General features: G+C 40.3%; 367 protein-coding genes, 1 other RNA gene, 5 pseudogenes and 1 riboswitch (2 of these 374 cut by a window edge). Of the genes and pseudogenes, 173 read left to right on the plus strand and 200 right to left on the minus strand.

Translation table 11 applies throughout. The annotated features are described in order from the left end of the window. The 4 genes from DRZ93_RS02145 to DRZ93_RS02160 all read right to left on the minus strand — a co-directional run. Positions 1 to 2,338 carry the 5' portion of an AAA domain-containing protein gene (locus tag DRZ93_RS02145; RefSeq protein ID WP_113745704.1) on the minus strand. It extends 1,262 nt beyond the left edge of the window, so only the first 2,338 of its 3,600 coding nucleotides appear in the window; it begins with the start codon at positions 2,336 to 2,338; the stop codon falls past the left edge of the window. Between the two features lie 386 nt (positions 2,339 to 2,724). Further along, entirely contained in the window at positions 2,725 to 3,447 is a 723-nt protein-coding gene (gene upp, locus DRZ93_RS02150) for a uracil phosphoribosyltransferase (protein ID WP_218564237.1), read from the minus strand. A 106-nt stretch (positions 3,448 to 3,553) separates the two neighbouring features. Next, complete coding sequence (locus DRZ93_RS02155) at positions 3,554 to 7,306, minus strand: DEAD/DEAH box helicase (RefSeq protein ID WP_113745706.1); 3,753 nt, start codon at positions 7,304 to 7,306, stop codon at positions 3,554 to 3,556. An 83-nt stretch (positions 7,307 to 7,389) separates the two neighbouring features. Then, the gene (locus DRZ93_RS02160; protein WP_113745707.1) at positions 7,390 to 8,205 is read right to left on the minus strand and encodes a MerR family transcriptional regulator; all 816 of its coding nucleotides are present in this window, start codon (positions 8,203 to 8,205) and stop codon (positions 7,390 to 7,392) included. A 117-nt stretch (positions 8,206 to 8,322) separates the two neighbouring features. On the opposite strand from DRZ93_RS02160, the gene DRZ93_RS02165 reads away from it, so the two are divergent. Together DRZ93_RS02165 and DRZ93_RS02170 are read left to right on the plus strand one after the other, a co-directional pair. Then, positions 8,323 to 9,513, plus strand: coding sequence for an MFS transporter (locus DRZ93_RS02165; RefSeq protein ID WP_113745708.1), 1,191 nt, complete (start codon positions 8,323 to 8,325; stop codon positions 9,511 to 9,513). A gap of 69 nt (positions 9,514 to 9,582) precedes the next feature. Further along, positions 9,583 to 10,728, plus strand: coding sequence for an HNH endonuclease domain-containing protein (locus DRZ93_RS02170; protein ID WP_113745709.1), 1,146 nt, complete (start codon positions 9,583 to 9,585; stop codon positions 10,726 to 10,728). On the opposite strand, the gene DRZ93_RS02175 is transcribed toward DRZ93_RS02170, so the two are convergent. Then, the gene (locus tag DRZ93_RS02175; protein ID WP_113745094.1) at positions 10,725 to 11,252 is read right to left on the minus strand and encodes a macro domain-containing protein; all 528 of its coding nucleotides are present in this window, start codon (positions 11,250 to 11,252) and stop codon (positions 10,725 to 10,727) included. The two genes, DRZ93_RS02170 and DRZ93_RS02175, sit on opposite strands and share 4 nt — an antisense overlap. A gap of 181 nt (positions 11,253 to 11,433) precedes the next feature. Between DRZ93_RS02175 and DRZ93_RS02180 the strand changes: the two genes are divergently transcribed. Further along, positions 11,434 to 12,372 (plus strand): flagellin N-terminal helical domain-containing protein, encoded by a 939-nt coding sequence (locus DRZ93_RS02180; RefSeq protein ID WP_113744500.1) that lies wholly within the window; start codon positions 11,434 to 11,436, stop codon positions 12,370 to 12,372. 113 nt (positions 12,373 to 12,485) lie between these two features. Here the strand turns inward: DRZ93_RS02180 and DRZ93_RS02185 are convergent, their stop codons facing one another. Continuing rightward, positions 12,486 to 12,929: a copper resistance protein NlpE gene (locus tag DRZ93_RS02185; protein ID WP_172457997.1), complete on the minus strand. Its 444-nt coding sequence runs from the start codon at positions 12,927 to 12,929 to the stop codon at positions 12,486 to 12,488. Positions 12,930 to 13,158: 229 nt separating this feature from the next. Here DRZ93_RS02185 and DRZ93_RS02190 point away from each other — a divergent pair, with 229 nt between their 5' ends. Next, entirely contained in the window at positions 13,159 to 14,289 is a 1,131-nt protein-coding gene (locus DRZ93_RS02190) for a metallophosphoesterase (RefSeq protein WP_113745710.1), read from the plus strand. Between the two features lie 1,939 nt (positions 14,290 to 16,228). Here the strand turns inward: DRZ93_RS02190 and DRZ93_RS02195 are convergent. The 7 genes from DRZ93_RS02195 to DRZ93_RS02225 form a co-directional block, all read right to left on the minus strand. After that, entirely contained in the window at positions 16,229 to 16,798 is a 570-nt protein-coding gene (locus tag DRZ93_RS02195; protein WP_113744503.1) for a cell division protein ZapC domain-containing protein, read from the minus strand. Between the two features lie 163 nt (positions 16,799 to 16,961). After that, on the minus strand, positions 16,962 to 17,987 hold the full coding sequence (gene pyrD, locus DRZ93_RS02200; protein WP_113745711.1) for a quinone-dependent dihydroorotate dehydrogenase: 1,026 nt from the start codon (positions 17,985 to 17,987) through the stop codon (positions 16,962 to 16,964). A gap of 5 nt (positions 17,988 to 17,992) precedes the next feature. Then, on the minus strand, positions 17,993 to 18,223 hold the full coding sequence (locus tag DRZ93_RS02205) for a DUF2835 family protein (RefSeq protein ID WP_113744505.1): 231 nt from the start codon (positions 18,221 to 18,223) through the stop codon (positions 17,993 to 17,995). A gap of 18 nt (positions 18,224 to 18,241) precedes the next feature. Next, on the minus strand, positions 18,242 to 20,872 hold the full coding sequence (gene pepN, locus DRZ93_RS02210) for an aminopeptidase N (protein ID WP_113745712.1): 2,631 nt from the start codon (positions 20,870 to 20,872) through the stop codon (positions 18,242 to 18,244). A 58-nt stretch (positions 20,873 to 20,930) separates the two neighbouring features. Beyond that, positions 20,931 to 23,021 (minus strand): carboxy terminal-processing peptidase, encoded by a 2,091-nt coding sequence (locus DRZ93_RS02215; RefSeq protein ID WP_113745713.1) that lies wholly within the window; start codon positions 23,019 to 23,021, stop codon positions 20,931 to 20,933. Positions 23,022 to 23,038: 17 nt separating this feature from the next. Beyond that, a complete protein-coding gene (gene proQ / locus DRZ93_RS02220; protein WP_172457998.1) occupies positions 23,039 to 23,731 on the minus strand; it encodes an RNA chaperone ProQ in 693 nt (230 codons plus the stop codon). A gap of 1,204 nt (positions 23,732 to 24,935) precedes the next feature. After that, positions 24,936 to 25,298: a hypothetical protein gene (locus DRZ93_RS02225; protein WP_113745714.1), complete on the minus strand. Its 363-nt coding sequence runs from the start codon at positions 25,296 to 25,298 to the stop codon at positions 24,936 to 24,938. A gap of 507 nt (positions 25,299 to 25,805) precedes the next feature. On the opposite strand from DRZ93_RS02225, the gene DRZ93_RS02230 reads away from it, so the two are divergent. Further along, the gene (locus DRZ93_RS02230) at positions 25,806 to 27,461 is read left to right on the plus strand and encodes a methyl-accepting chemotaxis protein (RefSeq protein WP_113745715.1); all 1,656 of its coding nucleotides are present in this window, start codon (positions 25,806 to 25,808) and stop codon (positions 27,459 to 27,461) included. A gap of 251 nt (positions 27,462 to 27,712) precedes the next feature. Here the strand turns inward: DRZ93_RS02230 and DRZ93_RS02235 are convergent, their stop codons facing one another. The 3 genes from DRZ93_RS02235 to DRZ93_RS02245 are packed head-to-tail and all read right to left on the minus strand — an operon-like array spanning position 27,713 to position 33,855. Next, positions 27,713 to 31,147 carry a DEAD/DEAH box helicase family protein gene (locus DRZ93_RS02235; RefSeq protein WP_113745716.1) on the minus strand — a complete coding sequence of 1,145 codons (3,435 nt, stop codon included), beginning with the start codon at positions 31,145 to 31,147 and terminating at the stop codon, positions 27,713 to 27,715. A 19-nt stretch (positions 31,148 to 31,166) separates the two neighbouring features. Next, positions 31,167 to 32,333: a restriction endonuclease subunit S gene (locus tag DRZ93_RS02240; protein WP_113745717.1), complete on the minus strand. Its 1,167-nt coding sequence runs from the start codon at positions 32,331 to 32,333 to the stop codon at positions 31,167 to 31,169. Positions 32,334 to 32,349: 16 nt separating this feature from the next. Further along, complete coding sequence (locus DRZ93_RS02245; RefSeq protein WP_113745718.1) at positions 32,350 to 33,855, minus strand: type I restriction-modification system subunit M; 1,506 nt, start codon at positions 33,853 to 33,855, stop codon at positions 32,350 to 32,352. Between the two features lie 129 nt (positions 33,856 to 33,984). On the opposite strand from DRZ93_RS02245, the gene DRZ93_RS13490 reads away from it, so the two are divergent. Next, positions 33,985 to 34,152, plus strand: coding sequence for a hypothetical protein (locus tag DRZ93_RS13490; RefSeq protein WP_172457999.1), 168 nt, complete (start codon positions 33,985 to 33,987; stop codon positions 34,150 to 34,152). Positions 34,153 to 34,183: 31 nt separating this feature from the next. Here DRZ93_RS13490 and DRZ93_RS02255 read toward each other — a convergent pair whose 3' ends face one another. Further along, positions 34,184 to 35,971 (minus strand): IS1634 family transposase, encoded by a 1,788-nt coding sequence (locus tag DRZ93_RS02255; protein ID WP_113744158.1) that lies wholly within the window; start codon positions 35,969 to 35,971, stop codon positions 34,184 to 34,186. 172 nt (positions 35,972 to 36,143) lie between these two features. Between DRZ93_RS02255 and xerA the strand changes: the two genes are divergently transcribed. After that, positions 36,144 to 36,983 carry a site-specific tyrosine recombinase/integron integrase gene (xerA, locus tag DRZ93_RS02260; protein WP_113745720.1) on the plus strand — a complete coding sequence of 280 codons (840 nt, stop codon included), beginning with the start codon at positions 36,144 to 36,146 and terminating at the stop codon, positions 36,981 to 36,983. Next, positions 36,943 to 37,581: a restriction endonuclease subunit S gene (locus tag DRZ93_RS02265; protein WP_172458000.1), complete on the plus strand. Its 639-nt coding sequence runs from the start codon at positions 36,943 to 36,945 to the stop codon at positions 37,579 to 37,581. Before xerA ends, DRZ93_RS02265 begins: the two co-directional genes overlap by 41 nt. A 235-nt stretch (positions 37,582 to 37,816) precedes the next feature. On the opposite strand, the gene DRZ93_RS02270 is transcribed toward DRZ93_RS02265, so the two are convergent. From DRZ93_RS02270 to DRZ93_RS02285, 4 genes are all read right to left on the minus strand, one after another. Beyond that, on the minus strand, positions 37,817 to 38,812 hold the full coding sequence (locus DRZ93_RS02270) for a hypothetical protein (protein ID WP_113745722.1): 996 nt from the start codon (positions 38,810 to 38,812) through the stop codon (positions 37,817 to 37,819). A gap of 418 nt (positions 38,813 to 39,230) precedes the next feature. After that, positions 39,231 to 39,692 carry a thioredoxin-dependent thiol peroxidase gene (bcp, locus tag DRZ93_RS02275; protein ID WP_113744521.1) on the minus strand — a complete coding sequence of 154 codons (462 nt, stop codon included), beginning with the start codon at positions 39,690 to 39,692 and terminating at the stop codon, positions 39,231 to 39,233. Positions 39,693 to 39,771: 79 nt separating this feature from the next. Further along, positions 39,772 to 40,515: a peroxide stress protein YaaA gene (gene yaaA / locus DRZ93_RS02280; protein WP_113745723.1), complete on the minus strand. Its 744-nt coding sequence runs from the start codon at positions 40,513 to 40,515 to the stop codon at positions 39,772 to 39,774. Positions 40,516 to 40,520: 5 nt separating this feature from the next. Next, entirely contained in the window at positions 40,521 to 41,612 is a 1,092-nt protein-coding gene (locus DRZ93_RS02285; protein WP_113745724.1) for a hypothetical protein, read from the minus strand. 633 nt (positions 41,613 to 42,245) lie between these two features. Here DRZ93_RS02285 and brnQ point away from each other — a divergent pair. Next, positions 42,246 to 43,556 carry a branched-chain amino acid transport system II carrier protein gene (brnQ, locus tag DRZ93_RS02290; RefSeq protein WP_113744524.1) on the plus strand — a complete coding sequence of 437 codons (1,311 nt, stop codon included), beginning with the start codon at positions 42,246 to 42,248 and terminating at the stop codon, positions 43,554 to 43,556. Positions 43,557 to 44,055: 499 nt separating this feature from the next. On the opposite strand, the gene DRZ93_RS02300 is transcribed toward brnQ, so the two are convergent. The 6 genes from DRZ93_RS02300 to gltS all read right to left on the minus strand — a co-directional run bounded on the left by DRZ93_RS02300 (position 44,056) and on the right by gltS (position 48,774). Continuing rightward, a complete protein-coding gene (locus DRZ93_RS02300; protein WP_113745726.1) occupies positions 44,056 to 44,478 on the minus strand; it encodes an SEL1-like repeat protein in 423 nt (140 codons plus the stop codon). Between the two features lie 253 nt (positions 44,479 to 44,731). Beyond that, positions 44,732 to 44,857: an SEL1-like repeat protein gene (locus DRZ93_RS13975; RefSeq protein ID WP_113745096.1), complete on the minus strand. Its 126-nt coding sequence runs from the start codon at positions 44,855 to 44,857 to the stop codon at positions 44,732 to 44,734. Further along, positions 44,854 to 45,012 (minus strand): hypothetical protein, encoded by a 159-nt coding sequence (locus tag DRZ93_RS13495; protein WP_172458001.1) that lies wholly within the window; start codon positions 45,010 to 45,012, stop codon positions 44,854 to 44,856. Before DRZ93_RS13495 ends, DRZ93_RS13975 begins: the two co-directional genes overlap by 4 nt. Positions 45,013 to 45,176: 164 nt before the next feature. Next, positions 45,177 to 46,052: a tetratricopeptide repeat protein gene (locus tag DRZ93_RS02310; RefSeq protein ID WP_113744526.1), complete on the minus strand. Its 876-nt coding sequence runs from the start codon at positions 46,050 to 46,052 to the stop codon at positions 45,177 to 45,179. An 89-nt stretch (positions 46,053 to 46,141) separates the two neighbouring features. Then, positions 46,142 to 47,071: a tetratricopeptide repeat protein gene (locus tag DRZ93_RS02315; protein ID WP_172458002.1), complete on the minus strand. Its 930-nt coding sequence runs from the start codon at positions 47,069 to 47,071 to the stop codon at positions 46,142 to 46,144. 485 nt (positions 47,072 to 47,556) lie between these two features. Next, positions 47,557 to 48,774, minus strand: coding sequence for a sodium/glutamate symporter (gene gltS / locus DRZ93_RS02320; protein ID WP_113744528.1), 1,218 nt, complete (start codon positions 48,772 to 48,774; stop codon positions 47,557 to 47,559). A 519-nt stretch (positions 48,775 to 49,293) separates the two neighbouring features. On the opposite strand from gltS, the gene DRZ93_RS02325 reads away from it, so the two are divergent. From DRZ93_RS02325 to DRZ93_RS02345, 5 genes are all read left to right on the plus strand, one after another. Continuing rightward, positions 49,294 to 49,581: an integration host factor subunit alpha gene (locus tag DRZ93_RS02325; protein WP_113744529.1), complete on the plus strand. Its 288-nt coding sequence runs from the start codon at positions 49,294 to 49,296 to the stop codon at positions 49,579 to 49,581. 363 nt (positions 49,582 to 49,944) lie between these two features. Continuing rightward, complete coding sequence (locus DRZ93_RS02330; protein WP_113744530.1) at positions 49,945 to 50,205, plus strand: HPr family phosphocarrier protein; 261 nt, start codon at positions 49,945 to 49,947, stop codon at positions 50,203 to 50,205. Positions 50,206 to 50,645: 440 nt separating this feature from the next. Then, the gene (locus DRZ93_RS02335; RefSeq protein ID WP_113744531.1) at positions 50,646 to 51,617 is read left to right on the plus strand and encodes an alpha/beta hydrolase; all 972 of its coding nucleotides are present in this window, start codon (positions 50,646 to 50,648) and stop codon (positions 51,615 to 51,617) included. 532 nt (positions 51,618 to 52,149) lie between these two features. Further along, positions 52,150 to 53,832, plus strand: a complete 1,683-nt coding sequence (locus DRZ93_RS02340) for a transposase (RefSeq protein WP_113745435.1) — start codon at positions 52,150 to 52,152, stop codon at positions 53,830 to 53,832. Between the two features lie 200 nt (positions 53,833 to 54,032). Continuing rightward, a complete protein-coding gene (locus tag DRZ93_RS02345; RefSeq protein ID WP_113745727.1) occupies positions 54,033 to 54,764 on the plus strand; it encodes a tellurite resistance TerB family protein in 732 nt (243 codons plus the stop codon). Between the two features lie 744 nt (positions 54,765 to 55,508). Here the strand turns inward: DRZ93_RS02345 and hrpA are convergent. Continuing rightward, positions 55,509 to 59,483: an ATP-dependent RNA helicase HrpA gene (gene hrpA / locus DRZ93_RS02350; protein ID WP_113745728.1), complete on the minus strand. Its 3,975-nt coding sequence runs from the start codon at positions 59,481 to 59,483 to the stop codon at positions 55,509 to 55,511. A gap of 149 nt (positions 59,484 to 59,632) precedes the next feature. Next, positions 59,633 to 60,601 carry a WYL domain-containing protein gene (locus DRZ93_RS02355; protein ID WP_113744534.1) on the minus strand — a complete coding sequence of 323 codons (969 nt, stop codon included), beginning with the start codon at positions 60,599 to 60,601 and terminating at the stop codon, positions 59,633 to 59,635. Positions 60,602 to 60,846: 245 nt separating this feature from the next. On the opposite strand from DRZ93_RS02355, the gene DRZ93_RS02360 reads away from it, so the two are divergent. Continuing rightward, positions 60,847 to 61,968, plus strand: a complete 1,122-nt coding sequence (locus DRZ93_RS02360; protein ID WP_113744535.1) for an iron-containing alcohol dehydrogenase — start codon at positions 60,847 to 60,849, stop codon at positions 61,966 to 61,968. Positions 61,969 to 62,159: 191 nt separating this feature from the next. Here DRZ93_RS02360 and DRZ93_RS13980 read toward each other — a convergent pair whose 3' ends face one another. Continuing rightward, positions 62,160 to 62,282: a BrnA antitoxin family protein gene (locus DRZ93_RS13980; RefSeq protein ID WP_113744536.1), complete on the minus strand. Its 123-nt coding sequence runs from the start codon at positions 62,280 to 62,282 to the stop codon at positions 62,160 to 62,162. Positions 62,283 to 62,803: 521 nt separating this feature from the next. After that, positions 62,804 to 63,793, minus strand: a complete 990-nt coding sequence (locus tag DRZ93_RS02370; RefSeq protein WP_113745729.1) for a GTP pyrophosphokinase — start codon at positions 63,791 to 63,793, stop codon at positions 62,804 to 62,806. 780 nt (positions 63,794 to 64,573) lie between these two features. On the opposite strand from DRZ93_RS02370, the gene glmS reads away from it, so the two are divergent. Further along, a complete protein-coding gene (glmS, locus tag DRZ93_RS02375; RefSeq protein WP_113745730.1) occupies positions 64,574 to 66,397 on the plus strand; it encodes a glutamine--fructose-6-phosphate transaminase (isomerizing) in 1,824 nt (607 codons plus the stop codon). Positions 66,398 to 66,477: 80 nt separating this feature from the next. On the opposite strand, the gene DRZ93_RS02380 is transcribed toward glmS, so the two are convergent. The 11 genes from DRZ93_RS02380 to lpxK form a co-directional block, all read right to left on the minus strand. Then, positions 66,478 to 67,689: a DUF3322 domain-containing protein gene (locus tag DRZ93_RS02380; RefSeq protein ID WP_113745731.1), complete on the minus strand. Its 1,212-nt coding sequence runs from the start codon at positions 67,687 to 67,689 to the stop codon at positions 66,478 to 66,480. Between the two features lie 177 nt (positions 67,690 to 67,866). Beyond that, positions 67,867 to 68,361, minus strand: coding sequence for a tRNA adenosine(34) deaminase TadA (gene tadA, locus DRZ93_RS02385; RefSeq protein WP_113745732.1), 495 nt, complete (start codon positions 68,359 to 68,361; stop codon positions 67,867 to 67,869). Between the two features lie 138 nt (positions 68,362 to 68,499). Then, entirely contained in the window at positions 68,500 to 69,624 is a 1,125-nt protein-coding gene (thiH, locus tag DRZ93_RS02390; protein WP_113744541.1) for a 2-iminoacetate synthase ThiH, read from the minus strand. Further along, entirely contained in the window at positions 69,624 to 70,406 is a 783-nt protein-coding gene (locus DRZ93_RS02395) for a thiazole synthase (protein WP_113744542.1), read from the minus strand. Before DRZ93_RS02395 ends, thiH begins: the two co-directional genes overlap by 1 nt. 1 nt (position 70,407) lies before the next feature. Then, positions 70,408 to 70,608 (minus strand): sulfur carrier protein ThiS, encoded by a 201-nt coding sequence (gene thiS / locus DRZ93_RS02400; RefSeq protein ID WP_113744543.1) that lies wholly within the window; start codon positions 70,606 to 70,608, stop codon positions 70,408 to 70,410. Positions 70,609 to 70,618: 10 nt separating this feature from the next. Next, positions 70,619 to 71,335 carry a HesA/MoeB/ThiF family protein gene (locus DRZ93_RS02405; RefSeq protein WP_113744544.1) on the minus strand — a complete coding sequence of 239 codons (717 nt, stop codon included), beginning with the start codon at positions 71,333 to 71,335 and terminating at the stop codon, positions 70,619 to 70,621. Continuing rightward, positions 71,335 to 72,834 carry a thiamine phosphate synthase gene (thiE, locus tag DRZ93_RS02410; RefSeq protein WP_113744545.1) on the minus strand — a complete coding sequence of 500 codons (1,500 nt, stop codon included), beginning with the start codon at positions 72,832 to 72,834 and terminating at the stop codon, positions 71,335 to 71,337. Before thiE ends, DRZ93_RS02405 begins: the two co-directional genes overlap by 1 nt. Next, the gene (thiC, locus tag DRZ93_RS02415) at positions 72,824 to 74,347 is read right to left on the minus strand and encodes a phosphomethylpyrimidine synthase ThiC (RefSeq protein WP_113745733.1); all 1,524 of its coding nucleotides are present in this window, start codon (positions 74,345 to 74,347) and stop codon (positions 72,824 to 72,826) included. The genes thiE and thiC overlap by 11 nt, the downstream gene beginning before the upstream one ends. 34 nt (positions 74,348 to 74,381) lie before the next feature. Further along, positions 74,382 to 74,488, minus strand: a riboswitch (TPP riboswitch). 198 nt (positions 74,489 to 74,686) lie between these two features. Continuing rightward, on the minus strand, positions 74,687 to 76,285 hold the full coding sequence (locus tag DRZ93_RS02420; protein WP_113744547.1) for a diguanylate cyclase: 1,599 nt from the start codon (positions 76,283 to 76,285) through the stop codon (positions 74,687 to 74,689). Positions 76,286 to 76,824: 539 nt separating this feature from the next. Then, complete coding sequence (kdsB, locus tag DRZ93_RS02425) at positions 76,825 to 77,586, minus strand: 3-deoxy-manno-octulosonate cytidylyltransferase (RefSeq protein ID WP_113745734.1); 762 nt, start codon at positions 77,584 to 77,586, stop codon at positions 76,825 to 76,827. Positions 77,587 to 77,590: 4 nt separating this feature from the next. Continuing rightward, positions 77,591 to 78,796: a tetraacyldisaccharide 4'-kinase gene (gene lpxK / locus DRZ93_RS02430; RefSeq protein ID WP_113744549.1), complete on the minus strand. Its 1,206-nt coding sequence runs from the start codon at positions 78,794 to 78,796 to the stop codon at positions 77,591 to 77,593. A gap of 197 nt (positions 78,797 to 78,993) precedes the next feature. On the opposite strand from lpxK, the gene DRZ93_RS02435 reads away from it, so the two are divergent. Both DRZ93_RS02435 and lon (DRZ93_RS02440) read left to right on the plus strand, forming a co-directional pair. Next, complete coding sequence (locus DRZ93_RS02435; protein ID WP_113744550.1) at positions 78,994 to 80,217, plus strand: amidohydrolase; 1,224 nt, start codon at positions 78,994 to 78,996, stop codon at positions 80,215 to 80,217. A 61-nt stretch (positions 80,218 to 80,278) separates the two neighbouring features. Continuing rightward, the gene (gene lon / locus DRZ93_RS02440; RefSeq protein ID WP_113745735.1) at positions 80,279 to 82,726 is read left to right on the plus strand and encodes an endopeptidase La; all 2,448 of its coding nucleotides are present in this window, start codon (positions 80,279 to 80,281) and stop codon (positions 82,724 to 82,726) included. 40 nt (positions 82,727 to 82,766) lie between these two features. On the opposite strand, the gene DRZ93_RS02445 is transcribed toward lon (DRZ93_RS02440), so the two are convergent. Beyond that, positions 82,767 to 83,033, minus strand: a complete 267-nt coding sequence (locus DRZ93_RS02445; RefSeq protein WP_113745736.1) for a hypothetical protein — start codon at positions 83,031 to 83,033, stop codon at positions 82,767 to 82,769. A 521-nt stretch (positions 83,034 to 83,554) separates the two neighbouring features. Between DRZ93_RS02445 and DRZ93_RS02455 the strand changes: the two genes are divergently transcribed. The 18 genes from DRZ93_RS02455 (at position 83,555) to DRZ93_RS02540 (ending at position 101,405) form a co-directional block, all read left to right on the plus strand. Beyond that, entirely contained in the window at positions 83,555 to 84,193 is a 639-nt protein-coding gene (locus tag DRZ93_RS02455) for a hypothetical protein (protein ID WP_113745738.1), read from the plus strand. Positions 84,194 to 84,197: 4 nt separating this feature from the next. Next, positions 84,198 to 85,346: a succinyl-diaminopimelate desuccinylase gene (dapE, locus tag DRZ93_RS02460; protein WP_113744554.1), complete on the plus strand. Its 1,149-nt coding sequence runs from the start codon at positions 84,198 to 84,200 to the stop codon at positions 85,344 to 85,346. Positions 85,347 to 85,445: 99 nt separating this feature from the next. Next, entirely contained in the window at positions 85,446 to 89,648 is a 4,203-nt protein-coding gene (locus DRZ93_RS02465; RefSeq protein ID WP_113745739.1) for a DEAD/DEAH box helicase, read from the plus strand. Positions 89,649 to 89,665: 17 nt separating this feature from the next. Beyond that, positions 89,666 to 89,971, plus strand: a complete 306-nt coding sequence (locus DRZ93_RS02470; protein ID WP_113745740.1) for a hypothetical protein — start codon at positions 89,666 to 89,668, stop codon at positions 89,969 to 89,971. A gap of 304 nt (positions 89,972 to 90,275) precedes the next feature. Next, positions 90,276 to 90,470 (plus strand): hypothetical protein, encoded by a 195-nt coding sequence (locus tag DRZ93_RS02475; protein ID WP_113745741.1) that lies wholly within the window; start codon positions 90,276 to 90,278, stop codon positions 90,468 to 90,470. Next, positions 90,467 to 90,763, plus strand: a complete 297-nt coding sequence (locus tag DRZ93_RS02480; RefSeq protein ID WP_113744557.1) for a hypothetical protein — start codon at positions 90,467 to 90,469, stop codon at positions 90,761 to 90,763. Before DRZ93_RS02475 ends, DRZ93_RS02480 begins: the two co-directional genes overlap by 4 nt. Positions 90,764 to 91,325: 562 nt before the next feature. After that, entirely contained in the window at positions 91,326 to 91,868 is a 543-nt protein-coding gene (locus tag DRZ93_RS02490; protein ID WP_113745742.1) for a hypothetical protein, read from the plus strand. Next, positions 91,865 to 92,260, plus strand: a complete 396-nt coding sequence (locus DRZ93_RS02495) for a hypothetical protein (RefSeq protein ID WP_113745743.1) — start codon at positions 91,865 to 91,867, stop codon at positions 92,258 to 92,260. Before DRZ93_RS02490 ends, DRZ93_RS02495 begins: the two co-directional genes overlap by 4 nt. Before the next feature lie 135 nt (positions 92,261 to 92,395). Continuing rightward, positions 92,396 to 93,001 carry a hypothetical protein gene (locus DRZ93_RS02500; protein ID WP_113745744.1) on the plus strand — a complete coding sequence of 202 codons (606 nt, stop codon included), beginning with the start codon at positions 92,396 to 92,398 and terminating at the stop codon, positions 92,999 to 93,001. 73 nt (positions 93,002 to 93,074) lie between these two features. Then, positions 93,075 to 93,851, plus strand: a complete 777-nt coding sequence (locus DRZ93_RS02505; protein ID WP_113745745.1) for a hypothetical protein — start codon at positions 93,075 to 93,077, stop codon at positions 93,849 to 93,851. Positions 93,852 to 93,948: 97 nt separating this feature from the next. Further along, entirely contained in the window at positions 93,949 to 94,224 is a 276-nt protein-coding gene (locus DRZ93_RS13985; protein ID WP_218564238.1) for a hypothetical protein, read from the plus strand. Next, positions 94,139 to 95,029 (plus strand): ankyrin repeat domain-containing protein, encoded by an 891-nt coding sequence (locus tag DRZ93_RS02510; RefSeq protein WP_218564239.1) that lies wholly within the window; start codon positions 94,139 to 94,141, stop codon positions 95,027 to 95,029. Before DRZ93_RS13985 ends, DRZ93_RS02510 begins: the two co-directional genes overlap by 86 nt. A 525-nt stretch (positions 95,030 to 95,554) precedes the next feature. Continuing rightward, complete coding sequence (locus DRZ93_RS02515; RefSeq protein ID WP_113745433.1) at positions 95,555 to 96,283, plus strand: DUF4241 domain-containing protein; 729 nt, start codon at positions 95,555 to 95,557, stop codon at positions 96,281 to 96,283. 15 nt (positions 96,284 to 96,298) lie between these two features. Next, on the plus strand, positions 96,299 to 96,697 hold the full coding sequence (locus DRZ93_RS02520; RefSeq protein ID WP_218564224.1) for a DUF4143 domain-containing protein: 399 nt from the start codon (positions 96,299 to 96,301) through the stop codon (positions 96,695 to 96,697). Between the two features lie 210 nt (positions 96,698 to 96,907). Further along, positions 96,908 to 97,768, plus strand: a complete 861-nt coding sequence (locus DRZ93_RS02525; protein WP_113745747.1) for a riboflavin biosynthesis intermediates N-glycosidase — start codon at positions 96,908 to 96,910, stop codon at positions 97,766 to 97,768. A gap of 78 nt (positions 97,769 to 97,846) precedes the next feature. Next, the gene (locus tag DRZ93_RS02530; protein WP_113744566.1) at positions 97,847 to 98,200 is read left to right on the plus strand and encodes a DUF6572 domain-containing protein; all 354 of its coding nucleotides are present in this window, start codon (positions 97,847 to 97,849) and stop codon (positions 98,198 to 98,200) included. A 431-nt stretch (positions 98,201 to 98,631) separates the two neighbouring features. Next, positions 98,632 to 99,348, plus strand: a complete 717-nt coding sequence (locus DRZ93_RS02535; RefSeq protein ID WP_113745434.1) for a hypothetical protein — start codon at positions 98,632 to 98,634, stop codon at positions 99,346 to 99,348. Between the two features lie 374 nt (positions 99,349 to 99,722). Then, complete coding sequence (locus DRZ93_RS02540) at positions 99,723 to 101,405, plus strand: transposase (protein ID WP_113745435.1); 1,683 nt, start codon at positions 99,723 to 99,725, stop codon at positions 101,403 to 101,405. Between the two features lie 133 nt (positions 101,406 to 101,538). Here DRZ93_RS02540 and DRZ93_RS02545 read toward each other — a convergent pair whose 3' ends face one another. The 5 genes from DRZ93_RS02545 to DRZ93_RS02565 all read right to left on the minus strand — a co-directional run bounded on the left by DRZ93_RS02545 (position 101,539) and on the right by DRZ93_RS02565 (position 106,997). Then, positions 101,539 to 101,874, minus strand: coding sequence for a hypothetical protein (locus DRZ93_RS02545; protein ID WP_113744568.1), 336 nt, complete (start codon positions 101,872 to 101,874; stop codon positions 101,539 to 101,541). Between the two features lie 144 nt (positions 101,875 to 102,018). After that, positions 102,019 to 103,806, minus strand: coding sequence for an IS1634 family transposase (locus tag DRZ93_RS02550; protein WP_113744158.1), 1,788 nt, complete (start codon positions 103,804 to 103,806; stop codon positions 102,019 to 102,021). A 179-nt stretch (positions 103,807 to 103,985) separates the two neighbouring features. After that, on the minus strand, positions 103,986 to 104,387 hold the full coding sequence (locus DRZ93_RS02555; protein ID WP_218564240.1) for an EndoU domain-containing protein: 402 nt from the start codon (positions 104,385 to 104,387) through the stop codon (positions 103,986 to 103,988). Then, a complete protein-coding gene (locus DRZ93_RS02560) occupies positions 104,374 to 105,042 on the minus strand; it encodes a DUF4417 domain-containing protein (RefSeq protein WP_113745748.1) in 669 nt (222 codons plus the stop codon). The genes DRZ93_RS02555 and DRZ93_RS02560 overlap by 14 nt, the downstream gene beginning before the upstream one ends. A gap of 200 nt (positions 105,043 to 105,242) precedes the next feature. Beyond that, entirely contained in the window at positions 105,243 to 106,997 is a 1,755-nt protein-coding gene (locus tag DRZ93_RS02565; protein WP_113745749.1) for an IS1634 family transposase, read from the minus strand. Positions 106,998 to 107,860: 863 nt separating this feature from the next. Here DRZ93_RS02565 and DRZ93_RS02570 point away from each other — a divergent pair. The 6 genes from DRZ93_RS02570 to DRZ93_RS02585 all read left to right on the plus strand — a co-directional run bounded on the left by DRZ93_RS02570 (position 107,861) and on the right by DRZ93_RS02585 (position 114,778). Beyond that, positions 107,861 to 108,715: an immunity protein Imm33 domain-containing protein gene (locus tag DRZ93_RS02570; protein WP_113745750.1), complete on the plus strand. Its 855-nt coding sequence runs from the start codon at positions 107,861 to 107,863 to the stop codon at positions 108,713 to 108,715. Continuing rightward, positions 108,716 to 112,078, plus strand: coding sequence for an SMI1/KNR4 family protein (locus tag DRZ93_RS02575; protein WP_218564241.1), 3,363 nt, complete (start codon positions 108,716 to 108,718; stop codon positions 112,076 to 112,078). A gap of 68 nt (positions 112,079 to 112,146) precedes the next feature. Next, positions 112,147 to 113,349, plus strand: a complete 1,203-nt coding sequence (locus tag DRZ93_RS13660; RefSeq protein ID WP_218564242.1) for a DUF4253 domain-containing protein — start codon at positions 112,147 to 112,149, stop codon at positions 113,347 to 113,349. A 15-nt stretch (positions 113,350 to 113,364) separates the two neighbouring features. Next, positions 113,365 to 113,487, plus strand: a complete 123-nt coding sequence (locus DRZ93_RS13990; RefSeq protein ID WP_281268101.1) for a hypothetical protein — start codon at positions 113,365 to 113,367, stop codon at positions 113,485 to 113,487. A 5-nt stretch (positions 113,488 to 113,492) separates the two neighbouring features. After that, positions 113,493 to 114,122 (plus strand): CbrC family protein, encoded by a 630-nt coding sequence (locus DRZ93_RS02580; RefSeq protein ID WP_218564243.1) that lies wholly within the window; start codon positions 113,493 to 113,495, stop codon positions 114,120 to 114,122. A 155-nt stretch (positions 114,123 to 114,277) separates the two neighbouring features. Then, entirely contained in the window at positions 114,278 to 114,778 is a 501-nt protein-coding gene (locus DRZ93_RS02585; RefSeq protein WP_113745751.1) for an imm68 putative immunity domain-containing protein, read from the plus strand. A 90-nt stretch (positions 114,779 to 114,868) separates the two neighbouring features. On the opposite strand, the gene DRZ93_RS02590 is transcribed toward DRZ93_RS02585, so the two are convergent. From DRZ93_RS02590 to DRZ93_RS02625, 8 genes are all read right to left on the minus strand, one after another. Further along, positions 114,869 to 116,059 (minus strand): Wadjet anti-phage system protein JetD domain-containing protein, encoded by a 1,191-nt coding sequence (locus DRZ93_RS02590; protein ID WP_113745752.1) that lies wholly within the window; start codon positions 116,057 to 116,059, stop codon positions 114,869 to 114,871. 4 nt (positions 116,060 to 116,063) lie between these two features. Further along, positions 116,064 to 116,276 carry a hypothetical protein gene (locus DRZ93_RS02595; protein ID WP_113745753.1) on the minus strand — a complete coding sequence of 71 codons (213 nt, stop codon included), beginning with the start codon at positions 116,274 to 116,276 and terminating at the stop codon, positions 116,064 to 116,066. A gap of 2 nt (positions 116,277 to 116,278) precedes the next feature. Continuing rightward, complete coding sequence (locus DRZ93_RS02600) at positions 116,279 to 117,736, minus strand: ISL3 family transposase (protein ID WP_113745754.1); 1,458 nt, start codon at positions 117,734 to 117,736, stop codon at positions 116,279 to 116,281. Between the two features lie 290 nt (positions 117,737 to 118,026). After that, positions 118,027 to 119,484: an ISL3 family transposase gene (locus DRZ93_RS02605; protein WP_113745755.1), complete on the minus strand. Its 1,458-nt coding sequence runs from the start codon at positions 119,482 to 119,484 to the stop codon at positions 118,027 to 118,029. A 368-nt stretch (positions 119,485 to 119,852) separates the two neighbouring features. Beyond that, a complete protein-coding gene (gene trxB / locus DRZ93_RS02610; RefSeq protein WP_113744579.1) occupies positions 119,853 to 120,788 on the minus strand; it encodes a thioredoxin-disulfide reductase in 936 nt (311 codons plus the stop codon). 447 nt (positions 120,789 to 121,235) lie between these two features. After that, positions 121,236 to 121,487: a hypothetical protein gene (locus DRZ93_RS02615; protein ID WP_113745756.1), complete on the minus strand. Its 252-nt coding sequence runs from the start codon at positions 121,485 to 121,487 to the stop codon at positions 121,236 to 121,238. A gap of 75 nt (positions 121,488 to 121,562) precedes the next feature. Then, positions 121,563 to 121,835 carry a hypothetical protein gene (locus tag DRZ93_RS02620; protein WP_113744581.1) on the minus strand — a complete coding sequence of 91 codons (273 nt, stop codon included), beginning with the start codon at positions 121,833 to 121,835 and terminating at the stop codon, positions 121,563 to 121,565. 95 nt (positions 121,836 to 121,930) lie between these two features. Beyond that, positions 121,931 to 123,817 (minus strand): hypothetical protein, encoded by a 1,887-nt coding sequence (locus tag DRZ93_RS02625; protein WP_113745757.1) that lies wholly within the window; start codon positions 123,815 to 123,817, stop codon positions 121,931 to 121,933. 398 nt (positions 123,818 to 124,215) lie between these two features. Here DRZ93_RS02625 and DRZ93_RS02630 point away from each other — a divergent pair, with 398 nt between their 5' ends. Beyond that, positions 124,216 to 124,467: a hypothetical protein gene (locus tag DRZ93_RS02630; protein WP_113745758.1), complete on the plus strand. Its 252-nt coding sequence runs from the start codon at positions 124,216 to 124,218 to the stop codon at positions 124,465 to 124,467. A 268-nt stretch (positions 124,468 to 124,735) separates the two neighbouring features. Here the strand turns inward: DRZ93_RS02630 and DRZ93_RS02635 are convergent, their stop codons facing one another. Both DRZ93_RS02635 and DRZ93_RS02640 read right to left on the minus strand, forming a co-directional pair. Next, positions 124,736 to 126,241: an ATP-binding protein gene (locus tag DRZ93_RS02635; RefSeq protein WP_113744583.1), complete on the minus strand. Its 1,506-nt coding sequence runs from the start codon at positions 126,239 to 126,241 to the stop codon at positions 124,736 to 124,738. 210 nt (positions 126,242 to 126,451) lie between these two features. Next, positions 126,452 to 127,978 (minus strand): vWA domain-containing protein, encoded by a 1,527-nt coding sequence (locus DRZ93_RS02640; protein ID WP_172458003.1) that lies wholly within the window; start codon positions 127,976 to 127,978, stop codon positions 126,452 to 126,454. 862 nt (positions 127,979 to 128,840) lie between these two features. On the opposite strand from DRZ93_RS02640, the gene DRZ93_RS02645 reads away from it, so the two are divergent. After that, positions 128,841 to 129,026 (plus strand): hypothetical protein, encoded by a 186-nt coding sequence (locus tag DRZ93_RS02645; protein ID WP_113745760.1) that lies wholly within the window; start codon positions 128,841 to 128,843, stop codon positions 129,024 to 129,026. A gap of 433 nt (positions 129,027 to 129,459) precedes the next feature. Here DRZ93_RS02645 and DRZ93_RS02650 read toward each other — a convergent pair whose 3' ends face one another. From DRZ93_RS02650 to DRZ93_RS02695, 10 genes are all read right to left on the minus strand, one after another. Next, positions 129,460 to 130,044, minus strand: a complete 585-nt coding sequence (locus DRZ93_RS02650) for a hypothetical protein (protein ID WP_113744586.1) — start codon at positions 130,042 to 130,044, stop codon at positions 129,460 to 129,462. A 267-nt stretch (positions 130,045 to 130,311) separates the two neighbouring features. Continuing rightward, complete coding sequence (locus DRZ93_RS02655; RefSeq protein ID WP_113744587.1) at positions 130,312 to 130,974, minus strand: M15 family metallopeptidase; 663 nt, start codon at positions 130,972 to 130,974, stop codon at positions 130,312 to 130,314. Next, a complete protein-coding gene (locus DRZ93_RS02660) occupies positions 130,961 to 135,370 on the minus strand; it encodes a FimV/HubP family polar landmark protein (RefSeq protein WP_113745761.1) in 4,410 nt (1,469 codons plus the stop codon). Before DRZ93_RS02660 ends, DRZ93_RS02655 begins: the two co-directional genes overlap by 14 nt. A gap of 90 nt (positions 135,371 to 135,460) precedes the next feature. After that, on the minus strand, positions 135,461 to 136,459 hold the full coding sequence (locus DRZ93_RS02665) for an Asd/ArgC dimerization domain-containing protein (protein ID WP_113745762.1): 999 nt from the start codon (positions 136,457 to 136,459) through the stop codon (positions 135,461 to 135,463). 634 nt (positions 136,460 to 137,093) lie between these two features. Further along, the gene (locus DRZ93_RS02670; protein ID WP_113744590.1) at positions 137,094 to 137,750 is read right to left on the minus strand and encodes a hypothetical protein; all 657 of its coding nucleotides are present in this window, start codon (positions 137,748 to 137,750) and stop codon (positions 137,094 to 137,096) included. Positions 137,751 to 138,000: 250 nt separating this feature from the next. Continuing rightward, the gene (locus tag DRZ93_RS02675) at positions 138,001 to 139,758 is read right to left on the minus strand and encodes a methyl-accepting chemotaxis protein (RefSeq protein ID WP_113745763.1); all 1,758 of its coding nucleotides are present in this window, start codon (positions 139,756 to 139,758) and stop codon (positions 138,001 to 138,003) included. A 767-nt stretch (positions 139,759 to 140,525) separates the two neighbouring features. After that, the gene (locus DRZ93_RS02680) at positions 140,526 to 140,900 is read right to left on the minus strand and encodes a LexA family protein (protein WP_113744592.1); all 375 of its coding nucleotides are present in this window, start codon (positions 140,898 to 140,900) and stop codon (positions 140,526 to 140,528) included. A gap of 400 nt (positions 140,901 to 141,300) precedes the next feature. Then, a complete protein-coding gene (locus DRZ93_RS02685) occupies positions 141,301 to 142,155 on the minus strand; it encodes an ExeA family protein (protein ID WP_113743087.1) in 855 nt (284 codons plus the stop codon). A gap of 10 nt (positions 142,156 to 142,165) precedes the next feature. Beyond that, positions 142,166 to 143,719: a DDE-type integrase/transposase/recombinase gene (locus DRZ93_RS02690; protein WP_113745764.1), complete on the minus strand. Its 1,554-nt coding sequence runs from the start codon at positions 143,717 to 143,719 to the stop codon at positions 142,166 to 142,168. Between the two features lie 35 nt (positions 143,720 to 143,754). Next, on the minus strand, positions 143,755 to 144,732 hold the full coding sequence (locus DRZ93_RS02695; RefSeq protein ID WP_113745765.1) for a hypothetical protein: 978 nt from the start codon (positions 144,730 to 144,732) through the stop codon (positions 143,755 to 143,757). Positions 144,733 to 145,434: 702 nt separating this feature from the next. Here DRZ93_RS02695 and DRZ93_RS02700 point away from each other — a divergent pair. Then, positions 145,435 to 147,000 (plus strand): methyl-accepting chemotaxis protein, encoded by a 1,566-nt coding sequence (locus DRZ93_RS02700; protein WP_113745766.1) that lies wholly within the window; start codon positions 145,435 to 145,437, stop codon positions 146,998 to 147,000. Positions 147,001 to 147,075: 75 nt separating this feature from the next. Here DRZ93_RS02700 and DRZ93_RS02705 read toward each other — a convergent pair whose 3' ends face one another. From DRZ93_RS02705 to DRZ93_RS02725, 5 genes are all read right to left on the minus strand, one after another. After that, positions 147,076 to 147,975, minus strand: coding sequence for a 3'-5' exonuclease (locus DRZ93_RS02705; protein ID WP_113744595.1), 900 nt, complete (start codon positions 147,973 to 147,975; stop codon positions 147,076 to 147,078). Positions 147,976 to 148,388: 413 nt separating this feature from the next. After that, a complete protein-coding gene (locus tag DRZ93_RS02710) occupies positions 148,389 to 150,038 on the minus strand; it encodes an FAD-dependent oxidoreductase (RefSeq protein ID WP_113745767.1) in 1,650 nt (549 codons plus the stop codon). A 31-nt stretch (positions 150,039 to 150,069) separates the two neighbouring features. After that, complete coding sequence (locus tag DRZ93_RS02715; RefSeq protein WP_113744597.1) at positions 150,070 to 150,711, minus strand: nitroreductase family protein; 642 nt, start codon at positions 150,709 to 150,711, stop codon at positions 150,070 to 150,072. 38 nt (positions 150,712 to 150,749) lie between these two features. Further along, on the minus strand, positions 150,750 to 151,637 hold the full coding sequence (locus tag DRZ93_RS02720; protein ID WP_113744598.1) for a LysR family transcriptional regulator: 888 nt from the start codon (positions 151,635 to 151,637) through the stop codon (positions 150,750 to 150,752). A 430-nt stretch (positions 151,638 to 152,067) separates the two neighbouring features. After that, positions 152,068 to 153,207 (minus strand): MFS transporter, encoded by a 1,140-nt coding sequence (locus tag DRZ93_RS02725; RefSeq protein WP_113744599.1) that lies wholly within the window; start codon positions 153,205 to 153,207, stop codon positions 152,068 to 152,070. A gap of 921 nt (positions 153,208 to 154,128) precedes the next feature. Between DRZ93_RS02725 and cysK the strand changes: the two genes are divergently transcribed. The 4 genes from cysK (at position 154,129) to DRZ93_RS02745 (ending at position 158,505) form a co-directional block, all read left to right on the plus strand. Next, on the plus strand, positions 154,129 to 155,061 hold the full coding sequence (gene cysK / locus DRZ93_RS02730; RefSeq protein ID WP_113744600.1) for a cysteine synthase A: 933 nt from the start codon (positions 154,129 to 154,131) through the stop codon (positions 155,059 to 155,061). Positions 155,062 to 155,065: 4 nt separating this feature from the next. Beyond that, positions 155,066 to 156,370: a dicarboxylate/amino acid:cation symporter gene (locus tag DRZ93_RS02735; RefSeq protein ID WP_113744601.1), complete on the plus strand. Its 1,305-nt coding sequence runs from the start codon at positions 155,066 to 155,068 to the stop codon at positions 156,368 to 156,370. Positions 156,371 to 156,512: 142 nt separating this feature from the next. Continuing rightward, complete coding sequence (locus DRZ93_RS02740; RefSeq protein WP_113744602.1) at positions 156,513 to 157,673, plus strand: MFS transporter; 1,161 nt, start codon at positions 156,513 to 156,515, stop codon at positions 157,671 to 157,673. 1 nt (position 157,674) lies between these two features. Next, positions 157,675 to 158,505 (plus strand): DUF2786 domain-containing protein, encoded by an 831-nt coding sequence (locus tag DRZ93_RS02745; RefSeq protein ID WP_113745768.1) that lies wholly within the window; start codon positions 157,675 to 157,677, stop codon positions 158,503 to 158,505. 92 nt (positions 158,506 to 158,597) lie between these two features. Here DRZ93_RS02745 and DRZ93_RS02750 read toward each other — a convergent pair whose 3' ends face one another. The 5 genes from DRZ93_RS02750 to DRZ93_RS02770 form a co-directional block, all read right to left on the minus strand. Further along, positions 158,598 to 159,659, minus strand: a complete 1,062-nt coding sequence (locus tag DRZ93_RS02750) for a LacI family DNA-binding transcriptional regulator (protein WP_113745769.1) — start codon at positions 159,657 to 159,659, stop codon at positions 158,598 to 158,600. Positions 159,660 to 159,788: 129 nt separating this feature from the next. Further along, positions 159,789 to 160,463 (minus strand): hypothetical protein, encoded by a 675-nt coding sequence (locus DRZ93_RS02755; protein WP_113745770.1) that lies wholly within the window; start codon positions 160,461 to 160,463, stop codon positions 159,789 to 159,791. Next, entirely contained in the window at positions 160,453 to 160,956 is a 504-nt protein-coding gene (locus tag DRZ93_RS02760; RefSeq protein ID WP_113744606.1) for a DNA-deoxyinosine glycosylase, read from the minus strand. The genes DRZ93_RS02755 and DRZ93_RS02760 overlap by 11 nt, the downstream gene beginning before the upstream one ends. Continuing rightward, positions 160,943 to 161,428, minus strand: coding sequence for a YbaK/EbsC family protein (locus DRZ93_RS02765; RefSeq protein ID WP_113744607.1), 486 nt, complete (start codon positions 161,426 to 161,428; stop codon positions 160,943 to 160,945). Before DRZ93_RS02765 ends, DRZ93_RS02760 begins: the two co-directional genes overlap by 14 nt. A gap of 103 nt (positions 161,429 to 161,531) precedes the next feature. Continuing rightward, positions 161,532 to 163,277, minus strand: coding sequence for a putative transporter (locus DRZ93_RS02770; RefSeq protein WP_113744608.1), 1,746 nt, complete (start codon positions 163,275 to 163,277; stop codon positions 161,532 to 161,534). Between the two features lie 466 nt (positions 163,278 to 163,743). On the opposite strand from DRZ93_RS02770, the gene nhaB reads away from it, so the two are divergent. From nhaB to DRZ93_RS02785, 3 genes are all read left to right on the plus strand, one after another. After that, positions 163,744 to 165,282 carry a sodium/proton antiporter NhaB gene (gene nhaB / locus DRZ93_RS02775; protein ID WP_113744609.1) on the plus strand — a complete coding sequence of 513 codons (1,539 nt, stop codon included), beginning with the start codon at positions 163,744 to 163,746 and terminating at the stop codon, positions 165,280 to 165,282. A gap of 85 nt (positions 165,283 to 165,367) precedes the next feature. Then, on the plus strand, positions 165,368 to 165,910 hold the full coding sequence (gene dsbB, locus DRZ93_RS02780; RefSeq protein WP_172458004.1) for a disulfide bond formation protein DsbB: 543 nt from the start codon (positions 165,368 to 165,370) through the stop codon (positions 165,908 to 165,910). A 124-nt stretch (positions 165,911 to 166,034) separates the two neighbouring features. Continuing rightward, on the plus strand, positions 166,035 to 168,653 hold the full coding sequence (locus DRZ93_RS02785; protein WP_113745771.1) for a hybrid sensor histidine kinase/response regulator: 2,619 nt from the start codon (positions 166,035 to 166,037) through the stop codon (positions 168,651 to 168,653). A 150-nt stretch (positions 168,654 to 168,803) separates the two neighbouring features. On the opposite strand, the gene DRZ93_RS02790 is transcribed toward DRZ93_RS02785, so the two are convergent. Together DRZ93_RS02790 and DRZ93_RS02795 are read right to left on the minus strand one after the other, a co-directional pair. Beyond that, positions 168,804 to 169,661: a TatD family hydrolase gene (locus DRZ93_RS02790; RefSeq protein ID WP_113744612.1), complete on the minus strand. Its 858-nt coding sequence runs from the start codon at positions 169,659 to 169,661 to the stop codon at positions 168,804 to 168,806. A gap of 2 nt (positions 169,662 to 169,663) precedes the next feature. Continuing rightward, positions 169,664 to 170,659: an NAD-dependent epimerase/dehydratase family protein gene (locus DRZ93_RS02795; protein ID WP_172458005.1), complete on the minus strand. Its 996-nt coding sequence runs from the start codon at positions 170,657 to 170,659 to the stop codon at positions 169,664 to 169,666. A gap of 318 nt (positions 170,660 to 170,977) precedes the next feature. Here DRZ93_RS02795 and DRZ93_RS02800 point away from each other — a divergent pair, with 318 nt between their 5' ends. The 4 genes from DRZ93_RS02800 (at position 170,978) to DRZ93_RS02815 (ending at position 175,183) form a co-directional block, all read left to right on the plus strand. Next, entirely contained in the window at positions 170,978 to 171,337 is a 360-nt protein-coding gene (locus DRZ93_RS02800; protein ID WP_113745097.1) for a histidine triad nucleotide-binding protein, read from the plus strand. 6 nt (positions 171,338 to 171,343) lie between these two features. Further along, the gene (locus tag DRZ93_RS02805; RefSeq protein WP_113745773.1) at positions 171,344 to 172,204 is read left to right on the plus strand and encodes a hypothetical protein; all 861 of its coding nucleotides are present in this window, start codon (positions 171,344 to 171,346) and stop codon (positions 172,202 to 172,204) included. A gap of 205 nt (positions 172,205 to 172,409) precedes the next feature. Beyond that, positions 172,410 to 174,335: an ATP-binding cassette domain-containing protein gene (locus tag DRZ93_RS02810; RefSeq protein WP_113745774.1), complete on the plus strand. Its 1,926-nt coding sequence runs from the start codon at positions 172,410 to 172,412 to the stop codon at positions 174,333 to 174,335. After that, complete coding sequence (locus tag DRZ93_RS02815) at positions 174,335 to 175,183, plus strand: 23S rRNA (adenine(2030)-N(6))-methyltransferase RlmJ (protein ID WP_113745775.1); 849 nt, start codon at positions 174,335 to 174,337, stop codon at positions 175,181 to 175,183. Before DRZ93_RS02810 ends, DRZ93_RS02815 begins: the two co-directional genes overlap by 1 nt. 15 nt (positions 175,184 to 175,198) lie before the next feature. Here DRZ93_RS02815 and sucD read toward each other — a convergent pair whose 3' ends face one another. The 6 genes from sucD to DRZ93_RS02845 all read right to left on the minus strand — a co-directional run bounded on the left by sucD (position 175,199) and on the right by DRZ93_RS02845 (position 183,377). Further along, entirely contained in the window at positions 175,199 to 176,074 is an 876-nt protein-coding gene (gene sucD, locus DRZ93_RS02820) for a succinate--CoA ligase subunit alpha (RefSeq protein ID WP_113744617.1), read from the minus strand. 1 nt (position 176,075) lies between these two features. Continuing rightward, a complete protein-coding gene (sucC, locus tag DRZ93_RS02825) occupies positions 176,076 to 177,242 on the minus strand; it encodes an ADP-forming succinate--CoA ligase subunit beta (RefSeq protein WP_113744618.1) in 1,167 nt (388 codons plus the stop codon). A 303-nt stretch (positions 177,243 to 177,545) separates the two neighbouring features. After that, entirely contained in the window at positions 177,546 to 179,453 is a 1,908-nt protein-coding gene (locus tag DRZ93_RS02830; RefSeq protein WP_113745776.1) for a SurA N-terminal domain-containing protein, read from the minus strand. Between the two features lie 303 nt (positions 179,454 to 179,756). Beyond that, a complete protein-coding gene (locus tag DRZ93_RS02835) occupies positions 179,757 to 180,032 on the minus strand; it encodes an HU family DNA-binding protein (protein WP_113744620.1) in 276 nt (91 codons plus the stop codon). A gap of 338 nt (positions 180,033 to 180,370) precedes the next feature. Then, positions 180,371 to 181,807, minus strand: coding sequence for an IS4 family transposase (locus DRZ93_RS02840; RefSeq protein ID WP_113745777.1), 1,437 nt, complete (start codon positions 181,805 to 181,807; stop codon positions 180,371 to 180,373). A gap of 112 nt (positions 181,808 to 181,919) precedes the next feature. Continuing rightward, entirely contained in the window at positions 181,920 to 183,377 is a 1,458-nt protein-coding gene (locus DRZ93_RS02845; RefSeq protein ID WP_113745778.1) for an ISL3 family transposase, read from the minus strand. A 670-nt stretch (positions 183,378 to 184,047) separates the two neighbouring features. On the opposite strand from DRZ93_RS02845, the gene DRZ93_RS02850 reads away from it, so the two are divergent. Then, the gene (locus tag DRZ93_RS02850; RefSeq protein ID WP_113744621.1) at positions 184,048 to 184,476 is read left to right on the plus strand and encodes a YgiW/YdeI family stress tolerance OB fold protein; all 429 of its coding nucleotides are present in this window, start codon (positions 184,048 to 184,050) and stop codon (positions 184,474 to 184,476) included. A gap of 78 nt (positions 184,477 to 184,554) precedes the next feature. Here the strand turns inward: DRZ93_RS02850 and DRZ93_RS02855 are convergent, their stop codons facing one another. The 6 genes from DRZ93_RS02855 to tig form a co-directional block, all read right to left on the minus strand. After that, on the minus strand, positions 184,555 to 184,938 hold the full coding sequence (locus DRZ93_RS02855) for a diacylglycerol kinase (protein WP_113744622.1): 384 nt from the start codon (positions 184,936 to 184,938) through the stop codon (positions 184,555 to 184,557). Beyond that, positions 184,938 to 185,324 (minus strand): hypothetical protein, encoded by a 387-nt coding sequence (locus DRZ93_RS02860; RefSeq protein WP_113745779.1) that lies wholly within the window; start codon positions 185,322 to 185,324, stop codon positions 184,938 to 184,940. Before DRZ93_RS02860 ends, DRZ93_RS02855 begins: the two co-directional genes overlap by 1 nt. Positions 185,325 to 185,383: 59 nt before the next feature. Next, entirely contained in the window at positions 185,384 to 187,912 is a 2,529-nt protein-coding gene (lon, locus tag DRZ93_RS02865) for an endopeptidase La (protein ID WP_113744624.1), read from the minus strand. 147 nt (positions 187,913 to 188,059) lie between these two features. After that, positions 188,060 to 189,370 carry an ATP-dependent Clp protease ATP-binding subunit ClpX gene (gene clpX, locus DRZ93_RS02870; RefSeq protein WP_113744625.1) on the minus strand — a complete coding sequence of 437 codons (1,311 nt, stop codon included), beginning with the start codon at positions 189,368 to 189,370 and terminating at the stop codon, positions 188,060 to 188,062. Between the two features lie 169 nt (positions 189,371 to 189,539). Next, entirely contained in the window at positions 189,540 to 190,166 is a 627-nt protein-coding gene (gene clpP, locus DRZ93_RS02875) for an ATP-dependent Clp endopeptidase proteolytic subunit ClpP (RefSeq protein ID WP_174878639.1), read from the minus strand. A 28-nt stretch (positions 190,167 to 190,194) separates the two neighbouring features. Further along, positions 190,195 to 191,523, minus strand: coding sequence for a trigger factor (tig, locus tag DRZ93_RS02880; RefSeq protein WP_113745780.1), 1,329 nt, complete (start codon positions 191,521 to 191,523; stop codon positions 190,195 to 190,197). Between the two features lie 348 nt (positions 191,524 to 191,871). Between tig and DRZ93_RS02885 the strand changes: the two genes are divergently transcribed. Next, positions 191,872 to 192,942, plus strand: coding sequence for a beta-N-acetylglucosaminidase domain-containing protein (locus DRZ93_RS02885; protein WP_113745781.1), 1,071 nt, complete (start codon positions 191,872 to 191,874; stop codon positions 192,940 to 192,942). 2 nt (positions 192,943 to 192,944) lie between these two features. Here DRZ93_RS02885 and DRZ93_RS02890 read toward each other — a convergent pair whose 3' ends face one another. Both DRZ93_RS02890 and DRZ93_RS02895 read right to left on the minus strand, forming a co-directional pair. Continuing rightward, on the minus strand, positions 192,945 to 194,513 hold the full coding sequence (locus DRZ93_RS02890) for a tetratricopeptide repeat protein (protein WP_113745782.1): 1,569 nt from the start codon (positions 194,511 to 194,513) through the stop codon (positions 192,945 to 192,947). Positions 194,514 to 194,524: 11 nt separating this feature from the next. After that, positions 194,525 to 195,472: an OmpA family protein gene (locus tag DRZ93_RS02895; RefSeq protein WP_113744629.1), complete on the minus strand. Its 948-nt coding sequence runs from the start codon at positions 195,470 to 195,472 to the stop codon at positions 194,525 to 194,527. Positions 195,473 to 195,859: 387 nt separating this feature from the next. Between DRZ93_RS02895 and DRZ93_RS02900 the strand changes: the two genes are divergently transcribed. The 7 genes from DRZ93_RS02900 (at position 195,860) to rnt (ending at position 202,505) form a co-directional block, all read left to right on the plus strand. Continuing rightward, the gene (locus DRZ93_RS02900; RefSeq protein ID WP_113745783.1) at positions 195,860 to 196,366 is read left to right on the plus strand and encodes a PTS sugar transporter subunit IIA; all 507 of its coding nucleotides are present in this window, start codon (positions 195,860 to 195,862) and stop codon (positions 196,364 to 196,366) included. A gap of 10 nt (positions 196,367 to 196,376) precedes the next feature. Further along, the gene (gene ptsP / locus DRZ93_RS02905) at positions 196,377 to 198,020 is read left to right on the plus strand and encodes a phosphoenolpyruvate--protein phosphotransferase (protein ID WP_113745784.1); all 1,644 of its coding nucleotides are present in this window, start codon (positions 196,377 to 196,379) and stop codon (positions 198,018 to 198,020) included. A 9-nt stretch (positions 198,021 to 198,029) separates the two neighbouring features. Next, positions 198,030 to 198,287, plus strand: coding sequence for an HPr family phosphocarrier protein (locus tag DRZ93_RS02910; RefSeq protein ID WP_113744632.1), 258 nt, complete (start codon positions 198,030 to 198,032; stop codon positions 198,285 to 198,287). 40 nt (positions 198,288 to 198,327) lie between these two features. Further along, on the plus strand, positions 198,328 to 199,773 hold the full coding sequence (nagE, locus tag DRZ93_RS02915; protein ID WP_281268109.1) for an N-acetylglucosamine-specific PTS transporter subunit IIBC: 1,446 nt from the start codon (positions 198,328 to 198,330) through the stop codon (positions 199,771 to 199,773). 90 nt (positions 199,774 to 199,863) lie between these two features. Continuing rightward, the gene (locus DRZ93_RS02920; RefSeq protein WP_146740842.1) at positions 199,864 to 200,538 is read left to right on the plus strand and encodes a carbohydrate-binding family 9-like protein; all 675 of its coding nucleotides are present in this window, start codon (positions 199,864 to 199,866) and stop codon (positions 200,536 to 200,538) included. Positions 200,539 to 200,547: 9 nt separating this feature from the next. After that, positions 200,548 to 201,675 carry an N-acetylglucosamine-6-phosphate deacetylase gene (gene nagA, locus DRZ93_RS02925; RefSeq protein WP_113744635.1) on the plus strand — a complete coding sequence of 376 codons (1,128 nt, stop codon included), beginning with the start codon at positions 200,548 to 200,550 and terminating at the stop codon, positions 201,673 to 201,675. Positions 201,676 to 201,818: 143 nt separating this feature from the next. Then, positions 201,819 to 202,505 carry a ribonuclease T gene (gene rnt, locus DRZ93_RS02930; protein WP_113744636.1) on the plus strand — a complete coding sequence of 229 codons (687 nt, stop codon included), beginning with the start codon at positions 201,819 to 201,821 and terminating at the stop codon, positions 202,503 to 202,505. Positions 202,506 to 202,999: 494 nt separating this feature from the next. On the opposite strand, the gene DRZ93_RS02935 is transcribed toward rnt, so the two are convergent. Beyond that, a complete protein-coding gene (locus DRZ93_RS02935) occupies positions 203,000 to 203,317 on the minus strand; it encodes a hypothetical protein (protein WP_113745785.1) in 318 nt (105 codons plus the stop codon). Between the two features lie 1,033 nt (positions 203,318 to 204,350). On the opposite strand from DRZ93_RS02935, the gene DRZ93_RS02940 reads away from it, so the two are divergent. Continuing rightward, entirely contained in the window at positions 204,351 to 205,982 is a 1,632-nt protein-coding gene (locus tag DRZ93_RS02940) for a methyl-accepting chemotaxis protein (protein WP_113744639.1), read from the plus strand. Between the two features lie 135 nt (positions 205,983 to 206,117). Here the strand turns inward: DRZ93_RS02940 and ltrA are convergent, their stop codons facing one another. Beyond that, positions 206,118 to 207,470, minus strand: coding sequence for a group II intron reverse transcriptase/maturase (gene ltrA / locus DRZ93_RS02945; RefSeq protein ID WP_113745786.1), 1,353 nt, complete (start codon positions 207,468 to 207,470; stop codon positions 206,118 to 206,120). A 750-nt stretch (positions 207,471 to 208,220) separates the two neighbouring features. Here ltrA and DRZ93_RS02950 point away from each other — a divergent pair. From DRZ93_RS02950 to DRZ93_RS02980, 8 genes are all read left to right on the plus strand, one after another. Further along, entirely contained in the window at positions 208,221 to 208,409 is a 189-nt protein-coding gene (locus DRZ93_RS02950) for a hypothetical protein (protein ID WP_146741086.1), read from the plus strand. Between the two features lie 338 nt (positions 208,410 to 208,747). After that, on the plus strand, positions 208,748 to 208,918 hold the full coding sequence (locus DRZ93_RS13500; protein WP_172458006.1) for a hypothetical protein: 171 nt from the start codon (positions 208,748 to 208,750) through the stop codon (positions 208,916 to 208,918). Between the two features lie 237 nt (positions 208,919 to 209,155). Further along, positions 209,156 to 209,728 (plus strand): superoxide dismutase, encoded by a 573-nt coding sequence (locus tag DRZ93_RS02955; RefSeq protein ID WP_113745787.1) that lies wholly within the window; start codon positions 209,156 to 209,158, stop codon positions 209,726 to 209,728. 111 nt (positions 209,729 to 209,839) lie between these two features. Further along, entirely contained in the window at positions 209,840 to 210,217 is a 378-nt protein-coding gene (locus tag DRZ93_RS02960; protein ID WP_113744648.1) for a hypothetical protein, read from the plus strand. A gap of 101 nt (positions 210,218 to 210,318) precedes the next feature. Continuing rightward, positions 210,319 to 211,203, plus strand: coding sequence for a DMT family transporter (locus DRZ93_RS02965; RefSeq protein ID WP_113745788.1), 885 nt, complete (start codon positions 210,319 to 210,321; stop codon positions 211,201 to 211,203). A gap of 70 nt (positions 211,204 to 211,273) precedes the next feature. After that, positions 211,274 to 213,301 (plus strand): methionine--tRNA ligase, encoded by a 2,028-nt coding sequence (metG, locus tag DRZ93_RS02970; RefSeq protein ID WP_218564263.1) that lies wholly within the window; start codon positions 211,274 to 211,276, stop codon positions 213,299 to 213,301. A 328-nt stretch (positions 213,302 to 213,629) separates the two neighbouring features. Next, complete coding sequence (locus DRZ93_RS02975) at positions 213,630 to 214,628, plus strand: SLAC1 anion channel family protein (RefSeq protein ID WP_113745789.1); 999 nt, start codon at positions 213,630 to 213,632, stop codon at positions 214,626 to 214,628. Positions 214,629 to 215,030: 402 nt separating this feature from the next. Continuing rightward, positions 215,031 to 216,443 (plus strand): MATE family efflux transporter, encoded by a 1,413-nt coding sequence (locus tag DRZ93_RS02980; protein WP_113744651.1) that lies wholly within the window; start codon positions 215,031 to 215,033, stop codon positions 216,441 to 216,443. Positions 216,444 to 216,529: 86 nt separating this feature from the next. Here DRZ93_RS02980 and DRZ93_RS02985 read toward each other — a convergent pair whose 3' ends face one another. The 5 genes from DRZ93_RS02985 to DRZ93_RS03005 all read right to left on the minus strand — a co-directional run bounded on the left by DRZ93_RS02985 (position 216,530) and on the right by DRZ93_RS03005 (position 221,470). Beyond that, positions 216,530 to 217,078 carry a hypothetical protein gene (locus DRZ93_RS02985; protein WP_113745790.1) on the minus strand — a complete coding sequence of 183 codons (549 nt, stop codon included), beginning with the start codon at positions 217,076 to 217,078 and terminating at the stop codon, positions 216,530 to 216,532. Positions 217,079 to 217,086: 8 nt separating this feature from the next. Further along, on the minus strand, positions 217,087 to 217,797 hold the full coding sequence (locus DRZ93_RS02990) for a DsbA family protein (protein WP_113745791.1): 711 nt from the start codon (positions 217,795 to 217,797) through the stop codon (positions 217,087 to 217,089). 79 nt (positions 217,798 to 217,876) lie between these two features. After that, positions 217,877 to 219,082, minus strand: coding sequence for a multidrug effflux MFS transporter (locus DRZ93_RS02995; RefSeq protein ID WP_113745792.1), 1,206 nt, complete (start codon positions 219,080 to 219,082; stop codon positions 217,877 to 217,879). Between the two features lie 193 nt (positions 219,083 to 219,275). Next, positions 219,276 to 220,241, minus strand: a complete 966-nt coding sequence (locus DRZ93_RS03000) for a WYL domain-containing protein (RefSeq protein WP_172458007.1) — start codon at positions 220,239 to 220,241, stop codon at positions 219,276 to 219,278. 230 nt (positions 220,242 to 220,471) lie between these two features. Then, a complete protein-coding gene (locus tag DRZ93_RS03005; protein ID WP_113744656.1) occupies positions 220,472 to 221,470 on the minus strand; it encodes an ROK family protein in 999 nt (332 codons plus the stop codon). Positions 221,471 to 221,916: 446 nt separating this feature from the next. Here DRZ93_RS03005 and DRZ93_RS03010 point away from each other — a divergent pair, with 446 nt between their 5' ends. The 5 genes from DRZ93_RS03010 (at position 221,917) to nhaA (ending at position 227,881) form a co-directional block, all read left to right on the plus strand. Further along, positions 221,917 to 222,495 carry a 2-oxoacid:acceptor oxidoreductase family protein gene (locus DRZ93_RS03010; RefSeq protein ID WP_113744657.1) on the plus strand — a complete coding sequence of 193 codons (579 nt, stop codon included), beginning with the start codon at positions 221,917 to 221,919 and terminating at the stop codon, positions 222,493 to 222,495. Beyond that, complete coding sequence (locus DRZ93_RS03015; RefSeq protein ID WP_113745793.1) at positions 222,488 to 223,735, plus strand: transketolase C-terminal domain-containing protein; 1,248 nt, start codon at positions 222,488 to 222,490, stop codon at positions 223,733 to 223,735. Before DRZ93_RS03010 ends, DRZ93_RS03015 begins: the two co-directional genes overlap by 8 nt. 13 nt (positions 223,736 to 223,748) lie before the next feature. Beyond that, positions 223,749 to 224,810, plus strand: a complete 1,062-nt coding sequence (locus tag DRZ93_RS03020; RefSeq protein ID WP_113744659.1) for a thiamine pyrophosphate-dependent enzyme — start codon at positions 223,749 to 223,751, stop codon at positions 224,808 to 224,810. Positions 224,811 to 224,824: 14 nt separating this feature from the next. Further along, complete coding sequence (locus DRZ93_RS03025; protein WP_113744660.1) at positions 224,825 to 226,453, plus strand: NAD(P)-binding protein; 1,629 nt, start codon at positions 224,825 to 224,827, stop codon at positions 226,451 to 226,453. A 246-nt stretch (positions 226,454 to 226,699) separates the two neighbouring features. Then, entirely contained in the window at positions 226,700 to 227,881 is a 1,182-nt protein-coding gene (gene nhaA / locus DRZ93_RS03030; RefSeq protein ID WP_113744661.1) for a Na+/H+ antiporter NhaA, read from the plus strand. A gap of 181 nt (positions 227,882 to 228,062) precedes the next feature. On the opposite strand, the gene DRZ93_RS03035 is transcribed toward nhaA, so the two are convergent. From DRZ93_RS03035 to DRZ93_RS03045, 3 genes are all read right to left on the minus strand, one after another. Beyond that, complete coding sequence (locus DRZ93_RS03035; protein ID WP_113745794.1) at positions 228,063 to 228,602, minus strand: hypothetical protein; 540 nt, start codon at positions 228,600 to 228,602, stop codon at positions 228,063 to 228,065. 7 nt (positions 228,603 to 228,609) lie between these two features. Continuing rightward, positions 228,610 to 229,185 (minus strand): hypothetical protein, encoded by a 576-nt coding sequence (locus DRZ93_RS03040; protein ID WP_113744663.1) that lies wholly within the window; start codon positions 229,183 to 229,185, stop codon positions 228,610 to 228,612. Positions 229,186 to 229,302: 117 nt separating this feature from the next. After that, entirely contained in the window at positions 229,303 to 230,592 is a 1,290-nt protein-coding gene (locus tag DRZ93_RS03045; protein WP_172458008.1) for an aminotransferase class III-fold pyridoxal phosphate-dependent enzyme, read from the minus strand. A gap of 376 nt (positions 230,593 to 230,968) precedes the next feature. Here DRZ93_RS03045 and ssrS point away from each other — a divergent pair. Then, positions 230,969 to 231,162, plus strand: a non-coding RNA gene (gene ssrS, locus DRZ93_RS03050) — 6S RNA. A gap of 274 nt (positions 231,163 to 231,436) precedes the next feature. Here the strand turns inward: ssrS and DRZ93_RS03055 are convergent. The 3 genes from DRZ93_RS03055 to DRZ93_RS03065 form a co-directional block, all read right to left on the minus strand. Then, complete coding sequence (locus DRZ93_RS03055; RefSeq protein WP_113744670.1) at positions 231,437 to 232,438, minus strand: GGGtGRT protein; 1,002 nt, start codon at positions 232,436 to 232,438, stop codon at positions 231,437 to 231,439. Between the two features lie 15 nt (positions 232,439 to 232,453). Beyond that, positions 232,454 to 233,152, minus strand: a complete 699-nt coding sequence (locus tag DRZ93_RS03060; protein ID WP_113744671.1) for an iron-sulfur cluster assembly scaffold protein — start codon at positions 233,150 to 233,152, stop codon at positions 232,454 to 232,456. Between the two features lie 449 nt (positions 233,153 to 233,601). After that, on the minus strand, positions 233,602 to 234,189 hold the full coding sequence (locus DRZ93_RS03065; protein ID WP_113745796.1) for a DUF533 domain-containing protein: 588 nt from the start codon (positions 234,187 to 234,189) through the stop codon (positions 233,602 to 233,604). 340 nt (positions 234,190 to 234,529) lie between these two features. Between DRZ93_RS03065 and crp the strand changes: the two genes are divergently transcribed. The 3 genes from crp (at position 234,530) to DRZ93_RS03080 (ending at position 237,337) form a co-directional block, all read left to right on the plus strand. Further along, positions 234,530 to 235,171: a cAMP-activated global transcriptional regulator CRP gene (gene crp, locus DRZ93_RS03070; protein WP_113744673.1), complete on the plus strand. Its 642-nt coding sequence runs from the start codon at positions 234,530 to 234,532 to the stop codon at positions 235,169 to 235,171. A gap of 59 nt (positions 235,172 to 235,230) precedes the next feature. Next, positions 235,231 to 235,761, plus strand: a complete 531-nt coding sequence (gene fabA, locus DRZ93_RS03075) for a bifunctional 3-hydroxydecanoyl-ACP dehydratase/trans-2-decenoyl-ACP isomerase (RefSeq protein WP_113745797.1) — start codon at positions 235,231 to 235,233, stop codon at positions 235,759 to 235,761. 211 nt (positions 235,762 to 235,972) lie between these two features. Continuing rightward, a complete protein-coding gene (locus DRZ93_RS03080) occupies positions 235,973 to 237,337 on the plus strand; it encodes a hypothetical protein (RefSeq protein WP_113745798.1) in 1,365 nt (454 codons plus the stop codon). On the opposite strand, the gene DRZ93_RS03085 is transcribed toward DRZ93_RS03080, so the two are convergent. From DRZ93_RS03085 to eno, 3 genes are all read right to left on the minus strand, one after another. Further along, positions 237,334 to 238,218, minus strand: coding sequence for a flagellin N-terminal helical domain-containing protein (locus DRZ93_RS03085; protein ID WP_113744676.1), 885 nt, complete (start codon positions 238,216 to 238,218; stop codon positions 237,334 to 237,336). The genes DRZ93_RS03080 and DRZ93_RS03085 overlap by 4 nt on opposite strands. Before the next feature lie 175 nt (positions 238,219 to 238,393). Continuing rightward, a complete protein-coding gene (locus tag DRZ93_RS03090; RefSeq protein WP_113745799.1) occupies positions 238,394 to 238,918 on the minus strand; it encodes a hypothetical protein in 525 nt (174 codons plus the stop codon). A gap of 156 nt (positions 238,919 to 239,074) precedes the next feature. After that, entirely contained in the window at positions 239,075 to 240,364 is a 1,290-nt protein-coding gene (eno, locus tag DRZ93_RS03095; protein WP_113744678.1) for a phosphopyruvate hydratase, read from the minus strand. Between the two features lie 367 nt (positions 240,365 to 240,731). On the opposite strand from eno, the pseudogene DRZ93_RS03100 reads away from it, so the two are divergent. Then, positions 240,732 to 241,624 (plus strand): annotated as a pseudogene (locus DRZ93_RS03100) (flagellin N-terminal helical domain-containing protein). A gap of 291 nt (positions 241,625 to 241,915) precedes the next feature. Here DRZ93_RS03100 and DRZ93_RS03105 read toward each other — a convergent pair. Then, positions 241,916 to 242,683 (minus strand): ParA family protein, encoded by a 768-nt coding sequence (locus tag DRZ93_RS03105; RefSeq protein WP_113744681.1) that lies wholly within the window; start codon positions 242,681 to 242,683, stop codon positions 241,916 to 241,918. 276 nt (positions 242,684 to 242,959) lie between these two features. Between DRZ93_RS03105 and DRZ93_RS03110 the strand changes: the two genes are divergently transcribed. The 4 genes from DRZ93_RS03110 (at position 242,960) to DRZ93_RS03125 (ending at position 248,418) form a co-directional block, all read left to right on the plus strand. Further along, positions 242,960 to 245,638 carry a hybrid sensor histidine kinase/response regulator gene (locus DRZ93_RS03110; RefSeq protein WP_113745800.1) on the plus strand — a complete coding sequence of 893 codons (2,679 nt, stop codon included), beginning with the start codon at positions 242,960 to 242,962 and terminating at the stop codon, positions 245,636 to 245,638. Position 245,639: 1 nt separating this feature from the next. After that, a complete protein-coding gene (locus tag DRZ93_RS03115) occupies positions 245,640 to 245,990 on the plus strand; it encodes an Hpt domain-containing protein (RefSeq protein WP_172458009.1) in 351 nt (116 codons plus the stop codon). 28 nt (positions 245,991 to 246,018) lie between these two features. Continuing rightward, on the plus strand, positions 246,019 to 247,107 hold the full coding sequence (locus DRZ93_RS03120) for an HD domain-containing phosphohydrolase (RefSeq protein ID WP_113745802.1): 1,089 nt from the start codon (positions 246,019 to 246,021) through the stop codon (positions 247,105 to 247,107). Positions 247,108 to 247,293: 186 nt separating this feature from the next. After that, entirely contained in the window at positions 247,294 to 248,418 is a 1,125-nt protein-coding gene (locus DRZ93_RS03125; RefSeq protein WP_245933762.1) for an extracellular solute-binding protein, read from the plus strand. Positions 248,419 to 248,502: 84 nt separating this feature from the next. On the opposite strand, the gene DRZ93_RS03130 is transcribed toward DRZ93_RS03125, so the two are convergent. The 4 genes from DRZ93_RS03130 to apt all read right to left on the minus strand — a co-directional run bounded on the left by DRZ93_RS03130 (position 248,503) and on the right by apt (position 254,331). After that, on the minus strand, positions 248,503 to 249,879 hold the full coding sequence (locus tag DRZ93_RS03130) for an NAD(P)/FAD-dependent oxidoreductase (protein ID WP_113744685.1): 1,377 nt from the start codon (positions 249,877 to 249,879) through the stop codon (positions 248,503 to 248,505). Positions 249,880 to 249,985: 106 nt separating this feature from the next. Then, positions 249,986 to 252,514: a hypothetical protein gene (locus DRZ93_RS03135; protein ID WP_113745803.1), complete on the minus strand. Its 2,529-nt coding sequence runs from the start codon at positions 252,512 to 252,514 to the stop codon at positions 249,986 to 249,988. 119 nt (positions 252,515 to 252,633) lie between these two features. Next, entirely contained in the window at positions 252,634 to 253,749 is a 1,116-nt protein-coding gene (gene dnaX, locus DRZ93_RS03140; RefSeq protein WP_113744687.1) for a DNA polymerase III subunit gamma/tau, read from the minus strand. Positions 253,750 to 253,758: 9 nt separating this feature from the next. Further along, positions 253,759 to 254,331: an adenine phosphoribosyltransferase gene (gene apt, locus DRZ93_RS03145; RefSeq protein ID WP_113745804.1), complete on the minus strand. Its 573-nt coding sequence runs from the start codon at positions 254,329 to 254,331 to the stop codon at positions 253,759 to 253,761. Between the two features lie 446 nt (positions 254,332 to 254,777). On the opposite strand from apt, the gene DRZ93_RS03150 reads away from it, so the two are divergent. From DRZ93_RS03150 to DRZ93_RS03180, 7 genes and pseudogenes are all read left to right on the plus strand, one after another. Then, entirely contained in the window at positions 254,778 to 256,214 is a 1,437-nt protein-coding gene (locus DRZ93_RS03150) for an IS4 family transposase (RefSeq protein WP_113745805.1), read from the plus strand. Between the two features lie 126 nt (positions 256,215 to 256,340). Further along, on the plus strand, positions 256,341 to 257,009 hold the full coding sequence (locus DRZ93_RS03155; RefSeq protein ID WP_113744689.1) for an HAD family hydrolase: 669 nt from the start codon (positions 256,341 to 256,343) through the stop codon (positions 257,007 to 257,009). A 15-nt stretch (positions 257,010 to 257,024) separates the two neighbouring features. Continuing rightward, positions 257,025 to 258,095, plus strand: a complete 1,071-nt coding sequence (locus tag DRZ93_RS03160) for a hypothetical protein (RefSeq protein ID WP_113745806.1) — start codon at positions 257,025 to 257,027, stop codon at positions 258,093 to 258,095. A 128-nt stretch (positions 258,096 to 258,223) separates the two neighbouring features. Continuing rightward, entirely contained in the window at positions 258,224 to 259,354 is a 1,131-nt protein-coding gene (locus DRZ93_RS03165) for a porin (RefSeq protein WP_113744691.1), read from the plus strand. A 22-nt stretch (positions 259,355 to 259,376) separates the two neighbouring features. Continuing rightward, entirely contained in the window at positions 259,377 to 260,153 is a 777-nt protein-coding gene (locus tag DRZ93_RS03170; protein WP_172458010.1) for a DUF2057 family protein, read from the plus strand. 536 nt (positions 260,154 to 260,689) lie between these two features. Continuing rightward, positions 260,690 to 260,899: pseudogene (locus DRZ93_RS03175) on the plus strand (flagellin N-terminal helical domain-containing protein); the annotation flags it as partial. Between the two features lie 82 nt (positions 260,900 to 260,981). Then, entirely contained in the window at positions 260,982 to 262,133 is a 1,152-nt protein-coding gene (locus tag DRZ93_RS03180) for an IS110 family RNA-guided transposase (RefSeq protein WP_113745807.1), read from the plus strand. A gap of 598 nt (positions 262,134 to 262,731) precedes the next feature. Here the strand turns inward: DRZ93_RS03180 and DRZ93_RS03185 are convergent. Next, on the minus strand, positions 262,732 to 263,631 hold the full coding sequence (locus tag DRZ93_RS03185) for a flagellin N-terminal helical domain-containing protein (RefSeq protein ID WP_113745808.1): 900 nt from the start codon (positions 263,629 to 263,631) through the stop codon (positions 262,732 to 262,734). A gap of 256 nt (positions 263,632 to 263,887) precedes the next feature. Between DRZ93_RS03185 and DRZ93_RS03190 the strand changes: the two genes are divergently transcribed. Together DRZ93_RS03190 and DRZ93_RS03195 are read left to right on the plus strand one after the other, a co-directional pair. Then, a complete protein-coding gene (locus DRZ93_RS03190) occupies positions 263,888 to 266,323 on the plus strand; it encodes a transposase (RefSeq protein ID WP_113745809.1) in 2,436 nt (811 codons plus the stop codon). 528 nt (positions 266,324 to 266,851) lie between these two features. Next, positions 266,852 to 267,532, plus strand: coding sequence for a flagellin (locus DRZ93_RS03195; RefSeq protein ID WP_113745810.1), 681 nt, complete (start codon positions 266,852 to 266,854; stop codon positions 267,530 to 267,532). 202 nt (positions 267,533 to 267,734) lie between these two features. Here the strand turns inward: DRZ93_RS03195 and uvrC are convergent, their stop codons facing one another. Both uvrC and DRZ93_RS03205 read right to left on the minus strand, forming a co-directional pair. Beyond that, positions 267,735 to 269,753, minus strand: coding sequence for an excinuclease ABC subunit UvrC (uvrC, locus tag DRZ93_RS03200; RefSeq protein WP_113745811.1), 2,019 nt, complete (start codon positions 269,751 to 269,753; stop codon positions 267,735 to 267,737). 87 nt (positions 269,754 to 269,840) lie between these two features. Next, positions 269,841 to 270,623, minus strand: a complete 783-nt coding sequence (locus DRZ93_RS03205; RefSeq protein ID WP_113745812.1) for a MetQ/NlpA family ABC transporter substrate-binding protein — start codon at positions 270,621 to 270,623, stop codon at positions 269,841 to 269,843. A 336-nt stretch (positions 270,624 to 270,959) separates the two neighbouring features. Between DRZ93_RS03205 and DRZ93_RS03210 the strand changes: the two genes are divergently transcribed. The 4 genes from DRZ93_RS03210 (at position 270,960) to DRZ93_RS03225 (ending at position 276,758) form a co-directional block, all read left to right on the plus strand. Next, positions 270,960 to 272,024, plus strand: a complete 1,065-nt coding sequence (locus DRZ93_RS03210; RefSeq protein WP_113744697.1) for a methionine ABC transporter ATP-binding protein — start codon at positions 270,960 to 270,962, stop codon at positions 272,022 to 272,024. Beyond that, entirely contained in the window at positions 271,993 to 272,685 is a 693-nt protein-coding gene (locus tag DRZ93_RS03215; RefSeq protein WP_113744698.1) for a methionine ABC transporter permease, read from the plus strand. The genes DRZ93_RS03210 and DRZ93_RS03215 overlap by 32 nt, the downstream gene beginning before the upstream one ends. Positions 272,686 to 272,862: 177 nt before the next feature. Further along, a complete protein-coding gene (locus DRZ93_RS03220) occupies positions 272,863 to 276,252 on the plus strand; it encodes an ABC-2 transporter permease (protein ID WP_113745813.1) in 3,390 nt (1,129 codons plus the stop codon). A 41-nt stretch (positions 276,253 to 276,293) separates the two neighbouring features. Continuing rightward, a complete protein-coding gene (locus DRZ93_RS03225; RefSeq protein ID WP_113744700.1) occupies positions 276,294 to 276,758 on the plus strand; it encodes a hypothetical protein in 465 nt (154 codons plus the stop codon). 230 nt (positions 276,759 to 276,988) lie between these two features. Here DRZ93_RS03225 and nth read toward each other — a convergent pair. Then, positions 276,989 to 277,669 (minus strand): annotated as a pseudogene (gene nth / locus DRZ93_RS03230) (endonuclease III); the annotation flags it as partial. 60 nt (positions 277,670 to 277,729) lie between these two features. Here nth and rsxA point away from each other — a divergent pair. From rsxA to DRZ93_RS03260, 6 genes are read left to right on the plus strand one after another with little or no spacing between them, the layout of a single operon-like run. Continuing rightward, positions 277,730 to 278,317 (plus strand): electron transport complex subunit RsxA, encoded by a 588-nt coding sequence (rsxA, locus tag DRZ93_RS03235; RefSeq protein WP_113744701.1) that lies wholly within the window; start codon positions 277,730 to 277,732, stop codon positions 278,315 to 278,317. After that, on the plus strand, positions 278,314 to 278,895 hold the full coding sequence (locus DRZ93_RS03240; RefSeq protein WP_113744702.1) for an RnfABCDGE type electron transport complex subunit B: 582 nt from the start codon (positions 278,314 to 278,316) through the stop codon (positions 278,893 to 278,895). The genes rsxA and DRZ93_RS03240 overlap by 4 nt, the downstream gene beginning before the upstream one ends. Continuing rightward, positions 278,895 to 280,931, plus strand: a complete 2,037-nt coding sequence (gene rsxC / locus DRZ93_RS03245; RefSeq protein WP_113745814.1) for an electron transport complex subunit RsxC — start codon at positions 278,895 to 278,897, stop codon at positions 280,929 to 280,931. The genes DRZ93_RS03240 and rsxC overlap by 1 nt, the downstream gene beginning before the upstream one ends. A gap of 10 nt (positions 280,932 to 280,941) precedes the next feature. Further along, on the plus strand, positions 280,942 to 282,042 hold the full coding sequence (locus DRZ93_RS03250) for an RnfABCDGE type electron transport complex subunit D (RefSeq protein ID WP_113745815.1): 1,101 nt from the start codon (positions 280,942 to 280,944) through the stop codon (positions 282,040 to 282,042). Beyond that, positions 282,035 to 282,709 (plus strand): RnfABCDGE type electron transport complex subunit G, encoded by a 675-nt coding sequence (locus tag DRZ93_RS03255; RefSeq protein ID WP_146740843.1) that lies wholly within the window; start codon positions 282,035 to 282,037, stop codon positions 282,707 to 282,709. The genes DRZ93_RS03250 and DRZ93_RS03255 overlap by 8 nt, the downstream gene beginning before the upstream one ends. A 22-nt stretch (positions 282,710 to 282,731) precedes the next feature. Beyond that, positions 282,732 to 283,439, plus strand: a complete 708-nt coding sequence (locus tag DRZ93_RS03260; RefSeq protein WP_113746076.1) for an electron transport complex subunit E — start codon at positions 282,732 to 282,734, stop codon at positions 283,437 to 283,439. A gap of 162 nt (positions 283,440 to 283,601) precedes the next feature. On the opposite strand, the gene DRZ93_RS03265 is transcribed toward DRZ93_RS03260, so the two are convergent. Further along, entirely contained in the window at positions 283,602 to 284,414 is an 813-nt protein-coding gene (locus tag DRZ93_RS03265) for a DUF3990 domain-containing protein (RefSeq protein ID WP_172458011.1), read from the minus strand. 507 nt (positions 284,415 to 284,921) lie between these two features. On the opposite strand from DRZ93_RS03265, the gene DRZ93_RS03270 reads away from it, so the two are divergent. The 3 genes from DRZ93_RS03270 (at position 284,922) to DRZ93_RS13505 (ending at position 287,945) form a co-directional block, all read left to right on the plus strand. Beyond that, a complete protein-coding gene (locus tag DRZ93_RS03270) occupies positions 284,922 to 286,466 on the plus strand; it encodes a flagellar hook protein FlgE (protein ID WP_113744707.1) in 1,545 nt (514 codons plus the stop codon). Positions 286,467 to 286,929: 463 nt separating this feature from the next. Further along, positions 286,930 to 287,808 carry a DUF4261 domain-containing protein gene (locus tag DRZ93_RS03275; RefSeq protein ID WP_113745816.1) on the plus strand — a complete coding sequence of 293 codons (879 nt, stop codon included), beginning with the start codon at positions 286,930 to 286,932 and terminating at the stop codon, positions 287,806 to 287,808. Continuing rightward, entirely contained in the window at positions 287,805 to 287,945 is a 141-nt protein-coding gene (locus tag DRZ93_RS13505) for a hypothetical protein (protein WP_172458012.1), read from the plus strand. The genes DRZ93_RS03275 and DRZ93_RS13505 overlap by 4 nt, the downstream gene beginning before the upstream one ends. Positions 287,946 to 288,080: 135 nt before the next feature. Here DRZ93_RS13505 and DRZ93_RS03280 read toward each other — a convergent pair whose 3' ends face one another. The 4 genes from DRZ93_RS03280 to DRZ93_RS13670 form a co-directional block, all read right to left on the minus strand. Beyond that, the gene (locus DRZ93_RS03280) at positions 288,081 to 288,962 is read right to left on the minus strand and encodes an ATP-binding protein (RefSeq protein WP_218564245.1); all 882 of its coding nucleotides are present in this window, start codon (positions 288,960 to 288,962) and stop codon (positions 288,081 to 288,083) included. A gap of 52 nt (positions 288,963 to 289,014) precedes the next feature. Next, positions 289,015 to 289,140 carry a hypothetical protein gene (locus DRZ93_RS13845; protein WP_281268103.1) on the minus strand — a complete coding sequence of 42 codons (126 nt, stop codon included), beginning with the start codon at positions 289,138 to 289,140 and terminating at the stop codon, positions 289,015 to 289,017. A gap of 108 nt (positions 289,141 to 289,248) precedes the next feature. After that, positions 289,249 to 289,962: a DUF4143 domain-containing protein gene (locus DRZ93_RS13665; RefSeq protein WP_245933778.1), complete on the minus strand. Its 714-nt coding sequence runs from the start codon at positions 289,960 to 289,962 to the stop codon at positions 289,249 to 289,251. Between the two features lie 125 nt (positions 289,963 to 290,087). Continuing rightward, a complete protein-coding gene (locus tag DRZ93_RS13670; RefSeq protein WP_218564247.1) occupies positions 290,088 to 290,588 on the minus strand; it encodes an ATP-binding protein in 501 nt (166 codons plus the stop codon). A gap of 514 nt (positions 290,589 to 291,102) precedes the next feature. Here DRZ93_RS13670 and DRZ93_RS03290 point away from each other — a divergent pair. From DRZ93_RS03290 to DRZ93_RS03305, 4 genes are all read left to right on the plus strand, one after another. Continuing rightward, a complete protein-coding gene (locus tag DRZ93_RS03290; RefSeq protein WP_113745817.1) occupies positions 291,103 to 293,592 on the plus strand; it encodes an excinuclease ABC subunit UvrA in 2,490 nt (829 codons plus the stop codon). Between the two features lie 13 nt (positions 293,593 to 293,605). Next, complete coding sequence (locus DRZ93_RS03295; protein WP_146741087.1) at positions 293,606 to 294,385, plus strand: hypothetical protein; 780 nt, start codon at positions 293,606 to 293,608, stop codon at positions 294,383 to 294,385. A 234-nt stretch (positions 294,386 to 294,619) separates the two neighbouring features. Continuing rightward, entirely contained in the window at positions 294,620 to 295,378 is a 759-nt protein-coding gene (locus tag DRZ93_RS03300) for a hypothetical protein (RefSeq protein WP_146741088.1), read from the plus strand. 91 nt (positions 295,379 to 295,469) lie between these two features. Continuing rightward, entirely contained in the window at positions 295,470 to 295,961 is a 492-nt protein-coding gene (locus DRZ93_RS03305) for a low molecular weight protein-tyrosine-phosphatase (RefSeq protein ID WP_113745820.1), read from the plus strand. Between the two features lie 53 nt (positions 295,962 to 296,014). Here the strand turns inward: DRZ93_RS03305 and nifS are convergent, their stop codons facing one another. The 8 genes from nifS to DRZ93_RS03345 form a co-directional block, all read right to left on the minus strand. After that, positions 296,015 to 297,259, minus strand: coding sequence for a cysteine desulfurase NifS (gene nifS / locus DRZ93_RS03310; RefSeq protein WP_245933764.1), 1,245 nt, complete (start codon positions 297,257 to 297,259; stop codon positions 296,015 to 296,017). A gap of 8 nt (positions 297,260 to 297,267) precedes the next feature. After that, positions 297,268 to 298,185 carry a Fe-S cluster assembly protein NifU gene (gene nifU, locus DRZ93_RS03315; RefSeq protein ID WP_113744715.1) on the minus strand — a complete coding sequence of 306 codons (918 nt, stop codon included), beginning with the start codon at positions 298,183 to 298,185 and terminating at the stop codon, positions 297,268 to 297,270. 25 nt (positions 298,186 to 298,210) lie between these two features. Continuing rightward, positions 298,211 to 298,444 (minus strand): (2Fe-2S)-binding protein, encoded by a 234-nt coding sequence (locus tag DRZ93_RS03320; protein WP_113744716.1) that lies wholly within the window; start codon positions 298,442 to 298,444, stop codon positions 298,211 to 298,213. 600 nt (positions 298,445 to 299,044) lie between these two features. After that, entirely contained in the window at positions 299,045 to 300,871 is a 1,827-nt protein-coding gene (locus DRZ93_RS03325) for an AAA family ATPase (RefSeq protein ID WP_113745821.1), read from the minus strand. A gap of 251 nt (positions 300,872 to 301,122) precedes the next feature. Continuing rightward, complete coding sequence (locus DRZ93_RS03330; RefSeq protein ID WP_113745822.1) at positions 301,123 to 301,590, minus strand: Lrp/AsnC family transcriptional regulator; 468 nt, start codon at positions 301,588 to 301,590, stop codon at positions 301,123 to 301,125. Next, positions 301,587 to 304,061, minus strand: a complete 2,475-nt coding sequence (locus DRZ93_RS03335) for a heavy metal translocating P-type ATPase (protein WP_113745823.1) — start codon at positions 304,059 to 304,061, stop codon at positions 301,587 to 301,589. Before DRZ93_RS03335 ends, DRZ93_RS03330 begins: the two co-directional genes overlap by 4 nt. Positions 304,062 to 304,247: 186 nt before the next feature. Continuing rightward, positions 304,248 to 304,658 carry a hypothetical protein gene (locus tag DRZ93_RS03340; RefSeq protein ID WP_113744720.1) on the minus strand — a complete coding sequence of 137 codons (411 nt, stop codon included), beginning with the start codon at positions 304,656 to 304,658 and terminating at the stop codon, positions 304,248 to 304,250. Beyond that, positions 304,648 to 306,552 (minus strand): ExeA family protein, encoded by a 1,905-nt coding sequence (locus tag DRZ93_RS03345; RefSeq protein WP_113745824.1) that lies wholly within the window; start codon positions 306,550 to 306,552, stop codon positions 304,648 to 304,650. The genes DRZ93_RS03340 and DRZ93_RS03345 overlap by 11 nt, the downstream gene beginning before the upstream one ends. 553 nt (positions 306,553 to 307,105) lie before the next feature. Here DRZ93_RS03345 and DRZ93_RS03350 point away from each other — a divergent pair. Further along, positions 307,106 to 308,434 carry a multifunctional CCA addition/repair protein gene (locus tag DRZ93_RS03350; protein WP_113744722.1) on the plus strand — a complete coding sequence of 443 codons (1,329 nt, stop codon included), beginning with the start codon at positions 307,106 to 307,108 and terminating at the stop codon, positions 308,432 to 308,434. Between the two features lie 261 nt (positions 308,435 to 308,695). Here DRZ93_RS03350 and DRZ93_RS03355 read toward each other — a convergent pair whose 3' ends face one another. After that, positions 308,696 to 310,525 (minus strand): AAA family ATPase, encoded by a 1,830-nt coding sequence (locus DRZ93_RS03355; RefSeq protein WP_113745825.1) that lies wholly within the window; start codon positions 310,523 to 310,525, stop codon positions 308,696 to 308,698. A 625-nt stretch (positions 310,526 to 311,150) separates the two neighbouring features. Here DRZ93_RS03355 and DRZ93_RS13510 point away from each other — a divergent pair. Continuing rightward, positions 311,151 to 311,291 carry a hypothetical protein gene (locus DRZ93_RS13510; protein WP_172458013.1) on the plus strand — a complete coding sequence of 47 codons (141 nt, stop codon included), beginning with the start codon at positions 311,151 to 311,153 and terminating at the stop codon, positions 311,289 to 311,291. 343 nt (positions 311,292 to 311,634) lie between these two features. On the opposite strand, the gene DRZ93_RS03365 is transcribed toward DRZ93_RS13510, so the two are convergent. The 4 genes from DRZ93_RS03365 to tsaD are packed head-to-tail and all read right to left on the minus strand — an operon-like array spanning position 311,635 to position 314,402. After that, positions 311,635 to 312,474 (minus strand): undecaprenyl-diphosphate phosphatase, encoded by an 840-nt coding sequence (locus DRZ93_RS03365; protein WP_113744725.1) that lies wholly within the window; start codon positions 312,472 to 312,474, stop codon positions 311,635 to 311,637. 9 nt (positions 312,475 to 312,483) lie between these two features. Then, a complete protein-coding gene (gene folK, locus DRZ93_RS03370; protein ID WP_113745827.1) occupies positions 312,484 to 313,020 on the minus strand; it encodes a 2-amino-4-hydroxy-6-hydroxymethyldihydropteridine diphosphokinase in 537 nt (178 codons plus the stop codon). A gap of 10 nt (positions 313,021 to 313,030) precedes the next feature. After that, the gene (gene folB, locus DRZ93_RS03375; protein ID WP_172458014.1) at positions 313,031 to 313,384 is read right to left on the minus strand and encodes a dihydroneopterin aldolase; all 354 of its coding nucleotides are present in this window, start codon (positions 313,382 to 313,384) and stop codon (positions 313,031 to 313,033) included. A gap of 1 nt (position 313,385) precedes the next feature. Next, positions 313,386 to 314,402, minus strand: coding sequence for a tRNA (adenosine(37)-N6)-threonylcarbamoyltransferase complex transferase subunit TsaD (gene tsaD, locus DRZ93_RS03380; protein ID WP_113745828.1), 1,017 nt, complete (start codon positions 314,400 to 314,402; stop codon positions 313,386 to 313,388). Between the two features lie 382 nt (positions 314,403 to 314,784). Here tsaD and rpsU point away from each other — a divergent pair, with 382 nt between their 5' ends. Further along, a complete protein-coding gene (gene rpsU / locus DRZ93_RS03390) occupies positions 314,785 to 315,000 on the plus strand; it encodes a 30S ribosomal protein S21 (RefSeq protein ID WP_113744729.1) in 216 nt (71 codons plus the stop codon). A gap of 147 nt (positions 315,001 to 315,147) precedes the next feature. Here rpsU and radA read toward each other — a convergent pair whose 3' ends face one another. From radA to prfC, 7 genes are all read right to left on the minus strand, one after another. Beyond that, complete coding sequence (radA, locus tag DRZ93_RS03395; protein ID WP_113744730.1) at positions 315,148 to 316,527, minus strand: DNA repair protein RadA; 1,380 nt, start codon at positions 316,525 to 316,527, stop codon at positions 315,148 to 315,150. Positions 316,528 to 316,530: 3 nt separating this feature from the next. Further along, positions 316,531 to 317,427, minus strand: a complete 897-nt coding sequence (serB, locus tag DRZ93_RS03400) for a phosphoserine phosphatase SerB (protein ID WP_113744731.1) — start codon at positions 317,425 to 317,427, stop codon at positions 316,531 to 316,533. A gap of 18 nt (positions 317,428 to 317,445) precedes the next feature. Then, positions 317,446 to 319,080, minus strand: a complete 1,635-nt coding sequence (locus DRZ93_RS03405; protein WP_113745830.1) for a phosphohexomutase domain-containing protein — start codon at positions 319,078 to 319,080, stop codon at positions 317,446 to 317,448. Positions 319,081 to 319,382: 302 nt separating this feature from the next. Then, positions 319,383 to 319,727: a hypothetical protein gene (locus DRZ93_RS03410; protein ID WP_113745831.1), complete on the minus strand. Its 345-nt coding sequence runs from the start codon at positions 319,725 to 319,727 to the stop codon at positions 319,383 to 319,385. A gap of 17 nt (positions 319,728 to 319,744) precedes the next feature. Further along, positions 319,745 to 320,002, minus strand: a complete 258-nt coding sequence (locus DRZ93_RS03415) for a hypothetical protein (protein ID WP_113745832.1) — start codon at positions 320,000 to 320,002, stop codon at positions 319,745 to 319,747. A gap of 382 nt (positions 320,003 to 320,384) precedes the next feature. Beyond that, complete coding sequence (locus DRZ93_RS03420) at positions 320,385 to 321,257, minus strand: TatD family hydrolase (protein ID WP_113745833.1); 873 nt, start codon at positions 321,255 to 321,257, stop codon at positions 320,385 to 320,387. Next, positions 321,258 to 322,850 carry a peptide chain release factor 3 gene (gene prfC, locus DRZ93_RS03425; RefSeq protein WP_113744735.1) on the minus strand — a complete coding sequence of 531 codons (1,593 nt, stop codon included), beginning with the start codon at positions 322,848 to 322,850 and terminating at the stop codon, positions 321,258 to 321,260. Positions 322,851 to 322,984: 134 nt separating this feature from the next. Here prfC and DRZ93_RS03430 point away from each other — a divergent pair, with 134 nt between their 5' ends. From DRZ93_RS03430 to DRZ93_RS03445, 4 genes are all read left to right on the plus strand, one after another. Then, positions 322,985 to 323,677, plus strand: a complete 693-nt coding sequence (locus DRZ93_RS03430) for a 5'-methylthioadenosine/adenosylhomocysteine nucleosidase (RefSeq protein WP_172458015.1) — start codon at positions 322,985 to 322,987, stop codon at positions 323,675 to 323,677. Positions 323,678 to 323,699: 22 nt separating this feature from the next. Then, on the plus strand, positions 323,700 to 324,737 hold the full coding sequence (locus DRZ93_RS03435) for a cobalamin biosynthesis protein (RefSeq protein ID WP_113744737.1): 1,038 nt from the start codon (positions 323,700 to 323,702) through the stop codon (positions 324,735 to 324,737). Between the two features lie 50 nt (positions 324,738 to 324,787). After that, positions 324,788 to 325,393, plus strand: coding sequence for a Smr/MutS family protein (locus tag DRZ93_RS03440; protein WP_113745835.1), 606 nt, complete (start codon positions 324,788 to 324,790; stop codon positions 325,391 to 325,393). A 301-nt stretch (positions 325,394 to 325,694) separates the two neighbouring features. Continuing rightward, positions 325,695 to 327,542, plus strand: a complete 1,848-nt coding sequence (locus tag DRZ93_RS03445; RefSeq protein ID WP_146741089.1) for an IS1634 family transposase — start codon at positions 325,695 to 325,697, stop codon at positions 327,540 to 327,542. 140 nt (positions 327,543 to 327,682) lie between these two features. Here DRZ93_RS03445 and DRZ93_RS03450 read toward each other — a convergent pair whose 3' ends face one another. From DRZ93_RS03450 to DRZ93_RS03460, 3 genes are all read right to left on the minus strand, one after another. Continuing rightward, a complete protein-coding gene (locus tag DRZ93_RS03450; protein WP_172458016.1) occupies positions 327,683 to 328,198 on the minus strand; it encodes a VC2046/SO_2500 family protein in 516 nt (171 codons plus the stop codon). Between the two features lie 123 nt (positions 328,199 to 328,321). After that, positions 328,322 to 329,437, minus strand: a complete 1,116-nt coding sequence (gene asd, locus DRZ93_RS03455) for an aspartate-semialdehyde dehydrogenase (protein WP_113744740.1) — start codon at positions 329,435 to 329,437, stop codon at positions 328,322 to 328,324. 36 nt (positions 329,438 to 329,473) lie between these two features. Next, the gene (locus tag DRZ93_RS03460) at positions 329,474 to 330,559 is read right to left on the minus strand and encodes a hypothetical protein (RefSeq protein WP_113745837.1); all 1,086 of its coding nucleotides are present in this window, start codon (positions 330,557 to 330,559) and stop codon (positions 329,474 to 329,476) included. 310 nt (positions 330,560 to 330,869) lie between these two features. Here DRZ93_RS03460 and DRZ93_RS03465 point away from each other — a divergent pair, with 310 nt between their 5' ends. From DRZ93_RS03465 to DRZ93_RS13995, 11 genes are all read left to right on the plus strand, one after another. After that, positions 330,870 to 332,642 carry a YcaO-like family protein gene (locus DRZ93_RS03465; RefSeq protein ID WP_172458017.1) on the plus strand — a complete coding sequence of 591 codons (1,773 nt, stop codon included), beginning with the start codon at positions 330,870 to 330,872 and terminating at the stop codon, positions 332,640 to 332,642. After that, positions 332,635 to 333,195, plus strand: coding sequence for an outer membrane lipoprotein LolB (locus tag DRZ93_RS03470; protein ID WP_172458018.1), 561 nt, complete (start codon positions 332,635 to 332,637; stop codon positions 333,193 to 333,195). The genes DRZ93_RS03465 and DRZ93_RS03470 overlap by 8 nt, the downstream gene beginning before the upstream one ends. An 18-nt stretch (positions 333,196 to 333,213) precedes the next feature. Next, complete coding sequence (gene ispE / locus DRZ93_RS03475) at positions 333,214 to 334,083, plus strand: 4-(cytidine 5'-diphospho)-2-C-methyl-D-erythritol kinase (RefSeq protein ID WP_113744744.1); 870 nt, start codon at positions 333,214 to 333,216, stop codon at positions 334,081 to 334,083. A 33-nt stretch (positions 334,084 to 334,116) separates the two neighbouring features. Further along, complete coding sequence (locus DRZ93_RS03480; protein ID WP_113744745.1) at positions 334,117 to 335,064, plus strand: ribose-phosphate pyrophosphokinase; 948 nt, start codon at positions 334,117 to 334,119, stop codon at positions 335,062 to 335,064. 464 nt (positions 335,065 to 335,528) lie between these two features. Next, complete coding sequence (locus DRZ93_RS03485) at positions 335,529 to 337,268, plus strand: IS1634 family transposase (RefSeq protein ID WP_172458019.1); 1,740 nt, start codon at positions 335,529 to 335,531, stop codon at positions 337,266 to 337,268. A gap of 405 nt (positions 337,269 to 337,673) precedes the next feature. Continuing rightward, positions 337,674 to 338,324: a hypothetical protein gene (locus DRZ93_RS03490; protein WP_113745841.1), complete on the plus strand. Its 651-nt coding sequence runs from the start codon at positions 337,674 to 337,676 to the stop codon at positions 338,322 to 338,324. Positions 338,325 to 338,587: 263 nt separating this feature from the next. Then, on the plus strand, positions 338,588 to 340,045 hold the full coding sequence (locus DRZ93_RS03495; protein ID WP_113745842.1) for an ISL3 family transposase: 1,458 nt from the start codon (positions 338,588 to 338,590) through the stop codon (positions 340,043 to 340,045). A gap of 201 nt (positions 340,046 to 340,246) precedes the next feature. Next, the gene (locus DRZ93_RS03500; RefSeq protein ID WP_113745843.1) at positions 340,247 to 340,690 is read left to right on the plus strand and encodes a helix-turn-helix domain-containing protein; all 444 of its coding nucleotides are present in this window, start codon (positions 340,247 to 340,249) and stop codon (positions 340,688 to 340,690) included. Continuing rightward, a complete protein-coding gene (locus DRZ93_RS03505) occupies positions 340,591 to 341,799 on the plus strand; it encodes a DDE-type integrase/transposase/recombinase (RefSeq protein ID WP_113745844.1) in 1,209 nt (402 codons plus the stop codon). Before DRZ93_RS03500 ends, DRZ93_RS03505 begins: the two co-directional genes overlap by 100 nt. Positions 341,800 to 341,801: 2 nt before the next feature. Beyond that, positions 341,802 to 342,656, plus strand: coding sequence for an ExeA family protein (locus DRZ93_RS03510; RefSeq protein WP_113742925.1), 855 nt, complete (start codon positions 341,802 to 341,804; stop codon positions 342,654 to 342,656). A 469-nt stretch (positions 342,657 to 343,125) separates the two neighbouring features. Further along, entirely contained in the window at positions 343,126 to 343,344 is a 219-nt protein-coding gene (locus DRZ93_RS13995; RefSeq protein ID WP_113745845.1) for an ATP-binding protein, read from the plus strand. Between the two features lie 472 nt (positions 343,345 to 343,816). Here DRZ93_RS13995 and DRZ93_RS03520 read toward each other — a convergent pair whose 3' ends face one another. Next, on the minus strand, positions 343,817 to 345,136 hold the full coding sequence (locus tag DRZ93_RS03520; protein WP_113745846.1) for a YuxH family protein: 1,320 nt from the start codon (positions 345,134 to 345,136) through the stop codon (positions 343,817 to 343,819). Between the two features lie 303 nt (positions 345,137 to 345,439). Next, the gene (locus DRZ93_RS03530) at positions 345,440 to 347,158 is read right to left on the minus strand and encodes a proline--tRNA ligase (protein WP_113744748.1); all 1,719 of its coding nucleotides are present in this window, start codon (positions 347,156 to 347,158) and stop codon (positions 345,440 to 345,442) included. Positions 347,159 to 347,312: 154 nt separating this feature from the next. Between DRZ93_RS03530 and DRZ93_RS03535 the strand changes: the two genes are divergently transcribed. The 9 genes from DRZ93_RS03535 (at position 347,313) to DRZ93_RS03575 (ending at position 358,241) form a co-directional block, all read left to right on the plus strand. Further along, positions 347,313 to 347,537: a hypothetical protein gene (locus tag DRZ93_RS03535; protein ID WP_113744749.1), complete on the plus strand. Its 225-nt coding sequence runs from the start codon at positions 347,313 to 347,315 to the stop codon at positions 347,535 to 347,537. A 6-nt stretch (positions 347,538 to 347,543) separates the two neighbouring features. Beyond that, positions 347,544 to 348,617 (plus strand): FAD:protein FMN transferase, encoded by a 1,074-nt coding sequence (locus tag DRZ93_RS03540; protein WP_113744750.1) that lies wholly within the window; start codon positions 347,544 to 347,546, stop codon positions 348,615 to 348,617. Positions 348,618 to 348,621: 4 nt separating this feature from the next. Then, a complete protein-coding gene (mpl, locus tag DRZ93_RS03545; RefSeq protein ID WP_113744751.1) occupies positions 348,622 to 349,986 on the plus strand; it encodes a UDP-N-acetylmuramate:L-alanyl-gamma-D-glutamyl-meso-diaminopimelate ligase in 1,365 nt (454 codons plus the stop codon). 612 nt (positions 349,987 to 350,598) lie between these two features. Next, positions 350,599 to 352,428: an AAA family ATPase gene (locus tag DRZ93_RS03550; RefSeq protein WP_113745848.1), complete on the plus strand. Its 1,830-nt coding sequence runs from the start codon at positions 350,599 to 350,601 to the stop codon at positions 352,426 to 352,428. Between the two features lie 755 nt (positions 352,429 to 353,183). After that, a complete protein-coding gene (locus DRZ93_RS03555; RefSeq protein ID WP_218564248.1) occupies positions 353,184 to 354,212 on the plus strand; it encodes a galactose ABC transporter substrate-binding protein in 1,029 nt (342 codons plus the stop codon). Between the two features lie 286 nt (positions 354,213 to 354,498). Further along, positions 354,499 to 356,007, plus strand: a complete 1,509-nt coding sequence (locus tag DRZ93_RS03560; protein WP_113744754.1) for a sugar ABC transporter ATP-binding protein — start codon at positions 354,499 to 354,501, stop codon at positions 356,005 to 356,007. A 9-nt stretch (positions 356,008 to 356,016) separates the two neighbouring features. After that, complete coding sequence (locus DRZ93_RS03565; RefSeq protein WP_113744755.1) at positions 356,017 to 357,237, plus strand: galactose/methyl galactoside ABC transporter permease MglC; 1,221 nt, start codon at positions 356,017 to 356,019, stop codon at positions 357,235 to 357,237. Between the two features lie 245 nt (positions 357,238 to 357,482). Continuing rightward, on the plus strand, positions 357,483 to 357,869 hold the full coding sequence (locus DRZ93_RS03570) for a YgiW/YdeI family stress tolerance OB fold protein (RefSeq protein ID WP_113745849.1): 387 nt from the start codon (positions 357,483 to 357,485) through the stop codon (positions 357,867 to 357,869). Between the two features lie 9 nt (positions 357,870 to 357,878). Further along, positions 357,879 to 358,241: a NirD/YgiW/YdeI family stress tolerance protein gene (locus DRZ93_RS03575; protein WP_113745850.1), complete on the plus strand. Its 363-nt coding sequence runs from the start codon at positions 357,879 to 357,881 to the stop codon at positions 358,239 to 358,241. A gap of 76 nt (positions 358,242 to 358,317) precedes the next feature. On the opposite strand, the gene DRZ93_RS03580 is transcribed toward DRZ93_RS03575, so the two are convergent. The 3 genes from DRZ93_RS03580 to DRZ93_RS03590 form a co-directional block, all read right to left on the minus strand. Next, positions 358,318 to 358,701 (minus strand): YgiW/YdeI family stress tolerance OB fold protein, encoded by a 384-nt coding sequence (locus DRZ93_RS03580; RefSeq protein ID WP_113744758.1) that lies wholly within the window; start codon positions 358,699 to 358,701, stop codon positions 358,318 to 358,320. A gap of 79 nt (positions 358,702 to 358,780) precedes the next feature. Then, on the minus strand, positions 358,781 to 360,610 hold the full coding sequence (locus DRZ93_RS03585; protein ID WP_113746077.1) for an ABC transporter ATP-binding protein: 1,830 nt from the start codon (positions 360,608 to 360,610) through the stop codon (positions 358,781 to 358,783). A 29-nt stretch (positions 360,611 to 360,639) separates the two neighbouring features. Beyond that, a complete protein-coding gene (locus DRZ93_RS03590; protein WP_113745851.1) occupies positions 360,640 to 361,551 on the minus strand; it encodes a DUF2333 family protein in 912 nt (303 codons plus the stop codon). Positions 361,552 to 361,658: 107 nt separating this feature from the next. On the opposite strand from DRZ93_RS03590, the gene DRZ93_RS03595 reads away from it, so the two are divergent. Together DRZ93_RS03595 and DRZ93_RS03600 are read left to right on the plus strand one after the other, a co-directional pair. Next, entirely contained in the window at positions 361,659 to 362,750 is a 1,092-nt protein-coding gene (locus DRZ93_RS03595; protein ID WP_245933765.1) for a polyamine ABC transporter substrate-binding protein, read from the plus strand. Positions 362,751 to 362,762: 12 nt separating this feature from the next. Further along, complete coding sequence (locus DRZ93_RS03600; protein ID WP_113744760.1) at positions 362,763 to 363,674, plus strand: 1-phosphofructokinase family hexose kinase; 912 nt, start codon at positions 362,763 to 362,765, stop codon at positions 363,672 to 363,674. Positions 363,675 to 363,714: 40 nt separating this feature from the next. Here the strand turns inward: DRZ93_RS03600 and DRZ93_RS14080 are convergent, their stop codons facing one another. From DRZ93_RS14080 to DRZ93_RS03640, 7 genes and pseudogenes are all read right to left on the minus strand, one after another. Beyond that, complete coding sequence (locus tag DRZ93_RS14080; protein WP_146741091.1) at positions 363,715 to 364,833, minus strand: PD-(D/E)XK nuclease domain-containing protein; 1,119 nt, start codon at positions 364,831 to 364,833, stop codon at positions 363,715 to 363,717. A 22-nt stretch (positions 364,834 to 364,855) separates the two neighbouring features. Next, a pseudogene (locus DRZ93_RS14005) lies at positions 364,856 to 365,500 on the minus strand (AAA family ATPase); the annotation flags it as partial. A gap of 574 nt (positions 365,501 to 366,074) precedes the next feature. Continuing rightward, positions 366,075 to 367,274: an amino acid aminotransferase gene (locus DRZ93_RS03620; protein ID WP_113744766.1), complete on the minus strand. Its 1,200-nt coding sequence runs from the start codon at positions 367,272 to 367,274 to the stop codon at positions 366,075 to 366,077. A gap of 355 nt (positions 367,275 to 367,629) precedes the next feature. Beyond that, positions 367,630 to 368,694, minus strand: a complete 1,065-nt coding sequence (locus DRZ93_RS03625; RefSeq protein WP_113745855.1) for an LpxL/LpxP family acyltransferase — start codon at positions 368,692 to 368,694, stop codon at positions 367,630 to 367,632. A 12-nt stretch (positions 368,695 to 368,706) separates the two neighbouring features. Then, positions 368,707 to 369,426 carry an amino acid ABC transporter ATP-binding protein gene (locus DRZ93_RS03630; RefSeq protein WP_113744768.1) on the minus strand — a complete coding sequence of 240 codons (720 nt, stop codon included), beginning with the start codon at positions 369,424 to 369,426 and terminating at the stop codon, positions 368,707 to 368,709. A gap of 2 nt (positions 369,427 to 369,428) precedes the next feature. Beyond that, complete coding sequence (locus tag DRZ93_RS03635) at positions 369,429 to 370,079, minus strand: amino acid ABC transporter permease (protein WP_113744769.1); 651 nt, start codon at positions 370,077 to 370,079, stop codon at positions 369,429 to 369,431. An 81-nt stretch (positions 370,080 to 370,160) separates the two neighbouring features. Continuing rightward, positions 370,161 to 370,922 carry a basic amino acid ABC transporter substrate-binding protein gene (locus tag DRZ93_RS03640; protein WP_245933766.1) on the minus strand — a complete coding sequence of 254 codons (762 nt, stop codon included), beginning with the start codon at positions 370,920 to 370,922 and terminating at the stop codon, positions 370,161 to 370,163. Positions 370,923 to 371,293: 371 nt separating this feature from the next. On the opposite strand from DRZ93_RS03640, the gene DRZ93_RS03645 reads away from it, so the two are divergent. Continuing rightward, positions 371,294 to 371,908, plus strand: coding sequence for an HAD family hydrolase (locus DRZ93_RS03645; protein ID WP_113744770.1), 615 nt, complete (start codon positions 371,294 to 371,296; stop codon positions 371,906 to 371,908). A gap of 79 nt (positions 371,909 to 371,987) precedes the next feature. On the opposite strand, the gene DRZ93_RS03650 is transcribed toward DRZ93_RS03645, so the two are convergent. Beyond that, the gene (locus tag DRZ93_RS03650) at positions 371,988 to 372,731 is read right to left on the minus strand and encodes a basic amino acid ABC transporter substrate-binding protein (RefSeq protein WP_113744771.1); all 744 of its coding nucleotides are present in this window, start codon (positions 372,729 to 372,731) and stop codon (positions 371,988 to 371,990) included. Positions 372,732 to 372,991: 260 nt separating this feature from the next. Here DRZ93_RS03650 and DRZ93_RS03655 point away from each other — a divergent pair, with 260 nt between their 5' ends. Both DRZ93_RS03655 and ybaK read left to right on the plus strand, forming a co-directional pair. Continuing rightward, positions 372,992 to 373,192, plus strand: a complete 201-nt coding sequence (locus DRZ93_RS03655; protein WP_113744772.1) for a putative motility protein — start codon at positions 372,992 to 372,994, stop codon at positions 373,190 to 373,192. Between the two features lie 106 nt (positions 373,193 to 373,298). Then, the gene (gene ybaK, locus DRZ93_RS03660) at positions 373,299 to 373,775 is read left to right on the plus strand and encodes a Cys-tRNA(Pro) deacylase (protein WP_172458075.1); all 477 of its coding nucleotides are present in this window, start codon (positions 373,299 to 373,301) and stop codon (positions 373,773 to 373,775) included. Between the two features lie 161 nt (positions 373,776 to 373,936). Here ybaK and DRZ93_RS03665 read toward each other — a convergent pair whose 3' ends face one another. From DRZ93_RS03665 to DRZ93_RS03680, 3 genes and pseudogenes are all read right to left on the minus strand, one after another. Then, entirely contained in the window at positions 373,937 to 374,593 is a 657-nt protein-coding gene (locus DRZ93_RS03665) for a hypothetical protein (protein ID WP_113745856.1), read from the minus strand. A 214-nt stretch (positions 374,594 to 374,807) separates the two neighbouring features. After that, the gene (locus DRZ93_RS03670; RefSeq protein WP_113745857.1) at positions 374,808 to 375,770 is read right to left on the minus strand and encodes a hypothetical protein; all 963 of its coding nucleotides are present in this window, start codon (positions 375,768 to 375,770) and stop codon (positions 374,808 to 374,810) included. Positions 375,771 to 376,095: 325 nt separating this feature from the next. Further along, positions 376,096 to 377,448: pseudogene (locus DRZ93_RS03680) on the minus strand (ISL3 family transposase); the annotation flags it as partial. Positions 377,449 to 377,799: 351 nt separating this feature from the next. Here DRZ93_RS03680 and DRZ93_RS03685 point away from each other — a divergent pair. The 3 genes from DRZ93_RS03685 to DRZ93_RS13465 all read left to right on the plus strand — a co-directional run bounded on the left by DRZ93_RS03685 (position 377,800) and on the right by DRZ93_RS13465 (position 381,475). Continuing rightward, positions 377,800 to 379,722 carry an IS1634 family transposase gene (locus tag DRZ93_RS03685; RefSeq protein ID WP_113745860.1) on the plus strand — a complete coding sequence of 641 codons (1,923 nt, stop codon included), beginning with the start codon at positions 377,800 to 377,802 and terminating at the stop codon, positions 379,720 to 379,722. 346 nt (positions 379,723 to 380,068) lie between these two features. Next, on the plus strand, positions 380,069 to 380,638 hold the full coding sequence (locus DRZ93_RS03690; protein WP_113745861.1) for a hypothetical protein: 570 nt from the start codon (positions 380,069 to 380,071) through the stop codon (positions 380,636 to 380,638). Between the two features lie 603 nt (positions 380,639 to 381,241). Further along, positions 381,242 to 381,475, plus strand: coding sequence for a hypothetical protein (locus DRZ93_RS13465; RefSeq protein ID WP_146741092.1), 234 nt, complete (start codon positions 381,242 to 381,244; stop codon positions 381,473 to 381,475). A 395-nt stretch (positions 381,476 to 381,870) separates the two neighbouring features. Here the strand turns inward: DRZ93_RS13465 and DRZ93_RS03700 are convergent, their stop codons facing one another. Genes DRZ93_RS03700 through DRZ93_RS03710 form a run of 3 tightly spaced genes read right to left on the minus strand, consistent with a single transcriptional unit; the run spans position 381,871 to position 384,305 of the window. Next, positions 381,871 to 382,119, minus strand: a complete 249-nt coding sequence (locus tag DRZ93_RS03700; protein ID WP_113745863.1) for a hypothetical protein — start codon at positions 382,117 to 382,119, stop codon at positions 381,871 to 381,873. A gap of 9 nt (positions 382,120 to 382,128) precedes the next feature. Continuing rightward, entirely contained in the window at positions 382,129 to 382,884 is a 756-nt protein-coding gene (locus DRZ93_RS03705) for an ATP-binding protein (protein ID WP_113745864.1), read from the minus strand. Next, complete coding sequence (locus DRZ93_RS03710) at positions 382,884 to 384,305, minus strand: Mu transposase domain-containing protein (RefSeq protein ID WP_172458020.1); 1,422 nt, start codon at positions 384,303 to 384,305, stop codon at positions 382,884 to 382,886. The genes DRZ93_RS03705 and DRZ93_RS03710 overlap by 1 nt, the downstream gene beginning before the upstream one ends. Before the next feature lie 218 nt (positions 384,306 to 384,523). On the opposite strand from DRZ93_RS03710, the gene DRZ93_RS03715 reads away from it, so the two are divergent. The 4 genes from DRZ93_RS03715 to DRZ93_RS03730 all read left to right on the plus strand — a co-directional run bounded on the left by DRZ93_RS03715 (position 384,524) and on the right by DRZ93_RS03730 (position 389,326). Then, on the plus strand, positions 384,524 to 385,336 hold the full coding sequence (locus DRZ93_RS03715; protein WP_113745866.1) for a hypothetical protein: 813 nt from the start codon (positions 384,524 to 384,526) through the stop codon (positions 385,334 to 385,336). 16 nt (positions 385,337 to 385,352) lie between these two features. Continuing rightward, a complete protein-coding gene (locus DRZ93_RS03720; RefSeq protein ID WP_113743094.1) occupies positions 385,353 to 385,667 on the plus strand; it encodes a hypothetical protein in 315 nt (104 codons plus the stop codon). A 151-nt stretch (positions 385,668 to 385,818) separates the two neighbouring features. After that, positions 385,819 to 386,328 (plus strand): hypothetical protein, encoded by a 510-nt coding sequence (locus DRZ93_RS03725; protein WP_113745867.1) that lies wholly within the window; start codon positions 385,819 to 385,821, stop codon positions 386,326 to 386,328. Between the two features lie 61 nt (positions 386,329 to 386,389). Next, positions 386,390 to 389,326, plus strand: a complete 2,937-nt coding sequence (locus DRZ93_RS03730; RefSeq protein WP_172458021.1) for an IS66 family transposase — start codon at positions 386,390 to 386,392, stop codon at positions 389,324 to 389,326. Between the two features lie 301 nt (positions 389,327 to 389,627). On the opposite strand, the gene DRZ93_RS03735 is transcribed toward DRZ93_RS03730, so the two are convergent. From DRZ93_RS03735 to DRZ93_RS03755, 5 genes are all read right to left on the minus strand, one after another. After that, positions 389,628 to 389,807 carry a hypothetical protein gene (locus DRZ93_RS03735; protein WP_113745869.1) on the minus strand — a complete coding sequence of 60 codons (180 nt, stop codon included), beginning with the start codon at positions 389,805 to 389,807 and terminating at the stop codon, positions 389,628 to 389,630. A 74-nt stretch (positions 389,808 to 389,881) separates the two neighbouring features. Further along, entirely contained in the window at positions 389,882 to 390,502 is a 621-nt protein-coding gene (locus tag DRZ93_RS03740) for a hypothetical protein (protein WP_113745870.1), read from the minus strand. Between the two features lie 794 nt (positions 390,503 to 391,296). Next, a complete protein-coding gene (locus tag DRZ93_RS03745; RefSeq protein WP_113742925.1) occupies positions 391,297 to 392,151 on the minus strand; it encodes an ExeA family protein in 855 nt (284 codons plus the stop codon). A gap of 2 nt (positions 392,152 to 392,153) precedes the next feature. Continuing rightward, positions 392,154 to 393,707, minus strand: a complete 1,554-nt coding sequence (locus DRZ93_RS03750; protein ID WP_113745871.1) for a DDE-type integrase/transposase/recombinase — start codon at positions 393,705 to 393,707, stop codon at positions 392,154 to 392,156. 27 nt (positions 393,708 to 393,734) lie between these two features. Beyond that, the gene (locus tag DRZ93_RS03755; RefSeq protein ID WP_113745872.1) at positions 393,735 to 394,529 is read right to left on the minus strand and encodes a hypothetical protein; all 795 of its coding nucleotides are present in this window, start codon (positions 394,527 to 394,529) and stop codon (positions 393,735 to 393,737) included. A gap of 560 nt (positions 394,530 to 395,089) precedes the next feature. Between DRZ93_RS03755 and DRZ93_RS03760 the strand changes: the two genes are divergently transcribed. Next, entirely contained in the window at positions 395,090 to 395,848 is a 759-nt protein-coding gene (locus tag DRZ93_RS03760) for a DeoR/GlpR family DNA-binding transcription regulator (RefSeq protein WP_113745873.1), read from the plus strand. Between the two features lie 179 nt (positions 395,849 to 396,027). Here DRZ93_RS03760 and DRZ93_RS03765 read toward each other — a convergent pair whose 3' ends face one another. The 6 genes from DRZ93_RS03765 to glnS form a co-directional block, all read right to left on the minus strand. Next, positions 396,028 to 396,546, minus strand: a complete 519-nt coding sequence (locus tag DRZ93_RS03765; RefSeq protein ID WP_113745874.1) for a nitroreductase family protein — start codon at positions 396,544 to 396,546, stop codon at positions 396,028 to 396,030. A gap of 67 nt (positions 396,547 to 396,613) precedes the next feature. Then, positions 396,614 to 397,324, minus strand: a complete 711-nt coding sequence (gene purC / locus DRZ93_RS03770; protein WP_113744806.1) for a phosphoribosylaminoimidazolesuccinocarboxamide synthase — start codon at positions 397,322 to 397,324, stop codon at positions 396,614 to 396,616. A gap of 347 nt (positions 397,325 to 397,671) precedes the next feature. Next, on the minus strand, positions 397,672 to 398,832 hold the full coding sequence (gene bamC / locus DRZ93_RS03775) for an outer membrane protein assembly factor BamC (protein WP_113745875.1): 1,161 nt from the start codon (positions 398,830 to 398,832) through the stop codon (positions 397,672 to 397,674). A gap of 36 nt (positions 398,833 to 398,868) precedes the next feature. Continuing rightward, a complete protein-coding gene (gene rfbB, locus DRZ93_RS03780) occupies positions 398,869 to 399,951 on the minus strand; it encodes a dTDP-glucose 4,6-dehydratase (protein ID WP_113745876.1) in 1,083 nt (360 codons plus the stop codon). 48 nt (positions 399,952 to 399,999) lie between these two features. After that, entirely contained in the window at positions 400,000 to 400,458 is a 459-nt protein-coding gene (locus DRZ93_RS03785) for a hypothetical protein (protein ID WP_113744813.1), read from the minus strand. Positions 400,459 to 400,479: 21 nt separating this feature from the next. Then, on the minus strand, positions 400,480 to 402,156 hold the full coding sequence (gene glnS / locus DRZ93_RS03790; protein WP_113744814.1) for a glutamine--tRNA ligase: 1,677 nt from the start codon (positions 402,154 to 402,156) through the stop codon (positions 400,480 to 400,482). 258 nt (positions 402,157 to 402,414) lie between these two features. Between glnS and DRZ93_RS03795 the strand changes: the two genes are divergently transcribed. The 4 genes from DRZ93_RS03795 (at position 402,415) to DRZ93_RS03810 (ending at position 407,150) form a co-directional block, all read left to right on the plus strand. After that, entirely contained in the window at positions 402,415 to 402,759 is a 345-nt protein-coding gene (locus tag DRZ93_RS03795) for a MaoP family protein (RefSeq protein ID WP_113744815.1), read from the plus strand. 300 nt (positions 402,760 to 403,059) lie between these two features. Beyond that, on the plus strand, positions 403,060 to 404,418 hold the full coding sequence (gene lysC / locus DRZ93_RS03800; protein WP_113744816.1) for a lysine-sensitive aspartokinase 3: 1,359 nt from the start codon (positions 403,060 to 403,062) through the stop codon (positions 404,416 to 404,418). 208 nt (positions 404,419 to 404,626) lie between these two features. Next, the gene (fliD, locus tag DRZ93_RS03805) at positions 404,627 to 406,039 is read left to right on the plus strand and encodes a flagellar filament capping protein FliD (protein WP_113745877.1); all 1,413 of its coding nucleotides are present in this window, start codon (positions 404,627 to 404,629) and stop codon (positions 406,037 to 406,039) included. 133 nt (positions 406,040 to 406,172) lie between these two features. Further along, positions 406,173 to 407,150, plus strand: coding sequence for a glucokinase (locus DRZ93_RS03810; protein ID WP_113744818.1), 978 nt, complete (start codon positions 406,173 to 406,175; stop codon positions 407,148 to 407,150). 62 nt (positions 407,151 to 407,212) lie between these two features. Here the strand turns inward: DRZ93_RS03810 and rpoD are convergent, their stop codons facing one another. The 6 genes from rpoD to creD all read right to left on the minus strand — a co-directional run bounded on the left by rpoD (position 407,213) and on the right by creD (position 415,756). Beyond that, positions 407,213 to 409,162, minus strand: a complete 1,950-nt coding sequence (gene rpoD / locus DRZ93_RS03815) for an RNA polymerase sigma factor RpoD (RefSeq protein WP_113745878.1) — start codon at positions 409,160 to 409,162, stop codon at positions 407,213 to 407,215. Between the two features lie 352 nt (positions 409,163 to 409,514). After that, entirely contained in the window at positions 409,515 to 410,273 is a 759-nt protein-coding gene (locus DRZ93_RS03820) for a YebC/PmpR family DNA-binding transcriptional regulator (protein WP_113744820.1), read from the minus strand. A 61-nt stretch (positions 410,274 to 410,334) separates the two neighbouring features. Beyond that, a complete protein-coding gene (gene aspS, locus DRZ93_RS03825; protein ID WP_113746079.1) occupies positions 410,335 to 412,098 on the minus strand; it encodes an aspartate--tRNA ligase in 1,764 nt (587 codons plus the stop codon). Between the two features lie 19 nt (positions 412,099 to 412,117). Then, positions 412,118 to 412,375 carry an FmdB family zinc ribbon protein gene (locus tag DRZ93_RS03830; RefSeq protein ID WP_113744821.1) on the minus strand — a complete coding sequence of 86 codons (258 nt, stop codon included), beginning with the start codon at positions 412,373 to 412,375 and terminating at the stop codon, positions 412,118 to 412,120. Positions 412,376 to 412,531: 156 nt separating this feature from the next. After that, positions 412,532 to 414,064, minus strand: a complete 1,533-nt coding sequence (locus DRZ93_RS03835; protein ID WP_113745879.1) for an inner membrane CreD family protein — start codon at positions 414,062 to 414,064, stop codon at positions 412,532 to 412,534. Positions 414,065 to 414,301: 237 nt separating this feature from the next. Further along, the gene (creD, locus tag DRZ93_RS03840) at positions 414,302 to 415,756 is read right to left on the minus strand and encodes a cell envelope integrity protein CreD (RefSeq protein WP_172458023.1); all 1,455 of its coding nucleotides are present in this window, start codon (positions 415,754 to 415,756) and stop codon (positions 414,302 to 414,304) included. A 180-nt stretch (positions 415,757 to 415,936) separates the two neighbouring features. Here creD and DRZ93_RS03845 point away from each other — a divergent pair, with 180 nt between their 5' ends. From DRZ93_RS03845 to DRZ93_RS03875, 7 genes are all read left to right on the plus strand, one after another. Continuing rightward, a complete protein-coding gene (locus DRZ93_RS03845) occupies positions 415,937 to 416,740 on the plus strand; it encodes a basic amino acid ABC transporter substrate-binding protein (protein ID WP_113744824.1) in 804 nt (267 codons plus the stop codon). Between the two features lie 401 nt (positions 416,741 to 417,141). Continuing rightward, positions 417,142 to 418,164, plus strand: a complete 1,023-nt coding sequence (locus DRZ93_RS03850; RefSeq protein ID WP_172458024.1) for a LacI family DNA-binding transcriptional regulator — start codon at positions 417,142 to 417,144, stop codon at positions 418,162 to 418,164. A 195-nt stretch (positions 418,165 to 418,359) separates the two neighbouring features. Further along, positions 418,360 to 419,349: a TRAP transporter substrate-binding protein gene (locus tag DRZ93_RS03855; RefSeq protein WP_113744826.1), complete on the plus strand. Its 990-nt coding sequence runs from the start codon at positions 418,360 to 418,362 to the stop codon at positions 419,347 to 419,349. A gap of 102 nt (positions 419,350 to 419,451) precedes the next feature. Then, positions 419,452 to 419,946 carry a TRAP transporter small permease gene (locus tag DRZ93_RS03860; protein ID WP_113745882.1) on the plus strand — a complete coding sequence of 165 codons (495 nt, stop codon included), beginning with the start codon at positions 419,452 to 419,454 and terminating at the stop codon, positions 419,944 to 419,946. Between the two features lie 3 nt (positions 419,947 to 419,949). Further along, positions 419,950 to 421,215, plus strand: a complete 1,266-nt coding sequence (locus tag DRZ93_RS03865; RefSeq protein ID WP_113745883.1) for a TRAP transporter large permease — start codon at positions 419,950 to 419,952, stop codon at positions 421,213 to 421,215. Positions 421,216 to 421,278: 63 nt separating this feature from the next. Further along, on the plus strand, positions 421,279 to 422,034 hold the full coding sequence (locus DRZ93_RS03870) for an SDR family NAD(P)-dependent oxidoreductase (protein ID WP_113744829.1): 756 nt from the start codon (positions 421,279 to 421,281) through the stop codon (positions 422,032 to 422,034). A 27-nt stretch (positions 422,035 to 422,061) separates the two neighbouring features. Further along, positions 422,062 to 422,694, plus strand: a complete 633-nt coding sequence (locus DRZ93_RS03875) for an RpiB/LacA/LacB family sugar-phosphate isomerase (RefSeq protein ID WP_113743146.1) — start codon at positions 422,062 to 422,064, stop codon at positions 422,692 to 422,694. 141 nt (positions 422,695 to 422,835) lie between these two features. Here the strand turns inward: DRZ93_RS03875 and DRZ93_RS03880 are convergent, their stop codons facing one another. The 7 genes from DRZ93_RS03880 to DRZ93_RS03910 all read right to left on the minus strand — a co-directional run bounded on the left by DRZ93_RS03880 (position 422,836) and on the right by DRZ93_RS03910 (position 432,598). Beyond that, positions 422,836 to 423,174 carry a P-II family nitrogen regulator gene (locus tag DRZ93_RS03880; RefSeq protein ID WP_113744831.1) on the minus strand — a complete coding sequence of 113 codons (339 nt, stop codon included), beginning with the start codon at positions 423,172 to 423,174 and terminating at the stop codon, positions 422,836 to 422,838. A gap of 14 nt (positions 423,175 to 423,188) precedes the next feature. Further along, the gene (locus DRZ93_RS03885; protein WP_113745884.1) at positions 423,189 to 424,496 is read right to left on the minus strand and encodes an ammonium transporter; all 1,308 of its coding nucleotides are present in this window, start codon (positions 424,494 to 424,496) and stop codon (positions 423,189 to 423,191) included. Positions 424,497 to 424,919: 423 nt separating this feature from the next. Then, positions 424,920 to 427,370 (minus strand): inorganic phosphate transporter, encoded by a 2,451-nt coding sequence (locus DRZ93_RS03890; protein WP_113745885.1) that lies wholly within the window; start codon positions 427,368 to 427,370, stop codon positions 424,920 to 424,922. 150 nt (positions 427,371 to 427,520) lie between these two features. Beyond that, entirely contained in the window at positions 427,521 to 428,627 is a 1,107-nt protein-coding gene (locus DRZ93_RS03895; RefSeq protein WP_113745886.1) for an ABC transporter permease, read from the minus strand. Continuing rightward, positions 428,614 to 429,729, minus strand: a complete 1,116-nt coding sequence (locus DRZ93_RS03900; protein WP_146741093.1) for an ABC transporter permease — start codon at positions 429,727 to 429,729, stop codon at positions 428,614 to 428,616. The genes DRZ93_RS03895 and DRZ93_RS03900 overlap by 14 nt, the downstream gene beginning before the upstream one ends. 12 nt (positions 429,730 to 429,741) lie before the next feature. Next, positions 429,742 to 431,532 carry an ATP-binding cassette domain-containing protein gene (locus DRZ93_RS03905; RefSeq protein WP_113745888.1) on the minus strand — a complete coding sequence of 597 codons (1,791 nt, stop codon included), beginning with the start codon at positions 431,530 to 431,532 and terminating at the stop codon, positions 429,742 to 429,744. Between the two features lie 61 nt (positions 431,533 to 431,593). Then, complete coding sequence (locus tag DRZ93_RS03910) at positions 431,594 to 432,598, minus strand: HlyD family secretion protein (protein WP_113745889.1); 1,005 nt, start codon at positions 432,596 to 432,598, stop codon at positions 431,594 to 431,596. A 273-nt stretch (positions 432,599 to 432,871) separates the two neighbouring features. Here DRZ93_RS03910 and corA point away from each other — a divergent pair, with 273 nt between their 5' ends. The 4 genes from corA to DRZ93_RS03935 all read left to right on the plus strand — a co-directional run bounded on the left by corA (position 432,872) and on the right by DRZ93_RS03935 (position 439,135). Continuing rightward, positions 432,872 to 433,822: a magnesium/cobalt transporter CorA gene (corA, locus tag DRZ93_RS03915; RefSeq protein ID WP_113744837.1), complete on the plus strand. Its 951-nt coding sequence runs from the start codon at positions 432,872 to 432,874 to the stop codon at positions 433,820 to 433,822. 603 nt (positions 433,823 to 434,425) lie between these two features. Continuing rightward, entirely contained in the window at positions 434,426 to 436,261 is a 1,836-nt protein-coding gene (locus tag DRZ93_RS03925; RefSeq protein ID WP_113745890.1) for an AAA family ATPase, read from the plus strand. Positions 436,262 to 436,437: 176 nt separating this feature from the next. Continuing rightward, positions 436,438 to 438,270, plus strand: coding sequence for an AAA family ATPase (locus DRZ93_RS03930; protein ID WP_113745891.1), 1,833 nt, complete (start codon positions 436,438 to 436,440; stop codon positions 438,268 to 438,270). 406 nt (positions 438,271 to 438,676) lie between these two features. Further along, on the plus strand, positions 438,677 to 439,135 hold the full coding sequence (locus DRZ93_RS03935) for a type III secretion system chaperone (protein WP_172458026.1): 459 nt from the start codon (positions 438,677 to 438,679) through the stop codon (positions 439,133 to 439,135). A 149-nt stretch (positions 439,136 to 439,284) separates the two neighbouring features. On the opposite strand, the gene DRZ93_RS03940 is transcribed toward DRZ93_RS03935, so the two are convergent. From DRZ93_RS03940 to DRZ93_RS03985, 10 genes are all read right to left on the minus strand, one after another. Beyond that, the gene (locus DRZ93_RS03940) at positions 439,285 to 440,937 is read right to left on the minus strand and encodes a hypothetical protein (RefSeq protein WP_113745892.1); all 1,653 of its coding nucleotides are present in this window, start codon (positions 440,935 to 440,937) and stop codon (positions 439,285 to 439,287) included. Between the two features lie 403 nt (positions 440,938 to 441,340). Then, entirely contained in the window at positions 441,341 to 442,762 is a 1,422-nt protein-coding gene (locus DRZ93_RS03945; protein WP_113745893.1) for a TolC family protein, read from the minus strand. 17 nt (positions 442,763 to 442,779) lie between these two features. Beyond that, positions 442,780 to 443,673, minus strand: coding sequence for a dTDP-4-dehydrorhamnose reductase (rfbD, locus tag DRZ93_RS03950; protein ID WP_113744847.1), 894 nt, complete (start codon positions 443,671 to 443,673; stop codon positions 442,780 to 442,782). Positions 443,674 to 443,683: 10 nt separating this feature from the next. Then, positions 443,684 to 444,952: a peptidase T gene (gene pepT, locus DRZ93_RS03955; RefSeq protein ID WP_113744848.1), complete on the minus strand. Its 1,269-nt coding sequence runs from the start codon at positions 444,950 to 444,952 to the stop codon at positions 443,684 to 443,686. Positions 444,953 to 444,955: 3 nt separating this feature from the next. Further along, a complete protein-coding gene (locus DRZ93_RS03960; RefSeq protein WP_113744849.1) occupies positions 444,956 to 446,944 on the minus strand; it encodes a MacB family efflux pump subunit in 1,989 nt (662 codons plus the stop codon). Continuing rightward, entirely contained in the window at positions 446,945 to 448,144 is a 1,200-nt protein-coding gene (locus DRZ93_RS03965; protein ID WP_172458028.1) for an efflux RND transporter periplasmic adaptor subunit, read from the minus strand. 359 nt (positions 448,145 to 448,503) lie between these two features. Then, entirely contained in the window at positions 448,504 to 450,336 is a 1,833-nt protein-coding gene (locus DRZ93_RS03970; RefSeq protein WP_113745895.1) for an AAA family ATPase, read from the minus strand. Between the two features lie 176 nt (positions 450,337 to 450,512). Next, positions 450,513 to 452,348: an AAA family ATPase gene (locus tag DRZ93_RS03975; RefSeq protein WP_113745896.1), complete on the minus strand. Its 1,836-nt coding sequence runs from the start codon at positions 452,346 to 452,348 to the stop codon at positions 450,513 to 450,515. 177 nt (positions 452,349 to 452,525) lie between these two features. Further along, the gene (locus tag DRZ93_RS03980) at positions 452,526 to 454,361 is read right to left on the minus strand and encodes an AAA family ATPase (RefSeq protein ID WP_113745897.1); all 1,836 of its coding nucleotides are present in this window, start codon (positions 454,359 to 454,361) and stop codon (positions 452,526 to 452,528) included. Positions 454,362 to 454,538: 177 nt separating this feature from the next. Beyond that, positions 454,539 to 456,368 carry an AAA family ATPase gene (locus tag DRZ93_RS03985; protein WP_113745898.1) on the minus strand — a complete coding sequence of 610 codons (1,830 nt, stop codon included), beginning with the start codon at positions 456,366 to 456,368 and terminating at the stop codon, positions 454,539 to 454,541. 284 nt (positions 456,369 to 456,652) lie between these two features. On the opposite strand from DRZ93_RS03985, the gene DRZ93_RS03990 reads away from it, so the two are divergent. The 4 genes from DRZ93_RS03990 to DRZ93_RS04005 form a co-directional block, all read left to right on the plus strand. Beyond that, complete coding sequence (locus DRZ93_RS03990) at positions 456,653 to 457,465, plus strand: hypothetical protein (RefSeq protein ID WP_113745866.1); 813 nt, start codon at positions 456,653 to 456,655, stop codon at positions 457,463 to 457,465. 16 nt (positions 457,466 to 457,481) lie between these two features. Then, positions 457,482 to 457,796 (plus strand): hypothetical protein, encoded by a 315-nt coding sequence (locus tag DRZ93_RS03995; protein ID WP_113743094.1) that lies wholly within the window; start codon positions 457,482 to 457,484, stop codon positions 457,794 to 457,796. Between the two features lie 151 nt (positions 457,797 to 457,947). Continuing rightward, entirely contained in the window at positions 457,948 to 458,457 is a 510-nt protein-coding gene (locus DRZ93_RS04000; RefSeq protein ID WP_113745867.1) for a hypothetical protein, read from the plus strand. A 61-nt stretch (positions 458,458 to 458,518) separates the two neighbouring features. Then, a protein-coding gene (locus DRZ93_RS04005; protein ID WP_172458021.1) for an IS66 family transposase crosses the window boundary here: on the plus strand, positions 458,519 to 461,373 show its 5' portion. It continues 82 nt past the right edge of the window; only the first 2,855 of its 2,937 coding nucleotides appear in the window; the start codon lies at positions 458,519 to 458,521; its stop codon lies off the right edge, out of view.

Raw genomic sequence — 461,373 nt, forward strand, 5'->3', positions numbered from 1 at the left:
GTATAATAGAAATAAAATCAAACTGAGATGACTCATCAATAATGATTAAATCAAAGATCTCTGCCTTTAAAGGCACTGATTTGGCAACGGAGAGAATGGATGTGGATACCACAGGAAAATGTCTGAACACCTCCTCTGCCATTTCTTGCTTGAGATCATCTGGATTAAAGCCATTTTTTATCTTGTAAAGATGCGGTGCAAGTCTTGTTGATACATACTCTCTTGTCTTTTCCTTAAAAAAGATGGCAATTGTATCTAAAGACTCAAGCTTAGACTTGTCCTTAAAAGATAATGAGTACAGCCTGTCACGTATTTTATTTATATCAGTTCTGTCTTCTTTGTTTAAGAGCCTGTTCTCAAGCAGTATTGATAATGTGTTTTCTAATTTAGAGCACACAGAAATAAGGTGGTTTAGCTCATCTAAACATTTTTGTACTGCCACAATATCATGCTTTAAAAAATCCTTTTTTAAATCAAGGATAAGCATCTCAAGTCTAAAGATATTTGGCTTTAAGATCCTTATATCTTTAAGGCGTTTTTGACATTTTTGCAGTAAATCTGAAATGGCCTGCTTATTTAGATCAAAGATTCTGCTCTCATCTACAGCAGTTATACTGCTCTCATCTGTCTTTAACATAAGAGATGACAGATGCTCAAATAAAGCCTTTAATTTGGTATCCTGCTTTATAACTATATCTGCCAGCCTTAGCGCTTTATTAGCTTTTCTTATGGCCTGCGGCAGCTGTTCCTTATAAATGTAGAGATACTCACACAGAGCCTTAAAAGAGCTGTTCTGATTATTGTCAGTCTGCTCTCTTATGGTATCAAAACAGTTAAAAACCTTATCTGAAGAGACTGCCGTATTTGAAAAGCCTTTTTTTATCAGTGATGAAAAGCTTAAATCTACACTGTGTTCTTTGCTTTTAAGCTCTGTATTAAACTCTACAGACTGCCCATTTAAATCAAAAACAGCCTTTTGATTAAAAGCACTTATAGCGGCATGATTATACGATGAGATAAGACACCTTTGACCGCGCAGCATACTGTTCATGGCGGCTGTGGCAATGGTATAGGTTTTACCTGTACCAGGAGGTCCCTGCAGCAAAGTTATTTTATTATTTAAAAATGATTTGACGGCCTGTACCTGATACTCATCAAGTTTAAATTCATCATTAAGACAATAGCACAGACTTGACTGTTCTTTGACAAAGGCATTGATACCTGATGTGCTGTCAGTCTCCTGATGCCTGGCGGTATTATTATGTGCACCTTTGACAATTGCCTTATCAATGAGTGCAGATGATTCATACAACACATCAAGACAGCTTGAAGGCAGCTTTTGCTGCAGTGCAAGCTGTGCAATTTCTCTTATCTCTCTTGCACACTGTGATGTTGCTGTATTTTTAATCTGACCTACAAGGCATGAATTATATATCTCACTGCCTTTATTGTGTTTAATATGACCTATCTGCGAGAGCTTTTTAAAATCAAAATCATTTTTATAGGCAAAGTAATTATAAAAATAGTGCTTGAACAGTCTTAAAGATTCAGTTACAGGATCGCTGCTTGTAGATATTTTTCTTTTAAATTCAGCAAGAAAATTGCTTAATACAACATAAGCACTGCCATAGGTATCTTTTTTGCCTGGTGGAAAGATTTCATTTATCTTCTCAAGAAAATAATTATTTATAAAAGGGGTGGTTAGATCATCCACCTGTCCTCTATAGGTATTTACCTCACCTCTTACTGTTTCAATATCCTTGATATTAAAATAAAAAACAGGAACTAATGTAATATCTGAGCTCTTGCTATCCTCGCTGTCTTTACTACCTGAAGATACAAATTTAATAACAGGAAAACCTATAATATAGCGCGAGTTAAGAAGAATCTGCTTATTGTCAAAGCTTCTGAATTTTACAGAGAAGCTGTCTGCATCATGATAAGAGAACTCAGCTGATTTTAAAAGCAGATGCTGACTGCCATTTATAAGAAATTCAAGGTTTGCGTGCGATCTTTCATAGGCATCGGCCAGTATCTCTAAAAAGGTGCCAAAAGAGCACTGATCAAGCATAGAGCTGTCAGATCTGTTATGCTCCTGCCTATTAAAGTACCTTAATTTATAGGTCTGAGTTGTATAGTATTTAAGACCTGATGATGGAGACTGAACAATAAAGCCTTCCTGTAACAGGGAAACTATACAGTCACTTATCTGATCTGACCTTATAATGCCCTTATCTACCAGGCTGAACATGGCTTTATCTATATAAAATGAATCTGTATAGGTATTAAGGTATTCTTTAACCTCTTTAAGCTCTTTGATATTATTCAAACCAGTCATAAAAAATAATTATAGTTATAAAATCAGGTAATAGTCGAGCTTAATTCTGTACAGCAGTCTTTAGTTTTTATACAGAGACGTTTACATGGTGTTTATAAAATAGTAATAAAACGTAAACTATTCTATTACCATGTATATAAATTACAAACTAAGCAGACATATAATAGCACTAAAAAAGTTAATGTCTATTTTTTAAGTCACATTTTTTATAACAATATAATCTATTCAGGGACGGTAATTGATTTTAAATAAGAGGATGCCTCAGAGCTGATACTAAAAAGTTATTAGAAAAAAGAGTTATGCCGAACATAATTTAATGTTCTCTTCCCTTTTTATATGGCTGCCAGATACGGCAGCCTTGCGATAAGAGACTTTAATAAATATCTTTAATCAAGTTTGGCGCCAAAGGCCAGATCGCCTGCATCTCCAATACCTGGCACAATATAACTGTGGGCATCAAGAGATGGATCTACAGTGGCAACAAAGAGATCGCTTACCTTATCCCCAAGAGTTTTATTGATATAATCAAGAGCCTGCTCAGATGCCACAATGGAGCAGATAATCACCCTTTTTGGCTTGCTCTTGCTTAAAATAGCATTGTAGGCAACTTCCATAGAGCTGCCTGTGGCCAGCATTGGATCACATAAAATTACAGTCTTGTCATCAAGCTCAGGTAAAACCAGGTATTCAACATGAATGGTAAAATTATTGGCATCGCGATACTTTCTATAGGCTGAGACAAAGCAGTTTTCAGCTCTGTCAAAGACTGAGAGCACACCATTGTGCAATGGCAGACCGGCACGCAGAATAGATGCCACAACCAGCTTTTCATCAATAAGATTGACCTCTTTAACGCCAAGAGGTGTGGTTACAGACTGTTTTGAATAGGATAAGGTCTGACTTATTTCATATGAGAGCATCTGTCCTATACGTTCAATATTGTTTCTAAAGCGCATAGGATCGTTTTGTATATTTATATCACGCAGCTCGCTGGTAAAATAGTTGATTACTGTATTTTTATCCTCAAGATTGTGAATACGCATAGGCTCTCCAAAGACATGACCATAGATTTGTGACAGACACATGATAAATTTTATTAATTCTATCACAAAAATCTACAGTCTTTACATTTACTTTGTTATACAAAGAGCATGATGGCAAGGTGCTGTTTAGCGCACTGCGCATGCTCTTTGTCAGCCTTATACAGACAGCCTATCACTCTACTGAAAAGAGCTCTTTTAACTGACGGTTTGAAAGGTCGCCAATCCAGTTTTCCCCTGCGTTTACCGTAAGCTCTGTCAACTCCTTTTTGCTTTGTATTATCTCATTAATCTTCTCTTCAAAGGTATTGGTACAGATTAAACGATACACATTGACATTGTGCTTTTGACCTATTCTGTATGCTCTGTCTGTTGCCTGATTTTCAACTGCAGGATTCCACCATAAATCATAATGGATTACGTTGGTGGCAGCTGTAAGATTCAAACCGGTACCGGCAGCACGCAGTGAGAGAATAAGGATCTTTTTGGATCTGTCATTTTGAAAAGTATCAACAATTCTGCTCTTTTCCTTCTGCCCAAGACCTCCGTGATAAAAATCAACATCCATATTGTAGCGTTTATGGCACCAGTACTTTAACAGCTCACCCATTTTAGTAAACTGCGTAAAAATAATGGCTTTCTGCCCTGCATCAATCATCTCATCTAAAAGAGCAAACAGACTCTCGCTCTTGCCTGTATCCTGCGGATCTATCATTGCAGGATCAAAATCCTTATCATCAAGCTCAAAAGTCTGAGGGCAATTGCAGATCTGTTTTAAAGATATAATCATCTCAAGCACCAATGCCAGACGATTGACCTCATCACTCTCAAGTCTGTGCAGAGCCGAGTTAACCTTGCTCTGATACAGTGCCGCCTGACTTTTAGATAATGAACAATACTGATTAGTTGAGATTTTCTCAGGCAGATCATCAATAATGCTCTTGTCACTCTTTAGACGGCGCATTACAAAAGGAGCAGTTATTCGTCTAAACTTGTCTACAGCTGAGGCATCACGATGTTTTTCAATAGGATTGGCATAATCACGCTTAAAATCAGACTCGCTGCCCAGAAGTCCAGGATTTACAAAGTCCATTATTGACCAGTACTCAGCAAGACGGTTTTCAACCGGTGTTCCTGACATGGCAATGCGACAGTCAGCATTTATCTTCTTGATTTTCTTGAAGTTTGCTGTTTTTGAATTTTTAATGGCCTGAGCCTCATCTATAATGCACAGCCTGAAATTAACCTTGGCAAACTCTTTGTCAGCAGCACGCGTCATAACACCATAGGTGGTCAATACCACATGGCAGTTGGTATCAAGAGACTTTTTAGTACCATAAAAGACTTTAAAGTTAAGCTTTGGGGCAAATTTTTGCATTTCACGCTGCCAGTTTACAAGCAGTGATGATGGCACCACAATGAGAGCTGGATTGGTATCAAAACCCCCACACTCCCTTATTTTATCTAAAGTGGCAATAACCTGCAGAGTCTTGCCAAGACCCATATCATCGGCAATAATGGAGCCTATTGAGGCCTGAGTGTTTTTATAAAGCCAGGAAAAACCTCTTTTTTGATATTCACGCAAACTTGCCTGCAATGTGGAAGAGGCATCTGTCATTTTCTCTTTAAAAATAGTCTCTATAGCCTTTTGCATACTGTCAGTTAAAACAACAGTACTGCCCTCATACTCACCTGACAGAGCGGCTGCTATAAGAGCTATTGGCTTTGGATTGTCCCTGTTCTCCTCAAAGCGTTTTTTAAGGCGTGAGAGCTCTGTAGGATCCACATTGATAAAGTTCTCTTTATAACGCACCACACGATATTTAGAGGCCATGAGACTTTCAAAATCATCCTGACTTATCTGACTGTCACCTATTGATAAATTAAAATCAAAGGACAAAAGACTTGCCAGATTGAGCATAGATGCCGAGTCAAAATCAAAATCGCCAACATCAAGCTGCAAGGAGCTTTGTGGCTTTAAAAGATGCTTTAGAGATTTTGGTACCACCATTGAGATACCTAAAAGCTTAAGAGCAGGCAGCGCATCAACTAACAGCGCCGCAAGAGTTTCAATACTGACTAAGGACTGATAATCAGTGCTTTTTAACACATCAGAAAGATTTGGTGCAATAGATTCAAGTCTGGCAATGGTTCTTAAACAGGCAAAACGTATATCATCATAAAAACTGTCATCTAATATATCCTTTAGATGGACAAAGCCGTTAGCCCCATCGCTTCTTTTGGTTTTAAAGCCAATATCAATAACAATATCAGCACTTTCTTTTATACCATCTGGCAAAGAGCTCTTAGCGTCACTCTCATCTGCATCATCTACAACCTCTGTGTAGCTGTCATACACATCCTCTCTTTCATCATAGTTTGCAAAGTATGGAAGATTAGAGCGCTTTACAATAAGATCAGATCGTATCTGTCTGCTCTTTTTATCTAAAAGATCGGTTAAAACAATAACAGGAGAAACCTCAAGCTCCTTTATAAATAAAGGCTGCAGCCAGGACTCAAGACGCAGTTTTATACCAGATGAGGCTGGTGTTTCTTCTATATCTATGATCCTGCCTTCAAACAGAGCCTCAAGCTCAAAAGCATCATTTTCCTTTTTTTGATGTCTGTAGGCGTCACTTATAATACTTTGTATAAATACTGACAGAATAATAAGTCCTGCCTGATAGGCATCAAGAACAAAGTCCTCTGTTCTGTCAATTTTTAAAATATTTTTGCCAATTCCTGTGATACTGCTGCCTACATTTAATACCAGCTCTTTGATGTCATGATTTAAAATGGCAGGTATCCAGCGTATACGATACAGACCGTCAATACACTCATACATCTGCGGCATCACAGCCTTGGCTCCTACAAGCTTTAGAGCTATGTGCCATATATAATATAAAGACTCAAGCTCCTCTGTGGCATTTTCAAGATCGCGTGTACTTATAAAGCCTGAGAAAAGATGATAAACAGGCAGACTCTTTGCGTCTGTATTATCATCGCAAAGAGTATAGATCTCTTTGGCGCCACTGCCCTTTGACGGATATATACATAAAGATACAGGAGATACTGCATACTCACCTAAGGAGTTGACCCTGATAAAAGGTTTCTTGTCTGTGCACTTTGAGAGTGAGACCAGATCTCTGTCAACCTTGCTTGATAAAAGAGCATGACTTAGCTTTACAGCCTTTTTAAGAACATCAGAGCAGATATCTCTTAAAGAGCCCTGTGTAAAGCCTGGCGGTGTATCGGTTAAAAGCTTTAAAATACCGTTTTCAAACTGATTTACTGCGCTTAAACTCAGCTCTCTTAACTTTTTAGTGTCATGACAGGCGTAAGCTTCAGATGGCTGTAAAAAAGACATCCATGAAGGTATTTCGCTCTGTTTGACCTCATCAAAGACAAAATTGCGCTGCTTGAGCTTTTCAAGAATATCAATGCCATGCAGCTCAAATAGAATAAAAGGATTGGCATCAATCTCTTTGCTGACAATATAAATAACGGCTGCAATATGTTTGCATGGTACTGCAAAATCAGGACAGGAGCATTTTAAGCTAAAATCGCGCCAGGATTTGGGAAAAATATTTATACCAAATTTATCGGCCAGAGTAGCCACCTGTGGATCAAGCTGCCTTGTGGCAAGTTTTGATAAAATCAAAGGCGATGAGGCTATTGCATCAATAAATTTATCTACACACTCCCCCTCAACTCTGTTGAGCTGTATTTTTACAGAGTAAAAAGGATCATAATTGCCCCTGACTCTGGCTTTAATCAGGCCTTTGGCAGTATCTATAGAAAAGTTATAGACTTTATCAGTGTTGGCATAACTCTTGCCTCGCGGTATACGGTTTTGATGATCTATTCCACTAAGGGCATTGAGCCACTGCTGCCCCCACCATGTAGTTCCATAACTGTTGCGAGCCATGATACAATCCTATGTTTAAACGTAAAATGTAATGCATCTATACTAGATAAATGATAGGTGATTGTCTAGAGCAAAGATGCTGACTAGACCTTTATCTCATAGCGCAAAAGATAGCTGTTATCACTCATAGGCTGCAGATAAAAGGCATCATAGTAGGTAAAAATATCAGACTGTATCTTAAAGCCCTGCTCTTTAAGACTTTGAATAAAGGACAGCGTATAGCGCACATGCCCCTCGTCTGTATCATGATGAAAGATACAGGCATAATGCCCCTTAGCTCTACGTTTTAGCTCAAAACACTCAGGCACACTGTCTTTTGAGCCCATAGCCCTGCACAAAAAGCCCTTGTAGATAACAGATCCTTTAGCTGCGGCGCTTTTCTTTATAAGCGTGCCTACAGGCTGATACTCAAAGTATGAGCTAAGCCTGCTGTCCTTTAAATACTGCGATAAAAAATTAACCGTCTCTTTGGTGCTGGCTATAACACTGTGCTGTTTTTGAATAAAGCCATAGCTTATGGCCTCATAATCTTTAAAAAACAGTCTGTCACAACCCTGATCTTTATAATCTGTAGCCACACACTGCAGCGACTCTAGCATCAAGATCTTGGCATCTATCTCATCTCTTTGCCTTTTGAGAGACACTAGGGCCGTAGCCATAATGTTGTCAGAGAGCTCCTTGCTCTCAAGCTGTCCTTTAACCTGTGACAGATCGTATCCGGCCCCTTTTAGCACTCTAATATAGTCAAAGCGGTAATACTGCTCAAGAGCATAATATCTATAGCCGCTTTTTGAGATAAAGGCAGGCTTTAAAAGATTGTGCCTGTCATAGTACAAAAGCGTATCCTTGGTGGTGCCGCACAGCGAGGCAAAATCACTGATTTTAATTAAATTGGGCATAATTAAAAATTTTTAAGATTTAATCATTGATATTTAATATATTTTTATAATTGACTCTTGTCCTTGACAGTAGTTTATACTCCATATCCACTTTGTGTTCAAGAATATGGGGTTAAAATGTCATTACATGAGCTAAAAATCAAAAAACTTTCTCTGGCATATTTTTTCTTACTGCCAGGTCTTAGCTATGGAATTTTAACTTCACGTATGCCCTCCTTAAAAGGACAGATAGAGGCCCTGGACAGCGATATTGGCTTTTTACTTTTGTCTTTTGGCCTCTCTGGCGTGCTCTCACTGTCCATGGCCTCATTTATCATACGTATCTTCAGCGCCACATCTATTTTAAAACTTGCCGTCTTTCTCTTTATTGCAGGAGACTGTGCCTTGGGTCTGTGTCAAAACATGCTGCAGGCTGTTATCTGTATGATAACCATAGGCTTTGCCTTTGGCATTATTGATGTGTGTATCAATATCCTGGGTATTAGGCTTGAGAGCACCTATCAGGTCTCATGTATGGGCTTTTTGCACGGTGCCTACGCCATAGGCGGTTTGGGTGGTGCACTTTTAGGATCATTATGTGCAGCCTTTAATCTCAATCTTTTTATAAACTATACAGCTATCTTCTTTATCTACAGTATTTTCACCTTTACAGCCTTCTCCCACCTTATAACTAAAACCAAGGAGCAGCCAGAGACTAAAAACAAAGATAAGAACAAAGCCAGAATATGGGCCAGTCTGCCTCTGTTTATCATCTGCCTTGGTCTTTTAAACGGCATTTCCTACGCTATTGAAGGCTCTATGGCCGAATGGGGATCTATTTTGCTGCATGAGGAAAAAGGCGCCAGTCAGTCACTCTCAGCCCTGCTTTATGCTGCCATGTGCCTGTCTTTGACCATGACCCGTCTTGTCATAGACAGAATAAGATCAAAGGTATCTGACTATAAAATCCTGCTCACAGCTGCCTGTATTGTGGCAGTCACCACACTTGCAGGACTGCATGCCACCAATCCTTATCTGTGCCTACTGCTCTTTTGCCTCATGGGTATAGGAGCCGCTCCTGTAAGTCCTATTCTTTTTTCAAAGGCAGGTGCGCAAAAAACTCTTAATGCAGAAAGCGCCACTTCCATTGTAGCTGCCATATCCTATTCAGGCCTGCTCTTCTTTCCGCCGTTTATTGGCTTTATGGCGCAGATGTATACACTGCAGATAGCTTTACATATAGTTATTATCTTTGCACTTATCATTGGCGCAGGCTCATTTTTAATCAGACATGTGGACATAAAAAACAGCATTGTCAGAAAATATTAAACTCTCTTCTTTGTTAATCACTGCTTTTATACTATGCTAAAGGCAGTGATATATAAGATGAGATAAGTTATGTATAAGATGCAGCTGCCAGAGAGCAAAACTATTGAAACATCAAAAATTGCCGGCATCTTTTTAAATGTAACCAACAGCTATAAATACTATTTTTTTATAGCTATACTTTATATTCTGCAAAAAAGAGCCTGCAGCGATCAGACTTTAGCTCTTAAAGGCTGCAAAATTGAGGCAAAAGAGATTGCATCTACCATGTTAGGCCTCGCCTGGCATGCTAAAACTGTATATAACCTAAACTTTGGCACGCAGGATACACTATCTGCCAAAATTGATATCTTAAAAGGCACGCTTGATATCAAAGAGCATTTAAGCTCTCAAGCTGTTATTGAACAGATCCGTGGCAGCAAAGATCTGCCTGCTATAAAAAAGCTTTTAAAAGATCTTTTAAAGTACGTGCCTGTAAAGTTTCTCTCACCATGGACTGGCTCTAGAAAAGATACAGGCCCAGAAAATCTTGAGATCGGCCGTCTATCCTGCAGCCCCATAATCAATGCCCCATACAGACTTAATTTAAATGACGGCGGCACAATCTGTCTTTCTATTGAGCTTTATGCGCACTATTGTGAGTATTTTTTAACAAATTATCCAATTTTAATGGATTTTAGCTATTACAATCTGGCGCAGTATCTGCAAAGATTAAATCTGTGCACCCCAAATCTGCTGCAGAAAATCATCTATCAGAAAGATAGAGACTCTATGACAGCTCAAAGAGACATATTTACAAGATTTATGCAGTATCATAAGTCACTGCAGTGCATCTATACGCAAAAAATTATTGATATCAATAACTTTGCCCTTGATCATTTTATGCCATGGTCCTTTGTGGCCCACAATCAAATCTGGAATCTTATCCCTGTTGAGCAGAGTATAAACAGCATCAAATCCAATCGTATACCCAACCTCGATCTCTATCTTAAAGACTTTGCAAAAGTGCATCATGCCTTGATTAAAGATTTTGAAGATCATAAATTCAAAGGTCTCAATACAGCCAATCTTGAGACCATGAAATCATATAATACCTTAGGCTACAGCTCAAAAGAGCTGTCTTTAATGGATGACAGGAGCTTTTATGACACCATGCTCTCTGTCATGAAGCCCCTGTCAGTGCAGGCTTTGTACTCAGGCTTTAATTTATTTGGCTAAAGAGTAAACTCATCGCCGCGATTAAGCGCAAGATAGCTGTCATACTCCTCCTGCCTAAAACAGCACAGATAAATCTCAAGATTTGCATCCTTATGCTCTGCGGCCCATTTTTCAAGAGAGTTTATGACAACATCTGCCGCCTTGTTTAAAGGATAGGAGTACACACCTGTTGAAATACATGGAAAGGCTATGGAGCTGCAGCTGTTGGCAAGAGCCAGATTTAAGGCACTGCTGTAACATGAGCCTAAAAGCTGTGGATCAGATGTTCGGCCTGAATAGACAGGACCTACAGCATGAATTATATATTTTGCCGTCTTTATATTGTAGGCTTTGGTGATTTTAGCCGATCCTGTTTCACAGCCGCCTAAAGCAGAGCATGCCTTTAGTAAATCAGGACCTGCCATGTTATGAATGGCACCATCCACGCCGCCACCGCCTAAAAGTGATGTATTGGCAGCATTGACAATAGCATCACACTTGGTTAACACCACACTCTGTTTGAGAATATGTACATTACAGGTCATAGGCGCCTCCTTTTTAGACACAGCTACAACATAGCACAGTAGATCTTTTATGTATATGTAGGATATACGCAAAGTCTGATAATATTTTTTTAAGCTTTGGCACACTTTTTTCATAAATGGAGTCATTAGTATAAGCTTGCCACTTACGGCAAAATCTAACAGTAAAAATAGGAGAGAAAAAATGGCTCTTTATGTTAATACTAACGTGTCATCGATTAATGGTCAGAGAAAATTGACCAATGCCACCAATGCGCTTAACGTTTCATACCAAAGACTGGCATCTGGTCTTAGAATCAACTCAGCCAAAGACGATGCTGCAGGACTTCAGATCTCTGACAGATTAACCTCACAAATCAATGGTTTAGGTCAGGGAAACCGTAATTGCAACGACGGCATAGCTTTCTCCCAAACTATTGAAGGCGCCATGGATGAGATGACCAATATGCTGCAGCGTGTCAGAACTCTCTCCATTCAGGCAGCTAACGGTACCTATTCACAGGAAGACAGAAAATCCATTCAGCAGGAAATCACACAGCTGTCACACGAGCTGACCCGTATTGCCTGTAAGACCACCTATGCCGGCAAGCAGGTACTGGCAGGATATAGAACAGGAGCCATATCAAACTCAGCTAATACCATTATCGGCTCAGATGGCAAGGTAACCTTCCAGGTTGGTGCCAATGCCAATGACACCATTGCTGTTACCAATATGTCAAACGGCTTTATGTTCTCCATGTTAGCCGATGCTGCAGGTATTACAGGCGCTACATTTGGTCAGGCAGGTGTTGGTGTTCAAAAAGACGGTAATATACCAAGATTTTCTGTATCAACACAGTCTATGGCTCAGTATACCCTAGCCTCTGTTGACAATTTTATTCAGGTTATTGACTCCAAGCGCGCCGAGCTTGGTGCCATACAGAACCGTATGGAATCAACCATAAGAAATCAGGCCAACATTCAGGAAAATGAATCTGATGCCCGTTCACGTATCCGTGATACGGACTTTGCAGAGGAAACCGCATCATTAACTGCAAATCAGATATTGCAGCAGGCTTCACAGACTATTTTATCTCAGGCCAATCAGAGACCACAGATTGCCCTGTCACTTTTAGGCGGTTAATACATTATTTTAAGCTTTCTCTCCTGAGCAATATGCTCATTGGCCAGAGAGTTTATTCTCTGGCCCTTTTTAAAGCTTAAAAGCAGAATATAAGGCAGTCTCTGCCTTAGTGCCTATTGTACTTTCTTTAGAATATACAGATCGCGCATAGGCTCTAAAGGCTCAGATCCATCCTCTGATACACGCAGAAGATTACCGTCATCTAAGAGTTTAAAATATGTTTCATTGCCTGAAGATGGTGTTATCAGCGTAACAATATCATCATCTATCTTATACACACCACTCTCCATAAAAGCCATATCACTTATAGAGCTCTTATCGGCACTGCCAATATAGGTGGTCTTTAAATCATAGGTAGTATCTGCATTAATACTTAAATTAAGTTCAATACCCTCACAGCTGGCACATGGGGTTACACCGCTGTACAGACCAATAAATGGTGCGGCCTTGGCCACCTGCTCCTTTTGAGCCTCCTCTGGTGGCTGTGGAGATGATGAGCTGCAGGCTGTTAAAACAGCTGTACCTAAAACTATGGCAAGCAATGCTTTTTTATACATATGTTTTTCCTTTGTCATCATAAAGTTAAGGAGCAATATAATACATTTTTCAGTGCAAATACAGCTAAATATACAAAGGCCATAAATTTTATAGATCCTGCTGCCAGCCATTACAAGACAGTCTGTATAGATGTTGCACTGTTAGATTTTACAAATTGGTGCAGATCTTGAGCATTAAGAATAATGTTTGTATAGTTTAGCTACTTTAACAGTCACGGACTTTTTTTTCATGAGCATACTATTTATATCATCAATTATCTTTACTCTCTATGCAATAGCGTCGCTAGCATTGCCAGCGGCCATTAAACCAAGATATAAAATCCTTTTATCTATTGTATTTATTGTCTGCTCATTAAAATTTATCATCTACAGATATACAGGCTCAATTTTAGAGCCAAATCTTGATGTAAAGACAGTGCTAGCCCTTGAAACAGGCCATGCCTTTTTACTGCTGTGTGCCTTTTTAGCACTGCTTAAAGATATATGCTCTGTGCTTTTACTTGTCATTAAAAAGTTAATGAAGGTAAAAAGCACCTTTACCTTAAATCGCTTCAATCCTTATTTAATACTCTGTGCTCTTGTCATGGCAGTAAGTGGCACGCTCTATCAGCTAAAGATCCCAGATATAAAGGTCGTAGAGGTTAAGATAAAGGATCTGCCTGAAGAGCTTGAAAAACTTAATATCATACAGCTTACAGATATTCACATAGGACCTATTCTAAAGCATGACTTTTTAGAAGGCGTGGTGCACAGAGTCAATGAGCAAAAGGCTGATCTCGTGCTCCTAACCGGCGACTATGTTGACGGATCTGTCAGAGCCAATGGCAAAGAATTTAAATCGCTTGCAAGTCTTAAAAGCACATATGGCATTTATGCCGTAACCGGCAATCATGAGTACTACTCAATGGCAAGAGAATGGGTTGAGCATCTTAAAGGCAATAACATACGGTTTTTAGACAATGAGCATGTAACTCTTAATATTGACGGAGCCACTTTGACCATTGGCGGCAGTCCTGATCTTAAAGCCCCGCAGTTTAACTACACAGGTCCTGATGCCAAAAAGACCTTTAAAGGTGCCCCAGATGGCACACGTATATATCTGACCCATGAGCCTGCCACAGTTACTATGACAAAAGTTGATGCTGATTTAATGTTATCTGGTCACACCCATGGCGGCATTATGTTTTTCCTTAAGCCATTGATTGCAAAATATAATGCAGGCTATGTCAGCGGATTATATAAGATAGATGATAGACTGCAGCTTTATGTAAGCAATGGCACAGGTATATGGTCAGGCTTTTCCTGCCGCATCCTGGTACCAAGTGAGATCACGCTAATCAAACTCAAAAGAGCTGAATAATAAGATGCTCTTAAAATAAAAGCAGCTTAAGCTTTTAAAAAAGAGACAATACACAATTGAAGATAAAGGCAGGAGACAGCTCTCCTGCTTTTTTTATATGCATAGATTGCCAAGTTCTAAAGACTTTCCATAAAACCATCAGGCTTTTATAAGTCTGCATAATAAGCACGCGCGATCTTAAAGAGATCTTATCCTCAGATCTAAGCTCTTAAAAAAAGAAAAGTTCATGACAAAGATACAGATTTGTTGATTTTGCAGCAACTGATGCGATCGTCTGATCTTAAATGTAAAGATAAGCTCTTAGTTTGATAATTAAGAACTGACAAGAATAAGTCTGCACTATGACACTTATAAAAGTAGAAGTGTCAGAAGGGAGAGTGTCCCTGATACTTATTTTAAAGTAGTGAAACCTAAAATTAGATTTTTTTAAACTTTATAAAAAATCATGAAAAAAGACTGGCAAAGCTAAGTTAAAACTCCAATGTCTGCTACAGTCAATAAAAGATTATATAGCCGCGTATTTTTTCACTTACAGCGCACACAAAAGATTTTACAGGATAAAAGCCAGGTTAGCTTCAGTCTGGCTGTGTAGGGAGAGAAGGGGTCAAAAAGATATAAATTAAGTCAGTAATAAAGGCTGTTCAAAAAAAATCTTGAACTAATAGAAAATAAATAGCTCTAAAAACAATAATTGATGTAAAAGATAATATTATTATAGTCATTTTACAATTGTAAATAAATTTGCATTTCTACTTAACACGCTTGATAGAGAACACAGAGCGCTGCAGCTAAATATGAAAATAGTGTGGGGTAATTGTAACATTTTACTTTCAAAATTATGAAAGTAACTTTCATAAATAAATTTACATTTTTGTAATTTATTTTCCTAACTTTCAGAAATTGAAAATTGCTTTTTATTTATTATAATTTATCAAGACATTTATCACTGTCACTATTCGCTATAAATTGCGCTATTAAGCTACTTATAAGCGCTAAATATTAAGTTTTATCACACTTATCAAGGTATAATTTAAATATAAACTTTTCCTTTCATATTAAGCAAATCTTTCATCACAATCCTAAGATTTTGCCAAATCTTGGCATCATGACTTTCACAAATGGCGCAGATCCTGCCAAAAGGAGATCTATTTAGATCTTACATTTATAAACAAAGCTAAGAAAACTGACTCAGTTTTAGCCGCAGATCGGCTCAAAATTACCTTGTTGCCTGTAGTTGCATAATGTAAATCTGCAGATCTTTGGCTATACATGACACAAAAAGACCCTTTTATTTGGCGCCAGACACTAATCTTTTGACTGCAAAACTTATGCGAAGAAAACTAATCAAAACTAGCCCCTGCCTTAGCACCTTTTACTCTCTCTTTGTTCCCTCTACCCAAGACACACAGACTAGCAGTATCTGGCACACAATTGAGCATCTACAAAGCACTACAACCTGGTCATTTTTTATTTTATATGTATGAGTATATTTGCATACAATATATAAATAGTTTTTATATGTATTTTTTGCTCTGAAATTTGAGCATAAAGAGATGATACGCACAGCATGATGCAGTCCCCTGCCATCTGCTCGGACGTTTAATTAAGATCTAAGATAGGATTTAATGGTCCTGTACAGTATAGATGACTTTATCTCTTCCCTACTTTAACCCCTACTCTTATCTGCAGATGATTACAGCTAAAATTGCTTACATTTGGCCCCTGCCAGCCTTTACAGACCATAAGGCAGCTTATGTCCTATGCCCCTTCCCAGGCTGCTTTTAAGGTTATCTTAAGGATCAATTGAGGATAACTTGTGAATATGCTGCAAGGTACTCTCTGAGGATAAAAAAATCCCCTCAGAGATGGAGCATCTGAGGGGTTAACGAGTTCTAACAGTCATTAGAAACAAACAAGGAGAAATAAAAAACTTTTAAAATCAGGCAAATCTTGCTTTTTTATGTTTTAATCTAAAGATATTGATTCTGTCTGCCTGTACTCTTACCATCTGGGAAATCTTGAGCGTATATGAGAAGATAGTCAGCTCCTTATTTACCAGCATTAATCTGTATAAGCCATCCTGTGGCTCATCATCAAGCACGATGAAGTCGCCTACGGCACCGTCTATAGCGTATAAAGTCACTATCTGGCCGCGTGAAATATAGGTTTCTGGCTCTACAGCGTGCATAAAATAATTGCTTACAGGATTTGTCAGCTTAACGAATCTGGCACAGGCTACTGCATTGAGAGCTAAATCAAAGCACTCAATCTCATCTAGCATATTTATGCTGTACAGGCCTTCCTGAAAATCGGCTAAAAGCTGCATATCCTCAACACATAAAGTTTGTTTTACAGAAGGTGCACAGTCTTTGCGAAGATCTTCCTTTTTAAAATGTGTTGAAAACTTATATGGTACGTTTTCATCTGATACTAAGTTTGTGATCAGGTATGTAGAGCCGTCATACTCTCCGTAGCTCCAGTTCCATGCATCACTTGGTATAAATTTCACAACAACTTCCTATTCTGTAATTAACTTTCAGTATAATTATAGACTTAGAAAAATATAAAAACAATGAGGTAAATAAAAAAAGTGTGAGCTTTTGGGCAATCACACTTTTTTTGGATCATTTTTGGTATTTTTTAAAATTTACTGTTTAACAAACGTAAACAATTTATAAATTATTGACGATATCACGTATGACCACAGGTCCTTTATAGATTAATGAAGAGTAGATCTGTAAAAGCTCTGCGCCATTACTCATCTTCTCCCTGGCCTCTATGGCATTGGAGATACCGCCTATACCAATGAGCGGTATTTTACCTTCAATTATAGAGTTAACCTTTTTAAGCACGTCATTACTTAGCGCATATAAAGGTCTGCCTGATAAACCACCCCATTCACTGGCATGATTAAGGCCATAGATAATATCACGTCTTGTTGTGGTATTAGTACATGATATGCCCTCTATATTATTTTCAAGGCATGAGTGGCATAGAGCCTCAATCTGCTCTGTATTTAGATCAGGAGCCATCTTAACTACTAAAGGTACATGTTTTTTATAACTGAGCTCAAGCTTTTGCTGCTCTTCCTTTAATACCTTGAGTAATTTGCTCAAAGGCTCAAGATCCTGCAGTGCAGTCAGACCTACAGTATTAGGACATGACACATTGATGGCAATGTAGTCACAGTAGGCATAGACCTTCTGCATACAGTAGATATAATCAAGATGGGCATCGTTAAGTGATGTTACCTCATTCTTGCCAATTGATACACCTACTATGCCCTTGTACTTTCTTTTTATAAGGTTACTAACAAGATAATCCACGCCCTTGTTGTTAAAACCCATGCGGTTGATGATACCGTCAGCCTCAACTATTCTGAACATACGCGGTTTTTCATTACCTAACTGAGCCTTTGGTGTCACAGTACCAAGCTCAAGATAACCAAAACCCAAGGCTCCCAGATAGTCAATGGCATCACCGTTTTTATCAAGACCTGCAGCTAAACCTAATGGATTTTTAAAATGCAGTCCCATTACATCGCAAGGTCTTTCCTCAACGCTTTGAGAAAATAAAGACAGCAAAGGTCCGTGCGAGAGCATACTGCCCATTTTTATTACCATATTATGGGCACCCTCTGGATCAAGCATAAACATAAAAGGCCTGATTAGAGGGCGATATAATGAATATAAAGACATAATAACTAGATCTCTTTTTTAAGCGATACAAATTTATTGGCAGATGAGGTGCACAGCACAAAGCGGCCCTTTATACCCTGTATGGTGGTAAAGGAGCGCAGATGATTGGCATCAAGCTCAAGCACAATACCCTCATCTGTTCTGACCACGAGTTTATGGGCAAAGCCTGCATAAACCCTCTTTAACTCATCGGCACTTATATTTAATGAAAAGTGATAATATTTATAGCCATACATATCCGTCACCCATCAGATCTATGATCCAATTGCGGCACTTATCTTCTCATACAGTGAGCTTGAGATATTATCCTTGCTGATTAACTTGTGCAGCACCTCGCGCATCATTTCCTGACGCTTGGCATCAAAGCGCTTAAAGCTTAAAAGCGGAGTAATCAGACGGGCAGCTATGTGCTGATTGATACCATCTAGCTCCTGTACCACATCTGAGAGCAACAGATAACCTGTACCATCAATCTTGTGCAGTGCCTTTGGATTGTTAAAGGCCAGAGAGCCTATCAATGCTCTGACGCGGTTTGGATTGATTTTGTCAAATCTCTTGTGACGCATCAGTTTTCTTACTGTATAGACAGTCTCCTCGGATGGGGCTGAGCCCTGCACTCTAAAGAAATTGTCAAAGACTAAGGCATCATGCTGCCACTTGCTCTCAAAGTTCTCTAAAATCAGTCCCTTGCATGGCAGCTCAAGATGTACAGCGCAGGTCATGGCTGCAAGCTTGTCTGTAAAATTGTTGGCTTTTTCATAGTGAGACAACACCAGAGCATCGGCCTCTGCCACTTTCTCACTCTCTTTTCTGGCAAGAGCTAACATATACAGAGCGCTGTTGCGCAGAGCACGTTTTGAGGCATCCTTTATATTATACTTATATGAGCCGCGCAGTCTGTTGTTCTCATAAACAGTCTTGAAGGTATCAGCCAAGCTCAGAGCCACCTGCTTTTCAATAAAGTCTCTTATGGCAATAAGTGAGTCAAGATCTACAACCTTGAAGGTTTCAATCAGTTCATTGACTGATGGGATCTTGATAAGCTCACAGACTAAAAGCGGATCAACGCTCTTGTCGGTGAGTAAAAAGCCAATGGCATCGATGATGGCAACAGGATCTGGCAGTGTGCCGCCTGAGGCAATCTTGTCAATGTGGCCATGTACATAGTTATTGATTAAAGATGTAGCACTGTCCTTTTTAATAAATGGATCGGCTACATTCTTGAGCATGAGACTGTAGTCATCATCAGTATATGGAGCAAAGCATTTTACAGGAGCTGAAAAGTCCATAAACAGCACAGGCAGAGTATCGGCACTCAAGTTGGTAAAGGTATAGCTCTGCTCATCCTGATTAAAAATTAAAATACCGCTCTCATCAAGCTCAGGTGAGTTTTGTATATTGCCCTTACCATCTATAAAGCACATTCTTATAGGAATATACATGGCACTGGCATTTTTTAAAGGCACACCGCACTCAAGAGTCTGACTTAGATTTAAAGTAAAGAGTGAGCTTTGCTCGTCAAACTCCCAGCTGGCGCGCACATGCGGGGTACCTGCCTGTGTATACCACAGTCTGAACTGAGCCAGATCCTTTTTAGATGAGACCTCCATGGAGACAATAAAGTCCTCAATGGTCGCAGCCTGTCCGTCATAGCGGGTCAGATAGTCATTGACAGCCTTGATAAAGGCCTCTTCACCTAAGATGGTATGGATCATGCGTATAACTTCTGCGCCCTTGTCATAAATAGTCACGGTATAGAAGTTATTCATCTCCATAACCTTTTCAGGGCGCACAGGATGAGCCATAGGACCTGCATCCTCTGCAAACTGTGTGCCGCGTATGACATCAATGGACTGCAGTCTTGTCAGAGCACGTGAGGCTACATCTGATGAGAATTCCTGATCTCTAAATACAGTAAGACTTTCCTTTAAAGACAGCTGGAACCAGTCACGCAGTGTTACTCTGTCGCCTGTATAGTTGTGAAAATACTCATGGCCAATCACACTTTGCACATTAAAATAATTGGTATCGGTGGCAGTATGCGGATCAACAAGGACATAGATTGAGTTGAAAATATTAAGACCCTTGTTCTCCATAGCGCCCTGATTGAAGAAATCAACAGCCACTACTTTAAAGTTATCAAGATCATACTCAAGGTTAAAGCGACTCTCATCCCACTTCATAGACTGCTTGATGCTCTCCATGGCCCACAGTCCACGCTCATAGGCGCCTCTGTCCACATACAGCTCTAAAGATACATTGCGACCTGACTTGGTTTTATAGGTATCTTTAATAATATCAAAAGATCCTGCCACCAGCGCAAACAGATAGGATGGCTTTGGAAAAGGATCCTCCCAGGTACAGAAGTTACGGCCGTTTTTAGTGCCGGATGCCACAAGATTACCATTTGAGAGCAGCACACCGCAGCCATACTCAGGACTTACTATGGTAACTTTGTATTTGGCAAGAACATCAGGTCTGTCTAAAAAGTAAGTGATGCGTCTAAAGCCCTCTGGCTCACACTGAGTGCAGAACACTCCGTCAGTCTTGTAAAGACCCATAAGTGAGGTATTTGAGGCAGGAGCAATGACAGTCTCAACAGTAAGCTCAAAATCATCAGGTACATTTTCAATGACAAGGCAGTCACCCTCGACCATGGAGTCACATGGATGACCGTTGAGCAGCACCTCAACAAGCTCAAGATCCTGACCGTCAAGGCGTAAGGCTGCCTTTCTGTCAGAGGTTAAACGCTGATAGCGGGTTACAGATTTTACCTGTGTATACTCATCAGAGAGGTTGAATTCAAGTTCAATATTGGTAGCGGTAAAATCAGGAGCTTTATACTCAAGACGCTTTTTTGCCTTGTAATTTTTCTTTGAAGCCATGTTTTTTCCTTAACTGAAAAAAGTTAAAGCCCAGATTTTTTAAATCCAGGCTCTATATTTAATTTGTACTTTCTATGCTGTTGTCTTGTTTGTTCGAAACACTGTACATGGTAAAAATCGGAGTGTTCTGTGCACTGTGCACCTTACTTGAACTTAGCGTTGCAAAGTCACTTGCAATATTTACTGCCTCATTTAACAGAGCATCAGGGAATTCAAAGTCATCTGGCAGATCATCCACCTTCTTGACCGGATCTTTTCCCATCTCCTTTAAACGGGAATTAGTGTTTTCAAGAGCTATCTTATCCTCAAGATCCTTCATCTGACGTCTCTTGTCAAGATTGACGCTTAACACCTTTTTCTCTTTTAGCGCAAGATATCTGTCCATATCCTCACGCATAATTCTAAAGGCCAGATTGTCTTTTACGCGGTTGTTATGACGCAGTGTCAGCTCTGGTACATAGGCATCAATATTCAGATATCCCTGATAATCCACGCTGTCAATCTTATCCCAGTTAAGTGCATTTTTCTCGACGCGCTCGCCCACCTGTGTATTATCCACAAGACCTGGGAAGGTAATGTCAGGTACCACGCCCTTTAACTGAGTTGAATTGCCGTTGATTCTGTAGAACTTGGCTATAGTATAATGTACAGAGCCATAATCCTCATTGGCATAATCATAGACGCGGGCCAAATGCTTGTTCTGCTGTACTGTACCCTTGCCAAATGAGGTATCACCTATAATCACAGCCCTGCCGTAATCACGCAGTGCAGCTGCCATAATCTCAGAGCTTGAGGCTGACAGACGATTGATTAAAACCACAATTGGACCGTCATAGGCTACAGACTCATCTGTATCAACCTGCGGCATGATATTGCCTACAACATCGCGCACAAGCACAATAGGACCGTCTTTTATAAACAGACCGGTAGAAGATGTAGCCTCAGGCAGCAGACCACCGCCGTTTGATCTTAAATCAATAACGAGCGAGGAAATATTCTCCTTTTTGAGCTTTTCAAGCTCTTTTTTAATATCCTTGTGCAGATCGGTATAGAAGCTCTTGATTGACAGTACGCCAACCTTGTCCTTGCCTGCAAGTTTGACTTCACCCTTGGCAGCTCTGTCCTGCAGTTTAATCTTGTCGCGTATGAGCTTTACTGTAAAGTTCTTCTGTGTTGAGCCCTCATCTCTTTCAATATCAAGATAGACGGCACTGCCCTTTGGACCTTTAATCTTCTTTACAACGTCATTAAGTCTCCAGCCTATAATATCATCATAGGTACCGTCCTCCTGACGCACACCTACAATCTTATCCTTTGGCTTGAGCTTCTTTGACAGCTCAGCAGGTGATCCTGCCACTAAAGAATTGATAACTGTAAACTCATCATCAGCCATCAGCACGGCACCAATACCCTCAAGTGACAGATTGATATCGTCATTGAAGTTTTCAGAGGCCTGCTTTGACAGATAGCTTGTATGTGGATCTATGGCTGTAGCAAAAGCGTTTTCAAAGGTGGAGAACACATCTTCAGTCTCAACCTGAACCAGGCGGGACAGCGCTGACTCAAAGCGCTTTTTTAAACGCTCTTTAGCCTTTTCATCACTCTTACCCTGCAGAATCTGATTGATATACTCGTTTTTAAGCTCTTTTAACCACTGATCCTCAAGCTGCTGCCTGCTTGTAAAATAGGCAGACTCACTTCTGTCCATTTCAATAACACCATCGGTGTCAACATCAAAGCCAGACTTTAACTTCTCAAGGTAAAAAGAGTACTTTTTAAAACGCTTTTTGATATTTTCATTGTACAGAGCATATGGATAGGTGAGATTGCACAGCTCAATGGCCTTTAAAATCTCGGCTCTGTTGTTATAGATCTCATCTACTTCAGACTGCAGATAGAGGCTTTTGTTATAGTCCAAATAAGACAGGTACTGAGCAATAACATTGTCGGCAAAAGCATTATCAAGCTTAACAGCCTTATAATGGGCCCTTAAAAAATAATTGGCAGTACGTGAACAGACTACAGAATGCAGATTGTCCTGAGCCAGAACCGGCAGTTCATCAATAGACTGTGGCACATTGAGCTTTGCCTGCACACCAAAACACAGGCATAAAGGAACAAGCAGTGCCAGCTTATTTAACTTAAACACAAAAACCTCTGTTCTACTTATTTCTGAGCGATTAGAACTCTTTCAATCAGCAGTGTTACAGTTGCACCTGTATCTAAAGTTACAGTCACACTGCTAGCTGAAGCATCCTGCTTGACAACGCCCTTAACGTGACGGCCGTTGGTTGAAACCAAAACCTCGCGACCTGCCTTTAGATCATCAACAGTGGCCTTGACAAGACGCGGTCTTGGACGCTTGGCACCTGCATTGCGATTAAATGGCTTTTTGCCGCCTCTGTCATCTTTGTTAAATGGCTTTTTATTATTCTTTTTAGGAGCAGGTTTGCGCTTGGCATTGATTTCATCAAAACGCTCTTTGGCATAGGAGGCATGCTCTGCAGTAACCTTCTCTACAGCATTGCCGTCTAAATCGATACGATCCTCGCCCTCCTTTACGCAGTAATAGTAGCGCAGACGGGTTGTGTATAAACGAACAGCGGCGCGGGCTTTTGATATAGACATGCCCTCAATGTCGCCTATTCTGTTCTTGAGATCATCTAAAATGCCAATCTTTAACGGCTTGGCATTACCCTCTTTGATAAAGCACTTTGGAAAATGAGTATATAAAAGCTCTAATGCCTCATTGATATGTTCAAAACGTGAGCCTCCCTCTACAGCCTGACTCTTGTCAGTTGCAACAGCGCTCTCAGTTTTAACCACTTCTTCTTTCTCTTTGATATCCTGGGTTTCCACAAGAAACTCCTTTTGTCGGGACTGGCCCTTAATCTATTAAACACACCTACATTTTAAATGTAACACAGATACTTGCATCATCTCATGCAGATGACACAATATACCTGATATCAACTTTATCTATTCTACATAAAAACGCTCTAAATGTAACATAATTAAATAAAATCAATCACATTTTTACGGACAGGAGCCACAAAAATAAACAAAGGATAGATTATCTTCACATTTTAAAAAAACCTTGTTTTAAAAATAAATAAAATACTCTGCCTGCTTTGTGCGCTAAAAATATATAGTATTTTTAACTTTTTTAGTGCACCGTCTTTTAGCAGCACTCAGCTTTTTGATAAAAAAATATAATAATTCCTTCACCACTGGTATCAAAGGCTTTAGAAAAAGCATGTGTGAAAACTCTTAAAGCACTTTATTCTGCTAATCCTTAACCATAGAAGTCACGATGTAATTTATCCGCTTATAATTTCCATGCAAGTCGCACACAAATATGTCTGATTACTCTCAAGGCGACCCACATTTGACCCATACCACGCCCCTGCCCCTGATACTTAAGGCTTTAATTTGATTACCACAATCAGCCCCATACCGTCACGCCGTGCATACCTATCACCAAAACCCTGCTTATTGGATCCCTTAGCCCTGTAATTCACTTAGTCCAAAGTTTCAAAGTTGTTTGTTTGTGGGTTTACTTACGGCATAATAGGATAATAGAATAACGGCATAACCCCATATCAGTTTTACGGCTTAACCCTGTACACGTGACATGCATGTACCTCCCCTGCCCCTCCCCTGATACTTGATACGATACTAAGATATATTTGTTTGTGTGGTGTGGTGAGGAGGGGTGTGGTGGCGATAGCCTAAGTTTAAGCAGTAGCACTATGTACCGAACTGTTAAGCGCTGAACACGCTGATCGCTCTTTGTAGCACTTGATACTTGATACTTGATATACTAGATACTAGATAACTATATAATATATATACTAGGACGCGCGCGTGAGATTGTTACCCCTTGAATACAATTAAAACCTTAAAATACAACGCTGTCAATACTTTTAAAACGCTTAGAACAATATCACGGCTTTACGCTACTTTGTGCACTGAATAGCATCAAATAAACATACATATCACGCCACTTTGATAACAGACATAAAAAAAGGGCATTAAAGCCCCTAAAATCAAATATTTATCTTTAAAACCCTAACAACTCAAGGATCCAACAGAATAAACCGCCTAAAACTATCCATCCAATTAAAGGCACAATAATCCAATTAAAGACCTGCCCTGTAAAGAAATTATAAATTTTATGCTTTAATGTTAGCTTTTTAACCATGTATTTAAATCTATATTCACCAATTACACCAATTTTATAGGCCCATTTAGTAAACTCAATATTAGCCTTTAATTCTGTACTTAGCTTATTGTATTCATCTGTACTTAATGATGTATAGTATTCTAAGGGCTTATAATTCAAAGATGCGTCAAAGTCATATAGTTTATATGTTGGTATACTGTTAGTCGGTGCTTTATACTTCATAAATTCATCTTTTACCATTTTTAGACCCCCTGTGTGTAAAGGGCCGTGAAGCCCTTTATTATTGTTATACTATCCTGATAGTACCACGCTTAAAAGCTAAATTGATCGCCTTAGTCATTTTCTTAGCAAATAACCAAATATCAAAATCTATAGAACAATCATAAGCACGTTTAGAAAATACATCTGTTGTGCGCCGCATGAACCTGATTTTTACACTTTGCCGTCTCGCTTTTGCTATCTTAATGTTTTTACTATATTTGTTAATTTTTTGAACTATAATGAATCTTATATATCTGTTCTTTTGCAAATAGATAGATATAACATCTGGTCTTTTTATTTAATTTAAAGCAATAAAAGTTATATAAAATCAATATTTTACGATTAATGCGGTTTATCTGAAATAGTGCTGATTTTAATTTTTTATTTTTAAGCACGTTAATAAAAAGACGCTGTGGGCAAATACCTGTTATTTAAAAGATTCTTTGAATATGGTATGGGCCTGAGGTTTGATGAGTAGGAGTGTATATGAACTGGATCTTTGATATTAATACAAAACTTAAGCTTTTACTGTCTTTTTTAATTGTTGTAGTCTTAACCATCACAATCTCGGCCACTTCGGCAGTATCAAATTCTTCAGCGTCTGATACAGCAGAGGAGATCTCGCAGGTTCTGCAAAAATCCTATGGGCGTGTATCAAATACACAGCAGGCACTGCAGCTTTTAAATATGCAGGCCATTATGTTCTTTTATGAAGATGATGAGATTACAAAAAGCACAGTCGAGTCCTATATAAAAGAGACCACGGCAAGAATTGACTCTCTGCACAATACTGTTGCCATTATGAATGAAAATATCATTGGCACCAGAGCCTCATCTGCGCAGTATAAACAGAATATTCTAGATCTCAAGGCCCTGACAGATAAGTATGCTCAGTCCTATGATCTTGATGTAATAGCACCACTTAAGGCAGGTGACGTCAACCGTGCTGTAAACAATTACTTTAACAAGACTCAAAAACTCTTTTTTGCCTGCGATGCCAAATTCAAGGCTCTTATTGATGAGCAGGTAAAAACAGCTATTGTCTATGCCAAGGATGCAAGCGATCCTACACTTATGTATATAGGTCTTACCTTTGCCGCCTTCTCTGTAGTCTTTGCCCTGGCTATTGCCTTTGCTATTTCTGGCTATATCAGCAGACATTTAAATCAGACTATTGACTACTGCACCAACATTGCAGATGGCAATCTTGATTTTAAGGTAGCCCCATCCTATAACGATGATTTTGGCAGGGCCAGCAAGGCCATTGAAGCTATGCGCAGTTCACTTAATGAAACACTGACTTTAGTGCTGCACAGAACCAATCATACCCAGAACTCACTGCATGAGCTGCAGAAGGTCACAGGTACCATTGTTGAGCATGCCAACAGCACCGAGTCTCAGTCTGTAACAGTGGCTGCCGCCTCTGATGAGATGGTTTCTACCACTACAGATATTGCCAGAAACTGTGAAAATGCCTCTTTATCTTCAGAGAACTCCAAAAATATCACTACAAATGGTGAGCAGAAGGTGCGTGAGGCCGTCATGGGTATACAGGAGCAGAGCCGCAATGTGCAAAACGGTGCCGATATAGTTAAAATCCTAGCCCAGAAGAGCTTTGATATTGGCTCAATTGTAAATACCATTGAGGAAATTGCAGCTCAGACCAACCTTTTAGCCTTAAATGCCGCCATTGAGGCTGCCCGTGCCGGTGAGGCTGGTCGTGGCTTTGCTGTGGTTGCCGATGAGGTGCGTGCCCTTGCCTCAAGAACATCACGCTCCACACAGGAAATTTCCAACATGGTGACAGACATTCAAAATGATGCCAACAAGGCTACAGAGTCTATCAATCAGAGCGTGGAGAGCATGAATCAGCTCTCAGATGAGGCAAGCTCCATTGAGACTATATTCCAGGATATTACCTCTCATGTTATTGATGTAAATGCCCAGATTACTCAGATTGCAACTGCAGCTGAGGAGCAGTCAACTGCAACCCATGAGATCTCAACCAATATTCAGGGTATTACCACACTTACAGAGGATGTTGCCAATTATGCCCAAAAGGCTGACAATGAGATTTTAAGCACTATTGAAAAGCTTGAGTCCTTAAAAGAGAAGCTCTCATTCTTTACTTTGCAAAAATAAAAGCTCTATAAGTACCCTTTAGATAAGGCCCTGTTTTGTACGCAAAACTGGGCCATTTTTTTTGTTAAGTTGTGGCTACCATCCTTGACTGCGCCAGTGTATATACCGCCCACAAGTTTTAAAAGATCTGCTGCAGGCAATAAAACTGTTATATTGATTTGAACAGACTCAACACTAAGAGCTCCACTCTCTCTTTATTCTGTTTTTATACTGCTTTTAAAAGCAACATGACATATAAATATGCCTTGGCGCTAGTTTACAAGAGCATTGTTTTTTATGCTTTCTATTTTAGATCTTATTTGTTGTATAACATCTATACGATCTTTGAAAATATTGCCAATGTTCTGCTGTTTAAAAGGATTTTCCTCAATTAACACAGCAGCACTTTCCATAAGACCATTTTTTACAATGTATTCTACTATCATTAAGATAAACTGAGTCTGCTGAGTATTTAAACTGCCATCAAGGAACTCCGAAAATACCTTCTTGGCTGACTGCATATCAAGACCGGTAATACTTCTGATCAAAAGCCCCAGATCCTTATCCTGATAGGTCTTGGTATATTCATTTTTAGTTCCAAGCTTGGTATAGGCAATCTCCTCTAAAAGGATAATGTCATCCTCATTAAGCTCCATATTATGGTGAATTTTGTATAAAACTCCCTCGTCCTTATGCTCCCTTACATATCTCTCAATTCTGTTCTTGTAAGGCTCAAAGTGACTATCCTGTTCGGTGCTGTGAGTTGTTACCAGTTCAACAACATTCACCTTTTCAACTTCATCCTCAAAATCTGTGATTTTATGAGTAATAGTACTGTTATTATCTATATAGATACACAGTTTGCGCAGCTGTTTTCTTATGTCCTCATAATCTGCAAGAGTAAGGCTCTGTATGTATTTATCATCAAGCAGATTATCAAGAAGAGCTCTTTTCTCTATAACCTCTTTAATATTGATTTCACTTAAGGCTACAGCTATTTCTCTTAAATATTTAAGCCTCATTTTAAAGCCAGAAGTCTTAGCTGCTACAAAATCATATTCAAGACCATACATGAGATGATCAAAGCGTCTGGCGCTTATATGATCTGATGAGTCACTGACAATGAGCCTGCCAAGCTCATCTACCGCACTTTGAATATCGCTGTCTGCTAATGATAGATAAGCTTTGCTATCTGAAAAATTAACTATAGCCTGCTCATGGCCTAGGGATGCAAAAGACTTTTTATTAATAGTACGTACCTTGGCTATCAAATCATCTATAGTCTGTTTCTGATAGTCCTCTGACTCTATATCCTGATTTAACTGCATAGCCTTTAACAGATTAAGTCTTATCTGAAAGGTTCTATGCTCAAGTGACGGTCTATTCTTGGTTTTAATACCTTTTTTATTGGTTCTGAAAAATTCAAAGTTCTGGCAGGCATCAAAGATATAAAAACAATCTTTATCTTCACCATCAATAAGCTTAGGACAAAGTCTGGTACCACGGCCTATCATCTGCCAGAATTTGGCTAAAGAGTACACAGGTTTGAAAAAGACAAGATTAACGCACTCAGGCACATCTATGCCAGTATCTAGCATATCTACAGATATAGCTATCTGTATTTTGCCATCTTTCTTTTTAAACTCTTCAATAAGTGCATCATAAAACTTGATATGTGTATCTATTACTGAGCAGAACTCATTGCTATAAGAAGAGTATTGCTCATGAAAAACAGCTTTTATCACCTCTGCATGCTGATGATTTCTGGCAAAGATAATAGTCTTGCCAATTGTATTGCCACTATCAATCCTAATGCCACTTTCCATCAGACGATGTAAAATCTTTCTTATTGTATCCTTGTTAAAAAGCCAGTCGTTTATAGCCTTACTTGAGATAGCCTCTGGGATAAAGCCATCTTCATCTGAAAATAGCTCCTCATACTGCTCCTTGTCATCATCACTAAGACTTTTATAATCAATACCTCTGGTTAAAAATGTAGTATCTATCTCAAATGTCGAGTAATCTACAAGATATTCATCTTTTACAGCCTGCTCAAGTGAGTAATAATAGTTAGGATCGCCATCCTCAAGATCAAAGATCTTATAGGTATTTCTGCCTATATCATCCTTAGGTGTTGCAGTAAGACCGACCAGCAGTGAATCAAAGTAGTCAAATATATCCTTATAACGATTATAGATAGAGCGATGAGCCTCGTCACATATAATAAGATCAAAGTGACCTGGGGTGAAAAGTCTGACACCGTTTTTATCAAGCTCTTTATCTATGGTGCCTATCATGGTCTGATAAGTAGAAAAAATAATTCTGGCACCAGTATCTCTATCCTCTTTCTTCTCAGAGCATAAATTAGACAGAGGATATGATTTTAAATTAAGTTTAGCAGCACTATAGGCCTGAGATACAAGTGATGTTCTGTCTGCTAAAAACAGTACATTTTTTACCCAGCCACGCTCTGTAAGCACCTTTATAAGTCCTAAAACAGTTCTTGTCTTGCCACTGCCTGTTGCCATAACAAGCAAAGCCTTTCTAAAGTTTTGAGAAAAATGGTGACATGCCGCTGTTATTGCCTCTTTCTGATAGTATCTGTTACAAATATCAGAGACATCAAAGGTATCTATAGTCTCTCTATGGCGCCTGTTAAACATCAATGACTGCAGATCGCTCTTTGAGAAGAAGGTGGATACCTTTCTTTCTGCATAGCCATCATTGGACATTCTAATCTCAAGCCCATTGCTTAAAAAGATAACCGGTTTTACACCATATTTCTTTTCCAGGGCATCGGCATAAAGCTTGGCCTGATAACGTCCTGTTTCAACACTTTCAGATGTACTTTTAGCCTCAATTACAGCCAAAGGGGTACGATCATCATCTAAGAGGACATAGTCAGCCCTGCCACTATCTGTTGCATTAACGCCAAGGTCACTGATTTTAAACTCATTTATCCAGTCTACGCCTTCTTTCCATCCACAGTCTCTTAATCTTGTATCTATAAAGAATTTACGTGTATCGGCCTCAGATATTGTACTTTGAGGCTTTACATAGCTCTGCTGTTTTACCTTCTTGTCTTTATTTAGATTATCAATAGCATCTTTTGTATAAGTCTTTCGTAAACTAAGAACCTCTTTTTGTATATTTTTACTCTCGCTGAGAGTTGATTTTAAAGCAGATCCTGAGGCTGATACTGTTTTTACAGTCTCTGTGACTGTTATATGTGGTGCAACGACAGGTGCAACAGCAATTTGAGTATTTACCTTGGCTGTAGATGCAGTAGTATATATAGCTGCATTGAAACGATGATATGTCTGGCCGTTTCCATAGATCTGGTCAATCCAGTCACAATAATCATATAGAAGATTTAACACAATAACGGCTTGGTCAAATCTAAAAGACATTTTACCGTGGGCCACGTTATTGCCAGCTTTTCTTATAAGATGCAGCCTGTCTAAAAGTTGCTGACCTATAAGAGCTCTAAATTTTGGATAAGTAAGGCAGTCAAAGGTTGTTGATCCCTTAAAATCCTTTAATGTTTTGTCAACAGAGAAAACCCAGGCCGTTGCTTTTTCAAGAGTTACTCGACTTTGCAGTATTGAGGAGTCAGGATCAACTAAAAGCATCTTCTCGGCTTTTACAGCCTGAGATGAAAATGAATTAAAGTTCTGTTGTTTTTCTAAAAACTGAAAATTGCTCATGACTGCCTCTTGTTGTTATTTATACCTTGCCTACGAGATTTTCTAGTGCTTTTTGGAGTACAAGTTTTGATTTATCGATTTGATTTGAAAAATTTATATATTCAGTCTGCAATGATATTGGAGGAACGATAAATTTAGTTTTTTCCATCTTCTGCTTTGTTAAATGCAGCATTGTGGAGCCATGCGTATCTTTTTTTAAGCTTTCAACTTTTTCATTTAATAAATAGCATAAAAATTGCTTATCGTATCTATGACCAACTTTTATTTTCCATATATGATAATGGTAAATTACTTTTTCCTCATTCCATATTTTTGCACCGAAGGAGGCAGACCAAGCAAACAATAAGTCACCATTTTCGCAGTATTTATCAGGGTCTAACTCTAAATCAGAGAAATACCAACCTTTATTGGAAAAAAAATTTCCTACCCTTAAAACTTTATATTTACCTTGATCTAGTAACTCATCCTGACTGTATGCTTTTCCATTGATTAACTCTGCATTTTTATCCAGACATTGTGTTGTCCATATCTGGTCTTTTGAGTTAATATCTCCAAACATCTCTATAAATCGGGATTTCTTTAACAGCTCAAGTTTTTCAATCATCTGCTGAAGAATAAATTTTGATTTGTCGATTTGATGTACAAAAGAAACAAATTCTTTTTGTAAAGAAATAGACGGCAATCCAATCTTAAATGATTCTAAATATTTTGCGGGTACTCGTTTTTGCCCTGCACTTCCAGTCATATTCTCTGCTGCTTCTTTTCTAAACTCTTTACTAACCGTAACAAAGTAAATCCATTCAGGCAAACATTTTTGTATGTCAGGGCGTATAACATGGAATTCTGTGGTACCAAAACCTATGCCATTATGTAGATTGCAAGCAACAGCACCTTTTCCATTTTCCATACATGGTGTTATTTTTGCAAATAAAACGTCTCCGTTTTTAAAATACGAAAAACCTTTTTTAACATCAATTATTTGTCTTAAATCTGAAGTCTTGATATCTCCACTTTCAGATACGTTTGCCATAGGAATAAAAGAAACTAATGTAGTATCATCGATATCATTAATTTCCTTTTTGTTAGGGTTGAGTTTGCAAAATTGGTCTAGTGCTGTTAAACCATATTTTTTATCATCATATCCGATTCTACCAAACATCTCTATAAATCGGGATTTCGATAGCATTTTTACTCTCCCTTTATTATTTAGAACCTGACTCTAGCATCTGTTTTAAGATGTCCAGTTCTTTTCTGTACTGTTCTTCAAGCTCACAAAGCTCAGCCATAATCTCAGCAGATGATGGCAGCTCCTCCTGTTCATAGACAACTTCCTTGTACTTGTTAATTGACAGGTCATAGTCATTTTCAACAATCTCTTCTTTAGGAACCATGAAGCTTTGCTCTGTTCTTGCACGTGTTTCCTCTTCGGATAAGTTTTCATATCTTGTCAGAATGTCACTTATATCATTTTCTTCTATAGGCTGACGCTTATCATCAAGGCTAAACCCATCAGCATGCATGTCATAAAACCATACCTTGTCTGTGCCCCCATTGCCTGTTTTGGTAAAAAGCAGAATAGCAGTTGAAACACCGGCATATGGTTTAAAAATACCTGATGGCATTGAAATTACAGCCTGCAGGCACTGTTTTTCTATAAGCTCTTTTCGTATTGCAAGGTGAGCCTTGGAACTTCCAAATAGTACACCATTTGGGACAATTACAGCAGCCCTGCCACCAATTTTTAATAGTTTAATAAACTGAGCCACAAACAACAGTTCTGTCTTTGTAGTTGCTGTTACAGCTTTAAGATCTGGAGCTACAGTATCCTTATCAAGACTACCCTTAAAAGGTGGATTTGCCAGAATAATTGTATATTTATCTTTTTCATCCTCTACACCATCCTCAGGTGAAGTAAGACCGTTTCTATAGTTGATATTTGGATCTTCAATATTGTGCTGCATCATATTCATGGCAGCAATTTCGAGCATTGTCCTGTCTATGTCATATCCTGTAAACATAGTTGTATGGTAATGATCTATATTTCCCTTGTCATAAAGCTCTTTCTCGTGGACCCTGTTAAGATACTTGCCAGCTTCAATTAAAAATCCTGCTGTTCCACATGCAGGATCGCAGATAAAATCATTAACAGTTGGTTTTACAAGCTCAACCATCATGGCAATAATGTGACGTGGGGTTCTAAACTGACCAAGATCGCCTGACACAGCAAGCTTACCTAGCATATATTCATAGACATCACCACGAGTGTCATTGTCTTTAAATGCAGATCCCTCTTCATCTATTAACTGGTAAAGCTGCTCCATAGCTGTGATAACAGATACAAGCTTCTGCTCAGACTCTATCTTGAAAATGGCATTTTTCATGTATCTGGCAAATGCGCTTTCTTTTGATGGATTGAGATTTTTAATTAGAGGGAAAATCTCATTTTCAATAATACTTTTAAGTCTTTTAGGATCAGTGATATTTACCAGATTTGACCATCTATATTCATCATGACCTTCAAAAATTGATTTAAAGTCAGTGCCAAGCAACTCACTTGCCGCTTTTTTCTGATCATCAAGCTTACCTAAATCATGAATAAACATTAAAAACGTAATCTGCTCAATTACTTCAATTGGATTTGAAATTCCTCCTGAGTAGAAAATATCCCACAGAGCATCAACTTTATTTTTTATTGTTCCTGTAATCACTTTAAGTCCTTAATTAATGTTTATTATTTTAGGTTTAACGCATGATTGTACTATTTTATAGTTATTTTAGTAAGGTTAGAATCGCCTTAGTCATAAATTTTAGAGATGATCAAAATAATGGAGCATATTGTGGATATTAAGGTTATTTCAGATATAGAGCGAGATATGGTTAAATTTCTTGATAATAAGCAGCTTGAGGCTTTACATACAGTACTGTGTGCTCATCTTAATTTGCATGACAAAGATCTTAACTTGAAGAAGATTGATGAAGCAGACTCTGCATCTTTACTAGCCTAAAGTCCCATGATTTGTGTTACAACTAAATTTGTTATTTTTTCACTCTAACTTTTGTTTTTTTTCTTTTGACCTTTAGATTTAAGTATGATTTTTTTACTATAAGCCCATCCGGATCTACTATTGCTGCCAGCAAAGATTTTGCAAACTTGGTTGGAGCATTAACCTGATGTAAGTAATCAAGATTTTTCTCAACCTGACCTGATTCAAGTATTGCGATCTCGCTTTCTCTAAACTCAACTTTAATATTGTTCAAAGTCTCAACGGCATATTTATAAGATTTATTATTAGAGCGCAGAAAGCCTCTAATGCGTTGCATAATGGTTCTTTTTATAACCAAAGCTATGAAGAGAATAAAGAATTTGCCGTCTAAGGAGCTCTGGTTGTGAATGCCCAACGGCAGGCCGTTAAGGTCATTTTTTAAAATATCAAAGTTAGCCTCATCAATTTCACGCCTTCTATAATATTCCAAAGCATCCTGTGCTGTATAGTTAGCTTCAGGCTCTGAAAATAAGGCAAAAGTACCAAGACGATTAACATATTTTTGAGCTATAGCTTCATCAAGAACTAATTTTCTACCTCGGCCTTTTCCTTGATACACAAAGCAGTTTTTTACATCTGCCATTATACAGGCTCCTGATGGAAGCTCTTTGGTATCGGCAATAGCTCTCTTACACTCCTCAAGGGATGAAAAGAAATCTGCCATCTTATTGGCACGCCTTTGAACGCTTTGGTATAAATGCAGTTTGAGTTTTACATCGTTCCAGATAAAGTCCTCAGTGTAGCAATATAAGGTCTCGCACTCACCACTGCGCGTCTTTAAAGTTATGGTATTGGTTATAGATTGCTCTTTAGTAGCAATAGAGCTCAGATATTCGTCAACAGCCTTTATAGTTCCAGGAACACCTACAATAAATTTTAATTTAAGCTCTTTAAGGTGTCTGAGATTATCAAGCGTTGTCATACCTCTGTCCATAACGAGAGTAATATTCTCTGGGAGGTTGCGATCTAGCGCTGTATCAATAATATTCTTGAGATTGGCTTTGTCGGTAAGACTTCCTGAATAATGATCAAAAAAGACAGGTATGCCAGTACGCTCATTGCTAAATAAGGCATAGTTTACAAGTGGCAGATTTTCTACAGTTCCATGTGTGTAGCCATACTCTGCCTCTCTCATAAGTTTTGCTTTTGAAGTAAAGGCAGTTACATCATAAGCCAGACAGTCGCTTCCTGATGCATAAGGGATCCATAACTTGAAGAAATCACGCAGTTTTTTGGTATCAAGATTGCGCATTAGGTAAGATGCAGCCTGCGATGTTACTCCTTGTGCATCATTGAAAGCGTTAAAGGTAGTAGACAGCTCTTCAAGTGCTTCAAGCGATGTTCTGCCAGATGCGTATACTGTTGCTATAAAGCACATAGAGTCAACAAGTCTTGAATCTTTAAAGGCTTCTATGAGTTTATCGTATAACCCTGACTGAAGGAGTGCTATATAGGCAATGGCCGGAAACGCTGGATATATTACAGCACCTGGTGCGTATTCAAAAGATGTGTGCTTCCCTGGCAGACCAACTTTAGCGTAATTAGCCTCAGGTAGTGCAAGATTTCTTAGTTTGTAATAGTTTTCATTTGGGTGCATTTGTGTGTCAGTACGCTCGCCATTTACAGGTACCCCGATGATGCGACGCTTGCGATTGCTCTTTCTTGAGCCATCATCATCTTTCCAAGGCTCTATAAATTCACAAATGTATAAATCAGGGCCTCTTTGGCGAAAGTATACATTAGATACTGGAATATCAACCGTTTTGTCTAAATAAATCATTTTTACACCGCCCAGTTGTAACACAGTAAGCACACAATTTATATAAGAATAATAGAACAATAGCCTTAAAAAATCAAGGTTAAATTGATAAAAATAAGCTTTAATTACAATGGGATATGAACAGATGCGAGGGTGTTAGAAGTAGAAGTGCTATAAGTTGTAACACAAATCATTGGATTTTAGGTTACTAGATAAATTTCTTGAGGCCAAACGAGTTGAAGGCTGTTCTCTGCGCACTCTTGAGTTTTATGCAGCCACTTTAAAAAAGATATTTAGGAGCATAGATAAGGATTTAAGAGAGATTACTACTGAGGATCTTCGTGCCTATCTTGATAGTTACTCTGCAAGTCATAATGTCAGTAAAATAACCATAGATAATATGCGCCGTATTCTATCGAGCTTTTTTAACTGGCTTGAAGAGGAGAGCTATATTATAAAAAGTCCCGTTAAGCGTATACATAAGGTCAAGACAGCTAAAATGGTTAAAACCACTTTTAGTGATGAAATTCTCGAAAAAATGAGGGATGCCTGCACTACCTTAAGAGATCTTGTAATAGTTGACCTGCTCTCCTCATCTGGCATTAGAGTTGGCGAGCTTGTTAAGCTTAACATTGACAGTATTGATCTTAATACGCGCGAATTTATTGTCTTTGGTAAAGGCAGTAAAGAACGTAAGGCCTATTTTGATGCCAGAACCAAGCTACATCTTGAAAAATACCTTGAGAGCAGAATAGATAATAATCCAGCCCTCTTTGTATCTTTGACCAATCCAGTTAAAAGACTGCAGATCTCAGGTGTTGAGATCATGCTAAGAAAGCTTGGGCAATCTCTTAATATTCCAAAGGTCCATCCTCATAAATTCAGACGCACACTTGCCACTATCGCTATATCTAAAGGAATGCCTATAGAGCAGGTACAGCACCTGCTTGGACATCAGAACCTCGATACAACTATGCAGTATGCAATGGTCAATGAAAATAATGTTAAACAGTCACATCAGAGGCTTTTCTGATAAATTGGTATACAAATCCCGATTTATAGAGTTAATTGGAGATCCTATAATAAATTCTCTCAAATGGAATATTGTACCTTTGAAAGAGGTTTGTTCAGCAATAATTAGAGGTCCATTTGGTAGTACTCTAAAAAAAGAATATTTTGTTCAGGAGTCAGATGATACTTACAAAGTATATGAACAAAAAAATGCTATTCAAAAGCAAGACAATATTGGAAATTACTATATTACACATGATAAATATAGAGAATTAAAGCGCTTTGAATGCTCTGCAGGTGACATTTTAATGAGTTGCTCTGGAACAGTAGGTGAGCTATATCAACTACCAGAAGGATGTAAAAAAGGAATTATTAATCAGGCTCTTTGTAAATTTACTCTTAATAAAAAGATTCATCCTCAATATTTCATTGAATATATGACGATGACTATAGGTAATTTGCAAACTCAAGGTTCTGGAATAAAAAATATTGCATCAGTATCTTATATTAAGGAGTTGCCGATTCTGCTTCCACCGGAACACATCCAGTGTGAGTATATAAATAATCTTAAACAAATCGACAAATCAAAATTTATCTGCCTCTATCTATGTTATTTCTAAAACCATCAAAATTTTGTATAAAAAGTATGAGCCTGCAAACCTAATATGGCCGTCATTCAAAGGAAGACCGCCAAACTGCCTTCAAAAGAGTGCTTGGTTAGAGGGTATACATGCAAAAATTTCACTTTGGACTACTATTTTCTACGCACGTGAAGAAGGCGCCATCAGACGCCTTTTTATGGTTTAAAGCTATTCTAAGATTAAGCTTTTAACAAAGAGTCAAATACGACTTTATTTAAAAATTATCGTCCTCTTTATCTGATTTGCCACCTTCATAACGGCGTCGGTCTTTTTTCCTGGATGATGCGTACTCATCATCGTCATCCTCATAGTCATCATCTAATGACTCATCAAAGTCCTCACCGTCAAAACCATCTTCATCATCATAATCCTCATCATCGACCTCATCTTCATCATAGTAATCATCACCTTCAAGATAGATCTGCTGAATAAAATTATTCTGATAGATAGGCATGTCCACTAAAGTCTTATCTATATGATCATAAAAATGCTCAGGCTCATCAGAAAAAGCATCATAGGTATAGACAATTGACAGATGACCTTCTACTACCTGAAAGATAATAAGCACATCCTCTTTGACTTTATCTGTTGAAAAAATGGTATCGTAGATTGGTGACTCATCCACTTCATTTAAAAAGTACTCGCCCTTATAGGACATATTGGTAATGATATTGTAGCTATCTGTATTGATCTCACGCCCCATAACTGTAGGCAGCTCACTTATGGTACAGACATCGATGGCCACCTCATCCTCAAGGGCAAAAGGATCAAGCTCGTCTATCTCCTCATCACACTCGACTATAAAGCTGTCGGTGCATTTTGAGACACGCTGTGCCACAAAATAATAGCCATCTTCAAGATCAAGGCCAGAAATTTCCTCTAAAAATGATGGATCATCGGCAGCTGAGCTTGCTATCTCCTCAAAGAAGACCTCATCATCACCTTCAAGATCGGTAATTCTCTGTCCGTCATCATCAAAACGGCGCAGATAGGCATCAAGTGCAAAATCATAATAACCGCGCAGCGTCTGAACTGTATCTGCATTAATCTGAGTATCATAAAATATATCAAGATCTTCAATATAATTGGCATCTGGATCTTTATCATAGGCCCTTACGGCATCTTTAAACTCAAGAACCTGCTCATCTGTGAGTTTGTCCATATTTAAATCCATGACATAACCATCAAGGACAATATTGATATATGACATAAGATGATCCTCTCTAAATTGCAGTCATTAAAATTTTAGGAGATTTTTAAATTAAATAAACTCCATTTACTCAGATCTAGGACCTACATAACATTATTTTATTAAAAATTTGCCCTATATCAAACATTTAATTTTTATTCAGCCCCAACTTTGCATTACCATAATGCATAATAAAGCCAGGCTGTTTAATCTTTGTGTATTTTTCTTTAAATTTCTGCACAAATTAATCTTACAGCCCATCTCACTGATACAAAAAATACAGGTGTGATTAAGGACAGTAGCTTTATCTTTCAGGGCAGGAGATTTTTTAAGATTTGAAGAAGTTTTGATAGGATTTTAACAGTACATAAAAATAAAACCTCCTTGTATCTGATGCAAAGAGGTTTTATGGCAGAAAAAATTCTAAATTTATAAAAGATTAGAGCTTATTTACAAAGTCTAAAACCTTCTCAACATTCTTATCAGGGCTTACGCGCTTTAAAACCTGGACAATCATGCCGTTTTCATCAATTAAATATGAGGTTCTGACTACGCCCATGCTCTTTTTGCCATACATGTTCTTCTCCTGCCATACATCATAGGCCTTGATGACCTCAAGTTCAGGATCAGAGAGCAATATAAGATCAAGATTGTACTTCTCTACAAATTTGACATGAGACTCAACCGAATCTTTGCTGATACCTATTACCACAATATTTTTCTCAGCCAAAGCTGCCTTTGACTCTGTAAAGGAGCAGGCCTGACGGGTGCAGCCTGGTGTGCTGTCCTTTGGATAGAAATATACAACAACCTTTTTACCTGCAAAATCTTTAAGACTTACACTCTTGCCACTCTGATCAAGCAGTGTAAAATCAGGGGCTTTAATATTTGCTTCTAACATTTATCACCTGTGTTTTTACTGTTACTGTATCTATCTTAGAGCAAAAGCTGCAATCTTAGGCCCTTTGTGATATTTTTAATTATTTTTGACGCACAAAGACGAGCATATTGTCACAAGAGAGCTCGTTATCAAAGCTGTAGCCTAAATCAAAAGACTTTACAGACTCAAGATCATCTGCCTTTATAGAGGCAAGATAGCGCACCATACTGCCACGGGCCATCTTGGCATAGGTGCCCTTTTCCTTGTAGCTATCCCCAACTTTCTCTACAAAGGAGCAGGTAACAAGACGCTTTTTATCATCAAGCACACGCTCTATGGCCTTTGAGTACTCCTTTGAGGCCAGATTTAAAATAATATCCCCATCCTGATTGAAAAGCTCTTTGTAGCTTGGAGCCCAGAAATCATATAGATTCTTGCAGCTGCCAAGACTGAGCCTTGACTGCATTTCAAGACGATATGGGCTTATGGCATCAAAAATATGCAGATAGCCATAAAAGGCTGAGAGAATAAAAAGATGCTCATCAAGATAGCTCAAAGCCTCATCATCAAGGCAGTTGGTACCCATGGACTCATACTGCAGCCCTATATAGGAAAAAAGCGCAGGCGATATGGCTTTATTGATATCTATTGTCTCAAGTCTTTGTATATTCTCATCTAAAAGCGCATCTGACACCTTCCATAAAGCCTTGAGCTCATCTGCACTCAATGCCTTTAACCTCTCAAGCACCAAAGCTGTTTTATCAAGACAACATGGCATGGCCCTGGCGGCAAAGACATCAGTGTTGACATGCATCTTTTTTGAAGGTGAAATTATAATACGCATCGAAACTAACTCTTTAAAATAGCAGGCTTTTCAATATTGACCAGAAGCTCATAGATTTTATGAGGTATAACCTTGCTGTCATCGGTAAATTTGGCTCTAAAACGCTTGGAGAGCTCCACTCTGTCCTGGGCATTTAACAGAGGTTTTAGATCAAGAGCCTGCATGATTAAATTTAAAACCCTGGCATAGCGGCCATTGTTGGCCTTGGTGTAGACAAAGCATGAAGGCGTGCCAAAGGAGAACTCAACTATAAGTTCAGCCTCAAGAAATGCCCTTAGAATATCTGCCTCTGCTATCTGCTTGCCAATCTGTGAAAGCTTGCAGTTGATAATAAGCATAAAGATATGGCGTAAATTCTCAATAAGACGGGACAGATTCTTATCTACTATCTCATCGCTTATGGAGTCAATATCAAAACCATTGTGATCAGGATTTTCCCTCTCATTGTCAAAAACAAATTCAGTATTGATATGAGCTGCCAGATGATGTGACTCCTCGCGCTCATCTATTCTTTTATATAAGAAGTTATAAATGCTGTTTATCTCAAGGTACAGATCGCGTCTGTATCTGTTATAGACATCAAGATCCTGCTGAGGATCATAGTTGTCGGCAATAAGAGCAAGCTCTACACCCCAGATTTTGCCTGTCTCTTCAAAATGTACCAGAGTCTCAAGTACACGGTTAAAGAGCAGATCAGCAAGACTTGCATCTGTTATATGCTTGTGATATCTCTTTTGCAGATATGAAATTCTGTAGTCAAGACAGATTATATCGCGCCATATGGAGCGCAGCACATAATTGGCATAATTAAGGCGTGGAAAACCTGCTGTAAAATCACAGTCATCATCCATCTGCGACCTGGACAGGGCCTGTACTGTTCTTATATTATCAACCACCTTTTTATTTCTAAGTTCAGTGGAGCAGGATTTTACATCTTCTTTTAATTTGTTAAGAGCTTCAGGATCATCTTTTATAAGATCATCATAACGTCCCATGCTTTTTACAATGCGATGCGATATGCTGCCATTGCTCTTGCGAAATGACTCCACGACATAGACATATTTAATTCCACAGGCTGACTTTACTTGAACGTACATATAAAACCTATAAACAACCTTTTATAAAGGAGACAGTCTGCATTTACACTCCTTTGATAAATACTGTACAAAATGCGCGTCAGCATAGAGTAAACGCTGTTTTTTTACAATCATTTTAAGCATGATAACAAAATATTATCATTTATTATCCTTTTCATATAATTTTTAAAAGCGCAACTGCTGCACCTTTTAATGGCAACCATTTATAACCTGATACCTATCATGCGTTGCAGCAGTCGTAAAACCCCCTGCAGCCCTATATTTTTCGGCAATAGGTTTAATACCCCACAAGCACGGCTCTATCATATTTTAAGGGTATTTTTAACCATGGCGGCACATCAATATCCTGTATTATGTGGTTAATATGTTTGTACTGTTCTATAAAGTGCATTTGTATTGCTATTTTGGTGCACATGCACTGTTATTATACATATATGCCCATATTTGACAATTTATGAACGCTATTTGGACGTAAAAATAATAAGTTCTAACAATATGCCTATTTATGTGGCATAATTTTCGTTCACATAACAAAGCCAAAGGCCTATATTTGTTTATATTTAGGAAAGTTCCAGGACATGGCTCTTAAAGCTTTGGTTTATACGTCTCATAAATTGTAGTTATGGATATTTTATGAAAAAATTGTCATTAAGAGATATTATCTTGCTGGGTATGACCAACTTCGCCCTGTATGTTGGCGCCGGCAACATTATTTTCCCGCCGTTTATCGGTATGATGTCTGGTGATGGTGTAACTATTGCCGGTCTAGGTTTCCTTTTAACTGGCGTTGGTCTGCCGGTTATTGCCGCTATTGCCCTTGCCAAGGTGGGCGGTGTTCTAGGTGAGATTACAGCTCCAATTGGTGTCAGAGCCGGTATTATTATGACCGTAATCTGCTATCTGGCCATTGGTCCTTTCTACGCCATTCCAAGAACAGCAACTGTAGCCTATGAGCTTGCCATTACTCCTTTCTATTCAGAAAAGGACGGTGGCTCCATGCTTTTAATCTACTCAGTTGTCTACTTCTTTATTGCCCTGATTTTTGCACTATATCCTGCCAAGATCCTTGATACTGTAGGCAAGTTCCTCTCACCTATCAAGATTTTAGCTCTCTTCATTCTGTGTATTGCAGCCTTGGTATTTGCTCCATCTGCACCTATTGAAGGCATTGAGCCATTCAAGTCAGAGCCATTTGCCCAGGGTATTGTCAACGGCTACCTGACCTTAGATACCTTAGCCTCTCTTGCCTTTGGTACCGTTATTGTTGACGCCATCAGAAACCGTGGTGTAAATGACAGCAAGTCAGTTACCAAGTATGCCACTATTTCAGGCTTAATGGCAGGTGGCGGCCTTATGTTCATCTACATCTGCCTGTTCAAGCTTGGCAATGAGTCATATGGTATTGCCTCAAATGCCACCAACGGTGCTGAGATCTTAAGTGCCTATGTAAACTATGCCTTTGGTCCGCTGGGCAACTTCTTCCTGGCCATACTGATCATTGTAGCCTGTCTGGTTACTGCCATTGGCTTAACCTGTGCCTGCTCTGCCTACTTCCATAAGATTACAGGCATTGGCTATACCAAGTTCGTACTGGCTATTGCCATCTTCTCATGCGCCATTTCAAACTTAGGCTTAACTCAGCTTATCAAGGTTTCAATCCCATTACTGATAACTGTATACCCAGCCTTCGTGGTTATGGTTCTGACCTCATTCTTCAGATCATATTTTGTAAACAGCATTAAAGTTGTTGCTCCACCAACCATTCTCTCATTACTATTTGGTGTTGTAGACGGCTTTGACGCTGCAGGTATTCAGGTTCTGCCAAAGGCACTGACCGATGTCCTGCCACTGTACTCATCTGATCTGGCCTGGCTCATTCCATCATCAATCCTCTTTGTGATTATGATTGTAATTGACAGAGCCGGTGCTAAAAAGACAGCCTAGGTAACTCTAAATTAAGGCAGCAGCTGCTGCCATATCAAAGAGCCAGCGTAAAAGCTGGCTTTTTGATAACTGTAATCCTAGCTTTTCTCCCCTTCCTGTAAACTTATTGTCTATAAAACTCTCTTGTATATTTCAAAGCCCAAATAGCCAAAACACTGCAATAGCACTGCAGCTACTCTCCTGCTCTTTAAAGCTCTAAAGCACTTTTTTAATCCTGCCTTTATCTATAATGTTGGATATTGTAAAGAAGATCTGAGCTTTACTCTTTGTGCCAGTGTAATATGCTTTTTTCTGTATGGCCTGTCAGGGCTGTATGCATTGCAGATGATGAGCTTGTACCTTTTTGCAAATATGGCTTTAAAGATTGCTCTGAAGGTTATAGGTAAATACAAATTTAAGGCTGTACTTGTAGCGTCTGTATAAAAGAAACAGGAGACAGATATTAAAGATCTTAAATAAGCATTATAAGAGTCAGGTACAAAAAGGCCCCGATCTATCATCAGGGCTTTTTTTTGTCTTTTAGACATTTTTGATTAAAGAGCTCTGGGTTGGCATTTATAAAATCACAGCTGCGCAGACTGACAAGATCACATGAGCGCGGGGCATAGCTGTGCAGCACTGCTTGAAAGTCCTCACATTCATACTCAAAGCAGACATCTATAACCTTGTCACAGGACTGCCAGTCTCCAAGCTCACAGCCTTTGTGATAGAATTCAATGGCCTTATTATCATCAAAATCATAACCCTGTCTGGCCATAATCATTTCACCTAGCAGACGACAGCTGTCTTTATTGTCATAACTGCAGCCTGTCTTATACATCTCCTTGGCACGGCCTATTCTGGCCATAATGCTCTCATCTTCCATGCACAGATTGCCGGCTAAAAAACAGGAGTAGTCATCACCAAGATAGCAGGCGTGCATATAGTACTCTACAGCCTTGCCATGATCCTTATCGACACCATCACCGCCGTCAGCAAGTAAAACGCCTGCTAAACGGCAGAATGAGGCATTATCAAGCTCACAGGCCTTGGTATAGTAGATTAGAGCCTTTTAAGGTGTATTAAACTCATATTCAGAGCCCAAAAGGTCGCATGAACCTGGATCATTGAGCATGCAGCCCTTGTCTAAAAAGGCTGCATATTTTTGTGTATCAGGACTTTTATCAAGAGAGATGCTAAATTAAAGCACTGTGACGACAGCCATTGCCATCTTTGAGCTCACAGGCCTTTAAATAATACTCAAGAGCCTGTGCCTGATCCTGCTTTAGATCTTGTTGTCCATGTTCATAGGCATAGCCTATATCAAAACAGTACTGTCCTGACTCTCATCTGTACACTTTTTATAGCTCTCATGCAGTGGATGATTACCATCAAAGGCCATAGCGCCAGAGATGCTCAATGATACAAGAGTAGAGCCAAATAATGTCAAAGCTGTGTGCACAAATCTATTGCCCATGTAAAACTCGAATAATTCTTATACACACTGCTAAAGCGCAGCATTTAACTGCACTTATAATTGTATCAGCCTTACTTTTTTAACATTTATATACAAATGTTGTATTGTACAAATGAGCACTATTCTGTTCTACATTATTATTGTTTATTTGACAGTGCCACAAATTATTCATCAGACAGCTGTGCAAGTTTTTCCCTTATATGCTCTAAGCGCTCTTCATCGCCATCTACTTCATAAAAATTATACAGATACTGACAACTTATAATCTCATCAAGATTGCAGCCTTTTTCATAGTAGCTGCTGGCCATCTGTGCATCTTTGTCCACACCGCTGCCATTAACATAGGACTCGGCCACCTTGTTGCAGGCAAGGGCATCGCCAAACTCACAGCCTTTGACATAAAAGGCAAAAGCATCAGCTGCAGAGCTTTGCTCTCCCTGTCTTAAATAATACTCAGCTATCATGGTACAAGCTGTGGCAAATTCAAGATCACAGGCCTTGTGGGCATATTTTATGGACATTTCATAATTTATATCCACGCCATCACCTGTGCGATACTGCAAAGATACCTCATTACAGGCCGATCCGTTTTTATTCTCACACTCTTTAAGGTTGTCATTAAACAGATTCTCGGCATCTTTTTGGGCCATCTCATCTGCAACCTCTTCACATAATACGCCCTCAGGATATAAAGCACAGCCAGTGTCGCGCAGCTTTTGCGCATGCGCTACATCCTGTGTAACACCCCGACCTTCACTGTAAGCCATAGATGCATACATACAGCTAAAACCATCTTTTAAAGTGCAGGCTTTTTCATAGTAGGCAGCAGACATACTGTCATCTACAGCCACGCCATCTCCTCTGTCATAGCAGATACCAAGATTGCGGCAGGCCTCGGCACTGCCGTCTTCACAGCTTTGTTTAAACTTACTTATTATCTCATCCTCTGCTGCACTGACAGTGCCAAAGAGCAAAGGCAGGCATAGAAAGGAGGCGCCAAGAAGACTGCGTATTAATGCCCTGTTTAAAGTGAAATACATCTGCACATATCCTTTTAATAATAAAGAGTTTTTTTATTTTAATAATAGTATAACAATGTGCATATAAATTTTATATGCACACTTAAATTTTAATTAAAAAGAGCCTTGTTGTTTTTAATAAAATCGCAGCTCTTTTTATCACCAAGCTCACAGGCCCTTGGTAAAAACTCACGTTTTATATCATCAGCATCTGCACTGTTGCGCAAAGAGCTCATGCTGACAATACCAAGACAGCCTCTAACATCGCCAAGCTCACAGCCTTTGCTGTAAAGAGCTGCAGCTGCACTGTACACAGGAGTTATATCCATACCTTTTTGCAGTAAAGCTCCAGCCTTAACACAGCTTTCTTTATGATCAAGATTGCAGCCATGCACAAAAAGCTCGCGGGCTCTTATGATATTGCCATCAATATCATTATTCTCAAGGCTCAGGCTGCCTCCTGTATAGCATGAATCTGGATCATTAAAATAACAGGTGCTTGTGTAGTATCTGACAGCCTTGTTTAAATCCTTTTTAATCCCATCGCCTTTTTCATAGATTGAAGCAAGATAGGCGCATGAATCAACATGATTCATAGAGCAGGCCTTTTGATATAGATCTAGAGCCTTAACCTCTTTGTTATCGGCCATATAGTAGCTGCCAAGAGCTGCGCAGGAGGCCACATCATCCAGGCTGCAGCCTTTGGCAAAAAGCTTTATGGCTTTATCCCTGTCGCTCTCAACCCCTATGCCTGAGGCATAGTAACTGCCTGCTATTGAGCAGCTCACGCTGTTGTCAAGGTCGCAGGCTTTTTCATAATAAAATAGAGCTTTGACCTGATCCTCGCGCACCTCCTCACCTGTCTGATAAAACTCACCAAGGGACAGACAGGCGCTGCTATCGCCCTGTGAACACTCTTTATCAAGTTTTTTAATTAGATTACTGTCAAATCCTGCATGGGCACAACTAAAAGCAGCTGATATAACAAGCACAGCAGCAGATGAAACACAGCGCAAAGATGCTGATGAAAAATAGCGCATACAAACCTCAAATAACAGTGTAAAGCTGGTTAACAGGAAAATCTCAAAGGCAAGCATCAGCCATTAGAGCTGCAATATAACCATAGTCATTATAATGCACTTTGTATGCAACAAAAAATAGCGCTCTATAAATATGTAATTTAAGACTTTGATGCAGGTCTTTGTTAAACATATGTATAAAGAGATTTTAACTTTAAATTAATCTATAGTTAACATCCTGCATCTGCAACCAATTGTATCTAAAAATCATATTGCAGATAAAAAGTTAAAGCCAGGCATAAGGCGCAATCTTGATGCATGTTCTGCCACAGACAAAAAGGAGTTGAACTGTATAAGAAAAGCAGATGTATAAGCTACAGAAAACTTGAATTAAGATCTTTTAGACTTATGGGGTTTATTGAAAAAAGATGGAATCTGTATAGATAGATTTAATGAGAGGATTTAATATCTGCAGTGGCAGGCACTGCAGATATTAGAATTTGCCTTTAGCTGCTCATTACTGAAATCATCACCGATAAAATGGTGGAGTTGAAGAAGTCAATAAAGAGTGAGCCTACAATTGGTACTACGAAGAAGGCCTTTGGTGAGTAACCGTTGGCACCTGTAAAGGTCTCCATGTTGGCAATAGCATTTGGTGTGGCACCCATACCAAAGCCGCAGTGACCTGTAGCAATAACTGCTGCATCATAGTCTCTGCCCATAATATTGAAGGTAACAAAGTAGGCATACAGAGCCATAACCACAGTCTGTACAACCAAAATGGTAATAAGAGGAATAGCCAGGGCTGATAGCTCCCACAGATTGATACTCATCAGAGCAATAGCCAGGAAGAGCTGCAGACAGATACCGCCAATTACGTTAATGGAGTGCAGTGGGATCTGTCTGTTGGTCACATCAAGGAAGTTTCTGATGATGGCAGCTACAACCATAGGGCCAAGATAGACAGGTAAAGTTACACCTACCGTCTTAAAGCCTACAATAATGTAGTGACCTACACCCATAGCCATAATGATATAGCAGGAGGCCTTAAAGAGCAGCAGCTCATCAATATTCTTCTGCTCTTTGGTAAGCTTACCCTCAACGTATTCTGCATTTTCTACATCGCGGTTGGCAGGAGCCAGATTATATTTTTGCAAAAGTCTCTTGCCGATAGGTCCGCCTATCATACAGCCTGCAACCAGACCGAAGGTAGCAGCGGCAATAGATACTGTTGAGCCACCTACTAATCCTGCATCCTCAAGCAGAGGTCCAAACGCACCTGCCGTGCCGTGACCGCCGGTAAGAGGAATAGAGCCGGTGGCAAGACCCATGAGAGGATCGAGATTGAACAGTGATGACAGACCAATACCCACACCGTTTTGTATAAAGATAAGTATGATACAGGCTATCAGGAAAATGATAACGCTCGCGCCGCCGCGCATGAGCATCTTGAAACTAGCAACGAAGCCGATGGTGGTGAAGAACACAAGCATCAGCAGATCTTTTAGGATCTTGTCAAAGGTAAACTGGAATAAATTAAGTTCATGACCTAGCAAAGTCACAAATGAGAAAACTATACCGCCTACAACAGGAGCCGGAATAAAAAACTTTTTAAGCACATAGACATGATTTTTAATAAATCTGCCAAGAAGCAGCAGCACTACTGCAAGAGCAATAGTTTCCTGCATGCCCAGCGTATATTCAAAAGTAATATGTTGTTCCATTCGTTTAAACCTTTTTAACTATCGCACACTAAAAACTTAACGCACTGATATAACCATAACAAATATCTAAATAACAGCAATATTACATGATCAATCAATAAAAAGATATATTTTTACAACAAATCGCCTATATTTACGCACAAATACCTATATTTAGCTACATTTTCAAGATGCTAATATTTTGTGCATAAACTCCATTTTGTTTAACACACCTATACATAAGGGGCATCAGCAGTCTACTCTTTTGACCCTCTTCTTAACAGCATAATAAAATCCTTGATTTAATTATATTTTTTACTATATTGAAATCTTGTGTTCACTTATAAAAAACACTATTAAAATGCTGAACATTCCACAAAATTGTTTTTAAATCATTTTATTAGTGGAATTTTATAACTTAGATCACTATCTTGAGCAAAAAACTCAACTATATTAGAATAAAACTTTAGATTATCATTGTTGGTGCCTAAAGTTTAAGATAAGTAGCTTGGGCAGAGAACATTAATAAGAGATTTTGATATGGCTCTTACACGTGCTGATCTAGTAGATCGCTTAATTTACAAGTACAACTTGTCAAAGTCACAGGCAGCGGCCTTTGTCGATGATTTTTTTGGCGTTATAGCCACATCTTTGACCGCAGGTCAGCCTGTTAAACTTACAGGCTTTGGCAATTTTGAGCTGAAAGTCAAAAAAGCCAGACCTGGCAGAAATCCTATGACAGGTCAGGAGGTAACTATTACACCACGTCGCGTCACCACCTTTAAAGCAGGACAGAAACTGCGCGACAGAATAGCTACCGGCGACTAAAGATTTTAAACATACCTATGTTGTTACCATCAAAAGAGCATTGCTCATTTGGTGGTAATTCTTATTTAAAGCCCCAGTTTTTGCCTATATTCAGACACAGATGCCCTGTGCTCACTGTCTACACTCTTATCTTTATGTATACAGCTTTACTCAGGCTCTGATGACAGCGTGGGACTCAAATCTATCTTATCCACCTTATCTATAATAATCCTGCAAAGGCAGATACAGATTCTATCTTGTATGGCACAAATAAGATACAGCTTAGGGCCTTAAAAGAAAAGTTTTGATTTGGATTTAACATATTGGAAAAAAAGCTGTAAGCTTTTAGAATATAGAAGATGTCTTTTACATAAGGTATATAGTATGGAACAGATAACCTATACCATCAAAGATCCTGATGGCGTTCATGCCCGTCCTGCCGGTGCTTTAATTCAGTGTGCAGGCAAATGCAAATCAGATATTACACTGCATGCCAACGGCAAATCCATAAAACTCAAAGGCGGTATTTTTGCCCTTATGGGTCTTGGCATACGCTCTGGCACACCAATTACCCTTGATATTGAAGGTGAGGATGAAAAAGAAGCCTCAGGACTTTTATTAAAATGCCTTGAGGACAACCTCTAATTCTGCTCTTTAGATCATGGGCTGCAGCTCATGATCTAAGTCATAAAACTTGTGTCATAATGACACAGAACTGCAGCGCCACTGTCTGTGACCTTATACAGCTTCTAATAAAGCGCAGCTTCTCTTTAATCATATCTGCCCTCCTGGTCCTCTAGTACCATCATATATCTATTTAATTTTTTTTGTATAAACATATTGTTTAAACTAAATTTAATTACATTTTGTTATGTATAAAAATTTACCTGCTGTTTAAAAATAGAAAAATAAATTTAACTATTTTTAATGCTTTAATAACAAGATGTTACTATGTTTCATATTCACAACAAATGTGCACTACTTTCACAGATATTTTTCAATAAAAAATATCATCTTTTAATTTTTTACTAATACAAGCCTTTACACTTTGGTATGTCTGATATTGATATTTAAGGAGAATTTTTATGCGTGTAAACAGATTAGCTCTTTGCCCCGTTGCCGCCGCCCTCTTTCTTGCAGCCTGTCAGGCTCCAGCTCCTTTAGACAATACCTATAAAGCGAGTGATACCAACAATAAAGTTGTTTATACAGCAAATTTTGATGAAGCCAATAAAGATTCAGCCTATCCTGTAGTTATTGATCTGTATCAGAACAAAAAGCCACAGTTTGTAACCACACTCAATAAGGATGAGGTTTTAACCGATACAGACACCTTCGTTACAGATATTTCAAGTCCAAAACTTTATGCCTTCAAGGCTGAAAAACCAAATGGCTATGGTGTAATTATTCTGCCAGGCGGTGGTTATTTCGGCTCTGCCATGCAGCATGAAGGCTTTGATGTGGCCACCTGGTTCAACAAACAGGGCTTTAGTGCCTTTGTGCTCAAATACCGTACCCCGAACAAAGTAGATCAGATCCCTCTTGAGGATGTAAACACTGCAGCCGATCTTATTGTCTCTATGGCAGATGAGTTTGGCCTCGATCCTTCTAAAATCGGTGTCTTTGGCTCCTCAGCAGGCGGCCATCTTGCTGCCACCTATACAGCCTATGCCACACAGCAGGGCCTGCCGGCCTTTAGCATTCTGCTGTACCCTGTCATCACCTTTGATGATGAGATTGCAAGCATCAGTGATTCAAAGCACAATCTTGTAGGCTATCCAAAACCTGGCAGTGAGCTTGAGCTTAAATACTCTCTTGAAAAACAGGTTAAACCTACTACAGCCAAGACCTTTATAGCTCTCAATGCTGATGATGACACTCCACCAGAGCACAGCATCAGATATTTTAGATCTCTTCTTGCCAACAAGGTAAACGCCACCATGCACATCTATCCAAACGGCGGACATGGCTTTGGCTTTAGAGAGAACTTTAAATATCACGACAGATTTATGTCAGAGCTTAAAAACTGGCTTGATAATGAGGTTATAGGCAAATAACAGCTATATTGCTCTTAAAAATTAAGATGTTCTAAGCATAAAAAGTCCCTGCGTGCCTGCACCTTGGGACTTTTCTTGCTACAGCCTGTCTGTATTTTTCCTTTATTTCTTGATCTTGTCTTTGCTATCTGTCTTTTCCCTTTACGCGATCTTTTCTAAAGCTTTTTAAGCTTTCCTGCTCTTTATATATTACACATACTCTGTGCTGTAATTTTTATATGGCTTTACATCAAAAGGCATGGCTGTATCTAAGTTTTATCTAATTTTTATAGTATATTAAAAGATTCCCCATAAACTGTACTAATGGGGATTTACTTTAAGCTCATTATATCATATTCACTATCTCCCTAATCTTACCAAATAATTACATAAATCCTTTGTTAACAACAGATTCTTCTTTGCTCTATTATTGTGACATTATTAATAAAATCCATAAAAAAATACTATAAATATATTATTTTAACTGTACATATATGATATAATATGTACAGTTATATCTTAATTAATAGATAATATTTTGAGGGTTTTAGTTATGTCTATACCTGAGAATATAAGAGCCGTCCCAAGACCTACAAATACTGTCGTAGTTCTATCTGGAACTGGCAGATATAGGTACGCTGTTCGTCAAAGATCTGGTACTAAGTATGATGCCAAAGGAAAGGCCCAGCCTATCAATGGAGCTATTATTGGTCATATTATTGATGGTCGTTATGTTGCCAAAGAGACTAAAATTGTATCTCAGGGAGTAATGCCAGATAAATTGTCTTATGGAGCCAGTGCTCTTGCTTTCTCGGTAGTCGGCGATATAAAAGACGATTTGAGGGCCGTGTATGAGTGCGGGGATGTGGATACAATTCTCGCTATGGCCTTGCTAAGGGTAATAAGACCTAGAGTTACAAATACAAGATTGAAGTCCGCCTATGAGCATTGTTTTATTTCAAAATTTATACCTTATGTGGGCCTTAGCAAGAATACAGTAGCAAAGTTCATCTACCACCTTGGCTCAAATTCTCAATTGATGCATGATTTTTATGCAAGACGTATAGACAGACTCCTGCCTTCTTGTCATATTGCTATAGATGGAACTCTTAAGCAGAATACAAGTATAGTTAACGATTTGTCTAACTTTTCAAGGAAGTCTCGTGTCAAAGGTTGCAGAGATGTCTCTATTATCTATGCTTATGTAATAGAAACCATGGAGCCATTATGCTCTATGATTTTACCTGGAAACATTATAGATGCCTCTGCTTATAGAGCCTTTATTAGGAACAATAATATAGAAAAAGGAATTATAGTAACCGACAAAGGCTTTCCACCAAATAAAATTAGACAGGAGCTCGCTGAGCACAAAGATCTTCACTATATAACCCCAATAAGGCGCAATGATGTACGAATCAGTGAGTATTCTCTTTTAGAGTTTGACAGTGCCATCAGATATGAGGAAAAAGCAGTAGTTTGCAGGAAAGTTGTAACAAAAGACGGTCTTTATCTGTATTCTTTCAGAGATATATCAGGCTATGCAAAAGAAAATACAAACTACATAATGAGAACGATAAAAAACAACTCATTTGACGCTCAGGAGTATAAATCTAGAGAAGAAAAGTCCGGATTGATTGTTTTTGAGTCAGATTTAGATCTAGAACCATCTTCTGTATATAAGACATTCAAGGAGCGATGGCTTCTTGAGCTTATGTTTAATCGCTATAAAAATGAAGAGTACTTTGATGAGACAAGAGTTCACAATGACTTTTCTGTGCAGGGTCTTGAGTTTATAAACTTCATATCAACCTTGATTACATCAAGGATTCTAAACAAGCTTGAGGAAAATAATGTACTAAACGGCATAACATATGGAGAGCTTATGGAAGATCTCAATGCCGTATGGAGAAGAACTGATCCACCTATTGAAGGCATACCTGATTTAGATGATGGATACTGGGAAGTGGGGGTTAAATCGAGCTTTGAGGCATTAATTAAACTTGGACTTTGTACCAATAAGCAGGCACCTGAAAAACTTAGAAAAGCTAAAGCTGGTCGACCTCATAAAGAGAAAAAAGAAGTGGACTCGCAAGGAGTTACATCTGAGCCCAAACCAAGAGGAAGACCAAAGAAAAAGCCTGAATTTATTGGACCCAAAAGAAAACCTGGCAGACCTAAAATTGAAAAAACTGACAAGATTAAAAGACCGGTTGGCAGGCCCAAAAAGAGTTCATAGACACTTAAATATGCTATTATTTAAACGGCTTCTTGAGTGGAACAACTTTCCTTTATGATAGCGTCAAATATTGAAGCCGTTTAATAGTACAGATTTTTGGGAAACTTTTAGTATATAATATTTGTTAAACAACTTTTATAAACCGTATATCACACCAACTACAGACAGACATAAGATATTACTAATTAAAAGGATTTGATATGAAAGATCTGTTCAACTCACTAAAAGATCAGATAAACCCACAGTCATCATCGTCATCACTTGGCAGTCTTGGCGGCCTTTTAGGCTCTGCTGCAGCTGGCGGAATCCTGGGTGCTCTGCTTGGTGGTTCAAAGTCAGTTAAAAGGACTGCCAAAAATATAGCCTATATAGGTGGCGGTGCAGCGGCTGCCTCTATGGCCTATTCTCTTTATAAAAAATGGGCCGATAAAAACAACTCTCAGGGTGGCATGCCACAGAGTCAGGGCCATACCTATCAGCCACAGCCAAATACCTACAGCAGTACCTCACAGACCAATGTCTTTGATGAGTTTAACAGACAGAATCAGACAGCATCTGCAGCCACTGTCAATGACGAGCATGCTGTGCTTTTAATTGAGGCCATGGTATTTGCAGCCCGCGCTGACGGTCATATTGACAATGATGAGCAGAATATAATTTTAAAGACCTCTAAGTCTTTAGTCTCAGATGAAAGATTTAATAGCATTGTACGTGAGGCTCTGCAGCGTCCTTTAGATCCTGCCTATATTGCCTCAAAAGTACCAAGCCCTGATATGGCAGATGATATTTATCAGCTCTCAGCTACAGTAATAGTTGCTGACAACTATATGGAGCAAAGCTATCTGCAGGGACTGGCAAGGGCTTTAAATATCAATGACTCACAAAAGCTTACGCTTGAGCGGCAGGCCCTTGAGTTCAGATCACAGATTTAATTAAAACACACCAATAAGCTCTGAGATATCTCAGAGCTTATCTTTTTGTATCCTGCTTTTTTCTACCCAGCCCTATTCTCTTATTAATAAGACAATATTCTATTTATAGCTCAGGATAGCTTGCCTCATCAAAAAAGACTGCAAGCAATAAATCAAATTCCTCAACACGGGCTTGATGAGCTTTAAATAGGCAAGTTGCCCTCGGCAAGTGCACCTTCAGTAGCTAATGACTGAATAAACTCTCTGTTTTGTGTGGCAAATTTAAGCCGGGAAATCTGTGAGTCCTTAAACTTCTTATGCAGTACAGTGGCTTTTTCAAGGTGTCCTAAAATATCCTTGTAGCTGTCATTGAGCAGACCATCAAAGATCTCAATTTCAGCTAAAAATCAGTCACGCTGCAAATCTGTCTCCATACATTTTAAAAGCTGCTCTGAGTGCTCATAGGCAATAGCAGATGAAGCGCAACATAAAGCTGCAGTCAAAGTGCCTAAAACTTTGCTTATAAAAATTTTCCTTATACAAATTATAAAACATACATTAAAGCTACATTCTTTATAAAAAACTGTAAAAGTACAGCACTGATGCCTATGTTTAAAGATACTATCATCAATGTATAGTAAATATGCTACTAAAAAGTAAATAATACTGTCTTTAGATTATTTTAAATAAGGCACAAATAAATTGATACAATCAACAAATCTTTCAATTTATCCATGCCCTTTATAGACTTTGGATATGCAGACTCTACAGGCTTAAGATCCTGTCTATCTCATTTATAACTCTCTTGTCTGAAATTGGACCTTTAACTCCCAGCTGCTGAGCAAAATATGACACCCTAAGCTCCTCTATCATCCATTTGACGGCTTTGAGCTCATCAGGAATCAGATCTTTTGCATAACGTGTCATAGCCCCATAGTACTTGTCAGCTATAGCATCAAGCTTGCGCATATAGTTCAAATCGCGGTTGACATCGCGCGATACCTTGCTCACTCTCTCAATAGCTGACTGCAGATAACGCGGGATATTTTTTAAATTCTCAGGATCGGTATCAGAGATAAATCCCTTATACACAAGAGAGTCAAGCTGCTTTTGCACATCGGCATAGCACAAAGCCACATCAAAGCCAAAGGAGCCTCTTAACATCCTTTTTAGCTCATGGGCCTTATAGAGGATCTGCTCTACATAGGAGCACATCTCAAGTGCTGTATCATTTAAACTGCCACGCACCTTCTCCTTGAGCACATTAAAGCCCTCCTCATCGTAGACAAGACCGCCATTATCCTTGATGATCTTAATGACAGAGGCCTTTATCAGATCGTCAATAAGCTCACCAACAGAGCCAAGGGGCTGATAGTACATTGAAAGCTTGGCCTTGTTTGGCAGATGGCTTTGCAGATACGATGTAGGATTTTTTATAGACAAGGTCAAAAGCGTCACCAGACCCTGCCACATATGACGCGTAGCGCGCATTTCATTATCATAAAGCTCAAGGGTGACACCAGAGCCTTTAACACTCAGGGCAGGATAAGAGACAATTGACAATGAGCCATGCTGTGTTTTTTTATGACGCTCAATAGAGCCATATACCCAGTTATCAGATGGGGCCATAGGTTTGTGCGATTTTACAGCCTGCTTTAGTGCCTCCTGTGATGCGCCCTGCATTTTATGCTGCAGTGCTTCAAGATCCTTTGAAGAGCCAAGCTCCCTGCCCTTTAAATCCTCAACCACAAAGGTCATTAAAAGATGATTATCAATAGCTGTAAAATCAAAATCATCAGCACTGATACGCTCACCGCAGATTCTGGTAAATTCCTTGGCAGCAAGTGTATAAAGATTGCCATCATAGGCAGGCACAGACTCTAAAAAAGCCCTGGCATAATCAGGAGCCGGAATTAAAGAGCGTCTTAGCCTTTTTGGCAGAGAGCGGATTAATGAGGCTACAAGATCCTGCCTTAAACCTGGTATCTGCCAGGTAAAGATATCTGCCTTTAACTGATTTAAGACAGTTACAGGAATATGCACGCTCACACCATCTCTTTTATCCTTGATATCAAAGACATAGCTTAATTTAAAGTTAAAACTCTCATAGGCAAAACTCTCAGGATATAAATCCTCTCTTACCTTATCAAAGCTGTCTTTGACAATGTTTTCAAGTTTGAAATCAAGATAATGCGCATCCTCTTTGCTCTTTTTGCTCCACCATTTTTCAAAATGTCTTTGCGTTACAATGTCATCTGGCAGTTTTTTATCATAAAAATCCTGCATAACAGAGGCATCAACTAAAAGATCGCGCCTTCTTATCTTATCCTCAAGATACTCAACATCATCAACAAGCTCTAAATTCTGTTTAAAGAAGCTGTATTTTAAGGATATGTCACCTGCCACCAGACCATCACGTATAAAAAGCTCACGACAGAGTTTTTTATCAATATCCTTATACTGACACAACCGTGACTGCACGATGGACAGGCCATATAAACTTATGGTGACATAGGCAAGAACAGCACCCTGTTTTGAGCTCCAGTGTGGCTGGGCATAGCTCTTTTTAATAAGATGGGCACCTGCCTGCTCAAGCCATAGAGGATTGATATCAGCCACTGTTCTTGCAAATAAACGTGAGGTCTCACTTATCTCACAGGCACAGATCCATTTTGGGGTCTTGCCATCAAGGCTCTGTCTTGAGAGCAGAAATTTAATGCCTCTGGCACCTGTATAGCTCTTACCCTTGATATCAAGCTGACCAATGTGCGAGAGCAGTCCTGCAATAATGGCTCTGTGTATAGCCTCATAGTCAGCCTCAACCTCATTGAATTTGAATTTAAGCGACTGCAGTGTGCTTTTAAGCTGTCGGTGCACATCAAACCACTCGCGCACTCTAAGATAGGAGATAAATTCCTTTTTAAGCTGACGCTTAAAGGCCGAGGCCGACAATGTCTTCTGCAATGAGGTCAGATAGCTATAGAGCTTTAAAAATGAGATAAAATCTGACTTTTCATCATTAAAGCGCTTGTGATAATTGTCACTGGCCTCTTTTTTATCTATAGGACGCTCTCTTGGATCCATAACGGCAAGAGCTGAGACTATAATCAAAGCCTCATTTAAAGATGAGTATTTGCCAGCCTCAACGAGCATACGTGCCAGGCGCGGATCACATGGTATCTTAGATAAAAGTGAACCTGTAGCTGTAAGCTCAATCTTGTCAGTACTGTTGCCAGAGGCCTCCTTAATAGCGCCAAGCTCCTCTAAAAGGCGTATACCGTCACTTATCTGTCTGTCAGTTGGCGCATCAATAAATGGAAATTCATTTATATCTCCAAGGCGCAAAGATATCATCTGTAAAATAACAGCAGCAAGATTGGTTCTTAAAATCTCAGGATCGGTATACAATGGTCTGCTCTCAAAATCCTCCTTTGAGTACAGTCTTATACAGATACCGTCACTGACACGGCCGCAGCGGCCCTTGCGCTGATTGGCACTGGCCTGTGATATAGGCTCAACAGGCAGCCTCTGCACCTTGGTTTTGGCGCTGTAGCGTGAAATACGCGCAAGACCCGGGTCAATTACATATTTAATGGATGGCACCGTAAGCGAGGTTTCTGCCACATTGGTGGCAAGCACAATTCTCACGCCCGTATGCTCTGTAAAAATCTTATTCTGCTCGGCTGTGGCAAGACGGGCATACAAAGGCAGAATTTCAGTATCGCGCAGGGTTGCCTTCTTTAAAAAAGAGGCCATCTCCATAATGTCACGCTCACCTGGCAAAAACACAAGAATATCGCCGCGCCCCTGCTCCATAAGATAATCTACAGCCTTTAGCACACCATGCTTTAAATCAGTCTCCTCTAAAATCTCCTGACCGTCACTGTCCACCTCTTTTAAAAGCGGCATATACACAAGCTCCACCGGATAGGTGCGCCCTGAGACCTCAATTATAGGAGCATCGTCAAAGTGTTTTGAAAAGCGTTCAGGATCGATGGTGGCCGAGGTGATAATAAGCTTAAGCTCAGGTCTTTTTTTAAGAAGATTTTTTAAGTAGCCTAAAAGAAAATCAATATTTAAAGAGCGCTCATGGGCCTCGTCAATAATAATGCAGTCATAATTTAAAAGTAATCTATCACTTGCAGTCTCTGAGAGCAAAATACCGTCAGTCATGAGCTTTATATAGGAACTCTCAGAGGTCACATCGCTAAAACGGATCTTAAAGCCCACCGATCTGCCAAGATTTTCATGAAGCTCTGAGGCTATACGGGAGGCCACAGCACGGGCGGCAATTCGCCTTGGCTGTGTATGACCTATAAGACCTTTAATACCAAGGCCAGCCTCAAGGCACATCTTTGGAATCTGTGTGGTTTTACCAGAGCCAGTCTCACCTGCAATAATCACCACCTGATGATTCATAATGGCACTTACAATTCTGTCGCGCTCGGCACACACTGGCAGTGACATATCATATTCAAGCTTTGGCAGATTTTCCTGTCTTGATTTAAGATCATCCACAGCCTGTGCCGACATTAAAGCCAGGTCGTTTTTCTTTTCCTCAAAAAGCTCTGGTTTAATATAGCAGAGATCGTACAAAGCCTTTTTTATAAGCCTGCGTTTTTGATAGCTGACTTTATCAAGAGTAGCGCTTATGGCTTTGTAAAAGTCTGCATCTACAATATTTACATTATCTTTTTTATGTCTTTGAGATCTGTGTTTGTGCTCGTGCGTAACTGACATAGTATATTCTTATGCTCTGTTATAAAAAAATGTGGCTACATTCTAACAAAATATTATAAGGCCACAACAGCGCCATCTTAATTCTTGTAAAAAAGGCAGTGTAGCACAGCCCACCGCCCTTTAATCTTAAAAAAATAGAATGTCAGTCTTTAACTCTCATCCTCTTTGACCAATGTGGCACTAATGAGGCGGGCATTGCCAGGGCCAAAGCTGTTGATAAAGGATAAAACCTCTTTTTCAGACTGTGAGATAAGCTCAAGATGCATGGTTTTATCATCAACAAAGGTGATTTTCTGCTTGTCTGCCCAGATTCTGTCACTGACAAAATCAATAATCTTTGGATCTTTAAACTCAATGATATAAAGCTTTGGATCATCAATAGGCAGCCCCATGCCCTTAAGTTCAATCTTTGGTAGGCTCTCCACTCCGTCTCTGTGCCCCTTGCTCTCAACTGAGTGAATTCTGTGCACTAAAAAGCAGATGGGATGGGTAAAACTATGCTGCTTTAAATCATAATAATGACCTAGTGTATACAAAGTATTGTTCATGGAGACAAGACGCACAGGCACATAATTGTATTCATTAAGCTCACGCTCACCCACCTTTTTATAGGTTATATTCAAAAGTGACTGCTTGCGCATGGCTCTTATAATGCTGTGTATGGTCTGAAAATGAGGACCATAGTCTATATAGCCCTTTTTGATAATGCCAAAGTGCTCAACCTTGTCTATATTGTCCCTGTCAGCTATGGCTGTAAGCTGTATGGCCATTTCAAAGATGGATGAGGTCAGACGCTTTTTGATATGGCATGGCACATACTGAGAACTAAGATCGGTACAGATAGATAAAAAGCGCAGCTCCTGTGCATTGATATCAAGCTGCTCTGCCATATAGGAGGTTAATCTGTAATAGCGTTTGCCCTTTTCTATACCTGTCTCAAGATTGCCTTTAACCTCGCTTTCAATATCAGCCATCAGACGCAGTACAGTCTGTGATGAGCAGTTAAGGGTATGAGCCAGATCTGACAGAAAATGTTTTGAATCGTCAGCCAGTAAAATTCTAAACAGACGCAGAAGCTTTATGGTAGCTGTAGCGCCCTGATCTATTTTCTTGGGCATAATATGTCTTTTAAAATTAACCTGTTGTAAAACTTGAATTTATTATATAAAAAATCTGATTTTTTAAGCCCTGTCTGACAGCTTTTTTTCCTGAATTTTTAAAATAGTGTTTCAAATTTAGAGATTGATCTAAATTTGAAATAAAAATATGGCTATTTTTTTACTTTTTATAAACTGCTGTAACTTTTTAGTTTATAGTCTTATTAACATAATGAGGCCTTATTTAGGCCAAAGGAGTCATTAGGATGAGTATAAGAAAAGCCTTTAGATCAAAGACAGAGATTGTAAGTTTAAAGACCATGTCGGAAACTTTAAGCTTTGTCAGAGTGCAAAGTGATGATCTTATACTTACAACTAAAAATATATACGACATATTTTTACAAAGTTCTCTTAAGAATAACAAGATCCTCTTTAGAGAAGACTATGGCACAGGTCAGATTCTAGATACAACTGTAGATAAGATAGCCAAAGATGCAGGTGCCAGCTATAAAAGAGTTATAGGTATAGGCCCTGGCTCTGTCATGGAGCTTGCCAAGCTTTTAAGTCTTGAGAAATTCTCACCTTTTGCAGATATCTATCATCAGCGTTTTGCTTTAAAAAAGATACGTGACCTTATTTTAATACCATCAACTCCTGGGACTGGTACCGAGGTTACCCCTTATTGTGCTGTGGTAATGAGCTCTCTTGGAGTGCAGACTGTTTTAAATGATGACTGTCTGTATGCCGATTATGCTCTGTTATGCCCTGAGCTTTTAGAGGATCTGCCCTTTAAAGCCATGGCCTCAAGCTCCTTTGACTCTTTTGTCCATGCCTTTGAGTCCTATCTGTCACCACTTGCCACACCTTTTTCCAAGACCATGTCCCTAAAGGCCATGGAGATAATTATAAAAGCCTGGAGCAGCATAGCCTGCAATGGCGCCGGGGCTTTGAATGACAATATAGCCCTGTTACAGCAGGCAGGCACCATGGCAGGTATTGGCTATGCCAATGCAGGCTGTGCGGCCATTCATGCCACTGCCTATCCACTTGCTGTCAGACTGTCACTCTCACATGGAGAGTCAAACTATATAACCTTCTTTGAGATTGTAAAAATCTATAAGGAGAAAAAGGCTATTGGCAGTCTTGATGATATTGAGTGCATGGCCTGTGAGATCCTTGACTGTAAAAAGGATGAGAGCTTTGCCTATCTTGAAAGGCTGTGCAACAACATACTAAGCCGCAAAAAATTAAGCGCTCTTGGCATGAAGGAAAATCAGATCCTTGAGTTTACGGATATGGTAATGACAAGACAGCATATGTTAATAGCCAACGGTTATGTGCAGCTCTCACCAGGTGAAATTGCCGACGTCTATAAAAATTTGTTCTAAAGTATAAATTATATAAAAAAGCTATATGCAAAGTCCCTAATAAGATGTCATATGGCCCATTTTTTAAACTCATCGCGCATCACTGTTGGCTCTTTACTAATATATTACTACCTAAAATCCCATAATTAAAGCTACAAGAAGACTGGACGCTTTGTACTCTAACCTGCGCCTTTTTAATTAAAATGTTCTATCTAGACTCTAGATTTGCCAAGTAATGTATTAATTTGAGTTTGACAGCCTTTTCCTTTAGCTTTAAAGTATTGTGCTATAACGTGATCTGACCTTACGCTGATTAATTTTTTTACTATCAGCAACTGCTCTTTATTTGCGTTTTAAAAGCTTACCATCAATATAGACATTTTCTTTATTTATTAATTATTTGCTAGGCTCTGGAATATCATCTCCTTTGGCATTTATACCATCAGCATTAAACCATGGCTAAGACTGTTTTTTGTTTTCTATCAGTGCTTTTTCATTGATATAATGCAATAAGATTTATATCTTTTTACCTATGTTCTAAAGTCTCCACAGCTCTTTAGGTATTGCCTTTTTTGTGCATACACTAAAAAGGCAGATCTTAGGGAAGACAAATATCAACTTCTTCATGTCTGCCACCTGATAACATTATCTCCTAGAAGGGCAGTAAATACTGCAATCTCATATATATAACTATAAAAGATCTGATAATTACATACTATACAACATATATGAGATTTATTGTAATAAAAAACCGCAGACTTAAATTTAAATATAAGCCTCCTTTAGTATTGTTTTGCCTCTTTTAGTGTTGAGATAAAATTTTGAGTTTCCAAAAAGTAATTTGGATATGCTTTTTTCATATCTTTACATTTTGGGCACTTAATAACAATAAAGATTTATTTTCATCATCTCTGCTCGTATATTCTTTTGCAGTGTATAAAGTTTCAGCTTCATCTAATGATTTTTTATTAAATGGAGAAATTTTTATTACACTATGATTATCGTTTATGACAGTCAGATCTAAAACAAAATAATATGCATCCTTACTAATTTTTATACTCTCTTCGATATCTCTTGAGGATTTAGCAATAATGTCTAATTTATGAGTAATTTTTAATTTTTCATCTAATTCATTTATATGCTCTACAAGAAATTTTTTATCATAATCTTTTAAGGACTCTAAAACATTACAATTCTCTTTTATAGCAAAAAGAGCACTGGCATATCTAAAAAATTCTTTAACCTCATGCTCGCCATGACCTGATTTATATGAAACCCTGTCAACCATACCGAGAGTCTCTACTGCAGTAGCCCAGTAATGCTGCAAGAGCGTGCGTATCTGAATTTCAAGTCTAAAGCCTTTATATAACTCATTTGATTTAGAGCCATTATATTTTACAACCTGATGAAGACTTCTATAACCATCTTCTTTAGGTTTTTCTATGTAATCATGAGGAGGAACAATAAGATCAAAACTAGAGCGCTTTGAAGATGTAAGGAGTTTATTGATTTGATAAACATCATTTATATTTTTAGCAATTATTCTAATACCACCCACATCCTGCATCCGCGACATACGCATAGAAGGAATACGCTGTATTTTAGAGATAATAGATGGCATGCGTTTTAAACGCTGAACAATAATTACTTTACTATAATCTGTTTTATTTAATTTTCTTCTAATGTAGACTTGTAGTGCATTAAGAGGCATAGCATGAAGCTTACGCCACTGCTTAATAATTTCAAAATTCTCAGGTAAGGCTTTATTTCCCTGGGCCTTTATTTTATTACCAGCATTATCAATTGCTGTATTACTTATTAATCGAGAAAATATAATTATACTCACCTAAAATAGCAAATAGTTTTATAAGAAAAATTAATATAGCTATAACCAACAGTTTTATGATTAAACTTAGAAATTAAAACTGATCATTTACTATTACAATCACTTTAGATTTAATTTTTTTATAAAAGATCTTTATAAATTGTAGCTACATTGTTCATGTCAAACCACAAAGCTTGTTTATTCAATATCTATAATTATAGATTGGCGGGTTTAAAAAGCAATCCTTTTAATAAAGCTATTATCCCACACTATTCCATCAGCATCTTATAAAAGCACCTGACATTTGCGCCTCTGACAATGCTCAGGTAAAAAACTTTAAAAGAGCTCAAATACATGTATAGGTAAGCTGCTACAGTATAGTCTTTAGGGCTTGAATCTGAGCCTTGGCTTGGGATTTTAAGATTAAAGGAAGGATTATCTAGCCTAGAGTGGGCTGGGGTTGCCCCCAGCTGCACAGATAGAATCTGTGACTCACTCTCTCTCCTGATTGGCTCATTGGCCTTTCATTCTCTAAATATGTTATCGTCAGTTTATATTGTTTCTTTAAAACTTTTTGCATATTTTTTCCAGATTTTTTAAGGCTCCTGTTTCTGATCCACCCCTGTGCTCTGCGATATTTACGCCCCATTTTGTAACAAATGAAAATATACAAACACAGCTACTTTAAAAATTTTATTATTGTGTATAAATATTTAGCATAAATAGCATTTGAAATTTTTAAGTTTTTGTATATAAAATATACCTTTAAATATTTTCAAATGTTATAAAGGAATTTAATTTATGTGTGGAATTATTGGTGCCTGCGCCACAGATGATATAATGGACAGCCTACTTTATGGCCTTAATGCTCTTGAATACAGAGGCTATGACTCAGCAGGACTGTCCATTTTTTCTGCCAACACTATAAAAACCTATAAAAGTGTAGGCAAAGTCAAAGCCCTTGAGGATCAGTGTAAAAGCTTATCTTTACAATCAAATACAGGCATAGCCCACACCCGCTGGGCCACCCATGGCACAGCCACTATCAACAATGCCCATCCGCATAATTCACAGCAGTATTCTCTGGTACACAACGGTATTATAGAAAACTACAAAGAGCTAAAGAGCACACTTGGCGATACTAGCTTTTACTCGCAGACTGACAGCGAGGTTTTAGTTAAATATATTCAATCTCAAAAAAGCCCTGCAAACACCACATTAGAGGCTTTAAGGCAGGCACTGTCACAGGTTAAAGGCTCTTATGCCATATGTATGCTTGACAATGAGGATCCTGGCCATATCTATGCAGCCTGCAATGGCTCGCCTCTTATTTTAGGTATAGGCTCTTTGGGTATGTATATAGCCTCAGATATCAGCGCCCTTTTACGCACATGTTCGCGCTTTGTCTATCTGCAAGATGGTGATCTTGCACTTATTAATAACAGTGGCTATGAGATTTTCAATCTTAAGGGACATAAGGTTGAGCGTAGCGAGGTTAAATCAGATCTAAGTCAAAGTGCCATAGATAAAGGCAGATTTGAGCACTTTTTGCTAAAGGAGATCTATGAGCAGCCTCAATGCGTTACAGATACCATAGCTTATGCCTTTGAGCATGAGCAAGAAGGTATAGAGTCAAAAAGATCCTTACAGGATTTATATAAAGATAAGATTGATAGAATTACGCTTGTAGGCTGCGGCACTTCCTATCATGCAGCTCTGTGTGGCAAATATTTTTTTGAAAAATACCTCAAAATCCCCTGCAGCGTGGAGATTGCCTCTGAATTTCGCTACAAAGAGCCCCTTGTAGAGCCCAATACGCTCTTTTTGTGTATATCACAGTCAGGAGAGACTGCAGATACCCTTGAGGCGCTTAAACTTGCCAGAACCCTGTCTTATACAAGCACACTGTGTATATGCAATGTAGCCTCGTCATCTATGGTACGTGAGTGTGACTATGCCTTTATTACACGTGCCGGTAAAGAGGTAGCAGTTGCCTCCACCAAAGCCTTTGCAGCACAGCTTACAGCTCTTATGCTTATTACCTATAATCTTTTAAAAAACAAAGACACAAAATTTAAGGATGAGGCTCAGTCTATACTTAAGAACATAAAAGCTCTACCTGATCTAATACAAAGTGCTTTAAATAACAATGAAACTATTAAAAGCCTGGCCAGCAATTTTACTCACTGCACTGATATTATGTATTTAGGCCGCTCTTTGATGCTGCCTATTGCCCTTGAAGGGGCGCTCAAGCTTACAGAGATAAGCTATATACATGCACAGGGTCTGCCGGCAGGTGAGCTCAAGCATGGACCTCTTGCGCTTATTGACAACTCATTGCCTGTGGTAATGATTGCACCTGACAATAGCCTTTTAGATAAAATAAAATGCTCTATTGAGGAGATTAAGGCCCGCGGCGGGCAGATCTATGTCTTTGCAGCACACAGTGCCTTAATTGACAGTGATGAACAGGTAACTGTTATAAAAGCCCATTCTGACAATGAATTTTCTGACTGCATGATCTTTACCTTAATGCTGCAGCTTTTAGCCTATCATGTAGCTCTTTTAAAAGGCTGCAATGTGGACAGACCGCGCAATCTGGCCAAATCTGTAACTGTAGAGTAGCTAACTGTATGTAAAAAAGGTACCTTCTTAAGGTACCTTTTTTACATCTGTTGCAAAGCTTGTGCTATAAGAGCTAAAAGCTAGTCTTCAACCTGCTCTGTATTGTTGACAAAAGCTGCATTGACACCAAGGGCCTTGTGAATAATCTCAAGCGGCATGCACTCCTGATCAAGTCTTACATTCTCGCCATAATAATTCTCAAGCAGTCTTCTGCATACTAAGGCTTCATCAGCCTTGAGAGCTGCCGGTATGGTATCAATCATGACATCATTGTCAAATGACCATAAGTCCCTGTTTTCAAGCAGGGTCTGCTCATCCATAAGCAGTGACTCAATCTTTGGCATATGTATGCGCATATTGTGCAGCTGAACAAATGATCTTATATCAATACTGCCTATAAACTGCCCCTTGGCATTGGTAATCCATGGCACATGGCACAGCTCGGAGAGTGAATTGGTTGGAGGAATAACCACTACAGCACCTGCAATATCATTTAAAGATAAGGCAGTTGAGAGATTATCCATAAATATTACACGATGCGGCTTGATCTCAAGACGCTTTAGCTCCTCAATACTTGAGGCGAAAAACTTCATGCCGCCGACTTTAGAGCGCAGTACATGATCAAGTATGCAGATACGCACGGTAAATGGCGGTGGAATAAGGCCTAACTGCAGTATATCCTTTCTGTGCGGTTCAAGACCGAGCTTATCTCTTAAAAAGTCTAAGAGCAGATGACGGTTTATCTCAAACCAGCGTGTATCCACACCGCGCACCGGAACCTGACGGATTAAGGCACCTTTTTTGTTGTAGTTTTCACAGTTCCACTTGGCAACCTGTACAAAACGGTAAAAATCATTTTCCTCAAGATTTGAGATAGAGGAGATTACATCAAGAGCGCTGTCTATATAATCTGGCAGCTCAGAGGCAATAATAGCCAGTCTTTCTTTGGCTGATCTGTATTCAACCAGATGACCTGCCCAGGTGGCTATATCTTCAGGGGTGTCAAAAACCAGATGTACCGGAACCTCTACCTTGCCAATCTCTGAAATGGTTTTTTCATGGAAAGCCACATGGCCTGAGGTAACAGGATTATGCCAGTCCTCACAGAACTTTAAAAACTCATCTTTAACTTTAAGGGCCTCATCATCAGTTTTAGGTGTTCCAAGGAACAGATGCACAGGAAATGATGATGGTATGGCTTTTTTGTCCTTGATAAGTTCAGACAGCCAGCTTATGACATTGGTGCGATAAAAGGCGTTAATCTCAGTACGTATTCCGTTGCGGTTTTTCACAACATGCTCCTTTTTATATATAAGTCATGCTTATATTTTAAAGCCTTTAAAAAAGTTATCTAGTATTTTTACTAATTTTTCTTCAAAGTTTGAGCCATTTAGTCTTTTAAAGGCTCAGCCATGGGCTTTTTTATTAAAATGTTCTTGATAACAGTAACACTTTTTGTAAAAAAGCCACTATACCCCGCTCTTTGACAGACGATGGGCCTGACGCCTTTCTTTAAAAAAGCTCTGTAGCATATGTGCACATTCACTTTGCAGTATACCGCCTTTAAAGTGTATCTGATGATTGTGCCTTGTATCATTGATAATATTAAAGACACTGCTGCACGCTCCCGTCTTTAAATCAAAGGCCCCAAAATATAAATTATCAATGCGCGCATGTATCATAGCTCCTGTGCACATAAGACATGGCTCAAGCGTTACATACATATTAAGCTTTACAAGGCGGTAGTTGCCAATACTGATGCCAGCCTTGCGCATTGCTGCAATTTCAGCATGAGCACTTGGATCACTGTCAGTAATCACGCGGTTCATGCCAGAGCCTATAATACTGCCTTTATCATCAACAATAACAGCTCCCACCGGTACCTCGCCAAGGCTATAGGCTATTTTAGCCTGCTCAAGAGCAAGGCGCATATAAAACTCATGATCTACGGCAGTCTCAGACATATGTATAAAAATACTGTTGCTTATAAAATATCAATTATTATAGAAGATTATATATAAAAAGGCTTTAGATGAGTGACATAAATTACAAAAGAGAGGATAAAGGCAGGAGAGCCCTGCCTTTTTAAAGTTCTGCCCCTATCAGATGGCTTTGAAGTATGAGGTTGAGGCATCATGGAATACTGCCTCAAGACCGTTGATGTGCAGTGCCTTGACTACCTCATCTACGCTTCTGTCATCATTTACAGACCACTGCTCAAGATATTTACCCTTGTTGGCATAACCACCAGGCTCTGTTGATGAACCTGCTGATACTGCTGTAATACCAAGAGGAATAACCATATCTCTAAACTCTGCACTCTCACGGGTGGAGATGGTCAGATCAAGCTCATTGTCAAAAATGCGCCAGGCACAAATAAGCTGTACAAGCTTGGCATCATTCATAGGGAACTTAGGCTCATAGCCACCTGTGGCAGGACGCAGACGCGGGAAGGAGACTGACAGACGTGTCTTGTAGTAATGCTCGCGCATATATAAAACATGCATAGCCACAGCACACAGATCTACCTTCCAGTCATAAAGACCGATAAGAGCGCCAAGACCCACCTTGTCAATACCTGCCTTGCCAAGACGATCAGGTGTCTCCATACGAAAACGCATGTCAGTCTTTTTACCGGCTAAATGATTTTCCTTATAGCACTGAGGATGATAGGTCTCCTGATAGACAGAGACGCTGTCAAGACCAAGCTCTTTGAGCTCAGCATAATCCTCAGTCTCTAAAGGCTGAACCTCCATCTGCAGATAGGCTGCATACTCTTTAACAATTGGCAGTACCTGCCTAAAATACTCCATACCGCCACGGCGTGAGTTTTCACCTGTCACTAACAGAATATTCTCATAGCCCATCTCATTAATGGCAATACACTCCTGTCTTATCTCATCTAAGGTAAGTACAGTACGGTGAAATTTATTGTCGGCTGAAAACCCACAGTAACGGCATTTGTTGCTGCAAAGATTGGTCAGATACAATGGCAGATACATATTTACAGTGCGGCCAAAACGGCGGCGTGTAAGCTGCATTGACATTGAAGCCATCTCTTTTAGATAGTGAATGCGGGCATTTTCAGAGATTAAAGCCGCAAAATCTGTAACATCAAGATTAAAACCTTTAGCAAGAGCTCTTTCCACATCACTGTCTGTTCTTGAATCTACAAGAGTGCGGAATTTATCCACATCAATCTTGGAGATTTCATCATAAAAGCTCATTACTGCATAGCCTCCTCAAGAAACTTTTCCATAGGAGATGTGGCGCTGGCACTGTCTAAAACGCCGGCCAGACCCGCAAGATATCCCTCGCGTCCAGCCTCACAGGCCTTTTTAAAGGCACTTGCCATAAGCACAGGATCTCTTGCTGCGGCTATAGCTGTATTGACCATGACTGCATCGGCACCTATTTCAAATGACTCACTAGCATGTGACGGAGTTCCGATACCGGCATCAATGATGACAGGTACACAGGCTTCCTTGATAATAATCTTTAAAAACGGCAGTGTCTCAAGTCCGCGGGCAGAGCCAATAGGAGCCCCTAAAGGCATAACGGCGGCCACACCGCACTCTTGTAGCGCACGGCACAGTGAAGGGTCGGCAGAGCAGTAGGCAAATACGGCAAAGTCCTGTGCTACAAGCTCTTTACAGGCATTTAATGTCTCAACAGGATCTGGCAGCAGATATTTCTGATCAGGATGCACCTCAACCTTGATCCAGTTGGTGCCAAGAGCCTCGCGTGAGAGCTGTGCTGCATAGATTGCCTCCTTGGCATTGCGCGCACCTGAGGTATTTGGCATTAAAGTAATGTTAAGATCTTTTAGCGGCTTTATAATGCTGTCAGTCTGACCCTTTATATCCACTCTTTTAATAGCCATAGTGGCAATCTGAGCACCTGAGGCCTGTGTCGCTCTGTAAAGAAAATCTGCAGAGGCATATTTGCCTGTACCTACAATAAGGCGGGAATCAAACTCACGACCTGCCAGAACCAATTTGTCACTCATATCAACCTCCTGCAACTAGTGTGAAAACATCAAGGTTCATACCCTCTTCAAGTACAAACTCACTCCATGTGCTTTTGGGCACAATACGCTCATCAACGCTTGCTGCACAGCCCTCTAACTCTATGTCATGCTGCGTAACAAAACTCAAAAGCGTTGTGCCGCTGTCAACTTCAATCAACTGACCGTTAAAAGTAATTTTCATATAACTCCTGTTAACCTGCGCAGCATGTACAGTTTACATCACGCGCAAGCTCCATCTTTCTTACTGTAAAGTTCTTAAGGTCAAAAAGATGCATAATTCCGCAGGCATCTGTGTTGCCATTTAACATCTGCAGAGCCAGCATGGCACAGGATGATGACATCATGGCAGCGGCAGGTCCTAAAATACCCTTTAGCTCAAGATTGCCCACAGTTCCTGTCATACACTGATAACAGCCATATCTGTCTACAAAATCCTGACTTGAGAATAACAGTCCCATCATAATGCCGCGATAGGCACCGACAGATGTGTGAATAAAATCAATCCTCTGCTTTAAACACAGCTCATTTAACAAAAGACGTGTTGGCATATTGTCACTAAGATCCATGATAAGATCGCAGCCTCTGGCAAAAGAGTCAAAATTATCGCGTGTTATTTTTTCAAAACACACAATATCTGTGCTCTTATCAAGAGCCTTGAGCTCACGCATGGCACTTTGTGTCTTGGAGTGACCCACATCATCCTCTCTGTAGAGAATCTGTCGGTGCAGATTGGACAGGGAGACCTCATCGCTGTCACTTATGTGCAAGGAGCCAACTCCAGCTCCTGTCAAAAGCAGTGAACACAGCCCGCCAAGGCCGCCTACTCCTACAATGCCTACTCTTTTTTGTTTTAGAAGATCTGTGCTTTTGGCAAAATCATCTAGCATTTCCTGACGGCTGTGACGCATTACACATTATCTCCGCCAGAGCCCACAAGCTTAAGCCAGAGCTGTGCCTCAATATTAGGATCATCGGCTTTGGTAATAGCTGTAATTACAGCAACAGAGCCAACATTAGTACCAAGCACATCATCTAGCATTTCCTTTTTAATACCGCCTATGGCCACTGTAGGGATTACATTGTCCATAAGCTTTGCCATATAGGCAAGACGTGAGACACCCTGAGGCTTTGACGGCATTACCTTTGAGTTTGTAGGATAGATATGACCTAGAGCTATATATGATGGCTTTAATGAGACAGCCTTTAACAGCTCATACATGCCATGGGTTGACACACCAAGGCGCAGACCGCTGTCACGGATTTTTGCAATATCAGCCTCTTTTAGATCCTCCATGCCAAGGTGAACACCATAGGCGCCGGCCTTGATGGCAAGCTCATAATGATCATCAATAAAGACACGGGCTTTATAGGCTTTACCTAAATTTACAGCTCTTACAATCTGATCGTATAAATCAGCTCTGTTTTTATCCTTAATGCGCAGCTGTATGGTCTTGACACCAAGGGCAATAAGTCTTTCTACCCATGAGGCATCATCCACTACAGGATAAAGTCCCATGCGCATAGGACATGGCGCAAAGGCAGTATCTGAGACAGGAAAACCATCTTCATAGACACGTGGCAGCAGATCAAGTGATGAAACAAAGCCGTTGTGACCTACAGGTGCTCTGTATCTGTGCTCATCTATAGCTGTATTGACAATACCTGAGTAGACATAACCCTTGGCAAGCACAGCTGCATCAAAGCTCTCATAACCCTGTGCTACAAGTGCAGCTAAAGCTGATGATAAGGCACAGCCGCCGCCATGGGCGCCATCACCCTCTTTTTTATCACTCTCCATGAAAAACTCAAGTGAGCCATTGGCAAAATAATCTTTGGCTGTACTCTGAGCCTGATTATGACCGCCCTTGATGATAATGGTATCAAGGCCTTTATCTAAAAAGAAACGGGATAGCTCTTTGACACCCTTTTGCTCAAAGTCCTCCATAGTCCATGAGGCAAGCTCAAGCGCCTCTGGCAGATTTGGAGTAAAGATAGTGCATCTTTTTAAAATTCTGTCAAGATTGGCTTTAAGATCGGCGCTTTTGAGCTCACCTGCTGTAGCTGTAAGCACAGGATCCCATATAACAGCTGCATCTTTAAGCTCATTCTCAAGAGCATCAAGTAAAATATCAAGTGTGCTCTGAGCTGATACCAGACCTACCTTGACGGCACTTACTTTGTTTTCATAATCTTCACTTACAAGAGACAGACTCTTTTTAAACAGAGCATCATCTGTAGGCACTACAGATGCCACCTGCTTTAAAGACTGAGCGGTAAGAGCTGTAGTGCATGGCATGGCAAAGCCACCGTTTTCATGTATGGTAATACAGTCGGCGGTGATTCCGGCGCCACCGCCGGAATCAAGACCTGCCACTACTAATACAAGAGGTCTTTTATTATTTAACATTAAATTCTGCCTTTAATCTGCGGTTTAATCTGATTGGACAAAATCTTGGGCCACACATGGAGCAGAAGCTTGGCTCATGGGCACAGTCATCTGGCATCTGAGCGCGCCATACTGAGTAGGCATGCTGTGGATCAAGTGACAGTGCAAACTGGTCATACCATCTAAACTCATTTCTGGCGCGTGACAGAGCATCGTCACGTAATCTGGCCATTGGCAGACCCTTGGCCACGTCGGCTGCATGGGCTGCAATCTTATAGGTGATAAGACCCTGCTTTACATCCTCAGGTGTCGGCAGAGCCAGGTGCTCAGCTGGAGTTACATAGCAGAGCATGGCTGTACCGCGATGGGCAATATTGGTAGCACCAATGGCTGAGGTAATGTGATCAAAGCCTGGAGCAATATCTGTAACCAGAGGGCCTAAGGTATAGAATGGAGCTTCATGGCACAGCTCATCCTCAAGATCCTGGTTTTCATAAACCTTATCAAGAGATACATGGCCTGGACCTTCAATAAAGCACTGTACACCACGCTCACGGCAGCGCAGAGCCAGCTTGCCAATAGCCTCAAGCTCACCATACTGTGCCTTGTCACAGGCATCGGCAATGGCACCAGGACGCAGACCGTCACCTAAGGATAAGGCTACATCGTATTTGGCACAGATCTCCATAATCTCATCAAAGTGCTCATAGGCAAGGTTCTGTGCATTCTGACGCATCATAACGCTGGCCATTACTGAGCCGCCTCTTGATACAATACCTAAAATACGACGGGCAGCATGAGGCAGAAGCTCGCGCAGAAGACCTGCGTGAATGGTGAAGTAGTCAACACCCTGACGAGCCTGATCGGTAATTACATCTCTAAAAAGCTCCCAGGTGATCTTGGCAGGATCGCCGCCGGCTCTGTCTAAGGTCTCATAGATTGGCACAGTACCAATTGGTACAGGAGAGGCACGTAAGATAGCCTCACGCAGAGCACCTATATTGTCAATACCTGTTGACAGATCCATAACGGTATCAGCACCGTGTTTTAAAGCCAGGCGCAGTTTGCCGATTTCCTCATCAAAACCTGATGATACAGATGATGCGCCTATATTGGCATTAACCTTTACCGAAAACTTCTTACCTATGATCATAGGCTCGGTTTCTGCGTGATTGATATTTGATGGAATAACAGCATGACCCTTGGCCACTTCCTGTCTTACCATCTCGGCACTAAAGGCCATGTCATCGCCATATTTGAAAGACTCACGGATGGCAATAAATTCCATCTCAGGGGTGATAATGTTCTCGCGGGCAAGCTCAAGCTGAGTTTTGTGATCAACTCTTTTTGAAATCCATGGAGCACGCAGCTTAGGTAATTCCTTGGCGTTTACATCAGGACCCTCTACAGTAGATACAAGCAGTGTTTCTTTGTTGGTAAGAGTAATTTTATTGAATGGAACCTGAATAGACGGGTCAGAACCCTCGATGTATATTCTCTTGATGTCTGGATTGAATGTCTTAGCTGTAGCCATATCCGGCATGCTCCTTATAAAAATGTGGTTTACGACATGCCGAAGTCTTGTTTCCTACGCAGAGATTACTCTTTTCAGGTACAACGGATTTTGTATTTTCATACAATCTCAGCCGCTAACACGGCACTCCGACAAGTTTTATGTATTATGTGATCTAAATCGTTAAGATGCAAGAGCTTTAAAAGACAAAGTATCATATGCATAACTTTATCATTTGCTATACAAATGCACATTTGTTAAAAAAGAAAAGATATAAGGGATTTGGCACAAGGATAATGATCTTTATCTAAGATGCACCTGCATCTATTGAACAGCAGGTGCATATTTTTATATGGGGCCCTATGCCTCTTTATACTGACAGGCTTTGTTGCGGCCTGTGTTTTTAGCATCATACAGAGCGGCATCGGCCTGTGAGATAAGCTCGTTGCAGGTAATGTGGCTGACACTGTCTTTTTCATCAATAACAGTAGAGACACCAATACTTACAGTAATATAGCGTGTGCTGTAGGCAGGATGTGGAATCTTGAGATTCTCCACGCCACTGCACAGTCTCTGAGCTACGCTAAGCGCATTTTCCTTTGAAATATCAGGCAGGATAATGCAGAACTCCTCACCACCATAGCGATAGACATGATCTTCCTTGCACACATTCTCACGCAGGTATTTGGCAATCTCAAAGAGTACCTGATCACCGCGCAGATGGCCTGCTGTATCATTGACAAGCTTGAAGAAGTCAATATCAACCATAAGTACAGCAACATTTTTAAGCACAATGTCACGTGAGTCATCAAGAAATTTATTTAAAGAGCGTCTATTGTGTACCTTGGTCAGATCATCAACAAAGGTAATAACCTTAAGCTCATCAAATTTCTCTGACAGATACTCATTTTGTGCGTTCACAGAGTTATAGCGATAAAGTATAGGATAGAGCATCTCAAAGATATCCTCTGCCTCTTTTAAATTAGTACGCGGCAGTTCCTTTGGCATTTTCAGATGCACTTTGAAATACTCAATAACAAAGCTCATGGCTCGCAGCGGTTTTACGAATATTATGAATAAAACCACATGCTCTATGGCAAGCAGTACTAAAAAGATACTGTAGGTCATAGATAAAAGAGTGCTGACCTTGTTAATTTCCTGATTTAAATTGGTAAGTCTGTATTTTAAGGTCATCTCCTCAAGTGAGTAATATGACTGAGCTGCATTGTCCACCATCTTTAAAATATTGCTGTAGTGCTCGTCAAATATCTTAAACTTATCCTCCATGATGGTAAGAGAGGTCTCAATAGGCATAACCTTAAGGCGCAGAGAGCTGCAGCGCTTATACAATACGCCACTTGAATAGTCTGAGAGTACCTTGTCGCATATTTCATCAATAGGCTCCTGCAGACTGTTGAGTCTTTCTTTAATGTTATTTAGATTAAAGCCAAAGCGGTTTGACAGATCTATATGAATAAAAGAATCTTTGCTGCCTACAAGATTTATATTGGTTATACGATAGATATCAAGCAGATCATCTAACATCATAAGCCACTGATTTGAGAGCTTTGAGTAGGCAAAGGTCAGCTCATTGCGCTGCACTATAAAAGAATCAAGCTCGATTTTTATATCTCTTAAATCACTTACCAGCTTTTTATTGCTCTCCTTATGCTCGATATTCTTAAGCAGCATTTTAATTTCTTCATAAGAGTCATTGGCAACAAGGATTGAGGCAAAGCCCATAAGATAGACTTTATGATTGATCGTATTTAAAAAGGTAATGGTATCTTTAACTGTTGCTACCTTAGGAACAATTTCCTCCTGGAAATTGTCAGCTTTATCCTTGATGGTATAAATGTCGCGACCTAGAAATAAAACGGAAAGTATAATAAGAATAAGTACAGGCAGAACAACTATAAGACCATATGTTCTAAGCGATAGTACTGGTCCGTTTCTCATACCGACCTCTCATAAAGTATAAAAATAAAATTTTGCTAAGAGAATACATATAACATAATTTCAATTAAAAACAACAACATACATCATAGAAAGCCACGGCACCCACTACTTAAATTACAAAATTGCAAAGTGCATCAAAAAAAATTTATCTGACAGATTAAAAGAGGATTTTATGCTACACGCTGTATGCTGTGCATTTTCATAAAAATGTCAGGAACAGGAGGCTGTAGAAAGGTTTTATAGGCTATAGAGTGATACGCAATAGATAACCTAAAATCAGAGCTTATTTTAAAAGCCAGGTTCAGACTTTAAGATGCAGGGACCAAAAATGACAGTCGTAGAATCTTTAGTTACTGCAATAGATACAAAAGCTTAAATGGTATTAACAATAGTTACAGAGAATGCACTAAAAACTGCGCAAACAAAGATAATTATTAAGGACTATGCCCCAAACCCCATAAAAAACGGAGCATTATCTTTATTAAAAAAAGCCCCGTTTAATTTAAGTGATTATTCACATAGGCTATAAAAACTTTAGATTATGCCTCTTTTTTAGCAATAATGCGTCTGATCTTTTCTAAATCCTCTTGTGTATCAACACCACGCTCTGGTGGGTTTTGAGTAATGCCCACACCAATTGAATAGCCATTTTCAAGCATACGCAGCTGCTCAAGACTCTCTGCCTTTTCAAGTGAACTCTGCTCCATGGCGGCAAACTCAAGTACAGTCTTGGCTCTGTAGCAATAAATACCTATATGATGATAATGACTTGCCTCTATTTTATTATTTTTTCCAAAGTTATCGCGCTCATAAGGTATAGGACAGCGGCTAAAGTATAAAGCTCTGCCCTTTTTATTCATAACAACCTTGACGCAGTTTGGATCAAAGATATCATCGTTATTTTCTATTCTGTCGCAAAGGGTGGACATATCAGACTGTGTTTCAATTAAAACTCTTACCACATGTTCAATATGCTCAGGATTGATTAAAGGCTCATCGCCCTGCACATTAACCACAATAGTCTCAGGATCTATATCAAAGGTACGCAGCATCATGGCAATTCTGTCTGTACCTGATTTTAAGTCTGAATCTGTCATACAGACGCGCACACGATCCAAAGATCCTATGGCCTCTTTGATTTTATCATCATCAATACAGGCTATAACCTCTGCTGCATTTGATTTTAATGCCTGCATACATACACGTCTTATCATTGGTATGCCATTTATATCCAAAACAGCTTTATTTGGCAGGCGTGTGGAACCAAGTCGTGAAGGTATAGCTACAACGTATTTTTCCATCAGATTATCTCCTATCCTCTTTATCTTCACTCAAAACCTTATGCTCAGAGCTATCAGTGCTCTTATCTGCCTCAGGCAGCTTAGCTTTGCCATCATTATCTGTTTGGCTGCTGTGCGTATCTATCTGTGCAGATACACTTTTATCAGACTGTGCTTTAACTTGTATCTTATCCTCAAAGTTATATTTAATATCAGTGTTCATGGCACTGCGGCGGCTTACCTTGTTATCACTGTCTTTAATGGCCTTTAAGATATGATCATAAAAAATATGGGAGAACTGAGCCTCAATATTTAGAACAAAGACATTATCAAGACTTTCAGATGTATATTTGATGGCATCCTTGGCTGTCATGATAACAGGCATACGTGAGGCCATATCCCTGATTTTTTTAATATCAGCCTTTAGATGATCACCTACATCGATTTTGTCTTTAACTCTAAAGCCATAATCCTCAAGTGTTTTATAAAATCTCTCAGGGTTGCCTATACCTGCAAGAGCGCAGACATCAGAGCCTTTGGCTATATCACAAGGTGATTTATCCTTTAAAGACAAAATAGAGCTTGTCTTTAAAATCATGGAGAAATAGCCTACACGGGCTACAGCTCCATTGACCACAATGGCATCGACCTTGCCAAGACGCCATTTACCCTCGCGCAGTGGTCCTGATGGCAAAAGCATACCATTGCCAAGCATTCTGCCCCCCTCAAGCACAGCAATTTCAACATCGCGGCTTAGTGCATAATGCTGCAGACCATCATCACAGACTATAATATCAACCCCAAGTGATTTTAAATAAAAGGCACCGCGCACTCTGTCTGGATCTATAACAGTTATAGCCCCTGTCTGCTGTTTTATAAGCAAAGGCTCATCACCTGAGATCTTGGAGTCTGTATCCTCTTTAATCTCAAGAGGAAAACTTTTGCTCTGTGACTTGTAGCCACGTGAGAGCAGACCTGGATTATAACCATGTCTTTTAAGCTCTTTGAGCAGGGCCACACACAAAGGAGTTTTACCGCTTCCGCCTACTGTAATACCACCTACAACCACCACAGGAATATCAGGGGCATAGGACTTTTTAATACCTGCGCCATAAAGTGAGCGGCGGATAGAGCTTACACATTTAAAAATCAGTGAAAATGGATAGAGGGCCAGGCTTACACCAAGACCTGTAAGACTGCCTTTGTACCATACATTATTTATAAAAGACACTTTTGTATTACTTCCTGCAAACCTCTTTTGTGTAAATTATATGACAAATACCTGCTCTTTTAACAGCGCCATACACATAAGCCTAAGGACTTTAGCCCTGCCTGGCCTTTTTATCGGAAAAAACTTTCTTTACGATATTTTTTCATACTCTGCTTTTTTAGCCTCTGTTTGCTACAATCTAAAAAAAGGATTGAATTATGAGCGATATAATTGCATTAAGACGGCATCTGCACACTCTGCCAGAGCTTGCCTTTAAAGAGTGGAATACTCTTGCCTATATTGTTGCAACTTTAAAACAGTGCACACATCTGTCTTTTGAGTATCTGCCATCTGGCACCTATGATAAATACAAAGATCTTATAAATACTGACAAAAAAGAAGTTGAGATTGAGCCTGGAGTCTTTATTGATGTGCCAGCTCTTAAAGTAAGCTTTGATTTTGCACAGGATGGTGAAAATCTCGCCTTTAGATGTGATATGGATGCCCTGCCCGTTGAGGAGGCTCACTGCACAGGCCATAAGCCTTATGATCTTAACTTTGTATCTGACAATGGCAATATGCATGCCTGTGCCCATGACGGGCATATGGCCATTGCCCTTATGAGCATTTTGCACATAGATAAAAACTTTGAAAAGCTTAAAAGTCACACAAAACTTGGCTCTGTAAGTTTTATTTTTCAGTGTGCCGAGGAGGGATGCCGTGGCGGCATTATTATAAGTCAGAGTGATTTTCTAAAGAATGTAGATACACTCTACTGCTATCATTTAGGCATGCGCCTGCCATCTTTATCCATAGCAACCAATCCAAAAAAATTTCTTGCCACACAAAAATTCATGCTAAAGATGCATGGTGTCAAGGCCCATGCCGGACGTCCACATCAGGGTGTCAATGCCCTGCTGCCTTTGTGCTCCATCATCCTTGATTTTATGGACTATGCCGATACTCAAAACGGCATTTATATAAACTTTGGCAATATGCTCTCCCCAGGAGCTTCAAATATAGTGCCTGATTTTGCCTCGGTCTTTGGTGAGATAAGAAGCAATGATGCTGCAAACATTGATATCTATTATAAAAAGCTTGTTGAGCTTATAGATAAATACACCCAAGATTCAAAAGCTGTCTGTGAGCTTTTGCCGCTGGGCAGAGCTGTTGGCATAGAAAACAGCAGCTGTCTTGTTCAGTCTTTAAACAGCATCTGCAGCGATCTTGGTTTTAGTGTAGCAGAGCATTTTGATTTTAACGCATCAGAGGATGCCTCATTGCTTATTGAGAGCGTACAAAAAAGAGGAGGACAGGCTATGCACTTTGTTATAGGCGCCAATCTGTCTGCCGAGCATCACAACGCTTTATTTGATTTTGATGAGTCAGTGCTTGATAAAGCCTGCGCTCTTATTTTAAAGATTATTGAGAGCAGATCTTGAAAATGCCAAGTGCAGCTACCATATAAAAGAAGATCAAGTAAAAAGTATGTAAGGAAAATGTATGAGCGACAGAGATCAGGATTTTGACAGTGTTGATGTAAGAGAGCTTGCTCAACAGATAGGTCGTCTGCGTCAGGAAATAAAAGACAAGAAAAATAAAGACAATTCACGTAAGTCACACCCTCAGCAGGTGCATGTTCTGCCTATACTTGGCAGACCTATTATGCCAAGTCAGATAACACCGGTTCAGATCTCTCCTGACTGGCAGGATGTGCTTATGGCCGCAGCCGACAGTGACAGTAAAACCATGGCTGTCTTTGCCATAGGCGAGAAAACCTCTGCTAAAAGCAAGATTAGCAAAGAGGACTTTCCTAAAACCGGCACTCTGGTAAAACTGCTGCATGCCAAATCAGGTGAGGATGAGATTCATTTTATCTGCGAAGGTCTGTGCCGTGTACAGATTGAGTCCTGGGATGATTTTGACAAAATGTCCCTGGCCACTGTCTCATACCCGCAGGAGATTGTACCTGAGCCAAATTCAGAGGAGGATGTACAGATTAAAGCCTCATCCATGGCTTTAATTTCCATCATACAGGAGCTTTTACCTTTAAGTCCTCTGTATACAGATGAGATGCGTCAGTATCTGCTGCGTTTTAATCAGAATGATCCTTCACTGCTTGCTGACTGCGCCGCCTCCATTACCACAGCCTCATCACTTGAGCTGCAGGGTATTTTAGATGAGCTTGATCTAAAAGAGCGTATGAAGCTCTCCCTTGCCATTATCAAAAAAGAGCTTAAAGCTGCCAAGCTGCAGTTTAAGATCAAAGGCTCTGTCTCTGAAAAGCTCACTAAAAGACAAAAGGACTTCTTTTTAAAAGAGCAGTTAAAGGAAATTCAGTCCGAGCTTGGAATAAAGCTTGATGATAAAAGCGTTGATGCCGCTGAATTTGAAAAGCGCATGAAAAAACTTAGTGCCCCTGAGCATATACAAAAGCGTTTTAAATCAGAGCTGCAGAAATTAAATGTGCTTGAATCAGGCTCACCAGAATATGCTGTAACACGCAACTATCTTGATGTGCTTACCACTATTCCATGGGGCAAGAGTGCCAAAGAGGACATAGATCTTGATAAATCCCGCGCAATTTTAGATAAGGATCATGAAGGTCTTGATGATGTCAAAGACAGAATTATTGAATTTTTAGCCGTAGGCGCGCTAAAAGGCGAAACCAAGGGCTCTATTATGCTCTTTGTAGGTCCTCCTGGTGTGGGTAAAACCTCAATTGGCAAATCTATTGCAAAGGCTCTGGGACGTCCATTTTTCAGACTGTCTTTAGGCGGCGTTGATGATGAGTCTGTCATCAAGGGCCACAGAAAAACCTATATAGGCGCCATGCCAGGTAAAATGGTGCAGGCTCTGCGTGAGAGCAAAACCATGAACCCTGTGATTATGCTAGATGAGATAGACAAGCTAAGCCGCTCCTATCAGGGCGATCCGTCTGCTGCTCTGCTTGAGACATTAGATCCTGAGCAGAACAACAGTTTTCTTGATCATTACCTTGATGAAAAGCTGGATCTGTCTGACTGTCTTTTTATCTGTACAGCCAATGAGGTCAATACCATACCTCCAGCCCTGCTTGACAGAATGGATATGATAAGACTCTCAGGCTATATCTCACAGGAAAAGCTTGCCATTGCCAAAAAGCATTTACTGCCTCGTGCGCTCAAGGCTGCAGCCATTAAAAAGACACAGCTTAAGCTCTCTGACACTGTGCTGATGCAGATTATTGAAGAGTATGCCCGTGAAAACGGTGTGCGCTCTCTTGAAAGACTTATCTCCAAAATTGTACGCAAGGCTGCAGTTAAAATTGTCAAAGGAGAGAAGAGCGTTACTGTAAGTGCTGACAATCTTGAGGATTTTCTTGGCAGTGCTCCATTTAAAAAGGAGCGTATGCTGCAGGGCGTTGGTATTGTCACAGGTCTTGCCTGGACCAATATGGGCGGTGCCACTTTGCCTGTTGAGTCAAAACTTATACATCGTGAGTCAAAGGGGCTGACCCTTACCGGCTCGCTTGGTGATGTTATGAAAGAATCTGCATCAATTGCCTACAGCTATGTGCAGTCCTCGCTCAAAGAGCTATCTGACGGCAAAAATACAGATTTCTTTAAAAAAGGCACAGTGCATCTGCATGTACCTGAAGGCGCCACTCCTAAAGATGGACCTAGCGCCGGCATTACCATGGCCAGTGCCCTTTTATCCCTGGCTATAAACAAAGCGCCTAAACCTAACTTTGCCATGACAGGCGAGCTGTCTTTGACAGGTCATGTCCTGGCCATAGGCGGTATACGTGAAAAAGTAATTGCAGCAAGACGTGTTGGTATCTTTGATATTATTGTGCCAAAGGCCAATGAAGGAGATGTAAAAGAGCTACCAGATGAGGTTAAAACCGGAGTTAACTTCTATTATGCAGATACTTTTGATGATGTGGCACAGCTGCTCTTTAAAGATTGAATATAGTGCTAAAAAGGGGCCTGCGCCCCTTTTTTAATCCCTAGTCATCGTCGCCATTATCATCGTATCTGTCATCATCGTCATCATCGTATCTGTCACCATCGTCATCTGAGCCAAAGCGGATATTAAAGCCGTTATCATCATCGTCATAGCGTACCTGATTGAAAGCATAGCTATGATTAAGATCATGGTCTGCACTAAAAAACAGAGTATTGTCTGAAGTATTATCATATGAGGCAAAGGCGCTCACAGATAAAAAGCACAGTGGCAGTGTGCACAAAGCTATGGTGATTTTATTTAATCTCATACTAATCCCCTTTATGTCTGGCTTAAAATACAAGCATATTTTTCCTAAGTTTAGCACCAGTCTTAAAAAGATAGACGTCTCTACCATCTTTTGGCCACATTTTTTTATCTGGCCTAAAACTTTTTTACAAGCCACCATGCCCCTAAGAGAGCATTTTTTTTCTGCTCTACCCTGTTTGAAAGCTGCAGATACAAAGCCATCGCCTCTTATAAATGGTGACACGCCTCGCCTGCTCTATAAGCAGCAGACAATGCCTGTACTTTTAGATCCAGTCTGCTGCAGGCAGTTTCTAAAGGCTTCCTTATGGGCAATTATAGTAATCAGATCTGCCTTTACAATCTAGGGCCATAATAGCCTGACGTTTCTTTGCTGTTTTTGATTGTTACATCATAAATATGTTTTTTTAATGCACAGTAGATAAATGGTGATGGCCTATTTTTAGATTTAAATAAGTATTTTTAGTATAATCATAAAGTTTTAAATTATTGTATAGATTAAAGTTAATAATAAACGGAGTTAATATGGAGCGCTTAAAGCCTGAGTGTCCGCCGGATGCCCACAAAGTAATAAGACCACCTGAGAATAAGCTGCATGCCCTTTTGGCCATATATATTAAAGATGACAGTGAAATTAAAACCTATGGTCTTGATGACTTCTGTCAGGTTCTCTCCTTGATGGGACAAAAGCCTCTTATCTACTGTAATGATGCTATCAAAGAGCAGATCTGCTCTAAAGCCGCTGCCTTTGAAATAGAGCCTACCTTCCTTGTAGTGCATGATGATGGCATGGCCAGCATTGTAGATATGAACGGTGCTACAAGCCATACCTATACCTTTGAGCATATGGCCACCGACTATAAACTCTTTGAGGGCTTTTTAGATAAACTCTCTGACAAGTGCATTATCTCTGTAGATATGCTCTCCATGCTCATTCTGCGCTCTATCTCAACTGTTTTCCCATGGGACAGACTGCTAGCCGGCGACTTTATACGTCAATATATAAAGGCCTATGGCGATCTTAATGAGGATAACATCAAGACTCTGCTTGAGATACGCTATGGCCGCTATGAGGCTCTTGACGCCAAGGAAAAAGATCCTGTGGCCTATCAGTTCTTAAAGCTTGAGCGCAAGCTGTTCCTACAGTACCCAACTGACGATTAATATTATGCAAACATATGATCCTTTAAGCCTGACCATTGAGCTGTGTAAAAGGCGCTCTGTAACTCCTAAAGATGAGGGTTGTCAGGAGGTTATTGCCTCTTTGCTTGAGAGGCAGGGCTTTAACATAGAGTATTTTGAAAAAGACGGCACTAAAAATATCTATGCCACACTTAAAAATGGTGCTGGCCCTTCACTTATGTTCCTAGGGCATACTGATGTGGTGCCTGAGGGCGATCTTTTAAAATGGGACTGCGACCCTTATGCATGTGTCATCAAAGACTATGATGGCAGGCCGCATCTTGTAGCCCGCGGCAGTGCCGATATGAAAGGCGGAGATGCCTGTATGACTCTTGCCCTGTGTGACTTTGTCAAAGAGCATAAGGACTTTAAAGGATCATTAAGTCTGCTTTTAACCTCCAATGAAGAAGGTGATGCTAAAGGCGGTGTGCCTTATGTTGCGCAGATTTTAAAAGAGCGCAATGATATTCCTGATATGTGCATTGTAGGAGAACCTTCATCCTCACAGGTACTTGGCGATACTATTAAAGTCGGTCGCCGTGGCTCTATGACTGCCCATATTACAGTACATGGTGTACAGGGCCATGTGGCCTATCCTGAGCTTGTAAAAAACCCTGTAGCTCTTGCCAATCCTCTTATTGAAAAGCTGCTTGAGCCTCTTGATGAGGGCAATGCCCTCTTTCCGCCAAGCTCCTTTCAGATTACCAATATCAAGGCCGGCACTGGTGCTGAAAATGTAGTGCCTGGTAGCTTATATTTTATGTGCAACTGGCGCTTTAACAATATGCAAAGCCCTCAGAGCATACAAAATACTGTAAGCTCCTACATAAAAAGCCTGAATCTTGAGTGTGATGTTGAATATGTTGTAAACGGTCTGCCTTTTGCCTGTGATGCAGACAGTACCCTGACGCAATGTGTAGAGGCATCAATACAGGAGATAACAGGACTAAAAGCTACTCTGTCATCAGCAGGCGGTACCTCAGATGGTCGTTTTATTGCCCCTCTTGGCACGTCAGTGCTTGAGTTTGGCGTCTGCAACGGCACTATACACAAGGTCAATGAAAGAGTTGCCACAGAGGATCTATATACTCTAAAGCAAATCTATCAAAGATGTCTTGAAAAACTGTTTTTATAATATACAGCTAAAAGCCTGAAACCATGGTCTTTGGCTTTTATAACATAAACCTAACTTAAAAATACTAAAATACAGCCTCTGCAGATCACGGACAAAAACATGCAGCTATCATTTCTTCAGAAAATACTTATAAACATACTGTTAAGGCCATCTTACAGCTATCAGGATCCAAAAGATGATCCTCTTTTTGACTTTGCTGTAGATACAGTTTTGTCTGTAAAAGGCATTGATGATATAGATAATTACACTAAGTACTGGTATAACCGGAATTTTATTTTTGGCAATGAATTTAATATTAATACTTATTTTGTAGGAAATCTATTACCCGATGATCTTAATGACAATTGTATAACAGTACCAATACCTGATTATTATGATTATTATTTCAAATGTGGTCTGGACAGCTATGTCTACCAAGAGGTGTCACATGTTTTTGATTTTATTATAAAACCTAAAGGTAAAAGAAAAGATGTAAGCTGTGATGATTTTTATAAATTGCTTAATGCTGCTGTCTACTATAATAATCATAGTAAAGACTCTTTGAACAGGCATATTATTTTTGATACATTTTTAGATGATTTTTTAGATAGTATAGGCTATTCCTATAATAGTGTGTTTGACAAAGAGAATTACTCTTCACAGATTAAATTTAGACCTAGCTATTATGCAAAAGACAAAACTCTGCAGAAAAAATTTAAAACTATATTTAGCGTAAAAAAGGATCTAAAAGAAAGAATTGAAACTATAGCCAAAGATTACCAATGGTACCTTGTACTTACCTACTATATTGTACAAAAAATTTCTGAATCTTATCTAATAGATTTGATTGGCAATTTATGTGGCATTAAAAATAATCTGCTAACGCATCTTTTTTATCTAGCTAAAAATCACTCTGATGCAAAACTATCTTCTTTTGCCCGCATTCTATCATTTAATAATTTTTCAGATCTTAACCTTCTGCAAAATAATACAAAAACACACAATATACACTTAGACTACATAAATAAGTACTATTATGCAGTTCCTGAGGATGACAGTGAACAATATAAAAGTGCAGATGATAATACTCTGTATGAATCTTTAAAAACCATTACCATTGCTGATAATAAAGATTACAGTTCATATATTCTGCCTTTTATTGATAACAATAGTACAGATACACAGAGCAAGAAAGCTAAAGATGCATTTATGCAGCTGTATTTAAATGATGAGTTAAAGCAAATAGATAATCTTTTATATAAACCTCAGACTGTAGCTGGCACTGATAATATTAATTCAATAAGATTTGTACTTAATGATGATCTAATTGATTTTAACTACATGGTCTTTACCATAAGACAGAATGTTCCTGTAAAGGATCATGTACATGTACAGCCAAAGAGAATAAGTGAAATTGCAAATAAGGCTTTTTCTATAAGTGCCTTTATAAAAACTCAGGAGAAACAAAAAAATAAAACAATATCTATTGGCGCTGCCTATTTGGGCGACATGCAGCCTATATTCAAAGGTGCAGCTCCCGTTGCCTTTGATCTAAAAAAAAGAGTAGCTTCATATTATCAAGATATTACATCTGATCTTATGGCCTGTGATCATGCCTTTAACGACTGGGCTTTTCACCTTGAAAATAAAGATAAACTTGATAAGGCAGCAACAGATCTTGTAGCTATGTACGAGTTAAGCCGTATTGCCAATGAGCTTTTTAATGCCAATGCCTTTGTTCCTGATATACTGACTGTACACTCAAATACTACCCATAGGCAATGCATCAAGATTGTACGTTTTGTCCCGGCAATTTTTATACCAAAAATTGCAAGAGTGACTGAGAGTGTGGGACATATATTTAAAAATACTGAGCTTAGCTTATATGTCAGAGAAAATAGAAATTCCACAGATCTGCAGGCTGGAGTTGAAATACTCTCAGTATTTTTAAGCTCCATTGTCAGACGTAAAACTTTAGTTTATATGAGTGCAGGCTCTAAAGCTCTGCCATCGTATTTTACTGTCAAAGACAATGTATATACCCTCTTTGGCTACAACCGCAAAGGCTTTAACATTCATTCTGAAATCTATTGTACTCCTCTTGCAAGAGAAGAGAAGAGCAATGATTTTCTCAACCATCTTAAATCAACTATACAAAGACCTGCTGTTGTGTGCTATTCATCTTTATACACACCTGTGTTATGTCTTGAGAAAAAGGATGAAAATAACTACAGCTTTGAGATAAAACTGCATCAGGAGCATGATACTGCCCTATACAGCCTCAAGAGTATTATAGATGGTATACACTCTACTCTTTATGGTGCTCTTGAGATCTTTAGAATAAGATATGATCTTGATGCCATATGTAAGCTGCTTAATCTTGAGGCAAATGAGACCTATACATATGCAATATCCAATCAGGAGTTAAGTGATTTTATAAATCATAAACTGTCCATAGCCAGAGCCCTCAATATAGAGCTGGAACTAGATAAGTCCTTAAATAAAATCTATACCCCATTGCCAACTCTTGAGCTCAAGCTTGACAAGGCATGGAGCATGCAGGATGGCTTTTTAGGTCTTATGGATCTTATTGATTTTGACTGGCAGATTGCCATTGGCGATAAAAATTTATCTGTAGAGGAGTTCAACAGGCTTTTAGAGCAGTCAAAGGATATTTTAAGTTATGAAGGCGGCACACTGGTGCTTGATCCTGAGACTTTACAGGCTTTAAAGGACAAGATAAATAAAAAGCATAAGATTTCACGCTCCTCTTTGATACTTGCAGCTCTCACAGGACGCTATCAGAATCAGGGCATTATTCTTGACAAAAAGCTTAAAAAAGCTTTGGCTGATATTATGGCCAAGGGCAATATAGAACAGCCACGGGATCTAAAGGCCACACTAAGACCTTATCAGCTGCGCGGCTTTAACTGGCTTCTTGGTAATGTTAAGGTAGGCATTGGCTCTATTATTGCAGATGACATGGGTCTTGGCAAAACCATACAGGTTATAGCCACACTGCTTGCGATGCATGAGGCTCACGAGTTTGCAAAAAGCAAGGCTTTGATTGTAGTGCCTACCTCACTGCTCTTTAACTGGAGCCATGAGCTAAAAAGCTTTGCTCCGTCGCTTGGTTTTGATATTGTCTATGGCGATAATAAGATGTCAGATGCCATAAAATCGCCTCATCCTCTTATTATTACCACCTATGGCTATTTAAGCCATAATCACAAGACCTTTTTACAAGAGAGTTATCGTATCTTGGTCATAGATGAGGCTCAGGCTATTAAAAATCACACTACACAAAATGCTAAAAATATAAAGCAGATAAAAGCTCAGAGCTTTATTGCCATGACTGGCACACCTGTTGAGAACAGGCTTATGGAATACTGGTCTATTATGGACTGTGTCAATCCTGGCCTTTTTGGGACTGCTGCTGAATTTAAAAAGAACTATGTGGTGCCAATTGAAAAGGAGCATGATGAGGCTGCCATTGAAAATCTAAGGACTGTGGTTGCTCCTTTTGTGCTGCGCCGTTTAAAGACTGACAAGAGTATTATAAGCGATCTGCCAGATAAGATTGTCTACAATCAGTACTGTAATTTAAGTGCTGTACAGACAGCCATGTATCAGAAAACTGTGGATCTGTTTTTAGATCAGCTCTCATCCTTAAAGATAAATATTGAGCGACAGTCACAGATCCTAACATCCATCCTGCGCCTAAAACAGCTGTGCAACAGCCCTGCTCTGATTGAGGCTACGGATAAAAATCTGCAGTCTGAAAATTCAGGCAAAGTGACAAACCTTTTGGCAATACTTGATGATCTTATTAATGAGAAAAACAAAAAGGTTATTATCTTTACGCAGTTTAAGGTTATGGGCGATCTGCTTGTAAGCTATATAGAAAAGGCCCTGGGCTTTAAGCCTGATTTTTTAAATGGTACGGTACCTGCATCAAGGCGCTCTCAGATGATAAATTCATTTCAGAGCGATGAGGGCAGCCCTGTGCTTATTCTCTCGCTCAAAGCAGGAGGTTCAGGTATCAATCTGACCCAGGCCAGTGTGGTTATACACTTTGATCTGTGGTGGAACCCTGCTGTTGAAAATCAGGCTACAGACAGAGCATATCGTATTGGACAGGATAAAAATGTTGAGGTTATACGTTTTATCTGTCAGGACACGCTTGAGGAGAAAATTGATACCATTTTATCCAACAAGCAAAAGCTCTCTGATCTTACTGTACAGGAGAATGAAACCTGGCTTGGCAATATGTCTGATGATGAAATTCAAAAGATTTTTGCTCTGTCACAGGCCAAAGCTTAAATAAAAAAGATCTTATATTGCTCTTTGTTAAAGCCGTATGGCTTTTAAGTGCAGCTGCTGTATTGTCTACAGACAGCTGCCTTTTTATAAATAATCTATCTTTACAGGACTTTACTCAGGTTGCTAGAAATACCAGCAATGACAATGCCAGAATAAAATTAACCTCAGATGGGGTCAAAAGCACCAGTCTGCACACCTTTAACACTACCAGTCAAAAAGCCATGGGCGCCTTTTTAAATACCTTAAAAAGGCGCTTGGCCATGCCATTGCCGATATGTCCACAGCTCATATGCACAGTAAATTTGGTGCAGATACCCCACTAAAGCGCGTATGGTACGTGAGACAGTAGATAAGGCTGCGCGTATTTCACACTCTATTGTCAAAAGCCTGATTTTAGCTACAGACATGATGCCTATAACGATCTTGTAAGATCCTTACTTGAGCAGAGTACACAAAGTGCCACAGGTCAAAATCAGCACAAAGAGACCCTGCCTATTCCCAATATAGGCGGCAAGGAGAACCAGTCTTTCTGATACAAAACACTACGGCTGTGACATCTCCTTTACCTACTCTCTTGGCAGAAATGTTAATACCACAGCCAATATCAAAGAAGACTGCATAAACTTTATGCTAGATGAGCTCTACAGATATATAAGCAATAACAGCTCTGATACTCCATCTGCCGATAAGGTCAATACCATATACGTTCTTCTAAGCAACAGATCATGTCAGAGAGTAATTGAAGGACCTTTTGTCAGCCATAACAGCTTTAAAGCGCTCTTGCCTCCAATAACTATAATCTGCACAGCTCAAGATATATGACTGTAGACAAAAGCTATAATGGCTCTTTTAAAATTGAGATTAAAAGCCACGATAACATAGGTGTAACAGCATACAATGGCAAATTTAAAATTGGCTATGAGATCTTAATTGACGGCTCCTTTAAAGTCACAGACTTTAGTATGGCTCCAAAATTTGGCGCACAGGCCTCTGAGCTTGCCGCCACGCTCAAAGATACAAAGACCTCTGAAAAAGATCTGACATCAGATCTCACTAAGGCCTACAAAGAGGCCAGATCTCTCATCATGAGCACAATGAGATCTCAAATGCTATAGCCACAAGACACAGCTAACATACACACTAAAGCATTTATCAAAAGAACTGTTATTGTAACAATGTCAGATATGCAAAAGCGTATCTCTGGCATTTATACTCTAAACCTTAATTGCGCCTCTGCCTTAAAGGCAGTGTCTAAAAACTCTCTTTGCAGTCTTTTTAATTTTATAATGCCTAAAATTTATATTTGCAAACAATAAGTTATCTTTAAAATATAAAAGACAGAACTTTTTTCTTGATTTAAAGGTGTCTGAGTTTATTATCTAAAATATAACCTTTAATTTTAAAAATAAGGTGCAATCCTATGAACAGCGAGCATATGAGCTAGTTGCAGCATTTTTGCAAGATTATTGGTATATAAGCGCGCTTATATGTGGCATCTTTATTGTCATTGGAGCACTTTGCAATTTCAATTGGCTTTGAGATCCTAGCAGGCACATCGGATGCATACAGACATTCAAGAGGCTACAGGCGTACTATCATCTTTTTGTCAGGTCTTTTTTTTAATTGTAGTTGGCATCTGGGGACTGGTACTTGAATTTACATAAAAGGTAAAAGGCTATGCTGACAGAGAAATATCCTACCTATCTTAAAGGCCATGTAAAAAGGTATGAGATAAAGCGTCTGCCCACTCTGACACTGTGCTCCTTAACGGGCAACGTGTTTCTTGAGATCTTATATTACGGCAAATTGCTCAGGCTACAGAGTGAGCCTCAGGCCTATATCATAGATGGCGATGAGGCCCCAGGCCTGATTGCAGCGCGAGATATACAAAGCGGCGAGACCTTTGTCATCTTTGATGGAGGGGTGCATGGCTATAACAATATGTTCTGCGATGTATATGATAAATCCATACTTGCAAACCGTCCCCTTAAAAAATATGACATCCCAACATCTAAACTTTTGCTTGAGCTTGGCTATAGCATAGACTATGAAGATGAAAAAGAATATTTTATAAAAGATGGAGCTGACAGAGTGGAGCTTATAAACGGCGATAGTATGCCATGGCATCAGGTGTTAACAGATGGCTTTGACTATATAGCCCTTTACTATGTCAATAAGGCAGGTAAGCCTGTACAGATTATGGAGGCAGAGCTTGCATGAGTATATTAATTCAATCCTTTGATAAAGTGCATGACACTATAGTACTTAGCTACAGTGCAGACTTTGAGGCGCGCACCCTTTATATACTCACAAAGACAGAGGATGGGCAGAGAGTATCCATTAGCTTTACAGGCCTTATGGCGCACTTTTTTGAAAATGTAATACTAGACAACATCTTATCTGGCATGGATGAGATCACAACAGATGGATTTTTTAAAAAATACAGTGCTCTGCTTAATAGGAGCATGCCCTATGGTTTTCCTGCCTGCTGCTCTATTGAGGATCTGCAAAAGCGCATGGAGCATGAGCACATCAGGGTATTTGTCATTGACTCATCCTTAGGTCTGTGTGGTTTTGTGCTGGCATTGGAGGTTAAAGTGCAATGTCTATAAATAAAACAAGATCTACATAACTCTAAGAAGGCAAAGATATAACTGTGCAAATATCATGTATAGCTATGGATGCAAACGGCCCTGTACCTTTTAAAAAGTGCATAATTAAGATAAGGAGCTATATAAGGAGTTACTATGACAGATGAGAATATGGCCTACATTACCAGCCTTAAAATTACAGATATCCCATGGCATAGGATAACTACAACCTATGGCCGGGGCAGTGATTTTCCTGAGCACCTGAGAGTTTTAGATCAGATGAGTGATTTGCCATCTGTCAAAGAGTCTTTTTATAAGATCACAGCTAATATGGAACATCAGAGCACGCTATGGCATGTTACCCCCTTTGGCACTGTGTTTTTATGCCGTATTCTCAAAAAAGCCTTTGCCAATAGCTATAAAAGCTCTGCTGCTAATTTTCTTTGTGAGGTAATTCTGTACTTTTTTGAAACCATACTTAACTGCGTCAATGATGTAGATGAGATGGAGTATGCCAATTCTCTGCCTTTGTTTTCTGATCTGTTAAAGGAGGAATACCTGTGGTCAGAGGGTTATGACGAGGAAGATGATGAAATGCGCTATGAGGATGATGAGGTATTTCCAGATTACCTGTTCTTAAGCTTCTATCACTATTCATGGCTATCTGTAAAAGCCTATGAGGGTATATTTGATAACGTACCATCAGAGTTTGCAGATTCTGCTGCCAAAGTGCTTAGCCTTGTGCACATGAGACAGGTATAACAAAAAAGTGGCTTTTCTATGAAAAAGTTTTAGAAAAAGTGGTTTTGACATAATATAAATAAGGAGATAGCTTATGGGCCTTGATATTTATGCAGGTACACTGACACGCTATTATTGTCACAATTGGAAAAATGTTGTTGAGCAGTGGGCTGATGCTAATGGATATGCCTTTCATAGGATCACGCCAGATGCAAAGACTGATGATAAAGATCAGCTCTCACCTGCAAAGGTTCAGGATGCAGTTGAGATCTGGCGTGATCAGATCTTAAGAGCTCTATCTCAACAAGATAAGTCCCCCTATGCCCCCTGGCTTGAGAATAATGAAAAACCTTATTATACAGACAAGCCAGATTGGGATGCCTTTGGTGCTATGTTGCTGCTAGCTGCCTGCCATACATACGATAAGCCTGTGCCACCAACTGTGGATAAGGGCTGGAACTTTTATGAGCATCCACTAATAAAGCGCCTTGCATCAGATGAAAATCGTATATGGTCATTGTTTCGGGGAGCTGCCTGCTACCTGCCTCTTTCTGAGAGCTTTATGTTCCAATGGCCCATGCCAACAAATGACAACGCAATAATAGCCACCCTTGGTGGACTGCAAAAGGAGCTTGAAAAGCTAAATGCACTTGCCTGGCAGGCCGATGAGAGCACTATACTTATCTGGTCCGATACGCAGGGATACCCTATAGATACAACTATAGATGCAAATGGAAATGGCATTCAAAAAGACATAAAGGAGCACACACAATATGACACACAGTCCCTTGCTAAGTTCTCCTTCTCCATATTCTATAGGGCCATGCTCTTTGCCAAGAAGCATCAGGTGCCAATTCTTCTTGATTATTAAGAGCTAGAGCACATGAGTAATAAAGTTTAAAGGCACAAGTTAAATGCTAACTTTTTAAAGGGTTGCCTTAGCTTAAACCCTATCTATGAGGTGTCTTATGTATCAAATTGCATATATTGGTAAGTGGGAGAGTCTCCCTGAAACTGCTGCAGCCATCTGCGATCATGATATACCAAAACTTAAAGAGCTGCTAAAAAGTGGTCTTGATTTAAATGCTCCCATAGAGCTTAGCTCATATATTAAACTCACAGCACTTGAGATAGCAGTTTTTTTGCAATGCTGTGTCTATGATCCACTTTCTTCTAGAGCATGGAGCAAATCCAGATCTGGCACAGGAACAGCCCCTGCTGCTTACAGCCACACGCTGCTGTGATCCTGATGTGGTGGCACTTTTTACAAAACAGGCTGAAAAATTAAGCCACAAGCAAAAAGAGCGGGCTTTTCAGGAAGTGCGCTGGGGCAAACGCCCTGAAAACATACAGGTTCTTGAGCTATCAGGGATCACTGTAAAGGAGTTTGGCGGAGAGGCCTTCAGGGCAGCTGTATCTGATGGTGATAGCAAACTTTCGAAACTGCTTTTGCAAAAAGGTGCAGATGTCAATTACCACAAGGCAGACATGGTATTTCCCAATGCCTCCACGGCAGTAACTGAAGCTGCACGACAAAACAATTTTCCCATGGTGCGCTGGCTTATTGAAAATGGAGCCGATATCACCATTGCAGACAAATACGGTGACAGACCTTACACTGTAGCTGTTGCAAACAAAAATCAGGAGCTTGCTGACTACCTAAAGTCTCTTGAGCCTGAGGCCTGGCACAATGAGCAGGAGAAAATGCGCATGCTAAAGCCCTATAAGATCCCAGCCAGGCTTGTAAAATACTTAAAAGAAGGCCCGCTGAGACTTGAGTTTCCTATTCAAAAATGGGTAAAGTGGGCTGAACTCTACTCCTTTATGGATGTGCAGGAGATAGTCTGGAGGCGAAAAAAGCTGCTCTCTATCATGGTGCAGATGGACAACTACAGCGACTATCTACTGCTGTGGAGCCCTAAAGATAAAAAGCTGTGCTATCTTGATATAGAGCATGAGCAATTTCACCCTCTTGCCACATGGGATGAGTTTATAACAGATCCGGGATTTTATCTAAACGGGATGATTGAAGGTGAGTTTGAGGGGTAAAGTACATAATCATGCTTAAAGAGTTATATGAAATGGATGAGCCTGTAGAGCATGAAGTTATTGCTCTTCTCAATAGAAGCTCAGGAGGTGTATAGAAAAACATCGGCTTTTTTGAAATGACAGTCAAGATGTTTGGCATTTTGATAAAACCGCAGTTCTTAGCTATAGAGCCAAGCTTGAATTTATCAAAAAACTATTGATGCGTGAACAATTATTCTGACTTTGTCTATCTTTTTGTGATAACATGCGACTGTGACCTTTTTTTTTTGTTTCATATTTTTTATAACATTTAAAGGTCACCAAATCAACGTAAAATGGTCTACCTATGATGTTTTCATGCATTTTTAATAGTCATTTTTATCTGATTTTTACCAACATACGATCACAGATTAACCATCCTAAAATAACATAATAAATCAATACATATTTTAAAAGAGCCACAACACGGCTAGCGTATTGCGTTAGGTTCAATTATTGAACCCGGAAAGTTTAGTCAAAAAACATAATCAACATGAGGAAACTTTTATGCCAACAACTCAATGGCTTGACAGATACGAGGCAATCAAGGATAAACTTAAATGCAAAGATAATCTTGAGGCCTATTTTACACAAAAAGTGATTGGGAACATATCAGTTGATGTACTTGATATAGGCTTAGTTAATTTTCCAACAGGACAGATCTTTGCCTGCGATCCGCTAATAGAGCTTGAGGATGCTCCGCCATTTCTTCAAAGAATACCTGCCGGAGCCTATAGTCTAAAAATCTGCGTGGTGCCAAGTGCAAAATATGGCGATCGCTATGCCTGTATCAAGGTTGAGGTCAGCCATGAAACACCAGTTGTCTATGAGCTTGGCATGGTTGGCAACGAGCAGCTTGATACAGAGCTTGAAGATGATGAATACTTTGGTTTTGGCGTAGATGCAGGAATGGGCTGTATTGCAGACATACAGACACAAAATGCCTTTAAGGCATACTGGGCTAAGCGCCTTGCAGAGGATCCTGACATTGATCCCTACAACGACCTGTTTTGTGACCTGATGGAGGATAATGCCAAAGCTTATCCTAAATATCAACGAGACCACGGAGACTGGCTCAACTGGACAGTGCCAGAGACAGACTGCAACCTACCAATATTCTCATCAGGCTGGGGCGATGGTTACTATCCTGTCTACTTTGGCTATGATGCAAAAGGTGAAATCTGCGCTGTGTATGTGCGCTTTATAGATATTAAAGATGAGTATAAAGATCAATAAATAAAGAGGCGCGCTATGGAATTACCCAAAAGGGCCAGGACAGTAAAACCTGAAAATAATGTCCTGACATTAGATGGTGAAAAGAAATTAGTAGATGTTGGCCTGCTGCGCAGGCTTTCACAGCTTGCACCTAGTGCATTTGACGAGGGTAATAGATTATTTACCAAGTTAAAAGGTGCATTAACACAAAACTTTGTGCTGCAAACATTAATTACACAGTTTGAAGTAATCCCAAGATATTGGTCGCAGACAAATCCTCCTTATGAGGTGGATTTTATAATTCAGCGAGAGAATGATATTTTTCCTATAGAAGTTAAATCTAATGCAAATACTCAAAGTAAGAGCCTTAAAAAATTCAAAGAATTGTTTTACGATGAGGTTAACTTAAAATACGTTTCTCACTTGATAATCTAAAACTTGATGATGATGTACTTAACATCCATCTGTTTATGGCAGATCATACTGATAGGCTTATAGGTCTTGCACTTGAGAGCAGAAAAATACACAAAAGTTTATGATGGGCCTAGAATTATCTATAAAGGTCAGATTCATAGCCTCAAACGCTTTTATGCTAATGTGAGTATAAACAAGATGATAAGTAACATATGAGAAAAAGGTGAGTATATGGCGCTACAAGATAAGAAGCTGATGGCACCGCCATGGCTTGCCTACCCTGAGATTGAGCGTTACTCAATTGGCTGGCGCATGGGTTATGGAGAGAGTTATATATACAAATTTGGCACCTGGCTTGATACTTTATCTGAAGATGAAAGAGCACAGTACCGAGCCCTCTTTGCAGAGCCTGTAACTTGGAGAGGCTGGTGGGATGATGATGACAGCTCGCTACCTCTTGTACATAACAACTTTGTTATAGATGCCTGGCAGGCAGAGGGCAGGCCTAAGTATGATCTAAAGTGGCTTCAAAATGAGTACGGTGCAGGCAGAACAAAAGATCTGTGCCTGTTCTGGGGCCATAGGCCTTGCAAGGATGGCTCAATTGGCAAAGGCTGCTTTAGTCAGTGGTGGCGACAGTCCTTTAGTGCCATGAATTATACCTATCTGTACATGGAGCAGTATATGATGGCAGCAAAGGCTGAGCTCTTTGGTGATAGTGTAATCAGACAGCAGATTTTAGAGTGTGATGATCCAAAGCAGATTAAGGAGCTTGGCCGCAAGGTGCGTGGCTTTGATCACAAGGTATGGGATAAATTCAAATACTCCATTGTGCTAAATGGCAACTATCTTAAATTCAGTCAAAACCGGGATCTTAGAGATTTTCTTCTCTCAACTTACGACAAAGTAATTGTAGAGGCCAGCCCCTATGATGCCATCTGGGGTATATGTCTGTCAGGCAGCGATCCAAAGTCCTGCGATCCAATGCTCTGGCGCGGCGAGAACCTGCTTGGTTTTGCTCTTATGGAGGTAAGAGATGAGATACATCGTGTCACAGAGCATGAAAAGCTCTGCTCTTTAAAAGCTCTATAGCAGTCACACTTTTTAGACTTTAACTACAAAGCTTTAGAAACTATCATTAAAGGCAGGACTGGTGGGAGCAAAAGAGCGATGACAATTGAAGATATGTTCGGCGATCTCAAAAAGATAGATATTATTGCACAAAAGAGTAAAACCAATGAGGTTTTAATGGTTTTGGTGTGTAATGGTTTTATTGACGGATCTCCTGACACACAAAAGGCTCTCCTTGATAAAATTGAGGGTTATCTTAATCATACTCAAAGCGAGAAATTTAAAAGTGAATATGCAAACTGCTCTGTCATTTTGCAAATAACATTTACTCAAGAGCCAGATCATTTGATTGTGGCGCTGCTTAGCAGGTGCCAGCCCTGGGCTGATGATTATGGCGTAAAGCTTGAATTTAAAATTGCACTCAGAGATGTTCGTTTTGTAGAGAAAAACTAAAATACCAGATTTGAGCTTCCACGCCTTGCACAGGTACAAGAGAGTAAAAAACTACAATATTTTGTAAAAGGATGGTTTTTATCAGGTGTTGAAGAGGCTCATGCCATTTACTAAGGCGCAAATGCTAAAGGCGCCCTAGCCACAGCTACTTTACCTGCAGGATATTAGCCTGACTTGATTTTATCTAAAAAGCCCTTCACTTAGCATAAGACTTTGATGCACTGGCACAAGATGACTCTTTATCTGTATACAATCTGTATCAAAAAGACTATGCTTTTATGAAGGCTACACACCACAAATTTATGGGTGGGCTGATGTGTATGAGTTCATAGACACCAGTTAGCTTTGAACAACTTTTTATTTATTGGGCAGCTGCGGCCTTGATGGAATCAGCTAGTGCCCCATAATTTTACAAAAGGAGAAGTTAAAAGGTGGAGCGCAAAACATATAGACCTAAATCCATTGTGAAAATTACATTAGGCATAGTCTTTGGCGCCTGGCTTATGATGTGTGCCCCCACCGGCTGGATTTATGACCTGTGGGTCGGGATAGGAACAGGCCAGGGCCAGATACCTGATCCATCAGTTTCTATCCTGCATACAAAGTCTGATATGAAAAATGCCTATTTTAAAAAGACTCCAATTACAGTAACCAAAGAAGGCCTGATTGAGGCGCCGTTGCTACGCCTGCGCGATATTGACGAGGCAGGAGAGCACACTCACAGAACCAGAACTGCTGGCAAGCAGACATTTTTCATTGACGAGTACATTCATGCTGCCTATCCAACGGGTCCTGTCAGAAATTTCCTGCTGCACACCATAGCCTCTGGCTACTATAACCGCTATTACCTTGCGCCTTTACAGGATGGTAGCTATATCTGCATCTACTTTGACGATTACCTAATGCTTCTTCCCGGCAAGGCTCTGCCCACAGGTTATGTGCGCTATGCTACAGGTGGTGAGAAGAAAATGTTTCGCAGGCTTAAGGACAGTTATAATATAGACAGGACGTATGTGCTTGATATGTACCGTCAGGGCAAGATCTATATGATTTTAGATTTAGCTATCCGTGCAGGTGTTGGCCTTCTCCTGCTTATAGTAGGTTCAGTTATCATGGGCGATAAAAAAGATAATCCGCAGCAAGGCTGAAGCATAAATTTAGATTCTAAAATTGCGCAATTAAAGAATAAGAGATCTTAGTTTACACAGATCTCCGTTCCCTCCCGTTCCCCTCCCTCTTATTTGATGATAAATAAAAAAATTTTAAATAAAAGATTCCCCATAAACTGTACTAATGGGGATTTACTTTAAGCTCATTATATCATATTCACTATCTCCCTAATCTTACCAAATAATTACATAAATCCTTTGTTAACAACAGATTCTTCTTTGCTCTATTATTGTGACATTATTAATAAAATCCATAAAAAAATACTATAAATATATTATTTTAACTGTACATATATGATATAATATGTACAGTTATATCTTAATTAATAGATAATATTTTGAGGGTTTTAGTTATGTCTATACCTGAGAATATAAGAGCCGTCCCAAGACCTACAAATACTGTCGTAGTTCTATCTGGAACTGGCAGATATAGGTACGCTGTTCGTCAAAGATCTGGTACTAAGTATGATGCCAAAGGAAAGGCCCAGCCTATCAATGGAGCTATTATTGGTCATATTATTGATGGTCGTTATGTTGCCAAAGAGACTAAAATTGTATCTCAGGGAGTAATGCCAGATAAATTGTCTTATGGAGCCAGTGCTCTTGCTTTCTCGGTAGTCGGCGATATAAAAGACGATTTGAGGGCCGTGTATGAGTGCGGGGATGTGGATACAATTCTCGCTATGGCCTTGCTAAGGGTAATAAGACCTAGAGTTACAAATACAAGATTGAAGTCCGCCTATGAGCATTGTTTTATTTCAAAATTTATACCTTATGTGGGCCTTAGCAAGAATACAGTAGCAAAGTTCATCTACCACCTTGGCTCAAATTCTCAATTGATGCATGATTTTTATGCAAGACGTATAGACAGACTCCTGCCTTCTTGTCATATTGCTATAGATGGAACTCTTAAGCAGAATACAAGTATAGTTAACGATTTGTCTAACTTTTCAAGGAAGTCTCGTGTCAAAGGTTGCAGAGATGTCTCTATTATCTATGCTTATGTAATAGAAACCATGGAGCCATTATGCTCTATGATTTTACCTGGAAACATTATAGATGCCTCTGCTTATAGAGCCTTTATTAGGAACAATAATATAGAAAAAGGAATTATAGTAACCGACAAAGGCTTTCCACCAAATAAAATTAGACAGGAGCTCGCTGAGCACAAAGATCTTCACTATATAACCCCAATAAGGCGCAATGATGTACGAATCAGTGAGTATTCTCTTTTAGAGTTTGACAGTGCCATCAGATATGAGGAAAAAGCAGTAGTTTGCAGGAAAGTTGTAACAAAAGACGGTCTTTATCTGTATTCTTTCAGAGATATATCAGGCTATGCAAAAGAAAATACAAACTACATAATGAGAACGATAAAAAACAACTCATTTGACGCTCAGGAGTATAAATCTAGAGAAGAAAAGTCCGGATTGATTGTTTTTGAGTCAGATTTAGATCTAGAACCATCTTCTGTATATAAGACATTCAAGGAGCGATGGCTTCTTGAGCTTATGTTTAATCGCTATAAAAATGAAGAGTACTTTGATGAGACAAGAGTTCACAATGACTTTTCTGTGCAGGGTCTTGAGTTTATAAACTTCATATCAACCTTGATTACATCAAGGATTCTAAACAAGCTTGAGGAAAATAATGTACTAAACGGCATAACATATGGAGAGCTTATGGAAGATCTCAATGCCGTATGGAGAAGAACTGATCCACCTATTGAAGGCATACCTGATTTAGATGATGGATACTGGGAAGTGGGGGTTAAATCGAGCTTTGAGGCATTAATTAAACTTGGACTTTGTACCAATAAGCAGGCACCTGAAAAACTTAGAAAAGCTAAAGCTGGTCGACCTCATAAAGAGAAAAAAGAAGTGGACTCGCAAGGAGTTACATCTGAGCCCAAACCAAGAGGAAGACCAAAGAAAAAGCCTGAATTTATTGGACCCAAAAGAAAACCTGGCAGACCTAAAATTGAAAAAACTGACAAGATTAAAAGACCGGTTGGCAGGCCCAAAAAGAGTTCATAGACACTTAAATATGCTATTATTTAAACGGCTTCTTGAGTGGAACAACTTTCCTTTATGATAGCGTCAAATATTGAAGCCGTTTAATAGTACAGATTTTTGGGAAACTTTTATTTAAATATAATAGGTAGCTACTCTATGATTCATCTTCAGCCCAAGCTTCTGCGACTTCAATAAAACTCATGATTTGATAATCATTTGTTTCTTTTGGATATTTTTTAGCTAACCCCCTATAAGCTTCAACAAACTTATAAGATGGTTTTATCTGTGATATTTCATCTGAGATTTCAGACAAATAGATATATTCTTCAGCAGTCATATCATTTTGCATATATGCAATAAAATCATTAAATGCACAGTCATCTTCTGTAATCATTGTTATTAAGTCTTTACATATTTTATCAATCATATATTCCCAATCGGTATTAACTCGCTCTTTCACTAATTCCTGGTATTTTTTCTTATCAAACATTTTATATCTTTCCTTTCTTCTTTGTGAATTGTTTTACATCTGGGAAGATTGTTGCTACCTTTCCATTAGTTTTTCTTACAACAACCTTAACACCTTTCCATGTTCCATCCTAAAGTCCCATGATTTGTGTTACAACTAAATTTGTTATTTTTTCACTCTAACTTTTGTTTTTTTTCTTTTGACCTTTAGATTTAAGTATGATTTTTTTACTATAAGCCCATCCGGATCTACTATTGCTGCCAGCAAAGATTTTGCAAACTTGGTTGGAGCATTAACCTGATGTAAGTAATCAAGATTTTTCTCAACCTGACCTGATTCAAGTATTGCGATCTCGCTTTCTCTAAACTCAACTTTAATATTGTTCAAAGTCTCAACGGCATATTTATAAGATTTATTATTAGAGCGCAGAAAGCCTCTAATGCGTTGCATAATGGTTCTTTTTATAACCAAAGCTATGAAGAGAATAAAGAATTTGCCGTCTAAGGAGCTCTGGTTGTGAATGCCCAACGGCAGGCCGTTAAGGTCATTTTTTAAAATATCAAAGTTAGCCTCATCAATTTCACGCCTTCTATAATATTCCAAAGCATCCTGTGCTGTATAGTTAGCTTCAGGCTCTGAAAATAAGGCAAAAGTACCAAGACGATTAACATATTTTTGAGCTATAGCTTCATCAAGAACTAATTTTCTACCTCGGCCTTTTCCTTGATACACAAAGCAGTTTTTTACATCTGCCATTATACAGGCTCCTGATGGAAGCTCTTTGGTATCGGCAATAGCTCTCTTACACTCCTCAAGGGATGAAAAGAAATCTGCCATCTTATTGGCACGCCTTTGAACGCTTTGGTATAAATGCAGTTTGAGTTTTACATCGTTCCAGATAAAGTCCTCAGTGTAGCAATATAAGGTCTCGCACTCACCACTGCGCGTCTTTAAAGTTATGGTATTGGTTATAGATTGCTCTTTAGTAGCAATAGAGCTCAGATATTCGTCAACAGCCTTTATAGTTCCAGGAACACCTACAATAAATTTTAATTTAAGCTCTTTAAGGTGTCTGAGATTATCAAGCGTTGTCATACCTCTGTCCATAACGAGAGTAATATTCTCTGGGAGGTTGCGATCTAGCGCTGTATCAATAATATTCTTGAGATTGGCTTTGTCGGTAAGACTTCCTGAATAATGATCAAAAAAGACAGGTATGCCAGTACGCTCATTGCTAAATAAGGCATAGTTTACAAGTGGCAGATTTTCTACAGTTCCATGTGTGTAGCCATACTCTGCCTCTCTCATAAGTTTTGCTTTTGAAGTAAAGGCAGTTACATCATAAGCCAGACAGTCGCTTCCTGATGCATAAGGGATCCATAACTTGAAGAAATCACGCAGTTTTTTGGTATCAAGATTGCGCATTAGGTAAGATGCAGCCTGCGATGTTACTCCTTGTGCATCATTGAAAGCGTTAAAGGTAGTAGACAGCTCTTCAAGTGCTTCAAGCGATGTTCTGCCAGATGCGTATACTGTTGCTATAAAGCACATAGAGTCAACAAGTCTTGAATCTTTAAAGGCTTCTATGAGTTTATCGTATAACCCTGACTGAAGGAGTGCTATATAGGCAATGGCCGGAAACGCTGGATATATTACAGCACCTGGTGCGTATTCAAAAGATGTGTGCTTCCCTGGCAGACCAACTTTAGCGTAATTAGCCTCAGGTAGTGCAAGATTTCTTAGTTTGTAATAGTTTTCATTTGGGTGCATTTGTGTGTCAGTACGCTCGCCATTTACAGGTACCCCGATGATGCGACGCTTGCGATTGCTCTTTCTTGAGCCATCATCATCTTTCCAAGGCTCTATAAATTCACAAATGTATAAATCAGGGCCTCTTTGGCGAAAGTATACATTAGATACTGGAATATCAACCGTTTTGTCTAAATAAATCATTTTTACACCGCCCAGTTGTAACACAGTAAGCACACAATTTATATAAGAATAATAGAACAATAGCCTTAAAAAATCAAGGTTAAATTGATAAAAATAAGCTTTAATTACAATGGGATATGAACAGATGCGAGGGTGTTAGAAGTAGAAGTGCTATAAGTTGTAACACAAATCATTGGATTTTAGGTTCCATACATATTGTAGCCATCTTTAATATGCCTGTTACTCTTTAAAGCAGCCACATGCTCGCCTGCCTTTAGTATATCATTGGCGGTCCACGAACTAGGAAACCAAGTTTGTCCATTACTATTACGCTTTTTAGGCTCTTTATGACCTTCTACATTTCCCACACGAACACCATTTGAGTATGTTTTTATTATATTAAACTTGATTCCATACTTTTTTAATAGTTTAATATTATCTTCTCCATGTCCACCGCTTTTCATTCTAAAAGGACTTTTCTTGGGTTGAAGACTTTTTACATTCATAAATGTACCTTCATTTGAATGGACTAACGCTAATTCACTTACCTTTCTTCTACTGCCTTTAGTATTTAAATATAATCCACTTCTACTTGTTCCCATCCACTTCTCCTTTCTTGACTCTATATGTCCAACTTTTATAGTTTATAAGTTCAACTTGTCCTTTAAAATCATTGAATATGCAATCTGGCATATCGCCATGCACTAATATCTTCTTAGGATTTAATCTTTTAACCATTTCTCTAATTCCATCCTTAAACCTACTTTTATCTTCTTTAGTTCCGATACAACCCCATGTACTAACTGCATATATCCCATTTGCTTCTAAGCCATCAAAGGCAAATTCAAATGTTCTGTCATCACCCCATCTTACATTTGGGATAGCTTTTATACCATTATTTTGTAAATAAACACCAATGGCTCTATTCATATATGTATTGGCCATTTGTAGGCATAATGGCATGTCTATATATAAAGAGCAATCTGGAGATATAACGCCACCATATTTTCTAAATCTATCAAGATATTTCTTTGTATTTGTAATAACCTGTCTAAATGTAATATCATGCATATAAAAATGTATATATACATTTTTCTGATCTTCCTTACTTACTTTCTTGATTTTATCAAATGGAATAATATCCTTTGGAATATCAATATCTTGTTTTTTTATAAAAGGAATTTCCCATTTTCCATTAAATTCTGCTCCCTCTACCAGGTAAGCAGCAAACCCATCATCTATTACCGTTTTACTCATAATCTATTTTCCAATTTTCTTCAATAAAATTTAAAAGTATGCTTTTAACAAGAAATTTTATTAATTTACAGCTGACAACTTTTTTTATACTTTTCACCTCTACGATTATTTTTGCAAAAGCTTAAAAAAATGATCTTACCATCAAAAGAAATTTTTTTTTATATCCTAAATCTCAGTATAGTTGTTTCATAACTAATCCGCTACTTTTTTAACTTTTTTGCACAGGATCTTGCTTTAGGCTTATGTACAAAAGAGTCTTTGATGCCAAGCTCTCTTGCCTTGTCTGCATCAATAAATCTACACAGTACTGACTGTGCAATCTTGGATTTAACCGACATATCAGCAAACCTGCCATCTCCTCTTAATTCAACAGGCTCATTTTCAAGTATTGTCACAAGGCGGTTAAAGCTTGATCTGCTCATGTTCAGAATGTCATTAGTCTTTTGTAAAATATGTCTTCTGATAATGGCGCTGATAAAGAGAATAAAGAATTTGCCGTGCATGGCATCATTGCTCCATACGCGCAGAGGCAGGAGATGCAGATCTGTTTTAAGACAGTTGAATATTTCCTCATCTATCTCTCGGTTTCTAAATAGCCTTAGTGCATCATGGGAGTTATAGTTGCACTGGGCACTTGAAAACAGAGCAAAGCTTCCATATTTTCTCTTTTTTTCACGGTATTTTTCATTATCAACCCTGAATGTAATGTTCTTGCCTTTGCCTTCTTTGATGATGCAGTCACGAGCGTCTTTTAAATACCCATCCTCAGGTAACTGATTGGTTTGACGAGCTATTTGAAGGCAGTGGGCTATATGATGATTCAGCTCCATAGATTTATCGTGGTTGATCTCTTCGTTGACATACAGGTGCAGGTTTAATTTTATGCCATAGTATTCAAATGGTACTGTTTTAGAGCGGCAACCATGCTCAGATATCGTCCCATCAAGCTTTTCTAGCAGAACCAGATCTTCAAAGTCAGTATTGTTTTCAAGCGTAAAGGCATCAAGAAGCTCCATGGCACCCTTAAATGTGCCAGGGACACCCATTATAAAATTTATGTCCTTGTGTGTAAGCTCCTCAATGTTTGCCTTAGATGCAAAACCTCTGTCAAATATCAATGACAGATTGCCAGGCAGGTGTCTCTCTATAGCACTGTCAATAACGTGCTGCAGGTTTTTCTTATCAGTTATAGATCCATAGTAAGATGAGTAATACAGAGGCATTCCTGTTTTACAGTTACACATCAGAGCATAGTTAACCTGTGGCAGCTCAGGACCTCCGTGTGCATAACCTCTTTGAGCATATGTTATGTTTTTTGCCTGCGTAGGTAAGGCTGTAACATCATAGGCAATGGCATCATCACCGGCGGCTGCTGGCAGCCACTTATCAAAAAAGGCTTTGATATTCTCACTCTTTAGGCCATTTGCTATAAGCTCTCTGGCATTTTTAGCATTAAGACCACGGGCGCTTTTATAGACATTGTGCTTCATGGCATGAAAGTCAAGACACTCAAGAGAGGTGTGCCCTGAGGCATAGTGTGTTGCCATAAAGATAATCTGCTCAGCTAACTGTTGTCCAAAGCACTGTGTAAGGATAGATGTAGCCTGACAGTCAATTAAAGCACAGGCGGCAAGCAGAGCAAAGCCTGGGAAAATGGCGGCTCCCTCTGCATATACAGTGTCGCATTTACGACCTGGTTTAGATATTTGTGCAAAATTTACAGCAGGCTTTTCAAGACCATGAAGCTCATAGTATGCCTCGTTTGGGTACATGACATTGCATTCAGGCTCAGCTCTGACCAGACGGCCAATTATTTTACTTCTTCTATTGGTGTTACGGCTGCCATCACTGGTTTTCCAGCTGTCTATCAGTTCACTGACATAAATAAAATGGTTTCTTTTTACTCTGGTAACGCCATTGGATGGCACAGAAACAGTCTGATCTAGAAATAACATGCTGAACTCCTTGTACCGATTATGTAATAAATATACATATAATTATTATATAACATAATAAGATAAAAATCCAGATAAATAATAAAAAAACTAATGAAAAAAAGTAATTAAAGGATAGAAATAAGGGGATTACGTAGTGTTTTAGATCAGATATAATTAGTTATGAAACAACTGTACTGAGATTTAGGTTATATATATGCAATAAATATATACTGTTTTTTTTGATAAATATATTTATCGCTTCTTTCATTTTGCTTTCATCTATTTAATACCAAACTCTCTTTAAATCTCTACGACAGTCAAATTAGTCATATTTTCATTCCATTTTCTAATATGATCATAGTCACATTTTTACTTTTGATTTTTACTAAAAATCAAACTGTCATAAAGTAAATAACAAATAATATATTGTCTTCCAATAATTATTTGGAAGTGCAATATTAATCTATAATTAATTTAGCTTATAGCTTTGTAAAATTTCTGCCCATCTTTTATTGAGCTATTCTGCTCCTGTTTATAGTCACCACTTTCTGCTCATTTTTTTTACAAAACCTTATCTATGTCTAATTTATGAAAAAATTTTTAAAAAAAAGCATTCCTTATGCCCAAAAAGGTTTATGGTGCTTTGCTATGATTTAGGATAAGACAGTTTTAGAAATGACGCAGAACACTACCCTTTAGATTAACCCTCTAAAAATAGTGTCCCACCTTAAAACGCACAAGGAGTCTTCATGGCAATAATGGTAGCTAAAGATTGGACAATACTATCTAAAACCAGTTTTACAGCCTGCACTATGACTGCATCAGCCGTTACAACTGACAAGAGCTCTGATGAGTGTATTGAATAATATGAGGTGAGAGACATGTATATCAGTCAATACTGGGGCAACTTGATTGGATGCTCTGCAGGAAGCCTAAACATTGTGGCTTTTTTAGCAGATCTAAAAAAAGAAGAAATCTCCTTAAGCGAAATTTTTGCAAAGACTGGTCTTGTCAGGCAGAACTTTGACTTTAGCCATACTGTTGAATATCTTGAGTTTACTCACTCAAATGGCGATAAGATTGACTTTCACTTTGCTATTGATGTTATAGCCGACCTTGCTGCCATTATGCTTGAGTGCTCTGTTAACGGCAGTGTTAATCTTTACGATCTTGATAGCTACAATGCCCCATCTCGCCATATCCGCATCACGGCCACAGCAGATGAACATAAGGCCATGAACAAGGCACTATCTGATTTTGCAAAAAATCCACAAAAATATGACCTTTGTCAGATGCTCACTAATGATGAGATCAGGCTGATGGCTATTGATGTTGAAGATATCAGAGCAGATCTGTATGAAAAATCTGGCCTTATCAGTAACTATCGTATAAAGGCTGAGGATATAAAAGATCTGCTCAAAGACTATGAAGTAGCCGATGGCTGCCTGGCCTCACACCGCATTACAGTTGAGGGCTTTAAGGTTGGCTACTGCTACAGAGAAAAGGCAGATGATGCCTGGGACAGCGGCTGGCGCTTTTGCGCAGGTGATGAGAGCGATGCGTACATTAACGACCCCAGCTATTTAGGAATCTACAAACTAAATACTATCTGCAATTACGACACCGATATCATTAATCTTTTGCAGACACCTGCCCCCTGTGCTTTTTTGCGTGATGCAAACGGCATTTTTGTGCAGATTAAAGATGAAGATGGGATAGATAATGAGGAGCCTTAGATGGATATTTTAAAGCAGTGTCAGATATGGCATGAAAATGGTGAATATCAGAACATTATTGATAAGCTTGAGGATATAGCAGCTCAAGATCGCAGCCCTGAGATGGACAGCGAGCTATCCCGTGCCTATAACAATATGGCAGATCCTAATAAACCTACCTTCAGAAAAATGCTTAAAAAGGCACTGTCTCTTTTAAAACCTCATGAGCAATATTTTAAAGATGATCATAACTTCAACTTTCGTATGGGCTACTCCTACTACTATCTTGATCAGGAGAGCCGGGCTCTTAAATATTTTAAAAAGGCTCTTGAGGCTAGGCCTGATGATAAGGATACCCTTGATTTTATAGATATGTGCCATCAGGGTATAACCCTGCCGCAATTTAATATGTGCTTTTATGAGCGCACGCAGCTGTGCTGGGACACCTTTTTAAAGATTGAGGCACAATTGCGTAAGATGATGGATGAGGACAAAGATGGCACAGGCGGTGCAAAAATCGTATCTCAGATGCAGGAGATCTTAAATCTTGTCTTTGATGACATCTCTTTTGAGATGGGTGTTAGTGGTCAAAAGTATGATCTTATCCTCACTCCAGAGGGTGACAAGGTCAAACTCTTTGAGCTGGTCTATTTTCAAAAGTTTGCTCCTGAGAAGGTGCTTGATAACTGGAATATCATTGTAGGCCGTCAGGCAGTTGAAAACATAGCTCTGCGCACTGAGGATGGCACAGAGATCTCTGGAGATGATGTGCAGATCTGGCTTGAAGATTGCGGTAAGAACAGATTTGCCATGGCCGTCTACTGTCAAAAGCTGCTTTCATTGCTTGAAAAGGAAGAAGGCCGGGCCTGGTGGATGCTCACTACACTAACAGATCAGGTGCTAGGTGAGATCTCGCATATGAGATACATAGACAGCTTTGATGTGCTTAAGGAGCCAAAGGCTGAGCCGTCCACGCCTATGTCCAGACTGCCAGATATTCTCAAGGGACGTGGACTTGATCTTTTAAATGATCCTAAAGCCTATCTTGATAGTTACCTTGGCTATAAAATGCAGCCAGATGAAGATCCAGATGCTCCATGGCGCCTTGATATCATAGCAGGCTCCACCTGCTGCGCACCTCTTATCAAAGGCTATTTAAATGATGACAATGATTTTATAGAAGAACTTCATGCTAATGGTGCTGTTGCAGGCTTTTTCTGCTATCCATTAGATACGTTAAGTGGGCAGGAAGGATCGGATAAGATCTTTGACTTTAGAGACAGACTAGAGCAGGCGCTCACTGCTACCGCTTACCCTGAAGTTATAACCCTTACAGGAGGTGCCACCGGACTTTACTGTGGTTATGTTGATTTTATAGCCTGGGATATTCAAAAGGTGCTGAACATAGCCAAAGAGTTCTTTGAGGGCACAGACATTCCATGGGCCATCTTCAACACCTTCTACCGTAAGGCAGATTTTGTAAATTTAAAATCTCAGAATAAAGAAGAAAATGAAAAAAACGATGATGAGCTAAACGACACACTTACAGGTATAGACTATATTCCTTATACAAAGGATAATGCTGAGAAGTTTTTCTTGCAGCTTGAGATGTGGAATGATAAGAGCGAGTACACACGCTGTATACAGGCGCTCAATGCCATACCAGAGGAGCACAAAGACTACCGCACAGCCTACGCTCTGGCCCGGGCACTTGAGAACTATGCCATCTTAGGAGATCATGATGAGGGAACAATAAAGGTAAGGGCTGATAAAGCACTGCTAAAGGCCATTGAGGTGCTTGAGTCAGTATCAGATGAAGGTCAGAACAAGGCTCAATGGCATATGCGTATGGCCTATGCCTATCAGTATCTTGATGGCCTTGAGGAAAAGGCTTTAGTCTATGCAAGGCGCTGGGCTGAGCTTGATAATGAGGACAAAGATGCCCTTATTGTAATTAAAGAGTGTGAGACAATGATTAAAAAACGTAACAGAAGAATTGAGAACAGAGCAAAGTTTGTACCAGGTAAGATCCCTTTTGAAGGTGTTGATCTTGAAAACTTCTGGGATGATAACAGCTATGCGCTTAAAGATTATGTAAGCGATCCACCATCTGATGAGCTTATTGCCGATATTGAAAAGGAGCTGGGCTACAAACTGCCTGCCTCCTACATCTATCTTATGAAAAAGCACAATGGAGGTATGCCGGTTAATACCTGCCATCCATGTGACGAGCCTACAAGCTGGGCAGAAGATCATGTGGCTATCAGTGGCATTTTAAGCCTTGGGCGGGATAAAACCAATTCACTGTGCGGAGAGCTTGGTAGCAGGTTTATGATAGATGAGTGGGAGTATCCTGATATAGGTGTGGCTATCTGCGACTGTCCAAGTGCTGGACACGATATGATCTTTTTAGACTACCGCGCCTGCGGCCCTCAGGGCGAGCCTGCCGTTGTGCATGTTGATCAGGAATTTGACTTTAAAATCACCCATCTTGCTGACAGCTTTGAGGAATTTATCTGCAATCTGGTGCATGAATCACACTATGCCCATGATGAAGATGATGTTGATGATACAGAAGATTCTGAAGGTGATACTGACAAGGATAAAAGTGATCCTAAGGGCTCCTTTGTAGGATCTGTGCTCCTTAGTGACGATAGCTGGGACAAAGAGCAGCTGATTTGTGATCTTAAAGAGCAATGGAACATAGTAGATGATAATACAGATGAGAGTGATGATGAGGACAGTGATGATGCTCTTATCATGCACATTGGCGACATGATGCTCGTTGTGACCCTCTTTCACAGCCCCATCCCTGGCAATGAAGCTACGATAAATGCTCAAAATAACTATATGTGGCCTGAGGCTGTAGAGGCAGCTACAGCCCACAAGGCCCATATTATGGTGGCTGTCCTTGGCGATGATATAAAACTTATAGAGCGCGGCAAGCTGTTCACCAAGGCTATGGCTGTGTGCTGCAGACAAAAATACGCAAGTGGTGTCTTCACCAGCGGCGTGGTGTTTGAGCCACGTTTTTATGCTGTGTTTGCCAATATGCTCAAAGATGATGAACTGCCCATCTTCAACTGGATCTGGTTTGGCCTGTATCAAAGCAAAGGTGGCCTTAACGGCTACACTTATGGCATGGATGTGTTTGGCAAAGATGAAATGGAAGTGCTCAACGCAGATGCAGACCCCGAGGAACTGCGGGACTTTTTGGCAAGCCTTGCCTCCTATGTGCTCTATTGTGATGTGACACTGCATGACGGCGAGACTATAGGATTTTCAGAAGATGACAAGCATAGCATCATAAGAAGTCCTGGTGTAGCACTACCTAATGAGCAGATGACAGTGAAGATAGGCTACGAGCCTGTACAGGAAGATTAGGATGAGGCTAAGAGCACTGAATGGATAATGTCTCATCTAATATTAAGAACATAAAGTAGAGGTCTGCTATGAACAACATCAATGATTATAATCTTTTTGCCATTTACCTGCGCTGGTGCATAGAGCATGATCTGCTAAGCGATGACTTTTTAAAACAATACGGCGAGCTTGTCAGTAAGATCAAAGCCGACCCTGCAAGTTTAGATCTGCGCGCTTTTATTAAAGATGAGCTCAACGGGCAGATTATAGTGTCTATGTTCAATAAAACAGGACAGGAGTTTTGCGCCTACTACTATGGTCAAAAGGACAGTCCCAATTTCCCTGAGGACATTGAAAACTATGCTCTTGAATATCTGGGCCCTGAAAAGTATTACTCAAAGGAGCTTAGATTTAGGGCAGCAGATCTCATAGCCTTTGATGAGAACTACTATAAGGCAATGGCGCAGGTAATAGACAAGCGCTTTGCCAACTGGCAGGGACAGAGCTTTGATGATAAAACGCTTGAGCCATCTGATGTAGCTCAGGCTATCATGGAATATCTTGATTTTGAGTGTACCTATTTCCCATCTATGGCTGATGATGACCCTATTATGTCAGCATACAGCTATGCAAGACGCGAGGGCATACAGGAGGGCTTTGTACCTGTGCTTATTATGGCACATGATGAAACGCTGCTTGAGTGTCTGGTGATGAACTCAGATCCAGAGCATGATGCTGACATTTACGAATTTGACTTAAAAAATGTAACCGAGTATCGCAATAAGATGCTCTTATCACCAGTAAAAGATGCCAGGGCTATTTTTGATAAGCTTATATCTGAGCGCAAAGAAGAAGCTTTGGACGATGATATGGACTTTGATAATGAGATCCTAGGTCCTATGGAGGGCGGCGAGATAAACGACCGCTTTGGCTCTTTGTGGAAATATGATGATACAGGCATGACCTATCCTCTTATCCTGGCAAAAATTCCTGTAAAAAATCCATGGGAGATCTTTGCCTATCTGCCTTTTGGCGGCTGGAACGATTGTCCTGATACACAGGATCTGATGGCAGCAGCTAAATACTGGTATGAAAAGTATGGAGCCATAGCGGCGGTGATAAGTCATGATGAGCTTGAGTTTGTCCTAAAAGATCCTGTACCAAAGGCACAGGCTATGGAGGTTGCTATTGAGCAGTTTGGGCTGTGTCCTGATCACTTGCAAAATGGCAACATTGGCTCTCTTGCAGATTCACTCTGGCAGTCTAGAGTCTGGTACTTCTGGTGGGATTGATGGAGGATTGTGCCCATGAACACATTTGTTAGGCTATATATTGAACTTCAAAAGCAGTTTAAAGAGACTAAAGGCAGTACAGATACTGTCATAGCTCTATATGCCTTCAAGGAAATCGTTCTGATAAAAAGACGCTAAAACGCTTGGGCACGCTCAAGGACTATGCCCAAAGATGGGGTAATCATTATGCTCTTCCCAAGCCTAAAACGCCAAAGGAAAAGCTTGATGAAAGACAGAGGCTTGCAGAGCTTGATCTGCCTGCCTTTAAGTATCATCCCAACCCTCTTGAAACCGGAGCTTTTGAACAGTCTGCAGATGGTGTCGTCTGCAACTGCTGTTGCAAGATAACACATATTTTCTATACAGTCCCTTTTTATGCTGTGGAGGATATTGATTATCTGTGCCCTTTGTGTATTGCAAGTGGCAAGACAGCAGATAAATATAAAGGCAGTTTTCAGGATGACTGCTTTGTGGATGATGGCGTTGAGGATCCTGCTCGACTTGATGAGCTCATTCACAAAACACCTGGCTACTGTGGCTGGCAGCAGGAATACTGGCGTGCCCACTGTGGCGACTACTGTGCCTATCTGGGCTGTGTGGGGGCAAGAGAGCTGCGAGCTCTTGGTGTGCTTGATGAGGTGCTTGATGATCCATTGTGGAATGATGAGCAAAAGGCAATGATAGAGCAATCCGTCAAAGGCGGGCATCTGCAATGTTATCTGTTTGAGTGTCTTCACTGCAAGAAACATCTTGTCTATATGGACTGTGATTGATAAGGAGTAGGCAGCACATGAGGCGTATCATTGATAAACCATATTTTATATAATAAGGTTATAGTTATTAGAACGGCTGTTTTAAGAGATCCCACATTGGTTTTATCAGATCCTGTATCAATGATAAATAACTTGAATAAAAAAAGGAGTGAGATATGTATATACAAAAATACCTTGGCAGCTATATATTTGGTGCAGATGAGTTTCTATACCTTGTTGAATTTTTAGAAGATCAGAAACAAGAAGAAATTCCTCTAAGCGAGATTTTTGTAAAAACCGGCCTTGACAGACAGAACTGGGATTTTCACAAGAGTGTAGACGGCCTTGTATTGACGCTGTCAGATGACGTGATTGTTGATCTTATCTATGCCATTGATGTTATTAAAGATCTATCTGCCCTCCTTTTAGAGTGCAAGGTTAACGGCAGTATAAATCTTCGTGATCTTGATGGGAGTGATGCTCCACCTTGTCACATATGCATTAGCGCCACACCAGATGAACATAAGGCCTTAAACAAAGCTCTGTCAGATTTTGTTCATGCTCCTCAGGAGTATGATATTTTTGAGATGATGGGCGAGGATGAAATTACACAAATGGCCTATGAGATGGAGATGGTCAGACAGGAACTCTACGAAAAGAGCTCTGTTATGCCTTAGGTAAGATAAAAGCGCAGAATAGATCTGCCTGTAAGCATTTCTATAATCTACTCTTTTTATTAAAACTTCTGCGCTTTATACGGCCTTAGCTTATAAAACAGACAGCGCCTGAGTAATATAGCTGTAGGCAATATACTCCTGCTCAAGGCGGACATTGCTGCCATAGGTATTATCTACAAGAGCTTTATAACAGCAAAGCTCATCTGCTGTCAGATACACAAGCTCTCCTAAAAAAGGCTTATCCTCTTTAACGGCACTTGCTAAATTATCACGCAGCGTTGTCTCATTCATTAAAAATGACGTTATATTTATATCTTTGAGCGTAAAACGGCACTGATTTAAGATATTAAAACCATGTGTATCAAGATCGCCAAAATAATAAACTTTGCAGTCTTTAAGCCATTTAGCCTGAGACAAAGCTTCAAAACCATAGCCTTTGCCAAAAACAGCTATACCATCTTTAACGTAAGGAAAGGATAAAAATGTAATTTCATTTTCTATAATAAAGATGGTTTTTGACTTTAAGTTCAAATGCGCAAAATCATCAGCATTTAAAGAGATCGAGTCTTTAAGAGATACATTGTCTATAAGCTTTAATGTATCATCAAGGGCTCTAAAGCGAATCATTTCAGGCTTTTGCTTAAAATAAAAGCGCCTGATAAACCCCTTTAGCGAGCGCTCTGTTACAGATGCGTCAAATCTGTCCTCATCTAGTACTATCTCAAGCATTTCAGAGATGATGGCATAGTGTTTTTCAATAAATTTGGTATCTGTGTCTTTTATATCAATCTGCCTTAAATAAAGTTTTCTGCAGTCATGCTCATTAAGATATAAAACAACATCAAGGGCCTTTAAATAAAGCTCTTCACTTTCATAGATTTTATAGATATTCTTTTTAAAATAGGCCTCAAGCACTGTATGAGCGCTACACAGTCTCTCAAAACGTAAGATAAAGGAATTAATCTTTGCTACGTTATAACCAAGCAGTGAGGCAAGATCATCAAAACTCTCAACCACAACCTCATCTGGTATACTCTGCGCGCCTAAAACTGCATTATTTAAAGTTTTGAAATTGACCCTGACCCCTTTGACACTCTTCCAGCTTTGCGCCCAGTTTAAAATCTGAGCAAAGGAGGCCTTAAGATCACGCGATAATGGCTTTTTGAGCTTTTTAACTATAGGCAGCTCCTTTTGCCCATAATAGTAGTCAAAAAGCTCATGCCTTTTGTCAATTTTTAAAAAATGCTCTTTTACATCGGCAAATGTTTCAAGCTTTAGCATAAAATCAGGCCTTTTCTCCCTTTATTTTCTTAATGGCATTAGATATGTCATCAATAAAGCTCTTAGACTCTGCTTCATCCTGTATTGCGCCAGATTTTGCATCAGCACTATTACTCTTCTGGCTCTGCTCGTACTGACTTATCTGCTGTAAGGATTTAAACAGATCATCATCCCCTTCAATATAATTGCGCTCACTATTTACAGTATTGTGACTCATCCCTAAATTTGGGGGTTGACATTATTTTCAACAGGCTCTGAAACTACGGCAGCTTTGAGTGTTGATTTTCTATCTCGAGACAGAGCCTGATGCATTTTCAATATATAGTACCCTATATCTCTAAAGCCGTAGGCTACCCTTTTAATGGTTTTGAATTTAGCATTGCATCCCTCTAAAATACTGGTGTTTAAGCCAGTTGTAGCCGCATGAATAATATAACAGCTCCAATCTTTTAGCTTCTTGCAGAACCTTATCAGTAAAGGAATTTCTGTTGCTTCAGCTTGTGAATACAGGTTTTTAATTTCTGTTTCAACCTGCTCAGGTGTACCTCCGCTATGCCATAGATCTCTGATATGGTCTCCAAAAATTGATATTGTAAACAAGGTCTTATTCTGTTTGAGGGTTTCTACAAGATCTTTTTGCGACTCTTCAAGAGTGTTGAGTTTATCTGAGCCCATGTAAGTCAGCCACTTGCTCTGTCTAAGATCTTTTATACGCTTCTTGTATTCACTTTTCTTTTGTTGATACTCGCCGGCGTCCATGGCGCCAAGCTCCTTGCGTAAATCTTTTATTTTATCAAGCCTTATGGCATCTGCCACTTCACTGTTAAACTGTTGCAGGCAGTGGAATAAATCAAGCACTATCTTTGCATTAGGGCAGAGCTCTTTGACTAGATTCTGATATCCGCAGTTGCCATCCATTACTGCACCTTCAATCTGGTCAAGCAGTCCAAGCTCTTTTAATCTATCAAAGAATGGCCTTAAATCATCTTTCTTTCTGCCGTAGGCGGCATACAAAAGGCGCCTGGTATCGGCATCTATGATGACTGATATATACTTATGGTGCTTTTTAACGCTTATCTCGTCTATAGCTATGTTCCTAACGCCTTCAAGGCTTATATCTTTGAACATCTCTATAAGCCTTGCCTTATCAATGTTCCTGATAATATCTGCCTCTACAGCCGTGATAGCGCTTATTTTCTTTAAATCTAGATGACTCTCGCCCAAATCAAGAAGCTGCAGTATCTGCCCATATAAGCGTAAGGTTATCCTATGATGCGGATGGACAAAGCTTGGCTTTAGCCACCTGGCATGATCACAACCACAACAAATGACCTTAGGTACGCGTATCTTTAAAATAACCGCAAATGGTCCTAGTGTGCAATCCTTTACTGTGCGCTCTCCCCAGTCCTTTATATTTACTTTATGGCAGCCACAGAGTGGGCAATTTTGTTCAAGCTCCTCTCTCCAAAGCGTATAGCCAAGATGATAGGTAACAGTCATTGCCGTAGCATCTATTTCAGGCTCACCAGACATTACACAACCCGGGTACATATTGAGACCACCGTGTTCAAACTTACAGTGCATTAATTCATTAGCACTGGCTTTGATTAAAGTTTCATTTGTTTCTGTATTGGCAGCAGTGTAGGAATTTATTATAATAGCACTAGGCTCTGTCATATTCTTTCCTTTGGTCGGGTAAAGTTGTTGTCAGGGCCCTTATTTTATCTGAAATATAAAAATTAATCTCAAGGGAAAAATCTTTGGGATTTTTCATAAAGCTTTAGCAAATGCAAAAGACTGACAGTCAATGATTGGCAAAGCCAACCCGTAAGGGCTCGTCATTGACGGACAGTTTTTGCATTGACAATTTGGCCGGGTCTTAAGCATTCTTGTGCTTAAGACCATAGATACCGTTTGCGATCTTGGGTCAACCCCCAATTTCAGGGAAGAACCTTTGCGACTCATCCCTAAATTTGGGGGTTGACACTTTTTTCAACAGGCTCTGAAACTACGGCAGCTTTGAGAGTTGATTCTCTATCTCGAGACAGAGCCTGATGCATTTTCAATATATAGTACCCTATATCTCTAAAGCCGTAGGCTACCCTTTTAATGGTTTTAAATTTAGCATTGCATCCCTCTAAAATACTGGTGTTTAAGCCAGTTGTAGCCGCATGAATAATATAACAGCTCCAATCTTTTAGCTTCTTGCAGAATCTTATCAGTAAAGGAATTTCTGTTGCTTCAGCTTGTGAATACAGGTTTTTAATTTCTGTTTCAACCTGCTCAGGTGTACCTCCGCTATGCCATAGATCTCTGATATGGTCTCCAAAAATTGATATTGTAAACAAGGTCTTATTCTGTTTGAGGGTTTCTACAAGATCTTTTTGCGACTCTTCAAGAGTGTTGAGTTTATCTGAGCCCATGTAAGTCAGCCACTTGCTCTGTCTAAGATCTTTTATACGCTTCTTGTATTCACTTTTCTTTTGTTGATACTCGCCGGCGTCCATGGCGCCAAGCTCCTTGCGTAAATCTTTTATTTTATCAAGCCTTATGGCATCTGCCACTTCACTGTTAAACTGTTGCAGGCAGTGGAATAAATCAAGCACTATCTTTGCATTATGGCAGAGCTCTTTGACTAGATTCTGATATCCGCAGTTGCCATCCATTACTGCACCTTCAATCTGGTCAAGCAGTCCAAGGTCTTTTAATCTATCAAAGAATGGCCTTAAATCATCTTTCTTTCTGCCGTAGGCAGCATACAAAAGGCGCCCGGTATCGGCATCTATGATGACTGATATATACTTATGGTGCTTTTTAACGCTTATCTCGTCTATAGCTATGTTCCTAACGCCTTCAAGGCTTATATCTTTGAACATCTCTATAAGCCTTACATTATCAATGTTCCTGACAATATCTGCCTCTACAGCCGTGATAGAGCTTATTTTCTTTAAATCTAGATGACTCTCGCCCAAATCAAGAAGCTGCAGTATCTGCCCATATAAGCGTAAGGTTATCCTATGATGCGGATGGACAAAGCTTGGCTTTAGCCACCTTGAATGATCACAACCACAACAAATGACCTTAGGTACGCGTATCTTTAAAATAACCGCAAATGGTCCTAGTGTGCAATCCTTTACTGTGCGCTCTCCCCAGTCCTTTATATTTACTTTATGGCAGCCACATAGTGGACAGTTTTGTTCAAGCTCCTCTCTCCAAAGCGTATAGCCAAGATGATAGGTAACAGTCATTGCCGTAGCATCTATTTCAGGCTCACCAGACATTACACAACCAGGGTACATATTGAGACCACCGTGTTCAAACTTACAGTGCATTAATTCACTAGCACTGGCTTTGATTAAAGTTTCATTTGTTTCTGTATTGGCAGCAGTGTAGGAATTTATTATAATAGCACTAGGCTCTGTCATATTCTTTCCTTTGGTCGGGTAAAGTTGTTGTCAGGGCCCTTATTTTATCTGAAATATAAAAATTAATCTCAAGGGAAAAATCTTTGGGATTTTTCATAAAGCTTTAGCAAATGCAAAAGACTGACAGTCAATGATTGGCAAAGCCAACCCGTAAGGGCTTGTCATTGACGGACAGTTTTTGCATTGACAATTTGGCCAGGTCTTAAGCATTCTTGTGCTTAAGACCATAGATACCGTTTGCGATCTTAGGTCAACCCCCAATTTTGGGAAGACCCCATTTTGCCAGTGAAAAAGGCTTTTTTATCTTTCACATAACCAAAAAACAAAAGGCATCATACAGATGCCCCTTGTGTGCCATATCTTAAGACTTAAACCATAAGATAGTGCTCAACATCTAAAGCAGCCTGACAGCCTGAGCCGGCTGAGGTAATAGCCTGGCGATAGATCTTATCTGCACAGTCACCTGCTGCAAATACGCCTGGAATTGATGTCTGAGTGGCTGTACCCTTATTGACCTCAATAAAGCCTTCAGAGTCAAGCTCAAGCTCATCTTTAAACAGTGAAGTCTCAGGGCTGTGACCGATGGCCACGAAGATACCCTGCAGAGCAATTGTTCTCTTTTCACCCTTGATATCGACCTTAAGGCCGGTTACAGTATTGCCATCGCCCTCAATATCATCCACTGTGGCATTTAATACAAATTCAACCTTGCCCTGCTGTTCAAGATCGCGCATCTTGTTGACTAAAACCTGCTCGGCTCTAAAGCCCTCACGTCTGTGCACAAGATAAACCTTGTTGCAGAACTGGGTTAAAAACAGAGCCTCAACAAAGGCTGATGAGCCGCCGCCTACTACAGCAACATCTTTCTTTCTAAAGAAAAAGCCGTCACAGGTGGCGCAGGCAGAAACACCCTTGCCCTTGTACTGACTCTCACTCTCAAGACCTAAATAGCGGGCCTGGGCACCTGTTGCAATAATTACAGTCTTACATTTAAGTACATCGCCATTGCCTAAAGTCAGCTCTTTGATATCACCCTTTAAGCTGGCTTTGACAACTTTATCATAAATGAATCTGGTATCTAAGGCTTTAGCATGCTCCTGCAGCTGCTGCATAAGATCGATACCGGCAGGATTTGTATGAGCACCAGGCCAGTTACCAATCTCAGGTGTGGTAATTAACTGACCGCCAACTTCAGGACCTGCTACTAAAACCGGTGAAAGGCTGGCACGGGCTGCATAAATGGCAGCCGTACAGCCGGCAGGACCTGAACCTATAATTACTACATTTAAAATTTCATCACTCATGGTAACTCCCGTTCTCTTCTAATTCATTTATAACCATTATCGTATATTTTTTATGCAAATTACATTAAATAATATTTAATTTTCATATGCTGTGAAAGACCACAATATTCTATGATTTTTCTCTTATGCCAACCCACTTAGATATAATTATGCTCTTGGCCACAACTCTTAAAATCATGTAAACCTGATTTTAATTTCATGACACTATAAGAATTGAAATTATAAAAACAGCCTTAAGACTTAACAGAGCTCAAGGCATTTACAAATATATGTTATTAATAGTTTTTTATATTTAAAGTGTGCACAAATTATGACTTTTAAAAAGTTTGTCACATCAATCTGTGCAGATCCTTTGGTAAGATACCCATGACCCCATAATTTATCAAAAATCGGATCAGGATGCGCAATATCCCTTGGGAGGCGGGTATCAGGTAGATGCGGGCAGTATCATGCCCACCCGCGGTGATAGATTAGTTCAAGATCAGCTTTGGTCAGCTCTACTACAGATACTGTAGACGAGGCAGTCTTTGATATAAAAGCTCTGCGTCTGGCATCACTTATTGCACCACAGAAGCTATTGAATTGGATACAGCAAAGTCTATCTATGTTCTGATAATAAGATTTAACAGTAATACCCTGAGATGAAATCTCCTGATTCATTCTGTCATAATCAGCGCTTTTAAATCCTTTATAGCTCATGACCCACTCTTATATATCTGGTATGGGTCTATTATTACAAGCAGGAAGGATGTCATCTAAGGGGTCATGGGTATCTTACTCTTGAGTAGCCTCTTGCTCATTTAGTCTCATATTAACAAAGTAGTTGCTCACGCTATTGTCTTGAGCGTTATAGACAAAGCCATTTCTATAGTAGATCTCAAACTTACGGCCAATTAAGCTCTTAGGCAGCGTTAATGATGTAATTTTATTCTCGTTGTCGAAGACTACACCACGCTCAATGAACTTAACGCCCTCAGGGATCACCACATCGCCGTTTGCTCCTGAATAACGAATTAGCGTACCATCATCTGAGATCTCAAAGTCCATAGAATGTCATCACTGCTAAGAGCCCATCGCTAAATAGAAAGCTGAGTCCCATCTAAGCTAAATCATAGTGATAGCAAACAACTACTTTTGTGCCGCTACAAGCTTAAAGATGACCTTCTGCTAGGCTTTTTGGATTTGGCCTTGCTTTTAGACTCTTGTTGCCTTTCAAGGAGCATTGCTGTGGCTTCATGTGCATTGTGCTCTGTGGCCACATCTATAAGCTTACTGAGGGTTTGTTTTGATTTAATCTGCTTAGAGTTGATGATTGTATTAACAGCGCTATGAGAGGAGCTCAAGATTGCTTGTTCAAATAAATCTACTAGATCTTTTGCTTTTACATCTAAAAGATTGAAGATCTTTGCAAACTCATTAGGCCCCTCCCGAATGATCACAGGAATATAGCAAGCTGGAATTGAGAAAGTCTTTCCGTCACTTGCTGCCCATTCAATGAGTTGAACCACACCTTGCAAATGATTCAAAATGGCACTATATAGCAAGTCGTTAAAATAAACGTCTTTAAGATACTCTTTTTCTTCTTGCATGAATCTTTGCAGGTTTACGCCGTGAGAGTGTAAATAGCTGGCGATCTTAAATTCACTGCACATCAAAGCAAGAATGCAGATCATATTACAATCATTGTTATCTTCGATTATCAATGCCTCTCTGTCACACAAGAGCTCAAGGCACTTTAAGCGCTCATCCTCATCAAGTGGAGTCATGTTTCTTACCTCAACATTTGAGGCAATCACAAACGCAGAGTTATATTGACTGCCGTTAAACAGATGCTCTACTGTAACCCAATAATTATAGTAGTTGCTATAAAGCTCTTTAGATAAAGTCTTAGGTTTACGTTGCAATTTAGCTTCAGCATCTAACAGCAAACGCAGCTTCTCTACACCACCATAGCGTATCGCTAAAGCAATGGCGTAATCGACAGTTTGTATAGGATTTCTGTCATATTCTTCAGCCTCTTTGTCATGCCATAACAACTCTGTAAGTGGCTTTAGACTTTCATCAAGCAATTGTTGAAGATCTTGTACACTGCCTCTTAAGACAACTTCCAATAAGTAATGTGCTGCTCCCTTATTGCTAGATCTATCAATCTTCGGCAGCCTCTTTTTGGCCCATTCTTCTTTGTAAAAATCTTGTACAGCAGCAGCAGATGAGTTTACTTCATCACCCTTGTAGAGTTCCACCTCATTTCTCAGCAACATGCCGATATACTGCTGAGCAACCTCCTCATTATAGATTTGATGATTGTAACAATAGCCTAAGAGTAGCCCCAAACCAAGACTATCAACAAGTTCTTCTGACAAACTCAACTCAGGCATTATCGAAATAATGCGATCTTTACTTCTATCCCATGTTTCATCTAACTTACACAGCTCGCAGTGAGTTAGTTTTGGCGCAAACAAATGCATTTCGTCGCCGGGCAAGCGACCTAACTCATCTAATTGCTCAGTGCTTAGTGAGGCTCCCATATACCTAACTTTATTTACCCATTTTCCTGACATTTCATATGCTTGAAAGACTTTCTCAAATTCCTCAGGCAAGGTCAGTTCTTTACGGTACACGTATGGAATGTCTATGACGAACCTACGGCATTTGCTATAAAGCACGCCATCCACGCTCTCATAGACTGGATTTTCAGGATGAACAATGTATTTTTTTAAATTGGGAAGCCAAGGCACGTACAAATAAGAGTAAAGGTTGTCTTGAATAGCATCATTCTCTTTAAGCTCAGTATTAGCAAAGCAGTTACTTACACTATTATCTTGAGCGTTATAGATAAAGCCATTTTCCCAGTAGCTCTCAAATTTACGCCCAATTAAGCTCTTAGGCAGCGTTAATGTTTTAATTTTAGTCTCGTTGTCGAAGACTACACCACGCTCAATGAACTTAACGCCTTCAGGAATCACCACATCGCCGCCCGCGCCTGAATAACGAATTAGCGTACCATTATCTGAGATCTCAAAATCCATAGAATATCCTTACTACTAAGTGCCCATAACAAAATAGAAAGCTGAGCCACAGCTAAGTTAAATCAAAGCAAACAACTACTTTTGTGCAGCTACAAGCTTAAAGATGACCTTCTGCTAGTCTTTTTGGTTTTGGTCTTGCTTTTAGACTCTTGTTGCCTTTCAAGGAGCATTGCTGTGGCTTCATGTGCATTGTGCTTTGTGGCCACATCTATAAGTTTACTCAAGGTTCGGATAATATGTAAATATTTTTCAAAATTCTTTTTTGAACATGGTACCTTTAGCTAGCTCTTACATCTGTCAATGCTAAATGAGAATGATGGTAAGATACCCATGACCCCTTAGACGACATCCTTCCTGCTTGTAATAATAGACCCATACCAGATATATAGGAGTGGGTCATGAGCTATAAAGGATTTAAAAGCGCAGATTATGACAGAATGAATCAGGAGATTTCATCTCAGGGTATTACTGTTAAATCTTATTATCAGAACTTAGATAGACTTTGCTGTATCCAATTCAATAGCTTCTGTGGTGCAATAAGTGATGCCAGACGCAGAGCTTTTATATCAAAGACTGCCTCGTCTACAGTATCTGTAGTAGAGCTGACCAAAGCTGATCTTGAACTAATCTATCACCGCGGGTGGGCATGATACTGCCCGCATCTACCTGATACCCGCCTCCCAAGGGATATTGCGCATCCTGATCCGATTTTTGATAAATTATGGGGTCATGGGTATCTTACCTAAGGCCAATATTTGGCTTGTAGTTAGTGCCATAGACACCTCTGAAAATATGCAGGACTGATGTTATTTTGATTCCTATACAGTAAATGGGATAAGACTTAGCTACACTCAATTAAGAGTGTAGCTAACAATGGCGTTAATGAGCCATTAATGATGTGGTAGAACTTTAGGAAGATTAGATCTTAAGGTCGTTTAAGACGTTGATGATCTCAATCTGACGCTCATGGAAGAGGAGTTCTTTATTGTGTTTGAAGTACTCATCACAACCGAAGGAGCTAATGAAGCTTACGGCATTTTTGTTGATGGTCAGCTCGCTAAGTAAGATCAAGATCTCTTGACCCTCACCAAAGGCTTGCTCGGCAAACTTAAATGCGGCATTAAGCTTACCTACAACCTTATCTGCATCACTCTCCATCTTCTTTACGCGCTTATCAAAGTCCTTTTTAACGGCCTTGAAAGCTACCTCATTGTCCTCTTCGCTACCAATGATATTCAGCTCTTCATGCAGGATATTATCTACAGCCTTCATGCGACGAACAACATTTTGCGTTACGGTGCCACGATCTGCGGTATTTTTCAGCTTATTGGTGTAATTATGCAGCAAGGTCTCAAAAAGATAGCGTGGCGTATTTGGATTGTTCTTTACTCCTTTCTTAAAGTCTTTTAATACTGCAAGTAAGTCCTTTAAGATCGCCTCTTCATCGTTAACCTTGCAGATATCTTCATGCAGCGCATTTAACATCAAGCCTAATAAAGCTAAGCGCTCATCAAATGCTGCGTTACTTGCACGAGCCATGATCTCATCACTAGCTTTACCATCTAAAATGCTGCTTACCTGATAATCAGAGCGATATTTTTTGAAGAGATCGTAGTAACGAGCAAATTCCTTAGCGACCTTTGGATGCTGTAAGTATTGCTCAATTAAAGGCAGATCAACTTTAATCTTCTTCTCTTCGTAGAGCTTGAGCATAGCACTAAGATCAAGCCAACCACGTGCAGTCACAAAGTATCTACCATCAACAGTTGTTTCGATCTTGTAGAAGTCTGACTTAATGGTCTCAAGATAAGTAAAGACCGCAGGGTGCACGCCTGAGCTTTGGGCATACTCCTTCCACACCATAAAGTCAGGGATAACCTCAATACGGCGCAGACGATCCCAAGTGGCAATATCAAACTCACGTACAGAATTGTTGTACTCAGGTGGGTTACCTGCAGTAACGACGATCCAGCCATTTGGCAGCTTGTGGCGACCAAAAGTCTTATACTGCAGGAACTGCAGCATTACAGGAGCTAAAGTCTCAGAGGTACAGTTAATCTCATCTAAGAATAAAATACCCTCTTTAACACCTGTGGTCTCAATGTACTCATACACGGATGCAATGATCTCTGACATGGTGTACTCAGAGATCGCGTACTCCTTGCCGTCGTACTTCTTATGCTCAATAAGTGGCAGACCTAAGGCGCTCTGTCTGGTGTGATGCGTCATGGAGTAGCTAATTAGACCAACACCAGCTTCATGGGCAATCTGCTGCATTACAGCAGTCTTACCAATACCTGGAGGGCCGAGTAAGAACACTGGACGCTGAACCTCAGGTGGGATTAAGTAATCACCGAACTCGTCTTTTAAAAAGTAAACGGTTACTGCGTTTTTTATTTGATCTTTTGCTTGTTTAATATTCAAGGGAAAAACCTCAGTAAATGTAAGTCTGTATTGCTTAATTCTGTAGTCATTCAAGCTAGGCAATTAGGCACCGTGGACTGCACTGGATTATTTGTACTAAGGCCAGTTCAGTGCTCTTAAAGCCTGTGTGCGCTCAAGATTGCTTCGGCTTTAGCATGTTTTAGAGTTACCTAAGCTTGAGTGATTGACCAATGAGGCACTTATGAGTGCCTATAGATCGTACTTATCTAAAACCAGTTTAATTGCCCATGAAGGCACCGCGACATCATCATATTCACCACGGATCATGACGAAAGCAGATTTATATGCTGGTGGCTTAGCAGGGAACTGCCCCATACAATCAGTAAAGTAGATAAGCCCCTTAAGATCATGAAGTTCGCCACTCTTGATGAGCTTATCTACATAGGTAAATACAGGTCTAAAATCAGTACCACCAAAGCCTTTTAGCTGCATGTGCTTGATGTAATCTTCAAACTCCTTGCGTGAGGTGATTTTCACATCGCTTTGGATCTCAGAGTCACATTGAATGATGTGCAAATTAATCTTGTTAAAGAAGCTCTCTTTTTGCATCAAGATGTTGTAGGTCTTGTTCATGAAAGCCTGCACTAAAGGACCATGCACCGAGCCTGAGACGTCAATGGCGATCACGAAGTCATGAATCTTCTTAACCTCACGATACTCCAAAGGCTCAATAAGCGGCATGTTCTTGTATAGATCAAGACCATAGGTGTAATAGATGTAGTCAAACTCATCTGGACTCACCTTCATCTCTTCTCTAAAAGTGGCAAATTTCTTTAAAAACTCAGAGTAGTTATAGTGCTCTCGAGTTACCTCAGTTAAGTTCTGAATCAAAGATCCAGCGCCATCTCCTATACCTTTTGAGGTGGTCTTAAGATCAGTGAGCATCTTCTCTGCGATGGACATCCACATATCAAGCAAGGCTTGTTGCTTGCCAGCAATATACGGAGTATTGCTAAGGCCACTATTGTTTTCATTTGGATTCTTAGGCAAGATCGTGGAAACATTATCCTGGCCACTTTGATTTGAGTTGTCCAGAGAAGGCTGTCCACCATTTTGCGGCACTTCTGAACCACCACTAGGTGGCTGTGATCCTGAGCTACCATTTGATGACTGTGATGAAGCGCCACTAGAACTTGCCCCATCACCAGCTAAATCGCCCGCTCCACCAGCTTGATTGTCCTTTGACGGATACCAAGGACTATGCTCGTCGCAAGTAAAAAGCTCTCTTAATACCTGTCGCTTGCTATCACTTGGAGAATTTGCAAGAAAATGACGATAGATCTTTTCTGCAGTAAGGATCTTAACTTCTTTTTGTATGGTATTTAGATGCGAGCGCATTGCTGCATCATTATTAGTAGCAATGCTATCTTTCTTTAACTCGAGGATAGTGTTGGATACTGCGATATCACTAGCTAAATCCCACAGCTCACGATCTAGTGCTTTTGCCGAGAAAGGATGGTAGAGAACGCAATGGAGCAAAGAGTGCAAGTAGTTATGCACTGGACGAGCTTGATCATCACGGTACTCTTTAAGAACAAAGATAGGATTGAAGTAAAGAGCTTTACCATCAGTTGCTTGAGTCTCAATTGCCTCAGAGCAATTAAGTGGCAACCTATCTAACGCCGTGTCTAAGAAGCGAAAGTTCAGCACCAAGCGACTCTGCGCAAGCTTCATCACTTCTTGAGCTAGTTGACGAATCTTATCTTCATTCGACATACACATCTCTCTGTTCACACACTGCACATGGCGTGGTATAAGCCATTTCCACAGCAAACAAAAACTATTTAGACTCATCATAGATCAGAAAACTTAGCTAATTTTTAGAATGATCTTAATGAGCAAGTGAATTGCTCCTGCCAAATCTTACGATTATGGCGTGAGCTTCATGGCGTCGTTGCGCCAAATCTCATACGGTTAACAAGTTACCCATATCGGCTGAAACACGCAACCGCTATCAAATAGCTTCTTAACAGAAGCATTTTCGTAAGATACCCATGACCCCATAATTTATCAAAAATCGGATCAGGATTCGCAATATCCCTTGGGAGGTGGGTATAAGGTAGGTGCGGGCAGTATTATCCTAAATTTTTCATGCAAAGTATAGTAATTTTCTCGGCCTTTAATATTTACTGATCATTTTTTAATAATTTACTGTTAGCAATGATTTTTTTAGTAAAATTCATTGCTATTTAGTAAGATACCCATGACCCCTTAGACGACATCCTTTAATGCAGTATCTAAATAGAGCCTGTATTGATGTTAAGCGTACTCATATCTACAAAAATTAGTTGATAGACATCACAAATCTACAACAAAATAAAGGTCCTTAAAGCCACATTTAAGGGCCCAAAAAGCATGCCTGTCATAAGCCCTAAAAAACACCTCTCACAGATCTGTAGAGATCTGTACAGATCAATAATACCCCTCAGATGAAAAAACTCACTCAAAAAAACAAGGCTCGACATAGGCATTTTAGAGGGGTTTTAAGAGGTCTGTAACGGCTTGTGCATGGGCTTTGTGGGTACTTTTGTCTATGGTAAAATATACCTAATTTAAAGGATAAAAGTAGGTGTTGTTTATGAGCAGTGGGTACGAAAATTTAAGTCAGGCTGAGCTTATAAAACTATTACAGAATACTACAGCTCAACTAGATAGAGCCAATAAAGATATTTCTATCGTACAAAGCAAGCTCAATAGTGCTGAGAAGAAGCTCACTATTACTGTAAAGAAGCTAGAAAAGACAAGCAGGAGAATAAAGATTTAAAGATCACTAATAATATATTGTGTTTTATTGCATCTAATTTTACTCAGGATGCACATGCTATTTTGCATGAGATAGACAAGAAATTTACAATTTATCCTCAATATGCATTTTCAAGGGATGTTATAACTACCATTCAAATTCAAGAACTAATCTATCACCGTAGGTAGGCATGATACTGCCCGCACCTACCTGATACCCACCTCCCAAGGGATATTGCGCATCCTGATCCGATTTTTGATAAATTATGGGATCATGGGGATCTTACATCCTTTGTTCAATATACTGGTAATTACTGTGCAGCTCTTATGGTTTTTGAGGTGTAATCTTATTGGCCTTCATGAATTTTCTTATCACATTTTTATTTTGGTTATAGTCAGATTTAATAAAAAACCCCGCATCTGCGGGGCTTTTTATGTATTGTTATTTATAACAATTATGGAAGAGGAGCTGGTGCCGGAGCCTGAGCCTCAGGTGCTGGTGGTACTGGCTTAGCTGCTCTGATCTTGTCCTGAATGAATGGGCAGGCAACATCCTTGAGCAGAGCTGGATCTTCCTTGATTACTCTGTCATAGAAGGCAATCTGCAGCTCGGCCTCTTTACGCTCTAAGTTACGTAAAGACATAGCCTGCTTTCTGATAGCACTGACATCTGGGCTTGATGCATTTACTAAACCGTCTAATACCTTTTTCTCTGCAAAGATGGTGTCATTTAAAGTTACAAGAACGTGTGCATCCTTGCTGTACTTCTCATTGTTGATAAAGCTCTTTAAGAATAAGAAGTGCTGAACGTGACGTGGGTGGTGAATTAATCTGCCCTCGCCTCTTGGGCCTTTTGGAGCCTTTTTAAAGTGGGCAGGAGCTGGACCTACTTTGTCAAAACCGTATGGGCACTCGCCGTTAACTGCAGGACCTGGGCCCATGGCACCTGGACCTGGTACAGGAGGAACTGCAAGAGCTGATGTGGCTGCAAAGGCTAAGGCAACAACTGAACCTAAAGCTAATTTTGTATAGTTTTTCATAATCTATCCTCAGGGAGTTTTTTACTTGCTATAGTATATAGAATATATGTCAAAAATTAGTTTAATCTTAGTTTAGAAAAAAATTTTTGCCACTTATTTAAGTACTATTTTCTTTCCTCATTAATTTTACGCAAGAATTACATAATGTAAATAAGTAAATATTTTGTCTATACAACATATTTTAAAAAAACTTAGATTTTTTTTATCTTTTGATTAACAGACCGGTCCTTACAGTGTTTATTATATACAAAGCTGCTGCATGTATTATTAATAGGCCAGCATCTGTCTGTATTTATCCTGCAGGTATATACAGACAGATTCTGACCATGGGTATTTAAGGCTTTTTAAATGATCACAGGCATAATCAAAATCAAAAACCTCAAGGCATTTTGTAGCACTTGGATAATACGATATATGCCAGGGCTCAAAACCTATGCTGTTATCCCCTGTATAGGGCATAAAAAAGTCATACTCTGCCATATACTCAACTAAGGCCTGATGCATCTCATAAAAATAGCCACCTTGCGTGTACTCATAGGAGGCAAGAGCTAAAGAGCTGCCCTCTGGCAGCAGATCCTTTGAGTATATATCAAAATCAGAACCAAAGTGGTGGCGGGAAAAACCAGGCACCGATGAGAAAATACAGATAGCCTCAACTCTTTGCATAGGACTCATGTTCTCAAGATTAAGCTCATTATTGTCCCTGTCAAAGACCTTGCGCTGCATATTATATTTGGCGTTAAAAATTTCCATCTGCCGGGAAAAAGGTCTGAAGGCCGATGCAATATCAAGCACAAAGCCATGTGCTGCAAGACGCTTTTTTAAGTCACACAATGCTAAAAAAGCCTCAGCTGAGGCTTTCTGATTAGTATCTATATCAATAAGATGGGTCTGTTCAAGACCCATCACCATATCTTTAGTTATCTGCATATCTGCTCTTTAGATCTTCTGCAATCTGAATCAGATCAGGACTGCCCTGTTTTTTGACCTTCTCAACAATGGCCAGTGCATCATCTGTATCTCCTGTTTCAAAGAACAGCTGTGCTAAATTGAGCTCATCGGTAAGTTTCTGATGCAGTCTTGAGTCTATGCCACTGTTGTCAGCCTGCTCATGCTCAATATTACCTGTATCATCATCAAAATGACTGGACAGAGCTGTATTTTCAAGATTATCGGCACTCTCAGGATCAACTATATCATCAAGAGATGCCTCCTTTACAGTACTCTCATCGTCATTTTCCTTGAGCATATTGGCAATATCTCTTGAGCTTATGCCATCGGCACTTAAAATCTCATCACCGGTGATTGGATCGCGCTGTATCTCATCACCAGCAAGCATGCTCTCAAGCATATCCCTGTCAGAATCAATAGCCTTTTCTATAGGATCTTTAGAGGAGACACTCTCAGAACTGTCATGATCTTTATCATGTATCTTATCTTCATGTTCTGTAACGTCAAAGTCAGAATCAGGCACTTCCCAGCTTACATCTGAGTTTTTGCCGCTTTTTACTGACTTATCCTCTGTCTCATTCTCAACCATCACATCAGGATCAACTATACCATCTAAGGATGTATCCTCATGTGCATCAGCATCAGGTAAGCTGTCTGCTGCTGTATCCTTATCGTCCTCAACCTCTAGGTCAAAATCATCCTCATCGTCATTGTCATTGCTCTCAGGCACCATCTCAGATGTGCTTGTATCATCCTTGGCATGCTCAACTTCCTGATTTAAAAGTGAGCCAAAATCAAGATCATCGCCAATGACATGAACCTTGTCAGGTGTGCCGTTCAGACTGTTCTGTAAGGATGTGGCATCAAGAGGCAACTCTTCTTCATGAGCTTTATGCTCATCTGCATCATGGGCAAAAGCCTTATGCAGATCACCAAAGTCCTCACTGCGCTCATTACTCTCAAGTCTGGCAAGAGCATCATCTACACTCTCATGTCCTTTAAGATCATGATCCTCATCTGTGGCAAACATATCATGACTGCTGTGCATGTCATCTATGCTCTCATCAGTGCCAACAATATCATCTAATGATAGCTCATCATCCTTTAAGCTCTCATCATTAGCGCTTGATGCATCTGTGTCTGTGCTATCATCCTGTATAATATCTGATAAATGATCAGTCTGTGGTACCTGAACGTTATCCTGTACAGGAGGCTCAATCTTGGAGCTGTCACCTTCTAGAGCAGACTGTACCTTATCAAAGATGGAGCTGTGATCCTCAGCATCCTTAGGCTGTGGATACATAAGTTCATCTGAGCGCTGTTTCAGGGCTCTGGCAATATCCTCATCGCTCATGGCAGGTGAGGTATCAGCCTCTTTGCTCTCATTTTCAGTATCCATGCCCTTCTTGACATCATGGGCATTGTCAGTCTCATCAAAAGGATTGTTTTCAAACTTGGTCTCAAAAGGACTGTCTTGTGTCTTTGACTCAAAGAGATCATCATCAAGCTTGAGATTGTCAGGATCTACATGCTCAGAGTCTGTATCTGCATGACCTGAACTGTCCTGTGCCTCATGAGCTTCACCTGCCTTATCTGCATCAGCGACACGGGATGACATGGATTTTGCCATCTTCTCCATAAGCTCCTGCTCTTCAGCAGAGGCAGGTACATCATCCTCAAGCGATAAATCATGACCCATGCCATAATCAGTGTGATCTTGTGAGTTCAGATCATCAAGCGAACTCATGACAATTTCATCATCATGCTGTGCATCATCATATGTATCAGAGTGCGTGCCGTAGAACTTTCTCTCAGAGTCCTCATCATGAGCGCTGTTGACATCAAGTACGCTCTCATCAGCGCGGTCAAAGGCTTTTTGTGCAGTGTCCTCTAAACTCTCTCTAGGAGCATTTAAGGCAGCGGCCCAGGCCTGTGTCATAGCCTGCTCTTCATCACTGGCTGTAGATTTGTGCTGATCAGAGATTAAATTAGCTTTGGTATCAGTAGCCTTTGGTGTCTCATCTACCTGCTCATCTTTTTTGGTATCAATTTCAAGAGCAGTATCATTATCATTCAATGAGGCAGCCCAGGCATCGGCCATGGCTCTTTCATCATCACCGTTAAGAACATCTAGATCTTTGCCAGTGCCATCAGGTGCATTGCTTTTTGAAGCTGTGATGTCTGCAGAGTCCAGTGCTGCTTTTGCATTGCCACTTTCCTTAGAATCATCACTTAATGATGATACCCAGGCATTGGCAAGAGCCTGCTCCTGCTCTAAGGTATTATGGGAGCCTAACTGACTTTCATCGCTGACAGCCTTAATGTCGCCGTCATCAATTGAAGTGCTTGGATCATTGTATGTATCAAGAGTCTCAATAACCTCGCCGTCATCTTCATCATCATCACTGACTGCTGTCTGCTGAGGCTCCTGAGTCTGTGGAGGCTCTGAGCTCTTATCCTGTGCGGCATCATTAGGCTCAGAGGTTAAAACCTGATCTTCCTCTCTTATAATATTCTTATTAGAACTGTCATCTTCAGCTACATCTACAACGGTAGATTTATCATCAGACTCTGCATTGAGTGAGGCAGACCAGGCTGCCATCACATCATCTTCAGCTGGCGCTAACTGTTTTTTTTTTGAGGCTGCAGCCTCGGCTTTTTTCTTGGCTGCTTCCTCCCATGCTCTTTGTGCTTCTCTTTCGTGATCAGAAAGATCTTTATCATCTTCCTGAGGCGGCATTTCATCCTCGCCATTGAAGTTGGTCGGCACTATAAGCTGATCATCATAGGCATCCTTAATCTCCTGCTTGGTTCTGTCAACACTGTTGAGATTTGGATCCTTTGGAGCACTGTCTTTATTGCTGCTGACACCGTCATCCTTGGAAACTCCAGCCTTGACTGCATACTCCTCTTCCTCAGCTGCATGCAGATCGGCCTTGTTGACGATACCTGATGTAATGAGCATTTCTGATGAAAGATCGTCATCAGCATCCATACTATAGTCATCATTATTGTCATTATTGCTCTTTCTGCCTTTGAGCAGGAAGAAGGATATGGCAAGCACGAGACACAGTACACCCACGCCTAAAAGAATCCACATCATAGGTCCCTGCGGGATGCTCTCGTCACCGCTTTCGGTCATACCTATATACTGTGACTCAAGCTGTGAGAGCTTGTCAGCATTGCTAATAGAAATGGCTCGTACCTGATCAACCTGCTTGTTAAACTTGGAGATTGAGGCTCTAAGCTCGGCATTTGACTGCTGCAGATTGGCAATTACGCCCTCATAGTGTGATAAGGCTTTAACTACTTCATCCTTGGCAATAGATGAGGCTGAGCTTTTAGCTACAGTTTCAGCACGCAGTACAGACTGATCAATTTTCTGATCAAGTTTTTCATTGGCCTTGGCAAACTGCTGCTGAGTGGTTTCAAGCATAGTCTTTACAGCAACCAGATCAAGCTCAGAGCCTTCAAGAGGCTTGGCATCCTTGTACTGTGAACGATCTATATTGGCCTTGGCTGGATCATTGTCTGCATTTACAGTAGTTCCCTCTGTATCACCTACAGAGCCATCATCATCGCTATAGTAATTCTTTGATGGATCATCAAGCTTGGCATTCATCTCTCGCAGCTTGGTTTCACGTGCCACATAGACTGGAATGTCAAAATGTGATGACTTGGTGTTGTCAATTTTAGGCTCGCTATCAACAGGAGTCGGAGTCTGTGTATTTTTACCAGTGGCAGCGGCTACTGCTTCATTGATGGCATTGGTAACTTCCTGTCTGTTGATTGCAGGAGCAGCAGGTGCAGCTGGTGCAGCCTTGGCAGGAGTGACTGCGGCGGCTAAAGGAGGCAGAGTCATTGTGCCGTTACGTAATAACTGTGCGCCTGTGGCTGAGCTTTCTCTTGCAATATCTGCAGCTGACGGTATCCTTAAAGTTCCGCGACGCAGATTGTTTATATTACCGTTGGCAAATGCCTCAGGGTTGTTACGATAAATTGACGCAATAGTCTGAAATTCGGTTACATTGCTATTTACCGGTGTAAAGCGTGAGGCTATTGACCAGATAGTATCCTGAGGTTTTACAGTGTAGTTTGTAGTAGCCTGAGCCTGGTTTACAGCAGGTGGCACAGCTGCAACAGTCAGTCTCTCAGGAGCTTGTGCTACAGGTCTTGGAGCTGGAGTCGCAGCCGCCTGTCTTGCAGGCCTCTGAGCCCTCTGCGGGTTTGCCCTTGCAGGAGTCTGTGTCTGCTGAGCGCTCTGCTCTTCAGGACCAGTGATTGTAATAGTAAAGGTGTTTCTCTCCTCGGCAACAGAGGCAAAAATACAGCCGCCTAAGAGCAATCCTAAAATATATTTATTAAAACTACGCATGCCACCACCATATTTCCAAAGGTCAAAAATACGGCATTTTTTGACCTTTATTTAACTTTTTATTATAAAAAGCAAAAATCGTGCTAACTTTTAGGCCTTATCAAAATTCTTGAGGATGTCAACACAAACCTGTGCCTCGCCAAGGCGAGTATTATCCATTAAGGCCATGAAATTAAACCCTTTTCTATTAATTCTTGAGCGTCTTACTCTTGTCACAAGAATATCTTTGTGCTCTGAGGCATGACTTACCGGAGTAACAAAATCATCCTCAATTAGCGCAAGACCAGGAGCATTGCCAAGAACTTCACGCAACTGCTCTACAGATGCGCTCTCCTCAAGCTCAACATATACCATAGCACTGTGTCCATAAAATACAGGTACCTGCACACATGATATATCCATATCATGCTCAAAGCGTCCAAGTACACGCTCTATCTGCATACGCAGAGCATTTTCATGAGCATCAGAGCCATCATCAGCAATATCATCAGTTGCATAATGGATGTTAAATGCAAGCTGAGCCTTAAAACTGTCCACATCAATGGCCATGCCATTTAGTAAAAGTGTAGTCTCGTGAGCCAGGGTATCTGTGCCAAGCTGTCCATGCTCTGAAACTGACTCAAGTAAAGATATATGAGCCGTGTCTATGCCATACTCATCATGCAGTGGCATTAAAAGACGCGAAAGCATTACTGTTGAGGCAAGAGGAGTTGCTAAAACCCTGTGCTCTGTGCTCTCAGATGCAACATAATCATTGATACCTGGCACCATGATATTGACATTCCTGTCATGACAGTAGAGTCTGCTGTTATCCACTACTATACAGCCACTCTCTCTTGCCATTGGCACCAGTCTTGCTGACTCATCCTGTGTACATAAAAACAAAGCAACGTCTGCCTTTGCAAAATCAAAGGTATTTACGGATTCAATCATATGATTCTTACCCTTGAGCGCCACAGCGTCAAACTCACCCTCTAAAGGTGAAAGCGGGTAAAAATTTCTTATTTCCAGGTTACTGTCATTTAATAACTCTAAAAATAATTTACCTACATCAGTATCATATCCATATACAGCAAGATTCAAAGCCATACAAAAATTTAGTCCTAATGATATCTTTTAAAAACTTTTTTAAGTTTTTACATTAAATTTCAAATCAGCGATCCACATAATTTTATAATGGATAGCTTTATATTACAAAGAGATTTTGGCTTTATACAAGATCTCTTATATTGTCTTTTCGTTAAAAATTAAATATTTAGACTAAGATCAGATCTTTTTGCCATAAGCTATATCAATTTACGGCCATAATTGTATTTTTTTAAGATTTTTTCAGAAAATTTACCAAAAATTCTAAAATCATGTACACCAGCTCCTGGTTTTTATCGATCTGTGACACTTCCACAATATTATTTTTAAGCGTGTTTTTTATTAAATAACATACATAATTTTATTAAAATATAACAAAAATCGTACCTGTAAAAGATTTAACCCATAATAAGAAATGAGCATTAATAGTGCACTGTTTACCGCAAGCATAGGACACGGCCACTTTATTTTGCAAAGAAATTGGTACAAACATAAAGATACATGGCAGAAGGCAAAGAGTTGATATGAACTTCAAATTTAAAGAGCTGTATATATGTAAAGACAGGATATGGAGACAGTAAAGTTGATGGGTATCAAAGCAGGACAGATAAACTGCCCTGCTTTTAAAACTTATATATTAGTTTTTGTTCTTGAATCTTTCAATCTGCTCTTTCATCAGAGCTAGCTCAAGATCTTTCATCTTTTGCAGATCAGCATCAATCTGGGCAATTGCCTCTTCCTTATTGGCGTCATTGCCATAGAGCAGATCCTGCTTCTGAGTCTTTAATTTTTCCTGCATCGAACCAAGTTCGCTAATGCTCTGCTCTAACTCTTCATCTGTAAGCTTGGCAGGCTCTTTAGGCTCTGCACCCTGAGCAGAGGCTGCTGACGGGAAGAGCATGCTGTACACCATCATACCGGCCATGGTGCCTGCCATTGAGCTTAAGAATGGTGAACCTCCTCCCATACGACCCTGATTGGCAGCAGCTGCAGGAGCACCCTGTGCATTAGGAGCGGCTCTGTTGGCGGCAGCTGGTGCAGTCTGCTGTGTGGCAGGAGCTGCCTGCTGGGCCGGAGCCTCTCTTCTTGGCTGTGTTGCTGTATTTTTTGACTGATAAGTAGATGGTGTGGCACCTCTTGGGCGACGAAACGAGCCCATGCGCTTTACCTGATCCTGGCTTTCAAACATTGACAAAAAGCCTGAGGCATAGTTTAAAGGTGATGCCTGGACATTGCTGAAGGCTGATAATGACAGAACAATGGCTGAAGAGCACAGAACATATTTTAATTTCATTTTAATCCTCGAAAAATTAGCAATTTTTACGATTTTAATTAAATTTGCTATTTTTAAAATAGAAATGATAAAAAGATATCAGTTAAATTTTGAAAAACTTATGTCAGATCAAATTGTCATGGCACAGCAGATCTGATGCCTACCCTATTATCTATGCAAAAACTTATGAAAAAATTAGCATAAAGTTTTTTTTGCGTCTACAACTAAAAAGCCTGCTTATTTTAAGCAGGCTTAGATTTAAGGTATATTTTTAAACCGGCATTGGTGTTACGCCAGGAGCACTATTCTGTGGTGTCTGTACAGCCTGTGCGGCAGTCTCGCCACCTTCTTCTGTCATCTGAGAAAACTCATTGGCCAGATTTTCGTGAACAGTCTTCATACGGGCCTGATCAATACTGAAGAAATCAAGCTCTTTAATAATGTTGTCAATAAGTTTTACAGAAATGTTGGATACATTTACAGCATTATTGGATACATCATTAAAGTTCTGTGCAATTTCAGTAATACCCTGCATATTAGATGAAATCTCTGATGTGGCAGTAGTCTGCTCCTCAGCTGCTGTGGCAATCTGAGAGATCTGTGAGTTTACATCATTTACACTTGACATAATGGTGTTAAGAGTTGACTCAAGCTCGCCTGCTCTTTCAGCTACACTCTCCATCTGTACTACAGACTCATTCATAGAATCAGTTGCAGTCTTGGAGTCCTCCTGAATAGAGCGCACCATGGCTGTAATTTCCTGAGTTGATTTTGAAGTGCGCGAGGCCAGGGCACGCACTTCATCGGCAACCACTGCAAAGCCTCTGCCTGCCTCACCGGCACGGGCAGCCTCAATGGCGGCGTTGAGGGCTAAGAGGTTGGTCTGAGCTGCAATCTCATCAATAGTGCCAACGATAGAGCCAATCTTCTGGCTCTGCTCTGCAAGACGCATAACCTTTTCAGCATCTTCACGGGTAAATACACTCTGTTCTTTAATTGAAGCTACAGTTGAACGTACCTTGTCTACACCGTTGTTGGTCTCATTGCGGGCAACCTCAGAGGTTTCTGAGGCAATATGACAGTTCTTGGCAATATCAGCTGTGGTGGATACCATCTCATCGGCAGCAGCAGCAACAGTTAATGACTGAGTCTCTGCGTGTTTTGCTCCATCATTGATTGACCATGAGGCCTGATTTAAATCATTTGAGTACTTGCGCAACATCTCTGATACACCTACAACACGGGATATGGTATTGCTTAAAGTATCGCTGATCTCAACATATGATTTGTAGATATCGCCAATCTCATCGTTTGGAATATCTTCTTTTCTAATATGCAGCTGGAAATCACCATTTTCAATCTGAGCTGCAATATCCTTAATATTATTAGTGTGCTTGACAATATAGTTGGCAAGAGCAAAGCAGATGGCAAGAGCTGCAAGCACTGCAATGGCAGTTACAGTTATAATTACATACATATAGCTGCGCATATTTAAAAGACTTACCTGATCATCTACAATGCCGGCATAACCTTCAATCAGCTGTGAGAAGTTTCTGTTGGACTGTGACAGAGGGCCTAATACCTCATTCATAAATACAGAATCAGCCTCTTTGAATTTGCCATCAAGGTAAAGCTCAATAAATCTGCCTTTAATCTTCTCAGCAAGTAGGAGCATATTCTGACGGTTTGATGTGGCAAGATCACCAAATGTGGTTGGCTTTGGACCTGCCAGAGCCTTTTTGGTCAGATCCTCCATGACTGCAACATAATCAAGTCCTTTGCGGGCCATTTCTACACTTGGATGAGCCTGCAGCTGATGGAGCCAGGCGTGTACATCATTGTAGGCTGCAGAGAGAATAATGGTCTTTCTCATGTCGTGCGATACTGAAACCTTGAGCTGATTTTCTACCTTTATAGTGGTATTAATAGCAACAATGGCGATACTGGCAACGACAAGCGAGAGGAAAATAATTAAAAGGAAGCCACCAAATAACTTGGTTCGCATCTTAAGATTTCTAAAATAAGTCATAGTATCCCTCTTTTAAAACGGACAATATAAATAATTTGTAGATGACACAGTATTCATCCTCAATAAAACAGCATTTTAAAGCTATCGAAGTTGAATTGTTGCCCTTTTAAAATAAATACTGACTATTTTGGGATTAAATCTTCTTTAAACAATTATTAATGTAAATTTAATGAAAATTGCTGAAAATATAGATGTATGCCGTAAATAAATGTTATGCCTGTTCATTCTTTTATGTATTTATAAAAGAATGGACATCTTAATGACCAACAGGATGAAGACGTATCGGCATGATGATAATACATCTGCCAAGCACCTTTCCCCTGTTCGTTCAATAAAGGCACTCCTGAATAAGTCTTCTCTGGCATCTTGTTGTTATATAGAAATTATGATTTAAACATGGCAAAGTAAAAGCGTATACAAAATGTATATTACAAACCTTCCTTAAAAAATATGCAAAGGCTATCTGATATTGTACATGCTTTGACTTTTCAAACAAAAAGACAAAGTGCTCAAATACACTAAGCTATAAAGTGAATTTATATGTTAAATATCTTGTGCTAGACTAAACTTAATCTTTACAATGCTGACCTATAAAAAATATAAGACAGACTATCCACAGCAATATTTTAAGCTTAAAAATATAAACCCTAAATAATCAATACATATTTTAAAAGAGCAGCAGTTCGGCACGCGAACAGCTCAATACTGATTTATAAACCCTAACTGCCAAGCCAATAATTAACCTAAAACTTGTGGTTATTAGTTAATTACATGCCCTGACGCAGCCTACGCATAATACCTACCACCACACCTATAATGTGACAAGCAGGATTAAAACGCAGATCTATAATTTCATCTCCTGCAGCCGTCACTAAAGAAGGAACAGGATCATTACGCCATATGCGCATAACAAACCTGCCCTGGTGCACAGCAACGACAATGTCATGTGGCGATGGGATAATATCCCTGCGACACACAACCACATCACCTTTATAAATGGCAGCATCTGACATAGCATCAGATTTCATGTCAAATAAAAAGGTGCCAGGCATATCAATATTTAAAAACCTGTTTAGATCCTGTCCTTTTAGCGAGCCTTCATGCAGATGAATCTCACTTTCCTCACTAACAATCGGCAACATATAGCTGATCCTTTAGTAAAAAATCAGACAAAACAAACAAATCCCTAACTAATAATAATATTTTTAAATGGCTATCTCAAGGCACAGACGTGGCACAGGTCAAATTTTTACTAACAAATTGTAATTATCTGCATACTGACTCACTTTTCTGAAAAAATTCTATTTTTTACCCTGAAAATGCTGTTTTTGAAAAAAATTATCTTCCAGCAGATACTTTACCTGCTCTGTACATTTACCTGTTGTCACTGCTAAATGAGAATGACGCATTTTAGCTAAGTCATTTTGTCATGCCTTTAAAGCATTTTGTTCTAATTGTATTAAATAACCTCAAATAGCACATAAAAAAAATGATCCCATATAGGGACCATTTTCGTGTATTATCCTTCTTGTATTATCTTCTTTATCCCAAACACATGTTTGGTGGCAGTTCTCTTTCAATGACAGCTCTAACAAGATCTTCATTGATCACAGACTGTCTGCATTTAGCTGCATAGATCAGAGAATGTGTGCAGATTTTGTTGATAACTCTAGGCACGCCAGCTGAGGCGTTACTTATCATCTCTATAGCGGCCGATGAAATTATGGTGTCATCGGTTCCTGCATATTTGAGATGTGTCTCTATGTACTGAGCAACCTGCCAGTTATCCAGAGCCGGAATCTTGCAGATCTGATCTATGCGCTGAATAATAGCCTTATGATCTTTATGTGCTATCAAGTCCCATAACTCGTTCTGGCCAGAGAGGATTAGACTCAGAGGATTGCCAGAATCAAATTCGCAATTGAGCATAAATCTAATTTCCTGCAGAGTGCTACGATTATTGTGATGATCTACCAGGTGAGCCTCATCTACAATTATGACTACATTCTTGCCCTTGACCTCCATTTCCTTATAGAGCATATCCTGGAGCTGTATACGTGCATCTTTGGTATGGAACTTGGCTTCATAGCCCATTTTTGTCAGAGGTATTGCATAGAGCCAGCGGGCAGAGAGATTACTGTCAGATACATAGAGAATAGTGTACTTGTCATCATCAAGTTCGGCACTAAGAGCTCTTAGCAGAGTACTTTTACCACAGCCAGGGGCTGCTGTAAGTACAGCAAACTGCTTGTTTTTGGCAGCATAGAGCAGACGCCCCATGCTGTCTAGAAACTGCTCTGACTGATAGAGGGCCTCGACAGGTATATTCTGCGTAAATGGGGTAGATGACATATTGAAAAAAGCCTTAAAATCCAGGTTTGGCAGATTCTCGTACATAATTTATATCCTATAAAGTGTTGTTATCATTGTTGATTTTGCTTTGAACAGCATATGGAGATGCCACCTCTGGGCCTCTTGCCATATTTCTGCTCTCAGTGCTCTTATAAAACTTACTGTTAAAATCTCGGACAAACTCATCCTCAGTAGTATAGGTGCCATCCCGTCTGGCTTTGTCTCGTGACAGAGCCATACAGTAGCGGGGTGGGCATGTGTTGACCTCATCAGGGCGCTGTTTATGTCCCTGTCCTTTACCTCCAGTCTTTGCAGGTTTGTCACAGGCATTGTCTGCAGGTGCCTTATTATCTGAATCTGTTTTATAATCTGGCTGAGGGCAGCTCTTGAGATTTAAAGGCTCAATGACTCTTATATCTTTAACATCCAGGACCTGATAAACAATGCCTTTTTCATCTATCATGAATTCTGCAGAGTCATTGACATAAATACCTTTAGAGGAATCCACAATAGCTTTATAGCTTATGTTATTGATACTCACAGTACCGTCCTTGCCTATAACGCGTGTTTTAGTAATTCTAAAAGCAGTATTGATGATGTCAGGAGTAGTAAAGCGCCTTGGAAACGTGTCTGCATCAAACACCTGATTTGGCGTCTTGTTGTCCAGGGTTGAGTGTGATCTGTTGTTATGCTCATTAACCCATATCTCCACAATCTCCCTGAGACCTTCAATACTTATGTTTTTCAGATGTTTAATGTCATTCTCAATTTCATTAAGATCCAGATTTACTCTCTCAACCATACCCTTGGACTCTGCTGCATATGGACGGCAGTAATGCAGCTTCATATCAAGCAGATAAGCAGCTCTGGCCAGTATTTTGCTGCGATATATAGAGCCATTGTCCAGAACCAGTGTTTTAGGTATACCCAGATTGCAGACCAGTGATTTAATTGAGTCTGTCACCAGCTGTACCTTCTGCTCGGTCGACACAGCAAATGAAATGATTTTTCTTGAGTGATTGTCCACGCAGAGCTGTATATAGGCATTGCAGCTGATACCACTGTCGTCTGTAATCAGACCTTTAGGCAGCTCCTTTACGTCACACTGCACAGAATCAAGCACATGCTTTTTGCGGTAGCGCAGATAAATCTCTCTGTAATCGCAGGTGTCCTTTTTAATCTGTGTTCTGTTGCAGTTGTTGCGCTTGAGATATAACTGCACTGTAGAGCGTTTTAGCAAACCGACAAAATCAGGGAACTCACTTTCAACTACACGTAAAAGCTGAGGCACAGTTAAAGTCATATTTTCTTTGCGATAGGCAATGACAATCTTAATAGCAGCGTCAAAGAGCCTATTGGTCTTTGCCTTTGGCTCTGAGCCTTTATAGGATGGCTTTAAAGCCTGAATATCTTTACCATTATTAATGTATCGCTCCAGCCAACGCTGCAATGTCCTGACCGAGCATCCTGCATTAGCAGCTGCCATTTTTATCATGGCAGTAAAGGTAGTGCCGTCAGTGCATCCTGTATTTTTGGCAATGATAAGCGCTGACAGAATGCGTAATCTGGCGTCTAAATCGACAATATATTTTTTCTTTCTTATGGTCATAACAGACCCCTCCCTTTAAAAAGTAGGCTCTTGCCTTAGGATGAGTCTATTTTCATATCTAACAGTCCTTCTAGCCATAACAGATGTGTTGATACATTAGGAAAATGGTGGGTGAGCAGGGCCTGCAGCCTGTAGGCTGCAGATGTATGCTGTTTTAAAAAATCACTGCAATCTTCAGGAACAAAATCAGAGCTTTCTTTAACACCGCCAGCCTTTTGCGATTTATCATGCTCCTTTTGCGCACTTAAGCCTGAGTTAAGCATCCTTGATATGTTGTTATACACTTTGAATATCAATTTGGCTGTAGGCTCGAGCAAAAGCGCTTGTAGATACAGCGCTATGCTCTGTACTCTCTCATCGTTGACCGCATTTTTCTCAAGCTGCAAACACTTTCTGATATGCCGATAGACAGCTTTAATGTCATTATCATTTTTTAATATTATCAAAGCCTCTACAGTATCTAATGACAAAGATGTAAATGGAAAAGATATAGGGCTTAAAACCAAATGTGTAGGCCTGTGCTTCTGAGTATGAGCGACAAGTACTATTGGCTTCTTTTTCTTTGCTTTTTTGTTATCAGTTGCTTTAGCATGCCCACACTGCACCTGTGTACCATCCTGCTCCTTACTTTCATCAGGTTGGTTACTATCCTGAGTTTTGGATATTCTTAATCTTGTTTTACCTCTGCAGTCATGGTTGGTGCACTGCATTCTGTTGCACTTTAGGTAATAGACGTTGTTGCTATCCATGACAGCATAAAGACACTCGTTAAGCTCATCTTTAAAGGCTTTGTAGTGATAACCAAAGAAGTTTAAAGGATGGCCACAGTAAGGACATACAGCCTTGTCTCTTTGATCCTCACCTATGGTGCAGTCAATAACCCTGGCCTTAAAGTCGGTCTGACCGTCAACAAGCGTGGCTCTATCAGAAAAGCGTGCAAATGAAGCAGGAATAATTTGTTCTTTATATATTTTATTGCGTGAGTTTTGATGACAAAGTTGTGATATAATCATATTGCTTTTTGAGCAGGCTACAGCTGATGTCGTCCAAAACAGTGCAGCTGTAGCCCATATAAAATCTAACTCTATAAGAAACCCACCTAATTTTAATTAAAAATCACATAAAAACAAAGAGCACAGGTAAGCATATGCAACCCTGATCTTTGTGCACACTCTATTCCAAATTTTCAGATCACATGCATGTAGATAAAAATAATGTATGAAAAAATAGCTGACACAATAAAAATAAGTATGACAAACTGATTTAGCTATAATTGGTCATACTCATATGTCATAGACACCACCTCCTGAGGCCTTACATATAATGAGCTCTGTAGGGTATGACAGCACGACTGCATTGATGTCTTAAGCTCACTTTTACTTAAACCATGATTTACAAATGTTAAATTCATCTATACTTTTTTAATATAAAATTTACAAATATATCTAAAAGTGTCTAAACATGCAGAATATAGCATTTTGTATAGACATAAATATCTGATATTTAATTAAAATTTATAATTTTTGACTTTATTTACTTGTAACAAATGTTAAATATTGCGAGAATGCGCACAGATATTTAAAAAAGTGCACCAAAATTGTCTGCTATATGTGAATAATAGATGTCAAGATTAGGTCTTTAATAAGTTTTTGGTCTATGATCAAATAGATATTTTTATATAATACCTAAAATGTATAGGCTTGAGTAAATAAAATATGCGTGTAAATCTTCCTGTAACCAACGAGGAGATGAAAGTTCCCGCTGGTAGAAAAATCATATCAGTTACAGATACAGAAGGCATTATCACCGACTGCAATGATATTTTTATCGAGATGTCCGGCTTTAGCAGAGAAGAGCTTATAGGACAGAATCACAATATCATCCGTCACCCTGATATGCCGCCAGAGGCTTTTGCACTGATGTGGGATACTCTAAAACAGGGCAAGCCTTTTATGGCCATTGTAAAAAACAGACGCAAAAATGGTGGTTTTTACTGGGTAGATGCCTTTGTCAGCCCTATTATGGTTGACGGCAAGATTGTAGCCTATGAGTCAGTGCGAGTGCAGCCAGATCCTGCTGATGTGGCCAGAGCAGATGCCCTGTACAAGAAGATCAATGCCAAAAAGAGATTAACCCCTCTGTTTAAGATTCCAAAGGTTTCCACCAATATCTTTATTCTCTCAGCTCTTGCCTCAGCTGTAAGTGCAGCCTTTTTGCCGCTGGCCTCAGCTGCCGTTGCCATAGGTGGTGGCGCTCTTGCCATGTATATAAAGGAAAAAGAGCAGACTTCAGTCTATAAAGAATTAAAAGCTATTCTACCATCAGTCTATGAACACCCTGTGGGCATTCTTACCTATACAGATGATGATATAAATCTAGGCGCCCTGCGCCTTGAGCTCAAGGCCGCCCAGGCTTATGTCAGAACCATTTTCTCACGTGTCGATCAGGCCATTGGCTTTGTAAAGGACATTTCTCACAAGAGCTTTGAATTATCAGATCAGACTTCAAAGGATATGGGTGTGCAAAGTGAAAGAACTTCATCTATTGCAGAATCAACTGCCAGCATGTCGCAAAACCTTGATCTGCTGCAGACCAATGTCGTGTCCACTGCAAACTTTGCCCTTGAGGCCAACACTATGGCAGAGGATACAGCCAAGCTTGCCATTGACTCAAAGGATGCACTAAACCGTATCAACGAAAGCTCTGTCAAGATTGAAGAGTCAGTAAGTGAAGTATCAATTCAGGCTCAGAAAATTGATTCCATGCTTGAGTCAATCAAGGATATTGCTAAAAAGACCAATCTTTTAGCTTTAAATGCCGCAATTGAGGCAGCCCGTGCCGGTGAGTTAGGCCGTGGCTTTGCTGTGGTGGCAGATGAGGTACATGCCCTGTCTCGTAAGACAGATTCATATGCCCAGGAAATTAACGATGTGGTGCAAACCCTTGTTACCAATTCAAAATCTGCTGTGGATATGTCCAAAAAAGGCCGTGAAATTGCCAATGAAGGTGCTGACAAGGTTACAGCTTCAGCCGATCTGCTAAATCGCATCTGCAACAACATCAAAGAGATCTCTGAGATGACCAACTCAATGGCTGAAACATTGCGTCTGCAGACTGATAATGCACAGACTATTAAAGAAGATGTGGCAGAGGTGTCATCCCTCTCTGAGGACTGCTCTGAACGTTCTCGTCAGTCCAACTCATCCATTTCAAGACTGCAGATTATCACCAAGAATCTAGGTGACATGCTGCTTCGTTTTGAGCATGACTACTATAAATAGCCTTTTGCAAAATAATACGTCTAATGCGCAGATGGCACCACCTCAGGTGGTGCCATCTGCTTTTAGCGTATTTACTTAATACTGAATCTTGTATTTATTCTTAGAGCCTATCTTGATACATTTGGCATTGTCACGGGCATTGTACATAGTATTTAGAATATCAAACTGCACATTAAGCTCCTGCTCATTTGATACAGTCTTGACCCAGCACTTGTGCACACCATTGTAGCTATATCCCAGCTCTTTGAGTTTATCTTTGATATCAAAGGAATTGTAGGCAAGGATCTTATACTGTGAGCTTAGCGCATTATTTAAAATCATATCAAGAGCATCAGGCTCTATAAACAAAAGCCAGGCTACAGCCAGACAGTCGATAAAGGCGCGGTGGGCATCGTAGAAGAAACCTGCACTCTGGCACAGATAGGAGAGCTTGACGCCGTCATACCCTAATATATCCCATTTAACATCATGTATAGAGCAGGCCCAGGACAGATCGCCAAGAGCTGGAAAACGTCTGTCAAACAAAGGTCGGTCAAATCTGGCATTATGGGCAATAATCAACGGTCTTCCTGCCACCATCTGTCCTACTCTGTCATCATCAATGACATGATCGCGCACCATCTCATCTGTAATATGAGTAAGATTGACCACCTCCTGTGGTATGGGCATTTTAGGATCTTCAAACTCATCATAATAACTGTCTATACTGATTAAGATATTTCTGTCCATAGAAAAGGTCAGACGCACCATACCAAGCTCAATGATCTTGTCTTTGGTATTGTCCTTGCCTGTAGTTTCAGTATCAATAATTACTATGCTGTGCAGTTTTTCACCATCCTGAGCCTTATTTAAAATCAAAGGCAGAGAGTTTAAAGCACCAGGCACTGTCAAAGGCACGCGCTCTAACAGTTTAAAATCCTCAGGATGACGGGTAATATCATCAAAGCGGTGCACAGGAAAGCTGTTTACCTGCATATATGCTCCTTAAAACTTGGTAGTTCTGTGCCGTATTGGTCGTTACAAGAGCCGTTCTGACAGCGCTCATATTCAGATTAAATCTTATTATGCCTCATGCTATCATCTATCTTATTAGTTAGACAATATGCTTTTTACATCTGCTGCATTCTTAGATAAAAGGCTCACATTTTAAGCCATAGAAGATTAGTATAATAATTATACTAATTAATGTACAGCCATCTTGTGCAAAAATGCATTCTGCAAAAGACAATGTGCCTTTTTTGTATATTCACACCTTTATATACTTACACAGTGCCATATGTATGATAGAAAATTATTTTTAATAACAGCTATATATACAAAAAACCTACAGGTTTGAGCTGTAGGTTTTAAAGAGATTACGTAAAAACGAACGAGCAATAAAAAAACGCTTAGGCCTTTACCTTGTAGTCATGTATCTTCATGCTAGCGGCACCGCCTGCAATATTATAGACATGATTAAAACCATGCTCCTTTAAGATACGGCAGGCAATATAGCCTCTAAGGCCAATAGCGCAGGTAACTAAAATAGTCTTGTTTTTATCAAGCTTATCTAAATTATCCCTTAGCATATTAAGATCTATGTTTACAAAGTTATCAAGCTTCATAGTGTCAACTTCCATAGCTGTTCTTACATCTAAGAAGATGCACTCATCCTTGTTAAACTTATCTAAATCACAGACTTTTACCTGCTCAAAAAGACCATCTTCTATATTCTGAGCTACAAAGCCTGCAAAGTTGACCACATCTTTAGCCGAGCCATAAGGTGGTGCATAGATCTGCTCATGGAAAGCCAGATCATCAATACTGCCCTTCATGGACAGATAGGATGAGACAATCTCAATTCTCTTGTCACAGCCGTCGGCACCAATGGCCTGAGCTCCAAGCAATCTGCGGCTCTTTTTATCATAAATGAGCTTGAAGTGAATCATATTAGACTGTGGATAATAGGAGGCATGAGATGGCGAATGCAGATAAATCTCTTCAAAATCAATATCTGTTTGAGAGAGGGTCTTGGCATTGTAGCCTATGCTTGATGACTGCAGTGAGAAGATCTTGGCAATGGAGCCACCCATGGCGCCTTCATAGCTCTCATTACCACCAAGTACATTGGAGCAGACCACGCGGGCCTGTTTGGTGGCAGGACCTGCCAGAGCTACAGAGGCTCTGTTGCCTAAAATCGGCTCTTTGATATATGAGGCATCACCTAGCGCATATATATCCTTATCAGAGGTCTGCATATGCTCATCAACTACAATATAACCCTTGTCTGAAAGCTCAAGGCCGCAGTCTCTGGCAAGTTCACTCTCAGGTTTGATACCAATTGAGAGAATAACCAGATCGGTTCTGATCTCCTTGCCGCACTTGGTCTTTAAAATGACCTTGTCATCTTCATTTATAATGTCATCGAGCATTGTATTAAGATGCACTCTGATGCCATTGTCATTAAGCTCCTTGTGCAGATACTGAGCCATGTCCTGATCAAGAGGAGCCATAACCTGTGAGGCACCCTCTACCAGATCAACATCAAGACCTTTATGGCGCAGGTTTTCAGCCATTTCAAGACCGATAAAACCGCCACCTACTACTACAGCATGTGATACCTGCTTGTTTTTGATGTAGGAGAGCACATTATCGGCATCAGGGACATTGCGTATGGTAAATACGCCCTTTTTGCCTTTTGCACATTCAGGAATAAAAGGAGTGGCGCCTGGGGATAATATGAGTTTGTCATATTTCTGTGAGAAAATACCATTGCCGGCATCTAAAAGCACTTCCTTTTTCTCACGATCAATCTTGATGGCATTGGTCTTGTTTAGCACATTGATATTAAATCTCTGCTTGAACAGAGCCGCAGTAGCCACAAACAGAGAATTTCTGTTATTGATGACATCACCCACATAATAAGGCAGACCGCAGTTGGCAAACGACAGATACTCTCCTCGCTCCACTATGGTGATTTCTAAATTCTCATCAAGACGGCGCAGTCGTGTGGCACAGGCGGCACCACCTGCCACACCACCTATAATCATGACCTTCATATACACTCCTTTATTTTTATATCAAGTCACATCAGAGAAAAGTTACTAGTTCATCCATTGACAGTCGGGACTTAGGTCTTATCTCCATTACATTAGAGTCATCTTTTGATCTGTAGCCAAAAATCAGGACAACCTGACAGGTAAGATTGCTATCTTTAATGCCTAAAAGCTCATCGGCCTTTTCAAAATCGACACCCTCCAAAGCTGTGGTGTCAATGCCAAGTGAGGCGGCAGCATACATAGCAGTTGCCAGAGCCATATAACTTTGTTTACCTGTCCAGTGAGCCATATGATCTGTATGCATATTGGTAAATTTATGGCGGCTTTGATCCTGTGCTGCCTTTATATTCTCATCAGGAATACGGCCATCGGCCTCTTCTTTTTGTAAAACCTTTGCAAAATAGGCCTCATCCACCTTTTTATAGGAGCAGATAAAAAGAGCCTGAGTGGCGGCATCATAGCGTGGCACATTAAAATTCATAATACATGGGCGCATTTTATCCTTGCTCTTTTCATCTCCTGCCACAAAAAACTTCCATGGCTGCAGGTTTACAGAGCTTGGAGTTAGGCGCAACGCCTCAAGAATAGTATTAAAATCCTCACTAGAGACTTTTTTGCTCTCATCATAGTGCTTGGTGGTATAGCGATTTTGCATCAGTTCTAAAAAGTCCATAATGTCTCCTTTTTCAAAGTAAATATTTACTTTTGATACTAATTGACGCTTTCATTTTTTGCAATAGAGAGCAAAAGCTTTGATAAATACTGCACAGGCTCAAAATCAAGTGCATAATCCCTATACACAAGCGTCAGCTGAGAATCAGGGAAGTTGAGCTTACTGTCATCAAGAAAATCAAGTTTTTCAGCAAGTTTCTCCTCAGCATCAACCACAGAGGTCGGCACTACGGCAAAGCCAAGCCCCATGGCTACCAGGTTGATGGCATAATAGTAATTGTCCACCACCCAGTTTATAGGTGAGAGCTCAATTGGATTTTGTGTCTTTGTATACTGTGAGGCAATTACAATCTGTCGGTGTACAGCAAGTGTATCTCTTGTTATCTCTTTACATTTATACAAAGGATGATCCACACTGACCACTACCTTGTTGTCTATATCTGCAATATCTATGCAGTTGAACTTGTCTATGCGTGAGTGATTGAAGACTAAAGCCAGATCTATATTCATCTCATTCATTAAAGATGTCAGCTCAAAGGATGACAGACTTGAGATATTAAGCTCAAGATCTGGGTATTTATTTGAAAATTCACGTATGGCATTAAACAGCTTTGGTCCATATAAAGAGTAATCAATACCTAGATGGATGATAGGATTTTTAATCTCATGCAGAGCAAGGGCTCTTTGCATAAAGATATCTGAGGCTTCAACTATTTCTATGGCGTGATTTAAAAGGATCTGACCGCGCTGTGTCAGTGTTATTTTATGCCCTCTGGTAAAAAGAGCATAGTCAAGCTGTTCTTCAAGAGATGCTACATGTGTAGATACAACAGACTGCGCTCTTTGCAGCTCTCTTGCAGCCTGCGAAAAAGATCCAAACCTTGCTGCTGCAATAAATGACTGCAGCTGTTCAACTGAAAGTCGCATACTTTACTTCACTTCTATCCAATATGTTTAAACTACTAGCTTGCAGAGTCAATTGCAAGATATTTTTTACAATTATTTTCACTACATGCCAAAAATATTTTGCACTGATTTGTACTATATATGCATCCTGTTTATGCTCTATATAATATAGCTATGCAAGCATATTAAATTTTTGCCTGTAGCCTGTTGTATACAGGTTCAGTACCTGTATAAGACAGCCTGTGAGGCTTTAAGCTAAATTGCCCCCACAAGCTACTCACAAGTTACTGTCCATATCTTTAAGATCTATATCTGCTACTTATAAAAAAACAGCTATGCAGAGGATTGTTAAACTGTGCATAGCTGTCATGATCTGCAAAAGTAAACTTTATATACTGTTGCACCTGATGCAGATTATATTTCTGTGCCACTGTGCACAGTGTTTTTTATCTTAGGCTATAGTTCTTACTACCTTTACTGATACTGCTGATACTACAAGACCTAACAGACTTAAGAACAGTATGGCACTGTTAAGTGAGCTGTGCTCGGCTATAAATCCAATCAGAGCAGGACCAATAATAAGGGCACCGTAACCACAGCTTGATACTGAAGATATGGCAGCCACTGTTGACATTTTCTTCTGTCTGCCTGAGAGTGAAATCACTATAGGCAGGACGTTGGCCATGCCAAGACCTAATATGGAAAAGTATATATAGAGCATATACAGATTCTCGGTCATAAAGATCATAGCCAGGGCTAAAATCGATACTCCAAGGCCTGCAAATAGCACTTTAAAGATACCGAATTTATCAATCATAGAGCCGCCAGAAAAACGACCTACAGCCAGGAAGATTACCAGCACAATGTAGGCTGAGCTTGAAAGAGTAATTGACACATCGGTCTTTTGCATCATCAGCAGAGCTGACCAGTCAAGCATTGAACCTTCTACCATTAAGATAAATGATGAAAGCAGAGCCAGAATTAAAACCACACCGCGCGGCAGAGCAAAAGTTTCCTTCTGATAGGTCTTCTGACCTGATAAATGCGGGCTTAGAAATACAAAGACTGCAAAGACCACAAGTACAGGAGCAATAATAGCCCACTCAATTTCAAATGATATGTGTAAGAGCAGAGCAATAATACTTAAGGATACAATTTCACCTGTTGAATAGAAACCATGCATTGACGGCATTAAAACCTTTTTATATTCACTTTCAAGTAAGGTGCCGTAAATATTTGAACCTACTTCCATACAGCCAATGGTGATGCCATATGCTGATATAGCTGCCGCTGCCATATAATAACTGTCGGCATTGACTAAAAATACAATTGATAAAAGCAGAACCACTGCTGATGAAAATAAGGCTTTTCTTACGCCTAAAAGCTTAATTAACTGTGATGTTGCCAGCATGCCTACAATTGATCCTGCGCCCATTAGCAGAATGATTTGTGACAGCTCTAAATGTGTAATGTTTAATCTAACCTTCAGATATGGAACCAAAGGCGCCCAAGCAGCCATTGCAAATCCTGCAAGAAAGAAACTAAACTTAGCTGCTTTTACATCTCTTGCAGGACTGAATACGCGTGACATAAGTCCTCCTGTAAAAACATGATTTCATTTTTACATTAAAACTTGATAATCAAAAGTTAATTTCTATCAATTAATTGATACAGTGGAGCTAACCCGCATCGGCACGTGTACAGATTTTGTGTAAAAACAGAAAAATTTTAACTTAATTTACCTTAATATCAGTATGTTATGCAAATATTTACCATTATCTACAATTAACTATTGCATTTTACATAAAATTGCGAAACAAATTCAAAAATAAGAGATCCACTGCACTCTTTTTACCTACTCTGACAGGCTCTTTTTGCATTTAAAGTATTATTTATACATGCAATAACTTTTCATCTACAGTTAAATTAAACCCGGCTCTGTATACTCACAGCCACTGAATGTACCCGTGTTTTAAAAGGAGCATGCTAAAGAGCAGATAAGATCTGATAAAGCACAAAGGATAGACTTTCTAATCAAGCAGGCTTTTTTAGATATAGTGCTGAGGGCCTTTTATACAGTACTTTTAGAGCCTGTAGCAAACTTAACACGCGCAAGGCCTTGGCATAAGAGCCTGATCTGACCTGTATTTAATGCAGCAGTCACTGCTTTATTCAGAATTATATCTTGGTGTCACTGCATAATGCTGGTGTAAAAAAAGTTTAAAAGAAATTAAATTTTTGAATATGTCAATACCTTTTAGGTACTTTAAGTTTTAAATTGCAATAAAATATCAATTGATATAAAAGTGATAATTTTATTGCAAAAATTTAATCAACTAGATCTATTAGTTGATACAGTTTAATCAACTAGAAACAAAATAGAGTCCAAAAAGAGTGAAAATATAAAAATTCTGGCATATTTTTGCAAAATTTAGTCATGTAAAATCATAATTTTTTGATCTTCATCTAATATATACGCAACACACAAACTAATCATAGAAGGAGATAAAAAATGAATATACACAGCTCAATAACAGATGCAATTGGTAAAACCCCATTAGTAGATATTACTGCCTTTGCTAAAGCTCATGGCTCAAAGGCCCGCATTGTAGCCAAGGTTGAGGCTTTAAACCCTAGCGGCTCCATTAAGGACAGAGCTGCCATCTATATGTTAAAAACTGCTCTTGAGCACAATCTTATCAATGACAAAACCTTAATCATAGAGCCAACATCTGGCAATACAGGTATTGGTCTTGCCATGGCCTGCGCCTCACTGGGCCTTAAGCTCATACTGACTCTGCCAGAGACCATGTCTGTTGAAAGACGTGCTATTTTAAAGGCCTATGGTGCAAGTCTGGTTCTGACCGACGGCGCCCTTGGTATGAAAGGAGCCATTGCCAAGGCCAATGAGCTCAAAGAGCAGGATCAGAACAGCTTTATTCCAAGTCAGTTTGATAATCTTGCCAACGTGCAGGCTCATATTGAGACCACAGGTCCTGAGATTTATGAGGATACTGACGGTCAGGTAGATATAGTTGTATCAGGCGTTGGTACAGGCGGTACCATATCAGGTATTGGCCGCTATTTAAAAGAGCGCAAGGAAAGCGTTAAAATGGTGGCTGTTGAACCAGATGCCAGCCCTGTTCTCTCAGGCGGTGCCCCAGGTCCACACAAAATTCAGGGTATAGGTGCAGGTTTTGTTCCATCTATTCTTGATACTTCTATTTACGATGAGATAATACGCATTCAAAATGACGATGCTATGACAATGGGTGCGTCTCTTGCAAAAGGCGCCGGCATCTTTGCCGGTATCTCATCAGGAGCTGCTTTAAAAGCCGCCATTGAAGTTGGGTCACGTGATGAAAATCAGGACAAACTGATAGTTGTAATACTGCCAGATTCAGGTGACAGATATCTCTCCACACCAATGTACTCACAGGAGTAAAAACATGGTTAACAACAACAGCGTAGATAAACTATCACGCAATATTTTAAACAATATACCTAAAAAACAGCGTATCAAAACAGCAGTATTTTATGTATCAGCCCTAATTGCAGGCGGTATCATGGGCTATATAGGCACAGAGTCCATCATGGCCGTAATGAACTTTATAGCCTCAGTCTTTACCAGACTCTTTAGCTTTATTGCCGTGCCTATTATCGCCCTGGCTCTTATCACTACCCTTGCCAAACTTGGCAAGGACAGCAAGAGCGGTACTATCTTCAGATATACCATTTTCTATACATTGCTTACCACCATAGTTGCAGCTGCAGTGGCAGCTGCCCTCTTTGTGGTGCTGAGCCCTGAAAATGTACCTGCTGAGATCTCAGGAGCAGCCGATGCGCCAAAGGCCATACCTACAACCTATCTTGATCATATTTTAAATGTTATTCCAAATAACATTCTCCAGCCTTTTGTAGCAGGCAATGTACTCTCAGTACTGCTCATTGCAGCCGCCATAGGCATGGCCCTTGCCATTATGCCAAAGACTGAGCAAAAAGAGACTGTGGTCAAGCTCTTTACAGGTCTGCAGGATATTCTCTTTATGATTATCCACTGGATCTTAGCTATTCTGCCAATTGGTATCATGGGCTTTACAGCTCAGCTGGTGCACGAGCTTGAAGGTGGCATCCTACTTGATGGTCTTACCACCTATTTTACTGTAGTGGTAGGCGCCAATCTGCTGCAGATGTTTGTAGTACTGCCTCTTATCATGCTGGCCCGCGGTTTAAATCCTATAGTAGTGGCCAGAGGCATGCTACCTGCCATTACCGTAGCGCTCTTTTCTAAATCATCAGCAGGCACACTGCCTGTAACTATTGCCTCTGCCGAGGACAATCTTGGTGTGAACAAGAAGGTATCACGTTTTGTACTGCCAATCTGCACCACCATCAATATGAACGGCTGCGCAGCCTTTATTCTGGTAACCTCACTGTATCTGATGCAAAATGCAGGTTTTGAAATAACAGCCTTTACCATAATCTCATGGCTCTTTATCTCCACCATTGCCGCAGTTGGCAACGCAGGAGTGCCAATGGGCTGCTACTTCCTGACCATATCCTTAATGTCATCTATGAATGTACCAGTGGCTTTAATGGGTGTGATTCTGCCAGTATATGCCGTCATTGACATGATTGAAACTGCAGTCAATGTCTGGTCAGATGCCACTGTAGCCAATATTGTCAACAAGCGCCTTGAAGGCCGTCTTGATGATACAGATGATATCAACAATGCAACTCCTATGCATGCATAAATAAATAAACTTATACCACACAAAGGCGGAGCAAGGCTCCGCCTTTTTTGTATAAGACTCAGCCTTTTTCCAAAATCTTGTCAAAGCACTTTATTAAATATCAGTATTGGCTATAATGAGCCCATCTTAACAAGGAGATGGTGTGATAAAGTTCAGACAGCTAAGCCATATACGCGGACAGGTTCTGTCCACCTATCTTGGCAATTTCATTGGCGGATTCTGTATTGCCATATGGGCCCCTTTAATCCCGTTTATTCAAAAGGCTTTTTCTCTTAGCAATATAGAGATGGGACATATGGTGCTGCTCTTTGGTATAGGATCGGTGTGCGGCATGTTTGCCTCAGGCATAATGACACAGAAGCTTGGCACCAAGATTACCTATATATCCTCCTGTCTTATTATATGCTCATCTATTATAGCTCTAACCTATATACCGCCCATTTTGCATCTGGTATATGCCCTTGTCATTGTCTTTGGCTTTGCTGTGGGCTGTTTTGAGGTGGCCATCAATATCTATGGCGCCTATCTTGAAAAACGCTATCGCTTGTTTTTAATGTCACCTATACATGCAGCCTACTCTTTAGGTGAATTCTGCGGCGCCACCTTTACGCTTATCATGCTGTCTTTAAACTTCCACATGAATGTTATAAGCACCATATCAGTAAGCTTTTTATATATCTCAACCTTTTTTATTGTGGGCCATATCTTTAATATTCAGACTGAAAATAAAAAGAGTGCCCGTGCCTTTGCCCTGCCACGGGGAGCTGTGATCTTCTTTGCCATAATTGTTGCCTTTACCTATATTGCAGGCGGTGCCATGATTGACTGGTCATCACTGTATGTAACGCAGGAGGCAGGAGTTGATCTTAAATATGCAGCCTCTGGCTATTTGATTGTCACCTTCTGTATGTTGATCTGCCGTTTGTACGGATCGCGCATTGTTAAAAGTTTTGGTCCATTTAAAACTGCCTATTATGGTGCCATACTGCTAAGTTCAGGTCTTATGCTCATTGTCTCCTTTGACAGTCTTGTTCTAATGTATGCAGGCTTTGTGTTTGTAGGTATAGGCATGTCCAATATCTCACCTTTGTGTATGTCGGCTACAACCAAACAAAATGATATGCCTCTGATTGCTGCTGTATCTACTGTGGCCATTGCAGGCTATACAGGCCTATTGTTTGCTCCTGCTGTATTAGGTTATATCGCACATATATACTCACTCTCTGCTATTTTTGCACTTTTAGCTCTAAGTGCTTTAATATCGGCTTTTTTAATCTACAAAACCAGGGGTTATTTTTATTAATATGGCTAACAAAGATATACTTGATAAAATTCAAAAACTGCTGGCTCTGTCCAAATCCACAAATCCTTCAGAGGCCTCTATTGCACTTAACCGTGCTCAGAAACTGATGGCAGAGCACAATATCTCCTCTCAGGATATATCCTTAAACTCAATTGACTCACAAAAGTATGAGTTAAAGAGTTATTTTAGAAGTAAAATCCTTATAGGCACTCTTGCTTCCATTATTTGTAAAGCCTTTGGCGTTGACTACTTTTTTAATTATGTAAACTCAAAACCACGCGGTGTAACCTTTGTAGGCAATAAAGACAGAATGGAGATTGCCATCTATACCGTAACCATTTTGCAAAGACAGCTTGAGATTGAAAGAGCAACATATAAAAAAGAGCATGAGCCTGAGCTCAAAAAAAGAATAGATAAAGCCATAGCAGAGCACAACGCTACTGTCAAAGCCCTCTTAAACCACCCTATATTCAACTCAGCGCACGACATTATGTTTGATATTTTTTCTGATGAAGATGAAATTGAAAAACGTATTACCAAAAAAGTTAAATACGCTTTTAACAAAGAACTTAATCTTTTTCTTGAAGGCTGGCTGTGCTCTGTTAATAAAAAGGTTATAGAGTTTGCTCTAAGTGATAATGAGGCGGCTTTAATTTCAACATATATGAAGAAAAACTTTAATCTAACCTCTACCCATTCAAGAAAAAGAAATCTGAGTACTGCTGAGATTGAGGCTTTTAAAACAGGACAGATACGCGGCAAGGATGGTTTTAACCTCTATTCTGCTGTAAATGGCAGTGAAGGCTGCAGACTTACTTTTAAGGAAGAATAGAGATCCAATAAAATAGGTCTTTAATATTGCTATTAAAGACCTATTTGCGGATCCTAAAGGTCACGCCCCTTGTACAAGGATCCTAAGTTGTATCAACGTTGCGTGTTCTTTTCATCTACAGATGCTCTTAAAAGTCTTTGCATAGTATTGTACTCCTGCTTAGTAAGACTCATGCCCTGTGTTATAGAGCACTCAAGCATGATACGGACTTTTGAGCTGATCTTGTTATTCAGTCTGTCAAGTATAAGCTGCATGGCTGTGCGCCCCATTTCATGTCGCGGGGTATCTACAGAGCACAGTTTTGGAATTGTTGCCTGTCCAATATTAAGACCATTATATCCTACAACTGCAATATCGTCAGGAATTGATAGTTTTAAATCCATAGCTGCAATGAGGGCGCCTACAGCCACGTCATCATTGGTGCAGATAATAGCATCAAGATCATTAATTTCAGCTACAGCCTTGCGCATCAGATCGCCGCCCATAGTAAAGTTGGAGCGCGATTTATTGTAAAAGGTATAAGGCTCAAGACCATACTCGCTCAAAGCTCTTTCATAGCCCTGTGCACGCAGCATGGTACGCCTGTCAAGTCTTACGCCAAAATAGGCAATATGCTTTCTGCCAGACTCAATCATGGCTTTGGTGATATTATAGGCAATGGTCTCATGATCAAGACCTACACACATATCTACAGGTCTTTCTCTGTACTCCATAAGCTCAACTACAGGAATAGCTGCATTTGAGAGCATCTTGAGCGACTGTCTGGTATGAGCGCTCTCTGTAAGAATAAGACCGTCAACCTTATAGGAGAGCAAAGATGCTATCTGACTTTCCTCATCGGTATTTGAATAGCCAGTATGGGCAATTAGCACATTGTAATTATTGGCAATGGCAATCTCCTGCACTCCATCAATTACATCAGGAAATACAAGATTGGAAAAGGATGGAATTAAAAGGCCTACAGCATAGGAGCGCGACTTAGACATCATTGAAGGCACGCGGTTTGGGATATAGCCTAATTTCTCTATGGCTTTTTGTATTTTATCGGATGTTTCCTTGGCGACACTATCTCTGTTATTTAAATAACGCGATACTGTCATCTTGGTGACACCGACTAAATCTGCAATATCCTGTAATGTGGCTCTGCTGCTCATATACGGTCCTTTAACAAAAAGCGCACTTATTGTATCACAATAAATATCATTACACTAAATGTACCTAAGCTACGCGATCTGCACTCTTAACAGACTTATATGTGCAGTTTTATATAAAAGCAGGATAAATTATTCATTCCAGTATTTTAAATTAGGTCTGGCCTTGCCTAATAAGGACAAATCTATTTTAAGTAGGTCAAAGGCCTTTTTGGTTTGACTTACCTGCCCTGGTGCAAAGAAAAAATGCAGTCCATCTTTGGTTACAGCAAAATTGGCTGGAGCCACCTGTATCAGTGAGATTTCAACTGGCAGCAGCAGAGTATTGTTTTTACCAAAAACTTTCTGCACTTCACGGGCTATTATCATCTTGGCTCTGTCAGGCTTTTCAAAAAGCTCATCAAAGCTTATAGAGCGCATATTCTCATCTGGCAGTACATTGAACACGTCAATGGTTATACTCTCCATCTCCTCGACAGTGCGTCTTGATATGGCATAGAGCGTAATAATATTTTTTATGGCATTGTGTACCACCCTAAGCTCTACTTTCTGTGTACCCTTGGCTATATTTATATTATCAAGACTGTCAAAATCTATATTGTCATTAACCTCAAGCACCCTGTCACGCTCAAAATCCTGCACAAAGCGCGCGGCAATATGCTCGCAGGCAGCATTGTTAATTTTAAGGCGGCACTCATTTGGAAAGATAACCTCTGAGACTGTGTAATTGCGATTATAGATTTTAGAGTAGGCATGCACATTGGTAGCTGCAAGACACAGGCACAGACATATAATTCTAATTATCATGTATAACTATAGCCTCTTTGTATATGGCTTTAAGGCTTTCAAGCGAAAATCTGGTATTGGCAGGTGAGGTTGAAGGCAGATGCAAAACCTCTATATCACTGCGATTGAGCACAATATGCTTTTTAAACAGACTCTGCGCCTTACTCCCTGCGGTTATTATACGCACTATACTCTTATTGTGATCAGTTATAGCATTTATATCATTTATCTTATAGTCTCTGATAGCACTGTCAAGACTGCCCTGTCTTACACAGCTTGCTATAACATCACTAAAGGACAGATGCAGATAATCTGCCGCCTTCATACGTGACTTTACACTATCATCAACCTCAAAGGGCACAAAGGATGAGAGAATCTGCCACATTCTGTTTTGTCTGTGCATATAATAAAAACCGCTCTCAAGCGATCTGACAGAAGGCATAGAGCCTAAAAGCAGAATGCGGCTACCCTCTGCAATATAGGGCTTTAGAGCATATATTCTATCTGATGGCATGACTTTTTATAATCTCATGACCGCTGTCTTTGACAATAGCTTCAAGATCACAGCGTCTGATATCAATTGACATGCTGTTGCTAAAGGGGTGGCAGTTTACAATCTCACTCTTATCAAGACAGGCCGCCTGTACATAGCAAAACTCACCCTGCCTGTCATTTAAAAGACACAGAGGACTTACCATGCCAGCTGGTATTCCTAAAAAAGCCAGATCAGAGCTGCTGCCAAAGGACAGACGCGAACAGTCAAGCTCTTTGGCCAGAGCCTTTAAATCAGCCCTTGCCTGCAAAGGCAGGGTATACATAAAAAGCTTTTTATCCTTGGTGGTTAAAATAAGATTTTTAACTACAGTACCACTCATCACCGGCATATTGGCAATATCGGCGGCACTGGCTACGGCCTTGTGATGATAAAGCTCGTAATTTATATGTCTATTGTCAAGATAGGAAAATATATTGGCTGTAGAGATCATAGAAAAATACCTTTTTTTCCTATGATAAAGCAAATATATGTAAAAACAAGATTTTAGGGCGTAAAAAAAGCCTCGTTAAGAGGCTTTTACACTAAATGTTCTTTTATGCTCCAAAATCAGCAAAGAGAACTGCAATAATAATCATTATCTGTGGTGACAGAATACGCAGGAACATAGTTATCGGGTATACTGTAGCATAGCCAAGTGATGATGCCTCTGGATTTGAGTGCATGCTGTTGGCAAATGCCAGAGCTGGTGGATCTGTGCATGAACCTGCCAGCATTCCTGAAAGCACCAGGTAGTTTATCTTTGAGAACTTGTAGGCCAAGAATCCTACAATCATTAAAGGAGTTATTGTAATAATAGCACCCCACATCATCCAGCTTAAACCTGGACCCTGCAGTGTCTCAAAGAAGCCTGAGGCACCGGCACAGATACCAACGATGGATAAGAACAGAGTAATACCAATCTCGCGCAGAGCTGATAAACCTGCCTGAGGAATATACCAGTGCATCTTCTGGAAGGTTAAAGCCTCACCAAAGCGTGAGAGCAGAATGGCCACAACCAGAGGACCGCCTGCAATACCCAGTTTCAGTGGGGCTGGCACGCCAGATACAGGAATTGGTATATTGCCAAGAATCATACCTAAAATCAGACCTAAGAAAATTGGCAGCATGGCTACTTTGTGCAGCTCGGCAGTTGAGTTACCGACAACATTGCCTGCAGCCTTGATGTCATCTTCATGACCTACTACGTTTAAAGTATCACCAAACTGCAGCTGCATGTCTGGGGTTGGAATAAACTGAATACCTGAACGTATAACACGTGACACTACAATCTCAAAACGGCTGTCAAGATGTAGTGAACCTAAGGTCTTGCCGTAAACCTGAGAGTTGGTGACCACGATACGCTGTACGGAGATCTTGGTGCCGCGGGTTGTCAGAAGCTCAGATGATGGCTTGCCTATAACTTTAACAGTGGCGCTTACATCCTTTGGTACACCTACTAAATGCAGTACATCACCGTCCTGTAGAATCAGATCATGGTGAGGAACTAAAAGCTCCTTGTCGCGCAACACACGAGAACATACCACACGACCCTCTTTAAGGCCTGGCAGATCCTCCAGGCTCTTGCCAAAGAAATCTGAATTGTTGACCTTGACGTTGACAGTGGTAATAGATGGAATGCCAGATGACTTTGACTTGAAGTATTTGTCAGCTTCCTCTTCGATATTGACACGGAAGACAGCCTTTAACACGATAATAGTCATCAAAATGCCGCACACGCCAAATGGGTAGGCCATAGCATAGGCAGAAGGCACTACAAGCTCGCTAAAGCCTACAGCTATAGGATCAATGCCATCATCGGTAAGCGATACTGACATATCGTGAATCATCTGAGTTCCGGCACCTAAAGCTGGTGTATTGGTGATAGCGCCTGTGTAGATACCAATCATGGCATCAACAGGAATTATACCTATAAAGTGTAGTGTCAGAGCGATAGAACAGCCCATGACAATAATTACTAAAACCCAGCTTACGAGTTTTAACCCCATACTCCTGAGACTTGAGAAAAAGCTTGGACCTACCTGTACGCCAATGGCATACACGAAGAGTATAAGACCAAACTCCTGTACATAGTGGAGTATTCCGCCCTCAAAAGTCAGAGCACCTTCAGCGGTACGAATGGTAAGACCATATAGCTCATGAGCATAGTGACCTACCAGAATACCGGAGAATAATACGCCGCCGATACCAAGTCCCACTCCCTTGACCTTAACCATGCCAAGCAGAATGCCAAGTGAAGCTGCAACAGCTATACACATGGTGAGAAATGCAACTGTAGACATACTTTTCCTTCATGTTACGCTTTGATAATTTGTATCAGACAAAGATACATGCGATATTTTATCAGAAATTACATCAAAAATGCCTTCAGTATCACAAATATTTTAAAGATTTTTACCCTCCTCCAAGTCAAACGGCATATGCATGCACCATACACACTGACAGTGACTAATATTGTATTTTCAAGACTAAAATTTTATTCAGCACGCACTTGTGTCAAAGATTACATACAAGTTTTCATTTTTGATGTTTATACTGTAGTCTGCGCCTTACCTAATATTGACATGGGTCAATTTTTATTATTTTCACAACATAGCAAAGTTTTGAAATAACTGCCTTCTTCTTGATTGAGATCACAAAGCTATTATTTATCAGAATGTTACCTCATATACAGATCTTTAAATAAGAGTACAATCGTGGTGGCATTGTTAATTATTCATCAAAAGGTTAATACAAAAAGGAGCGACAATGGAGAATACATCGTACATCAGATCTTTTGGTCTAACATTTTTAGGAGATTCTCCTGGCTGGTATAAGATGTTTATCATCGCCTGCCTTGTCATAAACCCTCTCCTGACTTTCTTTGTCTCTCCTGTCTTAGCCGGATGGTTTTTAGTTCTTGAATTTATCTTTACCCTGGCTATGGCCTTAAAATGCTACCCACTTCAGCCAGGCGGACTTTTAGCCATCGAGGCCTGCTTTATTGGCCTTTGCGATATGGAGCATGTTCGCCACGAAATAGGAGCCAATCTTGAGGTTATTCTGCTTTTGATGTTCATGGTGGCTGGCATTCACTTTGTGCGTGATCTACTCATGTTTATCTTTACCAAGATCCTTGTAAAGTTAAAGTCCCATGTCACAATTGCCCTGATGTTCTCATTTTTAGGAGCTTTCCTTTCAGCCTTCCTTGATGCTCTTACCGTGCTTGCTGTGGTCATTTCCATTGCCATTGGCATGTACTCACTCTATCACAGAACTATTTGCGGCGATGCTGCCACGGCCCGTCTGTCAGATGACAGATATGTACCAAAGGAGATGGCAGGCGATCTTGATCAGTTCAGAGCCTTTTTACGCTCAATTTTAATGCATGCTGCTGTAGGTACCGCTCTTGGCGGCGTATGTACTATAGTAGGTGAGCCTCAGAATATTATTGTGGGCAATATTGCAGGATGGTCCTTTGTTGAATTTGCCCTGCGCGTCTCCCCTGTATCAGTACCTGTGGTTATCTGCGGCTTTTTAACCTGCTTTATTATTGAAAAATTCAAACTCTTTGGCTTTGGTCAGCAAATGCCTGAGTCTGTACGCAGCATTCTCGTGGCACAGGATAAAAAGGTTACAGAAAATCTCACCAGCCGTGATAAGTTAAAGCTTATCATTCAGGGTATATGCTGCATCTGGCTGGTGCTGGCTTTAGCTCTGCACCTGGCTGCCGTAGGTCTTATCGGTCTGTCTGTAATTATTCTTGCCACCTCATTTTGTGGTATCACCTCTGAAGAGGAAATTGGCAAGGCCTTTACTGAATCACTGCCGTTTTGCTCACTGCTGTGCGTATTTTTCACCGTAGTTACCGTAATCTCTCAGCAGGAGCTGTTTGTACCTTTAATCAATTGGGTACTCTCAACCTCTCCAGAGGCTCAGCTGCCTATTTTCTATATGGCCAACGGTATATTATCTTCAGTATCTGACAACGTCTTTGTGGCCACCATCTATATTGAGCAGGTGCACGATGCCTTTAGCGCCGGTGTCATATCACAAGAGCAGTTTGATCATTTAGCTGTGGCCATCAATACAGGTACCAATCTGCCATCTGTTGCCACACCAAATGGACAGGCCGCCTTCCTGTTCCTGCTTACATCAGCCCTGGCACCGCTTATCAGACTGCCATATTTAAAGATGATGTGGATGGCTCTGCCATATACCATTGTCCTGACTCTGGTCGGACTTATAGGCACATGGTTCTTCCTGCCTCCTGTGACTGAGATGCTTCACGCCTCAGGTCTTATATAGAACAGTTCTAAACAGTATTGCAAGATGTGTGTCATAAGGTTAGAATATTGACTGATACACATCTTTTCAAATCAGGGTGGTCTTTGTGATACATATTCTGCAAAAGCTCTCAAGTTCGCGTTTTATCTGGCTCTGTCTTTTGCTTACAGGTATTGCACTTGAAGGTGCCGGACTTTACTTTCAATACACTCTGCGTCTTGATCCATGTGTCAACTGTGTCTATGAAAGAGCTCTGTATTTAAGCTTTATCATTGCAGGCCTTATAGGTTTTATCAATCCAATTTTTATTATTACAAGATTTCTTGCCATTTTAACCTTTCTGTCAGGCTCGGCAGGCGGTGTATACATTGCCTATCGCCATTTAAAAGAGTATTATTCTGACAATCCTTTTGGCCAGGCATGCTCATTAAAAGCCAATTTCCCAGATTTTCTGCCACTTGATGAATATCTGCCATGGATGTTTGCACCGCAGGGCACCTGCTCCCCTGTCGACTGGGAGCTTTTATCTTTATCTATGCCGCAATGGATTTTTGCAAGTTTTGTCACCGGTACCATAGTCTCACTGAGCTTTTTAATCTGCCAGTTTTTTAAACGTAAAAGACGCGATTATATAGATTTATATAAATAGATCAGATCTAGTCTATATTTTTGTAAAAAAGTATGCCATTAAATTTGAATTTCTTTTAGTTTTGGCAAATACTATAATGGATGTATATTTTAGATTTACACATTATGACTTTGCAGATTAGGCTATGAGTAAACTGTTCAGACGACTTTTTCTTACCTATCACGGCATACTTTTTATACTTTTTTGCTGTTTTCTGGCCCTTACTGTATATGTCTACTCCCTGTACAGCACCAATTTAAATGATGAAATATCAAGAGATCATGCTATAAAAGCCAGCAATATCTCAGACTCATTAATTCAGATACACACCAATAATCTTGATGTTATTGCAGACTTCTGCGATGACTTTATCAATCTGGTGCCTAATTTTAAAAACCCTGATTCAACCATAAACAAAAGGCTTTTAAATAATTTTCTTTTAGACTGTCTGCGTCGTTCCCACTCTCTGATGCCAGAGCTGCCTATATCGCTCTTTATCCTTATGGATAATTATGTCTACTCGCCTATGATTGACACCGAGAGAGTTCAGCAGGTAGTAAAGGACAGACCCTGGTATGAATTGGCACTAAAGGCCAATAAAGAAGTAGTCGTTACCGATGTCTACAATGATATTTTCACCGGCAATAAAATCATTACCCTGGTCAAATCCCTGTCACACCAAAACTCCATGCTGCTTGTAGATATTCAGCTTAACAATCTTATTATTGACAATTACTTTAACAATATTCCCAAAAATGTACAGGTTTTCATTTTAGATAAAAACAAGAAAATCATATTTTTCAGACATAACGAAAAGCTGACCTACAATCACGCAAGTACATATCTTAAAAATATCTTCAAAAGATATCCTCTCGAGGGTTTTATTGATCACAGTCAGACCTTTGAAGGTCTTGATCAAGAAAACTATGTAGGCTATGCCTATCAGAGCAGGAAAAACGGCTACACCACCTTTGTAGTGTCAAATACCTCTGATACCTACTCTGTCTTTAAGGACAACAAGCATATTTTCATCTTTATAAGCACCATGGCATTAGCCTTAACTGCCATTATGTTTATACGAGAGAGTATCTTCAAACTGCGCATACGCACCAAGGCCAATATTCTTATGGCCCTTGGCAATATCTACAGTGACATTATCTATATCAATCTTAACAAGGATACCTTTAAAAACTACAAGGGACATGGACCTATAAGTTTTGATATGGAGTCTGACAAATACAGCGATCTGTTTAATATTATTGTCAGTGAGGTGGATGAGCCTTACAGAGACAACTTTGCCTCCCACTTTTCCATTGAGGCCATACGGCATATGGCCAAGGATCACAGAATTACCTATGATCTTGATGTCAAAGTCTCCTTTGGCAGTACCAGTTCGCAGTGGTACCGCTTTACTGTCTTATTCAAAGATGCTTTTGACACCAGTGATACTGTCTTGTGCATACGCTCTATAGATATGCAGAAAACCCAGGAAATCAAAGAGCAGAGCCTGCTGCAGGATGCTATTGAAAGCTCTTTAAACCATGAAAGAGATAAAAACAATTTCCTCTCTGCCATGTCTCATGATATGCGTACTCCTATCAATGGTATTTTAGGTCTGTGCGCCATTGGCAAATATTCTGTGGAGGATAAACACAAAACTGCCAATATCTACAGCAAGATTGAGGGTATATCCGGTCAGCTTTTACAGATCATAAATGAAATACTTGAGGCCTCAAATATTGAGGCTCAGTCCAAGCTTAATATTGTCAACTCCGATTTAAGAGCCTTTCTTAACAATAAACTTGAGATGTTTGAGTACATGGCTGAACATCAGGAGAAGAACTTTAGTGCCCATATTGATATACGCCATACCTATGTGCGCATGGACGAGCAGAAGCTGACCCATATTCTTGAAAATCTCATCTCCAATGCCTTTAAGTATTCAAATGTTAACTGCGACATTACAGTAAGCGTCAAGGAGATTGATGATAGAGACTATACCTATATCTTTACAGTCAAGGACAATGGCATTGGTATGTCACAGGAATATTTAAAGACTGTCTTTAATGTCTACTCCCGTGAAAACAGAAAAGATCAGGTCGAAGGTACAGGTCTTGGCATGCCTATTGTTAAAAACCTTATCAACAAGATGCATGGCACCATTGATATCAAGAGTAAGTTAAATGAAGGCACCACCATAACCTTTGCCCTCCATCTTGCTCCTGCCACAACCAATAGCGATGATAATGATGCGAATATACATGAAGATCTTGCTTTAAATACAGATAAGACAAGTGCTGATAAGGATAGTCAAGAAGCAGTTGAGATTAAAAATTATGGCAGTAAAGAGCAGCTGCATGTGCTTGTAGCTGAGGATAATGATCTTAATTTGGACATAGTCACCGAACTTTTAGGTATGCACAATATCAAGGTCACAGGCGCCTGCAATGGACAAAAGGCCTTTGATATTTACTACAGACAAAAGAGCTTTACCTTTGATGCTATCCTGATGGACATGCGTATGCCTGTTTTAGATGGTGTCTCAACTACAAGACTTATAAGAGAGTGTGGCAAGGAAGACTGTAAAATCATCCCTATTCTGGCTCTTACAGCCAATACCTCAACTGAAGATATTGTAAATGTACACAACTGCGGCATGAATGCCCATATAGCAAAGCCTATAGATTATGACCTTTTAATTAAAACCATGTTAGGTCTTATTGACAAGGCTAAAGCGCAGAGAGTTGTGACACTTTCACTCTGATAGTTTCAAAGCCAGGCATAAAGCCGCGCTGCAAATCACAAGGCACATAGGCAGTATGTGGGCAGATCTTAAAGTCACAAGGCCCCGGAGGGCCTTTTTTACAGTTAGGTAAAAAGAGGTATAGAAAGCAGACTGAGCTGACAGAATACCTTATAGAGGAGATCTTAACAAAGGCTCAATCTTATTATCAGAGGATGGCACATCCTGATGGTGCAGTTCTTCAAGCTTTACATTAAAGAGATCCATAAAGTTTTGTGAGGTGCGCTCTGCCAGATACTTTTTATCTACACCTTTGAATTTTGCAATAAAATCAAGAGTATAGTGAACATAGGCAGGCTCATTGTCATAGCCTCTGACAGGAACTGGGGCCAGATATGGGCAGTCTGTCTCTACTAGCATGCGATCATCTGGCACATACTTTATCACCTCTCTGACATTGTCTCCTGCCTTAAAGGTGGCTATACCTGAAAATGAAATATAAAAACCCATATCAAGACATTCACGGGCCATCTGCACCCCATCGCAGAAGCAGTGCATGACGCCCCCCACATCACGGGCATTTCCACTTTGCATTAATGCCACTGTATCCTTGTGGGCCTCACGGGCATGAATAATAAGAGGCAGTGATAACTCATGGGCAAGAGCTATCTGTCTTGCAAAAGAATCAAGCTGCTGCCCCTTGCTATCCTCTGCATAAAAGTAATCAAGGCCTGTCTCACCCAGCGCCACTACACTGTCATGGGACAGACATTCTTTTAACTGCTCCTCGCTCCAGTCTCCGGCCTCCTCAAGATTTAAAGGATGTACTCCACAGGCTGTATATATGCCCTTATAGTTTTTTATTTTATCTATCATCTCATAAAATTCAGATGGCATACAGGCTACGCTTAACATATGGCTGACACCTGCTTTATGAGCTCTTGATATTATCTCATCTAAATTTAAGGCAGTCTTTGCTGGAAATTTAAGACTGCCTAAATGACAATGTGAATCAACTAAAAATGTCATAATTAACTTTTATCAATATACCGTTTAAAGACATTTACGAAGCCATCGATAAAGTCAGTTGCCGCCACAAAATCAGTTATGGCCTCTGATGGCTCAAAATCATGGCTTACTTTATCATACTCAATAACATTAGTTCCAATTTTTTCATCATTATCAAGACTTACAATAATATTGTGCACAGCCTTTAGCATATTGCGCCGTGACACTGTTTTGCCAGAACATATATTGTACTGCTCAAACACGCCGCCACCATCTGTCCTGCCTGTACTCTCCATGATCTTTACAATAAAGTCAGTCACATCGTCTATAAAAACAAGATCGGCTTTTTCATCACTTTGCCTGCTGTCCTCATTGTTAAAGACATCAGTGCAGATACTGTAAAGATAGCTGTCAGGTCTGTCATATGGGCCGTATATTTCGCAAAGATTAAAAGCCTTGATGTAAAGATCATGAGTTTTAGCATAGGAGGCAGACAGGCAATGCTCCATAGCCTTGCCAGAGGTATAGATGCTAAAGCGTGTGCCATTGTGATTATAACCTTGCCCGTTATAGGCAAAGTTTGTAGCTACAATATCGCTAAGATACATAAAAGAAGGTTGTGTACTGCTTTCACGTATGGCATCTATAATATTTAAAAAGCCAAGAGTTGTTGCTTTTATATAGGCATAAGGGCTTTTATCTGCCAGAGCTACACTGCCAAGAGAAGCTGCATGTACTATACAGTCAAAATCGCCATCAAGGATCAGGGCTCTTATGGCTGGGGCATCTTCTACATCAAGACGGTGAAACTCCATATCGTCTATACTTATAACATTGCCTTTTTCAAGATCATCTTCTCTAAAACCTAAGGTTTTTAATCTATTGTATTTATAGCGCGCTGAATATATAAAACTGTTTAAATTATCTATGCCTATAACTTTATAGCCCTTGTCTAAAAACGCCTTACACAGATTAAAACCAATAAATCCCGCAGCTCCTGTCACAAGTACCTTTTTCATAAACAACTCTCCTTTACACATGCATGTCTAAACTATAGTACATAGCTCTGATCGGGGCATGATCTTAATCACAAACATATCTTTAAGTATGCTAAAAAGCCATCTATCTTCTTGTTTTATAATACTTATAGCTACTATTTTTACAAAAAGTACTGCCAAATTCCAATATTAAGTACAGATAATTGCATAAGTCAAAGATCGAGAATAAGGGTAGTTATGGCCTAAAGATAAATAATGGTGCAAAGAGTTCAGAGCTATTTTTGCTACTTTTATCCTATGTACTTGATGCTATAATTATTTAAAACTTTGCAGGAGATTATTATGGAAGAGACAATTTTTACTAAAATTATCAATGGCACTATACCTTCAACTCTGATTTATCATGATGATCTGGTATCTGCCTTTGCAGATATTGCCCCAAAAGCTCCACACCATATTTTAATTGTCACCAACAAACCTATTCCATCTGTAGCTCATGTAGAGGCAGAGGATGAGGCAGCTTTGGGCCGTCTGTTTACAGCAGCCCGCAAGATTGCAACCGATCTGGGTGTCAATGAAAAGGGCTATCGTCTTATTGTCAATGTAGGTGAAGACGGTGGTCAGGAAGTACCGCATATTCACATGCATCTGCTGGCAGGCGATAAACTTGGCGGTATGGGTTTCCCTCAGAGCAAGTAAAAATTTATGCACAAGATATATAAAACTCTGGCCCTAAGCTCACTTATGGCGCTGACTCTTAGCGCCTGTAATCTTACCGAGCCTACAGTAAAGAGTCAAAGCAAAGAGGGCAGAGAGCCTGCCCCTATCTATACATCAGAGCAAAGCTTACAAAGTGCCAAAACATCAGACAAAAAAGAGCCTGTAAAACAGAATGTTAAGGCAGCTCCTGAGCGTCTGTCACTTGATGATAAGGGTAATGTTGTCTCCACAGTTGTACAAGATGATGTATCTCAGGCTACTGATACTCACAATGGGGCAGATGAAGGCTCAGCTGTCATACCAGAAGGCCCTGCTATAACAACAGATGAGGCTGACTCTTCGTTTATAGAAAGTGAAGAGCAGAGTATAAGACCGCAAAGTGCGGCCACGTCTCTGCCAAATTATGCCTCAGGTTCATCTTTTGCCAACGCCTCCTGTGATCTTGGCTTAAATACCAGAGCCAAAGAGGCTGCTGTTAAGCTTGCCAAGGCCCTCTCAGGTCGTATCAATGTTGATCCTGGTCAGATCTATGTGGCACAGAGTGTCATACCTGATAAATATCTTGACTGTATTGATGATGTAGCCAAGGCAGTAGCATCTGGCCTTGTCAATGCACCATCCTTTAACTCTGTTACAACAGAGCATGACAAGATGCATATCTCAAGTCAGAATATAGGCAGTGCCCGCCTTATTCCGCAGCTGGTGCGTCAGTGCCGCAGCCATGATATTCCCTATCTTGCCATCACCATTGTCAAGGATATAGGTACCACTCCTACTCTGACACTGCGTCTCATTCGCGTCGAGACCGGTATCACCCTCTCTCAGGCTTATGAAAAGCTCAATTAGCTTTCACTAAGGCCCATACAAAAAACCGTTGTCCTGCCAGGCAGCGGTTTTTTGCTGCATAAAGCTTAAGTAAAACATGCTCAAGTCAATTGTGACAAATTAGGTTATAATACATAATCTTCTTATTGCATCAGTTGACAAATATAAGGCATGCGCTCTGTTGCGTATAATTTGACATGCCTACCTAAGATACGAGTACACCTAAGTGATATCACTAAACGATCTGACCTTGATGCGCGGCAGCAGAACCTTAATTGAAGGTGCCAGCGCCACTATCTACCCTAAACACAAAGTTGGCATCATAGGCTCTAACGGCTGTGGCAAATCCACATTGTTTGAGGCCATTAAAGGCAATCTGAGTCCTGAAAAAGGCTCTATCAATGTACCTAAGAATCTGCGCATCTCATCTGTAGCACAGCAGACCCCTTCACTTGAACGTGAGGCAATTGAATATGTTATAGATGGCGACCAGGTACTGCGTTCTTTACAAAAGGAAAAAGAACAGGCCTATGCTCTAGGTGACGGCGAGAAAATTGCTCTTATTGAGGATAATCTTGGTATTGCAGGGGCCTGGACTATAAACTCACGAGCCGCCTCTTTAATGCATGGTCTTGGCTTTGCACAGGATGAGCTTAAAAAGAGTGTCAGGGATTTTTCAGGTGGCTGGAGAATGCGTTTGAATCTGGCTCAGGCTTTAATAGCACCATCTGATCTGCTGCTTTTAGATGAACCTACCAATCACCTTGATCTTGATACCATTTTATTTTTAGAGTCCTACCTTAAAGGCTATAGCGGTACACTTTTGTGTATATCCCATGACCGTGATTTTCTTGATTCATTCTGCAGCGACATACTGCATTTTGAAAATTCGCGTGTGGTTATGTACACAGGTAATTACTCAGATTATGAAAGACTGCGCGCCGAGAGAATCAAGGCAGAAAAGGCCACACGCAAAAAAGAAGAGCAGATTTTAGCGCATATGCAGTCCTTTGTAGATCGCTTCAGATACAAGGCCTCCAAATCCAAGCAGGCTCAGAGTCTTCTAAAGGCCATAGATAAAATGCAGCTTACTGCTGTGACACAGGAGGAGTCACCCTTCTCCTTCTCCTTTGCAAAACCAGAGCGCACTGTAGATGTTATTGCCACAATTGATAATCTTGATGCAGGCTATGACAGTAATGTAGTGCTAAAAAATATATCACTTGAGCTTTTTGCAGGTGACAGAATAGGCCTTTTAGGTAAAAACGGTCAGGGTAAGTCCACCTTTATTAAAACCCTGTGCTCACAGCTTGAACCGCTAAAAGGAACAGTAACCCTGGGCAGAGGTATTAAAATTGGCTATTTTGCCCAGCATGAGCTTGAGTCATTAAATGAAAATGAAACAGCACTGTGGCATATTCAAAGGCTTGATCCTAAAGCCTCAGAGCGCGACATCCGCTCCTTTTTAGGCTCCTTTGCCTTTTCACAGGAAAAGGCCCTCTCCCCTGTCAAAACCATGTCAGGCGGCGAGCAGGCCCGTCTGGCTCTTGCTGTTATTGCCTATCAAAAGCCAAATCTGCTGCTGCTTGACGAGCCTACCAACCACCTTGATCTTAAAACACGTGAGGCATTGTCGGTGGCCCTGTCAGCCTATGACGGTGCTCTGGTTTTAGTCTCGCATGACAGGCATTTACTTGAGGTTATTGCAGATAAGCTGTGGCTTATTGACAATGGCAGCATCAGCGAGTTTAACGGCGATCTTGATGATTATAAAGAATATCTGTCAAAGTCACACAAGGCCTACACTGATTCTTTAAAAGAAAAGGATGAGGCAAAAACAGCCCCGTCGCTCTCTGCATCATCGCATAAAAGTAAAGAGCAAAAAAGAGAGATGGCCATGTTCAGAGCCGCTCTTAAGCCTTACAAGGATAAAATTGCTAAAATTGAAAAACAGATGGACAAGCTTAAAGATGCCATAAGTGAGCTTGATGACAAGATGGCAGATGAGAGCTTTTATGCACAGTCAAAGGATATTATTGAGCAGTCTTTAAAGCAGAGATCGGATCTTAGCCTTGAGCTTGAGCAATGTGAAATGGATTATCTTGAGTCTCTTGAGGAGCTTGAGACTATTGAAACAAGAGGATATATATAATGTTAAGTTATCGTCACGCCTTTCATGCCGGCAATCATGCTGATGTGCTAAAGCATATGGTTTTATGCCTTTTGTTACGCCATTTAAATAAAAAGGACAAGCCCTATGCCGTTTTAGATACACATGCAGGCGCCGGTATGTATGCCCTCAATCAGGCCTATGCTCAGAAAAACAGTGAATATATGAGCGGTATAGGCAAAATTCTGCATCATAGAGAGCTAAGAGATCTAGTACCTGAGTATTATCAGGTTATAGACAGTATCAATACTTCAAAATCAGGCATTAATTTCTATCCAGGATCTCCTTTATTTTCCTGCGCCCTCTCACGTGAGAGCGAGCGTATCTATCTGTGTGAGCTGCACAGTGCTGAATTTGAGACTGTGTATAAAAACTTTAAAAGAGACAGACGCGTGAGCATCAATCACACTGACGGTTTTGAGGCCATGAAGAGTATGCTGCCTTTAAATCCAAAGCGTGGTCTGTGTCTTATCGATCCATCATACGAGCTCAAGAGCGATTATACTATGGTCTTAAAGGCTCTAAAGACAGGTCTTAGCCGTTTTCCTACAGGCATTTTTGCCATATGGTACCCTGTGCTTGGCAAGATTAAAGATCACTCTAAAAATCTGACCTTTGATATAAAGCGTACCAATGCACCATTGCTACAGGTTGAGCTTAATATTGACGGACAGAGTGATGATTTTGGTATGAATGGCTCTGGCATGCTTATTGTCAATTATCCATATGGACTGTATGAAGAGCTAGAGCAGATTATGGGACCTTTATTCACTGCCCTTAAAGACGGCAAGGGCAGTGCCAGATTAAGGATACTCAACGAAAAAGACTAGAGTATCCTGCATCTTTTAATTCCAGCCGGTGGCCTCGCGCAGGCCATCGGCAATATCGGCAGCTGTTGGCACCACAAAGACACCTGCATCACGCAGTGCCTGCTGCTTGGCAAGAGCTGTACCCTGACCGCCTGAGATAATGGCGCCGGCATGGCCCATTCTCTGACCCTTTGGAGCTGTGGCACCTGCAATATAGGATACAACAGGCTTGGTCATATGCTCTTTAATCCAGGCTGCAGCCTCCTGCTCGGCAGAGCCGCCAATCTCACCTACCATAACTACAGCTTCTGTTTCATCATCCTGCTCAAAGAGCTCTAAGATATCCACAAAGTTTGAGCCCTGCACAGGATCACCGCCTATGCCTACACAGGTTGACTGACCAAAGCCTGCATCTGTAGTCTGTTTTACAGCCTCATAGGTCAAAGTTCCTGAACGTGAGACAATACCCACCTTGCCCTTGGTGTGAATATAGCCTGGCATAATACCTACCTTGCACTCACCTGGGGTAACCACACCAGGACAGTTTGGACCTATAAGACGGGTCTTGGTAGGACGCAAACGGGCTCTTACCTTTAACATATCTACAACAGGAATTCCCTCTGTAATGCAGATGATAAGCTCAATACCTGCATCAATGGCCTCTAGAATTGAATCGGCTGCAAATGGAGGCGGCACAAAAATCATAGAGGTGGTGGCACCTGTGGTGGCAACGGCCTCCTTTACTGTATTAAAGACAGGCAAATCAAGATGGGTGCTGCCGCCACGGCCTGGGGTCACACCGCCTACAAGACGGGTTCCATAGGCAAGACACTGCTCTGAATGAGCTGTACCCTGTGAGCCTGTAAAGCCCTGACAGATAACCTTGGTATCTTTGTTAACTAATATACTCATTTTAAACTCCGGCGGCTAATTTGACTGCAAGCTGTGCAGCTTCCCTTAAGGTTGAGGCTGTGGTGATGTTAAGACCTGAGGCACGCAGAATATCTGAGCCATCTGTGGCATGGTTACCCTCAAGACGTACCACTACAGGCACCTTAGTATCAACCTCCTTGACAGCACCTTCAATACCCTGAGCTATAAGATCGCATCTTACAATACCACCGAAGATATTGACTAAAATACACTTAACGTTCTCATCCTCAAGAATAATCTTAAAGGCCTCCATAACTCTCTCACGGGTGGCTGTGCCGCCTACATCAAGAAAGTTTGCAGGTGAACCACCTGAGTTTTTAATAATATCCATAGTACCCATGGCCAGTCCGGCACCGTTTACCATACAGCCAATATTGCCATCTAAAGGCACATAGGAGAAGCCTGAGGCCACTGCTCTTGCAATACGACTGTCCTCCTGTGAAGGGTCGTCAAGCTCTACAAGATCGCTGTGACGATACAGAGCATATGAATCTACATTGATCTTGGCATCAAGGCATAAAAGCGAGCCCTCTTTGCTTACTGCCAAAGGATTAATTTCAATTAATGACAGATCCTTTTCAATAAACATTCTGGCAATGCCCACAAAAATCTTGGTGAACTCGTTGACCTGCTTACCCTTAAGACCAAGTCTGTAGGCCATCTCACGGCCCTGAAAAGGCTGTGGACCTGTGAGCATATCAATAGGGGTCTTTAAAATTTTTTCAGGATTGCTCGCTGCCAGCTCCTCAATTGACATACCGCCGCACTCTGAGGCCATAATGGTCAGGGTGGCATTACTTCTGTCAATAGTGGCACCAAGATACAGCTCACGTACGGCATCTGTTGCTCTTTCAATTAAAATACGCGATACAGGCTTGCCAAGTGAGTCAGTCTGAGCTGTAACAAGTCTGTTACCAAGCCACTTAGCGGCAAAGGCCTCAGCCTGAGCCGGGGTATCTACCACAGCCACACCGCCTGCCTTGCCTCTGGCACCGGCGTGCACCTGACACTTACAGACAAATGGGCCTGGTGAGAGTTCATAGGCAGCCTTGCCAATACCTAATGCGTTTTTGCTGACAATAAACTCAGGTACAGGTAAGCCATAGCTTTTTAGCATTTCCTTGGACTGATATTCATGTAAATTCATAAGTTAAGCCTTGCTCGTGATTACTAAATTTTAGCTATATTAAATAACAAAAGAGTGCAGTGGTAAAGCATTTAATAGAGGGCAAAAAGCCAAAAACAAAAGCTTTTTGCATAAATTATCAATATAAAGACTTGATATTAAAGAATATTTATTAAAAAGAGGCTAAAAATATCATCTGATAAAACGCACTAAAAAAATACAAAATTCTCAGTATATTTTGAATTATCAAAAAAAATGCACAATTTATGATCACAATCAGACATAAAAAAGCCCAGACTGTGCCGGGCTTAATTAATTTAATTATTATTCCATCTCATCAGTTTTAAGCACTAAATCAATTGCCTCCTGATTGTAGACAATTTCATTGAGCTCTCTTGCTCCCTGACGTAGCATGGTAGCACCCATCTGTGAGTTTAACTGCATCATCTGCACGCTAAGAGCACTATTGTACATAGTGGCATCAAAATTAGGATCAGCCTTTTCCTCAAGCAGTACAGCAAGTGTAGGCACCCCCTTGTTGGTGGCTATAGTATAGGCATTTTTAGCATTTTCAATGGCATATACAGCCATTCCAAACTCAGGATCATAGGCATTATCACCACGTGGCAGTGCTATATTCTTTGAGCTCTTAATCTCAATACCTTCAGGGTCTTTAGCAGAGCCTGCAGCTATGGATTTGGCATAATCTTGCAGCAGTTGCTCGGCCTTTTTGACACTTTGAGAGTCAACGGTTAAAGCATAGGCCTCATCTTTGACCTCATCAAATGACTTGAGGGCGCTTGCCTTGTAATCATAGATATTAATTACAGCTACCACACTGTCAGAGATATTGACTGGTGATGAGTTCATATGAGAGTTGATATTCTCCTCATTAAAGGCTGCCTCCTGCATGGCTTTGGTGTTAAGAGGCCATACAGCCTTACTGTCGCCATAGCTAAAATCGCCAGAATCCATGATCTCTAAATTCAAAGCCTTGGCTGTAGCATCAAGAGAATCTGGATTTTCAAATGACATATCGGCTAAAGTCTGAGATTTTTCATTAAAGAGTTTTCTGGCCTCTTCATTGATATATGCAGTGCGTACTTCACTCTTAACCTCACTTAAAGATGGAGTATGCTCCTCCTCTATTTTGTAGACCCCTACAAAGTGAGTGCCAAAATCATCGACTATGGCATCTGATACGCCACCTACTCCATCAATAGCAAATACAGCCTCCTCAAGATTTGGTGCTACACTGCCGCGAGAGATCAAACCAAGATCTATATTGTCTTTGTTAATGCCGTATTTGTCTGCAACATCTACAAAGCTAGTACCTGCTTTTAAATCAGCCTTGATAGCATCAATCTTGCTCTGAGCCTCTGAGCCTTTGGCAACAGCTAAATGATAGACACCGCGCCTTTGAGCTACCTTAAAGTCATCATGATGCATGTTAAAGTACTCATCAAGCTTCTCATCATTAACGACAACTTCATTCATAAGCTTGGCCATATCTAAAACAATATAGTTGAATTTTGATACAGCAGGACTTTTGAATTTGTCACTGTTGTCCTTGTAATAGGCCATGACCTCATCATCACTTGGTTTGATAGACTTTGTCAGATCTCTTTTATCAATGCTGTAAAGATCTACATATCTGACCTTTGAGACAACATCAGACAAAGCTTTGACTTCATAATCAAAAGGAATGGAGGCAAGACGCATCAGTGGCTCTGATACTGATGTGCTCATAAGGCTGACGCGCATCTGCTCGCCATAGTACTCAGGAGTAATGCCCATATTGCGCACTGTGGCAATATACAGATCATTGTTGAACTTGCCATCTTTGATAAAGGCGGGATTTGATCTTATAACATCCTTGACCTGATTGTCGCCTATTCTGACATTTGCGTCATAAACTGCAGCATTAAAGGCAACATTATCAATAAGATTCTCAAGGATCTGAGTTTTAAGCTCTTTGACATACTGCGGGTTTTCAAGCATGCTTACAGCCTGAGCACCATAATTTCTCTGCAGCATCTGAGCCTGCTGATTATACTGATTGTTCCACTCTTGTGCTGAAATTTTATACTCACCTACAGTTACAGGATCTGTATTTAAACGAGGAATCAGATAACCACCGACGCCTGTGAAGATAAAGGACAGAATAATTAAAAATAAAATTATTTTAAAAACCCTGCTCTCTGCACCGGCTCGCAATGTATCACTTAACATGAAATATTCTCCGCTATGTTTCTACATGCTTGTTGTAATTGACATCTATAAGATTATACAAAGGCTTTGAATAAAGCTAAATAGAAAAGTACAAATATTTAAGCTATTTACACTAAAAAATCACTGATAATTAATACAATCTGCCTTAACCACAAATAAAACAGTACTAAAGTACACTACTGTACAGAATAAATATCCTACAGGCTCTTTAACCTGGCTGAACATAGGTTTTTGCGATATTTAAGAGCCTGAATGCAAAAAAGGCCTTGCCGGCCTTCTTTGCATATAAGAGCTGATAAGCTATCAGCCGTTTACTATATCCTTTAAAGGCTTGCCTGCCTTGAAAGCTGGCAGTTTAGATGCCGGGATGTTAACCTCTTCTCTGGTGCGAGGGTTAATACCTACACGGGCATTGCGACTACGGACAACAAAGCTACCAAAACCTACTAAAGTGATAGACTCACCTTTACCAAGGGTCTCACCTACGACATCAATAAAGGCATTGAGTGCTGCCTGAGAGTCCTTTAAGGATAATTTGGACTTCTTTGATATCTGTTCTACTAATTGACTTTTATTCACAATCAACTCCTTGTATCAATTTTAAGATAATGGCCACGTGCAAGAAGGCTACGCCCCACATCTTATCAATATTTATTATGCACACTTTTTTTAAAGTTAAAATTTTTAAGTACTTTTTTTTGATTTTTTAATGCGCTTTTGTTAAATAGCTCAAATTTTTACAGGCAAAAGCTATAGTAAAAGAGCCATAAGGCACCATACAAAAGCGCCTGCACAAGCCAATAACAACTAAAAAAGATTTTAAATTAGTAACATTTTATTTTACAATCAGCCTCTCCCTACACCTTTATCTCTTACACATTTCAATGACTTTTTTATAAAAAGGCATACCCATGAACTTAAGCCTTGATTGTAACATCAATTTTGTGCGGTATTAAAAAGTCTTTCGTCATATGGTGTGTATTGTAAATTTTATCGACCAGGAGGCTTACGTCCTTTTTAAGATCTATATCCCTTTGTGATGGTTTAGTTCGCATCATAGAATCTAAAAGACCTTCAAACTTGCTGATCTCATTGTATATTGTAGACTTAGCGCCTTTGACCATGGCTTTTAACAATGGTCCTATATCTCTGATAGAGGAAGCCATCTTTAACAGAGATATTTCCCGTTTTTTACGTTGGTCATCTCTTTTCTTTTTCTGAAGCTGTTTTGCTATAAGCTTTTTGATGAGGTATGAGCCAATACTTGCATAAATAAAGAGCAGGATAATTTCTTTGATGGACGAATTGATAGAGCAGAGGCTGTTGCTACTTTTAAGTGCTTTAAACATGATCTCGCAGGACCAGCGCGTCCTGTAAGTATCAGCTATAACTGATGCTGCTACACGGCTTGCATCTATGTTGGTGATGAAATAATTAAATTTATCATCAACAGGATTATAGATACGAATCATCCTTAAAACGGTATCATCGTTAACCTGCACAGCCATATCAACCAGAGGATATTTGCTGCCATTTAAGTGCTGACATGGTTTGCATCCTTCAAATTCATGTAACGTGGCTCCGTTGCCATCCATTGCATGAATAATCTTATAGGCGCAATTCTCCTTGCCTCTGAATATAAAATAATGCCCCTTGGATATAAGTAGCAAATATAAAGCTTCAGATACATATCCCCTGTCGCACAGATATAACACCTGCTCATAGATATCTGGTGACAGGTGCTCTCTTTCATTGGCTACAGCCTCCGTAATATCAATATGTGTAGGCATATTGTTTACAATAGAAAACCCCGTATGCAGTTTAATAGCGGCAGATTTTTTATCAGGGTTGGTCTTGTCAGGATTACGTGTTTTAGCCTTGCAGTTAAAATTGTCATAGGCTGAGTATCTAAGGGAGATTTCAGAGCCATCCACCATGATAATATCATTTACACCGACACTCTGCCTGTAAACCTCAAGCAGTTTCAGACCAGTTTCATTAGTATCGTCTTTAACAAGCATAGAGAGGTTTTCTATAGTATTCTTCATAACTTCAAGCAGTCCCTCTGAACGCAGACGGTTGTGAAGAGCCTTTGAAGATATATCAATGCCAAACATGTTAGAATAGCACTTATGAAATCCATTTAAAGTAAAGGTTATATTGTTAGAGTTTTGGTTAGTAGAGGCATATGTTAAAAGAGCTGAGAGAAGTTCAGCTATTGCAACTTTTCTTTGCCTTTTGAGTGTGCCATTTTTTCTGGCAAAATTATTAATAAGCTCTTTGCTGAAGACGGTTAAAATATTTAAGAGTTCAGCTCTTTGAATATAGAGATTAATTTGAGATAATAAAGACATAGCAAGTTTTCCTTTGTTTGGTTTGGTTTGGTATATTATACCATGGAAACTTGCTATACCCCATAAAAATCCTTTATAAAACAATCTATTAGATCGTTTTTAAGACTCATCCCTAAATTTGGGGGTTGACATTATTTTCAACAGGCTCTGAAACTACGGCAGCTTTGAGTGTTGATTTTCTATCTCGAGACAGAGCCTGATGCATTTTCAATATATAGTACCCTATATCTCTAAAGCCGTAGGCTACCCTTTTAATGGTTTTGAATTTAGCATTGCATCCCTCTAAAATACTGGTGTTTAAGCCAGTTGTAGCCGCATGAATAATATAACAGCTCCAATCTTTTAGCTTCTTGCAGAACCTTATCAGTAAAGGAATTTCTGTTGCTTCAGCTTGTGAATACAGGTTTTTAATTGCTGTTTCAACCTGCTCAGGTGTACCTCCGCTATGCCATAGATCTCTGATATGGTCTCCAAAAATTGATATTGTAAACAAGGTCTTATTCTGTTTGAGGGTTTCTACAAGATCTTTTTGCGACTCTTCAAGAGTGTTGAGTTTATCTGAGCCCATGTAAGTCAGCCACTTGCTCTGTCTAAGATCTTTTATACGCTTCTTGTATTCACTTTTCTTTTGTTGATACTCGCCGGCGTCCATGGCGCCAAGCTCCTTGCGTAAATCTTTTATTTTATCAAGCCTTATGGCATCTGCCACTTCACTGTTAAACTGTTGCAGGCAGTGGAATAAATCAAGCACTATCTTTGCATTAGGGCAGAGCTCTTTGACTAGATTCTGATATCCGCAGTTGCCATCCATTACTGCACCTTCAATCTGGTCAAGCAGTCCAAGCTCTTTTAATCTATCAAAGAATGGCCTTAAATCATCTTTCTTTCTGCCGTAGGCAGCATACAAAAGGCGCCTGGTATCGGCATCTATGATGACTGATATATACTTATGGTGCTTTTTAACGCTTATCTCGTCTATAGCTATGTTCCTAACGCCTTCAAGGCTTATATCTTTGAACATCTCTATAAGCCTTGCCTTATCAATGTTCCTGATAATATCTGCCTCTACAGCCGTGATAGCGCTTATTTTCTTTAAATCTAGATGACTCTCGCCCAAATCAAGAAGCTGCAGTATCTGCCCATATAAGCGTAAGGTTATCCTATGATGCGGATGGACAAAGCTTGGCTTTAGCCACCTGGCATGATCACAACCACAACAAATGACCTTAGGTACGCGTATCTTTAAAATAACCGCAAATGGTCCTAGTGTGCAATCCTTTACTGTGCGCTCTCCCCAGTCCTTTATATTTACTTTATGGCAGCCACAGATTGGGCAGTTTTGTTCAAGCTCCTCTCTCCAAAGCGTATAGCCAAGATGATAGGTAACAGTCATTGCCGTAGCATCTATTTCAGGCTCACCAGACATTACACAACCAGGGTACATATTGAGACCACCGTGTTCAAACTTACAGTGCATTAATTCATTAGCACTGGCTTTGATTAAAGTTTCATTTGTTTCTGTATTGGCAGCAGTGTAGGAATTTATTATAATATGTTCAGGCTCTGTCATATTCTTTCCTTTGGTCGGGTAAAGTTGTTGTCAGGGCCCTTATTTTATCTGAAATATAAAAATTTTCTCAAGGTAAAATCTTTGGGATTCTTTCATAAAGCTTTAGCAAATGCAAAAGACTGACAGTCAATGATTGGCAAAGCCAACCCGTAAGGGCTTGTCATTGACGGACAGCTTTTGCATTAACAATTGGGCTGGGTCTTAAGCATTCTTGTGCTTAAGACCATAGATACTGTTTGCGATCTTGGGTCAACCCCCAATTTCAGGGAAGAACCGTTTTTAATAGTTCTAACAACCTCTTTTTGTATCAGAATTGTATGTTTCCAAAAAAATCAAACAAAAAACCCGCATCGAGGTCTTTTGCACTAATTTTTAGCACGATAGAATGCGGGTTTGCGGAATGATTTTAAGCCAAAAACTTCTGGATTTTAATAAATGCTTAAAAATCAAGACTTTACTAAGATCCTAGGTATGATAAAAAGGAGTACAAAGCTTTACTTTAAACTGACAGTTTTAAATATAAATCTCCTGCAACACCCCGAACCTTTAAGGATTAGATAAAAGAAAATCAATTTTTGTAAAAATTAATTATCCTAAGTTTTATCAAAGAATATAAAAGTATCATAGAAACCATAGTCAAACATTAAACAGCAGATAAAGGATACAAAAAATGTCAAAAGCCATAATTATTACTACCCTCTCAGCTCTGGCCCTGTCATCAACTGTCGCTTTTGCAGCCCCTCAGGGTTTTAACAACAGTTCAGCCCCTCAGGGATTTACCCAGGCACCACAGGCCAATGCTCCTCAGGGCTTTGCCAATTCAGCCGCACAGCTCCCAGCCATCGCCTCTGTCAGCGATGCTATCAACAAAGGTCTTGATGAGCAGCATGTAACTCTGCGCGGCCGCATCACCAACTTCATTGGCGATGATAAATATGAATTTCAGGATGAAACCGGCACTATAAAAATTGAGCTTGATGATGATCAGAACTGGTCACACATTCAAAAAGATCAGTTAATTGAGATTACAGGCGAGCTTGACAAGCACCTGCAGTACGTAAAGATTGAAGTCTACCGCGCCACACCTATTTCAAAGTAGTATTGAAATTATAAAAGCATTTAAAAACCCAGCAGCAGCTGGGTTTATTTTTATGTATCAAGAAGACAGAGGTGATTTTTAGTTAAACCACCAGCCCATGTATTTGCCAAAAACAGCCACATAACACAGCGGTGTGAGAACCAAAAACACAAAGACAGCAGCAGAGCCCAGATCTTTGGCTCGGCCTGAGAGCTCATGATAGTCATCAGATATTCTGTCCACCACAGCCTCAATAGCTGAATTTATAATCTCAAAAGTAAAGGTCAGCCAGGGCAGTATCAAAAGCAGCATAAGCTCTGCAAGGCTTGTGGCTATAAAAAAAGCAATAATACTTAAAATTACAGCAAGCATAAATTCCTGACGGGCGGCAGCCTCATATTTAAAAGCGGCTTTAAAACCCTTCATGCTGTAAAAAAAGGCATGATAAATACGTGCTATACCTGCTCTTGATGTTTTAGCCATTATTTATCACCCTTATGCAGGCTCTCAAGCAGCGGCAGCAGAGGCTCAATAGCATCTTCAAGCTTTAGGACAAGAGCGTTTAGCTTTTGAGATCTTGCATCCTCACGTATCTGCAGATCATCGCACAAATCACGCAGATCAGGCAGCATATTTTCAGCCTGCACAAAGGTAGGACGCAGAATCTTATATAAAAACTCGTGATTGAACTCAATGCCTTCCTTATAGGCTTTATCTATATCAAGCAGCAGCTGTAAAATCTTATCTACAGTCCTGATAATTGCATCTACCCTGTCCTCTGTCATATCAGTGGCACAATCTTTGCTCTCTTTGACCATATCCTCTCGCTCATCTGCGCATGCGCAGCATACATCCTTACTATCTGACATTCTATTTTCCACTTGAATTTAAAAATTTAGGTCAGCTTACCTGACCTAAATCTTATGTTTTATGCACCTACTATAGGAGTGGCTGCAGAGCCCTGCGTCTCTTTGTTTATGTCCACAGTATCTTTTTTATTGTTGATATTAAAGACTGTGGTAGGCTCAAATTCAAAAGGATTTTCCTCAAGAGCACGTGGCAGGACCTCTTTGATATTGCCAACAGGAATAATGGTCAGCCCCTCTTTTACATTCTTTGGAATATCCCACAGATCCTTTTCATTATCTTTAGGAATAAGCACAGTCTTGATGCCGCCGCGCAGTGCAGCTAAAAGCTTCTCTTTAAGACCGCCAATAGCCAGCACATCACCGCGCAGAGTAATCTCACCTGTCATGGCCACATCAGAGCGTACATTGTTGCCAGTCAGAGCTGAAACAATAGCTGTCACCATGCCAATACCTGCAGATGGTCCCTCCTTTGGAGTGGCACCCTCTGGCACATGCACGTGCAGATCGCATTTTTCATAAAAACTCTTATCAAGATTGAGCTCTCCTGATAAGGATCTGACAAGAGTAATGGCAGCTGAGATTGACTCTTTCATCACATCGCCAAGCTTACCTGTAAGAATATGCTTGCCACTGCCCTCATTAGCTACAGCTTCAATCTGCAGTATGTCACCGCCAAGTGAGGTCCAGGCCAGACCATTGACCAGACCTACATGATTTTCTTTGAGTTTTGAGGTAAAGTCATAGCGTCTTGGGCCTAAAAGCTCATGCAGCTTTTTGACATCAACCACTCTCTTTTTAATACGGCTCTTGCGCTTGCTCTCGCTCTTTCCCTCATCGGCAGCGCTCTTTTTCTTTTTAAGCAGTATATCCTTAACTGTCTTGCGGCACAGCTCATTGATAAGACGCTCAAGCCCACGCACACCAGCTTCATAGGTATAATGGCGTATAAGCTCGACTATAGCCTCGTGAGTTAACTCAAATTCCTTATCATCAAGGGTATTTAGGCGCATCTGCTTTGGTAAAAGATGCTGTGTGGCAATATTAAGCTTTTCCTCTTCTGTATATGATGACAGATCTATTATCTCCATTCTGTCAAGCAGAGGCTGTGAAATGTTATAGCTGTTGGCTGTAGCTATAAACATAACATTGGAGAGATCATACTCAATCTCCACATAGTTATCATTAAAGGCCTTGTTCTGTTCAGGATCTAAAACCTCAAGTAAAGCGGCCTCAGGATCGCCATGAGCAGATGATGATACCTTGTCAATCTCATCTAAAAGGAATAAAGGATTGTTGACACCGCACTTTATCATATTGGAGATAATGCGGCCTGGCAATGAGCCTATATAGGTTCTTCTATGACCTCTGATCTCTGCCTCATCATGCAGACCACCTAAGGCTACACGGGCATATTTACGGCCTGTGGCCTTGGCAATTGAGGCGCCAAGAGAGGTCTTGCCAATACCAGGAGGACCCATTAAACATAAAATAGGACCGTGCAGCTTGTCAGAGCGTGACTGCACAGCAAGATACTCTAAAATTCTGTCTTTTACTTTGCCAAGACCATAGTGATCGGCATCTAAGGTATCACGGGCTGTAGCAATATCCTTATTGACCTCTGATTTTACATTCCATGGTATTGAAAGCAGAGTTTCAATATAGTTTCTGACAATAGAGCTTTCAGAGGCATTTGGGCTCATAGCAGAGAGCTTTTTAATCTCTTTTTCTATTCTCTTAGCCACATCAGGCTGCAGATTTAAAGCCTTGAGTCTTGAGCGATACTCAGAGATGTCACTCTCATCACTACTGTCAGCATTAAGCTCCTTTTTAATAGCCTTTAACTGCTCATTTAAAAAGTACTCCTTCTGATTGCGCTCCATGGACTCCTTGGCATCCATTGATACCTTGCGCATCAGTTCTGAATAATAGGAGTAATTGTTAAGCAGTGATATGAGCAGATACACTCTCTTTTTAACATCAAGTGTGGTTAAAAGAGCTCTTTTTTCAGCAGGCTCTATAACCAGTATCTGAGAGAGCATATCGGCAAGCACTACAAGATTTTTTTCTTTGTTTAAAGCATTTACCAGATCAACAGAGGCGTTTTCATCAGTAAGAGGCTTGACGCAGTTCTCCTGATTGCTCATGGCAAATGACAGTGCTGATTTTAAAGCCTCAAGCAGTGATGGGATCTCATCCTCCTTAGGCATGATCTCATCTAACACTTCATATTTGGCCAGGCGGTATGAGTAATTTTCATCATCAATAACTTCAACAAGTCTGATGCGTTTAGTGCCACGAATCAGACATTTATAGGTATCCTGATCGCGCTTGGAGCCGGTTAGAACCTTACATAAAATACCTGTGGTAAAGAGCTGAGAGACATCTGGCTCCTCGTCATCATCGCGGGTCTGGCAGAATATGGCTATATCCTTGCTATCAGAGGCCAGTGCCGCCTCAAAGCCTGCTATTGATTTTGGTCTTGCAGCTACTATCTGAACATTGGCATTTGGGGTAATAATAAGACCTCTTAGGGTAATAAGAGGCAGTATAGGAAACTCTTTGTCTTTTGTATCTTCTGTGTCACTCATTGTCTTTTTCCCGTCCGTTTTTTCTCTATAATAATATAGCTACATCTTATTTATATGGTGTCTAATTCGATTATTTTTTACAAAAAAGAAAGAAGCCCCTAATATTTTTTATTAGAGGCATGATTTTCAAGAGAATTTTTTATCCATTTAAGCGTTTAATGCCTCACTCTGTTTAGAGCGTATAACAAGAGGCTCACTACCTGATTTAACAGTGCTCTCATCTACAACCACACGCTCTACATTGTGTACAGATGGAATATCATACATAGTGTTAAGCAGTAGCCCCTCAACCACAGATCTTAAACCACGGGCACCTGTATGTCTTTCAATGGCAATATCGGCAATGGCATTTAAGGCCTCCTGAGTAAACTCAAGATCTACGCCCTCAAACTTGAACATAGCTTCAAACTGACGGGTAATGGCATTTTTTGGCTCACGCAGTACACGCACGAGCTGCTCTCTGTCAAGTTCAGCTAAAGCCGCAATCACAGGCAGACGGCCAATAAACTCAGGAATAATACCGAATTTAACCAGATCATCTGGCTCTGTCTGCTGATATTTCTGAGTTAAGGTCAGTTTATCCTTTTTACCATAGACAGTGGCGCCAAAACCTATACCTGAGTTCTTGGAAACACGTTTTTCAACAATCTTGTCAAGACCGTCAAAGGCACCGCCGCATATAAAGAGGATCTGTGAGGTATCAACCTTGGTCATCTCCTGCTGCGGATGTTTTCTGCCGCCCTGTGATGGAATAGAGGCTAAAGTTCCTTCAATGAGCTTGAGCAGAGCCTGCTGTACGCCCTCACCTGATACATCACGGGTAATAGAAGGATTTTCAGACTTTCTTGCAATCTTGTCTATCTCATCAATATAGATAATGCCCTTTTGAGCCTTTTCCACATCATTGCCACAGCTTTGGAGCAGACGTAAAATAACATTCTCCACATCCTCGCCAACATAACCTGCCTCGGTTAAGGTAGTAGCATCAGACATAGCAAAAGGAACATTTAAAAATCTGGCTAAGGTCTGCACTAAAAGTGTTTTACCTGAACCTGTAGGTCCTATAAGTAGAATATTTGATTTGCCAAGTTCTACGCCAGTATCACTGCCTGAATGCTTAAGACGCTTGTAGTGATTGTATACAGCAACAGACAGAACCTTCTTGGCCTCCTCCTGACCTATGACATAATCATCAAGATGACTTGCTATCTCATGAGGTGTTGGAATATTGTCAAGATCGATGGCGCCTGACTGCTCAGGACCACCCTGAGGCTTGGCACTTTTCTGCTTGATATCTGATAAGTTTAAAAGACCCTTTTTCTGCAGCACAGCCACACAGGTTTTAACACAGTCTGAACAGATGCATTTACCATTATTAGCCTGAATTAATGTTCTTTTTGGGCTTGAAGTCTTATTACAGCAAAAACAGGTTAATTTATTGTTCTCTGAGCCTTCCATAAACTTTCCATCAAAAAAGTTAAATTTGTTTAAGTTTCATCAAATCTGTTTAAAACTCAAACATAATAGCACAATGTGAATCAAATATATTGAAGCAAAGTTAAATATAAAAAAACCTCAGAATCACATAAACTGAGGTCTTTATATATTCAGCTTTAAAATCAGTATCCTAGTTAGAGATATCAGATCTTGAGCTTACTACCTGATCAATAAGACCATACTCAAGAGCTTCCTGAGCTGACATAAAATTATCTCTCTCACAGTCCTCAGCCACCTCATCATATGATTTGCCGGTGTGAGAGGCTAAAAGCTCAGTAAGAGTTCTCTTAATGCGCTCTGTCTCTCTGGCATGAATCATAATATCAGTAGCCTGACCCTTAAAACCGCCAAGTGGCTGATGGATCATAATGCGTGAATGAGGCAGTGAAAATCTCTTGCCTCTGGCGCCTCCTGAGAGCAGGAATGATCCCATAGAGCAGGCCTGGCCCATGCATAAGGTGCAGACATCAGGCTTGATATACTGCATGGTGTCATAAATGGCCATTCCTGCTGTAACTACACCACCTGGTGAGTTGATATAAAGATAGATATCCTTGTCAGGATCATCAGACTCTAAAAAAAGAAGCTGAGCTACAACTAAATCGGCCATACGATCCTCAACCTCGCCGGTCAGGAAGATAACGCGATCCTTTAAAAGACGTGAATATATATCAAAAGATCTCTCACCTCTGCCGGTCTGTTCTATAACCATTGGTACAAGTGAGGCCATCTTTTCTGCAAATTCACTGTCAAACATAAATTTAAACTCCGCTTCTTAATTTAAATTAGAACTCTGGTCTTAAGTTGATTAACTCTAAGAAGGTAATATCATTGCGCTTAGGTGAAGCAGCCTCGATGATCTTGGCTACAATCTCGTGATCTAAGGCAGTATCCTTGATCTGCTGCATGCGCTGCTTGTTCTTCTTGATATCAGCCTTTACGTCCTCTGGATTCTCGTAGGCGCCAACGATCAGATCAAGTTCCTTCTCTACAGTCTCATCAGCAGGCTCTGTGATGTTGTTCTGTGACATGTATGACATAACCAGAGTCTGAATTACAGCGGCTCTCTTGGCCTCTTCAGTGAACATGTCGTTCTTGAACTCAGGCAGCTTGGTGATACCCATGCGCTTGAATTCTGATGCTGTGCGGTTCTTTAAGAACTCGGTACGCTCCTCAACAAATGCCTCTGGAACCTCTACGCTGTCCTTGTAGGCCTCAAACATAGCTTTGTACAGCTGTGAACGGTTGTTTACAGTCAGAGCACGGATGCACTCACGCTCCATGTTCTTCTTAAGCTCGGCACGGAACTTCTCGATGTCACCGTCGCCAATGCCGTATAACTTGATAAAGTCGGCGTCAACCTCTGGCAGGACCTTCTCTGATACTGAGTTGATCTTGATGTCAAACTCGGCATCCTTGCCTTTGAGCTCTTCTGCATGGTAGTCCTCAGGGAACTTAACATTGATGGTGAACTCATCACCGCTCTTGTGACCGATGATCTGCTCGGTAAAGCCTGGAATCATCTGAGCCTGAGCGATGTTGAGCTCGAAGTTCTCAGCCTTGCCGCCGGCAAACTCTACACCCTCGCTGCGGCCGAGGAAGTTGATGTTGGCAAGAGAATCCTTGGTAACCTCACCGCCATCTACATTCTTCCATGTAGCCTGCTGCTGACGCAGATTATCAATCATGGCATCAACGTCTGAATCATTTACCTGTGAATTGTAAACAGTAAGATCAAGTTCGTTAAATGGCTTGAACTCTACTACAGGCAGAACCTCAACCTCGGCAAAGAATACAAAGTCCTCATCTTTGTTGAAAGCTTTCTCATTATCAAATCTGATTGATGGATAGCCTACAAATTCTACGCCACTCTGCTTTAAAGCCTCAAAGAGAGTTTGATCAACGATAGCCTTTACAGCGCCTTCAACGATATCACCGCCAAAATACTGTGTTAATACATTGTTAGGTATGTGACCCTTTCTAAAGCCGTCAATCTTGGCCTTTTTAGCGATATTTACGAAAGACTTCTTGTATGCTGCTGACACGGTATCAACTGGTACTGTAATTGTAACTGTACGCTTAACATTACCATTATTCTCTACTGAAACCTGCATTTGTAACCTCTTGTAAACTGTGGTTTTGCTTAAAAAAGTAAAGTTTAGTATAACTAAAACTGTTTAAATTTTTCCTGATAGCATGGCTATCAGCCCTATTGGCCTTGGTTATTTTCTGTTCAAAGCACTAAAAGGGCTTAAGAAAATAAAAAAACCTCGTTACAAACTTATGATTCATAGCAATTGAACAAAGTTTGTTTAAAAACTTGCATATTATAATAAAGATAACCCTTTACTGTAAACCACAAATAAATATTAGCCGCAAAAACTTAAAGACTGCTTAAAAAAAAGAGCCTTCTTGGTGCTAATATCACACTAAGTTTACTTTTTTAAACAAAAGGATGTGTTATGGCCTACCTTGGACTTATCGAAGGCTTTTATGGAAGCTACTACAGTGATGAGATGCGCAAGCAGATCATGTCTTTTATGCACAAACATGACTACAGCTTTTATATCTATGCCCCGAAAAATGACGGTCGCCTTAGAAAAACCTGGGATAAAGACTTAAGCGCTGATCGCTACAGTTATCTGCACCACATGGCAGAGTATGGTACCAAGTCTTCACTGCAGTTTGGCGTGGGACTGTCTCCTCTTAATATAAGCCTTGATTATGATGAGCATAAAAAGCAATATCTGCAAAAGTATGTACATAATATATGTAAAGACAAAAAGGTTGAGATCTTCGCCCTGCTCTTTGATGATGTCAAACTGCAGTGTAGTGAGATAGGTCAGATTCAGAACACTATTATCAAAGATGTTATGCATGAGCTTCCTTTACATATCAAAAAATTTATAGTCTGCCCATCGTACTATACCTTTGACCCTATTCTTGACAGAATCTTTGGTACAAGGCCTGACAATTATTTTTGCGATCTGTGCTCTGCCATGGATAAAAGTGTCGAGTTTTTCTGGACAGGTAATAAGGTTTTATCAGATGATATAAGTGTTGATGATATTCAAAAAGCCAATGCTCTTTTTGACAGAAAGGTTTTTATCTGGGATAACTATCCTGTCAATGACGGAAAAAAGATTTCACAGTATATTTACACCAAGTCTTTTAAGGGCCGATACAATCTTGAGGCTGTAACTGCAGGACATGCTGTAAATCCTATGCTTGAGCCAAAGCTCTCTTTAATTTCCATGCTCACCTTACCTCTTATCTATAAAAATACGGCTACTGATGATATTGAAAGGCAAAGAGAGAGTTATATACACAAAATCTTTACAGACAACAGCGACACTGTACTTGAATTTTTTGATGAGGTGCTTGAGTGCGGACTCGATAATCTTAATGAGCACAACGTGTCTTCTATGCTCACACTTTGCAGCAGGTATGAGCATATATCTGAGTACAAGGAGATCAAAGACTTTTTAAATCATGTCTATGTCTTTGATCCAGACTATCCTGATACAGAATAGTATTACCTAAACTCAAGTGCCTCAAAATCAGGAATGATAAAATCTCTGCCCTCGCCAAAGCCTTGTGGTGTAGGTGGCGGCAGAGGACTTGGAGTCTTTGGCACATAGTTAAAGAATTTGGCACCTGTAGATGGCATAGCCTGTACTAAAATACGGGCAACCATTGGTGTGATAAGTAGCTCACCGTCTACATCATAGGATGAAACATCCTTGATAATTTCAGGGAAATTACTGCCAACCCTGGCTGCCACCATATTCCCCTTTAGATTGTGCAGAAGCTCAAAACCGTGTTCATCTCCGTCATGATAGACAGCAGATGCCTCAGGAGCTCCCTCAAAGAAGATAATATTGCCAAGCAGCACATTGTGGCTTATGGTAAAGGCCTGCTTTAACAGTACCTTTGGATCCTTATTGGCTGACAAAGCCTTAAGTACGTCAGCTGCAGCTAGTGAGCCCATGGTATTGGCATCATAGATAATAGCAAGAGCTGTATCATAGTCCTTTTTAACTCCTGTGCCTGAGGCGAGCATCAGAGAGTAGAACAGTGCTCCTGTATCATCTCCGTGTTCATAGGCAAATTTAAAATTCTTCACCACGCGCTGCAAGGTAACATTATCAAAATCATCAATATTGTCGCCTTCAAGCAGAGCTAAGGCCGACGCGGCCGGTGCATATTTTAAATTCATGGCACGCTTGAACATATTGATGGCTTTATTCTGATTAATCTCGCTGGCACTGTCATTGCGCAGTGTAATAAGACCTAAGGAGTAATAGGCTATAGGATCTTTCTTTTCTGCAGCCTTGGCGTAAAGCTCAAGACTCTTTTTTAAATTCTGATCCACGCCATAACCGTGAAAATAGGCGCCTGCAAGGCGGGTAGTGGCCTCATTGACGCCCAGGATCTGAGCCTTCTGCCAATTGTTAATAGCAGATGTAGGATTGACGCCCACGCCGTCACCTAAAAAGAGCATATCACCCATGAGCAGATAGGCACGAGGCTCTTCAAGGCTGACAGCCTTAATCATAAGCCGTCTAAAATCATCAATATTGTTAACAAGAGGCAGTGCTCTGCTGAGCATGCCTCTCAGGCTGGAACTGCGGCCCTGCCTGTCTAAGGCTGCGCCCTGCTCAAAAAATGAAATGGCAGCATCTACACCTGTAGCCTGACCATAGCCTAGAAGAGATAGATCGCCCATAACCTCATAGGCAGATGCAATATTGTGGGTAGTGGCGACCCTGGCATATTTTAAGGCCTGCTCATAATTGCCACGTGAGCACTCAAGCCAGGCTAGAAAGGCCAGAGCATCAAGCTCACCCTGATCATAAGACTTTTTAAGGAAACTTACAGCGCGTGACAGATTACCCTGTTCTATGGATGCAATGCCTGATTTAAGATTGTTATTTCTAATCTCTTTATAGTAGCTGGCCACACCCCAGTAGATACACATGCCGCCAAGACCTATGGTCAGAGAAATTATGCCAAGTGACATAATTATTTTATTTCTGGCCTTCCTTCTTTTTTTCAGCGCCTCTTTTTCTGCTCGGGTAAGTTTCCTTTTCATTGTATCCATAGTATTAATCCTTACTTCTTGAGTATACCCACATCAGGCATCTTGATTTCCTTATCATATTTAATCTTGTAAGGATCTCTTTCAATGGTGACAACTACCTTTCTGGCCTCAAGAGTATCTTTTTCTGTCAGCTTCTTGGTGGTTGAAATATTTTCATTGTGATACTGGGTCATAATGATGCTGGCCGGATCAATGCCCTTGTCTGTATAGTATTTCTTAATAGCGTCGGCTCTGCTCTTTGAAAGCTCCTTATTGGCCTCGGCATCTTTCTGACCGAAGGTGAAAACGGCAATTTTAACTGTCTTGACAGATGGGTCTAACTTTATATACTCGATCTGATTGTCAACATCATGCAGTGACTGCGGTACAAAGGTAGCTGTACCTGGCATGAATGAAGATGTAACAATATTCACATCAACAAAAGAATATGGATATAATCCGTTCTGACAGTCATTGAACTCCTTGAATTTTGCTTTAAAGCCAAGAGGGCTTAAAGTAGGCACAATTGACTGTCTTACAGAAGATGAGGTATTGGCATAAGGCATTAAAATCTCAAAACCTCTGTACAGAGAGTGCAACATGCGCTTTGAGAGAGTATCGCCGACAAAAGGATTAAAGCCGCGATAAAGATCGATGCGCCCAAGCTCAGTTTCAACTCCTCTTGCATTCCACAGAGGACTGGCCTCAATAAAACGCATGACAGAATCATTGCCTATCTGCATAGTTGGAAAAACCTCAAAGCTTAAGGTTCTGTCACGACCTGCCGAGATATAGAAATCGGCTCTGCCGTATTCAGGAATAACATATGACAGATAGCAGGCAAGCCTTGATGACTGTGTACTCCAGAGCTGATGTGAGCTCTCATTCATAGGAGCTTCATAACGTAACTGTGCGTTAGCTGAAAAGATACCCAGCGATAAAATCAGCAGTACTGTCATTTTGCTTTTTAACAATGTCATAGACACTCCGTAATTTTTTTGACTCTCATGTATTGTATGTAATATACAAGCAAATTAAAGACCATATATAAAATTTTTTTTAAATTAATGCTTTAATCATCAAAAATATATACTTAAGTATTGTATACGCTAACTTCGACAAAGTTGTAACATAAAATTTAACCATAGCAGACAAATTTAAAAAAAACGCTAAAAATATGTAACTTATATCTAATTTTTGACATATGTTTTATATTTTCTAATATAAATAGTTTATAGTGAAAAAAGATTTCAAACCTTGTGTTAATCAGATAGTAAACGATTACACAAGTACAAATTTGGATAAAATCAAGTGCCGATTTGTGAAACAATTCACCAAATTGAAAAATATTATCCTTGGAGGTTTTGATGGGCTTTTTTGACAAACTTTTTAACAAAGACAAGCAGGAAACAAATTCTGAGATCACTCTGTACTCTCCTGTAACTGGCAAAGTTGTTGCCGCAGCTGAGATTCCAGATCCAACCTTTGCAGATAATATTTTAGGCCCTTGCGTCGGCATCAAGCCAAGCGAAGGCGTAGTCTATGCCCCATGTGACGGCAAGATTGAACAGATTTTCAGAACTGCCCACGCAGTTACTGTTGTTTCAAAAGAAGGTCCTGAGATTTTAATCCATGTCGGTATCAATACTGTTGACCTTAAGGGTGAGGGCTTCCAGGCTTTAGTCGAGGAAGGCGCAGAGGTTACCGTCGGCACCCCACTTATTAAATTTGATATATCATTGATTGAATCCAAGGGCTTTAACACTGTAGTTCCTGTTGTAATCTGCAATCCTACTGATTTTGGTGATATCCGTTTCAACGGAGTCGGTCCTGTTGCAGCAAAAGATGCCTTAGGAAGCATCACAAGAAAATAAAGGTAGCAATATGATTACAGGAAAAGGACGTACAGCCTGTCAGGGTGTGGCCATAGGCACCATCCTTGAGATTGAGGCTCCTACTGTATCTGATCTGTCTAATGACGCCTATATGTCTGTAGAGCAGGAGCTTGAGCTTTTGCAAGAAGGTCTGGCCTGCGCTGCCACTGAGCTTGAGGAACTTGCTGCCAAGACTCGTGAACAGGTGGGTGAGGATGAAGCTGAAATTCTTGAAATGCAAAGAATGATGCTAGATGATCCGGATATCTGTGATGCTATTATCGCCAAGATTAAAAAAGGTGCAATTTCAGCATCAAAAGCTGCCATTGAAGTTGGTATTGAGCAGGCAAGAGAATTTGAGGCTCTTGATGATCAGTACATGCGTGAAAGAGCAGCTGATGTCAAAGATGTTACATCACGTATTTCACGCGCTATTTTAGGCACCAATGTAGTTACTCTTACAGAACCTTCTATTATAGTTGCAGATGATCTGACTCCATCACAGACCGTAGCCTTTGACAGAAAACTTATTTTAGGTTTTGTCTTAAGAAAGGGTACCATGAATTCTCATGCCTCAATTCTGGCAAGAACCATGAATATCCCTTCTCTTATCAATACAGAGCTGCCAGATGAGCCATTAAACGGCAGAATCCTGGCTTTAGATACAGATGCTCAAACCTTCTACCTTGACCCAGACAGCGAAACTATTGAGCACATTATGGAGGCCAAGGATCGTTTCTATGCTCGTCAGATGCAGCTTTTAAAACTGCGCGGCAAAGAAACTGTTGCTCCATGTGGTCACAGAGTCAAGACCTTTGCCAATATAGGCAGACCTGATGATGTTGAGGCTGTGCTTGAAAATGATGCCGAGGGTATTGGTCTTTACCGTTCTGAGTTTTTATATATAGGCAAGGAAACCTATCCTAGCGAGGAGGAGCAGTACAGAGCCTATGCCAAGGTTGCATCAACCATGAACGGCAAGCTTGTTATCATCAGAACTCTTGATATTGGTGCTGACAAGGTGGCTCACTACTTCAATCTACCAGAAGAGGAAAATCCTGCTTTAGGTATGAGAGCCATACGTATCTGTCTGACCAGACCTGAGATATTTAAGACTCAGTTGCGTGCTCTGTATCGTGCCGCAGCCCGTGGCAATATTGCCATTATGCTGCCTATGATCACATCTGTAGATGAGGTTTTAAAGGCCAAGGCCATATGTGCCGAGGTTGAACAGGAGCTTAAGAACGAGGGCATTGAATACAAGGTGCCTTCTCTTGGCATTATGATTGAAACCCCTGCTGCTGCCATTTTATCTGACAGACTGGCCAAGGTGGTTGACTTCTTCTCTGTAGGCACCAACGATCTGCTGCAGTATACCTGCGCCATCGACAGGCAGAATCAGACCTTAGGTGATTTCTACGATCCGCATCACCCTGCCTTGCTTGAGTTTTTACGCATTATTGCCAAAAACGCACATGACAACGGCATCTGGGTTGGAATCTGCGGTGAGTTGGGAGGCGATCTGGAACTTACAGATACCTTCATCGAATATGGTTACGACGAGCTTTCTGTAAGTCCGTCTGTAGTACTGCCACTACGTGAGAAAGTGCTCAAATCCAAAGCTCAATGCAAGAATATTCTTTCTTCTAAATAAGGATGTTTTATGATAGAAGTGACTTATAAACTAACCGACCCAAGAGGTATGCATGCTCGCCCTGCAGGACAGCTTGTGAAGGTTTTATCAGGGTTTAAGAGCTCTGTACAGTTAGGCTCAGGTGCAAACCGGGTCGATGGTAAGAGACTTTTAGCTGTAATGAAACTTGCTATGCAGCAAGGTGATGATTTGACTCTTGTCTTTGAAGGCGAAGATGAGGCAGAGGCAGCCAAAACTGCAGAAGAGTTCCTAAAACAGAACTTATAGTTTTGTGTTTTGTTAAATGGTAATGAGGTAATTGTATATGATGCAATATTTTCAGCGATTAGGTAAATCCCTCATGCTACCTGTTGCATGTTTACCTGTTGCAGGTATCTTAATGGGTCTTGGCTATTTATTAGCCCCTACCACAATGCAAGGCGGTGAAGCCTCCGGTCCTATGCTTGTACTAGGTACATTCCTGGTTAAAGCCGGTGCAGCCATTATTGACAACATGTCAGTACTGTTTGCAGTAGGTGTTGCCGTTGGTATGGCCAAAGAGCGCGAGGGCACTCCAGCTCTTGCCGGTATCGTAGCATGGTTCGTATTCCAGACCCTGCTCTCTCCAGGCTTCGTTTCTGTTTTAGTTGGTGGTGAGGCTGATCCTGCATTCAACAAGATCTCCAATCAGTTTATCGGTATTCTTTCCGGTGTCATTGGTGCTACCTGCTATAACCGTTTCTCAACCACCAAGCTTCCAGACTTCCTGGCCTTCTTCTCAGGCAAGAGATCTGTAGCTATTGTAACTGCCTTAATTTCTATCGTAGTTGCAGCTATCCTGTTCTTCGTATGGCCTCTGCTTTACAACGGACTGGTATTACTTGGCGAGTCAATTCTGTCATTAGGTGCAGTCGGTGCCGGTATCTACGCCTTCTTAAACCGTCTGTTAATCCCTATTGGCATGCACCACGCATTAAATGCTGTATTCTGGTTCGACGTAGCCGGTATTTCTGACCTGACCAAGTTCTGGGCCAGCACCGGTGAGTTCGGTGTAACCGGTATGTACATGACTGGCTTCTTCCCAGTTATGATGTTCGGTCTGCCAGCTGCAGCTCTTGCTATGTACCACTGTGCAAAACCAGGTCGTAAGAAGGTTGTATTCGGTCTTCTGGCCTCAGCTGCATTCTGTTCATTCTTTACAGGTGTTACAGAGCCATTAGAGTTCGCCTTCATGTTCCTGGCTCCAGGTCTTTATGTACTCTATGCTGTAATGACAGGTATTACCGCAGCTATCACTGTTATGCTGCCAATCCGTGCCGGCTTCTCATTCTCAGCAGGCTTCCTCGATCTGTTCTTCTCATCATCACTGCCACTGGCTCAGAACCCATGGTTCATCATTCCATTAGGTCTGGTTGTTGGCGTTATCTTCTACATTGTATTCCGCATCGTTATCATCAAGTTCGACCTGAAGACCCCAGGTCGTGAGGATGAGGATCTTGCAGAGGCAGCAGAAGGCGCAGCCGGCGGTGCTGAGACATATGTAAAATATGCTCAGACAGTTTTAGAGGGTTTAGGCGGCAAGGATAACGTCCTGTCATGCGACAACTGCATTACCCGTATCCGTCTTGAAGTTAAGGATCCATCACTTGTTGATGATGCCAAGATCAAGACCTCAGGTGCTGTAGGTGTAATCAAGCCATCTAAAAATGCCGTACAGGTTATCGTAGGTACTCAGGTACAATTCGTAACCGACGAGCTCAAGAAATTACTTTAATAGATAGTAATTAATCAAAACGGCGCCATAGTGCGCCGTTTTGCTGTAAAATATAAGACCTTAAATCTGAAATGTAATCTGGGTTTATTTATGGATACCGATACTAGACACAATAACTTATTAACAGTTATCCCTTATCTTGATGCTGACAAGGTTCAGGATATATACAAGACAACAGTACCCGTAGACAATAAGCAGTGGACTGATGTTGCAGATAATCCCCTCCCTCCTACCAAGGCCTTGCTTTATGCTGACATTGAAGGTTTACATGTCAAATTTAAGGTTTTAGAACAAAATCCACGCGCCACCTATAAAAACCACATGGACAGAGTCTGTGAAGACAGTGCTGTTGAGCTGTTTCTAGCCTTCCCTGTCGAGCCTACACAGGATCGTTTTAAGCCTCATCTTGATATCAATATTTATATGAATATTGAGATTAATGCCAATGGCGCCTGCTATGCCAAATACGGCAGGCACAGAAAGAACAGAACTGCGCTCAGTGACAGCGAGCTTGCATCTTTAAATATTAAAAGTAGTATTGAAGAGAGTATGTGGACTGTTGAGTTTACTGTACCGCGCGATCTTGTAAGCGGTATATGCTCATTTGATCCATTTGATGCCGACTCAATGTTTGCCTTTAATATTTATAAGATCTCAGAGTCAAAAGATATAGAACATTATGCATCATTTAGCAAAGTTGACAGTGAAACACCAAACTTCCATCTGCCAGAGAGCTTTGCACTAGCTTGTATTAAAAATTACTAAGAGGCAAACATGAAAATAATAAACGCTAATGTCTTTAATAGCGACTTTAGATTTGAGCAAAAGGATGTATGTATAGAAAACGGCCTGTTCGCTCAGAGCACATCAGACAATGAAGTGATTGATGCCAAGGATCTCTATGCCATTCCTTCACTTGTTGATATTCACTTCCATGGCTCTATGGGTTATGACTTTATGGATGGCACACCAGAGGCTGTTGGCACTATTGCCAGATATCAGGCTTCAATTGGTGTAGGCGCCATCTGCCCTGCCACCATGACCATGTCTGAAGAGGACATTTTAAAGGCCTGCGAGAACGGCAAAAACTTTAAGGCTCAGGATGATATGGCTGAGCTTGTGGGCATTAATATGGAAGGCCCTTTTGTGTCACATCAGAAAGTTGGCGCCCAGAACCCTGCCTTTGTGCAAAAGCCTTCAGCCGAGCTCTTTAGAAAGGCTCAGAAGGCAGCTGGCGGTTTAATCAAACTTATGGCTATTGCTCCTGAATCAGAGGGCGGACTTGAGACCATCAGCACTCTTAAGGATGAGGTTTTATCATCAATTGCCCATACCACAGCCAATTATGAGCTAGCCTGCAGAGCTATTGCCGCAGGTGCTACCCACATCACCCACCTGTATAATGCCATGCCACCTCTGGCCCACCGCGATCCAGGTCCAATCGGCGCCGGTGCTGATGCTCCTTGGTGTGAGGCTGAGATTATCTGTGACAATATTCATATTCACCCAAGTGCTGTCAGAGCTGCCTTTAGAATGTACGGCCCTGAGAGAATGATTTTAATTTCAGACTCTATGATGGCTGTAGGTCTTGAAAACGGCGACTATGAATTAGGTGGTCAGAAGGTTATTGTTAAGGACAGAAAGGCAACTCTTGAGTCAGGCACTATTGCAGGATCTGCCACCAACCTCTTTGACTGCATGAAGATTGCCCATAAGATCATGCGTCTGCCATTATCTACTGTAGTGCGTGCAGCTTCATACAACCCAGCCCGCTCTATTGGAGTTTTAGATAAATATGGCTCAATTGAAAACGGCAAAGTGGCAAGCATGCTGCTTATAGACAAGGATGTAAATCTAAAGGCCGTCATCTTACGCGGCAAGGTTATTGTAAATAATTTATAGTACCTCACAGACCGGCTCCTGCCGGTCTTATTTTATCCATCCTGCCTTTAAGCATATAAATAAACTCAATAAACGTCTTTTCTATATAAAAATGTTAGTCTTTTGTGTACAATAACGCCTAATTTACATGGTACAGAGCGAATATGAGCGACAATAAAGAAAACATAATCACAATAAAAGACAGATTCAGAGGTTTTTACCCTGTTGTTGTTGATGTTGAGACAGCAGGATTCAATCCAAGCCTTGATGCCCTGATTGAGGTATCCATGATGACTGTAGTTATGGATGAGCATGGATTTTTGTCTCCAGGTGAGATTATGAGTGCCAATATAAGACCTTTTGAGGGTGCCAATATCGAACAAGCCAATATTGATTTTTTAGGTATTGATCCATTTGATGAGGCCCGTAATCTTAAAACGGAACGTGATGCCCTGTTACCTATGTTCAAGACCATTTCCAAAGTGGTCAAGGCCAATGCATGCAGTCGCGCTATTCTTGTAGGTCACAATGCAAGCTTTGATCTGTCTTTTATCAAGGCAGCCAGCGACAGATTAAACTACAAGCGCAACCCTTTTCATCCTTTTTCTGTATTAGATACAGCCTCTCTGTCTGCTTTAGTCTATGGACAGACTGTATTATCACGAGCATGTTTTGCTGCTAATATTAATTTTGATGGTGACATGGCTCATGGCTCTGCCTATGATACACAAAAAGAGTGTGAGCTTTTCTGCGCCTTAGTCAATCGCTTTACTACCTTTGCAGGTATTCCTGCACCTGTTGTTGACGCACCTACCCCGGCTCAGCTGCACGCTAAAAAACACTTAGTGTAATAAATCAGACTTTTATAATATTTTGTTGTGTGATATCAGCTATTGCCAGTCACAATAGCTTTTAATAGATAGATGCAACACACTCCGCCACAAATGGCGGAGTGCAAATCAAAGTATTAAAGTTAATATAATTTTCTTCTTACCTTTTACCCTTTGGGTATTTGCATTCCCTTGCGCATCATCTGTGCCAGAGACTTTAAGAGATCTGCATACTTGCTCATTGTGGTGGATCCGCCCTGTACAGAGAATTGTACTGTTCCATTACATCCTGCATCACAACCATTTTCTACTGCACAGTTGATATAAAAGTTTCACGTGAGTTTTTAAGTTTATCTGTTAATGTATCAATAGCTGATGCAGTCAATTTTTCTGGAAATTTGTCACCATAGACCTCAGGATATGCGAGGATCAGTTCCTTGCGTAATTCTAAAATTTCAGCGTATTTTTTATACGTGTCGGCGGTACGAGACCTACACTAAGATCATGCAGAAAAACTACATCAGTTTTATGTAAGTATGAAAGAATAAAAACACTGGAATTTCCGGATGGGTACTGTCATCATCAATGGCCTGATCTGGCTTGAGTTCCTCCTTAATGGGTATTGTTCCTCTAAACATACCCTCAAGCTCCCTGAGATTATTAATAAACTTATCAATCTGCTCAAGCTCTTTCTTAAGATCATCAAGATATAGTCTATGGCCGATAAGCAGTTCACCGTTTTTATCTAAAAAATCTTTTTGGCTGTTTAATTTATTTATAATCTGACCATAGTCAGTAGCTTTTGATCTTGTCTCATCAAGATCTTTAATCATATTTTAGCCTCAGCCTGCTTGTTCTGTCCCAGCTGATTTAAAAACATTGAGACTATGAGCAATACAGGCATTTCTTTATTTTGAGCTATCTCTTTAAGATCTGTAATAGCGCTGAAATTTTCTATACCTTTAACTTATGACATCAGTCTCTCCAATATAACCTGTATGCCTAAAAAATACATTACCCTACATCTACAGATTGTGAGCAATATGTCTTCTTGTCTCAAGACACTGTGTCTATGACATCTGACATGCACAAAAGTAGTGGCAACAGTATCTTTGGTATTATGCTGCAACATTTATCTTTCTTTTGCATAAAAGTTGACAAATAACTTTAATGAAACAAAGTTTCATAAAGATAAACACTTGTTAAATAAAAGTGCTAGATATCTTATTACAAAATAGCTTTTCATAATCTAAAATTGATACTTTGTATTAATCCCTAGCTTGTATATTTTTAAATAAATTTTGTATACAAGTTTACTTTTTTATACGTATAAATTTTATATTTTAAAACAGCGCTTTGATTTTAAACTAATTTAGTCGTGTTTAGAGTTGCATTTTCATATATATTGAACATACAAATTTGTATTTTAAATGTATTTTTATACACAGTTGTATAGTTTTATAAAACAAAAGATTTTTAATTAATATTTACATGATTAAACTTGAAAAAAATCTTCACTTATTATAAATTGTAGACATTATTTTACATGTTTTTACCTTTGTAGAAGAGTTAGCAAGCTACTGCCATTTAAAAATATTTTAAAACTATTGCTCTTTAATAATTCTTTAAGAGATATTAGGTTAAGGAGATAAAGGAATCTATTCTTGTATTTAGCAACTTGCTTTAGATCTATACCTATTTTCTTTTACAGAAAAACATTTAGAGAGTTTTTAAATACTTTTGAGGCAGCACGAGGCGACCTCAGATAAACACTTAAAAGCAAAAGTAAAATTTAAATGTACAAATGTGTGTTCTTCAGGTTCATACCATTTGTAGTGGTAGATAATATTTTATTTTAGGTGATTTATGAGCTTTCTAAATAAATTGAAGATAAGCCTAAAACTGAGCTTTGGTTTTGGATTTGTTCTTTTTCTTACAGTTCTTATTGCTCTTATAACTATCCATTCACTGCGTTCTAGTATATCAGTTGCCGATCTGGTACATAATCTTGTAGACAACAGTTATGCCAGAATCAATGCATCAACCACACAGTCAGCAGAAATGAACAGTTCAATGTCTTTCTACTTAAGTCCAGGCAATCAGACAGAAACAGCCAAGTCCAAAGTAGAGAGCAATCTTGCAGCTGCCTTAAAGCTTGCAGAAAACCTTGATATTCCTCAGTATCAGTCTCAAGTTGACAAGATTATTGCTTTAACCAAGAATTTTTCAGATAACTACTACAAGGCTGTTGTACCTCTGATTAAAGCAGGCAAATCCTTTGATGCACTTGCCTTTTATTTAGATCAGATGCAGCCTGTTGCCTATGAGATTGCCCATATTCAGGCCGCTGTAGGTAAAGAGGTTATCTCTGATATCTCAGAAGAGGTTGACGTTCTGCGCGATACCACAGGTCTTATTGTGGTTATTGCCTGCACCATCTTTGCTGTAATCCTTGGTGCACTGACAGCATTTATGATCTCACGCTATATAACAAAATGTCTGCGTCATCTGTGCCTGATTGCCGACAGCATCTCCAAAAACGATCTTACTGTAGATATTCCTGTCTATACTTACGATGAGTTTGGCGAGCTTGCCATGATGATGCGCACCATGCGCAACAATCTAAGTGAGTCTGTGGCTCTGGTTATAAATGTATCAGACCAGCTAAGCTCTCAGATTACCAATATGAATCACTCATCACAGGATGTGGAGGATGCAGCCAAGACTGCCGAGTCACAGACTGTTACAGTGGCCGCAGCAGCAGATGAGATGGTATCAACCACAGCAGATATTGCAAGAAACTGCGAGAGTGCAGCTGCTGTATCTGATGACTCAAAACACATCACACTTATGGGTATGGATGTAGTACGTGCCACTGTTGATCAGATTAGAGATCAGTCAGAGCGCACCAATCAGGATGCTCTCAAGATTCAGGCTCTTGCCGATCAGACCCAGAAGATTGGCTTTATTGTTGGCACCATTGATGAAATTGCAGCACAGACTAACTTATTAGCTCTCAATGCTGCTATCGAGGCTGCCCGTGCCGGTGAGGCAGGACGTGGCTTTGCCGTGGTTGCCGATGAGGTTCGTGCTTTAGCTTCACGAACCACCAAGTCAACACAGGAAATCTCCTCCATGGTGTCACAGATTCAAAATGACGCCAATGTGGCCACACAGTCTATGGCATCATCTGTAAGCAATATGAATACAGTGGCTGAAAAGGCTGGTGAGCTTGAGACTTCATTAAACTCTGTGCTTGATAAGGTCAATGCTGTAAATACACAGATTACTCAGATTGCAACTGCAGCTGAGGAGCAGACTACAGCCACCTCTGAGATTTCAACCAATATGCAGGGTATTACCACTGCAACTCAGATTGTATTTGACAAGTCACAAAATGCCATTGAGACCTCTGAAAAATCAGTTATCTCAATTAAAGATCTTGTACACAATCTGTCTAAGTTCAAACTGCGCGATCCAAACGCATACAATTCTTAAAAATGTAAAGGGCCCTGCCCTTTACACTTGATCTGTCTAAGTTCAAACTGCGCAATCCAAACGCATACAATTCTATCGGGTAGCCCTTTCGGGCTCCCACACCACCCACCGTACCGTTCGGTAGTAGGGCGGTTCCTAACAAGCGCTAGAGATCCTTGAATGCAGGGTCTCTAGCTCCGCGGTTATAGTTGTCCAGCCCTCGTTTATCAGTATCTGATTGTTAAGTGCTCTGTGGATCCCTTGGTTTTTCGATATTTTCCAATAACTGTTTGAGCTGTATGCCATAGTGCCATCTCCGATGGCGGGGGCTTTTGACCATCTCAGCTTGAACTGTCTGTAGCGGTTTTGTGGGGTCTTCCATTGTTTCCATAGGAGTTGCCTGACGCGTCTTCTGATCCAAGCATCGATTTTCCTTGCCCATGATGTTGGTATGGCTTCACCAAAGTAGTTTACCCACCCTCTGAGTAGATACTTCAGCTTAGCTTTGACGACAGCAATGCCGCCTTTACACCTTCTATCTAGTATGAGCTTTACCTTTTCCTTGAGTTTCTTCCTCTTTTTGTCGTGCACAGTTGTGAAATATTGATCCTTTGGCTTTGCCTGCTTTCTTGTCTTTGAGACACATCTAGCGCTTAGAAATGCAAAACCTAGGAATTGCATATCCTTGCCGACATGCACTATTTTGGTTTTCTCTCTGTTCACCTTGAGGAATAGCTTGTCCTCTATATACCGTGTTACCCACTCTGAAACTCTCTCTGCACTTTTCCTGCTACTGCAGAATATGCACATGTCGTCGGCGTATCTGACAAATTTCCTGTCTCTGGCGTCCAACAGTTGATCGAGTTCGTTGAGGAGTATGTTTGCAAGTACCGGACTACACACAGCCCCCTGAGGGGTGCCCTTTGTGGTCTTATGACCAACTTTGCCGTTTTCACTGATTGGGGCTCTCATGAACCTATGTATCAGCGATATGACTCTTCCGTCCTTGATATTATTGCTTAAGACTTGGAGAAGCTTGCTGTGGTTCACAGTATCAAAGAATTTGCTTAGATCCAAATCGATTACCCATTCTAGACCTTGGTTTACATACTCGCTTGCTTTCGCAATCGCGTCTTTGCAACCTCTGCCCGGGCGGAATCCGAAGCTATTGTCTGAGAATACCTTTTCATACTCCTCGCTTAGTACTTGCGCTATAGCCTGCTGTACAAAGCGATCTCGTACTGTTGGTATTCCCAAGGGTCGCTTCTCTCCATTATCTTTTGGAATGTAGACTCTCAGAATTGGTTGTGGTCTGTATTTGCCGTTCCTAATCACCTCAGTGATTTCACCTGGGTGTGATTGTAAATACTCACAGAGTTCATCTGTGCGCATTCTATCGACACCCGCACTGCCTTTGTTTCTCAGCACACTGTGCAGAGCTCTTTTAAGGTTAGTGTAGTCGAGCACTCTCTCTAAGGTTATAGGTTCAATTTGCGATATATTACTCATAGGTCTATATTATCCGGCAGAACTCTTCCTACCCTCCGCAACTTGATTTACGTCCAAGCCTTGGCCAGTAGCTACAGTCAATTGCCTGCATTTGCAGAAGACTGCTTTTTCAGAGCCATTTTTTTTAACCGGCTAATTCCTCCGATTTTCATATCTGTTAGGTTCTGTCCTTCCCTTGTGCTCTCAAGGTACTATGACGTCTGCTGACTTCCATATATTCGTTGTTACTACGGTTTCCCGCTATACGGATCTCCCCCGGTAAGTACGGTTTCTTTCTCTCCATATAACGCTCAGTCTTTACATATACCGCTACGACTAGATTTCGGACTTCGTCATATTTAGCAGACTTATCCGCGGTACATGCCTATAAACTGTTTCTGTTCGTAGGTCCGGAGATTTGCCTTCAGCTTCCTTCAGCCATAGTGTTACCACTATAACCTTGCTTTTAGCTATACACTTCCCTCTAGTGGGGCGTGTTGGGGACTTTCACCCGTTAGAAACGCGCACATGCAGGGCGCACTAAAAATGTAAAGGGCCCTGCCCTTTACACTTAATCTGTCTAAGTTCAAACTGCGCAATCCAAACGCATACAATTCTTAAAAATGTAAAGGGCCCTGCCCTTTACACTTATAACTTTAGGTTTTTACTTTCTTAAAAGTAAAAATTATATGAGCTACGTAACTAAGACCATGGGAGCAATGACCCTTTGCCCGTTGTCAATGCTGTCTTTCACGCATGCCCATACACAAGGTGAGCTTACCGGCACACTTCTTTTATGTTGCAGCAGCCCCATCAAACCCACCATTTTCAACCCTTAGCGGTGACTATGTAACCCCGTTTGGCATTTATGTGGATATTATAAGAAAGCTACAAAAGCGTTTTGGTTTTAAACTGATTGATGACAAAATTTTTTCTCTTTTGCGCAATGATCAGGTCTAGCGTATCAAAGCCTTTAGAATTGATATTATAGGTGATGCCCTGTCAGTTACTGAGGAGCGTAACGGTTTTCTTGATTACTCTGCTGTCTGCAATGACACAGGAATCACTATGATCTATTCAAAGAGCAAATACTCTAAAGTTACAGATATAAATACTTTTGCCAGAACTAGGTAGCTGCCGTTGATGGGACTACTGCTATTCAATTTTTGCAAAAGACCCTGCCTAATGCTCAAGTAGTTACAGTACCAAGTTTTATGGTAGGTATTGTGGATGTAACTAATGGTCAGGTAGATGCAATGGTTTAAAACAGACCTGTAATTGGGAACTTTGCACAGTCTATGCCTTCATTCAATCTTGAAATCATGGACAAGGAGTATTCAAAAGAGATCTGTCAGTATGCTCTTGGCATGCAAAAGCACTCCCCATATTCCTTCTTTATCACCAATGAGCTTGAGGAAATGAAAAGAGACGGTACGCTTGCCAAGATTATTGGAAAATACATCAAATAACTTAATATATGATCCTATCAAAAAGGCGTCGCAAGTCGCCTTTTATATTTGCCATACGCTTTATAGTTGAAAATCTGAGCCTATACACTTTTTATCTATCTTGCACAACTTATATTATATGTTGAGGATAGATAACATTTATCATATGCAAATTTTTCAATAAAACACGCTTGTATACTGCCTGTATAAGGTTTAATCTATTGTCATTAAAGTTAGAAATAAAGATTAGGAGCTATTATGTCATTTGCAATCACCCCTTTAAAGTTTGAGAAAACCGCTGTTCCATTCTTATCAGAGAACACCTTCAACTTCCACCACGGTAAGCACTTCCAGACCTATATAGATACAGCTAACAAGCTCGTTGCCGGTACTGACTATGAAGGCAAAACTTTAGAGGAGATCATTACTACTGCTTCAGGTCCACTGTTCAACAACGCAGCTCAGGCATGGAACCACGCTTTCTACTTCAACTGCATTGGCACCGCTAAAAAAGAAGTACCTGCCAAGCTGTTAGAACTCATCAATGCCAACTTTGATTCATTTGAGAGCTTTGCCGAGAAATTCATTGCTTCAGCCACCACCAACTTTGGTTCAGGCTGGACATGGCTGGTTCAGACAGGTCCAAACCTCCTGAAGATTGTTAACACTTCAAATGCTGGCAATCCAATGGTTGACGGTTTCACCCCACTTCTGACTGTTGACGTATGGGAGCACGCCTACTACCTCGACTATCAGAACAGAAGAGCCGACTACTTAAAGGACTTTGTTGAGTACATCGACTGGGAATTTGTTGCTTCAAATCTCAAGTAATAAAGATTTAAAAACCTCCTTTACATTTAACTCAAGCTCTGTATACGTATACAGAGCTTTTTTTTATCCTTTCTATGCATGCACTAAGTTTTTTTTGATAAAGTTATAACTATGAAAAGATTATTGCTTATATCATTACTTGCCTATGCCACGCAGGCTTTAAGTCTGCCTCAGGGCTTTTCAGGTCCTGCCCCCAAGCGTCAGATGCCGCTGGGCTTTGATCAGCTTACAGAGCCTAATACCATTAAAGGTGTGCTCAATAATGCCCGCGATAAGGATTTTGTTCTCTTGCAGGGGAGTTTTGTTAAAAAGTTAAATACCACGGACTATACCTTTGAGGATGAGGCAGGAGACAGTATTGTTATTCATATCGGTAATACCAATATTGTACCTCTTGTTGATGCAAAATATATGATCTGGTGTGTGGTGGACAAAGGTCTGTTTCAGACCAGACTTATAGTGGATTTAATCTCAGCTCCATATAAATAAAGATACACTTTTCCTTATTTTTTCCAAAACAGTGCATTAACTGTCTTTTTTTGCATTTTCTCTCTAAATATACATAATAGGCTCATATTTTGGGAGATCTTATGTTTCAGTTGCGTCAATCTTTTCTGCTGTTTCTTACAGCATCCATATGGGGCTCTGGCTTTGTGGCTCAGTCTGTGGGCATGGATCATGTCACCCCATTTACTTTTACCTTTTTCAGAACATTAATAGGAGCATTATTTTTACTGCCTTTTATTGCTCTTATCAAAGCTTTATATAAAAACAAGGTTAAAGAGAAAAGCTATACTACAAAGGATCTGCTCATAGGTTCTGCCAGCTGCGGTCTGTTTTTAATCATGGGCGAGTCTTTTCAGCAATATGGCCTTGTAACCACAGATGCAGGTAAAACAGGCTTTATTACCTCCATGTACATTATCTTTGTGCCGCTTATTTCCATTACTGTAGGTAAAAAAATCAACCGTTTTATCTGGATTGGTGTGATTTTAGCTGTCATAGGCATGTATCTTTTGTGCATCAAACAGGACTTTACCATAGAGCGCGGCGATCTGTTAATTCTCTGCTGTGCTGTGGCTTTTGCCTTTCACATCATGGTTATTGATCATTTTGTAAAAACCATAGATGGTGTAATGCTGGCCTGTGGACAGTTCTTTATGGCATCTTTTATGGGTCTTATCCTGATGCTTATCTTTGACTTTAACACTCTAAGCTATGACTCACTTATGGCGGCAGCTCCTGCCATGCTTTATGCCGGTATCATGTCAAACGGTATTGCCTATACTCTGCAGGTGGTAGGACAGCGTGGCATCAATCCTGCCGTTGCCACACTTATTTTATCTCTAGAGTCGGTAATGGCTGTAATCTTTGGTATTACCTTTTTAAATGAGAGTCTGGATACACGTGAGCTTATTGGCTGTGTGCTTATGTTTTTGGCTGTGATTATTGCCCAGTATCCATTTAAAAAATAATGATTTTAGTCTAAAATGTTAAAGTTTATCCCACTAAGATTTTGAGGTTAGTATGAGTCAAGTACGTTCTATGTTGGTTACATCTGCTCTACCTTATGCCAATGGTCCTATTCATCTTGGCCATATGCTTGAGCATATACAGTCAGATATTTTCGTAAGATATCAAAGAGCTGTTGGACATACAGTACATTATGTATGTGCCGATGACTGCCATGGAACTCCTGTCATGATCAAGGCCTCACAGATGGGTATTACTCCAGAGCAGCTTATCGAGCAGATTGGCATTGAGCACAAGGCCGATATGGATGGTTTTTTAATCAATTATGACAATTATTATAAAACCCACTCCCCTGAAAATAAGGAATTCTCCCAGCAAATCTATAAAAAGCTTGAGGAGAAGGGCTATATTGTCACCAAGACCATATCTCAGCTTTACGATCCACAAAAAGGCATGTTTCTGCCAGACAGATTTGTAAAGGGTACCTGCCCTAAATGCGGTGCTGCCGATCAGTATGGCGACAACTGTGAGGTCTGCTCTGCCACCTATGCTCCAACCGATTTAAAGGATCCATACTCAACGGTATCAGGCGCCACTCCTGTTTTAAAAGAGTCTCTGCACTATTTCTTTGATCTGCCAAAATTCAATGACTTTTTACATGACTATGTAAAAAATTCAGGAGCTCTGCCTGTGGAGATGGCCAACAAGCTTGAAGAGTGGTTCTCACAGGGCCTCAAGCAGTGGGATATCTCACGTGATGCTCCATATTTTGGCTTTGAGATCCCTGGTGTTAAAGACAAGTTCTTCTATGTATGGCTTGATGCCCCTATTGGCTACATGGCCTCATTTAAAAACTACTGTGATAAAGCCAACATCAACTTTGATGAGTATTTCTCATTAGACTCTGATAAAGAGATGTACCACTTTATTGGCAAGGATATTTTATACTTCCACTCCCTGTTCTGGCCTGCCACACTGCATGGTGCTGATTTACGTCTGCCTACAGGTATTTTTGTACATGGCTATGTCACAGTCAACGGTGCCAAGATGTCAAAATCAAAAGGCACCTTTATCAAGGCCTCAACCTATTTAAAACACTTAAAGCCAGAATGTCTGCGCTATTACTTTGCCTCCAAGATGAACAACAGCACTGTCGATCTGGATTTAAGCCTTGATGATTTTATTGCCAAAGTCAACTCAGATATTGTAGGCAAGGTAGTAAATTTAGCCTCAAGAACTGCAGGCTTTATCACCAAGCGCTTTGATGGCGTTTTAGCCTCTGAGTGTTATGACAAGGAGCTTAAATCAAAGCTTGCCTCTATCAAAGAGGAAGTTAAGAAGGGCTATGACAGTCGCAATTATGCCGATGCCATACGTGCCATTATGTCTCTTGCCGATGAGGCCAACCGCTTTATTGACAGAGAAGCTCCATGGGTTATAGCCAAAGATGAGAGCCAAAATGAAAAGCTACATCAGGTATGTACCGATGGTCTTAACTACTTTAAGGCTTTAATTACCTATCTCTCCCCTGTTCTGCCTAATGTGGCAGCTGATGCCAGAGCCTTTTTAAATAATGATCTGAGTTTTGATTGTGCCGATGAGCCGCTTTTAAACTGCAGCATCAATAAGTTCAAGCCACTATTTACCAGAATAGAAAAGGCCAGCATTGATGCCATGGTTGAAGAGGAAAAAGAGGCTTTAGCCAAGGCAGCCAAAGCAGAGCCTGCCAAGAAAGAGGCTAAATCAGATAGCGCTTATGAACCTTTAGAGAGTGAAATCAGTATTGATGATTTTGCCAAGATTGATCTGCGTGTAGCCACTATTCTTAAGGCCGAGCAGGTTGAAGGAGCTAAAAAACTGCTACGTTTAGAGCTAGATCTTGGTTTTGAGACAAGACAGGTTTTTGCCGGCATCAAGGCTGCCTATGAAAATGCAGAGGAGCTTGTAGGCCGTCAGGTTATAGTTGTTGCCAATCTTAAGGCCCGCCAGATGAAATTTGGTCTGTCTCAGGGCATGGTAATGGCTGCAGGTCCTGGTGGCACTGAGGTCTTCCTGCTTGGTGTTGACAGTGGCGCTAAAAATGGCGACAGAGTGCACTAAAACGCTATCTTTGATCTTGTTTAGGATTTAACCATTCAAAGGCATCAGTCAGCTGATGCCTTTTTTAATGTTAAGTCATCTTAGTAATCATCTGCTATCTTGCATATAAAAATACATTTTCTATAAAGGCCAATGCTCTTACAGCCCCGTGTTTTTAAGACTGTGCAAAAAATGATACATCTTTGAACAAATGGCTGATTAATACGCTTTTGTTGCATATAAATTATTAACTGCGTTGCTTTTATCAATTTTTTTCACTATATTTTACCTACATTCAAAAAATATTGCAGGTGCTTATCTTATTTAAAAACCTATAAGGTGGTTTATTATGCTCCAAGAGATGACTAAAGGCATGGACAATACAACAGAGCCAAGACTCAGGCACTTTCCAATCAATATGTATGCCATTGTTATGGGACTATCAGGCTTTGCTCTTACCTGTCATGCTGTTATTGGCAATGAGACTTTAAATCTTATGACCGGCATTTTTGCAAGTGCCGTCTTTGTTATTCTTACGCTTTTGTATGCGCTAAAAATCGTTAAATATCCAGAGGCTGTAAAGCAGGAGGCTAGCCATCCTGTCAAATTAAGCTTCTTCCCGGCTTTTTCCATATCACTGCTGCTTTTATCTTCAATGTGGATCCATTATGATTTTGCTCTGTATATCTGGCTTACAGGCTGTACACTGCAGTTAATTCTTACGCTTTTTGTACTAAACTCCCTGGTGCACAAGAGTTTTAATATCAATCATGTCAATCCAGCCTGGTTTATTCCTGTAGCAGGACCTCTTATTGTACCTATGGCCGGCATGCAGCTTAATCATGTCTTTATCAGTGCTATTGCCTATCCTATAGGCTTTATCTTCTGGATTTTACTCTTTACCATACTGCTCTACAGACTGGTCTTTCATGATCCTCTGCCACCAAAGCTTGTGCCAATGCTCTGCATTATGCTCGCACCGCCATCAGTTGCAGCACTATCCTACAATGCAATTGATGCAGGCTTTGCGGAGCCTAATGCTCCAGCCAATCCTGTAGTACTTATGCTCTATGGCATTGCCTGGTTTATATTTGTATTTTTACTGTGCAATATCAAAAGATTTATCAAGGCACCGTTTTTCCTCTCAGCCTGGGCCTATTCCTTCCCTGTAGCAGCCTTTATTCTGGCCACTAAAAAGCTTGTACCTTTATTTATCGATCCTGCCTATATGCCTTTGATGCAGATTATAGATTATGTTCTTTTTGCACTCTTTGCCCTGCTTATTGTGTATCTTACTGTAAGAACAGCCATCTTAATTGCACAGGGTAAAATCTGCGTACCTGAATAACTATAATTATAATCACTTATGCCGTACTGACTTTACAGCCTGTAGACAGTGGCTGCAGGCTTTTTCTTTTACTTAAGCTTCAAGTCTTCTGTAAACTTTTAATTTAAAGCCTCGATATAGAGATTAAAAGTAAGATAAGGACAAATTTCTAAAACTGCATTTTTAAACATGCAAAAATCCCTATTCAGATCTTTTATTTTAAGATTATGGACTTTATATGATATTTTTATATTTAAAATTTATCGTTAAATAACAGTGATTTATATTTTAAAGAGTATATTTTTATTTATTATAAGCGTATTTTTCTTACAAAAATATTGCATAAATAAATTTTGTGATAATATAGCAGATTGCATCTCATAAAATTCTTAATTTTCAATTATTTTGCTTTGTGGAGTTTATATGTCAGAGGTTGCTGATAAAGCTGTCTCTTGTGAAATTGTCCCGAGCTATAGCACTGAATTTAGACGTTTATTCAAGCTTTTTCTACCAGTACTTTTAGGACAGCTGGCCCAGACTTCAATGGGTGTGGTAGATACAGTTATGGCCGGATGGGCAGGAACTATTGAACTTAGCGGCGTGGCCATTGGCAGCTCCTTTTTCTGGCCTGCTTTGCTGTTTGTTGTAGGCATGAGCTTTGCCATTCAGCCTATTGTAGCTCAGCTGCGCGGATCTGGTGCTATAGATAAAATACCTAAAAGTCTGCATACGGCTACAGTTATCTGTATATCTATCTCTGTTGTCATAGCCATACTTGTAGCTCTTATGCCCAATATCTATAAGCTTACAAGTGATATCAACCAGGATATGATAAATGTGGCCACAGGTTATCTGTATGCCATAGCCATAGGTATTCCAGGCTTTACTCTCTTTAATATTCTGCGTGCCTACTGTGAGGGGCTTGGCACTACCATACCAACCCTGATCTTTGGCTTTATTGCCCTTATTATCAATATACCTTTAAACTATATCTTTATTTTCGGTAAGCTTGGCATGCCGGCCTTTGGCGGTGTGGGCTGCGGTATAGCCACCACTGTAACTATTTATATAACCACAGCACTGATGTTCATCTACACTCAGAGAGCTAAATTTTATGAAAAGTATCGTCTGTACCGTCAGATCTATTCAATTGACACAGATGATGTAAAAGCCTTTTTAAAATTGGGTCTACCTCTTGGTCTGTCCACCACCATTGAAGTTGCCTGTTTTTCACTGGTCTCCTTCTTTTTAAGTCCATTTGGTCCTGTAGTGGTAGGAGCTCACTCCATTGCCCTTAATATCTCAGGCTTATTATTTATGATACCGCTCTCTCTTGCCTCATGTGCCACCATACGTGTAGGAGAGGCTATGGGCTGTATCCACTGGCACAGAGCACTAAGAACCACATACAGTGTCTTTTGTATGGGCTTTGTCTTCTTTTTATTAAGCTTTAGTTGTGTGCTGCTCTTTAAAGAAGACATTATCTCTCTCTACACTCAAGATCCTAAGGTGCATGAGATAGCCTCACTTTTAGTCTTTTTGTGCTGTCTTTATATGCTGCCAGATACGCTGCAGGTACTTGCCATTGGCGTACTGCGCGGCTTTAAGGACTCAAAGACCATCTTTATAGTGACAGTGGTAGCCTACTGGTTTATTGCCATGCCAATTGGTTATGGTCTTGCCTATGGCTATATAACAGGACAGAAAATTGCAGCTACAGGCTTCTGGCTTGGCTTTATCTGCGGTCTTGTGACAGCAGCAATAATCTATATTACACGACTTGTCATGCTCTTTAGAAAAAGAGCCCTGCCATCTGGCATGAATCTGCAGATATAAGGTATATGGCAAAAAAAATCCTGAGCTTGAGATATAGCCCAGGATTTTTTTATAACATTAAACTCAAATTGTTTAATACTATAAACTCAGAGCTTTTTGTCATCTTCAACAAAGGATAAAGCCTCATCCAGACTTTTCTGTATACTTGAGGCACTTGTATCCATGCTGTAGATATCAGCATCTGCATCATCAGCACTTTGACTTGTATCTTCTGACTCACTGTCACTTATACTGTCTTTAAGATCACAAGTAATGCTCTTATCAGCACAATCAGGGCTCAAATCAGGCAGCTCTTTATCATCGTGCTTATTATCAAGTGAGTCTATAAGCGCATCAATTTTTAATATAGCCTGCTGCTTTTCAGGGCTTAGGTTTTTATTGACAGGATCGCGCCTGCCTAGTACCTCTTTGGCCACAAAAGACTCAGACGCATCTGATGGGACAGGATCTGTCCTCTTATCGCTCTTTTTTTGGCCAGATTTCAGCTTATAGTGCTCAAGGCGCTTTTTCTGACGCTCAGAGAGCACATCTTTTAATGCGCCCTCTTCAAGTCTTTTTTGCTCTTTAATGGCCGAGTATGTAGTGCCTATAATAAATAAAAAAGGCACAGCAATGGCCAGTGCTATCCACCACATAGACAGTCCTACTCTAATCTTTGCAGCAGATCCTCATATGATCTTATAGCGCCGCGTATAGCTTTGCCGTCAATAATGAAAAATGGTGTACCCATAACGCCAATGCTCTGACCCTGAATCATATTTTTCTTGAGCATATTCTGAATTTTTGGATCTTTTACAATCTCAATAAGCTCGCCAAAATTACCACCGGCCTTGGCTACAGCCTCTTTAAGCTGAGCCTCTGAGGTAATCTTCTCCTTCGAGCTCATTAAATATTCCTGGTATTTATAATACTTATCCTTATCCACGCTGTGCAATGCAAGACCAATGGCTGAAGCCTTGACACTTATCTGTGAGAGAATTGGATATTCAATAAGCACTAAAAGTGCATCTTTTTCCTTTACATATTTGGCAATATGCGGTCTTACAGTTTTGCAGTAGCCGCAGTTGTAGTCAAAAAACTCAATTACATAATGCTTTGAATCCTTATTGCCAAATTTAGGAGTATCAGGATCATTGATAAAAGCCTCAGCTGCCTTTGGTATAGCCTGAGCCATCATCTGTGAATACTGTGCCTCAAGTTTCTCCTGAGCTTCAATTAAAACCTCAGGGTGGCTTACAATATAGTTATGAACTATCTGCTCAATCTGAGCCTTTTCATCTACAGTAAAATTATCTGCAGCCATAGCGGTGCTCATACAGGCAACAATAGACAGTGCGCTTATGATTTTTTTCACGATTTTTATCCCTTTATCAACAATACAGATCTATTGTTACACACAAAAAGCAAATTACAACTGCACAGGCAAAATAATATCAGCTTATATGGCTCTCCTTGCCTGTTTTAAGAGCCATTACAAAAAGCACAAGTGAAATTATGGTGGTTATGGAAAGAATAATGGCAAGCGGCAGCACTGACTCACCCATAATGGTGGCAAGTGAGGTGCTTATGGCCCCAAAGATAAAGATGGTGACACCAAAGATGCCAGAGGCGGCACCTGAGCCACCCTTTTTGCTCTGCATTACCAGAGAAAAGCCCGGGCTTTGAGACATACCTACCATAGATACTGCCATAAGCATGGCTAAGAGCATGTAGACAGGATCTTTTAGATCAAAATAGACAATTGAGAGCATTAGCAGTGAGGCTATGCTTAAAACAAAGAGTGAAACATACACAAGAGAACTATCACCAAGGCGCATACTCAGTCGGCCTGAGATAAAGGCACAAAGAGTAATGGCAATGGAATTTAAACCAAAGATCAGAGCATAGTCATAGGCACTAAAGCCATAGATTTTCTGTAAAATAAATGGCGATGCGGCCAGATAGGCAAAAAAGCCGCCCATAATAAAGGCCATAGAGAGCACCAGATATAAAAACCTCCTATTTAAAAGCTCATGCCCCATAGCCTTTATTGACTGAGACAGACTATCCTGACGCATATTATCAGGCAGTGACTCCTCTACATATCTGTAGCTTAAAAGATAAAGCACTATGCCAAAGACAGTTAATACATAAAAAATCGCATTCCAGGAGGCAAAGCTTATTATAAAGGAGCCTAAAAGCGGACCTACAATAGGAGCAATGGAGTTTATGGACATCAAAAGTGACATGAATCTTGTAAGCTCAGAGCCGCTGTATCTGTCACAGGCAATTGAGCGTGAGAGCACGAGGCCTCCTGCCCCAGCTAAACCCTGAAAAAATCTATAGAGAATAAGCAGATAGATATTATTGGTACTTGCACACAAAAAAGAGGCGACAATAAAAACCACAAGCGAGATTAAAAGAGGTTTGCGCCTGCCATAATAATCTGACAGAGGTCCTATAAAAATCTGCCCTAATGCCAGGCCTAAAAAGTTGGCTGTAAGTGTCAGACCAACAAGTGACGGGGTGGTGTCTAGATACACTGAGATTATAGGAAAGGCAGGCAGATACAGATCGGTGCACACAGGCCCAAAGGCTGTGAGCATACCAAGAACAATGATATAGATTATATATTCAAAGGATCTGTGTTTAGCTTGCATAATACCTCCACATCAAGTGAAGGTATTTTAAGAAAAAAATTAAAAATCTTCAGTAAAAACAGTATTAATTTTACGTCTGTATGCCATACTGCAAGCTTTGGGCACACATTTGAGGCACAGGGTGCACCCTTTTTACTGTATAAAATCTAACTTTTTAACTTTATAAAAGAAAAGCTGATATTAATCTGGCTCTTTAATTGCCACCATTCATGCGTCTTATAACCTCGGCCTCATTATCAAGCACAATCTGACGATATATGGCAGGCAGTGCCTTGTCAGCCTCGGTCAGGCGCAGATACTGCAGGGCATAGAATAAAAGAGCACGACGGCATGGATAGATAATATAGCCCTTATCTCCCATGCCATAGTCAAATTCAATGGCCTTGCGTGTAAGCTCTGGCAGCTCAGGATTGGCCTTTAGCACTAGATCCACAAGCTCATTCCAAGCTTTATCATCACGTCCTGAAGTACCAACCTCCACAGTCTCACCACCAGAGGTTAAGGTATAGCGATCATTTGGAGCCTGAATAGATGGCTCTGAGCATTTTATAATACGCGAGAGCACATAATCTCTAAAGTCATGACGATCATAGCAGTAGGCTCTGACATGCCAGCGCATACCGTCAAAGGCAAGACCATGCGGAGCTATTAGCTGATCTGAGTGTTTTGAGGATGTAAGCGAATAATAGGATATATGCAATGCCTTTTGAGTACGTATGGCCTCAAGCAGATTATATAAAACCTCAGCTGAAATATTACGGCGCGGAGGATTGAAGGCAGCCATACCTACATTTGGCACAAAGCCAAAGAAATTACGGCTTTTTACCAGATCGCCACTGGCAAGAGACAGAAGATCATTAAGATAGTTCTCAGGTGAGCAGATCTTAGGAAAAAGCGGTCTGTAATCTGGTGTTTTGATATAGAATTTAAGATGTCTGTCATACACAAGATTCTTGCGTGGCGGGCTTGAGTCAGCCACTAGCTCGTTGTATTTGGATAAATCAAGTGAGGCCTGCGGAATGGATATATTAAAAAACTCCACCAGATCCTTACGATTGACCTTGCCGTCACAGCCTAATCTGAAATCAATAAATTCAAGTCGCCTTGCCTGATTCCATTTATTGGCTGATGAGTAATTATCATCATTATCGCTTAGCATTGTATATTCCTTATCTGAAAAATCTAAGGTCAGTCCTACATCAGTCATTTATAGTATTTATTGATATGATATATAGTAGATTATGAACAGACCCTTTTATTTTTTTAAATTATAAGATATATAATTTAAACCTTTTTGCAAGTGCCATTTAAAAATATGTTTATAAATCATAAAATTAATTAATAAATTCATTGTTTTTACTGAATATAAACTTTATGCGGCACCTTCTCTTAAAGTTTGGCTAACTTTTCAAGACACAGAATTATCATACCACTTACAATATCATCTCTGATCTTTGAGTTGATCTCTATTTTAGGCATAAAGGCAATCTCGGCCTCCGAGCTAAAGCGCTTTTTCATTCTCTCGGCAATACCGCTCTTTAGTGTTTCTGTATATACAACCATCAATGATGGATTTAGGACACACATCACAGCCCGTATGGTGCGCTGGGCAAGTTCATCAGCCTGCAGAGGGTCAACAGGCAGAACGCCCATATCATTGTACATAGGAAAATAGCGTATTTCTCCTGCCATACCGTCCTTGCCGCGCAGCAGACTGCCCTGATAGCAAAAGCCGCAGGCAGGAGCGCGTCCTGGCACCAAAACCACACCAGAGACATAATGATGATTTGGATAGCGGGCATGACAGCCTAATGTGGCTGCATTGATGTCAGTTTCAAAAAAGACAGGTACATTAAATCTTTTTTGCAGATGCTGCGCCAGGCGCTTGGAGCGCGGATCATGACGCAAAGCCGAAGCCACACGGCCGCCTATGGTATCTGATGGCATGGAAATACCGATGATGGCAACTTTTGAGTAAAGATCAAGCACTCTTTCTATACCTATTCTAAACTCATCAGTATGGATTTTAGATAAAAGCTCCTCGCGTCTTTCTATACACTCGCCAAATAAATCATGCACACTGTAGCAGGCATAGTCATTTCCGGCTCTCTGATAGCATGATATGATAAGCATGAGTTTATGCGTGGCATTATATCTAAATGAGGCAGCAGGACGGCCACCTGAGGTTGATACAAGCTCGCCCTGTGTAATCTCTCCTGTCTCAAGCAGTGACATTATCAGTTTATTGATGGTTACCACGCTAAGACCTGTCAGTTCCTTAAGGCATGATATGGTTGCCACCTGCTCTTTGTGCAACGCTCTTCTTAAGGTCAGCAGATTCTGCTCACGTATCTGATGGCCAGTAATTGACTGATTTTTTAGAAGCATGTCAAAACCTTTTTAAACTAGCTTAATAAATTGAGTTTAATATTAGTAAATTTTTTTATACAACTCAAGAGTCTTATAGTGTCATGCATAAAATTAGCATTAGCTAACACTTGTCATACATATTATAAATAAGCTTTCTTAAATGTAAAATTAACCTACGTATAAAAAATATACGTATAGTATGTATAATTTTTAGCGTGATATAGCGCACATTTTTAACAAAATATTTACATTTTTTAACCTTAAAAAAATCCTAAAAACTGTGTAAAAACGCCATTTTTATGGACAAATTATAAAAATACCCTAATATTGTTCGTTAAGGTTTTTCTGTTTTGGAACATGAAGTGCCTTTGAGTGATTTTTATATTTACTCAGAAGAGGCGTCATTTCAGTTATAAAGTGAAATGACGGTTAGGATTGCACTTGCAAACTTTAAGGAGCCTATTTTGCTTCAGATAAGATTACACGGCCGTGGAGGTCAAGGTGTTGTTACAGCAGCTGAGATGTTATCTTTAGCCGCTTTCTATGAGGAACACCATGCTCAGGCATTTCCTAGCTTTGGTTCAGAGCGTACAGGTGCCCCAGTTGTAGCCTATGCCCGAATTGATGACAAGGAAATTCGTACTCATGAGCCTATTTTAGAGCCAAATGCAGTAGTAGTTCAGGATCGTACTCTGCTGTCAGTTATGGACGTATTCTCAGGTCTGCACCCAGAAGGCTATGCCATTATCAACTCTGCAGATCCAGCTGAGGAAATTGTACCTGAGCTTGTCAAGAAGCTGCCTGCAGGTCACGTTATTACTGTTCCTGCAACTGACTTTGCTATGCAGAAGATTGGTCGCCCACTCCCAGGTGCTCCTATGCTTGCAGCATTAGCAGCCGCCACCGGCGTATTCAAGCTTGAGAGTGTGCAGAAGGCATTCCAGGCACGTTACCCAGGCAAGGTAGGTGATGCAAACGCAGAAACTGCCGCACTTGCTTATAACTACATTATAGAGAATAAGAACGGAGGCCAAAATGCTTAAGCAGATCGAAGGTTCTCTAGGTATTGCTGAGGCAGTTGCCTTATGTCGTCCAGGTGTTGTTTGTGCATATCCTATTTCTCCACAAACCCACATCGTAGAAAATGTTGGTAAGCTTGTTAAGCAGGGCAAGCTTGAGAACTGCGAGTTCATCAACGTAGAATCAGAGTTCTCAGCTCTGTCAGTTTCTATCGGTGCATCAGCAGGTGGTGTTCGTACCTATACTGCAACTGCATCACAGGGTCTGCTCTTCATGGCCGAGGCTGTATACAATGCCTCAGGTTTAGGCCTGCCTATTGTTATGACTGTGGCCTCACGTGCTATCGGCGCTCCAATTAACATCTGGAACGATCACTCAGACTCACTGTCACAGCGTGATTCAGGCTGGCTGCAGTTATTCTGCGAGTCAAACCAGGATGCTCTTGATACCCATATTATGGCCTTTAAGATCGCCGAGAAGGTAGGTCTGCCAGTTATGGTATGTATGGACGGTTTCGTATTAACTCACGCTTTCGAGCGTCTTGATGTTCCAGAGCAGGAACTTGTTGACAAGTTCTTAAAGACCTATGAGCCACAGGAGTTCTTAGATCCAAACGAACCTATTTCCATGGGTGCCATGGTTGGTCCTGAGGCCTTTACTGAAGTACGTCTGCTGCAGCACCGCAAGATGTTAAAGGCTATTGACGTAATTGAAGAGGTAACTAAAGAGTACCGTGAGCTCACCGGCAGAAATTCAGGTGGTCTGCTTGACTGCTACAACTGTGAAGATGCCGATGTTAAGCTCGTTATCATGGGTTCTTCTGTTGGTACTGCCAAGGATGCTGTAGATGAGCTTGCCAAGCAGGGCATCAAGGCCGGTATCATTTCTCTCAAATCCTATCGTCCATTCCCTTACGAGGCTATGCGTAAGGCTATTGGCGATACCAAGAAGGTCATCTGCGTTGAAAGAGCATTCTCATTTGGCGCACGCGGTATCATCGGTCCTGAGGTTGAGCGCTCAATGAAGGGTTGCGATACTGAGATCCGTACCGTAATTGCTGGTCTTGGCGGTCGTGCTATTTTAGGCTCAACCATCAAGGGCATTGTTGATGGCGCATTAAACAACAAGTTTACTGACGAAATCACATGGTTTGACGTAGACAGCAGTACTTTAAATGAGTACCTCAAGAAGTCAGAGGGTGTTGAATTTGCTGAAGGCCCTATTTCTGAGAGCGCTGTTCTTGACAGCATTAAGAAGGCCTAATTAGGAGAAGTCCATGTTAGAAAAGATTAATTTCTATCAGACAGGTTCAAACACAATCGGTAACCGTCTGCTAAATCCATCAATGCGTGCAGAACAGGCCTCAACAGAGCGTAACAACTCTCTGAACTCAGGCCACAGAGCCTGTCAGGGCTGTGGTGAGGCATTAGGTGCACGTTATGCCATCGACACAGCTATGCGCGCTACCAACAATCAGCTGATTGTATGTAATGCCACAGGCTGTCTTGAGGTATTCTCTACCCCATATCCAGAATCAGCATGGAAATTACCATGGATTCACTCACTCTTTGGTAACGCCGCAGCTGTTGGTACAGGTTTAGCTGCAGCAGCCCGCATCCGTGCCAAGATGACCGGCAGCGACACTGTAGCCCGCGTTATTGCCCAGGGCGGTGACGGTGGTACCACCGATATCGGTTTTGGTCCACTCTCAGGTATGTTTGAGCGTAATGACGATGTTCTTTACATCTGCTACGACAACGAAGCCTACATGAACACCGGTGTACAGCGTTCATCAGCTACCCCACCTGCAGCCCGTACTGCCACCACTCAGTTAGTAGGTGAGCACCCAGGTGCTGACTTTGGTAAGGGTAAGAACGTTCCTCTTATCGCCATGGCTCACGGTATTCCTTACGTAGCAACTGCAACTGTTGCTGACTTAAAGGATCTTGAGTACAAGGTTGAGAAGGCCATGTCATACCACGGCGCTCGTTATATTCAGATTCTTGTTCCATGCCCATTAGGCTGGGGCTGTGCCTCTTCATCTACTGTTACAGTAGCCCGTCTTGCCTGCGAGACCGGTTTCTACCCAGTATTTGAGGCAGAATACGGCAAGGTAACCTCAGTACGTCATATTCGTCAGAAGCAGCCAGTTGAGAACTACTTAAAGCTTCAGAGACGTTATGCTCACTTAACCGGCAAGAAGGCCGATCCTAAGATCTTAGCTCAGTTACAGGCTATGTGCGATGAGAACATCAAGCAGTTTGGTCTGATGAGCGACAGCGTACAGGAGAGCCCAACCGCTGTTCAGGCTTTCGAGCGTAAAGAGAACATGTTATAGGAGCTTGAACGATCATGATGAATAAACCATTTGCAACAACACTAGATCCATATTCTTCATTAGAGAACCACACAGGTTCATGGCGTACTCTGCGCCCTGTTAATGTTTTCAAGCTGCCTCCTTGCAACAAGCAGTGCCCAGCTGGTGAGAACATTCAGCAGTGGTTATACTACGCCTCAGAGGGTGACTATGAGCACGCCTGGCGCGTATTAGTCGAGGACAATCCATTCCCAGCATGTATGGGCCGTGTCTGCTATCACACCTGTGAAGGCAAGTGCAACCGTGGCTTCCTCGATGAGACTGTTGGTATCAACTCAGTTGAGCGCTTCCTTGGCGACTATGCTCTTGAGCACAAGCTGGCCTTTAGAAAGCCAACCCGCGAGACAGGCAAGAAAGTTCTGATCGTTGGTGCCGGCCCTGCAGGTCTGTCAGCTGCCTACCATCTGCGCCGTTTTGGCCACACTGTACACATTGTCGAGATGGCCAAGCAGGCTGGCGGTATGATGCGCTATGGTATCCCTGTATACCGTCTGCCACGTAATATCCTTGATGCCGAGATTCAGCGTATTCTTGACATGGGTGTAACCATGGAATGCGACCACAAGGTTGAGGATATCCTGGCTGAGAAGCAAAAGGGCGGCTATGATGCAGTTGTTTTAGGCCTTGGTGCTTCATTATCATCAAATGTAGATATTCCATCAGGCGATACAACCCACATCTACTCAGCTCTTGAGGTATTAGGTGATATTGCCACCAACGGTGATTTTGAAATCGGCCGTCGTGTAGCAGTATATGGTGGTGGTAATACCGCCGTTGACGTGGCCCGTTCTCTGCGTCGTTTAGGTGCTGAACCTATCATCGTTTACCGTCGTAACCGTGATAAGATGCCAGCTAACGAAGAGGAAATGGATGGCGCTATTGCAGAAGGCATTCAGGTTAAGTGGCTGTCAACCATTTCTCAGGCTCAGGGTGAAAGCCTCAAGATTGAGAAGATGGCTCTTGACGATTCAGGCCGTCCACAGCCAACAGGCGAGTATGAAGAGCTTCCTGCCGATGGTGTTATTCTGGCTATCGGTCAGAACGTTGATATGTCAGCTGTTAAGAAGGTTGATGGTATCAAGTGTGAGAAGGACGCAGTTATTGTTAATACTGCAACCTACATGACCGATGTTCCTGGCATCTTCGCAGCCGGTGACATGGTTCCTGGCGACAGAACAGTTACTGCAGCTATCGGTATGGGCAAGCACGCCGCCCGCGGTGTGAACGCATTCTTAAACGGCAAAGAGTACAAGGTTATGCCTAAGCACGACGATGCCCGTTTTGAGGATATGCACCCATGGTACTATACCGATGCTCCTAAGACAGTTCGCCCAGAGATTGAGCTTGCACGTCGTACCCAGACCTTTGATGAGGTTCAGCATGGTCTGACCGAAGAAAACGCAATCTTCGAGGCCCGTCGCTGCTTATCATGCGGTAACTGTATGGAGTGTGACAACTGCTATGGCGTATGCCCTGACAACGCTGTTATCAAGCTAGGTCCAGGCAAGGGCTATGACTTCAACTACGACTACTGTAAGGGTTGTGGTGTTTGTGCCCAGGAGTGTCCTTGCGGTCACATCGAAATGGTTCCTGAGAAGATCTAATCTTTTCATTATGCCAAACAAGGCCCGGCTTAGCCGGGCTTTTTATTTTTAATGCCCTCTCTTTGTGCTTTAGTCTTTAAGATCTGATCTCTTAAAATCCATGCTCTGTGACATTTTTTTAGATTTGCAAAAATGCGATTTTCATTGTTTTTAGCGCATAAAATCAGTAAAATTAATGGAATTTTTTAATTTTTAGGCCATTTTTTTTAAATTTTAGCCATAAACTGCTATTCAGGTTAGAGTCTTATGAAGCATAAAATACGCAATACCATACACGATATAACCCATCATGATGCCACAGCCGGCATCATTATGATCTTTTTAACCATAATAGCTCTTTTATATCAAAACTCTACCTATGGAGTTGATTACAGACAGTGGCTTGATACACATGCAGGTTTTATCTTTGGCAGCTTTGAGCTCGTCAAACCCATACTGCTGTGGATTAACGACGGCTTTATCACTATCTTCTTTTTTGCAATAGGTCTTGAGCTTAAGCATGAGTTTATGGAGGGTCATCTCTCAAAGCTCTCTAATGTCACCCTGCCGGCTTTAGCTGCCCTTGGTGGTATTGTCTTTCCTGCTCTGACCTTCTGTGCCTTTAATGTAGGTGATGACTATGCTCTGCGTGGCTGGGCCATACCTGCTGCGACCGATGCTGCCTTTAGTGTGGCTATTCTTTTAATGCTTGGCAGCAGAGTACCTCCTTCACTTAAAATCTTTTTGCTCTCACTGGCAATTTTTGATGATATTGGCGCCATTATTGTCATCGCCCTGTTCTATACCTCAGAGCTCTCCGTACTGGCTTTAAGCTCTGCCTGTATAGCCATATTTGTGCTGGCTTTGCTTAACTTCATGTCAGTGCAGAGAAAATCTCTGTACTATATTGTAGGTGCCATCTTATGGTTTAGTATTTTAAAATCAGGTGTACATGCCACCCTTGCAGGTATTATCACTGCCTTCTTTATTCCATTAAAGCGCAATGACGGCACTCCTCTTGTCAATGAGATCTATGATCACTCCAAGATGTGGATTTCTGTCTTTATTCTGCCGCTTTTTGCCTTTGCCAATGCAGGTGTTGATCTATCAGGCGTCTCTGTAGAATCTTTATTCTCAGGTGTAAGTCTTGGCATTTTCTTAGGTTTATTTGTAGGTAAGCAGCTAGGTGTCTTTATTGTCTGCTATATCTGTATCAAATTGAAGCTTGCCTCCATGCCAAAGGATGCCACACTCTCACAGCTTTATGGTGTTGCCATTTTAACCGGCATCGGCTTTACCATGTCTATGTTCGTAGATGGTCTTGCCTATGGCGGCAGTGACATTTATGCCTATACAGACAGTCTTGCAATTATCTTAGGCTCAACCCTATCAGGTATCATTGGCTATCTGTTCCTACGCTTTTATCCTCACGTAAGAAATAAGGCCTAAATCAAGAGTCTTTTGATACTATGGCAGATATTTATCTGCCATTTTTTTTACAAAAAACTTTAAATAACTCAATTTAAGACTGTCTTTGATATTGCATAAGATCTGTCTGCTGCAATGGCGCTGCAGACAGTTTAAAATAATGTGGTGTGGAATGATTTGACGTTAGATAAAGCTGAGTATATTAATGTCTGATGCTTTTAATAATATCAGACATTCTGCTGTCGCCTTCTATTCTTTTTATGACAGGAGCTATGCTTTTAAAGTTACCTTCATAGTGAATGGAGTAAAAGCTGTTGTCATTATAGACGCGCAGATAGATACCCATATCCATGCCGCCTTCCTTGGCTTTTATAACACAGGTATTGTTTTCAATGACAGGTCCATAGACTATAGAGCCATGATCATTTACCAGATTCTTGGCGCTTAAGGTGCAGGTCTCTTGCATATTTCTAAAGTACTTTGAAGCGCTTACAGTAATAATACTTTTATCAAATCTGTTGGTAATGGTGATATGAGCTGGCATCTGCGGGCCTTCCTGACTGCTGACAAACCATCTGCTGTCGGCCTTTAAAGTAAAAAAAGGATTTGAGTAGGAGTGCACTTTGCCAATTACTGATAATTGTGCTTGATCTGTATGTTGGCTACCCTCAACAGAAGTAGTGCCTGATGAACAGGCACTAAGAAGACACAGTGAGAATACTGTTAATAAATATTTTTTCATCTAAAACTTATAAATTCTGTTTTAAAGGCATAACTAAAAGGTTCATCATCTTTTCATTACCCTCTAGTGTAGATAAAACCTCATTGACATGATCTACATCACCTTCAAAATAGATGGAATAGACTGATTTGTCATCATCATATTTTCTAAGCCATAAGGTAGCATTGTCTGAGTTTTCATCAGCGCTTATAGTACAGGTGCCATAATAAACCTCAGGACCCAGCACTATATCACGTGACTGCGCCACAAACTTCTTGGCAACATCCTGACACAGCTCTTCAACATCCTTATCGCTCTTGACTATACGTATAGTTATAAGAGCACTGCTGTCCTTTCTCTTTAATGAGACATAGGTTGGGATCTCAGGGCCGTCATAGCTTACCACCTTCCAGGTCTCAGGTACGGCCACCTTAAAATAATCAGTTACAAAATAAGAACTTACTGCACTGTTATTTACTGTCTTTTGAGCTACAGATGCTGATACATCATTACTTTCGCTCTTGCTGACATCTGACACCTCAGCAGTAGAGCATCCTACTATAAAAGCTAAAGACATGGTAAGAGAAGCAACAGCTTTTTTCATAAGAAAAACCTTCCTGATCATATTATCTGCAACACAGATTATTTAAATTGATTTTATAAATATTCAATGAACACAAATATTTAAATCTCAATATAGCTATTATAACTTAGCTTTAACTTATGACATATATTTTTTTACGCCATCATCTATTTTATTTGATCTATACTCGTAAAAGGCCTCTTTGATAATATCAAAGGCCTTTAACATAAGATCCTCTGGCATATTTAAAAATGGCTCAAGGCGCAGCCAGTTGCTGCCAATGCGCATAAGATACAGACCCCTGCCAAAGCAGGAGCAAATAATTTTATAGCAGGCCTCATTGTCAGTATCACTAGCATAAAGTGATCGCACAAACACTGCCCTGGCAAGCCCCACACCACAGCATTTAATGACAATATCGCTAAAGTTGTGGCACAGATCGTCCATAAAGAAGTCCATAAGCGCCATGCGCTTTGCAAGCTGCAGCTTAAAGTCCCTGTCCTCAATAATATTGAAATTGTAAAGACCACGCATGCAGGCCTCAAAATTGCCTGCCATGGAAAAGGCATGCTCACAAGGTTTTAAGCTCTGCATCACCTCCTGTCTGCCAATGATGGCACCTAAAGGAATGCCGCCGCCTATGTGTTTGCCCATGGTTATAAGATCAGGTTTTACAAATGGATAATTTTCTATAGAGAAAAAAGGCCCTGTTCTGTAACAGGCCATCTGCACCTCATCTGAGACTATAAGTATCTTATGCTCCTTGCAGATTGCATTTAATCTTTCAAGAAAGGTGGTATTTATTGGCAGCATACCAGTATCACCCTGTATGCACTCTAAAAATACGCCAGCCACATCATTCAAATCAAGCGATGTAAACCTTGCAAGACACTCATCTACAGCCTCATCTGATGCATCATAAGGGCAGAATGGCAGAATTGTTATATAAGGCAGCATTGGACCTAGGTGATTATCAAGACGACCCTCAAGTGAGGTCAGACTGGCAGCGCCATAGGTTGTGCCATGATAATTGCCAGAAAAGGTTACAACCATCTTTCTTTGACTATAGGCTCTGACAATTTTTATAGCTCCGTCGTTGGCATCTGAGCCAGTCACACAGAACATCATTTTCTTATCTTTATAGAATGTATATTTTTCAATAAGACGTGAGCCGTATTCAATCTGCGCGCAGCCAAGCGCATAAGGAAAGGGAAATGACGTACTATCTGCCACATGAGCTCTGTCATAACCTAAATTCATCGTGCAGGCTCCTGAGGTAAAATCAAGATAAGCCTTATCCTCTGTATCATAAAGATAAAAACCCTGCGCCTTAGATATGACAAAGGGCAGATCTGCTATATGCTGCACAGTGGCAAAAATGCTCTTATCTCTATTTATATAATCAAGGGTACTTTTAGAAACTTTCATAACTATCCTGCACATATCTATAAAGTATGGTCATTGTAGCACCCTGTCCTGGACAAACCAAACTACAAATAACATAAGCTGCATCAGTAAGTCTTACTGTCCTTTTGTCATAACAGATAAGATTTAAAAACCTGTGCCTAAGACCTACCATCATAATTTTATAAGTGAGAGTTTTAACCAAGTTCTGTCACAACCATCTCTTATATCACACAAATTTGGTATATATGGGCTTTGTCTGGGAAGACATTATTTCAGAGCAGTTTATTTAACAAAAAACTGTTAAACAGCTAACAAAAAATTAAAAAATTCTCAGATTAATTTATTGATAAAGAGAATATTTTTTGTTAAATTAAATTCATAGGCTAAAACCTATTAGTTTTCCCTGGGGTGTTCGCCAGTCGTTTGCACCCTGAGCCGATATTTACTAGACCAGGATGTCTATTTTTAAGTTGCCTTTTACTTGCGCAGGCTAATACTACTTCCATTAGAAGCCTTGTACTGGCACGGATGTCCAACTTGAACAACGTGGTTCAAGGAGTCTATAACGGCAGCGGCATTTCCGGGGCTACTACATATCAAAATTCAATCCCTGTTTTTTCACCCCATACTGTGCTTTGCCTGCACTAAATTCTTTGCGCGTGTGTATTAAAAACTTTGCTAACAAATATTTAGAAAATGCTCTTATCTTCTATGTAGCTTAAGTGTAGCCTAAAGCCGATACTGCAAAAGCGCAACCATAACAGGACTATTACAAAGGATCTGCACCGCAGGAACCTTATAGCTAGCCATAGCTCAAAAAACAAAACCCCGGACTTGCCGGGGTCTTTTAAGTTTTATCTTAAACTTACTTGTTCAGAGCTTCTGCAACTGATACTGCGATAGCTACGGTTGCACCAACCATTGGGTTGTTGCCCATACCTAAGAAGCCCATCATCTCTACGTGAGCTGGAACTGATGAAGAGCCAGCAAACTGAGCGTCTGAGTGCATACGACCCATAGTGTCAGTCATACCGTAGGAAGCTGGACCTGCAGCCATGTTATCTGGGTGCAGAGTACGTCCGGTACCACCACCTGAGGCTACAGAGAAGTACTTCTTGCCCTGCTCAATGCACTCTTTCTTATAAGTGCCGGCAACTGGGTGCTGGAAGCGGGTTGGGTTGGTTGAGTTACCGGTAATTGATACATCAACACCCTCTTTGTGCATGATGGCTACGCCTTCACGAACATCATCTGCACCATAGCAACGTACATTGGCTCTCTCGCCCTTTGAGTAGACAATTTCTTTTACAGTGTTAACTTCGCCTGAAGCATAGTCAAACTGAGTCTGTACATAGGTAAAGCCGTTGATACGTGAAATGATCTGAGCGGCATCCTTGCCAAGACCATTTAAGATAACACGCAGTGGAACCTTACGTGCCTTGTTGGCGTTACGTACGATACCAATAGCGCCTTCAGCTGCGGCAAATGACTCGTGACCTGCTAAGAAAGCAAAGCATTTGGTCTCGTCACGCAGAAGCATGGCACCTAAATTACCGTGGCCTAAACCTACCTTACGATCCTCGGCAACTGAGCCTGGGATACAGAAGGCCTGCAGACCGATACCAATAGCCTCGGCAGCGTCAGCTGCTACCTTGCAGCCTTTCTTGATGGCAATTGCGGCACCTGCAACATAGGCCCAGCAAGCATTCTCAAAGGCGATTGGCTGAATCTCACGTACCTTTTCATAAGGATTGATACCGTGAGCTTTACAAATTTCCATTGCCTCGTCTAAAGAAGCAATGCCATTCTCATTCAGAGCTTTGTTAACTTTGTCGATACGACGCTCGTAGCTTTCAAATAATGCCATTTCTAGTACACCTCATTACTCATGTCTTGGATCAATGTACTTGGCAGCGTCATTGAACTGACCATACTGACCGCGTGCTTTAGCGATAGCATCTGAACCCTTGAGCTCAGGATCGGCCTTGAGAGCATCCATCAGCTTGCCTAAGTTTACAAACTCATAACCGATAATCTCATTATTATCGTTAAGAGCCAGACGAGTTACATAACCCTCAGTCATTTCCAGGTAACGTGCACCCTTGGCCTTGGTACCGAACATGGTGCCAACCTGGCTGCGCAGGTTCTTGCCCAGATCTTCAAGTGAAGCACCGATTGGCAGGCCGCCCTCTGAGAAAGCAGTCTGTGTACGGCCGTAGACGATCTGTAAGAACAGCTCGCGCATAGCTGTGTTGATAGCATCACAAACTAAGTCGGTATTTAATGCCTCAAGTAAAGTCTTGCCAGGAAGAATCTCAGAAGCCATAGCGGCTGAGTGGGTCATACCTGTGCAGCCTAAAGTCTCTACTAAAGCTTCCTCGATAATGCCGTCTTTTACATTTAATGTAAGCTTACATGCACCCTGCTGAGGAGCACACCAGCCCACACCGTGGGTCAGACCACTGATATCTTTGATTTCCTTAGCCTGTACCCACTTGCCCTCTTCAGGGATTGGAGCAGGACCATGGTATGCACCCTTGGTAACTGGGCACATGTGCTCTACTTCATGTGAATAGATCATTGGTGGTACCTAAATGAATAAAATGTTAAAAATTACGACTTGCGTCTGTTTGCTAACTTTTGCCCTAAGGGCGTTGCACAACTCAACAGTAATATAACCATTGTTGAACAACTTTATCATCTCAAGTATAACAAAAATTTTATTTATTGTTTACCTGAAAATCAAACCGTTATGGTCTGACATCTTAAAAACTCCATGCGTATGGAATTTTGTCAGATGCAAAATCCCTTTTGTTTAAAAGGGCATGACCAGATTGTTAATAAATTATATCACATTTTATTTTAAAAACTGTGACGCCATCTTGCGCAAAAATAAAATATTTTTTGCTTGCAATTATGTAAATCATTGATAATAAGTAGTTTTTATTTAAGACAGCCTGTATCACCATCAGTGCTATTGATACAGGCAATAAAGAGATGGGCTGTTATCAAGACAATTTAAAATAAGAGCTAAACTGCCATAGCCTTGATGGATCTAACATTATCATCAAGTGTGCGCTGCAATGACGGCTCTATACGCAATGAAGCTGCCAGATTCTCAAGATAGTTGGCATCCATAAAGTTCTCTTTATCTAATATATAGGCAGAGAGCATATAGACATCAAGTGCCTCCTCTGAGTATTTAAGCTGAATCTTAAGCTCATGCGGATCAAGATTTTTAGTAAGCATGGCATCTATAATGCCGCGCACATCATCACGGCCTAAAATCTGCTTGTAAAACTCATGCATACTTCTTATTTCATCATTTTGAATCTTGCCGTCGGCCCTGAAGGCGTAGACCATAGTCTGCACTAAAAGCAGAGCACATTCACGATACATGCTTTTAAAGACCTCAAGGCCCTGATCCTTTAGTGTGAATTTATTCAGACGGCGTTTTTGCCATTTTTTAAAAATATCTATTGCAAACATAGCAATAGATTTGGCCTTCTTGTTGGTCATACCTATAACTGTTGAGCTTACTTTATCGGCATAATGTTGCAGCAAGGAAAAGCCGTCATTGCCGTAGCTTTGTAGATTGGTACTTGCGTGTACTGACATGTTATGACCTTTAATTATGTTTGTTTAACCGCAGCAAAAGCCGCTGTTATCATTTTATTGACTTTTATAAAAAATGTTACATATAACATTTGACTTACAAAATATTATTTTGTTCTATAATTTTTATAAAAAATTTGCGACATTTCAAGTTTTTAGATACACAAAAGCTACATGTTTATTTTTTTTCGCAAAATGTGTGGTAGGTTAGATTTAAATTCAATTTTTAAAATATATCTTTTACTTACATATATTAACTATAGTCTTTATGTTTATATTCTGCTATTATGCGAAACATTAGCTTTTTCGAGTTTGTATCTAGTTAAGGTAAAGAAGGCTATTTATGAGCACAATAAACAAACCGCAAGCTGACACAACCATAAGCTGGTTTATCAGTCAATGCCATATACATAAGTACTCAGCCAAGAGCAATATCATTCATGAAGGAGAGAAGGCAGAGACTCTTTACTATATTGTAAAAGGTTCTGTAGTTGTTCTGATCAAAGATCAGGATGGCCGTGAAATGATTCTTACCTACCTCAATCAGGGCGATTTTATAGGTGAAGTCGGTCTGTTTGATACTGCTGAGAACCCTACCCGTACTGCCTGGGTACGTGCTAAAGTTGCATGTGAGATTGCCGAGGTTTCATATACTAAGTTCAAACAGCTAGTACAGGTAAACCCTGAAATTCTGATGCGTCTATCAGCTCAGATCTCAAGACGTCTTGCTGCAACATCCAAGAAAGTTGGAAATCTTGCGTTCCTTGACGTTCAGGGTCGCATTGCTCAAACCTTAATGAATCTTGCTCATCAGCCTGAAGCTATGACTCACCCTGATGGTATGCAGATCAAGATTACCCGCCAGGAAATAGGTCAGATTGTAGGCTGTTCACGTGAAACAGTCGGACGCATCCTTAAGATGATGGAAGAGGATCATCTGATTACAGCTCATGGTAAAACCATAGTTGTATTTGGCGCTAGATAAATAATTTTACATTTAAAAGCCTGTTTTACAGGCTTTTTTACTTTATATTGGAGATATTCATGGCATCTTTGCTAGAACAGGGCAGACATTCATTTACTAAAGAAGACTTATTAGCCTGCTCACGCGGTGAACTCTTTGGCAAAGGCAACAGTCAGTTGCCAGCTCCAAATATGCTGATGTTTGACAGAATCACTGCTATTCACGCAGACAATGGCGAGCACGGTTTAGGTCAGATTGTGGCCGAGCTTGATATCAGACCAGATCTATGGTTCTTTGACTGCCATTTCCCAGGAGATCCTGTAATGCCAGGCTGTCTAGGTCTTGATGCTATGTGGCAGCTCGTAGGTTTCTTCCTAGGCTGGAGAGGCGGTCCAGGTAAAGGCCGTGCTCTTGGTGTCAACAAGGTTAAATTCAAAGGTGAAGTTTTAGATAACTGCACCCTGGTTAAATACGTTATTGATATCAAGCGTGTTGTAGAAAGAGGTCAGCTGATTATGGGTGTTGCAGACGGTAAGGTCTTTGTTGACGGCAAGCACATCTATACAGCAGAAGATCTGCAGGTAGGCCTGATCCCTCCGGCTAAAGACTAAAAATTTTCCTTATCTAAAGCCCTGCCCTGTGCAGGGTTTTTCTTTATCTAACTTATGTTACTTTTTTTCATAGCTTTAAAAATTATAGGTATTATTAATAATCTCACTCACTATCAGGCGTATAAAACTTTACATAAATTTAACAGTTTTTTTACTTATTTTTAAATGTTAATATGGCGCCACTTAAAAAAACAAAAAATGAGGGTAATACATGCAAAGTTCGTGCAGGGGCGGAGATATTAAAAAAAATACAGAATGTTACTTTATACCAATTTTTGGAGAGCCTCTAAAAAATTGTCTGCAGGAGGACAGAGACAATCTGCTTTCAAACTCTATCTATTATCAGGCCATAGACAATGGCAAAAAACAGCTGTGGGTTAAAAACCTGCCAATATCAAAAGAGCTGCGTTTTGACTGTGACTATCGCAATGCCATAAGCGTCAGATCCGATCTTATGAAAGTTCTAAATCTATGTCTTGAGCAGGTGCCTGGTATTTTACATGATGCCATCTGCACAGCTTTTAGATCTCATAATGCGCTTTTAAATGACTATAACAATGTAAATATCAAGGATAAGATCTATACGCACAAAACAGCGGCCAGTCAGCTGTTTAAAATAAGACATTTAGATACACTTCTGCGCAATCTTAATTTAAGTTATGAGCATCTTTTTTCAGATCTAAAACAGATAAGCTCCACGCACAATATAGCAGAAAGTCTTATTTTGAATAATAACAATAATTTAATGGCATTGCTTGAGAGCCGTCTTAAAATCCATCAAAAAGAACATACAGACATTTTAAAACCGTTTAAAAGCAAAAGAGAGTATCAGGATCATTTAAATCTCATCTGCAAAAAGCTCTACGGTCAAGGGAAAAAATATACTTTAAAGCAAAGCGAGTGTGACAACCCTCAGGTCTTTGAGCAGATCTTTGAGTCTATATCCTATTTTAAAAGAAATTCCATTGCCTCATCGCTCAATGACAATTACGGCCTGGCACAGACTACAATGCTCTCTATTTCCTTTTATCTTATTGCCATACGCTCTATGTTTAAAATTCAGACACCAAAAAGAAGCCTGTCTGTAGCCTACACCCCGGTGCAGATTATGCCGCCTCTGGTCTTGGGAGCCCTGCAGGCCACCTCACGCGTTATTGAGTTTATGGGCAGACACAACAGACTTTCATCTAAAAACTACACCCTGCCCAAGCTTAAGGATTTCACAACTATTTTAAGATATTTTATTCAGGGTAATATTAAGATTATGTACTGTGCCAACTGTGGCAGCGCAAGTCTTGTGTTTGCAGACAGTGTTGGCACTGATATGCTTGATAAAGGCTTTTTATATCTGTGTCATTCCTGTGAAACAGGACAGAAGGATCGTTTTATCTTTATTGATAATGTAGTGCAGTGTGCCTACAAGCAGCACATTAAATTTTATACAGGCAATAGAAAAAAGCTTTCAAGAAATACCATAAGCAATAACACAAGGCACCTTAACAGCTATAATCCTAGCTATATTGGTGCCCTTGAGTATATGACACGTCACTTCAGTTCTGATAAAAGACAGCTCTAGTGTAACAGTGACAATACAAAATTAGGTGTGGCATTGGCCTGCATCAATACCTGAGAGGCAGCCTTGGTGGCAATCTGGGCACTGACATAAGAGCAGGTTTCTTTGGCAAAGTCAGTATCTCTGATACGTGCCCTGGCATCTGACTCCTGTTCAACCTGTACGCTCTGATTGCGCTGTGTTGATTCAAGGCGGTTCATACTGGCGCCAAGCTCTGATCTGGCATTATCAACAGCAAGAATAAAGCCATCGATATTGGCAAGAACGTCCTGGGCATTTTCCTGTGTGGTTACATCAAACACATTATCTGTTGTATTGTAGCCATTGTTCATATTGCCGCCTGCAACCTGATGCAGATCCTCAAGTCTGTAAGAGGTGGATAGATCAATTCTGATCTTGTCACCCTCATTGGCACCAACCTGCAAGGTTAAAAAGCCCTGAGCATCGATAAGACCGTTATTTGCACCTCTTAATAACTGCTCGCCGCCAAACTTGGTGGTACAGGCAATCTTGGTGATCTCATTGCAAAGCTGGGTAACTTCCTGCTGCATTGATGCTCTGTCCTGCTCAGTATTGGTACCTGTAGAGCTCTGTACAGCAATAGTTCTGATACGCTGCAGCAAAGAGGTAGTCTCATCAAGTGCTCCTTCTATAGTCTGAGCTAAGGCAATGCCATCGCTGGTATTGTGATAAGCCTGACTTTTACAGGATATCTGAGAGGTAAAGCGATTTGAAATCTGCAGATTGGCAGGATTGTCCTTGGCAGTATTGATTTCCTTGCCTGAGCTTAATTTAGCCTGTGAAGAATCAAGAGTGCCATTGTTGATATTCAATGTGCGCATTGTGCCTAATGACTGCACATTAGTCTGAACATAAAGTGCCATATTTCTCTCCTTGTTTTTTTCTATGGCACTGCAAATTAAATACCACTTTTAATAAAAATATTTAAGGTTATGTTTTATAAAAAGAATTTATGTATTTACAGCAAAAGATGGGCAAAGATAATGGCTATTACGGCAATATAGGAGGTCAACATTGCCGTTATACTCAAAAAGCGGTTTAAGCAGAAGATGCCTTTTTACGGCGTAAGGCTTTCATAAGTCCCATGCCAATTATGATAATAAAGACAATAAAGAAAGGATCTTCTAATATAATGGCAGCAGCAAATAAGGCTGTAAATATTATAGATAAGATAAATGAAGCAGGATCTTTGGCTATAGGCTGTATTTTACTGTTGCTCTTTATGTTGTCTTTGCCATTAACTGATGTACCTGCAGATGCTCTTTTGGTACTGTCTGAACCCGATCTTCTATATGATTTAGCCGATAATGTATTACTGCCACTGCTGTTTTGCGATCTGCTCTGTTTATAATTACTGCCTGTATTTTGATAGGATCTGACATCTTTTTGAGCAGCGTTTGCAGCATGGTCTTTTTTATTGCTCTTTGATAGCTGCTCACTTTTTTCAAGCAGTGCTGTTTCACTATGTCTTTTTATAGCTTCTATGGAGTTTTGTTGCATTTGCTCTATAAAAGCTACGAAATTGCCATCCTTGGGACCTGAAAATAAGCGACTGTAATCCATGCCACACTCTCAAATAAAAAACACTCTCTTTATTATAAGCAAAAAATCAGGCTTAATTAAATGGCAGTGCGCATAGTTTTAAGATACAGTGTCATAAAAACAAAGCCTCACAATACAGATAATATCATGAGGCTTTTTAGGTTGTTTTAGATGTTATTACTTAAGCTTGATGCAGTAGAAGGCGTCCTTACCTGCATACAGATTGCTACCGGCCAGGCGCTCTTCAATTCTGATAAGCTGATTGTATTTTGCAAGTCTGTCTGATCTTGACATAGAGCCTGTCTTAATCTGCAGAGCATTAGTACCTACAGCAATATCAGCAATGGTTGAGTCTTCAGTCTCGCCTGAGCGGTGGGAGACTACAGCTGTGTAACCTGCCTTCTTGGCCATCTCTATTGCCTCAAAGGTTTCGGTTAATGAGCCAATCTGATTTACCTTAATTAAAATTGAGTTGGCAACACCCTTTTCAATACCCTCTTTTAAGATCTCAGGATTGGTTACAAAGAGATCATCACCTACTAGCTGGCACTTGCTGCCAAGTCTGTCGGTCAGCTTCTTCCAGCCATCCCAGTCACCCTCTGCAGCACCGTCTTCAATAGAGATTAATGGATATTTATCAACCCATGACTCTAAAATGTCTATCCACTGATCAATATTGTAGTTCTTGCCCTGCTTGGTCAGTGCATACTCACCGTCCTTGTAGAACTCTGATGAGGCACAGTCAAGACCTAAATAGATATCCTTGCCAGGAACGAAGCCTGCCTTTTCAATAGCCTCGATAATAAGCTCCATGGCCTCTTCATGAGAATCAATGCTAGGAGCAAAGCCACCTTCATCACCTACAGCAGTACTCATGCCTCTTGCATTTAAAATTGATTTTAAGGCGTGGAAGGTCTCGGCACCATAGCGTACAGCCTCAGCAAAGCTTGGAGCACCGGCAGGAATAATCATAAATTCCTGAATATCAAGATTATTGTTGGCGTGGGCACCACCGTTGATGATATTCATCATAGGTACTGGTAGCTGCATTTTGCCAGAGCCACCGAAATAACGGTATAAAGGTAGCTCAATTTCATTGGCAGCAGCGCGGGCTACAGCCATTGATACGGCTAAAATAGCATTGGCACCAAGGCGCTCTTTGGTTTTGGTACCATCGAGCTTTAACATAATAGTATCGATCTCTACCTGCTCTGTTGCCTCAATACCGATTAAAGCCTCACGGATCTCTGTATTAACATTGGCAACTGCCTTGAGCACACCCTTACCGCCATAGCGCTCTTTGTCACCATCGCGCAGTTCAATTGCCTCGCGTACACCTGTTGATGCACCTGAAGGAACAGAGGCACGGCCAAAGGCACCAGACTCCAGTAATACTTCACACTCAACAGTTGGATTGCCACGGGAATCTAAAATTTCACGGGCCAGAACATCAATAATAGCACTCATATTGTTACCTTTTGTTGCTGTTAAAAAAATCTTTAGATTCAAAACCTGCACTTAAAGGTGCAGGTTTAGTGCTTAGGAGATAGTTAATTTGGTTAGCTATTGCTAACTATAACCCAAGACACCAAAATTTGAAAGTATTTTTTAAAAAATATTTTTAATTTTTTTTAAATACACCCTAAGTATAAAGTGTTGAAATAACAATACTTTGCATCTGATAATTAATATTAAAAACATTTATGTAAATTTTTTTTATACTTTTTAGGGGATTTATAGCTAAAGATATCGTTTGCGTTGTCGTTATAAGGAGTATCTTAAAGAAAGATAATAAACAAAAGTTAAATAGAGTTAAGATAATGGAGATATACCTATGGCACTTTTTGTAAATACCAACGTTTCGTCAATCAATGGCCAGCGCAATCTTACCAATGCTACCAATAACTTAAATACCACTTATCAGAGATTATCCTCTGGTCTGCTGGTCTGCGTATTAACTCAGCAAAGGACGATGCTGCCGGCCTGCAGATCTCTGATCGTTTAACCTCACAGATCAACGGTTTAAACCAGGGCAATCGCAATACCAATGACGCCATTGCTTTAGCTCAGACTGCCGAAGGTGCTATGGATGAAATGACTTCTATGTTACAGCGCATCCGTACCCTTGCTGTACAGTCAACCAACGGTACCAATAATGCCAAGGATCGTGAGGCTATTCAGCAGGAAGTTACTCAGCTGTCAAATGAGATTACCCGTATTGCCTGTCAGACCAAGTTTGGTGGTAACTCAATTTTAAACGGTAGTCTTGCCGCAAACTCTTTAGTTAAATCAGGTGGCTTAATTACCGTACAGGTTGGCGCCTACAAGGGTGACACACTTGAGTTAAAAGGTTTTAGTGATGGCTTTGCTATAAGTATTCTAGGTGACGGTAAAACAGCCGCTGATAACGGATTTGAAGGTACAGAATTTAAAGTAACAAAACAGTCAGAAGCTTCCGCTGCTATAACTACTGTTGATGACTTTATCGCCGCTATCGACAAGCAGCGCGCTCACTTAGGTGCTATGCAGAACCGTATGGAATCATCAATTCGCAATCAGTCAAATGTTTCCATGAACGTATCTGATGCCCGTGCCCGTATCCGTGATACAGACTTTGCCGAAGAGTCAGCTAAACTGTCACAGCAGACCATCATTCAGCAGGCAGCTTCATCCATGCTGACACAGGCCAACTCAAGACCACAGCTGGCTTTATCACTGCTTGGCTAATTATCTATACATATAGTGCTTTGTCAAAGGAGGCTTCGGCCTCCTTTTTTGTTGTTTTTAAAATAGGATTTTCCGCCCTGACGCACCTTGACTTCTAAAAATGCCTGTTTGGTTGTACTACTGTGTACAAAGGATAAGATAAAAAAAAGTACTGCTCTAATAAGACCGGCCCCCTGTCTTTTGTTTGCTACATAAATTATTTACACTTGGGCAGAGCAATTTAGATACAAAACTTCTATCTCAAAGGTTTGCGTATTTGAGATCAAAATCACCTGTAAAGACAAAGAGCCTTTAACTGCCAAGGCGTCTGAACAACTCACCTGCAAGTGATAAATAGGCACGGGCTCCTTGTGATGATTTGTCATAGAGCATAACCGGTCTGCCTATACTTGCACATTCGGCAAGTCTTGGTGAGAAAGGAATGACACTGTCAAAGAGCAGATTGGTAAACTGCTTTTTAAGCTCAAGGCTTATCTGCTCAGAAAAGCTTTCATTTTCCTCAAAGAGCACTCTGACAATACCTAAAAGCTCAATATGGGAGCGATCAGTGGCATTCAATCTGTCAAAAAGATCGACTATGGCATTTAAAGAGTCAAGAGCAAAGAACTCGCATGGCATAGGTATTAACAGATAATCTGATGCACACAGGGCATTTATAGTCAGAAGATTTAACGATGGAGGTGTATCTATAAAGATAAAATCATAATCATCAGCTATATTTGCAAGTACATTCTTTAATTTAAGTTCACCGTCTGCATCACCATAAAAGGCCACAGGCACAGCTGTAAGATCATCAGATGATGGAATAAGATCAAAATTGCCAGGATTATATCTTCTGATAACGCTTTTGACATCCATATCGGCAATAAGACATCCTGCCATGCAGTTGCCACTCTCTGATCTCTGTGCAGAAAGTGCAACAGTGGCTGAACCCTGCGGATCAAGATCCACAAGCAAAACGCGGCGACGTGTGGCGGCAATGGCACAGGCTAAATTGACTGCTGTTGTTGTTTTACTTGAACCGCCCTTCTGATTGGCAATAGTTATTATCTTGGCCATAACGATAAACTCTTGTGTATTGCCTTATATATAGAATAAATTTTTAAAATTTACAAGATTTTATAGGTATTTAGCGTGATACAGCATGCTTTTTTGATAAAAGATTATACCAAGGTCAACTTTCTAAAATTTGTCTGGCAAGTAACACTTTGCATACTTTTCCTCATCTTTAGTAACACAGATCCCTATTTTGTCGGCAAAAATTGCATTTACCCCCCCTGCAGTCCTATAATTATTACTGTGATTTTTATTATACAAATGCGAGGCTGACGCATTATGCTCTGGGATTTTGCGGGTACAGAAAAAAAGTTTAAAGTTGATAATGCACGTCTTGATTCAAGGTTGAAACGCAGCAAGAAAAATATGTCTGCCTATGGCGTCATTGTCTTTTTTCTCTTTATCTTTTTTACAGCCTTAGGTCTGTTTTTACTGCGCTCTACCATTTTAAACAATTCACATGTACTAGGCAATGAAATTGCCTCAAGGGCCAATACCAAAATCCTTGATTTTATAGACAAGCAAAAAGAGGTTTTACATATTGTAGGCCACTATGCTGAAAATGAGATTGAAAGAGCGCATCAGGCAGGAGAGAGCTTTGATGAAAAGGCTTTTGTCAAAGAAGTAAAATCTTTAGTCTCACACAGCTTTGCCCCTTTTGACTATACCTTCTATGGCTGCTTTGATGGCAAGATGGTCACATCAGAGAGCAATGCAAAAGACTGCTTTTTATCCAATCCGCATCTTGAGCCAAAAACTGATGCCGCCTACTGGTACAGCGTAATAGACAGCATGGGGATGCATGAAAGGAACAAATTCACTACCAATGATATTGTGCTCTTTTTGCACAACTCAAAGGAAAGCGAGTCAAATAAAACTATTTTCACTCTGGCTACCAAGATTAATGCCAAGGGAGATGCCATTGCCTTTGATTTTATCTCCACCAAATCACCGCGTGAGATCTATCTTGACGGTATACCTGATACCTACTCCTACTTCCTTTTAGATCCTCAGGGTCAGATCATTCTCTTTCACAATGACAGGGACAATGACAAGCCTTTTGATGTCGACAAGGCACAGATCTTTGTCAACTCTATCTTTACCAAATTTATAGATAAAAAGGCCAGCACCGAGATCTTTGAGAAAAATCTAAGAGTGAGTGGTCCTGGCGGACACAGTGTGCATGTCTATGCCCATCATGATGAGGTTACAGGCTGGTACACCATACTTACCACTCCGTATGCACGTGTGCTTGATGAGTACAATTTTATTTTCAATATCTTCATCTGTATTGTCACACTGTTTTTAGTTGTTGAGATCAGCATGCTCTATCGTGAGTTTCATCTGTCCCGTCAGATTGAAATGACCAATGAATCATTAAAAGTGCTTGGCAACTCCTACAATGACATTATACGCATAGACTTTAACAACAAACGCTTTACGCTTCTTAAGTCCACGGACAGAATGCGTGACAGTATAGGACAGAGCAACGATACAGGACTTTTATTTGATTACTTTAAAAAAGTGCTGCGCGATGATGAGTGGGAATCATTTTATGAAAACTACTCACTTGCAAGTCAGGAGCACCTGTCTGTAAATCGCATACGCGATATGGGTCATGACTTTATGATCATGGATCCTGACGGACTGTACCGCTGGTATAATATACGTCTGCTCTTTGATGAGTCCATGGATATCAATGACAGTATCCTGGCCATAAAGCTTGTAGATGAGGACAAGCTTTTGGAGATTGAACAAAAGCAGCTTTTAAAGGATGCTCTTGCCATGAGTCATAAGAATGAGGAGTCAAAGAGTATATTCTTCTCCAACATGTCCCATGATATGCGTACACCTTTAAACGGCATTATGGGTCTGTGTGCCATGGCTGTAAATCATGTTGATGACAAAGAGCGTACATTAGAGACCATAAACAAGATCACAACTACATCAAAGCAGCTTTTAAGCCTGATTGATGATATTTTAGAGATTGCCCGACCAGAACAGCAGCTGACATTAAACCGCGAGAAATTCAATCTGCATCAGAGTTTAAATGAATGTCTTGATCTGTTTACAGCACAGGCCAAACAGGAGCAGAAAACTCTTAAGGTCAATTATGAGCTGCAGCATGAAAATCTCATTGGCGACTTTCCAAAACTGCGTCAGATTTTAAACAATCTTATATCCAATTCATTTAAATACTCACAACATGGCGCCACCATCTCCTTCTCGGTACGTGAGGTGGTTGAGCAGCATCTGCCGCAGTTTATCTTTGAGATAAAAGATACAGGCATAGGCATGACCCCTGAGTTTTTAAAGAATCTTTATGTACCGTATATACGTGAAGAGCGCATGAGCAATGTCAAGGGTACAGGTCTTGGCATGCCTATTGTTAAAAATCTGGTGCACAAGATGTGCGGCAATATTCATGTCACCTCAGCTTTGGGCGTTGGTACTACATTTATTGTCACCATACCTTTTGAAATTGATACAGAATGCGCTCAGGCTCAAAAACATCAGGAACCTGAAAATGCTCCTGCTGAGATTGATGCCTCTGGTATTTTAAAAGGACTTAGAATACTTGTCGTTGAGGATAATGAGCTTAATATGGAGATTGCCGAGGATATACTCTCCATGAAGGGCGCCATCATCTCCAAAGCCTGGAACGGCAGGGAAGCTGTTGATATCTTTACCCAAAGAGGCTCTGATTTTGATGCCATATTGATGGATATGCGCATGCCTGTGATGGATGGTCTGCAGGCTACAGCCGCCATTCGTGCCCTTAAGGAAAATAGCTGGGCGCAGCAGATACCTATTATTGCAGTAACTGCCAATGCCTTTGCCGAGGACATCAGTGCCACTCATGCCACAGGCATGAATGCCCATGTCTCAAAACCTATTGACTTTAAAATTCTTGAAAAGACTCTCTATCGTCTTATCAAAAAGAATAAGGAGCTCTAATATGCAGCTTGATGAACTTAGCGAATATATAAATATAGATATAAAAGGTTCACTTGAGAGATTTTCAAACTTTGAGCCTATGTATATCAAATATTTAAAACGCTTTAATCAGGATCCTACCTTTGATGCCTTTGAGCTTAGCATCAGAGATAACAATCTTGAGGAAATTGAAAATACTGCTCATACCTTAAAAGGAATATGCGGCAATTTAGGCCTTAGCGACCTTTTTGATGTCTACAATGAAATTGTGCAGGCTGTGCGAAGCCATGAAAATGATAAAATTGGACAGTTGGCCCAAAGAGCTATTGCCGATACATTAAAATATCGCGAAATTTTGTCCAAGCTTGATTGATTAAGATAATACAGGCAGATAAGAAACCATGGAAAATATAAGCAATACCATACTTATCATCGACGATGTGGAGATGAACAGGGATATTCTACAACTGCAGTTTTTTAAAGAATATAACACTGTTTGCTGTTCCAATGGACTTGAGGGACTTAACTATGTAAAGGAGCATGGCGAGCATATTGTGGCTGTGCTTTTAGATATTGTCATGCCTGTGATGACAGGTACAGAGTTTTTAGAGCAGATAAGACGTTTCAATCTTATTCCCAATGTACCTATCTTTGTCATAACAGCAGAAAATGACGAGGGCAAGCAGCTTGACTCTTTTGACTATGGTATTACAGATATTATCTCCAAGCCCTTTAACACCAAGTTTTTATGCAGGCGCGTAGAGTCACAGATAGATCTGTATTTAACCAGACGCTCACTTGAGTACACCAATTACAAGCAGTCAATTACCATTGCCAATCAGGCCAAGGAAATTGCCAAGGTTTCAACCAATATTATTGCCACACTGGCTGTGGCCATTGAGTTTAGATCTGGCGAGACAGGCAAGCATATCAACTCTATAAAAAGACTGACCTACAATGCCCTCAATCTTATGCGCAAAAACAGATTTACAGGCTGTGAGTTTTTATCTGACAAACAGATAAGCGATATAACCTATGCCTCGGTGCTACACGATATTGGCAAGATTGCTGTACCTGACTCAATTTTAAACAAGCCTGGACGTTTAACACCTGAGGAGTTTGATGTTATAAAGTCACACACTCTATCTGGCTGCGAGATTATAGACAGAATTGGCTATAAGGATAATATGGTGTTGCGCTATGCCTATGATATCTGCCGCCATCATCATGAAAGATGGGATGGCAATGGATATCCTGATAAATTAAAGGGCAATGAGATCTCAATCTGGGCACAGCTTATCTCTATTATCGATGTTTACGATGCCCTGACACAGGAGCGCTGCTACAAGACAGCCTTTAGCAAGGAAAAAGCTTTATCCATGATTGAAAACAAAGAGTGCGGTATTTTCAATCCAGAGCTTGTAGATTTCTTTATTGCCAATATTGATGAGATAACACGCGACAATCAGGCTGAGATTGACAATCTATAAGGGCACATGCGGCTTTTTTTACCATATAGCTTAAAAGCTGCATTTAATGCTTAAAATTTGCCGGCTATCTGCTTACAATAGCAGCTGTGGAAGGCAAATTAGCTTGTGTATATTTTTTCATTGTAACTGTACAACTACACATATATAATAGCCCAACTTTTTTCATTAACTTTTGAGGATATGCTAATGCACAACAATCTTCTTAAGGGGGTCAGCGCTGTCTTTGGTGCTATGGCCCTGAGCTCAGCTGCCATGGCTGCAGATGTCAACATCTGGAACTGGAGTGATTACATGGGCGAGACCACTGTAGCTGATTTTGAAAAGGCTGCAAATCTTGATGCCAATTATGCCATGTTTGACTCTAATGAACTTGTAGAGGCAAGGTTGCTCTCTGGCCACTCAGGTTTTGATGTTACTATGATGACATCCTACTATATTCCACGTCTTGCCAAAGCCGGAGCTCTTGAAAAACTCGATAAAAGTCTGCTGTCAAATTATGACAAGCTGGATAAAAAGCGTATGGAAATGCTCGCTTCCATTGACGAGGGCAACAATTATGCCATTCCTTTTGCCGAAATTTCTTTAGGCTTTGGCTACAATCAGGAAAAGATTGATGAGATTTTTGGCAAAGGTACAGTTATTGATAAATGGGAATTTATCTTTAACAAGGAAAACTCAAGAAAGCTTAAAAAATGCGGCATAGCTGTGCTTGACTCACCAATTGAGGTTATCTCATCTGTCATGCACTATCTAAAAGAGGATCCAACATCTGAAAAGGCTGCAGATTATGCCAAGGCCAAGGAGCTTTTAACCTCACTTGCCACAGATGTATCATACTTTCACTCATCACGTTATATAAACGATCTGGCCTCAGGTGATATCTGCTTTGCCATTGGCTATTCAGGCGATATTCTGCAGGCTGCCGACAGAGCTGTTACAGCCAAGCGCGGCTATACCATCAAATATGAGTTCCCACGCGACGGTTCACTTTTATGGTATGACTGCTGGGCCATTCCAAAGGGTGCTTCAAATTTTGAAAATGGCCACAAATGGATTAACTTCCTGATGGAAAAAGAGGTGGCAAGCTCTGTATCAAATCAGATTCGCTACATTCTGCCTGTAACAGATGCCATGGAACTTTTAGCCACCGAGCTTAAGGAGAATAAATCTGTAAATCTTGATGAGGAGCATTTAAAGGCCGCCTACTTCCCTACTCCGCCTACAGCCAAGGTCTCAAGAATTACCAACAATATCTGGAATTACATGAAGTTAAATTCAGATAATGAAGATGACGGCAGTGGCTGGGAATAAAGATAGATAAAAGGTCAGAGCGCTCTGACCTTTAATTGAACTCAAGACATTTAAAAAGGAGCATATTTGCTCCTTTTTTTTAAACTATTCTGTGCGACTTTTTATATGCTGCATCTCCTGCATATTTTCAAGCTCACCCCAGTGCTTTAACTGCTCCTGCATTTCACGCTCTCTTAAAATCTTAGGCTTGGCTGCAGTTAAAATCATACGATTGGATTTGTCATAGGTAACATAGCTCCAGCTCCAGTCAAAGAGTACTGAGAGTTTATTCTTGATACCAAGAATGGAGCGCAGGTGTACCACCATCCACAGCATCCAGGCAAACATGCCGGCAAAGCGCATACCAAAGACATCTGCTACAGCCTTGTTGCGGCCTATAGTGGCCATGGAGCCTAAATCCTTGTACTTAAATGGCTTTAAAGGCTTGTTATTGAGCATGGCCTTTAGGTTGTCGGCAAGATTCTTACCCTGCTGAATAGAAGGCTGAGCCATCTGCGGATGTCCTTTAGGGAATTTCTTGTCCTTATCGAGCATAAGAGCAATATCGCCGATGGCAAAGATATTGTCAGTGCCTATAACCTTGTTGTACTCATCTACAAGCACACGTCCGCCAGGTCCAAACTGATTGTCCTTTAAACCTATAATCTTATTGCCAATAATACCGCACACCCACATAAAGGTACGGGTACGTATGGTTCTGCCATTGTTTAAAATAGCCACATTATCCTTATAGTCAGTAACTCTGGTATTTAAAATAACCTCAACCCCAAGCTTTTCTAAAAAGGCCAGTGACTTTTTAGAGGCTTTAGCTGACATAGATGGCAAGAGGCGATCTGATGACTGCACGAGATAAATATTCATGCGCTCTGAGTCCATATCAGGATAATCCTTTGGCAACACATATTTTTTCATCTCGGCAATGGCGCCAGCCAGCTCCACACCTGTAGGACCGCCGCCTACAATAACAATGTTTAGCAGATCCTGTTTCTCCTGCTCGGTAAAACAGGTAACAGCGCGCTCAAAATTTGATAATAGCGCATTTCTAAGACCCATGGACTCTGCTACAGTCTTCATAGGCATAGCGGCATCTTCAATATTTTTATTGCCATAGAAATTGGTGGTTGAGCCATGAGCTAAAACCAGATAATCATAGGTCAGCTTGCCAATTGAAGTCTGAATATATGATTCTTCAGGGAATACGGCACGCATTTCTGCCATTCTGAAATAATAGTCCTCTCTGTCCTCAAAGATCTTGCGATATGGGAAGGAGATGGAACTTGGCTGCAGACCTGAGGTGCCTACCTGATAAATTAGCGGCGGAAACTGATGGAAATTATTTTTATCCACCAGCACCACCTGAAATCCTGAATTTTTAAGGTCCAGTGCCAGACGCAGACCTCCAAAGCCACCACCTACGATAACAACACGACGCTTGTTGGTTGCCTCAATATTTACGCTCACTTTTTAAGCCTCCTGAAAGAACGCCCTATTATCCGCTGTATTTTTCAAGATTAACGACAAATTGCATATTTTAGTCAAAAGATAACAATTTTATACTTTAAAAAAATTATGTTAAAGCTTTTTTATTATCTTTGTAAATGTCTATCTGCAGGACATTTATATCCTCTTTTAAAAGATTCAGTACTGACTGCATACTGCTTTTTTCTATACAGCCTCTGATCTTGGAAATTTCATTTAAATATTCATTTAAAGCAAAATTGTATGGACAATTGTCAGGTGTACCGTCCACAATTTTTATATCAATTTTAAGAGCACTGTGTATAAAGGCGCTAAAACGCGTGGTGATATTGTGCAGCCAGCTTGGATCACCTGTCATTAATGAATATTTGGCATTGATAAGCAATGTCCAGTGAGCCTTGTCATTAGCATCAACCATACGCTCACTCTCAGTTAAAAGAGCATAGTCAGGCCCTCTCTGATAACCTGCATCTACTATATCCTTATACCATGGATCATACTCTTTAACTTTATAGTAAAAATCCTCTGGAGTCTTGAGCTCTTTTCCTGCAAAACTCAGGGCATGACTGGAGCTACTCTCTATTATCTCACGCTGAGCTGCACTTACATGCAAAGGATTGCCATCAACTATGGCAGCACTATTGTCACTATCATCTGTACTTAGTGATGATGGCATATCAAGATCAAAGCCATCAGTGCTTTGCAAATACTCATAGTACTCATCATCACTCTCATCTGCAGCATAAGTATCAGCACTTTCAGGGTAAAGATCCTCTGCGCCGTCATTTAAATCAATGGCATCATTAGTGTAATTATCAGTCCTGCTCTGCTCTTTCTTTAAATCTCTGCCGCTTGTATCTGTACTCTCATATGTATTTAAGACACTGCCCTGTGCTGATGTCTGCATGGAGGTTATAGACTGTGTGCTGTGACTTGCAAAACTGTCATGTTCTATATTATCTGTCTTCAAAGATGCAATACTGTCTGTAGCTCCACTTTGCTCCTGAACATAAGATAGGACAAAGTCCTCTTGGCTCTTATTACTCTCAACCACAGTGCTCAAAGGTGTAGTATCTGTATGATTCATGGCACTTTGTTCCATCTGTGATGCTAGCTGTGATACTACATGAGATGGTGCATGCACCACTGTCTGTGATGCTCTCTGATTTGATTTCTGAGCACTTGCTACATTATTTTCAGCTCTCTGTCTTGCCTTTTGCAGTATGCTCTCAAAGCTCTCATCCTCATCATCCTGGCCTAAAAAATCAAGGCCAGAGATATTGACACTTTGTACTGCCATTTGCTCTTTTATATATTCAGCAGCCTTTTTATGCCTTCTTGGAGTATAGTTATTAAGATTAAAGATACTTTGTGTACCATTATCTGCACTTGTAGTTAAGGTTGATGAAGATACACTCTGTCTACTCACAGCTTTTTGTGTGTAAGCAGTATTTTGTGCACTGTATATTGTATCAGTACTTACAGAAGCACTGAGTGCAAGGCTTTGCGGTGTATTATCGACAGTATCAGGATGTAGAGTTACTGCGCTGATATTATCTGCACAGACCTCTGTATTAGCCTTGTCTGTATTAGAAGCATCTATAGAGCTCTTAGCTGCAGCTGTATTTTCTAAAGCTGCATTAACTGTACCTGCACTATCCTGACTTACAGCAAAGATATTATCAGAGCCTGTATTATTTACAGCATGATCTGAGCTTGGTACATCAGATATAAACTGTTGTGCCTGTATAGGCTGTACGTCCTTTGTATCAAGCATACTGCCCTGATTTAAATTGGCAGTTGCCAAAGGCTCTTGAGATGGTGTATTAGTATTATCATCAAATAAAGCTGAAGCTAGAGCCTGAGCCTGTAAAAAGCCATCTTTTCTTTGCTCTTTACTCTTTTTTACACCATTGTCAGTCTTATCATCTACCTTTGTCTTATGCATAGCAGTGTGCACAGACATTGGATCTGCCATAACATCAGATCTGCTTTGATCTATAGCCAAAGGCAGGCTATCTGCCACTGTATCAGTCATTGATTCAGGCCTGTCTTGCATCATACTCTCTGGCATAAAGCTGCTATTATCTTTAATATCAGGCTCAAAAGGCGGTATATCAGTATTTACTGTATTTATAACATCAGGTGATGATAGGCTGTCTTGATTCAAATTATCTACCCTGCCATCTTCATCTGGCATGAGAGCCGTATTATTAAATGAAGATCCGGCTGAGGCTGCAGCTCCAAGCTCCATAGCAAGGCGTGCAGCATGGGCAAGCTGTCTTGATGTTGAGCTGCTCTGTGTCTTTTTTATCTGCGATTTTAAATTGCTATTATACTCTTTAATAGCCTTTAAATAGCTTTCAATTAGATTTGCAACCTCGGTTAAGTCCTCATCATCATGACTTTCAATTGCAAGTGATACTGCAGGTGATGGTACAGTTTTTGTACGCTCTAAAATCTCATCGGCTATAGCTTTTTCTTTGTGAATAAGCTTATCAAGAGGCACACTCTGATAATCCTGTGGTGCTGATTTTACAGTATTGCTTAAAGCCTGTAGCGATCTTGTAGCTGCACTTATATCAAGAACATTGCTGTCAGGACCAATAGATGGCACTAAAGTATTCTTATCTACAATAGTCCTGGTGTGGGCACTATCATGATTATCCTGAATGTGGCTTGAGACAGGCTCAATATCAATGATGCGGCCTGTGTCTAGTGCTGTGTCACTCTCGCCTAGCCAAGCTTTTTTTTTTCAGGTGTAAAGGCTATAAGACGCAAAATAGTCATTTCAAAGGCACTTTTTGGATCTGAGTACGGCATCTCTTTGATGCCCTCAAGCACTATCTGATAGTAAAGCTGTAAATCCTGAGGTTTAAACACTCTGGCATAGGTGTTTAAAAGCTCATTGTCATGACTAAAGAGGCTAAGAGAACTGCCACCTAACATCTGATATAGGGCAATATCATGCAGAGCAACAGACAGATCCTCTAAAAGATTTTTATAGGATGGGGCAAAGGCTGCAATATGCTCAAGCACTGATGGCAGCTTATTGTCATCAGATGGCAAGAGCAGATTTAAAACATCGCTTATATAGCTCTCACCTGCAGAACCTAACATGGCATTGACTTTATCATAGGCAATGACACCAGAGCCCAAGGCTATGGCCTGATCACACAGAGATAAGGCATCGCGCATACTGCCGCGGGCCTTTTTGGCTATAAGATGTACAGCCTTTCCCTCACATGGGATCTGCTCTTTGGCACAGATATCTGTGATTCTGTTTTCAATCTGCTCAATACTCAGGGCACGCAGCTGAAACTGCAGACAGCGTGAGAGTACAGTTACAGGAATTTTATGCGGATCTGTTGTAGCCAGAATGAATTTTACATAGGCAGGCGGCTCTTCAAGGGTTTTTAAAAGCGCATTGAAACTGCTTGAGGTGAGCATATGCACCTCATCTATGATATAGATTTTATAGCGCCCCTGCATTGGCGGATACTGTGTATTCTCAAGCATCTGCCTGGTGTCATCCACCTTGGTCTGAGAGGCCGCATCAATTTCTATAACATCAGGGAAAGTACCTTCGGCAATACCACGGCAGGCATCACAGTGGCCGCATGGGTGTGATGACATACCCTCAAGGCATTGGAGTGATTTGGCAATAATTCTGGCTATAGTGGTTTTGCCAATGCCGCGCGTACCTGTCAGAAGATAGGCATGATGCAGTCTTTTCTGCTCAATGGCATTGCCAAGGGCGCAGACCACATGCTCCTGTCCTACCACATCCTCAAAAGTAAGGGGACGGTATTTGCGGGCTAAAGCCTGGTATTCGTAATTTGTACTTTCCATCTTTATTGTTTAGTGACCTGGAAATTCAAGCAGTGATACGGTCTTTACACCAAAATCTTTTTGTATTCTGGCAGCGCCGCCTAAATCTACAAGCTCAATTAAAAAGGCAACACAGCACACCTCGCCGCCAAGCTGTCTTATAAGCTTGATCATGGCATCGACAGTACCGCCTGTAGCCAGAAGATCATCTAGCACTAAAACCTTTTCGCCTTTTTGTATGGCATCTGTGTGCATCTGCAGAGTATTGCTGCCATATTCAAGATCATAGCGCTCTTGCACATGCTCGCGTGGCAGTTTGCCAGGTTTTCTGACCATAACAAAGCCTGCATTTAATCTTGCTGCCAGCGGAGCACCGAAAATAAATCCGCGGGCCTCGGCTGAGACAACCTTATCTATACCCTGATCCTTGAATATATCAAAGAACAGATCTATTGTCATAGCGAAAGCCTTTTTGTCACAGCACAGCGATGACACATCTCTAAAGAGTATGCCAGGCTTTGGATAATCGGGAATAGATTTTACAGTTGACTTTAAATATTCAATCTTGGCTGATAAAGCTTCATCAGCATTCTTTTTAAACATATTACTACCTTTGCAAGATTTGATCTGACGAGAAATTATACTTGTTTTACCCTTTTATCTCAAGTCAGATAAGGCACGTGTGATAGACTCATACTCAGGTATTTTTTTTATTTTAAATTGTTAATTATTTTGATAAAAACTGCCAGTTTTTACATACCTAGGATCTTAGTAAAGTCTTGATTTTTAAGCATTTATTAAAATCCAGAAGTTTTTGGCTTAAAATCATTCCGCAAACCCGCATTCTATCGTGCTAAAAATTAGTGCAAAAGACCTCGATGCGGGTTTTTTGTTTGATTTTTTTGGAAACATACAATTCTGATACAAAAAGAGGTTGTTAGAAGTATTAAAAACGATCTAACAGATTGTTTTATAAAGGATTTTTATGGGGTATAGCAAGTTTCCATGGTATAATATACCAAACCAAACCAAACAAAGGAAAACTTGCTATGTCTTTATTATCTCAAATTAATCTCTATATTCAAAGAGCTGAACTCTTAAATATTTTAACCGTCTTCAGCAAAGAGCTTATTAATAATTTTGCCAGAAAAAATGGCACACTCAAAAGGCAAAGAAAAGTTACAATAGCTGAACTTCTCTCAGCTCTTTTAACATATGCCTCTACTAACCAAAACTCTAACAATATAACCTTTACTTTAAATGGATTTCATAAGTGCTATTCTGACATGTTTGGCATTGATATATCTTCAAAGGCTCTTCACAACCGTCTGCGTTCAGAGGGACTGCTTGAAGTTATGAAGAATACTATAGAAAACCTCTCTATGCTTGTTAAAGACGATACTAATGAAACTGGTCTGAAACTGCTTGAGGCTTACAGGCAGAGTGTCGGTGTTAATGATATTATCATGGTGGACGGCTCTGAAATCTCCCTTAGATACTCAGCCTATGACAACTTTAGCTGCAAGGCTAAAACACGTAATCCTGACAAGACCAACCCTGATAAAAAATCTGCCGCTATTAAACTGCATACGGGGTTTTCTATTGTAAACAATATGCCTACACATATTGATATTACGGAGGCTGTAGCCAATGAAAGAGAGCACCTGTCACCAGATATCTATGAGCAGGTGTTATATCTGTGCGACAGGGGATATGTATCTGAAGCTTTATATTTGCTACTTATATCCAAGGGGCATTATTTTATATTCAGAGGCAAGGAGAATTGCGCCTATAAGATTATTCATGCAATGGATGGCAACGGAGCCACGTTACATGAATTTGAAGGATGCAAACCATGTCAGCACTTAAATGGCAGCAAATATCCTCTGGTTGATATGGCTGTGCAGGTTAACGATGATACCGTTTTAAGGATGATTCGTATCTATAATCCTGTTGATGATAAATTTAATTATTTCATCACCAACATAGATGCAAGCCGTGTAGCAGCATCAGTTATAGCTGATACTTACAGGACGCGCTGGTCCTGCGAGATCATGTTTAAAGCACTTAAAAGTAGCAACAGCCTCTGCTCTATCAATTCGTCCATCAAAGAAATTATCCTGCTCTTTATTTATGCAAGTATTGGCTCATACCTCATCAAAAAGCTTATAGCAAAACAGCTTCAGAAAAAGAAAAGAGATGACCAACGTAAAAAACGGGAAATATCTCTGTTAAAGATGGCTTCCTCTATCAGAGATATAGGACCATTGTTAAAAGCCATGGTCAAAGGCGCTAAGTCTACAATATACAATGAGATCAGCAAGTTTGAAGGTCTTTTAGATTCTATGATGCGAACTAAACCATCACAAAGGGATATAGATCTTAAAAAGGACGTAAGCCTCCTGGTCGATAAAATTTACAATACACACCATATGACGAAAGACTTTTTAATACCGCACAAAATTGATGTTACAATCAAGGCTTAAGTTCATGGGTATGCAGTTTTTAATAAAAAACTACCATTTTTTAACTTTTTTACTTAAATTCTGGCATTTTTTGTTTATAATTTATTATATATGTTCTTATATTTTAATGTCGATTTTGCATAAGTTATGAACAGATTTGATGCCGTTCTTTTCGATCTTGATGGCACGCTTTTAGATACTGCTCCTGATCTGATTGCAAGCTGCAATCATACCCTTGAGATGTTCAATCTGCCGCCGGTTGAAAAAGAGCTTTTAATGACCAAGGTTACAGCTGGCATGCGCGAGATGCTAAAGCTTGGTATTGAGCCTCAAAAGCAGGCTTTATATGATATTGACGGTAAAATGCGCACAACTTTTGCAAACTACTATACAGAACATATAAATGACTATACCAGAGCCTTTGACGGTATTGAGGATCTTATAGGCAGCCTCAGAGACAACAGCATTAAAAGTGCTGTGGTTACCAATAAATATGAGCACATGGCACTGCGCCTTATGAGCAAATTTGATTTTGCCACTGACTTTGAGCTTATACTGGGCTGTGACAGTACCTCACATTCAAAGCCTCATCCTGAGCCTCTTTTAAAAGCTATGGAGAGCATAGGCGTAAGTCCTGATAAAACCCTATATGTGGGCGATCATCTTAACGATATAAAGGCTGCCAGGGCCGCCGGCTGTAAAAGCTGCGTGGCACTGTGGGGTTATGGTATAAATGAGTGTGCAGATCCTGCCACCTGGAATTCAGATTACAGCGCCTGTGATGTATATGCGCTAAAAGAGCTTATTTTTACTTGATTATTGGGAAGTTATATGCACAGACTGATACAAGCTACCTCTGCCCTGCTCATACTTATGGCATCGCAAACTGCAGTTTGTGCCGATGACAGTAAAACCACAGCCTCCTATTCTTTAAGCTATGACTCACGCTTTAAAGACAGTCATGAATCACCATTTGTGCAGAAGTTTTATTTCAAGCACACCAATTCCTACAAGTTAAACCGTGATTTTTCCATTGCCTATACTCTAAAGTTTGAGCAGGAGCGCCATGGTCTTTTAGACTATGACAGCTCTATGTACACCCCTGAGTTTACTCTTGATTTTAACTTTAAAAGAAAGGGTAAGTTTAAAACCTTCAGCTTTAGCGATCAGGTGGTAAATGTCATCAATTCCACCGATGTCTTCAATCAGTACACCAACAAGACCCGCTATGATATGAAGTTTAAGACAGATGGAGTGCTGTCCTATGAAAACAGCTATAAAAATCTAAATCTCTCTGTAGCCTACGGCACGCCAAAGGTTGAAAAGGATCCTTATGAGAAGACACAGCAGAATACCTTTATGGTGCAAAAGACCTTTGCCTCATCTATAGGATATACCTATCCTGTCTTCAATTCAGGATTTAATCTGCATTCGGCTGCCTCATATTCAAAATATCCAAATATGACCACCTCCAATCATACAAGCAAGGTTGAGTCCTATGCCCACTTTGCCACGGCTTTGACCTATGGTAAAAAGGATGATAAAAACTACTTTGCCCTGATGCATAACAAGCGCAATGTGACCATGGCACAGATGAAGGATACTGATTACTATATTCATGGTACAGAATTTATCTATGCGCACTCATTTTCAGACAGCATTAAATTTAAAACAGGCTATGAGCGTTTTCTTATCAAAAATCAAGAGGATATGAGCTCACAAGTCAGTGTGCTGCCAGTTGAGATGCTCTACAATTTCAATGATCAGTTTAAAGTCTGGGCGCAGGCGCGCTTTAGCTTTGATGATCACTTTACAGATCACAAGTCCTTTAAAACCTTCAACAAGGAATTTACAGGCTATGATGAAAACTCCTATACCATTGGCAGTGAGTATAAGTTCTAGCTGAAAATCCTTATTTTTTGCTCCTAAAATGACTTTTTAAGTCATTTTGGGAGCATCAATAGCTATTTTATTTTAAATAATATGCGTTTATAGCATATAATTGGAGAAAAAATTTTAATAAAAGAGCTATGAGACATAAAACAACCATCAAAAGCTTATGCGCCCTATGTGCCCTTGCAGGATCTGTGCAGGCCTCTGGCGCCAATATAGTAGCAACCGACAGCGAAAGTCTTGATATTTTCGGTCGTGTCAAAGTCATCTATGGCAATTATAATGCCTTAAACAATATAGATTTTACTCAAGCCAACAGCTATGGCGATACTGCCCTGGCCACTACTGCCCGTTTTGGCCTTGCAGGACGCACACAGATTAAAAATGGTCTTGATGCTGTCATGATGGGTGTCTTTGATTTTACCACACAGGATAATAAACAAGGCGCGCAGTATCTTTTTGTAGGAATTGATGCCTATGAATATGGCACCCTGCTCTTTGGCAAAGGTGATGGTGCATTTTATACCATAGCAGGCGCCGGAGATATTTTCAGTCACTTTAAAACACGCGCCAATGATTACTATCTGACAGGCGATCGTCTGCCGTCACAGATTATGTACTCACTCTCAGCCCTTGGCTTTGATCTGCGTCTGTCCTATAACTTTAATGATTCGCAGGTCAACAATACTCCATTTGCTATAAGAGAAAATGTAGGTGCCAGCGTCTCCAATGAATTTGGGGCTATTACCTTTGCCTATGGTCTTAACTACACAGATTTTAAAAATAAGCATGATGCCGATTTTAATGCCATGCGTGAGTTTTTTACCCCAATTCTTGCCAATTCCTATCAGATAAGTGCTGATGAGGCTTTTGTCCTGTATCGTACCCATGGACCGTCACGTAAGCTTGATTATGGCTTTGCCCTGTCCTATGGCACATTTGGCAAAGGCTATTATGGATCATTTATTTACACTGCAAGTGACTATCAGCATATAGATCACAAGCTATTTTCCTATGAAATAGTAAACAATTATACCTTTGACAATGGCTTGGGTATAATAGCAGGATATGCACTTAAAACCTTCAGCGGCTCTGCTGTGGTTTCAGATCTGACCACAGGTGTGTACTACAATGTAAACCCTGCCTTTAAAATCTATGCCGAGGCTCAGATAGATTTGGGCGCCGATCCGCACAAGTTTTATGGTGCTAGCGCTGCACAGTACATAGCACAGGATAAATATGTTGCAGGCTTTGAATATAATTTTTAATAAACAATTGAGTGATAAGGATATGAGAAAATCAAATATTGTTAAAACTACAGTTTTAACCCTGGCCTTATGCTGTGCAACATCAGCCTTTGCCGGCGGTTTTAAAGTACCACCATACTATTCTATAGAGCTTGTTGATGGTGCCACCAGCAATTTTAACTACGACAAATCCACAAGAACTCTATCTTTAGAGCCAGGACGTCATCAGCTTGTGCTTTCCTTTGAGGGCACTTTTGGCTCCTCGAGAGAAAGCTCCTTGGTTGAATCCTCCAATCCAATTGTAATTGACATTTACAATTTAGGTGCTGATGAAACTCTGTCCTTTAGCTACAAGATCCCACAAAGTCTTGAAGAGGCTTCCAAATATGCAAGAACCCAGGTAATTGAGCTTAATAACGGCAAAACCAAGGTTGCAGGCGACAAAGCCACCTACTTTATTCTGCAGTCAGACTCAGGCTTTTCAATTTTCCGTGACTACAGACAGGATCTTTTATCTGTAAACCGTCTGTATGCTCCAAATTATGTTGAAGGCTCTGATCGCACCATGGGTCTGACAAGCTATGGCGCCCCAACCATCACTGCCACCAACAATATGAGCATTGGTTCCAACTCAGCCCCAGCCAATATCACCATGCCAGCTCCTGGTGTAAGCTCATCACAAAACGCAGTGATGCAGACCTCAGCTGTAGGCGGGGGCGCAGCTGCAGTCAACGTCAAGCTCAATGATTTAATCAACCTGTACAACAGTGCTGATGACAAGACCAGACTTGAGTTTGTAAAGTATGTAATGTCACACTAGAACATACTAAATATAGATTAGCTTCAAAGGGCAGGTACAACCTGCCTTTTCTCTTTAATCTCCTATCTTGTAATAGTTTGTAAACTTATAAGATGCTCCTCAATATTTCTCAGATCTACGCACTTTAGATACTTACCTGCAGATTCAATTTTTTATAGCGCAGGCTGTGAATTTGCACATGGGAAATTTCCCATTAATATATAAATGGGAAAATTTTTGCAAAGAGGAAAATTTGATAACCTGTTGACATAAAAGCTCTTGAATTATGGCCCTTTAAATATTTTGCTTTCAATCACATTTATTGAACAAACTTACGCAACATTATGCGATATTTCAGCTTATAAATAATTACGGTTTCTGCTAAAAACACCATATTTTCATATACTTATAAATACGTGTGCGTATTTAAATAGCCATTGTTTATACAATTTTTAATGATTTATAAATGAAAAAATTTAATCTTTATTAAAGTTAAATACGTGCCACGACGATAATAATATATTATAAAGAATACATTTTATTTTAGGAGAGAGTATATGGCCTTATTTGTAAATACTAACGTTTCATCAATCAATGGTCAGCGCAATCTGACCAATGCTACCAATAACCTAAATACCACCTATCAGAGATTATCCTCTGGTCTGCGCATCAACTCAGCTAAAGACGATGCTGCCGGCTTGCAGATTTCAGACAGATTAACCTCACAGATCAATGGTTTAAATCAGGGTAACAGAAATACCAATGAATGCTATCAGAAGGAAGCGGTAACCGCTGCATAGTATTTCAGCCCCTCCTGCTTCCCAAGGTTTTTACAATGAGGAAGCTAACATGCCCACATCTACAATATCTCAAGCATCCATAGACTACATAAACGAATTCTTTCTAAAAACTGGTAAAAGATACCTTGCAGTAGATCTTGCATCCAGAGTTGTTCAGATTTGCTACTACTCAATAGCCCATAAAAAGATAATCAATAAAGAAATAAGAGCCAGCGAGCTTGAAAGTGTACTAAGCTCATATGAATCAGGAACTTTGATTGTAGGCTTTGAGGCATGTGGCGCCTGCCACTACTGGGCACGCCGTGCTCAGGAGCTGGGCCATGAGTACAGATGCTTTATGGCAGAAAATATACGTAAACATAAGAAAAAAGAAAAGACAGATAAGATTGATGCTCTTGCCATCTTCAAAGCTTTACTTGACCGTGACAGTGCAGATCTGAGCATAAAATGTAAAAGTCTTGATCATCAGATGCTCTCAAGTCTCATGACAACCCGTTCATGCATTACAAGCCAGAAGGTTAAGAGCCTGAATGCGCTGCGCGCATTCATGTATGAATTAGGAGTAGTCCTACCACGGGATTTAAGTCCTCAAAGGATGATAAAAAAGGCGCTTGCTTACAAGGAGCAGATGCTGCTCGAGCAAGGTGCCGACAGTGAAGCCTTTATCTTTTTTGATATATCGCTGCAGACCTATATTGCACAGATAGAGCACTGTGTAAAAATTATTGATGGACTGGATAAACAAATTGAGGAGCTCTCACGCAAGAATACAACATGTCAGCTGCTAAGAACCATACCTGGCGTTGGCTATATTATAGCTATGATGCTCTATATTGCAGGCTTTGATATATCAAACTTCAAAAATGCCAAGCACTTTGCAGGCTTCTGTGGCATAGCACCCCATGTAGAAGGATCAGGTGGCACTGCAACCAATCTTGGAGTCAGACATTTTGGCAACAGAGCTCTGGCAGGCATGCTCTACATAGGAGCTATGGCCCACTACTCAAATACATTAAAAAAGACGTTGGAAAATTCAGAGAATGAGCAGATCAAGGTGCAGATGCAAAAGAGACGTAAGGTCTTAATCTGCGCCATAGCAAATCACATAGCCAGAACTGCATTTGCTGTTATAAGGGATAAGACCCCCTATACAACGCAAAGAGCAAGTGGGCTACTAACTGCCTATAAAGAATGTATTTAATGTCTTTTATTTAAAGTTTTTTACAGGAAAACCACGAACAAGCTTAATGCCCGTGAAAGCGAATATAGATTTGTGTATGTAAAAAACTTATGTCATAAAAGATGACAACCAAATTTTAATGAGTCAGGTGAATGAACCTAAAAAATATAAAAACTATTATCCAACTCGATTTAAGAGGAGGACTTTAATTTAATTATACAGGTTTGTGAGCCTGACTTAAAAAGTATCAACCCCTAACAGAGGAGTCAATTATGTAAAGGTTATTGAACCTATACTAAAATAAACACGCTACAGTTTTAGTATATGGTATTTAAAAGGTAATAGCAAGTATAAAGTATTTAAGGCAATCTTAGGCTTAAAGCTTACGTCAACACAAGTATACACAGTACCTGCGTTACCTGGAGTATTGTCTACAAAAAAGATTGAATCTAAGTTCGAAATCGCGTCTAGCTTAAAACTGCCCTTTGAATAGGAACATGATTCAATCAAGATGGATGCATTGTAAAATGCATAGAAAAAGAAGGCTGTGGCCTTCTTTTTGTTTGGATGTTTAAGGAGGTCGATGCCTCCTTAATACAGAACTCAAATTTTGAATATATTAGCCAAGCAGTGATAAAGCCAGCTGTGGTCTTGAGTTGGCCTGTGTCAGCATGGATGATGCAGCCTGCTGAATGATGGTCTGCTGTGACAGTTTGGCTGACTCTTCGGCAAAGTCTGTATCACGGATACGGGCACGGGCATCAGATACGTTCATGGAAACATTTGACTGATTGCGAATTGATGATTCCATACGGTTCTGCATAGCACCCAAATGGGCACGATGTTTGTCAATTCCAGCAATAACTGAATCAATTGTAGTAATTGCAGCTGCTGCCTTGGATTGAGATGTTACTACAAATAATTTACCTGCCACAAAACCATGATCGTCTTCAGTTAAAGCAGCCCCGACTGCAGCTGAAGCAAAAAGACTTAAAGCAAATCCTTCACTAAAACCTGTCATCTGTAAGGTATCGCCTTTATAGGCACCAACCTGAATTGTGATAACACCACCACTGGCAACTATACTACCAGCCCCACTGCCATTTAATATAGTGTTTCCACCAAATTTTGTTTGCTTAGCAATTCGTGTTATCTCAGATGACAGCTGTGTCACTTCCTGCTGAATTGCCTCACGGTCCTTGGTGTTATTCGTACCGTTTGATGACTGTACTGCTAAGGTACGGATACGCTGTAACATGGTTGTCATCTCATCCATAGCTCCTTCCATAGTCTGAGCAAGGGCTATGCCGTCGTTCGTATTTCTATTTCCCTGATTTAAACCGTTAATCTGAGCAGTCAGACGGTCAGAAATCTGCAGACCTGCAGCATCATCTTTAGCAGAGTTAATACGCAGACCAGATGATAATCTCTGATAGGTGGTATTGAGATTGTTGGTAGCATTGGTCAGGTTTCTCTGGCCATTGATTGATGAAACGTTGGTATTGACGAATAGCGCCATGGCGACCTCCTAAATTGAATCTGTTTCTTTCTATAGCTTAATTATCGACCGGGGGGGGGTAACTTTAGGATTTTTCTAAAAATTTTTACGATTTATTGGCTTTTATTATAGTATGCCAGAAACGTCACGTTTTTATTTGATGTGTTTTTATTTTTACAAGTTATGTGTTTTGAAAATCTTTAGAGGCAACAAAAGAGCCCTGTATGTCACTACAGAGCTCTTACCTCTAAATTTTCTTTAAAACGAGGATTTAATTATGTCACAGATCTACGATTTAAGAAATAACCCATTTGCTCAAGCCTGGATAAATTTTGATTTTAAGGTGGCTACCAAGCTGCAATGTGATCGCATTATTCAGGATTTATTTGAAACAAGTGACTCACTGCCTATGAGTTTTAACAGCAGGCAGGAGGCTCAGGAGCATCTGAATATAAGCTACAGAGCACTTTTTGAAAGAGTGGAGAGAGCCAAGTCCAGAAGCAAGGCTCATTTAGTTGCAGCAGGCTGCAAAGAATTTGAAAACATACCTGTCATCATAGAAAAAAGTGAGCTTAAAAAGTACGTGAATGTCTTTGAGCCATACATGATTAATAAAATTGTCAGTAAATGTAAGAAGTATGTGGTGATAGAGCTGCCAGCTGCCGCTGCTATCATCTTTAATCTTACATCGCGATCCAACCGCAACAAGATAAAACAGCAGTTAGGTGGCTTTACCGATAAGGGTGAACTGATTGTAGGTATAGATTTGGCCTCAGAATTACAGGAAATCTGTTTTTATCATGACACACTGCACTATCCTGTCAGTGTCCCTGTAAAGACCAATGTGCTTTTAGCCTATTTAGACTTAAGTCATCAGAGCATGTTTATAGTCTCAGAGTCCTGCTCTATGATATCCAAGCTCAATGATATGGTGGAAAGGCTTAACCAAAAAGCCCACCATGGCAGGCACTATACCTATGTTGCCCTCAAGAACACACATATCAATTATTTAAAAAGCCGTGACTCCAAGACTGATAAAAGTGATGCCACCATTTTATTTATAGCAGGCTCCACTCCCTCAAACCTGATACCTAAATCTCTTATATCTGATGAATACTGTGCCACTGGTAAAATCATATCATCTATACTCAAGGCCAAAAATCAGAGATATCAGAGTGTCATAACTGAAATTAAAAATGCAGTGCTCGAGCTTACCGGCACTGCCATAGATAAAAATGCCAATGGCGATGAGGTGTGCCGTGCCGCCACACTGTTACTGCTCTCACTTATGCCAAAGCTAAGATACTGTGTACAAAGGGTTTTATCTGATAGTGACCCTAAACATAATGAAGAGCTTATAGCTGCTGTCAGGGGACTGCGTCTTTTAGATGATGAGCAAATCAACAGAGCATTGCAGATGCGCAGCATCTGCAATGATGAAGATGTAACACCAGATTTGCAGGTAAGATTTATAGATAATGGATCCAGTGCTGATGAAATAAAAGCCGGCAAGGTTACATATAAAGGATTTGAGGGTTTAAATTTAGATTACTGTAAAGATATTGTAACAGACGGAGTGCTTACACATCTGACTCCAGCCCCTGGCTATAGCTATGAGGAGATGGATGCCATTATGTTTTACACCATGGCCTCATCACTTATTGGCAGTATACAGGAGGCTGTAATGCTGCAGATGCAGATTGAAACCCAAAAATGTGCCATAAAAGATTTAGTGGTGCCCTCCAATATTGCCATGACAGCAGCTTGTCAGATTCCTGCCATAGGCAGATATCAGGCTTTTGAGCTTGTTATCTCACTAGGTGATGTATGGCGTTTTGCCTCAGCCAAGGATGCTCAGTCATACCTGGGTATAGTTCCTGTACAGAGCTCTACAGGACATAAGCATTGTAAAGGTCGCAGGCAAAGCAGAAAAGGACGAAAGTCCTTTAAAAAGAGTATGTTTTTAGGACAGCTGGCTGAATCTATGCGCCATGACTTTGGAATATCAGATGACTGCAGCTTATGGAAAAACATATGTCATGCTGTGGCCGTCTACATTGCCATGATGAAACAGAACAAGCAATATATGCCACTTAAAAAAGATGCCGATGGCAGAAATAAAAGTAAGCTCAGGCAGTTCTCCAAGGTTAAGGTAGATGATAGATCCGATATTATTGCCTCAATACGTAAATCAAGAAGAGTATCCAAGCAAGGCATGACTGCCATGCTTTGCGGGCTGTACACAATAACCAGAGTCAAAGAGGCTCACAATTCCTGTCAGGATGAGCCTTTAATGGTTTCTGATTTTGAAAATGACACTGCCATCATGCCTACCTATCAGAACAACTACAAGCTGCCAAAAGTGGACAGCAGATATGAAAGACATCTTATAAAAGAGCGTATCAGTCATGCCCTGTTTAATGACTACAACTGCTTTTATGCCACTATTGACAGCATCTGCCCTGGCAGAGGCTCGCTTATGGGCTGGTTTGGCAACAACTATTTTGCATTTTTAGATTTGCTTATAAATGACATTTCCGCTCACTCCTATGCTTTTGCCAATACTGTAAAACACGCAGGAGCACAGGAGATTTTGAAAATTGTACAAAGAAAGGTTAATACATTTGGCAAGAAAGCCAAAAGCACTTTAAACAGCATCAAGAAGGCTGAACAATATCAGGCCGCAACTGAAATTACTCTGCAGAGCTTATAGGAGCTTTATATGCAAAGAGACTTAGATTTAAATCCTATTAACCAATAATTTGAACGAACTATAGAGTCAGGCAGTCGTGTTGACTCTTAATGTAATTCTGGGCTTCGAGCCATTTCAATAATGTAGAGAAACATGACTGCAACCCACTTTGAATGATAACTATAAATGCCATTAGCATTTAGATTTTTTATCTGAAATTCATAATATAGATGTTAGCTGCGAGCTATTAAAGCCTGAAAAAAGGCCTGTCTGACTCTAAAGTCCCCGTTCTGCGGGAGAAATTTTATGCCGTAAAAAGCTATTTTTTTGTTTTTTATGTGACCCAATTTAAGCTGAGGACAGATTTTTGCCCTCTGAATTTTTTTACGCCCAAAATTTTGGGCTTAACTGGATATAAACGCGATAAAATCAGGAATTCTATTTAAAAGAGTAGGCATTTTGATCTGTGAAAAAATTAAAAAAAGTGCTTGATTTAAGATCCAGTCCGATATAGATGCAATAGCTCTTGCACAGACAGCTGAAGGCGCCATGGATGAGATGACTACAATGCTACAGCGTATTCGTACTTTAGCTGTTCAGGCATCAAACGGTACTAACAATGCAAAGGATCGTGATGCTCTGCAACAGGAAGTAACTCAGCTATCTCAGGAAATTACCCGTATTGCCTGTCAGACCAAGTTTGGTGGTGAGCAGATTTTAGCCGCTGGAAAACAGGGTGGATTTATTCCTTCTACAGGAGTCGTAAAAATTCAGGTTGGAGCTTATAACGGCGATACTTTAAATATGAAGTTCTACAGTTTAGGATTTGCCTTAAGTGGAATTGCCTCAAATGCCGGTGTCGCACAACTTGGCGCAAATGTGAATGCTGACGGTATGATCATGACCGCTGCTGGCTCCTCTAGATTCTCTGTAAGTTCACAGACCATAGCCGCAGATTCTATTGCCGGTATTGATAAGCTTATTGCCGCTGTAGATAAGCAGCGCTCTCACCTAGGAGCTATGCAGAACCGTATGGAATCATCAATCCGCAATCAGTCAAATGTTTCCATGAACGTATCTGACGCCAGAGCCCGTATCCGCGATACAGACTTTGCCGAGGAAACAGCTGCACTTACTGCCAATCAGATATTGCAGCAGGCTTCACAGTCAATTTTATCCCAGGCTAATCAGAGACCACAGATTGCCCTGTCTCTTTTAGGTGGCAGATAAAAAATTATAAGACTTCTCTCCTGAGCAATATGTGCTCACTGGCCAGAGATTTTCTCTGGCCATTTTTCCTCATGTCTAAAATTCAAGCCCTGTTTAATATAGATGTAAGATCCATATCAGATCTCGTGCCGGCACTCATCATTTATAAAGAATAATTAAGTCTGGCTAAAGGCATTTAAAGATTTTATCTGTATTCCTATCTCTAGCTGTCAATATCATGCAGACTGTCATAGATTTTCTGCGCCAGAGCCAAAGAAATACCTGGCACCTTGGCCAGCTCATCAACACCTGCAGCCATAATCTCTCTCCTGCCACCAAGATGCTCAAGTAAAGCTTTACGCCTTTTTGCTCCCACTCCTTCAATATTTTCAAGATCGGAGGTGACTCGGGCCTTGGCTCTTTTGGCTCTGTGGCCTGTAATGGCAAAGCGGTGTGATTCATCTCGTATATGAATGACAAGCTGCAGCGCTGGATTGTCAAGCCCTAAAGAATAGCTCTGGCGGCTAAAGCCTGTAATTAAGGTCTCAAGACCTTCCTTGCGCCCCTCGCCCTTTGCCACTGCTACAATCAAAGGTACAGGCATATTGGCCTGCCTGAAGGCATTGCCTATTACCTCTTCGGCCTGACTTAACTGTCCGCGGCCACCGTCAATAAAAATAAGATCAGGATTTTCTGAGTTTTTAGGATCTTTAAAGCGACGGCTTAAAACCTGATGCATGGCGGCAAAGTCATCACCGCCTGTAATACCTTCAATATTAAAGCGTCTGTAGCGTGAGGTGTCAGGACCCTCACGGTTAAAAACCACACATGAACCTACAGTATTCTCACCTTGTGTATGCGATATATCAAAACACTCCATGCGCTCTATATTGCTTACAGACAATAAGGCCTCTAGAGCCTCTATGCGGTTTTTGGCAGTTGAGCTTGAGGCAATCTTGCTCTTAAGCGAGGCCTGCACATTGGCTATGGCAAGTTTTAAATACTTAAGTCTATCCTCTCTTACATTAAAAGAAAATTTTACCCCTACCCCTCTTACATCCTTTATAGCCTTTTGTATGGTTTCATAATCTACAGGCTCAGATGCAGTGACAATTTCAGATGGCATCATGGAGCCTCTGTTGTCTGATAGATAAAACTGCGTTAAAAATGAGGTTAAAAGCTCATCCTTATTTAAATTATCTGGCAGTTTTGGATAGTAGGATCGCGTACCTAAAATACGGCCCTTGCGGATAAAAAGCACATGCACGCAAGCTATGGCCCCTGCTATATCATGGGCAATAACATCAAGATCGGCCATGGAGTCAGAGCTTACTGACTGTGACTCCTGCACAGTGCGCAGCGCTAAAAGCTGATCGCGCACCACAGCAGCCTGCTCAAAGCGCAAAGAGGCTGAATACTTTTGCATAAGGGCTGTCATATCATTTAAAAGCTTTTGATTCTGCCCTTTTAAAAACAGACGCACTAAGTTTACCTGCTCTTGGTAATTGTCCTCTTGCTCCTGACTCATAGGCACACATGGAGCTAGACATTTGCCTATCTGTGCCATAAGGCAGGGACGCGATCTGTGGGCATAGACTGTATCTGTACACTGTCTTATAGGAAAAATCTTCTGCATAAGACGCAGTGAGTCTTTAACTGCCGAGCTGTCAGGATATGGACCAAAATACTCACCCTGTTTTTTCCTGGCGCCACGGTGAAAAAACAGCCCCGGATGTTTACTGTGTGTGCTCAAAAAGATATAAGGATAGGATTTGTCATCACGCAGCAGAATGTTATAACGTGGCTGATACTGTTTTATAAGATTGTTCTCTAAGATCAAGGCCTCGGTTTCTGAAAAGGTCACAGAAAACTCAACAGAGGCAATATGCATAACAAGAGCACGGGTTTTAGAGGAGCTTACATTTTTTAAAAAGTATGAAGACAGACGCTTTTTAAGATCGCGCGCTTTACCGACATATATAACCTGTCCCTTGCTATCATACATACGATAACAGCCAGGCTGATTGGGCACAGTCTTTAAAAAAGCCCTGGCATCAAAGACATGATCTTTTATCGTAGCATCTGTATCTTTACTGTCAGAGACTGCACCTGCTCTCTTATTGTCCTTTGCAGTATTATCCTGTGGCTGTGTAGTAACAGAGCTTTTGGTAAAATCATTAAAATCATCAAGATAACTGTCATCTATACTTACAAAATCAAGATCCTTGTCAGCCTTTGCCATGTATCAAGCCTTTGTTATAAGAGATAAAAACACAAAAAAATAAGGGCATGCAGTGCACGCCCCTAAATTATCAAAAAAGTCTCTTAATTAAAAGGCAGGGAGAATAGCGCCTTTGTATTTTTCCTCAATAAATTTCTTGGTCTCAGGTGACTGCAGAGCCTTGATCAGGATCTTCATGTCCTCACTTTGAGCACTGTCCTTGTTGGCTACAAGAATATTTACATATGGAGAGTCTGAATCCTCAATTAAAATAGCATCCTTGAGTGGATTTAAATTGGCCTGAATGGCGTAGTTGGTGTTAATCACAGCACAGTCTACATCATCTAAAGAGCGTGGCAGCTGAGCGGCCTCAATCTCTTTGACCTCAATATTCTTTGGATTGTCTTTAATATCCATTACAGTTGCAGTAATTGAGGTAGGATCGCTAAGTGTAATTAAACCTGCCTTGGCAAGCAGCAACAGAGCACGGCCGCCATTGGTTGGATCGTTAGGAATGGCAATTGAAGCGCCCTCCTTTAGGTCCTTGAGATCTTTTACAGTATTTGAATACACAGCCATAGGCTCGATATGTACAGAGGCTACTTCAACTAACTCAACACCATGATCCTGACTGAATGACTCAAGATATGGGCGGTGCTGGAAGTAATTGGCATTGAGCTCACCGTCATCTGTGGCAAGGTTTGGCTGAACGTAGTCGTTAAACTCAACTACCTTTAAATCTACACCCTGCTCTTTTACTACAGGAGCTACAAATTCCAGGATTTCAGCATGCGGTACAGGAGTTGCACCTACAGATAATGTACCTGCATTGGCTGCAAATGATGCAGCAAGAACAACTGAGCTTAAAGCTGTGGCAATAATAGTTTTCATTTTTATTCTCCTAAAAGCCAAACAATAGGACGTTATGTCCCATCCGTCTTTGCATTATGTTATTGTGACGCATGAAGAAAATTTCTAATTGAGGGCTTTAGGTCATTTCCTATGCTTGCTCTATTTTTATTCAAATTTAGCTGTTATTACAATGAATAAATTTTAAAGCCTTGTTTTGGTGCAAAAAAGACATCTTTTTTCGCAGGGGCTCAATAGTGTAAAGATAAGCAATATGTTAAAATGTACAGATCAATTATTTGCAATAGAACTGCATTTTGTGCACACATTTTTACATTTGTCAGTTCAGACATGTCACTAAAGTACTGGATTATATAAGTGATAAAGCTTTCAAATATTCAAAAAATCTATAATGAGGGCACCGCATCTGAGGTCAGAGCCCTTAAAAATATTTCGCTGCACATTAAAAAAGGCGAAATCTTTGGCGTCATAGGTCTGTCAGGTGCCGGCAAATCCACTCTGATACGCCTTATCAATCTGCTTGAAAGACCAACCTCAGGCGAGGTTATTGTTGATAATGTCAATCTGCTTGAGCTTAATGAAAATAAATTAAGAGAAAGCCGTCGCAATATAGGCATGATCTTTCAGAGCTTCAATCTGCTCTCATCTGCAACAGTTGAGAAAAATGTAGCTTTCCCCTTTGAGATAGAGGGACGTCTTGATAAAGAGCAGATTCAAAAGGAGGTCTCCTCCCTTTTAGATATGGTAGGCCTTAAGGATAAGGCCAAGATGTATCCTGCACAGTTATCCGGCGGACAGAAACAGCGTGTTGGTATTGCCAGAGCTCTTGCTATGAAGCCTAAGATCCTTTTGTGCGATGAGGCCACCTCAGCTCTCGATCCAAAGACCACATCCGAGATTTTAGAGCTGTTAAAGGATTTAAGAAAAAATCTTGATCTGACTATTGTCATCATTACCCATCAGATGGAAGTTATCAAGGAGTGCTGCGATAAGGTTGCTGTTATTGACGGCGGCGTTATTACCGAGCTTGGCTCCACCATTGATATCTTTACCGATCCTAAGATGGAGCTGACACGCCGTCTTGTGGGCTCGGCCGTACGTCGCGGCCTGCCTGAGATTCTAAAGCACACTCAGATACAGGAGAACTACACTCAAGGCTCCAAAGCTGTAGTTGAGCTTTTATTTTTAGGACCTAAAGCCGATGCCCCTGTGATTGTGGATGTGGCCAGACTTACCAACTGTCAGATAAGTATTTTAGCCGGCAATATAGATCATATTCAGGAAGAGCCTTTTGGTCTTATAGTAGTTGAGCTTGAGGGCGACAGAGAAACCATACATACAGCCATAAGTGAATTTGAAAAGCGCGTCAAGAAAGTGGAGGTTTTAGGTTATGACAACCGTATTCAACTGGCTAAATATTGATAATCAGGAGTTTATAAAACTCTTTAATCTGCTGCTTGACGGTACACTGCAGACTTTATACATGGTCTCTGTTTCATCCTTTATCTCAGCTTTAATAGGTATTCCTTTAGGTGTACTGCTGCTTGTCACCTCAAAAGGCTATTTCTGGGAGATGCCAAACTTCTATCGTATCTTGGGCGCTCTGGTCAATGCCCTGCGCTCTGTGCCTTTTATTATTCTACTTGTGGCAGTTGTGCCATTAACCAAGATCCTCGTTGGCACCAGAATCGGCACCACAGCTGCCATTGTGCCTTTGACCATAGGCACTATTCCCTTTATAGGCCGTCTTGTGGAAACCTCTTTGCGCACTGTATCTTTTGGTCTTATAGAGGCAGCCACATCCATGGGTGCCACTCCATGGCAGATTGTAAGAAAAATTCTGCTGCCAGAGGCCATGCCCGAGATTATTCAGAATATAACCATTACTGTTATTGTGGTTATTGGCTGCTCGGCTATGGCCGGAGCCATTGGCGGAGGCGGTCTTGGTGATATTGCCATACGCTATGGCTATATGCGTTTTAGAGGCGATATTATGGCCTCAACTGTCATTATTCTTATTTTAATGGTGCAGCTGGTACAGGTTTTAGGTGATTATCTGACCCGACGCTGCGATCATCGCTAGTATTTAAAACAGAGCCGTACGGCTCTGTTTTTACATGAATTCACACCCTTTACGTCTTTAAAGGCGCTCTTTTCCTGCAAATTTTTGTATTTACACAGCTTTTTGTTAAATTAACATTTGTTTTAGAGTATTATCTATATAAGATAGCTTAAGTCATATGACTTTAGGATGTGCTGCATGAAATTTGAAATGTCTAAATTTAAGCAAAAATCTGGTGCCACAAGAAAAGACAGTGCCAGGAACTTTAATAAAAGTAGCTTTAAAAATGTATCTTTAAGTGATTCAACTCTAAACTCTGATTTGCATGAGAGCAGCACTATGCCATCTGACAGTCATGCTAGCAAAGCATCATATTCTTTAAATATGCAGACAGTATCCAGCGCCCTTGAAAGTCTTGAGCGCGATGCTGTTGAAAAAAAGGCCGTTGACACACTATCAAATGGCTCTGAAGAAAAATCTGATACATCTACAGGCACAAATCAAAGTCTTAAGGGTAAAAAGGCCCTGGCTGCCTATTCTTTATTTAATACAGACAGTCACAATGAGAATGAGAACAGCCTGGAGAGTAAAGATCTCTTTAGTCATGAGCTTGAAAACTCCATGGCCATGAAAGAGAAAGAGCTGCAATCTGAAGATACAGCTATAGATGCAGCTACTGCCTTAGATTTTGATGACAGTATCATTACTGATAACAAAGATGATGTCAGGATTACAGATGCATCCTATGCTCAGGATCACAGCAGCTTTAATGGCTATGAAGGCAGTTTTGAGGCACAAGGTGAGGATGACAGTGCTTTTGATGATACAGCTGCAGCCTCATTAGATGCCATGTCCCTAAGCTCTGCTATGAACCAGCACAAGGAGCAAAAAGAGCTTGAGCTTAAACAGGAGGCACAAAAGGATCTAGATACAGCAGGCACAGCAGCAGGCTTAACCCTAGCAGATACACAAGGTTATGGCCAAAATACCTACAGCAGTCCTGAGATGCTAAAAACTGACAGCAGCAATGAGGATTTAAACTCAGCTTTATTGAATGTACCATTGTTTAGCGAGCTTGATGTCGATGCCATAAGCGATGAGGATTTTATTGTCAAAAATGAAAAGGGCACCTTTATCTACAATATCAAGACTCAGGATATTGATCATGAGCAGGGCCCTGATTATACCTTCAAGAAAAAAGAGCCAAAAGTTGCCGATCTTGAAAGCTTTGAGCTTATGGGTGATAACACCTATGAGCTTAAAAACCGTCAGGATAAGCCAAAATCGCTCATACGCAACCCTTTGAACAGTTTTAGTCCAGAGAATCTGGATAAAGCCTCTGACTTTGATTTTAAAGACTTTCATTTAGCCACAGACAAAGGTGATGGCGTATCCTTTATAGACAGTATTTTAAAGGCAGAGACTATAAGAGTGCTGCAATCTGACAACAAATCAGAGCCTGTACACGCTACACATCAAAATGAGAGTTTTAAGAGTGCCAAGGAGGCTGTCTTTAATGAGCCTCAGGACTATGCCTATTCTCAAGGAGCAGCTGGCACAAGCTCTGACACCTTCCTGCCTGATGATGCTTTTGCTCATGACAGGTATGAAACAGATGTATCCTTAAAAGAAGACAGGGCAGATGCCAATACTGTCACTTTTAATACTGATGACAATCAAAGCAGAGCCTATACTGCACAACTAAACACTAACAGAGCTTTATCCTCAACAGATGATATAAGTCTTGATATAGACACACTGTCAAATGAGCATCTGCTAAAGGCCTTTGATCATAACGATACAGAGCTTAAAAGTTTTAGCTTTGAGAGCTTTGATGGCAGCAGCGTAAGCTCTGCTCACAGCAGCAGTGTTATGACAGATGAGAATTTAGATAAGACACAGGTTCAGGATAAGAGCTTTGCCTACAGCGGCTCTGCCATACACAGTCTTGATGTGGACTTTAAAAACTCGCTGCGTGAGAATATGAAAATTCATGACAGAGGCTCTGTGCATGATGATTCTAATCTGCAAACTCTGGCCTCTGACATTAAAGAAGCCTTTGCTGCTGATAAGAGCCTTAAGGGCAATGAGGGTCTTGATGAGAGTAGCGCTCTTCCACTTGGCAAGGATAAGATCTCTTTGCAAAAAGATGAGAACACAAGAGATGGTACAAGGAAAAAAGGCGGCAGAAAAAGCCTTAAGGCTGAGCCTATCTTTTTAAAAAGCTCGGCTGCCATTGAATCCTATAAAAAAGAAGATGTCATTGCTGTGCCATCTGGCTATGAGAATACAGGCACGGCCCCTGCTGTTAGTGCTGTGCAGGATAAAAAGATCGGCATATTTAATCTTAAAGCAGATCCTGACAGGACAGTCAGTGCAGACAAGAGCGCATCTGATGCAAAAGCTGATATAAAGGCACACTCTAGGATACAGGATACAAACCTTGACAGGAGCTCTGATAAGAGTCAGGCTGCTGATCACAAGGAAGCACACAGCGCCCCTGCTGAGAATAAGGTTAAAGAGCAGACCATTATTATTCATGATGAACGCTCTGCTGTTTTAGATAAAATTGTTGAGCTTAAAGAGCAGGATCTTAAAGGTGATGAGAATATCATCAGCATGAGTGGTGATGACAGCAAACTTGCGCGCAATTTAGTGCCTGAGACGCAAAGTGCTACCTTTGGTCATTATGACAAGGTCATTAAGAAAAGCTATTTAAATGAGGTCAACATTGCAAGTCACAATGACTCAACTGCGCCACTGCCTGTGCATTTAAAATGTAAGCTTTTTGTAAGGCAGATTATTGCCTCATTCTTTTCAAATTCACTGCTGCGTATACTCTTTCCGCAGATGGCTCTGCGTCTTGGTGCTGCCTCTCCTGCCTCCATGTCGCTGCCGCTTATTGCCTTATCCTTTATCTGTGTGCTCTTTGCCACAGCAGTTTTAATCTTTACAGGCTCGCATTCATTTGCAGCTGCAAGTATCTTTATCCTGACGCTTATTTTAAATGCCAACTCGCCCTATCATGGCATTGTCAAAATAGTCTCTATAATGATCAAAAAGCGCACGGATGCCATTACCTCAGCAAGTATTGTACTGGTAGGTGCTCTTTTATTTATCTATGGCTTTAAAACCCTGTATATTGTAGCTACTCCATTTGAGGTTATAGTGCTCTATACCCTCTCCATGACTGTATCTGCAACCTTTGCCTCAACCATAGCCTTTACGCTAGGTCAGGATCCTGTAGACTCCTTTGGTCAGATGTCAAAGACAGGCTTTGCCTTTTGTCTTATGCTTATTGTGCTGCCTTTATATGCCATGCTCAATATAGTTGTAGCCACCTCTATTTTAGGTACTGCTTTATTTGTAAGAACATTACTTGATCTTATCTATCACAAGGTGGGCTTTACAGCATCAAGAGTCAATGTCTATGCCACAACCTTTTTAACCTTTTTAGCTGTGCTTATAGACTGCATTATACTTGGTGTGCACAATGACTTTTTCAATGAGCACTTTGCAGCCTTTGTAGCCTCCTATCATCTTGAAACATTATTTCCTTATCTATTTGAAATAGGCATTGTCTCATAAATACTCTAAGGCCTTGTACAAGGCCTTTTTTATCTATACACATGAGCATTAGCAAAACTGTATATACCTTTGCCTACGGCACTGATATTAAAGTCTATACCATACTTGAGTGTATGGGCTTTAGCATGATAAGTGTCGCAGCCTTTGTTGCTGTCTATTATCTTTTTGATATAAATACAGCTCTTTTATCCCTGATAGTCACTCTATGCCCTGCCCTTTTTGCTTTGTATCTTGCCATCTCCTTTAAAAGACGGGCCTTAGGACTGCATATAGATCTTAGACACAATGTTTTTATAATGCATGATGTCTTTTGCAACAGATATTATAAAAAAGAGCAGATTGCAGACTACTACCTTGAAAAAAGGCGCTATTTAGATGACTATCTTACAGGCTCTCTCTCCTGTGATTTTATCTTTGTAACAGCAGACGGCTCAAAACTTTTTAGCTTTGACTGTCCTTATGCCTCATATAAGAGGCTGCAAAGTCTTTTAGATAAAATACTATGACACAGTAAATACACTCTCACTTTAAAGGCTGGATATGAGCCTTTGCGCAAAAGTAAAAAACTCTGCCCTTTTACTCAAGAGCAGAGTTTATTTTTTTATAAATCCATTCAAAAATCAGAGCTTTAATAATTTTTCTCTTTTGAAAAAAATCACATTTAAGATTTTTTCTTATTTTGTGTTTTAGCTGTTTTGCTTTTAACGCCGCGGCCTAGATCGCGCATGGCTTTACACTCCTTGAACACGCCGTTTTTATAGGAGCTGCACAGATGGGCTATTTCGCACGCCGAGCACTGCGGTGAGGTGGCCTTGCAGGTATAGCGGCCATGGAGCAGAAAATAATGATGAGCATCTTTTTTAAACTCATCTGGCACAAGCTTTGGCAGCTTGTCCTGAATCTCAAGCGGGGTTTTGCCTGTGCAGTAGCCGGTGCGGTTGCATACTCTGAAAATATGGGTATCAACAGCTATGGTATTATGGCCAAAAGCTACATTTAAAACCACTTTTGCCGTTTTTGAACCTACACCTGGCAGTAAAACCAGCTCTTTTTCGTTATCAGGTACGATATCATTATATTTTTCATGTAAAATCTGCGATAATTTAGCCAGATTTTTTGCTTTGGCACGCCAGAGGCCTATAGATTTAATATATGATGCAATACCCTCCTCACCAAGCTCCATCAAAGCCTTTGGAGTATTGGCTTTTGCAAACAGCCTGTCGGTGACTTTATTGACTGAAACATCAGTTGCCTGAGCTGAGAGCATAACTGCGCACAGAAGCTCAAAGGCATTTGAATAATTGAGTTCAGACTTAGGGTGAGGATTTTTTGCTTGCAGAATTTTTATAAGCTCAAGACGTATTTCTTTTTTGGTTGCCTCTTTAGCAACTGACTTTTTTTCGCATGGAAGTGTCATTGCATCTGCGCTATGATCTTTATGATCTGTTGTTTTCATATTTGATACGGACATTTTAAATTGGTTGAAGCTTTAGTTTTATTTTTCAGTGCTGCCATAGTTAACAACTTTGTGCTGGTACGCTTTTTAGGCCTGTGTCCTTTTATAGGCGTATCCAATCAGCTAAGTGCCGCTCTTGGTATGGGCGGAGCCACCACTTTTGTTCTTATGCTCTCAGCAGTATGCTGCTATGCAGTAAACTCACTGGTGTTGACACCAATGGATCTCATGTCCCTGTCGCTTATAGTAGATATTGTCATCATTGCTATTGCCGTACAGAGTGTTGAAATCCTCATACGTAAAATATCATACGATCTTTACAATGCTTTAGGAATATATCTGCCATTAATTACCACCAACTGTATTGTTTTAGGTCTGGTGCTTTTAAATTCATCTCTTGAGCATACCTTTGTGCAGTCTATTGTCTATGCAGCAGGCGCAGGCTGCGGCTTTACCCTTGTTTTAACCCTATTTGCCGCCATGCGCGAAAGACTTGCTATTGCCGATGTGCCAGCTCCGTTTAAAGGCACAGCCATAGCCCTGATTGCCGCAGGTATTATGTCAATGGCCTTTATGGGCTTTGCCGGCTTTACAGGAAATGCAATATGATAACAGACAGCAATGAAATTCTTTTTATAATCTACTTTTTTGCAGCGCTGCTGATTTTAGGCATTATTCTCTCTCTGCTCGCCCGCGACAAAGGCGGTGAGGATGAAAATTCTCTTGAAAAGAGACTCGAGCGTGCTCTGCCGCAGGTGCAGTGTGCTCAGTGTGGCTATGTAGGCTGCAAGGAATATGCCAGAGCCATGGCCGCAGGTGAGGTGGGATGCAATAAATGTACCCCTGGAGGTCCTGATACTATAAATGATCTTGCCGAGATCCTGGGCATTGACCCGCCTGAGGACAATGAGGGTGATGACATGCTCTTTGTGCCGCGCACTGTGGCCTTTGTGCATAGCTCAGCCTGCACCGGCTGTACCAAGTGTAAAAGAGTCTGTCCAGTTGATGCCATCAGCGGTGCAGCCCGTCAGGCCCATTTAGTTGATCCTGAGGAGTGCATAGGCTGCAATGACTGTGTCAAAATCTGCCCTGAAAACTGTATTGAGCTTATACGCCTTGATCCTACAGTCAACAACTTCAACTGGGAGATTAAATCTATAAGAATTACAGGAGGCGGTGCACAGTAATGGCAAAATCCAATCAGCTTGGCAAAATACTGCAGGGAAAAATATGGAAATTCTTTGGCGGCATCAAACCTGATCCGCTCAAAGCCACAAGTACCCATGCCATTGAAGAGCTGCCACTGCCTTCACTTATAACTCTGCCACTTGAGCGCCATTTGGGCACAGGCGGTCAGGTTTTAGTCAAGGTAGGCGATCATGTCAAGGCAGGACAGATGCTGACCATTCCTGGCGGCAGCCGCAATGTGCCGCTGCATGCCTCAACCTCAGGTCATATTGTAAGTATTGCCAATCAGGTGCTGCCACACCCATCAGGTTTTAGCGGTATGTGTATTACCATAAAGCCAGATATGCTTGACAACTGGACTGATGCTCAGCCTCTTGCCAACTGGCGTGAGCTTGACAGTGACACCTTGATTAAAAAGATACGTCACAGTGGCGTTGAGGGTCTGGGCGGCGCTCAGTTTCAGACTGCCACCAAGTTTGAATCAGCCATTCAAAGCTGCGGCGAGTGCAATGTCTTTATTGTAAATGGTGCTGAGTGTGAACCTGTTGCCACCTGCGATGACAGACTGATGCAGGAGAGAGCTCATGACATTGCCACAGGTATTGATATTGTCAATCATATTCTAAAGCCAAAGATTACCATTGTGGCCATTGAGGATAACAAGCATGAGGCCATAAAAGCCATGCAGGAGGCCCTCAAGGATAAAAGTCAGGTACAGATAAGAGTTATACCTACTATCTATCCATCAGGTGCTGCGCGCAATCTGATTAAAATTTTGACAGGCATTGAGATACCTTACAATGCCCATACCTCAGACTGCGGTATTGTTGTTGACAATGTCGAGACTATCTTTGCCATCAAGCAGGCTATTGTCGATGGTATTCCTCTTATTCGCCGTGTCATTACCATTGCAGGTGAGAATCTGCAAAAATCAGGCAATGCCTGGGTAAGGCTTGGCACCTCGGTGCGCTTTTTATTAAATCACTATAAGTTAAATCCAGAGCGCAGACAGAGAGTTATATTGGGCGGTCCTTTTATGGGCTTTACCCTGCCTAGTATTGATGTGCCTGTAACCAAGGCCACAACCTGTGTCATGGCGCCTTCTATCAGTGAATTTGAAGAGGAGCCTGAGGAGAGCAACTGCATAAGATGCGGTCGCTGTGCCAGGGTCTGTCCGTCACGTCTGGTGCCTTATCTTATGTATGCCTATTCAAAAGCATCAGATCATACAAATGCCAGAAAGTGTGGCATATATGACTGTACCGAGTGCGGCTGCTGTGCCTATGTGTGTCCAAGCAAGATAAAGCTTACAGGCCAGTTTAGAAAGGAAAAGGCCATACAGCGTTTGATTGATGACAAGCAAAAGCGCAATATACGAGCCAAAGAGCGCCAGAATATAAGAAATGAGCGTCTTAAAAAGGAAGAGGCAGCCCGAGAGCTTAAGAAAAAGGCAGCACTTGAGCGTATTGCTAAAGCGCAGCAGATGGCAAAGGATAATCCAGAGGCTGCAAAGGAGCTTGAGAAAAAGCGTCAGGAGGAGCTTGCTCAGGCTAAAGAGCGTGCCCGCCAAAGACGTGAGGCTCTTAAACAAAAACAAAGTGCCGCCGGCACAGCTGCACCACAGACTGCCTCCTCTGCCCCTGGTGAGAGCAAGGGTACTGTCACCTTGTCTACAGATACAGGCAAACTGAAGATTAAAGGCGTTGCCGGCAAGAAGATGGTGCTTGAGAACAACAGCATGCTGCAGGGTGTCAAGTCATCTGACAGTACACAGCATACACAAGAGCAGGACAGACTTCCGCTGCCTTATAATCTGCGACAGGGTGCCGTGGCAAAGCATGCCAAGATTATTGATATCTGGCCTGAGGCTTTAGTCTTTGATCCGCTGCTGCAGAAGGTTGAAAATCCGCCGCAGGATCCTGCCCGCTATGAAAATATAGTCAGCAGTGTCACGCCTTCTGTCTTTGAGCGCAGAATCGAGGAGAGCGGCAAAGTAAAGAAACTGCCTTTAAATCTTACTAAAAAACAGTATTAGGAATATTTTAATGCAAATTACAGTACAGAGCTCCAAGCAGAATCTTGGTATTGAAAATGCTCCGCACCTGCGCGAGAGCATTACAACACAGAAGATTATGTTATATGTGCTGCTCGCATTACTCCCTGCCTTTGGCGTTATGACCTATTTTTACGGTTATGGCACCTTAGTGCAGTTTGTAATAAGCAGTGTTTCTGCCGTATTTTTTGAAATTGTGGTGGCCCTTTTGCGCCATCGTAAAATTGTGCATCATCTAAAGGATCTGTCATATCTTGTGACAGCAGCCCTTTTAGCTCTGACCCTGCCACCTCTTTTACCATGGTATCTGACCATTGTGGCCACAGCCTTTGCTATATTGCTTGTAAAGCATGCCTTTGGCGGTCTTGGTATGAATGTGTTCAATCCAGCCATGGCAGGTTTTATCTTTTTAGTTATAGCTACACCATCTGTGTTCTATTCAACCTATCTAACCCCGACCCACAAGGCCTATGAGGTTGTCACCCTCAATGCCTCGCTTGATGCTATAAGTCTCTATAAATCCCCTGTTATCTATCAGGAGGAGTTAAAAATAAGATCGCAGGGGGCCGAGGCTTTAACCGGCGCCACCCATCTTGAGTCTTTAAAGACTCTAAGAAAAGCCAATGCTGTACATGACACACAGTCTATAGACTTTTCATATGGCGGCAATGAGGCCTATATGTATCTTGCCATTGCCTATGGCCTATCTGGCATCATACTTATTGCCCTGAAGGTTATACACTATCATATGCCTCTTGCCTTTTTGGCAACTATAGCAGGAGCAGGCTATCTGTATCACTATCTTGATCCTGCCATGTCCATTGGCTATATTGAGCATCTGCTTTTAGGCGGCACTATGCTGTGTGCCTTCTTTATCATTACAGATCCTGTAACCAATGCCGGCACACTGCGCGGACGCATAGTATTTTCTATTTTTGTGGCACTGCTTGTCATTGTGATAAGAGTAAACGGCTCATATTCTGATTCTGTAGCCTTTGCCGTGCTGCTTGGCAACTGTGCCGCCCCGCTTATTGATGTTATGACCCGTCGCCGTCCTTTTGGCATAGGTTACAGAGAAGGCGGACTTGACTAGAGATAAATCCATGCAACAGGAAATTAAACAAAAAAAACAGCTCTCACCATTTTTACGTTCACTGCTTGCAGGACTTATTCTGTCTCTTGTCAGTGCTCTTTGTGTGTACCTTGTGCTAAAGGCTGAGCATGAAACGGCAGCCACCATCAAGCTAAACCGTGATGCCAAGATGGAAAACATGCTAATGACCATGCTGCCTAACAATACCATTAATGCAAACTCAAATCTTAAGTGCAAAATTGTAAATAAAAAAGGCATAGGCCGTAATATGAAGGCCTATATTGTCAAAAACAACGGCTCCATTGACGGTTATATCATTAATTTTTCAACGGCCAAGGGTTATACCAATCCACTCTTGCTAATTGCAGGTCTTGATAAAAATCTTAATGTACACCGTGTGGATATTGCTCTGTCCAAAGAGACTCCAGGCATTGGCGACAAAGTAGACAGACGCAAGTCAAACTATCTTGATATTCTAAACAATACCAATGTCAATACACCAAATTTTGATGTAAGGAAGTTTGGCGGCAGCTTTGACTATATCTCAGGTGCCACCGTGACCTCACGTGCCATTGTGGTGGCCACACATGATATGTTAAAGAGTATACAGGATATAAACTTCAAGGAGCTTGCAGACTGCCAGGAGGGTAAGACAAGTGAAAAGTGATCACGAATTTATAGAAGGGCAGATGATTGATGACTTTGTGCCTGCTAAAAAGAAAAACTCACTGTTTAGCATCATAGTCAAAGGCATCTGGAAGGAAAACCCTGGTCTGTGTCAGCTTTTAGGTCTGTGTCCACTGCTTGCTGTAACCTCATCGGCAAGTGCTGCCATGGGTCTTGGCATTGCCACTATTGTGGTCATGATGGCAAGCTCTCTTTTAATTTCACTTATGCGTCGCTTTATTTTAAAGGAAGTGCGCATTCCTCTGTATGTGGTTTTAATTGCCACATTGGTAACTGTGGTTAAATTTGAGGTTGAAGCTTATTTCCCTGAACTGTATGAATCTCTTGGCATCTATCTATCCCTCATTGTCACCAACTGTATTATTATGGGACGTGCCGAGGCCTTTGCAGGACGCAATGGTCCAATTGCCTCAACAGTTGATGCCTTTGCCTCAGGTCTTGGTTTTGCCCTGGTGCTCTTTGCTCTTGGCTCTGTACGTGAAATCTTTGGCAGCGGCACCTGGTTTATGGGAGCTGCCGATATCTTAGGTCCATGGGCACAGTCACTTGAGACCAGACTTATTGGTGAGGACTTTACCTATATTATTGCCATTTTGCCTCCTGGCGGCTTTTTTGTGCTGGCTTTGCTCATTGCCCTTAAAAATGCTATTGAGAGCTATGCCAAAAACAAAGAAGAGAATAAATTTAAGATTAAATCTATAAAAGTATAATTTACACAGATTAAAAAATGGATCTTAAGTCTTTAAGATCCATTTTTTTTGCCCTTACTTTCAGGAACTTTTCCTGCGTGCAAAAAAAATTATGCAGATTAGAGTCTAATCTGCATAATTATAATTTTGTCTTACTGCATAATAGTTGTAACAGCTACGCTACTAGGCTTTCATGGCTCCTACAAAAAGCTCTCTGTCTGTTACATAGTTTTGCAGCTTGCCAAGCTCATTTTTAAATAAAGCCTCTGTATAGCTAAAGGCATTTTTATTTGAGCTTACGAGCTCTTTGAGCTCTTTTTCAAGCATACGATATAAAGCGGCAGCGCCAAGTCTTACGCCAAAGCTGTTGGAGCCGTTGATATATGCATACATCTTTGAGTGCATAATCAGATCCATAGCATCGCGTACAGACATTTTCTTCTGCTCAACAAGTTTATCGCAGATAAAGCTCATATATGAAGCTGCAAGAATGTGTGAACTGGTAATCTGGACTTTTTGTGTAGTAGTATTTGTATCAATAGTCTCATCATACTCCAGCACATCAAGGCTCTTCTCGGAGATAAAGCTGTACATATAGGCAACTTCACCGCCTGAGACTCTGCGCTTAAACTCATCCTTGTCGATGATATTAAGCTCATATAAAGCCAAAGCCACAGATATCTTCTCATTGACTAAAGGGGCAATAACAAGATCATAGTCAAGCTCTGGTCTGATGTTATGACGCAGCTTGAGATAAAAATCTATGCACTCATCATTGATCTCTTTATACTCAAGGATTTTGATACCATTATCTTTGTCAAGATTGAGATTATAGGCATAAATACTCTTATTATTATTTTTAGTATTATTAGGCTCTGTTGTAAAAGAGCATGCCATATCTTCTCTATCTGTAGCACAAAGTATACATGGCACATCAAGAGCAGATATTAAATTATCTGAGCACTCCTGAAGTTTAACGCCACTATAGAGTTTCATTAAATTCTCCTTTAAGAATTTGCAGCAGATTCTCTCCATTAAATCTGATGCCTAGACTGTTAGATAAATCTCACATCTGAATTATCCTACAAATGAGATAGTTTTTTGCAATATTCTTGTTAAATTCCAATAAAGATCAGCTTTTTTTATATATACACACCAGTATAGTGCAAACTTTGTTTGTCTTTTTAATACAAATGCTCACAAAAAAACTAATTTTGCCACCATCATGTGGCAAAGCTTGCCACATAAGAGGAAATTTTTTGCAGGTTTGAAAGTTAAACACAATACAGATGCCTATCTCAATGAGGTCTATTTTACTAAAAATAAGTACATAAAATCAAATATTTAAATATATTTTTTAATTTTTTTAAAAATTGGCACATCAGTTGCAAACTAATCAGGCATAAGGCAAAAGCCATTTAATATAAAAAAATATGAAGCTTAATAAGCTCAGGATGAGAAAACATATAAACTTTTTAAGACAAGAAATCGGAGAATTTTAATATGTTTGGAATATCACTATCTGGTATCAAGAACTCACAGAAGTACCTTGACGTTACCTCTAACAACATTGCCAACGCCAATACCATTGGCTTTAAGAAATCACGTGCAGAGTTTGCCGATCTGTATTCAGCCTCTGTATTCCAGAACCACAAGACCTCTGTTGGTATGGGTTCTCAGAATGTCAGCGTCTCACAGCAGTTCGTACAGGGCAACCTCTCAGGCGATACTGGCAATAACCTTGATATGGCCATTCAGGGCAACGGATTCTTCGTTCTTTCAAATGACAACAACTATGGCGGCACCAACTACGCATCAGACAGAACCTATACCCGTGCCGGTGCTTTCCAGGTTGATAAAAACGGTTTTATCGTTACAGCTCAGGGCGACTACCTGCAGGGCTGGAATGTGAATGACAATGGCGACGCCCAGTCACTTGACATTTCATCAACCCAGGCTATCAAGATCCCTGCTGATACCGGTGCTCCAAAGCAGTCATCAGAGATTGGTATTGGTGTAAACCTGCCAGCCAGCGCTCCTTCAGTCAAGCAGCCTGCTAACTTAGGTCAGAACGCCAACCCTCAGACACAGAATGCACCAAACGGTAAGGCAACTCAGGTATGGAAATCAAACTTTGATCCAAAGGACAGTTCAACCTATACCTGTTCAACTTCACAGACTATTCATGATTCATTAGGCGGTGCCCACACTTTAACCTACTATATGATTAAGAGTGACAAGGTTAATGCCCAGGGTCAGAACCAAAACGGTAACAGCCAGTTCTGGAACGTTGTAGTCTATGTTGACGGCAAGCCAGTTGACGTAGCAGAAGCCAACGGTGAGAACCCAGTTCTTTTAGACGTAACTGATAACAACTCATCAATCACCGGTACCGGTCTTTACGGTTTCCAGGTTGAGTTTGGTCCAGACGGCAAGATGAAGAAGATGATTCCATCTGCTCTGTTCCTTGACCAGGACAATGGTACTTATCAGTCACCACGTCTTGACAACTTTGCAAACGATACATTTGCCAAACCTGGTAATGCCTACCCAGGTCACAACTTTGGTCTGCACAGTGCCTTAGGTCAGGGTGTATCAGATACTCAGGACATTCACATTAACTTTGATGCAACACAGTATGGCAGCTCATCATTCAGTGTTAACAGATCACCTACCAATGATGGTTACTCAACTGGTCTTTTAACCAACGTAACTGTAAGCCCTGAGGGTATCATTCAGGCTGAGTACACCAACGGCCGCTATGTAAATGTTGCCAAGGTAGCCATGGCTGACTTTGCCAATCCGCAGGGCCTGTCCAAGGTTGGTGACACTCAGTGGAAGCAGTCAATTTTATCAGGTGAGGCCACACCAAAAGAGGCCAACCGCGGTGGTGCAGGCTCCATCAAGGGCGCCAACCTTGAAGAGTCTAATGTGGATCTTACAGCATCACTTGTAGATCTGATTGTGGCCCAGCGTAACTATCAGGCCAACTCTCAGGCTCTGCAAACTCAGAATACTGCCATGGATTCAATTATGAATATCAGGTAAGAAATTATTTAGCCGTATCTTGTCTCGTAGGCCTATAGCTTTTGCTATAGGCTTTTTTAAGATAAGGTTTAATCTTCCCCTCGCCTGATTGAAAACATAAAATCAGGCTCCGTTTTAAAAGAACAGCAAAATATCCTTATAACATCCCTATCCAATACTAAGACAAACTCTGTCTTCTTTAATATTCTCTATAATCTGTAGCTACTTTGAGTACCTATTTATACGCATTAAGAGCAGTTTTCACACTTTTATTAATATTTATGTGTATATTGCCCACACTTTTATACATAAATAGCGCATACTGCCTTTTATAGACACTATAAAAGCTCATATCCATTACCTGCGTTTTGGGCATTGTCTGCTTTTATACTTTATAGATTTAAATTTCTACTACTGACTTTTAGTATTGCAGCATGTAATATCTAAAATAGAAAGTTTTACCAGGCAGCTACAAGGAGCGATTATGAGCAGACAGTCTTTTGTACAGAATCTTGATAATAAAGGCATGGCACCTGGTGCTCCTTTTATCATAAAGATGCTTTTTAAAGAGCATACAGCCATGCCAGATAAAGATCTTATGCTCAAAGTGCTTAAAAAACATATAGGCTCTGTTGAGTGTTTTTCCTTTGATGAGCGTATGGCTGCCTTTGCAGCCTTAGATTATATTGCTGCGTTTAAAGATGGCAAATGTCCTGTACAGCTTATGCTCATGCCCTGCGACAGCTTTAAGTGGCAGGATATAGATCCTTTTATAAAAAGTCAGATGTGGGACTGTAAGGATGAGTGCGAGCGCATCTTAGATGAGTGTAAGTATCAGATATTTGCTACAGATATGATGAGCGCTGCGCTTGAGGCACAGGACAGAGCCTGTCTTGATGCTGCCTTTGTCATGGCCCTGTCTGAGCTCTTCCCCTCCTGTGAGGCCTTTTATTTTGTCAACTGCGGCAAGCTTTTAAATGCAGATGATGTACAAAACTGCAAAGCTCAAGGCTGCAATGGCTATATCCACTTTGGTGTAAATGTACGCTTTTTTAATGTTGAGGGCAAGGATGATATGGTAGTTGACACCGTGGGCATGAGCACTTTGCTGCTGCCTGATCTGCAGTATCATTTTCATAATATGGATCCAAATTTAGTGGTCAATCATGCCCTCAATATGGCCTCTTATATATTAGAGCATGATAATCCCATAAAAAGCGGTGAGACTATAGATGGTATAGACAATGGACAGATTAGCCAGGATCTGCAGTGGCTGTGTCAGTATGAAGATGCACTGATTCAGCCTGCACGTGCTGTTATTGATATAAATATGGGTCCATATGCCTCAGGAGCGCGTGAATGAATGGAGTTGTGCTCATAACAGGAGCACTGCTGCTTATAGCTCTTATAAAGCTTATTATAGATAGAAATTACGCAGCTCTAGTGCTTTTTGCTCTGGCCATGGTGGCTGTTTTTGCCTCCGTGCATCAGAGCAGATAAGGGGCTATCAGTGCTCTTTTTATTTGACTCTTAGCTGATTTAGAGGCTGACACTGTTTGCAGCAGGATCTCAAACCACAGAGGTTTTGGGCATATAAACTCTAGCATAAGAGTGAGCCTGTAGCAGGCTCTGGCATTATACCTTCTTATACTTTGTATTGCGGCCACTTCCATCCTGATAGATCAATTTGTTTATAACCATGCGTTTTAGAATACGGCTGGATGTTGTCTGGCTGACATCTAGCAGTTGATCCACATCAGTGCGCACTACATAGCCGTTTTGAGCTATCAAATCCAATATCTTTTCTTCATTGGATCTGCATCCTTTAATTACGTTATCTGCCACTTGGGCAACATTGATGTTTGGAAGTGTAATTTTAAAAGCGTTGCTTGTTACTTCAATTTTAGGCTCCAATTTAGTAGCTGCGTATGCTTTCATAATTTTTGGCATACCAGTTCCATATGCTTCAATCAGTTGCAGGCGATAGAAGACAGCAGCTAACTTCTGATTTCTACAAACAGAGAGACCAAGCATAATATCATCCAAAGAGATTCCTGTAGGAAGACCTCCTACAGATACAAATTCAATTCTGTCATAGTAAATGCTAACAAGTGTGCTGGCGCTAAAGGAGTAATCCCTATGCACCAGAGAATTCATCATTGCCTCTCTTAAAGCTTGTTCAGGATAATCTCTTATATCAGTTCTGTATATCCCTTCAAATGTGGCCTTAGTCTGATTGTGTAGATCAAGATAGGCATATAAATCCTCCATCTGCTGCACGAGCGAACCTGTAAACTCGCGTCTGTCCTGTATTACACTCTTATCAACCCCGGCAAAGGTTGCAGCCTTGATGGTGCTTGGACATTGCTCTGACAGAAGCAATGCTACATTTAAGTAAATACCATCTTGTGACATCATTCGCAAAGTCTGCATCATAGCAGCATCTAGCGAGATATTCCTCCTGACACACTGTTCTTTAGCTGTTTTAAATGACAGATTCTTCTCCAAAGAGCGCATAGATTAAAAACTGTCACCATCAGTTGCTTTAATCATTTTTCTAGTGGCTGCATCAGTTGTCATTAACACCAATATAAATAATGTCGCCTTTTGTATTGGCAAAGACAATCTCTTCTTTGCCAGGATCTGTAACAACTAAAGACCTAAGTTCAATAGTTGAGATCTCAATAAATCTCACAAGACACCTCCTTGTAGTTCTCATAATCACCATTATAGTCATTCTAGTCATTTTATATTTATATCATGACTAGAACATAATATGTGGAGAGAAATTGGTCAATGTGAGTTATCTTTGCCGTTTCTCCATTGCCAATCCAATCAGCCGATCAGTCTGATCCGCCATAAACAGCGGGATGTTCAGCACATCATCATCCAACTTCAAATTATCTAGAGAGAATCTAACTCGGAGCTTGACCTGATCTGGAAACAATTCTTTGAATTTCTTAAAGCTCCTGCTTGTTGTATTGGCTTCGGACTTGATCTCCACAGGTAAAATATCGTTTTCACGCTGAATCAGAAAATCTACCTCATATGGAGGATTTGTCTGCGTCCAGTACCTAGGAGTCACTTCAAACTGTGTAATCAAAGTCTGAAGTACAAAATTTTCGGTTAATGCACCTTTAAATTCGGTAAATAACCGATTACCCTCGCCAAAGGCAGTTGGTGCTAGCTGTGCCAGTCTGCGTAGCAGTCCTACATCTACCAGATAAATCTTAAAGGCAGAGAGGTCATCATAGGCAGCTACAGGCAGGCCGGGGGCAGTACTGCGATAGATCTTATGTACCAGTCTTGCATCCACCAACCACTGCAAGGCATCCTCGTATTCACGAGCCCGTGCCCCTTCTTTGACTACCTTATAGATAAACTTTTTATTTTCTCTTGCCAACTGGGACGGTATGGACTTCCATATCATCGAAATCTTGGGGAATTCTCTGATATTAGGGTGTTTGGCAAAGTCACGCTCATAAGCACCAATAATCCAGGACAGGGCTTCCTGCATAGCATCCACATCTCTTGCCTCCGTCCACATCTTGACGGATTCCGGCATACCACCGGTCACATAGTACATCTTGAGCTTTTCATACAAAGGATTAAAAAAGGCATCGGGAATCCGCTCAATGGTTTTTACTGTCTCCAGATAGTTTGCCAGGTTCTCATCCCCGTTGCCAATAGAAATTCTGTAAAGGTCATAGGATCAATCTGCATGATGCTAACTTTACCAACAGGAAAAGAAGAAGGTTTTGCTAAGGCAATTCCCAAAAGGGAGCCAGCGCAGGCGATGTGATATTGCGAAGCATTCTCACAGAAATACTTCATGGAATTGATGACCTTGGGGCAGTCCTGTACCTCGTCAAAAATAATGAGGGTTTTTTCTGGTGTAATCTTCTGGCCGCTTGCCAGCATCAAATTCTGCAAAATTCGGTCTAAATCTTTCGTGGTATCAAAGAATTGCTTGTACTCTTCGTTTTCATCAAAGTTGAAATAAGCTGTGTTGTCGTAGTAACGTTTGCCAAATTCTTTTAGAATCCAGGTCTTGCCGACTTGCCGTACACCTTTCAAAATTAAAGGTTTGCGATAAGGAGAGCTCTTCCAGTTTAGCAGTTTCTTCAAAATCAATCGTTCCATATATACACCTCATCACACTTTTATTATGAATTTAGTGTTTATTAATCACACTTTTATTATATCTGCCAGCAACAAGAATACAGGCAAAAGCACAAAATTATATGGGTTTCAAGGTAGCTTAATCACATTATTATGAGAAATATCGGTTTGATTACTTTGGAGTTGAGTTGGTGGCAGTCTTCAGGCCCTTTCTCCCCTCTTGTCAAACCCACCATGCCATTTCATAGCAGAGGTCTTTCCCATTAAAGAATAAACAGATCTTGTACTGTATATCCTGCTACAAAGTCAGAGACTGACTGCCATCCTAGCTCCCCATGTAGGATCTTGCTCAAAAACCAAAGCAAATTAAAAAGCACGACAAAGAAATAAGCTCAATTAATGACAGTTTAGTAGCTCACTGATAAGAGAGAGCAGAGTAGAAGGATACAAAGCTGCCTTATTTTATACAGCCCTAGTTTTTGTATACTGCTGTGCTAGACTAAAACAAGAAGGCTCAATAACTCAAGGTATCTTTATGAAAGATTATATACACATTAAAAATGCCCATCTTAATAATCTTAAACATATAGACATAGATATACCTTTAAATACCATAACAGCCATTGCAGGAGTGTCAGGCTCAGGAAAATCCTCTCTTGCCATGGGCATAGTCTATGCGCAGGGTTCAAGCTGCTATCTGTCAACCCTAAGAGCCTATGACAGAAACTTTTTAAATACGCAAAAGGTCATGGCCGATGAGATTTTATATGTGCCTGCAGCTGTGGCTTTGACACAAAGACCTAAGGCTGTTTCTATGCGCAGCACCTTTGGTACAGCCTCAGAGCTTTTAAACGTACTGCGCCTTATGTTCTCACGCCTAGGCTTACATAAATGCCCCAATGGCCATTATCTAAAACCATCTATAAATGCAGCACGAGGCGCCTCTTTAATCTGCCCTGAGTGCTCTGCATCCTTTAAAGCCCCCGAGGCTATAGATTTTGCCTTTAACGGCAATGGCGCCTGCCCTTTTTGTCATGGTAGCGGTACTGTCTTTGATGTCAATCTTGAGACTTTAGTGCCAGATGACACTCTTAGCATAGATGAAGGTGCTGTAGCGCCCTGGAAGTCATTGATGTGGTCTTTAATGACTGATGTGTGTCGTGAGATGGGAGTAAGAACAGATATTCCTTTTAAAGATTTGAGCGCTAAAGAAAAGGACATTGTCTATAATGGTCCTAGCATTAAAAAACATATTATTTACAGACCCAAGAATAAGAGCAGTGCCACTGAGCTTGATTTTACCTATTACAGTGCTGTAAACACTGTTAAAAATGCCCTTGACAAGGTTAAAGATGAAAAAGGTTTAAAAAGAGTTGAGAAATTTTTAAAATACACAAAATGCCCTCACTGTCATGGCTCGCGCTTTAGTGACAAGGCGCGCGATAGTCTGCTTTATGGTCAGTCTATAGATAAACTGTGCGCCATGAGTCTTGATAAGCTCTATGCCTTTGTTCAAAAGCATGCAGCATCTGCAGATATGAGCCTTAAAGTTATGACAGAGGATCTTGTCAGTGCCTTTTGCTCAAATGCCAAAAACCTTATTGATATGGGCCTTGGCTATTTAAGTCTTGACCGAGAGTTAAACAGCCTGTCAAATGGTGAGAGGCAGAGAGTTGAGCTTAACCGCATTGTGCGCAACCGCACCACAGGTATTTTATATGTACTTGATGAGCCTTCAATTGGTCTGCATCCATATAATCTAAAGGCTTTGCATCAGATGATGGATAGAATTATTGCCGATGGCAATTCTATTTTATTGGTTGATCATGATGTTGATGTACTAAATAAAGCCTCTTATTTAATAGAGATGGGACAAGGTGCCGGAGTTAATGGCGGCAGCGTCATTGAACAGGGCTCTGTTACAAAAGTAAAACAGTCACAAACATCACTTATTGCCCCCTATCTTAATAAAAGTGCTGCTATAAACTACAGAGACATCTGCGATGAAGACAAAATCTTTGAGCATGGGACCATAGAGCTTGAAACCTATGGTATACACAATCTTGACAATCTTTACCTTAAAATACCAAAAGGCAGATTTAGTGCAGTTACAGGCGTCTCAGGCTCAGGTAAAACCACAGCTATTCTTGAGTGTCTAAAACCTGCTCTTGACTCTCTTGTCTATAATAAAAAGATGCCAGAGCATATTAAAAGCATCATGGCCTCTGATATTGAACATGTCTATGTTATAGATGCCACTCCTATTGGCTCTAATGTCAGATCAACTCTTGCAACCTACAGCGGCATACATGATGATCTGCGCAAAATCTTTGCAAAAACAAGTGAGGCTAAAGCTTTGGGCCTTAAGGCTGGTGATTTTTCCTATAATACAGGATCATTGCGCTGCACTGAGTGTGACGGTCTTGGTTTTATAAGTCTTGATGTGCAGTTTATGCCAGATATTGAGATCCCATGCCCTGTCTGTCATGGCTCACGCTACAACCAAAAGGCCTTTGATATTGTCTATAAGGATCTTAATACAAACCTGCCTGATCTGCTAAACCTTGATGTAGCGCAGGCTCTATCTAAATGCTCTTCATTAAAGGCCGTGCGCTCAAAGCTTGAAATATTAAATGAAATTGGCCTTTCCTATCTTAAGCTCAATGAGAGTACACCGCTTTTATCAGGCGGTGAGGCACAAAGGCTTAAATTAAGCTCACATTTAAATTTAGATCTAAGGCAAAGTATATTTATCTTTGATGAGCCAACTGTAGGCCTGCATCCACTGGATATTAAAAAGCTTATTGGTATTTTTGACAGATTGTGCGCCAAAGGTGCTACCCTGATTGTTATTGAGCATGATCTTGATCTTATACAAAATGCCGATTACATAATTGATATGGGACCACTAGGCGGTGATAAGGGCGGTAAAGTAGTCTGTCAGGGCAGTGTCAGAAGTATAAAAAACTGCAAAGAGAGTATTACAGGCTGCTATCTTACAAAAGGCTTTATTGCAGATAACTAAAGAGCGCATAGCCATGAACAAATTTACTCAATATACTCATGATTTTAACTCATATCAGATACTGACAGAGCCTCACAGTGCTCAAAACAAGGCCATCTGGAGCCTTGCTGTAAATCTTGTCTTTGAAAATAGTGCAGACTTTAATGGCTATGCTGCCGCTGTGGCACATGAGCATATTTTAAATAATATTGATATAGATAAGGCACAAAGGGCTATAGAGAGCCATTATACAAGTGAGCGTAATATGAATGTAAATAAGGAATCATCTGCCTTAAATATAATCTGCATGCGCGCTGTACATATCCTCTCTTATAAAGCCTTTACCCTATCCCCTGCACTCTTTGCCAATAAACAAAATATACTCTTTGAGAACATAGAATATAAGGGTAGCAACAGCATAGAAGACAGCTTTCATAAATCTAATCATCAATATGTCTTTATAGGAACACATAAGATAGATAAAAGACTGTGCTCCTTAATTGATAGTGAAAAAGCATTTGTGTTTGACAAGTGCAGTCCCAATCAATGTCTTGAGCATCTTGCCTTATTTGCCTGTGATCTTTTATCTATTAAGACACATGACTTTGCCCACAGGCTAGCTAGCCTAATCTTTGTTATACAGTATGCAAGGACTTTTGGCTTTAATCTGCAGCACCATGTGTCAGATACCAATAATAGTTTAAATACAATTATGCACAAGCCTAATGCGCTCTCTGATAAAAGAGCAGAGCAGAACTTGTTGCCAATGTATAGATTTTTATCCACTCTTTTTTTAATAAAGGCTCGCTTTTGAGCAGCTGTCTGCAGCAAAGAGAGGAGAAAAGGCGCATTGTGTGCTAATGGAGCTATCTTAATTGTTTTTAAACTTGATCTTATAAAAAATGTTTACTACATTATTGATATGAACCCATAGGTGGCAAAATTGTCTGTCAAGCAGTAAACAGAGTATAAAACACTGCCCTGAGAGTATGACAGGATACTATCTTGCTCCAAACTTTATTATAGAAAACAAAAGGATAGAATGGCTATGAACAATTACACTCAAAAGCGTGATGATCTAAATCCACCTCAAATACACAATGATCCTCACAGTGCTCATAAAAGTGCCATCTGGAACCTTGCTGTAAATCTTGTCTTTGAAAATAGTGCAGACTTTAATGGCTATGCTGCCGCTGTGGCACATGAGCATATTTTAAATAATATAGATATAGATAAGGCACAAAAGGCTATAGAGAGCCATTATACAAATGAGCAGAAAGCAGGCGCAAGAGGAGTCTCACCTGCCTTATATATAATCTGTGTGCGCGTTGCAAAAATCCTCTCTTATAAAGGCTGTAACCTCTCTGCCGACATCTTTGCCAGCATTCAGGATATGATTTTTGCAAACCTAGAATCTCTTGATAACAAGGCAGGCAGATCTCCACTGTCAAGCAATCAGGCCGTCTTTCATGGCTCATACAAGAAACTGTGCGCTTTAATTGATGATGAAAAGGATATGATGTTTGACAAGAACAATCCTGATAAGATGCTTGAGCATATTGCCATCTTTACCAGTCAGCTTTTAACTGTACAGGCCAATGAGTTTGCACAGAGACTGACTACAATTATCTTTGTCATAATGTATGCAAGATCACTAGGCTTTAATCTGCAGCATGATTTTTCAGACAGACATAACAGTGTTGCCACACTTATGAAAAATCTTGAGGATCATTCAGAGCAGACACAAAGACAGAGCTTTTTACATATATACAGATTTTTAGCCACTGTACTTGGCAATATAAAGTAGTATATAAAGATAATACTTAAAGGATAGATAAGCTTAAAAGTCATATTTAAGGTACTTTTGAGCTTTTGTAATTACACATGAGTGATTTTTTATGATAAATGTACTTTTTATCTGTCATGGCAATATCTGCAGATCGCCTATGGCTGAGTTTTTATTTAAGGATCTGGTCAAAAAGGAAGGTCTTGAGAAGCACTTTCATATAGAATCAGCAGCCACTTCACAAGAAGAGATTGGCAATGGTGTCTACCCACCTGTAAAACAGATACTCTCATCTTTAAATATTGACTGCTCAGAAAAAACTGCAAGGCAGGTAACAGCACAGGATTTTGAGAGCTATGATTATCTTATTGTTATGGATGAGAATAATATGCGCAATATGCACTATCTCTTCCCTAAAGGTGATTTTTCAAAGGTAGCCAAGCTCAAAGATTACTGTGTGCAAAAAGGTGATATTGCAGATCCATGGTATACAGGCAATTTTGCTCTGACTCAAAAGGAAATTACCCTGGGTATACGTGACTTTCTTGATTTTATCAAATATAAAAGCGGTAGAATCAGCGGTATAGCCGAGTGTAGCTGCTAGTGATTTTTATAAATAGCATTTATGCAAAGGGCGCCAGTAGCGCCCTTTTTTAATTAATGTCTTTCATCTGAGTCTGGATCAAACTCGTGACTTGCATTGATAACCTTTGGCTTGTTTAAATTCCAGTAAGGTGATAACTCACGCAGTCTTTCAATAATGCCTGGAAGTACGCGCAGTACCTCATCAATTTCAGCTTCGGTGGTGAAGCGTGATAATGAGAAGCGTATGGTGCCGTGGGCTGCTGAGAATGGAATACCCATAGCCTGCATTACATGAGATGGCTCTAATGACTCTGATGAGCAGGCAGAGCCTGAAGAGGCGGCAATACCATACTCATTGAGCATAAGTAAAATAGCCTCACCTTCAATAAACTTAAAGGCCACATTCAGAGTATTTGGAGTTCTGTCAGTATCCTTGCCGGTAACAATAACCTCAGGAATGGTGCTGACAATACCCTGCTCAAGCTTGTCACGCAGTGCGCGTACACGGGTGTTAAGTTCATCCAGATGAGCCTTTGCAAGCTCACAGGCTACACCTAAACCTACAATGTAAGGTACGTTTTCAGTACCGGCACGACGTCCACGCTCCTGATGACCGCCATGCAGATATGGCAGGAATCTGGTGCCACGGCGTACATACAGAGCACCTACACCCTTTGGAGCATGCAGCTTGTGACCAGAGAAGGAGAGCATACGCACCTGAGTGTTTTTAACATCTATGGCAATTTTACCTACAGCCTGCACCGCATCTGAGTGGAACAGTACATTGTGAGCTGCGGCAATGTCAGCAAGCTGCTCTACAGGATAGATATTACCTGTCTCATTGTTGGCCCACATAATTGAGGCCAGGGCTGTTTTATCAGTAAGCAGTGACTCAAATGCTTTAGGATCTAGTGAGCCGTTCTGCATGGCTGAGAGGTATTTGACATTAACACCACGGGCCTCTAGGAATGAGCAGGTGTCAATAATGGCAGGATGCTCAAGCTTGGTGGTGACAATCTCATTTTTGTTCTTCTGTGTCCACAGTGCTGTCCATAAGGCAGTATTATCAGACTCTGAGGCACATGAGGTAAAGATAATCTCATCTGGATACTGTGCACCTATAAGATCGGCAACCTGCTCACGGGCTCTAGCTATGGCCTTGGCAATAGGAGCGCCAAAACCGTGCTGAGATGAAGCATTGCCATAATAAGTGGTAAGGTATGGCATCATAGCCTCAACCACTTTAGGATCGATCATGGTGGTGGCATTGTTATCAAGATAAATACCGTCACCTGCACCCATATTACTTGTATTCATGTCTTTTACTACCTTGTAACTACAGCAATCTCACGACCAACACTTTCAGCTAATTTCTTGCTGATAAAGGTTAAGGTCATATCTGACATAAGACCATTGGCCACCTGACCTGAAAGCTTGACTGTTACGGTATCACCGTCAATAGCCACAAGCTCTACAGAGCTGCCGTCAGGCACCAGACCTGATTTAACCTCATCTAAAACCTGTACCACATTGTCATAGATCTCAGAACTTAAAGTCTTGTTATCAAGAGCTGCCTGCTCTTCAATGGCAGGGGCTGGCTCTGCTACAGTCTGAATCTTGATGGAAGGAATTTCTGTAGGAACATAACCTGGTCTTGGTACACCGCAGCGCTCTAAATCAACCCATACCTCATCAATGATCTCTTCAATGCGCATGTGGCATGACATACAGCCACCGCCGGCCTTGGTATAGTTGGTTACATCCTCAACTGTGGTTAAATGGTTTTCCCACACTGCTTTTTTAATCTTGTTGACGCCTACGCCAAAGCAGTGACAGACAATCTCACCGTCATCATGGGCATGCTCATAGGTCTTGCCGTGGTAGTGGGCAATAGCTGCATCTAAAGCCTCGCGACCCATAACAGAACAATGCATTTTCTCTGGAGGCAGACCACCTAGATAATCTGCAATCTGCTGATTGGTAATAGTCTCAGCCTCTTCTAATGTCAGGCCCTTGACCATCTCTGTCAGAGCAGATGATGATGCAATAGCGCTTCCGCAGCCATAGGTCTGGAAGGCGGCATCCTCAATAACATTGGTGGTTGGATTCACCTTGAGCATTAAACGCAGAGCGTCACCGCAGATGATAGAGCCAACATCGCCTACAGCGTTGGCATCTTCGATAACACGTGCATTGCGTGGATGTAAAAAGTGATCCTTGACCTTATCAGAGTAATCCCACATTGTAATACCTCGTCCTTATTTTTTATTAGTCACGTTTAATATTCTGCTCTTTTTCAATAATAGCCCAGACCTCGTCCAGAAGCTCTTCAATGCGCATATGGCATGACATACAACCACCACCGGCCTTGGTTTTTTCTGTTACTTCCTCTACGGTTTTTAATTTATCAAGATAGATGGCCTTTTTAATGGTAAAGGAGTCTACACCAAAGCAGTAACAAATCTTTTCATTGTTCTCATCAGTAAATGGCAGGTTTTCCATAGCTAAATCCTAATACTAAAATCTGTTTAAACAAATTGAGGCTCTTAATCTTCACTACAAGAGCGGCTTATATTGTACCTACAAAAGGCAAAAAAGATCACAGTATGTTAGGCAAAATGATCAACAGAATATTTTTATCAGATTTTACATATACTTGATAAAGTTTTTGCACAAATAAAACTGTATACAGCAGGCTTTAAGGCTTTGTGTCAGATATGGCGCTGACGGTGTTTAAATCCTGTTTTTGCACTGTGTACAATATCTGACAATTATAGACTGATTTTTAGTTAAAAGACATCAGCAAAAGCCTAAACTTACAGTCTAAGAACAGTTTTTAAGCAAGATACCCAAACCTGCAATTTATAAAAACAGGGACATGGTGTGCTATGCCCATGGGGAGGTGGGTATCAGGCAGATGCACTTAGTATTATGCCTATCAACAGTGATTGGTTCAGCCCTCTCTTGAGTGTGGCACCTATAAGAGCATCTACATGCTGTGTATTGTAGGGTTAAGCAGTTGCGCTATAAGGTTAAATTAACATCACCTGATCTTAAGTTATTGTATGGTGCCACATAATACCTATCGTCCATCCAACACTTTTATTCAGATCCTCTCTTCTTTGCAATATTGCCCAAAGATGCAGTCTTACATTTTTTCTTGAAAAAGCCTATGCCAATGCCATAGACATGTTTATATTGTGCACTAAACAGATCTGCATATTTCTTTTCTATGATTTGATCTGTAGCCTCATTAGCGACCTCTAGACAGTCATCTGTTGCAGCTCTTTTAAACTCTAATATAACTGCTCTATCATTAGATGAGTCTTTAAGAATGATGTCACTATAGCCAAGACCACTTTCACTCTCATCTAACATAGTAATACCACAATCGGTTACAGCCTCTATCAAAAGACCCTGCATAAAACCATGATAGTATTGCTCATGACCTGAGTGCCTAATACTTATATAGGTTTTCAATACTGTATTGATAATATCCTGAGCCTTGGCAATATCATTACACAGTAATGCATCTAAAAGATTATAACCCTGTGCACTCCAGGTTGCATCGTCCTCTGAATATAAAACACCAAGCCTGCTTTCAAAGGCCTGTCTTACCTCATAATTTGGTATTTTAACTCTGACATTGCCTCTTAGTGCTGAGTCATCAGTTAAGGTAACATAACCTGTCTGCAACAGCATTGTAAAAAAGGTATCAAAGCTCATACCTTGTTTAATATCAGGATAAACACTAAATTCAGAGAGTTTTATTAAAACTGATTTACCATCCATTAAATCCTGTAGCTTTTGTATATTGTCACCGTCATTAGCCTCTATTGAGTTTTTAGTAAACAGAGTGATGATGTCATTGCCAGAGGTGTTGACCCAATAGGCCTCAGGCTCCTCGCTACCATCAGTTACTGATAAACAGTACTCCATTAAAGACCACGGGCAATAGACATTCTCATGGCCAAATCTATAGCCGTTATACCACTTTTTAATCTCATCTCTTTTAGACTCAACACCAAAGTCACTGATGATTTTATCAGTCTGCTCCTGCGTAAAGCCAAAGAAGGATGAGTAAAGCTCATCGTTTATATTAAAGGTGGTAAAGTTATTGGCATCAGTAAAGACACTTTGATGGGCAATTTTTAAACAGCCTGTAATAATGCCCTTATACAGCCAGGCATCTGGATCCTGCTTAAAGGTATTAACACTTATATCGCGGATAATGGCCAGCATTTCATCATAATACGGCTCTTTGGCCACAACTGCCTTTTGCAATGGCACATCATACTCATCTATAAGGATTAAAACTTGTCTGTCATACTCTGTATAGATCATATCTGCAAGTGTTGGTATGAAGGTTCCACAATAAGATATTGCTGTATCAAGCAAAGCATCATTTTTTAATTCACCTTTGTGTTTGAAACAAAAATTGTAAATACTTAAAAAAAGATCTTTTTGCGCCTGAGGAATTTTTCTACTATCTGCAAGAAACAGAAAATATTTATACAGCAGTGCTATCTTAGTAAGAATTTTATCAACGGCCTGATGAAAACATAGGCCCTCAACACCTCTAAAAGAGACATAGATAACAGGCAGCTGTCCCATAACCTTATCACGCAGCTCTTTGTACTCATCCTGAGAGACTGCAAAGTTACGGCCATTGTCTATAAAGAGTTTTTGCTGATAGGATGTGTCACCAGGATTTTTATAGTTAAGCTCACAAAAGGCCTTTATCATGGACATATTTAAAGTTTTGCCAAAGCGACGGGGTCTTGTGAATAAGGCAATTTCAACCTCATCAGAGCTGCAAAGAAGTGTTTTTAAGTATGAGGTTTTATCTACATAATAAGCATTAGATTGAATAAGCTTTTCAAAGCTCTCACAGCCTGGTAATACTTTTGGCTTTGCGTGTGTGTCCATAATAAAAACCTCTAATGCTCCATTTTTATATGTAATACCTTTGTATGCAATTTCATTATTTTAGTGCATCCATGTGAGCACTTTAACCTTATAATACTAGCATTATTTATAAATTAGAACACAGAACTCTGTATACCAAAATAGTTGCAGCAAAGGTGGTCTTTGATATGACAGCTATGCATCTTAAAGGTTACAGATCTAAAGGGTCATGGGTATCTTACGTTTTAAAAGCCTACTGCCAAAAATAAAAATTAAACTCCGGCCAGTTCTTTGCCAAGAGCGCAGCGTGGTGTAATCTCTCTTTTTAAAATAACGCTGACCTGACATCGGCCATAGGTACTCTCAAGCATGCGCACAAAATCATTTAAAGCACAGCTGTCTGTAAAACTGCCTGTAAGCTCATAGCCAAAGGCACCTGTAACACGATTGAGCTCTGTCACCCCAAGATATTTATCCATCTCAAGAATAAAACGCTCGGTAAGACCTACAGGCACATCAACAAGTATCCTGGCCTCAATATTAAGACCGAACTTCTTCTCGCCTATAATCACTCTGTAGGCTTGTATGATACCTGCACCCTCAAGTCTTTTTAAACGCGAGGCAATAGCCGGTGCTGACAAGCCTACAATACTGCTCAGATCGCGTAGTGACAGACGTGCATCCTCACGCAGAGCACTGATTAAAAGCAGATCATACTCATCTAACTTAAATGAGATCATTTGATGGCACTTACCTTAAAGCCAAGAGACTCAACCACACTCTTTAACATAGCATCATCAAGAGCGCTGTTTAAATCAAAGCTGGCCTTTTTCTCATCAAGTACAACCTCAAGATTCTCAACGCCTGGCAGTGCAGATAAGGCCTTGTGAACAGATGAGGTGCAGTGGGAGCAGCTCATACCTTCAATAAATATTTCCTTATGCATTTTTATCTCTCCTGCTTTGGCATTTTCCTGCCTTTGATTATTATCCTCATTGGCTCTTAGATTGATAAAGGACAGTCGCAGTGCATTTAAAACCACGCATATGGAGCTTATACTCATCAAAAGAGCACAAAGCATAGGATTTAGCTTTATATCTGCACTATAGAATACGCCACAGGCAACAGGTATGGCAATAATATTGTAAAAAAAGGCCCAAAATAAATTCTCTTTGATATTTCTTACAGTGCGCTTTGATATCTCAATGGCATTGACAAGTGAGTGCAGTGATTTTTGCATTAAGACCACATCACATGAGGCAATGGCAATATCACTAGCCCCCTTAAGTCCCACGCCCACAAAGGCAGAAGCCAGGGCCGGCGCATCATTGATGCCATCTCCTGCAAAGCACACCTTTTTATTATTATCCTGCTCACTTTGTATATAAAAGGCCTTATCTTTTGGCAAAAGCTCATATTTATAATCATCAAGACAAAGCTCTGAGGCTACATAGGCAGCTGCACTTTTACCATCACCTGTGAGCATAGTGCATTTGATGTGCATCTTATGCAGCCTGTCTATAAGGCCATAGGCACTGCCTTTTATGCTATCGCCAAGAACATACAAAGCTATAACTTTATCCTTATCGCACAAAAGAAGACACAGACAGCCTCTTTTTTCATACATATCAATGCTGTGTAAAAAGCTTGTATCAATTGTAACCCCCAGTCTTTGCGCACTTTTGACATTGACAAAGGCATATTGTGTCCCAAAGATAGTGCCAAAGACGCCCTCACCCTCTTTATAGCTATAATCACTGACCTCCACTGTCTGAGCCTTTAGAGCCTTTTGCAAGGATGTGGCAATTAAATGCGAGCTTTTATGCTCAAGGGATAACACAAGCTGATTGTAAAAAGGCTCAAGAGCATCAACTAAGCCCTGCATAAATAAAAGTTTAAATGAGCCTTGTGTCAGAGTACCTGTCTTGTCAAAAAACACAGTATCAACAAGTCTTAAGCGCTCAATGACTTTGGCTGATTTAAATAAAATGCCATGACGGGCTGCAAGACCTGTTCCCACCATAATGGCAGTTGGTGTGGCAAGGCCTAAGGCACAGGGGCAGGAGATCACAAGCACACTTACACAAAATTCAAAGGCAAGAGGCAGACTGCTGGTTTTTAAATACCAGACAATAAAGGTTATAAGAGCAATGATTAGAATTGCTGGGACAAAGATTGAAGCAATTTTGTCTGCAAGGCGGGCAATATCAGGCTTTTGGGCACTGGCCTTATCCACAAGGGCAATAATTTCAAATAATGTGCTGTCCTTTAAAGATCTGGTCACCTGTATCTGTCCATAGCCGCTGTGCACGCTGCAACCAGATAAAACCTTATCACCGCACATAACGCTCTGTGGCAGTGACTCGCCTGTTATGGCCCTTGCATCAAGGCTTAATGAGCCCTGTATCAGATAACCATCAGCACCAATACTATCCCCTGCCTTAAGCTCAATAATATCGTCCTTTTTGATACTTGCAGCATCTACAATTAAAACCCTGTCCCCTACAATTTTGCGGCAGGTCTTAGGCGCAAGAGATACAAGGGCATCCAAGGCATCCTTGGTTTTAACCCTGGCCTTGTGCTCTATATACTTGCCAATACTGATAAGAGTTAAAATCATGGCAGCTGATTCATAATATAGATTTAAAGAATGATGCACTGCCTGCAATGTCAGATCTTTATCAATTAAGAGCGTATTTACAAGTGAGTAGATAAAGGAGATTAATGAGCCTAAGGCTACAAGCGTATCCATATTGGCAGACTTTGAGAGTATTGCTTTAAAGCCGCTTATAAAATAATGGCGCTGTACATACATAATGACAGCTGTTAAAGCACATTGCAAAAGGGCATTGCCATAGGCATTATCAACAATGTGAAAAGAGAACATGGGCCCCATGGAAAAGAGCATAAGTAAGGAGCACAGACAGGCAGTTACAATAAGCTTTACAAGATCCTTATCAAAAGCGCTGCCAGATTGTATAGCATCGCTACTTATTGCATCTGTATCTGAAATTTTATAGCCAAGATCTTCTACACAAGAGAGCACGAGCTTACTATCTGAGCTTTTGTCCAGATCAAGACTTACTCTTTCTTGCAGCAGTGCCACCTGTGCATTGCTCACTCCCTCTATCTTTGCTAAAGCCTTTTGTATTTTAAGAGCACAGGCAGCGCAGCTCATGCCCTCTACTTTATAAACCTTGTGTAATGCCATATTTATCTTTGCACATAACAATATGCCTCAAACTTTTACAAGCTTAAGGCATACAAAAGAGTTAGATTAGGATTGCTTCATGCCAAATTAATGACAGAGTTATAATAGCACATTTTTTACAAAAGTTAGCAGAAGCTAACTAAATTTTTAAAAAACTTTTATTTCTCTATGATCTTTAAGAAAATTTTATTGTAATTTTGTTGTCTTGTGTGGTTCATCACTGACAAAGCGTATGGCTGTAAGCTCTTTGTTTATATATTTTATCTGAGCTTTGACTTTGTCAAATTCTACCTGTGACTTCATCTGTCTGTACTGTGCACCATAAGTTTTAGCTACAGGAAAATTTACATAATCCTTGTGCAGAATAAAATCCTCAGACTCAGGACGTACAAAGATCTGCGTGGCATCATCAAGATATTTTTTAACCACACTTGAGCTTTCATACAGAGCCTGACTGTAGCTGAAAGTAGCGTAGACATAAAAGGCAATGTGCCCTAAAAGAGATAGAAACACTGTCAGCACAAAAAGCATCAGAGCCTTTTTGCGATCAAAGGCTACAGTCTTTAGAGATCTTAAATACTCAGCCTTAGTCAGCATAGACAACCTCTTTACTTATAAGAGATTTATGCTCCCTTAAAAACAGAGACTGCGTCAGTGCATTGATATCCTTATTATAATTGTCAGCATAATAGATAATAAGTGCACGTGACATGGCATCTGTTGACTGACTCTCAAGCCTGTCTAGCACATTTTCTTTTACATAGAGGCTAAGATAGGCAAAGAAGGCTTCCTCTCTGTCATCTTCTTTAATATGGCGATAATCGCGCACAAAGTCTTTATAAAGCTTTTCGCTGCGGGTGACAAAAACCCTCTTGTACAGACTTACAAAGCGGTTAAAGGCCATACTTTTTACCGCCATCTTCGCATAAGGCAGCAGAGCCTTGTCATAATCAAGCTCTAAAAGCTCCTCAAAACCTTTAAATTCTGATCTAAAGCCTTTAGTCTGTGCACTTTCAGTGCTGCTTTGAGTTTTTTGCCTGAAGTTTTCAAAAAGATCTATAAGGGCAAGAGGCTGCAGATAGATATAAGATCCATTGTAAACCTTATCAAGGTATTGACGTCTTACAGTCCAGATATGTCTGTCAAGCAGGATCTGAGCCTTACTCTCATCTGCATACATAAGCACTGCATAAAAAGGCATGAGATTTTCATCAAGCAGTGATATGACAGCCTTGCTCTTGTGCTCTAAAAGCTTATCTAAAGAGCCGTTGTGCTCGGTGCATTTTAAATCTATGGATTCAATATCAGCACAGCTTGAGAGTGACTTGTCACTCTTTTGATAGCCTGCAAGACGGATTAAAGTATCTGTGGCTCTGTTTAAAAACAAAGACTGCCACACATCAAGATTGAACTGATACAGATTGCGGTTTTTTGAATTTTTGCCCGAGATGACATTGTCTATATAGTTTTGATAGGCATCGGCTACACTTTTATCATAGTTCAAAGCCACATCAATGCGCCTGTCATAAAGCTCATCCTTATAGATTTTATCGCCAAAGAACAAGGAGGCTGCAAATATGGCAAAGGAGACACACAGCGCAAAGGTTATAACCGAGAGCTTGGAGTAAAACGCAAGACCTGTAAGCGAGCTTTTTATGGCTCTGAAAATATCCTGCACAAAGGTGCTTTCATTTAATGACTGAGCTGCAGCTTTTCTTAAGATAAAGCTGTCAACCATGTTCTTCTGTCTGTCACAGGCAATGGCCAGAGCTCTGTCAGCTATAATATTGATAGTACGTGGCAGACCCTGTGATTTATGATGCAGCAGCGTTATAGCTCTGTCTGTAAATAAAGGATGATGGCATCCTGCCTGCATAGTTCTGAAATTGATATAGGCCTGCACTTCATTTTTCTGCATGGCAGGAATGGCACAGAAGCTTTTAATACGGTTTAAAAACATCTTGTGGCAGTCCTGCTTGATAATCTCAAGCAGATCTTCCTGACCTACAAGTAAAAAGTTGAGCATCTTGCCAAAATCGCCTTCGATATTGTAGATAAGTCTTATCTGCTCAATCACTGCATCGCTAAGGCCCTGTGCCTCATCAATGATAACAGTGGTGACAATACCCATCTCCATTGAAGACTCAAGCATATTTCTAAGCTTGTAGGTTAAATTGGCAATACCCTCATTGCGGCTTGCTGCAATATTGCATGAAAGAAGAATAGTACACAAAAGCTCTTCACTTGACAGACGCGGATCGTCAATAGCAATAATTCTCATGCGTCGCGGCAGAGATTTAATAAGCATGCGCACCAGCGTAGTCTTACCGGTGCCGCTTGGACCTGTAAGCACACAGATTACGCCTGAGCGTGAGAGTGAATCTTTAAGCACGTCCAAAGACTGATGCTGATTGGCGCCTACATAGTAAAAATTCTTGTCAGGTGTTCCTTCAAAAGGCAGCTCTGAAAATGAAAAATACTTCTGATACATACTAAACTCAAAAACAATATCCTGCCTATTTTAACATATAAGCACTAAACAAGAGTTCAATCGTGAAGGTAAATTACACTATAAAAGAAAAATATTCTTTAAAAAACAAAGTCCGTCACAGCCCCAGGCCAACTTTGTCTTGGACATTTATACAAAAACAGTAACCTTTAATGCCCTATTATATAACTTGTCAGAGCAATCTTAAAATCTGCTATGGCTTATAGACACAATGACGGTATATTAAAACACATCTCTCATGCCTCCCCTAGCTCACCTTTTTACACCAATGTCATGTATATTCTATAAGCTAAGCCCTGTATGTGCCTCTTTTAAGTCTCTTTTAAACCTTCTGCAGATCTGTTCTGATCCTTACATTGAGCATAAGGCCCTTTAGATTAAATGCCATCTACACATAAGTGTGTATTAAGACCAGTCTTTGAATTTAAAGCCTATTGTGCTTTAGCCTAAAGTGGCAAAAAAACGCACATAAAACTTTTTATATTACATTACAAAGCTTTTTAGATTATTATAAATAAAAGTAAGGAAAAAAGGCATGCAGATATATCTAGTTGGCGGAGCAGTAAGAGACAGACTTTTAGGTCTTGAGTGTAAGGATAAGGACTATGTGGTGGTGGGAGCTAATCCTGATAAAATGCTCTCACTTGGCTATACACAGGTTGGCAGTCAGTTTCCTGTTTTTTTACATCCAGATACGCATGCTGAATATGCCCTGGCCCGCACCGAGCGCAAAAGTGGCCTTGGATATAAAGGATTTATCTGTGATTTTTCACCTGATGTCTCACTTGATGATGATCTCATACGCCGCGACCTTACCATCAATGCCATTGCCTATGATGAGGCAAATGACACTTATATAGATCCTACAGGCGGTCTTGACGATCTTAAAAACCGCGTGCTACGTCATATCTCACCTGCCTTTTGTGAAGATCCACTGCGTATTTTAAGAGTATGCCGCTTTGCAGCCAAACTGCACAGCTTTGGTTTTAAAATAGCGCAGCAGACACTAGATCTGATGCAAAGCATGACACAAAGCGGTGAGCTTGCCACACTGACACCAGAGCGTGTCTTTTTAGAGATTGAAAAGGCTTTAAACACCCCATCCCCTGCTGTATTTTTCTACCTGCTCCACTCTATAGGAGCACTTGAGTATATAATGCCAGAGCTTGAGGCTTTGCATGGAGTACCAGGCCCTAAAAAATGGCATCCTGAGATAGACTCTTTTGTACATACCTTGATGGCCCTAGACAGAATAAGTTACTACAGCGAGGATAGTGTCACCAGATTTGCCGTTTTATGCCACGATCTGGGCAAAGCCCTGACTCCAAAGGAGCTTTGGCCTCATCACCCTGATCATGGTCCGCATGGCATAGGACCTTTAAAAACCATGTGTGCAAGGCTTAAAGTGCCACGCGCCTATGAAGACTTTGCCTCAGTTGTGGTCTACTATCACTCCTTTATCCATCATCTTTATGATAAAGGCGCTGAGGGTATTGTAAGTCATTTTGAAGATCTTGACGGTTATAGAAGACCTGAGCGCATTAAGCCTTTTGCTCTGTGCTGCAAGGCTGACTTTTTAGGCCGTAAAGGCTTTGAAAACAGACCTTTTCCACGATCTGACTATTTTCTTGCCATGTTCTCGCTTACAACTACAGTAAAAGCCGCCGAATTTGTAGCACAGGGGCTCAAAGGCCCTGCCATTAAAGAGGCCATGCATCAAAAGCGGGTGAAGCTTGTAACTGAGTTTTTAAAGATGCTGCCAAAAACCGAACTTGATGGCAGCGCCAATGCTCTGCCACCTGATGTGCTGCAATCACTTGAGATTGAAAAGAAAAAAGAAGGTCTGAGCGCCCTGGTAATCTAAGGTAGCTCTCTTTATAGCCTTTTAGTATAGATGCATAAGATCCTATAATTTCAAAAAAAGGTCAAAGTCATAAATCATATAAAATGCCTAACAGCAGTGATTGATTTTGTTTTGTTCTGTTTTGTGTATGTAAGATGTGGCAGAACCAAAAACTCTAAGTATAACGCTAGTTACCCTGTTGCGCTATAAGGTTAAATTAAAATCTCCTGATCTTAAGTTATTATATGGTGCCACATAATACCTATAGTCCATCCAACACTTTTATTCAGATCCTCTCTTCTTTGCAATATTGCCCAAAGATGCAATCTTACATTTTTTCTTGAAAAAGCCTATGCCAATGCCATAGACATGTTTATATTGTGCACTAAATAGATCTGCATATTTCTTTTCTATGATTTGATCTGTAGCCTCATTAGCGACCTCTAGACAGTCATCTGTTGTAGCTCTTTTAAACTCTAAAATAACTGCTCTATCATTAGATGAGTCTTTAAGAATGATGTCACTATAGCCAAGACCACTTTCACTCTCATCTAACATAGTAATACCACAATCGGTTACAGCCTCTATCAAAAGACCCTGCATAAAACCATGATAGTATTGCTCATGACCTGAATGTCTAATGCTTATATAGGTTTTTAATACTGTATTGATAATATCCTGAGCCTTGGCAATATCATTACACAGTAATGCATCTAAAAGGTTATAACCCTGAGAGCTCCAGGTTGCATCATCCTCTGAATATAAAACTTCAAGCCTGCTTTCAAAGGCCTTTCTTACCTCATAATTTGGTATTTTAACTCTGACATTGCCGCTTAATGGTGAGTCATCAGCTAAAGTAACATAACCTGTCTGCAGCAACATAGTGCCAAAGGCATTAAATTTCAGACCACTTTTAATATCAGGATAAACTGTAAATTCAGATAGCTCTATGTCAATAGATTTGCCATCCATTAAGTCCTGTAATTTATCAATATTACCTTGCTTTTTAGCCTCAATTGAGTTTTTTGTGTACAGAGTAATAATGTCATTGCCTGAGGTGTTAACCCAAAAAGGCTTTGGCTCATTGCTGCCGTTGCGTTTTGATGAGGCGCAGTACTCCATTAAAGACCACGGGCAATAGACATTCTCATGGCCAAATCTATAGCCGTTATACCACTTTTTAATCTCATCTCTTTTTGACTCAAGGCCAAAGTCACTGATGATTTTATCAGTCTGCTCCTGCGTAAAGCCAAAGAATGTAGTGTAATTCTCATCGTTGACATTAAAAGTGGTAAAGTTATTAGCATCAGTAAAGACACTTTGATGAGCAATTTTTAAACAGCCAGTGACAATGCCCTTATACAGCCATGGATTACCCTGCTGTTTAAAGACAGATATGCTTATACTTCTTATGATGGAGAGCATTTCATCATAGTAAGGCTCTTTAGCCACTACAGCCTTTTGCAATGGCACATCATACTCATCTATAATAATTAATACCTGTCTATTAAATTCTTTATGTAAAAGAATTGCAAGAATGCTTATAAAAGATTTACAGAAAGAAACAGCCTGATCTAACTTAATAGGATCAGATAAGTTTTTATATTCAGCTTTACAAAAATAATCAATATCAGTAAATCTATATAATTCATCAGCAGCTAAAATCTTGCTGTTTTTTAAAAAAGAGTAATTTGAATATACCTCATAAATAACTCTTAAAAATTCGACTATGGCCTCTTTAAAACAAAGACCTTCAATACCTTTAAAAGAGACATAGATAACAGGCACCTGTCCCATAACCTTATCACGCAGCTCTTTGTAATCATCCTGAGCTACAGCAAGATTACGGCCATTTTCTATAAAGAGCTTTTGCTGATAGGAGGTATCGCCTGGATTTTTATAGTCAAGCTCACAAAAGGCCTTTATCATGGACATATTTAAGGTTTTTCCAAAGCGGCGAGGTCTTGTGAATAAAGTGTTTTTATCACCTCTGTTTATAAAGAGATCATTAAGATAATATGTCTTATCAACATAATAGCCATTATTTAAAATATGACTGGCAAAGTCCTCTTCACCAGATAAGATAACTGTACCATTATTTTTAATCATCATACATCCCTTTATCCTGATTCTTTATAGCAGCTTTTGTATAAAGATGCGTGCTTTATACAATCTTACTTTACAATCAATATGACACATGGTCATAGATACATAAAAAAGCTAATCGTTGTCATTGTGAACAAATATATAGTCTGCTTCACTGTATATGGTTTTATGAGTTTGAGCAGCAGATAAAGATCTCTGTCTTGCACCATTGAACAATCTGCCTTTGCCTGTTTTGCAACATTACCAAAAGATGCAAACTTATATAATTTCTCACTTTTCATGTATCAATATAAGCACTTTATTCCTATTATACTAGTATATCTGATAAATAAAATGCTGGTGATTTATACTTGATAAAGACGGCTCACAAGGTGATATGTAATATATATTTCAAATTTTTAAATTGATTGAGAACTAGATCAACTTTAGTTAAGGGCTTTGGCATGAAATGCATATAAAAATTAGGAAAAGTAGCATGTATGCCAACAGTTTATTAATTTTTTAAATATATGAGACAAAAATCAAATCAAGAAATTAAAATGTGAGATAAGAATCACGGCGCAAACTTTATAGTTGTAACTAGATCTCTTTTCAAAAATGGTGGATTTAATTCATTTAGATAACAAGAGCTATGTTTTATGATCCTTTAAGAAGTGCCGTTGTTGACATGATAGATAGAGTGACATTTACCAATGAACGTCAGCACTCAAAGGTAAAATATCCTCTTGCTCCTAGTATCTTTAGAATAATTATGTCCTTGATTTCCTTCTAATGCCATGTCTCATGATACAGTTATGCACTTGATGTGCTATCTGTGCACTAAAAACCACAACTTTATCAGAAACTCAATATTGCTAAACAAGATAGCCTTAAACAATCTAAGGCTGGTACAAGAAGACTATACAAAGAACGATCAAATGTCTATTAAACGCCTTGTAGGCAAGTGCAATAGCAATGTTCTCTTTACAATGAAAGCACTCTGCAAGCTACTTACACAAGATCAAACCACATAGTAATTAAAAAAATGAGGGTCAATTTTTAATAAAGCAAAAGAAATTTATGCCAAAACCCTAAAAAAAATCCTGCAGAATGTATATAGTGCAGGATTCTTTATTTTAGAACAGATATAAAAGGCTCAGGCCTAAGAGCACTCTGTAGATGACAAAGACTGCCATACCTGATTTTGATATATATTTCATAAAGAAATGTATAACAGAGATGGCCAGAATAAAGGATACAAAGGCACCTACCAGCATCTGCGGAATATCAGCACCTCCAAGATCTGGTGTGGTATAGAGCTTGACGCCCTCTAAAAGACCGGAGGCCATGATAATTGGAATTGAGAGCAGGAAGCTAAAGCGGGCTGCAGCCTCAGGGCGCAGACCTAAGAATAAACCTGCTGTCAAGGTAATACCTGAACGTGAGGTGCCAGGCACTAGGGCTAAAGCCTGGGCACAGCCTATGATTATGGCCTGCTGATAGGTCATATGTCTTAAACTGTCAGGTCTTTGTCCCTGAATATTAACCAGTGTTCTCCAGCACAGCTTGCGGTTGACATAGGAGGCTACTCCTAAAAGCAGACCATAGCCTATGGTGGTATAGGCAATAATTTCAATTGATCTTGCCACTGTGGCAATCTGCGGCTCAAAGATATAACCGCAGGCACCTGCTGGAATTGTAGCCAGCACAATAAACCAGCCTACACGTGAGATTGGGGTATTGCGTCTTTTAACTACAGACTCTATGGTATGGGTTGCTATCTGCACCAGATCTGCAAGGTAATAGCAGATAACTGCCAGCAGCGTACCAATATGCACTGCCACATCAAAAGCCAGACCCTGATCCTGCCAGCCTAAAAGATGACTTGGAAAGATAAGGTGCGCTGATGATGAAACAGGCAGAAACTCGGTAATGCCCTGAATAATTGCTAAAATAATAACTTCAGTTAAGGTCATTGTCTGTCCTTAATTATCCCAGTTTTCAAATTCTTTGTTAAAATCAAAATCTACCTTTTTAACGTGCATCTTCTCTGGCAGACGTGGGTGCATCTCCTCCCAGATCTCACTGACTTTAATCTTAAGCAGAGGATGCATAAACTCAGGCTCAATTTCAGTTAATGGGCACAGTACAAAAGGATAGTCCTGAATGTCATGACGTGGTACCTTGCATGGTCTTGTAGCCACAGTATCGCCATAGGTTAAAATATCAATATCAAGTCTTGGCTTGGAGCCAAAATTGGTGCCGTTGTAGAACATCATCTCAACACCGGCCTCCATCTCAATAGTCTGTATATGCTCATACAGCTCCTCAAAGGATAAAGAACACTGAGCTCTTATTACCATATTGTAATAGTCAGGCTCAGCCTCTCTTACGGCTCTGCTCTCATAGACTGAGGATATATCTACAGCACCCAAAAGCTCCTTTAATCTTAAAAGAGCAAAACGTATAGAATTATCCCTGTTTAAATTGGTACCAATACCTAAAAAAACCTTTACTGACATTTTTTACATCCTAATTTCTATAACGTGTAATTTCTATTCCGGCCATATGACAGTCAGCTACAGCCTGTGTCTTGGCAAGTGATAAAGTTACTGACTCTGCAGCAAAATTCTCAAAAATCATAGCGCACATTCTCTGCGCTAAAACCTCAAGCAGCTCCTCTTTAGCCTGCTTTGCAAATGCAGCAAGCTTTGAGGCAAGTGCGGCATAATCTACCGAGAGTGACAGATCGCCACTTTTTGCGCATTGTGACAGATCAAGATGCACCCTTACATTTATCACAAGCTCCTGCTCAACCTGCCTTTCATGCGGCAGTATGCCTATAATGCAGGAGACTTTCAAATCCTTGATAAAAACACTATCCATTTTATAAAGCTTTAAGTTCGGTAAGTGGCCAGCGCGGCACCACATCAAGCTCAAGATTGTCCTGTACATCTCCTGCCTTAAAACGCAGCATGCCGGCAAGAGCAATCATGGCGCCATTGTCTGTACAAAATTCACGGCGGGCAAAGAAAGCCTCACCACCGCGCTTTTGCATCATTTCATCAAGTGCATTTCTAATAGCACTGTTGGCACTGACACCACCTGCCACCACAAGACGGTTTAAACCTGACATATCAAGAGCTCTTGTGCACTTGGCCTTTAGAGTGTCCACTACGGCATCACTAAAGCATCTGGCAATATTATACTTGTGCTCATCGATATTATCCGTCTGCATAGTGGCATTTAGCACAGCTGTTTTTAAACCTGCAAAAGAAAAATCACAGTTTGGCCTGTCAAGCATAGGACGCGGAAAATGATAGGCCTTAGGATCTCCCTTCTGTGCCATCTTCTCAAGAGCAGGACCGCCAGGATAGGCAAGACCTAAAAGTTTTGCAGTCTTGTCAAAGGCCTCACCTGCAGCATCATCCACACTCTGGCCTAAAAGCTCATACAACCCAGGCTGCATGACTTTAATTAGCATGGTATGTCCACCTGAGACTAAAAGAGCTACAAATGGAAAAGAAGGTGGATTGTCCTCAAGCATAGGTGCTAAAAGATGACCTTCCATATGGTGTACGCCTACAGCAGGAATGTCTAAAGCGTAGGCAAGAGAGCGGGCGGCCATGGCTCCTACCATTAAAGCACCGATAAGGCCTGGGCCTCTGGTATAGGCAATGGCACACAGATCTGACATTTTGGTATCAGAATCATTTAATACTTTATTGACAAGAGGTATTACTCTTTTTATATGATCACGTGAGGCAAGCTCTGGTACCACGCCGCCATATTCTGCGTGCATGGCAATCTGTGAGTGCAGAGCATGAGAGACTAAACCCTGTGCATCATCATAGATGGCAACACCGGTTTCATCACATGAGCTCTCAATACCTAAAATACGCATATAAAATCTCTGTTTTACTCATAAATCAAACTTTGTATTTTAGCAAAAAATATGCTGCTATGGGCAGATAGTTTCAAGATAATGCCACAATTGCCACTATTGTACCTTTGACAGACTCCATGCTTTAAAGTCCCTGCTCAGCCTATGCTTAATGTATTTGCTGCACTTTAAAGCACTGCCTTTGAGCTAAGACTAATCCTTTAAATGAAACACAAAGGTGCAATTTTTCAATAGTGTAAAAAAAGAGGTAAAAGCGCTTAAAAATAAGTATAATAAGTGCTTTACTAGAACATCGATTATTAGTATAATCACGATGTTTTTTTTATTTACCGCCAGCACATTGTGCTGGTTTTGATAATCCATAAGTGAGGTGGTTTTCCACATGCCAGTCATTAGAGTACGTGAGAACGAGCCGTTTGACGTTGCCTTGAGACGTTTTAAGCGCTCTTGCGAAAAAGCCGGTATTTTAGCCGATGTAAGAGCTCGCGAATTTTACGAGAAGCCAACAACTGTACGTAAGCGTGCAAAAGCTTCTGCTATCAAGCGCCACGCCAAAAAAATGGCCCGCGAAAATGCGCGCCGTACAAGGCTGTACTAATCACGCGCCCATCTTTTAAGATATGGCTGTGTTAGTCTAGTTTTGTTAAAAAGGATCTTCCTTTTTTAACGGTGTTTCTAGATAAGATTAAGGGTAAGCATATGCTTGCCCTTTTTATATTACATATCAAATCCTCTCCGCAAACTTTTAAACAAGGTTGATTAAATCAACAACTCTACGTATAGGTATAACATCCATGCCTTCTATTGCCTTTCTTGGCATATTGTCATATGGAACAATGGCTGTGGTAAAGCCCTGTTTAAAGGCCTCGGCTATGCGCTCCTGACCTGACGGCACAGGTCTTATTTCACCTGTAAGACCAATCTCACCAAAGGCAATGGTACTTCTATCTAAAGCCTTGTTATTAAAGGATGAAAGCAGAGCCAGTACCAGAGGCACATCTGATGCTGTCTCCTCGACTTTTACGCCGCCTACCACATTGATAAACACATCCTGATCATTAAAAGACACTCCTGCATGTCGGTGCAGCACCGATAGCAGCATAGACAGACGGTTACTGTCAGTACCAATGGACAGACGTCGTGGATTGCCATAGCTGTTGTCAACCAAAGCCTGCAGCTCTACAAGCAGAGGTCTTGTGCCCTCCCAGACCACCATGGCAAGCGAGCCTGCAGCTACCTCATCCTGCCTGTTTAAAAATATGGCCGATGGGTTTTTAACCTCTTTAAGGCCTGTGTCTGTCATGGCAAAGACACCAATTTCATTGATGGCTCCAAAGCGGTTTTTATGACAGCGCAATGTTCTAAAACGCGGATCTGAACCTGACTCTAAAATAACAGAGCAGTCAACACAGTGCTCTAAGATTTTAGGGCCTGCTATAGTGCCATCCTTTGTGACATGGCCAATCATAAACACGGCTATGCCTGTGCGCTTGGCAAACTGAGTAAGAGCAGCTGCTCCCTCTCTGACCTGACTTACAGATCCAGGAGCACTCTCAACTCCCTGCACATGCATAACCTGAATGGAGTCAACAATTAAAACAGCAGGCTTTTCAGTGGCCGCAAACTGACAGATGGTATCTATTGAAGTTTCAGCTGCAATTCTTACATTGTGAGTCTCAAGATTAAGGCGTTTTGCTCTTATGGCCACCTGCTCTAAAGACTCCTCGCCTGTCACATATAAAACTCTTTGTGACAAAGACAGACGACAGATCATCTGCAAAAGAAGCGTAGACTTGCCGGCACCAGGATTGCCGCCGATTAAAACCACAGAGCCTGGCACAATACCACCACCCAAGGCTCTGTCAAATTCACTGTAGCCTGTGGATAATCTTTGAGTTTTGTGGATCTGCACATTATCAAGTGAGCTGATACCAGAGCCTGAGGCTCCTGCAAAACCGCTCATGGCCCTTTGTGCAGCAGCCCGTCCGGCACTGGCGCTACTTTCTCTTTCCACCACACTTTCGCTTATGGTGTTCCACTGCCCGCACTCTTTGCACTGCCCCTGCCAGCGCGTGTATCTAGCCCCGCACTGCGCGCAGATATATACAGTTTTAACTTTAGCCATGATTTAGCAGGCCATAGTCTCAAGCAGCAGGGCAATAGCTGCAAGTGAGCTGTAATTTAAAGCAACAGCCACCTCCTGCTGCACCTTAGGTTTGGCATGATAGGCCACAGCAAGACCAGATTGTTTCAACATTAAAAGATCATTGGCCCCATCGCCTATACAGACGCTGTTTTCAAGACTTACGCCCCTGTCTTTGGCAAAAGAGCATATGGCATCGGCCTTTGCCTGAGCATTTACAATCTCACCTACAACCTTGCCTGTAAATCTGCCATCCTTAATCTCAAGAGTATTGGCCCTTACCATATCAAGATTATATTTGTGCTCTAAAACCTCAATCAACTGAGTAAAGCCGCCAGATGCTATACCCCTGCCCCATTTAGCTTTGCCAGTAGTCTCTAAAAGTACAGACAGACCGTCAGTTTCGTGCATAATCCCTTTAACCTTATCAAGAACCTGAGCATCGCCATCTTTTAATAAAGCCACACGTCTTGTAAGTGAGGTATTAAAATCCATATGTCCAAGCATAGCCTGCTCTGTAAGACGGGCAATCTCATCATAAAGGCCAAGGGCTCTTGCAATTTCATCAATGCCCTCAATCTGCACTGATGTCATATCCATATCCATGACTAAAACACCACTGCTGTTTAAATTTGGCAGATGTGACAGACAGAACACATCAAAATCAAAAATTTTGTCAAGCACAGCCTGATGCACTGCCCTTTGCGTTGTCTCAAAGCTGTTATCTATAAAGCTGTAGATAAAAAGTGAATGCTCATAGCCGCCTTTTTTGTGCAGCAGTGCCAAGCTCTCTTTATTTAAATTTAAAGTGTTTACAAAGTTATCAAATGAAAATGTATTTAAAAACTCACTGTCTTTTTTAACTATTACTAAAATCTGCATTTTAAAATACTCATATAATTACAAACCTGTAGCCTTGGAGATAATCTTCCTTGCATTATCTAAAATACTTTGTGCATGCTCTTTTGATACCTGAGACTCATAATATATTTTATAAAGATTTTCAGTACCTGACGGTCTTACTGCAAAAAAGCCATCTTCAAGTAAAACCTTGATGCCGCCTAAGGACTGTCCATGCAGAGAATCAAAGATCTTTACCACCCTGGAGCTGCCAAGATAATCAAGAGACAGTGCCGAGGCATTTAAACGCCCAAAGGCCTCTTTCTGCTCTCTTGATATCACCACATCCTGTCTGCTGTAGTAAAATGAGCCGAATTTATCATTAAGATCTGACACATAATCATTAAGGCTTTTGCCGCAGATGGCCATAATCTCAGCTGCAAGCAAAGAACTGCTGATACCATCTTTATCAGAGCTCATAACCTTGCCGTCAAGATCTAAAAATGAGGCTCCGGCGCTGTCTTCACAGCCATAGACAAGCTTTTGTGTATATAAAAGCTCAGAGACCCATTTAAAACCAATGGCTGTCTCATATACTTCATAACCTGCGCTGTGCGCTATCTTATCAATTAAAGCTGATGATCCTATATTTTTGCCAACAAGCAGATCACCTTTCCATAACTCTCTGTTATTTAAAAGATAATGCAGCATTATAGATAAATAATTGGCTGAAAGCAGCAGTTTGCCATCAGCTGTGACAATGCCATGTCTGTCAGCATCAGGATCGGTGGCCACACCTACATCAAATGATCCTTTATAGTCACAAAGAGGCTGCATGGTATAGGCAGAGACGCAGTCCATTCTTATCTTGCCATTATAGTCATATGGCATAAACTGAAAGGTAGGATCGATTTTTTTATTGATAATATCTATATTTAATTTATATCTGTCAGCTATGGCCTCAAAATAGGACAGAGCACTGCCACCTTGCGGATTTACAGCAATTTTTATATCACTACAGGCTATGGCATCAAGCCTTATGACTTTTGCTAAGGCCTCAATGTACAATCTTTGCATATCAGCATAATGTACATAAGGTGAGTTTAAAGCCTCTTTAAAGGAATGGGTTTTTACCTGCGCATTGTTATTTAATAAAATTTCATTGGAGAGAGTTTCAATCTCCTTGGTATATTTTTTAACCGCAGGACCGCCGTAGGCTGGATTGTACTTAAAGCCACCATCATCAGGAGGATTGTGCGATGGAGTTAAAATTATGCCATCTGAGAATCTATCACTTTCTTTATTGTGCCTGACTATCATATAGGAGATGACAGGGGTCGGTGTTACCTTAAAATCTGTATCGATGATGACATCCACTCCATTGGCTGTAAGCACCTCAAGGGTGGTTTTAAAGGCAGGCTCTGATAGAGCATGTGTATCTCTGCCTAAAAAGACAGGACCTGTATACCCCCACTTTTTGCGCAGAATAACAATAGCCTGAGTTATAGCCTGTATATGTTTTTGTAAAAACACTCCGTCGCAGGAGCTGCCTCTGTGGCCTGAAGTACCAAAGGCAATATGGGCATGTCTGTTATCCCTGTCAAAGTCTTTTTCATAATAGTCGCTTATAAGACGCGGAATATCTACAAGTTCAAATTCACTGCCCAGATGCCCAGCTCTGCTGCTTACACTCATCATCTACCACCTTATGCTCTGTACTTAATCAGGATATTATACAGTCATGATATTACAATATAAGACTCTTACACAAAATCTTGGCAATTATAATAACATCAGCCTGCCTGTAAATTTAAAACACTCCCTGCTTTGCAGAAAAATGAACCTTACATTTACCCATCTGATACAAATATAAGCAACACAAAGGGCCGTTTCTTAAATTGTGCCGCCCTTAATGCTTTGAGCCTTGTTTATAAAAAAGATAGTTTTTTAACTGTATACAAATGATAGAGCCTAAAGTTTTTGGCTATAAAATACAATTAGATGGCCCTGAAGGTAGGCGCGAGAGGATCATCGCTGCTCTCATAGTTATAGGCAACAGATGAATTATAACTCTGACTTTCAAGACGCAGATTGTCTGTATCATTGTAAAGGCGCCTTACATCATCTTTTAAATAGGCATAGACCTCATAATCCTTATTGTTTATCTCCACAACATAACGCTCTGGATTGGCATTATTGGCAATATGCTCGCGCCACTGCACCATATGCCCTATAGATGCATAATCGTTAATACTCTCATCCATGTCTCTTGCAAGCTTTAAATCTGCCTTTTTGGGCAGATATACTGTCTGCCCTGCAAAGCCTGTGCAGGCATAAAGCACAACCTTTTTATCATCCTTTATAAGATCTTTTTATCTGCAAGCTCAAAAACAAGGTGCAGTGTATTTTTATCAAAGGCAGGTCGTGTATGCTTTGGTACATAGGCCTCGCTGTGCTCAAGGGAAAGATGTTTGCCAATCTGTGTAAAGACACTGCTCTTTGCACTCTGTGCTGACAATCTAGTGCGCCCCTGCGGATCGCTGTGTCTTGTCTCACCTGCATAGAGGCTTGCACAGCTGCGTGGCAGTGACTCTCTTAAACTGACTCTGTCTGACATATAGCCTCCTAGCAATATCCCTTACCGATATTGTATGCAACTTTAATAAATTAATAAAATATTTTTAATATAGTATTTGCATCTGATAAAAGTTATCTTAATCTAAATTTTATCTACACATAAAAACTGCCTAATGTATGCCAAAGTTATAAATAGATTTATAAAACATTTTTCTTAAAGGGTATAAAAGATACAGCACCAAGGACAATATTTAAAATCTGCCCCTTTGAGTATAAATACTTATGCTAAAGCCACGATCACGACCTGAGTGACAGGCAAGCTTGTACACTGTGTCTTTTATATATGCTTTTAAATTTAAGGGCATATATTTAATAAAAATAAGGCTTTGTTATATAGGTAGATTTTAACAGCTATCTTTATTTTACACGCTTTTTGCACCTATAAAATTATACAGATTGTCACTGACAAGGCGCTCAAGAGACTTCTCATCAAGATCTAAAATCTCAGCTACACTTTTATAGACATTGTGTAAAAAAGCGTGGGGGTAAATATCAGAGCATCCGTCATAATCACTTTCAATAAGAATTCTATCTTGGCTTATAAGCTTTAGCATAGTCTGGCATTTGTCAGATGTAAGATACTTAACATTATCCTTTACATTACCATTTGCCACACAGACTGTGTCTTTGACATCTGATATAGTATCTGCTGTCATCTTCTTTTTTATAAGATTAGAGCCAAAGGAGAAATAGGCATTATAGCTACTGTAGGCCTTAAGCAGATCATAGCTTAATGTAGCGCCATGTATGCAAAAGACTGGCAGTTTATGCTCAGCTTTTAGGCAGGATAAGAGTGAGAGCATAAGATCATGCCCTTTTACTACATGTAAGGATACTGCCTTTTTATATTTAAAGGCCACATCAAGCTGTGCTTTGCAGATGGCAATCTGCTCTTGAGCAGATACTGATGCTCTTTTATCAATACCAATTTCACCAAGACCACACAGATTATAAAAATCCCTGTCTTTTATGACGCTATTGTGCAAAGTAAAAAGTCTGTCAAGATAGGCTTTGATATAACCTTGTCTGTCAGATACGCACATCTTGTCTAAAAACAGAGGATGAAATCCTGCAAAAAAGGCAATATTGTGGCTTTTACAAAGATTGACAAGGTCATTGACTGAGCTCTCATCCACCCCCATAAAGACAGGCTTTATCTTAGAAACAAGAGTGCTTTTTAAAAAGGCACTCTTGTCTTTGACAAAGGACAGATGCACATGAGAGTCAGTTAGCATCTAGTGCTCACGGGTGGCGGCAAAGACTACCTTAGGATGGCGCTCCTGTGTAAGTGACAGATTGACGCCAGAGCTTGCAAGATAGGTAAGATTGTCACCACCATCAAGAGCAAGATTCTGTGGCACCTTGTTCTCAAGCTCTTTTAAGGCCTTCTCATCATCAGAGCTTACCCAGCGGGCTGTAGTTACAGCTACACTCTCATACAGAGCATCTACACCATACTCATGCTTTAGACGTGATACCACCACATCAAACTGCAGCACACCTACAGCACCCACAATAAGATCATTTGACACAAGAGGTCTGAAAACCTGCACTGCACCCTCTTCAGATAACTGCACCAACCCCTTTAACAGCTGCTTTTGCTTTAATGGATCGCGCAGACGTATACGGCGAAAGAGCTCTGGGGCAAAGTTTGGAATACCACTAAAGTGCAGAATCTCACCTTCGGTGAAGGTATCGCCTATTCTTATGGTGCCATGATTGTGAATACCAATGATATCGCCGGCCACAGCCTCTGAGGCCATCTCTCTTTCACCTGCCATAAAGGTTACGGCATCAGAGATCTGCACATCACGCTCAATTCTGACATGACGCATTTTCATGCCCTTGCTGTAGCGGCCTGAAACTATGCGCATAAAGGCAATTCTGTCTCTGTGCTTTGGATCCATATTAGCCTGAATCTTGAAGATAAAGCCTGTAAGCTTCTCCTCATTGGCCACAACCTCTCTTGTGTCGGCACTGCGGGCAAGAGGAGATGGCGCCCATGAGGTCAGTCCGTCTAGCATACAGTCCACACCAAAGTTACCAAGAGCTGTACCAAAGAAGACAGGGGTAAGCTCACCTGCTAAAAAGGCCTCTTCATCAAAGGCATTGGAGCCACCTTCAATAAGCTCCATATCATCGCGCAGCTTTGAGGCCAGATCCTCTCCTACAGCAGCATCAAGATCCTTGTTATCAAGGCCTTTTATGATATTCTTTTCCTGAATATGAAAGCCCTCGCCTGAGTGATAGAGAATAACCTCATCACGCTGTATATGATAGATACCTTTAAAGGATTTGCCAGAGCCTATAGGCCAGGTGACAGGGGCACATAAAATATTAAGCTCCTTTTCCACCTCATCTAAAAGCTCCAGCGGATCACGGGTCTCGCGATCAAGCTTGTTCATAAAGGTCAAAATTGGAGTTGAGCGCAGACGGGTAACTTCCATGAGCTTGCGTGTTCTCTCCTCAACACCCTTGGCAGCATCGATTACCATAAGGCATGAGTCAACAGCTGTAAGCACACGGTAGGTATCTTCAGAGAAGTCCTCGTGGCCTGGGGTATCAAGCAGATTTACAATACAGTTGTTATATGGAAACTGCATAACAGAGGTGGTAACAGAAATGCCACGCTCCTTTTCCATGGCCATCCAGTCGGATTTGGCAAATGATCCTGTTGAGCCGCGGCCTTTGACCTCACCTGCTCTTTGAATAACTGATCCGAATAATAAAACCTTTTCTGTAATTGTTGTCTTACCGGCGTCTGGGTGGGAGATAATGGCAAAAGTCCTTCTTTTGGCCACTTCCTGTAAAAAATTCTTGTCAGCCATAGCGTTTTGAGAATAAGTAAATTTAAAGTATAAAAAAGTTGTGCTATATTAGCATGTTTCTAAAGATTTTACTTGTATTTTGTCCATCCTGGACCTGCACAATCTATCTTTTTGTTAAATATCAGGAGATGTCTATGACTATCGGTATTATAGGAGCCATGGATGAGGAGCTTAAGATCCTCTGCTCAAAACTTCAAAACCGTGAGGATGTAACTATAGGTGCCTACAGCTTTTTCAAAGGCACGCTCAGGGGCAAGGATGTAATCCTGGCAAAATCAGGTATTGGCAAGGTCCGTGCAGGATCGGTATGTGCCACCCTTATCAACACCTTTAAGGTTGATGCCATTTTAAATACAGGCTCAGCAGGTGCCATCAGCTCTGAGCTTGATATTGGCGATACAGTGTTTTCTCAAAAGGTGGCCTATCATGATGTAGATCTTACAGTCTTTGGCTATCAGCAAGGTCAGCTGCCAGGCTACAAGCAGTATTTTATAGCAGACAGCAATCTTTTAGAAAAGGCCCGTGAGGCTTCAAAAAATGTGCAGGACTACCGCGTTTTCTCAGGTACCATAGTCTCTGGCGATCAGTTTATTGCCAGCAAGGAAAAAACCATAGGTTTTGCCTCTGTGTTTGAAAATGCCATGGTCTGTGAGATGGAAGGTGCCGCCGTGGCCCAGGTCTGCACTGACTTTAATATTCCATTTTTAATTATAAGAGCAGCCTCTGACAGAGCAGATGGTGCCTCTCCTGTCTCTTTTGAGGACTTTTTACCAATGGCCTCAAAAAACTCAGCTCTGCTAGTTGAAGAGCTTGTAGCTCTTTTATAATTAAAACCACTCTGGATAAAGCATGGATATACTACATTCACTTTATAATGCCGAGCAGACAGCCAAGCTTATTTTAAACAATCCAGAGCTTTTTTATGAAAAACTAAAGCTCTTTTCCACATATCCATGCTCTATCATGCTCTTTGCCTTTATCATTGAGTCCTTTATCCCTATTCCTGCTTTTTTGCGCCTTAACTATATCTACAGCAGCATGTGCCGTCTTGGCTTTAAGGTCAACCGCAAGGACAATTCACAGCAGCAGAATTTTCTCTCTGGTCTATTTTTATGTCTGCTTGCTGCCTTAATCTCAATTTTGCTGCTTGAGATTTTAAAATTTCTCTCAGGCAATGATATTGTAGTTGTGATTATAACTTTAACCCTGCTCTTATCTTTGCGCGACTATCAGGTGCTCTCACAGAGATTTTGCCGTCTTATGAGTGAAAAGGCTCTGTACTATAAAGAGCAGGGCAAGGCGCTCATTGCGCCGCATGTGCTGCGTGATACAACCAAACTCTCTGATATGGGTATGAGCAAAGCTCTTAGTGAAAGCGTTATTATAAATACAGCCTCACGCTTTTATGCTGTGCTCTTTTGGTATGCCATACTAGATCTTGAAGGGGCCCTTGTCACCTATCTTGTCACCGTACTGTGCAAGGCCTTTTCCATTAAAAAAGAGGAGAATATTCCTTTTGGCCTTAGCATCTACCGTGTCTCACAGGCAATATTTTTAGTTCCATATCTTACAATTGCCCTGCTTTTAGCCCTGCGCTCTTTAAGACCCTATAAATTTTTAAAAACAGTTTTTACACAGTGCACAACCTATCCAAATTTCACTACAGGCATACTTTTATCAGCCACAGGTCTTAGTCTTAATCTTAAGCTCTCAGGCCCGCGTTTTTATTCAGGCGATGAGAAGGTACGCTATGAACCTTTAGGTGGGGATCATATTGCCCGCGCCGACAGCCCTCTTTTGTGCATGCGCATAATAAGAATGTGCGGCATAATTTTTATCTGCTTTAATTTTATAATTTACATCTATAATATGCACAGCATTGCATAAATACCAAAAGATAATATAAAAACTGATACTGCATATATCACGGAGACAATATGTCTGATTTTGAAAATCTGTTAAAAGAGCAGATTGAGTCTGAAGATACAGAAAGTTTTGAGAAAGTGGCAACTGATGTTAAAAAGATAGTACAGGATAAAATTGCCACTAAAAGTGCTCTTATGGACAAGGAGCTTGCCAAAATCCGTCAGGACAGTGCCAGCACTGATAAAAAGCAGGAGACAGATCATGTCTCATCATCCTTTGTAACCATGGTTGATCCAAATGATGTGCTAAGCTATAAAACCCCAGGCACTCAGCCTTTGATGCTGCGCAAGCTTAAAAACGGTGAATATCGTGAGGCTGATTTTATCGATCTGCATGGCAAGACACTTGAGCAGGCCTATGATTTGACCCGTCATTTTATAGCTCATGCCAGAGAGCATGAATTTCGCTGTGTACTTATCATTCATGGCAAAGGCATGAATCAAAGACCAAAGGCGCAGTTAAAAAGCTATGTCAATCACTGGCTCAAGCAGATGAAGGATGTGCTGGCCTTTCACAGTGCCCCTGACTTTAAAGGCGGTACAGGCGCTGTCATGATCATTTTAAAAAAAGGTGATAAGAGCTCTGCTATAAACAGAGAGGAGCATGCAAGACGCTAGTTGCGCTGTTTTTCTTATAACTCGTATTGCTCTTATCTCTTTTTATTTAAAGCTTTAAAAAGCTCTTTATGATAGTGTGCTGCTCTTACATTTAAGATCTTATACAAAGTAACTCTCAGATACAACCCATAAAGTGCGTCTATAGATAAGTATAGGCGCATTAATTTTTTCCGGCTCTATCTTTACCTAAAAATAATTACAACACTTTGATATTTATTTAAATATTTTTTATTTACCTCTGGCAATTCTAATTTACTTATGCTATCATAGGTACGTATTATTGCACATCTATGAGGTTAATATGGCTGAGCTTATCATTCCTACACTTCCATCTTTGCTTGTCAACAAAGGTAGCAAGTACGACGTTTACTATGTATACACCTATCAAAATGTATGGAACTCTGAGAAAAAGCGCTCTGAGCGTAAGAACTCTAAAAAAGTGGGTGTTATTCATGGCGGCACTAAAGATGGTCTTATTCAATGGGATGAGAGCTTTATTCAGCAGTATCCTGAGCTTGAGCACATTGATACATTCAGAGAAAATGGTAAATATATTTTTAAACCAAAAGCATATGATGAGACCACGGCTCTTACCATTGAGCGCCCATCTAAAATCTATCATGCTGGCGCTACCTATGCCCTTGATAATATTGTTGCTCAGTCTCATCTTGGTAAAGCTCTTGCCAATGCCTTCCCTCAGCATAATGACTTTAAGAAAATACTCTCTGTTGCTTATTTCCTTATATTAAACAGAGATAATAATATCTCTTTGTATGAAGACTTTGCTGAGAGCACTAGACTGCCGTATCAGCGTGAACTGTCAAGCTCTGCAATTCATAGACTCTTTGCCAGAATTGAACCTCATGACGTTGAGCGTTTTATACAGTTCATGACAGACTACTTTATTAAACATAACTATAAAGATGATGAAAATATCTTTTTAGCCTTTGATTCAACCTCCATCTCAACCCACTCTCAAAACCTCTCTTTAGCAGAGAATGGTAAAAACAAAGATGGAGATGAAATGCCACAGATAAATGTACTAATGCTTACAGATCAGAAAACCGGCATTCCTTTATACTACAGGGCATACAATGGAGCTGTTCCTGACGTTGTTACCTTGCGCCGTACCATTGCTGATGCTACAAGACACAACTTTAATAAAAATCTTGTGTTTGTTATGGATAAAGCCTATCCTTCAGCAGCAAATCTCAATGACTGCATGTGCAACAATGTAAGCTTTGTGGCCAATATGAAAACCAATGTTGCCGGCAGTTTCACTCAGGATGAAATCAATGCAAATTATAACGACCTGATCTCAAGAGCAAGCTACAACCGTCAAATCAAGCAGAACATATTTACCGTTAAGATTAAATGGAAATATGATGCTTATCCTGTGCATGGTAAAAATAAAAGCTATAAAGATGAAAAAGAACTGTTTTTACATCTGTACTATGACCAGCAGATACACAATAAATCCTCTGAGGTAATTACGCAAAATGCTGCTCTGGTGTGCGAGATCCTCAATAATGGCGGTGAAATAAAGCACGAAGCTCTAAAATCGATAAAAGAGCGTTTTGTAGTCTTTGATGATAAGCGAAAGGCCTGGATCATATCTGACTTAAAGGTTGAAGAGCATATCAAATATAAAGGCATCAGAGCACTTCTTACAGACTGCGAGCAGGATGCTGTCAAATGCTATGAAGCCTATTATGACCGTAATGAGGTTGAATATGCCTTTAATACGCTTAAATATAGACTTCACTGCAACAGAGCTAAATGTCATACAAATGAAGGATTTTATGGACGTATATTCACGCAGTTTATAGCTACTTCTATTGCTATTATGTTTAGAAAGAGGATTAAGGAGTTTAAAAATAATATTAAAAGCGCAAATATTAGAAATAAGGTGCTTTACTGCAGTGATAACAAGATCCTCTCATCGCTCAACAATATAATGCTTTTAGTTACCCAAAGAGGTAATTTTTACGACGAAGTGGTAGGCAAGAAGGCAGACTTTTTCAGGGCATTAAATATTGAAATACCGTGCAGTACAAAGGATGGATATGATCTTATCTCTGGACTAACTGACGAGAATGAGAATGATATTGATGCCGAGGATCCAATCTTTGATGATATCTTTGCTTAAAACTAAGGTAGGCTACTAGGCCTACCTTTTTCCAATAAGGCACCAATCTAGATCAGTAAATTGGCGCACTTTATGGGATACAAAAAAGGCCCTGCTAAGGCCTTTGACTATATTTGTATTACATAAATTGTGCAGTGATTTTATGAGGCTAGAGCCTTGGCCTCTTTAATCTCATCTAAAACTAAAAAGCCATCGCCACTTTCCATAAGAGGCACACTCTGAGTCTCAAGACCGTTGAACTGACGTCTTAATTTTTCCTGCTTTAGAGGTGGCAGCTCAGCTAAAACCTCTGGGGCTATATCATAGCGTACAGGACATAAAGGTGGCTGATGCAGACAGTTGTGCAGTCTTATAGAATTTAAACCCTGAATGTGCAGCACATCGGCCATATTGGCGCCGGCGCTGAAATCACAAGGCTCGGCATATTTTTTGACAGGCTGCGGCAGATTGAATTTGCGGCGCAGAGCCTCGTCACCTACTATACCCTGACTTACAGCCTTTTCATTGACAATAGTTGTATCTGTAACATCAGCAGAGAGCATGGAGAGCATCAGAGCAAAATCGGCATGATTTGAGGTCTGCAGTGATTCATTTAATCTCTGACCTAACTGCAGTTCATCTACAAGATATATGTCTCTGATATTTGAAGCTAGCACGATCTGTCCCCTTTTCTTAACTGATATACAGTTAACGGAGACTTTGGTTTTTTCTTTAGTAAAAAAATTAAAAAAGCCTGTAATAATTTACAGGCTCTTTACCAAAGTGACTTTTACTTTAAATTAATCTACAAGAATACGCAGCATGCGGCGCAGAGGCTCGGCAGCACCCCAGAGCAGCTGATCGCCTACAGTAAAGGCAGATAAATACTGATCGCCCATCATCATTTTGCGTATACGGCCAATTGGCACATTGAGCGAACCTGAGACATAGGTTGGTGTGAGTTTTTCAAGGGTCACATCCTTTTTATTCTCAATGACCTCAACCCACTGATTGTGTGAGCTGATAAGCGACTCAATAGTAGCCACATCCACGCTCTTTTTAAGCTTGATGGTAAGTGACTGACTGTGACAGCGCATGGAGCTGATGCGTACGCAGTTGCCATCTACAGGCACAGTATTGTCTCCCAAAAGACCCAGAATCTTATTGGTCTCAACCATGCCCTTCCACTCCTCTCGGCTCTGACCTGATGGCATTTCCTTGTCAATCCAAGGCAGCACACTGCCGGCAAGAGGGGCACCAAAGTTTTCCTTAGGGAAGGTATCTGAGCGCATAGTCTCGCGTACCTTCTTTTCTATAACTAAGATTGAGGATTTTTCATCGGCAAGCTGCGCTTTGACACTCTCGTGCAGACAGCCCATCTGAGTTAAAAGCTCGCGCATGTTTTTAGCGCCGGCACCTGAGGCTGCCTGATAGGTTGATGATGAAATCCACTCAATTAAATTCTCTTTAAAGAGACCGGCTAATGCCATTAGCATCAATGATACAGTGCAGTTGCCACCTACAAAGGTTTTAAGACCTTTATCAAGGGCTGTATCAATTACAGCTCGGTTGACAGGATCTAGAATAATCACGGCATTATCGGCCATGCGCAGTGATGAGGCAGCATCAATCCAGTAGCCTTTAAAGCCTTTGTCCATAAGGGCCTGATAGACTTTCTGAGTATAGTCGCCACCCTGACAGGTGATAATAATATCCATACCCATAAGCGCATCTAAATCATAGGCATCTAAAAGTACGCTGCTGCCAAGATTTTTAACAGCAGGTGCACTCTGACCTGCCTGAGATGTAGTGAAAAAATATGACTCTACAAGATCAAAATCATTTTCACAGAGCATGCGATCGACTAAAACCGATCCTACCATGCCGCGCCAACCTACCATGCCTAGCTTTTGCATTTAAAAACCTCAAAATCAGAATTGTTGTAAATTTAATCACTGTTGTGATGGCCCTTTTGTGCAGTGCTCAATATTTATAGTACGCTCAAAGGAATTGTCATCGCTTTTTAATAATACAGTTACTTTGCGCCCAGATAAAACAATACTGCCAATTAATGGGTTATTGCACAGATTTTGTGCGTTCCTGACTATTCTATCCAGACTTTCTTCCCTTTGTTGTGCATCAACATGAGCATAAAGGTCTGCATCCTTGACTATGGTCATGATAAATTCCTGATCCTTATCCTCAATAGCTGTCATTGTGGTGTGCTCGTCAAGCTGCAAAGGCAGTGAGGCTATCATATCCTCAACTGAATTGATATCAGTGCGAAAGTTCTGCACATAGTAATAGTAGGCGGCAAAGCCAAGACAGACTATTAAAGCTATCTTGCTGTTGCGTCTGAATTTATCCTTTTTAGTTTCAATAAATCTGTTTTGTTCCTGCATGGCTGCAACCTTATGATAGTAACGTGACTCTTTATAGCGCACATCCTTGGTCTCATCTTCATCATCAACACCTCGGTTGATGGCATCAAGTCTCCTTTGAATATGCTCTGGCAGTGTAAAAAAGGTATTGTAGGAGCGGCGTTTTTCACCCTTTATGGCATATTTGGCATTTAAAGCATTTTGATAAAAACGTGAGCCGTCATTGTTCTCAAGGGCATCGCCCATAAAGCGCCCCTGATTTAAATAATGATTGTTGACACAAAAAAGTGAGTTTAAAGATACAGAGGCGGCGTAATACCTGTCGCGCGATCTGTAATCGCGTGCTGTTTTCATACTGCCCATATACTTATCCTGATAAAAGCTCTCTTTAAAGTCTGCAGCTCCATTATCTTTGGCTTTATACAAAGACAGCTGATTAAAATCCATGCTGTCTTTGATACTGTGCCTGCCATCTGCCTGCATAGCTAATATTTTGCTCTTTACAGGCAATGACAAAGGCTGCTGCATCAATAGCGTATAGATTTTATTTATATAAAGAGGATCAGGCAGATTAAGCGTGGCCTGATACACAAGAGCAGAACTGTCTTCAGTGCCCTCTTTGCTGCTGCCGCTGGTTTTTAATATAAAAAGACTCATTTATGTCACACAAAATCATGATAACAACGCGCTCTATTGTAGCATGAGTTTTAAAGTGCACTTATCTAATTTAAAGCACTACTAGCTATCATAGTAAAGCACTGTCAGACTTTATTAAAAAGCCCCACAGCGCTTATGGCGCACAATGTATCATTCAGGGCCTTATTTGCAGGTACATGATTTAACAGCATGTGTAACCAGAGCCTGCAAAGTGCTCATTATTTACATCATTTCTACAAAAGGCTTTATATATGTTATGATCTTAGACAATTTTTTTGTGTATCGTGCAATAGATTTTCAAGAGAGATTTATGTCTACTATACTCACTGGCAAAGATGCTCCTTTAGAGCAGACACTAGAACATTTTACCGACGTTGCCCGCAGATTAAATCTGGATATTATTGAAGATAACTGGTTAAACCCAACTGACAATTTATGGTCTGTAAATATCAAAGAGGCCAGCTGCCCTCAAATCTTTGCCAATGGCAAAGGTGCCTGCCGTGAGGCCGCTCTTGCCTCTGCCTATGGCGAACTTTTTGAAAGACTTGCAACCCACTGCAGTTTTAGTGACTACTATCTTGGCGATGAAAATGCCAATGCTGAGTTTGTGCATTATTCAGATGAAAAGTGGACAGAGATTACAGATGAAAATCAGGATACACTGCCCAATGAGATTTTAAATGCCTCACTGCGCAAATTCTACACACAGCACAGCTCACTTACCTTAAAGAATCTTGTGGATCTGCAGTCGTCCTCCTATAAAAGAGGCGTATGCTCCATTCCCTTTACCAATGCAAGAAACGGCGAGGTTGTCTACTTCCCTGTCAATCTTTTAGACAATCTTTATGCCTCAAACGGTATGAGTGCCGGCAATTCAGACTATGAGGCTTTGGTGCAGGGTTTATCTGAGATCATTGAGCGCTATGTTAAAAATGAAATTATAAAAAGAGGCCTTGCCCTGCCACTCATCCCTGACGGTCTGCTTGAGAGATATCCAAAGTCCTTTAATACTCTAAAGGCCTTAAACGGTGGCAATCTTAAAGTCTGTGCCTATGATGCATCCTTGGGCGGCAAATTCCCTGTAGTGTGCGTAGTGCTCTTTAATCAGCGCAATGCCTCATGCTATGCAGCCTTTGGCTCACACCCTATCTTTGAGGTGGCCCTTGAGAGAACCCTGACCGAGCTGATGCAGGGCCGCTCCTTTAGCGATCTTGACAACTTTGAGGAGCCAACCTTTGATTTGGAGCAGACCTCAGACTGTGAAAACCTTATTTCACACTTTGTCGACTCAACAGGCGTGCTGCCAATTGAAATGTTTAAAAACATACCTGACTTTAGTTTTGTGTCCTGGGATTTTACAGGCTCAACCCATGATCAGTACAAAGCTTTGCGCTATATGGTCGACAAGCTTGGATTTGATGTCTATGTGCGCTCCTATAAGTTTTTAGATATCCCTGTCTACAGAATTATTGTGCCTGGCATGTCTGAGATCTACCCTATTGATGATCTCATCTACAATAACAACAATCAGGCCATTCTCTATCAGGAGGCCCTTATGACCCTGCCAGAGACGCAGGAGGATAAGGAGACCTATGTCAACTACCTTGATGAGCTTGAAAATGCGCAGTTTGCTGATGAGGCCTCATTATGTCAGATTTTAGGACTGCTGCCAGATGCCGGCAGTGCCTGGGAGAGTATGACTGTAGGCGAGCTTAAATGCTCTATTGCCATCTGTGCCGGTGAATTTGAAAGAGCACTTGAGTATGCCCGCTTTGTAGCCACCTTTGGCAAGCATAATTTAAGTTTGGAGCGTCTGCGTCTGTATCAGTGCCTTATCAAGAAACTTGAGCTCAAGCTTATGTCAAATCTTAAAGAGAATGACTACTCAAAGGCACTTGAGACCATATACTCTAAAAAGACCTCAGATTGTGTACAAAGCCATCTTGACGGTAATGAGCAGTTCTTTAATCTAAATGCCACTGATTTGAATCTCAAGGGCTTTTTATCCCATCAGGCTCTTATCCGCATTTATTTAAAGTTAAAAGAGCAGGATGCTAAAAAAAGCGGTAAGAAAAATGCTTAAAAAGATAAAGATTGCAGGGTTTGCCACCCTGCTTGCTCTGTCCCTTACTGCCTGTCAGACAGCAGATCAGAGCTATAAAGCAGGCTATGATCAGCTACTTTTGCAGACTGTCTATGATAAAATTAAAATCACAGGGCGCATTGGCCTTATAAGCAAGGCACAAAAGACAAGCTTGCGCTTTGTACTTGAAAAGGATAAAAATCTAAAGACTCTGCACCTTCTCTCCCCTATTGGCCACACTCTAGCCTCTTTGTTTATAACCGATAACTTTGTCAGATTAAAAAGCTCAGATGGTCAGATAGATGGCACCTCCTTAAAAGATGTGCTCTATGAGGCAACAGGTATTTCTCTGCCTGATGATAATATTCTTGCCCTTATAATGGGTGCCCTTGATGAGGTGACCTTAGATAAAAAAGGCTATCCTCTAAAGGCTCAGGTTGGAGATTTTTTTATAAACTATAAAGGCTTTGCTACAAGACAGAGTCTGATGCTGCCATCTTCAATTGATATAAAGCACACAAACTACAGGCTTAAAATTGCGCTTGATGATTAAACTTATATAGGTTTTACTATGCACTTTTCATGTATAAGCCCCTGTAAATTAAACCTGTTTTTATATATTACAGGCAGACGTCCTGACAATTATCACAATCTGCAGACTCTGTTTGTAATTTTAGACAAAGGCGATAAGATGAGCTTTAATTTATCTGATACTGATGCAGACAGTACAGATTATGCCTCGCTTATTGACATTAAAGGCCCATTTGACTTTGCCAAAGAGAAAAATCTTATTTTTAAGGCAGCCCTGGCCTTTTATAAAAAATATGATATAAGACGCCCTTTGTGTATTGAGGTTGAAAAATTCATACCAGAGGGGGCAGGTCTTGGAGGCGGCTCATCAAATGCCGCAACCACACTGCTGGTGCTAAATGCCATGTGCAGGATACATGCCACTGAGGATGATCTTATAGATCTTGGCAGGCAGCTTGGGGCAGATGTGCCTGTATTTATACATGGACATGCAGCCTTTGCGCAGGGTACAGGCGATATTCTGCATACTGTTGATATTGATGAAAAATACTACCTTGTGGTCACACCAAAGTGTCATGTCAACACATCAGAGGTTTTTAAAAATAAAGATTTAAAGCGCGACTGGCCGGTACGTGACTTTAAAACCCTTATATCTTTGGGCTATTACAATGAATTTACCAAAAGTGTCGCAAATATTCACTCTTTAGTTGGACAGTGTTTAATAAGCTTGGTAAAATATGGCCCTGCACATATGTCAGGTAGTGGTTCTTCTTGTTTTGTAGAGTTTGACACATTAGAGGATGCGCAAAGAGCTCTTGATGATCTCGATACATCGCTCTATCGCAGTGCTTTTGTGGCAAAGAGTTGCAATACATCATGTACTACACTGTCAATATGTCACAATTTTTAAACTTATCTTTACCACTCTCAGGGTCTTTTTAATATGGCTGATATGAAGTTGTTTGCAGGTAATGCAACACCAGAACTTGCAAAACGCATTGCTTCCCGTCTTTATACACGTCTTGGTAGTGCTACTGTTGATCGTTTCTCAGATGGAGAAATTCACGTTGAAATCAATGAAAATGTCCGTGGCTGCGATATTTTCATTATTCAGTCAACCTGTGCTCCAACCAACGATAACCTAATGGAATTAATTGTGATGATCGATGCTATGCGTCGTGCTTCAGCCGGCCGTATTACCGCAGTTGTTCCATACTTTGGCTATGCTCGTCAGGACAGACGTTTAAGATCTGCCCGCGTGCCTATTACTGCCAAGGTAGTAGCCGACTTCCTGTCATCAGTTGGTGTTGACAGAGTTCTGACTGTTGATCTGCATGCCGAGCAGATCCAGGGTTTCTTTGATGTGCCTGTAGATAACTGCTTTAGCTCTCAGATCTTCGTTGAGGACATGCAGAATCAGAATCTGACCAATCCTGTTGTAGTATCACCTGATATGGGTGGTGTAGTCAGAGCCCGTGCTATTGCCAAACTGCTCAACAACGCTGATATTGCCATTATTGACAAGCGTCGTCCACGTCCTAATGTATCTGAGGTAATGCACATCATTGGTGACGTAAAGGACAGAGACTGCATCATTGTTGATGATATTATTGATACTGGTGGCACCTTATGCAAATGTGCCGACGCCCTCAAAGACAGAGGCGCTCTGCATGTTATGGCCTATGCCACCCACCCTGTACTCTCTGGCAATGCTGCCAACAATCTGCAGGAATCAAAGCTTGATGAGCTTGTGGTATCTGACTCAATTCCTACTAATGAAGCCATACGCAATCTTGGCAAGGTACGTTATCTGACCTTAGCACCAATGCTTGCCGAGGCTATAAGACGCATCAGCAACGAAGAGTCAATCTCTGCTATGTTCTGTCAGTAAAACACGCAGCTTAAAAATAATTAAATACATAAAAATCCCTGGCCAAGTCCGGGGATTTTTATTGGCCATAGGTTTTTGTACAAATCTTACCTGCGTTTAGCACTTTGTTTTTAGAGAAAGCCCATACGCATCAGTGTTTAAGTGAATTTTATTTTTTTTTCTTCACTCAAACAACACACCCCAATTTTTTCTATGCTAGTGCCAGCTGAAGCGAAGCAAGTCTGTCTTGAGAAATGAGATTTTCGGAAGGATGGAGTTTTAGAGCCTTTTTTATATAAAACCTAAATTTTTCATGCAATATATAGTAGTTTGCCCAGCCATTTATATTTACTGATCATTTTTTAAATAATTTACTGTTAGCAATGATTTTTTTAGTAAAACTCATTGCTTTTTTATTGTTTTTCTGTATACTATATATTACCAGTTTAAGTTATTTGTATAGTAGTGATTTTAGGGAGCTTTTCATGATTTATTACGAAATAACATATGCTGTTCCTCAAAGCAGGTGCTATACACAGTCTGAAATACGTGGTGGCAGGCCTATTAAATATCTGTATATGTACACTTCCTTTTTTAGAAATGAAAAAGGACAGTCCCGCAATAAGTCTGTTATCGTTGGTCGAGTCAGTGAGACTGATCCAACACTGTTTCACCCTAATGACAAATATTTTGCTATTACCGGTGCGGCCATCCCTCAGGTGGTATTAGATAAAAAGGAAGAGCGTAAAGCTAAAAAGCAAAAAAGAGGTTCAAAGATTACATCTATATCTCATGGTGTACCTGTGGTTAATGGTGATGTTGTTAAAGGCAGCTCTCTGATATTAAAAAAGATTTTTGAAAATACAGGTTTGAGTGACTGTATAAAAAAGATCTTTGATAAAAAAGAGTCTGACTATTTAACTGCAACAGCGTGTCTTATAGCCTCTGGTGATTCAACCATGAGTAATATTGATGACTTTTCAAAGACATTTGTCTTTGATGAGCCTGAGATTGGCTCTGTTAGTGATTCAACAATATCAAGGCTGTTTTCTCTTTGTGAACAGGAAGATATAGATTCATTTTTCGAATTATGGCTGAAAAAACATATGGATCTGAATGAGGCAATATGTTACGACGTAACTTCATTTTCCTCATATGCACAAGAGATACAGCATGCTGAGTTTGGTTATAACAGAGATAAAGAGGATTTGCCACAGGTTAATCTTGGCATGTTCTCAAGTATAAAAAGTAAAAAGCCACTGTATTATTCAATGTACAATGGCTCTCTGAATGATTCTACGCAACTACCATACGTAATCAATGATGCCAAGCGTCTTGGTATCAGCACGCGCAATGTCTGCACCTTTGACAGAGGTTTCTTTAGCCAGAAAGGTATTACTTTTCTTGACAATGCTGGGCTAAAACTCATTGTTGGTGTTTCTCTTAGCAGGTATAAGCAAGCCCTTGAGGTTATTGAGGCTCTGTCTAACTCTCAGGCATATAGGTTGCCAAAATATGAATTGTCTGAATATCCAGGAATTTACGGCCATCACATAGAGCATACAATAGAAGATGTAAAAGGGGTCCTGCATATTTACCATGATATGAATAAGTGTTATGACGATAATAAAATACTCAGTCAAGAAGTTGCCGCTGAGATTGAAAAAATCAAGGAAGTTAATGATGATGGTATGCCAATAACACAAAGAAAAGCTAAGTCTCTGTGCAAGTTTCACAATTGCATAAAAGATGACAGTAACCCTTGTGGATACGTATTTAAAGAGGATGAAGATAAAATAATAAAAGCTCAGAAGCTGCTTGGCTTTTTTGCACTGTTTACTACTAACTCTGATCTTAGTGGCGCTGATGTACTGTCTGCCTACAGGCACAAAGATGTGCAGGAAAAGATCTTTGATACTGCCAAGAACACTTTAGACTGCGATAGATTAAAAATTCATAACTCTAATACTGCAAGAGGTAAAATGTTTGTGATTTTTATGGCTCTAGTTGTACACAGCTTTATACAGGAAGTTATAAATAAGCTAAAGGTCGAAGAGCCAAAACGCTTTATTAAAATGACCTATGAGAAACTACTAAGAGAGCTTGATGATATAAGTATTAAACGCTCGAAATCGGATATTTTTCTGACCAAGGCTCTGACAAAAACCCAAAAAATCATCCTAGGTGCATTAGGTGTTGATCTGTCGGCTATAGAGCTGGTTTAAACCATGCGTTCTCTAAGATCTTGTATACTATAGGGCATGCAGAATTTAGGATAAAACTCAGAATTAACTAATTTAAGAGGCTCAAGACCCATTGTCAGTGCTCTATTAATCTGTCATTAATTTAGCTCATATCTTTGTCGAATTTTCTGCCTATCTTTTATTGATTCCTCTTGCTCTTCTTTAAAGTCACCATATTCTGCTCACTTTTTGTCAAAACCCAGTCTGGGCCTATTTTTTGTTAAAAATTTGGAAATAGAGGTTACCTTACGTTGAAAAATGCAGAAAAAGGTACAGATGCTTTGCTATGATTTAGGAAAAGACAGTTTTAGAAATGCCGCGGGACACTACCCTTTAGATTAGACCCCTAAAAATAGTGTCCCGCCCAAAAACGCACAAGGCGTCTTCATGGCAATAATTGTAGCAGAAGAAGATACTCTTGTTAAAGAGGTATACAGAAAATCATATAAAACTAGGAAGCGTGAGCTAGTACCAGTGCTTACGCTAAAGCCGGGCGTTGTGGTCAAATGCCGGTATTGCGGTCAGCCTATGATACGTTATGGTATAACCGGTTATAAAAAGCATATTGAAGACATTCGCTACGGAACTCCTACAAAGATCTTTCACCTGCAGATTCTAACCTGTCCCAATAAAGAAAAATGCCGTGACATAACATCAGGCAAAGATCCTCAAGGCAACAGCAATAAAGCAACCCATGTTCTGCTGCCTGATTATGCCTGCCCAGGTTTAAGAGTACAGTCAGACACAGCAGAAGATCTTGCCAAGGCCAATAAAGAGATACAGCATTTAAAGGGACAGTTTAATCACACTAACCTGTCATGGCCCAGAATAGAGCTATATATCTCTCAGAGTAAGCTTTTACACAAGCTCAAAGAAGAGTACGTTAATTTTAGATATTTTGTCATAAAAGCTCTTGGTCCCTTAGGAAAACACCTATCAATGCCCGTTGAAACGGTGCTATCTCATGCTCAAAATGTTTTTGAAACTTATAGTTTAAATTTTAACAGGGCACCTGTTAAAACCAGGGTTCTTCCCTGAAATTGGGGGTTGACCCAAGATCGCAAACGGTATCTATGGTCTTAAGCACAAGAATGCTTAAGACCCGGCCCAATTGTCAATGCAAAAACTGTCCGTCAATGACGAGCCCTTACGGGTTGGCTTTGCCAATCATTGACTGTCAGTCTTTTGCATTTGCTAAAGCTTTATGAAAAATCCCAAAGATTTTTCCCTTGAGAATAATTTTTATATTTCAGATAAAATAAGGGCCCTGACAACAACTTTACCCGACCAAAGGAAAGAATATGACAGAGCCTAGTGCTATTATAATAAATTCCTACACTGCTGCCAATACAGAAACAAATGAAACTTTAATCAAAGCCAGTGCTAATGAATTAATGCACTGTAAGTTTGAACACGGCGTTCTCAATATGTACCCGGGTTGTGTAATGTCTGGTGAGCCTGAAATAGATGCTACGGCAATGACTGTTACCTATCATCTTGGCTATACGCTTTGGAGAGAGGAGCTTGAACAAAATTGCCCACTCTGTGGCTGCCATAAAGTAAATATAAAGGAATGGGGAGAGCGCACAGTAAAGGATTGCACACTAGGACCATTTGCGGTTATTTTAAAGATACGCGTACCTAAGGTCATTTGTTGTGGTTGTGATCATGCCAGGTGGCTAAAGCCAAGCTTTGTCCATCCGCATCATAGGATAACCTTACGCTTATATGGGCAGATACTGCAGCTTCTTGATTTGGGCGAGAGTCATCTAGATTTAAAGAAAATAAGCTCTATCACGGCTGTAGAGGCAGATATTGTCAGGAACATTGATAAGGCAAGGCTTATAGAGATGTTCAAAGATATAAGTCTTGAAGGCGTTAGGAACATAGCTATAGACGAGATAAGCGTTAAAAAGCACCACAAGTATATATCAGTCATCATAGATGCCGATACCAGGCGCCTTTTGTATGCTGCCTACGGCAGAAAGAAAGATGATTTAAGGCCATTCTTTGATAGATTAAAAGAGCTTGGACTGCTTGACCAGATTGAAGGTGCAGTAATGGATGGCAACTGCGGATATCAGAATCTAGTCAAAGAGCTCTGCCCTAATGCAAAGATAGTGCTTGATTTATTCCACTGCCTGCAACAGTTTAACAGTGAAGTGGCAGATGCCATAAGGCTTGATAAAATAAAAGATTTACGCAAGGAGCTTGGCGCCATGGACGCCGGCGAGTATCAACAAAAGAAAAGTGAATACAAGAAGCGTATAAAAGATCTTAGACAGAGCAAGTGGCTGACTTACATGGGCTCAGATAAACTCAACACTCTTGAAGAGTCGCAAAAAGATCTTGTAGAAACCCTCAAACAGAATAAGACCTTGTTTACAATATCAATTTTTGGAGACCATATCAGAGATCTATGGCATAGCGGAGGTACACCTGAGCAGGTTGAAACAGAAATTAAAAACCTGTATTCACAAGCTGAAGCAACAGAAATTCCTTTACTGATAAGGTTCTGCAAGAAGCTAAAAGATTGGAGCTGTTATATTATTCATGCGGCTACAACTGGCTTAAACACCAGTATTTTAGAGGGATGCAATGCTAAATTTAAAACCATTAAAAGGGTAGCATACGGTTTTAGAGATATAGGGTACTATATATTGAAAATGCATCAGGCTCTGTCTCGAGATAGAAAATCAACACTCAAAGCTGCCGTAGTTTCAGAGCCTGTTGAAAATAATGTCAACCCCCAAATTTAGGGATGAGTCAAAACCAGAGGCAAAGCTTTTGATATACAAGGAAAAAACAAATTTAGAATTTTTGGTGTCTACTGTTGCTCGCAGTTTGTCAACGACCCACCCATACACCTAAAACATAATTGAGTGATCTCCTGCAATAACATGATAATCAAAGAGCCAGATGACAGCTCTTAGTCATTTGTTTTATAGGAGATTCTATAAATGACCAATATTAAACAAAGAATTAAAGATTTAAATGATGATCCAAAGAGTTACAGAATGAGGGTTATTGCGCCCATTGTGTCACTTAAGAAAGATGCCAATGGGAAAAATTCGAAGAAGCGTGTGGCTATGATAAAACAGGTTGCAGCAGAGCAGTGCTTATCTGTGAGAACTATTGAGCGCTGGGTTGACCAATATGAACAATTTGGTCTGCAAGGACTTGAGCCAAAGTATAAGAAGTTTCGCTCAGATATAAGGAGGTTCATCAGTTTTGAGAGTCTACTAGATGAAGCAATAGTCTTGCGCAGGCAATGTCCTACCATTTCAGTAGTTGAGATCATTAAATGTCTGGAAGAAAAACACCAAAACATAAAGGGCATTATAAAGCGCTCTACTTTACAGAGGCATTTACAGCAAAAGGTTTTTCTCGTGGGGAGCTTTTAAGAGAGCGTGAAAAAGGAGGAACAGCATTTTTCGGAGCCTATCGTAAAAAGCTCCCTATGGAGCAGGTTCAGGCAGATATTAAAATAGCTGGAAAATCATTTTGTGTTAATGAGCAGGGCATGCCAGTAACCCCATATATCCATCTATGGATGGACAATGCCTCACGCATGATCCTCGTGGCAACCATATCTGACACCCAGGATAACAGCCTGGTTCTGTCATCTTTTAGAGAGCTTGTTACAGGCTATGGTATTCCAATGAGCATTCTTACAGATCAGGGCTCTGTATATAAGAGCGCTGCAATGGAGCATTGCACCAGCACTTTAGGAGTTCCTCATAAGCGCTCAAAACCATATAAACCTCAGAGCAAAGGGGCAATTGAACGTTTAAATGGTACTTTAGATAAAGTATTAAAGCAGCTTGAAGGTATGAATAATGTAAAGCTGAGTATGGTTGAATTACTTGTAAAACAGTGGGTTGCAGAGTACAACGAAACACCACATTCAGCTCTAACCGAAAATATGGGAACAGATGCAGAGGTAACACTATCCCCTAAAGAATATTTTTACAAATATATAGAGCCTGTAGCAAGACCTGTAGATGATATTGTGAATCTGGCCTTTACTATGGAGTACTCTCGTAAGGTCCTCAAGGATGGCGTCATACACATAAAAGGCCGTTATTACAAGTTGCCTGCAAATAGCGCCAAAAGTGGAGAGTATGTGGTCGTGCACTGCTCTTTAGTGGGCAATTCAGTGGAGCTTGTACAGGAGCTTACTGAGGAAGAAAAAAAAGAAAGCCTCTCACAGAGCATGTATAAATTTATACCGCTGTATGAGCGTGAAATCAAAGAGAATATTGACTTTACCGAACGTGCATCTGATAGATCAGAAGACATGCCTCAGTCTGTGCCTGATGAAATAAAGCCAACTATACAAAGGCTCGCCCGCAGGTTGTATAAGGATAGAGATCTTTATACCACAGAGAAGGATTTTGAAGAGCAACTAAGGAAAGAGCTATTCCACCAAGGCCCGGCCTCCTATAGCACAGAGCCAGGAAATAGCTCTTTATACAACAAAAGCTCAATCAAGACAGATGAGGATAAATAATTATGATAAGCACTGATTTATTAGACTACTTTAAGATGGAATATACCCCTTTTACAAATAATATTGACACTGGCTTTCTCTATCAGACAGACATTTTTAGAGGAGCATGCCTGAAGTTAAAAATGGCCATTGAGAACAACTCATTTGCATTGCTGACCGGAGTCCCTGGTACAGGTAAAAGCACACTGCTGCGCTACTTTACATCTCAGCTTAATGAAGAAAAACATACAGTGATGTATGTATCTCTGTCTAATGCCACACCAAGGTGGATGTATATTGCTCCATTAAATCAGATGGGTGTAAAGTCAAAGTATTATGTCAATGATGCGCGTCTGCAGCTGCACAGAGAGATTGAGACATTAAGAAAGACCCACGGTAAAAAGGTAATTCTGATATTTGATGAGGCCCACCTGCTGGCTAATAAGTACAGTAAATTCAGCCTGCTTGAGGAGATTAGATTTTTACTCAACGGCAACAGCTATGACAGCGGATCACCGCTTACACTGATACTCTCAGGCCAAAAAGAGATTCTGTCTGTGCTCAAGACTGATAAGTGCAAGGCTATAACTCAAAGGATTATGTATTTTAGCTCTACGCAGAATCTGACAAATGAGCAGGTTGGCAGTTATATAGGATCTCATTTAAAGTGGTCAAGATGTCAAGATAATCCGTTTGAATATAGGGCCGTGGAAAAGATAGGCGATCTCTCAGGAGGAAATCCACGACTTATTAATAAGATCTGTATGCACGCTTTAAGCTATACATGCTTAAAGCGTGAAGAGAAGGTAACCGAAGCTACCGTAACTGAAGTTGCCAATAACGAGGTTATTGACCTAATTTTAAAGAATTTAAACTAGTGTTAAATTGAGCTTATCCTGTGAAGCTTCCAGGATAAGCTGTGCCTACAATCATAAGCCACCTCTCCCAATAATACAAGCCAATTGTCATCATTTTAATGAATATTAAGAAAATTTTTATAGTATTACGTCAGACTAATTGGCAGGTGGTAAAAACATTATTGCAATCATATGGTTATGACAAAAAAGAGCAGTTATAGACAACATATTTGAGCAGGTGGTGACACTATTATTGTAGGCACAAACAAGACAAGATTACGACATAATTGTAAGCAATTAGTGGCAACATACTTTAAACAGATATTGCCGACAAACTCGAGCAAATGGAGACAACAATTTGAGGTCAAAAAGGCGACAGAAATAAAGCAGTTAGTGTCAACAATAAAATAGCAGAAAAGCCATTAAATAAGGACATAATTATGAGCAATTTTAATGACAAACTAGCAGAGCATTGACAGCATTAAAGCCAATGGAGGAAGATCACCGGTTAGAGCTATTTTCTGTTATTGACGATAGACAACGTCTAGGATCAACAATTATTTCAACCCAACTGAATCGCAACGGGCTTGAATACTCAATGGGACAAGATACAAAGGGAGAAGCAATATGTGATCGACTGTTTAACCCATGCATTGAGGTTGAGCTAAAAGGCCCTTCCAGACGGCAGGAGATGTCAAACGTAATATAAAATAAAACAAATGTAATAAAAAAATGGTGGGCAAAAAAACCTGCCATTTTATTTTTTGACAACAAAAATATTGGATTGTGATTTAATTTTAAAAGATGCAAATTTAATTATATTGGACTAATGATTAAAATTAATGAAATTTAGTTGAATGAAATCCGGAATTCTCACTTTATAATTCTCTACCAGATACAGATAGACCCCACCATTTTTAGTTCTTTTAGTCAGATACATAAGCACCCCCGCCGTTTTATGTTCTTATTATATCATATTTGGGGTATGTGGGGTGCGTTGTAGATAAAAAATATAATTTGGCGCAAAAAAAGGCCCATTCGGGCCTGGAGACATTTTTTATATTACTTAAGTGCTAAACGCAGGTCTTAGGGCCTTAAAGTACAAAGGCGTTACTGAGTATATCAATAACGCCTTTTACATTCTTTCTAAGGCCTTTGTGAAATTTTATATGGCCTATTTATCAGTAGAGCTTTTCAAACAGTCTATTCATCCATATAAGGGCTTTTTCATAGCATGAGAGAACACGGCCTGTCTTTATATCAAGCTGCTGTGCAGCCTCTACCACTGTTCTAAAGTCCAAGGTTTCAATGGCCTTGACTAGCCTGTACATCTTGGCGGCTATACTCTCATATGTACTGCAGGCGCGCATGAGATCTTTGAGCAGCGCATCATTTATGGCCGAATCCTTGCTCTTGATTAGGAAGATCTCAAGATTTGAAAACACTCCGTCAAGGAAAGGATTCTGATCAAGATCATAACTGCCTTTAACCTTGGCAAGCAGCATAAAGAACTTGGCACGTATCAGGGCCTTTTTAAATGGCTCTAACTGCAGTCCTGAGCTTTTGGTATTGGTGGCATTTCCAAAGCATACTGTAAGCTTACGTAGCACTGCTATACCAAGATAGGAGTTGACCACTTCCTTACCAAGACAGGTACAAGCTGCATTATAGGAGTTGACGCTTGCAAAATTTATATCCTTATGGAAGAACACCATAAGTTTGATAATATCACGTACCACATCAGGAAAAGCCGTGAGCATTTTCTGCAGTCTAGCAGTACTGTCATGATGATTGTTTTTCATGGCATGAAGCAGACCTAAAAGCTCATCGTACTCCTGGCGCAACGCAGGATCCATATTCTTGCTGTTCTCAAGGGCAGCCAGATCCTTAAAATCAAAGTATGAGGTTTTAACATAGTCAGCGCCGCTGTCAAAAGCCTCTTTAAAGCCCGCTCTGTCCTTGACTCTGGTGACAATAAACTTAATCCATGGGGCCTCGGCACGCAACTGTGAGGCTAAAAGCAGCTTTTCCTTAAAATCTTCATCCATGCGAATAAGCACAAACTGAAATGATTTTATACATTTAATCCAGTCAGTTGAAAGCAAGGTGCCAAGATCTATGGCAAAGCGCATATTGTAATGGCCAAGATGGCTGACAAGATGCATGGAGGATATGGTAGGAGGCTCTGTCTTGTGTATTCTTACAATAAGTTTTCCCACAGGGAAGAACTGCATATACTCCTCAAGCTTGGGCGAGATTGGAAAGCCCACCATGGCTGATACGCCAGGACCCACAAAGTTTACCATGCTTCTTCTGTGGAAATAGCCCTGAATGATGTGCCATATGTGGCGCTCCTGCAGAGCATTGGTCTTGAGTATATTGCCTGCTGTAAATTTCAGCTCGTAGAACAGAGTCTGACCTGCATAATCGTATACAGGGACGCGTGAGAGGAGTCGACATCTGTCAACTGATCTCTGTCTTTTTAAACTAAGGTCGTCCACCCGGTGTACCTATTACTTTAGAAGTGAAATTTTATTACATACCCTTTTTTAAATTCTAGCACGCTCTATTTATTTGGCAAATTAAATGCCAATAAAATTCAATAAATTATATAAATTTGATTATGATGTCAAATTTTATTGTTCAGGTCTTTTGTTTTTAAAGCAGCCATTAAACAGCGCATTTTTGTTAACAGTATATCTACTTAAGATAATAATTTTTATTATACAATTTTCAGCTAAGTCCCAACAAAAAAGCAGGGCTTTTTTTGCACCTGCTTTTTTTAATTTACCTGTTGTACAAACCTAGAGCTTTTTCATAATCTCATCAAAGGCCAGATGTTCGGTAAAGGTTTCCTTGTTGCCGCTTCTTCTGTCCTTGTACTCGACAAGACCCTTTTCAAGAGACTTCTCGCCAATAGTTACTATATGAGGAATACCTATAAGCTCCATATCGGCAAACATGACACCTGCTCTTTCATCTCTGTCATCAAAGAGCACTTCAATGCCGCTGTTTTGCATCTTGGCATATAAGGTCTCGGCAGCCTCACGCACACGCTCGGACTTGTTAAGACCAATGGCCACAATAGCCACAGAGAAAGGAGCCATGGAATTGGTCCATAAAATGCCCTTGTCATCATGGTGCTGCTCAATAGCTGCAGCAATAACACGGGTTACACCAATACCGTAACAGCCCATCTCCATCTCAATAGGCTTGCCATCCTCACCTGTTACTGTAGCACCCATGGCCTGTGAGTACTTGGTGCCAAGCATAAAGACCTGACCTACCTCAATACCCTTGCGCAGATGCAATGTGCCCTGACCATCAGGACTCTTGTCGCCCTCAACCACGTTGCGCAAATCGGCCACCTCATAACCTGTAACATCTCTGTCTAGGTTGACATTGACAAGGTGGTAGCCATCTTCATTGGCACCGCAGGCAAAGTTTGACATACAGTTTACATATCTGTCGATAATGACACGACCCTTAAAGCCCACAGGACCTAAGGAGCCGCAACCTGCACCTACAAACTCTCTTATCTCCTCGTCAGTTGCAAACTCAAGAGGATTTGACACGCCTGCAATCTTGCCGGCCTTAATCTCATTGAGCTCATAATTGCCGCAAAGACAGAGCATAATAAGATCATAGCTGCCATCTTCTTTTTTCTCAGAGCGCACAATAAGGCTCTTTACAATCTTGCTTTGATCAATATTAAGGCACTGGGCTGCCTCATCTACGCTGTGGCAGCCTGGAGTTGCCACCTTGGCGTAAGCCTCACCTGGAGCCTCACGCTCAAAATCAGGAGCAAGAGCCTCTGCCATTTCAATATTGGCAGCGTAGTTTGACTTGTCTGAAAAGACAATGGTGTCCTCGCCTGCCTCGGCTAAAACCTGAAACTCGTGGGAGTGATTGCCGCCAATTGAGCCTGTGTCAGCCTCAACCGGTCTAAAATCAAGACCTAAACGGGTAAAGATGCGGGTATAAGCATCATACATATCATCATAGGTCTGCTTTAATGACTCTTTGTCCACGTGGAAGGAATAGGCATCCTTCATTAAAAACTCACGGCCACGCATTACGCCAAAACGCGGTCTTATCTCGTCACGGAACTTGGTCTGAATCTGATACAGATTCATAGGCAGCTGACGGGCTGACTTGATCTCCTTGCGGGCAAGTGCAGTTATAACCTCTTCATGTGTCGGGCCTAATACAAATTCATTTTTCTTTCTGTCATTAAGACGGCACAGCTCAGGGCCGTATTTTTCATAGCGGCCTGACTCACGCCACAGCTCTGATGGCTGCACGACAGGCATGGATACCTCGATGGCACCCTTTTTATTCATCTCCTCACGGATAATCTGCTCTACCTTGTGCAACACTCTAAGGCCAGTTGGCAGCCAGGTGTAGATTCCAGATGCCACCTGACGGATAAGACCGGCTCTTAGCATCAGACGATGACTGTCAACTGCTGCCTCTGCAGGGTTTTCCTTGAGAGTTGATAAAAGATATTTAGTAGTACGCATTGTTAAATCCAGGCAAATTAATTTTAATAATCAAATTATGAAAATAAAGATGCGACATTATACCAACAAAGCGCTTAAATTATGAATGTTTTTATTATATCCCGCACTTTTTATGTAAATACCATATATAATTAGCCAAAACACGGAGGGAGCTATGATTTATCTTGCCGCTTTTATAATTTTTATAATCTTTTTCTTCTTTATGGCCCTAGGCTACATCCTTCAGAAAAAAGGTCTTAAGAGTGAAACCGAGGCCAATGAGATTCTAGAAGGCCTGACCTGTGCCAGCTGTACTACCTCATGCTCATTTGCAGGACAGAAAAGAACTCCTACTAAAAAATGTCAGGCCGATCTTAAAATTCCTTCAAAAACAGTCTAAAAATCTATGTCTAATTTTACATTTACCACCAAGGCTGCAGCTGTGGCTGCAGTATCTGTGATAGCCTTTGCCGGATGCAAAGATGATAACGATGTACATGCAGCACAGATGGCAGTAAGTCAGGTCAAAGGTCAGACCATGGGCACCTTTTACTCTGTACAGGTACCAAAGGGCTATACAGGCGGCAATGAGGCTTTAGATAAAAGAGCCAACAGCGCCTTTAATGTGGTTATTGATGCCATATCAACCTTTGATAACAGTGCAGAGCTTGCCCGCTTTAATGCCTATAAAGGCACTGATAAATTTGAAATTTCACCCTATCTTGCTGACAGTATTGAAAATGCCATCTTTGAGGCTCACCGTATTGAAGATGCCATGGACATTACTGTAGGACCGCTGGTCAATCTGTGGGGCTTTGGCCCTGACGGCAGACTTGAAAAGCAGCCTCAGCCTGATGATATTGCCAAAGCCAAGGCACTTACAGGCTATGATAAATTTGCCCTGTATCGCGATGCACAGACAAATAAAGCCTATCTGCAGAAAGTCGACGGCGCGGTCAAGCTTGATATGTCAACCCTAGGTGAGGGTCTTGGTGCTGATCTTCTTGCCACCTATTTAGATGAGGACAAGGTTGAAAACTACATGATAGCTGTGGCCGGCGCCATACGCACCAAGGGCAAAAACAGCAAGGGTGCCGACTGGACTGTAGGAATTGAAGATCCATTTGGCAAAGGTGTCTTTGAGGTGGCATGTCCTAAAGGCATGGCTATGTCAACTGCAGGCTCATATCGCAATTTCTTTATAGATGAGAACACCAAAGAGGTCTTCTCACACATTATTGACACCAAGACTGGCTATCCTGTAGCGCATAAAACTGTATCAGTTACAGTAATTGCCCCTACTGCAGCCACCACCGATGCGCTTGATACAGGACTTTTGGTGCTTGGCGCACAAAAGGCTTTGGATTTTGGCAATAAACACAATGTTGCTGTCTACACCATTGAGATAGATGACAAAGGTCAGGCTGTGGGACGTTACTCCAAGGCCTTTGAGCCATATCTTAAGTGTAATGTAAGGTAGTTTTATGCATATTCATATTCTTGGTATCTGCGGCACCTTTATGGGTGGCGTGGCCATTCTGGCCAAAAGTGCAGGCTATACAGTCACAGGATCAGATCTTAATGTCTATCCACCAATGAGCACACAGCTTGAAAATGCAGGTATCAAACTCTACAAAGGCTATGATGCCTCACTTTTTGATGAGATTAATCCTGATCTTATAGTCGTTGGCAACGTCATGAAGCGAGGCATGGGTGTAATTGAGCGTATGCTCAATGAAAAACGCGCCTATGTCTCAGGCCCGCAGTATCTTTATGAGCATTATCTGCGCCATAAAACCACACTGGCAGTGGCCGGCACGCATGGCAAGACCTCAACATCAGCCATGCTCGCCTGGATTTTAGAGAAAAACGGTAAAAATCCTGGTTTTTTAATTGGCGGCATTCCACGCAATTTTGGTCTTAGCGCCCGTGATACCGACAGTGACTACTTTGTCATTGAAGCTGATGAGTATGACTGTGCCTTTTTTGACAAAAGATCAAAATTTGTCCACTACCATCCTGATGTGGCCATTTTAAACAATCTTGAATTTGATCATGCCGATATCTTCAATTCAATTGATGATATCAAGCGTCAGTTCCATCATTTAGTAAGAACAGTGCCTGGCAACGGTCTTGTAGTCTATCCTCATGATGAACAGGGCATTATTGATGTCATCAACATGGGTCTTTGGTCAAATAAGGCCATAGCAGGCGACAAGGAGCATCTGCATGTCAAAGTGCTAAAGGAAGACTGCTCGGCCTTTAGTCTGTATCATGGCGAGGATTATATCTGTGATGTAAATTATGCCTGCACAGGACTTTACAATATTAAAAATGCCCTGTGTGCCATTGAGGCTGCCGCCTTTATCGGTATTGACTACAAGGATGCGGCTCTGTCCCTTGAGAGCTTTATGCTGCCAAAGAGACGTATGGAGCTTGTAGGCTCTGTAGGCTCAATCAATATCTATGATGACTTTGCCCATCACCCTAGTGCGATCTTGTGTACCTCCAAGGGCTTAAGAGATAAAATAGGCACCAGTAAACGTCTTATTGCCGTATTTGAGCCACGCTCCAATTCCATGAAGTTAGGTGCCAACAAAGATGAGCTTGCTGACTCATTTGCCTATGCCGATCACTCTTTTATCTATGCTCCCGATTCTGTCAGCTGGGATATAGATAAAATCAAGGCAGGCCATGAAAACCTTGAGATTATTCATGATTTTGATACTCTTTTAGACGCTGTCTGTGCCTTTGTTCACGATGGTGATGAGATTTTAATTATGAGTAACGGCAACTTTAATGGCATACATCAAAAACTCTATACCAGGCTTAAAGAAAAATATGCATAAAGGAGTTTAGTTAATAATCCTGTCAAAGCCCAATCTGACAGGATTTTTTAACCTCGATGCATATACAGCCAAGATTGTGTCATAGCCATATGCATCTGTAAGAAATTCTAAAGCCCCTCTATACTGCAATACCAAGGTCAAGGCAAAGATCCTCATCAATCAAAAAAAAACTGAGCTGGTCGTATCTGTAGCTGAGCTGACAAAAGCTTATCTTGCTACCCTAAAAGACATAACTGTGCAAAAAAAGATCAAATGAAAAATCTGTGTAATTTTTCATATGCACAGTATTTTTCCTTAATGCGTCAATGATCTTTTTAAAAACTGCAAAGGCAAAAATCTGATAGTCAATGATTGGCATAGTCAACCTGTAAAGGCTTATATTTGACGGACATTTTTTACATTGATGTCTATGACATATGAGCATGACCAAATTTATTTTGTAGGTTATAGGCTCAATGATCCGGCTTTTAAAGCATAGAGGGGATAGACAGTATTCTAATTTATAAATAATGCTAGTATTATAAGGTTAAAGTGCTCACATGGATGCACTAAAGTAATGAAGTTGCATACAAAGGTATTACATATAAATCTTGGAACAAATGGGATTTTATTATGAACACACACGCAAAGCCAAAAGTATTACCAGGATGTGAGATCTTTGAAAAGCTGATTGAATCTAATGCCTATTATGTAGATAAAACCTCATACTTAAAAAATCTCCTTGAAAGCTCTGATGAGGTTGAAAATGCCTTATTCACAAGACCCCGTCGCTTTGGCAAAACTTTAAATATGTCCATGATTAAGGCCTTTTGTGAGCTTGACTATAAAAATCCAGGCGATACCACCTATCAGCAAAAGCTCTTTATAGACAATGGCCGTAATCTTGCTGTAGCTCAGGATGAGTACAAAGAGCTGCGAGATAAGGTCATGGGACAGCTGCCTGTTATCTATGTCTCCTTTAGAGGTGTTGAGGGCTCCTGCTTTTATGAGGCTGTTGAAAAATTAGTAATTAAGATTTTCAACTTATATGAAGCATTTGCCTTTTTGCTAGATAATCCCAAAATATCAGATAACAGAAAAATTATTTTTTCCACTATATTCGATTTTTGCGCAAATAACCTTAATCTGTCAGCAGATTTAACAAAACTCAATGATGCTGTAACTTATTGTGGTCTTTTTATACCCAATCTTGCAAAAATGTTATACCTTGCATATGGCACAAAGGTTTTAATCCTTATAGATGAGTATGATGTCCCATTACAAAAGGCAGTTGTAGCAAAAGAGCCGTATTATGATGAAATGCTTGCCATTATCCGTGATATAAGTGTTAATACCTTTAAACAAGATCCAGATGCCTGGCTGTATAAGGGCATTATTACAGGCTGCTTAAAAATTGCCCATCAAAGTGTCTTTACTGATGCTAATAACTTTACCACCTTTAATGTTAACGATGAGCTTTACTCATCCTTCTTTGGCTTTACACAGGAGCAGACTGATAAAATCATCAGTGACTTTGGTGTAGAGTCTAAAAAAGATGAGATTAAAAAGTGGTATAACGGTTATAGATTTGGCAATGATTATGTCTACTGCCCATGGTCTTTAATGGAGTACTGCGCCGCATCAAAACGTAACGGAAGCAATGAGCCAAAGCCTTTTTGGGTTAACACCTCAGGCAATGACATTATTACTCTGTATACTAAAAACTCAATTGAGGCTAAAAAGCAAGGTAATATTGATAAATTACAGGACTTAATGGATGGCAAATCAATAGACATTGAGCTATCTGAATTTACAGTTTATCCTGATATTAAAAGTGGTCTGAAATTTAACGCCTTTAGCACTATGCTGTTACAGACAGGCTATGTCACTCTATCTGATGACTCACCATTGACAGATAATGTCAGAATAAAAATACCAAATTATGAGGTAAGAATGGCCTTTGAAAGCAGGCTTGGTGTTTTATATTCAGAGGACGATGCAACCTGGAGTGCACAGGGTTATAACCTTTTAGATGCATTACTGTGTAATGATATTGCCAAGGCTCAGGATATTATCAATACAGTATTAAAAACCTATATAAGCATTAGACACTCAGGTCATGAGCAATACTTTCATGGTTTTATGCAGGGTCTTTTGATAGAGGCTGTAACCGATTGTGGTATTACTATGTTAGATGAGAGTGAAAGTGGTCTTGGCTATAGTGACATCATTCTTAAAGACTCATCTAATGATAGAGCAGTTATTTTAGAGTTTAAAAGAGCTACAACAGATGACTGTCTAGAGGTCGCTAATGAGGCTACAGATCAAATCATAGAAAAGAAATATGCAGATCTGTTTAGTGCACAATATAAACATGTCTATGGCATTGGCATAGGCTTTTTCAAGAAAAAATGTAAGATTGCATCTTTGGGCAATATTGCAAAGAAGAGAGGATCTGAATAAAAGTATTGGATGGACGATAGGTATTATGTGGCACCATACAATAACTTAAGATCAGGAGATTTTAATTTAACCTTATAGCGCAACTGCTTAGCCCACAATACACAGCATATAGATGCTCTTATAGGTGCCACACTCAAGAGAGGGCTGAACCAATCACTGTTGATAGGCATAATACTAAGTGCATCTGCCTGATACCAACCATCCCAAGTACATACACATCATGACTTTGTTTTTATAAATTATAGGATCTTGGGTATCTTAATACACAGCTTTATTTATAATTTTAAATGCATTTGCCAACTGTCTGCAGGTTTTATCAGATGTAAACCCTGACAGCTTTATTGAAGTTAAGAACACAAAACTCCGCTTTGCAGGTAAAAATTAAGGTCCATTAATTAAAATATTTTGTTGATATTGTATTTACTCTTCATGAAAAGAGCATTAAAACAAGATCTTACATGTAAGCTTAGAGTTTTATTTCAGATTTGAACTTCAAATTTTAAAATTTTTTGTTAAGCATATCACATATTTGAAATGTAAACGTTCCCACATTTTTTGTACTCAAAAAATTAAATGGTATTTTAATGCCTATTACAGAGACTATATAAATAGTTTTTATACTTATAATTAATTTATAACATATAATAACTATAGTCATAAAATTTGCTTTTTATCTCATTTTATTTGGCCATTTATTAATATTATGTATCTGAAATAAATCTTCGACAATTAAGTATCTTTGGAGGATGCTATATATGTTTAATAAGGCTAAATTCACTGCTATTGCAGCTGGCGTTATGTTTGCCGCCACCATGGGTGCAGCACAGGCTGCCGATGACGTATTAATCGGCTCATGTATCTACAAGTTTGACGATACATTCATGACCGGTGTACGTAACAACATGGAAAAGGCAGCAGCCGATCTTAAAGCTGACATCGAGCTTGTAGACTCACAGAACCGTCAGCCAATGCAGAACGATCAGGTTGATACCTTCATCACCAAGGGTGTTACCGCTCTTGTAATCAACCCAGTAGATCGCAGTGCTGCAGGTCCGCTTGTAGACAAGGCCAAAGGCGAGAATCTTCCAATCGTATTCATCAACCGTGAGCCAGACAAGAGCATCCTCGACGGCTTTGACAAGGCCTGGTACGTAGGCGCCAAGGCTGAAGAGTCAGGCACCATCGGCGGCCAGCTGATCGTTGACTACTTCAAAGCCCATCCAGAGGCAGACAAGAACGGTGACGGTGTTATCCAGTACATCCTGATTAAGGGTGAGCAGGGCCACCAGGACGCCACCTTACGTTCAGAGTACTGCGTAAAGGCTATGAAAGATGCTGGCATGAAGATCGAAGAGATCGGTGCTGACAACGCCAACTGGGATAAGGTTCAGGGTCACGACAAGATGAAGAACTTCATCACAGCTAAGGGCATCGACGCAATCGAGGCTGTACTGTGCAACAACGACGACATGGCTTTAGGTGCTATCGAGGCTCTCAAGTCAGAAGGCTACAACACTGGCAAGGATCCTAAGAAGTACATCCCTGTAACCGGTGTAGACGCTACAGCTCCAGCTCTGCAGGCTATTGCCGCAGGTCAGATGTTAGGTACATCACTCAACGACGCCTACAACCAGGGTACTGCCGCAGTTCGCATTGCCAACCAGGCTTCAAAGGGTGAGGCTGTAACTGACGAGTCAATCGGCTACAAGATCACCGATGGTAAGTATGTATGGATTCCATACGTAAAAGTTACCCAGGAGAACTACAAAGATTTCATGAAGTAATCTTCAGGTAATCTTTTAAAATAAAAGCCCCCTGTATCTTTGGAGAACTTATCTGTGACAGGGGGCTTTACAATCAGACCTTACAAATTTTCTTTTTTCGATAATTAAACACAAATTTACAAAATAAAATAGAGATTGAAATTTATTGTACACGCTGTATGTAAGCGTTCTCTTTTTATTTTAAGAGGTCTGAGCGTGATATCACGCCGGTCTTGCTAGGATCTGACGCCGCATGGCGTATAGCACACAGAACTTATTGCAATTATTGTAAAGCGAGGCATGTCTCATGACAGACAAGAAATACGTCCTTGAGATGAATGACATCGTTAAGCGTTTCCCAGGTGTACTGGCTTTAGACCATGCCAACCTGAGAGTAAGACCTGGTACCGTGCATGCCCTTATGGGTGAGAACGGCGCAGGTAAATCAACGCTGATGAAATGTCTATTTGGTCTATATCACCCAGATGAGGGTGAGATCATTATTGATGGTCAAAAAATCACAGATATTCCATCCACCAAGGCAGCCCTTGGTCTTGGCGTATCCATGATCCATCAGGAACTCCATCCTATACGTTTCCGTCCTATTATGGAAAACGTATGGATTGGCCGTTTCCCTACCAAGTTTGGTTTTGTTGATCATGCCAAAATGCAAAAAGATACTGAGGAGCTTTTTGCAAAAATCGGCCTTGATGTTGACCCGCTGGCCACAGCAAGAACTGTAGGTGCATCTAAACTGCAGCTGGTTGAAATTGCGCGCGCCATTTCCTATGATGCTAAAATCATCATCATGGACGAGCCTACTTCATCACTTACTGAAAATGAGGTTGAATACCTGTTCAAGATCATTGATCAGTTACGCTCTGAAGGCCGCTCTATTATTTATATTTCCCACAAGATGGAAGAGATTCTGCGTATTTCAGATGACGTTACCATCATGCGTGACGGCAAGTACGTTGGTACATGGGAAGCTAAAGACATTGATCAGGACTTTATCATCAAGAACATGGTAGGTCGTGATCTGTCCAACCGTTTCCCTGTCAAAGAGCAAAAACCATCAGATGAGGTTGTTTTAAAAGTTGAAAACTTCACCTCAGCTGCCAAGCGCTCCTTTGTGGATGTCAACTTCGAGCTGCACCGCGGTGAAATCCTCGGTATCGGCGGCCTTGTTGGCGCACAGAGAACAGAACTTGTTGAATCAATCTTTGGTCTGCGCCCTATTGCCTCAGGCACACTGTATAAAGACGGCTCTGCCATCAATATCAAATCTGTACGTGACGCCAAGCGTAACGGTATCGCCCTTTTAACCGAGGAGCGTCGTCAGAACGGTATTTTCGGCATTCTCTCTATTCTTGATAATACAGTTATTGCTGCGCAAAAGAGCTTTGCCAACATGGGTATTCTTGACAATTCAAGGCGTGAGCCATCAGCTCTTGAGGCCTGCCGCGATCTCAATGTTAAGATGCCAGGCCTTGGCGCCCCTATCAAGAACCTCTCAGGCGGTAACCAGCAGAAGGTACTTATTGCCCGCTGGCTTTTAACCAACTCTGATATTCTGATTTTCGACGAGCCTACCCGTGGTATTGACGTTGGAGCTAAATACGAGATCTATACTCTCATGCTCGATCAGATTGCCCAGGGCAAGTCAATTATCATGATTTCATCAGAAATGCCTGAACTTATGGGTATGTCAGACAGAATCATGGTTATGTGCGAAGGTCACGTAACCGGATTTGTTGATAAAGAAAACTTCGACCAGGTAGAAATCATGCGCCTGGCCTCATCCTTTAACAAGTAAGGAGCTTATATGTCTACTGTAATTACACAAAGCTCATACCGTAAAAGTTTAACAGGCCTTGGCCTTGGTATTTTACTTTTAGGTGTAGCCCTGTTCTTTGCCAAGATCAAAGTTATTTATGATCTTCCTGTTTTAATGATGATTATCGGTGCCTGGGTGGCCATACAGAACGGTATGCGCCTGTACAAGCCTGGTCATAATATTCAGGACATTGAAATCAACGCCAAGACTTTAAATAATGTGCTGACCAATTACGCCATTATTATCGCCATGGTGGTGCTGGTACTTATCATCTGTATTCTGCAGCCTCGATTCATGCAGATCCGTGTGGTACTGGATATTATGACTCAGTCATCAACCAAGCTCATTATTGCTCTTGGTATCTGCTTCACTCTGATCATTGCAGGATGTGACCTGTCAGCCGGTCGTATCGTAGGTCTTGCCGCTGTTATCTCAACCTCAATGCTGCAGACTGAAGATTATGCCAACAGATTCTTCCCTGAGCTTGCTCAGTTGCCTCTGTTCGTGCCTATCATCACTGCTGTGGTTGTATGTATGATCTTCGGTGCCCTCAACGGCTTCTTGGTGGCACAGTATGAAATGCATCCTTTCATTGCAACACTGGCAACCTCAGTTATTGTATACGGTACCTGCTCACTGTACTTTGACCTTCCACCTAACAACTCACAGCCAATTGGCGGTGTAAGACCAGACTTTGCAGCCTTAGGTCAGACCAAGCTCTTCCAGTTTGGCAGATTCCCAGGCGTGTCTGTACTTATCCCAATTGCAGCTGTTATCACTGTAATTATCTGGTTCGTACTTAACAAGACCATCTTCGGTAAGAACGTATACGCCTTAGGCGGCAACCGCGAAGCTGCTGTTGTAGCCGGTGTTAACGTATATGCCACCAACCTATTCATCTTCATCCTGGCAGCCGGTCTGTACGGTATTGCAGGTGTGTTAGAGGCCGCAAGAACCGCAGGTGCTACCAACCAGTACGGTATGGGTTATGAGCTTGATGCCATCGCAGCCTGTGTGGTAGGTGGTGTATCTCTTATGGGTGGTATTGCAACAGTATCAGGCATCATCGCCGGTGTGTTCGTATTCACCATTATTCAGTACGGTCTGCAGTTTATCTCTGTATCCCCAATGTGGCAGCAGGTTATCAAGGGCATCATTATTGCCACCGCTGTAGCTATCGATATGGGTAAGTATCGTAAGAAAGTTTAGTTCTCCAAGGAACTTACTACCAAACCCAAGCCTCCTCAGCTTGGGTTTTTATTTTAATATAAAAGTCTTTTACTCCCCTTTTATGCCCTTTTATATCCTTTAATCGCAAGAAATGCCCTATACTTACAATTCTTTATTAAAAGCATGTTAAAGGATTGATAATTTTAAAAGATCACATATACTTAGCAAACAGTTTTACTTTATATTTGATTATTTTAATAATATTGACAAACGGATTTAAAAACATGACTAAGATTATTTTTTCATCTCTTGCTGCCATGATTTTTACTGTTTCATCAGTCAGTGCAGCCCCACAAGGTTTTGACAATGCCAGTGCCACAGCCCCTCAGGGCTTTAGTGCAGCTGCCGCCACCAATATGACAGTTGCCAATGTTATTGCCAATGGTACCGATGAGATGGATGTGACCATGCGTGGCCGTATTACCAAGATGCTCGGTCAGGATAAATTCATATTTGAAGATGAGACCGGCACCATTGTAGTTGAGCTTGACGATGACAAGGACTGGTCACACATTCAAAAAGATCAGCTAATTGATATTCATGGTGAAATTGACCGTGATGCAAACAGCATCAAAGTTGATGTCAAAGACGCCACTGCACTTGAAAGATAAGTAAGATTTATGAAGTACAAACATGCAGCTTTAATTCTCTTTTGTGCAGCCCTGCCTATACTTGCAACAACTGCACAGGAGAGCAGAGCATCTGATAATTTAAAGCTGCAGACTTATGATATAGCCTCTTTACTAAATGAAGGCAATCACGGTCAGATGATTGTGATACAGGGGCGTCTTACCAATTTTTTAGGCGATGACCTGTATGAATTTACTGACACTAAAGGCCAATGTATAGAAGTTGATCTTGATGATGACTACAACTGGTCGTGTATCAGAAAAGATGAGCTTATTGAGCTTAAAGCCTGTATTGAAAAGATAAGCACCAAGGTGCGTCTTGATGCCAAAAGTGCCAGAGCTCTTGGCAACTAATTTTAAATTTTACAGAACATAAATAAAAAAGGAGTGGACTAACCGCCCGCTCCTTTTACATAGTATCAGGAACCTGCTAGTTTGCTGTTTCGTGCACTGCCACAGGCAGGGCCTCGTATACTTCAACTTTTATGGAAAACATGTCTCTGTCTACTGTACCGTAGATATCAATAAGTTGATCTTTACTTATATGGGACCAGGAACGGTCATCATCAAGCTCCACTTCAATAGAGCTGCCATTCTCATCGGTAAACTCGTATCTGTCCTTACCATAGTAATTGGTCAGACGGCCACGCAGCCATACATCCTGCTCATCGGCATGGCTGTTTTGTACTTCTATGATGGTGCTTTTTGGTATTTCAAAGCCACGTGGAGCATTGGCAGGAGAAATATGACCTGCAAGTGCCATACCCGAGCCAAAGATCAGTGCCAAAAATAAAGTTTTATGCCCAAAGCCCATAGTTAAATCCTATCTATCAATTGTCTTTGATTATAAATAGCAAAACTTAGATAAAACTTAGAAAGGCTATGCTTGATATTTAACCTATAAAACCGTCAACCTGACGCTCCCATAAGATCTTGTACAGACCATCTGCAGCTAAAAGCTCTTTGTGTGTGCCCTGCTGCACCACCTGACCTTTGTCTATGACAATAATTCTGTCCATAAGCATTAAAGTTGAGAGTCTGTGGGCAATGGCAATGACGGTGCGTCCTTCCATAATGGTGGACAGATTGTTTAAAATTACATGCTCACTTTCTGAATCAAGAGCAGAGGTGGCCTCATCTAGAATAAGTATAGGCGCATTTTTCATAATAACGCGCGAGAGCGCAATCTTCTGTCTCTGACCGCCTGAGAGCTTGGCGCCTCTTTCACCCACCATGGTTTCAAAGCCACTGGCCCCCCTGTAATCTGACAGTGATTTGATAAAGGACAGAGCATCAGTAAGACGTGCCGCCTCCTCAAGTCTTTTCTCATCGGCATCAGAGCCATACAGAATATTCTGTCTTATGGTGCGGTGCATCAAAGACACATCCTGCGAGACCATAGAAAAATACTCACGCAGCTCATCCTGCTTTAAATTGCGTATGTCTATGCCATCTAAGGTCACCTGACCTCTGTCTACATCATAAAAACGCAGCATGAGATTTAACAGCGTAGATTTGCCGGCGCCAGATGGGCCTACTATGCCCACCTTTTCTTTAGCCTTAATGGAGAGATTTAAATTTGAAAATATATCCTTGCTGCCCTTGTAGGCAAAAAATACATTTTTAAAGTCAATATTGCCCTGTACAGCCTGTAATTTTTCTGTGTGTTTTTTATCCTGTACTGAAATAGGTCGTGTCAGTGTACTCATGCCATCATAGACTGTGCCTATATTTTCAAAAATAGCACCCACCTCCCACATCATCCAGCGTGACATATTGATAATTCTGATAGCAATAGCCATAGCCACAGCAATGGCTCCTGATGAGACCTGATAGTCAGCCCACAGCCACAGTGAGAGCATAGTGATGGAAATTAACAGTGTATAGTTCATAAACTGTACACTAAGATCAAAGAGCGTTAAAGTGCGCAGCGCCTGTCTTTCACTTTTAATAAAGTGCTTCATACCCTCATGGGCATACTGTGACTCACGGCCCCTGCCGCCAAAGAGCTTGACCGTTGTTATATTGACATAACTGTCTACAATACGCCCCACCATATCAGAGCGTCTGTCTGCCTGCTTTTGTGACTGCATGCGCAGTCTTGGAATAAAGACCACCAGAGCACTTACGTAAAGACACAGCCAGATTAAAAGCGGCAGCGATAAGAGCAGATCAGCATCAGCCAGCATCCACAGCATGGTGGCAAGATATACAAGCATATGCATCAGCACATCTACAAGCTTTAATACCGAGGTGCGCACAGCCATAGCTGTCTGCATCAGCTTATTGGCAATACGCCCTGCAAATTCATCCTCAAAAAAATCAATGGACTGATTTAAAAGATAGTGATGCGCTCTCCAGCGTATCTGCATTGGATAGTTTGAGAACAAGGTCTGATGCAGTATAAAAGAATGAAAGGTGGTAGCAAGAGGCAGTATTACACCTGCTAAAATCAGCATAAAAATAAGATGACTGCCGTGATCTGCAATAAATGAATATGGCGAGCTTGTGGTAGTCCAGTCAACCAAAAGACCAAGGCAGATAAAAAACAAAGCCTCACCTGCAGCCATAAGAGCGGTGAGAATGCCAACTATAAGCAGAAAGCGCCACAGTCCCTGTGTATAGTACAGGATAAAATGAAATAGATTTGCAGGTGGCGTTTTGATTTCAGCCTCTGGAAATGGCGGAACTAAATGTTCAAACCATCTCCAGATACTATCCATGAATTTCATTTACAAAAAATAAGATCCGCTTATTTATCCATGGAGGCCATCATATCGTTAAGTCTGTTGTTAGCTACATCAAGATGACGGGCCATAGCTGCAATGTGATTTGGCAGCATGGCATCGCCTCTGGCATTGCCGCCTGCAACTACGTAAAGAGGATTGAACTCATCAATATAGGCAAAACGCTTTAGAGCCTCGTCAACATTCTCAGCACCGCCTCGTGCCACTACTGACTCATCAACTGCAATAAGAGCACGCAGCACATTGCCGGCCACCTTGGCTACACCCTTTACATAATAGATGTTGTTGTCAGCATCCATATGGCTAATATCGGTATTGTTTAAAATGCCTAAGGCATAGTCAGTCATAGCGGAGCAGTATTTTAAAATATTAAAGACATCATCTGATTTTACATTGTAGATGCCAGCATCGCGTGACTTGGTGCCCACACTGTTGGCCCAGTCCTGCCAGCCTTTGATACCGGCCTTGTACTTGCCCTCACAGTCATAGACAAATAAAAAGCCCCATACATTGTCAGCATAGGTAAAATAGCGTGATGTGGCATCGCTAAGACGTGAGTCAATGGTATCTCTCTCACCTACGCGGCCTGCAGTTTTGGCCACAATATCAGATGCAGGACGGGTGGCATAGATAACACCGCGCTGATAGGCAGTCTTGTTATCAATGATTTTCTGCTCCATTAAAATATCATTTGGCAGCCAGCCAAAAAGTGATGACAGCTCAGTCTCAAGTGCGTCGGTTACACCACGGGCTAAAATCTGAGCTTTCTGTCTTTCATCTGCTGTATTGTCAACTTTTGCAGGAGCATATGACTGAGGAGAAACATTAGATATCAAACCTACACAGGACACGTACAGAACATAAGCTAAAATTATAATAAGTACCGGATATTTAAAGAATTTTGCGCTCAAAGTCATCGACTACCTCACTTTTTTTTTGCATCTTTTTTTTCTACTTGATGTTAATCAGGTATAAATTATTTTATCATTAGTTACATGTTAGTTGAAATTTTAAAGGGTACAAAGTGTTTTTTTTAAAATCGATAATTGTTGGCACATTGGCCATGTCAATAATGAGCGCATCTGCCCAGAGTAATGATTTATATATACTGCAATGGTCTGATTATATTGCCCCGTCAACCATAGAGCAGTTTGAAAGGGAAACTAATATCAAGGTTCACTATCAGGTCATGGATTCAAATGAAATGCTTGAGGCCAAAATGATGGCAGGTTCATCAGGCTATGACATAGTGGCCCCTTCTTTGCACATTTTAAAAAGGCTCTCCGATCTTAATCTTATTGAAAAGCTAGATGTGCAAAAACTGCCTAACTTTAAAAATCTTGATGAAAAAAAGATGGCCAAAATCAATGAAGTTATTACAGGCGGCTGCTTTGGTATTCCTTATATGGAACTTTCAACAGGCATAGGTTATAACGAAAAGGCTGTCAAAAAAATCATGGGCGATGACTTTGAGCTTGACAGCTGGGATGCCCTGTTTGATGATGCTATTGCCTCAAAGCTCAAAGAGTGTGGCCTTACAGTGCTCGACAGCCCTTCAGATATGATCTGCTCAACTTTAATCTATCTTGGACTAGATCCTGAAAGTGAAAGCAAGGCTGATTATCAAAAGGCCAGAGATGCTCTTGTCTCCATTATGAAAAATGTAAGATATATGCACTCATCACAGTATGGCAACGATCTGGCCTCAGGCGAGGTCTGTGTCTCTGTAGGCTGGTCTGGTGATGTACAGCTTGCAGCGCAGAAGGCTAAAGAGGCTGGCCTTGATGAGATTAAATATATTATTCCAAAAGAAGGCGCCCTTATGGGCTATGACATGCTGGCCATACCCAAGGATGCTAAAAACAAGGACAATGCCTATAAGTTCCTTGACTTTATCATGCGCCCTGAGGTTATAGCCGAGATTTCAAACTATGTGCGCTATGCCAATGCCAATAAAGAGGCAACTAAATTTGTCGATAAGGAAATAACCGACAACAAGGGTATATACTATGATGCAGAGAAATTAAAAAGAATGCATATAGTTATACCAAAGGACAGTGTGGTTAAATTATTAACCAGAACCTGGAATGATGTACGCATACACTCAGCACAGTAGCAGGATTTTTATATGATTTATACCGTAACATCTTCCCCTTCTCTGGATCTTATTGTAAGTCTGTCATCTACCCTTGAGTCAGGTGGCAACTTCAGAGCCATTGAAGAGGAGTTAAGACCAGGAGGCAAAGGTATAAATATCTCCATTATGCTCAAGAATCTGGGATGCAACTCTACAGCTTTGGGTTTTGTGGCAGGTTTTTCTGGCGATGAGCTTATGCGTATGACCATGGCAAGTGGCATCAACACAGGCTTTATCAGAGTACGTCGTGGCCGTACCCGCATCAACATACGTATCAAGGACACCAAGGAGACCAAAATCAACGGCCTGGGCCCTACTGTTACCTCTGATGATATCAACTATCTTATAAACAAAATCAAAATCATCAAGGAAAACGATATTCTGGTGCTAGCAGGCATGGTACCGCCGTCACTGCCACAGGATATATACCGCACCTTTTTTGAAAATATAAAAGCAGGCACCAAAGTCATTATTGACACACCACCAGATGTTTTTGCTCCTCTTCTTGAGTTAAAACCTTTTCTGGTCAAACCAAATCTGTATGAGTTGCAGGACTTTTTACAAAAAGAGCTCTCTGACAATGACAAGGTAATTGAGGCTGCCCGCGCCATACGCGATAAAGGCGCGCAGAATGTTCTCGTTTCCATGGGCAAAAACGGCGCTGTCTTTGTTGACTGCGAGGATAATGCCTATGTCATTGCCACACCTGGCGGTGATGCTATTGACAGAACAGGTGCCGGTGACAGCATGATTGCAGGATTTATAAGTGATTATCTTGAAAGCGCCGATTTAAAATCAGCGGCCTATATGGCAGTTGCAACAGGTGCTGCCACAGCAACCTATAAAGGCATTGCTCCAAAGGAGTATGTGCGTGAGCTCAGAGAGTGTATGGGCGAGATCTAAATCTCTTTTAAGACATAGGATCTTGTATCTTATGTCTCTATCAGACAAGCTCCTTTAGTAAAGATATCTGACGTAACTTATCATTATACACACAGCCAAAGGCTCTGACTTTTCTATTCATGATTTTATGGTAATTTCTGTCACGTATCTGATTTAAGGCCTCCACCATAAGTGATTCATCTGACTTGTTATATGACGCATGCGTATATTTAAACTCAAAAATAAAAGTATAGTCACTGTCTTTAAAATCAAGCCTGAGATCACAGCGACCAAAGGCATTATGCACCTCTCTTTTAGCATTTACTGCCTTTGATTGAGCTGTATCAATTAATGCACTGACAAAATTATCTGTCTTAAAGAAATTATAAAAATGCTTTACAAGAGATAACTCATCTACAATACTCTTTACAAATACACTATAGTCAGTGGCTGTCAGTATCAGCTTTAAAAAGCTACACAGCCTTTGTGACGTTATACTCTCGGTAATCTTGATATTGTTATCATAAATTTTAGGCAGATTGAAAATAAAGCTTCTTTGCAGACTTCTTAGTGAATCTCGTATTTCTTCATTTGGAAGCTTTAGCATTACTACATCTTCTCTAATGGGAGATGCAAGAGTCAGATAGCCAGTCTGAAATAAAAGGACCTTTGGATTCATATTATAGTACGAATCCTGATTAAAAAATTGAGATCTGTCTACCTTAAGCCTGAAATCTTTATCTTCAATATTGATGGTTAGAAAATCATCTGCCATATTTTTTACGTTATGTTTCAATACGGCAGGAATACCTCCTAAATCGTACCAGTAGTTTTTAAATCTAGCATTGATACTTGCAAAGAAATTTAATACAGATATAGTTGAAAAGACATGATGAGCATGATCTTCATCAAAACAGTAGCCGTCATACCACAATGCTAGCTCACTGATAAGACCATCAACATGCTCATCTTTAAGATCTTGTTGCTCAATCCCATAGTGTATAGATGCGCTATATCTTATATGCTCGTCAAAATATATTTTAATCTCTTCACGCGTAAAACCTACAATACTGCCAAAGTGTGGATTTAGTGATATATCCTCTATAGTATTGCTTACCGTAAATACACACATCCTTATAACAGGTAATGCCAGTGATAAAAATCTTTCTAAAATATTCACTCTTGCGTTTTAATGTTGCATAAAAAGACTTGATACTTGTCAACACAGCGTCTATATAGCATTGCCTCTCCTCTTTTGTTTTCAGAGTTACAGGAATATGGATTAAAGGATAATCATATTCATCTATAAGCAATACTGTTTTTCCAGGACCAGCCTTTTTTACAAAGTCAGTCAGCAGATCGCCAGCTGATGTTGTATCATTATCATTTTTAAAATTATACTTTAAAAAGTGTTGTCTAATTACCTATTCAAAACCATAAATAAAGCTCTCAATTGCCGATGCAAGATTATAAGAGCTGTATTTATTAACAGCTTTGGCAGCCTCTATTCTTTTATCAACAATGGCCTGATTTTCTGGCATATTGGAAAAATCAATATGTATAACATTATAAGTATCCCCATCAGTCCAAAGCTTTTCAATAGCAAGGTCTTTAAAATAGGACTCATGCTCATTGCCTTTGTCATCTATAAACGCTTTAACACCATGAGTAAAAAGCTCTTCTAATACTGAGACTATAGTTGACTTACCAAAGCGTCTTGGCCTTGATAAAAATTGAGGACCAGTATCACAGGCAATATCATATATAAGATCAGTCTTATCAACATAAATTGCCTGCAGTGAAATAATGTATGGAAAAGAAGCACTGCGAGGAATTTTTTTCTTAATTCTCTAAAGTTTTTATAGAACATATCCCGCGCTTGGACTTATCTAAATAAAACAAATGAATTTTAACAGCACACTTTAAATCGTTGGTTTCAATCATAAACATGTTTATACCTGATTAAAAGCGTTAAAATTATTTTCTACATTTATCGTTGTTTCTAATTAATAATTTGGGGTTAATATCAAGATCCTAAAGGCTTATATATTTTAATGTATTATAAAAATTTAAGATATTTCCTATCAGATTCATTATGTCACATTTAGCTCATACGCTAAAATCTATCTTTAAAGGAACAAATAAAATTAACATTTGAACATTCTAATAAACAATTTATTACAAAAAGACTTTTAGACAGTAAAGAGGAAATACTATGATTTATTAACAATCTTCTGCATTTTAAGCAGTGCTAAGCATAGATATAGCCCAACAAGAAAAAAAGTAATTGTCGTTTAAAGCTTTAAAGTTTCCCTCTATACTTCAATAAAGGAAAAATATCTGTCGCTTTATCTTTTTTAAAAATAATAAAGCACAGCCTTATATTTAAGACTGTGCCTTTTTTACTTTTTAATCTAAAGCTTAGTCGTTTTTGATAACTGCAGTAATGGCAGAGACCAGCTTGTCGATATTTGAAGTGTTGATACCTGCAACACAGATGCGGCCAGAGCCTACGATGTAGATACCAAAGTTCTGCTTTAACTTCTCAACCTGCTCCTTGTTAAGACCTGAGAAGGAGAACATACCGTTCTGCTCGGTGATAAAGCTAAAATCACCGGCACCTGCAGCACTTAACTTATCTGCAAGCATCTGACGCATTTCATGAATGCGGCCTCTCATGGCAGCAAGCTCTTCAACCCACTTCTTGCGCAGATCATCATTACCTAAAATAGTAGTAACGATTTTCTCACCGTGGGCAGGAGGATTTGAAATAGCTGTACGTACAGCAATCTTAACCTGTGAGTTTACACGCTCGGCAGTTTCTGCATCGGCACTAACCACAGTAAGAGCACCAACACGCTCATTGTACAGACCTAAGTTCTTTGAATAGGATGAGGCAATGATAAACTCTTTGCAGTGCTTGGCAATAGTTCTGATACCAATGGCATCCTCTTCAATACCCTTGCCAAAGCCCTGATAGGCAAAATCAATAAATGGCAGCAGTTTCTTCTGTGCCATAAACTGAGCTAAAGCTTCCCACTGCTCTGCAGTTGGATCAATACCTGTAGGATTGTGACAGCAGGCATGAAGTAGAACAACGTCTCCCTCCTGAGCCTGATCTAAAGTCTCAAGCATTTTCTCAAAGGCAAGACCGTGAGTTACTCTGTCATAATAAGGATAGCGCTCATATTTTAAACCAGCGGCTGTGGCAATCTGATAGTGATTGGCCCAGGTAGGATCTGAAATCCAGATGGTGCTGGCAACATTCTGCTGTTTGATGAAATCTGCACCTATGCGCAGTGCACCGGTACCACCAGGGCAGTGGCAGGTTACAGCACGGCCGCCTGCTACAAACTCGCTTGAGGTACCAAAAATTAAGGCGCGGGTTAAAACACCAAACTCTAATAAACCTGTAATTGGAAGATATGACTTGGACTGCTCATTGTCTAAAATGAACTTCTCAGCATCCTTGACACAGGATAGAACCGGAGTTTTACCTGCATCATCCTGATATACGCCTACGCCAAGATTAATCTTTTCAGGATTTGGATCATTCCTGAAGGCATCAGTTAAACCAAGAATAGGATCAGCAGGAGCTGCTTCAATACGATCAAAAAACATTTTTAAATACCAAATTGTTCCAATAAAAAAGTTGCATAAATATATCACATTTTCACTGACATTTATATATCATGTGATCTATGTAGCATTAGGTTGGGCAAGTGCACCAAAGTGCAACAGCCCACCTAAAACTCGTGAATATGAGTATGATTCAAGTATAAACCTACTTGTAAAAGCTTCTACATATATTTTAAACAGCCTTGATTTTAAAAGGCATTACTGATAGGACACAAAAGATCATTTAAAGATCTTTCGCACTAAAACAAGGCATTATACAAAACCCTTTATCAAGGGCATACACAGTGTATAAGAATGTATCTAAAAACCATGGCACTGTGATGTTAAACAGGTATCTTTAAAGACTGTCATTATTCTCCTGACCCTGTTCATCATATGGCCTGTAAGGACGGCGACGGCCAGCTACATCAATACTCTTGCCGCTTTTGTACAAAGAGGTATAGGTATTGGCATAAATGTCAGGATAGCTTGGATCGGGCAGAGTCTTGAAGATACGTAAAATCCACATATACTGCTCTTTATGGCGCACAAGCTCATGCTCTATGCACTCATTCATACGCCTAAGATCCTGATCCAAATCAGATCCTGGATAATTTTCAAAAACAGGAGACAGGAAAATCTCAAATGCGGCCTTCTTAATATTGTAGGTTGAAAAAAGCTGCATAACCTGAGCATTGCCAACCTTGGCAAGCTTTGGCAGTGTGGATACTGTAGCTTTAGGTACACCCATAAAATCAATAAAGCGGGCTGATTTATCGCCTAAATCCTCATCTGGCAGGAAAAAGCAGGAGTGATTACTTTTAAGCTCGCGGATTAAAGTTCTAAGCCCGGCATCTCTTTCATAGACACTGCCGCCAAAGCGCAGACGCTGCTGATTTAAAAACCAGTCAAAGACTTTGTTTTTTTGCGATCTGACCATGGTGCACATCTCAAGACCTACATAGGACAGATAAAGACCACATCTGTCTATAGCATAGGTGTGCGGAGCTAAAAATATAATAGGACGCCCCTCTTCTCTTGCCTTTTGCAGATGCTCAAGACCATGTACAATCCAGCGCCTTTTTAACATAAAGGATGGTAAAAATGTAGGCTCGCCATAGGCCAGCGTTACACAAAAACCTACAGCTATGGAGCGGCGCGATATGGCACGACACTCTTTGGCACTGAGATCGGGAAAGGCTGTACGTAAATTGGCATAGGCCACACGGCGTGGCTTGGATGGTATTAAAAAGACTAAATAGGCGCAGACAATAGCAAAGATATCGCGCAGACGGTTGGGTATATAGGCAAAAACAGCAAGGCAGGCCAAAGCCAGCCATGAGGGTAGATTTTTTAGAGTTAAAAGCTCCTTATAGGAGCTTTTATCAAAAGCCTGGCCCTTTTTTGAATTTGTCAGTGCCATATATATCCTTAATTATAAAATCTTGGACAGGAAGTCTTTGGTTCTATCCTCCTTTGGATTTGAGAATACCTCATCAGGACTTCCCTGCTCAATAATCTTGCCGCCGTCAACAAAGAGCACGCGATCTGCCACCTGTCTGGCAAAGCCCATCTCATGGGTTACCACCATCATGGTCATGCCGCTTTCAGCCAGATTTTTCATAACCTCAAGCACTTCATTAACCATTTCAGGATCAAGTGCTGATGTAGGCTCATCAAAAAGCATGATCTTAGGTTTCATAGCCAGAGCTCTGGCAATAGCCACACGCTGCTGCTGACCGCCTGAGAGCTGACTTGGATAGGATGAGGCTTTATCCTTAAGACCTACCTTTGAGAGCAGATCAAGAGCCACCTCCTGTGCATCTGCCTTGGACATACCGCGCACCTTGATTGGAGCCAAGGTAATATTATCAAGCACAGACATGTGACCAAAGAGATTGAAGTGCTGAAACACCATACCCACCTCGGCACGTATGGTATTGATATTGGTCTCAGGAGTAATGGTGTGATTGTCAATGGTAATGGTGCCAGAGCTTGGAACCTCAAGATAGTTTACACAGCGCAGCAGTGTACTCTTACCTGAACCTGAAGGACCGATAACTACAACTACCTCGCTCTTTTTAACCTCAAGATCGATACCATTTAAAATACAGTGTGAGCCAAAGCTCTTGTGCAAATCCTTAATTACAATCATTTTTACTTAAATCTCTTTTCAAGATAGGCCACAAAACGTGTGATGGACAAGGTCATAACAAGATAGATAACAGCAACAGCAGACCAGATCTCAAGTGAGCCATAGGTACTTGCAATAATAAGCTGTCCCTTTCTTGTCAGCTCCTCAAAGCCGATTACAGACACAAGTGATGAATCCTTGAGCATGGCGATAAATTCATTGCCAAGCTGTGGTACCACGCGCTTGAAGGCCTGAGGAATAATGATAAAGAGCATGGTGGAGCTCCATGACAGACCCAATGAGCGACCTGCCTCCATCTGACCTTTGTCTATAGACTGAATGCCGGCACGGAAAATTTCAGCTACATAGGCACCTGAGTTGATAGAGCAGGCAGTAATAGCTGCAACAAAAGGATCTATTCTTACGCCAAGAATAATAGGCATGGCAAAATAGATGATAAAAATCTGAACTAGAAGTGGAGTGCCTCTTAAAAAGTCTACATAAATCTTGGCAGGAATTCTTATCCACCAGTATCTTGCAATCTCTGCAATACCAACAAACAGGCCGATAAAAGTACCTATAGCCACAGATGCGGCTGTAATTTTAACTGTAACAAAAGCACCTAAAAGAAGTAAGGACAGATTATCCGTAATCAGTGAAAAATCAAATGTCATCTTTACTATAAAAAGAACTTAGAAAATAAAAAAAATTAAAGTAGGCATGTTACATGCCTACCCCATAAATGAGTATAAAAACTACTCTTCTACGTTAAACCACTTTTTGTGGATCTTGCCAAACTCACCGCTCTCCTTTAATTTCTTTAAAGAGGCGTTGATCTTCTCCTGAAGCTCAGTATTGCCCTTTCTTACAGCAATACCATACTCCTCAGCTGAGAGAATATCTTTAAGCTCCACTGCAGCTACATCCTTGTTCTGCACCAGATAGTACAGATTTACAGGACGGTCATTGACCACAGCCTCGCAACCGCCTGACTGCAGCTCAAGGAAAACCTCAGGCTGTGTATTAAAGGCAGTAACCTTGCCTGAAATCTTGTTGGCAGTCATAAAGCCTGTAGTGCCGATCTGTGCACACAGAGTCTGATCTTTAAGATCGTCAGCTGTCTTGTACTTGTCCTGACTGTCTTTGCGTACAATGATGCTAAGGCCTGATTTGTAGTAAGGATCGGAGAAGGTAACCTTCTTAGCTCTGTCCTCTGTAATTGACATAGCAGCGGCAATAGCATCAATCTGCTGTGTCATGAGAGCAGGAATAAGGCCGTCAAAAGGCATATTCACAACTTCAAGCTCCATACCCAGATCTTTTGCAACAGCTGCCATAATATCAATATCATAGCCTATGAGCTGACCCTTGTTGTTAATGTCCACAAACTCAAAAGGAGCATAGGTTCCTTCAGTGCCAACCTTAAGTACGTCAGCTGCTGTTGCTACTGATGCACCAAATACAGAACCTGCAAACAGAGTCATAGCAAGAACTGAAGATTTAAAATTGCGTGCCATAAGCCCTCACAATCGCTATAAAAATCAAAATAAAGAGGTTCTTAAGTGTGTAGCTGATACTGTATTTAGTGCCACATATCCACCCTTTAGAACAACCTGTGTATTTTACAACAAAACTCAAACTATGTGGAAATTAATATAAAGACAGTACACAGACACAATAAGCCTGTCAAAGAGTGCCCCTGACATAGATAGATATATATATATATTTATTTTTATTGTATTTTTACATACACCAATGTAGCTTTTATAACTTAAGTTAATAGAAATTTAATATTTGTATACACCAGAGCAAAATTGTGCGATATGCATGTTGCAAAATTTTATTTTGGTTTATGCTGTAGTCACACTACATTTACGGAGAAATTAAAGTGGAAATTAAAAATGTAATTTTTGATTTTGGCGGTGTGCTGCTTGACTGGAACCCAAGATACCTTTACAACGATGTGTTCAATGATAAAGAGAAAATGGAATATTTTCTTGAGCATATCTGCTCTAGCACATGGAATGCACAGATGGATAAAGGCGTGCCTTTTAAAGATGCAGTTGCCAGACTGCAAGAGCAGTATCCTGAGTATAAAGAAGAAATTGCCCTGTACGAGACAGGCTGGCCTAAGATGCTCAAAGGCGAAATAGCAGATGGTATTGATATTTTCAACAAGGTCAAAGAGTCAGGGCGTTTTAAGATCTATGGACTTACCAACTGGTCGGCTGAAACCTTCCCTGTTGCCTTTTCACGCTACAGATTTTTAGATGATTTTGAAGGTATTGTAGTCTCTGGTGAAGAGGAGATGATTAAACCTGAAAAAGGTATCTATCATACACTGCTTGAGCGCTATCATCTTAAGCCTCAGGAATGTGTCTTTATCGATGACAGTCTGGCCAATGTCAATATGGCCAATTCTCTTGGCATCCATGCCGTGCACTGTGTCGATTTTAAGCTTGTAAGAGCACAGCTCTCCAATCTTTTAAAACTCGATCTCTAGTAAAACTCTCTTTTTAGAATCAAAAAAAAGCTCAGCGTAATATCTGAGCTTTTAGTTTTGCTATGATGGATTCTTACACTTACTGCTCAACGCCAAAGTACTTTTTGTGTAGCTCCTTGTACTGACCATTTTCCTTTACGGCCTTAAGACCCTTGTTTAATTTTTCAACCATGGCACTGTTGCCCTTTTGTACGGCAATACCGTAGACATCGGCATTTTCCACAAGGCTCTTGTCAGCAAGCTCTACAATCTTGTCAGTGTTGGCCTTTTGCAGATAAAAAAGATTTACAGGTCTGTCATTGATGAGGGCCACACAGCCGCCGTTTTGCAGCTCAAGCATGGCATCTGGCTGATTGTTAAGAGCCACAACATTGCCAGGGCTTAGCTTCTCGGCAAACATGGCACCTGTAGTACCAATCTGAGCACAGATCTTCTGACCCTTTAACTTCTGCACATCAGTAAGACTTTCTTTATCCTTGGCGGCAATTAAAGCTGACAGTGAGCTTACATAATAACCTTCTGTAAAATCAACACGCTTCTTTCTCTCATCAGTTATAGTCATGCCGGTAATTGAGGCATCAATCTGACCTGTAAGCAGCGCAGGGATCAGACCGTCAAAAGGCATGGAGACAATCTCAACTGTATCACCCTGGGTTTTGGCAATAGCCTCAATAAGCTCAATATCAAAACCTATGGCTTTGCCATTGTCATCTACATACTCAAATGGAGCAAAGGTAGGATGGGTACCAACTTTAAGAACATCAGCAGATGCAGCATTAAGACCTAAAGCTAATATGGCAGCTGCCAGAATACTTTTTTTCATTTTTATCTCTCTTATGTATAACACATTAATTTTACGTACATAATACACATAATGTTATGGAGCGTTAAGCAATTCACCATAATTGCGCACAAAAACAATCTATGCCACAAACTTGCACCAAATGTAAACACAAAAATTTTCACGCCGATGAGTAGCTGCCTAAGATACTAAAAATAATTAATTTTTTTTCACTCTTTGTTAAAGAATTACTTTATACTAACGATAACTATTAATAAGTACTATATATGTGAGGTAAATATATGAGCTCATCAATTACTGGTTTATCAAGCAATTTTGGTCACGAGTCACTAGCAGTTGCCATGACCAAGAAAGCCAATGAGCAGCAGGGTCAGCAGGCACTGCAGTTAATTCAGGGCGCCATGGAGACTGTACAGAATACTCAGGCAGCAGCTCCAAAGGCAGCAGGCTCCTTAGGCTCAAACATCAATATCAAGGTTTAATTCAAACTTAAAGATTTAAAAAACACAGTATATAAAAATACTGTGTTTTTTTACGCCCTGTTTTTTCATAACGCCCACACCTTTAGCTTTAAACTTGCAAGCCATGATTACACCTGCCCAGACTTTTTTAAATAAAAATAAAATTCCCTATACCACCTACGAGTACGACTGCAGCGTAGATCATGATTTTGGTCGCTTTGCAGCCTCTGCTTTGCAGATTGACCCAAACCGTGTCTTTAAAACCATAATGCTCCATCAGGATAAAACCTATGTCACCTGCATTGTGCCCGTCAATGCCATGATCTCTCTTAAAAATCTGGCCCGAGCCTGCAAGATAAAAAAACTTGAGATGACAGATCAGGCTACAGCATCAAAAATTACAGGTTATGTCATAGGTGGCATTTCACCTTTTGGGCAGAAAAGAAAGACTATGGTGGTGCTCAATGACAGCGCTTTAAACTATGATGAAATACTAGTAAGCGGCGGCAGGCGCGGTTTTAGTGTAGGTGTCAATCCTCATGATTTAATCAAGGCACTAGATGCACTGTGTGCTGATATTACAGAGCACGCCGATGCCTCTTAGATCTGCAAAAAATCGTGCTTTTAAAATTTTTTAATATTTTTAATTTTTTTTTGAACCTTTTTAAATATCAGCAGTCAAAGTGATAGTTCAAGATTTTGAACGCAGATTTTTTTGCTACTGAATGCTTTTTCATTTGACCAGAGCCTTGCTCTGGTCTTTTTTTATCTGATGTAATACCCGCCAAAACCGTCTGGAGTCATGTACTTGCCATCTGGAAGACGATAACCACCAAAGCCGTCACTTGTGATTTTGCCGTTACGCGTATTATAACCGCCAAAACCATCAGGTCTTACATAATCACCATTTGGCAGATTATAGCCACCAAAGCCGTCGCTTGTGATTTTTCCTCTGCGCGTATTATAACCGCCAAAACCATCAGGTCTCATATAATCGCCATTGGGCAGATTATAGCCACCAAAGCCATCACTTGACATATGGCCTCTATCAAGAAGCGGCTCTTGTGATCTTTCATAGGGTTTAGAGTAGTTATAGTTATAGTTATAAACTGACGTCACATTTTTATATGGGCTATTGCCAATAGGCCAATAGATATTATCTTGTAAATGATCTCCATAATTTGGAATGCTTTTTTGATAAATATCATTGCCAAGCACATTGCCACAGAGCATGTCATTATCATATACATTTGCTGTGCCTATTCCTGAAGCTGTCGCATATGTATAAGAGCCTAAGGCTGTAGTGTTCATTTTAACTGTTGGAACCATTAAATTTTGCTTAAGATCATCTGACTGCCATGGCAGAGCCTGCACGCTATAAACTGCGGCCAATGGAAAAAATAGAATTAGATATCTTAACATATGTACACCTCCTGTCAGATAGGATCTAAAGGCTCTACAGATCAATAATAGCTTTAAAATCACGCTATAAAAATACCTGTTTTTTTTATTTCTTTTTATCCTGCCAAAAACTGCCTGATAACAAGAGAAATTTTTAATTTGTGAGGAAACAAAGAGCGTTGTTTGCGACTCGCTTTGCACCTGTACATATTTTTAAGACTTTAAACCTTAGGTTTTAGATAGCCTCAGGCTCAAGTCCTAGCTTTTCTCTTAAATCAATTACTTCCTGTCTATATCTAGGGTTTTTCTTAAAGTATTCTACTCTTGCCTGTTTGCTCTGCTCAGGTGTGCAGATAAAGAGTGTTACAAAGGTTTTACTCTCTCTGTACTCATTATTGGCCATGCGATCGAGCATTTTCGTAATAGGCCAGCCAAGCACATCAAAGTTTGATATAGGTGTATAGTAGATATGTGTTGGCCATTCAGGACTGTTTCTAAGTCTCTTTGCCTCTTCAATATCAATTTTATCCAGTGTTGATGGATCACTAAACACAGATGCTGCCACGTGACCATACTTTTTAAATGTTGAAGATATAATCAAAGGTGACCAGCTTCTATTCATGTAGAAATCTTCATGTTTTTTATCAAGATAGCGCGACAAAGAGCCATAGCCACTTATACTTATAGACATATCTGAAAACTTACAGTTTTTAAAGACATAATCTTTGTCAGCAACATGCAATAAATTGTAATTGCGATTTAGCTCCTTAACCCGAGGTGAGTTGAGCATATCAAGATATTCTCTTGCTGTCATAGAGCCAAAAGCCCATGCTAGAGGACCGTGTTCAAAGTAGGCATTATGTTTGCGACCCTCGTCCCACCCTTTTTGGGTAGGATAAAGTCCCTCATAATATCTGCCTTCATAAGTGTTTAATGATTTAAAAGCAAGGCTCTGCTCATCACCCTGTCTCTCTCCTGCTATCTTTTTATCAAGCTCATAGTCAGGCAGGGAAAATACATTGCTGATTTCATCTCTTATAGGATCATCTTTTGCTATATATTCCATCATGTGATAGTAAAATTTAGCATCATCAAGCGGTGCCCTGCCATAGTCATATGTTTTTATGTCAGTAGAACATCCTGTTAAAGTAAGAGCTGTCAGTACTGCAAAAGTGCTTAATACTATTTTGTTTTTCAACTTCGTATTTGATGCTGTTAAAAATCTTTTAGCTTTAGGTTGGAATGTAGAAGTCCCTATCTGTTATTGTGTTGTCATTGACAAAAGCAACTGTTTGATTTTCTCAACTGAACCCCTAAGATCTAATTTTTAAATCTACACGATTCTAATTTGTTTATTGAGGCGCAAAATGCGCCTTTTTTCATTGTTTTTAATACTTTTTTATTCAAAAAGCGACTCATCCCTAAATTTGGGGGTTGACATTTTCAACAGGCTCTGAAACTACGGCAGCTTTGAGAGTTGATTTTCTATCTCGAGACAGAGCCTGATGCATTTTCAATATATAGTACCCTATATCTCTAAAACCGTATGCTACCCTTTTAATGGTTTTAAATTTAGCATTGCATCCCTCTAAAATACTGGTGTTTAAGCCAGTTGTAGCCGCATGAATAATATAACAGCTCCAATCTTTTAGCTTCTTGCAGAACCTTATCAGTAAAGGAATTTCTGTTGCTTCAGCTTGTGAATACAGGTTTTTAATTGCTGTTTCAACCTGCTCAGGTGTACCTCCGCTATGTCATAGATCTCTGATATGGTCTCCAAAAATTGATATTGTAAACAAGGTCTTATTCTGTTTGAGGGTTTCTACAAGATCTTTTTGCGACTCTTCAAGAGTGTTGAGTTTATCTGAGCCCATGTAAGTCAGCCACTTGCTCTGTCTAAGATCTTTTATACGCTTCTTGTATTCACTTTTCTTTTGTTGATACTCGCCGGCGTCCATGGCGCCAAGCTCCTTGCGTAAATCTTTTATTTTATCAAGCCTTATGGCATCTGCCACTTCACTGTTAAACTGTTGCAGGCAGTGGAATAAATCAAGTACTATCTTTGCATTAGGACAGAGCTCTTTGACTAGATTCTGATATCCGCAGTTACCATCCATTACAGCACCTTCAATCTGGTCAAGCAGTCCAAGCTCTTTTAATCTATCAAAGAATGGCCTTAAATCATCTTTCTTTCTGCCGTAGGCAGCATACAAAAGGCGCCTGGTATCGGCATCTATGATGACTGATATATACTTGTGGTGCTTTTTAACGCTTATCTCGTCTATAGCTATGTTCCTAACGCCTTCAAGACTTATATCTTTGAACATCTCTATAAGCCTTGCCTTATCAATGTTCCTGACAATATCTGCCTCTACAGCCGTGATAGAGCTTATTTTCTTTAAATCTAGATGACTCTCACCCAAATCAAGAAGCTGCAGTATCTGCCCATATAAGCGTAAGGTTATCCTATGATGCGGATGGACAAAGCTTGGCTTTAGCCACCTGGCATGATCACAACCACAACAAATGACCTTAGGTACGCGTATCTTTAAAATAACCGCAAATGGTCCTAGTGTGCAATCTTTTACTGTGCGCTCTCCCCAGTCCTTTATATTTACTTTATGGCAGCCACAGAGTGGGCAGTTTTGTTCAAGCTCCTCTCTCCAAAGCGTATAGCCAAGATGATAGGTAACAGTCATTGCCATAGCATCTATTTCAGGCTCACCAGACATTACACAACCCGGGTACATATTGAGAACGCCGTGTTCAAACTTACAGTGCATTAATTCATTAGCACTGGCTTTGATTAAAGTTTCATTTGTTTCTGTATTGGCAGCAGTGTAGGAATTTATTATAATAGCACTAGGCTCTGTCATATTCTTTCCTTTGGTCGGGTAAAGTTGTTGTCAGGGCCCTTATTTTATCTGAAATATAAAAATTAATCTCAAGGGAAAAATCTTTGGGATTTTTCATAAAGCTTTAGCAAATGCAAAAGACTGACAGTCAATGATTGGCAAAGCCAACCCGTAAGGGCTTGTCATTGACGGACAGTTTTTGCATTGACAATTTGGCCGGGTCTTAAGCATTCTTGTGCTTAAGACCATAGATACCGTTTGCGATCTTGGGTCAACCCCCAATTTCAGGGAAGAACCCAAAAAGCCTAGCTTTTTACTATATTTTCATGTAGAATATATATACATGATAAATTAAATTATCGGAGCCACCAAATGACTGATAAAAATCTTATTGATAAAGCTAGAAACTCTTTGCCTAGAGTCTATATAAATGCCAAAGGTAAAGACGAAGATAGGATTGTTTATGTCATTGCTTATGAGCTTGTCTATGTTGAAGGAAAATCATATAAAAAGAATTCTAAGACTATTGGGCGCATAGAAAGCGCTGATGGCTTTGGCACTATAAATTTTAATGCCGCATTCTTGCGCGATAATCCAATATTTGATGAGGTTACAGTAAAGCGCATAGGCAGAAATACCTCAAAGAACAATGCAGAGAAAAGCCAGTTTTCTTTTGAGTTAAAAAAGAAAGATAATAAAACCAAGCAGCAGAAAAATCAGATGGCAAAGCCTGATGTTGATACTACCCCTGAGATTTTTGCTGAGCCTAGAATTATGAAATTTGGGGCATCATATTTTATAAAGTCTGTTATAGAAAACAGCGCAAGCGGCAGAGCATTAAGACAGCTTAATCTATCAAAAATCAGATATAACCAGCTTTTAACAGTGCTTGTATATATTATTGCCTGTGGCATAGATCAGATAGAGGCAATTGAATATTATGTTCGTGACCATATAGTCCCATATAAGAAAAACATGAACAAAGATGTTCTTTATAATTTGTGGAAACATCTTGATGAAGCCACTCAACGTAAATTTTTTGAATTAAAACAGACTATTATTCATAACAGCACATGTAAGATGGGAGCTGTGAGTAAGACAAAATATTTTGCTTTAGACGGCAGCAACTGTGACTGCTATGCTCGAAATATAAGCAAAGCCACATACGGTAAATCTAAAAGTGGCACAGACACTCCTATAGTGTCATATCTATCAATGATTGATCAAAAATCAGGAGAGCTGGTTTCATTCTATCCTTATTCAGGATCAACTCCAGATATATCGACATTAGAAGGTGCCGTAAAACACTCTCTTAAGGCCGGGTGCGATGATTATTGTCTTGTTACAGATCGTGGCTATTCAAGCAGCTACAACATTTCATTTCTCTACGATAAAGGCATAAATTTTTTAATGCATCTAAAAGCCAGCTCGTCTCATATTAAAGCCATTATCAGGGAAAATATTGATGCTCTTTGCTGTGGCAACAACTGCTCTATCATAAGACATGAAAAAGAGGTTAATTATGCTATGCAGATTGAGAAATTATGGTCCTATGGCAATAGACAAAAAGGCAAAGAGAGAAACAGAGCCAAAATTTACCTTTATCTGTTTTATAACAAGGATATTTATCAGGAAACCAAAGATTTTCTAATCAGCACAATTGAAGAAGCCAACGTCAAATATGATGACTATAAAAGAAAGCTTGCAAAAGCTAAAAAACAACATAAATCCAACCCAGAAATGGATCTTTCCTCTAGTGTTGAAAAGCTTATGAAGGACAATATTATCATCCTGGATAAGACCACCAACAGATTTATTTTTAATAATGAAAAAGGCAATATCTACTGCCATGAAAGCTCTGTATGGATACTTGCATCATCTTTACAGTTAAGCTGCGAAGATGCTTTTAATGCGTACAGAGAGCGCAATAACATCGAGGTGATGTACAGATATCTAAAAGATCAGGTTGATGCTTCTACTATGCACGTCTCATCGGACACATCTTTTACAGGCAAACTGTTTGTAAGCCTGCTTGCATCAGAATTTTTAAACATGATGAATTTAAAAATCAAACAGCATAATAAAACAGCTCCTGAGTGCGACAAGGTTAAACTTAAGAGCAACTCATTATCGATGACATTTAAGGATTTAGATCTGATTGAGTGCACTCAGTATGCAGATGAGATTATCCCTAAAACAAATTTAAGCAAGAACTACGAAAAGCTGTTTCAGATCTTTAATGTAGATCCTATAGATCTAAAGACAGACTACTACCAAGGGGCCGGCCTTGAATAGCTCTAAAAGAGCAAAATCATGTAGAATTAAAAATGCGATCTTAGGGTTTAAACGATAGTTAAAAAAAGAAGATCTGGTCGCGTCCGGCGACCGGCTTCTGGTCATGAAATTAAGATTGATCCTCGGTATGTTTAGTGTGCGATCTTAGGGTTACTGAATAAAAAGCGATCTATAGCTAACGTGTGATCTTGCCCTGAGATCGCAGGTTAAAAATACCTAGTTTTTTTATTTTTCTTTATCCTACCAAAAATTCCTTGTTATCAATCAAATTTTTTTTGAATTATTTTTCTAAATGCCTTGACTTTTTTCTTGTTTTATGGTACGATTTACCCAATAGGAGGACATCATGGCCAGTAAAGATAAGAATCAAAATCACCCAGTTTTCAAGAACGTTGTTGCCAGCAAGAGAACCTATGCCTATGCTCTCTTGCAGGGGAAATCTGTATGGAATGCTGAAAAAGGCTATTCAACCCGTGTGGCACCAACTCAGATTGGATCTATCAAAAGCAAAGATGGTATTGGTGAGTGTGTTTTTAATATTAACTTTCTCTCTGAAAATCCTGAGTTTATTCCATGGAAGGTTATACGTGTGGGACAGGGAAAGTTTGAGTATGAAAGACGCTCAGAAGCTGAAATCAAGGAAATAAAACAAAAACTTGCCGACTCTCAGGATATTTTGGATGATATTAAAGCAAATCCATCTAAACCTGGCATTCGCACCAAGGCCTCTGTTGCTAGAAATTCTGGCTCTGCCACCCACAAGACCTGCGGCACTGCTCGTAAGTTTGGCGATTATTATCTGCTCAAATCCTTTATGGATAAGATGCCATCATTTAATATCCTTAAAAAGATTATGCCTGATGACAAATACATCCTGCTGGTATACATGATTGTAAAATCCTATATCTTTTTATAGCTGATCCAAAAAACTTTATACATACAATCCTGAAAAACCTTTAACATTGGTTCCAAGATTTTTACGGTGGATCCAAACCTTTAACAAAAAATCATATCCATATTATATAAATCTCCACTGTTAGCACTAGATCTGACCCTTATACAGCAGATATTAAACTACTAGCACTACTTCTTATCTTTCTCCAATAAATCTTTTCTTTTTACAGCTGATCCTTTAATAATTATGTGTGGACTCGACTAGTAAAATTGTGAGTTTTTAACATGATTTTAGGAGGAAGGGGATGAGACTCACCGGCCAGTGCACTCTCATCCCCATATTATAGCTATGTTTACTTTACCACATACGTCATTCGACAATATTGATGCTTTTATAAAAGCCATTAAAAATTTTATATGTAATGATAGAAAAATCATTACGCTAAAGGTCTCAGAAGAGGCCAGAAACTCTCTTGTATGCCCTCTTTGTAACTGTAAGCTTAAGCTTGCGGGAACTATTTTGAAGAGAAAACGCATTCAAGAAGCTGAAACAATCAATGTCCGTGTGCAACAGTACTCCTGCACAAATAAAAGTTGTAAGTGTGGCCTCAACACAGAAAGCAGTGTGTCGCGCTATCATTTGGTCGTACCAGATTTATTTGAACCTAATAGCGTCTTCCTCCGCAATTTTATTGATGATTCTATTTTGGTGCACGATGGCAATGCAAGTGAAGAGGACATCAAGAGGATAGATGATGCCCCAGGCTATTACAGCTATCTAAGAGAATTTGTAAAAGCTAATAAAGCCTGGAAAATCCGGTCTAAAATCTCATCTGATCCGGTAGTGCCTCAGTATTAGATCTTGAAAACGGACGACACCAATTCCTATTAAATCTCATCTGATCTTGAGCTAAAATTTGTCCTAAACTCTAGCAGTAGTTCCTGCCTACTTTTGTTCAATACTGTTTTTATACATCTGATCCTGACCTAAATCAGTATTTCCGCTCTTCTTACACATGATCTTTTGTCTATTAAATCCTTCTGGTAATCATGCCATCTTTAAAGGCATCGTCAGATCCTGAGGGTTATCAGAAGTTCCTATTGCACCAAAACAGTACTTCCGTTACATCATCTATTGATCTTGTATAGCACGTCAGATCTTTAGGCAGTTACTCTGTAAACTGACGCCATAAATATAGCTTTTATATAGGCTTATTAGAGATAAAACCCTGACACTAGGCCAGGGTTTTTGTGTTATAAAATGATATCGATTTTAACAACTCTGCCAAGATGAAGTTGCGGCCTCATTGGTTTACCTCCTAGAAACCATTCATGGCTGTTTAAATTAAAATCGACCATATGGGAGATCCATTTTGATTTGCCATGTCTATCCTTTTTTTTCAGATAGATGGTATCTCCTATATTTATTTCATAGTCATCAATATAAAGACAGTTACTGTCATTATTAAATGCAAGACGGCCTAATATTTTTAACTTATACACGACAAGCTCCTAGACAAAGTCATATGGCAGAAGTGTAATATCCTGTACACACTGATTAATGCGCCTAGTTACAGCATCTGTTATGGCTGCATCAATATTTACAAACCTTTTAGCCATACCTACAGATGTAAGCTGTGTTGCTATCAGTGTAGACGCAGTATTAATACGATCATTTAAAATATCATTAAGATATTTAGCATACCTGGCTTCATAAAAGTCGGTCAAAAATAAATCATCTATTATCAGCAGGTGCACCTTTTTAAGCTTTTCTCTGAATTTAAGTCTTTGCTCTACGTTAAATATAGAGAATTGCTCTAGGAGATCATTGGCTATTGTATATTGTACACTCATGCCTCTGAGGCAAGCTCTTCTACCGATATTGCATATGAGCTCTGTCTTACCTGTTCCAGATGCTCCTCGTACTATGACATTTTGTTTTTTAACTACAAAACTCAGCGAGGCAAGCTCTGCCATAGTTGTATTACTAAGCCCTCTCTTTTCACTCCTTAAAATAAAATCTAAATCTTGATTTCCTCTGAGTTTACTGCGCTTTAACAGCGTCTGACCTTTAACCTCATTAGCATAATCAATATGCTCTTGAAGCGCCATCAGCAGTCTTTCATTAAATGTCAAACCGCTAAATATGTCTGGCGTTGTAAACTGGCGATGAAAGGCCAGAGCAAGGCCTTTTAAACGAATGTCTTTAAAAGCTTTTATTATACGGCTTTCATCTTCAGTTAGAGTGTAAGTTTGTTCATTTGACATTATTTATTCTCCTGTGCTTTACCCAATTTTCTGGCCATAGCCACATCTCTAGAGTTGCGCAGAACACCATCGTCATCAACACTAAATGTTAAATTACCTTGCTCACTGGCTTTGTCAGATCTGGGCTCATTGATGACGGGATCTTCTGCAGTACAGGCTATATCGGCAATATCATCCTCACGCGGTTTTAAAGACTCTGATACCATCTGCTTATAAATTTGGACTAAATTTGTTATGTTTCTAACAGCTGGTTCCATCTGCATTATTTTCATGAATGTCTTATCAGCAAGCTCTGTGTTGGCAGATCCTTTATAGAAATTAATGGCCGCAACACATGCTTTGAGGGCATGTCCGTTTTTTTGCTTATTTTTCCATGAACAGTATGAGTGCAGATTTTTACTGAGATTAAAAGCTTCATCCAGCGCCTGTTCAATCTTTAAATACTTCCTTTCATCTTGAACGGCCTTGTGGTTCTCAGGCATATGTGCTCTAATCGTATTGACGCTGTTATTTTGTGCAAAATTAATAGGATGCGTGGCAATAAGGCGATCATCGCATGATATTGTTAATATATTTTCATACACTCTGACTGTTACCACCTGACCTATATAGGTATATGGGACAGAATATTTATTTGTACCAAATGTTATATGGTAGTTACGAGGCACTTTGAGGATATAGATATGGGCAAATTGAGGTATGGTAGAGATCATGGCGCGGGCTTTAGGTTTTTCACAATGCTCAAACAGATAGGCTCTGTTTTGCTCTAAATCTCCACGCAGCTGGGCCTGATTAATACGCTTTTCAATCAGATCCTGTAATAGGTGGTTATGTTCCTCCAGTGATCTTGGTGTGTCACTGTCATAATTGTTGATAACACGTTCAGTTATTAACCTTACAGCGTATTCAACCCTGGATTTATGAGTTGGCGCACGTGGTGATGTTGGATGTACAAATACATCAAAACGCGACATAAAGTCTTCAAATGATTTATTTATGATAGGCTCTGATATAATAGAGTGATCTTCTACCCATGCTTTGGCATTGTCAGGTATTATTTCCTGGGGTAGACAGTTAAAGTGCTTAAATGCAGCGCTTATAGCTATGCATGTAGCCTCTGTGGTCTGTCTTTCTACGAATCTTGCAAAAACGTAACAACTGGCAGACCACACAATTACAAATACATTAAAATCTGTCTTAACGCCTCCAGGAAGTGTCAGAGCACACTTTTTTCCGGCAAAATCAATTTCGCAGCTTAGTCCATATGTCTTGTCCATGATAAATACTGGATCAGCCGTTTTTGCAAAAAGCTCATCTTCTGCCTTTTTTAAATAATGATAAAACTGACTGCGAGATAAGTAGTGCCATTTATTGGCAATACAGTTTTCCATGTAATTAAAATAATAAAATTGCTTGCTCATATGCCTTTCCAGGCGGTCTACAGCCATCTCCAAAAAATCTGGCATAAACTCTGAGCGGGAGACATGCTCCTCCTGAGTACCATTATCTGTACCTGATGCCAGATAGCATATATCTACAAGTTGCTGATTACTAAGAAGCTCAAGGTAACTAGAAACTATTAGGACCCTTTAAAAAGTCGCTGATCTATATAGAATATTTCCAAAACGGAGGAGACTATATGGATCGCCCAAATTTAAAATCTGTAAATAATCTTTCTGAAGAAGAACGTAAGGCTCTTACTAACGATTTGATTCAGACCAAGCTTTGCTCTTATCAATTAAGCCATAAGTATGGTATGGCCACTCAGCGTAGCATTTTAATTTTCGCCCGAGAGATCTTAGGTGATCTGTTTGAAAGTCGCGAGCAACTGGCCTTGATAACATTGCTTAAAGAAATATACCGTCTGGTGAAGGACGGAAGAGGATTAGCATATATTTGTAAAAAGTTTGGTATTTCAAATCACTTCGGTTATAAAATCATAAGACAGTTTTCACATCCTACCACAAAATATTGTATTGAGAATGGTACGCTGCTTAAGTCTGCCGATGGCATGTATCTGCCAACACTAATACTTCATTATAACAATGATATTCCACAGAACAATAAAGAGCATGAGCTGGCAGATACCCAAGGCAGTTATGTCTGCTCTGAAAAGTTAAAGCCATTTAGTTTTATAGATGTAATTGATGATGCTCAGTCAGAGGCCACACCCTTAGCAGATACAACACTACCAGCTGAAGCTCTGCCTTCACATGATATGGCAGGTTCATCAACCATGTCGGTGGCTTTAAGAAGTCAAACAGAGGAAGAAGACGGCGTCAAATCGGTTCCTGCGCTTATAAATCAGGATGGTGTAACCCACTCAGATACTAAATCAAATCATTTGATAAAAGTAAATATGGGCACTATCTCTTTTGAATACTGCAGTGTAGCTGAGCCAGAGCTATCTATAGCAAAACTTATAAGTCATATTGGCATAAATCAGGCGTGAGCTTAGGAGATAGATAATGTTTTTACCTCAGAATATGCGTATTGTGCTGGTCCGAGAGCCTGTCAGTGGCCGTTTTGGCATGTACAGGCTTTTAGCTCAGCTGTCTAATAATGCATTTGGTGTTGGCTGGAACGGAGTAGACCGCATAGCAGTACTTACCTTTAACAAGAAAAGGACCATAGCCACGATGATTATAGTGGATAGTAGTGGAACTTCGCTGGTACGCAGAGTACTCAACTCTGGTCGTTTTGATATAGAGCTAGATGAAGGAAAAATTCCCCTTTCTTATACTCGCAGTGAGCTTGAAGAGCTGCTAAGACTTGATACTTAAGTTGCGATTTAAACCATTGAAAATAAAAGAAAAATATCTGTATAGAATTGTGATATAAATCACCTAAAAATGCTGTTATTTTAGGTGATTTTCTTTATTTATCAATATAATTATGGTATAATTGACCTATCCACGAATTGAGGTGTTTATTATGCCTATTGATAAAAATTCCATAAAAAATCTGCCACAGGATGAGCCTGTATCAGTATATAAAGACAAGGGCAAAATTTATGTGGCTGTATATAAAACTCAGGTAGATGAAGCTACTGGAAGAAAAAAGAGAATAAGAACTATTGTAGGCCGTGTGGTTGATAATACCTATTACTCTATGGAAGAGTTTCATAGCCGCTTTAAAAAGGATTTGTCTTTACGCGAAGTTCCAGATGGCTCTGTACCAACGAGGCGCAGGCATGCCAGGCTTAATACCACACTTAAAGAGCATGGCGTGGATTTGAGCAAGGTTAAAAATCTGCCCACAGGTCCTGATGTCCGTATCTATAAGACAGGTAATTTTATCTATGTGGTCGAGCGTAAGCGCTTTAAAGTCGATGACAAGTATAAAACTCAGACCATATATCTGGGCAAGATAATAAACAACTGCTATTACACCATGGAGCAGTGCAAGGCAATGAATAACAGCAGACGCAGGAAGCAAAGCTGACCTGCATACTTCTATGGGTTTGGCCTCAGGTACGGTACAATACGGATATAAGGATATTAATATGGCTCACTTAGATCGCAACAACAGTAACACAGCCCCTGCCACCAATATTGCAGGTACAGACTTAAATGCTCTTAGCAAGGAGCAGCTTATTGCTCTGCTGCAGGAGCAGAGCCGGCAGCATAAAAAAGAGATGCAGGAGCAGAGCCAGCAGCATAAAAAAGAAATGCAGGAGCTACAGAGTCATTCTGTTAAAGAGCAGAAAAGCCAGATTGATATCATAACCAGGCTGCGAGCCCATATTAAAAGTCAGGATACACGTATAAACGAGCTAAATGACTCTGTTGCCGATTATAAGAAGCTAACTTCTGAACAGAAGAATGAAATTGAGGAGCTCAAGGCAGGCAATGCAGGCCAGAAGGACGTTATAGTCAATGCACTCACCTTTATCAAGGATAACAGAGATGCCTTTGCAAATCTTATAAAGGACAATCCTCCTGAGGATTTATATAATCTAAAAGAGATTAACTCATATCTGATGATATTTTTATCCAATGCCCGCATTGCTACTGCACAACTTGGCAGATATATAAGGGGTACATATGTATCATCACAAAGCGAGAGCAATAAAAACTATAAAATCCAGAGCGATTCTGAAAATAGCTCAGATTCCAGCATAAAAGGCTCAGAGAGCGCCAGTGCAAATAACGTAGAGCCAAAAGACAGCGAAAATACTGCACCAACCTATGCCACATACCCTGATTATACAGAGCATAAAGATGTAGATGTGGCAGCGGCCTCTATAGTCAGCCACGATGACAGGGACATGGAAGAGCTCTCTTTAATGTGTGATGTGGAGGAGAAAGAGTGCTGTGCTGACAGCATGTCCACACTGCAAAGCGTGCAAAGTGTTATTGAGCTGTCAGGTGAGATTAGAAAAAATAATAAAAACTCAGCAGGTGTGGTTTTAGATCCACTTGCAGAAGAAAGGAGCATTTTAAATCTCTCTAAAGACAGCGACATTACAAAAGCCATCAAAGTGCCTACAGGTTTTAGAATCAGATGCTACTGCCCTACATGCAAACATATCCATGAATTTAAATTTGACGGCAAGGTTAAAAGAGCAAATGAGGTTAAAGAGTATCAGGGTATTGATACCAAAATCAGCCTCAGTGCTGTACAGAATCTCATAGGTGTAGGCTGCGGCACTACCATAGAATACAATCCTGCTCTGATAACTGCCTATGATACCTATGAGGTAAAAACCAGAAGCGATGATAGGCCTGAGGAAGGTGTTCGTAATTCAAACGAATGTGACTCAAAAATAGAACAGTCATTAAATCAAGAGGTTATTGTTACAAATCAGGACAGACAAAATACACCCAAAACCCACACGAATGAGTCTGCAGATAACAGCGAGCTTAAAAACTCAGACAATAAAGCTAAGGTTAACAAGAAGATCCTGCAGAATATCTGCCGCCATGATGGTGCAGTTAAAAGCTCACATGATATAGCCCATGATTTAATTAGCTATAAGGGCAGAAATGACATTATAAATCCCAACACTTTTGATTTTGATGCCTTTGCCTTGCTGCCATGCTTTAATAAATGCGCTCTATCTGCTGGGCTTATGAGTGCATTACACTCAATGTTTGCCATGCTCAGTGCTCCTAAGAGCCGTATTACCACCATGCTCAACGGCCTGGGTGTTGACTGGTCGCGTGTACATATCACAGATATTATAAATGGAGGCTCAAGAGCTTTTTTCCATGGAGTGGCTGAGGTTATTCATAATGACATGCTCTATAACTGTCGCAGCGTTATTATGGACGAGACCACACTTAAGGTACGCTCGCAAAAGACTAAAGGCGGTTATATTAAAAAGTCACAGTTATGGTGTATGGCCACATCCTGGACGGAGGAGGTAAGTGCCACCTATTTCAGAGCCTCAGACAGTAGAAATGCTGACAATGTCCTGGATTTGCTCGACAGTAAAAATCCAAGCTCAATTGATACTATAACCACTGATGGCTATGCAGGTTATGATGCTGCCGTCGAGGAGTTTAAAAAGGCCGGCATAGATATCTGCCATGCCTCGTGCTGGACTCATGCCAGACGACCTCTGCACCGCTATTTAACTGAATCAGGACTGCTTAAAATCTACAATCAATATCTGCTGCCAGATGGCTGTGAGATGAGTGCTTTTATGGAGAACCTGATAAAATATGAGCAAAAGAATAAAGGTGCAAAATCTTTATCTGCTCTGAACAGAGACTGTTTTATTGTCTATTACCTCATCAACTGCCTGTTTTATATAGACAGCAGCGCCTGGCAGGAAGCTATCATTAAAGGCACCTCATTTGAAGATGAGATAGAAAAGTACAGAAAGAATATATCCTCTAAGGTGCTGGATGCTATATTTGATGTGGTAAGACACATAATCAGAGAAAATGGCAATATAGTTATTAAATGCTCTGGCAGTCGCCATGGCCGTGTCAAATACAGAAAATCAAATCAGCATGCTGTCTCTGGTCCTCTTATCTATCTGCTCAATCAGGAGACAAAGCTCAGAGAGTTTGTAGATAAACCACATATAGAGCTATCCTCATCAGCAGCTGAAAGAGCTATAAGGCTGGGAGCCTGTGCGCGTCACAGTTTCCAGTTTTTAAATCACCCGGACAGTGCTCAGGCTTTTGCAGATCACCTGACTATTGCCAATACCTGTACAATGAATAATGTATCATTTACGCAGTATACATTATGGCTTATGGCCAATATCAGATATAGAATTGTGCAGAAACTGATGCTCGAAGGTATGCAGTCACATGCAGTTTCACTGCCAAAATCAAGAACAGAAATTATTGAAGATGGGGACAATAAAGTAAAGATCCGCATTGGGCTGTATGATAAGGCTAATAAGACCATATTTGATGAAATCAGCTATGAAGGACTTACCCCATACGATTTCAAGACTCTGATCTTAAGTCATGGAGAATGATAACCAAGCCTCGGCTCTTTGTGAGCCAAGGCCTATATAAGTGATTAAATGTGTCTTATATTGAGCGCTGCTGAAAATTTTACCTCTGATAACAAGGCTTTTTATCAAAGCATGCATTTAAATAAAAGCCTCTAATGATCCTACACTCTCTGCACTCGAGCTGCTGACCGTCTATAGCCATATATCAAAGCCGGCATGGCTACTCTAATCTATTTGCAACAAGGCAGATCCTATGGGTTTCCCCATGGGAGTTATAGTAATCTGACTTGGTTTTACAATCTAGGGTCGCAATAGTTACTAGTTACAGCTCAAGAGAGTATCGGGAGCAGATGTCTGCTTTAAACAGCCTCTCTTTTATGTGCGATACAGTAAAACGGGAGACACCAACTCTAGCTCCAATCTGGGTATTATTCAGCCCTCCAAGAATAAGCTTGGCTATGTCTTTGAGCTTGTCTGCGCTCAAATGCTGTCTTTTTGTCATTAAAAGTTCCTTAAAAAAATATGACAAACCCCATGTTTGTCTTCAACAAAGGGTATTTTAAGGACTTTTAAAAATTAGTCGTTATTTGCTGTACGAAAGCGCATAAGTATGGCATTTTGTATATTTTCACTATTATGGAGCAACAGGCAGAACCTAGGGGCCGTCAGGCATGAAACCGTAATATCAAAAAATTTAAATACTCTATGCTTGAGAGAGTTAAACTGTTTTATATGATATTTCCATCTTTGTATCAGCTTTAATACTTTCTTACATTCTTGTTTAAATAGACTGAGATCACCGCAGCGAGCTTCTAAATCTTTATTTTGTACATTTTCTGATTCTGCTGCTATATAGTCTTCAATAACTTGTTTTAAATGACTTTGGCCAGGCTCAAAAATATCTGGCTGTACAAGATGGTAACGTGACACCTTATGCTTCTTGCAAGCACCACAATTACAATCTTTGTTTTCGCAAAACATCTGAGGAATAAGCACTGTAATTTTCACTCCATAGATCAGGCGTTTGGCCTTGCTAATATAAGCTTTAAATTTGAGTTTCTTATTACAGAGTGGACAGATTAAATATTGAAAAGCATCTTTATGTAAAAGCAATCTTATAGGCTTTGAAAGGCCATTATTGATGGCTTCATTGAGCTCATCAATATTAGAAAATAAATTTTGTGTTAAAATAAACATTCAAGTAGTGTGAGCTCTTTATTCTTGGCGGAAGTGAGCTCACCTCTCCTTCTAATATCCTAGCAAAACAACTTTTTAGTTGATTCTAACAATGTTCAATAGTTTACATAAAGTAGCCATAAAAAGAGCTGCGTTGTAGACGAGTGCATTAAAATAATGCAATAAGATCTGATGTATATGCTTAAGAATAAAGGTTTGCATAACATAAGATATGTGCAAAAGGCAGAACTGCGATTACAAGATCAGGCGAGAAGATTAGGAATTCAAGAGCAAATTTAGGAATGATATAAAACGTCCCGGATCTATAGTTAAAACCAAGATTTAAAGATTAAAGATCAGATTCATTGATTGATATATATAGGATTTGGTGTTGGTTATTAATAAGATCAACCGAGATTGAAACCCGGAAATTTCATTGACACTAACTGCTTTATTTCTGTCGCCTTTTTGACCTCAAATTGTTGTCTCCATTTGCTCGAGTTTGTCGGCAATATCTGTTTAAAGTATGTTGCCACTAATTGCTTACAATTATGTCGTAATCTTGTCTTGTTTGTGCCTACAATAATAGTGTCACCACCTGCTCAAATATGTTGTCTATAACTGCTCTTTTTTGTCATAACCATATGATTGCAATAATGTTTTTACCACCTGCCAATTAGTCTGACGTAATACTATAAAAATTTTCTTAATATTCATTAAAATGATGACAATTGGCTTGTATTATTGGGAGAGGTGGCTTATGATTGTAGGCACAGCTTATCCTGGAAGCTTCACAGGATAAGCTCAATTTAACACTAGTTTAAATTCTTTAAAATTAGGTCAATAACCTCGTTATTGGCAACTTCAGTTACGGTAGCTTCGGTTACCTTCTCTTCACGCTTTAAGCATGTATAGCTTAAAGCGTGCATACAGATCTTATTAATAAGTCGTGGATTTCCTCCTGAGAGATCGCCTATCTTTTCCACGGCCCTATATTCAAACGGATTATCTTGACATCTTGACCACTTTAAATGAGATCCTATATAACTGCCAACCTGCTCATTTGTCAGATTCTGCGTAGAGCTAAAATACATAATCCTTTGAGTTATAGCCTTGCACTTATCTGTCTTGAGCACAGACAGAATTTCTTTTTGGCCTGAGAGTATCAGTGTAAGCGGTGATCCGCTGTCATAGCTGTTACCGTTGAGTAAAAATCTAATCTCCTCAAGCAGGCTGAATTTACTGTACTTATTAGCCAGCAGGTGGGCCTCATCAAATATCAGAATTACCTTTTTACCGTGGGTCTTTCTTAATGTCTCAATCTCTCTGTGCAGCTGCAGACGCGCATCATTGACATAATACTTTGACTTTACACCCATCTGATTTAATGGAGCAATATACATCCACCTGGGTGTGGCATTAGACAGTGATACATACATCACTGTATGTTTTTCTTCATTAAGCTGAGATGTAAAGTAGCGCAGCAGTGTGCTTTTACCTGTACCAGGGACTCCGGTCAGCAATGCAAATGAGTTGTTCTCAATGGCCATTTTTAACTTCAGGCATGCTCCTCTAAAAATGTCTGTCTGATAGAGAAAGCCAGTGTCAATATTATTTGTAAAAGGGGTATATTCCATCTTAAAGTAGTCTAGCAAATCAGTGCTTATCATAATTATTTATCCTCATCTGTCTTGATTGAGCTTTTGTTGTATAAAGAGCTATTTCCTGGCTCTGTGCTATAGGAGGCCGGGCCTTGGTGGAATAGCTCTTTCCTTAGTTGCTCTTCAAAATCCTTCTCTGTGGTATAAAGATCTCTATCCTTATACAACCTGCGGGCGAGCCTTTGTATAGTTGGCTTTATTTCATCAGGCAAAGACTGAGGCATGTCTTCTGATCTATCAGATGCACGTTCGGTAAAGTCAATATTCTCTTTGATTTCACGCTCATACAGCGGTATAAATTTATACATGCTCTGTGAGAGGCTTTCTTTTTTTTCTTCCTCAGTAAGCTCCTGTACAAGCTCCACTGAATTGCCCACTAAAGAGCAGTGCACGACCACATACTCTCCACTTTTGGCGCTATTTGCAGGCAACTTGTAATAACGGCCTTTTATGTGTATGACGCCATCCTTGAGGACCTTACGAGAGTACTCCATAGTAAAGGCCAGATTCACAATATCATCTACAGGTCTTGCTACAGGCTCTATATATTTGTAAAAATATTCTTTAGGGGATAGTGTTACCTCTGCATCTGTTCCCATATTTTCGGTTAGAGCTGAATGTGGTGTTTCGTTGTACTCTGCAACCCACTGTTTTACAAGTAATTCAACCATACTCAGCTTTACATTATTCATACCTTCAAGCTGCTTTAATACTTTATCTAAAGTACCATTTAAACGTTCAATTGCCCCTTTGCTCTGAGGTTTATATGGTTTTGAGCGCTTATGAGGAACTCCTAAAGTGCTGGTGCAATGCTCCATTGCAGCGCTCTTATATACAGAGCCCTGATCTGTAAGAATGCTCATTGGAATACCATAGCCTGTAACAAGCTCTCTAAAAGATGACAGAACCAGGCTGTTATCCTGGGTGTCAGATATGGTTGCCACGAGGATCATGCGTGAGGCATTGTCCATCCATAGATGGATATATGGGGTTACTGGCATGCCCTGCTCATTAACACAAAATGATTTTCCAGCTATTTTAATATCTGCCTGAACCTGCTCCATAGGGAGCTTTTTACGATAGGCTCCGAAAAATGCTGTTCCTCCTTTTTCACGCTCTCTTAAAAGCTCCCCACGAGAAAAACCTTTCTGCTGTAAATGCCTCTGTAAAGTAGAGCGCTTTATAATGCCCTTTATGTTTTGGTGTTTTTCTTCCAGACATTTAATGATCTCAACTACTGAAATGGTAGGACATTGCCTGCGCAAGACTATTGCTTCATCTAGTAGACTCTCAAAACTGATGAACCTCCTTATATCTGAGCGAAACTTCTTATACTTTGGCTCAAGTCCTTGCAGACCAAATTGTTCATATTGGTCAACCCAGCGCTCAATAGTTCTCACAGATAAGCACTGCTCTGCTGCAACCTGTTTTATCATAGCCACACGCTTCTTCGAATTTTTCCCATTGGCATCTTTCTTAAGTGACACAATGGGCGCAATAACCCTCATTCTGTAACTCTTTGGATCATCATTTAAATCTTTAATTCTTTGTTTAATATTGGTCATTTATAGAATCTCCTATAAAACAAATGACTAAGAGCTGTCATCTGGCTCTTTGATTATCATGTTATTGCAGGAGATCACCCAATTATGTTTTAGGTGTATGGGTGGGTCGTTGACAAACTGTGAGCAACAGTAGACACCAAAAATTCTAAATTTGTTTTTTCCTTGTATATCAAAAGTTTTGCCTCTGGTTTTAACAGGTGCCCTGTTAAAATTTAAACTATAAGTTTCAAAAACATTTTGAGCATGAGATAGCACCGTTTCAACGGGCATTGATAGGTGTTTTCCTAAGGGACCAAGAGCTTTTATGACAAAATATCTAAAATTAACGTACTCTTCTTTGAGCTTGTGTAAAAGCTTACTCTGAGATATATATAGCTTTATTCTTGGCCATGACAGGTTAGTGTGATTAAACTGTCCCTTTAAATGCAGTATCTCTTTATTGGCCTTGGCAAGATCTTCTGCTGTGTCTGACTGTACTCTTAAACCTGGGCAGGCATAATCAGGCAGCAGAACATGGGTTGCTTTATTGCTGTTACCTTGAGGATCTTTGCCTGATGTTATGTCACGGCATTTTTCTTTATTGGGACAGGTTAGAATCTGCAGGTGAAAGATCTTTGTAGGAGTTCCGTGGCGAATGTCTTCAATATGCTTTTTATAACCGGTTATACCATAACGTATCATAGGCTGACCGCAATACCGGCATTTGACCACAACGCCCGGCTTTAGCGTAAGCACTGGTACTAGCTCACGCTTCCCGGTTTTATTTGATTTTCTGTATACCTCTTTAACAAGAGTATCTTCTTCTGCTACAATTATTGCCATGAAGACGCCTTGTGCGTTTTTGGGCGGGACACTATTTTTAGGGCGTTAATCTAAAGGGTAGTGTCCCGCGGCATTTCTAAAACTGTCTTTTCCTAAATCATAGCAAAGCATCTGTACCTTTTTCTGCATTTTTCAACGTAAGGTAACCTCTATTTCCAAATTTTTAACAAAAAATAGGCCCAGACTGGGTTTTGACAAAAAGTGAGCAGAATGTGGTGACTTTAAAGAAGAGCAAGAGGAATCAATAAAAGATAGGCAGAAAACTCGACAAAGATATGAGCTAAATTAATGACAGATTAATAGAGCACTGACACATATACACCTCAAAAAATGTCAAAAGTGGGTTAAATATATTCATATTTTAGATAAAATTATTCAAGTGAAATCTGATCTAGTTCTCATTTATTCATGTTTGCTTTATTTTTCTTTGAAATTTTGCATATTTTGTCAAAATATTTCACATATTTATCTCTTTATGCTTATATAACTGATTTATATGAGTATAATTATAATATTTAGGGCTTATAAACTGTATTTTTATGATATTTACGGGGTTTTAGATGTTAATTCGTGACAGACAGGAGCAAATACTTCGTTTAGTCAATGAAAAAACAAGACTTGCTTATGCAGATCTAACAAAAATAATAGGAATATCTGACTCTACTTTAAGAAGAGATTTGAGCGAACTCCAGAAAAAAGGTCTTTTAAAGTTAGTCCGCGGCGGCGCCGAATCATCATGCGCCATGTTAGGCCGTGGCGAAGAGCTGATCGATAGAAGATATCATTTAAATTCATGTGAAAAGGAAATAATAGGCCAAAGGGCTGCCAAATTAATCAAACCTGATGATCTTGTTTTCATAGACTCAGGCTCGACCACTGAAAAAATGTGTGAATTTATTAAAGAGCGCAAAGCAACCTATATAAATATTGGCCTAAAACACGTAATGATACTCTCAAGATCGGGTCTTAATGCCATCATTGCGCCTGGCAAAGTCAAACAGCTTACAGAGGGCCTGCAGGGTGGCTTTACAATTGACTTTCTAAGTCACTTTAATTTCAGTATTGCCTTCTTTGGTGCTCTAGGTATAAGTGAAAAAGGAGGCTTATCAACAACAGATGGTGAGGATGCAATTATCAAATCTGCTGTAATAAACAGATCTGCTAAATCATATGTGCTCTCAGATCATTCAAAATTTGGTCTTGATACTGCAGTTTCCTTTGGTAGCCTCAATAGTTTAACCATTATTACCAACCCAGGTCCACACGTAACCAATTATAAAGATAAAGCAAACTTTATTGTGGCAAATAAAAATAATTGAGATCCAAGATAGAAAACGAATAAATAAGAATTGACTTAAAAAATCAGCTATCTTTTCAACCAACTTTTCATTTTCTAAGTAAAAGAACACATATCAGGCCCTTTATCAGTACTGATTTGCATAAAACTCAAGGCTACACATTAAGATGTGATAGCCTGAGTTGTAACTTAGATACTATCCTACAGATAGCTAACCATAAGCTTTGGATCTTTTCTTAATACAGAATGTCTTTCAGGTGATGGTGGAATATCCTGAGGATCTGCATAGCCAAGCATTAAAGTTAAATGCGGATAATGATTTTCTGGCAGATTTAGAAGCTCTGAAACCTTCTGTGGCTCATAGGAGCCTACAATGGTTGAGTCAAGACCAAGATCGGTAGCCTCAAGTGCCATGTGCTCAGCAACAATAGACAGATCAGCAAGACCAAAATCCATATTGTCATGACGGCGCACCCATGTTTCTTTTACATCTGTGCATAAAACAATACCTACAGGAGCATTAGTCAGTTTGCCAAAACTCTGCAGCTGTTTTAATTTTTCACCTTTGACAACATACAGATGATATGGCTGATAGTTACAGGTACTAGGAGAAACAAGACCTGCCTCAATTATTGTTTCAATTGCCTCTACGCCTACAGCCTTCTTGCTGTACTCACGACATGAATAGCGCTTTTTGGCCAGCTCTAAAAAACTTTTCATTACAGCTCCTTAAAATAATTTTAAAGGCTACCTTTTTCTGGTAGCCTTTGATTTATCTTTATATTATTTACAGAGGGCAACCTATACGGTGTGCTACCTCTTCATAGGCCTCGATAACGCCGCCTAAGCCCTGACGGAAACGGTCCTTATCAAGTTTCTTTCTGGTCTCTTTATCCCATAAACGGCAACCGTCTGGTGAGAACTCGTCACCTAAAATCAGTTTACCATCATAGATACCAAACTCAAGCTTGTAGTCAACAAGAATAAGACCGGCTTTGTCAAAGAGCTCCTTTAAAACTTCATTGATCTTGAATGAAAGACGACGCATTTCATCGATCTGCTCTTTGGTGCCCCAGCCAAATGAAATGATGTGTGAATCATTAACCATTGGATCGTGCAGCTCATCATTCTTTAAGAAGAACTCAAAGGTAGGTGGATTTAACTCAAGACCTTCCTGCACACCAAGTCTCTTGCAGATTGAGCCTGTTGATACGTTACGTACCACGCACTCTACAGGAACCATATCTAGCTTCTTGACAAGGCACTCTGTATCTGAGAGTAATTCCTCTACGTGAACAGGAATACCAGCCTCTTCTAACTTCTTCATAATGAAGTAGTTGAAGTGATTGTTTGTTCTGCCTTTACGATCAAGCTGCTCGATGATTTTGCCATCAAAAGCAGATGTATCGTTACGGAAAAGCATAATGTAGTGATTTGGATCATCAGTCTCATATACAGATTTGGCTTTTCCGCGGTAGAGTTCTCTCTTCTTTTCCATTTTCAAGTTCCCAAAAGTTTAGGTTAAAGAAATCAATACGACTATTATATACCCTAAGATAAATATTCTTAACAGCTTTTGTAATTAAATTTAAAGTCTTCCTTGTTAAAAGGCCAAGGACTGCCTTTTACTTTATAAAAGACCTATTTAAAAACAGTAAGTTACTTAAAATACTCTTTTGTCTGATACAAAGAATCAAAACTTTAGACAAAAAGCTACACTATGGTTCTAAAAGCAAAAAAGCTTTTAAATAACAAAAGAGCAGGCTTTGGCTACATTTTATAAACCATAGCCTCTGGACTTAATAAATTTTATCTTCATGATTAAAAAATATTAAACTACAGATTTTACATAAAGGATGACATGTCAAACTTGCTGTAATTTTCAAAGCCCTTGACCAGAGCCTTTGACATGCCTGGGTAGAGAGCTGAGATCACAGTGGTCTTTAGAGGTTTGTCATCACCGTCATAGAAGGTCACAATGCTCTTGTCGCCTTCAACTGCAATACGGATAATGTACTCGCCAGATTCAAGATTGAATGCATCAACCCCCTTTTCTGCAAAGAACTCATAATCCTCTTCATCATACTCAACACGTATGGTTGAATTTGAAATAGAGTACTCTTTAATTACAAATGAGTACTGAGGCAGTACCTGACGTATGACCTCCCAAACACTCTCATATGGGGCATTTATAATAAAGCAGTCCTGATCATTGCTGTCACGGCCCAAGATTACAGAGACTTCATCTGGAATTGATATTAAAGCTGTATTTACAGTATCAATGGTATGAATAATCTCGTTGGCAAATCCTGTGGCAAAGCGCTGCTGCTCAATTGGTGAGAGAATATTATCCATACTCTTGCCAGATGAGAGCATAGTCATGGAGCCAATGAGTGAGGTGGCAATACCTATTGAATTGTCAGCGCTGCGACCAATACGTATACGATATACCTGACGGTACCTATAGCCATAGGACTCAGAATCAAGTCCTGTATAAGGTTTGCCATATTCATTAAAGTCAGCGGCCACAGTGGTAAGCTCATAGGCACCAGATGTAACCTGACCTGGACGTACACCCATGGTCATAAGCACCTTGCCAAGAAGATCCCAGGCTTGCTGTTCTGAGTGTATGGCATGAGGACCATCAGGTCTGAGCCAGACAATAGCCTCGTTATTAGCCCACTGACTGTCAACTCCCATCTCTGAGCGTATAGGCACAATAGGAGCTCTGATATCCATATCCTCGCCGGTAGGACCGTAAGATACTGCCACATCAGGAATGTTTAAAGAGTTATCAGCAGCCGGGGCATCAAGACCTGCAGGAACAACAAGCTGATCTGGTGCATCCTTTACTATCTCATGCTCATAATAGCCTGTAGGCTCTCTTAATGAAGTGTCAAGCTCGCCACTGAAATACTGATAGTACTCACCCACAGCACCACAGGAGGATAAGGTCATGGTGGTAAACACAGCTAGAGCTGATGCGCTAAATTTATACTTGTACAAAACAGTGCTCCTGAATTATTGTCTGTTTATTCTTTTTTATCGGCTGCTAAAATCCATAAGTCTGTTCTTTAGCGGACGCCACCAGTTTTCATTGTCTATATACCATCTGATGGTAAGTTCAATACCTCTTGCAAAATCAAGAGATGGTTTGAATTTCAAATCGTCATTGGCAAATGTAGGATCAATGGCATAACGTCTGTCATGACCTGGTCTGTCAGTTACATGCACTATAAGATCTCTGCTGCTTTTACCGCAGGCTATGGCTGACTTTGCAAAACGTTCAACCAATGCCGGCTCTGATTTTAGCATATCATCAAGTCTGTCGCAGATCGTATGTATAACCTCAAGATTGGTAAGCTCAGCTCTGCCGCCGATATTCCATGTGCCCTCATGTGCTCTGCTATCAATAGCCAGATCAATGGCTCTTGCATGATCTTCGACAAAAAGCCAGTCTCTTATCTGTCTGCCATCGCCATAGACAGGAACATTAAGACCATCTAAAAGATTGGTTATACAAAGAGGTATAAGCTTTTCAGGGAACTGACGCGGGCCGTAGTTGTTTGAACAGTTGGTTACTGTTGCATTTAAACCATAGGTATGGACATAGGCTCTGACCAGACAGTCAGAGGCGGCCTTTGAGGCGCTATATGGTGAATTTGGCCTGAAAGGATTGGTCTCTTTAAAGGCAGGATCCTCAGGTGCTAAAGTGCCATAAACCTCATCAGTTGAGATATGGTGAAAATGTCCTGTGCATACATTGTCCTTTATAAAATACTTTCTGGCAGCCTTTAGAAGATTATGCGTACCTTCAACATTGGTTTTAATAAAGGCATCTGGTCCAGCAATGGATCTGTCAACATGAGACTCGGCTGCAAAGTGCACAATGGTGTCAATCTTATACTGCTCCATAATGGAGTTGACTTTGAGCTCATCTAGAATATCACCGTGCTCAAAGTAGAAGTTTTTTGTGCCTATGAGCGGCTTTATGGTTTCTATGATTGAGGCATAGGTAAGAGCGTCAAGCACTACAATGGTATCATCAGGTCTTAAATCTCTGTGATAAAAGACATAGTTAGATCCTATAAAACCAGCTGCTCCGGTTACAAGAAGATTGGACATATTAAATCCCGTTATACTTAAAAGGGCAGTTAAACTGCCCTGACTGCATTAGTTTCCATCTGTGCGCAAAAGTGGCTTTTGCAGATAGGTGAACAGATTGTTGCTTACCATATTGAGCACCTCTTTTATCGAGTTGAGCTCAGGATCATACTGATTGATATAGGTAGGCTCACTGTCCTCTGCATCATAGTAGCATACAGAAGAAAATACAGCATCCACATCTGAATTAGACATTGTAAGTGAACAGCGAAAATCAATAAATCTATCCACACCAGCCTGAATTAAAAGAGGATCGCGCATTACCTTTCTAAAGTTGATAACACCGATTTTTCTGTCTTCAAGATAGATGTCATTAGGTTTAACGCCTGATTTGAGCCAGTGTTCTGCCTTATCAAATGATCTCTCAAGTGGAGTCTCTGCATGCATGGAAAAAGCAACTTCAAAATCGCTACCCATAGGAGCGCTGGCTGCAACCTCTTCAGTTTGTTCAAATTCATTATCAGACATTTTAAACTCCTTAAATGTAAGTTAAGCCACTACTTTCTTGGTTTCACGCAGTGCCACGGTTAAATTGAATACAGGCTGTGAAGGCTTGAAGTGTTTTGAATCGACACAAAAATAACCCTCACGCTCAAACTGGAAGCTCTGACCTACCACAGCATCCTTTAAAGACAGCTCCAAGGCAGCATCCTTGATAATCTCAAGAGAGTTTTCATCAACTGTTGATAAGAAATCATCAAAGGCAGCAGGATTTGGCTCCTTGAACAGACGTGAGTACAGATACACATCGGTTCTAAAGCAGTTATTTGCATCTACAAAGTGAATTACACCCTTTGGCTTGTGACCTTCAACGTCAGCACCAGCTGAGTGTGGTACAGCCTCGGCATGTACACATACAACCCTGCCGTTTTCATCCTTGTCACAGGAGATGGCCTTTATGATATAGCCATGACGCAGTCTGACCTCATGACCTAGCTTTAATCTCTTGTACTGCTTGTTGGCCTCTTCTCTAAAGTCAGCCTCATCAATATAGATTTCCTTTGAGAATGAAATGCAGCGTGTACCCATCTCAGGATGATCAGGATGATTTGGTACCTCAAAACTTGTAGCCTCGACACCTTCTTGACCATAGTTTTCAATAATGAGCTTCAATGGACGCAATACGGCCATAGCGCGTGGGGCATTGACATTGAGATCCTCTCTGATGCATGACTCAAGAGCGCTCATCTCAATGGTGTTCTCCTGCTTGGTCACACCAATGCGGCGGCAGAACTCTCTTATGGAGGCTGGTGTATAGCCACGGCGACGCAGACCTGAGATAGTGGTAAGTCTAGGATCATCCCAGCCGTCAACGACACCCTTGTCAACTAAAAGATTAAGTTTTCTCTTTGAGGTGATTGAATACTCAAGATTGAGGCGGCTCATCTCATACTGATGAGGACGGGCCTTGATGGATATATTATCAAGCACCCAGTCATAAAGACGTCTGTTATCCTGGAACTCAAGAGTACAGATTGAGTGTGTGATATTCTCTATGGCATCAGAGATACAGTGGGTGAAATCATACATAGGATAGATACACCACTTGTCGCCTGTCATGGCATGGGCGGCATAGCGTACACGATAGATTACAGGATCACGCATACACATAAATGGAGATGCCATGTCTATCTTGGCACGCAGACAGGCCTCACCCTCTTTGAACTTGCCATCACGCATATCCTGAAACAGTCTTGCATTCTCCTCAACAGATCTATCTCTGTAAGGTGAATTGACACCTGGCTCTTTTAGGGTACCGCGCATATTTTTAATCTGCTCTGGTGTGCTCTCATCAACATAGGCAAGACCCTTTTGAATCAGCTCCATGGCAAAGCCAAAGAGCATTTCAAAATAATCTGATGAGTGGCGTATGGCGCCTGACCAGTTAAAGCCCAGCCATTTAACATCATTTTCAATGGACTTTATATATTCCATATCCTCTTTTTCAGGATTGGTGTCGTCAAAACGCAGATTGCATGTACCGTTGTAATCACGGGCCAGACCAAAGTTCAAGCAGATTGATTTGGCATGACCTATATGCAAATAACCATTAGGCTCAGGCGGAAAACGGGTGGCCACTGACTGTGTTCGGCCATTTTTTAAATCTTCATCTATGATATCTGTTATAAAATTGCGTGGAATTCTCTCTTCTACCTTTTCATCCATCGCCTGCTCCTAGCACATAATTACTTAAAAAATATTACAATTCTTTTTACAATTCTAACAAAGGCATTAAAAAGGCTCAAATGTTATCGCATCTTAAATGCAAAAATAATGTTAAATACAACAATATTTTGTAAAAAATCCCCGCGCTTTTGATAGAATACACAACTAAATTAAATTTGGACTGTTATCTTGGGTGTTTTAATATACATCTAAAACCATAGACTGCAGATCTTGTATATCCACAGAGGAAAGACAAAGATGAGCTTTGAGTCAGAAAAGCTATTTAACGACTTCCAGCATTTTGCACGAGGCATACGCCGTTCAGGTGAGTTCTCAATTCGTGAATCAACCATTCTTGAGCAGTGCGGCACAGCCATGATGGAACTGCATCAGGGCATTCGTCAGCCTGCTGATGAGACAGAAAAAGTATTTTTAGAGCAGCTGCACGGCAGCAATGTTATTACCGATCCTAATGCCAAGGTCTTTAAAAAATACCTGCAGGTTATTCAGCCACGCAGACTGCACCGTCTGTGCTCAGTTGGTGCTGAAGATGAGATGGGCGGTGATTTTGGCTCATCATCAGATGATTCATCTATAGATTAATCTAAAAAACCGCCTCAGGCGGTTTTTTAATTGATAAATGAAGTACTTTTATCTGTATTTTAAAATCTTTGGCTATAACGATTAGAAGAGATTATAGAACCTGTCCTCTATTGCGTATAAGTTACTTATACTTTTTTCTGCCTACTTTATACCTACAATGCACCATTTTTACACTGCACTTTAGATTCTTTTATAATGACGCACCAAAACTTTACTTTTTAGCGCAAAAGCCTTGCACCGGACCTAAGTCAAGTATAAGATTTTTTTACAGGTTTATATTTATTGTTAAGTGGTTTTTAAATGGAAAACTTAGATATTGCAAAGTTTGGCGGCACTTCAGTTGCAAATTATGAGGCTATGAATTCTTCTGCAGCTGTTGTAACCTCAAACCCAAATACACGTCTTGTTGTGGTCTCTGCCTGTGCAGGTGTGACAAATATTTTAGTAGAGCTGGCATCAGGTGCCTTAGATAAAGATAAGCGTGATGAGAAATTAGCCAAATTAAGAGAGATTCACACTGAAATTACAGCTCACTTTGATAATGACGTAAAAGACAGATGCAATAGCTATATTGAAGATCACTTAAAAGAGATTTGCAATCTTGCTGTTGAGGCCACAATGGGCCGTTCAGATGCACTGACTGACAGAATAGTATCCCACGGCGAGCTTTTATCTTCATATCTTATCTGTGAAGTCTTCAATAAAAGAGGTCACAAGGCTAAATGGTTTGACATACGCACCATTATGCGCACCGACTCAGCCTTTGGTTGCTCACAGCCTTTAGTTGAGGTTTTAGGACATCTGAGCCGTCAGCATTTACTGCCTCTTTTAAACAATGATGAAATTGTTGTAACACAGGGCTTTATAGGATCAAACTCTGAAGGACAGACCACAACCCTAGGCCGAGGCGGATCAGACTATTCTGCTGCCCTTTTAGGCGAGGCTGCAGGTGCTGCCACAATTTCTATCTGGACTGATGTGCCAGGTGTATATACAACAGATCCGCGTCTGGTACCACATGCCAAGCCAATTGCCGAGCTTACCTATCTTGAGGCAGCAGAAATGGCCACCTTTGGTGCCAAGATTCTCCACCCTTCAACCCTCGTGCCTGCTGTGCGCCGCGGTATACCTGTCTATGTAGGCTCAAGCAAGGAGCCAGAGAAAGGTGGTACCTGGGTACGTCCACAGACAGAGTCAAAGCCACCGTTTAGAGCTGTGGCTTTGCGCAAAAATCAGACTCTTATCGTACTTGCAAGCCCTAAAATGGTAGGTGCATCAGGTTTTCTTGCCAAAGTCTTTGGTATATTTGCCAAATACAAGCAGTCAATTGATCTTGTCTCCACCTCTGAAGTTTCCATTGCTGTAACTTTAGATGCAGGTTCTCAGACCTCAGGTATCAGTTCCATCTCCGATGAGATGATTGCAGAGCTCAGAGAATTCTGCCATGTGCAAATTGAAAGCGGTCTGTCACTTGTTGCCATTATCGGCAATGAAATGTCAAAAACTGCAGGAACTGCCACCAAGGCCTTTGATGCAATTGAAAAATTTGCCGTGCGCATGATCTGCTATGGCGCCTCATCACACAATCTGTGCTTCTTAGTAGATGAGAACAATGCCAATGATGCTCTTATAGAACTGCACAGATTCCTGCTTGAATAGTTACCTCCCATGATGCCTGACTGTGCCATGTAGTCAGGCATCTATTCCCCCCTGCCAGCAGCAAAAAAAATTTTTTATTTTTTAAAAAAAACATTAAAGTTTTGTCTTTAATATCCGATAATATAAGATATAAATATCAGTGTTTAATTTATCTTTAATTTTGGCATTTATCTTGCAAAGATACCAAAAAAAAGAATAGGAGTTTAAAATGGCCTCAATTACCTCAGCTGGTGTTGCCTCAGGCATTGATTTTGAGTCGATTATTGCTGCCAGTGTTAAAGCAAAGCAGACTCAGCTTAACAGATCACTTATCATCCGCAAGGAAGAGAACAATATTGAAATTTCAGGTGTTGGCAAATTAAAGTCAGCCCTTGAGACTTTCCAGAAGTCAATGAAGTCCTTCACTGAGGGCAGTGCTTTTAACGAGCGTAAAATCACTACCAATCAGCCTGAAAAGGATCCATTCTTCACTGTAAAGGGCAATAAAGATGCTACCAATATGTATCACGATATTGCCGTAAAGCAGCTGGCTTCTTCAGAAAAATTAAAGACCACTATTGCCGATGCTGACAAAAAGTATGGAGCCGGTAAGATTACTATTGATACCGGTATTAAAGGTGCAGACGGCAAGAATAAAATTCTTGAGATTAACGTAGATAAAGACGATACCATTGACAGCATCCGTCGCAAGATCAATGACAACAATATTGGTGTTACCGCCAATATCGTAAAGACCAAGAATGGAGTCGAGCTGAGCATTGACTCTGGCGTAACCGGTGCTGGAAAATCCAAGATGGAGATTACAACTTCCGGTGATGCTAGCCTTGATGTATTCAAGTCTGCAAGCATGAAAAGAGAAGATGGTAAAGATGCCATTATCGTTGTAGACGGTCATGAGATTGCCAATGACTCCAACGTCTTTGATACTCAGGTATCTGGTATTACCATTACTGCCACCAAGGTATCAGAGAAGGATGATAAGGGTAACTTTAAGACCAACTCTGTTGAGCTGACCGAGGATGCCGAGGCTGTAACCAAGAAGATGCAGGAGTTTATAGATGCCTATAATGCTCTGCACAAGACCATGGATGAACTTTACAAGCGCAATACCTATGAGGACGGCAAGAACAACTACGACGGTGGTGAGCTTGCTGGTGACTCAATGGTCAAGAGCATGCAGTATGCCATGTCAAACATGATTACCACCTATGGCTCAGATGCTGCAGCTGCAGGTAAAGATGCTCTATCAATTTTCAACATGGGTATCAAGTTTGAAAAGGATGGTACCTTATCACTTGATTCAACCAAGTTCAAAGAGTCACTTAAGGACAACTACAATCAGGTAGTTAATGCCTTCTCAGGTGAGAAGAGCCTTATCAACAAGTTTGAGACTCTGGTAAAAGACTACACCAAGTCAGGTGGTATTTTAGCCGAGCGTGAGGACAGACTGCAGACTGAGAACAAGGATATCGGCAAGAAAGAGGCAAGCAATGCTGAGCTTCTGGCCAAGTATGAAGAGGGTCTGCGTCAGAAGTACGCAAGCCTTGACAACCTGATTGCAGGTTACAACTCTTCTATGTCCTATATCTCACAGATTATGGCTCAGAGTTCACCTAAATAATATTAATTTTACTCTTAATTAAACACTTTTATCAAAGCACCTGGAAACAGGTGCTTTTCACTTTTATTTAAAACAATTCACACAGGTATTTCTTTTTTTGCTATGCTAGAGTTATCTGATAAAGGAGAACTCTATGGAACTATTAAAAGGTCACGCTCTAGTCGGTGACATCGGCGGCACCAATGCCCGTCTTGCTCTGTGCAATCTTGAAGATGGCACCATCTCAACACCTATTATCTATTCCTCAACTGATAATGAATCACTTGAGGAGGTTATTTTAAAATTCAAACAGGATTCAGGCGGAGACTTTAAAGTGGCATGTATTGCCATAGCCTGCCCAATTACTGGTGACTATGTCAAAATGACTAATAATCCATGGGAGTTTTCACAGTCACAGTTAAAGACTTCATTAAACCTAGACAAGCTTATTGTCATCAATGACTTTACAGCCATGTCTATGTCTGTACCTGTACTTGATAAGAGCAATCTGGTTAAAATCGGCGGCGGTGAGGCAGATCCTAAGGCCCCTATTGCCGTCTATGGTGCAGGCACTGGTCTTGGTGTGGCCCATCTTATCCATCATGGTACTGAGTGGATCCCTCTTTCAGGTGAAGGTGGTCATGTGGATTTAGCCCCTTCCTCTATGTACGAGGATATGATTCTTGTGGCTCTGCGTGCCCGTATCGGCCACGTCTCTGCAGAGCGTGTACTCTCAGGCATGGGTCTGTTAAATCTCTATGAGGCTATTGCCATGTCAAAAGAGAGACTTAATGAGAAGCTTACCCCACCTGATATAACAGCAAGAGCTCTGTCCAACAATCCAGATCCAGACTGTGTCGAGGCCTTAGATACCTTCTGCAAGCTTATGGGTCGTTTTGGTGGCAACCTGGCTTTAACCACAGGTACTTTTGGTGGCGTCTATATTGCAGGCGGTATTGTACCTCGCTTTATTGATTATTTTAAAAACTCTCAGTTCCGTCAGGCCTTTGAAGACAAGGGCAGATTCAAAGAGTATCTAAAGAAGATCCCTGTTTATGTAATTACAGATACCAAGGCAGGATTGTTAGGTGCGGGCGCTATGCTGCGTCAGTCTTTAGGCTACGTACTCTAGGAATACCTACTCAACAGAATGCAAAAAGGCCCAGAAATCCGGGCCTTTTGTTTTACTGTCTTTTAATCCAGGAAGCCACGCAGGCCTGCTGATCTGCAAGGATGGCGCAGTTTACGTAAAGCCTTGGCCTCAATCTGACGGATACGCTCACGGGTTACACCAAACTGACGACCTACCTCCTCAAGAGTATGATCAGATGGCATACCTATACCAAAACGCATACGCAGTACCTGTGCCTCACGTGGCGGCATATCATTGAGCACTGTGTTAATGGCATTTTTCAGGCTCTCAGAGGTGGCAGCCTCGGCTGGGACTATAATTGAACTGTCCTCAATAAAATCTCCAAGATGTGAATCATCATCGTCACCTACAGGAGTCTCAAGTGAGATTGGCTCCTTGGCAATCTTCATAACCTTGCGGATCTTATCCTCAGGCAGCCCCATCTTGACAGAGAGCTCCTCTGGTGTTGGCTCACGTCCCTTCTCCTGTAGCATATTGCGTGAAATACGATTGAGCTTGTTGATAGTCTCAATCATATGTACAGGAATACGTATAGTGCGGGCCTGATCGGCAATAGATCTGGTAATGGCCTGTCTGATCCACCAGGTGGCATAGGTTGAGAACTTATAGCCACGTCTGTACTCAAACTTATCCACAGCCTTCATAAGACCAATATTGCCTTCTTGAATCAGATCTAAAAACTGCAGACCGCGGTTGGTGTATTTCTTGGCAATGGAGATAACCAGACGCAGATTGGCCTCAACCATCTCCTTTTTAGCCTTTTTAGCCATGGCATCACCCATCATGACACGACGGGAGATATCACGCAGACGGGATATGGTAATACCTGACTCAGCCTCAACTGACATTAAGGCATTGACACAATCCTCAACTTCACGGCGATAGTCTTTGAGCTTGTTGGCATAAGCCTTTTTGGACTTGAGGGCCTTTTCAAACCAGGCAATATCAGCCTCCATGCCAGAGTCTGTGTATAAAGCCTTAAGATCTTCGATCTTCATACCGCATCGGTTGACGCAGATCTCACGTATACGTCTGTCCTGACGCTTGATTCTATCCATCATATCGTGCATGCGTGAGAGTAGTGATTCAAGCTGCTGAGGCACAAGCCTGAATGTTGAGAAAATCTCAGAGAGCTTGGCAAGCTCCTCCTGATATTTGCGCTCAGCTACTGCACCCTTTTTGGCACGTGCAGCCATAACCTTGTCAAACTGAACTCTAAGCTCGGTGAATTTGGCCTGGGCAATTTCCGGATCAGGACCGTTGTCAGATGGAGTGGAGCTGCCATCAACGCTATCATCAGCTACATCATCGTCATCCTCATCATCTAAATCGGCATTCTTGCCTCTACCCTCTTTTCCAGAGTCTTTTGAGAGCTTTAAATCGTCATCATCGTCAGCGTCAATATCAATATTGTCAATATCCTCAATATTGTCGCTATCATCTATAAGGGACTCATCTAAAGTATCATCAGAGAGGCTATTCTCAGCAAAGCCTACAACAATGTCAGCAAGTCTTATTTCAGCGTCTTCAAGGCATGAGGCATCATAGAGCCTAAAGAGCTCCTCCATAGCCTGTGGATATTCAACCACGCACATCTGTACATCATTGGTACCACGCTCGATGCGTTTTGAGATCTCAATTTCATCCTTGCGGGTTAAAAGCGAGACATTGCCCATCTCGCGCATATACATACGCACAGGATCGGTGGTTCTTCCAATCTCAACTGAGCTGTCAAGCTGATTAGCTACAGTCTCCACATCATCCTCAACTGAGGTTGAGGTATCATTTAAAAGAATGTCATCAGGATCAGGCGGTGTTTCACAGACATTGATACCCATATCGATAAATGTCTGAATAAAGACTGAGAGCTGATCTCCACTTATAATGTCAGGTGGAATTAAATCATTGATTTCCTCAATGGTAAGGTAACCCTGCTCTTTACCTCTGGCTATTAACTGCTTAAATTCTGTACTTGCTGAGTTATTGTCCATACTTTCCATCTACTTAAATTAAAGCTAAAGCTCATAAATGTTTGAGCTAATGAAAAGCCCACGCAGGTGAGCTTGCAAGCCAAAGCTACAGACTTAATTTATCGTATGGCATAATGCATATGCTGCTAAACTTACACAAAAACGTGTTTTAAAACCGAGCCATTACAATAAAGTATTTGCCTATAGGCAAAAAGCGCAAGAGATTTCTCTGTTGCGCGGCTTTTAATTTATAGTTTACAAAGTGCTAAAAAGCAAATTCTTAGAGTATATTTTTCTTAAAATTGCCATATATGATAGAAATCAGTGCAAAGCAGTAAATTCTCCGCCCTGCACCTTTTCCCATACTGCTGCCTTAATCTAACTGAACGTCATCAGGAATGATGGCATTGTGGTAAACCTCCTGCACATCATCATAATCCTCAAGCAGATCGATCATCTTTAAGAACTTGACAGCAGTTTCAGCATCCAAAGCTGTCTCTGTTGATGCTGTCATGGTTACCTGAGCATTGCTAGGCTTGATATCCTTGGCGGCAAAAGCATCAACCACATTGGCAAAAGCCTCAGGAGTGGTGTAGACATCAATTGAACCGTCATCATTGCTTACAACATCATCAGCACCTGCATCAAGGGCAATATCCATGGCGGTATCTTCATCTACACAGACCTTGCCGTTTTCATCAGGAATGAAGTTTATAACACCGCGCTTGGTGAAAAGATAGTTTACAGAGCCTGTGGTGCCAAGATTGCCGCCAAACTTGGTAAAGCCGTGGCGTACATCTGAGGCTGTACGGTTTCTGTTGTCTGTCATGCACTCAACCATAACAGCCACACCGCCTACACCATAGCCCTCATAGACAATGGTCTCAAGATCGGCACCTTCACCACCGCCTACACCTCTTTCAATGGCTCTTTTGATGGTGTCACGGGTCATGTTCTGTGACAGAGCTGAAATAACAGCTGAGCGCAGTCTTGGATTTGAACCCTCATCACCACCGCCTAAACGGGCGGCTGTAGTGATTTCACGAATAAGTTTGGTAAAAATTTTGCCTTTCTTGGCATCTTGAGCGGCCTTTCTGAATTTAATGTTGGCCCACTTGGAATGTCCAGCCATGTTATATCCTCATAAATGGTACAAACCCCTGCCCTGCTTTACAGAGCAGGTGTTTTATCTATTATTTTTCTATATCTGTTACAGTAATTGCAAGCTCGTTTAAAGCCTCATCAGATGCCAGATTTGGAGCCTGAGTCATCAGACAGGCGGCAGCTGTAGTCTTAGGGAAGGCAATTACATCACGTATATTGTCTGTGCCGGTTAAAAGCATGGTTACGCGATCAAGACCAAAGGCTAAACCAGCATGTGGCGGAGCACCGAATGATAAGGCATCAAGCAGGAAGCCAAATTTCTCCTGAGCCTCTTCATTTGAAATACCGAGCACTTTAAATACAGCCTGCTGCATCTTCTGATCGTAGATGCGTACAGAGCCGCCACCTGACTCATAACCGTTGATAACAAGATCATAGGCATCAGCATAAACAGCCATAGGATTTTCAATAAGCTGCTCTGGTGTGGCATTGGCAGGAGCTGTAAATGGATGATGCATGGCAGTAAGACCTGCCTCCTCTGTCATCTCAAACATTGGGAAATCAATTACCCATAGTGCCTTGTAGCCATCTGCTATAAGTCCTTTGTCTTTTGCAGTCTGTACGCGCAGTGCACCTATAGCGCTGTGAGTCTTTACTCTCTCACCGGCGCCGATAAAGACTATGTCGCCATCTTTGGCCATACAGCCATTGACCAGAGCCAAAAGCTCATCGGCAGTTAAATGCTTGGCTACAGATGACTGCAGACCCTCGGCTCCTTTGGCGAGCTCATTAACCTTAATCCAGATAAGACCTGAGCCACCCATCTTCTTGACATAGTCTGTGTAATTGTCAATCTCACGGCGGGTCAATGAGGCACCACCTGGCAGGGCAAAACCCACTACTCTGCCGTTTTTATCATTGGCAGGGCCAGAGAGCACCTTAAATTCTGTATTTCTTACAGCATCGCAGAGAATGTGCAGCTCATAGTCAATACGCAGATCAGGCTTGTCAGAGCCAAAACGATCCATGGCCTCATCCCAGGTCATGACAGGCAGAGTGCCTAAATCGTAATTTGCAATTTCCTTGAACAGACCTACTATCATATCCTCCATAACAGCGCGTACATCTAAAGCGCTCATAAAGGAGGTCTCAACATCAATCTGAGTGAACTCAGGCTGTCTGTCAGCTCTTAAATCCTCATCACGGAAGCATTTTACAATCTGATAGTATCTGTCATAGCCTGCAATCATTAAAAGCTGCTTGAACAGCTGTGGTGACTGTGGCAGAGCATAGAATTTGCCATGATGGATACGTGATGGCACCAGATAGTCACGGGCACCCTCTGGGGTGGCCTTGGTCAGCATTGGTGTTTCAATATCCAAAAAGCCATGGCTGTCTAAATAATTTCTTACATAACGGGTAATCTTAGCTCTGGTGGTTAGCATACGTACCATCTCAGGGCGGCGCAGATCTAAATAGCGATAACGCAGTCTCTGCTCTTCTGAATTGTCCTGATTGAAATCAAGAGGCAATACACCAGCCTTATTGAAAATCTCAAGATCTGAGGCATAAATTTCAATTGCACCTGTGGCCATCTTGGAATTTACCTGATCATCTGGTCTGGCTTTGACCACGCCTTTGACTTTAATGCAGAACTCATTGCGCAGTGTGGAGGCAAGAGCATGCAGATTAGCATTATCAGGCTCGAAAACCACCTGCACAAGTCCAGTTCTGTCACGCAGATCGATAAAAATCAGATTACCAAGATCGCGGCGACGGTTGACCCAGCCGCACAGTGTCACCTCACTTGAGGCGTGATTGAGATTTACATCTGAACAGTAATGTGTACGCATTGACATATAAAAGTGCCTCTTATTGTTTATGAGGGCAGGCATTGCAGGCGCATGAAGTAGCAGCACCGCTCTCTGCACTAGATTGAGCTTTAGCCTTGTTTGATGCAGTGGTACCACACCAGCCGCCTCCCTTTAGATCAAAGGAGGTTCTTGAAATCATTTTAATCAGAGAATCGCTATTGCAGTTGTCGCAGTGCACAAGAGGCTTTTCCTTAATCCCCTGCATTACAGTCAGCATCTGACCGCAACTTTTGCACCTGTACTCGTAAAAAGGCATATAAAAACTCAGTCCATGATAAGTTAATAAACGCTGTATTATATATTTTTTTATTATTTTTTGCTAAGAGATTTAACAAAAAGCTTTGTTTTATCAATAAAAAAAGGTAGCCTGTTTTTGTACAAACTGCTACCTTTTACTCTTTTAGCCTGTCATCTAACGTTTAATCTCCACAAGTGATAGTTTTGTTGTGGCATACATTGCAAGAGCAAGTATTAAAAGCATAAAGCCTGTGCCTATAATTAAAGCGTAATTTTGTATATGCAAAATCACATATAACATAAAATAAGTTACACACATAATACACAGCATGACAAGCGTATAGACTTTTTTCTTGAATAAGGCATGTATATAGGCGCCGGTCATGATCACCACTGCCAGGGTTGCAAAAGCATAGACATAGGCAAACAGTACAAACTCACTTACAGCCAAAAGCAGCAGATAGAACATACAAAGAGCAAGCCCAAGCACACCAAGCTGCAGAACATTTAAAAAACGTCGCACTGTAATTTCAAAGGCAAAAATTGCTGTATAGACCACAGCTGCAAATAAAAACACATAGTCTATTAACCTATCAATCAGACTAAAGCCCATATACTCATATTCCTTAAAATCAAGGCCTACGCCAGGCGCTTTCTTTAGCAGCAGATAGGTATGCATATTTTTGTAATTGCTGACATTGTCTGTCCTTGACATGTCATATTCAAGGCAAAAGGATTTATCGGCAATGTGGCTTTGTATAGGTTTTGCAGCTACATCTCTTACAGACTTGAGATAAGGTCTGAGAAAAGGCTCTGCACCTGTACCTTTTATAGAAACTTCATTTCGTTTTGAAAAGTTCCTGAAGGTAAGCCCCTGTGTTCCCTGGTAGACTAGCGATATATCAAAGTCAACCACACCCGATCCTTTTCTGGCCTTTAAAAATGCGCTTTGAATATCTGCCTGCACATAACCAAGACCATAACCAATTTCTTCTGACTCAACCTTAAACTTAGTGCCGCATACTTCAATTTTATTTATGGCATTAATGGCTATATTCTTATTCTGCGATATAAAAAGAGAAGGTGTGCCCACCTCAAAATTATCATCTAAAGCCTCTTCAAATTCTTTCAGGGAAAAAATTCCCTTATATCTGACATCTGCACTAAAGGCATTGCCTTTATACAGACCATGGCTTTTAGGGCTGATTTTAAGATCTACAGTAGTCTTCACTGTATCTGCAATAATTATAAGCCTTTTGTTCTCTATGACAGATCTTCTAGCTAATTTAATTTGTGTTTTTTTATAAAGAGGTATATAGATTATAGGGGATGCTATAATTAAATACGGCCCATGCAGCTTCATAAAATACTCTTTATCCTGCTTATATACCCCTTTGCGATCTTCTATAAGGTCGTTAAAAATATTCATAGGCACAAGTACTAAACATCCTATGAATGCCATAATAATAAAATGCAGTGTAATTTTATGTAATATGCCTTTTTGCTTTATAAAGCCATATAGATCTTTAATACGCATGTAAGTATTTAACTTTTTATCCTCAGCCATCCTTACATCTGCCTGAGCTTGTGTATGCTCACTAGAGCAGTTAAATGTATCATCTGATTTATGATCTTTATCATGCTCTTTACAGTCTTTGTCTGTACTTATAAGCTCATTGCTATTGTTTTTATCACTCTTTTGATTCATTGAGCCTCTCCACTGTAAAAATCACCTATAAATATTAACAGATAAAAAGAGCAAAAATAAGTAATATAAGAACATATTTTCTACTGATTATTTAAAATATGAACTATTTATTAAAATTTAATTACTACTATAAGCAATAGCCTGATTTTTAAAATAAAAATATTATTTTGCAAAGTAAAAGCAGCTGTCATAAAAAAAGGCAGCATAATAATGCCGCCCCTTTATTGTCCTGTATATTTACGACTCCTTAACCTCTGTAAGTCCAAGTTTTGATGTTATATACATAATCACGCCAAGCAGAACCAGCATAGTGGCTGTTCCAATGATAAGAGCATAATTGTGTGAATGTATGATGGCAAATAAGATACCGTAGGTGCCGCTCATCATAATAAACATTATTACAGTAAGGCGTTTGTCTTTAAACAGTGCCTTTATATACAGACTTATCATGCACACCATGATAAGAGCTGCAATCAGATAGGATAGAGAGAAAATGACATATTCACTAAGTGAGAGCAGTACCATGTAGAACATAATAAGCGCAAGACCTATGATAATAAACTGCAGAGAGCTTAAAAAGCGTCTGGTTACCATTTCAAAAACAAAGACTGTACCAAAGGTAATGGCTATAAATAAAAGGACATACTTTGTCAGTCTCTCCACCAGCGTATACTGATCAAAGCCCTGCTTTAAATTTAATGATATGGTTTTAGCCACTTTTGAGCTTATATTGTCATCGATTAAATAGCGTGCCATGCCTGTGGTTATATTGGAGATATTGTACAAAGCATCAAAATTATGCTCCTCAATATTGCTCTTTGATGGCAAGGCATCCCCCTCAAAGCCTGGCTCTATGCCCTTGCCTTTGATTAAAATGCTGTTGTTTCTTGCAAGAGACCTGTAGCTTAAATGTTCACCACCGCGATAGATTAAAGACACATCAATATCATATCTGCCTGATATCTGCTCCTCATCTAGATGGGATGTATCAAGAGGTATCTGTATAGAATCAAGGCCAAAAGCTCCTTTTCCAGATTCTGCCTCAAACTCTTTACCTGCAAAGCTGATTTTATTTATTTTATCAATAACAGAATTTTCATCCTGCAGTATTTTAAGATAAGGCCTGCCAGAGATCTGATAATTATCAAGGACATCAAATAAATCTGTCATGCTAAAGCTACCTTTGTAACTGACACTGGCTGTATAGACCGAGGCTGCATAAAAACCTTTTTTGCGCTCAGTGACGTCAATATCAATACTGGTATCCATTTTATCGGCAAAAATATACAGCTCTGACTCTTCTGTTTTCTCTCCTACAGATTTATATATGGGAATGCAGATAACAGGTGCACCTATGTCAAGCTCATCACCCCAGGGGCTCATTATTGCATATTTAGCCTTATACAGATATTCCTGACGCTCATCTAAGAGCAGATTGAAAAACAGCTGAGGAATTAATAGCAAAAGACCAAGACCTGCTAAAATCATGGCATGCCAGGTTATGTTAAAGGGCTTGGTTTCTTTAGCACCATTTTTTAAATTAGAGGTCTTTGCTTTTGCTTCAAACTTATTTAATGCCCTAAATCCAGACTCTTTATTTTTCTTATCTTTGTCACTTATAAAGCCACCTGTCTCATCTTGTGACAGTCCCTGTGCATCAACATTGTCCTGCGTAGATTTTGAATCTTGCATATAATCATTCTCCATCGTGATATACTCATCTACAGCCTAAGCGCTTATTTTCATATAATAGCAAAAAGATAATACTGATATAAGTTCTCTGCTTGCTCTTAAGTTTTGATAAAATGTCCTGAAAATATACGCTACAATACATATTATATTTTAAAGCCTACTTATAAAACAGGAGAATGTATGCAGGGCAAAATGAAAAAACTGGCCATGGCCATTACTATGGCAACCTTTTCTTTAAATGCGCACAGCGCACAAAGCGAGGCTGACAATGCCGGACATAGAGTATTAAAGGTTGGCTGTGAGGCTGCTTTTGCCCCTTTTACCTACATTGATGATAAAGGCAAGCTCATAGGCTTTGACCTTGATCTGATACGTGCCATGGGCAAGGCTATGGGCTATGATGAGGTTGTGGTCAATGCACTGCCTTTTGACGGTCTTATACCTGCCATTATGACTGATAATATTGACCTTATCATCTCAGGCTTTACCATTTCAGAAGAAAGAGCTAAAAAGGTAGATTTTTCCGATCCATACTATATGTGTGGTCTGACCATGCTTGTTAACAAAAAAGATGCCGACAGGGTTAACAATATCGAGGATCTTGAAGGTCATGATGTATGTCTGCAGATTGGCACCACAGGTGCTCTGTATGCTCAAAAGCAGCTGCAAAAAGCCAAGCTCAAGCAGTTCAACTCCCCTCCTGATACCTATTTGGAGCTGCAAAACGGCGGCTGTATAGCTGCTTTAAATGACAGCCCTGTAAATGACTTCTTTTTAAACAATTACAAGGGTAATGATATTGTCTCCAAAAAAATTACCACAGGTGACAGCGAGTATTACGGCATAGCTGTAAACAAAGGCAACAAGGAGCTTTTAGACAGGCTCAACAAGGCCTTAAGCGATGTGCAGAAATCAGGTGAGTTTAAAGAGATAAGTATGCGCTGGTTTGGTCGCGATATCTCTGATGACTTTAAACAGCAGTAATTAATTCTTTAAAATGGGGCGCTGTGCAGCGCCCTTTTTTATCTGGAACTTTTACATTCTCTGCGCTAAGACTATCTGATCTTCTTTATAAATATGCGCAACTATCTTGTGTATCATAATAAAAGCCCAGGTTGGCGCTTTTGATAAAACCTAGTCCTGCATCCTTGCACTCAAATCTTGAGCATATAAGCCCCTCTCTTTTCACTAAAAAATCTTACTCTTTTAAGCCACAGATCCTGATTTTGTCATGCTTTTTAATACTATGTGGCCTTAAGTTGAGTTTAAAACTTTGATGTTTTTACATAAAAGTCACAGATTTACTACATAAAATGGTCAAACGTTTGACTAAAATTGCGTATTTTGCTAGCTTAAATCTAGATTTGTGTGCATGGATATCAATCATGATAAGTATAAAAGATATAGCTAAAAAGCTTAATGTTACGCCATCTACAGTATCACGCGCCTTAAACGGCAAAAAAGGTGTGTCAAAAGAGCTCAGCGATAAAATACTTAAAACCTGTCAGGAGATGGGCTACAGGAAAAATGCCATAGCGCAGTCACTTATCACCAATGAAACCAAGCTCATAGGCATGATTATTCCTGATATCACATCACGCTATTATTCTTTTATTGTCAAAGGTATCAATACCTATCTTGATGAGCAAGGCTACAGTGTAATTCTGTGCAATGCCAACCGATCGGCCAAAACCGAGCAGAACTATATTGAACTTCTGCTCTCACGCAGAGTTGACGGCATCATTATAATCTCGCTTACAGCAACAGAGGAGACACTGCTCTCCATTGCTGCAACAGGAACTCCTGTAGTACAGATTGACAATGCCATAAGTGATAAACTCTCCTCTGTCACCAATGACAACTATCGCGGTTCAAGTGCCCTTTTTGAACATATGGTGCAATTAGGCTGCCGCCGTATAGGCCTAATGCTTGGCCGTGTTGAAAACAAGACCACCATAGACAGACTGCGCGGTTTTACAGATGTGATGGCAAGGCATAAGATTAAAGTTGATGAAAGGCTTATTATCAATATTGATTCTACCGATCTTGATGCCTATAAAAATACCCCAAGACTGCTTGAATATAACCCTGATTCAATTTTTGCCATCAATGACAACGTGGCTTTGGGTGTACTGCGCTACTGTATGGATCACAATATACGCGTGCCAGAGGAACTGCGTCTTGCAGGTTATGACGATCTTGATATTGCCAATATGATACATGTGCCTTTAACTACAGTGCATCAGTTAAAGAGCACCCTTGGCAAGGCAGCAGCGCATCTTATTTTGCAGGAGATAAAAAATCCCAAAGATCCGCATCAGCATATAACCATGATCCCGCATCTTGTGGTACGTCAGTCATGTGGTGAGCATCTTGAGCAAAGACCTGCTCCGTTTAATGGAAAATAAGCAAACCATCACTTTTTATTTATAAATTTAAATTACATAAAAATCAAATATTTATAAAATCACTACTTATTAAAATATGATCAACATTACAAAATATAACTCAAACGTTTGATTAAGGGTAATTAATATATTATCTTAATTCCATAGGCAGATAACACAGCCTATGACCTTTCAACTTACAGTGGAGTTTGTATTATGAAGTTTTTCAAGAAGTGTGCTATGGTTGCAGCAATGGGTGCTGCTTTAGCTTCAAGTGGTGCTTTTGCTGATGACGTTATCAAATTAAAGATGGGATTTGTGGATCCAGCAACCTCATCATACGCCATGGGCGGTCAGAAATTTGCTGATGAACTTGCCAAGCTTACAGACGGCAAGATTCAGGTTCAGGTTCTAGCCGGCGGTACCTTAGGCGGCGAGCGTGAAATGTACGAAGGCGCACAGATGGGTACTGTAGACGTTATTACTGTGGTTAACACTGTTTTATCTCAGTTCATCCCTGAGATGTCAATTCTTGATGAACTCTTCTTATTTGATACTCCAGAGCAGGCTCACGCTGTAGCAGATGGTGAGTTTGGCAAGTTAGTTGCTGAAAAGGCAGCAGCTCAGGGTGTACACATCATAGGCTGGCTTGAGTCAGGCTTCCGTGACACCTTCTCAAAGAACCCAATCAAAGAGATGAAGGACTTTAACGGCAACAAGATCCGTACCATGGAAAACAAGATGCAGATCGCAGCCTTCAACTCACTTGGCGCCATCGCCACCCCAATGCCAGCACCTGAGCAGTATACAGCTTTACAGCAGGGCACCATTGATGGCTGTGAGAACGCTGTAGGCAACATGCTTATCAACCGTTACTATGAAGTTATCAAGAACGTAACCTTCACTCACCACCAGTTCACCTACATCTTAGTTGGTGTATCTGACAGAGCCTGGAACAAGATCCCAGATGAGTTAAAGCCAAAGGTATACGAGGCCATGAAGACTGCAGTTGCATGGCAGCGTAACAACTTAAAGGAAATCAACGATAATGCAGTTGTTGAGCTTAAGAAGAACAACGTAAACTTCTATGAGATTGACCGTGACGCTCTTAAGGACACTGTAGTTCCTGCCCTGAGCAAGGTAAGAGCCAACGTTCCACAGGAGTGGGTCGACGCCCTCAAGCGCGATATCGCCAGTGTTAAATAATTAATCTACCACAAGTTAAGATCTGCAGGAAACTGCAGATCTTTTACCACACTCTATTTTTTCCGTTTCTTTCTTTTAAACTCATTTGGTAAGGATTTTTGTATGCAAAGTATAGGAACAAACCTGCAGCGCATTGAAAATGCCATTATCGCCATTTGCTTTATTGTTATGACCGCAGCTGCCTTTGCTCAGGTGGTAAACCGTAACTTTATTGGCGCCGGTATTTCCTGGTTTGATGAGCTGGCTCGCTACTGCATGGTATATTTAACTCTTCTGGCCACAGAGGCCGGTCTGCGCGACGGCTCACAGATTGCCATCACCGGATTTACAGATAAATGCCCTCCAGCTCTACGTCGTATTTTACGTATTATTGTTAAATTAATTATCATAGGCTTCTCCATTGCCATCTGCTATACAGCAATGGATCTTGTAAATATGCAGATAAGATCAGGTCAGGTATCTGCTGCCATGTCACTGCCTATGTGGATTCCATATGCATCACTGCCACTTGCTTTTGCTCTTATAACCATAGTGCAGATTATAGCTTTATTAGTGCTGCTCAAAACCCCTATTGACTCAGAGCATGAGGAGAAATAAGTTATGACAGGTTTAATTCTCTTCGGCGGCTTCCTTATAATGCTGGTCATAGGTGTGCCAATTGCTCTGGCTCTTGGCGTATCCACTATGGTCACCCTCTATTATATCGATATGCCAATCACTGTCGTAGGACAGAGAATTTTTACAGCCCTTGATTCATCATCAATTATGGCCATTCCATTCTTCGTGCTGGCCGGTAACCTGATGACTCACGGCGGTATTTCAAGACGTATTGTAGATTTTGCCCAGTCTTTAGTAGGTAATGTAAAGGGCGGTCTGTTCTATGTAATGATTATTGCCTGCGGCTTCTTTGCAGCCCTCTCAGGCTCTGCCCCTGCAACCGTTATTGCCATCGGCGCCATGCTCTATCCTGATATGATTAAGCGTGGCTATCCAGAGCAGAGATCTGCAGGTCTTTTAGCTGTGGCAGGCGGTCTTGGTCCTATCATTCCACCATCAATCATTATGGTTGTATACGGCACCATTACCTCAAGCTCCATTGGTGATCTGTTCAAGGGCGGTCTTGTTGCAGGTATTATGATTGCACTGGTGCTTACTGTTATCTGTGTATTCTTAGCCTACAAGGAAAACTGGCCACGCTCTGATGAAAAAATGACCCTAGCAGGCATTTATGGCGGTCTTAAGAGAGCATTTTTAGCAGTAATGCTGCCAGTTATCGTACTTGGCGGTATCTACTCAGGCCTTATGACCCCAACCGAGTCAGCCGCAGCTGCAGTAGTATATGCCTTTATCATTGGCTACTTTGTCTACAAAGAGCTTGATAATCAAAAGCTTTATGAAGTTATCGTAAGCTCAGGCAAGGGTTCAGCCATGGTGCTCTTTATCATTGCCACCTCAACTGCCTTCTCATGGCTCTTTACCTATGCAGGTATCTCAGGCGATCTTATTGAGCTTATTACCTCAATGAATCTGTCAGCTACTACCTTCTGTCTGTTGGTTGCCATAGTTCTTTTAGTATTTGGTACCTTCCTTGAGGGTATTGCCACCTGTGTACTTTTAGTACCACTGCTCTGGCCTGTAGCACAGTCACTTGGAATTAACGTTATTCACTTTGGTCTTATCGTATCCATGTCTAACGTTATTGGTACCATGACCCCACCAGTTGCTGTTAACCTCTTTGCAGCCTCTTCTGTAACACATCAGAAGATGGGCAGCATTGCCAAAGGTGAACTGCCATTCTTCGTGGGCTTCGTAATGGTATTCTTGCTGTTCGTACTAGTTCCTTGGTTCTCAACAGCTTTAATTTAACAACCAAAGGCAGATCCTGCATGCAGGATCTGCTTTAATACATTAACTTAATGAGGATGAAACATGAAATTACAGGGTAAAAATGCAATTATCTCTGGCGGCAGCCGCGGTATTGGTCGTGCTATTTCTGAGCTTTTCTATAAAGAAGGCGCCAATATCTATATTCTGGCTAGAAATAAAGAGACCCTTGAAAAAGCCGTTAAGGAAATTGATGTAAATAACGAGAACAGAGTACATGCTGTTGCCTGTGATGTAGGCTGCAAAGACTCTATTGATGCTGCCATGGAGCAGATCAAAGCTGATAATGTAAATATCGACGTGCTGGTAAACTGCGCTGGCATCAACCTGCGTGGTCCTCTTGAGACCATGCCGCTTGAGACCTGGAATCAGGTTATCTCTGTAAACCTCACCGGCACCTTCCTTTTAACTCAGCACTGCTTTGAAATGATGAAGGCAGCAGGCGGTGGCAAGATCGTAAACGTTGCCTCATTAATGTCAGAGTTAGCCCGTCCAACTATTTCTCCATATGTTGCCTCAAAGGGCGGCGTTAAGATGTTCACCAAGGCTATTGCCATTGAGTGGGCCAAGTACAACATTCAGGCCAATGCTGTAATTCCAGGCTATATTGCCACAGATATGAATATCCCTCTGATGGAGGATAAGGCCTTTAACGAGTTCATCGTCAACCGTACTCCTGCAAGACGCTGGGGTCAGCCTGCCGAGGTTGCCAAGGCTGTTCTGTTCCTGGCCACTCCAGATGCTGACTTTATCACCGGTCAGTTAATTGCTGTTGACGGCGGTATCCTGGCTTCACTCTAATTTAAAAATTATTGGAGAAAAATTAATATGAAAATTGCTCTCGTACTTGAAAACTCACAGGCTCCTAAGAACGCTCTTATTTTCAAAGAGCTCAACGATGTTGCATCAGCTCACGGCCATGAAGTATTCAACTATGGTATGTACAGCGCTGAAGACAAGAGATTTTTAACCTATGTAAGAAATGGTCTTTTAGCCTCTATCCTTCTGTCAACCAAGGCTGTAGATTTTGTTGTAACAGGCTGTGGTACCGGTGAAGGTGCATGTCTTGCCTGCAATGCTTTCCCTAATGTACAGTGCGGTCATGTAACCAACCCAACTGATGCCTACCTCTTTACTCAGGTTAACGGTGGCAATGCCATATCTCTGCCATATGCCCAGAACTTTGGCTGGGGCGGTGAGTTAAATCTGCGCTACACCTTTGAAAAGCTGTTTGTAAGTCCATTTGGCGGTGGCTATCCAAAGGAGAGAGCTGAGGCTGAGCAGGCTAACAAGAAGATCTTAGATCATGTTAAGACCATCACCCACAGACCACTTATCGACATTCTAAAAGATCTTGATAAGGACTTTGTCAAGGGCACTATTGATGATCCTAAGTTTGCAGAGATGTTCTATCCAAACTGTCAGGATGATGAGATTGCAGCTTTCTTAAAATCACTTTAAATAATTAGCACACTACGCAAAGCCTCGCACAAAAACTGCGGGGCTTTTTTATCTACTAAGACTATTGAGGTAAATACTCTTTTATTTCTTAACCGTACCTTAACACTATATAAAGCTATTTTTTAAGATCTGGCATAAAACCTATAAGGCCTCATCATTTTCCTCTTTGGTTCTGATCCGTATAACCCTTTTAATATCTGATACAAAGATTTTACCGTCACCTACTTTGCCAGTATGCGCAACACGCAAAATAGAGTCGATACATAACTGCTCCTGATTGTCACTTACAACTATCTCAATTCTGCTTTTTGGCAAAAAATCTACTGTATACTCAGCTCCCCTGTAAAGCTCTGTATGACCCTTTTGCCGGCCAAAGCCCCTGACATCAGTCACTGTCATACCAGATATACCAAGTTTAGCCAGAGCTTCACGCACATCATCAAGTTTAAAAGGTTTTATTACAGCTACTATTTTTTTCATATTAAACCATGCTCCTAGAGATTATAACCACGCTCACCGTGAGATGACAAATCAAGTCCCATAGTTTCATCTTCAGTTTCAACTCTAAGCCCTACAAGCTTGTGTGCAATTTTAAAGGCACATAATGAAACCACGCCTGACCAGAGAACAGCTATTACTATTGACATAAACTGCCCATAAATCTGTCCTAAAATACTCTCATAACCTTCTTTAAAACCGCTGCCTCCAAGATCAGGTGCGCAGAAAACACCAGTTAAAAGAGCTCCTACAATTGCACCTATGCCATGTATACCAAAGACATCTAAAGAATCATCAAGTCCTGTTAGTTTTTTAAAGCCGTGAACTCCCCACAGACAGCACACAGATGCCAGCATGCCAATTATAATTGCACCTGATGGGCCGACAAAGGCACAGGCTGGAGTGATAGCAACCAGTCCAGACAACACTCCTGATACTGTACCTAGGGTTGATGGTCTGTTAAAAATACACCATTCCAGTACCATCCAGGTTAAAGCGCCTGCAGCTGGACATAACACTGTATTAAAAAAAGCCAGAGATGATACACCATCTGAGATTAATGCAGATCCGGCATTAAAGCCAAGCCACCCAATCCACAAAAGGCCAGCTCCAATATATGTAAGTGGCAGATTGTGCGGCACTAGGGCAGTTTTACCCAGATCCCTGCGTGGTCCTAGGCAATAAGCACCGACAAGAGCAGCTACTGCAGCGTTGATATGTACAACAGTACCACCAGCAAAGTCGTAGGCATGAAATACTCTGTCTATAAAGCCACCGCCCCAGACCTGATGTGCAAGAGGAGCATAAGATAATAAAATCCAGATTGACAGTACCAAGAGCAAAGCAGAAAATTTGATACGCTCAACAGTAGCTCCTACAATAAGACACGCTGAGATTGCGCAGAATGCTCCCTGAAAAATAATGAAAGTATATTCAGATAAACTACCAGTTTGTGCTGTAGAATCAACACCGTATAAAAAGACTTTATCAAGACCACCCCATAAATCACCTAAAAGATAATCTGAAGCTCCAAAAGATAGACTGTATCCAAGAGCAAACCATAAAACTATAGCCAGAGAAAAAGCAGCAAGGCTCTGCTCTATGGTTGAGAGAATATTTTTAGATCTGACAAGCCCTCCATAAAAAAGGCCTATGCCAGGAACTGACATTAAAAGTACAAGCATTGTACAGAGCAACACAAAACCATTAGCGTCAAAATCAAGAGCTACATCTGTATTTTGAGCGTTAGCATAAGAGCACAGACTTAAAAACCAGGCTCCCAAAAACACTTTGCTTATTTTCATAAGATAATCCTTTATTAATTGATATCTGAAAAATATTGTGAAGCGCTTCACTAAAAATATATATTTCTCTTGAATTCCAATCAATAAAAAAGACTAATCTGAACTAAATTAAGACATTTTTTTAAGCCCTGCACAAAAATATCAGGGTAATTGAACCAAAATAAATATGTAGTATTTTTAAACTATCAATGTTAAATAGCATGAGCTTATCTTGTCTATGGCCTTTAAGACTGCATCTGTGCCATGGGCCTTTTGTTGTGCCTTGAGCTTCCTTTATTCATAGTGCAGGCACTATAACAATACTTTTAACTATACATTTCCCTCTGCTTTTGGTGTGTCAGAAACTTTCACACGTTAAAATGCGCACATGCAGAGCGCACAAAAAAGGCCGGCAGCGCCGACCTTTTTTTGTGTTAATGCTTTTTACTTATTGTCAGTCTGGTTCTTTACAGTCTGACTTACTTCTACAGACTCATCATCTGCCTTTAAATCTTTATCAGAATCAGCATGCAGACTGGTCTCTGTTTCAATGATAGTATCAACAGCCAGAGCTTTATCAACTAAAGTCTCACCTGCATCATCTTCAATATCTTCCTGTGCACTGTGCACTATTGGGGTAGGAGCAGCTCCTGATACAATCTGAGCTAAAGCCCTCTCCTGCATAGCCACAGCTACATAGCGTGATGAAACCTCACGTATGGTCTGCAGGAAGGTTAAAAACATTTCAGATGAGTGCATAGACACTGTCTGCTGACCAATTAGATTTACAAGCTCCACCTGGGATTTTGAAATATCCTTGTTGAGCTTGCGGGCATGCTTAATAATGGTCTCCACGTTTTCAACTGTAGGCTCATTGGCAATAACACGCATATCATTGCAGATCTTCTCAAGACGTGAGGTCAGATCTAAAATTATCTCCTTCATACGTCCTTCAAAGATGGTATGACGGTTGGCCACATGCACCACAGCCTGATCAATTGCGTATTTGACTGACTTTGAAGCCTCACGCATATTAGAGAAGGTCAGATAGAAGAAGTGCATGGCATCAAGTGCAGCCTTGCTCATCTTCTCATTCTTTTGTCTGTCAGCTGCCATGGAGTAGTAGGCAGATCTTTCACGTGATATTTCCTCAAGCACGTTGGAGGCTTTGTTTCTGGCCTTTCTTATCTGATACTCATTATCCTCAAAGAAATTGGCCACAGCCTTGTTCAGACACTCAACATTGTAATCAAAGAAGTTTGGCACTGACTTTGATACAACCTGCAGAATCTTCTGATTGTCTCCCTTGGCATCGATAACCATCTTGACAGTCTGTGTAGTCTTGCTCTTTACAAAGTTGGTCTTGATGATTACAAAAATGGTCAGAGCCATCATGCCAAAGATAGCGGCAGTACCAAAGTTATAGAAGCTCAGGCACACCAGGAAAGTGGCTGTAAAGGCGCAAAGACCAGTTAAGAACCAGCCTGCAATAACTGTGATAACACCTGATATTCTATATACAGCACTTTCTCTGTCCCAGGCGCCGTCTGCAAAGGATGTACCCATGGCCACCATGAAGGTTACATAGGTTGTAGATAAAGGCAGCTTGAGTGAGGTTGCCGATGAAATTAAAATTGAGGCTAAAACCAGATTTACAGAAGCTCTGATATAGTCAAAAGGCAGAGGGATCTCACCTTTGACCATTGGCACCTTTTCATAGCGTCTGCCGATAAAGGCCAGCATAAAGGCAGGAATTACCTTGTATGAGGCACGTGAGACGCCAAGGCCAAAACGTGTGATAATACGACCTGGAGTTGAGGCACCAAACTGCTCATGCTCACCGCGGTTTGATGATGACAGACTGATTGATGTCTGCAGCACCTTATGGGCCTTTTTAGAGGTCCACAGAGTCACAACCATGATGCTACCAGCAATAACCAGATAATAGGTAGGTGTCTTTACATTCTCTGTAAGCGAGTGCATCATGAAACTGTCTGATGCCGGAGCACCGTTTGCAAGCCAGACCTGGAATGACTCAAGGGCGGCTAAAGGCACACCGATGAAGTTTACAAGGTCGTTGCCGGCAAAGGAGAAGGCCAGAGCAAAGGTACCTGAGAGAATAATTATCTTAAAGACATTAAACTTAATAAAAATTAAAAGCTGACCTAAAACTGACAGGCTGATAAAACAGGTCCAGAGAATGGATGAGGTATTGGTATTTATATACTCAATATACTCAGGACGCATAAAAGAGGCGCCCTTGGCTCCCTTCATCACGAGGAAGTAAATAATGGCGGTAAGGGCAAAACCTGTATACACACCACCTAAGTACTTGTAGGCATTTTCAAATTTAAATGAAAATAAAAGGCGCATAATAAACTGCACCAGAGCACCTGAGATAAAGGCCACAGCAACAGAGACCAAAATGGCAGAGACAATGGTTATGGCCTTGTCTGATTTGATATAGTCAAAGACAAAGCTCAGTGAGTTCTGATCCACATACAGCTTGTACAGTGATGCAGCCACAGCGGCACCTAGCAGATCAAACACAATGGTTACTGTGGTTGAAGTAGGCAGGCCCAGTGAGTTGAAGAGATTTAGAATCAGCACATCTGTGACCATAACGGCAAAGAAGATAATCATGACGTCATGGAAGGTAAACAGATGCGGATTGAACATGCCCGATCGGGCAATCTCCATCATACCTGATGAGAAGGTAGCACCAAAGAGCACACCTAGCGAGGCCACCACCATAATCACTCTAAGTGAGGTAATGCGACAGCCGACAGCTGAATTTAGGAAGTTTACGGCATCGTTACTGACGCCCACAAAGAGATCGATACTAGCAAGTAACAGTAAAAATATCACCAGTATCAAAAAAATAGATTCGGACATATTAAAAAATCCTGAATGTGTAAGTTATCTCACTTTTTAAATAAAACAATGAGAGTTAATCAATTCATTTTAACAAGTAATTGTTAACAATTTGTAAAAGACTTACTAAATTTTGATTATACTTTTTAACTCAAAAAATGCTGTGACGCCCTACTCAAGCTTGTGCCTGAAAAAATACATGGCCGTACATATTGTCACAATACTAAGCATGCACAGTGGTATGAGCAGATGCAGCACATCATAAAGACTCTGTCCCTGCAGATATACTCTTTGCACAGCCATTACCGAATAATACACAGGATCACAGTAGGCAAGATATCTGAAAAAATCAGGCATGGCATCTACTGGTGTAATCATGCCAGAGAGAATAATAAATGGCAGTATCAGCGAAAAGGAGATAATAAGCGACTGCTGCGAGGTGCGGCAGAGCGTAGATATGGCAAGACCCAATCCTACAAAACAGATGGCAAAGAGCGCCAAAATCACCACTATGGCCCAAAGAGATCCTGCAAATGGGATCTTAAAGTAAAAAAGACAGATGCCCATTAACAGCAGAGCCTGAAATACAGCCACACAGATAGGAGCTACAGCCTTGCCAATTAGAATCTCCAGAGGATTTAGTGGTGTCATGAGCATCATGTCATAGGTTCCATCCTCTCTTTCACGGCTGACACTAAAGGATGAGAGCATTAAAACCTGAATGAGCGACAGACCTATAATCATGCCGGTTAAAAGCGTATAGCGCGTATAATTGTTTTCATTGAACAAAAATCTGCTCTCTACCACAAGAGGCTGCTTTATTCCCTCTTTTTGCATAAAGGAGCTTATAAGCTGTCTCATATTGTAAAGAGCATTGTTGGCCGAGGCACTGTTGCGCGCATCGGTTATAATTTCAAGTTTTATACTCTGCCCCTTGTCAAAATCCTTTTCAATAACCAGAGCAATAAGACCATCCTGCCTGTCTATTGCCTTTTGCACACAGTTAATATCATGACAGCCTGTCTTAAGTATAAAAAAACTGCCTCCTCTTATATAGTTTAAAAGATCATAAGAGAGCGGGCTTTGAGAGTTATTGAGCACAATATAAGGTATGTGCACAAAATTGAAGGTGGCACCATAGCCAAAGAGCAGCGACTGTATAATTATAGGCATAATCAGAATTTTTCTGATATTCCTGTCAAAGACCATAGACCAGAATTCTTTTTTAATCAGTGCCACAATGCGCACCAGCGACAATATAAAATTATGACCTGCCATTTAAGCTCTTCCTTACAAGATAGACACAAAGAGCATAGAACACAGCCCCGCATACAGATATATACATAAGATCAAAAAGCACAATATCCATACTGCCGCCTGATAAAAAGCTAATACGCATAGCCTCAACTGCATAGGTAGGAGGCAGAGCGTAGGCAATTTTGGCAATAAATGGCGCAATGGCGCGCAGATCAAAGATAATGCCAGAGAGCAGAATGGATGGTAAAAAAGAGACAATAACTGACAGCACACTGGCTAAAAACTGATTTTTAGTAAGTACCGATATAAAAAGACCTAAACTTACAGAGGTAAAGACATACATGACAAGAACACTGCCACCCATAAGATAGGAGCCTCTGTATGGCAGGTCGAAAATAAAAAAAGACAGCACCACAGTCAAACAAGCGCCTGTCAGAGCTAAAATAAAATATGGAATGAACTTTGAGAGTACAAACTCAAAGGCACTCATAGCAGTAGCCTTAAGACCGTCAAAACTGTCACGGTCAAACTCTCTTGCAATAACAATGGAACACATAAAGCAGGCAATCAGGGTCACAATGCCTACAATCTGCCCTGGCATCAAAAAATCACTTGAATTATCCCTTTGATTAAAATAATGTCTGTAATTTATGGCAAAGATCTTATGTGACAGTGTGTGTGCTCTTCCCTTTAGATAGGAAGACACACTCATGTCAATTGCTGATGTAATATAGTTTTGCGAGACAAAGGCATTAAAACTCTCAGAGCCGTTGATATTTACAAGCACTGAGCCTTTATTTATATACACATTGCGCTCAAGATCCTCTGGCAGCACAATAAGAGCTATAACCTCATTCTTATATAAAAGATCACGCCCCTGCTGCAGCGAGGTCACATTTTTAAGTGCAAAATAGTCAGAGCCGCCTATATCCTGCCTAATCTTTATACTAAGACTTGAATTGTCAGCATCAAAAAGCGCCACCTTGACCGGCTTTACATCCATCATCAGACCAAAGCCGTAGATCATAATCAAAATCACAGGCATCACAAAGATAATGATAAAAACCGATCTGTCATTTTTTATCTGCAAAATCTCTTTGTAGCACAGGGCTTTTACATGCATAAAATTCACTTTTTATCCCTCCCTGTTCTTTCTTACCACATCTAAAAATGTCTGCTCGACACTTATACGCTGCCCTTTTGCATCTGTACAGATTTCAGAGGGTGCACCTAATAACAGTATGCTGCCCTTATCCTGTATTAAAAAACGGTCACAGTATTCTGCCTCCTCCATAAAGTGCGTGGTTACAATGACACTAGTACCCATGCTGCACAGAGCATTGATTACAGCAAAAAAGCTGCGTCTGGCCTTAGGATCGGCACCTGAGGTGGCCTCATCTAAAAATAAAATGGCAGGAGAGTGCAGCAGGGCACAGCACATAGAGAGCTGACGCTGCACACCAAAGGGAAGCTCACCGGTCCTGGTCTTAAAAAATGGCTTTAAATTAAATACAGATGATAGAAGATCCACCCTGCTCTCAAGCAATGATCCATAAAGACCATAGCTTTTGCCAAAATAGATAAGATTATCAAGTGTACTTAAATTGGTGTACAGACTGAATTTCTGCGCCACATAGCCAATACGCGAGCGCACCTGAGTCTTTGCCGTTAAAAGATTTACCTTGTCAATTAAAATACTGCCCGAGCTTGGATTTAAAAGAGCACATATCATTCTAAAGGTTGTGGTTTTACCTGCTCCATTGGGTCCTAAAAGCCCAAAAATCTCGCCTTTTTTAACATAAAAATCAGAGCTTTTGACTGCAACAAATGCACCAAAGCGCTTGACTATGTTATTAACCTCAACAATATGCTCACTATGTGTATTACTATCTGCACCTATGCTACTGCCATCCTTACTCTTATCGGATCTGAAGGCTTTTAAAAACAGAGTGCCATCTGCAGCAGCATCAGCACTTTTTGTCAGAAGAATATAGGCATCCTCAAGCACAGCCTTACGCCTTCCTATCTTTATATCTGTGCTAAAACCATGCTCAGAGCATATAGTGCACAGTTTCTTTTCTAATGTACTTTCATCCTCTCCTGCCTTTACAATAATATCTATTCTGCCAAGACGCGGCAGAGCATCATCTAAAAAATCTATGTCTCCTGTGTGCACCCCAAGGGATAAAAAACGCGAGAGCTTTAAATACTCTGTGTTGTGTGTCTGTATGCTAAAGCAGCGGCCATCGGCCATACTGCTAAGCTTCTTTGCATTGCCAGAGGCTATAATCTGCCCTTCATTTATCAAAAGCGTGGTATCGCTGTGCTCTGCCTCCTCAAGATAGAGCGAGGAGAAAATACAGATGGCATCTTTTTCTTTTATATAGCTGAAAATAAGCTCCCACAGCTGAGCGCGCGAGTATGGATCAACACCTACTGTAGGCTCATCTAGCACCAGAATCTTAGGATCACCTGCCATGGTACAGATAAGTGACAACTTCTGCCGCATACCGCCTGAGAGCGAGGCTGCAGCATAATCCTTAAACTCATATAGCCCCACCTTCTTTAAGATGCCATCATAAAAATCATCACAGCAATCGCCCTTAGCATCCTTTAATCTGCCAAAGAGCTTTAAATTCTCAAGCACACTAAGCTCACCATAAAGATTAAGACTCTGCGACATATAGCCAATACTAAGGCCAAAAGAGCCTTTGCATCTTGTAACATTCTGCTCCATAAGAGAGAAGCTGCCTCTGCCATGCACAAGACCACAGATAATCTTTAAAAGCGTACTTTTGCCACTGCCATCAGGTCCTATAAGTGAGATAATTTTATTGAAAGAGTCAACCTTAAGATTCAAAGAGTCAAAAACCACCTTTTTCCCATAGGCAAAGGAAAAGTTTTCAAATGACAAAAGGGCTGTCATATTCACCTCGCATCATACTGTGCGCCAAAAGCAACAAAGACTCTCTTGTGCAGCTGCAGCCCTAGCGCTTTGTCTCTTGTGTAAAATCCACAGTGACATCAGAGCCAAAACGCAAAAGGTGCTGTGTGTCCTCTACTGTAATCTTACACTCATAGACAAGATCGGGCCTTAAATCAACCGTGGCCACACTCTTTGGGGTAAACATGGCAGTCTCTGAGATAAAGCTTACAAGACCCTCTACATAGTCTGTATATGTATCATCTGTAAAAACCCTGACCTTATCACCGTTTTTAACTCTGTGCTCATTTAAAAAACGATTGGACAGATAGACTGAGATCTCCTTAATACTGATATTGCAAAAGGCAAAACTTACTACATTAGGTCCTGCCATATCAGAGAGCTGACTGTACTGTGCGCGTATGGCTCCATCAAAAGGAGCCTTAATCAGACTCTGTTCATTTATCTTATAGTCAAGATAGTCAAGCGAGGCAAGACATGAGTCAAGGGCCGCCTTTTTCTCAAGTATGCTCTCCTGACGGGGTCCTGCAAGCATTAGGGCAAGAGCAGCCTTAGCCTCGCCCACTCTGTCAGTTAAAACTTTATTGTTATAAAGAGCACTGTCATACTCCTGATAGGATATGGCCTTTTTATCAAGCAGCTTTTTATAGCGCACTAATGTCTTAGAGCTAAGATCAAGCTCGCTCTGCAGAGCCTTTAACGTATAGCGGGTCTTGTCTATATCCTCTTTGCGATTGCCGTTTTTTAAACTTAGATACACCTGCTCATGCATCTGACAGGAAGCTTTCTGTACTGCCCTCTGATGGAGCAGATCCTTTGTATCAAGACTTGCTATAATCTGCCCTTTTTTGACCTCCTGCCCCTCTTTGACATTGATAGAACTGATGCGCCCTGCAATTTCAAAGGATAAATGTGAGTCTTTGACATTGACCGTGCCATAGGCAATAGTCCCATCATTGTTATCATCTCCAAGGAGCATATAGACACCAAAGGCTGCCATGGCACCAAATATGGCAGCAGCTAGTGTGACAGTTTTTCTCAAAGCCATAGCACCACCTTTTTTATATTTTTATATCAATATATTAGTACATCACAAACATATTACAACCTCCTTTTAACTTCTTGTTTTTATTAAATTAACTTAAGTTTTACCTCTCAATTGTTTTTTAAATCAGACAGTAAAAAATCTGATGCAAAAAAAGTGTTTTTATGAAAAAATACACACACCTAAAAAACGATGCGTGCTTTGCCACGTTCCCGTGCAGAACAAGTCTGCCGCCATCTAAATCTGCTACCCTGCAGTGAACGGGAGGAAAATACCATGATTTCTGCATGTCAGCTGTGTGATGATGACACCTTAAAATTAAGTACCGTAAAACCAGGCGATGCCCTGCCATCAGATGTAATCTGGCTTGATGTGATTCAGCCTGACGATGATGAAAGATGCTGGCTTGAAAAGCTCTTTGTTGAAGACGTACCTGATGAAGATGAAATGGATGATATTGAATCATCATCACGTTTTAGAGTGGGACCTGACGGTGTACATATTCTCTCACTCTTCCCACAGCGCCTTGCCAATGACACCCGCGGTGTCAATATGTCCTTTACTATGCGTAAAAACCTTTTAATCTCCTTTCGTGAGGATGATGTTTCCATAGTAAGACTGCTGCGCAACTATATACGCCATGACAAGGCAGATATACGCTCGGCTATTGATATTCTGCTTTTGCTTCAGGATCTTAAGGTGGATCAGCTCTCTGATCTTATCGAGGATGCCTACTCCACTCTTGATGAAACAGCCGATCAGATTATAGATGAGGACAGTGTTGAAGATACACTGCGCGAGCTGGTGCGTCAGGAGGAGCTAAACGGTCAGATCCTGCAGGCTCTGTATGATACCCGTCGTGCTCTGCGCTTTATCAAAAAGACCTTTGAGGCCATTTTGGATGACAGACAGAACAGAAGCATAGATGAGGTTCTAAACGATATTGAGTCCATTCTGCCACATACTCAGTTTCTCTCCAACAAGATAAACTTCCAGCTTGAGGCCTCCATGGGCTATACCAATCACAAGCAGAACAAGATAATCAAGATCTTCTCAGTGGCAGCTGTAGTCTTCATGCCGCCAACCTGGATAGCTAGTGTCTATGGTATGAATTTTAAATTTATGCCAGAGCTTGACTGGAAATTTGGCTATCCTTTATCCATAGGTCTTATGATTTTATCTGCAACCTGCACCTATATATTCTTCAAGAAAAAAGGCTGGCTGTGATATAATAAAAATCTAAGTTATGGCCATGACCTAACTTAGGTTTTCTTAAAGTTCATAAATGAAAATAGGTGTTATCTTGACACCTATTTTTTTATCTACAGAGTATGACTGTTACAAAAGAGCTGCTTTTAACAGATCATACTCATGTCTGACTATAAGTTTATCTGCAAAAGCCCTATCAAGCAAAGCATGCGCTGCTTCATTTTCTAATGAGACACTGGCAATTAAGTTATACAGCTCATTGGCCCTGTGCGCAAACGGGGATTTAAAGATAAAATAACGTCCTTTGCAGCTGCCGGATATTCTATTTAATACTGATTGTCAATTTCTATCAACACAGATCGGGCAAATTGAGGTATGGTAGAGATCATGGCCGGGCTTTAGGTTTTTCACAATGCTCAAACAGATAGGCTCGGTTTTGCTCTAAATCTCCACTAGGTTATAGACTCTTGTGAGTTACATTTACAAGCATTGACAGTATGTATTCTAATTTATAAATAATGCTAGTATTATAAGGTTAAAGTGCGCACATGGATGCACTAAAGTAATGAAGTTGCATACAAAGGTATTACATATAAATCTTGGAACAAATGGGATTTTATTATGAACACACACGCAAAGCCAAAAGTATTACCAGGATGTGAGATCTTTGGAAAGCTTATTGAATCTAATGCTTATTATGTAGATAAAACCTCATACTTAAAAAATCTCCTTGAAAGCTCTGATGAGGTTGAAAATGCCTTATTCACAAGACCCCGTCGCTTTGGCAAAACCTTAAATATGTCCATGATTAAGGCCTTTTGTGAGCTTGACTATAAAAATCCTGGGGATATTACCTATCAGCAAAAGCTCTTTATAGACAATGGCCGTAATCTTGCAGTCTCTCAGGATGAGTACAAAGAGCTGCGAGATAAGGTCATGGGACAGCTGCCTGTTATCTATGTCTCCTTTAGAGGTGTTGAGGGCTCTTGCTTTTATGAGGCTGTTGAAAAATTAGTAATTAAGATTTTCAACTTATATGAAGCATTTGCCTTTTTGCTTGATAATCCCAAAATATCAGATAACAGAAAAAATATTTTTTCCACTATATTCGATTTTTGCGCAAATAACCTTAATCTGTCAGCAGATTTAACAAAACTCAATGATGCTGTAACTTATTGTGGTCTTTTTATACCCAATCTTGCAAAAATGTTATACCTTGCCTATGGCACAAAGGTTTTAATCCTTATAGATGAGTATGATGTGCCATTGCAAAAGGCAGTTGTGGCCCAAGAGCCTTACTATGATAAAATGCTTGGCATTATCCGTGATATAAGTGTTAATACCTTTAAACAAGATCCAGATGCCTGGCTGTATAAGGGCATTATTACAGGCTGCTTAAAAATTGCCCATCAAAGTGTCTTTACTGATGCTAATAACTTTACCACTTTTAATGTCAACGATGAGCTTTACTCATCCTTCTTTGGCTTTACGCAGGAGCAGACTGATAAAATCATCAGTGACTTTGGTGTAGAGTCTAAAAGAGATGAGATTAAAAAGTGGTATAACGGCTATAGATTTGGAGATGATTATGTCTACTGCCCATGGTCTTTAATGGAGTACTGCGCCGCATCAAAACGTAACGGAAGCAATGAGCCAAAGCCTTTTTGGGTCAACACCTCAGGCAATGACATTATTACTCTGTATACTAAAAACTCAATTGAGGCTAAAAAGCAAGGTAATATTGATAAATTACAGGACTTAATGGATGGCAAATCAATAGACATTGAGCTATCTGAATTTACAGTTTATCCTGATATAAAAAGCGGTCTGAAATTTAATGCCTTTAGCACTATGCTGCTGCAGACAGGTTATGTTACCTTAGCTGATGACTCACCACTAAGAGGCAATGTCAGAGTTAAAATACCAAATTATGAGGTAAGAAAGGCCTTTGAAAGCAGGCTTGGTGTTTTATATTCAGAGGACGATGCAACCTGGAGTGCACAGGGTTATAATCTTTTAGATGCATTACTGTGTAATGATATTGCCAAGGCTCAGGATATTATCAATACAGTATTAAAAACCTATATAAGCATTAGACACTCAGGTCATGAGCAATACTATCATGGTTTTATGCAGGGTCTTTTGATAGAGGCTGTAACCGATTGTGGTATTACTATGTTAGATGAGAGTGAAAGTGGTCTTGGCTATAGTGATATTATTCTTGATGATTGTACAAACAAAAGAGTTGTTATCCTGGAGTTTAAAAAAGCCACTGAACATGTAAAAAACTGTATCAAAGTTGCAAACGAGGCTTTAGAGCAGATCAGGGCTAAAAACTATGCGGCAACTTATTTAGATTATTATGAGCAAATCTATGGCATTGGTATTGGCTTTTATCAAAAAGGCTGCGAGATTGTATCTCTTGGTAATATTGCAAAGCAGGACAGAGCTAACTAAAAAGTGCTGTATGTAAGATGGGTATCATGTGACACAATACACTACCTAAGTGTCAGTTTCTAATTTATCCAGAATGCTAGTATCATAGGAAAAAAATACTCAGATGGATACTCAAAAAGTCATACAAGTACTATACAAAGCACCACATATTTCTAGGAACATTAAAGGTTTTTATTATGGACATAAATGACATGATATCTGTATTGCCAGGCTGTGAGAGCTTTGAAAAGCTTATTGAGTCTAATGCTTATTATGTAGATAAAACCTCATTCTTAAAAACACTCTTTTACAGTCCTAAAGGGGTGGAAAATGCCTTATTTACAAGACCCCGTCGCTTTGGAAAAACTTTAAATATGTCCATGATAAAGGCCTTTTGTGAGCTTGACTATAAAAATCCTGGGGATATTACCTATCAGCAAAAACTCTTTATAGACAATGGCCGTAATCTTGCAGTCTCTCAGGATGAGTATAAAGAGCTTCGTGATAAGGTTATGGGACAGGTGCCTGTTATCTATGTCTCTTTTAGAGGTGTTGAGGGCCTATGTTTTCATCAGGCCGTTGATAAAATTATTACTAAGATAGCACTGCTGTATAAATATTTTCTCTTTCTTGCTGATAGTAAAAAAATACCTCAGGCGCAAAAAGATCTTTTTTTAAGTATTTACAATTTTTGTTTCAAACACAAAGGTGAATTAAAAAATGATGCTTTGCTTGATAAGGCAATATCCTATTGTGGAACCTTCATACCAACACTAGCTGATATGCTCTATACAGAGTATGACAGACAAGTTTTAATCCTTATAGATGAGTATGATGTCCCATTGCAAAAGGCAGTTGTGGCCCAAGAGCCTTACTATGAGAAAATGCTTGGCATTATCCGTGATATAAGTGTTAATACCTTTAAGCAGGATCCTGATGCCTGGCTGTATAAGGGCATTATTACAGGCTGTTTAAAAATTGCCCATCAAAGTGTCTTTACTGATGCTAATAACTTTACCACCTTTAATGTTAACTCTAAGCTCTATTCCTCGTTTTTTGGATTTACACAGGAGGAAACCGATAAAATCCTTTGTGACTTTGGTGTTGAGTCTAAAAGAGATGAGATTAAAAAGTGGTATAACGGCTATAGATTTGGCCATGAGAATGTCTACTGCCCATGGTCTTTAATGGAGTACTGTTTATCAGTAACTGATGGTAGCGAGGAGCCTGAGGCCTATTGGGTCAACACCTCTGGCAATGACATTATTACTCTGTATACTAAAAACTCAATTGAGGCTAAAAAGCAAGGAAATATTGGTAAATTACAGGACTTAATGGATGGCAAATCAATTGACATAGAGCTATCTGAGTTTACTGTTTATCCTGATATAAAGAATTGCTTTGATTTTGATACATTTTTTACAATGCTGTTGCAGACAGGTTATGTTACCTTAGCTGATGATTCACCACTAAGTGGCGATGTCAGGGTCAAAATACCAAATTATGAGATAAAAGAAGCTTTTGAGAATAAGATTAAAGTTTTTTATTCAAAGAAATATAAAAACTGGAGCTCTCAGGGTTTCAATCTTTTAGATGCATTAATGAGCAATGATATTGCCAAGGCTCAGGATATTATCAATACAGTATTAAAAACCTATATAAGTATTAGGCACTCAGGTCATGAGCAATACTATCATGGTTTTATGCAGGGTCTTTTGATAGAGGCTGTAACCGATTGTGGTATTACTATGTTAGATGAGAGTGAAAGTGGTCTTGGCTATAGTGATATTATTCTTGATGATTGTACAAACAAAAGAGTAGTTATCCTGGAGTTTAAAAAAGCCACTGAACATGTAAAAAACTGTATCAAAGTTGCAAACGAGGCTTTAGAGCAGATCAGGGCTAAAAACTATGCGGCACCTTATTTAGATTATTATGAGCAAATCTATGGCATAGGTATTGGCTTTTATCAAAAAGGCTGCGAGATTGTATCTCTTGGTAATATTGCAAAGCAGGACAGATCTGACTAAAAAGTGCCGTATGTAAGAATATTATCAGGTGGCATAATTCTACAACCAATTTTCATGGGTATGGTATGTCAATTGATTATAACCATTGTACATATACATTAATTTTATTTATTGACAGGCTCTTACCCTAATCTTAGCCGACAGCTACTATGTGTACAAATCAGACACTACACTAGAGCATATATTTGCGTCATTTTTGGGCTAATGATATACAATTTTTTACTACTAAATTAAAAATTAAAATCTGTCTATTATCTTTACTTTACGTAAATAATGATCTTAAAATTGTATTAATTTTTTATAAATCTTAAAAAATTTGATTTAGCACGTTGTACTTTTGTCAAAAGCCTATATAATCAATTTACATTACAGTCTTAATCTTGCCCTTTTGCAAAGGTGGTATATCTTGGATAATTTAATCAAAGCTCTTGCAGACAAACTTGGTGACAATGCCATTATCAAAGACAGTGATGTACAGTACACAGTACAGATGCAGGATTTTTTACTTATGGTACACAAGCTTGAGAGCTCATCACAGCTGCTGTTGTGCACAAGCATTGCTCCTGTGCCTGAGCATAACAGACAAAAACTGTATCTAAGGCTTCTGCAGGGGCAGTACTTTTTTCAGGAAACAGCAGGCGCCACTTTGTCTGTAGATAATGAAGAGAAATTTATAGCACTGCAGTATGTGCAGCATTTAAGTGCCCTAAGCCCTGATGTCTTTATCAATGTAGTAGAGCGCTTTATGCAGGCAGCTCAGTACTGGCAGGAGATCTGCATGTCCTTTGCTAATGAGCAGACAAACACAGCACAGACAGATCTTTCATCCGATCTTGATATGCTAAAATTTGCCATGAAAGTCTAGAGCACAGCCTGTTACAAAATAGATTAGAGAATAAAGGCACATATAATGTGCCTTTTTATGTATACAGCCTGTTGTTTATTTAATACTGTATGTTAAAGAGCATAGCTACAGGTACAGGCATTAGCTATACCCTTTTAATAGCTACTACTTTAAAGCCAGGACTTTAAAGTCTCATATTCATGTTCTACTATCTCTTTGTTGCTATAAGCATCTTCAATTAAAGCTAAAGCCTGATCAGATGACAGAACCCCACTTTGTATACTCTCATAAAGCTCATTAGCTTTTGCCTCAAACGGGGCATTATAGATAAAGTCTGTGCAAATACTCTCACCATTTGTGTCAATATCAAAGCTCATCTTTAAATAGCCATTGTCTTTTACAATATCCTTGTCCTTAAAGGTGGCTATATCAACTATAACTTTGCCGCCCTCACCTGCCTTAACCTCAATTGCAGTACGGCTGTGCTCTGTAAACTTGGTAGGAAATATAGGCTCAAATGAGGCTTTAAGCAAGCCTTTTCCCTTGCCAAAGACCTGAGCCATTGGGCTTTGATTTAAAAATGACACAACCATGTCACGCTGTCGCTCAGTTACCCCATCGTGCAGATTGGCAATAGAGTCTATAATTGCCTGAGACAAAGATGAAGGCTTGCAGCCTTTATAAGTGGCCTGATCCTCTGCTGATGCAAATTTAAAATCAGTATTTCTGCCTATGGTAAAACTCTCTGATCCTACTTTAATAAATGGTTTTATATCTGCATTGCCAGAGGCTGCGCCTCCTACCTCATTGCGCCTTGCAATATCACGGGCCATATATTTATGTGCCTGATCACTGCTTGCAGGCTGGTGTTTGTGAAAAAAGCCTACAGGATCATTAAAATCTTTAAAGCTTATAGTTCTGTTGTTTAATACATCAAGGGCCTTTTCTTTGGAAAAATGCGAGCATAAAAATGCCAGATGTTCGCCGCTGCCTGGTTTTAAATTATCGCAGATCTCAAGTATTTTCTTGTCAATTTGCTCACCAAGCTCTTTTTTATCAACCTGCTCAAGTGGAGGCAACGGACTGTCAAAAAGCTTTTGATGCAGATCAGACAAGGTAAACTTACAATTTTCATCACTCATCTGAGGTATTAAAGAGAAAAGTGCCGAGCCATGATCAATACGAACGCCAGATCGGCAGATGTCTATAACATTGGTATTTATCTTAAAATCCATGGATAAATTTGTTATATCTGAGACAAAGGTAGTTACAGCTAAAAGTGCTTTATTAAAGGTATACACATCTTTGGCAAGATCATTAATATCTACCTTCTGGCCGGATAAAGGTGAAGTTTTTTCCATAAAGCTCTCTTTTACAGCCTCTTTAAAGGCAACCTTGGCCTTATCTGTCATCATGGAATAAACTCTTTGCATTGAACCTTTGTCATTAATGCCTTCATTAAAGGCCTTGTCAAAGCTGCAGCTGCTATCTATGCCTGAGATAAATTTATCCCTGGCATTGACCTGTGCATTGGCAAGGCGGGCAACATCATCAATAGTCTCGCGCAAAACACGCATATTCAAAGGCGTGTCTTCACCAAATTTTGCATGCATTCTTGTGGCGGCCATATCGGCAATGGCAGGACCAAGCTCCCTTTTTATAGTATCTAAAAAGGCGCTCATGGCTCTTTGATTGGTAGATGACATGACAATAAAGCTTGAGCTCTCAAGCTTATGAGTGCCAATTTTTACCTTGGCATTGTCAGAGGCACTAGAGGATACAAGAGTGGTAAAATCCCTAAGTGATAGATTATTAACTTCCATATGCCACCTACCTTGTAACAATTTTATTTAAAATATAAAAATTAAATTATATGTAATTTTAATACTCCAATGCATATGCGCTGCCATGCTATGCTTTTTTTACATTATAATTTAAAAAAAATGCACCTTGCAATATTTTTGTATAAATTTTAAGAAAATCACAAAAATTTTAAAACATCGCTATACCAACTACTAAACATCACCTTATCTTTAATAACATGTAAAATGTAATAAATTGTTATATTGAATAAAAAAATACTCAGATGCGAATTATTGCCAAAGGAGAGTTTAAGTCTTTAAACATAGGATAAAAACAGCACTCAAACACTCAACTTTAGGCAGATGTTTTTTAAATCTTCTATAAAACTGCTTAAAAGACTTAATTTTGTAAAAAAATATGTGGTCAGGACTTATCCAGACTGTTGTAAAGCTCGTTTAAATCCTCTTTATCAACTCCACCGCCAAGAGCTATCATAAGATCAAGCTGCGATAGTAACAGATTAAACTGCATCTGCTTTTGTGCAAGAGCCTTTTGCCTTAATATGGCGGCAGCATCAAGTAAATCACTTAAAGACATGTCACCTAGTTTGTATTTTGCCAGTGTCCTTTGATAGTTAAGAGATGAAAGCTCATAGGCGCTTTTTGCGCGTATGAGACTGTCTTTATAATAGCGCTGGGCATTTAGAGCATCAGAACATTCCTTTAGAGCATTGACATACAGTTCTACAAATTCAACCTTATAGCTCTCAAGTGTGTTTCTTTGCATTTTCTCCTTTATTCTAAGCTCATTGTAATTTAAAAAAGGCAATGTGATAAAAGAGCCCAAAGACAGCACAGGATTTGAGATAAGACGGCCAAGAGACAGACCATCTCCTGCATTGATACCTACAGAGACACTAAGCTCTGGGAAAAACTCCCTCTGTGCCACTTTTAGATCGGATAAGGCCATCTTTATATTATAAGAGGCTTGTTGCAGATCTGCTCTGCTCTTTAAAAGAGCAAGAGGCAGCTTTAACATAAAATCAGGCTCTTTTATATTATCAAGACTGCCGCTTTGCAGATAACTGTCATAGCTACGCCCTAAAAGAGCATTAAGTGCATTGGAACTTTGAGACAGATTATGCTCCTGCATATACAGATTTTGCTGTGTATCCTTATAATCAAGCAAAGCCCTGTCATACTCAAGAGCATCTATCTGCCCTGTTTTATATTTCTTTTGCACAAGATCAAGCCTGTTCTTGCTGTCCTTTAGATCATCTCTGGCAAGGGATAAGGCCTCAAGAGCAAAAACCCTTTGCAGATAGGCACTTATAACAGACTCAATAATACCAAGTCTCACATTAAGATAGGCAAAGGCCGAGGCTTTAAGTTCCTGCTCAGCTGCCTCCTCTTTATAGGAGTTTTTGGCAAAGACATCTAAAACATAGTTAAGGCCCAAAGATGATGAGGAGCTGTTTTTAAAACTCTCATGATAATCAAGAGCCCTTCTGTTTTGTACACCAAGGTTGCCTGATAATTTAAATGAGCTGTCATCTTTGATAAGAGCAAGATTAAGACTTGAGTTTTTCAAAGCCAAAAATGCTTTTTTTAAAGTATTGTTATTTAAAAGAGCTGTCTCTACATAGGAGTTTAATAACTTATCTTCAAATAAGGTGTAAAATTTCTTATCAAGCTCTTGTTGTGATACACCAAGAGCAGTATCTGCAAAGGCAGATGCGTGTATCAGATCAATATTTACCCTCTCATCTGCCACCTGACAGCCTGCAAGACAGGAGATTGAAACAGCTGCTGCAATATATTTTAAGTAAGTTTTATAAACTGCCATAATCCTAAAGCTCTTTTTTATGTCATTGCCTTATACTGCGCCTCAAGAGTCTCATCAAGATACTGATCCCATAATGGCATATCTATATTAAAAATCTTTTTAATCAAAGAGCAGTCAAGGCGCGAATCAAGAGGTCTGTCTATGGCAAATTTATACTCATGCGATTTAATGCTTTTAACTGCAACCTCATGATCTATATAACCTAGCTCCAAAGACCTTTTGAATATGACCCGTGCAAACTCATCCCATGTAGTATATGGCGCACCTGCATAATGATAAATGCCATAGTCATTAAAGCTTTTATCTGTACAGATTATTTTAGCTATCTCAACAACAGTACTGGCAATGGCCCGAGCCGGGGTAGGAGAGCCCATCTGATCGCATACTACAGAAAGTTTGTCATTGACCATACCAAGGCGCAGCATGGTTTTGACAAAATTGCTGCCATAGCGGCCAAAAACCCATGAACAGCGCAGCACAATGGATCTCTGATTAAAGCCAAGCACCCGCCTTTCACCTTCATACTTGGTTTTGGCATAGACGCCATTGGGACTTGCCCTGTCAGTTTCACAATGCGGCATAAGACCTGGCAGTGAGAACACATAATCTGTTGACAGATGAATTAAAGGAATACTGGCCATGGCACAGCCCTTGGCTAAATACTCACAGCCTCTGACATTAATATCAAAGGCCTTTTCCTGCTCAGTCTGTGCCCTGTCAACTGCAGTGTAGGCCGCTGCATTTATAACCACATCACATTTTGTATCACATATAGCCGCAATGACATTATCCCTTTTGGTTATATCAAGATCGGATGATGTGGCGGCTATGGTCTCAATACCATTTTGCAGCAGGCATTGAGTTATCTCACTGCCCACCTGTCCTGCAGCTCCTGTCAGCAAAGCTCTCATGCGCTGTGTCCTATTTTTCAAGTGCCACAAGCTTTACAAGCTGCAGTGCAACTTCATAGGACTTGTGCAGTGATTTTACAGGCAGACATTCATAAGGACCATGACAGTTAAGAGCTCCTGTAAAGATATTAGGACATGGCAGCCCCATGGCACACAGATGTGAGCCATCTGTACCGCCGCGCACATAATTTTCTTTGACCACTACATCGCACATGGCAAAAGCCTCGCGGCACAGCTCTAAAATCTTAGGATTTTTCTTAAGCACTTTAGCCATATTTTCATATTGATCATAAATGCTAAGGCTTACGCAGCCAGGGCCGTACATCTCATTGAATCTGCTTTCAAGACTGCGCAGAAAATTGGCTCTGCGCTCAATGCCATCCTTGTCAAAATCACGCACAATAAGACGCACTGTGGCACTCTGCACACTACCTGAGATCTCATGGACATGATAGAAACCGTCAAGACCATAGGTCTGTTCAGGACTTTCATTATCAGGTAGCTCTGAGACAATCTGTGAGGCTATTTTGGCAGCGTTGACAAGCTTTTTATAGGCCACAGCTGTATGTATTGACAGACCTTTTATATCAAATACTGCCTCTTTGGCATTAAAGGTGGCTACATCAAGCTCACCTATATTGCACCCGTCAATGGTGACAGCAAAATCAGAGTCAAGCTCTGTCAAAGAGATAGAGTTGCACGAACGGCCAATCTCCTCATCTACTGTAAAGGCAAAGCACAAAGGACCATGCTCTATATTCTCATTGGCCAAAGTCTCTAAAAGATGCAACATGACAGCAACACCGGCCTTGTCATCGGCACCAAGCAGTGTGGTTCCGTCTGTAATGATAATATCATCGCCTTTGTGCTCACACAGCTCAGGGCAGATGCTCTCATCTATAATAAGACCGTTGTCAAGTTCAATGGCATCATGGGTTAAATTCTTTACAAGTCTGGCATTGACATTGGCACCGCTTGCATCACAGGCTGTATCAAGATGTGAGAGCAGACACAGCCTTTGAACATTCTGGCAGCCAGCAGTTGGCGGCACATGCACAATAATGGCACCGTGCTGATTCTGCACGCCCTTAAAGCCCATATTGTTGATGCGCTTTAGAATATTGGCACCAAGACGCAGCTGACCAATTGATGATGGTGAATTATCACTCTTTGGCTCGGCCCTGGTATCAAAGGTTATAAGATCTGCAAAAGTGTCTACAAGTCTGTCATTGCTGCGCAGATTGGTAAGGTAGGTATAATTGCCCTTTTGTGTTTCCATATACTACTCTCTTGATAAGGCCTCAATCGGATTCAGGCGTGAGGCAGAGCGCGCCGGCATAAAGCCAAAGCCTACTCCTATTAATGTTGATGTGACTACAGCTGCTATTATAGACTCAAGTGAAAAGGACATGACTATGCTGTCACTTAAAGAGCCTACAATAATACCAAGACCATATGATAATAACACACCTAAAAGCCCGCCTAAAAGACACACGGCCACAGCCTCAATTAAAAACTGTACCATAATATCACTCTCTCTTGCGCCAACTGCCATGCGTATACCAATCTCGCGCGTTCTTTCAGTTACAGAAACGAGCATAATATTCATAACACCAATGCCGCCTACAATAAGCGAGATGACGGCAATGGCCGAGATTAAAAGCGTAAAGGTCATATTGGCCTGACTTGCCGAGCGCATAATAGAGTCAGATGAGAAGATAAAAAAGTCTTTTCTGCCATGACGGCTCGTAAGTAAAGATACAATTGACTTTTCTGCAACAGCTGTGTCAAAACCATCCTTGATTCTTATGACAATAGATGACAGATAATCCTGCTTTGACACACGGCTCATAGCTACAGTATAGGGTATATACACCTGCAGTCTGTCAGGATGCACAAAAGGTGAATCGCTTTTTTCAAGCACACCTACAATACGCAGCGGCACCTTGTTGACAAGCAGCACCTGCCCTAAAGGATTTATATTTTTAAATAAATTTATATAGGTATTGTGATCTATGGTGCACACAGCCTGATTGTGTGTCACATCATAGGCACTTATAAAGCGCCCCAACCTTAATTTCAGACCAGATACTCTATAAAGCTCATGTGAGGCACCTTTGACCGTACCATTTGACTCAAGCGAGCCGTTTCTAAACAGCGCCGTGGTCTCAAAGGATGGGGTGGCAGAATCTGTATATGGCTGCCCTGCCAGAGCATTTAAATCACGCACACTTAAAGTGCGCACCAGACCCATGCGCACATCACCCATATGCGTGCCAGGATAGATGCTTATGGTATTGGTGCCAAGGGAGGCAATATTGGCCATAACCCTGTCAGAGGCGCCGCGGGCCAGCGCCACCACACTGATTACAGCCATAATACCTATAATAATGCCAAGCATGGTTAAAAGCGTGCGCAGCCTGTTGGCATTCATGGCCATAAGCGCCATGTTCAAAGCCTCTTTAAAACGATCAAAGCTGGCAAGAGTACTTGTAGCCCAGCTTTGCTTTACTCTAAAGCTGCTATCAAGGGCATTGTCCTTAGTGCTCTTAGTCCTGGCGCTCTCATCTGAGCTTTGATACTGTGTATTTATCTCATCCTTGACAATACGGCCATCTTCAATGGAGATAATGCGCGAGGCCTGAAGGGCAATATTGATATCATGAGTTACAATAATAACAGTATGCCCCTTTTGATGCAGATCCTTTAAAATCTGCATCACCTCCACACCAGATTTTTTATCAAGAGCACCTGTAGGCTCGTCAGCTAAAATAATCTGTCCGCCGTTCATCAACGCCCTGGCTATGGACACTCTTTGCTGCTGACCGCCTGAGAGCTCTGATGGTTTGTGAAAATGGCGTGAGGCTAAAGACAGGCTTTCTAGAAGCTGCATAGCCCTTTTATCTCTTTTTTCTTTTTTAACACCAGAGTAAATGGCAGGTACCTGCACATTTTCAAGGGCCGATAAATGCGCTAAAAGATGATAGCGCTGAAAGATAAAGCCAAAAAAGCTGCGACGCAGCGAGGCAAGCTCCATGGCATCAAGCTTATTGGTATCAATGCCATCGACCTCATAGCTACCCTCACTTTGCCTGTCAAGGCAACCTAATATATTCATAAGCGTTGATTTGCCAGAGCCTGAGGGGCCGATAATAGCCACCATCTCGCCTTTTTTAATGCCAAGTGAGACATCCTTTAGCACTGTGCTTTGTATATTGCCCTGACAATAGGTACGGCTAACATTCTCAAGCTTTATAATATAATCACTCATTTACAGCATCCGTACTTTGCGCATTTTTGACATCACTTCCTTTTGTGAGCTTTTAACATCATCGCCAAGCACCACGCTCTCAGACCCGTCAAGACCGCTTTTTATCTCAATATACTGCTCATCACGAAGCCCAAGAACAACATCTTTGCTAAAAACCTCCTCACCCTTAAGTATATATACAGTACCATGGCCTTTGTAATCATCAGAGCGTATGGCACTTAAAGGCAGTGACATGACATTGTGTACACTGTCAATTAAGATCTCAACCTGTGCTGTCATATCAAGGCGCAGAAGATTATCTTTATTGTCAACCTCAAGCAGGGCATTGTAGTACACAGCCTGACTTGTGGCATTTTGTGATCCAAGCGATGAGGAATTTGCCTCCTGTGAAGATTTTGGTGCCAGATCTATATTGGTAAGTCTGGCATCAAAAAAGACGCCTGGCATACCAAGTACACTAAATCTGCTCTTAAGGCCGGTTTTGACATTGATAACATCAGCCTCTGAAATTTCCGCCTCAAGCACCATGGTATCAAGATTGGCAATTTTTATAAGTGTAGGTGTGCTCTGATTGGCATTGACAGTCTGTCCAAGCTTGACGGGAATGGCATAGACAGAGCCATCAATAGGAGCTCTTATCTGTGTATAGCCTATATTGGTAGTGGCATTTTCAATCTCAAGATCTGATTGTGTCAGCTGCGCCTCAAGCTCCTCAAGACGGGCCATGGCTATCTCATAACTGGCCACAACCTCCTCAAGAGATTTATCAGAAACTGCATCTATCTTTTTAAGCTCAAGCTGTCTTTTTCTGTCAAGAGAGAGCTTTTTTACTGTAGCCTTCTGTGCCTTTATCTGCGCCAAAATAAGTTTTTTCTGAGCCCTGGCGCTTTTTAATCTGTTCTCCTGTGTCTTTGGATCAATAAGACAGAGCATGTCACCTGCTCTTACCTTCTGACCCAGCGTCACAAAGATCTCTTTTATCTGCCCTGAGACCTGCGCACCAACATCAACCTCATGAGCCCCTGATAAAACACCTGTGGCAAAAACCTTATGCTCAATATCTCTGCGCTGCGGCTCAATTAGCATATAGACATCAGGCTCCTGCCTGAAAAAGCCCTGATACAGACCATAGATGGCAGGGATTAAAAGCAGCAGAGCTGCCATGACTTTTATCTTATGTTTTAAAATAAAGCTTTTCATATGTGCATGCATGTCTGTCATAATATTATTTAAACAAAATTATATTAAAAAAAACATAGCATAGTCTTAGAGTACTGCACATATAGCATTGCGCTTTATAAGCGTAAGATACAAAGGATCTTATAATTTAAAAAAACAGGATAAGGATGCGCAATGGTATTGTAGACGTGAGTAGATGCGCCAGGTATTAGGCATATCCACGCTGATAGGTTTTATCCTCTCTTGCCTATGACACCTGTAACCGCATCTACATTCTGTGTATAAAAGGTTAACCAGTTGCGCTATAAAGTGTAATTAAAATCACTTGATCTTAAGGTATTGTATGGTGTCACATAATACCTATCATCCATCCAACACTTTTAGTCAGATCTGTCCTGCTTTGCAATATTACCAAGAGATACAATCTCGCAGCTTTTTTGATAAAAGCCAATACCTATGCCATAGATTTGCTCATAATAATCTAAATAAGGTGTTGCATAGTTTTTAGACCTAATCTGCTCTAAAGCCTCGTTTGCAACTTTGATACAGTTTTTTACATGTCCAGTGGCTTTTTTAAACTCCAGGATAACTACTCTTTTATTTTTATAGTCATCAAGAATGATATCGCTATAGCCAAGACCTCTTTCGCTCTCATCTAATACCCTTATTCTTTTACTTCTTGCAACATAAACTAAAAGACCCTGCATCAAGCCATGATAGTATTGCTCTGAGCCTGAGTGTCTTATACTTATATAGGTTGCCAATACTGCATTGATAATAGCCTGAGCCTTGTCAATATCATTGCTCATCAGTGCATCTAAAAGCTTAAAGCCTTCATCTTTCCAGACATCATTGTCATTAGAATATAAGCAAGAGAATTTGGTCTCAAAGGCTTGCCTTACCTCATAGTTTGGTATTTTAACGCTTACCATTCCTTTGAGTTTTGAATTTTCATCAAAGGTGACATAGCCTGTTTGCAGCATCATGGTACAAAAGGTATCAAAGCTCATACCTTGTTTAATATCAGGATAAACACTAAATTCAGAGAGTTTTATTAAAACTGATTTACCATCCATTAAATCCTGTAGCTTTTGTATATTGTCACCGTCATTAGCCTCTATTGAGTTTTTAGTAAACAGAGTGATGATGTCATTGCCAGAGGTGTTGACCCAATAGGCCTCAGGCTCCTCGCTACCATCAGTTACTGATAAACAGTACTCCATTAAAGACCACGGGCAGTAGACATTCTCATGGCCAAATCTATAGCCGTTATACCACTTTTTAATCTCATCTCTTTTAGACTCTACCCCAAAGTCACATAGAATTTTATCGGTTTCCTCCTGTGTAAATCCAAAGAACGAGGAATAGAGCTTAGAGTTAACATTAAAGGTGGTAAAGTTATTAGCATCAGTAAAGACACTTTGATGGGCAATTTTTAAACAGCCTGTAATAATGCCCTTATACAGCCAGGCATCAGGATCTTGTTTAAAGGTATTAACACTTATATCACGGATAATAGCAAGCATTTTCTCATAGTAAGGCTCTTGGGCCACAACAGCCTTTTGCAATGGGACATCATACTCATCTATAAGGATTAAAACTTGTCTGTCATACTCTGTATAGAGCATATCAGCTAGTGTTGGTATGAAGGTTCCACAATAGGATATTGCCTTATCAAGCAAAGCATCATTTTTTAATTCACCTTTGTGTTTGAAACAAAAATTGTAAATGCTTAAAAAAAGATCCTTTTGCGCCTGAGGTATTTTTTTACTATCAGCAAGAAACAGAAAATATTTATACAGCAGTGCTATCTTAGTAATAATTTTATCAACGGCATGATGAAAACATAGGCCCTCAACACCTCTAAAGGAGACATAGATAACAGGCAGCTGTCCCATGACCTTATCGCGCAGCTCTTTATACTCATCCTGAGAGACTGCAAGATTACGGTCATTGTCTATAAAGAGTTTTTGCTGATAGGTAATATCCCCAGGATTTTTATAGTCAAGCTCACAAAAGGCCTTTATCATGGACATATTTAAAGTTTTTCCAAAGCGACGGGGTCTTGTAAATAAGGCATTTTCCACCCCTTTAGGACTGTAAAAGAGTGTTTTTAAGAATGAGGTTTTATCTACATAATAAGCATTAGACTCAATAAGCTTTTCAAAGCTCTCACAGCCTGGCAATACAGATATCATGTCATTTATGTCCATAATAAAAACCTTTAATGTTCCTAGAAATATGTGGTGCTTTGTATAGTACTTGTATGACTTTTTGAGTATCCATCTGAGTATTTTTTTCCTATGATACTAGCATTCTGGATAAATTAGAAACTGACACTTAGGTAGTGTATTGTGTCACATGATACCCATCTTACATACAGCACTTTTTAGTTAGCTCTGTCCTGCTTTGCAATATTACCAAGAGATACAATCTCGCAGCCTTTTTGATAAAAGCCAATACCAATGCCATAGATTTGCTCATAATAATCTAAATAAGTTGCCGCATAGTTTTTAGCCCTGATCTGCTCTAAAGCCTCGTTTGCAACTTTGATACAGTTTTTTACATGTTCAGTGGCTTTTTTAAACTCCAGGATAACTACTCTTTTGTTTTTATAGTCATCAAGAATGATATCGCTATAGCCAAGGCCTCTTTCGCTCTCATCTAATACCCTTATTCTTTTACTACTAGCAACATAAACTAAAAGACCCTGCATCAAGCCATGATAGTATTGCTCTGAGCCTGAGTGTCTTATACTTATATAGGTATCAAGAACAAAGTTTATAATCTTCTGAGCCTTAATAATATCATTATGCAAAAGCGCATCTAAAAGCTTAAAGCCCTCATCTTTCCAGCTATCATTATCATTTGAATAAAAGTAAGAGAATTTGGTCTCAAAGGCCTGCCTTACCTCATAGTTTGGTATTTTAACGCTGACCATTCCTTTGAGTTTTGAATTTTCATCAAAGGTGACATAGCCTGTTTGCAGCATCATGGTACAAAAGGTATCAAAGCTCATACCTTGTTTAATATCAGGATAAACACTAAATTCAGAGAGTTTTATTAAAACTGATTTACCATCCATTAAATCCTGTAGCTTTTGTATATTGTCAGCATCATTAGCCTTAATTGAGTTTTTAGTAAACAGTGTAATAATGTCATTGCCTGAGGTGTTGACCCAGAAGGCCTCAGGCTCATTGCTGCCGTTGCGTTTTGATGCGGCGCAGTACTCCATTAAAGACCATGAGCAGTAGACATAATCATCTCCAAATCTATAGCCGTTATACCACTTTTTAATCTCATCTCTTTTAGACTCTACACCAAAGTCACTGATGATTTTATCAGTCTGCTCCTGCGTAAAGCCAAAGAATGTAGTGTAACTCTCATCGTTGACATTAAAAGTGGTAAAGTTATTAGCATCAGTAAAGACACTTTGATGAGCAATTTTTAAACAGCCAGTGACAATGCCCTTATACAGCCATGGATTACCCTGCTGTTTAAAGACAGATATGCTTATACTTCTTATGATGGAGAGCATTTCATCATAGTAAGGCTCTTTAGCCACTACAGCCTTTTGCAATGGCACATCATACTCATCTATAAGAATTAATACCTGTCTTTTAAATTCTTTATGTAAAAGAAATGCAAGAATTCTTATAAAAGATTTACAGCAAGAAACAGCTTTATTTAAGCTTCTACTCTCATCAAGATTATTTATTTCATCTGTGCAAACATTATAGATATTTATAAAACGCCTTTTGTCGTTATCTGAGAGTATGCTACTTTCTTGTAAAAATAAGAAGTTATCATAAACTTCATATATTATATTCAAAAACTCCTCTATTGCCTCTTTAAAACAAAGGCCTGCAATACCTTTAAAAGAGACATAGATAACAGGCAGCTGTCCCATGACCTTATCACGCAGCTCTTTGTAATCATCCTGAGCTACAGCAAGATTACGGCCATTGTCTATAAAGAGTTTTTGCTGATAGGTAATATCCCCAGGATTTTTATAGTCAAGCTCACAAAAGGCCTTAATCATGGACATATTTAAGGTTTTTCCAAAGCGACGGGGTCTTGTGAATAAGGCATTTTCAACCTCATCAGAGCTTTCAAGGAGATTTTTTAAGTATGAGGTTTTATCTACATAATAAGCATTAGATTCAATAAGCTTTTCAAAGCTCTCACAGCCTGGCAATACTTTTGGTTTTGCGTGTGTGTCCATAATAAAAACCTTTAATCTTCCAAGAAATATGTGGTGCCTTTGTATAGAACTTGTATGACTTTTTGAGTATCCATCTGAGTATTTTTTCCTATGATACTAGCATTCTTGATAAATCAGAATACTGACACTTAGGTAGTGTATGGTGTCATATAATACCTATCTTACATCCAATACTTTTTAGTCAGATCTGACCTGCTTTGCAATATTACCAAGAGATACAATCTCGCAGCTTTTTTGATAAAAGCCAATACCTATGCCATAGATTTGCTCATAATAATCTAAATAAGGTGTTGCATAGTTTTTAGCCCTAATCTGCTCTAAAGCCTCGTTTGCAACTTTGATACAGTTTTTTACATGTCCAGTGGCTTTTTTAAACTCCAGGATAACTACTCTTTTGTTTTTATAGTCATCAAGAATGATATCGCTATAGCCAAGGCCTCTTTCGCTCTCATCTAATACCCTTATTCTTTTACTTCTTGCAACATAAACTAAAAGACCCTGCATCAAGCCATGATAGTATTGCTCTGAGCCTGAGTGTCTTATACTTATATAGGTTGCCAATACTGCATTGATAATATCCTGAGCCATGTCAATATCATTGCTCATCATTGCATCTAAAAGCTTAAAGCCTTCATCTTTCCAGACATCATTGTCATTAGAATATAAGCAAGAGAATTTGGTCTCAAAGGCTTGCCTTACCTCATGGTTTGGTATTTTAACGCTTACCATTCCTTTGAGTTTTGAATTTTCATCAAAGGTGACATAGCCTGTTTGCAGCATCATGGTACAAAAGGTATCAAAGCTCATACCTTGTTTAATATCAGGATAAACACTAAATTCAGAGAGTTTTATTAAAACTGATTTACCATCCATTAAATCCTGTAGCTTTTGTATATTGTCACCGTCATTAGCCTCTATTGAGTTTTTAGTAAACAGAGTAATAATGTCATTGCCTGAGGTGTTGACCCAGAAGGCCTCAGGCTCATTGCTGCCGTTGCGTTTTGATGCGGCGCAGTACTCCATTAAAGACCATGGGCAGTAGACATAATCATCTCCAAATCTATAGCCGTTATACCACTTTTTAATCTCATCTCTTTTAGACTCTACCCCAAAGTCACATAGAATTTTATCAGTCTGCTCCTGCGTAAAGCCAAAGAATGAGGAATAGAGCTTAGAGTTGACATTAAAGGTTGTAAAGTTATTAGCATCAGTAAAGACACTTTGATGGGCAATTTTTAAGCAGCCTGTAATAATGCCCTTATACAGCCAGGCATCAGGATCTTGTTTAAAGGTATTAACACTTATATCACGGATAATGGCAAGCATTTTATTATAGTAAGGCTTCTCAGCCACAACTGCCTTTTGCAATGGCACATCATACTCATCTATAAGGATTAAAACCTTTGTGCCATAGGCAAGGTATAACATTTTTGCAAGATTGGGTATAAAAAGACCACAATAAGTTACAGCATCATTGAGTTTTGTTAAATCTGCTGATAGATTAAGGTTATTTGCGCAAAAATCGAATATAGTGGAAAAAATATTTTTTCTGTTATCTGATATTTTGGGATTATCAAGCAAAAAGGCAAATGCTTCATATAAGTTGAAAATCTTAATTACTAATTTTTCAACAGCCTCATAAAAGCAAGAGCCCTCAACACCTCTAAAGGAGACATAGATAACAGGCAGCTGTCCCATAACCTTAGCACGCAGCTCTTTGTACTCATCCTGAGCTACAGCAAGATTACGGCCATTGTCTATAAAGAGCTTTTGCTGATAGGTTGTATCCCCAGGATTTTTATAGTCAAGCTCACAAAAGGCCTTAATCATGGACATATTTAAGGTTTTGCCAAAGCGACGGGGTCTTGTGAATAAGGCATTTTCAACCTCATCAGAGCTTTCAAGGAGATTTTTTAAGTATGAGGTTTTATCTACATAATAAGCATTAGATTCAATAAGCTTTCCAAAGATCTCACATCCTGGTAATACTTTTGGCTTTGCGTGTGTGTCCATAATAAAAACCTTTAATCTTCCAAGAAATATGTGGTGCCTTTGTATAGAACTTGTATGACTTTTTGAGTATCCATCTGAGTATTTTTTCCTATGATACTAGCATTCTTGATAAATCAGAATACTGACACTTAGGTAGTGTATGGTGTCATATAATACCTATCTTACATCCAATACTTTTTAGTCAGATCTGACCTGCTTTGCAATATTACCAAGAGATGCTATCTCACAGTATTTTCTACAAAAGCCAATACCTATGCCGTATACCTGTGTATACTGCGTATCAAAAAGATCTGTATATCTTTTTTTTATAATCTGCTCTGTAGCCTCATTAGCTGTCCTAAGGCATAGATCTTCATCGCCAGCGCGCTTAAACTCCAGGATTACAGCTCTTTTATGCATAAAATCTTTAAGTATAATATCGCTATAGCCAATACCGCTTTCAGACTCATCTAGTACCTTAACTCTCTTCTTTTGTGCAGCGGTTAGTAAAAGACCCTGCATCAAGCCATGATAGTATTGCTCTGAGCCTGAGTGTCTTATACTTATATATGTTGCCAATACTGCATTGATAATAGCCTGAGCCATGTCAATATCATTGCTCATCATTGCATCTAAAAGCTTAAAGCCTTCATCTTTCCAGACATCATTGTCATTAGAATATAAGCAAGAGAATTTGGTCTCAAAGGCTTGCCTTACCTCATGGTTTGGTATTTTAACGCTTACCATTCCTTTGAGTTTTGAATTTTCATCAAAGGTGACATAGCCTGTTTGCAGCATCATGGTACAAAAGGTATCAAAGCTCATACCTTGTTTAATATCAGGATAAACACTAAATTCAGAGAGTTTTATTAAAACTGATTTACCATCCATTAAATCCTGTAGCTTTTGTATATTGTCAGCATCATTAGCCTCTATTGAGTTTTTAGTAAACAGAGTAATAATGTCATTGCCAGAGGTGTTGACCCAATAGGCCTCAGGCTCCTCGCTACCATCAGTTACTGATAAACAGTACTCCATTAAAGACCATGGGCAGTAGACATTCTCATGGCCAAATCTATAGCCGTTATACCACTTTTTAATCTCATCTCTTTTAGACTCTACCCCAAAGTCACATAGAATTTTATCGGTTTCCTCCTGTGTAAATCCAAAGAACGAGGAATAGAGCTTAGAGTTAACATTAAAGGTGGTAAAGTTATTAGCATCAGTAAAGACACTTTGATGGGCAATTTTTAAACAGCCTGTAATAATGCCCTTATACAGCCAGGCATCAGGATCTTGTTTAAAGGTATTAACACTTATATCACGGATAATAGCAAGCATTTTCTCATAGTAAGGCTCTTGGGCCACAACAGCCTTTTGCAATGGGACATCATACTCATCTATAAGGATTAAAACTTGTCTGTCATACTCTGTATAGAGCATATCAGCTAGTGTTGGTATGAAGGTTCCACAATAGGATATTGCCTTATCAAGCAAAGCATCATTTTTTAATTCACCTTTGTGTTTGAAACAAAAATTGTAAATGCTTAAAAAAAGATCCTTTTGCGCCTGAGGTATTTTTTTACTATCAGCAAGAAACAGAAAATATTTATACAGCAGTGCTATCTTAGTAATAATTTTATCAACGGCATGATGAAAACATAGGCCCTCAACACCTCTAAAGGAGACATAGATAACAGGCAGCTGTCCCATGACCTTATCGCGCAGCTCTTTATACTCATCCTGAGAGACTGCAAGATTACGGTCATTGTCTATAAAGAGTTTTTGCTGATAGGTAATATCCCCAGGATTTTTATAGTCAAGCTCACAAAAGGCCTTTATCATGGACATATTTAAAGTTTTTCCAAAGCGACGGGGTCTTGTAAATAAGGCATTTTCCACCCCTTTAGGACTGTAAAAGAGTGTTTTTAAGAATGAGGTTTTATCTACATAATAAGCATTAGACTCAATAAGCTTTTCAAAGCTCTCACAGCCTGGCAATACAGATATCATGTCATTTATGTCCATAATAAAAACCTTTAATGTTCCTAAAAATATGTGGTGCTTTGTATTGTACTTTTATGACTTTTTGTGCATACATCTGAGCGTTTTATTTCTATGATACTAGCATTCTTGATAAATTAGAATACATACTGTCAATGCTTGTAAATGTAGCTCACAAGAGCCCTGTCTCCTACATAATTTATCTATAATATGATTTAACTACACAAGTTGTTAGTAACTAGAAACTATTAGGACCCTTTAAAAAGTCGCTGATCTATATAGAATATTTCCAAAACGGAGGAGACTATATGGATCGCCCAAATTTAAAATCTGTAAATAATCTTTCTGAAGAAGAACGTAAGGCTCTTACTAACGATTTGATTCAGACCAAGCTTTGCTCTTATCAATTAAGCCATAAGTATGGTATGGCCACTCAGCGTAGCATTTTAATTTTCGCCCGAGAGATCTTAGGTGATCTGTTTGAAAGTCGCGAGCAACTGGCCTTGATAACATTGCTTAAAGAAATATACCGTCTGGTGAAGGACGGAAGAGGATTAGCATATATTTGTAAAAAGTTTGGTATTTCAAATCACTTCGGTTATAAAATCATAAGACAGTTTTCACATCCTACCACAAAATATTGTATTGAGAATGGTACGCTGCTTAAGTCTGCCGATGGCATGTATCTGCCAACACTAATACTTCATTATAACAATGATATTCCACAGAACAATAAAGAGCATGAGCTGGCAGATACCCAAGGCAGTTATGTCTGCTCTGAAAAGTTAAAGCCATTTAGTTTTATAGATGTAATTGATGATGCTCAGTCAGAGGCCACACCCTTAGCAGATACAACACTACCAGCTGAAGCTCTGCCTTCACATGATATGGCAGGTTCATCAACCATGTCGGTGGCTTTAAGAAGTCAAACAGAGGAAGAAGACGGCGTCAAATCGGTTCCTGCGCTTATAAATCAGGATGGTGTAACCCACTCAGATACTAAATCAAATCATTTGATAAAAGTAAATATGGGCACTATCTCTTTTGAATACTGCAGTGTAGCTGAGCCAGAGCTATCTATAGCAAAACTTATAAGTCATATTGGCATAAATCAGGCGTGAGCTTAGGAGATAGATAATGTTTTTACCTCAGAATATGCGTATTGTGCTGGTCCGAGAGCCTGTCAGTGGCCGTTTTGGCATGTACAGGCTTTTAGCTCAGCTGTCTAATAATGCATTTGGTGTTGGCTGGAACGGAGTAGACCGCATAGCAGTACTTACCTTTAACAAGAAAAGGACCATAGCCACGATGATTATAGTGGATAGTAGTGGAACTTCGCTGGTACGCAGAGTACTCAACTCTGGTCGTTTTGATATAGAGCTAGATGAAGGAAAAATTCCCCTTTCTTATACTCGCAGTGAGCTTGAAGAGCTGCTAAGACTTGATACTTAAGTTGCGATTTAAACCATTGAAAATAAAAGAAAAATATCTGTATAGAATTGTGATATAAATCACCTAAAAATGCTGTTATTTTAGGTGATTTTCTTTATTTATCAATATAATTATGGTATAATTGACCTATCCACGAATTGAGGTGTTTATTATGCCTATTGATAAAAATTCCATAAAAAATCTGCCACAGGATGAGCCTGTATCAGTATATAAAGACAAGGGCAAAATTTATGTGGCTGTATATAAAACTCAGGTAGATGAAGCTACTGGAAGAAAAAAGAGAATAAGAACTATTGTAGGCCGTGTGGTTGATAATACCTATTACTCTATGGAAGAGTTTCATAGCCGCTTTAAAAAGGATTTGTCTTTACGCGAAGTTCCAGATGGCTCTGTACCAACGAGGCGCAGGCATGCCAGGCTTAATACCACACTTAAAGAGCATGGCGTGGATTTGAGCAAGGTTAAAAATCTGCCCACAGGTCCTGATGTCCGTATCTATAAGACAGGTAATTTTATCTATGTGGTCGAGCGTAAGCGCTTTAAAGTCGATGACAAGTATAAAACTCAGACCATATATCTGGGCAAGATAATAAACAACTGCTATTACACCATGGAGCAGTGCAAGGCAATGAATAACAGCAGACGCAGGAAGCAAAGCTGACCTGCATACTTCTATGGGTTTGGCCTCAGGTACGGTACAATACGGATATAAGGATATTAATATGGCTCACTTAGATCGCAACAACAGTAACACAGCCCCTGCCACCAATATTGCAGGTACAGACTTAAATGCTCTTAGCAAGGAGCAGCTTATTGCTCTGCTGCAGGAGCAGAGCCGGCAGCATAAAAAAGAGATGCAGGAGCAGAGCCAGCAGCATAAAAAAGAAATGCAGGAGCTACAGAGTCATTCTGTTAAAGAGCAGAAAAGCCAGATTGATATCATAACCAGGCTGCGAGCCCATATTAAAAGTCAGGATACACGTATAAACGAGCTAAATGACTCTGTTGCCGATTATAAGAAGCTAACTTCTGAACAGAAGAATGAAATTGAGGAGCTCAAGGCAGGCAATGCAGGCCAGAAGGACGTTATAGTCAATGCACTCACCTTTATCAAGGATAACAGAGATGCCTTTGCAAATCTTATAAAGGACAATCCTCCTGAGGATTTATATAATCTAAAAGAGATTAACTCATATCTGATGATATTTTTATCCAATGCCCGCATTGCTACTGCACAACTTGGCAGATATATAAGGGGTACATATGTATCATCACAAAGCGAGAGCAATAAAAACTATAAAATCCAGAGCGATTCTGAAAATAGCTCAGATTCCAGCATAAAAGGCTCAGAGAGCGCCAGTGCAAATAACGTAGAGCCAAAAGACAGCGAAAATACTGCACCAACCTATGCCACATACCCTGATTATACAGAGCATAAAGATGTAGATGTGGCAGCGGCCTCTATAGTCAGCCACGATGACAGGGACATGGAAGAGCTCTCTTTAATGTGTGATGTGGAGGAGAAAGAGTGCTGTGCTGACAGCATGTCCACACTGCAAAGCGTGCAAAGTGTTATTGAGCTGTCAGGTGAGATTAGAAAAAATAATAAAAACTCAGCAGGTGTGGTTTTAGATCCACTTGCAGAAGAAAGGAGCATTTTAAATCTCTCTAAAGACAGCGACATTACAAAAGCCATCAAAGTGCCTACAGGTTTTAGAATCAGATGCTACTGCCCTACATGCAAACATATCCATGAATTTAAATTTGACGGCAAGGTTAAAAGAGCAAATGAGGTTAAAGAGTATCAGGGTATTGATACCAAAATCAGCCTCAGTGCTGTACAGAATCTCATAGGTGTAGGCTGCGGCACTACCATAGAATACAATCCTGCTCTGATAACTGCCTATGATACCTATGAGGTAAAAACCAGAAGCGATGATAGGCCTGAGGAAGGTGTTCGTAATTCAAACGAATGTGACTCAAAAATAGAACAGTCATTAAATCAAGAGGTTATTGTTACAAATCAGGACAGACAAAATACACCCAAAACCCACACGAATGAGTCTGCAGATAACAGCGAGCTTAAAAACTCAGACAATAAAGCTAAGGTTAACAAGAAGATCCTGCAGAATATCTGCCGCCATGATGGTGCAGTTAAAAGCTCACATGATATAGCCCATGATTTAATTAGCTATAAGGGCAGAAATGACATTATAAATCCCAACACTTTTGATTTTGATGCCTTTGCCTTGCTGCCATGCTTTAATAAATGCGCTCTATCTGCTGGGCTTATGAGTGCATTACACTCAATGTTTGCCATGCTCAGTGCTCCTAAGAGCCGTATTACCACCATGCTCAACGGCCTGGGTGTTGACTGGTCGCGTGTACATATCACAGATATTATAAATGGAGGCTCAAGAGCTTTTTTCCATGGAGTGGCTGAGGTTATTCATAATGACATGCTCTATAACTGTCGCAGCGTTATTATGGACGAGACCACACTTAAGGTACGCTCGCAAAAGACTAAAGGCGGTTATATTAAAAAGTCACAGTTATGGTGTATGGCCACATCCTGGACGGAGGAGGTAAGTGCCACCTATTTCAGAGCCTCAGACAGTAGAAATGCTGACAATGTCCTGGATTTGCTCGACAGTAAAAATCCAAGCTCAATTGATACTATAACCACTGATGGCTATGCAGGTTATGATGCTGCCGTCGAGGAGTTTAAAAAGGCCGGCATAGATATCTGCCATGCCTCGTGCTGGACTCATGCCAGACGACCTCTGCACCGCTATTTAACTGAATCAGGACTGCTTAAAATCTACAATCAATATCTGCTGCCAGATGGCTGTGAGATGAGTGCTTTTATGGAGAACCTGATAAAATATGAGCAAAAGAATAAAGGTGCAAAATCTTTATCTGCTCTGAACAGAGACTGTTTTATTGTCTATTACCTCATCAACTGCCTGTTTTATATAGACAGCAGCGCCTGGCAGGAAGCTATCATTAAAGGCACCTCATTTGAAGATGAGATAGAAAAGTACAGAAAGAATATATCCTCTAAGGTGCTGGATGCTATATTTGATGTGGTAAGACACATAATCAGAGAAAATGGCAATATAGTTATTAAATGCTCTGGCAGTCGCCATGGCCGTGTCAAATACAGAAAATCAAATCAGCATGCTGTCTCTGGTCCTCTTATCTATCTGCTCAATCAGGAGACAAAGCTCAGAGAGTTTGTAGATAAACCACATATAGAGCTATCCTCATCAGCAGCTGAAAGAGCTATAAGGCTGGGAGCCTGTGCGCGTCACAGTTTCCAGTTTTTAAATCACCCGGACAGTGCTCAGGCTTTTGCAGATCACCTGACTATTGCCAATACCTGTACAATGAATAATGTATCATTTACGCAGTATACATTATGGCTTATGGCCAATATCAGATATAGAATTGTGCAGAAACTGATGCTCGAAGGTATGCAGTCACATGCAGTTTCACTGCCAAAATCAAGAACAGAAATTATTGAAGATGGGGACAATAAAGTAAAGATCCGCATTGGGCTGTATGATAAGGCTAA

Origin of the sequence: Anaerobiospirillum thomasii (assembly GCF_900445255.1) — a bacterium.
Classification (GTDB): domain Bacteria; phylum Pseudomonadota; class Gammaproteobacteria; order Enterobacterales; family Succinivibrionaceae; genus Anaerobiospirillum_A; species Anaerobiospirillum_A thomasii.

Excerpts from the sequence above, each read along its gene's own strand:
- DRZ93_RS03225 (WP_113744700.1), top strand. The coding sequence starts at position 276,294 with ATGAGCATTAGCAAAACTGTATATACCTTTGCCTACGGCACTGATATT.
- pepT (WP_113744848.1), bottom strand. The coding sequence starts at position 444,952 with ATGGAAACACAAAAGGGCAATTATACCTACCTTACCAATCTGCGCAGC.
- DRZ93_RS03430 (WP_172458015.1), top strand. The coding sequence starts at position 322,985 with ATGACTATCGGTATTATAGGAGCCATGGATGAGGAGCTTAAGATCCTC.
- hrpA (WP_113745728.1), bottom strand. The coding sequence starts at position 59,483 with ATGTCAGTTACGCACGAGCACAAACACAGATCTCAAAGACATAAAAAA.
- DRZ93_RS03835 (WP_113745879.1), bottom strand. The coding sequence starts at position 414,064 with ATGAATCAAAAGAGTGATAAAAACAATAGCAATGAGCTTATAAGTACA.
- DRZ93_RS03115 (WP_172458009.1), top strand. The coding sequence starts at position 245,640 with ATGCAGCTTGATGAACTTAGCGAATATATAAATATAGATATAAAAGGT.
- DRZ93_RS03945 (WP_113745893.1), bottom strand. The coding sequence starts at position 442,762 with ATGGCAGTTTATAAAACTTACTTAAAATATATTGCAGCAGCTGTTTCA.
- DRZ93_RS04000 (WP_113745867.1), top strand. The coding sequence starts at position 457,948 with ATGCCTATTGATAAAAATTCCATAAAAAATCTGCCACAGGATGAGCCT.
- DRZ93_RS02515 (WP_113745433.1), top strand. The coding sequence starts at position 95,555 with ATGCCAACAACTCAATGGCTTGACAGATACGAGGCAATCAAGGATAAA.
- DRZ93_RS03895 (WP_113745886.1), bottom strand. The coding sequence starts at position 428,627 with ATGGCAGGTCATAATTTTATATTGTCGCTGGTGCGCATTGTGGCACTG.
- ltrA (WP_113745786.1), bottom strand. The coding sequence starts at position 207,470 with ATGAGTAATATATCGCAAATTGAACCTATAACCTTAGAGAGAGTGCTC.
- DRZ93_RS02620 (WP_113744581.1), bottom strand. The coding sequence starts at position 121,835 with ATGGACTTTGAGATCTCAGATGATGGTACGCTAATTCGTTATTCAGGA.
- thiH (WP_113744541.1), bottom strand. The coding sequence starts at position 69,624 with ATGAGCTTTTATGATGAAATCTCCAAGATTGATGTGGATAAATTCCGC.
- DRZ93_RS13495 (WP_172458001.1), bottom strand. The coding sequence starts at position 45,012 with ATGGGCAATAGATTTGTGCACACAGCTTTGACATTATTTGGCTCTACT.
- DRZ93_RS03510 (WP_113742925.1), top strand. The coding sequence starts at position 341,802 with ATGATAAGCACTGATTTATTAGACTACTTTAAGATGGAATATACCCCT.
- DRZ93_RS02240 (WP_113745717.1), bottom strand. The coding sequence starts at position 32,333 with ATGCTATCGAAATCCCGATTTATAGAGATGTTTGGTAGAATCGGATAT.
- eno (WP_113744678.1), bottom strand. The coding sequence starts at position 240,364 with ATGAGTGCTATTATTGATGTTCTGGCCCGTGAAATTTTAGATTCCCGT.
- aspS (WP_113746079.1), bottom strand. The coding sequence starts at position 412,098 with ATGCGTACACATTACTGTTCAGATGTAAATCTCAATCACGCCTCAAGT.
- DRZ93_RS03020 (WP_113744659.1), top strand. The coding sequence starts at position 223,749 with ATGTTAGAAAAGATTAATTTCTATCAGACAGGTTCAAACACAATCGGT.
- rnt (WP_113744636.1), top strand. The coding sequence starts at position 201,819 with ATGAGCGACAATAAAGAAAACATAATCACAATAAAAGACAGATTCAGA.
- rsxC (WP_113745814.1), top strand. The coding sequence starts at position 278,895 with ATGGCAAAATCCAATCAGCTTGGCAAAATACTGCAGGGAAAAATATGG.
- DRZ93_RS02285 (WP_113745724.1), bottom strand. The coding sequence starts at position 41,612 with ATGTACGTTCAAGTAAAGTCAGCCTGTGGAATTAAATATGTCTATGTC.
- DRZ93_RS03760 (WP_113745873.1), top strand. The coding sequence starts at position 395,090 with ATGTTAATTCGTGACAGACAGGAGCAAATACTTCGTTTAGTCAATGAA.
- DRZ93_RS03420 (WP_113745833.1), bottom strand. The coding sequence starts at position 321,257 with ATGCTAACTGACTCTCATGTGCATCTGTCCTTTGTCAAAGACAAGAGT.
- sucD (WP_113744617.1), bottom strand. The coding sequence starts at position 176,074 with ATGAGTATATTAGTTAACAAAGATACCAAGGTTATCTGTCAGGGCTTT.
- DRZ93_RS02395 (WP_113744542.1), bottom strand. The coding sequence starts at position 70,406 with ATGAGTGACAAATTGGTTCTGGCAGGTCGTGAGTTTGATTCCCGCCTT.
- DRZ93_RS02665 (WP_113745762.1), bottom strand. The coding sequence starts at position 136,459 with ATGGCTTTGAATCTTGCTGTATATGGATATGATACTGATGTAGGTAAA.
- DRZ93_RS03000 (WP_172458007.1), bottom strand. The coding sequence starts at position 220,241 with ATGCTAAGCGATAATGATGATAATTACTCATCAGCCAATAAATGGAAT.
- DRZ93_RS02170 (WP_113745709.1), top strand. The coding sequence starts at position 9,583 with ATGTATAAGATGCAGCTGCCAGAGAGCAAAACTATTGAAACATCAAAA.
- brnQ (WP_113744524.1), top strand. The coding sequence starts at position 42,246 with ATGAAAAAATTGTCATTAAGAGATATTATCTTGCTGGGTATGACCAAC.
- DRZ93_RS02890 (WP_113745782.1), bottom strand. The coding sequence starts at position 194,513 with ATGGATACAATGAAAAGGAAACTTACCCGAGCAGAAAAAGAGGCGCTG.
- DRZ93_RS03160 (WP_113745806.1), top strand. The coding sequence starts at position 257,025 with ATGCACAGACTGATACAAGCTACCTCTGCCCTGCTCATACTTATGGCA.
- DRZ93_RS02315 (WP_172458002.1), bottom strand. The coding sequence starts at position 47,071 with ATGCGCTATTTTTCATCAGCATCTTTGCGCTGTGTTTCATCTGCTGCT.
- DRZ93_RS03720 (WP_113743094.1), top strand. The coding sequence starts at position 385,353 with ATGTTTTTACCTCAGAATATGCGTATTGTGCTGGTCCGAGAGCCTGTC.
- DRZ93_RS03250 (WP_113745815.1), top strand. The coding sequence starts at position 280,942 with ATGCAAATTACAGTACAGAGCTCCAAGCAGAATCTTGGTATTGAAAAT.
- DRZ93_RS03965 (WP_172458028.1), bottom strand. The coding sequence starts at position 448,144 with ATGAAAAGCTTTATTTTAAAACATAAGATAAAAGTCATGGCAGCTCTG.
- DRZ93_RS02670 (WP_113744590.1), bottom strand. The coding sequence starts at position 137,750 with ATGAAATTAAAATATGTTCTGTGCTCTTCAGCCATTGTTCTGTCATTA.
- DRZ93_RS02710 (WP_113745767.1), bottom strand. The coding sequence starts at position 150,038 with ATGAAGGTCATGATTATAGGTGGTGTGGCAGGTGGTGCCGCCTGTGCC.
- rpoD (WP_113745878.1), bottom strand. The coding sequence starts at position 409,162 with ATGGACAATAACTCAGCAAGTACAGAATTTAAGCAGTTAATAGCCAGA.
- DRZ93_RS03970 (WP_113745895.1), bottom strand. The coding sequence starts at position 450,336 with ATGGACATAAATGACATGATATCTGTATTGCCAGGCTGTGAGAGCTTT.
- DRZ93_RS03885 (WP_113745884.1), bottom strand. The coding sequence starts at position 424,496 with ATGAAAATAAGCAAAGTGTTTTTGGGAGCCTGGTTTTTAAGTCTGTGC.
- DRZ93_RS02500 (WP_113745744.1), top strand. The coding sequence starts at position 92,396 with ATGACAGATGAGAATATGGCCTACATTACCAGCCTTAAAATTACAGAT.
- DRZ93_RS02690 (WP_113745764.1), bottom strand. The coding sequence starts at position 143,719 with ATGACCATAAGAAAGAAAAAATATATTGTCGATTTAGACGCCAGATTA.
- DRZ93_RS02345 (WP_113745727.1), top strand. The coding sequence starts at position 54,033 with ATGAAAGATCTGTTCAACTCACTAAAAGATCAGATAAACCCACAGTCA.
- DRZ93_RS03435 (WP_113744737.1), top strand. The coding sequence starts at position 323,700 with ATGGATATACTACATTCACTTTATAATGCCGAGCAGACAGCCAAGCTT.
- DRZ93_RS03415 (WP_113745832.1), bottom strand. The coding sequence starts at position 320,002 with ATGTCAGACAGAGTCAGTTTAAGAGAGTCACTGCCACGCAGCTGTGCA.
- thiC (WP_113745733.1), bottom strand. The coding sequence starts at position 74,347 with ATGGCTACAGCTAAGACATTCAATCCAGACATCAAGAGAATATACATC.
- DRZ93_RS03275 (WP_113745816.1), top strand. The coding sequence starts at position 286,930 with ATGAGCAGACAGTCTTTTGTACAGAATCTTGATAATAAAGGCATGGCA.
- DRZ93_RS03350 (WP_113744722.1), top strand. The coding sequence starts at position 307,106 with ATGCAGATATATCTAGTTGGCGGAGCAGTAAGAGACAGACTTTTAGGT.
- DRZ93_RS03540 (WP_113744750.1), top strand. The coding sequence starts at position 347,544 with ATGTCTAATTTTACATTTACCACCAAGGCTGCAGCTGTGGCTGCAGTA.
- DRZ93_RS13985 (WP_218564238.1), top strand. The coding sequence starts at position 93,949 with ATGTATCAAATTGCATATATTGGTAAGTGGGAGAGTCTCCCTGAAACT.
- DRZ93_RS03240 (WP_113744702.1), top strand. The coding sequence starts at position 278,314 with ATGATAACAGACAGCAATGAAATTCTTTTTATAATCTACTTTTTTGCA.
- DRZ93_RS02715 (WP_113744597.1), bottom strand. The coding sequence starts at position 150,711 with ATGGACTTTTTAGAACTGATGCAAAATCGCTATACCACCAAGCACTAT.
- DRZ93_RS13660 (WP_218564242.1), top strand. The coding sequence starts at position 112,147 with ATGAACAACATCAATGATTATAATCTTTTTGCCATTTACCTGCGCTGG.
- DRZ93_RS02955 (WP_113745787.1), top strand. The coding sequence starts at position 209,156 with ATGTCATTTGCAATCACCCCTTTAAAGTTTGAGAAAACCGCTGTTCCA.
- DRZ93_RS03165 (WP_113744691.1), top strand. The coding sequence starts at position 258,224 with ATGAGACATAAAACAACCATCAAAAGCTTATGCGCCCTATGTGCCCTT.
- DRZ93_RS03290 (WP_113745817.1), top strand. The coding sequence starts at position 291,103 with ATGAAAGATTATATACACATTAAAAATGCCCATCTTAATAATCTTAAA.
- DRZ93_RS03785 (WP_113744813.1), bottom strand. The coding sequence starts at position 400,458 with ATGTCTGATAATGAATTTGAACAAACTGAAGAGGTTGCAGCCAGCGCT.
- DRZ93_RS03025 (WP_113744660.1), top strand. The coding sequence starts at position 224,825 with ATGATGAATAAACCATTTGCAACAACACTAGATCCATATTCTTCATTA.
- glmS (WP_113745730.1), top strand. The coding sequence starts at position 64,574 with ATGTGTGGAATTATTGGTGCCTGCGCCACAGATGATATAATGGACAGC.
- DRZ93_RS02685 (WP_113743087.1), bottom strand. The coding sequence starts at position 142,155 with ATGTACGAGAATCTGCCAAACCTGGATTTTAAGGCTTTTTTCAATATG.
- rfbD (WP_113744847.1), bottom strand. The coding sequence starts at position 443,673 with ATGAGAGCTTTGCTGACAGGAGCTGCAGGACAGGTGGGCAGTGAGATA.
- cysK (WP_113744600.1), top strand. The coding sequence starts at position 154,129 with ATGAATATACACAGCTCAATAACAGATGCAATTGGTAAAACCCCATTA.
- DRZ93_RS03110 (WP_113745800.1), top strand. The coding sequence starts at position 242,960 with ATGCTCTGGGATTTTGCGGGTACAGAAAAAAAGTTTAAAGTTGATAAT.
- DRZ93_RS03300 (WP_146741088.1), top strand. The coding sequence starts at position 294,620 with ATGAACAATTACACTCAAAAGCGTGATGATCTAAATCCACCTCAAATA.
- DRZ93_RS02520 (WP_218564224.1), top strand. The coding sequence starts at position 96,299 with ATGGAATTACCCAAAAGGGCCAGGACAGTAAAACCTGAAAATAATGTC.
- DRZ93_RS03555 (WP_218564248.1), top strand. The coding sequence starts at position 353,184 with ATGTTTAATAAGGCTAAATTCACTGCTATTGCAGCTGGCGTTATGTTT.
- bcp (WP_113744521.1), bottom strand. The coding sequence starts at position 39,692 with ATGTTAGAAGCAAATATTAAAGCCCCTGATTTTACACTGCTTGATCAG.
- DRZ93_RS02445 (WP_113745736.1), bottom strand. The coding sequence starts at position 83,033 with ATGAGATTAAATAAAATCACCATAGCTTTGTGCACACTGCCACTGTGC.
- clpX (WP_113744625.1), bottom strand. The coding sequence starts at position 189,370 with ATGGAAGGCTCAGAGAACAATAAATTAACCTGTTTTTGCTGTAATAAG.
- DRZ93_RS03320 (WP_113744716.1), bottom strand. The coding sequence starts at position 298,444 with ATGGAAAACCTGCCATTTACTGATGAGAACAATGAAAAGATTTGTTAC.
- DRZ93_RS02860 (WP_113745779.1), bottom strand. The coding sequence starts at position 185,324 with ATGTCAGATAGTAAGGATGTATGCTGCGCATGCGCAGATGAGCGAGAG.
- rpsU (WP_113744729.1), top strand. The coding sequence starts at position 314,785 with ATGCCAGTCATTAGAGTACGTGAGAACGAGCCGTTTGACGTTGCCTTG.
- DRZ93_RS03665 (WP_113745856.1), bottom strand. The coding sequence starts at position 374,593 with ATGTTAAGATATCTAATTCTATTTTTTCCATTGGCCGCAGTTTATAGC.
- DRZ93_RS02815 (WP_113745775.1), top strand. The coding sequence starts at position 174,335 with ATGTTAAGTTATCGTCACGCCTTTCATGCCGGCAATCATGCTGATGTG.
- DRZ93_RS03265 (WP_172458011.1), bottom strand. The coding sequence starts at position 284,414 with ATGAAACTCTATAGTGGCGTTAAACTTCAGGAGTGCTCAGATAATTTA.
- DRZ93_RS03980 (WP_113745897.1), bottom strand. The coding sequence starts at position 454,361 with ATGGACACACACGCAAAGCCAAAAGTATTACCAGGATGTGAGATCTTT.
- DRZ93_RS02560 (WP_113745748.1), bottom strand. The coding sequence starts at position 105,042 with ATGAGTAAAACGGTAATAGATGATGGGTTTGCTGCTTACCTGGTAGAG.
- DRZ93_RS03325 (WP_113745821.1), bottom strand. The coding sequence starts at position 300,871 with ATGGACACACACGCAAAGCCAAAAGTATTACCAGGCTGTGAGAGCTTT.
- DRZ93_RS02600 (WP_113745754.1), bottom strand. The coding sequence starts at position 117,736 with ATGACAGAGCCTAGTGCTATTATAATAAATTCCTACACTGCTGCCAAT.
- DRZ93_RS03055 (WP_113744670.1), bottom strand. The coding sequence starts at position 232,438 with ATGGCATTATTTGAAAGCTACGAGCGTCGTATCGACAAAGTTAACAAA.
- DRZ93_RS03560 (WP_113744754.1), top strand. The coding sequence starts at position 354,499 with ATGACAGACAAGAAATACGTCCTTGAGATGAATGACATCGTTAAGCGT.
- lysC (WP_113744816.1), top strand. The coding sequence starts at position 403,060 with ATGGAAAACTTAGATATTGCAAAGTTTGGCGGCACTTCAGTTGCAAAT.
- DRZ93_RS03910 (WP_113745889.1), bottom strand. The coding sequence starts at position 432,598 with ATGGCTTTGAGAAAAACTGTCACACTAGCTGCTGCCATATTTGGTGCC.
- DRZ93_RS03495 (WP_113745842.1), top strand. The coding sequence starts at position 338,588 with ATGACAGAGCCTAGTGCTATTATAATAAATTCCTACACTGCTGCCAAT.
- DRZ93_RS03085 (WP_113744676.1), bottom strand. The coding sequence starts at position 238,218 with ATGGCACTTTATGTTCAGACTAATGTGCAGTCATTAGGCACAATGCGC.
- DRZ93_RS02705 (WP_113744595.1), bottom strand. The coding sequence starts at position 147,975 with ATGCAGGTAAACAGCTTTCCTGTGCACCGCTTTGATGATATTACCCGT.
- DRZ93_RS13500 (WP_172458006.1), top strand. The coding sequence starts at position 208,748 with ATGCCTTCATTCAATCTTGAAATCATGGACAAGGAGTATTCAAAAGAG.
- DRZ93_RS03150 (WP_113745805.1), top strand. The coding sequence starts at position 254,778 with ATGTCTTTATTATCTCAAATTAATCTCTATATTCAAAGAGCTGAACTC.
- DRZ93_RS02585 (WP_113745751.1), top strand. The coding sequence starts at position 114,278 with ATGTATATACAAAAATACCTTGGCAGCTATATATTTGGTGCAGATGAG.
- DRZ93_RS02910 (WP_113744632.1), top strand. The coding sequence starts at position 198,030 with ATGATAGAAGTGACTTATAAACTAACCGACCCAAGAGGTATGCATGCT.
- DRZ93_RS03690 (WP_113745861.1), top strand. The coding sequence starts at position 380,069 with ATGGCCAGTAAAGATAAGAATCAAAATCACCCAGTTTTCAAGAACGTT.
- crp (WP_113744673.1), top strand. The coding sequence starts at position 234,530 with ATGAGCACAATAAACAAACCGCAAGCTGACACAACCATAAGCTGGTTT.
- DRZ93_RS02855 (WP_113744622.1), bottom strand. The coding sequence starts at position 184,938 with ATGGCTAAAACATCAAGAGCAGGTATAGCACGTATTTATCATGCCTTT.
- prfC (WP_113744735.1), bottom strand. The coding sequence starts at position 322,850 with ATGGCTGACAAGAATTTTTTACAGGAAGTGGCCAAAAGAAGGACTTTT.
- DRZ93_RS03090 (WP_113745799.1), bottom strand. The coding sequence starts at position 238,918 with ATGGATTACAGTCGCTTATTTTCAGGTCCCAAGGATGGCAATTTCGTA.
- DRZ93_RS02645 (WP_113745760.1), top strand. The coding sequence starts at position 128,841 with ATGAGCAGTGGGTACGAAAATTTAAGTCAGGCTGAGCTTATAAAACTA.
- DRZ93_RS13665 (WP_245933778.1), bottom strand. The coding sequence starts at position 289,962 with ATGCAGGAAGCCCTGTCCTGGATTATTGGTGCTTATGAGCGTGACTTT.
- DRZ93_RS03535 (WP_113744749.1), top strand. The coding sequence starts at position 347,313 with ATGATTTATCTTGCCGCTTTTATAATTTTTATAATCTTTTTCTTCTTT.
- uvrC (WP_113745811.1), bottom strand. The coding sequence starts at position 269,753 with ATGGCAAAGGCTGACAAGGATCTTGATTTTGTAAGTATAGATGACAGT.
- DRZ93_RS02735 (WP_113744601.1), top strand. The coding sequence starts at position 155,066 with ATGGTTAACAACAACAGCGTAGATAAACTATCACGCAATATTTTAAAC.
- rfbB (WP_113745876.1), bottom strand. The coding sequence starts at position 399,951 with ATGTCCAATCTTCTTGTAACCGGAGCAGCTGGTTTTATAGGATCTAAC.
- DRZ93_RS03190 (WP_113745809.1), top strand. The coding sequence starts at position 263,888 with ATGTCACAGATCTACGATTTAAGAAATAACCCATTTGCTCAAGCCTGG.
- DRZ93_RS02630 (WP_113745758.1), top strand. The coding sequence starts at position 124,216 with ATGAGCTATAAAGGATTTAAAAGCGCAGATTATGACAGAATGAATCAG.
- DRZ93_RS03975 (WP_113745896.1), bottom strand. The coding sequence starts at position 452,348 with ATGGACACACACGCAAAACCAAAAGTATTGCCAGGCTGTGAGAGCTTT.
- DRZ93_RS03620 (WP_113744766.1), bottom strand. The coding sequence starts at position 367,274 with ATGTTTTTTGATCGTATTGAAGCAGCTCCTGCTGATCCTATTCTTGGT.
- DRZ93_RS02965 (WP_113745788.1), top strand. The coding sequence starts at position 210,319 with ATGTTTCAGTTGCGTCAATCTTTTCTGCTGTTTCTTACAGCATCCATA.
- DRZ93_RS02590 (WP_113745752.1), bottom strand. The coding sequence starts at position 116,059 with ATGCTAAAGCTTGAAACATTTGCCGATGTAAAAGAGCATTTTTTAAAA.
- DRZ93_RS02355 (WP_113744534.1), bottom strand. The coding sequence starts at position 60,601 with ATGCCCAAGAAAATAGATCAGGGCGCTACAGCTACCATAAAGCTTCTG.
- serB (WP_113744731.1), bottom strand. The coding sequence starts at position 317,427 with ATGCAGATTTTAGTAATAGTTAAAAAAGACAGTGAGTTTTTAAATACA.
- pyrD (WP_113745711.1), bottom strand. The coding sequence starts at position 17,987 with ATGTCTTTATATTCATTATATCGCCCTCTAATCAGGCCTTTTATGTTT.
- sucC (WP_113744618.1), bottom strand. The coding sequence starts at position 177,242 with ATGAATTTACATGAATATCAGTCCAAGGAAATGCTAAAAAGCTATGGC.
- DRZ93_RS03585 (WP_113746077.1), bottom strand. The coding sequence starts at position 360,610 with ATGGATAGTATCTGGAGATGGTTTGAACATTTAGTTCCGCCATTTCCA.
- DRZ93_RS03365 (WP_113744725.1), bottom strand. The coding sequence starts at position 312,474 with ATGACCTTAACTGAAGTTATTATTTTAGCAATTATTCAGGGCATTACC.
- DRZ93_RS02850 (WP_113744621.1), top strand. The coding sequence starts at position 184,048 with ATGTCAAAAGCCATAATTATTACTACCCTCTCAGCTCTGGCCCTGTCA.
- DRZ93_RS02700 (WP_113745766.1), top strand. The coding sequence starts at position 145,435 with ATGCGTGTAAATCTTCCTGTAACCAACGAGGAGATGAAAGTTCCCGCT.
- DRZ93_RS02745 (WP_113745768.1), top strand. The coding sequence starts at position 157,675 with ATGGCTAACAAAGATATACTTGATAAAATTCAAAAACTGCTGGCTCTG.
- nhaA (WP_113744661.1), top strand. The coding sequence starts at position 226,700 with ATGAAGCATAAAATACGCAATACCATACACGATATAACCCATCATGAT.
- DRZ93_RS02175 (WP_113745094.1), bottom strand. The coding sequence starts at position 11,252 with ATGACCTGTAATGTACATATTCTCAAACAGAGTGTGGTGTTAACCAAG.
- DRZ93_RS02765 (WP_113744607.1), bottom strand. The coding sequence starts at position 161,428 with ATGATCTCTACAGCCAATATATTTTCCTATCTTGACAATAGACATATA.
- DRZ93_RS02935 (WP_113745785.1), bottom strand. The coding sequence starts at position 203,317 with ATGATTAAAGATCTTGATGAGACAAGATCAAAAGCTACTGACTATGGT.
- DRZ93_RS03040 (WP_113744663.1), bottom strand. The coding sequence starts at position 229,185 with ATGAAAAAAGCTGTTGCTTCTCTTACCATGTCTTTAGCTTTTATAGTA.
- tig (WP_113745780.1), bottom strand. The coding sequence starts at position 191,523 with ATGCAGGTTTCAGTAGAGAATAATGGTAATGTTAAGCGTACAGTTACA.
- DRZ93_RS02785 (WP_113745771.1), top strand. The coding sequence starts at position 166,035 with ATGAGTAAACTGTTCAGACGACTTTTTCTTACCTATCACGGCATACTT.
- DRZ93_RS03990 (WP_113745866.1), top strand. The coding sequence starts at position 456,653 with ATGGATCGCCCAAATTTAAAATCTGTAAATAATCTTTCTGAAGAAGAA.
- DRZ93_RS02975 (WP_113745789.1), top strand. The coding sequence starts at position 213,630 with ATGCTCCAAGAGATGACTAAAGGCATGGACAATACAACAGAGCCAAGA.
- DRZ93_RS03355 (WP_113745825.1), bottom strand. The coding sequence starts at position 310,525 with ATGATGATTAAAAATAATGGTACAGTTATCTTATCTGGTGAAGAGGAC.
- DRZ93_RS03125 (WP_245933762.1), top strand. The coding sequence starts at position 247,294 with ATGCACAACAATCTTCTTAAGGGGGTCAGCGCTGTCTTTGGTGCTATG.
- DRZ93_RS03940 (WP_113745892.1), bottom strand. The coding sequence starts at position 440,937 with ATGGAAGTTAATAATCTATCACTTAGGGATTTTACCACTCTTGTATCC.
- DRZ93_RS03530 (WP_113744748.1), bottom strand. The coding sequence starts at position 347,158 with ATGCGTACTACTAAATATCTTTTATCAACTCTCAAGGAAAACCCTGCA.
- DRZ93_RS03220 (WP_113745813.1), top strand. The coding sequence starts at position 272,863 with ATGAAATTTGAAATGTCTAAATTTAAGCAAAAATCTGGTGCCACAAGA.
- DRZ93_RS03725 (WP_113745867.1), top strand. The coding sequence starts at position 385,819 with ATGCCTATTGATAAAAATTCCATAAAAAATCTGCCACAGGATGAGCCT.
- glnS (WP_113744814.1), bottom strand. The coding sequence starts at position 402,156 with ATGGATGAAAAGGTAGAAGAGAGAATTCCACGCAATTTTATAACAGAT.
- DRZ93_RS03280 (WP_218564245.1), bottom strand. The coding sequence starts at position 288,962 with ATGCGCTCTTTGGAGAAGAATCTGTCATTTAAAACAGCTAAAGAACAG.
- DRZ93_RS03900 (WP_146741093.1), bottom strand. The coding sequence starts at position 429,729 with ATGCATGTAAAAGCCCTGTGCTACAAAGAGATTTTGCAGATAAAAAAT.
- DRZ93_RS03625 (WP_113745855.1), bottom strand. The coding sequence starts at position 368,694 with ATGGCACTGACAAATTCAAAAAAGGGCCAGGCTTTTGATAAAAGCTCC.
- DRZ93_RS02980 (WP_113744651.1), top strand. The coding sequence starts at position 215,031 with ATGTCAGAGGTTGCTGATAAAGCTGTCTCTTGTGAAATTGTCCCGAGC.
- DRZ93_RS03850 (WP_172458024.1), top strand. The coding sequence starts at position 417,142 with ATGATAAGTATAAAAGATATAGCTAAAAAGCTTAATGTTACGCCATCT.
- DRZ93_RS03445 (WP_146741089.1), top strand. The coding sequence starts at position 325,695 with ATGGCTGAGCTTATCATTCCTACACTTCCATCTTTGCTTGTCAACAAA.
- nagE (WP_281268109.1), top strand. The coding sequence starts at position 198,328 with ATGCAATATTTTCAGCGATTAGGTAAATCCCTCATGCTACCTGTTGCA.
- DRZ93_RS02985 (WP_113745790.1), bottom strand. The coding sequence starts at position 217,078 with ATGTGGTGGATAGCACTGGCCATTGCTGTGCCTTTTTTATTTATTATA.
- gltS (WP_113744528.1), bottom strand. The coding sequence starts at position 48,774 with ATGGAACAACATATTACTTTTGAATATACGCTGGGCATGCAGGAAACT.
- DRZ93_RS02265 (WP_172458000.1), top strand. The coding sequence starts at position 36,943 with ATGAAAATAATGTTAAACAGTCACATCAGAGGCTTTTCTGATAAATTG.
- DRZ93_RS03715 (WP_113745866.1), top strand. The coding sequence starts at position 384,524 with ATGGATCGCCCAAATTTAAAATCTGTAAATAATCTTTCTGAAGAAGAA.
- DRZ93_RS02165 (WP_113745708.1), top strand. The coding sequence starts at position 8,323 with ATGTCATTACATGAGCTAAAAATCAAAAAACTTTCTCTGGCATATTTT.
- tsaD (WP_113745828.1), bottom strand. The coding sequence starts at position 314,402 with ATGCGTATTTTAGGTATTGAGAGCTCATGTGATGAAACCGGTGTTGCC.
- DRZ93_RS03270 (WP_113744707.1), top strand. The coding sequence starts at position 284,922 with ATGTTTGGAATATCACTATCTGGTATCAAGAACTCACAGAAGTACCTT.
- fliD (WP_113745877.1), top strand. The coding sequence starts at position 404,627 with ATGGCCTCAATTACCTCAGCTGGTGTTGCCTCAGGCATTGATTTTGAG.
- DRZ93_RS02720 (WP_113744598.1), bottom strand. The coding sequence starts at position 151,637 with ATGCGACTTTCAGTTGAACAGCTGCAGTCATTTATTGCAGCAGCAAGG.
- DRZ93_RS03570 (WP_113745849.1), top strand. The coding sequence starts at position 357,483 with ATGACTAAGATTATTTTTTCATCTCTTGCTGCCATGATTTTTACTGTT.
- DRZ93_RS02675 (WP_113745763.1), bottom strand. The coding sequence starts at position 139,758 with ATGACTTATTTTAGAAATCTTAAGATGCGAACCAAGTTATTTGGTGGC.
- DRZ93_RS02885 (WP_113745781.1), top strand. The coding sequence starts at position 191,872 with ATGGCCTACCTTGGACTTATCGAAGGCTTTTATGGAAGCTACTACAGT.
- DRZ93_RS03195 (WP_113745810.1), top strand. The coding sequence starts at position 266,852 with ATGGATGAGATGACTACAATGCTACAGCGTATTCGTACTTTAGCTGTT.
- trxB (WP_113744579.1), bottom strand. The coding sequence starts at position 120,788 with ATGAGTGATGAAATTTTAAATGTAGTAATTATAGGTTCAGGTCCTGCC.
- DRZ93_RS03925 (WP_113745890.1), top strand. The coding sequence starts at position 434,426 with ATGAACACACACGCAAAGCCAAAAGTATTACCAGGATGTGAGATCTTT.
- DRZ93_RS03180 (WP_113745807.1), top strand. The coding sequence starts at position 260,982 with ATGCCCACATCTACAATATCTCAAGCATCCATAGACTACATAAACGAA.
- DRZ93_RS03580 (WP_113744758.1), bottom strand. The coding sequence starts at position 358,701 with ATGGGCTTTGGGCATAAAACTTTATTTTTGGCACTGATCTTTGGCTCG.
- DRZ93_RS02160 (WP_113745707.1), bottom strand. The coding sequence starts at position 8,205 with ATGCCCAATTTAATTAAAATCAGTGATTTTGCCTCGCTGTGCGGCACC.
- thiE (WP_113744545.1), bottom strand. The coding sequence starts at position 72,834 with ATGTTAAATAATAAAAGACCTCTTGTATTAGTAGTGGCAGGTCTTGAT.
- DRZ93_RS02205 (WP_113744505.1), bottom strand. The coding sequence starts at position 18,223 with ATGTATGGCTATAAATATTATCACTTTTCATTAAATATAAGTGCCGAT.
- DRZ93_RS03335 (WP_113745823.1), bottom strand. The coding sequence starts at position 304,061 with ATGGCATTACACAAGGTTTATAAAGTAGAGGGCATGAGCTGCGCTGCC.
- DRZ93_RS03880 (WP_113744831.1), bottom strand. The coding sequence starts at position 423,174 with ATGAAAAAAATAGTAGCTGTAATAAAACCTTTTAAACTTGATGATGTG.
- DRZ93_RS02465 (WP_113745739.1), top strand. The coding sequence starts at position 85,446 with ATGCAGCTATCATTTCTTCAGAAAATACTTATAAACATACTGTTAAGG.
- DRZ93_RS02565 (WP_113745749.1), bottom strand. The coding sequence starts at position 106,997 with ATGTTATTTCTAGATCAGACTGTTTCTGTGCCATCCAATGGCGTTACC.
- DRZ93_RS03960 (WP_113744849.1), bottom strand. The coding sequence starts at position 446,944 with ATGAGTGATTATATTATAAAGCTTGAGAATGTTAGCCGTACCTATTGT.
- DRZ93_RS03105 (WP_113744681.1), bottom strand. The coding sequence starts at position 242,683 with ATGGCCAAGATAATAACTATTGCCAATCAGAAGGGCGGTTCAAGTAAA.
- DRZ93_RS03750 (WP_113745871.1), bottom strand. The coding sequence starts at position 393,707 with ATGACCAATATTAAACAAAGAATTAAAGATTTAAATGATGATCCAAAG.
- DRZ93_RS13995 (WP_113745845.1), top strand. The coding sequence starts at position 343,126 with ATGGAGGAAGATCACCGGTTAGAGCTATTTTCTGTTATTGACGATAGA.
- DRZ93_RS03465 (WP_172458017.1), top strand. The coding sequence starts at position 330,870 with ATGTCTACTATACTCACTGGCAAAGATGCTCCTTTAGAGCAGACACTA.
- DRZ93_RS03755 (WP_113745872.1), bottom strand. The coding sequence starts at position 394,529 with ATGGCAATAATTGTAGCAGAAGAAGATACTCTTGTTAAAGAGGTATAC.
- DRZ93_RS02255 (WP_113744158.1), bottom strand. The coding sequence starts at position 35,971 with ATGATTTATTTAGACAAAACGGTTGATATTCCAGTATCTAATGTATAC.
- DRZ93_RS03565 (WP_113744755.1), top strand. The coding sequence starts at position 356,017 with ATGTCTACTGTAATTACACAAAGCTCATACCGTAAAAGTTTAACAGGC.
- DRZ93_RS13505 (WP_172458012.1), top strand. The coding sequence starts at position 287,805 with ATGAATGGAGTTGTGCTCATAACAGGAGCACTGCTGCTTATAGCTCTT.
- DRZ93_RS02615 (WP_113745756.1), bottom strand. The coding sequence starts at position 121,487 with ATGAGCTATAAAGGATTTAAAAGCGCTGATTATGACAGAATGAATCAG.
- DRZ93_RS02525 (WP_113745747.1), top strand. The coding sequence starts at position 96,908 with ATGGCGCTACAAGATAAGAAGCTGATGGCACCGCCATGGCTTGCCTAC.
- DRZ93_RS02920 (WP_146740842.1), top strand. The coding sequence starts at position 199,864 with ATGGATACCGATACTAGACACAATAACTTATTAACAGTTATCCCTTAT.
- DRZ93_RS02185 (WP_172457997.1), bottom strand. The coding sequence starts at position 12,929 with ATGTATAAAAAAGCATTGCTTGCCATAGTTTTAGGTACAGCTGTTTTA.
- clpP (WP_174878639.1), bottom strand. The coding sequence starts at position 190,166 with ATGTTTGACAGTGAATTTGCAGAAAAGATGGCCTCACTTGTACCAATG.
- DRZ93_RS02680 (WP_113744592.1), bottom strand. The coding sequence starts at position 140,900 with ATGTTGCCGATTGTTAGTGAGGAAAGTGAGATTCATCTGCATGAAGGC.
- DRZ93_RS02155 (WP_113745706.1), bottom strand. The coding sequence starts at position 7,306 with ATGGCTCGCAACAGTTATGGAACTACATGGTGGGGGCAGCAGTGGCTC.
- purC (WP_113744806.1), bottom strand. The coding sequence starts at position 397,324 with ATGGAAAAGAAGAGAGAACTCTACCGCGGAAAAGCCAAATCTGTATAT.
- DRZ93_RS03820 (WP_113744820.1), bottom strand. The coding sequence starts at position 410,273 with ATGGCTGGACATTCCAAGTGGGCCAACATTAAATTCAGAAAGGCCGCT.
- DRZ93_RS03155 (WP_113744689.1), top strand. The coding sequence starts at position 256,341 with ATGAACAGATTTGATGCCGTTCTTTTCGATCTTGATGGCACGCTTTTA.
- DRZ93_RS03855 (WP_113744826.1), top strand. The coding sequence starts at position 418,360 with ATGAAGTTTTTCAAGAAGTGTGCTATGGTTGCAGCAATGGGTGCTGCT.
- DRZ93_RS02340 (WP_113745435.1), top strand. The coding sequence starts at position 52,150 with ATGTCTATACCTGAGAATATAAGAGCCGTCCCAAGACCTACAAATACT.
- DRZ93_RS13510 (WP_172458013.1), top strand. The coding sequence starts at position 311,151 with ATGTTTTATGATCCTTTAAGAAGTGCCGTTGTTGACATGATAGATAGA.
- DRZ93_RS02840 (WP_113745777.1), bottom strand. The coding sequence starts at position 181,807 with ATGTCTTTATTATCTCAAATTAATCTCTATATTCAAAGAGCTGAACTC.
- DRZ93_RS03905 (WP_113745888.1), bottom strand. The coding sequence starts at position 431,532 with ATGACAGCCCTTTTGTCATTTGAAAACTTTTCCTTTGCCTATGGGAAA.
- DRZ93_RS03490 (WP_113745841.1), top strand. The coding sequence starts at position 337,674 with ATGGCAATAATTGTAGCAGAAGAAGATACTCTTGTTAAAGAGGTATAC.
- tadA (WP_113745732.1), bottom strand. The coding sequence starts at position 68,361 with ATGTCTGAGACTGCCGTAGATCATGAGTTTTATATGCGCCTTGCTCTT.
- DRZ93_RS02335 (WP_113744531.1), top strand. The coding sequence starts at position 50,646 with ATGCGTGTAAACAGATTAGCTCTTTGCCCCGTTGCCGCCGCCCTCTTT.
- DRZ93_RS03655 (WP_113744772.1), top strand. The coding sequence starts at position 372,992 with ATGAGCTCATCAATTACTGGTTTATCAAGCAATTTTGGTCACGAGTCA.
- DRZ93_RS03845 (WP_113744824.1), top strand. The coding sequence starts at position 415,937 with ATGCAGGGCAAAATGAAAAAACTGGCCATGGCCATTACTATGGCAACC.
- DRZ93_RS03480 (WP_113744745.1), top strand. The coding sequence starts at position 334,117 with ATGGCTGATATGAAGTTGTTTGCAGGTAATGCAACACCAGAACTTGCA.
- DRZ93_RS02805 (WP_113745773.1), top strand. The coding sequence starts at position 171,344 with ATGCACAAGATATATAAAACTCTGGCCCTAAGCTCACTTATGGCGCTG.
- nifS (WP_245933764.1), bottom strand. The coding sequence starts at position 297,259 with ATGAATACAAGTAATATGGGTGCAGGTGACGGTATTTATCTTGATAAC.
- DRZ93_RS03590 (WP_113745851.1), bottom strand. The coding sequence starts at position 361,551 with ATGACTTTGAGCGCAAAATTCTTTAAATATCCGGTACTTATTATAATT.
- DRZ93_RS03005 (WP_113744656.1), bottom strand. The coding sequence starts at position 221,470 with ATGCTTCTAAAAAATCAGTCAATTACTGGCCATCAGATACGTGAGCAG.
- DRZ93_RS02490 (WP_113745742.1), top strand. The coding sequence starts at position 91,326 with ATGCTGACAGAGAAATATCCTACCTATCTTAAAGGCCATGTAAAAAGG.
- DRZ93_RS02360 (WP_113744535.1), top strand. The coding sequence starts at position 60,847 with ATGAGTATAAGAAAAGCCTTTAGATCAAAGACAGAGATTGTAAGTTTA.
- DRZ93_RS03930 (WP_113745891.1), top strand. The coding sequence starts at position 436,438 with ATGGACATAAATGACATGATATCTGTATTGCCAGGCTGTGAGAGCTTT.
- DRZ93_RS02555 (WP_218564240.1), bottom strand. The coding sequence starts at position 104,387 with ATGGGAACAAGTAGAAGTGGATTATATTTAAATACTAAAGGCAGTAGA.
- dapE (WP_113744554.1), top strand. The coding sequence starts at position 84,198 with ATGCAAACATATGATCCTTTAAGCCTGACCATTGAGCTGTGTAAAAGG.
- DRZ93_RS02595 (WP_113745753.1), bottom strand. The coding sequence starts at position 116,276 with ATGAGTCACAATACTGTAAATAGTGAGCGCAATTATATTGAAGGGGAT.
- DRZ93_RS13990 (WP_281268101.1), top strand. The coding sequence starts at position 113,365 with ATGAACACATTTGTTAGGCTATATATTGAACTTCAAAAGCAGTTTAAA.
- DRZ93_RS03500 (WP_113745843.1), top strand. The coding sequence starts at position 340,247 with ATGACCAATATTAAACAAAGAATTAAAGATTTAAATGATGATCCAAAG.
- DRZ93_RS02695 (WP_113745765.1), bottom strand. The coding sequence starts at position 144,732 with ATGATTATATCACAACTTTGTCATCAAAACTCACGCAATAAAATATAT.
- DRZ93_RS03640 (WP_245933766.1), bottom strand. The coding sequence starts at position 370,922 with ATGGCACGCAATTTTAAATCTTCAGTTCTTGCTATGACTCTGTTTGCA.
- DRZ93_RS02325 (WP_113744529.1), top strand. The coding sequence starts at position 49,294 with ATGGCTCTTACACGTGCTGATCTAGTAGATCGCTTAATTTACAAGTAC.
- DRZ93_RS02900 (WP_113745783.1), top strand. The coding sequence starts at position 195,860 with ATGGGCTTTTTTGACAAACTTTTTAACAAAGACAAGCAGGAAACAAAT.
- DRZ93_RS03035 (WP_113745794.1), bottom strand. The coding sequence starts at position 228,602 with ATGAAAAAATATTTATTAACAGTATTCTCACTGTGTCTTCTTAGTGCC.
- ispE (WP_113744744.1), top strand. The coding sequence starts at position 333,214 with ATGCACTTTTCATGTATAAGCCCCTGTAAATTAAACCTGTTTTTATAT.
- DRZ93_RS02435 (WP_113744550.1), top strand. The coding sequence starts at position 78,994 with ATGAGCGATATAATTGCATTAAGACGGCATCTGCACACTCTGCCAGAG.
- creD (WP_172458023.1), bottom strand. The coding sequence starts at position 415,756 with ATGCAAGATTCAAAATCTACGCAGGACAATGTTGATGCACAGGGACTG.
- DRZ93_RS03460 (WP_113745837.1), bottom strand. The coding sequence starts at position 330,559 with ATGAGTCTTTTTATATTAAAAACCAGCGGCAGCAGCAAAGAGGGCACT.
- DRZ93_RS03405 (WP_113745830.1), bottom strand. The coding sequence starts at position 319,080 with ATGAGTGTAAGCAGCAGAGCTGGGCATCTGGGCAGTGAATTTGAACTT.
- DRZ93_RS03505 (WP_113745844.1), top strand. The coding sequence starts at position 340,591 with ATGTCTGGAAGAAAAACACCAAAACATAAAGGGCATTATAAAGCGCTC.
- DRZ93_RS03830 (WP_113744821.1), bottom strand. The coding sequence starts at position 412,375 with ATGCCTTTTTACGAGTACAGGTGCAAAAGTTGCGGTCAGATGCTGACT.
- DRZ93_RS02530 (WP_113744566.1), top strand. The coding sequence starts at position 97,847 with ATGACAATTGAAGATATGTTCGGCGATCTCAAAAAGATAGATATTATT.
- lon (WP_113745735.1), top strand. The coding sequence starts at position 80,279 with ATGAGCGACAGAGATCAGGATTTTGACAGTGTTGATGTAAGAGAGCTT.
- nhaB (WP_113744609.1), top strand. The coding sequence starts at position 163,744 with ATGGAGAATACATCGTACATCAGATCTTTTGGTCTAACATTTTTAGGA.
- DRZ93_RS03575 (WP_113745850.1), top strand. The coding sequence starts at position 357,879 with ATGAAGTACAAACATGCAGCTTTAATTCTCTTTTGTGCAGCCCTGCCT.
- DRZ93_RS02655 (WP_113744587.1), bottom strand. The coding sequence starts at position 130,974 with ATGCAGATAACTAAAGATATGGTGATGGGTCTTGAACAGACCCATCTT.
- DRZ93_RS02830 (WP_113745776.1), bottom strand. The coding sequence starts at position 179,453 with ATGTTAAGTGATACATTGCGAGCCGGTGCAGAGAGCAGGGTTTTTAAA.
- DRZ93_RS02795 (WP_172458005.1), bottom strand. The coding sequence starts at position 170,659 with ATGAAAAAGGTACTTGTGACAGGAGCTGCGGGATTTATTGGTTTTAAT.
- DRZ93_RS03295 (WP_146741087.1), top strand. The coding sequence starts at position 293,606 with ATGAACAAATTTACTCAATATACTCATGATTTTAACTCATATCAGATA.
- DRZ93_RS03730 (WP_172458021.1), top strand. The coding sequence starts at position 386,390 with ATGGCTCACTTAGATCGCAACAACAGTAACACAGCCCCTGCCACCAAT.
- DRZ93_RS03205 (WP_113745812.1), bottom strand. The coding sequence starts at position 270,623 with ATGAAAACTATTATTGCCACAGCTTTAAGCTCAGTTGTTCTTGCTGCA.
- DRZ93_RS02545 (WP_113744568.1), bottom strand. The coding sequence starts at position 101,874 with ATGTTTGATAAGAAAAAATACCAGGAATTAGTGAAAGAGCGAGTTAAT.
- DRZ93_RS03170 (WP_172458010.1), top strand. The coding sequence starts at position 259,377 with ATGAGAAAATCAAATATTGTTAAAACTACAGTTTTAACCCTGGCCTTA.
- pepN (WP_113745712.1), bottom strand. The coding sequence starts at position 20,872 with ATGGCTTCAAAGAAAAATTACAAGGCAAAAAAGCGTCTTGAGTATAAA.
- DRZ93_RS02480 (WP_113744557.1), top strand. The coding sequence starts at position 90,467 with ATGACTGTAGACAAAAGCTATAATGGCTCTTTTAAAATTGAGATTAAA.
- DRZ93_RS03985 (WP_113745898.1), bottom strand. The coding sequence starts at position 456,368 with ATGGACATAAATGACATGATATCTGTATTGCCAGGCTGTGAGAGCTTT.
- DRZ93_RS03550 (WP_113745848.1), top strand. The coding sequence starts at position 350,599 with ATGAACACACACGCAAAGCCAAAAGTATTACCAGGATGTGAGATCTTT.
- DRZ93_RS03215 (WP_113744698.1), top strand. The coding sequence starts at position 271,993 with ATGACAACCGTATTCAACTGGCTAAATATTGATAATCAGGAGTTTATA.
- DRZ93_RS03345 (WP_113745824.1), bottom strand. The coding sequence starts at position 306,552 with ATGTATCAGAAGTATTTTTCATTTTCAGAGCTGCCTTTTGAAGGAACA.
- DRZ93_RS02650 (WP_113744586.1), bottom strand. The coding sequence starts at position 130,044 with ATGAAAAACTATACAAAATTAGCTTTAGGTTCAGTTGTTGCCTTAGCC.
- DRZ93_RS03305 (WP_113745820.1), top strand. The coding sequence starts at position 295,470 with ATGATAAATGTACTTTTTATCTGTCATGGCAATATCTGCAGATCGCCT.
- DRZ93_RS02550 (WP_113744158.1), bottom strand. The coding sequence starts at position 103,806 with ATGATTTATTTAGACAAAACGGTTGATATTCCAGTATCTAATGTATAC.
- DRZ93_RS03045 (WP_172458008.1), bottom strand. The coding sequence starts at position 230,592 with ATGAAAGTTTCTAAAAGTACCCTTGATTATATAAATAGAGATAAGAGC.
- DRZ93_RS03870 (WP_113744829.1), top strand. The coding sequence starts at position 421,279 with ATGAAATTACAGGGTAAAAATGCAATTATCTCTGGCGGCAGCCGCGGT.
- DRZ93_RS03710 (WP_172458020.1), bottom strand. The coding sequence starts at position 384,305 with ATGAGCAAGCAATTTTATTATTTTAATTACATGGAAAACTGTATTGCC.
- lon (WP_113744624.1), bottom strand. The coding sequence starts at position 187,912 with ATGAGTGACACAGAAGATACAAAAGACAAAGAGTTTCCTATACTGCCT.
- DRZ93_RS02845 (WP_113745778.1), bottom strand. The coding sequence starts at position 183,377 with ATGACAGAGCCTGAACATATTATAATAAATTCCTACACTGCTGCCAAT.
- DRZ93_RS02270 (WP_113745722.1), bottom strand. The coding sequence starts at position 38,812 with ATGTCATATATCAATATTGTCCTTGATGGTTATGTCATGGATTTAAAT.
- DRZ93_RS02495 (WP_113745743.1), top strand. The coding sequence starts at position 91,865 with ATGAGTATATTAATTCAATCCTTTGATAAAGTGCATGACACTATAGTA.
- DRZ93_RS03740 (WP_113745870.1), bottom strand. The coding sequence starts at position 390,502 with ATGTTTATTTTAACACAAAATTTATTTTCTAATATTGATGAGCTCAAT.
- DRZ93_RS13670 (WP_218564247.1), bottom strand. The coding sequence starts at position 290,588 with ATGGAACGATTGATTTTGAAGAAACTGCTAAACTGGAAGAGCTCTCCT.
- DRZ93_RS02475 (WP_113745741.1), top strand. The coding sequence starts at position 90,276 with ATGCTAGATGAGCTCTACAGATATATAAGCAATAACAGCTCTGATACT.
- DRZ93_RS02640 (WP_172458003.1), bottom strand. The coding sequence starts at position 127,978 with ATGTCGAATGAAGATAAGATTCGTCAACTAGCTCAAGAAGTGATGAAG.
- DRZ93_RS02790 (WP_113744612.1), bottom strand. The coding sequence starts at position 169,661 with ATGACATTTTTAGTTGATTCACATTGTCATTTAGGCAGTCTTAAATTT.
- DRZ93_RS02940 (WP_113744639.1), top strand. The coding sequence starts at position 204,351 with ATGAGCTTTCTAAATAAATTGAAGATAAGCCTAAAACTGAGCTTTGGT.
- DRZ93_RS02770 (WP_113744608.1), bottom strand. The coding sequence starts at position 163,277 with ATGTCTACAGTTGCATTTCTCACCATGTGTATAGCTGTTGCAGCTTCA.
- DRZ93_RS03875 (WP_113743146.1), top strand. The coding sequence starts at position 422,062 with ATGAAAATTGCTCTCGTACTTGAAAACTCACAGGCTCCTAAGAACGCT.
- DRZ93_RS02225 (WP_113745714.1), bottom strand. The coding sequence starts at position 25,298 with ATGGTAAAAGATGAATTTATGAAGTATAAAGCACCGACTAACAGTATA.
- DRZ93_RS03795 (WP_113744815.1), top strand. The coding sequence starts at position 402,415 with ATGAGCTTTGAGTCAGAAAAGCTATTTAACGACTTCCAGCATTTTGCA.
- DRZ93_RS03685 (WP_113745860.1), top strand. The coding sequence starts at position 377,800 with ATGACTGATAAAAATCTTATTGATAAAGCTAGAAACTCTTTGCCTAGA.
- mpl (WP_113744751.1), top strand. The coding sequence starts at position 348,622 with ATGCATATTCATATTCTTGGTATCTGCGGCACCTTTATGGGTGGCGTG.
- DRZ93_RS02330 (WP_113744530.1), top strand. The coding sequence starts at position 49,945 with ATGGAACAGATAACCTATACCATCAAAGATCCTGATGGCGTTCATGCC.
- nifU (WP_113744715.1), bottom strand. The coding sequence starts at position 298,185 with ATGTGGGATTACTCTGATAAGGTCAAGGATCACTTTTTACATCCACGC.
- DRZ93_RS02575 (WP_218564241.1), top strand. The coding sequence starts at position 108,716 with ATGGATATTTTAAAGCAGTGTCAGATATGGCATGAAAATGGTGAATAT.
- DRZ93_RS03120 (WP_113745802.1), top strand. The coding sequence starts at position 246,019 with ATGGAAAATATAAGCAATACCATACTTATCATCGACGATGTGGAGATG.
- corA (WP_113744837.1), top strand. The coding sequence starts at position 432,872 with ATGATTTCTGCATGTCAGCTGTGTGATGATGACACCTTAAAATTAAGT.
- apt (WP_113745804.1), bottom strand. The coding sequence starts at position 254,331 with ATGTTTAAAAAGAATGCTGATGAAGCTTTATCAGCCAAGATTGAATAT.
- DRZ93_RS03080 (WP_113745798.1), top strand. The coding sequence starts at position 235,973 with ATGCAAAGTTCGTGCAGGGGCGGAGATATTAAAAAAAATACAGAATGT.
- DRZ93_RS02725 (WP_113744599.1), bottom strand. The coding sequence starts at position 153,207 with ATGTCACGCGTATTCAGTCCTGCAAGAGATGTAAAAGCAGCTAAGTTT.
- DRZ93_RS02995 (WP_113745792.1), bottom strand. The coding sequence starts at position 219,082 with ATGCAAGCTAAACACAGATCCTTTGAATATATAATCTATATCATTGTT.
- DRZ93_RS03630 (WP_113744768.1), bottom strand. The coding sequence starts at position 369,426 with ATGATTGTAATTAAGGATTTGCACAAGAGCTTTGGCTCACACTGTATT.
- folK (WP_113745827.1), bottom strand. The coding sequence starts at position 313,020 with ATGTCAGTAAAGGTTTTTTTAGGTATTGGTACCAATTTAAACAGGGAT.
- DRZ93_RS02190 (WP_113745710.1), top strand. The coding sequence starts at position 13,159 with ATGAGCATACTATTTATATCATCAATTATCTTTACTCTCTATGCAATA.
- DRZ93_RS02405 (WP_113744544.1), bottom strand. The coding sequence starts at position 71,335 with ATGCGTCACAGCCGTCAGGAAATGCTAGATGATTTTGCCAAAAGCACA.
- dnaX (WP_113744687.1), bottom strand. The coding sequence starts at position 253,749 with ATGGAAAGTACAAATTACGAATACCAGGCTTTAGCCCGCAAATACCGT.
- folB (WP_172458014.1), bottom strand. The coding sequence starts at position 313,384 with ATGGATAGTGTTTTTATCAAGGATTTGAAAGTCTCCTGCATTATAGGC.
- DRZ93_RS02625 (WP_113745757.1), bottom strand. The coding sequence starts at position 123,817 with ATGGATTTTGAGATCTCAGATAATGGTACGCTAATTCGTTATTCAGGC.
- DRZ93_RS02455 (WP_113745738.1), top strand. The coding sequence starts at position 83,555 with ATGGAGCGCTTAAAGCCTGAGTGTCCGCCGGATGCCCACAAAGTAATA.
- DRZ93_RS03765 (WP_113745874.1), bottom strand. The coding sequence starts at position 396,546 with ATGAAAAGTTTTTTAGAGCTGGCCAAAAAGCGCTATTCATGTCGTGAG.
- DRZ93_RS02310 (WP_113744526.1), bottom strand. The coding sequence starts at position 46,052 with ATGTATTTCACTTTAAACAGGGCATTAATACGCAGTCTTCTTGGCGCC.
- DRZ93_RS02570 (WP_113745750.1), top strand. The coding sequence starts at position 107,861 with ATGTATATCAGTCAATACTGGGGCAACTTGATTGGATGCTCTGCAGGA.
- DRZ93_RS03015 (WP_113745793.1), top strand. The coding sequence starts at position 222,488 with ATGCTTAAGCAGATCGAAGGTTCTCTAGGTATTGCTGAGGCAGTTGCC.
- DRZ93_RS02505 (WP_113745745.1), top strand. The coding sequence starts at position 93,075 with ATGGGCCTTGATATTTATGCAGGTACACTGACACGCTATTATTGTCAC.
- DRZ93_RS02750 (WP_113745769.1), bottom strand. The coding sequence starts at position 159,659 with ATGAGCAGCAGAGCCACATTACAGGATATTGCAGATTTAGTCGGTGTC.
- DRZ93_RS02755 (WP_113745770.1), bottom strand. The coding sequence starts at position 160,463 with ATGATAATTAGAATTATATGTCTGTGCCTGTGTCTTGCAGCTACCAAT.
- DRZ93_RS02235 (WP_113745716.1), bottom strand. The coding sequence starts at position 31,147 with ATGAGCAATTTTCAGTTTTTAGAAAAACAACAGAACTTTAATTCATTT.
- DRZ93_RS03735 (WP_113745869.1), bottom strand. The coding sequence starts at position 389,807 with ATGACAAAAAGACAGCATTTGAGCGCAGACAAGCTCAAAGACATAGCC.
- fabA (WP_113745797.1), top strand. The coding sequence starts at position 235,231 with ATGGCATCTTTGCTAGAACAGGGCAGACATTCATTTACTAAAGAAGAC.
- DRZ93_RS02420 (WP_113744547.1), bottom strand. The coding sequence starts at position 76,285 with ATGAGAAACGGACCAGTACTATCGCTTAGAACATATGGTCTTATAGTT.
- DRZ93_RS02760 (WP_113744606.1), bottom strand. The coding sequence starts at position 160,956 with ATGCCATCAGATAGAATATATGCTCTAAAGCCCTATATTGCAGAGGGT.
- DRZ93_RS03485 (WP_172458019.1), top strand. The coding sequence starts at position 335,529 with ATGATTTATTACGAAATAACATATGCTGTTCCTCAAAGCAGGTGCTAT.
- kdsB (WP_113745734.1), bottom strand. The coding sequence starts at position 77,586 with ATGGAAAAATACGTTGTAGCTATACCTTCACGACTTGGTTCCACACGC.
- asd (WP_113744740.1), bottom strand. The coding sequence starts at position 329,437 with ATGCAAAAGCTAGGCATGGTAGGTTGGCGCGGCATGGTAGGATCGGTT.
- DRZ93_RS03340 (WP_113744720.1), bottom strand. The coding sequence starts at position 304,658 with ATGCTGACTAAGGCTGAGTATTTAAGATCTCTAAAGACTGTAGCCTTT.
- radA (WP_113744730.1), bottom strand. The coding sequence starts at position 316,527 with ATGGCTAAAGTTAAAACTGTATATATCTGCGCGCAGTGCGGGGCTAGA.
- DRZ93_RS02510 (WP_218564239.1), top strand. The coding sequence starts at position 94,139 with ATGATCCACTTTCTTCTAGAGCATGGAGCAAATCCAGATCTGGCACAG.
- DRZ93_RS02230 (WP_113745715.1), top strand. The coding sequence starts at position 25,806 with ATGAACTGGATCTTTGATATTAATACAAAACTTAAGCTTTTACTGTCT.
- DRZ93_RS03060 (WP_113744671.1), bottom strand. The coding sequence starts at position 233,152 with ATGATCTATTCACATGAAGTAGAGCACATGTGCCCAGTTACCAAGGGT.
- DRZ93_RS03995 (WP_113743094.1), top strand. The coding sequence starts at position 457,482 with ATGTTTTTACCTCAGAATATGCGTATTGTGCTGGTCCGAGAGCCTGTC.
- DRZ93_RS02180 (WP_113744500.1), top strand. The coding sequence starts at position 11,434 with ATGGCTCTTTATGTTAATACTAACGTGTCATCGATTAATGGTCAGAGA.
- DRZ93_RS03865 (WP_113745883.1), top strand. The coding sequence starts at position 419,950 with ATGACAGGTTTAATTCTCTTCGGCGGCTTCCTTATAATGCTGGTCATA.
- DRZ93_RS03065 (WP_113745796.1), bottom strand. The coding sequence starts at position 234,189 with ATGTCAGTACACGCAAGTACCAATCTACAAAGCTACGGCAATGACGGC.
- nagA (WP_113744635.1), top strand. The coding sequence starts at position 200,548 with ATGAAAATAATAAACGCTAATGTCTTTAATAGCGACTTTAGATTTGAG.
- DRZ93_RS03745 (WP_113742925.1), bottom strand. The coding sequence starts at position 392,151 with ATGATAAGCACTGATTTGCTAGACTACTTTAAGATGGAATATACCCCT.
- DRZ93_RS02660 (WP_113745761.1), bottom strand. The coding sequence starts at position 135,370 with ATGCGTAGTTTTAATAAATATATTTTAGGATTGCTCTTAGGCGGCTGT.
- thiS (WP_113744543.1), bottom strand. The coding sequence starts at position 70,608 with ATGAAAATTACTTTTAACGGTCAGTTGATTGAAGTTGACAGCGGCACA.
- DRZ93_RS02605 (WP_113745755.1), bottom strand. The coding sequence starts at position 119,484 with ATGACAGAGCCTAGTGCTATTATAATAAATTCCTACACTGCTGCCAAT.
- DRZ93_RS03185 (WP_113745808.1), bottom strand. The coding sequence starts at position 263,631 with ATGGCGCTATTCGTCAATACCAACGTTTCATCAATCAATGGCCAGAGA.
- DRZ93_RS03260 (WP_113746076.1), top strand. The coding sequence starts at position 282,732 with ATGATTGATGACTTTGTGCCTGCTAAAAAGAAAAACTCACTGTTTAGC.
- DRZ93_RS03650 (WP_113744771.1), bottom strand. The coding sequence starts at position 372,731 with ATGAAAAAAAGTATTCTGGCAGCTGCCATATTAGCTTTAGGTCTTAAT.
- DRZ93_RS02300 (WP_113745726.1), bottom strand. The coding sequence starts at position 44,478 with ATGCACGCCTGCTATCTTGGTGATGACTACTCCTGTTTTTTAGCCGGC.
- yaaA (WP_113745723.1), bottom strand. The coding sequence starts at position 40,515 with ATGCGTATTATAATTTCACCTTCAAAAAAGATGCATGTCAACACTGAT.
- DRZ93_RS02895 (WP_113744629.1), bottom strand. The coding sequence starts at position 195,472 with ATGACATTGTTAAAAAGCAAAATGACAGTACTGCTGATTTTATCGCTG.
- metG (WP_218564263.1), top strand. The coding sequence starts at position 211,274 with ATGTTGGTTACATCTGCTCTACCTTATGCCAATGGTCCTATTCATCTT.
- DRZ93_RS02960 (WP_113744648.1), top strand. The coding sequence starts at position 209,840 with ATGAAAAGATTATTGCTTATATCATTACTTGCCTATGCCACGCAGGCT.
- ptsP (WP_113745784.1), top strand. The coding sequence starts at position 196,377 with ATGATTACAGGAAAAGGACGTACAGCCTGTCAGGGTGTGGCCATAGGC.
- DRZ93_RS02540 (WP_113745435.1), top strand. The coding sequence starts at position 99,723 with ATGTCTATACCTGAGAATATAAGAGCCGTCCCAAGACCTACAAATACT.
- DRZ93_RS03600 (WP_113744760.1), top strand. The coding sequence starts at position 362,763 with ATGATTTATACCGTAACATCTTCCCCTTCTCTGGATCTTATTGTAAGT.
- DRZ93_RS03860 (WP_113745882.1), top strand. The coding sequence starts at position 419,452 with ATGCAAAGTATAGGAACAAACCTGCAGCGCATTGAAAATGCCATTATC.
- DRZ93_RS03330 (WP_113745822.1), bottom strand. The coding sequence starts at position 301,590 with ATGATCTCATTTAAGTTAGATGAGTATGATCTGCTTTTAATCAGTGCT.
- DRZ93_RS03810 (WP_113744818.1), top strand. The coding sequence starts at position 406,173 with ATGGAACTATTAAAAGGTCACGCTCTAGTCGGTGACATCGGCGGCACC.
- DRZ93_RS03705 (WP_113745864.1), bottom strand. The coding sequence starts at position 382,884 with ATGTCAAATGAACAAACTTACACTCTAACTGAAGATGAAAGCCGTATA.
- DRZ93_RS03635 (WP_113744769.1), bottom strand. The coding sequence starts at position 370,079 with ATGACATTTGATTTTTCACTGATTACGGATAATCTGTCCTTACTTCTT.
- DRZ93_RS03470 (WP_172458018.1), top strand. The coding sequence starts at position 332,635 with ATGCTTAAAAAGATAAAGATTGCAGGGTTTGCCACCCTGCTTGCTCTG.
- DRZ93_RS03890 (WP_113745885.1), bottom strand. The coding sequence starts at position 427,370 with ATGTCCGAATCTATTTTTTTGATACTGGTGATATTTTTACTGTTACTT.
- DRZ93_RS03440 (WP_113745835.1), top strand. The coding sequence starts at position 324,788 with ATGTCTGATTTTGAAAATCTGTTAAAAGAGCAGATTGAGTCTGAAGAT.